General features: G+C 72.7%; 396 protein-coding genes, 6 tRNA genes, 1 other RNA gene, 7 pseudogenes and 1 riboswitch (1 of these 411 only partly in view). Of the genes and pseudogenes, 205 read left to right on the plus strand and 205 right to left on the minus strand.

The window, feature by feature from the left end:
- From ACSU6M_RS09520 to ACSU6M_RS09545, 6 genes and pseudogenes are all read right to left on the minus strand, one after another.
- A pseudogene (locus tag ACSU6M_RS09520) lies at window positions 1–662 on the minus strand (outer membrane protein assembly factor BamB family protein); its annotated part reaches 457 nt to the left of the window's first position; the annotation flags it as partial.
- Window positions 636–1289 (minus strand): annotated as a pseudogene (locus ACSU6M_RS09525) (serine/threonine-protein kinase); the annotation flags it as partial. The pseudogenes ACSU6M_RS09525 and ACSU6M_RS09520, both read right to left, overlap by 27 nt.
- A gap of 141 nt (window positions 1290–1430) precedes the next feature.
- Window positions 1431–2111, minus strand: coding sequence for a response regulator (locus tag ACSU6M_RS09530; protein ID WP_437068694.1), 681 nt, complete (start codon window positions 2109–2111; stop codon window positions 1431–1433).
- A gap of 3 nt (window positions 2112–2114) precedes the next feature.
- The gene (locus ACSU6M_RS09535; RefSeq protein ID WP_437075075.1) at window positions 2115–3293 is read right to left on the minus strand and encodes a histidine kinase; all 1179 of its coding nucleotides are present in this window, start codon (window positions 3291–3293) and stop codon (window positions 2115–2117) included.
- A 151-nt stretch (window positions 3294–3444) separates the two neighbouring features.
- The gene (gene pspAA / locus ACSU6M_RS09540) at window positions 3445–3723 is read right to left on the minus strand and encodes a PspA-associated protein PspAA (protein WP_437068696.1); all 279 of its coding nucleotides are present in this window, start codon (window positions 3721–3723) and stop codon (window positions 3445–3447) included.
- 21 nt (window positions 3724–3744) lie between these two features.
- The gene (locus tag ACSU6M_RS09545; protein ID WP_437068697.1) at window positions 3745–4539 is read right to left on the minus strand and encodes a PspA/IM30 family protein; all 795 of its coding nucleotides are present in this window, start codon (window positions 4537–4539) and stop codon (window positions 3745–3747) included.
- Between the two features lie 251 nt (window positions 4540–4790).
- Between ACSU6M_RS09545 and ACSU6M_RS09550 the strand changes: the two genes are divergently transcribed.
- The 3 genes from ACSU6M_RS09550 (at window position 4791) to ACSU6M_RS09560 (ending at window position 7819) form a co-directional block, all read left to right on the plus strand.
- Complete coding sequence (locus ACSU6M_RS09550) at window positions 4791–5429, plus strand: DUF3043 domain-containing protein (protein WP_437075077.1); 639 nt, start codon at window positions 4791–4793, stop codon at window positions 5427–5429.
- 80 nt (window positions 5430–5509) lie between these two features.
- Entirely contained in the window at window positions 5510–6214 is a 705-nt protein-coding gene (locus tag ACSU6M_RS09555) for a methyltransferase domain-containing protein (RefSeq protein ID WP_437075079.1), read from the plus strand.
- 534 nt (window positions 6215–6748) lie between these two features.
- Window positions 6749–7819 (plus strand): S1C family serine protease, encoded by a 1071-nt coding sequence (locus tag ACSU6M_RS09560; protein ID WP_437068699.1) that lies wholly within the window; start codon window positions 6749–6751, stop codon window positions 7817–7819.
- 4 nt (window positions 7820–7823) lie between these two features.
- Here ACSU6M_RS09560 and ACSU6M_RS09565 read toward each other — a convergent pair whose 3' ends face one another.
- The gene (locus ACSU6M_RS09565; protein ID WP_437068701.1) at window positions 7824–8039 is read right to left on the minus strand and encodes a hypothetical protein; all 216 of its coding nucleotides are present in this window, start codon (window positions 8037–8039) and stop codon (window positions 7824–7826) included.
- A gap of 164 nt (window positions 8040–8203) precedes the next feature.
- Here ACSU6M_RS09565 and ACSU6M_RS09570 point away from each other — a divergent pair, with 164 nt between their 5' ends.
- Window positions 8204–9412, plus strand: a complete 1209-nt coding sequence (locus ACSU6M_RS09570; protein WP_437068702.1) for a bifunctional adenosylcobinamide kinase/adenosylcobinamide-phosphate guanylyltransferase — start codon at window positions 8204–8206, stop codon at window positions 9410–9412.
- 66 nt (window positions 9413–9478) lie between these two features.
- Here ACSU6M_RS09570 and ACSU6M_RS09575 read toward each other — a convergent pair whose 3' ends face one another.
- Window positions 9479–10201, minus strand: a complete 723-nt coding sequence (locus ACSU6M_RS09575) for a class I SAM-dependent methyltransferase (protein WP_437068704.1) — start codon at window positions 10199–10201, stop codon at window positions 9479–9481.
- A 160-nt stretch (window positions 10202–10361) separates the two neighbouring features.
- Between ACSU6M_RS09575 and cobT the strand changes: the two genes are divergently transcribed.
- The gene (cobT, locus tag ACSU6M_RS09580) at window positions 10362–11447 is read left to right on the plus strand and encodes a nicotinate-nucleotide--dimethylbenzimidazole phosphoribosyltransferase (protein WP_437068706.1); all 1086 of its coding nucleotides are present in this window, start codon (window positions 10362–10364) and stop codon (window positions 11445–11447) included.
- A gap of 240 nt (window positions 11448–11687) precedes the next feature.
- Here the strand turns inward: cobT and ACSU6M_RS09585 are convergent, their stop codons facing one another.
- A complete protein-coding gene (locus tag ACSU6M_RS09585) occupies window positions 11688–12458 on the minus strand; it encodes a hypothetical protein (RefSeq protein WP_437068708.1) in 771 nt (256 codons plus the stop codon).
- Between the two features lie 66 nt (window positions 12459–12524).
- Here ACSU6M_RS09585 and ACSU6M_RS09590 point away from each other — a divergent pair, with 66 nt between their 5' ends.
- Window positions 12525–13307, plus strand: a complete 783-nt coding sequence (locus ACSU6M_RS09590; RefSeq protein WP_437068710.1) for an adenosylcobinamide-GDP ribazoletransferase — start codon at window positions 12525–12527, stop codon at window positions 13305–13307.
- Window positions 13308–13321: 14 nt separating this feature from the next.
- Here the strand turns inward: ACSU6M_RS09590 and ACSU6M_RS09595 are convergent, their stop codons facing one another.
- The 5 genes from ACSU6M_RS09595 to ACSU6M_RS09615 all read right to left on the minus strand — a co-directional run bounded on the left by ACSU6M_RS09595 (window position 13322) and on the right by ACSU6M_RS09615 (window position 19929).
- Window positions 13322–14116 carry an endo alpha-1,4 polygalactosaminidase gene (locus ACSU6M_RS09595; protein ID WP_437068711.1) on the minus strand — a complete coding sequence of 265 codons (795 nt, stop codon included), beginning with the start codon at window positions 14114–14116 and terminating at the stop codon, window positions 13322–13324.
- Window positions 14113–14748: a spherulation-specific family 4 protein gene (locus tag ACSU6M_RS09600; RefSeq protein WP_437068713.1), complete on the minus strand. Its 636-nt coding sequence runs from the start codon at window positions 14746–14748 to the stop codon at window positions 14113–14115. Before ACSU6M_RS09600 ends, ACSU6M_RS09595 begins: the two co-directional genes overlap by 4 nt.
- Window positions 14745–16247: a hypothetical protein gene (locus ACSU6M_RS09605; protein ID WP_437068715.1), complete on the minus strand. Its 1503-nt coding sequence runs from the start codon at window positions 16245–16247 to the stop codon at window positions 14745–14747. The genes ACSU6M_RS09600 and ACSU6M_RS09605 overlap by 4 nt, the downstream gene beginning before the upstream one ends.
- Entirely contained in the window at window positions 16244–17764 is a 1521-nt protein-coding gene (gene pelF, locus ACSU6M_RS09610; RefSeq protein WP_437068716.1) for a GT4 family glycosyltransferase PelF, read from the minus strand. The genes ACSU6M_RS09605 and pelF overlap by 4 nt, the downstream gene beginning before the upstream one ends.
- Window positions 17765–17895: 131 nt before the next feature.
- A complete protein-coding gene (locus ACSU6M_RS09615) occupies window positions 17896–19929 on the minus strand; it encodes a hypothetical protein (RefSeq protein WP_437068717.1) in 2034 nt (677 codons plus the stop codon).
- A gap of 340 nt (window positions 19930–20269) precedes the next feature.
- Here ACSU6M_RS09615 and ACSU6M_RS09620 point away from each other — a divergent pair, with 340 nt between their 5' ends.
- From ACSU6M_RS09620 to ACSU6M_RS09650, 7 genes are all read left to right on the plus strand, one after another.
- Entirely contained in the window at window positions 20270–21793 is a 1524-nt protein-coding gene (locus tag ACSU6M_RS09620) for a leucyl aminopeptidase (RefSeq protein ID WP_437068719.1), read from the plus strand.
- Between the two features lie 372 nt (window positions 21794–22165).
- Window positions 22166–23554: a dihydrolipoyl dehydrogenase gene (lpdA, locus tag ACSU6M_RS09625; RefSeq protein WP_437068720.1), complete on the plus strand. Its 1389-nt coding sequence runs from the start codon at window positions 22166–22168 to the stop codon at window positions 23552–23554.
- A 58-nt stretch (window positions 23555–23612) separates the two neighbouring features.
- Complete coding sequence (gene sucB / locus ACSU6M_RS09630) at window positions 23613–25433, plus strand: 2-oxoglutarate dehydrogenase, E2 component, dihydrolipoamide succinyltransferase (RefSeq protein WP_437068721.1); 1821 nt, start codon at window positions 23613–23615, stop codon at window positions 25431–25433.
- 197 nt (window positions 25434–25630) lie between these two features.
- Window positions 25631–26260: a GntR family transcriptional regulator gene (locus ACSU6M_RS09635; RefSeq protein ID WP_437068723.1), complete on the plus strand. Its 630-nt coding sequence runs from the start codon at window positions 25631–25633 to the stop codon at window positions 26258–26260.
- 308 nt (window positions 26261–26568) lie between these two features.
- On the plus strand, window positions 26569–29274 hold the full coding sequence (gene aceE, locus ACSU6M_RS09640) for a pyruvate dehydrogenase (acetyl-transferring), homodimeric type (protein ID WP_437068724.1): 2706 nt from the start codon (window positions 26569–26571) through the stop codon (window positions 29272–29274).
- A gap of 64 nt (window positions 29275–29338) precedes the next feature.
- Window positions 29339–30313 (plus strand): helix-turn-helix transcriptional regulator, encoded by a 975-nt coding sequence (locus ACSU6M_RS09645; protein ID WP_437068725.1) that lies wholly within the window; start codon window positions 29339–29341, stop codon window positions 30311–30313.
- Between the two features lie 49 nt (window positions 30314–30362).
- Window positions 30363–30881, plus strand: a complete 519-nt coding sequence (locus ACSU6M_RS09650) for a DUF4240 domain-containing protein (RefSeq protein ID WP_437068727.1) — start codon at window positions 30363–30365, stop codon at window positions 30879–30881.
- Window positions 30882–30923: 42 nt separating this feature from the next.
- Here the strand turns inward: ACSU6M_RS09650 and ACSU6M_RS09655 are convergent, their stop codons facing one another.
- Window positions 30924–31721 carry a peptidoglycan recognition protein family protein gene (locus ACSU6M_RS09655; RefSeq protein WP_437068729.1) on the minus strand — a complete coding sequence of 266 codons (798 nt, stop codon included), beginning with the start codon at window positions 31719–31721 and terminating at the stop codon, window positions 30924–30926.
- Between the two features lie 161 nt (window positions 31722–31882).
- Between ACSU6M_RS09655 and ACSU6M_RS09660 the strand changes: the two genes are divergently transcribed.
- On the plus strand, window positions 31883–33067 hold the full coding sequence (locus ACSU6M_RS09660) for a MarP family serine protease (RefSeq protein WP_437068731.1): 1185 nt from the start codon (window positions 31883–31885) through the stop codon (window positions 33065–33067).
- Window positions 33068–33156: 89 nt separating this feature from the next.
- Here the strand turns inward: ACSU6M_RS09660 and ACSU6M_RS09665 are convergent, their stop codons facing one another.
- On the minus strand, window positions 33157–33651 hold the full coding sequence (locus ACSU6M_RS09665; RefSeq protein WP_437068733.1) for an N-acetyltransferase family protein: 495 nt from the start codon (window positions 33649–33651) through the stop codon (window positions 33157–33159).
- A gap of 72 nt (window positions 33652–33723) precedes the next feature.
- Here ACSU6M_RS09665 and ACSU6M_RS09670 point away from each other — a divergent pair, with 72 nt between their 5' ends.
- Complete coding sequence (locus tag ACSU6M_RS09670) at window positions 33724–34632, plus strand: TIGR01777 family oxidoreductase (protein WP_437068735.1); 909 nt, start codon at window positions 33724–33726, stop codon at window positions 34630–34632.
- A gap of 170 nt (window positions 34633–34802) precedes the next feature.
- Window positions 34803–36134 (plus strand): NAD(P)/FAD-dependent oxidoreductase, encoded by a 1332-nt coding sequence (locus tag ACSU6M_RS09675; protein ID WP_437068737.1) that lies wholly within the window; start codon window positions 34803–34805, stop codon window positions 36132–36134.
- A 78-nt stretch (window positions 36135–36212) separates the two neighbouring features.
- Here the strand turns inward: ACSU6M_RS09675 and ACSU6M_RS09680 are convergent, their stop codons facing one another.
- On the minus strand, window positions 36213–37649 hold the full coding sequence (locus ACSU6M_RS09680; protein WP_437068739.1) for a regulator: 1437 nt from the start codon (window positions 37647–37649) through the stop codon (window positions 36213–36215).
- A 233-nt stretch (window positions 37650–37882) separates the two neighbouring features.
- Here ACSU6M_RS09680 and lipB point away from each other — a divergent pair, with 233 nt between their 5' ends.
- The 4 genes from lipB (at window position 37883) to ACSU6M_RS09700 (ending at window position 41038) form a co-directional block, all read left to right on the plus strand.
- Window positions 37883–38680: a lipoyl(octanoyl) transferase LipB gene (gene lipB / locus ACSU6M_RS09685; RefSeq protein WP_437068740.1), complete on the plus strand. Its 798-nt coding sequence runs from the start codon at window positions 37883–37885 to the stop codon at window positions 38678–38680.
- Window positions 38681–38847: 167 nt separating this feature from the next.
- Window positions 38848–39837 carry a lipoyl synthase gene (gene lipA / locus ACSU6M_RS09690; RefSeq protein ID WP_437068742.1) on the plus strand — a complete coding sequence of 330 codons (990 nt, stop codon included), beginning with the start codon at window positions 38848–38850 and terminating at the stop codon, window positions 39835–39837.
- Window positions 39838–40075: 238 nt separating this feature from the next.
- A complete protein-coding gene (locus ACSU6M_RS09695) occupies window positions 40076–40273 on the plus strand; it encodes an SCO2195 family GlnR-regulated protein (protein ID WP_437068744.1) in 198 nt (65 codons plus the stop codon).
- Window positions 40274–40333: 60 nt separating this feature from the next.
- Window positions 40334–41038 carry a DUF4191 domain-containing protein gene (locus ACSU6M_RS09700; RefSeq protein ID WP_437068746.1) on the plus strand — a complete coding sequence of 235 codons (705 nt, stop codon included), beginning with the start codon at window positions 40334–40336 and terminating at the stop codon, window positions 41036–41038.
- Between the two features lie 117 nt (window positions 41039–41155).
- Here ACSU6M_RS09700 and ACSU6M_RS09705 read toward each other — a convergent pair whose 3' ends face one another.
- On the minus strand, window positions 41156–41623 hold the full coding sequence (locus ACSU6M_RS09705) for an RDD family protein (protein ID WP_437068747.1): 468 nt from the start codon (window positions 41621–41623) through the stop codon (window positions 41156–41158).
- A 210-nt stretch (window positions 41624–41833) separates the two neighbouring features.
- Between ACSU6M_RS09705 and glnA (ACSU6M_RS09710) the strand changes: the two genes are divergently transcribed.
- The 5 genes and pseudogenes from glnA (ACSU6M_RS09710) (at window position 41834) to pspAB (ending at window position 46115) form a co-directional block, all read left to right on the plus strand.
- The gene (glnA, locus tag ACSU6M_RS09710) at window positions 41834–43243 is read left to right on the plus strand and encodes a type I glutamate--ammonia ligase (RefSeq protein ID WP_437068748.1); all 1410 of its coding nucleotides are present in this window, start codon (window positions 41834–41836) and stop codon (window positions 43241–43243) included.
- A gap of 138 nt (window positions 43244–43381) precedes the next feature.
- Window positions 43382–43645 carry a hypothetical protein gene (locus ACSU6M_RS09715; protein ID WP_437068749.1) on the plus strand — a complete coding sequence of 88 codons (264 nt, stop codon included), beginning with the start codon at window positions 43382–43384 and terminating at the stop codon, window positions 43643–43645.
- Window positions 43646–43654: 9 nt separating this feature from the next.
- Window positions 43655–45037, plus strand: a complete 1383-nt coding sequence (locus ACSU6M_RS09720) for a hypothetical protein (RefSeq protein WP_437068751.1) — start codon at window positions 43655–43657, stop codon at window positions 45035–45037.
- Window positions 45038–45114: 77 nt separating this feature from the next.
- Window positions 45115–45543, plus strand: a pseudogene (locus ACSU6M_RS09725) (M48 family metalloprotease); the annotation flags it as partial.
- On the plus strand, window positions 45540–46115 hold the full coding sequence (gene pspAB, locus ACSU6M_RS09730; protein ID WP_437068753.1) for a PspA-associated protein PspAB: 576 nt from the start codon (window positions 45540–45542) through the stop codon (window positions 46113–46115). The pseudogene ACSU6M_RS09725 and the gene pspAB, both read left to right, overlap by 4 nt.
- Window positions 46116–46158: 43 nt before the next feature.
- Here the strand turns inward: pspAB and ACSU6M_RS09735 are convergent, their stop codons facing one another.
- Window positions 46159–46425, minus strand: coding sequence for a hypothetical protein (locus tag ACSU6M_RS09735; protein ID WP_437068755.1), 267 nt, complete (start codon window positions 46423–46425; stop codon window positions 46159–46161).
- A 118-nt stretch (window positions 46426–46543) separates the two neighbouring features.
- Here ACSU6M_RS09735 and ACSU6M_RS09740 point away from each other — a divergent pair.
- A pseudogene (locus tag ACSU6M_RS09740) lies at window positions 46544–47503 on the plus strand (alpha/beta hydrolase); the annotation flags it as partial.
- Window positions 47504–47606: 103 nt separating this feature from the next.
- Complete coding sequence (locus ACSU6M_RS09745; RefSeq protein ID WP_437068757.1) at window positions 47607–48791, plus strand: winged helix DNA-binding domain-containing protein; 1185 nt, start codon at window positions 47607–47609, stop codon at window positions 48789–48791.
- A gap of 64 nt (window positions 48792–48855) precedes the next feature.
- On the opposite strand, the gene ACSU6M_RS09750 is transcribed toward ACSU6M_RS09745, so the two are convergent.
- Window positions 48856–49170: a hypothetical protein gene (locus ACSU6M_RS09750; RefSeq protein WP_437068758.1), complete on the minus strand. Its 315-nt coding sequence runs from the start codon at window positions 49168–49170 to the stop codon at window positions 48856–48858.
- Between the two features lie 274 nt (window positions 49171–49444).
- Here ACSU6M_RS09750 and ACSU6M_RS09755 point away from each other — a divergent pair, with 274 nt between their 5' ends.
- A complete protein-coding gene (locus ACSU6M_RS09755) occupies window positions 49445–49807 on the plus strand; it encodes an arsenate reductase family protein (RefSeq protein ID WP_437068759.1) in 363 nt (120 codons plus the stop codon).
- A 215-nt stretch (window positions 49808–50022) separates the two neighbouring features.
- Window positions 50023–50730 carry a hypothetical protein gene (locus ACSU6M_RS09760; RefSeq protein ID WP_437068761.1) on the plus strand — a complete coding sequence of 236 codons (708 nt, stop codon included), beginning with the start codon at window positions 50023–50025 and terminating at the stop codon, window positions 50728–50730.
- Window positions 50731–50733: 3 nt separating this feature from the next.
- Here ACSU6M_RS09760 and ACSU6M_RS09765 read toward each other — a convergent pair whose 3' ends face one another.
- A complete protein-coding gene (locus ACSU6M_RS09765) occupies window positions 50734–51588 on the minus strand; it encodes an alpha/beta fold hydrolase (protein WP_437068763.1) in 855 nt (284 codons plus the stop codon).
- A 77-nt stretch (window positions 51589–51665) separates the two neighbouring features.
- On the opposite strand from ACSU6M_RS09765, the gene ACSU6M_RS09770 reads away from it, so the two are divergent.
- The 5 genes from ACSU6M_RS09770 to ACSU6M_RS09790 all read left to right on the plus strand — a co-directional run bounded on the left by ACSU6M_RS09770 (window position 51666) and on the right by ACSU6M_RS09790 (window position 57101).
- Window positions 51666–52139 (plus strand): MarR family winged helix-turn-helix transcriptional regulator, encoded by a 474-nt coding sequence (locus ACSU6M_RS09770; RefSeq protein WP_437068765.1) that lies wholly within the window; start codon window positions 51666–51668, stop codon window positions 52137–52139.
- A 329-nt stretch (window positions 52140–52468) separates the two neighbouring features.
- A complete protein-coding gene (glnII, locus tag ACSU6M_RS09775) occupies window positions 52469–53500 on the plus strand; it encodes a glutamine synthetase (RefSeq protein ID WP_437068767.1) in 1032 nt (343 codons plus the stop codon).
- A 282-nt stretch (window positions 53501–53782) separates the two neighbouring features.
- Window positions 53783–54346, plus strand: coding sequence for a winged helix-turn-helix domain-containing protein (locus ACSU6M_RS09780; protein ID WP_437068769.1), 564 nt, complete (start codon window positions 53783–53785; stop codon window positions 54344–54346).
- Between the two features lie 42 nt (window positions 54347–54388).
- Complete coding sequence (locus ACSU6M_RS09785) at window positions 54389–55408, plus strand: NAD-dependent epimerase/dehydratase family protein (protein ID WP_437068771.1); 1020 nt, start codon at window positions 54389–54391, stop codon at window positions 55406–55408.
- A gap of 118 nt (window positions 55409–55526) precedes the next feature.
- On the plus strand, window positions 55527–57101 hold the full coding sequence (locus tag ACSU6M_RS09790; protein ID WP_437068773.1) for a DUF1996 domain-containing protein: 1575 nt from the start codon (window positions 55527–55529) through the stop codon (window positions 57099–57101).
- A gap of 70 nt (window positions 57102–57171) precedes the next feature.
- Here the strand turns inward: ACSU6M_RS09790 and ACSU6M_RS09795 are convergent, their stop codons facing one another.
- Complete coding sequence (locus ACSU6M_RS09795) at window positions 57172–57549, minus strand: hypothetical protein (protein ID WP_437068775.1); 378 nt, start codon at window positions 57547–57549, stop codon at window positions 57172–57174.
- Between the two features lie 140 nt (window positions 57550–57689).
- Here ACSU6M_RS09795 and ACSU6M_RS09800 point away from each other — a divergent pair, with 140 nt between their 5' ends.
- From ACSU6M_RS09800 to ACSU6M_RS09830, 7 genes are all read left to right on the plus strand, one after another.
- Window positions 57690–58190 (plus strand): tetratricopeptide repeat protein, encoded by a 501-nt coding sequence (locus ACSU6M_RS09800; RefSeq protein WP_437068776.1) that lies wholly within the window; start codon window positions 57690–57692, stop codon window positions 58188–58190.
- Window positions 58191–58250: 60 nt separating this feature from the next.
- Window positions 58251–60194 carry a hypothetical protein gene (locus ACSU6M_RS09805; protein WP_437068780.1) on the plus strand — a complete coding sequence of 648 codons (1944 nt, stop codon included), beginning with the start codon at window positions 58251–58253 and terminating at the stop codon, window positions 60192–60194.
- A gap of 152 nt (window positions 60195–60346) precedes the next feature.
- Window positions 60347–61252: a metal-dependent hydrolase gene (locus ACSU6M_RS09810; protein ID WP_437068781.1), complete on the plus strand. Its 906-nt coding sequence runs from the start codon at window positions 60347–60349 to the stop codon at window positions 61250–61252.
- The gene (locus ACSU6M_RS09815; protein WP_437068783.1) at window positions 61252–62292 is read left to right on the plus strand and encodes a PDR/VanB family oxidoreductase; all 1041 of its coding nucleotides are present in this window, start codon (window positions 61252–61254) and stop codon (window positions 62290–62292) included. Before ACSU6M_RS09810 ends, ACSU6M_RS09815 begins: the two co-directional genes overlap by 1 nt.
- A gap of 68 nt (window positions 62293–62360) precedes the next feature.
- Window positions 62361–63050: a TetR/AcrR family transcriptional regulator gene (locus tag ACSU6M_RS09820; protein WP_437068785.1), complete on the plus strand. Its 690-nt coding sequence runs from the start codon at window positions 62361–62363 to the stop codon at window positions 63048–63050.
- A gap of 58 nt (window positions 63051–63108) precedes the next feature.
- Window positions 63109–64083, plus strand: a complete 975-nt coding sequence (locus ACSU6M_RS09825; RefSeq protein WP_437068787.1) for a serine/threonine-protein kinase — start codon at window positions 63109–63111, stop codon at window positions 64081–64083.
- Window positions 64084–64337: 254 nt separating this feature from the next.
- On the plus strand, window positions 64338–65147 hold the full coding sequence (locus ACSU6M_RS09830) for a hypothetical protein (RefSeq protein ID WP_437068789.1): 810 nt from the start codon (window positions 64338–64340) through the stop codon (window positions 65145–65147).
- Between the two features lie 347 nt (window positions 65148–65494).
- On the opposite strand, the gene ACSU6M_RS09835 is transcribed toward ACSU6M_RS09830, so the two are convergent.
- Window positions 65495–67951 carry a SpoIIE family protein phosphatase gene (locus ACSU6M_RS09835; protein ID WP_437068791.1) on the minus strand — a complete coding sequence of 819 codons (2457 nt, stop codon included), beginning with the start codon at window positions 67949–67951 and terminating at the stop codon, window positions 65495–65497.
- 246 nt (window positions 67952–68197) lie between these two features.
- On the opposite strand from ACSU6M_RS09835, the gene ACSU6M_RS09840 reads away from it, so the two are divergent.
- Entirely contained in the window at window positions 68198–68434 is a 237-nt protein-coding gene (locus ACSU6M_RS09840) for a response regulator transcription factor (protein WP_437068793.1), read from the plus strand.
- Between the two features lie 6 nt (window positions 68435–68440).
- On the opposite strand, the gene ACSU6M_RS09845 is transcribed toward ACSU6M_RS09840, so the two are convergent.
- The 8 genes from ACSU6M_RS09845 to ACSU6M_RS09880 all read right to left on the minus strand — a co-directional run bounded on the left by ACSU6M_RS09845 (window position 68441) and on the right by ACSU6M_RS09880 (window position 82069).
- Window positions 68441–68797, minus strand: coding sequence for a 5-carboxymethyl-2-hydroxymuconate Delta-isomerase (locus tag ACSU6M_RS09845; protein WP_437068795.1), 357 nt, complete (start codon window positions 68795–68797; stop codon window positions 68441–68443).
- Window positions 68798–68844: 47 nt separating this feature from the next.
- On the minus strand, window positions 68845–74253 hold the full coding sequence (gene pulA, locus ACSU6M_RS09850) for a pullulanase-type alpha-1,6-glucosidase (RefSeq protein ID WP_437068796.1): 5409 nt from the start codon (window positions 74251–74253) through the stop codon (window positions 68845–68847).
- 143 nt (window positions 74254–74396) lie between these two features.
- Window positions 74397–75776 (minus strand): alpha-amylase, encoded by a 1380-nt coding sequence (locus tag ACSU6M_RS09855; RefSeq protein WP_437068798.1) that lies wholly within the window; start codon window positions 75774–75776, stop codon window positions 74397–74399.
- Window positions 75777–75950: 174 nt separating this feature from the next.
- Window positions 75951–76772, minus strand: coding sequence for a tetratricopeptide repeat protein (locus ACSU6M_RS09860; RefSeq protein ID WP_437068800.1), 822 nt, complete (start codon window positions 76770–76772; stop codon window positions 75951–75953).
- 93 nt (window positions 76773–76865) lie between these two features.
- The gene (locus tag ACSU6M_RS09865; RefSeq protein ID WP_437068802.1) at window positions 76866–78539 is read right to left on the minus strand and encodes a glycoside hydrolase family 13 protein; all 1674 of its coding nucleotides are present in this window, start codon (window positions 78537–78539) and stop codon (window positions 76866–76868) included.
- A 235-nt stretch (window positions 78540–78774) separates the two neighbouring features.
- A complete protein-coding gene (locus ACSU6M_RS09870; RefSeq protein WP_437068804.1) occupies window positions 78775–79680 on the minus strand; it encodes a sugar ABC transporter permease in 906 nt (301 codons plus the stop codon).
- A 13-nt stretch (window positions 79681–79693) separates the two neighbouring features.
- Window positions 79694–80698, minus strand: a complete 1005-nt coding sequence (locus tag ACSU6M_RS09875) for a carbohydrate ABC transporter permease (RefSeq protein ID WP_437068806.1) — start codon at window positions 80696–80698, stop codon at window positions 79694–79696.
- A gap of 102 nt (window positions 80699–80800) precedes the next feature.
- Window positions 80801–82069 (minus strand): extracellular solute-binding protein, encoded by a 1269-nt coding sequence (locus tag ACSU6M_RS09880; RefSeq protein ID WP_437068808.1) that lies wholly within the window; start codon window positions 82067–82069, stop codon window positions 80801–80803.
- Between the two features lie 475 nt (window positions 82070–82544).
- Here ACSU6M_RS09880 and ACSU6M_RS09885 point away from each other — a divergent pair, with 475 nt between their 5' ends.
- Window positions 82545–83579 carry a LacI family DNA-binding transcriptional regulator gene (locus ACSU6M_RS09885; protein ID WP_437068810.1) on the plus strand — a complete coding sequence of 345 codons (1035 nt, stop codon included), beginning with the start codon at window positions 82545–82547 and terminating at the stop codon, window positions 83577–83579.
- 98 nt (window positions 83580–83677) lie between these two features.
- On the plus strand, window positions 83678–84538 hold the full coding sequence (locus tag ACSU6M_RS09890; protein ID WP_437068812.1) for a phosphatase PAP2 family protein: 861 nt from the start codon (window positions 83678–83680) through the stop codon (window positions 84536–84538).
- A gap of 25 nt (window positions 84539–84563) precedes the next feature.
- Here the strand turns inward: ACSU6M_RS09890 and ACSU6M_RS09895 are convergent, their stop codons facing one another.
- A complete protein-coding gene (locus ACSU6M_RS09895) occupies window positions 84564–87587 on the minus strand; it encodes a bifunctional [glutamine synthetase] adenylyltransferase/[glutamine synthetase]-adenylyl-L-tyrosine phosphorylase (RefSeq protein WP_437068814.1) in 3024 nt (1007 codons plus the stop codon).
- A 203-nt stretch (window positions 87588–87790) separates the two neighbouring features.
- Here ACSU6M_RS09895 and ACSU6M_RS09900 point away from each other — a divergent pair, with 203 nt between their 5' ends.
- The 3 genes from ACSU6M_RS09900 to ACSU6M_RS09910 all read left to right on the plus strand — a co-directional run bounded on the left by ACSU6M_RS09900 (window position 87791) and on the right by ACSU6M_RS09910 (window position 91274).
- Entirely contained in the window at window positions 87791–88297 is a 507-nt protein-coding gene (locus ACSU6M_RS09900; RefSeq protein ID WP_437068816.1) for a pyridoxamine 5'-phosphate oxidase family protein, read from the plus strand.
- A gap of 22 nt (window positions 88298–88319) precedes the next feature.
- Entirely contained in the window at window positions 88320–88760 is a 441-nt protein-coding gene (locus ACSU6M_RS09905) for a VOC family protein (RefSeq protein WP_437068817.1), read from the plus strand.
- A 468-nt stretch (window positions 88761–89228) separates the two neighbouring features.
- Window positions 89229–91274 (plus strand): acyltransferase family protein, encoded by a 2046-nt coding sequence (locus tag ACSU6M_RS09910; protein ID WP_437068819.1) that lies wholly within the window; start codon window positions 89229–89231, stop codon window positions 91272–91274.
- 63 nt (window positions 91275–91337) lie between these two features.
- On the opposite strand, the gene glnA (ACSU6M_RS09915) is transcribed toward ACSU6M_RS09910, so the two are convergent.
- Window positions 91338–92699: a type I glutamate--ammonia ligase gene (glnA, locus tag ACSU6M_RS09915; protein WP_437068821.1), complete on the minus strand. Its 1362-nt coding sequence runs from the start codon at window positions 92697–92699 to the stop codon at window positions 91338–91340.
- A gap of 318 nt (window positions 92700–93017) precedes the next feature.
- Here glnA (ACSU6M_RS09915) and ACSU6M_RS09920 point away from each other — a divergent pair, with 318 nt between their 5' ends.
- The 3 genes from ACSU6M_RS09920 to ACSU6M_RS09930 all read left to right on the plus strand — a co-directional run bounded on the left by ACSU6M_RS09920 (window position 93018) and on the right by ACSU6M_RS09930 (window position 96168).
- Window positions 93018–93686: a DUF3105 domain-containing protein gene (locus ACSU6M_RS09920; RefSeq protein WP_437068823.1), complete on the plus strand. Its 669-nt coding sequence runs from the start codon at window positions 93018–93020 to the stop codon at window positions 93684–93686.
- Between the two features lie 5 nt (window positions 93687–93691).
- Window positions 93692–94309, plus strand: coding sequence for a DUF305 domain-containing protein (locus tag ACSU6M_RS09925; protein ID WP_437068824.1), 618 nt, complete (start codon window positions 93692–93694; stop codon window positions 94307–94309).
- Window positions 94310–94413: 104 nt separating this feature from the next.
- Window positions 94414–96168, plus strand: coding sequence for an NAD+ synthase (locus tag ACSU6M_RS09930; RefSeq protein ID WP_437068826.1), 1755 nt, complete (start codon window positions 94414–94416; stop codon window positions 96166–96168).
- 144 nt (window positions 96169–96312) lie between these two features.
- Here the strand turns inward: ACSU6M_RS09930 and ACSU6M_RS09935 are convergent, their stop codons facing one another.
- The 5 genes from ACSU6M_RS09935 to ACSU6M_RS09955 form a co-directional block, all read right to left on the minus strand.
- A complete protein-coding gene (locus ACSU6M_RS09935; RefSeq protein ID WP_437068827.1) occupies window positions 96313–97071 on the minus strand; it encodes a hypothetical protein in 759 nt (252 codons plus the stop codon).
- A gap of 287 nt (window positions 97072–97358) precedes the next feature.
- Window positions 97359–97766, minus strand: a complete 408-nt coding sequence (locus ACSU6M_RS09940; protein ID WP_437068828.1) for a hypothetical protein — start codon at window positions 97764–97766, stop codon at window positions 97359–97361.
- Between the two features lie 95 nt (window positions 97767–97861).
- Window positions 97862–98164: a response regulator transcription factor gene (locus tag ACSU6M_RS09945; RefSeq protein WP_437068829.1), complete on the minus strand. Its 303-nt coding sequence runs from the start codon at window positions 98162–98164 to the stop codon at window positions 97862–97864.
- A 114-nt stretch (window positions 98165–98278) separates the two neighbouring features.
- On the minus strand, window positions 98279–99691 hold the full coding sequence (locus tag ACSU6M_RS09950; RefSeq protein ID WP_437068830.1) for a sensor histidine kinase: 1413 nt from the start codon (window positions 99689–99691) through the stop codon (window positions 98279–98281).
- A complete protein-coding gene (locus ACSU6M_RS09955) occupies window positions 99688–100344 on the minus strand; it encodes a response regulator transcription factor (protein ID WP_437075084.1) in 657 nt (218 codons plus the stop codon). Before ACSU6M_RS09955 ends, ACSU6M_RS09950 begins: the two co-directional genes overlap by 4 nt.
- A gap of 144 nt (window positions 100345–100488) precedes the next feature.
- On the opposite strand from ACSU6M_RS09955, the gene ACSU6M_RS09960 reads away from it, so the two are divergent.
- From ACSU6M_RS09960 to ACSU6M_RS09975, 4 genes are read left to right on the plus strand one after another with little or no spacing between them, the layout of a single operon-like run.
- Window positions 100489–101043 carry a hypothetical protein gene (locus ACSU6M_RS09960; RefSeq protein ID WP_437068831.1) on the plus strand — a complete coding sequence of 185 codons (555 nt, stop codon included), beginning with the start codon at window positions 100489–100491 and terminating at the stop codon, window positions 101041–101043.
- The gene (locus tag ACSU6M_RS09965; RefSeq protein WP_437068833.1) at window positions 101040–102191 is read left to right on the plus strand and encodes a peptidoglycan-binding domain-containing protein; all 1152 of its coding nucleotides are present in this window, start codon (window positions 101040–101042) and stop codon (window positions 102189–102191) included. Before ACSU6M_RS09960 ends, ACSU6M_RS09965 begins: the two co-directional genes overlap by 4 nt.
- On the plus strand, window positions 102188–102928 hold the full coding sequence (locus ACSU6M_RS09970; RefSeq protein ID WP_437068835.1) for an ABC transporter ATP-binding protein: 741 nt from the start codon (window positions 102188–102190) through the stop codon (window positions 102926–102928). Before ACSU6M_RS09965 ends, ACSU6M_RS09970 begins: the two co-directional genes overlap by 4 nt.
- Window positions 102925–104142, plus strand: a complete 1218-nt coding sequence (locus ACSU6M_RS09975) for an ABC transporter permease (RefSeq protein ID WP_437068837.1) — start codon at window positions 102925–102927, stop codon at window positions 104140–104142. Before ACSU6M_RS09970 ends, ACSU6M_RS09975 begins: the two co-directional genes overlap by 4 nt.
- 102 nt (window positions 104143–104244) lie before the next feature.
- On the opposite strand, the gene ACSU6M_RS09980 is transcribed toward ACSU6M_RS09975, so the two are convergent.
- Entirely contained in the window at window positions 104245–105462 is a 1218-nt protein-coding gene (locus tag ACSU6M_RS09980; protein ID WP_437068838.1) for an MFS transporter, read from the minus strand.
- A gap of 126 nt (window positions 105463–105588) precedes the next feature.
- Window positions 105589–106638: an endonuclease/exonuclease/phosphatase family protein gene (locus ACSU6M_RS09985; protein ID WP_437068840.1), complete on the minus strand. Its 1050-nt coding sequence runs from the start codon at window positions 106636–106638 to the stop codon at window positions 105589–105591.
- Between the two features lie 273 nt (window positions 106639–106911).
- Between ACSU6M_RS09985 and panB the strand changes: the two genes are divergently transcribed.
- The 3 genes from panB to ACSU6M_RS10000 all read left to right on the plus strand — a co-directional run bounded on the left by panB (window position 106912) and on the right by ACSU6M_RS10000 (window position 109862).
- Entirely contained in the window at window positions 106912–107796 is an 885-nt protein-coding gene (panB, locus tag ACSU6M_RS09990; protein WP_437068841.1) for a 3-methyl-2-oxobutanoate hydroxymethyltransferase, read from the plus strand.
- Between the two features lie 207 nt (window positions 107797–108003).
- Window positions 108004–109029: an ATP-binding cassette domain-containing protein gene (locus ACSU6M_RS09995; RefSeq protein ID WP_437068843.1), complete on the plus strand. Its 1026-nt coding sequence runs from the start codon at window positions 108004–108006 to the stop codon at window positions 109027–109029.
- A complete protein-coding gene (locus ACSU6M_RS10000) occupies window positions 109026–109862 on the plus strand; it encodes an ABC transporter permease (protein ID WP_437068845.1) in 837 nt (278 codons plus the stop codon). Before ACSU6M_RS09995 ends, ACSU6M_RS10000 begins: the two co-directional genes overlap by 4 nt.
- An 11-nt stretch (window positions 109863–109873) precedes the next feature.
- On the opposite strand, the gene ACSU6M_RS10005 is transcribed toward ACSU6M_RS10000, so the two are convergent.
- Entirely contained in the window at window positions 109874–113146 is a 3273-nt protein-coding gene (locus ACSU6M_RS10005; RefSeq protein ID WP_437068847.1) for a BTAD domain-containing putative transcriptional regulator, read from the minus strand.
- A gap of 382 nt (window positions 113147–113528) precedes the next feature.
- On the opposite strand from ACSU6M_RS10005, the gene ACSU6M_RS10010 reads away from it, so the two are divergent.
- Entirely contained in the window at window positions 113529–114329 is an 801-nt protein-coding gene (locus tag ACSU6M_RS10010; protein ID WP_437068849.1) for a site-2 protease family protein, read from the plus strand.
- Here the strand turns inward: ACSU6M_RS10010 and ACSU6M_RS10015 are convergent.
- Both ACSU6M_RS10015 and npdG read right to left on the minus strand, forming a co-directional pair.
- A complete protein-coding gene (locus ACSU6M_RS10015; RefSeq protein WP_437068851.1) occupies window positions 114319–114498 on the minus strand; it encodes a hypothetical protein in 180 nt (59 codons plus the stop codon). The two genes, ACSU6M_RS10010 and ACSU6M_RS10015, sit on opposite strands and share 11 nt — an antisense overlap.
- Window positions 114499–114563: 65 nt before the next feature.
- Window positions 114564–115271, minus strand: coding sequence for an NADPH-dependent F420 reductase (gene npdG, locus ACSU6M_RS10020; protein ID WP_437068853.1), 708 nt, complete (start codon window positions 115269–115271; stop codon window positions 114564–114566).
- 95 nt (window positions 115272–115366) lie between these two features.
- Between npdG and ACSU6M_RS10025 the strand changes: the two genes are divergently transcribed.
- Together ACSU6M_RS10025 and ACSU6M_RS10030 are read left to right on the plus strand one after the other, a co-directional pair.
- Window positions 115367–115963: a hypothetical protein gene (locus tag ACSU6M_RS10025; RefSeq protein WP_437068855.1), complete on the plus strand. Its 597-nt coding sequence runs from the start codon at window positions 115367–115369 to the stop codon at window positions 115961–115963.
- Between the two features lie 286 nt (window positions 115964–116249).
- Window positions 116250–117584 carry an MFS transporter gene (locus tag ACSU6M_RS10030; protein WP_437068856.1) on the plus strand — a complete coding sequence of 445 codons (1335 nt, stop codon included), beginning with the start codon at window positions 116250–116252 and terminating at the stop codon, window positions 117582–117584.
- Between the two features lie 22 nt (window positions 117585–117606).
- Here ACSU6M_RS10030 and ACSU6M_RS10035 read toward each other — a convergent pair whose 3' ends face one another.
- Window positions 117607–117840: a hypothetical protein gene (locus ACSU6M_RS10035; protein ID WP_437068858.1), complete on the minus strand. Its 234-nt coding sequence runs from the start codon at window positions 117838–117840 to the stop codon at window positions 117607–117609.
- 69 nt (window positions 117841–117909) lie between these two features.
- Between ACSU6M_RS10035 and map the strand changes: the two genes are divergently transcribed.
- Together map and ACSU6M_RS10045 are read left to right on the plus strand one after the other, a co-directional pair.
- Window positions 117910–118767 carry a type I methionyl aminopeptidase gene (map, locus tag ACSU6M_RS10040; RefSeq protein WP_437068860.1) on the plus strand — a complete coding sequence of 286 codons (858 nt, stop codon included), beginning with the start codon at window positions 117910–117912 and terminating at the stop codon, window positions 118765–118767.
- Window positions 118768–118899: 132 nt separating this feature from the next.
- Complete coding sequence (locus ACSU6M_RS10045; protein WP_437068862.1) at window positions 118900–119547, plus strand: heme oxygenase (biliverdin-producing); 648 nt, start codon at window positions 118900–118902, stop codon at window positions 119545–119547.
- A gap of 22 nt (window positions 119548–119569) precedes the next feature.
- On the opposite strand, the gene ACSU6M_RS10050 is transcribed toward ACSU6M_RS10045, so the two are convergent.
- Both ACSU6M_RS10050 and ACSU6M_RS10055 read right to left on the minus strand, forming a co-directional pair.
- A complete protein-coding gene (locus ACSU6M_RS10050; protein WP_437068863.1) occupies window positions 119570–120214 on the minus strand; it encodes a PhzF family phenazine biosynthesis protein in 645 nt (214 codons plus the stop codon).
- Window positions 120207–121013 carry a hypothetical protein gene (locus ACSU6M_RS10055; protein WP_437068864.1) on the minus strand — a complete coding sequence of 269 codons (807 nt, stop codon included), beginning with the start codon at window positions 121011–121013 and terminating at the stop codon, window positions 120207–120209. Before ACSU6M_RS10055 ends, ACSU6M_RS10050 begins: the two co-directional genes overlap by 8 nt.
- 147 nt (window positions 121014–121160) lie before the next feature.
- Here ACSU6M_RS10055 and ACSU6M_RS10060 point away from each other — a divergent pair, with 147 nt between their 5' ends.
- On the plus strand, window positions 121161–122075 hold the full coding sequence (locus tag ACSU6M_RS10060; RefSeq protein ID WP_437068866.1) for a hypothetical protein: 915 nt from the start codon (window positions 121161–121163) through the stop codon (window positions 122073–122075).
- 19 nt (window positions 122076–122094) lie between these two features.
- On the opposite strand, the gene ACSU6M_RS10065 is transcribed toward ACSU6M_RS10060, so the two are convergent.
- From ACSU6M_RS10065 to ACSU6M_RS10080, 4 genes are all read right to left on the minus strand, one after another.
- The gene (locus tag ACSU6M_RS10065) at window positions 122095–122826 is read right to left on the minus strand and encodes a bifunctional DNA primase/polymerase (RefSeq protein ID WP_437068867.1); all 732 of its coding nucleotides are present in this window, start codon (window positions 122824–122826) and stop codon (window positions 122095–122097) included.
- A gap of 204 nt (window positions 122827–123030) precedes the next feature.
- A complete protein-coding gene (locus tag ACSU6M_RS10070; RefSeq protein WP_437068868.1) occupies window positions 123031–123660 on the minus strand; it encodes a TetR/AcrR family transcriptional regulator in 630 nt (209 codons plus the stop codon).
- 127 nt (window positions 123661–123787) lie between these two features.
- Window positions 123788–124972 (minus strand): serine hydrolase domain-containing protein, encoded by a 1185-nt coding sequence (locus ACSU6M_RS10075; protein WP_437068870.1) that lies wholly within the window; start codon window positions 124970–124972, stop codon window positions 123788–123790.
- Window positions 124924–126228: a multidrug effflux MFS transporter gene (locus tag ACSU6M_RS10080; RefSeq protein ID WP_437068872.1), complete on the minus strand. Its 1305-nt coding sequence runs from the start codon at window positions 126226–126228 to the stop codon at window positions 124924–124926. Before ACSU6M_RS10080 ends, ACSU6M_RS10075 begins: the two co-directional genes overlap by 49 nt.
- Window positions 126229–126320: 92 nt before the next feature.
- Between ACSU6M_RS10080 and ACSU6M_RS10085 the strand changes: the two genes are divergently transcribed.
- Window positions 126321–127322 (plus strand): Gfo/Idh/MocA family protein, encoded by a 1002-nt coding sequence (locus ACSU6M_RS10085; protein WP_437068874.1) that lies wholly within the window; start codon window positions 126321–126323, stop codon window positions 127320–127322.
- Window positions 127323–127346: 24 nt separating this feature from the next.
- Window positions 127347–128333, plus strand: a complete 987-nt coding sequence (locus tag ACSU6M_RS10090) for a small ribosomal subunit Rsm22 family protein (RefSeq protein ID WP_437068875.1) — start codon at window positions 127347–127349, stop codon at window positions 128331–128333.
- A gap of 3 nt (window positions 128334–128336) precedes the next feature.
- On the opposite strand, the gene ACSU6M_RS10095 is transcribed toward ACSU6M_RS10090, so the two are convergent.
- Window positions 128337–129977: an alkaline phosphatase D family protein gene (locus tag ACSU6M_RS10095; protein ID WP_437068876.1), complete on the minus strand. Its 1641-nt coding sequence runs from the start codon at window positions 129975–129977 to the stop codon at window positions 128337–128339.
- A gap of 134 nt (window positions 129978–130111) precedes the next feature.
- On the opposite strand from ACSU6M_RS10095, the gene ACSU6M_RS10100 reads away from it, so the two are divergent.
- Window positions 130112–130876 carry an SDR family oxidoreductase gene (locus tag ACSU6M_RS10100; RefSeq protein WP_437068877.1) on the plus strand — a complete coding sequence of 255 codons (765 nt, stop codon included), beginning with the start codon at window positions 130112–130114 and terminating at the stop codon, window positions 130874–130876.
- 227 nt (window positions 130877–131103) lie between these two features.
- Here ACSU6M_RS10100 and ACSU6M_RS10105 read toward each other — a convergent pair whose 3' ends face one another.
- On the minus strand, window positions 131104–131427 hold the full coding sequence (locus ACSU6M_RS10105) for a nuclear transport factor 2 family protein (protein ID WP_437068879.1): 324 nt from the start codon (window positions 131425–131427) through the stop codon (window positions 131104–131106).
- A gap of 148 nt (window positions 131428–131575) precedes the next feature.
- Here ACSU6M_RS10105 and ACSU6M_RS10110 point away from each other — a divergent pair, with 148 nt between their 5' ends.
- Entirely contained in the window at window positions 131576–132142 is a 567-nt protein-coding gene (locus ACSU6M_RS10110) for a DoxX family protein (RefSeq protein WP_437068880.1), read from the plus strand.
- Window positions 132143–132181: 39 nt separating this feature from the next.
- Here ACSU6M_RS10110 and ACSU6M_RS10115 read toward each other — a convergent pair whose 3' ends face one another.
- Window positions 132182–132997, minus strand: a complete 816-nt coding sequence (locus ACSU6M_RS10115; protein ID WP_437075086.1) for an AfsR/SARP family transcriptional regulator — start codon at window positions 132995–132997, stop codon at window positions 132182–132184.
- Window positions 132998–133271: 274 nt separating this feature from the next.
- Between ACSU6M_RS10115 and ACSU6M_RS10120 the strand changes: the two genes are divergently transcribed.
- Window positions 133272–133880 (plus strand): response regulator transcription factor, encoded by a 609-nt coding sequence (locus tag ACSU6M_RS10120; RefSeq protein ID WP_437068882.1) that lies wholly within the window; start codon window positions 133272–133274, stop codon window positions 133878–133880.
- Between the two features lie 28 nt (window positions 133881–133908).
- On the opposite strand, the gene ACSU6M_RS10125 is transcribed toward ACSU6M_RS10120, so the two are convergent.
- From ACSU6M_RS10125 to ACSU6M_RS10140, 4 genes are all read right to left on the minus strand, one after another.
- Window positions 133909–135048 (minus strand): sensor histidine kinase, encoded by a 1140-nt coding sequence (locus ACSU6M_RS10125; protein WP_437068883.1) that lies wholly within the window; start codon window positions 135046–135048, stop codon window positions 133909–133911.
- 124 nt (window positions 135049–135172) lie between these two features.
- A complete protein-coding gene (locus ACSU6M_RS10130) occupies window positions 135173–136726 on the minus strand; it encodes a SagB/ThcOx family dehydrogenase (RefSeq protein ID WP_437068885.1) in 1554 nt (517 codons plus the stop codon).
- A 34-nt stretch (window positions 136727–136760) separates the two neighbouring features.
- A complete protein-coding gene (locus tag ACSU6M_RS10135) occupies window positions 136761–139040 on the minus strand; it encodes a TOMM precursor leader peptide-binding protein (RefSeq protein WP_437068886.1) in 2280 nt (759 codons plus the stop codon).
- Window positions 139037–139225: a hypothetical protein gene (locus ACSU6M_RS10140; protein WP_437068887.1), complete on the minus strand. Its 189-nt coding sequence runs from the start codon at window positions 139223–139225 to the stop codon at window positions 139037–139039. The genes ACSU6M_RS10135 and ACSU6M_RS10140 overlap by 4 nt, the downstream gene beginning before the upstream one ends.
- Window positions 139226–139452: 227 nt before the next feature.
- On the opposite strand from ACSU6M_RS10140, the gene ACSU6M_RS10145 reads away from it, so the two are divergent.
- From ACSU6M_RS10145 to ACSU6M_RS10155, 3 genes are all read left to right on the plus strand, one after another.
- Window positions 139453–139812, plus strand: a complete 360-nt coding sequence (locus ACSU6M_RS10145) for an SCP2 sterol-binding domain-containing protein (RefSeq protein ID WP_437068889.1) — start codon at window positions 139453–139455, stop codon at window positions 139810–139812.
- Between the two features lie 32 nt (window positions 139813–139844).
- Window positions 139845–141437 (plus strand): acyl-CoA carboxylase subunit beta, encoded by a 1593-nt coding sequence (locus tag ACSU6M_RS10150; protein WP_437075088.1) that lies wholly within the window; start codon window positions 139845–139847, stop codon window positions 141435–141437.
- A gap of 100 nt (window positions 141438–141537) precedes the next feature.
- A complete protein-coding gene (locus ACSU6M_RS10155; RefSeq protein ID WP_437068891.1) occupies window positions 141538–141942 on the plus strand; it encodes a DUF3291 domain-containing protein in 405 nt (134 codons plus the stop codon).
- Between the two features lie 58 nt (window positions 141943–142000).
- Here the strand turns inward: ACSU6M_RS10155 and ACSU6M_RS10160 are convergent, their stop codons facing one another.
- The 7 genes from ACSU6M_RS10160 to ACSU6M_RS10190 all read right to left on the minus strand — a co-directional run bounded on the left by ACSU6M_RS10160 (window position 142001) and on the right by ACSU6M_RS10190 (window position 154627).
- Window positions 142001–142834, minus strand: coding sequence for a hypothetical protein (locus ACSU6M_RS10160; RefSeq protein ID WP_437068893.1), 834 nt, complete (start codon window positions 142832–142834; stop codon window positions 142001–142003).
- A gap of 106 nt (window positions 142835–142940) precedes the next feature.
- The gene (locus tag ACSU6M_RS10165) at window positions 142941–143825 is read right to left on the minus strand and encodes a lysophospholipid acyltransferase family protein (protein WP_437068894.1); all 885 of its coding nucleotides are present in this window, start codon (window positions 143823–143825) and stop codon (window positions 142941–142943) included.
- 149 nt (window positions 143826–143974) lie between these two features.
- Window positions 143975–144883 carry a hypothetical protein gene (locus ACSU6M_RS10170; protein ID WP_437068895.1) on the minus strand — a complete coding sequence of 303 codons (909 nt, stop codon included), beginning with the start codon at window positions 144881–144883 and terminating at the stop codon, window positions 143975–143977.
- 5 nt (window positions 144884–144888) lie between these two features.
- Complete coding sequence (locus ACSU6M_RS10175) at window positions 144889–147747, minus strand: beta-ketoacyl synthase N-terminal-like domain-containing protein (RefSeq protein WP_437068897.1); 2859 nt, start codon at window positions 147745–147747, stop codon at window positions 144889–144891.
- On the minus strand, window positions 147734–148570 hold the full coding sequence (locus ACSU6M_RS10180; RefSeq protein WP_437068898.1) for a 4'-phosphopantetheinyl transferase family protein: 837 nt from the start codon (window positions 148568–148570) through the stop codon (window positions 147734–147736). The genes ACSU6M_RS10175 and ACSU6M_RS10180 overlap by 14 nt, the downstream gene beginning before the upstream one ends.
- Window positions 148542–153422, minus strand: coding sequence for an SDR family NAD(P)-dependent oxidoreductase (locus tag ACSU6M_RS10185; protein WP_437068899.1), 4881 nt, complete (start codon window positions 153420–153422; stop codon window positions 148542–148544). The genes ACSU6M_RS10180 and ACSU6M_RS10185 overlap by 29 nt, the downstream gene beginning before the upstream one ends.
- Window positions 153423–153436: 14 nt before the next feature.
- Entirely contained in the window at window positions 153437–154627 is a 1191-nt protein-coding gene (locus ACSU6M_RS10190) for an aminotransferase class I/II-fold pyridoxal phosphate-dependent enzyme (RefSeq protein WP_437068900.1), read from the minus strand.
- Between ACSU6M_RS10190 and ACSU6M_RS10195 the strand changes: the two genes are divergently transcribed.
- The 3 genes from ACSU6M_RS10195 to ACSU6M_RS10205 all read left to right on the plus strand — a co-directional run bounded on the left by ACSU6M_RS10195 (window position 154596) and on the right by ACSU6M_RS10205 (window position 157808).
- Window positions 154596–155918: a sigma factor gene (locus ACSU6M_RS10195; protein WP_437068902.1), complete on the plus strand. Its 1323-nt coding sequence runs from the start codon at window positions 154596–154598 to the stop codon at window positions 155916–155918. The two genes, ACSU6M_RS10190 and ACSU6M_RS10195, sit on opposite strands and share 32 nt — an antisense overlap.
- A gap of 13 nt (window positions 155919–155931) precedes the next feature.
- The gene (locus tag ACSU6M_RS10200) at window positions 155932–157407 is read left to right on the plus strand and encodes a DHA2 family efflux MFS transporter permease subunit (RefSeq protein ID WP_437068903.1); all 1476 of its coding nucleotides are present in this window, start codon (window positions 155932–155934) and stop codon (window positions 157405–157407) included.
- A 176-nt stretch (window positions 157408–157583) separates the two neighbouring features.
- Window positions 157584–157808 carry an acyl-CoA carboxylase subunit epsilon gene (locus ACSU6M_RS10205; RefSeq protein WP_437068904.1) on the plus strand — a complete coding sequence of 75 codons (225 nt, stop codon included), beginning with the start codon at window positions 157584–157586 and terminating at the stop codon, window positions 157806–157808.
- Window positions 157809–157828: 20 nt separating this feature from the next.
- Here the strand turns inward: ACSU6M_RS10205 and rnpB are convergent.
- The 4 genes and pseudogenes from rnpB to ACSU6M_RS10225 form a co-directional block, all read right to left on the minus strand.
- Window positions 157829–158231: RNase P RNA component class A (rnpB, locus tag ACSU6M_RS10210), an RNA gene on the minus strand.
- A gap of 115 nt (window positions 158232–158346) precedes the next feature.
- Window positions 158347–159126: pseudogene (locus tag ACSU6M_RS10215) on the minus strand (DMT family transporter); the annotation flags it as partial.
- Between the two features lie 22 nt (window positions 159127–159148).
- Window positions 159149–159967: an AraC family ligand binding domain-containing protein gene (locus ACSU6M_RS10220; protein ID WP_437068906.1), complete on the minus strand. Its 819-nt coding sequence runs from the start codon at window positions 159965–159967 to the stop codon at window positions 159149–159151.
- Between the two features lie 79 nt (window positions 159968–160046).
- On the minus strand, window positions 160047–161480 hold the full coding sequence (locus ACSU6M_RS10225; protein WP_437068908.1) for an RNB domain-containing ribonuclease: 1434 nt from the start codon (window positions 161478–161480) through the stop codon (window positions 160047–160049).
- A gap of 106 nt (window positions 161481–161586) precedes the next feature.
- Here ACSU6M_RS10225 and yaaA point away from each other — a divergent pair, with 106 nt between their 5' ends.
- Window positions 161587–162369, plus strand: coding sequence for a peroxide stress protein YaaA (yaaA, locus tag ACSU6M_RS10230; RefSeq protein WP_437068909.1), 783 nt, complete (start codon window positions 161587–161589; stop codon window positions 162367–162369).
- 123 nt (window positions 162370–162492) lie between these two features.
- Window positions 162493–163122: a bifunctional 4-hydroxy-2-oxoglutarate aldolase/2-dehydro-3-deoxy-phosphogluconate aldolase gene (gene eda / locus ACSU6M_RS10235; RefSeq protein WP_437068911.1), complete on the plus strand. Its 630-nt coding sequence runs from the start codon at window positions 162493–162495 to the stop codon at window positions 163120–163122.
- Here eda and ACSU6M_RS10240 read toward each other — a convergent pair.
- From ACSU6M_RS10240 to ACSU6M_RS10250, 3 genes are read right to left on the minus strand one after another with little or no spacing between them, the layout of a single operon-like run.
- Entirely contained in the window at window positions 163119–164291 is a 1173-nt protein-coding gene (locus ACSU6M_RS10240) for a bifunctional RNase H/acid phosphatase (RefSeq protein ID WP_437068912.1), read from the minus strand. The genes eda and ACSU6M_RS10240 overlap by 4 nt on opposite strands.
- Before the next feature lie 8 nt (window positions 164292–164299).
- Window positions 164300–165043: a zinc ribbon domain-containing protein gene (locus tag ACSU6M_RS10245; protein WP_437075090.1), complete on the minus strand. Its 744-nt coding sequence runs from the start codon at window positions 165041–165043 to the stop codon at window positions 164300–164302.
- Entirely contained in the window at window positions 165040–165879 is an 840-nt protein-coding gene (locus ACSU6M_RS10250; protein ID WP_437068913.1) for a Nif3-like dinuclear metal center hexameric protein, read from the minus strand. Before ACSU6M_RS10250 ends, ACSU6M_RS10245 begins: the two co-directional genes overlap by 4 nt.
- Window positions 165880–166078: 199 nt before the next feature.
- On the opposite strand from ACSU6M_RS10250, the gene ACSU6M_RS10255 reads away from it, so the two are divergent.
- Window positions 166079–167290: a hypothetical protein gene (locus tag ACSU6M_RS10255; RefSeq protein ID WP_437068914.1), complete on the plus strand. Its 1212-nt coding sequence runs from the start codon at window positions 166079–166081 to the stop codon at window positions 167288–167290.
- 107 nt (window positions 167291–167397) lie between these two features.
- Window positions 167398–167556, plus strand: coding sequence for a hypothetical protein (locus ACSU6M_RS10260; RefSeq protein ID WP_437068915.1), 159 nt, complete (start codon window positions 167398–167400; stop codon window positions 167554–167556).
- 350 nt (window positions 167557–167906) lie between these two features.
- Here the strand turns inward: ACSU6M_RS10260 and ACSU6M_RS10265 are convergent, their stop codons facing one another.
- The 3 genes from ACSU6M_RS10265 to ACSU6M_RS10275 all read right to left on the minus strand — a co-directional run bounded on the left by ACSU6M_RS10265 (window position 167907) and on the right by ACSU6M_RS10275 (window position 170888).
- A complete protein-coding gene (locus ACSU6M_RS10265; RefSeq protein ID WP_437068917.1) occupies window positions 167907–168845 on the minus strand; it encodes a 3-oxoacyl-ACP reductase in 939 nt (312 codons plus the stop codon).
- Complete coding sequence (locus ACSU6M_RS10270; protein ID WP_437068919.1) at window positions 168845–169921, minus strand: Zn-dependent alcohol dehydrogenase; 1077 nt, start codon at window positions 169919–169921, stop codon at window positions 168845–168847. The genes ACSU6M_RS10265 and ACSU6M_RS10270 overlap by 1 nt, the downstream gene beginning before the upstream one ends.
- Before the next feature lie 106 nt (window positions 169922–170027).
- The gene (locus ACSU6M_RS10275; protein WP_437068920.1) at window positions 170028–170888 is read right to left on the minus strand and encodes a MaoC/PaaZ C-terminal domain-containing protein; all 861 of its coding nucleotides are present in this window, start codon (window positions 170886–170888) and stop codon (window positions 170028–170030) included.
- Between the two features lie 243 nt (window positions 170889–171131).
- On the opposite strand from ACSU6M_RS10275, the pseudogene ACSU6M_RS10280 reads away from it, so the two are divergent.
- From ACSU6M_RS10280 to ACSU6M_RS10310, 7 genes and pseudogenes are all read left to right on the plus strand, one after another.
- Window positions 171132–171584, plus strand: a pseudogene (locus tag ACSU6M_RS10280) (response regulator); the annotation flags it as partial.
- A 148-nt stretch (window positions 171585–171732) separates the two neighbouring features.
- Window positions 171733–173196 carry an MFS transporter gene (locus tag ACSU6M_RS10285; protein WP_437068921.1) on the plus strand — a complete coding sequence of 488 codons (1464 nt, stop codon included), beginning with the start codon at window positions 171733–171735 and terminating at the stop codon, window positions 173194–173196.
- Between the two features lie 175 nt (window positions 173197–173371).
- The gene (locus ACSU6M_RS10290) at window positions 173372–174022 is read left to right on the plus strand and encodes a class I SAM-dependent methyltransferase (RefSeq protein ID WP_437068923.1); all 651 of its coding nucleotides are present in this window, start codon (window positions 173372–173374) and stop codon (window positions 174020–174022) included.
- 154 nt (window positions 174023–174176) lie between these two features.
- The gene (locus ACSU6M_RS10295) at window positions 174177–175115 is read left to right on the plus strand and encodes an N-acetylmuramoyl-L-alanine amidase (protein WP_437068924.1); all 939 of its coding nucleotides are present in this window, start codon (window positions 174177–174179) and stop codon (window positions 175113–175115) included.
- Between the two features lie 94 nt (window positions 175116–175209).
- Window positions 175210–176052, plus strand: coding sequence for a hypothetical protein (locus ACSU6M_RS10300; RefSeq protein WP_437068926.1), 843 nt, complete (start codon window positions 175210–175212; stop codon window positions 176050–176052).
- Window positions 176053–176154: 102 nt separating this feature from the next.
- Entirely contained in the window at window positions 176155–177150 is a 996-nt protein-coding gene (locus tag ACSU6M_RS10305; RefSeq protein WP_437068928.1) for an LLM class F420-dependent oxidoreductase, read from the plus strand.
- Window positions 177151–177195: 45 nt separating this feature from the next.
- The gene (locus ACSU6M_RS10310; RefSeq protein ID WP_437068929.1) at window positions 177196–177489 is read left to right on the plus strand and encodes a hypothetical protein; all 294 of its coding nucleotides are present in this window, start codon (window positions 177196–177198) and stop codon (window positions 177487–177489) included.
- Window positions 177490–177519: 30 nt separating this feature from the next.
- On the opposite strand, the gene ACSU6M_RS10315 is transcribed toward ACSU6M_RS10310, so the two are convergent.
- Genes ACSU6M_RS10315 through ACSU6M_RS10325 form a run of 3 tightly spaced genes read right to left on the minus strand, consistent with a single transcriptional unit; the run spans window position 177520 to window position 180751 of the window.
- Window positions 177520–178590: a prenyltransferase/squalene oxidase repeat-containing protein gene (locus ACSU6M_RS10315; protein ID WP_437068931.1), complete on the minus strand. Its 1071-nt coding sequence runs from the start codon at window positions 178588–178590 to the stop codon at window positions 177520–177522.
- Window positions 178587–179321 carry a class I SAM-dependent methyltransferase gene (locus tag ACSU6M_RS10320; RefSeq protein ID WP_437068933.1) on the minus strand — a complete coding sequence of 245 codons (735 nt, stop codon included), beginning with the start codon at window positions 179319–179321 and terminating at the stop codon, window positions 178587–178589. The genes ACSU6M_RS10315 and ACSU6M_RS10320 overlap by 4 nt, the downstream gene beginning before the upstream one ends.
- Window positions 179315–180751 carry a glycosyltransferase family 4 protein gene (locus ACSU6M_RS10325; RefSeq protein WP_437068934.1) on the minus strand — a complete coding sequence of 479 codons (1437 nt, stop codon included), beginning with the start codon at window positions 180749–180751 and terminating at the stop codon, window positions 179315–179317. Before ACSU6M_RS10325 ends, ACSU6M_RS10320 begins: the two co-directional genes overlap by 7 nt.
- Window positions 180752–180971: 220 nt before the next feature.
- Between ACSU6M_RS10325 and ACSU6M_RS10330 the strand changes: the two genes are divergently transcribed.
- Window positions 180972–181595, plus strand: a complete 624-nt coding sequence (locus tag ACSU6M_RS10330) for a TetR family transcriptional regulator (RefSeq protein WP_437068936.1) — start codon at window positions 180972–180974, stop codon at window positions 181593–181595.
- 254 nt (window positions 181596–181849) lie between these two features.
- On the opposite strand, the gene ACSU6M_RS10335 is transcribed toward ACSU6M_RS10330, so the two are convergent.
- The 3 genes from ACSU6M_RS10335 to ACSU6M_RS10345 form a co-directional block, all read right to left on the minus strand.
- Window positions 181850–182353 carry a hypothetical protein gene (locus tag ACSU6M_RS10335; protein WP_437068938.1) on the minus strand — a complete coding sequence of 168 codons (504 nt, stop codon included), beginning with the start codon at window positions 182351–182353 and terminating at the stop codon, window positions 181850–181852.
- Window positions 182354–182416: 63 nt separating this feature from the next.
- On the minus strand, window positions 182417–182650 hold the full coding sequence (locus ACSU6M_RS10340; protein ID WP_437068940.1) for a ferredoxin: 234 nt from the start codon (window positions 182648–182650) through the stop codon (window positions 182417–182419).
- A gap of 3 nt (window positions 182651–182653) precedes the next feature.
- Window positions 182654–184105 (minus strand): aldehyde dehydrogenase, encoded by a 1452-nt coding sequence (locus tag ACSU6M_RS10345; protein WP_437068942.1) that lies wholly within the window; start codon window positions 184103–184105, stop codon window positions 182654–182656.
- 269 nt (window positions 184106–184374) lie between these two features.
- Between ACSU6M_RS10345 and ACSU6M_RS10350 the strand changes: the two genes are divergently transcribed.
- From ACSU6M_RS10350 to ACSU6M_RS10385, 8 genes are all read left to right on the plus strand, one after another.
- Window positions 184375–185433: a prealbumin-like fold domain-containing protein gene (locus tag ACSU6M_RS10350; protein ID WP_437068944.1), complete on the plus strand. Its 1059-nt coding sequence runs from the start codon at window positions 184375–184377 to the stop codon at window positions 185431–185433.
- 113 nt (window positions 185434–185546) lie between these two features.
- Entirely contained in the window at window positions 185547–186575 is a 1029-nt protein-coding gene (locus tag ACSU6M_RS10355) for an MBL fold metallo-hydrolase (RefSeq protein WP_437068945.1), read from the plus strand.
- 43 nt (window positions 186576–186618) lie between these two features.
- Window positions 186619–186761: riboswitch (cobalamin riboswitch) on the plus strand.
- Between the two features lie 86 nt (window positions 186762–186847).
- A complete protein-coding gene (locus ACSU6M_RS10360) occupies window positions 186848–188107 on the plus strand; it encodes a prenyltransferase/squalene oxidase repeat-containing protein (RefSeq protein ID WP_437068947.1) in 1260 nt (419 codons plus the stop codon).
- Window positions 188104–188730 (plus strand): SCO2322 family protein, encoded by a 627-nt coding sequence (locus ACSU6M_RS10365; RefSeq protein WP_437068948.1) that lies wholly within the window; start codon window positions 188104–188106, stop codon window positions 188728–188730. Before ACSU6M_RS10360 ends, ACSU6M_RS10365 begins: the two co-directional genes overlap by 4 nt.
- A complete protein-coding gene (locus ACSU6M_RS10370) occupies window positions 188723–189808 on the plus strand; it encodes an energy-coupling factor transporter transmembrane component T (RefSeq protein ID WP_437068949.1) in 1086 nt (361 codons plus the stop codon). Before ACSU6M_RS10365 ends, ACSU6M_RS10370 begins: the two co-directional genes overlap by 8 nt.
- The gene (locus ACSU6M_RS10375) at window positions 189805–191598 is read left to right on the plus strand and encodes an ABC transporter ATP-binding protein (protein ID WP_437068950.1); all 1794 of its coding nucleotides are present in this window, start codon (window positions 189805–189807) and stop codon (window positions 191596–191598) included. Before ACSU6M_RS10370 ends, ACSU6M_RS10375 begins: the two co-directional genes overlap by 4 nt.
- Window positions 191595–192485 carry an ECF transporter S component gene (locus ACSU6M_RS10380; protein ID WP_437068952.1) on the plus strand — a complete coding sequence of 297 codons (891 nt, stop codon included), beginning with the start codon at window positions 191595–191597 and terminating at the stop codon, window positions 192483–192485. The genes ACSU6M_RS10375 and ACSU6M_RS10380 overlap by 4 nt, the downstream gene beginning before the upstream one ends.
- A 326-nt stretch (window positions 192486–192811) precedes the next feature.
- Window positions 192812–193228, plus strand: a complete 417-nt coding sequence (locus ACSU6M_RS10385) for a transglycosylase SLT domain-containing protein (RefSeq protein WP_437068954.1) — start codon at window positions 192812–192814, stop codon at window positions 193226–193228.
- Between the two features lie 98 nt (window positions 193229–193326).
- On the opposite strand, the gene ACSU6M_RS10390 is transcribed toward ACSU6M_RS10385, so the two are convergent.
- Entirely contained in the window at window positions 193327–194562 is a 1236-nt protein-coding gene (locus tag ACSU6M_RS10390; RefSeq protein ID WP_437068956.1) for a cytochrome P450, read from the minus strand.
- A gap of 181 nt (window positions 194563–194743) precedes the next feature.
- Between ACSU6M_RS10390 and ACSU6M_RS10395 the strand changes: the two genes are divergently transcribed.
- On the plus strand, window positions 194744–195913 hold the full coding sequence (locus tag ACSU6M_RS10395; RefSeq protein WP_437068958.1) for a steroid 3-ketoacyl-CoA thiolase: 1170 nt from the start codon (window positions 194744–194746) through the stop codon (window positions 195911–195913).
- A 21-nt stretch (window positions 195914–195934) separates the two neighbouring features.
- Here ACSU6M_RS10395 and ACSU6M_RS10400 read toward each other — a convergent pair whose 3' ends face one another.
- A complete protein-coding gene (locus ACSU6M_RS10400) occupies window positions 195935–197968 on the minus strand; it encodes a bifunctional glycosyltransferase 87/phosphatase PAP2 family protein (RefSeq protein ID WP_437068960.1) in 2034 nt (677 codons plus the stop codon).
- A 242-nt stretch (window positions 197969–198210) separates the two neighbouring features.
- On the opposite strand from ACSU6M_RS10400, the gene ACSU6M_RS10405 reads away from it, so the two are divergent.
- Both ACSU6M_RS10405 and ACSU6M_RS10410 read left to right on the plus strand, forming a co-directional pair.
- Window positions 198211–199458: a DUF2330 domain-containing protein gene (locus ACSU6M_RS10405; RefSeq protein ID WP_437068961.1), complete on the plus strand. Its 1248-nt coding sequence runs from the start codon at window positions 198211–198213 to the stop codon at window positions 199456–199458.
- Window positions 199459–199546: 88 nt separating this feature from the next.
- Complete coding sequence (locus ACSU6M_RS10410) at window positions 199547–200218, plus strand: O-methyltransferase (protein WP_437068963.1); 672 nt, start codon at window positions 199547–199549, stop codon at window positions 200216–200218.
- 65 nt (window positions 200219–200283) lie between these two features.
- On the opposite strand, the gene ACSU6M_RS10415 is transcribed toward ACSU6M_RS10410, so the two are convergent.
- Window positions 200284–200676: a hypothetical protein gene (locus ACSU6M_RS10415; protein WP_437068965.1), complete on the minus strand. Its 393-nt coding sequence runs from the start codon at window positions 200674–200676 to the stop codon at window positions 200284–200286.
- 99 nt (window positions 200677–200775) lie between these two features.
- Between ACSU6M_RS10415 and ACSU6M_RS10420 the strand changes: the two genes are divergently transcribed.
- Complete coding sequence (locus ACSU6M_RS10420; RefSeq protein ID WP_437068967.1) at window positions 200776–201192, plus strand: DUF1992 domain-containing protein; 417 nt, start codon at window positions 200776–200778, stop codon at window positions 201190–201192.
- Window positions 201193–201230: 38 nt separating this feature from the next.
- Here the strand turns inward: ACSU6M_RS10420 and ACSU6M_RS10425 are convergent, their stop codons facing one another.
- The 3 genes from ACSU6M_RS10425 to ACSU6M_RS10435 all read right to left on the minus strand — a co-directional run bounded on the left by ACSU6M_RS10425 (window position 201231) and on the right by ACSU6M_RS10435 (window position 203998).
- Complete coding sequence (locus tag ACSU6M_RS10425; protein WP_437068968.1) at window positions 201231–202613, minus strand: VWA domain-containing protein; 1383 nt, start codon at window positions 202611–202613, stop codon at window positions 201231–201233.
- Between the two features lie 120 nt (window positions 202614–202733).
- Window positions 202734–203399, minus strand: a complete 666-nt coding sequence (locus tag ACSU6M_RS10430; RefSeq protein WP_437068970.1) for a hypothetical protein — start codon at window positions 203397–203399, stop codon at window positions 202734–202736.
- Window positions 203396–203998 carry a hypothetical protein gene (locus tag ACSU6M_RS10435; RefSeq protein WP_437068971.1) on the minus strand — a complete coding sequence of 201 codons (603 nt, stop codon included), beginning with the start codon at window positions 203996–203998 and terminating at the stop codon, window positions 203396–203398. The genes ACSU6M_RS10430 and ACSU6M_RS10435 overlap by 4 nt, the downstream gene beginning before the upstream one ends.
- A gap of 136 nt (window positions 203999–204134) precedes the next feature.
- Here ACSU6M_RS10435 and ACSU6M_RS10440 point away from each other — a divergent pair, with 136 nt between their 5' ends.
- Window positions 204135–204629, plus strand: coding sequence for a GNAT family N-acetyltransferase (locus ACSU6M_RS10440; RefSeq protein ID WP_437068973.1), 495 nt, complete (start codon window positions 204135–204137; stop codon window positions 204627–204629).
- A gap of 51 nt (window positions 204630–204680) precedes the next feature.
- Here the strand turns inward: ACSU6M_RS10440 and ACSU6M_RS10445 are convergent, their stop codons facing one another.
- Entirely contained in the window at window positions 204681–206744 is a 2064-nt protein-coding gene (locus tag ACSU6M_RS10445; protein ID WP_437068975.1) for a DHA2 family efflux MFS transporter permease subunit, read from the minus strand.
- Between the two features lie 162 nt (window positions 206745–206906).
- Here ACSU6M_RS10445 and ACSU6M_RS10450 point away from each other — a divergent pair, with 162 nt between their 5' ends.
- Window positions 206907–208118: a peptidoglycan-binding protein gene (locus ACSU6M_RS10450; protein WP_437068977.1), complete on the plus strand. Its 1212-nt coding sequence runs from the start codon at window positions 206907–206909 to the stop codon at window positions 208116–208118.
- Between the two features lie 37 nt (window positions 208119–208155).
- Here the strand turns inward: ACSU6M_RS10450 and ACSU6M_RS10455 are convergent, their stop codons facing one another.
- The 3 genes from ACSU6M_RS10455 to ACSU6M_RS10465 form a co-directional block, all read right to left on the minus strand.
- Window positions 208156–208545, minus strand: coding sequence for a VOC family protein (locus ACSU6M_RS10455; protein WP_437068979.1), 390 nt, complete (start codon window positions 208543–208545; stop codon window positions 208156–208158).
- 262 nt (window positions 208546–208807) lie between these two features.
- Window positions 208808–209476 (minus strand): HAD family hydrolase, encoded by a 669-nt coding sequence (locus tag ACSU6M_RS10460; protein ID WP_437068981.1) that lies wholly within the window; start codon window positions 209474–209476, stop codon window positions 208808–208810.
- Window positions 209477–209658: 182 nt separating this feature from the next.
- The gene (locus ACSU6M_RS10465; protein WP_437068983.1) at window positions 209659–210240 is read right to left on the minus strand and encodes a TMEM165/GDT1 family protein; all 582 of its coding nucleotides are present in this window, start codon (window positions 210238–210240) and stop codon (window positions 209659–209661) included.
- Between the two features lie 375 nt (window positions 210241–210615).
- Between ACSU6M_RS10465 and ACSU6M_RS10470 the strand changes: the two genes are divergently transcribed.
- The 3 genes from ACSU6M_RS10470 to ACSU6M_RS10480 all read left to right on the plus strand — a co-directional run bounded on the left by ACSU6M_RS10470 (window position 210616) and on the right by ACSU6M_RS10480 (window position 214113).
- Window positions 210616–211263 (plus strand): HNH endonuclease family protein, encoded by a 648-nt coding sequence (locus ACSU6M_RS10470; protein ID WP_437068984.1) that lies wholly within the window; start codon window positions 210616–210618, stop codon window positions 211261–211263.
- A 536-nt stretch (window positions 211264–211799) separates the two neighbouring features.
- On the plus strand, window positions 211800–213515 hold the full coding sequence (locus tag ACSU6M_RS10475; RefSeq protein WP_437068985.1) for an alkaline phosphatase D family protein: 1716 nt from the start codon (window positions 211800–211802) through the stop codon (window positions 213513–213515).
- Window positions 213516–213666: 151 nt separating this feature from the next.
- The gene (locus ACSU6M_RS10480; protein WP_437068986.1) at window positions 213667–214113 is read left to right on the plus strand and encodes a DoxX family protein; all 447 of its coding nucleotides are present in this window, start codon (window positions 213667–213669) and stop codon (window positions 214111–214113) included.
- 122 nt (window positions 214114–214235) lie between these two features.
- On the opposite strand, the gene ACSU6M_RS10485 is transcribed toward ACSU6M_RS10480, so the two are convergent.
- Window positions 214236–214787, minus strand: coding sequence for a superoxide dismutase family protein (locus tag ACSU6M_RS10485; protein WP_437068987.1), 552 nt, complete (start codon window positions 214785–214787; stop codon window positions 214236–214238).
- Window positions 214788–215127: 340 nt separating this feature from the next.
- Between ACSU6M_RS10485 and ACSU6M_RS10490 the strand changes: the two genes are divergently transcribed.
- Window positions 215128–215760 carry a DedA family protein gene (locus ACSU6M_RS10490; protein WP_437068988.1) on the plus strand — a complete coding sequence of 211 codons (633 nt, stop codon included), beginning with the start codon at window positions 215128–215130 and terminating at the stop codon, window positions 215758–215760.
- 35 nt (window positions 215761–215795) lie between these two features.
- Here ACSU6M_RS10490 and ACSU6M_RS10495 read toward each other — a convergent pair whose 3' ends face one another.
- Window positions 215796–216026, minus strand: a complete 231-nt coding sequence (locus ACSU6M_RS10495) for a DUF2277 domain-containing protein (protein WP_437068989.1) — start codon at window positions 216024–216026, stop codon at window positions 215796–215798.
- A gap of 261 nt (window positions 216027–216287) precedes the next feature.
- Here ACSU6M_RS10495 and ACSU6M_RS10500 point away from each other — a divergent pair, with 261 nt between their 5' ends.
- From ACSU6M_RS10500 to ACSU6M_RS10510, 3 genes are all read left to right on the plus strand, one after another.
- The gene (locus tag ACSU6M_RS10500; RefSeq protein ID WP_437068990.1) at window positions 216288–217208 is read left to right on the plus strand and encodes a ketopantoate reductase family protein; all 921 of its coding nucleotides are present in this window, start codon (window positions 216288–216290) and stop codon (window positions 217206–217208) included.
- 242 nt (window positions 217209–217450) lie between these two features.
- Window positions 217451–217789, plus strand: coding sequence for a hypothetical protein (locus tag ACSU6M_RS10505; protein ID WP_437068991.1), 339 nt, complete (start codon window positions 217451–217453; stop codon window positions 217787–217789).
- 428 nt (window positions 217790–218217) lie between these two features.
- On the plus strand, window positions 218218–218853 hold the full coding sequence (locus ACSU6M_RS10510; RefSeq protein ID WP_437068992.1) for a hypothetical protein: 636 nt from the start codon (window positions 218218–218220) through the stop codon (window positions 218851–218853).
- Window positions 218854–219373: 520 nt separating this feature from the next.
- On the opposite strand, the gene ACSU6M_RS10515 is transcribed toward ACSU6M_RS10510, so the two are convergent.
- Complete coding sequence (locus ACSU6M_RS10515; protein ID WP_437068994.1) at window positions 219374–220231, minus strand: helix-turn-helix domain-containing protein; 858 nt, start codon at window positions 220229–220231, stop codon at window positions 219374–219376.
- A gap of 11 nt (window positions 220232–220242) precedes the next feature.
- The gene (locus tag ACSU6M_RS10520; RefSeq protein WP_437068996.1) at window positions 220243–220980 is read right to left on the minus strand and encodes a DUF6879 family protein; all 738 of its coding nucleotides are present in this window, start codon (window positions 220978–220980) and stop codon (window positions 220243–220245) included.
- Between the two features lie 127 nt (window positions 220981–221107).
- On the opposite strand from ACSU6M_RS10520, the gene ACSU6M_RS10525 reads away from it, so the two are divergent.
- From ACSU6M_RS10525 to ACSU6M_RS10535, 3 genes are read left to right on the plus strand one after another with little or no spacing between them, the layout of a single operon-like run.
- Window positions 221108–221347: a hypothetical protein gene (locus tag ACSU6M_RS10525; protein ID WP_437068998.1), complete on the plus strand. Its 240-nt coding sequence runs from the start codon at window positions 221108–221110 to the stop codon at window positions 221345–221347.
- Entirely contained in the window at window positions 221344–221688 is a 345-nt protein-coding gene (locus ACSU6M_RS10530; protein WP_437068999.1) for a hypothetical protein, read from the plus strand. The genes ACSU6M_RS10525 and ACSU6M_RS10530 overlap by 4 nt, the downstream gene beginning before the upstream one ends.
- A gap of 44 nt (window positions 221689–221732) precedes the next feature.
- Window positions 221733–221903 carry a hypothetical protein gene (locus tag ACSU6M_RS10535; RefSeq protein ID WP_437069001.1) on the plus strand — a complete coding sequence of 57 codons (171 nt, stop codon included), beginning with the start codon at window positions 221733–221735 and terminating at the stop codon, window positions 221901–221903.
- Between the two features lie 210 nt (window positions 221904–222113).
- On the opposite strand, the gene ACSU6M_RS10540 is transcribed toward ACSU6M_RS10535, so the two are convergent.
- Window positions 222114–222185, minus strand: a tRNA-Val gene (locus tag ACSU6M_RS10540).
- 225 nt (window positions 222186–222410) lie between these two features.
- Between ACSU6M_RS10540 and ACSU6M_RS10545 the strand changes: the two genes are divergently transcribed.
- The 4 genes from ACSU6M_RS10545 (at window position 222411) to ACSU6M_RS10560 (ending at window position 225770) form a co-directional block, all read left to right on the plus strand.
- Complete coding sequence (locus ACSU6M_RS10545; RefSeq protein ID WP_437069003.1) at window positions 222411–223187, plus strand: DUF4097 family beta strand repeat-containing protein; 777 nt, start codon at window positions 222411–222413, stop codon at window positions 223185–223187.
- 230 nt (window positions 223188–223417) lie between these two features.
- Window positions 223418–224839: a hypothetical protein gene (locus ACSU6M_RS10550; protein ID WP_437069005.1), complete on the plus strand. Its 1422-nt coding sequence runs from the start codon at window positions 223418–223420 to the stop codon at window positions 224837–224839.
- A 106-nt stretch (window positions 224840–224945) separates the two neighbouring features.
- A complete protein-coding gene (locus ACSU6M_RS10555; RefSeq protein WP_437069007.1) occupies window positions 224946–225545 on the plus strand; it encodes a DUF4383 domain-containing protein in 600 nt (199 codons plus the stop codon).
- A 9-nt stretch (window positions 225546–225554) separates the two neighbouring features.
- Window positions 225555–225770 (plus strand): FmdB family zinc ribbon protein, encoded by a 216-nt coding sequence (locus ACSU6M_RS10560; protein ID WP_437069008.1) that lies wholly within the window; start codon window positions 225555–225557, stop codon window positions 225768–225770.
- Between the two features lie 496 nt (window positions 225771–226266).
- On the opposite strand, the gene ACSU6M_RS10565 is transcribed toward ACSU6M_RS10560, so the two are convergent.
- The 3 genes from ACSU6M_RS10565 to ACSU6M_RS10575 are packed head-to-tail and all read right to left on the minus strand — an operon-like array spanning window position 226267 to window position 230776.
- Window positions 226267–227082 (minus strand): HAD family hydrolase, encoded by an 816-nt coding sequence (locus ACSU6M_RS10565; protein ID WP_437069009.1) that lies wholly within the window; start codon window positions 227080–227082, stop codon window positions 226267–226269.
- A complete protein-coding gene (locus ACSU6M_RS10570) occupies window positions 227082–229589 on the minus strand; it encodes a phosphoribosyltransferase (RefSeq protein ID WP_437069010.1) in 2508 nt (835 codons plus the stop codon). The genes ACSU6M_RS10565 and ACSU6M_RS10570 overlap by 1 nt, the downstream gene beginning before the upstream one ends.
- Before the next feature lie 14 nt (window positions 229590–229603).
- Window positions 229604–230776, minus strand: coding sequence for an HpcH/HpaI aldolase/citrate lyase family protein (locus ACSU6M_RS10575; protein ID WP_437069011.1), 1173 nt, complete (start codon window positions 230774–230776; stop codon window positions 229604–229606).
- Between the two features lie 195 nt (window positions 230777–230971).
- On the opposite strand from ACSU6M_RS10575, the gene ACSU6M_RS10580 reads away from it, so the two are divergent.
- Window positions 230972–231757, plus strand: a complete 786-nt coding sequence (locus ACSU6M_RS10580; RefSeq protein WP_437069013.1) for a TerD family protein — start codon at window positions 230972–230974, stop codon at window positions 231755–231757.
- Between the two features lie 15 nt (window positions 231758–231772).
- Here the strand turns inward: ACSU6M_RS10580 and ACSU6M_RS10585 are convergent, their stop codons facing one another.
- From ACSU6M_RS10585 to ACSU6M_RS10610, 6 genes are all read right to left on the minus strand, one after another.
- Complete coding sequence (locus ACSU6M_RS10585; protein WP_437069014.1) at window positions 231773–232510, minus strand: TerD family protein; 738 nt, start codon at window positions 232508–232510, stop codon at window positions 231773–231775.
- 112 nt (window positions 232511–232622) lie between these two features.
- Window positions 232623–233759 (minus strand): DUF475 domain-containing protein, encoded by a 1137-nt coding sequence (locus ACSU6M_RS10590; protein ID WP_437069016.1) that lies wholly within the window; start codon window positions 233757–233759, stop codon window positions 232623–232625.
- Between the two features lie 51 nt (window positions 233760–233810).
- Complete coding sequence (locus ACSU6M_RS10595; RefSeq protein WP_437069018.1) at window positions 233811–234386, minus strand: TerD family protein; 576 nt, start codon at window positions 234384–234386, stop codon at window positions 233811–233813.
- A 102-nt stretch (window positions 234387–234488) separates the two neighbouring features.
- Window positions 234489–235064: a calcium homeostasis/redox stress adaptation protein gene (locus ACSU6M_RS10600; RefSeq protein WP_437069019.1), complete on the minus strand. Its 576-nt coding sequence runs from the start codon at window positions 235062–235064 to the stop codon at window positions 234489–234491.
- Between the two features lie 111 nt (window positions 235065–235175).
- Window positions 235176–235634: a peroxiredoxin gene (locus tag ACSU6M_RS10605; protein ID WP_437069020.1), complete on the minus strand. Its 459-nt coding sequence runs from the start codon at window positions 235632–235634 to the stop codon at window positions 235176–235178.
- 142 nt (window positions 235635–235776) lie between these two features.
- Window positions 235777–236214, minus strand: a complete 438-nt coding sequence (locus ACSU6M_RS10610) for a DUF3052 domain-containing protein (RefSeq protein ID WP_437069022.1) — start codon at window positions 236212–236214, stop codon at window positions 235777–235779.
- Between the two features lie 372 nt (window positions 236215–236586).
- Here ACSU6M_RS10610 and aceE (ACSU6M_RS10615) point away from each other — a divergent pair, with 372 nt between their 5' ends.
- The 4 genes from aceE (ACSU6M_RS10615) to ACSU6M_RS10630 all read left to right on the plus strand — a co-directional run bounded on the left by aceE (ACSU6M_RS10615) (window position 236587) and on the right by ACSU6M_RS10630 (window position 242826).
- Window positions 236587–239334, plus strand: coding sequence for a pyruvate dehydrogenase (acetyl-transferring), homodimeric type (gene aceE, locus ACSU6M_RS10615; protein WP_437069024.1), 2748 nt, complete (start codon window positions 236587–236589; stop codon window positions 239332–239334).
- 102 nt (window positions 239335–239436) lie between these two features.
- On the plus strand, window positions 239437–240186 hold the full coding sequence (locus ACSU6M_RS10620) for a potassium channel family protein (RefSeq protein ID WP_437069026.1): 750 nt from the start codon (window positions 239437–239439) through the stop codon (window positions 240184–240186).
- 503 nt (window positions 240187–240689) lie between these two features.
- The gene (locus ACSU6M_RS10625; RefSeq protein ID WP_437069028.1) at window positions 240690–241910 is read left to right on the plus strand and encodes an alpha/beta hydrolase; all 1221 of its coding nucleotides are present in this window, start codon (window positions 240690–240692) and stop codon (window positions 241908–241910) included.
- Window positions 241911–241968: 58 nt separating this feature from the next.
- On the plus strand, window positions 241969–242826 hold the full coding sequence (locus ACSU6M_RS10630; protein ID WP_437075091.1) for a DUF4429 domain-containing protein: 858 nt from the start codon (window positions 241969–241971) through the stop codon (window positions 242824–242826).
- Window positions 242827–242888: 62 nt separating this feature from the next.
- Here the strand turns inward: ACSU6M_RS10630 and ACSU6M_RS10635 are convergent, their stop codons facing one another.
- On the minus strand, window positions 242889–243902 hold the full coding sequence (locus ACSU6M_RS10635) for an aldo/keto reductase (RefSeq protein WP_437069030.1): 1014 nt from the start codon (window positions 243900–243902) through the stop codon (window positions 242889–242891).
- Window positions 243899–244387, minus strand: a complete 489-nt coding sequence (locus ACSU6M_RS10640; protein ID WP_437069032.1) for a MerR family transcriptional regulator — start codon at window positions 244385–244387, stop codon at window positions 243899–243901. The genes ACSU6M_RS10635 and ACSU6M_RS10640 overlap by 4 nt, the downstream gene beginning before the upstream one ends.
- Window positions 244388–244568: 181 nt before the next feature.
- On the opposite strand from ACSU6M_RS10640, the gene ACSU6M_RS10645 reads away from it, so the two are divergent.
- Window positions 244569–245384 (plus strand): serine hydrolase domain-containing protein, encoded by an 816-nt coding sequence (locus ACSU6M_RS10645; RefSeq protein WP_437069034.1) that lies wholly within the window; start codon window positions 244569–244571, stop codon window positions 245382–245384.
- A 64-nt stretch (window positions 245385–245448) separates the two neighbouring features.
- Here the strand turns inward: ACSU6M_RS10645 and ACSU6M_RS10650 are convergent, their stop codons facing one another.
- Window positions 245449–245988: a hypothetical protein gene (locus ACSU6M_RS10650; RefSeq protein WP_437069036.1), complete on the minus strand. Its 540-nt coding sequence runs from the start codon at window positions 245986–245988 to the stop codon at window positions 245449–245451.
- Between the two features lie 137 nt (window positions 245989–246125).
- Complete coding sequence (locus ACSU6M_RS10655; protein ID WP_437075093.1) at window positions 246126–246779, minus strand: pirin family protein; 654 nt, start codon at window positions 246777–246779, stop codon at window positions 246126–246128.
- 62 nt (window positions 246780–246841) lie between these two features.
- On the opposite strand from ACSU6M_RS10655, the gene fasR reads away from it, so the two are divergent.
- The 5 genes from fasR (at window position 246842) to fabF (ending at window position 251747) form a co-directional block, all read left to right on the plus strand.
- Window positions 246842–248047: a fatty acid biosynthesis transcriptional regulator FasR gene (fasR, locus tag ACSU6M_RS10660; RefSeq protein ID WP_437069038.1), complete on the plus strand. Its 1206-nt coding sequence runs from the start codon at window positions 246842–246844 to the stop codon at window positions 248045–248047.
- A gap of 89 nt (window positions 248048–248136) precedes the next feature.
- The gene (locus ACSU6M_RS10665) at window positions 248137–249048 is read left to right on the plus strand and encodes an ACP S-malonyltransferase (protein ID WP_437069040.1); all 912 of its coding nucleotides are present in this window, start codon (window positions 248137–248139) and stop codon (window positions 249046–249048) included.
- A 35-nt stretch (window positions 249049–249083) separates the two neighbouring features.
- Window positions 249084–250085 (plus strand): ketoacyl-ACP synthase III, encoded by a 1002-nt coding sequence (locus ACSU6M_RS10670; protein WP_437069042.1) that lies wholly within the window; start codon window positions 249084–249086, stop codon window positions 250083–250085.
- Between the two features lie 59 nt (window positions 250086–250144).
- Window positions 250145–250393: an acyl carrier protein gene (locus ACSU6M_RS10675; RefSeq protein WP_004931691.1), complete on the plus strand. Its 249-nt coding sequence runs from the start codon at window positions 250145–250147 to the stop codon at window positions 250391–250393.
- A gap of 82 nt (window positions 250394–250475) precedes the next feature.
- Entirely contained in the window at window positions 250476–251747 is a 1272-nt protein-coding gene (gene fabF / locus ACSU6M_RS10680; protein WP_437069043.1) for a beta-ketoacyl-ACP synthase II, read from the plus strand.
- Between the two features lie 154 nt (window positions 251748–251901).
- Here the strand turns inward: fabF and ACSU6M_RS10685 are convergent, their stop codons facing one another.
- The gene (locus tag ACSU6M_RS10685) at window positions 251902–252396 is read right to left on the minus strand and encodes a DUF3145 domain-containing protein (protein ID WP_399640862.1); all 495 of its coding nucleotides are present in this window, start codon (window positions 252394–252396) and stop codon (window positions 251902–251904) included.
- Between the two features lie 263 nt (window positions 252397–252659).
- Between ACSU6M_RS10685 and ACSU6M_RS10690 the strand changes: the two genes are divergently transcribed.
- From ACSU6M_RS10690 to ACSU6M_RS10700, 3 genes are all read left to right on the plus strand, one after another.
- The gene (locus tag ACSU6M_RS10690; protein WP_437069045.1) at window positions 252660–253544 is read left to right on the plus strand and encodes an SGNH/GDSL hydrolase family protein; all 885 of its coding nucleotides are present in this window, start codon (window positions 252660–252662) and stop codon (window positions 253542–253544) included.
- A 14-nt stretch (window positions 253545–253558) separates the two neighbouring features.
- Window positions 253559–254530, plus strand: a complete 972-nt coding sequence (locus ACSU6M_RS10695; protein WP_437069046.1) for an aldose epimerase family protein — start codon at window positions 253559–253561, stop codon at window positions 254528–254530.
- Window positions 254531–254720: 190 nt separating this feature from the next.
- Entirely contained in the window at window positions 254721–255965 is a 1245-nt protein-coding gene (locus tag ACSU6M_RS10700) for a pyroglutamyl peptidase (protein ID WP_437069048.1), read from the plus strand.
- Here the strand turns inward: ACSU6M_RS10700 and ACSU6M_RS10705 are convergent.
- Together ACSU6M_RS10705 and ACSU6M_RS10710 are read right to left on the minus strand one after the other, a co-directional pair.
- On the minus strand, window positions 255937–256551 hold the full coding sequence (locus ACSU6M_RS10705; protein ID WP_437069049.1) for a LysE family translocator: 615 nt from the start codon (window positions 256549–256551) through the stop codon (window positions 255937–255939). The two genes, ACSU6M_RS10700 and ACSU6M_RS10705, sit on opposite strands and share 29 nt — an antisense overlap.
- The gene (locus ACSU6M_RS10710) at window positions 256548–257336 is read right to left on the minus strand and encodes an EI24 domain-containing protein (protein WP_437069051.1); all 789 of its coding nucleotides are present in this window, start codon (window positions 257334–257336) and stop codon (window positions 256548–256550) included. The genes ACSU6M_RS10705 and ACSU6M_RS10710 overlap by 4 nt, the downstream gene beginning before the upstream one ends.
- Window positions 257337–257500: 164 nt before the next feature.
- Between ACSU6M_RS10710 and ACSU6M_RS10715 the strand changes: the two genes are divergently transcribed.
- Window positions 257501–260047 carry a M14 family zinc carboxypeptidase gene (locus ACSU6M_RS10715; protein WP_437069053.1) on the plus strand — a complete coding sequence of 849 codons (2547 nt, stop codon included), beginning with the start codon at window positions 257501–257503 and terminating at the stop codon, window positions 260045–260047.
- Window positions 260048–260068: 21 nt separating this feature from the next.
- Window positions 260069–261220 carry a serine hydrolase domain-containing protein gene (locus tag ACSU6M_RS10720; protein WP_437069055.1) on the plus strand — a complete coding sequence of 384 codons (1152 nt, stop codon included), beginning with the start codon at window positions 260069–260071 and terminating at the stop codon, window positions 261218–261220.
- Between the two features lie 62 nt (window positions 261221–261282).
- Here the strand turns inward: ACSU6M_RS10720 and ACSU6M_RS10725 are convergent, their stop codons facing one another.
- Both ACSU6M_RS10725 and ACSU6M_RS10730 read right to left on the minus strand, forming a co-directional pair.
- Entirely contained in the window at window positions 261283–261702 is a 420-nt protein-coding gene (locus ACSU6M_RS10725; protein WP_437069057.1) for an organic hydroperoxide resistance protein, read from the minus strand.
- Between the two features lie 118 nt (window positions 261703–261820).
- Entirely contained in the window at window positions 261821–262819 is a 999-nt protein-coding gene (locus ACSU6M_RS10730) for an NADP-dependent oxidoreductase (RefSeq protein WP_437069059.1), read from the minus strand.
- A 104-nt stretch (window positions 262820–262923) separates the two neighbouring features.
- Here ACSU6M_RS10730 and ACSU6M_RS10735 point away from each other — a divergent pair, with 104 nt between their 5' ends.
- A complete protein-coding gene (locus ACSU6M_RS10735) occupies window positions 262924–263358 on the plus strand; it encodes a MarR family winged helix-turn-helix transcriptional regulator (RefSeq protein ID WP_437069061.1) in 435 nt (144 codons plus the stop codon).
- Window positions 263359–263723: 365 nt separating this feature from the next.
- Here ACSU6M_RS10735 and ACSU6M_RS10740 read toward each other — a convergent pair whose 3' ends face one another.
- Window positions 263724–264518 carry an SCO2400 family protein gene (locus ACSU6M_RS10740; RefSeq protein WP_437069063.1) on the minus strand — a complete coding sequence of 265 codons (795 nt, stop codon included), beginning with the start codon at window positions 264516–264518 and terminating at the stop codon, window positions 263724–263726.
- A gap of 239 nt (window positions 264519–264757) precedes the next feature.
- Here ACSU6M_RS10740 and ACSU6M_RS10745 point away from each other — a divergent pair, with 239 nt between their 5' ends.
- The 8 genes from ACSU6M_RS10745 (at window position 264758) to ACSU6M_RS10780 (ending at window position 274711) form a co-directional block, all read left to right on the plus strand.
- A complete protein-coding gene (locus tag ACSU6M_RS10745; protein WP_437069064.1) occupies window positions 264758–265915 on the plus strand; it encodes a mandelate racemase/muconate lactonizing enzyme family protein in 1158 nt (385 codons plus the stop codon).
- Window positions 265912–266916, plus strand: a complete 1005-nt coding sequence (locus ACSU6M_RS10750; RefSeq protein WP_437069066.1) for a zinc-dependent alcohol dehydrogenase — start codon at window positions 265912–265914, stop codon at window positions 266914–266916. The genes ACSU6M_RS10745 and ACSU6M_RS10750 overlap by 4 nt, the downstream gene beginning before the upstream one ends.
- Before the next feature lie 110 nt (window positions 266917–267026).
- Window positions 267027–267998, plus strand: coding sequence for a hypothetical protein (locus ACSU6M_RS10755; protein WP_437069068.1), 972 nt, complete (start codon window positions 267027–267029; stop codon window positions 267996–267998).
- A 96-nt stretch (window positions 267999–268094) separates the two neighbouring features.
- A complete protein-coding gene (chvE, locus tag ACSU6M_RS10760; protein ID WP_437069070.1) occupies window positions 268095–269207 on the plus strand; it encodes a multiple monosaccharide ABC transporter substrate-binding protein in 1113 nt (370 codons plus the stop codon).
- A 32-nt stretch (window positions 269208–269239) separates the two neighbouring features.
- A complete protein-coding gene (gene mmsA, locus ACSU6M_RS10765; RefSeq protein WP_437069072.1) occupies window positions 269240–270790 on the plus strand; it encodes a multiple monosaccharide ABC transporter ATP-binding protein in 1551 nt (516 codons plus the stop codon).
- Window positions 270787–272031, plus strand: coding sequence for a multiple monosaccharide ABC transporter permease (mmsB, locus tag ACSU6M_RS10770; RefSeq protein ID WP_437069073.1), 1245 nt, complete (start codon window positions 270787–270789; stop codon window positions 272029–272031). Before mmsA ends, mmsB begins: the two co-directional genes overlap by 4 nt.
- 55 nt (window positions 272032–272086) lie before the next feature.
- Window positions 272087–273235: an aldose epimerase family protein gene (locus ACSU6M_RS10775; RefSeq protein WP_437069075.1), complete on the plus strand. Its 1149-nt coding sequence runs from the start codon at window positions 272087–272089 to the stop codon at window positions 273233–273235.
- Window positions 273236–273337: 102 nt separating this feature from the next.
- A complete protein-coding gene (locus ACSU6M_RS10780) occupies window positions 273338–274711 on the plus strand; it encodes a pyridoxal phosphate-dependent aminotransferase (protein WP_437069076.1) in 1374 nt (457 codons plus the stop codon).
- A 13-nt stretch (window positions 274712–274724) separates the two neighbouring features.
- On the opposite strand, the gene ACSU6M_RS10785 is transcribed toward ACSU6M_RS10780, so the two are convergent.
- Both ACSU6M_RS10785 and ACSU6M_RS10790 read right to left on the minus strand, forming a co-directional pair.
- Window positions 274725–275693, minus strand: a complete 969-nt coding sequence (locus ACSU6M_RS10785) for an arabinan endo-1,5-alpha-L-arabinosidase (RefSeq protein WP_437069078.1) — start codon at window positions 275691–275693, stop codon at window positions 274725–274727.
- Between the two features lie 123 nt (window positions 275694–275816).
- Complete coding sequence (locus ACSU6M_RS10790; protein WP_437069079.1) at window positions 275817–276281, minus strand: ATP-binding protein; 465 nt, start codon at window positions 276279–276281, stop codon at window positions 275817–275819.
- A 127-nt stretch (window positions 276282–276408) separates the two neighbouring features.
- On the opposite strand from ACSU6M_RS10790, the gene ACSU6M_RS10795 reads away from it, so the two are divergent.
- Both ACSU6M_RS10795 and ACSU6M_RS10800 read left to right on the plus strand, forming a co-directional pair.
- Window positions 276409–277248, plus strand: a complete 840-nt coding sequence (locus ACSU6M_RS10795) for a helix-turn-helix domain-containing protein (RefSeq protein WP_437069081.1) — start codon at window positions 276409–276411, stop codon at window positions 277246–277248.
- Complete coding sequence (locus tag ACSU6M_RS10800; RefSeq protein ID WP_437069082.1) at window positions 277245–277487, plus strand: DUF397 domain-containing protein; 243 nt, start codon at window positions 277245–277247, stop codon at window positions 277485–277487. Before ACSU6M_RS10795 ends, ACSU6M_RS10800 begins: the two co-directional genes overlap by 4 nt.
- 50 nt (window positions 277488–277537) lie before the next feature.
- Here the strand turns inward: ACSU6M_RS10800 and ACSU6M_RS10805 are convergent, their stop codons facing one another.
- The 6 genes from ACSU6M_RS10805 to ACSU6M_RS10830 all read right to left on the minus strand — a co-directional run bounded on the left by ACSU6M_RS10805 (window position 277538) and on the right by ACSU6M_RS10830 (window position 283741).
- Complete coding sequence (locus ACSU6M_RS10805) at window positions 277538–277981, minus strand: ankyrin repeat domain-containing protein (RefSeq protein WP_437069084.1); 444 nt, start codon at window positions 277979–277981, stop codon at window positions 277538–277540.
- Between the two features lie 85 nt (window positions 277982–278066).
- Window positions 278067–279572, minus strand: a complete 1506-nt coding sequence (locus ACSU6M_RS10810) for an alpha-N-arabinofuranosidase (RefSeq protein ID WP_437069086.1) — start codon at window positions 279570–279572, stop codon at window positions 278067–278069.
- Between the two features lie 65 nt (window positions 279573–279637).
- Window positions 279638–280609, minus strand: coding sequence for an arabinan endo-1,5-alpha-L-arabinosidase (locus ACSU6M_RS10815; RefSeq protein ID WP_437069088.1), 972 nt, complete (start codon window positions 280607–280609; stop codon window positions 279638–279640).
- A complete protein-coding gene (locus ACSU6M_RS10820; RefSeq protein WP_437069090.1) occupies window positions 280606–281457 on the minus strand; it encodes a carbohydrate ABC transporter permease in 852 nt (283 codons plus the stop codon). The genes ACSU6M_RS10815 and ACSU6M_RS10820 overlap by 4 nt, the downstream gene beginning before the upstream one ends.
- Window positions 281454–282395, minus strand: coding sequence for a carbohydrate ABC transporter permease (locus ACSU6M_RS10825; RefSeq protein WP_437069092.1), 942 nt, complete (start codon window positions 282393–282395; stop codon window positions 281454–281456). The genes ACSU6M_RS10820 and ACSU6M_RS10825 overlap by 4 nt, the downstream gene beginning before the upstream one ends.
- Complete coding sequence (locus ACSU6M_RS10830) at window positions 282392–283741, minus strand: extracellular solute-binding protein (protein WP_437069093.1); 1350 nt, start codon at window positions 283739–283741, stop codon at window positions 282392–282394. The genes ACSU6M_RS10825 and ACSU6M_RS10830 overlap by 4 nt, the downstream gene beginning before the upstream one ends.
- A 243-nt stretch (window positions 283742–283984) precedes the next feature.
- Here ACSU6M_RS10830 and ACSU6M_RS10835 point away from each other — a divergent pair, with 243 nt between their 5' ends.
- The 3 genes from ACSU6M_RS10835 (at window position 283985) to ACSU6M_RS10845 (ending at window position 287243) form a co-directional block, all read left to right on the plus strand.
- Window positions 283985–284587 (plus strand): toxin-antitoxin system, toxin component family protein, encoded by a 603-nt coding sequence (locus ACSU6M_RS10835; protein WP_437069095.1) that lies wholly within the window; start codon window positions 283985–283987, stop codon window positions 284585–284587.
- Window positions 284588–284649: 62 nt separating this feature from the next.
- Window positions 284650–285837: an MAB_1171c family putative transporter gene (locus ACSU6M_RS10840; protein WP_437075094.1), complete on the plus strand. Its 1188-nt coding sequence runs from the start codon at window positions 284650–284652 to the stop codon at window positions 285835–285837.
- Window positions 285838–285899: 62 nt separating this feature from the next.
- Entirely contained in the window at window positions 285900–287243 is a 1344-nt protein-coding gene (locus ACSU6M_RS10845; RefSeq protein WP_437075096.1) for a pyridine nucleotide-disulfide oxidoreductase, read from the plus strand.
- A 36-nt stretch (window positions 287244–287279) separates the two neighbouring features.
- Here ACSU6M_RS10845 and ACSU6M_RS10850 read toward each other — a convergent pair whose 3' ends face one another.
- The 4 genes from ACSU6M_RS10850 to ACSU6M_RS10865 form a co-directional block, all read right to left on the minus strand.
- Window positions 287280–288125, minus strand: coding sequence for an SMP-30/gluconolactonase/LRE family protein (locus ACSU6M_RS10850; RefSeq protein WP_437069097.1), 846 nt, complete (start codon window positions 288123–288125; stop codon window positions 287280–287282).
- Entirely contained in the window at window positions 288122–288895 is a 774-nt protein-coding gene (locus tag ACSU6M_RS10855) for an IclR family transcriptional regulator (RefSeq protein WP_437069098.1), read from the minus strand. Before ACSU6M_RS10855 ends, ACSU6M_RS10850 begins: the two co-directional genes overlap by 4 nt.
- A gap of 149 nt (window positions 288896–289044) precedes the next feature.
- Complete coding sequence (locus tag ACSU6M_RS10860; protein WP_437069100.1) at window positions 289045–290286, minus strand: helix-turn-helix domain-containing protein; 1242 nt, start codon at window positions 290284–290286, stop codon at window positions 289045–289047.
- Window positions 290283–290441 (minus strand): hypothetical protein, encoded by a 159-nt coding sequence (locus ACSU6M_RS10865; RefSeq protein ID WP_437069102.1) that lies wholly within the window; start codon window positions 290439–290441, stop codon window positions 290283–290285. Before ACSU6M_RS10865 ends, ACSU6M_RS10860 begins: the two co-directional genes overlap by 4 nt.
- A gap of 383 nt (window positions 290442–290824) precedes the next feature.
- Here ACSU6M_RS10865 and ACSU6M_RS10870 point away from each other — a divergent pair, with 383 nt between their 5' ends.
- The 9 genes from ACSU6M_RS10870 (at window position 290825) to ACSU6M_RS10910 (ending at window position 301558) form a co-directional block, all read left to right on the plus strand.
- Window positions 290825–291973: a glycosyltransferase family 4 protein gene (locus ACSU6M_RS10870; RefSeq protein ID WP_437069103.1), complete on the plus strand. Its 1149-nt coding sequence runs from the start codon at window positions 290825–290827 to the stop codon at window positions 291971–291973.
- Window positions 291970–292782: a class I SAM-dependent methyltransferase gene (locus tag ACSU6M_RS10875; protein ID WP_437069104.1), complete on the plus strand. Its 813-nt coding sequence runs from the start codon at window positions 291970–291972 to the stop codon at window positions 292780–292782. The genes ACSU6M_RS10870 and ACSU6M_RS10875 overlap by 4 nt, the downstream gene beginning before the upstream one ends.
- The gene (locus ACSU6M_RS10880; protein ID WP_437069106.1) at window positions 292779–296960 is read left to right on the plus strand and encodes an alpha-(1->3)-arabinofuranosyltransferase domain-containing protein; all 4182 of its coding nucleotides are present in this window, start codon (window positions 292779–292781) and stop codon (window positions 296958–296960) included. The genes ACSU6M_RS10875 and ACSU6M_RS10880 overlap by 4 nt, the downstream gene beginning before the upstream one ends.
- On the plus strand, window positions 296957–298228 hold the full coding sequence (locus ACSU6M_RS10885; protein ID WP_437069108.1) for a condensation protein: 1272 nt from the start codon (window positions 296957–296959) through the stop codon (window positions 298226–298228). The genes ACSU6M_RS10880 and ACSU6M_RS10885 overlap by 4 nt, the downstream gene beginning before the upstream one ends.
- Window positions 298225–298959 (plus strand): methyltransferase domain-containing protein, encoded by a 735-nt coding sequence (locus tag ACSU6M_RS10890; protein WP_437069110.1) that lies wholly within the window; start codon window positions 298225–298227, stop codon window positions 298957–298959. The genes ACSU6M_RS10885 and ACSU6M_RS10890 overlap by 4 nt, the downstream gene beginning before the upstream one ends.
- A 17-nt stretch (window positions 298960–298976) precedes the next feature.
- Complete coding sequence (locus tag ACSU6M_RS10895; RefSeq protein ID WP_437075098.1) at window positions 298977–299882, plus strand: DMT family transporter; 906 nt, start codon at window positions 298977–298979, stop codon at window positions 299880–299882.
- The gene (locus ACSU6M_RS10900; RefSeq protein ID WP_437069112.1) at window positions 299879–300118 is read left to right on the plus strand and encodes a Trm112 family protein; all 240 of its coding nucleotides are present in this window, start codon (window positions 299879–299881) and stop codon (window positions 300116–300118) included. Before ACSU6M_RS10895 ends, ACSU6M_RS10900 begins: the two co-directional genes overlap by 4 nt.
- 74 nt (window positions 300119–300192) lie before the next feature.
- Window positions 300193–300981 (plus strand): FkbM family methyltransferase, encoded by a 789-nt coding sequence (locus ACSU6M_RS10905; protein ID WP_437075100.1) that lies wholly within the window; start codon window positions 300193–300195, stop codon window positions 300979–300981.
- Window positions 300959–301558 (plus strand): hypothetical protein, encoded by a 600-nt coding sequence (locus tag ACSU6M_RS10910; protein ID WP_437069114.1) that lies wholly within the window; start codon window positions 300959–300961, stop codon window positions 301556–301558. The genes ACSU6M_RS10905 and ACSU6M_RS10910 overlap by 23 nt, the downstream gene beginning before the upstream one ends.
- On the opposite strand, the gene ACSU6M_RS10915 is transcribed toward ACSU6M_RS10910, so the two are convergent.
- Window positions 301536–302411 (minus strand): ATP-grasp domain-containing protein, encoded by an 876-nt coding sequence (locus ACSU6M_RS10915; protein WP_437069116.1) that lies wholly within the window; start codon window positions 302409–302411, stop codon window positions 301536–301538. The two genes, ACSU6M_RS10910 and ACSU6M_RS10915, sit on opposite strands and share 23 nt — an antisense overlap.
- Window positions 302412–302559: 148 nt before the next feature.
- Between ACSU6M_RS10915 and ACSU6M_RS10920 the strand changes: the two genes are divergently transcribed.
- From ACSU6M_RS10920 to ACSU6M_RS10935, 4 genes are all read left to right on the plus strand, one after another.
- Complete coding sequence (locus ACSU6M_RS10920) at window positions 302560–303651, plus strand: protein phosphatase 2C domain-containing protein (protein ID WP_437069118.1); 1092 nt, start codon at window positions 302560–302562, stop codon at window positions 303649–303651.
- A 19-nt stretch (window positions 303652–303670) separates the two neighbouring features.
- A complete protein-coding gene (locus ACSU6M_RS10925) occupies window positions 303671–304288 on the plus strand; it encodes an O-methyltransferase (protein ID WP_437069120.1) in 618 nt (205 codons plus the stop codon).
- A gap of 96 nt (window positions 304289–304384) precedes the next feature.
- Complete coding sequence (locus tag ACSU6M_RS10930) at window positions 304385–305827, plus strand: acyl-CoA synthetase (protein ID WP_437069121.1); 1443 nt, start codon at window positions 304385–304387, stop codon at window positions 305825–305827.
- Entirely contained in the window at window positions 305824–307365 is a 1542-nt protein-coding gene (locus ACSU6M_RS10935) for a carboxyl transferase domain-containing protein (RefSeq protein ID WP_437069123.1), read from the plus strand. Before ACSU6M_RS10930 ends, ACSU6M_RS10935 begins: the two co-directional genes overlap by 4 nt.
- Window positions 307366–307604: 239 nt before the next feature.
- On the opposite strand, the gene ACSU6M_RS10940 is transcribed toward ACSU6M_RS10935, so the two are convergent.
- Window positions 307605–311204 (minus strand): S8 family serine peptidase, encoded by a 3600-nt coding sequence (locus tag ACSU6M_RS10940; protein WP_437069125.1) that lies wholly within the window; start codon window positions 311202–311204, stop codon window positions 307605–307607.
- 206 nt (window positions 311205–311410) lie between these two features.
- On the opposite strand from ACSU6M_RS10940, the gene ACSU6M_RS10945 reads away from it, so the two are divergent.
- The 5 genes from ACSU6M_RS10945 to ACSU6M_RS10965 all read left to right on the plus strand — a co-directional run bounded on the left by ACSU6M_RS10945 (window position 311411) and on the right by ACSU6M_RS10965 (window position 320004).
- Entirely contained in the window at window positions 311411–311872 is a 462-nt protein-coding gene (locus ACSU6M_RS10945) for a CU044_2847 family protein (protein ID WP_437069127.1), read from the plus strand.
- Entirely contained in the window at window positions 311869–313524 is a 1656-nt protein-coding gene (locus ACSU6M_RS10950) for a trypsin-like peptidase domain-containing protein (RefSeq protein WP_437069129.1), read from the plus strand. The genes ACSU6M_RS10945 and ACSU6M_RS10950 overlap by 4 nt, the downstream gene beginning before the upstream one ends.
- Window positions 313525–313572: 48 nt before the next feature.
- Window positions 313573–314580, plus strand: coding sequence for an AAA family ATPase (locus tag ACSU6M_RS10955; RefSeq protein ID WP_437069131.1), 1008 nt, complete (start codon window positions 313573–313575; stop codon window positions 314578–314580).
- 37 nt (window positions 314581–314617) lie between these two features.
- Complete coding sequence (locus tag ACSU6M_RS10960; RefSeq protein ID WP_437069133.1) at window positions 314618–318763, plus strand: SAV_2336 N-terminal domain-related protein; 4146 nt, start codon at window positions 314618–314620, stop codon at window positions 318761–318763.
- Between the two features lie 203 nt (window positions 318764–318966).
- Entirely contained in the window at window positions 318967–320004 is a 1038-nt protein-coding gene (locus tag ACSU6M_RS10965) for a rod shape-determining protein (RefSeq protein WP_437069134.1), read from the plus strand.
- 45 nt (window positions 320005–320049) lie between these two features.
- Here the strand turns inward: ACSU6M_RS10965 and ACSU6M_RS10970 are convergent, their stop codons facing one another.
- Window positions 320050–320466 (minus strand): hypothetical protein, encoded by a 417-nt coding sequence (locus ACSU6M_RS10970; protein ID WP_437069135.1) that lies wholly within the window; start codon window positions 320464–320466, stop codon window positions 320050–320052.
- Between the two features lie 197 nt (window positions 320467–320663).
- Between ACSU6M_RS10970 and ACSU6M_RS10975 the strand changes: the two genes are divergently transcribed.
- The 3 genes from ACSU6M_RS10975 to ACSU6M_RS10985 are packed head-to-tail and all read left to right on the plus strand — an operon-like array spanning window position 320664 to window position 322921.
- A complete protein-coding gene (locus tag ACSU6M_RS10975) occupies window positions 320664–321104 on the plus strand; it encodes a helix-turn-helix domain-containing protein (RefSeq protein WP_437069137.1) in 441 nt (146 codons plus the stop codon).
- A 51-nt stretch (window positions 321105–321155) separates the two neighbouring features.
- The gene (locus ACSU6M_RS10980) at window positions 321156–321731 is read left to right on the plus strand and encodes an ImmA/IrrE family metallo-endopeptidase (RefSeq protein ID WP_437069139.1); all 576 of its coding nucleotides are present in this window, start codon (window positions 321156–321158) and stop codon (window positions 321729–321731) included.
- The gene (locus ACSU6M_RS10985; RefSeq protein ID WP_437069141.1) at window positions 321728–322921 is read left to right on the plus strand and encodes an MAB_1171c family putative transporter; all 1194 of its coding nucleotides are present in this window, start codon (window positions 321728–321730) and stop codon (window positions 322919–322921) included. The genes ACSU6M_RS10980 and ACSU6M_RS10985 overlap by 4 nt, the downstream gene beginning before the upstream one ends.
- Window positions 322922–322957: 36 nt before the next feature.
- Here the strand turns inward: ACSU6M_RS10985 and ACSU6M_RS10990 are convergent.
- The 3 genes from ACSU6M_RS10990 to ACSU6M_RS11000 form a co-directional block, all read right to left on the minus strand.
- A tRNA-Ile gene (locus ACSU6M_RS10990) sits at window positions 322958–323034 on the minus strand.
- A gap of 188 nt (window positions 323035–323222) precedes the next feature.
- Window positions 323223–323295 (minus strand) — tRNA-Asn (locus ACSU6M_RS10995).
- A 5-nt stretch (window positions 323296–323300) separates the two neighbouring features.
- Window positions 323301–323373, minus strand: a tRNA-Asn gene (locus ACSU6M_RS11000).
- 134 nt (window positions 323374–323507) lie between these two features.
- Between ACSU6M_RS11000 and ACSU6M_RS11005 the strand changes: the two genes are divergently transcribed.
- The 4 genes from ACSU6M_RS11005 (at window position 323508) to ACSU6M_RS11020 (ending at window position 329599) form a co-directional block, all read left to right on the plus strand.
- Window positions 323508–323813, plus strand: a complete 306-nt coding sequence (locus ACSU6M_RS11005) for a YtxH domain-containing protein (RefSeq protein WP_437069142.1) — start codon at window positions 323508–323510, stop codon at window positions 323811–323813.
- A 39-nt stretch (window positions 323814–323852) separates the two neighbouring features.
- Window positions 323853–325304, plus strand: coding sequence for a xylulokinase (locus ACSU6M_RS11010; RefSeq protein ID WP_437069143.1), 1452 nt, complete (start codon window positions 323853–323855; stop codon window positions 325302–325304).
- Between the two features lie 633 nt (window positions 325305–325937).
- The gene (locus ACSU6M_RS11015) at window positions 325938–327671 is read left to right on the plus strand and encodes an ABC transporter ATP-binding protein (RefSeq protein ID WP_437069145.1); all 1734 of its coding nucleotides are present in this window, start codon (window positions 325938–325940) and stop codon (window positions 327669–327671) included.
- Entirely contained in the window at window positions 327671–329599 is a 1929-nt protein-coding gene (locus tag ACSU6M_RS11020; RefSeq protein ID WP_437069146.1) for an ABC transporter ATP-binding protein, read from the plus strand. Before ACSU6M_RS11015 ends, ACSU6M_RS11020 begins: the two co-directional genes overlap by 1 nt.
- A gap of 42 nt (window positions 329600–329641) precedes the next feature.
- Here the strand turns inward: ACSU6M_RS11020 and ACSU6M_RS11025 are convergent, their stop codons facing one another.
- Window positions 329642–330943 carry an RNA polymerase sigma factor gene (locus tag ACSU6M_RS11025; RefSeq protein ID WP_437069148.1) on the minus strand — a complete coding sequence of 434 codons (1302 nt, stop codon included), beginning with the start codon at window positions 330941–330943 and terminating at the stop codon, window positions 329642–329644.
- A 101-nt stretch (window positions 330944–331044) separates the two neighbouring features.
- On the opposite strand from ACSU6M_RS11025, the gene ACSU6M_RS11030 reads away from it, so the two are divergent.
- Window positions 331045–331707, plus strand: a complete 663-nt coding sequence (locus ACSU6M_RS11030) for a hypothetical protein (RefSeq protein WP_437069150.1) — start codon at window positions 331045–331047, stop codon at window positions 331705–331707.
- On the plus strand, window positions 331704–332717 hold the full coding sequence (locus tag ACSU6M_RS11035; RefSeq protein WP_437069152.1) for a nucleotidyl transferase AbiEii/AbiGii toxin family protein: 1014 nt from the start codon (window positions 331704–331706) through the stop codon (window positions 332715–332717). The genes ACSU6M_RS11030 and ACSU6M_RS11035 overlap by 4 nt, the downstream gene beginning before the upstream one ends.
- Here the strand turns inward: ACSU6M_RS11035 and dnaG are convergent.
- From dnaG to ACSU6M_RS11055, 4 genes are all read right to left on the minus strand, one after another.
- Window positions 332688–334592 carry a DNA primase gene (gene dnaG, locus ACSU6M_RS11040; RefSeq protein ID WP_437069154.1) on the minus strand — a complete coding sequence of 635 codons (1905 nt, stop codon included), beginning with the start codon at window positions 334590–334592 and terminating at the stop codon, window positions 332688–332690. The two genes, ACSU6M_RS11035 and dnaG, sit on opposite strands and share 30 nt — an antisense overlap.
- 55 nt (window positions 334593–334647) lie before the next feature.
- Window positions 334648–335913, minus strand: coding sequence for an NAD(P)/FAD-dependent oxidoreductase (locus ACSU6M_RS11045; protein ID WP_437069156.1), 1266 nt, complete (start codon window positions 335911–335913; stop codon window positions 334648–334650).
- A 118-nt stretch (window positions 335914–336031) separates the two neighbouring features.
- On the minus strand, window positions 336032–337297 hold the full coding sequence (locus ACSU6M_RS11050) for a deoxyguanosinetriphosphate triphosphohydrolase (RefSeq protein WP_437069157.1): 1266 nt from the start codon (window positions 337295–337297) through the stop codon (window positions 336032–336034).
- 117 nt (window positions 337298–337414) lie between these two features.
- The gene (locus tag ACSU6M_RS11055; RefSeq protein ID WP_437069159.1) at window positions 337415–338209 is read right to left on the minus strand and encodes a sirohydrochlorin chelatase; all 795 of its coding nucleotides are present in this window, start codon (window positions 338207–338209) and stop codon (window positions 337415–337417) included.
- Window positions 338210–338363: 154 nt separating this feature from the next.
- Between ACSU6M_RS11055 and ACSU6M_RS11060 the strand changes: the two genes are divergently transcribed.
- The 3 genes from ACSU6M_RS11060 (at window position 338364) to ACSU6M_RS11070 (ending at window position 342092) form a co-directional block, all read left to right on the plus strand.
- Window positions 338364–339041 carry a SanA/YdcF family protein gene (locus ACSU6M_RS11060; RefSeq protein ID WP_437069161.1) on the plus strand — a complete coding sequence of 226 codons (678 nt, stop codon included), beginning with the start codon at window positions 338364–338366 and terminating at the stop codon, window positions 339039–339041.
- 103 nt (window positions 339042–339144) lie between these two features.
- Window positions 339145–341577: a molybdopterin-dependent oxidoreductase gene (locus tag ACSU6M_RS11065; protein WP_437069162.1), complete on the plus strand. Its 2433-nt coding sequence runs from the start codon at window positions 339145–339147 to the stop codon at window positions 341575–341577.
- Window positions 341578–341639: 62 nt separating this feature from the next.
- A complete protein-coding gene (locus ACSU6M_RS11070) occupies window positions 341640–342092 on the plus strand; it encodes a carboxymuconolactone decarboxylase family protein (protein ID WP_437069164.1) in 453 nt (150 codons plus the stop codon).
- 18 nt (window positions 342093–342110) lie between these two features.
- Here ACSU6M_RS11070 and ACSU6M_RS11075 read toward each other — a convergent pair whose 3' ends face one another.
- Window positions 342111–342560, minus strand: a complete 450-nt coding sequence (locus ACSU6M_RS11075) for a gamma-glutamylcyclotransferase family protein (RefSeq protein WP_437069165.1) — start codon at window positions 342558–342560, stop codon at window positions 342111–342113.
- A 96-nt stretch (window positions 342561–342656) separates the two neighbouring features.
- Between ACSU6M_RS11075 and ACSU6M_RS11080 the strand changes: the two genes are divergently transcribed.
- Window positions 342657–344276 carry a M4 family metallopeptidase gene (locus ACSU6M_RS11080; protein ID WP_437069167.1) on the plus strand — a complete coding sequence of 540 codons (1620 nt, stop codon included), beginning with the start codon at window positions 342657–342659 and terminating at the stop codon, window positions 344274–344276.
- On the opposite strand, the gene ACSU6M_RS11085 is transcribed toward ACSU6M_RS11080, so the two are convergent.
- Window positions 344273–344857: an NADPH-dependent FMN reductase gene (locus ACSU6M_RS11085; RefSeq protein WP_437069168.1), complete on the minus strand. Its 585-nt coding sequence runs from the start codon at window positions 344855–344857 to the stop codon at window positions 344273–344275. The genes ACSU6M_RS11080 and ACSU6M_RS11085 overlap by 4 nt on opposite strands.
- 275 nt (window positions 344858–345132) lie before the next feature.
- On the opposite strand from ACSU6M_RS11085, the gene ACSU6M_RS11090 reads away from it, so the two are divergent.
- Window positions 345133–345645, plus strand: coding sequence for a hypothetical protein (locus tag ACSU6M_RS11090; RefSeq protein ID WP_437069170.1), 513 nt, complete (start codon window positions 345133–345135; stop codon window positions 345643–345645).
- Between the two features lie 112 nt (window positions 345646–345757).
- A complete protein-coding gene (locus tag ACSU6M_RS11095) occupies window positions 345758–346387 on the plus strand; it encodes a class F sortase (protein ID WP_437069171.1) in 630 nt (209 codons plus the stop codon).
- A 291-nt stretch (window positions 346388–346678) separates the two neighbouring features.
- Here the strand turns inward: ACSU6M_RS11095 and ACSU6M_RS11100 are convergent.
- Window positions 346679–347053: pseudogene (locus ACSU6M_RS11100) on the minus strand (winged helix-turn-helix transcriptional regulator); the annotation flags it as partial.
- A gap of 95 nt (window positions 347054–347148) precedes the next feature.
- On the opposite strand from ACSU6M_RS11100, the gene ACSU6M_RS11105 reads away from it, so the two are divergent.
- Window positions 347149–348051 (plus strand): NAD(P)-dependent oxidoreductase, encoded by a 903-nt coding sequence (locus ACSU6M_RS11105; protein WP_437069173.1) that lies wholly within the window; start codon window positions 347149–347151, stop codon window positions 348049–348051.
- Window positions 348052–348077: 26 nt separating this feature from the next.
- Here ACSU6M_RS11105 and ACSU6M_RS11110 read toward each other — a convergent pair whose 3' ends face one another.
- On the minus strand, window positions 348078–348860 hold the full coding sequence (locus tag ACSU6M_RS11110) for a sulfite exporter TauE/SafE family protein (RefSeq protein ID WP_437069174.1): 783 nt from the start codon (window positions 348858–348860) through the stop codon (window positions 348078–348080).
- A 150-nt stretch (window positions 348861–349010) separates the two neighbouring features.
- Here ACSU6M_RS11110 and ACSU6M_RS11115 point away from each other — a divergent pair, with 150 nt between their 5' ends.
- Genes ACSU6M_RS11115 through nirD form a run of 3 tightly spaced genes read left to right on the plus strand, consistent with a single transcriptional unit; the run spans window position 349011 to window position 353164 of the window.
- Window positions 349011–350213: an NAD(P)/FAD-dependent oxidoreductase gene (locus ACSU6M_RS11115; protein WP_437069176.1), complete on the plus strand. Its 1203-nt coding sequence runs from the start codon at window positions 349011–349013 to the stop codon at window positions 350211–350213.
- The gene (nirB, locus tag ACSU6M_RS11120) at window positions 350214–352817 is read left to right on the plus strand and encodes a nitrite reductase large subunit NirB (protein ID WP_437069177.1); all 2604 of its coding nucleotides are present in this window, start codon (window positions 350214–350216) and stop codon (window positions 352815–352817) included. It begins immediately after the preceding gene.
- Window positions 352814–353164, plus strand: coding sequence for a nitrite reductase small subunit NirD (nirD, locus tag ACSU6M_RS11125; RefSeq protein ID WP_437069178.1), 351 nt, complete (start codon window positions 352814–352816; stop codon window positions 353162–353164). The genes nirB and nirD overlap by 4 nt, the downstream gene beginning before the upstream one ends.
- Window positions 353165–353398: 234 nt before the next feature.
- On the opposite strand, the gene ppdK is transcribed toward nirD, so the two are convergent.
- Window positions 353399–356113 (minus strand): pyruvate, phosphate dikinase, encoded by a 2715-nt coding sequence (gene ppdK / locus ACSU6M_RS11130; RefSeq protein ID WP_437069179.1) that lies wholly within the window; start codon window positions 356111–356113, stop codon window positions 353399–353401.
- Between the two features lie 409 nt (window positions 356114–356522).
- Window positions 356523–357725 (minus strand): ROK family protein, encoded by a 1203-nt coding sequence (locus ACSU6M_RS11135; protein WP_437069181.1) that lies wholly within the window; start codon window positions 357723–357725, stop codon window positions 356523–356525.
- Between the two features lie 131 nt (window positions 357726–357856).
- Here ACSU6M_RS11135 and ACSU6M_RS11140 point away from each other — a divergent pair, with 131 nt between their 5' ends.
- The 3 genes from ACSU6M_RS11140 (at window position 357857) to ACSU6M_RS11150 (ending at window position 362969) form a co-directional block, all read left to right on the plus strand.
- On the plus strand, window positions 357857–359308 hold the full coding sequence (locus tag ACSU6M_RS11140) for an MGH1-like glycoside hydrolase domain-containing protein (RefSeq protein WP_437069183.1): 1452 nt from the start codon (window positions 357857–357859) through the stop codon (window positions 359306–359308).
- The gene (locus ACSU6M_RS11145; protein WP_437069185.1) at window positions 359305–361245 is read left to right on the plus strand and encodes an amylo-alpha-1,6-glucosidase; all 1941 of its coding nucleotides are present in this window, start codon (window positions 359305–359307) and stop codon (window positions 361243–361245) included. Before ACSU6M_RS11140 ends, ACSU6M_RS11145 begins: the two co-directional genes overlap by 4 nt.
- Before the next feature lie 98 nt (window positions 361246–361343).
- Complete coding sequence (locus ACSU6M_RS11150) at window positions 361344–362969, plus strand: CDP-alcohol phosphatidyltransferase (protein ID WP_437069187.1); 1626 nt, start codon at window positions 361344–361346, stop codon at window positions 362967–362969.
- Here the strand turns inward: ACSU6M_RS11150 and dusB are convergent, their stop codons facing one another.
- Together dusB and ACSU6M_RS11160 are read right to left on the minus strand one after the other, a co-directional pair.
- Window positions 362970–364112: a tRNA dihydrouridine synthase DusB gene (dusB, locus tag ACSU6M_RS11155; RefSeq protein ID WP_437069189.1), complete on the minus strand. Its 1143-nt coding sequence runs from the start codon at window positions 364110–364112 to the stop codon at window positions 362970–362972. It lies immediately after the preceding gene.
- Window positions 364112–364993: a helix-turn-helix transcriptional regulator gene (locus tag ACSU6M_RS11160; protein WP_437069191.1), complete on the minus strand. Its 882-nt coding sequence runs from the start codon at window positions 364991–364993 to the stop codon at window positions 364112–364114. Before ACSU6M_RS11160 ends, dusB begins: the two co-directional genes overlap by 1 nt.
- Window positions 364994–365094: 101 nt before the next feature.
- Between ACSU6M_RS11160 and ACSU6M_RS11165 the strand changes: the two genes are divergently transcribed.
- Both ACSU6M_RS11165 and ACSU6M_RS11170 read left to right on the plus strand, forming a co-directional pair.
- Window positions 365095–366522 (plus strand): MFS transporter, encoded by a 1428-nt coding sequence (locus tag ACSU6M_RS11165; protein ID WP_437069193.1) that lies wholly within the window; start codon window positions 365095–365097, stop codon window positions 366520–366522.
- A 110-nt stretch (window positions 366523–366632) separates the two neighbouring features.
- Complete coding sequence (locus ACSU6M_RS11170) at window positions 366633–367118, plus strand: hypothetical protein (RefSeq protein WP_437075101.1); 486 nt, start codon at window positions 366633–366635, stop codon at window positions 367116–367118.
- Here ACSU6M_RS11170 and ACSU6M_RS11175 read toward each other — a convergent pair.
- Both ACSU6M_RS11175 and ACSU6M_RS11180 read right to left on the minus strand, forming a co-directional pair.
- Window positions 367075–367662 carry a TetR family transcriptional regulator gene (locus ACSU6M_RS11175; RefSeq protein ID WP_437069195.1) on the minus strand — a complete coding sequence of 196 codons (588 nt, stop codon included), beginning with the start codon at window positions 367660–367662 and terminating at the stop codon, window positions 367075–367077. The two genes, ACSU6M_RS11170 and ACSU6M_RS11175, sit on opposite strands and share 44 nt — an antisense overlap.
- Before the next feature lie 23 nt (window positions 367663–367685).
- Window positions 367686–368693, minus strand: a complete 1008-nt coding sequence (locus ACSU6M_RS11180; protein ID WP_437069196.1) for an aldo/keto reductase — start codon at window positions 368691–368693, stop codon at window positions 367686–367688.
- Between the two features lie 164 nt (window positions 368694–368857).
- Between ACSU6M_RS11180 and ACSU6M_RS11185 the strand changes: the two genes are divergently transcribed.
- On the plus strand, window positions 368858–369904 hold the full coding sequence (locus ACSU6M_RS11185; protein WP_437069198.1) for a chitinase: 1047 nt from the start codon (window positions 368858–368860) through the stop codon (window positions 369902–369904).
- A 60-nt stretch (window positions 369905–369964) separates the two neighbouring features.
- Here ACSU6M_RS11185 and ACSU6M_RS11190 read toward each other — a convergent pair whose 3' ends face one another.
- The gene (locus ACSU6M_RS11190; RefSeq protein WP_437069200.1) at window positions 369965–371347 is read right to left on the minus strand and encodes a glycine--tRNA ligase; all 1383 of its coding nucleotides are present in this window, start codon (window positions 371345–371347) and stop codon (window positions 369965–369967) included.
- A 160-nt stretch (window positions 371348–371507) separates the two neighbouring features.
- Between ACSU6M_RS11190 and ACSU6M_RS11195 the strand changes: the two genes are divergently transcribed.
- The 4 genes from ACSU6M_RS11195 to ACSU6M_RS11210 are packed head-to-tail and all read left to right on the plus strand — an operon-like array spanning window position 371508 to window position 374660.
- Window positions 371508–372503, plus strand: coding sequence for a metal ABC transporter substrate-binding protein (locus ACSU6M_RS11195; protein ID WP_437069202.1), 996 nt, complete (start codon window positions 371508–371510; stop codon window positions 372501–372503).
- 17 nt (window positions 372504–372520) lie between these two features.
- Window positions 372521–373288 carry a metal ABC transporter ATP-binding protein gene (locus ACSU6M_RS11200; protein WP_437075102.1) on the plus strand — a complete coding sequence of 256 codons (768 nt, stop codon included), beginning with the start codon at window positions 372521–372523 and terminating at the stop codon, window positions 373286–373288.
- Window positions 373288–374190 carry a metal ABC transporter permease gene (locus tag ACSU6M_RS11205; protein ID WP_437069204.1) on the plus strand — a complete coding sequence of 301 codons (903 nt, stop codon included), beginning with the start codon at window positions 373288–373290 and terminating at the stop codon, window positions 374188–374190. The genes ACSU6M_RS11200 and ACSU6M_RS11205 overlap by 1 nt, the downstream gene beginning before the upstream one ends.
- 59 nt (window positions 374191–374249) lie before the next feature.
- A complete protein-coding gene (locus ACSU6M_RS11210) occupies window positions 374250–374660 on the plus strand; it encodes a Fur family transcriptional regulator (protein ID WP_437069206.1) in 411 nt (136 codons plus the stop codon).
- Window positions 374661–374781: 121 nt separating this feature from the next.
- Here the strand turns inward: ACSU6M_RS11210 and ACSU6M_RS11215 are convergent, their stop codons facing one another.
- The 8 genes from ACSU6M_RS11215 to leuA all read right to left on the minus strand — a co-directional run bounded on the left by ACSU6M_RS11215 (window position 374782) and on the right by leuA (window position 383955).
- On the minus strand, window positions 374782–375624 hold the full coding sequence (locus ACSU6M_RS11215; RefSeq protein ID WP_437069207.1) for an isoprenyl transferase: 843 nt from the start codon (window positions 375622–375624) through the stop codon (window positions 374782–374784).
- Between the two features lie 26 nt (window positions 375625–375650).
- Window positions 375651–376397, minus strand: a complete 747-nt coding sequence (recO, locus tag ACSU6M_RS11220; RefSeq protein WP_196462843.1) for a DNA repair protein RecO — start codon at window positions 376395–376397, stop codon at window positions 375651–375653.
- 138 nt (window positions 376398–376535) lie between these two features.
- Window positions 376536–376997, minus strand: coding sequence for a protein-tyrosine phosphatase family protein (locus tag ACSU6M_RS11225; protein WP_437069208.1), 462 nt, complete (start codon window positions 376995–376997; stop codon window positions 376536–376538).
- Window positions 376998–377061: 64 nt separating this feature from the next.
- Entirely contained in the window at window positions 377062–377727 is a 666-nt protein-coding gene (locus ACSU6M_RS11230; protein ID WP_437069210.1) for a response regulator, read from the minus strand.
- Window positions 377724–378932, minus strand: coding sequence for a sensor histidine kinase (locus tag ACSU6M_RS11235; RefSeq protein ID WP_437069212.1), 1209 nt, complete (start codon window positions 378930–378932; stop codon window positions 377724–377726). The genes ACSU6M_RS11230 and ACSU6M_RS11235 overlap by 4 nt, the downstream gene beginning before the upstream one ends.
- Before the next feature lie 74 nt (window positions 378933–379006).
- Entirely contained in the window at window positions 379007–381079 is a 2073-nt protein-coding gene (locus ACSU6M_RS11240; protein WP_437069214.1) for an MMPL family transporter, read from the minus strand.
- 194 nt (window positions 381080–381273) lie between these two features.
- A complete protein-coding gene (locus ACSU6M_RS11245) occupies window positions 381274–381972 on the minus strand; it encodes a TerB family tellurite resistance protein (RefSeq protein WP_437069215.1) in 699 nt (232 codons plus the stop codon).
- Window positions 381973–382233: 261 nt separating this feature from the next.
- Window positions 382234–383955: a 2-isopropylmalate synthase gene (leuA, locus tag ACSU6M_RS11250; RefSeq protein WP_437069217.1), complete on the minus strand. Its 1722-nt coding sequence runs from the start codon at window positions 383953–383955 to the stop codon at window positions 382234–382236.
- 318 nt (window positions 383956–384273) lie between these two features.
- On the opposite strand from leuA, the gene ACSU6M_RS11255 reads away from it, so the two are divergent.
- From ACSU6M_RS11255 to ACSU6M_RS11265, 3 genes are read left to right on the plus strand one after another with little or no spacing between them, the layout of a single operon-like run.
- Window positions 384274–385344, plus strand: a complete 1071-nt coding sequence (locus ACSU6M_RS11255; RefSeq protein ID WP_437069218.1) for a M4 family metallopeptidase — start codon at window positions 384274–384276, stop codon at window positions 385342–385344.
- Window positions 385345–385365: 21 nt separating this feature from the next.
- Entirely contained in the window at window positions 385366–385632 is a 267-nt protein-coding gene (locus ACSU6M_RS11260; protein WP_437069219.1) for a protealysin inhibitor emfourin, read from the plus strand.
- A gap of 46 nt (window positions 385633–385678) precedes the next feature.
- Window positions 385679–386995, plus strand: coding sequence for a GH1 family beta-glucosidase (locus tag ACSU6M_RS11265; RefSeq protein WP_437069221.1), 1317 nt, complete (start codon window positions 385679–385681; stop codon window positions 386993–386995).
- Between the two features lie 82 nt (window positions 386996–387077).
- On the opposite strand, the gene ACSU6M_RS11270 is transcribed toward ACSU6M_RS11265, so the two are convergent.
- A complete protein-coding gene (locus tag ACSU6M_RS11270) occupies window positions 387078–387710 on the minus strand; it encodes a TetR/AcrR family transcriptional regulator (RefSeq protein WP_437069223.1) in 633 nt (210 codons plus the stop codon).
- 70 nt (window positions 387711–387780) lie between these two features.
- On the opposite strand from ACSU6M_RS11270, the gene ACSU6M_RS11275 reads away from it, so the two are divergent.
- A complete protein-coding gene (locus ACSU6M_RS11275) occupies window positions 387781–388482 on the plus strand; it encodes an SGNH/GDSL hydrolase family protein (protein ID WP_437069225.1) in 702 nt (233 codons plus the stop codon).
- Between the two features lie 35 nt (window positions 388483–388517).
- Here the strand turns inward: ACSU6M_RS11275 and era are convergent, their stop codons facing one another.
- Window positions 388518–389471 (minus strand): GTPase Era, encoded by a 954-nt coding sequence (gene era, locus ACSU6M_RS11280; protein ID WP_437069226.1) that lies wholly within the window; start codon window positions 389469–389471, stop codon window positions 388518–388520.
- A gap of 214 nt (window positions 389472–389685) precedes the next feature.
- Here era and ACSU6M_RS11285 point away from each other — a divergent pair, with 214 nt between their 5' ends.
- On the plus strand, window positions 389686–390024 hold the full coding sequence (locus ACSU6M_RS11285; RefSeq protein WP_437069227.1) for a P-II family nitrogen regulator: 339 nt from the start codon (window positions 389686–389688) through the stop codon (window positions 390022–390024).
- A 3-nt stretch (window positions 390025–390027) separates the two neighbouring features.
- On the opposite strand, the gene ACSU6M_RS11290 is transcribed toward ACSU6M_RS11285, so the two are convergent.
- Window positions 390028–390381 (minus strand): cytidine deaminase, encoded by a 354-nt coding sequence (locus tag ACSU6M_RS11290; RefSeq protein ID WP_437069228.1) that lies wholly within the window; start codon window positions 390379–390381, stop codon window positions 390028–390030.
- Window positions 390382–390409: 28 nt separating this feature from the next.
- Window positions 390410–391234, minus strand: a complete 825-nt coding sequence (locus ACSU6M_RS11295; protein ID WP_437075103.1) for a helix-turn-helix transcriptional regulator — start codon at window positions 391232–391234, stop codon at window positions 390410–390412.
- A 149-nt stretch (window positions 391235–391383) separates the two neighbouring features.
- Here ACSU6M_RS11295 and ACSU6M_RS11300 point away from each other — a divergent pair, with 149 nt between their 5' ends.
- A complete protein-coding gene (locus ACSU6M_RS11300; protein ID WP_437069229.1) occupies window positions 391384–392802 on the plus strand; it encodes an MFS transporter in 1419 nt (472 codons plus the stop codon).
- Here ACSU6M_RS11300 and ACSU6M_RS11305 read toward each other — a convergent pair.
- From ACSU6M_RS11305 to ACSU6M_RS11335, 7 genes are all read right to left on the minus strand, one after another.
- The gene (locus ACSU6M_RS11305; protein WP_437069231.1) at window positions 392787–393806 is read right to left on the minus strand and encodes a S66 family peptidase; all 1020 of its coding nucleotides are present in this window, start codon (window positions 393804–393806) and stop codon (window positions 392787–392789) included. The two genes, ACSU6M_RS11300 and ACSU6M_RS11305, sit on opposite strands and share 16 nt — an antisense overlap.
- Before the next feature lie 43 nt (window positions 393807–393849).
- Complete coding sequence (locus ACSU6M_RS11310) at window positions 393850–394209, minus strand: MmcQ/YjbR family DNA-binding protein (RefSeq protein WP_437069233.1); 360 nt, start codon at window positions 394207–394209, stop codon at window positions 393850–393852.
- Window positions 394206–395504, minus strand: a complete 1299-nt coding sequence (locus tag ACSU6M_RS11315; RefSeq protein ID WP_437069234.1) for a hemolysin family protein — start codon at window positions 395502–395504, stop codon at window positions 394206–394208. Before ACSU6M_RS11315 ends, ACSU6M_RS11310 begins: the two co-directional genes overlap by 4 nt.
- 15 nt (window positions 395505–395519) lie before the next feature.
- Complete coding sequence (ybeY, locus tag ACSU6M_RS11320) at window positions 395520–396017, minus strand: rRNA maturation RNase YbeY (RefSeq protein ID WP_437069236.1); 498 nt, start codon at window positions 396015–396017, stop codon at window positions 395520–395522.
- A gap of 13 nt (window positions 396018–396030) precedes the next feature.
- Window positions 396031–397098 carry a PhoH family protein gene (locus ACSU6M_RS11325; protein ID WP_437069238.1) on the minus strand — a complete coding sequence of 356 codons (1068 nt, stop codon included), beginning with the start codon at window positions 397096–397098 and terminating at the stop codon, window positions 396031–396033.
- 183 nt (window positions 397099–397281) lie between these two features.
- A complete protein-coding gene (locus ACSU6M_RS11330; RefSeq protein WP_437069239.1) occupies window positions 397282–398403 on the minus strand; it encodes a carbohydrate kinase family protein in 1122 nt (373 codons plus the stop codon).
- Between the two features lie 191 nt (window positions 398404–398594).
- Window positions 398595–399881, minus strand: a complete 1287-nt coding sequence (locus tag ACSU6M_RS11335) for a glucarate dehydratase family protein (RefSeq protein WP_437069240.1) — start codon at window positions 399879–399881, stop codon at window positions 398595–398597.
- Between the two features lie 233 nt (window positions 399882–400114).
- On the opposite strand from ACSU6M_RS11335, the gene ACSU6M_RS11340 reads away from it, so the two are divergent.
- Entirely contained in the window at window positions 400115–401317 is a 1203-nt protein-coding gene (locus ACSU6M_RS11340) for an MFS transporter (protein WP_437069242.1), read from the plus strand.
- Here ACSU6M_RS11340 and ACSU6M_RS11345 read toward each other — a convergent pair.
- The 9 genes from ACSU6M_RS11345 to hrcA form a co-directional block, all read right to left on the minus strand.
- Entirely contained in the window at window positions 401314–402303 is a 990-nt protein-coding gene (locus ACSU6M_RS11345; protein ID WP_437069243.1) for an adenosine deaminase, read from the minus strand. The genes ACSU6M_RS11340 and ACSU6M_RS11345 overlap by 4 nt on opposite strands.
- A gap of 20 nt (window positions 402304–402323) precedes the next feature.
- The gene (locus ACSU6M_RS11350; protein WP_437069244.1) at window positions 402324–403229 is read right to left on the minus strand and encodes a ribonuclease Z; all 906 of its coding nucleotides are present in this window, start codon (window positions 403227–403229) and stop codon (window positions 402324–402326) included.
- 3 nt (window positions 403230–403232) lie between these two features.
- Entirely contained in the window at window positions 403233–403586 is a 354-nt protein-coding gene (locus ACSU6M_RS11355) for a histidine triad nucleotide-binding protein (protein ID WP_437069246.1), read from the minus strand.
- 123 nt (window positions 403587–403709) lie between these two features.
- Window positions 403710–406916 carry a S41 family peptidase gene (locus ACSU6M_RS11360; protein WP_437069248.1) on the minus strand — a complete coding sequence of 1069 codons (3207 nt, stop codon included), beginning with the start codon at window positions 406914–406916 and terminating at the stop codon, window positions 403710–403712.
- Between the two features lie 162 nt (window positions 406917–407078).
- Entirely contained in the window at window positions 407079–407618 is a 540-nt protein-coding gene (locus tag ACSU6M_RS11365) for a hypothetical protein (RefSeq protein ID WP_437069249.1), read from the minus strand.
- Between the two features lie 72 nt (window positions 407619–407690).
- On the minus strand, window positions 407691–408428 hold the full coding sequence (locus ACSU6M_RS11370; protein WP_437069250.1) for a 16S rRNA (uracil(1498)-N(3))-methyltransferase: 738 nt from the start codon (window positions 408426–408428) through the stop codon (window positions 407691–407693).
- Entirely contained in the window at window positions 408428–409558 is a 1131-nt protein-coding gene (locus tag ACSU6M_RS11375; RefSeq protein WP_437069251.1) for a nitronate monooxygenase, read from the minus strand. Before ACSU6M_RS11375 ends, ACSU6M_RS11370 begins: the two co-directional genes overlap by 1 nt.
- Window positions 409559–409669: 111 nt before the next feature.
- Window positions 409670–410806, minus strand: a complete 1137-nt coding sequence (gene dnaJ, locus ACSU6M_RS11380) for a molecular chaperone DnaJ (RefSeq protein ID WP_437069253.1) — start codon at window positions 410804–410806, stop codon at window positions 409670–409672.
- A complete protein-coding gene (hrcA, locus tag ACSU6M_RS11385) occupies window positions 410807–411823 on the minus strand; it encodes a heat-inducible transcriptional repressor HrcA (RefSeq protein ID WP_437069255.1) in 1017 nt (338 codons plus the stop codon).
- Between the two features lie 160 nt (window positions 411824–411983).
- Between hrcA and ACSU6M_RS11390 the strand changes: the two genes are divergently transcribed.
- Both ACSU6M_RS11390 and ACSU6M_RS11395 read left to right on the plus strand, forming a co-directional pair.
- Entirely contained in the window at window positions 411984–412712 is a 729-nt protein-coding gene (locus ACSU6M_RS11390) for an MBL fold metallo-hydrolase (protein ID WP_437069257.1), read from the plus strand.
- Window positions 412713–412747: 35 nt separating this feature from the next.
- On the plus strand, window positions 412748–413554 hold the full coding sequence (locus ACSU6M_RS11395; RefSeq protein WP_437069259.1) for a DUF3097 domain-containing protein: 807 nt from the start codon (window positions 412748–412750) through the stop codon (window positions 413552–413554).
- Between the two features lie 128 nt (window positions 413555–413682).
- Here the strand turns inward: ACSU6M_RS11395 and hemW are convergent, their stop codons facing one another.
- The 4 genes from hemW to lepA all read right to left on the minus strand — a co-directional run bounded on the left by hemW (window position 413683) and on the right by lepA (window position 421090).
- Window positions 413683–414915, minus strand: coding sequence for a radical SAM family heme chaperone HemW (gene hemW / locus ACSU6M_RS11400; RefSeq protein ID WP_437069261.1), 1233 nt, complete (start codon window positions 414913–414915; stop codon window positions 413683–413685).
- A gap of 32 nt (window positions 414916–414947) precedes the next feature.
- On the minus strand, window positions 414948–416771 hold the full coding sequence (locus ACSU6M_RS11405; protein ID WP_437069262.1) for a SpoIIE family protein phosphatase: 1824 nt from the start codon (window positions 416769–416771) through the stop codon (window positions 414948–414950).
- Window positions 416772–417089: 318 nt separating this feature from the next.
- Complete coding sequence (locus ACSU6M_RS11410; RefSeq protein WP_437069264.1) at window positions 417090–418964, minus strand: AMP-dependent synthetase/ligase; 1875 nt, start codon at window positions 418962–418964, stop codon at window positions 417090–417092.
- A 257-nt stretch (window positions 418965–419221) separates the two neighbouring features.
- On the minus strand, window positions 419222–421090 hold the full coding sequence (gene lepA / locus ACSU6M_RS11415; RefSeq protein ID WP_437069266.1) for a translation elongation factor 4: 1869 nt from the start codon (window positions 421088–421090) through the stop codon (window positions 419222–419224).
- 245 nt (window positions 421091–421335) lie between these two features.
- Here lepA and rpsT point away from each other — a divergent pair, with 245 nt between their 5' ends.
- Entirely contained in the window at window positions 421336–421602 is a 267-nt protein-coding gene (rpsT, locus tag ACSU6M_RS11420; protein ID WP_437069268.1) for a 30S ribosomal protein S20, read from the plus strand.
- 816 nt (window positions 421603–422418) lie between these two features.
- Here the strand turns inward: rpsT and holA are convergent.
- The 8 genes from holA to leuS all read right to left on the minus strand — a co-directional run bounded on the left by holA (window position 422419) and on the right by leuS (window position 433506).
- Complete coding sequence (gene holA / locus ACSU6M_RS11425) at window positions 422419–423408, minus strand: DNA polymerase III subunit delta (protein WP_437069270.1); 990 nt, start codon at window positions 423406–423408, stop codon at window positions 422419–422421.
- Window positions 423409–423484: 76 nt separating this feature from the next.
- Entirely contained in the window at window positions 423485–423730 is a 246-nt protein-coding gene (locus ACSU6M_RS11430; RefSeq protein WP_437069272.1) for a hypothetical protein, read from the minus strand.
- 30 nt (window positions 423731–423760) lie between these two features.
- The gene (locus tag ACSU6M_RS11435) at window positions 423761–424609 is read right to left on the minus strand and encodes an arylamine N-acetyltransferase family protein (protein ID WP_437069274.1); all 849 of its coding nucleotides are present in this window, start codon (window positions 424607–424609) and stop codon (window positions 423761–423763) included.
- A 4-nt stretch (window positions 424610–424613) separates the two neighbouring features.
- Window positions 424614–427325: a ComEC/Rec2 family competence protein gene (locus tag ACSU6M_RS11440; protein WP_437075104.1), complete on the minus strand. Its 2712-nt coding sequence runs from the start codon at window positions 427323–427325 to the stop codon at window positions 424614–424616.
- 14 nt (window positions 427326–427339) lie between these two features.
- Window positions 427340–428245, minus strand: a complete 906-nt coding sequence (locus tag ACSU6M_RS11445; RefSeq protein WP_437069275.1) for a helix-hairpin-helix domain-containing protein — start codon at window positions 428243–428245, stop codon at window positions 427340–427342.
- Window positions 428246–428665: 420 nt separating this feature from the next.
- On the minus strand, window positions 428666–429511 hold the full coding sequence (locus ACSU6M_RS11450; RefSeq protein ID WP_437069276.1) for a DegV family protein: 846 nt from the start codon (window positions 429509–429511) through the stop codon (window positions 428666–428668).
- A gap of 70 nt (window positions 429512–429581) precedes the next feature.
- On the minus strand, window positions 429582–430316 hold the full coding sequence (locus tag ACSU6M_RS11455) for a hypothetical protein (protein WP_437069277.1): 735 nt from the start codon (window positions 430314–430316) through the stop codon (window positions 429582–429584).
- A 319-nt stretch (window positions 430317–430635) separates the two neighbouring features.
- Window positions 430636–433506, minus strand: coding sequence for a leucine--tRNA ligase (gene leuS, locus ACSU6M_RS11460; protein WP_437069279.1), 2871 nt, complete (start codon window positions 433504–433506; stop codon window positions 430636–430638).
- Between the two features lie 406 nt (window positions 433507–433912).
- Between leuS and ACSU6M_RS11465 the strand changes: the two genes are divergently transcribed.
- Together ACSU6M_RS11465 and ACSU6M_RS11470 are read left to right on the plus strand one after the other, a co-directional pair.
- The gene (locus tag ACSU6M_RS11465) at window positions 433913–435157 is read left to right on the plus strand and encodes a cytochrome b/b6 domain-containing protein (protein ID WP_437069281.1); all 1245 of its coding nucleotides are present in this window, start codon (window positions 433913–433915) and stop codon (window positions 435155–435157) included.
- A complete protein-coding gene (locus tag ACSU6M_RS11470) occupies window positions 435154–436767 on the plus strand; it encodes an NADH-ubiquinone oxidoreductase-F iron-sulfur binding region domain-containing protein (RefSeq protein ID WP_437069282.1) in 1614 nt (537 codons plus the stop codon). The genes ACSU6M_RS11465 and ACSU6M_RS11470 overlap by 4 nt, the downstream gene beginning before the upstream one ends.
- Window positions 436768–436825: 58 nt before the next feature.
- On the opposite strand, the gene ACSU6M_RS11475 is transcribed toward ACSU6M_RS11470, so the two are convergent.
- The 4 genes from ACSU6M_RS11475 to ACSU6M_RS11490 all read right to left on the minus strand — a co-directional run bounded on the left by ACSU6M_RS11475 (window position 436826) and on the right by ACSU6M_RS11490 (window position 438916).
- Window positions 436826–436898, minus strand: a tRNA-Ala gene (locus ACSU6M_RS11475).
- A 170-nt stretch (window positions 436899–437068) separates the two neighbouring features.
- The gene (locus ACSU6M_RS11480) at window positions 437069–437302 is read right to left on the minus strand and encodes a hypothetical protein (protein WP_003976229.1); all 234 of its coding nucleotides are present in this window, start codon (window positions 437300–437302) and stop codon (window positions 437069–437071) included.
- Between the two features lie 3 nt (window positions 437303–437305).
- A complete protein-coding gene (locus ACSU6M_RS11485; protein WP_437069283.1) occupies window positions 437306–437482 on the minus strand; it encodes a hypothetical protein in 177 nt (58 codons plus the stop codon).
- 69 nt (window positions 437483–437551) lie between these two features.
- Window positions 437552–438916 carry an MFS transporter gene (locus ACSU6M_RS11490; protein ID WP_437069285.1) on the minus strand — a complete coding sequence of 455 codons (1365 nt, stop codon included), beginning with the start codon at window positions 438914–438916 and terminating at the stop codon, window positions 437552–437554.
- Between the two features lie 263 nt (window positions 438917–439179).
- Here ACSU6M_RS11490 and ACSU6M_RS11495 point away from each other — a divergent pair, with 263 nt between their 5' ends.
- Window positions 439180–440031: a helix-turn-helix transcriptional regulator gene (locus tag ACSU6M_RS11495; protein WP_437069287.1), complete on the plus strand. Its 852-nt coding sequence runs from the start codon at window positions 439180–439182 to the stop codon at window positions 440029–440031.
- 71 nt (window positions 440032–440102) lie between these two features.
- Here the strand turns inward: ACSU6M_RS11495 and ACSU6M_RS11500 are convergent.
- The 7 genes from ACSU6M_RS11500 to ACSU6M_RS11530 all read right to left on the minus strand — a co-directional run bounded on the left by ACSU6M_RS11500 (window position 440103) and on the right by ACSU6M_RS11530 (window position 444613).
- Window positions 440103–440175: transfer RNA gene (locus tag ACSU6M_RS11500), tRNA-Ala, on the minus strand.
- 110 nt (window positions 440176–440285) lie between these two features.
- The gene (locus ACSU6M_RS11505; protein ID WP_437069289.1) at window positions 440286–440957 is read right to left on the minus strand and encodes a histidine phosphatase family protein; all 672 of its coding nucleotides are present in this window, start codon (window positions 440955–440957) and stop codon (window positions 440286–440288) included.
- The gene (gene rsfS / locus ACSU6M_RS11510; protein ID WP_437069290.1) at window positions 440957–441400 is read right to left on the minus strand and encodes a ribosome silencing factor; all 444 of its coding nucleotides are present in this window, start codon (window positions 441398–441400) and stop codon (window positions 440957–440959) included. Before rsfS ends, ACSU6M_RS11505 begins: the two co-directional genes overlap by 1 nt.
- Window positions 441401–441496: 96 nt before the next feature.
- Window positions 441497–443323, minus strand: a complete 1827-nt coding sequence (locus tag ACSU6M_RS11515; protein ID WP_437069292.1) for a LytR C-terminal domain-containing protein — start codon at window positions 443321–443323, stop codon at window positions 441497–441499.
- A gap of 16 nt (window positions 443324–443339) precedes the next feature.
- A complete protein-coding gene (gene nadD / locus ACSU6M_RS11520; RefSeq protein WP_437069294.1) occupies window positions 443340–444044 on the minus strand; it encodes a nicotinate-nucleotide adenylyltransferase in 705 nt (234 codons plus the stop codon).
- Between the two features lie 78 nt (window positions 444045–444122).
- Window positions 444123–444287 (minus strand): hypothetical protein, encoded by a 165-nt coding sequence (locus ACSU6M_RS11525; RefSeq protein WP_437069296.1) that lies wholly within the window; start codon window positions 444285–444287, stop codon window positions 444123–444125.
- Window positions 444288–444451: 164 nt separating this feature from the next.
- Window positions 444452–444613 carry a hypothetical protein gene (locus tag ACSU6M_RS11530; RefSeq protein ID WP_437069298.1) on the minus strand — a complete coding sequence of 54 codons (162 nt, stop codon included), beginning with the start codon at window positions 444611–444613 and terminating at the stop codon, window positions 444452–444454.
- 123 nt (window positions 444614–444736) lie between these two features.
- Between ACSU6M_RS11530 and ACSU6M_RS11535 the strand changes: the two genes are divergently transcribed.
- Window positions 444737–445900: a M48 family metallopeptidase gene (locus ACSU6M_RS11535; RefSeq protein WP_437069300.1), complete on the plus strand. Its 1164-nt coding sequence runs from the start codon at window positions 444737–444739 to the stop codon at window positions 445898–445900.
- 68 nt (window positions 445901–445968) lie between these two features.
- Here ACSU6M_RS11535 and ACSU6M_RS11540 read toward each other — a convergent pair whose 3' ends face one another.
- From ACSU6M_RS11540 to ACSU6M_RS11565, 6 genes are all read right to left on the minus strand, one after another.
- The gene (locus ACSU6M_RS11540; RefSeq protein WP_437069302.1) at window positions 445969–447048 is read right to left on the minus strand and encodes a hypothetical protein; all 1080 of its coding nucleotides are present in this window, start codon (window positions 447046–447048) and stop codon (window positions 445969–445971) included.
- A 188-nt stretch (window positions 447049–447236) separates the two neighbouring features.
- Window positions 447237–447830 carry a hypothetical protein gene (locus tag ACSU6M_RS11545; protein ID WP_437069304.1) on the minus strand — a complete coding sequence of 198 codons (594 nt, stop codon included), beginning with the start codon at window positions 447828–447830 and terminating at the stop codon, window positions 447237–447239.
- A gap of 63 nt (window positions 447831–447893) precedes the next feature.
- Complete coding sequence (locus ACSU6M_RS11550) at window positions 447894–449180, minus strand: glutamate-5-semialdehyde dehydrogenase (RefSeq protein ID WP_437069306.1); 1287 nt, start codon at window positions 449178–449180, stop codon at window positions 447894–447896.
- Between the two features lie 305 nt (window positions 449181–449485).
- Window positions 449486–449926 (minus strand): hypothetical protein, encoded by a 441-nt coding sequence (locus tag ACSU6M_RS11555; protein WP_437075105.1) that lies wholly within the window; start codon window positions 449924–449926, stop codon window positions 449486–449488.
- Window positions 449927–450126: 200 nt separating this feature from the next.
- Window positions 450127–451233 (minus strand): glutamate 5-kinase, encoded by a 1107-nt coding sequence (gene proB, locus ACSU6M_RS11560; protein WP_437069308.1) that lies wholly within the window; start codon window positions 451231–451233, stop codon window positions 450127–450129.
- Window positions 451234–451362: 129 nt separating this feature from the next.
- The gene (locus ACSU6M_RS11565; protein WP_437069310.1) at window positions 451363–453585 is read right to left on the minus strand and encodes a hypothetical protein; all 2223 of its coding nucleotides are present in this window, start codon (window positions 453583–453585) and stop codon (window positions 451363–451365) included.
- Window positions 453586–453738: the final 153 nt, after the last annotated feature.

Genomic DNA, 453738 nt, shown 5'->3' on the forward strand with positions numbered 1-453738 from the left:
TTCCAGCGCTGCTCGCCGGTCGCGATGTCGAGGGCGAGGACGTCGACGTCCGCGGTCTCGGCGTTCTCGCGGGTGACGGCCTGCCGCACCAGCATCGTGCCGTCGCGGACACCGAGCAGCGATGCCTCGTACGTGTCCGTCCCGTCCGCGGCCAGCGCGACCTTGGTGCGCCACCGGGTCTCGCCGGTCCGGGCGTCCAGGCTGACCGGCGGGAGGCTGTCACCCGCGCAGTAGACGGCATCCTCGAGCCGCCGGCACAGGGGATCACCGAACCAGGGGCCGCCGATGCTCGCGCCCACCGCCCAGCTTCCGCCCAGCGACGACGCCTGGGACAACGTCGTCTCCCAGGGCCGCCAGCCGGCCGGCAGCGTCCGGTCCCCGCCCTCCGCCTGTCCGGGCCCGAGCAGCAGATACGCCGTCAGCCCCAGGACCAGCGCGCCGACCGTGCCGGTCACGGCCAGCACCGGACGCCGGCGCCGGCGGGCGGGCACCGGCGGCTCGGCCGGTGCGCCGGCGCGCAGCACGAAGGTCGGCGGGTCGTCGTCCGTCTCCCCGTCCGGCAGCACGGCCACGAACTCCCGGGCCAGCTCGTCCAGTCCGGGGCGCTCGGCCGCGTCCTTGGCCAGACAGCGCTCCAGCACATCCGCCAGCGGCTTGGGCACGCCGTCCAGTTCGGGCGCGTCGTGGACCACCCGGTAGGCCGTCATGTACGGGCTGTCGGCGTCGAACGGGCCCCGGCCGGTGACGCAGTACACCAGCAGCGCGCCCAGCGAGAAGACGTCGGAGGCGGGGACGACCGAGCGGGCGTCGGTGAGCTGCTCCGGGGACATGAACGGCGGGGTGCCGATCATCTGCCCGGTCTCGGTCAGCGTGCTGTCCTCCGCGGCCCGCGATATGCCGAAGTCGATGACGCGGGGGCCGTCGTCGGCCATCAGGACGTTCGCCGGCTTCAGGTCCCGGTGCACCACCCCGGCCCGGTGGATGTCCCGCAGCGCCTCCACCAGTCCCAGCGCCAGCCGGCGCAGCTCGCCGCCCCGCAGCGGGCCCTGCTCGCGGATCCACGCGGCGAGCGAACGGCCCGGCACGTACTGGGTGGCCATCCACGGCCGCGCCGCCTCCGCGTCGGCGTCCACGACCGGCGCGGTGAACGCGCCGCTCACCTTGCGGACGGCCTCGATCTCCTGCCGGAACCGGGCGCGGAAGACGGGATCCTCCGCGTACTGGGCGTGCACCACCTTCACGGCGACCTCGCGCCCCGAGCGCGCCCTGCCCCGGTAGACGACGCCCATCCCCCCGGCTCCCAGCCGGTCGACCAGCTTGTACCCGCCGACCGACTTCGGATCGTCTTTGTGCAGCGGCACGCCCCGATCCCTCTCCCCCGAACGCCAGTTGAGTTCACAGGATACGAGCGGTCCGCGGCCGCCGTGAGGTCAGTCCGCCCTCGGGCGCACCAGGCCCGACTCGTAGGCGATGACGACGAGCTGGGCCCGGTCGCGGGCGCCGAGCTTGGCCATGGCCCGGTTGACGTGTGTCTTCACGGTGAGCGGGCTGACGGTCAGGCGCTCGGCGATCTCGTCGTTGGAGTGCCCGCCGGCCACCTGGACGAGGACCTCCCGCTCGCGCACGGTGAGGGCGTCGAGGCGTGCGGAGCGGACGGGGTCGTGGTCGGCGCCGTCGCCGCCCTGGGCGAGGAATCGGGCGATCAGTCCCTTGGTGGCGGCCGGGGACAGCAGCGCCTCACCGCCGGCCGCCACCCGGATGGCGCTCAGCAGTTCGTCCGGCTCCGACCCCTTGCCGAGGAAGCCCGAGGCACCGGCGCGCAGCGACTGCACCACGTAGTCGTCGACCTCGAACGTCGTCAGGATGACCACGCGGACATGGGCGAGGTCGGGGTCGGCGCTGATCAGCCGGGTGGCCGCGAGGCCGTCCGTGCCGGGCATCCGGATGTCCATCAGCACCACGTCGGCCTGCCGCTCCCTGGTGAGCCGGACGGCCTCGGCGCCGTCGGACGCCTCCCCCACCACCTCCATGTCGGGCTCCGAGTCGACGAGGACCCTGAAGGCGCTGCGCAACAGGGCCTGGTCGTCGGCGAGCAGGACACGGATCGTCATACGTCAGTCCTCGCTTGGGCTGGGGGTCTTGACCGGCAGGATGGCGTGCACCCGGAAGCCGCCGCCGTAGCGGGGGCCGGTGGTGAGGGTGCCGCGTACGGCGGTGACGCGCTCGCGCATGCCCAGCAGGCCGTGGCCGCCGCCGTCGGCCGGGGCGCAGTCGCCGGCGCCGTCGTCCAGGACGCTGATCTCGATGCTCGGGCCCACCCGGACCACGCTGACCTCGGCCTTCGCGCCCTGCCCGCCGTGCTTTTGCACATTGGTCAGGGCCTCCTGGATGACCCGGTAGGCGGCGAGGTCGACGGCGGCGGGCAGATGGGTGCCCTCGTCGGCGCGGGCGACCTCGATGTGCAGGCCGGCGGCGCGGAAGGTGCCGACCAGTTCGTCGAGGCGGTCGAGGCCGGGCGCCGGTTCGGTGGGGGCCTCCGGATCGCCGGACTGCCGCAGCAGCCCGACCGTGGCCCGCAGTTCGTTCAGCGCCGACCGGCTGGCCTCCCGGACATGTGCCAGCGCCTCCTTCGCCTGGTCGGGGCGCTTGTCCATCACATGGGCGGCGACCCCGGCCTGCACATTGACCAGGGCGATGTGGTGGGCGACGACGTCGTGCAGATCGCGGGCGATGCGCAGCCGCTCCTCGGCGACCCTGCGGCGGGCCTCCTCCTCGCGGGTGCGTTCCGCCTTCTCGGCGCGCTCACGGATGGCGTCGACGACCGCGCGGCGGCTGCGCACGGCGTCGCCGGCGGTGGCGCCGATGCCGGTCCAGGCGAAGATGGCGAGGTTCTCCTGGGAGTACCACGGGAGCGGGCCGGCGATCATGGCCGAGCCGGTCAGCACGATCATGGTGAGCGGGCCGACGCGCAAGGTGGTCGACCGGTCGGTGGAGGCGGCCACGGTGAACAGCGCCACGACCGCCGACATGGCGACGGGGGCGCGCGGGTCGCCGGTCACGGACTCGACGAGGGACAGCACACCGGTGGCGCCGAGGACGGTCATGGGGGCGCGGCGGCGGAACACCAGCGCGACGGCGCCGAGTCCCATCAGCAGCAGGCTGAGCGGGTCCGGCGTCCGCACCCCCCAGGTGACGCCGTTCTCGCCGTGCGGGTCCGCGAAGGACCCGGTCACCATGCACACCAGCACACCGGCCGCCAGGGCGGCGTCCAGCGCCATCGGGTGCGCCTTCATACGGGCGCGGACGCGGTCGAGTGGGGTCACGACTGTTTACGGTATCGGGGGCGGGCCCCGGACGTGCCCACTCGGGCCGACCCGGTTGCCAGGGACTCCTCCCCGCCTCGCGGCGCGGAGCAGGGAGCCCGGCATGCTCGGGGGGAGGCTCCTAGCCGGGGATCAGGCCGTCGTCGCCGAGCATCTCGCGGACCTCCTCCAGGGTCGCGTCCGGGGACGGCAGGATGAGGTCCGAGGGTTTCAGGGAGTCGTCCGGAAGCGGTGCGCCGAGCTCGCGGACCTTGCCGAGGAGGGCGTGGAAGGTGCGCCGGAAACCGGTCTCGTCGCCGCCCTCCAGTTCGGTCAGCAGCTCGTCGTCCAGCTTGTTCAGTTCGGTGAGGTGGCTGTCGTCCAGCCTCACCTGCCCCTCCCCCATGATCCGTACGATCATGTCGCCTCCCTCGGCGTGGGCCTACTGCTTGTCGAAGCGCGGGGTGTCCTGCGGCTGCTGCTGGGGCTGCTGCTGCCCGCCGCCGCCCTCGATGGCCTGCCGGTCGGACGTGCCTCCGGCCAGCTCGGCCTTCATGCGCTGCAGCTCCAGCTCTACATCCGTACCACCGGAGAGCCGGTCCAGCTCGGCCTGGATGTCGTCCTTGGCCATGCCCGTGGGGTCGTCGAGCGCGCCGGAGGCCAGCAGCTCGTCGATCGCGCCGGCGCGGGCCTGGAGCTGGGCGGTCTTGTCCTCGGCCCGCTGGATGGCCAGGCCCACGTCGCCCATCTCCTCGGAGATGCCGGTGAACGCCTCGCCGATCCGGGTCTGCGCCTGGGCGGCGGTGTACGTCGCCTTGATGGTCTCCTTCTTCGTACGGAAGGCGTCGACCTTGGCCTGGAGCCGCTGGGCCGCGAGGGTGAGCTTCTCCTCCTCGCCCTGGAGCGTGGCGTGCTGGGTCTCCAGGTCGGTCACCTGCTGCTGGAGCGCGGCGCGGCGGGACAGCGCCTCGCGGGCGAGGTCCTCCCGGCCAAGGGCGAGCGCCTTGCGGCCCTGGTCCTCCAGCTTCACCGACTGCTGCTGCAGCTGGTTGAGCTGGAGCTCCAGCCGCTTGCGCGAGGTGGCCACGTCGGCGACACCGCGGCGCACCTTCTGGAGCAGCTCCAGCTGCTTCTGGTACGAGTAGTCGAGGGTCTCGCGCGGGTCCTCGGCCCGGTCCAGGGCCTTGTTCGCCTTCGCGCGGAAGATCATCCCCATACGCTTCATGACACCGCTCATGGGCTTCGCGCGCCCCCTTCTGACGGACTCCAGCTCCAGCTCTGCGACAGAACCCACAGTACGGGCCCTGCTTCCATTGACGCACTGTTCGGGGACGGATGCGCTCCTCCCCGAGGACGACTGCGTACGCTCCCGGCTCCGGCGTAAGGAGTAGGTGATCCCGGAGGGGCCCGGGGGTCACCGGGGGTGTGCACAACGTCCCCTCTGTCCCCCTAGAGACGACCGGCGTTGCCGGATCGTTCCCCGCGGGGCTGGGGTCCACACGTCACCACCCCGTACCCTTGGGTTTTGTGTTCCGTAGCCGTGCCAAGGAAGAGAAGGCCCCGACCGCCGACAGGGCGCCGGTGACCGACTCCAAGCAGCCCCGTGACCCGCAGGCCCCCAAGGGCAGGCCGACGCCCAAGCGCAGCGAGGCCCAGAGCCAGCGCCGCAGCGTCGCCAACACGCCCATGACGCGCAAGGAGGCCGCCAAGCGGCAGCGTGAGGAGCGCCGTGCCGCCCTGGAGCGGCAGCGCCAGGCGCTGGCCGGCGGTGACGAGCGTTATCTGCCGGTGCGCGACAAGGGTCCGGTGCGCCGCTTCGCCCGCGACTTCGTCGACTCGCGCTTCAACATCGCCGAGTTCTTCCTGCCGATGGCCGTGATCATCCTCGTGCTGAGCGTGATCCGCGTGGCCAACGTGCAGTCGCTCGCGCTGCTGCTGTGGCTGGTCGTCATCGTGCTGATCGTGCTCGACTCGATCGTCACGGGCTTCCGTCTGAAGCGGGCGCTGCGTGAGCGCTTCCCCGACGAGAACAAGCGCGGCGCGGTCGCCTACGCCCTGATGCGCAGCCTCCAGATGCGCCGGCTCCGGCTGCCGAAGCCGCAGGTCAAGCGTGGAGAGCGGCCCTGAGCACTGCCGCATTCTCCGGGGGCGCGGCCGACGCCTGGCTCAGCGGGCTGGGCGGGCTGCGTGATGTCGTACGACAGGAGCTGGTCGCCCGGCAGCTCGACGAGCAGATAGCCGGGCGCTTCCCGGTCGGGCAGCGGTTGCGGGTGCTCGACGTCGGGATGGGCCAGGGCACGCAGGCGCTGCGGCTGGCCCGGCTCGGCCACCAGGTCACCGGGGTCGAGCGCGACGCCAGGATGATCGCCGCGGCTCGGGAGGCGCTGTCCGCCCAGCCGGAGGGTATCCGGGAGCGGATGCGGATCGTCGAGGGCGACGGCCGGGACACCGGTGTGCACTTCCTGCCGGGCAGCTTCGACGTGGTGCTGTGCCATGGCGTGCTGATGTACGTCGAGGAGCCCGACCCGCTGCTGGCCGGGCTGGCGCGGGTGCTGGCCCCGGGCGGGCTGCTGTCGCTGCTGGTGCGCAACGCCGACGCGCTGGCCATGCGGCCGGGCCTGTCCGGCGACTGGGCGGGGGCGCTGGCCGCGTTCGACACGACCGCCTACCGCAACCGCCTCGGCCTGGACGTCCGGGCCGACCGCCGGGAGACCCTGACCGCGACGCTGGCGGGCATCGGCGCGCCGCTGCACGCCTGGTACGGGGTGCGGGTCTTCACGGACACCGCGGCCGACGGGGCGGAGATCCCCGGCGACGTGGAGCGGCTGCTGGCGGCCGAGGAGCGGGCGGGGCGCACGGACCCGTACCGCGCGGTCGCGGCACTGCTGCACCTGTGCGGGGTACGCGGCTGACGGTCCCGACCTCGGGCTACCGCGCCTGGGGCGGGCGCACGGCTGACGTCCCGCCCTCGGGCTGCCCCACCTGTGCAGGGAGGGCGGCCGGCGTCCCGCCTGGTCTGCCACTACCTGTGCAGGGGGCGCGCTGACGTCCCGCGTAGGTCTACCGCGCCTGTGGCAGGGGGCGCGCGCTGATCGTCCCGCCTAGGGCTGCCGGACCTGTGCGGGGGTGCGCGCTGATCGTCCCGCCTCGGGATGCCGCACCTGTGCGGGGGGCGGCTGATGTCGCGCCCGGCCTACCGCTACCTGCGCGAGGGGGGCTGGCGTCCCGCGTGGCCTGCCGCGCCTGTGGCGGGCTGCGCGCTGAAGTCCCCGCCTCGGGCTGCCGGACCTGTGCGGGGGGCGCGCTGAAGGGCCACGCCTCCGTAGGGGGCGCGCCGGCGTCCCCGCCTCGGGGCTGCCGCGCCTGTGTCGGGGGCGTCGGCGGCTTCGCCCTCGTTCGGGTGAGCAGGGCGGGCCCGGTCCTCGACCCGAGGTGAGACTCGGGGCATGGACGCTTCCCGTTTCCGCCCCGTCGCGGCGGCCGCCGCCGCCCTGTCGTGCGGTCTCGCGCTGCTGTCCGGCTGCTCGGACGGCTCCCCGGACACGCACAGGACCGAGAAGCGGATCACGGCCCAGGCCGCCGCGCGCCAGACGGGCAACGCCCTGGAGGATGCCTACCGGAAGGTGATCAGGGACGTCCTGCCGTCGGTCGTGCAGATCCAGGCCCGTGACGACCTGGGCTCCGGCGTCGTCTACGACACCGAGGGGCACATCGTCACCAACGCGCATGTCGTCGGCGACGAGCGGACGTTCGCGGTGACGACCGCCAACAGCGAGGAGCCGCTCACCGCGAGGCTCGTCTACTCCTACCCCGAGCAGGACCTGGCCGTGGTGAAGCTGGACCGGGTGCCGAAGGGCCTGCGGGCCGCGCGGCTCGGGAACTCGGCGAAGGTCGAGGTCGGGCAGATCGTGCTGGCCATGGGCTCACCGCTGGGGCTGTCCTCCAGCGTCACCCAGGGCATCGTCTCGGCGACCGGACGCACCGTCAGCGAGGGCCGCTCCGGCGGGGGTACGGGGGCGACCATCCCGAACATGGTGCAGACCTCGGCGGCCATCAACCCCGGCAACAGCGGGGGCGCGCTGGTGAACCTGGACGGCGAGGTCATCGGCATCCCCACCCTCGCCGCCACCGATCCGCGCCTCGGGGAGGGCGCGGCTCCGGGCATCGGGTTCGCGATCCCGGCGTCCATGGTGAAGACGGTCGCCGGACAGATCGTCAGGGACGGCCGGGTGACCGACTCGGGGCGGGCGGCGCTCGGCATCACCGGCCGTACGGTCGTCGACGACGACTACCGCGCCGCCGGTGTCGCCGTGGTCGAGGTCCTGCGGGGCGGGGCGGCCGAGCGGGCCGGGCTGGAGAGCGGGGACGTCATCACCCGGCTCGGTGACACGGAGATCACCACCATCACCTCGCTGACGGAGGTGCTGGCCGAGGCGAAGCCGGGTGACAGGGTCTCCGTCACCTATGAGCGGGACGGGGCCGAGAAGACGGTGGACGTCACGCTAGGCGAGCACTGACGGCCTACTCGGCGTCTGCGGCGTGCAGGCTCATCGGCCCGTAGATCTTCGTGGTGTCCTCGAACAGGGTGACCTGGTCGGCGCCACCGGCGGCCAGGTCTTTCCAGTGCTCTCCGATCCAGGACTCCGCGTCTCCCTGGGTGGTGAACTCCTCGGGCTGCACCGCGGGTTCGACCTCCGTCCCGTCGGCCTTCTCGAACCGCCACGTCCATGTCGCCATGCGGGGCCTCCTTTGATCGTCGTCGGGACGAGAGTAGTCGTTCGGGTGCGGGCCGTCTGTGGCAGATCGTGCCCACGCGGCCGAGCCGCATGCCGAGACGGCCCCGCGCCCCTTAAGGGCGTCCCGAGCGGGCGTGCTCATCGGTGACCGGTGAGAATCGGGGCGTGGAACTCACTCTGCTCGGCACCGGTGCTCCTGCGGGGCTGCCCCGCCCCGACTGTCCCTGTGCGGCCTGTGCCATCGCCCTGGGGGCGGACGCACGTGCTGCCACGGCGCTCCTGGTCGACGGGGCCCTGCTGCTGGACCTGACTCCGGGGGCCGCCTTCGCCGCGGCTCGGGCCGGGAGGTCGCTGTCGGGCGTACGGCAGGTACTGCTGTCGCACCCCCACGACGGGCCGGCCGTCGAGGTGCCGGCGGGGCTGCCGCAGCCGGGGCGGGTGCCGGACGGGCGGGAGTTGGCGCTGCTGACGGGGCACCGGGTGCGGGCGGTGGCGATGGACGCGCCGGGGACGGGGTACGCGGTGACCGGGCCGGACGGGCAGCGGCTGCTGTATCTGCCGCCGGGCGGGGCGCCGGCCGGGCTGGAGGAGGGCGGCGCTCTCGCCGAGACGTACGACATGGTGCTCGCGGACGTGGTGGGGCGGCCCGACGCGCTGGCCCGGTTGCGGGCGGTGGGCGCGGTGGGGGCGACCACCGATGTCATCGCCGTCCATCTGGACCATGACGTACCCCCCGGTGCCGAGCTGCGGCGGCGGCTCGCGGCGGCGGGGGCACGGGCCGTGCCCGACGGGACGACGCTGACGGTGGGCTCGTACGAGGACGTGCCGGACGTACCGCGGCGGACGCTGGTGCTGGGCGGGGCGCGGTCGGGGAAGTCGGTGGAGGCCGAGCGGAGGCTGGAGTCGTTCCCCGATGTGCTGTACGTGGCAACCGGGGGCACGCGCGGCGGGGACACCGAGTGGGCGGCGCGGGTGGCGACGCACCGGGAGCGGCGGCCGGGGTCGTGGCGGACGGTGGAGACGTGTGACCTCGTGCCGTTGCTGAAGGACGACGGGCCGCCGCTGCTGATCGACTGTCTGTCCCTGTGGCTGACCGATGCGATGGACTCCGTCGGGGCGTGGGACGACGCCGAGTGGGCGGACGGCGGTGAGCGGGCGCTGCGGGAGCGGGTGCGGGAGCTGGCGGACGCGGTGCGGCGGACGCGGCGGGTGGTCGTCGCCGTGTCGAACGAGGTGGGGTCGGGGATCGTGCCGGCCACCGCGTCCGGGCGCCGGTACCGGGACGAACTCGGGCGCCTGAACGCGGTGTTCGCGGGCGAGTGCGAGCAAGTGCTGCTGGTGGTGGCGGGACAGGCGGTGGTGCTGCGGGGGTGAGCGGTGCGGGTGCCCTCGCCAGGGGGTGTCTCGTCGATCAGCCCGGCCTGATCGGCGAGACACCCCCTAGGCGCGCTTCCGCGCGATCACCCGGTACGCACGTGACACCCGGGCCCGGCCCAGCAGCGTGGGGGCCAGGGACGTCACCAGTTCGCAGCCCTCGGCCTCCAGCTCGGCGCGCAGGTTGGCGGGCGGCAGCAGGTGGGGGACGCGCGGGAGAGGGAGACGGCGAGGGTCGGTGCTCTCGATGAGGATGTGCCCGCCGGGCCGCAGCGCCGACAGAGCGCACCGCAGCTCCCCGCGGGGATCCGGCGTGCGTTCGAGGTGGTGCAGGAGGCTCACCACGTCGTAGCGGGCGCGCAGCCGGGTCAGGACGGCCGGCGCGGTCAGCGCGCCGATGTGGGCCTCGTCGAGGCGGCCCACCGCGAGGGCCTGCTGGATGCGGGGCGTGGTGTCCACGCCGTCGAACGCGGTGTACGGGAAGAGCGCGCGGGCGGTCTCGGGGAACTCGGCGTGCCCCGTGCCGACGTCGAGCCAACTCTCCGGCTCCGGGAAGGGCAGCATCGCGCGGGCGGCGAGGCGGTGGCGCAGCCGGGTGACGGCGGCCCGGACGCCGTCACCCGGCACGTCGGCCGCCGGCACGGCCACGGGTCTGGGGTTCTGGAAGACATGCGCGCAGTCACCGCACTCGTCGACGGTGAACGGGCCCGGCTTGGTACGGCTGCGCAGGCTCCTGGAGCCGCACCACGGACAGTCGTCGCGGCGCGGATCGGCGTGCAGGGGGGACATCGGCGACTCCCAGGGACGGCCGGGACGACGGACAGCGACATACGACAATCCGCTGCAAAACGGAACGTATGGGATATGGATCTTGGGTGCAACGACGCCGCGGCCTCGGGGCCACCACGTGGCGGCGTCCTGTTCGACCGGTCCCGGTACTGTTCGGCGAATGAGCTCGCTGAATCTCGACGACTTCACCGATCTGATCGAACGCCCCGACGGCGGGGTGCGCCGCGACGCGGAGGCGCGCCGGGAGCGGCAGATCGTGCCGCCCGGATCGTTGGGGCGCCTGGACGAACTGGGTGAGTGGCTGGCCGCGGCGCAGGGCGCGGTGCCGGTACGGCCGATCGAGCGGCCGCGGGTCGTGCTGTTCGCCGGTGACCACGGGATCGCCGAACTGGGCGTGTCCGCGCGGCCCGCGGGCACGGCCGTGGACCTGGTGCGCGGGGTGCTGGAGGGCAGCCGGCCGGTGGCGGTGCTGGCCCGGCGGCAGGGCGTGCCGGTGCGGGTGGTCGACATGGCCCTGGACTGCGACCCGGAGACCCTGCCGGCGGAGGTCGTGCGGCACCGGGTGCGGCGCGGCAGCGGGCGGATCGACATCGAGGACGCGCTGACCCTTCAGGAGGCGGAGGCCGCCTTCCGGGCGGGCATGGCGGTGGCCGACGAGGAGGCCGACTCCGGTACGGATCTGGTGGTGCTCGGCGATCTGAGCGTGGGCGGGACGACGCCCGCCGGGGTGCTGGTCGCGGCGCTGTGCGGGACCGACGCGTCGGTGGTGACCGGGCGCGGCGGGGAGGCGATCGACGACCTGGCGTGGATGCGCAAGTGCGCGGCGATCCGGGACGCGCTGCGGCGGGCGCGGCCGGTGCTCGGGGAGCAGCTGCAGCTGCTGGCGGCGGTCGGCGGGGCGGACCTGGCCGCGATGACGGGCTTTCTGCTGCAGGCGGCGGTGCGGAAGATGCCGGTCGTGCTGGACGGTGTGGTCGCCGCGGCCTGTGCGCTCGTCGGGCAGCGGGTCGCCTTCCGGGCGCCGGACTGGTGGCTGGCCGGGCACGTCAGCGGGGAGCCGGCGCAGGAGAAGGCGCTGGACCGGATGGCCCTGGAGCCGCTTGTCGCCCAGGGACTGACGGTGGGCGAGGGCGCGGGCGCCCTGCTCGCCCTGCCGCTGGTCCAGGCCGCGGCGGCGCTGGCGGCGGAACTGCCGGAGCGGGCGGACCTTGCGGAGCAGGCGGAGGAGAAGCCGGCGGAGGACTGAGCCGCGGCCACACCGGTCCGGCACCGCCCGCCTCCGCCGCCTCCGCCGGGGTGGCCGAGCACCGTCGCGGCGGACGACGTGAGGACCGAGCACCGTCGCGACGGACGACGTCAGGGCCGAGCACACCGTCGCGACGGACGACGTCAGGGCCGAGCACACCGTCGCGGCGGACGACGTCAGGGCCGAGGCGAGCCCCGGAGCGCCGGTCCATGGTCCGGGGCGCGGGCAGGCGCCGGGCCCTCAGCGGCGGGCGTCGGGGGGCTTCGGCGGGGTCGGGTCCGGGGTGCCGCCAAGCCAGTTCTGGAGGTGGCGGGCGGGGCCGGACCAGCGGCGGTCGTGGCGGTAGGCGCGGAGCCTCGCGCGGGCGCGGGCGCGCGGGCGGCGGGCGTAGAAGCGCCGGGCCCACAGCGAGCCCGGACGGGCCAGGCGGACGGCGCCGATCAGGGCGACGAGGGGGACGATCGCGCCGAACAGCGCGGTACGGGCCTTGCCCTTGCCGAGGGCCACCAGGGCGAAGGTGAAGTTCACGCCGATCGTCGCGAGCGCGGTGCCCCGGCCCTGGACCTCGTCGTCGGAGAGGCCGTCGACACCGAACGGCGAGAAGCCGAGCAGCAGCAGGCCCACCACCGCCGCGGTGAGCACGACCATCTCCACGCTCTTGCGCCCCTCCTCGGTCCAGTACACGTCGTCCAGGTGCAGGATCAGCGCGAACTCGTCGAGCACCAGCCCCGCGCCGATCCCGAAGACCACCGCGGCGAGCCCCGATCCGACACCGTGCCGGCCACCGGCGACGGCCCCGAAACCGCCCACCAGGGTCAGCACCACACCCGGCACGACGTGATGGATGTGCACCCCGCCGCTCGACTCGACGTTACGGAACGGACCGCGGCCGGCGCGGATCAGCCGGGTGATGACGCGGGTCACCAGGAACGTCACCACGAACGCGAGCAGTGCGAGCAGCAGCGGCAGCTTGCCCGGCTCGGTGATGTTGCGGTGGAACCAGTCGCCCATGGGCGCAGTCTCCGTCGGCCCGGGTGCGCGCGCCCGCCGTGTTACGCCGTCGCGTAGCCTGCCGCCGTGCCTTCGATACCCGCTGCTCACGGCCTCCGCTTCGCCTTCGGCACGCTGTCCGTGCTGCCCGTGCGCGTGACGCGCTGGGACCGGGAGGCCGCGCGCGGCGGCATGCGGTGCGCTCCGCTGGTGGGGGCGGTGGTGGGGCTGGCCGCCGGTGCGGCGGGGCTGCTTCTGCTGGCGCTCGGGGCCGGCCCGCTGCTCGCCGCCGTCGCGACCGTGGCCGTGCCGGCCGTCCTCACCCGGGGGCTGCATCTGGACGGGATCGCCGACACCGCGGACGGGCTCGGCAGCGGGAAGCCGGCGGAGGACGCGCTGGTGATCATGAAGCGGTCGGACATCGGGCCGTTCGGGGTGATCACGCTGCTGTTCGTGCTGTTCGCCCAGGTCGCGGCCCTGGCGGAGGTGTACGGGGACTCATGGGCGCGGGGTGTGTTCGCCGCCGTCGTCTCGGCCACCGCCGCGCGGCTCGCGCTCACCCTGGCCGCGCGCGTGGGGGTGCCCGCGGCCCGGCCGGAGGGGCTGGGGGCGGCCGTCGCGGGGGTGGTGCCGGTGCGGGCGGCCTTCGGGGTGGCCGCGGTGGTCGTCGCGCTCACCGCGCTCGGGGGCGCGGCTTTCGGGGCGTACGACGCCGTACGGGCCGTCCTCGCCGTGGTGGTCGCCCTCGGTGCCGCGGAGGTGCTGCTGCGGCACTGTGTGCGGCGGTTCGGCGGGGTGACCGGGGATGTGTTCGGGGGGCTGGCGGAGAGTGCGGGCACGGCGGCGCTCGTGGTGCTGGTGCTCGGCTGAGCGAGTGCCGGGGTTCAGCAGGGGCGGCGCCAGGCGTCCAGGTCGTATCTCTTCAGCATCGAGCTCAGGCCCAGTTTCCTCGTCTGCGGGCAGAAGCCGCGGGTCGGCAGCTCGTACTCCACGTGGAAGACGGCCTTGCCGGCCTCGACGAAGGGCGTGAGGGCGGCGCATTCCCCGTACTGGGCGCACTGCTCGTTGACCGCGAAGTCGAAGTCGTCCACCAGCTCGGGGATCTGATCGAGGTCGTTCTTGAGGCCGACCGACATGCCGCGGTCGTGGGCCAGGCGGGCGATCAGGCGGTTGTAGCGCAGCTGGTCGGCCGCGGTCAGGGGGAAGCCGGTGGCGTTGGCGTAGCCGTCCATGTTGTCCGGCTCGACCGCGTCGAAGCCCTTCTCCCGGCACATGTCCAGACGGGCCGCCATCAGCGGTCCGAGGACGTCGGTGCGGCGGATGTCCAGCCAGCGCTCGCCCTTCCAGCCGTTGCCCCGGCCGAGCAGGGACCGGGGGAACGCTCCGGCGTCGGGGCGCCAGTCCTCCCAGGCGCCGGTGGAGAGGTAGCAGATGACCTTGCGGCCGTCGGCGTGCAGCGCGGCGACCGTGTCCGCGTCATGGTCGAAGCCGTCGATGTCGTACACCGGCACGTCCACGGAGGTGTCCAGGCGGCCGCTGAGCTGCCACTGCCAGGCGGTGCCGGGGCGCGGCCGCCAGCGCTCCGCGGGGGCCGGCTCGCCCTCGTCGTCGTCGGAGCCGGAGGTGCAGGCGGCCAGGAGCAGGAGGAGCAGGGCGAGCAGAAGGGCGGGGCGTCTCACCGGGCGGGCTCCATGGTGTGCGGCAACGTACCCCAAGGATGATCCCCCGTCCCCGGGACGGCACAGTGCAGGTCGGCGCCCCGCACCCGGAACGCGGCACCCGCCGGTACGCCGTGCACCAGGTGGCAGATCCGGGTGCCGGGGGCGTAGCGCGGCTGGGGCGGGAGGTGCCGGTACGTCTCCCAGGTGCCCTCGAAGGTGACCAGGACGTCGGCGACGCCCGCGTAGGAGGGGTGCGGTGGCGTGCCGTGGTTGAGGACGAGGGTGGCGGCGCCCGAGGTCCAGGCCGCAGAGGCGAGGCGGCGGTAGTACGGGAGGGCTTCGGGGGCCGAGGCCGCCTGGTCGAGGAAGGCGCCGTCGGTGCCGTACCAGGCGCGGTGGCGGGTCAGGTCGCGGACCACGTCGGCGTGCGGGCGCCGGCCGTAGGCGGTGTCGGTGTAGCCGAGGACGCGGACGCCTGCTGCCCGCAGGCGGGCGGCCGTGTCCGCGAACTCCGGGTCGGGGCGCTCGCCCGGGCCGCTGGCCGGGTTGAGGACCACGCCGTGGAGTCGGGAGGCGGCGGCGAGGATCGCGGCCCATTCGGCGGGGCGGACGGCGGGGTGTTCGTAGTACGGGACCAGCAGGGTGCTCATCGGTGGGCCGTCGCCCTTCCCAGCAGCAGGCAGGCCAGCGCCGTCTGGACGGCCGCCGCGACCCCGTACACCAGCGGTGCCGTCCCGTGCGTGTGGGTGAGCAGGAGCAGGGTCTGGGCGAGGGCCGCCGCGCAGCAGACGGTGGCCGCGCCGATGATCGCGCCGAAGGACTGGAGCAGCAGGCCGGTCCACACGACCACGCCGAGCAGCAGCAGGCCGGTCAGGCGTGGGCCGGTGAGCTCCGGGGAGCGGGGCCAGAGCGCGGCGGCGGTCACGGCGAGGGCGAGCAGCACGGCGAGGTAGCCGGTGAGGCAGCGGGCCACCATGAGGGCGGTGGCCCGGCGGAAGGCGCGCGCGGTGGCGGTGGAGCGCAGGCCGGTGAGGCTGCCGCTGCGGAAGCGGTGGAGCAGCCACTCGGCGGGGCCCATGCTCAGGGTGAGCGCGACGGCCGCGGGGGCCGCGACCGCGCTCGTCGTCCCGCCCGCGAGGACGTCGCCAATGGCCGCGTAGAGCACGAGCACGCCGCTGCCGAGCCCGAACAGGGCGTACGGCAGGGATGCGGCCAGCCACGGGCCCGTACCGCCGCGCCGGTGCTCCTGACCGCCGTAGGAGCCGAAGGGCCACAGGGCCGTGAGGCCCGCCGTCCACCCCTGGTCCTTCAGGGCGGGCGCCACCTCGCGCAGGGCGAGGACGGCCACGGTGGCCAGGGAGCCGAGCAGGAGCGGGTAGCGGACGGGGGGCGGGACCGGGAGCACCGGGGTCAGGGCGGCGGCGACGGCCATCGGCAGCAGGGCGTACAGCAGGTGCCGTTCGCGGCCCATCACCAGCAGGACCGTGGCCGCGCCCAGGTAGACGGACTGGCCCGCCGCGAAGGCGAGGGCGCCGGGGTCGGCGGTGCCGGTGACGGCGAGGGCGCTCAGCGCGCCCAGGACGGCGCCGACGGGGGCGCCGACGAGGAGGCAGCGGCGGGCGGCCGTGCGGTCGCCGAGGCCGAGCCAGGAGTAGGCGCGGTGGGACAGGCCCTGGTTCCAGGTCCAGCCGGTCAGCGCACCGGCGAGCAGCGGGACCGTGCCGGCGGGCAGGCCGAGGTCGTTCCCGGGGCCGGCGAGCAGGGGGGCGCCGAGGACGTAGGCGAGGCCGGGGAGGGCGAAGACGACGCCGCGGACGAGACAGCCGAGCAGGCTGGTCCGCCAGGGGTCGGGGACGGGGTTCTCGGGTTCCGGGGGGCGGCGGTCGACGCGGGCGTAGAGCTCCTCGGCGAGCGCGAAGGAGTTCTTCACGCCGTAGGTCTGGCGTATCCGGTCGTCCGACATGCCGTCGGACTCCAGCAGGGCGGCTATCTCGTCGGGGTGGACGGCCGCGGCGATGAAGTCCTCCAGGCGGTCGGCGAGTTCGTCGACCGGGTCGGGCTCGGCCCAGCTGGGCGCGGTGCGCTGCCGGGGGACGGCGGGCAGGGAGTCGGGGCGGGCGCCGGGCGGCAGCCACACGCTGCCGCTCACCAGTCGGCGCCTTCCGTCGCGACGGCCGCGTACCAGGGGTCGCGCAGCTCCAGGGTCCAGTCGGCGACCGTCTCGACCGTCGGCTCGTATGCCTCGGGCAGACCGGCGAGCTCCTGGTAGATCGTGCGGAAGTGCTCCACGCAGCGGCGGAGGGTGAAGCGGTCGATGACCCGCTGGCGGGACAGCTCGGCGAGCTGCCGCCGCCGTTCGTGGTCCTTCAGCAGGGTGAGGGCCGCCGCCGCCATCTTCTCCGGTTCGCGCGGCGGTACGACGAGTCCGGTGTCGCCGACCGCCTCGCGCACCCCGCCGACATCGGTGGAGACCGTCGTACGGCCGCAGGACATGGCCTCGATGATGGAGAACGGGAAGCCCTCGGAGATCGACGACAGCATGACGACATGGCCGGCCGCGTAGGCGCGCCACACCTCGGTGACGCGGCCCTCGAAGGTGAGGCCGTCGGTGACGCCGAGTTCCGCGGCGAGCTTCTCCAGTCGCGTCCGGTAGGGCTCGCCGCCGGGCGGGACCGGGCCGAACAGGCGCAGCCGGGTCTCGGGCAGCTCGGTGCGGACCAGGGCGTAGGCGCGGATCAGGGTTTCCAGGTCCTTGATGGGGTCGACGCGGCCGCACCAGGTGAGGGTGGGGACGTCGGGTTCGGGTCCGGCGTGCGGGAAGGCGGCGGGGTCGACGCCGTTGTAGACGGTCCGCACGCGCGCCGGGTCGGCGCCGCCGCGTTCCTCCCAGCGGCGGTTCCACTCGTTGCAGGGTGTGATCAGGTCGGCGCTCCTGTATCCGTGTGAATTGAGTTCACGGTAGAAGCCGAGCATGAACGCCTTCACGGGCCAGCGCTGGCCGTCCCGGCCGTAGCCGAGGTAGCGCTCGCGCAGATAGATGCCGTGTTCGGTGAGCAGGAACGGTACGCCGTCCAGGGCGCGGGCGGCGAGGGCGGGCAGCGTGGCCAGACCGCTGCTCACCGCGTGCGCGACGGAGTCCTCGGGGACCGGCGTGCCCAGCGGGCGCAGGGCGTGTTCCAGCAGGTCGGTGGCGGTGAGGGCGTCGTGCACGGTGGGGCGGGCGGCGGCGGTCGGCAGATGCGGCATGGTCCAGATCCACATCAGCGAGCGCAGCGCGGTCTCCGTGCGGAGGGCTGCCGACAGGCGGCCGTCGCGGGCGAGGCGGGCCAGGTCGGTCAGGGCCTCGCCGAAGTCGCAGGCGGACTCCGGGTCCAGGAAGGAGAGCAGGAACCGCTCGTAGGCGTCGGTGAAGCGGCGGCGGGCCCTGCCGTACGGGGGGCGTCCGCGGCCCGGCCTCGGGCCCCAGGTGGGGACGGTGGTGTGCCGGTAGGCGTTGGGCGGTAGCTCCCAGGTGACGGGTTCCCGGCCGGTTCCGGTGATGGAGACGACGTGGAAGTCGACGTCCGGCATGCCCTTGACGAGTTGGTCGCACCAGGTGCTGACCCCTCCGTGGACGTGCGGGTACGTGCCCTCCGTGAGCATGGTGACGTGACGGCCGGTACGCATCGCTGCGCTTGCTTCCCCCCTGTGCGGATGTGGTGTGGGGAACTGCTGCCCGTCCCCCGGCGCTGCCGTGTTGTGGTGGGCTGGTCGCGCCCACGCGGCGGAGCCGCATATCGGTACAGCCCCGCGCCCCTTCAGGGCAGCTTCAGCGTGACTCCGCTCTGGAGCAGCTCCGGCGCTGTCCATGCCGACCGCTGGCCTGCGTATGGCGTGCCGAAGGCCGTGGTGCCGAGCACCAGTTGCTTCCTCGTGCCCTCGGGAGCTGTCACCGGGATCTGGACCCCCGAAGGCGCCGTGATGGTGACCGTCGTGCCGATCCGGTACGCCGTGACCCTGCCGTTCGCCAGGGCCGTCTCCCAGGCCGCGCGGCGCTTGAGCTCCGTGCCGATGGCGCTCTGGCGGAGGTTCTCCAGCGGGGTGTTGTCGGCGAAGAGGGCGCGGTAGTCGGCGAGGACCTTGTCCATGACCGGGTAGAGGATGCGGTCCTCGGCCAGGTTCGACTGGTGGGCGTAGTGCGGGCGCGGGTCGTTGGAGATCGCGTGGCCGAGGGCGGTGCGGGCCTCCTGCGGGACGATGTGGTCGTCGTAGCCGGTGGCGAGGTCCAGCGGCTCGGGCAGGCAGGTGGAGGTGGGGTTGTTCTCGCACAGGCCGCTGCCGCCGTCGGCCGCGGAGGTGTAGATCCAGTTGTACTCGTCGGCCATCTCGGCCTCGGTGCCCGTGTTGTAGTACACGTTCATCGGGTGGCGGGGCACGGTCAGGGCGCTGCCGACGGGCCGCTGCCGGGGTTCGCGGGAGTTGTCCGAGGCGATCCACCGCACGCCGTTGTCGGCGAGGGCGCCGGCCAGGTTGGGGTTGTCCTCGGGCTGCTGCGGGAGGGTCCTCAGGCCGGAGTGCTCGCCGGTGACCAGTTCGGTGCGGTCGACGGGCAGGCCCTTGGCGGCGGCCCAGTTGTTGTTGTTCCGGATCTGGGCGGAGATCTCGGAGCGGCTCATGTACCTCGTCGCCCCGTCGGCGTTCTTCGCGCAGGTCCAGGGCACGGTGGAGGTGTCCTGGACGCAGCCGAGGAAGGGGTGGGTGTAGGTGTGGTTGATCCAGCGGTACTGCGCCTTGTCGGCGAGCAGCCGGTCGGTGAGCGGGTCGGTGCCGCCGGCTTGCGCCTTCCACTGCTCGCCGGAGCCGGCGTTGTAGACCATGTCCATCACGAAGCCCCGCTCGCGCTGCCACTGGGCGGCGTAGGCGGCGTCCTCGGCGGTCATCCGGATCGGCGTGGTGCCCTCGCCGTCGCCGCCGGGGCAGTCGAAGTCGCCCGGTGTGCAGTTGCGCTCGGTGTCCCAGCGGCTGTCGGGGGCGAAGACGTCGTCGATGTGCACGGCGAAGTAGTTGCGGTCCCGGCCCAGGTGGACGCCGTCGGTCAGCCACTCCACGATGCCGCGGGCCAGCAGCCGGAACTGCTGCTGGTGCTGGTTGTAGGCGAAGGTGACGACCAGCTCGCGGCGCCCGTCGTGGACGTACTCGCCGACCAGGCTGCCGCGGCCGGTGCCGGCGGGCACCGGGATGTCGACGTACGACGTGAAGCCGGGCCGCGGGCGGGCGACGTAGCCGTAGCTCTCCTGGACGGCCGGGTCGTTGTCCTCGAAGGTGAAGGCGCCGTCGAGGTAGCCGAAGCGGCCCGCCCTGCCGGCGGGGGTGACCGCGGCCTCGCGCCCGTCGAGGGCGCCGGCCCAGCCGCCCTCGCTGGTGTAGTCGAGTCCGACGCCGGGGTGCGCCCAGGTGTAGGCGTCGACCTGCGGGATGCCGTACGTCCGCTCGTAGGTCTCCAGGGCGGTCTGCTCGGCCGAACCGGGGCCGAAGGGCGCCTCGTTGGGGAGGACGACGCCCTGGTACCGGGCGCGGGGCGTGCCGTTCACGGTGTCGCTGAGGAAGGCGGCGGTGACGGCCGGACGGTCCGGGTCCGTGAGGTCGAGGGTGGTGTACGGGATGCCGGTGCTCCTCAGCTGGGCGGCGATCGCACGGACCGCGCTGTCGCCGTTGTCGACCACCAGCACCCTCAGGTCGATACGCGGTGCGGCGGCGGCCGACGCCCCCGGTGCCCCCAGGCCCACGGCCAGCAGGCCGGTGACCGACACGGCCGTCGCCGCGATTCTCCAGCTGCGCACGCTCTGCGCCATTTTCTGGTCCTCCCCCCAGAAGATCCCCTCTGCCCATGGAACGAGGGATCCGTGGAAATCATTCAAAGCGGAATGCTCGCCGCTCATCCGAACGCGATGAGTGTGACTCAGTTCACCGGGTGTGAGGATCGTGAAATAACCACGACGCCACCGTCAGGTGAACGTCCGGAGGAATGAGCGAATGCGCGTACGCGCGTAGTCTCGTCCCAGGCATGCGCCGTATAGGTGGGACCCGGTGGGGAGCGCAGGCTCACCCCGGATCTAGGGTCGGCTGTCGGGCCCGGCCGACCCACACCGTTCGGCCACAGCAACTTCACATCGGAAGCGAGAATTCACCACCGTGACTGCTCTCACTCTCAGCACGTCCGCGGCGCCCACCCTGAGGGCCGACGCGATCGTGATCGGTGTCGCCAAGGGCGCCAAGGGCCCGGTCGTCGCGCCGGGCGCCGAGGCCGTGGACAAGGCGTACGACGGCAAGCTCGCCGGCGTCCTGGAGACCCTCGGCGCCTCGGGTGCCGAGGGCGAGGTGACCAAGCTCCCCGCGCCGGCCGGCTTCAAGACGCCGCTCGTGGTGGCGGTGGGCCTGGGCGCCGAGCCGGAGAAGGACGCCGAGTTCGACGCCGAGGCGCTGCGCCGCGCCGCCGGCGCCGCCGCCCGTGCCCTGGCCGGCACCAAGAAGGCCGGCTTCGCCCTGCCGCTGGCCGACTCCGGCGACGCGGGCGCGATCGCGGAGGGTGCGCTGCTCGGGGCGTACTCGTTCGACGCGTACAAGGAGAACGGGAAGGACCCGAAGAAGAACGGCAAGGCCCCGCTCGCCGAGATCGCCCTGCTGGGCGGCAAGCCGCGCGACAAGGCCCACAAGGCCGCCGTCGAGCGCGCGGTCGCCGTGGCGGAGGAGCTCAACCGCGCCCGCGACCTGATCAACACCCCGCCGAACGACCTCAACCCCGAGGCGTTCGCCGCGGTCGCGCAGACCGCCGGCAAGGAGCACGGCCTGAAGGTGCAGGTGCTCGACGAGAAGGCGCTCGCCAAGGGCGGCTACGGCGGCATCCTGGGCGTCGGTGCCGGCTCGGCGTCGGGGCCGCGGCTGGTGAAGCTGTCGTACACGCACTCCAAGGCGAAGAAGCACCTCGCGCTGGTCGGCAAGGGCATCACCTACGACTCGGGCGGCATCTCGCTGAAGCCGGCCGGTCACAACGAGACCATGAAGTGCGACATGAGCGGTGCCGCGGCGGTCTTCGCGGCCGTGATCGCCGTCGCGCGCCTCGGTCTGGAGGTGAACGTCACCGGGTGGCTGGCGCTCGCCGAGAACATGCCCTCCGGTTCCGCCACCCGCCCCGGTGACGTGCTGCGCATGTACAGCGGCAAGACGGTGGAGGTGCTGAACACCGATGCCGAGGGCCGGCTGGTGCTGGCGGACGCGCTGTGGGCGGCGTCGCTGGAGAAGCCGGACGCGATCGTGGACGTGGCGACGCTGACCGGGGCGATGGTGCTGGCGCTGGGCAACCGGACGTTCGGTGTCATGGCCAACGACGACGCGTTCCGCTCCGCGGTGGTGGAGGCGGCGGAGGAGGTCGGCGAGGAGTCGTGGCCGATGCCGCTGCCGGAGCACCTGCGCAAGGGGATGGACTCGCCCACGGCGGACATCGCGAACATGGGTGAGCGGATGGGCGGCGGGCTCGTCGCCGGTCTCTTCCTGCGCGAATTCGTGGGTGAGGGGATCACCTGGGCGCACCTGGACATCGCGGGGCCGGCCTTCAACGAGGGTGGGCCGTTCGGGTACACGCCCAAGGGCGGGACCGGGTCGTCGGTGCGGACGCTGGTGCGGCTCGCCGAGCTGACCGCGGCCGGTGATCTGGGCTGAGTCCGTTGCGACGGGACCTCGTGTGCGGGTAGGGCGGGGTCCCGTCGCCTCTTGAGGTGCGGCCGGCTGTTTGAGGTGCGGCCTGCTGTCTCGCGGGCGGCCGCGGGTGATTTGTCGCTGTTCGCGCCCACGCGGCGGAGCCGCACATCGAGACGGCCCCGCGCCCCTGGCGGCACGCGGTGCCCCTGCGTCACACGGTGAACGTGCTACGTCTCACACACCGGCCCGGCGTCTCGTCCGGTGCGGACAAGTGCGAAGATGGGGCTCGGCAGGACAGGGCCCCCACCCGAGGGCCGAAGAACGAGCGGCCGGACACCAGCCGCCGACCGGTCACTGGAGACCGGCGTGGCGCACATGCATGGAGGACGTGACGTGGCGAACGACGCCAGCACCGTTTTCGACCTAGTGATCCTCGGCGGTGGTAGCGGTGGTTACGCCGCGGCCCTGCGCGGGGCTCAGCTGGGCCTGGACGTCGCCCTGATCGAGAAGGACAAGGTCGGCGGTACCTGCCTGCACCGGGGTTGCATCCCCACCAAGGCCCTGCTGCACGCGGGCGAGGTCGCCGACCAGGCACGCGAGAGCGCGCAGTTCGGTGTCAAGACCACGTTCGAGGGCATCGACATCGCGGGCGTCCACAAGTACAAGGACGAGGTCATCTCGGGCCTGTACAAGGGCCTGCAGGGCCTGGTCGCCTCCCGCAAGGTGACCTACATCGAGGGTGAGGGCCGGCTGTCCTCCCCCACCTCCGTCGACGTGAACGGCCAGCGGATCCAGGGCCGCCACGTCCTGCTGGCGACCGGCTCCGTGCCGAAGTCGCTGCCGGGCCTGGAGATCGACGGCAACCGGATCATCTCCTCCGACCACGCCCTCGTCCTGGACCGCGTGCCGAAGTCCGCGATCATCCTGGGCGGCGGTGTCATCGGCGTCGAGTTCGCCTCGGCGTGGAAGTCCTTCGGCGCCGACGTGACGATCATCGAGGGCATGAAGCACCTCGTGCCGGTCGAGGACGAGAACTCCTCCAAGCTTCTTGAGCGCGCCTTCCGCAAGCGCGGCATCAAGTTCAACCTCGGCACCTTCTTCCAGAAGGCCGAGTACACGCAGGACGGCGTCAAGGTCACCCTGGCCGACGGCAAGGAGTTCGAGGCCGAGGTCCTGCTGGTGGCCGTCGGCCGCGGCCCGGTCTCGCAGGGCCTGGGCTACGAGGAGGCCGGGGTCGCCATGGACCGCGGCTACGTCCTGGTCGACGAGTACATGCGCACCAACGTCCCGACCATCTCCGCGGTCGGCGACCTGGTCCCGACGCTCCAGCTCGCGCACGTCGGCTTCGCCGAGGGCATCCTGGTTGCGGAGCGTCTGGCCGGTCTGAAGACCGTCCCGATCGACTACGACGGTGTCCCGCGGGTGACGTACTGCCACCCGGAGGTCGCCTCCGTGGGCATCACCGAGGCCAAGGCCAAGGAGATCTACGGCGCGGACAAGGTCGTCGCTCTGAAGTACAACCTGGCGGGCAACGGCAAGAGCAAGATCCTGAAGACCGCGGGCGAGATCAAGCTCGTCCAGGTCAAGGACGGTGCCGTGGTCGGCGTCCACATGGTCGGCGACCGCATGGGCGAGCAGGTCGGCGAGGCCCAGCTGATCTACAACTGGGAGGCGCTGCCGGCCGAGGTCGCCCAGCTCATCCACGCCCACCCGACGCAGAACGAGGCGCTCGGCGAGGCCCACCTCGCCCTGGCGGGCAAGCCGCTGCACGCGCACGACTGATTCAGCCCTCGGGCGCGACGACACAGACTTCCGCAATTCGTAAGGAGCAACAGAAACCATGGCGGTTTCCGTAACCCTTCCGGCGCTCGGCGAGAGCGTCACCGAGGGCACTGTCACCCGCTGGCTGAAGGCCGAGGGTGAGCGCGTCGAGGCCGACGAGCCGCTGCTCGAGGTCTCCACCGACAAGGTCGACACCGAGATCCCGGCCCCGGCCTCGGGTGTCCTCGCCTCCATCAAGGTCGCCGAGGACGAGACCGTCGAGGTGGGCGCCGAGCTGGCGATCATCGACGACGGCACCGGCGCCCCGGCCGCGGCTCCGGCCCCGGCCGCCGAGCAGGCCCCCGCCGCCGAGCAGGTCGCCCCGCCGGCTCCCGAGCCGGCCCCGGCCGCCCAGCCCTCCACCGAGCAGGCCGCCCCGGCCCCGGCGCCCACCGCCGAGGCCACCGCGGGCGCCGGCACCGCCGAGGGCACCGACGTGGTCCTGCCCGCGCTCGGCGAGTCCGTCACCGAGGGCACCGTCACCCGCTGGCTGAAGTCGGTCGGCGACACGGTCGAGGCCGACGAGCCGCTGCTGGAGGTGTCGACGGACAAGGTCGACACCGAGATCCCCGCCCCCGCCTCCGGTGTGCTGCTGGAGATCACGGTCGGCGAGGACGAGACCGCCGAGGTCGGCGCCAAGCTGGCCGTCATCGGCGCTCCCGGTGCCGCTCCGGCCCCCGCGGCTCCCGCCGCCCCGGCTCCGGCCGCCCAGGCTCCGGCCGCCCAGGCCCCCGCCGCTCCGGCCGCCCCCGCGGCTCCGGCTCCGGCCCCTGCCGCTCCGGCCGCGCCCGCCGCTGCCGCCCCGGCTCCGGCCCAGCCCGCCGCCCCGGCGCCCGCGCCGGCCGCCCCCGCGCCGGTCACCCCGGCCCCGGCCGCCGCTCCGGCCCCGGCCGCGCAGGCCACCGACGAGGGTGCCTACGTCACCCCGCTGGTGCGCAAGCTCGCCGCCGAGAACGGCGTCGACCTGGGCTCCGTCAAGGGCACCGGCGTCGGCGGCCGCATCCGCAAGCAGGACGTCCTGGCCGCCGCCGAGGCCGCGAAGGCCGCCACGGCCGCTCCGGCTCCGGCCGCCGCCCCGGCCGCCGCGGCCAAGAAGGCCCCGGCCCTGGAGGTCTCCCCGCTGCGCGGCCAGACCGTCAAGATGACCCGCATCCGCAAGGTCATCGGCGACAACATGGTCAAGGCGCTGCAGGAGATGGCCCAGCTGTCGTCGGTCGTCGAGGTCGACGTCACCAAGCTGATGCGGCTGCGCGCCCAGGCGAAGGACTCCTTCGCCGCGCGCGAGGGCGTCAAGCTCTCCCCGATGCCGTTCTTCGTCAAGGCCGCCGCACAGGCGCTGAAGGCCCACCCGGTCATCAACGCCAAGATCAACGAGGCCGAGGGGACCATCACCTACTTCGACACCGAGAACATCGGTATCGCGGTGGACTCCGAGAAGGGCCTGATGACCCCGGTCATCAAGCACGCGGGCGACCTGAACATCGCCGGCATCGCCAAGGCCACGGCGGAGCTCGCGGGCAAGGTCCGCGCCAACAAGATCACCCCGGACGAGCTGTCCGGCGCGACCTTCACCATCTCCAACACCGGTTCGCGCGGTGCGCTCTTCGACACGATCATCGTGCCGCCGGGCCAGGTCGCGATCCTCGGCATCGGTGCCACGGTCAAGCGCCCTGCCGTCCTGGAGACGGAGGAGGGCACGGTCATCGCCGTCCGCGACATGACCTACCTGACCCTCTCCTACGACCACCGTCTGGTGGACGGCGCCGACGCCGCGCGTTACCTGACCGCGGTCAAGGCGATCCTGGAGGCGGGCGAGTTCGAGGTCGAGCTCGGCCTCTGATCCCCGGCCCCGCAGGTCGTACGACGCCCCCGTCCGGAGCTTCCGGGCGGGGGCGTTGCGTCTGTACGGCGGCCACGCGAGGGTGTACAGAGGTGTGTAAGTCTCGTCTCACCTGCGCCGAAGCGCCCTCGTGAGCGCCTCCTGAAAGGCGGCCCGGCCTTATTGTCTAAGCGTCAAACGCGCCCTAAGGAGCCCTCATGACCGCCCCCGTCATCCACTCGCTGCGCGAACAGATCCGCGAGCACATCCTGGAGGGGATCATCAGCGGTCGCTGGCAGCCGGGCGAGCGGATCGTGGAGCGGCGGATCGCCACCGAGCTGGAGGTCAGCCAGACGCCGGTGCGGGAGGCGCTGCGGGAGCTGGAGTCGCTGCGGCTGATCGAGTCCGCACCCAACAAGGGCGTACGGGTGCGGAGTCTGACCGCCGCCGACCTGGAGGAGAGCTACCCGGTGCGGGCCGGCCTGGAGGCCATCGCGGCCGAACTGGCGGCGGAGAAGCTGGCGGCGGACTGCTCGGCGCTGGAGCCGCACGTCAGCGCGCTCTACGAGGCCGACAGCAAGGCCGACGGCACGGCCCAGGTGCGGCACACGGTCGCCTTCCACCGGGAGATGGTCCGCGCGGCCGGGAACTCGGTGCTGCTGCACACCTGGGAGGGCCTGGGCATCGAGGTCTTCACGGCGCTGTCCATCCGCTGGCTGGGGACCGTGCAGCAGTCCTACGCCGAGGAGCACCAGGAGCTGGTGGAGGCGTTCCGGCGCCGGGACCCGAGGATCGCGGAGCTGGTGAAGGCGCATGTGCTGGGCTGCGCGCCCCGGCACGAGTCCTGAGCGGCACTCGAACCAGACTTGAGCGCGCCTTCGCTCAGACGTGCTCCGACCTGCGGAAACCCTTCGAAAACAAGGCACCGGGTGTCTACCGCCGAGGCACCCCGTGCCTACTTTCTCGTGATCAAGAGGTTTTCGCACTCAACCCTTTGATCGATCATCGATCAGGGGGTTACAGTCGCCGACGGACCCGAGACGGAGTCGCATAACGACGCCGCCACCCGAGTCCAGCGCCCTGTCCTGCCAAGACCTAGGGCACCCCCGAACCCTTGCCGATGAGGGAACCCCCTTCGACTGAGGAAGGCGGCGACATGACCGACCCCAACGCCATCCAGCCCAGCGAGCTCGACCAGCTCCCCGACCGCGACCCGGAGGAGACCGCCGAATGGCGGGCCTCGCTGGACGCCGTCGCCAAGGCTGCGGGCCCGCACCGTGCCGCGTACCTGATGCGCCGCACGCTGGAGCGCGCCGAGGGCGCCGGCATCGCGCTGCCGAAGCTCCTCGAGACCGACTACGTCAACACCATCCCCACCTCCGCGGAGCCGGCCCAGCCCGGTGACCCGGAGATGGAAGCCCGGATCACCGCGTGGAACCGCTGGAACGCGGCCGCCATGGTGACCCGCGGCAGCAAGTACGGCGTCGGCGGCCACATCGCCACCTTCGCCTCCGCCGCCTGGCTGTACGAGACCGGCTTCAACCACTTCTTCAAGGGGAAGGAGGGCGACGGCTCGGGCGACCAGCTCTACATCCAGGGCCACGCCTCCCCGGGCATCTACGCCCGCGCCTTCCTCGACGGCCGGCTCACCGAGCAGCACCTGGACAACTTCCGTCAGGAGTCCGGCGGCAACGGCCTGCCCTCCTACCCGCACCCGCGGCGCCTGCCCTGGCTGTGGGAGTTCCCGACGGTGTCCATGGGCCTCGGCCCGCTGTCGGCGATCTACCAGGCCCGCTTCAACCGCTACCTCACCAACCGCGGCATCAAGGACGTCTCGTCCTCGCACGTGTGGGCGTTCCTCGGCGACGGCGAGATGGACGAGCCGGAGTCGACCGCGGCCCTCGCGCTGGCGGCCCGTGAGGAGCTGGACAACCTCACCTTCGTCATCAACTGCAACCTGCAGCGCCTCGACGGCCCGGTCCGCGCCAACTTCAAGATCGTGCAGGAGCTGGAGGCCCAGTTCCGCGGCGCCGGCTGGAACGTCGTCAAGACCCTGTGGGGCTCCGCCTGGGACGAGCTGTTCCAGCTCGACACCACGGGCGCGCTCGTACGCCGGCTGCGCGAGGTACCCGACGCGCAGATCCAGACGTACCAGACCCGCGACGCCGCCTACATCCGCCAGGACTTCTTCGGCAAGGACCCGGCGCTCGTCGAGATGGCGAAGCTGCTGAGCGACGACAAGATCCTGGAGTGCTTCCACGTCTCCCGCGGCGGCCACGAGGCCCGCAAGGTCTACGCCGCGTACAAGGCGGCCGTGGAGCACAAGGGCGCGCCGACCGTGATCCTGGCCCAGACGGTCAAGGGCCACACCCTCGGTGAGGGCTTCGCCTCCAAGAACGCCAACCACCAGATGAAGAAGCTCTCGGTGGACGAGTTCAAGGCGATGCGCGACCTGCTCGACCTGCCGATCAAGGACAGCGACTTCGTCGACGGCGTGGTTCCCTACGGCCACCCGGGCGCCGACTCCCCCGAAGTGCGCTACCTCCAGGAGCGCCGCGCCGCCCTCGGCGGCCCCGCCCCGGCCCGCCGCGTCCACCCGGTCGCGCCGCTGCCCGCCCCCGCGGAGAAGGCGTTCGCCTCCTTCGACAAGGGCTCGGGTTCGCAGAACGTGGCCACCACCATGGCCTTCGTCCGCCTGGTCAAGGACCTGGTCCGCGACAAGGAGACCGGCAGGCGCTGGGTGCCGATCGTCCCCGACGAGGCCCGCACCTTCGGCATGGAGTCGCTGTTCCCGTCGCTCGGGATCTACTCCCCCAAGGGCCAGACGTACGAGCCGGTCGACCGCGACCAGCTGATGTACTACAAGGAGGCCAAGAACGGCCAGATCCTCAACGAGGGGATCACCGAGGCCGGCTCGATGGCCGACTTCATCGCCGCCTCCACGTCGTACGCGACGCACGGCGAGGCGATGATCCCGTTCTACATCTTCTACTCGATGTTCGGCTGGCAGCGCACGGCCGACCAGATGTGGCAGCTCGGCGACCAGCTCGGCCGCGGCTTCCTCATCGGCGCGACGGCCGGCCGCACCACCCTGACCGGTGAGGGCCTCCAGCACGCCGACGGCCACTCCCCCGTGATCGCCGCCACCAACCCGGCCGCGCTCACCTACGACCCCGCGTTCGCCTACGAGATCGCGGTGATCGTCCGTGAGGGTCTGCGCCGGATGTACGGCGAGGCCAAGCCGGGCGAGGACCAGGACGTCTTCTACTACCTCACCGTCTACAACGAGCCGCTGCCGCAGCCGGCCAAGCCGTCCGGCCTCGGCATCGACGAGGGCATCGTCAAGGGCCTGTACCGCTTCAACACGGCGGAGTCCGCGGGCGTGAACGTGGCCGCGGCCAACGCCCCGCGCATCCAGCTGCTGGGCTCGGGCACGGCCATCCACTGGGCGCTGAAGGCCCAGCAGATGCTCGCCGAGGAGTGGGGGGTCGCCGCCGACGTGTGGTCCGCGACCTCCTGGACCGAGCTGCGCCGCGACGCGCTGGAGGCCGACGCGGCCCTGCTGCGCGGTGAGGAGCGGGTGCCGTACGTCCGCCAGGCGCTCCAGGGCGCCGAGGGCCCGGTGCTGGCGGTCTCCGACTACATGCGCCAGGTCCCGGACCAGATCGCGCAGTGGGTCGAGCAGGACTACTCCTCGCTGGGCGCCGACGGCTTCGGTCTGTCGGACACCCGTGAGGCCGCCCGCCGCCACTTCGGTGTCGACGCCGAGTCGATCGTCGTCGCGGCGCTGGCCCAGCTCGCCCGGCGCGGCGAGGTCAAGGCGACGGCCGTGAAGGAGGCGCGCGAGCGCTACGGCCTGTAGAGGCCGGCCGGCTCCGGTGAAGGCCCCCGCTGTCCGGCGGGGGCTTTCCTGCATCATGAGCGGCATGCGCGCTGCCCGGCTGATCAAGATGGTGCTCCTCCTCCAGTCCCGGCCCTCCATGACCGCCGCCGAGCTGGCGCGGGAGCTGGAGGTGTCGGAGCGGACCGTGACGCGGGACGCGCAGGCGCTGTCGGAGGCGGGGGTGCCGGTGTACGCCGACCGGGGGCGGGCCGGCGGGTACCGGCTGATCGGGGGCTACCGCACCCGGCTCACGGGGCTGGCGCGCGGGGAGGCGGAGGCGCTGTTCCTGTCCGGGGTGCCGGGGGCGCTGCGGGAGATGGGGCTGGAGGACGCGGCCTCGGCGGCCCGGCTGAAGGTGTCGGCGGCGCTGCTGCCGTCGCTGCGGGACGCGCCGCGTACGGCAGCGCAGCGGTTCCATCTGGACGCGCCGGGCTGGTTCCGGGAGCCGCAGACACCCGAGCTGCTGCCGGCGGTCGCGGAGGCGGTGTGGGACGACCGGCCGGTGGCCGTGCGCTACCGGCGCGGCGAGGAGGAGGTCGCGCGGGTCCTTCAGCCGTACGGGCTCGTGCTGAAGGCGGGGGTCTGGTACCTGTGCGCGCGGGTCGCGGACGCGGGGTCCTTCCGGACGTACCGCATCGACCGCTTCACGGCCGTCGAACCCGGCGGGGACCGTTTCACCCGCGACGAGGAGTTCGACCTGCCGGGCTTCTGGCAGGCGCAGGCGGAACGGTTCGCGCGCTCGCTGCTGCGCGCGGAGGTGGTCGTGCGGCTCTCCCCGGAGGGGGTGCGCCGGCTGCCGTACGCGCTCGACCCGCTCTCCGCCCGCGACGCCCTGGACACGGCGGGCGACCCCGACGCCCTCGGCCGGGTCACCGTGACGGTGCGCGTGGAGTCCGAGGAGGTCGCCCACACCCAGCTCACCGCCCTCGGACCGGAGGTGGAGGTCCTGGCTCCGGCGTCACTGCGGGAGCGTTTCGCCGGCGACGCGCGGCGGCTGGCGGAACTGTACGGCGGGTAGGGCATTCCGGGGTGCGGCTCGGGGGTGCAGGGACGATGCTGGACCAGTGATGGACGAGACGGAGTTCTGGGAGCTGGTGGACTCCACGCGCGAGGCCGCCGAGGGTGATCCGGAGGATCAGGCGGATCTGCTGGTGGAGCGGCTCACCGGGCTGGACCCGGAGTCCGTGCTCGACTTCGCCCGGCATTTCGAGGCCCGCTACAACCGCGCCTACCGCTGGGATCTGTGGGGTGCCGCGTGGGTACTCCTGGACGGGGCCAGCGACGACGCGTTCGACTTCTTCCGCTGCTGGCTCATCGGTCAGGGCCGCGAGGTGTTCGAGGGCGCGCTGCACGATCCGGACGCCCTCGCCGACCTCCTGGAGGACTTCGACGAGGAGATCGACGGCGACGGCGAGGAGCTGGGCTACGCCGCGGACGAGGCGTACGAGCAGCTCACCGGCACCGTCGCCCCCGACCTCGGCATCCCGCCCGCGGCCGGCGAACCGGAGGGCACGCCCCTCGACTTCGAGAACGACCGCGAACTGGCGGCGCGCTATCCGCGGCTGTGGGAGCGCTTCAGGAGCTAGCGCCACGCGCCCGTGAGCCGGTCGCCCTGACCCCGGTCCGGCTCAGGCACGGCCCTGCAGCCGGGCCGCCAGCCAGCGGATGTCCGGCAGCAGGGCGCCGAGCGACGCGCCGGGGCAGCTGGTCATGAAGGCGTCGCGGTGGCCGGCGAGGGCGGGCAGCGTGGCCGTGGTGCCCGCGCTGAAGCGGCTGCGGCTGTTGCTGGAGACGAGGCGTACGCGCGAGCGCGGGTCGATGCCGGACAGGCCCAGCTTCCAGGCGGCCAGTGCCGCGATCGCGTCGGTCATCACCCGCGGCACCTCCTCGCCCTCGGTGAAGGTGCCGATGGCGGCGATCCCGGCGGTGCGGTGGTTGAAGCCCTGGGTGTGGGCGCCGGTGACGGCACGCTCGACGCCGCCCGCGCGGCCCTCGTAGACGAAGCCGCACCGGTCGACGAGGAAGTTGTAGCCGATGTCGTCCCAGTCGCGGGCGCCGGTCTGGCCCGCATACAGATGGCGGATGATGCGGGGCGTCTCACGGCAGTCGTAGGCGTTGGGCGAGTCGGTGTGGTGCACGAAGACGGCGGTGACCCGGTCGTCGTAGCGCGGCGGCGGGGGGCTGCCGGGCTCGGTGTCCTCGGTCAGCCAGGCCGAGCGGGGCACGATCGGGGGCCGTGGCGCGGTGTGCCCGGCGGCGGGGCGGGCGGCGGGGCGCTCCACCCCGCTCGCGCACAGCGCCAGGGCCACGACGGCGGCGGCGCCGGGCAGACAGCCGAGCAGGGTCGGGGCACGGCCGGGTATCCGAACGGCGGGACGGCGGCGTGCGGCCGTGGTCCGCCGCGGCGCCGCTCGCAGGACACGCATGGTCCCACTGTCGGTCCGTTCCCTTCCGTCCGCGATGTGTGCTCTGCCACCCGGTGGAACCATCGTCCTGGTCCGGGGCGTTTTCCGGGGTACCCGCGCGGGTGGTTGATCACGGGGCGCGTCCGCCACGTACCAAGGGGTCCGGGAGAAAGGCGGCTGGAGTGGACCTGCTCGACATCCTTCTGCTGCTGCTGATCGCGGCCTACGCCGGGTCGGGGTACCGGCGCGGACTGGTGGCCGGCTGTGTGGCGCTGGCCGCCTTCGTGGGCGGCGCGGCGGTCGGCGTGTGGGTGCTGCCCTGGGTGATGGGCCCGGTGACGCCGGGGACGACGGCGGCCACGGTGACGGCGGTGTGCACGGTGCTGGTCCCGGCGGTGGTGGCCCACGAGCTGGCCGGGCGGCTGGGGCGGCGGCTGCGCGGCGAACTGGACCGGGGGCCGCTGAGGGTGGCGGACGGGGTGGGCGGCGCGGTGGCGAACTCACTGGCGCTGCTGATCGTGGCGTGGGTCGCGGCGAGTGTCCTGGCCGCCTCCTCCTCACCGCTGCTGACGGGGGCGATACGGGACTCGCGGCTGCTGGGGGGCGTGCAGCGGGCGATGCCGGAGACCACCCCGGCGTGGTTCTCGCGGGCGACCTCCGCGCTGGCGGAGGCGGGCTTCCCGCAGGTGTTCAACCCGTTCGAGAACGAGTCGACGGCCGAGGTGGCCCGCCCCTCCGGCGACAGCGTCACCCTCGCGGCGACGGCGGCCGCCCGGCGCAGCACGGTGAAGATCGAGGGCGCCTCGGGCACCCAGGGCCGCGAGGGCAGCGGGTTCGTGTACGCGGCGGAGCATGTGATGACCAACGCCCATGTGGTGGCCGGTATCGACGAGCCGGGGGTGCGCGTGGGCGGGGTCGGGCGGACGTACGCGGCGCGGGTGGTGCTGTTCGATCCGGACAAGGACGTGGCCGTGCTGTACGTGCCGGGGCTGCGGGCGCCCGTGCTGCGCTTCGACGACAGCGCCGAGCGCGGGGACGCGGCCGTGGTGGCCGGGTATCCGCAGGACGGCGGCCTCGATCTGCGGGCGGCGACGGTGGCGAGCCGGCTGGACGCGACGGGGCGGAACATCTACGGCGACGAGGCGGTCACCCGCGAGATCTACTCGGTCCGCTCCACGGTCCGGCCCGGCAACTCCGGCGGTCCGCTGCTGACCACGGACGGCCGGGTGTTCGGCGTGGTCTTCGCCCGCTCCACCTCGGACGCCGAGACGGGGTACGTCCTGACGGCGGCCGAGGTCGCCCCCGAGGCCGAGCGCGCGGCGCGGGCCACGGAACCGGTGGACACGGGCGAGCTGGTGACGTCGTAGCGCGACGCCGGGGCGGCAGGCGGCAGGCGGCAGGCGGCGGGCGGCGGGCGGCGGGCGGCGGACCGTGGCTGGCGGACTGCGGACGGCGCTCAGACCAGTGACTGTCCCATCGCCACGTCGTCGACGTAACGCCCGTCCAGCAGGAACTCCTCCGGCTGCACGCCCTCCACGACGAAGCCCTCGGCCGCGTAGAGCGCACGGGCGGCGGTGTTGTGGCCGAGCACCCGCAGGGTGAGGCGGCGGGCGCCCAGGGCCCGCGCCCGCTCCACCGCGGCCCGGACCAGGGCGCGCCCCACGCCCTTGCCGCGCGCCGCGCCGTCCACGGCGAGGCCGCGGATCTGGCGCACATGGGCGTTGGAGGCGAGCGGGGTGGGGAAGCCGAGGCGGACGTAGCCCATGAGCCGGCCGTCGAGTTCGGCGACGAGATGGTCGTCCGGTGTGGCGTTCTCCCGGAAGAAGGGGTCGTCCGGCCCCGGCCGCGGGGTGACGGCGTGCCCGTAGGACCAGGTGTCGTGGTCGAGGCGGCTGAGCGCGGGCTCGTCGGCGGGCGTGGCGAGGCGTATGCGTATCTGGGGCTCCGGCATGGCGGTCACTGTACGGCCGACGCGGCGGGGGTGGTCCGGGATTTATCGGCTGCCTTGGGCAGGATGGGGGGCATGGAGCGAGCGCGAATCGTGGTGGCCGGCGCGTCCGGGCTGATCGGCGGGGCCCTGGTGCGGTCGTTGACGGCGGACGGGCACGAGGTGGTGCGGCTGGTGCGCCGGGAGCCACGGGCGGCGGACGAGATCCGCTGGGATCCGCGGAACGGGCGGGTGGAACTGCCCGAGTGCGACGCGGTGGTGAACCTGGCGGGCGCCGGGGTGGGCAACCGGCCGTGGACACGGGCGTACAAGGAGGAGATCCGCCGCAGCCGGGTGCTGGGCACCCGGACGCTGGCCGAGGCGATGGCCCGGCTGGAGCCCCGGCCGCGGGTGTTCGTCAACGGCAGCGGGATCGGCTACTACGGCGACACCGGCCGGCGCACGGTCGACGAGGACGCGCCCGCCGGGGCGGGCTTCCTGGCCTCGGTGTGCGTGGAGTGGGAGGGTGCGGCGGCGCCCGCGCAGGAGGCCGGGGTGCGCACGGTGTTCGTGCGCACCGGGCTGGTGGTGGCGCGCGGCGGCGGGGCCTGGGGGAAGCTGTTCCCGCTGTTCCGGGCCGGGTTGGGGACGCGGTTCGGGGACGGGCGGCAGTACTGGTCGTATGTCTCGCTGCACGACGAGGTCGCGGCGATCCGGCATCTGATCGACCGGGAGGACCTGTCCGGACCGTTCAATGTGACCGCTCCCAAGCCGCTGACGAACCGTGAGATCACCGAGGCGATGGGCCGGCTGCTGCACCGGCCGGCCGTCCTCGCCGCGCCCGCGCCGGTGTTGAAGGCCGTGCTCGGCGACATGGCCGGTGAGGTGCTGGGCAGTCAGCGGGTGCTGCCCAGACGGCTGCTGGAGTCGGGTTTCGTCTTCGCCTTCCCCGGTATCGAGGACGCGCTGCGCGCCGCACTCGACCGGAACACCACGGGCGCGTGACCGGAAAGCCACGGTTGCCGACCGCGTGCGACCGCTGTGCGACCGTGCCCTGCTCATGCGCGACTGCCCCTGATCGGCCGGGGTCCTAACCTCAAGCTGAACTCGGGAATCCCTGGAGCCTATTGGGGGCATGAGGTCTCCACCGGCCGCGCAACCTCAAGGAGGGGCACGTGCTTCAGCCCGCGTACGAGGCGGATGTCGTCGTGGTGGGAGCCGGGGTCGCCGGGCTCTCCGCAGCACAGAGGCTGACCCGCGCAGGGGTCAGCACAGCCGTTCTGGAGGCCGCCCCCTGTCCGGGCGGCCGCATGTCGACCGAGAAGGTCGACGGGTTCCGGCTCGACCGGATCGGGCAGCTGCTGTCCACGGCGTATCCCGAACTGCAGCTGACGCCGGGCCTGGGCGGGCTCGTACTGCGTCGCTTCGATCCGGGCGTCCTGCTGCACAGCGACGGACGCCGGCACCGCCTGGGCACCCCGGCGCACCGAGGGAGCGCGAGGGGCGCGCTGCACGCGGTACGCGCCTTCGCGAGCGCCCCTCGGCCGCAGCAGCCGGGCAAGCCGGTCGGCACGGCCGTCGACCAGGCCCGGCTCGGCACGGCCCTCGCCCGCCTCGCCGCGACCCCGGTCGAGCGGCTGCTGGCCCGCCCCGAACTGCCCGCCGGACAGGCGCTGGCCGCCCGCGGCCTGCCCGCCCGGACGATCGACGGCTTTGTGCGCCCGCTCCTCGCCACGCTGCTGTGCGACCCGGAGCTGGCCACCTCCAGCCGCTGCGCCGACCTCGCGCTGCGCGCCTTCGCCGCCGGCCGGCTGTGCGTGCCGGAGGGCGGGGCCGAGATGCTGCCGGAGCTGCTGGCGCGCACCCTGCCGCCGGGGACCGTGCACACCGGCGTCCAGGTCACCTCGGTCGCCACGAACACGGTGACGACGGCCGAGCACGGCGAGTTCCGCTGCCGCGCCCTGCTGCTGGCCACCGACGCCCGCACCGCCGCCACGCTGCTGCCCGGACTGCGGGTGCCGGACTTCCACCCGGTGACCGTGGTCCACCACACCACCGACGTCCCGCCCCCGACCGGCGCCTCCCTGCTGCTGGACGCCGACCGCGGCGGCCCCGTCGCCCACACCGCGGTGGTCAGCGACGTCGACCCGAGCCGGGCCCCCCAGGGCAGGGCGCTGATCTCCTCCACGGTCCTCGGCACCCCGCCGCCCGACGTCGACACCGCCGTCCGCATGCACCTCTCCCGCCTCTACGGCACCTCCACCGCCCGCTGGGAGACCCTCGCCGTCCACCACACCCCCGAGGCCGTCCCCGCCATGCGCCCACCCCACGACCTGCACCGCGCGGTGCGCCTCCTGGCCGGCCTCTACGTCTGCGGCGACCACCGCGACACGAGCACGGTCCAGGGAGCCCTGCACTCGGGCGCGAGGGCATCGGAGGCGATCCTGAGGGACCTGGGAGCGGCGACTTCCCTGGACTCGGCAGAGGCGGTGCCTACAGCCGCCTAGGGGCGCGGGGAACTGCGCGACAAGCCACAACGAATCCGCAGGACGCAAAAGCGCCGTGGGGACCACGGCGAAATGGCGCTACCCCAACGCCGCCACCTTGTCCCGATACCCCCGCACCGGCGCCGCGTCCTTGTACGGCTCCAGCCTCCGCTCGAAGTCCCTGATGTACTCCACCGCCCGAACCGACCGCATCTCCGCGGCCGCCCCCGCCGCCTCCGCGGCCAACGCGCACGCCTGATCGAGCTCCCCCAAGCCCAGCCGGGCGGTGGCCAGCACCACCCGGCAGAACAGCCGACTCCGCGCGAACCCGGCGGAGCGCAACCGCAACGCCCGCTCCGCATGCTGCGCCGCCGCCCGGAACTGCTGCAGATCCCGGTGGCAGTGCCCGAACTCGTCCGCGAGCTGCGCCTCGTCGAAGAACCGCGCCCAGTGCGGCACCTCGTCCCCGGGCCGGGCGGCCTCCAGTGCCCGCTCGGCCCGCACCAGGGCCCCGGTGCACGCCCGCACCTCTCCCAGCACCCCGTGCCCGCGCGCCTCCGCCGCGTGCAGCAGGGCCTGCACCACCGGCGGGGCCGACCCCCCGACCCCCTGCTGGGCGACCCGCGCGAGCTGCACGGCCTCCCGCCCGTGCCCGAGGTAGACGGCCTGCCGGCTCATGGTGACCAGCACGTACGACCCGTAGGCCCGGTCCGCCGCGGCCTGCGCGAGCCTGAGCGCCTGCACGAAGTAGCGCTGCGCCAGCCCGTGCGCGGCGATGTCGTACGAGGTCCAGCCGGCCAGCCGGGTCAGGTCCGCGGCGGCGGCGAACAGGCGCCGGCCGGTCTGCTCGCCGTAGGTGCCGCGCAGCATCGGCTCGCACTCGTGCTCCAGGTAGCGCACGAGGGCCTGGCGGGCGTGGCCGCCGCCGTACATGTCGTCCAGGGTGCGGAAGAGCTCGCCGACCGAGCGCAGGGCGGCGATGTCGCCCGCGGTGACCTTCTGGCCGGGGCCGCGCTCGGTCTGGGTGCGCTGGCGGGGTACGGCGGGGCGGCCCTGGGCGGGCACCCGGGCCGGCGGCTCGCCGCGGGCGACCTTCTCGTCGGCCCGGCCGATCAGCCAGTCTCGGCTGGGCACCACCAGCCCGGCCGGGGTGAAGGCGATCTTGCGGAGTTCGGCGTGGCTGCCGGAGTCCTTGCGCCACAGTCCGCTGACGATGTCGACGGCCTCCTCGGGGCTGCCGGCGTACTCCAGCCCGGCATAGACGGGTGCGCAGGCGTCCAGGCCGAGGTCCTGGGCGGTGAGACGCCGGCCGAGCCGGCGGGTGAAGACCTCGGCGATCAGGGCCGGGGTGGTGCCGCGGGGCTGCTGGCCGCGCAGCCAGCGGGTGACGGAGGTCTTGTCGTATCTGAGATCGAGCCCGTGTTCCAGGCCGAGCTGGTCCACACGACGGGCCAGACCTGCGTTGGAGAACCCCGCTTCTGCGATGAGCGCGGCGAGCTGTCGGTTGGGGGTGCGCTGCGCGGGTCGATCCGTCATGTGCGGTGCGATCTCCTGCCTTCCGGGCCTTCCGAAGTGCCTGGAATTGCCTGTGAGCAGCCCTTATGGCCTGTGAACGGCGTGAATGTAGCGGAGCGTAAGCAGACGGTCGCACACTTCCGCGCCCATTCATCCGATCGTGTGAGGATTGCCCGCAGGGCTGACGTGCGGCCGGGAGTCGTACAGTGGCGTAGGCGTGTTTCATGCCTTACGACTTCGAGGAGGCGCTTGCCGTGAGTGAGCTGCGGTTCGTCCGGATGGGGTTCGGCGCGGACATGGTCGACTACCAGGTCGCCTGGGACGAGCAGCGCCGGGTGCACGCGGCCCGGTTCGCGGACGAGGTGCCGGACACCTGTCTGCTCCTGGAGCACCCGCCGGTGTACACCGCGGGGCGCCGCACCGCTCCCGAGGAGCGCCCGCTCGACGGCACGCCGGTGATCGACGTGGACCGCGGCGGCAAGATCACCTGGCACGGGCCGGGCCAGCTCGTCGGCTACCCGATCCAGAAGCTGCCCCGCCCGGTGGACGTGGTCGCGCATCTGCGCCGCCTGGAGGAGGCGATGATCCGGGTGTGCGCCGAGTTCGGCATCGAGACCTCGCGCGTCGAGGGCCGGGCCGGTGTCTGGGTGCTGGGCGACCCGGTCGAGGAGCGCCCGGGGCTCGGCGGGCTCACGCTCGACTTCGACCCGCGCGCCACCGACCCGGAGTTCGACCCGCGCCTGAACGGCCCCGAGTACGCGCCCTCCAACGCGGGCCAGCGCCGTGAGGACCGCAAGATCTGCGCCATGGGCATCCGCGTCGCCAAGGGCGTCACCATGCACGGCTTCGCCCTGAACGTGAACCCGGACACCTCCAACTTCGACAAGATCATCCCGTGCGGCATCCGCGACGCGGGCGTGACGTCCCTCTCCTACGAACTGGGCCGCGAGGTCACCATCGACGAGGTGCTGCCGGTCGCCGAGCGCCATCTGAAGGACGTACTGGAGAACGCGGACCTCAAGCCGCGCGCGATCGAGCAGCCCGCGGCCTAGCGCGAAGCGGCCCGCGGTCCGGCGCGCCCGCCTTCGGGAGGCCCCGGCCGGGAATGGACCCCCGGGTCCTGAGGTTGGCCTCCTCGGAAGGGGTCCATCCGTACGGGCGTACGCTGGGTACGCCGAAGAATCCAAGTCTTCGTTAGTCAATCAGCAGGGAGCCGGTCGTGTCCGCAGTCGCACCCGACGGACGCAAGATGCTGCGCCTGGAGGTCCGCAACAGCCAGACCCCCATCGAGCGCAAGCCCGAGTGGATCAAGACGCGGGCGAAAATGGGCCCCGAGTACTCGAAGATGCAGAACCTCGTGAAGAGCGAGGGCCTGCACACGGTCTGCCAGGAAGCCGGCTGTCCCAACATCTACGAGTGCTGGGAGGACCGTGAGGCCACGTTCCTCATCGGCGGCGACCAGTGCACCCGGCGCTGCGACTTCTGCCAGATCGACACCGGCAAGCCCGAGGCGCTCGACCGCGACGAGCCGCGCCGCGTCGGCGAGTCCGTGGTCACCATGGACCTGAACTACGCCACGATCACCGGCGTCGCCCGCGACGACCTGGAGGACGGCGGCGCCTGGCTGTACGCGGAGACGGTCCGCCAGATCCACCAGCAGACCGCCGGGCGCGAGGCCGGCCGCACCAAGGTCGAGCTGCTGGCCCCCGACTTCAACGCCGTCCCGGAGCTGCTGCGGGAGGTCTTCGAGTCCCGCCCCGAGGTCTTCGCGCACAACGTCGAGACCGTGCCGCGGATCTTCAAGCGCATCCGCCCCGGCTTCCGCTACGAGCGCTCCCTGAAGGTGATCACCGAGGCCCGCGACTTCGGCCTGGTCACCAAGTCCAACCTGATCCTCGGCATGGGCGAGACCCGCGAGGAGGTCAGCGAGGCGCTCAAGCAGCTGCACGAGGCCGGCTGCGAGCTGATCACCATCACCCAGTACCTGCGCCCCTCCGTGCGCCACCACCCCGTCGAGCGCTGGGTGAAGCCGCAGGAGTTCGTGGAGCTGAAGGAGGAGGCCGAGCAGATCGGCTTCTCCGGTGTGATGTCCGGCCCGCTGGTCCGCTCCTCCTACCGCGCCGGCCGCCTCTACCAGATGGCGATCGAGCAGCGGCACGCAGCCGCTCCGCAGCGCGGCGGCGACTCCATCGCCGTACAGGCTGTGTGAATTCAGGCACAAGCAACTACCGGCCAGTAGAGGCCCGTTGGACGCGGCCCCGGCCGTCCCCGCAGATGGGGGCGTGCGCCGGGGCCGCGTCGGCGTCCGGGGGCCCTCGAAAGTCGGTGCCGAAAGGTTTCATCGGTGTTTGACCCCTCGGTCACGCCCTGGTAACACCAATCAGTGACGGTCGACTCACGCCACGTACACCCATGCACCGCATCCGCACCGAGGGGGACCCACCACCATGCAGGCCGCGCCCGTTCGCGCCACCGCGATCCCGTCCTTCGCCCACGCCCTGCGCGCCGTCGAGACCCTGCTGATGAGCGCCGGTCAGCGCACCGCCCGCCGCAACGCCTGGACCTCCGTACTGGAGGACCGCCGCCGGGCCAAGGACCGCGTGGAGGCGCAGCGCGTGCTGGACCAGGCCGCCGCCCGGCCCTGATCGCCCTCCCACCCCGCACTGCCGTCGAAGGCGCTGCCGGGGCCACGTAGACTTCGTGGCATGGCGAGGAAGGAAAACGCGGCGGACGCCGCGAACCCCGGGCGACTGAAGCAGATCGCCCTGACCTACAAGATGACCCGCAGGGCCGACAAGAAGATCGGTCTTGTACTCGCGGCTGTCGGAATCGTCACCTTCGGTGTCTTCCTCGCGATCGGTTTCTTGATCGGTCACCCCATCTATCTCGGCATCCTGGGCCTCCTGCTCGCCTTCCTCGCGACGGCGATCGTGTTCGGGCGCAGGGCCGAGCGGGCGGCCTTCGGGCAGATGGAGGGCCAGCCGGGCGCCGCAGCGGCCGTGCTGGACAACATCGGCCGGGGCTGGACGACGACCCCCGCGGTGGCGATGAACCGCAGCCAGGACGTGGTGCACCGGGCCGTCGGCAAGCCCGGCATCGTCCTGGTGGCGGAGGGCAACCCGAACCGGGTGAAGTCCCTGCTGGCCGCCGAGAAGAAGAAGATGAACCGCATCGTCGCGGACGTGCCGGTGCACGACATCATCGTGGGCACGGGCGAGGACCAGGTCGAGCTGAAGAAGCTGCGCACGACCATGCTGAAGCTCCCCCGCGTCCTGACCGGTCCGCAGATCACGGCCACCAACGACCGGCTGCGCGCCCTCGGTGACCTGATGAGCAACATGCCGCTGCCCAAGGGTCCGATGCCCAAGGGCATGAAGCTGCCGAAGGGCGGCGGGCCGAAGGGCCGCTGACCCTCGTTCCTCGTGACGAAGAAGGGGCGCCCGGTGCGAGCACCGGGCGCCCCTTCTTCGGTGATGTGATCCTTTTTCGCAGACGCTGCGGTGATGTGATCTTTTTTGTAGACGATCTCAGAAGCGGACCTCGACCGTGCGGGCGATCCGGTCGTGCAGGCCGCGGCCGTCGCGGTCCCAGACCAGGGCCGGCACGGCGAGGCACAGCAGGACGGTGCGCAGCAGGGCGCGGCCCGGGTGCGGGGCCCCGGTGTCGAGGGCGATCACGCGCAGGCGGAACAGGCGCTTGCCGGGGGTGCTGCCGATGGTGCCGACGGTCAGGACGCTGAGCACGAAGAAGATGAGCAGGGCCCAGTTGCCGGTCTTCTGGCCATAGCCGTCCGTGATCAGGCCGTATGCGATGAACATGCACAGCGCCCAGTCGAAGGCCAGGGCGGCCAGACGCCGGCCGGAGCGGGCGACGGAGCCCGGCCCCTGCGGCGGAAGGCCCAGCTGTTCGCCGGGGTACCCCAACTCGGCGCCCGCGTCCTCCATGGCCGCGCGGGGGCCGGAGAGCCATGATCCGATTGCTCGCCTCTTGTCCACCCGTACACGGTACTGCGCCCGTTTTCGACCGGGGCACGGCGGGGTGCGGGCGAGCTACGGTGGAGGGTGAGCCGGTTAACTTCTGCGAAACAAATGGGTCACGCCCGAGAAATCACCCGTCCCTAGGGTCGAGTGCGAGCGTGTGCCACCGCACTGGCCGCACGAACGAACTACCACCCCGGCATGGCGGTCGGGAGTAGGAGGAGCTGGATGTTCCAGAACGCCGACGAGGCCAAGAAGTTCATCGCGGACGAGGACGTCAAGTTCATCGACGTCCGCTTCTGCGACCTGCCGGGCGTCATGCAGCACTTCTCGCTGCCCGTCGAGGCGTTCGACCCCGACGAGGAGCTGGCGTTCGACGGTTCGTCGATCCGCGGCTTCCAGGCCATCCACGAGTCCGACATGGCGCTGCGCGCCGACCTGTCGACCGCGCGGGTGGACCCGTTCCGCCGTGACAAGACGCTCAACATCAACTTCTTCATCCACGACCCGATCACGGGCGAGCAGTACTCCCGTGACCCGCGCAACGTGGCGAAGAAGGCCGAGGCGTACCTGGCGTCGACCGGGATCGCCGACACCGCGTTCTTCGGCCCGGAGGCGGAGTTCTACGTCTTCGACAGCGTCCGTTTCAAGACGTCGGAGAACGAGTCCTTCTACCACATCGACTCCGAGGCGGGTGCCTGGAACACCGGTGCCCTGGAGGACAACCGCGGTTACAAGGTCCGCTACAAGGGCGGTTACTTCCCGGTCCCGCCGGTCGACCACTTCGCCGACCTGCGCGCCGAGATCTCCCTGGAGCTGGCCAAGGTCGGTCTGAAGGTCGAGCGCCAGCACCACGAGGTGGGCACCGCCGGCCAGGCGGAGATCAACTACCGCTTCAACACGCTGCTCGCCGCCGCCGACGACCTCCAGCTCTTCAAGTACATCGTGAAGAACGTGGCCTGGCGCAACGGCAAGACCGCGACCTTCATGCCGAAGCCGATCTTCGGTGACAACGGCTCGGGCATGCACGTCCACCAGTCGCTGTGGGCGGGCGGCGAGCCGCTCTTCTACGACGAGCAGGGCTACGCGGGCCTGTCGGACACCGCCCGCTACTACATCGGCGGCATCCTCAAGCACGCCCCGTCGCTGCTGGCCTTCACCAACCCGACGGTGAACTCCTACCACCGCCTGGTGCCGGGCTTCGAGGCCCCGATCAACCTCGTCTACTCCCAGCGCAACCGCTCCGCGGCCATGCGTATCCCGATCACGGGCTCCAACCCGAAGGCCAAGCGCGTCGAGTTCCGCGCGCCCGACTCCTCCGGCAACCCGTACCTGGCCTTCTCGGCCCTGCTGCTCGCGGGTCTGGACGGCATCAAGAACAAGATCGAGCCGGCCGAGCCGATCGACAAGGACCTCTACGAGCTGGCTCCCGAGGAGCACGCCAACGTGGCCCAGGTCCCCACCTCCCTCGGCGCCGTCCTCGACGCCCTTGAGGCCGACCACGAGTTCCTCCTCCAGGGCGACGTGTTCACGTCCGACCTGATCGAGACCTGGATCGACTTCAAGCGCACGAACGAGATCGCTCCGCTGCAGCTGCGTCCGCACCCGCACGAGTTCGAGCTCTACTTCGACGTGTGATCGAAAGCTGTGATCGGGGTCTGATCCCGGCCCGATCGCTGTCCGAGTCCGATCGCCCGAGCCCCCGCCGTTTCACCTACGGCGGGGGCTCGGGCGTATGTTTTTCTCAAAGGTCTGTTCGACACGGGGGTGGTACAGATGGCGACGCAGGAGCACGACGACCACGAGCGGGAGTACGACCTGCGCTGGGCCGACGCGGCCGAGCACAAGGAGCCGTCGGCGCGGGCGCGGATGCTCGCCGCCCGCTGGAAGGACAACCCTCCGGGCCCGGTGCCCTTCCGTCCCGAGCCGTCCTCCCGCGGCCCGCGCCGCTCGTCCTGGGTCTCGACGGCCGTGATCCTCGGCTGTGTGGCACTGGTGATCGTGCTGCTGGGCTATCTCAACCTGCGCTCGTCGTACTGAGCCGCCGCTGTGATCAAGGGGATCTGGGGGAGCCGCCTCCGCCCGACGCTGGTCGCGGAGGGGCTGTCCCGGTGGGAGGCGGTGGACACCGGCGATCCGGCCGAGTGGACCGCCTTCGACCTGGACGTGCGTTCCCTGCTGCCGCTCACCACCCGTCTGGCGCACGCCGAGGAGCTCACCGAAGCCGAGCTGGCCCTCGCCCTGTGCCACCGCGACGGCAGGGTCCGCGAGGCCGCGCTGGACGGGGCGGCGGACCACCCCGGCCTGCTGCCCCTGGTGGTGATCCGCTGCTCGGACTGGGTCGAGCAGGTGCGGGAGCGCGCCCGGCGGCTGCTGGAGCGGCATCTCGATGCCGACCGCGCCGTCGCACTCGCGCCGCTCCTGCTGCGGGTGGGCCGCCGCGAGCGCGGCGCGTACGGTGTCCGGCTGCTCGGTGAGGTGCTGCTGCGGGCACCGGGCGGTCCGCCGGAGCCGCTGTACCGCAGCGAGGACCGGGCGGTACGCCGGTTCGCCCGCCGTCTCGCCGTCGAGGAAGGGCTGCTGTCGCCCGCCGAGCTGGCCCGCACCGCCGCACGGGACACCGACATCGTCGTCCAGCGGCTGTGCGCGGACGCCGCCCTGGCCGCCGTACTGCGCGGCGGGGCGTACGACGACGTGCTGCCGGAGCTGCTCGGCGCGCGGAACACACAGGCGCGGTCGGCCGGGGTCACCGCGCTGCGGGCGGCGGGCAGGCCGGAGGCGGCGGTGCCGTTCCTCGCCGACCGGTCGGCGCTGGTACGGGCCTGTGCGCGGTATGTCGTACGGCAGGGCGGGGGTGACCCCGGGGCCTGGTACCGGGAGCAGTGCGCAGCGCCGCGGCAGGTCTCGCCGGGAGCGGTGATCGGGCTCGCGGAGTGCGGGGAGCGGGCCGACGCCGCCCTGCTGTGGCCGCTGCTCGCACACACCGTGGCCCAGGTGCGGGCTCGCGCGGTGGCGGGCCTGAGGACGCTGGACGTCGCGGACGCGGCACGGCTGCGGCCGCTGCTGGACGACCCCGCGCCGGGGGTGGTGCGCGAGACGGCCCTCGCGCTGCTGCCGTCGGCCGCGGCCGTGCCCGAGGAGTGGCTGACCGAGCGGCTGGGGGCGCGGTGGCCCCGGCATGTGCGGATGGCCGCGTTCCGGCTTCTCGACGCGCGTGGCGGCGCGGTGCGGCTGCGGACGGCGGTGGCGCTGCTGGACGACGCGGATGCCGGGCTGCGCTCCCGGGCGCGACAGTCCGTACAGAGCTGGAGGCCGGGACCGGACGTCCGGCTCCGGGACCCGGTGGTGGGCGAGCTGCTGGACCGGGCGCGGCCTGTGTTCGAGGAGCGCACGTGGCAGCGCGTCCGGCGGGAGGCCGGGCTGCCGTACTGAGTCGGGTGCACACCGGGGTTGAGCTCCTGGCTGTGGGGTGGTGCACCATGCGCAGTCGTCTCCGGGGTGACCGGCGGTTGACCGTGCGGGTCGCGTTCTACTCGCAGCTGTTCGGCGGGGGCCGCAGGGACCAGAACACCGCGGTGGTGTTCCTCGGGGTCATGGGGGTGTCCGCGGCCGTGTACGCGATCAGCTTCCTGCTGATCCGGGCCCTGTCGCGGTACCGGGAGCTGGCCGCCGACCGGGCCGCGGCGCTGCTCACCGGCCGCCCCTCGGTGCTGGCGTCGGCGCTGACGAAGGTCACCGGTGACATCGCGCGGATCCCGACGAAGGACCTGCGGACCGTCCATGCCTTCAACGCCTTCTACTTCACCCCGGCGCTCGGCGACGGTCTCTCGCGGCTGTTCTCCACCCACCCCATGCTCGAGCAGCGGCTGGAGCAGCTCGGGCGGATCTCCGGTGAGCTGGGCGAGGCCGGCGAGCCGGGAAAGGGCAGGCTGACATGAGGCTGCTGGACATCCTCCTCGGCCGTACGAAGCCGGTCGCACCCGATCTCGAGCTGTTCGCGCTGCCGTCGGCGGCGGTGACCCTCCAGGCCGCGGCGGGACTCGAGCCGACCGGGCAGGGGGCGGTGTGCTTCGCCACCGTCGAGGGCGCGGCGTTCGAGCAGACCCACCGCGAGGTGCGGGCGCTGCTGGACGCGGACACCGGGCGCGCGGGGTCGCCGGTGGTGCTGGAGCGGGACGCCTACGGCTACTCGTGGCTGGTGTCGCACCGCTCCCCCGACGAGCTGCCGGAGCTCGTCAACGATCTGCACGCGGTGAACAGCTCCCTGGAGGCGGGCGGCTTCGGACCTCAGCTGCTGTGCTCGCTGGCGGGCTTCCGCGGCGACGACGGCCGCGTACTGGCGCTGGTGTACCTGTACAAGCGCGGTACGTTCTATCCGTTCGCGCCGCTGCCCGGTGAACGCCGGGACAGCGCCCTGGAGTTGCGGGTGAAGGCGGCGCTCGTGGACGAGTTGCGCATCGAGGGCGACCTCGGCCGCTGGTTCCCGTTGTGGGGAGCCCCCGGTCTGTGATCACCGGGAGCTCCCCCGAGTCGGTCTGGCTGGTGGGGCCGGTCTACCTGCCGCGCTCCTGGCGGCGGGCCTCGTGCGGGCGCTCGCGGCGATAGCGGCGCTCCCACTTGGCCTGCTGGTCACGGCGGGCCCGGTACGCCTGGTAGGTGGTGGGCGCGGACCCTGCTGAGGTCCCGCTCCCCGCCGCCGAGGAACCCCGCCCGTGCTGCGCGTACAGGTACAGCAGGGCGACGGCGACTAGCCACCAGACGTGGTCACCGAACCCCAGGACCACCAGGACGACGGTGCCGGCCATGACGAGACTGCCCATGGCTGGTGTCTTCCGTGGAGGTGGATGTGTGGGGTACGTCAAGACGTGCGACCAGCCTAGGAACGCGGCCACCCGGCCCGCATCCCGTTTTCCGGCGGGCCCCTGATCCAATGGGGACATGGGTGAACCGACCTTCTTCACACAGGCGTTCGACGGCGAGCTGCTCAGCGGTGCGTACGGCGGTGACGGCAGGGGCGATCCGGCGGCCACCGCCGTGCTGCTGCACGGGGCGGGCAACGGGAGCAAGGAGCGACTGCTGCCGCTGCTCGGCGAGTTCGTCGCGCAGGGCTGTGCGGCCCTCGCCCTCGACTTCTCCGGGCACGGCGAAAGCAGCGGGAAGCTGGCCGAGTTGAGTCTGCGGCGGCGCTTCGAGCAGGCGGTCGCGGTGATCGACGCGCGGGTGCCCGCGGGCGGCCCGCTGGTGCTGGTCGGGTTCAGCATGAGCGGGCAGACGGTGGCCGACCTGGCCGCGCACTACGGCGACCGGGTCGTGGCGCTCGGGCTGTGCGCGCCCGCCCTGTACGCGCGCGAGGCGTGGGACGTGCCGTTCGGGGAGGGCGACGGGCGGTTCAGCGAGATCATCCGCCGGCCGGAGGGCTGGCGCGACTCGGCCGGGCTCAGCGCCCTGCGGTCCTACGAGGGGCGGGCGGTGCTGGTCGTGCCGGGCACCGACCAGATCATCCCGCCGGCCGTCACCGAGGCCGTGCAGGACGCGCTCGCCGCCCGCGCCCGGTTCACCCGCCTCGACCTGCCGGACGCCGACCACTTCCTCGGCCTGTGGCTGCGCGACCACGCCGAGGACCGGCGGCGGTTGGTGACCGCCCTGCTGGCCGGCCTCGGCGACGGCGGCTGGACCGCCACCCGGTCCCGGGTGGCCGAGCAGCTCCCCGAAGGCCGTACGGTCACCGACTCCGGCCCGCTGTAAGGCGGTTGGAGCCCCCCGCTGCGGCGGCTCGCCCTCGACGACGGCACCGGCCTCGCCCTGCGGACCTTCGTCAAGCCGTTGCTCCGCCGCCACGCCCCCGGACAGCTCACCTGTGAGGCCGCCAGCCTGTCCCTGCTCGCCACGCGGGACGGCGGACAGCCGGGCCGGAGCCCGGCGTGCCGGTGATTGTCAGTGGTGTCGGTCAGGATGGCTCCGAGGGTCAGTGGGTCAGGCGTACGACGACGGGGAGGCCGGGATGGGTGAGGTGCGGCGGCACATCGGTGAGGCCGAGCGGCGGGCCCGGCTGGCGGTGCGGCACCGGCTGGCCGGCGGGGCGCGGGCGGACGGCGCCGCGGAGGTCGCGCGGTCGCTGGTGGCGCTGCACGGCACCGATCCGGCGACGGTGTTCCTGGCGGTGGGGGCGCGGCTGGCGGAGCCGCAGGACACGGTGGCGCAGACCGAGCGGGCCCTGTACGAGGACCGCTCCCTGGTCCGGATGCACGGCATGCGGCGCACGGTCTTCGTGTTCCCGGCGGAGCTGACGGCGGTGGTGCACGCGTCGACGGGGCTGACGGTCGCGGCGCGCGAGCGGGCGGATCTGCTCAAGCACATGGCGGCGGCCGGGGCGCCGGGGCCCGCGTGGCTGGCGGAGGTGGAGGAGTCGACGCTGGCCGCGCTGCGGCGGCGCGGTCAGGCGACGGCGGCCGAGCTGGCGGGGGACGAGCCGCGGCTGCGGGAGCAGTTCGTGTACGCGGCGGGCAAGAGCTACGAGGGCGTGCACACGGTGTCGACGCGGCTGCTGCGGGTGCTGGGCACCGAGGGCAAGGTGGTGCGCGGCCGCCCGCTGGGTTCATGGACGTCGAGCCAGTTCCGCTGGGCGCCCGCTCCCCCTCACCCCGAGCTGGAGGAGGCCGCCGCGCAGGCCGCGCTGCTGGAGCGCTGGCTGACGTGCTGCGGGCCGGCCACGGAGGCGGACCTGAAGTGGTGGACGGGCTGGAAGGTCACCGACGTACGGCGGGCGCTGGCCGCGATCGGCGCGCGGGAGGTGACGCTGGACGAGGGCACGGGCTATGTGGCGGACGGCGACGAGGAGGCGGTGACCGCTGCGCCCGAGCCGTGGGCGGCGCTGCTGCCCGCGCTGGACCCGACGGCGATGGCCTGGCAGCGGCGGGACTGGTATCTGGCGCCGGAGCTGCGCCCCGCCCTGTTCGACCGCAGCGGCAACGTCGGTCCCACGGTGTGGTGGGACGGCCGGGTCGTGGGCGGCTGGGCGCAGCGGCCCGGCGGGGAGATCGTCTGGCGGATCCTGGACCCCGCCGGCGTGGGCCGGGAGGCGGAGGCGGCGATCGCGGCGGAGGCGGAGCGGCTCCGGGGCTGGGTCGGTACGACCCGGCTGACGCCGCGCTTCCGGACGCCGCTGGAGCGGGAGTTGGCGGGATGAGCCGGCGGGGTGGCGCGGGCGACGCCGGGCGCCCCTGTCTCTCGGGAGCGCCCGGCGTCCGGGATCAGCGGCTGTAGCGCATCAGCGCCCGGACCATGTGGCAGGTCGTGTCCGAGGGCGGGTGCACGCCGATCTGCTCGGCGGCGGTGCGTATGGTCTCGTTGCGGGCCTGGTGGGGCGTGTAGACGCCCAGGTCGAGCAGGGCGATGGCCAGACGCATCGCCTTCAGGCGGCGGTTGTGGGTGATGTACCACTCGCGCGGGCGGCCCGGCGGCAGCGGCCGCTTCTGCACCGGCGCGTACGGCAGGTCGAGCTGGACGGGACGCTGGGCGGTGGACTGGGTCGGCAGCGGCTTCGGCTTCAGTGCGGCAGCGGGCACGGGCATCCTCCTGTCGCGGTCAGGGCGGCCCTCCGGGACCTTCGGACGGTCCCGGTGTCACCCTCGAACACTGCCTCCATTCTACTGCCGGGCACTGACAATCAGGGGGTCCGAACGACTCCGAAATCCCCAGGTCAGCAACGGAACTGTCACCGTGTCACACGGGTTGCGGAGGCGGGCGGGAGGCGCCGAGAAAATCGAACACGGAGGGCCGGGCGGCCTGCCCCCGGCACGCGTGCGGCGCCCCCGGCGACCACGCCGGTACCGTGAGCGCATGGAGATCTGGATCAACCCCGCCTGTTCCAAGTGCCGCAGCGCCGTCAGCCTGCTCGACGCGGAGGGTGCCGAGTACACCGTGCGGCGCTATCTGGAGGACGTGCCCAGCGCGGACGAGATCAGGGAGGTGCTGGAGCGGCTCGGCCTGGAGCCGTGGGACATCACGCGGACGCAGGAGGCCGTCGCCAAGGAGCTCGGGCTGAAGGAGTGGCCGAGGGACGAGTCCGCCCGCGACCGCTGGATCACCGCGCTCGCCGAGCACCCGAAGCTGATCCAGCGGCCGATCATCACGGCGGACGACGGGTCGGCCGTGGTGGGGCGCACGGACGAGGCGGTCCGGGACGCGCTGTCCCGGAAGTGACGAACGCGCCCTCGCTCACGTCTGCGCCTGCGTCTGCGTCTGTGTCTGCGTCTGTGTCTGTGTCTGTGTCTGCTTCAAGTGGACCCGCCTCGGGCGGGCCCGGCCCAACTGCCTTGTGACGCAGGTTACTTCGCCTGATGCGGGTGACCGCTGAGTAACTCCCTCCGGGGTCCCGTACATAGCGGCGTACTCTCCCCGACTCCCAGGAGGCGCGCATGTCGCGTAGGAGAACGCTCAGTGCGAAGAAGAAGCTGGCGCTGCTGGTGAGCGCCGCGGCGGTGGCGGGAGGGGGCGCCTTCGTCATGGCGAGCACCTCGAACGCCGCGCAGTCGGCGAAGGACTCGACCGTCTGCCAGGGCCTCGCCACCGCCCTCGGCAACAACCAACGGTTCATCGAGGGCCAGCGGGCCAACCCCGACGCCCAGTCGGCGGCCCGGATCGCCAACCGCGAGGCCGTCATCGAGCAGATCGAGCGGCAGCAGGAAGCGGCCGGATGCGTCGTTGGGGAGTCGGCTCAGGGCTCCCAGGCGGGGCAGGGCGGCGGGCAGGGACAGCAAGGCGGAGGTCAGGGACAGCAGGGCGCTCAGCAGGGCCAGCAGGGCGGAGAGCAGGGGGGCGGCGCAGAGCAGTCCGCACCGCCCGCCGATGATGCCGCCCAGCCGCCCGCAGCCGCCGGGGAGCAGGTCTGCAACGGCTCCACCGTCACCCTGTCCGGCGAGGGCGGCGCCCCGGCCGCGTCCAGCAACCAGTTCCCGGCCGGTACGAAGCTCGAGGTCACCAACCTCGACAACGACAAGTCCACCACCGTCGAGGTCACCTCGGTCTCCGGCAGCTGTGTGCTGCTGAACAACGCCGCCTTCGAACAGGTCCGCGAGCCCGGCAAGTTCCTGATCCGCCGGGCGCTGATCGAGAAGGTGGGGTGAGGCTCAGCCGGACAGGAAATCGCTGAGGCGGCGGGCCAGGTCGTCCGGCGCGGACTGCGGCAGGGCGTGGTGGGAGAGGTCCCCGAGGATCTCGGTCTCCGCGCGCGGCAGCAGTTCGGCCGCCCGGTCCGCCACCGCATACGTGTCATGGGTCCTGCTGCTCCCGGCCAGGAGCAGCAGGACCGGCACGTCCAGGCCGCGCAGCGCCTCGGGGGCCGGGCGCGGTCCGGTCACCGGCTTCGCGGAGGGGAAGCCGGCGGCGGCCTCCTGGAGGCGGAGCCAGTCGGGGTCCAGGGGGGCGCCCCCGGTCTCCCACTCCAGGAAGGCCCGCACCCGGCGCGGTGAGGGCCGCAGCAGCACCGGCAGGGCCTTCAGCAGGTACGCCGCCTTGAACCCGGCGAAACATCCGGTCGGGTCCAGGAGGAACAGGCGGCGCACCCGCGCGGGCGCGTGCAGCGCGTGGTGCAGGGCGATCCAGGCGCCGTAGGAGTGCCCGCCGACGTCGGCCGACTCGAGGCCGAGGCCGTCCAGCAGGGCGTTCAGCCAGGCGGTGAGATCGGCGACCGTGCGCAGGGGGCGGTCGCCGGTGCGCGCGCTGCGGCCGGGGGCGCCGACCAGGTCGACGGCGTGCACCCGGTGGGTGCGGGCCAGCTCACCGGCCTGCGCGTACCAGGAGGCGGAGGTCGCGCCCCCGCCGCCGGGCAGCAGCACCAGCGGGCGCCCGTCGCGCGGGCCGCAGACATGGACGTACGTCGTCCCGTACGGCGTGTCCGTCTCGGTCGCCTCCCGGTCGGCCGGCCACTTCGCCATGACCTTGTCGTACGCGGAGAGGAACCCGTCGCTGTCGTACGTGCTCATGGCATCACACCTTCGAGGCTATTATCTCGCTCAGCGAGATTGTCATGGAGCGAGATGATAGCCGGAGAGGACCAGGGATGCAGGACCAGGGACCCGAGATGGAGATCGTCCATCTGCTGCGCGCAACGACGGTCGAACTCGGGCTGCACAGCGCGCGGTTCGCGAACCGGAACGGCATGCATCCGACGGACGTCCGCGCCCTGATCGCGCTCATGGACGCCGCGCGCGCGGGCGAGGAGCTGACCGCCGGGCGGCTCGGGGCCGCGCTGGGGCTGAACTCGGCAGGGACGACGGCCCTGGTCGACCGGCTGGAGCGGGCCGGGCATGTGCGTCGGGTGCGCGGCGAGCGGGACCGGCGCCAGGTCGTCGTCCAGGTCGAGGAGCGGGCCGTCGAGCTGGGCTGGGCCTTCTTCGGACCGCTCATCGGGCGGGCCGTGGAACTGCTGACGGAGTGCGACGAGCGGGAGCGGGCGGCGATCCGGCGGTTCCTGGAGGGCGTACGGGAGGCGGCGGCGCAGGCGGGGACCGACGGGGAGGCGGACGCCGGGTGACCCGGCCCGCGCGCCGCCTGTGTCTCCCTCGCATGCAGCCGCCTGCGTTCCCCTCGCATGCAGCCGCCTGTGTTCCCCTCGCATACAGGCGCGGACACCACACACCTCTGCGACTGCGAACCGCACACGTTCGCGGCCCGCCGCTCACCCGGCGCGCCCTCACGGCGTGAGATGGGGCACACCATGGCCAGGTAACACGGGGTTCACATTCGAGCAATGACCGGGAAATCGCCTGTTGGCAGGCTCCCTCGCATCGACGGCGGCGCTCCGGTGCCGCAGCGCCGCAGCACCCGCAAGTGCGCCTGACCCACCCCCGAAGGAAGTGGCCCGTGACCTTCAAGGCTGAGTACATCTGGATCGACGGCACCCAGCCGACCGCCAAGCTCCGCTCCAAGACCAAGATCATCGCGGGTGAGCCCGCCGGTCTGGACGCGCTGCCGATCTGGGGCTTCGACGGGTCCTCCACGAACCAGGCCGAGGGCCACTCCTCCGACCGCGTCCTCAAGCCGGTCTTCACCTGCCCGGACCCGATCCGCGGCGGCGACGACATCCTCGTCCTGTGCGAGGTCCTGAACATCGACATGACGCCGCACGAGTCCAACACCCGTGCCGCGCTCGCCGAGGTCGCCGAGCGGTTCGCCGCGCAGGAGCCGATCTTCGGCATCGAGCAGGAGTACACCTTCTTCGACGGCGCCCGTCCGCTCGGCTTCCCCGAGGGCGGCTTCCCGGCCCCGCAGGGCGGCTACTACTGCGGTGTCGGCGCCGACGAGATCTTCGGCCGCGAGATCGTCGAGAAGCACCTCGACAACTGCCTCGCCGCGGGTCTCGGCATCTCCGGCATCAACGCCGAGGTCATGCCCGGTCAGTGGGAGTTCCAGGTCGGCCCGCTGGCCCCGCTGGAGGTCTCCGACCAGCTGTGGGTCGCCCGCTGGCTGCTCTACCGCACCGCCGAGGACTTCGGCATCTCCGCCACCCTCGACCCCAAGCCGGTCAAGGGCGACTGGAACGGCGCCGGCGCGCACACCAACTTCTCCACCAAGGCGATGCGCGAGGGCTACGACGCGATCATCACCGCGTGCGAGTCGCTCGGTGAGGGCTCCAAGCCGCTCGACCACGTCAAGAACTACGGTGCCGGCATCGACGACCGCCTGACCGGTCTGCACGAGACCGCCCCGTGGGACAAGTACTCCTACGGCGTCTCCGACCGCGGCGCCTCGGTCCGCATCCCGTGGCAGGTCGAGAAGGACGGCAAGGGCTACATCGAGGACCGCCGTCCGAACGCCAACGTCGACCCGTACGTCGTGACCCGCCTCCTCGTCGACACCTGCTGCTCGGCGCTGGAGAAGGCCGGCCAGGTCTGATCCACCGGATCCCGTGAGGGGCGTCCACCGCGAAGGTGGGCGCCCCCTTGCCGTGTCTGCTTCAATGGGGGGCATGGCCAGCTTCCAGAAGTGCACCGCGACAGGTCGCCATGACCTCGAGCCCTTCTGGCCCTCCCGTCAGCACCACGACTTCGACCGGGTGTATTGCCGCGCGACGAACGCGCGCGCCCGGTAGAGCCGTTCCTCCCCCGGCCCCGGGCCCCGCGCGCACCGGCGTACGTCCCTCCCGACGACCCTCTCGCGCGAAAGAGCTGACCTCCCATGGCGACCTCCCCTTCCCTGACCGCCCTTCCCGCACCCTCCGAGCACACCGCGCGGCACCGGCTGCGAGCCGTCGGCCCGGACGACGTACCGGAGTTGGCGGACCTGCTGCCGCCGGGCGCCACCTGGCTGCCCGCTCCCCCGCACGCCCTGCCCGCCCTGCCGGGCCGTCCTCCGATGGTCGGCTATCTGCTGCTCGTCCCGGCCGACCAGCAGCCGCCCCTGCCCCGCCGGGCCGCCGAGGCGGACCCCGCGGGCGACGACCCCCTCGTCCGCGTCGACACCGTCCGGCGCACCGCGGAGGTCGGCGGACGCGCACTCGACCTGACCTACCTGGAGTTCGAACTGCTGGCCCATCTGGTCGCGCACCCGCACCGGGTGCACACCCGCGACCATCTGGTGACCACGGTCTGGGGGTACGGCCATGTCGGCGACGGCCGCACGGTCGACGTCCACATCGCCCGGCTGCGCCGCAAGCTGGGCGCCGAGCACCGGCAGGCGATCCAGACGGTACGGCGGGTCGGCTACAAGTACACGCCGCCCACCCGTTCTGCCCTCGGCTAAGGCCACTTCCCCCGCCCGCCCGCGGGAGGCAGAGTCACCGGCATGAGACTTCTGGTGCTGGGTGGTTCGCATTTCGCGGGACGGGCCGTCGTGGAGGCGGCGCTCGGGCGCGGCTGGGACGTGACGGTGTTCAACCGGGGGCGGGAGGCACCGGCCCCCGGAGTGCGGTCGCTGACCGGTGACCGCACCGCGCCCGGCGGCCTGGACGCCCTCGCCGGCGGCGAGTGGGACGCGGTCGTGGACACCTGGTCGGCCGCGCCCCGCGCGGTCCGGGACGCGGCCCGGCTGCTGCGCGGGCGCGCGGGACGGTATGTGTACCTGTCGAGCTGCTCGGTGTACGAGTGGGCCCCGCCCGCCGGGTACACCGAGGACGCGGCCCTGGTGCGAGGAGCGGCCGCGGACGCCGGGCAGACCGACTACGCGCACGACAAGCGGGGCGGCGAACTCGCCGTGCTGGAGGCGTTCGGCGCGGACGCCTCGGTCCTCGCCCGGTCGGGGCTGATCCTCGGACCGTACGAGAACATCGGCCGGCTGCCGTGGTGGCTGAACCGGATCGCGCGGGGCGGTCCGGTGCTGGCGCCGGGCCCCCGGGAGCTGCCGATCCAGTTCGTCGACGTCCGTGACCTGGCCGAGTGGCAGCTGGACGCGGTGGAACAGGGGCTGAGCGGGCCGTACAACCTGATGAGCCCGCGGGGACACGCGACGATGGGCGCGCTGCTCGACGCCTGTGCCGAGGCCACCGGTGCCGCGGCCGAGCTGCGCTGGACCGACCCGGACACGGTTCTGGGCGCCGGCATCGAGCCGTGGGTCCAGCTGCCGGTGTGGGTGCCGCCGGACAGCGACCTGCACGAGGCGCTGCACTGCGGTGACGTCTCCCGTGCCGTCGCGGCGGGCCTGCGCTGCCGCCCGGTCGCCGAGACGGTCGCCGACACCTGGTCCTGGCTCCGGGCCATCGGCGGCACCGCCCCGCAGCGCCCGGACCGGCCGGCGGTCGGCCTGGACCCGGCGGTGGAGGCGAAGGTGCTCGCGTCCCTGGACCGAGGAAAGGCCCCGCGCCGCTGAACTCCCGTCGATTCGCGGGACGTTTGAACACCCGTGGGACTCCCTGCGTATGGAAGGGGGCCGCTTCACTCCTGTCGGGCGCCTCGATGCTGCCCCGCAAGGAAGTCAGAGGAGTTCCATGGGACGCAACACACGAAAACGCCGTACGCCGCTGGCCACCAAGGCCATAGCCGCATCGGCGGCCCTAGCGCTCGGTGGGGGCGGGCTGATCTGGGCGAACTTCTACGCTTCGGCGCACGAGGAGAACGACCAGCACTGGGGCGACCGGACGAAGGCGGCCTCCGCCCAGGTCGCCACGATCGACTGCCCGGACGTCGGCCAGCAGCTGTCGGACGTGCCGGACCGTGCCCGCGGCGAGGTCGACGGTGAACTGGCCACGCTTGACCAGCAGATCACCGAGGCGTACCAGCGCCTCACGACCACGCGGGACGCGCAGGCCCAGGACCCGAACTTCGTCCAGAACGCCATCCTCCAGCCGCTCAAGGACCGCCGGCAGGCGATCATCGACCGCATCCAGCTGGAGATCAACCGCGTCGGGGGCAGCGCCCCCGAAAGCCTCGACGGTCTGTCCGGCTGTACCGCCGCCCCCTCGGAGCAGCCGCAGACCAACGACGGCCAACAGGACGGCGACGGCCAGCAGCAGGACGACGGACAACAGCAGGACGACGGCCAGGGCGACCAGAACCAGGACGGCGACGGCCAGGACGGCGACGGCCAGAACGGCGACGGCCAGAACGGCGACGGCCAGGACGGCGGTCAGCAGGGCAACGGCGGTCAGGCCGGCAACGGCCCCGTCGCCGACGACTTCGTGGACATCACCACCGTCGAACCGAACGTCCAGCGGGTCCGCCTCGGCCGCAACGCCTCCACCGGCTCGTTCACCAGCAACTGCGGCGTGAACGAGAACAAGAAGTTCAACACCGACAACGTGATCGTCGCCCCCGGTGTCGTCAACGGCGCCCACCATCTGCACGACTACGTCGGCAACCAGGCCAACGACGCCTTCGCGAACAACGACACGTTCGCCGGCGCCGACACCACCTGCGCCAACCAGGGCGACAAGTCCTCCTACTACTGGCCGGTGCTGCGCGTGCAGGACGGCACGCAGGACTTCGACCAGGACAACGACGGCGGCGGCAAGGAGGGCAACGTCGGCCGGATCCTCCAGGCGAAGCAGGCGCAGATCAAGTTCGTCGGCAGCCCGAAGTCCAAGGTCGTGCCGATGCCGAAGTTCCTGCGGATCATCACCGGCGACGCCAAGGCGTTCACCAACGGCCCGGCGAACGCCAACGCCTCCTGGAGCTGCACCGGCTTCGAGGACCGCCAGCTGAAGGACAAGTACCCGATCTGCCCCGACGGCAGTGACGTGGTGCGCACCTTCAAGTTCCAGAGCTGCTGGGACGGCCAGAACACCGACAGCGCCAACCACCGCACCCATGTGGCGTTCGCCGACGCCGAGGGCCGCTGCCAGAACGGCTTCCAGGCCATCCCGCAGCTGGTGATGCGGCTGGTCTACGACGTCCAGGCGCCGGTGATCGAGAACGGCGAGGTGCGGAACGCGTTCGCGGTGGACGGGTTCCCCGAGCAGCTGCACAAGCCGATCACGGACCACGACGACTTCATCAACGTCTTCGACGAGGGCCTGATGGACAAGATGGTCCGCTGCATCAACTCCGGGGCGCGCTGCCGCTGACGGCTCCCCGACGAGCGGGTGGCGAGACCTCTCGCCACCCGCTTCCGCATGCGCTCCGGGGGGTGCCCCCCTAGTGGTGCGCCCGGCCCTCCTCCAGCGTGCCGCCGAGCGTCCCGCGCAGCGCGGTGACGACCTCGGGTTCGCCGACGGCGACCCACTTGCGGCCGACGAGATAGTGGCCGCCGTAGTCCTGGGCCTCCTCGATCCACTCCCGCTGGCCGCGGTCGGTGGCGAAGGTGGCGAGGACGAACCTGCCGTCGCCGTTGCGGCAGACGGCCTGACGGATCTCGTCGGCGTCGGTCTGCACATCCGGCTCGCAGCCGGCCTCCGCGGCCAGCCGCTCCAGGCTTCCGGTGGCGGTCGGCGGCACGGCCGCGGGCCCGTCCTGGGAGCCGCAGGCCGTCAGGGCCAGCAGCGCGGCGGCGATCATCGGTCGGGGCAGCCTCATGTGTTCCTCCGGACGGACGACGGACAGGCGGACGGCAGGGGGCCGACCGGCAGGCCGGTGCCCGACGTGCGATACGGCTGGGAGGCCCGCCGTGCTCAATTCCCGTGCCTCACCCGGCACACCCGTGCCAGGGTGGGACGGTGGACAAGAACTGGGAAGACCGTGTGACCGCCGCCTGGGCGACCTTCGACGACTACCCGGAGGAGGAGGCCGCCGCGTTCCGCGCGGTGATCGACGCGCTCGTCGCGGAACTGCCCGAGGACAGCCCCGACGGGCCCTTCGAGCTGGCCTGCGCCTGGGACTCGACGGGCCACTCCGACAAGGCGGTTCCGCTGTACCGGGAGGCACTGGCCCGGGGGCTGAGCGGGTACAAGGCGCGGCGGGCGAAGATCCAGCTGTCGTCGTCGCTGCGGAACATCGGGCAGCCGGAGGAGGGCGTCAAGCTGCTGACACCGGAACTGGACGCGCCGAGCGACGAGTTGGACGACGCGGTACGCGCGACCCTCGCCCTGTGCCTGTCCAGTCTGGGCCGCGACCGCGAGGGCCTGTCCCTCGTGCTCGGCGCGCTGGCGCCCCATCTGCCGCGCTACCAGCGGTCGATGGCCAACTACGCGCGGGAGCTGGTGGATCCGGGCGACTGAGTCCCCCGGCGGTCACCCGGGCGGCGGTGACCAACGCACGATTCGCTCGTTCTGCTGAACGTGCAGTCACAGGATGTCGCCCAGCGCCCCGCACCCGCCTCCGCCACCGAGCCCAGTGACCAGGTGGTCGACGTCGAGCAGGCCGAGGCCGCGCTCGTCGAGCACTATCCGCGGCTGGTCCGGCTGGCCTATCTGGTGCTTCCGCCGGCCCTCGGCCGCAGCCGCCGCGTCCTGACCGCGCACGCCCTCACCCAGCGGGCCCTGCCCCGCGGCCGGGTGACCGCGCCCGCCATCCCCGCGCAGGCCCAGCCGGGCGGGGGCGGCCGCAGCGGCGACCCGGGCTATGCCTTCGTACGGCTCAGGGTGCTGCGCTCGGCGCTGGAGGCGGGCCTGCCGCTGACCTTCCGGGCGTGGCCCCGGCGCGCCCGGCTGCCCTCGCCGCTGCCGCAGGTGTGGGGTCTGAAGCTGTTCCCGCGCTCGGGCGGGGCCGACGAACTCGCCCTGGACCAGCGGTTGTCGGCGCTCTCCGCCGAGGCGCGCGCCGCCTATGTGCTGCGCGGTCTGGAGCGGCTGGGGGACGCCGATGTGCGCCGGGTCCTCGACGCCGCCGGGGCCGCCGACCCGGACGCGGCGCTGGCCGAGGCCGACGGGGTGCCCGCGCAGTACGCGCTGCTGGAGTCCCCCGAGTTCGACGCCTGCTCGCTGCAGGCGCGGCCCACCGATCTGATGCGGCGCCGCCAGCACGTCAAGGCCGCGCTCGCCGCTACCGCGGCCCTCGCGGTGTGCGGGGCGCTGCTCGGGCTGCCCGGCGACACCTGGGGCCAGGACGGGGCCGCGGCACCGCCGTACGCGCGCAACCCCTCCGCAGAGGCGGCGCTGGACCCGGCGAAGCTGCTGAAGGTGGCGCCGGCCGCCTGGCAGTCCTCCGCGCGCACCGACTTCTCGGTGTGGCCGGCCCGCGGTGACCTCGTCGGCGACAAGGCCCTGCTGCGCCGGGCGCTCGCGGTGTGGGCGCGGCCCGGCGAGCGGGTGCAGGTGTCGGTGACGCCGGGCACCCCGTCGGGCGGCCCGCCCGGCCCGGCGCAGCTGCTGTACGCCGGGAGCGTCGACAACGCGCGCGTGGTGATCCTCTACGACGGTCTGCGCATCGCCCGGTACGCGGAGCCGAAGAACGGCACGGCCGGGGCGGCGCTGGACTTCGCGCGGGTCGACGCGGCGAGCGGGGCCGAGGCGAGCGCCGTGGTGCTGGAGCGGACCGACGGGAACGTGCGGTATCTGACGGCGCCGTGGGTGACGAGGGCGGCCGAGCGGGATCTGCTGAAGCCGGGGTCGGGGGCGATGGAGCTCACCCTGACCGACGGGATCACCTCGCCGCTGGCCAGCCCGGCCACCCGGACCGGCGCCTGTACGTCCTGGAACGTGCTGGAGCTGTCCGGCCGGGACGGTACGCGGCTGGCGAGCGACCTCGGGGAGCTGGTGCCGGCCCGGCTGACCACGGGACGGCCGGGGGCGGTGCGGGATGTGACCGGCGCCAGGGCGCTGCGCGGCTGGGCGCCCTACGCGTGCTCGCTGGCGGAGCTGCGGGGGCAGGGGGTGCGGACGGTGAATACGTGGAGGTACGCGTCCCAGCCGCTGCCGGACGCCGGCGGGACCGGCGAGTGGGTGTGCACCCGGGCGGAGACCTGGCGGGGCGGCGGGACGCGGGCGCTGGCGCAGTTCCGTACGCCGGGCGGGGTGTACGGGGCGGTGGTGGCGAAGGCCGAGAACGTCCCGGCGTGCGGTCCGCGCGATCCCCATGTGCTGGCGGGGGTGTTGTGGAGGTCGGAGGCCGACGGGTGGTACCTGCTGGCCGCCGGCAGCCGGGAGGTGGCCTCGGTGGAGGTGCGCGGCGGCGTGAAGGGGTCCTCCGGGAGCAACCTGCTGGCCGTGGACGCCGAGCAGGGCGCGCAGGCCGAGCTGAAGGGTGTGCTGGAGAGCGGGCGGGAGATCAGCGGGTTGCGTTAGGGGTGGTGCGGGGTCCGCCGCCGGCCGTCTCCGGGTGGTTCGTGGCTGGTCGCGCGGTTCCCCGCGCCCTTTGCCGGCGCCTGCGCGCCCCTCGTCGAGAAGTTCCCCGCACGAGGGTTCCCGTCCGGCTTACCCGTCAGTACATTGACAGCATGTCTAACAAGCAGGGCCGTCTCCCCCGGCCGGTCGATGACGAACGGGTGCCGCTCAAGGCGCGGAAGGTGTCCTTCGCCTGGGAGGACACGCCGCTGCACTGGGTGCCCGGCGATCCCTTCACCACGCACACCATCAATGTGCTGCATCTGCTGCTGCCGGCGGGTGAGCGGTGGTTCGTGCATGTGTACAAGCAGGTGCTGCCGTTTGTGCGGGACGAGCGGTTGCGGCAGGACGTGATCGGGTTCATCGGGCAGGAGGCGGTGCACTCCCAGGCCCATGACGAGGTGCTGCCCCACCTCAGGGAGCTGGGGCTGGATCCGACGCCGTACACCGCGCAGGTGGACTGGATGTTCGAGAAGCTGCTGGGCGACCGGACGCTGCCGCCGGGGCGGGCCCGGCGCTGGTGGCTGATGGAGCGGGTGGCGCTGATCGCGGCGATCGAGCACTACACGGCGTTCCTGGGCGACTGGGTGCTCAACGCCGAGGAGCTGGACCGGCGCGGGGCGGATCCGACGATGCTGGATCTGCTGCGCTGGCACGGCGCCGAGGAGGTCGAGCACCGGTCGGTGGCGTTCGACCTCTTCATGCATGTCGACGGCGGATACCGGCGCCGGGCGCGGACCTGGGCGACGGCGTTCGCGACGCTGGTGTTCCTGTGGCAGCGCGGGGTCCGGTTCTTCATGGAGAACGACCCGACGCTGCCGGCCGCCAAGCCGTCCTTCAAGGACTTCTATCTGCGGGGGCGGCAGGGCACCCTGCCCTCGACCGGCGCCATGCTGCGGTCGATCCCGACCTACCTCAGCCGCACGTACCACCCCTCGCAGGAGGGTTCCACCGCGCAGGCCGTGGCCTATCTGGCGTCCTCGCCGGCCGCGCTCGCCGCCGAGAAGGGGGCCGCGTGATGCCGAGGCCGATGACCGTACTGGCCGTCGCGGGCGGCGCCTATCTCGTACGGCGTGCTCTGCGCCGCCGTGTCCAGGCATCTCCCCTGTGGCCGATGCCCGCGCTGGAGGAGCCGGTCTCCGGGCGGCCGCGCTCACGGGCGCTGCGGCTGCTGGTGACCGCGCACGAGGAGATCGCCGACGGCGTCGTACGACTGCGCCTGGAGGGGCACGACCTGCCGCGCTGGGAGCCCGGCGCGCACCTGGACCTCGTCCTGCCGTCGGGGCTCGTGCGGCAGTACTCGCTGTGCGGCGACCCGGAGGACACCTCGTCCTATACGGTCGCCACCCGGCTGGTGCCGGACGGGCGGGGCGGGTCGCGCGAGGTGCACGAGCAGGTGCAGGCGGGCACCGAGCTGGAGGTGCGCGGGCCGCGCAACCGGTTCCCGCTGGTCGAGGCGCCCTCCTACGTGTTCGTCGCGGGCGGCATCGGGATCACCCCGGTGCTGCCGATGCTGCGGGCGCTGCCGGAGGGCACCGAGTGGCGGCTGCTGTACTGCGGGCGCAGCCGGGCGTCGATGCCGTTCCTGGAGGACGTGCTGAAGCTGGGCGGCGACCGGGTGACGGTGGTCGCCGAGGACGAGGCGGGCCTGCCCGACCTGGACGCCTTCCTCGGGGACGCGCCCGAGGGCGCCACCGTCTACTGCTGCGGGCCCGAGGGGCTGATGGCGGCCGTGCAGGAACGCGCGCCGGACGTCCGCCTGGAGCGGTTCACGCCCCGCACCTCCACCGACGGCAACCGGGAGTTCGAGGTCGAACTGGCCCGCAGCGGTCGGACGCTGACCGTGCCCGCCGACACCACCGTGCTGGCCGCGATCCGCACGGAGCTGCCGGACACCCTGTACTCCTGCGAGCAGGGCTTCTGCGGCACCTGCCAACAGCGGGTGCTGGAGGGCGAGGTGGACCACCGGGACGAGCTGCTGACGGACGGCGAGCGGGACGACTCGATGCTGATCTGTGTGTCCCGTGCCCGCAGTGAGCGCCTGGTGCTCGACATGTGAACGGATCTGGTGAATCGCGCGATCGGTCCGGCCCGTTCGGGGCCGGATCCGATCGGTAAAGTGTTCGCATGTCTACCGGGGTGCGCCGCAGGATGGGAGTCGAGGAGCGCCGGCAGCAGCTCATCGGGGTCGCCCTGGAGCTGTTCAGCCGCCGCTCCCCCGACGAGGTCTCCATCGACGAGATAGCGTCGGCCGCCGGTATCTCGCGCCCGCTGGTCTACCACTACTTCCCCGGCAAACTCAGCCTCTACGAGGCCGCGTTGAGGCGTGCCTCGGAGGATCTGGCGGGGCGGTTCACCGAGCCGCACGAGGGCCCGCTCGGGGCACGGCTGCTGCGGGTGATGGGCCGCTTCTTCGACTTCGTCGACGAGCACGGTCCCGGCTTCTCGGCCCTGATGCGCGGCGGCCCGGCCGTGGGCTCCTCGACGACGAACGCCCTCATCGACTCCGTCCGCCAGGCCGCCTACGAGCAGATCCTGGCCCACCTCGGCGTCACCGAGCCGCCCGCCCGCCTTGAGCTGGTGGTCCGCTCGTGGATCTCGCTCGCCGAGTCGACCGCGCTGATCTGGCTGGACGGGCGGCGCATCCCGCGCGCGGAACTGGAGCTCCAGCTGGTGCAGGACCTCGGCGCCCTGCTCGCGGTGAGCGCCGCGCACGACGCCGAGATGGCCGCCCTGCTGCGCCCGCTGCTGGAGGGGGAGCCGGGCGACGGTCCCTTCACCGACCTGCTCACCCGGCTGGTGCGGCTGGCCTCGTAGGTGGCGGTGCGCCCACGACGAGTAGGCGGTGGGGGCCCGGGCGCCGGATAATTTCTTCATGGACGGGCGTCCAGCCGGCCTGATCGGGGCGCGGATCGCGGGCTACCAGGTGGAGTGCGAGCTCGGCCGCGGGGGGATGGCCGTGGTGTACCGGGCGCGGGATCTGCGCCTGGAGCGCACGGTGGCGCTGAAGCTGCTGACCCCGGACATGGTCCGCAACGACACCTTCCGCCGTCGTTTCGCGCACGAGCAGCGGGTGGCCGCGGCGCTGGACCACCCGCACGTCGTGCCGATCTACGAGGCCGGTGAGACGGAGGGGGTCCTGTACATCGCCATGCGGTACGTGCCGGGACCGGATCTGCGGGCCCTGCTCGACCGGGAGGGCCCGCTGCCGGTCGGGACCGCGCTGCGGATCGCCGCGCAGGTGGCGTCCGCGCTGGACGCGGCCCATGACCACGGGCTGGTGCACCGGGACGTCAAGCCCGGCAATGTGCTGGTGGCGCGGGGAACGGACAGCGACCACCCCGAGCACGTCTATCTCACGGATTTCGGGCTGACGAAGAAGTCCCTGTCCCTGACCGGGTTCACGGCCGTGGGCGAGTTCGTCGGCACGCTCGACTATGTGGCGCCCGAGCAGATCGCGGGGCGCCCGGTGGACGGCAGGTGCGATCTGTACAGCCTGGCCTGCGTCGTCCACGAGGCCCTGGCGGGCGGGCCGCCCTTCCAGCGGGACGACAGCATGGAACTGCTGTGGGCGCACCAGTACGACCAGCCGCCCGCCCTGAGCGAGCGGCGGCCGGGGACGCCGCCGGACATGGACGACGTCATGGCCCGCGCGCTGGCCAAGGCGCCCGAGGACCGCTACGGGTCCTGCACGGAGTTCGTGGCGGCCCTGCGCGCCACGGCCCGGTCGGCGGAGCCGGCGCGCCCTCGGCAGCCCCAGGTCCCGGTCCGGGCCGAGCGGGATGCCGCGCCTGTTCCGCAGCCCCCCGCGTGGGCGCGGCCGGTCCTCACGCGCCCGCGCGATCACTGACGGCCCGTCAACCGGCCGTACACGCCGGACGGTTGGCGCGAGACGCGCCGCACCGCGGGCGGCACTCCGGGAGAGCTCCACCGGCACCCGCCCGCTTCTACCCGACGGCTCCGGCCCCGTCAAGTCCCGAGCCCTCGGAACATGACCCCGCCCGCCGGGGAGGGCCTACTGGAAGTGCGCCTCACCGGAAAGCCCGGAACGCAGGACGAGGCACCGAGGCACCGGCAGTGCCCCTCACTTCAGGAGAAGAAGACATGAGCACCGAGATCCGCACCAGCGAGAACGCCCGACCCAAGCGCCGCCTGAACATGGCCGCGGCCGTCACGGCGGCGGCGTTCGCCGCCGGAGGCGTGGTCCTCCCGGCCACGGCCGCCACCGCGGCCCCGGCGTCCCCGACGTCGGTGACCATGGCACCCACGCACCAGGACAAGCACAAGAAGCACAAGTGCTGGGGCAAGCACCACAAGAAGCATCACAAGCACCACGGGCACCACAAGCACCACGGCAAGCACCACAAGCCGTACTTCTGCTGGTGGGGCAAGCACAAGTTCTACTGGGACGACGACTACCAGATCTTCTACATCGTGGTGAAGCACCACAAGTGGTACTTCTGGGACAGCTTCAAGGACTACTACTGGTGGGAGAAGCACCACAACGACCACTACTGGAAGCACAAGCACCACGACGACGACTTCTGGCACGACAAGGACCACTGGAAGAAGGAGCACGAGGTCAAGGACAAGCACGAGGAGGAGAAGGAGAAGGACAAGCACGAGGACGAGATGAAGCCGGAGGAGGCTCCCGCCGAGGAGGCCCCGGCCGAGGAGGCGCCGGCTGAGGAGGCCCCCGCCGAGGAGGCTCCGGCGGAGGAAGCCCCGGCCGAGGAAGCCCCCGCGGAGGAAGCCCCGGCCGAGGAAGCCCCCGCGGAGGAGGCTCCGGCGGAGGAAGCCCCGGCTGAGGAAGCCCCGGCCGAGGAAGCCCCCGCCGAGGAGGCTCCGGCGGAGGAAGCCCCGGCCCAGGAGGCCCCGGCCGAGGAAGCCCCGGCTGAGGCACCGGCCCTGTAGGGCACGGACGGCGAGGGCGGGAAGCGGTGGTGACACCGCACCCGCCCTCGCCGGCCTTTCTCACCCCCCTGCCCCGAAAGGATCCAGCGACCATGGCCCCCCGTTTCTGGCAGCGCTCCTTCGCCCAGATAGCGCACCCCCGCTCGATCGCCCCCGGTGCCGTCTGCGCCCCCGTGCCGCCCCGCACCACGCCGGCGACGCGCCGGTCGTCGTACGGCCCCGGTCTGCGTCACCCGGCGTTCCGGCCCTCGGCCTGGCTGCGGCGGCTGTGCACCCGGGCGGACCGCCGGCTCCGGCCGGGCGGGGCGGACGGTGACGGCCGGGGCGCGGAGGACACCGCGGAGCCGTCAGTGCGGGTCGAGGAACTGCTCGGCCCAGACCGTCTTGCCGGTGGCCGTGTGGCGGGTGCCCCAGCGCTGGGCGAGCTGGCCGACCAGCAGCAGGCCGCGTCCTCCCTCGTCGAAGGCGCGGGCGCGGCGCAGGTGCGGGGCGGTGCTGCTGGCGTCGTAGACCTCGCAGATGAGGGTGGCGCCCTGGTGGATCAGGCGCAGCCGCACGGGCTCGCGGCCGTAGCGCAGGGCGTTGGTGACCAGTTCGCTGACCACGAGTTCGGTGATGAACCCGGCCTCCTCCAGGCCCCAGGCTTCGAGCTGGTCGGTGGCCAGCCGGCGGGCCTGGGCGACGACCGTGGGGTCGAAGCCCAGCTGCCAGGTGGCGACCTGGTCGTCGCCGAGGCTGCGGGTGCGGGCGACGAGGAGGGCGATGTCGTCGTCCGGCGGGTGGGTGAGCATGGCGGCGAGGAGCCGGTCGCAGATCACGTCGGGGGCCGTGGCGGGGCGGGCGAGGGTGGCGAACATCTTGTCCAGGGCCTCGTCGATGTCACGGTCGCGGGCCTGGAGCAGGCCGTTGGTGTACAGGACGAGCAGGCTGCCCTCGGCCAGCTCGGTCTCGACGGTCTCGAAGGGCAGGCCGCCCAGGCCCAGCGGCGGGCCGGGCGGGACGTCCAGGAAGCGCACCGCGCCGTCGGGGGCGACCACCGCGGGCGGGGGGTGGCCGGCGCGGGCCAGCGCGAGGCCGCGGGAGATGGGGTCGTAGATCGCGTACAGGCAGGTGGTGCCGATGCCGGCGGCGCCCTCCGCCTCCTGCGGTCCGGCCTCCTCGGCGGACAGGTGCACCACGAGGTCGTCGAGGTGGGTCAGGAGTTCGTCGGGGGGCAGGTCGACGTCGGCCAGGGTGCGCACGGCGGTGCGTATCCGGCCCATGGTCGCGGAGGCGCGGATGCCGTGCCCGACGACGTCGCCCACGACCAGCGCGACGCGGGTGCCCGACAGCGGGATCACGTCGAACCAGTCGCCGCCCACGCCCGCCCGGCCGCCGGCCGGCAGATAGCGGGTGGCGACGTCGAAGGCGTGCTGCTCGGACAGGGTCTGGGGCAGCAGGCTGCGCTGCAGGGTCACGGTGGTCGTGTGCCCGCGTCCGCGGCGCCGGGCGCGGTGGATGCCCTCGGCCGCGGTGCCCACCAGCTGCTCGGCCAGCGTGACGTCCTCCGCCTCGAAGGGCTCCCGGCTGCGGTGGCGGCCCAGCAGCACCGCGCCGAGCATGCCGCCCTGGGCGTGCAGCGGGAGCACCATCAGTGACTGCACCCCCGCCTCGCCGATCCGGGCGGCCTGGGGGTCCTCCTGGGCCCACCGGATCATGGCCGGCTCGCCCAGCCCGTACACGGCCGCCCGTCCCTCGACCAGGCAGCGGGTGACCGGCGAGACGGCCGGGTAGCGGACCGACTCGCCCGGCGTGACCAGGACGCCGCCGTCGCCGAGGACCGACCGTGCCGCGACCCGGCTGAGGCTCACCCGCCCCGCCGAACCGGCCGGCACGACGACATCGGCCTCGCCGCCCCGCCAGAAGACGTCCAGGACGTCGACGGCGGCGAAGTCCGCCACGGCGGGGACGACGACCTCGGCCAGTTCCTGTGCCGTGCGCTCGGAGTCGCCGGCGACGTCGATCCGGGCCTGGCCCTGGAGCAGCACGCGCTGCCGGGCCGCATATGCCTCGGCCGTGTGGTGCGCGACCAGGGACACCGCGCGCACCCGGCCGTCGGCGTCCTTCAGCGGCGCCAGCGAGGCCGGCCAGCCGCCCTCCGTCCCCACGCCCGCCGGGCCGATGAGGTCGGGGACGTGCTGGACCTCGCCGCCCTCCAGCACCAGCCGCATCGCCGCCTCGGCCCGGTCGCTCAGCGGATGCGGGGCGAGCTCGGCCAGCCGCCAGCCGCGCATCTCCCGCGCGGTCAGCGCGAGCGCGCCCTCCAGTGCGGCGTTCGCCTCCACCAGCCGCAGATCCGGGTCGAAGACGCCGACGATGCAGGGCAGCTGCCGCAGCGCCCACGCGGCGAACGCACCGCCCTCCGGCAGGGCCTGCCCCGGCCGCGCCGGCGGCCGGCCGGCCGCCTCCGCCACCACCAGCCACTCCCTGCCCGCGCCGGTGTCCGCGCCCGTCGGCGGGGAGGATCGCCGGCGGGCCAGCAGCCGTCGCTCAAGGTGCCGGCCGTCCTGATGCCGCAGGACCGCCGTGCCGCTCCAGCCCCGGCGCCCGGCCGCGACCGTGCGCGCCCGTTCCCCGACGTCACCGGCGACCAGCCGGGCCGCCGGACGCCCCACGATCTCCGCCGGTCCGTAGCCCAGGAGCCGTCCGGCCCCCTCGCTCCACCCCGTGACGATGCCCCGTTCGTCCACCGTGGCCGTGCAGACCGCGGGGGGCGGGGTGTCCGGCCGCGCTCGTTCACCGGAAAGGGAGGAAGGACGCACCATCACCGCTCCTCTCGCGGTTCACGTGCCCGTACGGCCCCCTCCGACCAGCATGATCCCGGAGCGCGCCGACCACCAACCGGAGCGGTTCAAACCCCTGTGACGGGCCTGTGACAGTCGGCGGACACGGCTATGACGTCACCCCGACACCATCTTTACAAGGGACGAAACGCAGCAATCGGGCATTCGTCAGCTGCTTCCAAGGGTGCGAGCAGGAACGATCGAGCAGAGCCGCCGGAGAACACCCCCATGAACTCCATCGCCACCGCCATCCCCGCCGCGACCACCACCGACGCCCCCGAGCTCACCCCCCGTGAGCGGGAGACATTGCGCCACATCGCCTCGGGCCGCACCTATCTGCAGGCGGCTCGCCACATGGGCCTCTCCCAGCACACCGTGGACACCTATCTGCGCCGCATCCGGGCCAAGCTCCACGTCCACACCACCGCGGAGCTGACCCGCCTGGCCATCGCGCTGGGCCTGTGACCGGTCCTAGACCTCGGCCTTGCGGTACGAGGGGTCGAGGTCGCGGATCTCGGCGGACAGATGCAGCCTGACCCCGTCCATGGGCTCGACATGCTTGCGCAGCAGCTCCACCACGGCATCGGCCAGATGCCCCTTGGTCTTCTCGGAGCGGCCGGCCATCAGGGCGATCGAGACGTTCGCGATGGCGTGCCGCTCCCGGTCCGCCCCGACCACGTCCGCCGCGGACCTGAGGACACGGGTCTTGCACGCCTCCAGCCGCGCCCCCGGCGCCAGGCGGACGACCAGCGGATGCAGCTCGAGCGCGAACTCCTCCCAGTCGACACCGTCCAGGTGTCCGGAGTGCTCGACCTTGATCTGCGGCATGGGTGCTCCTGTTCTCTGCGGACAGGAGCACCCTAACCACAGCCGGATCAGCCGGCGCGGGTGAAGACCGCCACCGTGCGGCCCGGCACCGTGAAGGTGCCCGATTCCTCCGCGTAGGAGGCGTTCTTCACGACGGCGTCCGCGCCGGACGCCTGCACCGGGTGCAGCCGGTAGCCGGTCCCGGCCAGGTCCGCCACCCGCTGCTGCTGCTCCCCGGGCGTCGCGTTGAAGACGACGACCAGGTCACCGAGGCGCATGGTGATCACACCGGGCGTCTCCTCGGTCCCCGACAGCGGGAAGGAGAGCTGTTCCTGCACCTGCTCGGCCGTGCCGAGGGAGAACGCCTGCTCCGTCGTACGGATCTTCAGCAGGTCCCGGTACGCGGCCGAGGCACCCTCGATCTGCTCGCAGCCGACCGTCAGCCTGCCCAGCAGGGGCTTGGCGAACGGCCACTTGGCCAGGTTGTCGGCCGCCGGGGGCAGCCCGCGGCCGAAGCCGTTGCCGTCGGCGCAGTTCCAGTGGACGGCGTTGAACCAGTCGCCGCTGTCGTAGGAGTTGCGGTCCAGCGACTTCGAGCGCAGCAGGTCGGTACCGGCCTGGGAGAGCGCCGGGCCCTGCGAGAGGGTGGCCGTGGCCATCGCGAGGACCTGCATCCGGGCCCGCTCGTCCGCGCCGGTCTCGGCGGGCAGCTTGAACGCGAGGGCGTCGAACAGCGTCTCGTTGTCGTGCGCGTCGGCGTAGGCGAGGGCGTCGCCGGGGGCCGCCGCGTAACCGGCCGGGGCGCCGTTGTAGTCGACCTCGGAGCCCTTGACCTCCTTGCCGCTGGTGTCGGTGAACCGGTAATCGGCGAGGTTGCCGGACAGGCCGACCTTGATCAGGTCCTGGTAGTGCAGCAGGCGGGCCCGCTGCTGCTCCCGGGTGCCGTTGTCCGCCGCCGGGTTGGGCTCGGTGTACAGGCCCGAGGCGAAGCCCTGGACGCCGGGGTCGGCGTCGAAGGGGCCGCCGCCGCGCACCGCGTCACGGGCCCGGTCGGAGAAGGTGGCGATGCCGGTGCCGGCCATGTTCTTCTGCGTGGCCTGCTCGAAGCGGGCGTCGTCGGCGACCTCGCCGAAGTTCCAGCCCTCGCCGTACAGGATGATCTTCTTGCCGTCGACGCCGTCCTTCTCCAGGGTGAGCGCGTCGAGGGCCTTCCTGACCGCCAGGATGTTGGCCTTCGGGTGGTGGCCCATCAGGTCGAAGCGGAAGCCGTCGACCTTGTACTCCCTGGCCCAGGTGACGATCGAGTCCACGACGAGCTTGCCCATCATGGCGTTCTCGGTGGCCGTGTTGGCGCAGCACGTGCTGTTCGCGACCGAGCCGTCGGCCAGCAGCCGCTGGTAGTAGCCCGGCACGATCCGGTCCAGGACGGACGTCTTGGCCTGACCGCTCGCGGCGGTGTGGTTGTAGACGACGTCCATGACGACCCGCAGACCGTCCTCGTTGAGCGCCTTGACCATCTCGCGGAACTCGACCGTACGGGCGGTGCCGTCCGGGTCGGTGGCGTAGGAGCCCTCGGGGACCGTGTAGTGGTACGGGTCGTAGCCCCAGTTGTAGGCGTCCTTCGCGGCGATCTTCGCGACGCACTCCTGCTGCCGCTCGGAGTCCGCGGGGAGGGAGGCGAGGTCGCAGTCGGCCCTGGCCTGGTCGGCCTTCTTCTCGGGGATCGTGGCGATGTCGAACGCGGGCAGCAGATGCACGTACGAGGTGCCGGCCTCGGCCAGCTTCCGCAGGTGCTTCGAGCCGTCGCTGTCCTTGTCGGTGAAGGCGGCGTAGGTGCCGGGGTGCTCGGCGGTCCGGTCCTCCACGGAGAAGTCCCGGATGTGCAGCTCCTGGATCTGCGCGTCCTTCAGCGGCACCGCCTTCGGCTTGGTGTACGTCGTCCAGCCGGCCGGCGCGAGCGCCTTGTCGGCGAGGTCGACGACCAGGCTGCGCTCGGAGTCGGCGGTGAGCGCGACCGAGTAGGGGTCGGTGACCTTGTTGGTGACGACCTCGCGGACGCTGGGCGCCCACACCGTGACGGCGTACCGGTACGGCTTGTTCTTCCACGAGGCGGGACCGGTCACCGACCAGACGCCGGTGGCGCTGTCGCGCTTCATCGGGACGAGGGTGTCCTGGATCTCCAGCGCGACGCTCTGCGCGGTCGGCGCCCACACCGACAGGGTGGGCCGGCCGTCGCGGAACACCGGGCCGAGGTCGGCGTCGGTGGCGTCGTAGAGATCGTCGAGCGCGCCCGCGATCTGCACGCCGGTCGCCGCGAGCACGGCACCGTTCGCGGCCCGCTGGGTGGCGACGAGCTGGCCGCGCAGGGCGTGGCGGACCCGGTCGCGGTCGCGGGGGTCGACGGAGTAGGCGGTGTAGTTCCTCAGGTGCGGGAACTTCGCCTTCTGCGCCTCGGTGAGGGCGGTCTTCCTCAGCCGCAGCCAGCGCTCGTCGGTGCTGGTCAGCGTCCCGTCCTTGACCTCGATGGAGCCGGTGCGGGAGGACAGCAGCTGGGTGGAGGCGGCGCTCTCGGAGCTGTTCCAGGCGATCGTGTTCCGGTCGATCCAGACCGCCTTGGCGGTGGTCAGGTCGAGCGCGGCCGCGGAGCCCTCGGGCTGCGGGAGCAGGTACTTCTCCTGGCCGCTCACCAGCCACACCTCGTGGCCGTGGGCCCTGAGGTCCAGGGACTGGTCGGCGGGCAGGTCCTTCTCGTCGCCCTTGTGGAGGATGTAGCTGAGGCTGGTGGCACCCTCGGCCAGGGGCACCTCGAAGACCGCGCCATAGGCATCAGTCTTCACCGGCATCAGCGGCTTGGACCACTCGGTGGGCTGCGCGGCACCGGCCCAGGTGTGCAGGCCCCAGCCGTCGTAGTTCCCGTCGGCGCGGTGGTAGTGCAGGACGGCCTTGGAGGTGTCCGGCGCTGGGTACACGCCCTCGGGGCGCTCGGTGAGGGCGGTCTCCTTGCCCTGCTCGATCCAGATCTCGCCGGTCTTGGTGACGTCGATCGTGCGGTCGGCGGAGACGTCCTTGTTGCCCTGCTTGTCGATGACCAGGTAGCCGACGCCGGTGGCGCCCGGCTTCAGCTTGACGTAGGCGAAGGCACCGTAGGCGTCACGGCCGATGAAGGGGTGGCTGTCCGGCCAGTTCGTGGACTCGCCGTCGGCGATGTCGCCCCAGGCGTACAGGCCCCAGTCGGCGTAGTTCCCATCCGCGCGCTTGTAGTGGACGATCGCGTAGTCGCGGGAGGACGCGGTGGGGACCTCCGCGGCAGGCGGGGTACCGGTGCTCGACGCGGCCGTCGCGGACGCCGTACGTCCGGCCGAGTCGATCACGACGGCCTTGTAGCGCAGGGCGGTGCCGGGGGCCACGTCCTCGCCGATGGTGTGCGTGACCTTGTACGGGGCGTGGTCGGCGGAGCCCAGGACCCGCCACGGGCCGGTGCCCGTCTGCGCGGCGAAGACGACCCGGTTGAGCTGACCGCCGTCCACGTCCGCGGTGACCTCGACGGTCCCGATGGCTCCGGCGGCGGGGGCCTTCAGGGTGAGGGCCGGCTCGGTGGCGGGGGCGGCGAGCTTGGCCGCGGCCTTGTAGACGACGGCGGAACCGGCGGGAACGGTGACGGTGAGCCGCTTGCCGGCGTCGGAGGTGATCCGGGCGGAGGTGCCGTAGATCCCGTCGAACCGCATGTGCGCCGAACCGGTCCCGAAGGTCGCCGTCCTCGCCTCACCGGCGTTGTTGAAGGCGACGACGTACTCGACGCCGCTCTTGGCGTCCGTGCGGGAGAAGGCGTAGACGCCGGAGCCCTCGGCGGCGTAGCGCTCGGTCTGGACCCCGTCGGCGAGGGCCGGGTGGGCCTTGCGCAGCGCGGCGAGAGCACGGATCTGCCGGTAGAGCGGCGCACTCGTGTCGTACGCGGCGCTCGCGTGGGTGCGGTCGGTGCCGAGCAGATCGTCGTCGAGGTAGTCGGCGGTGCGCGAGGCGAACATCGGCTGGCGGGCGTCCTTGTCGCCGCCGGCGCCGGTGAAGCCCTGCTCGTCGCCGTAGTAGATCACCGGGTTGCCGCGGCTGAGGAACATCAGCTCGTTGGCGAGCCGGTCCTTCTTCAGCAGCTCGGCGTCCGAGGCGCCGGGGTTGTCCTGCTTGAGGAACGTCCCGATGCGGCCCATGTCGTGGTTGCCGAGGAAGGTGACCTGTTCGTAGGCGTTGGCCTTGTCGGTCGTGTACCTGTAGTCGTCGCCGAAGACGGCCGCGAGCTTCCTGGCGCTGCCGCCCTGGGAGGCGTACTGCCGGGCGGCCTCCTGGAAGGGGAAGTCCAAGGTGGCGTCCAGGCGGCCCTGGGTGACGTACGGCGAGGTCACCGCCGTGTCGGCGGAGTAGACCTCACCGAACATGAAGAAGTCGTCCCGGCCGCGTTCGGCCGCGTACGCGTCGAGGGCGGTGGCCCACTGGGTCCAGAACTCGCTGTTGACGTGCTTGACCGTGTCGATGCGGAAGCCGTCGATGTCGAAGTCGCGCACCCAGCGCTGGTAGATGCGCTCCATGCCCTTGACGACCTCGGGACGCTCGGTCCACAGGTCGTCCAGGCCGGAGAAGTCGCCGTGGGTGGAGCTCTCGCCGGCGAAGGTGGAGTCACCCCGGTTGTGGTACATCCGCGGGTCGTTGAGCCACTTGGGGACCTTCAGGTTCCTCTTGGCGGCGGGCACGACCGGGGTGTACGGAAAGGAGTCGCGGTCCACGCGCGGGAACTTCCGGCCGCCCGCCGCGTAGTCGGCGTCGTCGAAGGGCTTGCCGTCCTTGGTCAGATAGGGGAAGGCGCCCTTGGACAGATAGCCGTAGGACTTCTCCTCGTAGTCGACGACGTCGGCGGTGTGGTTGGTGATGACGTCGAAGAAGACCTTCATCCCCTTGGCGTGCGCCTTGGCGATGAGGTCCTTGAGGTCCGCGTTGGTCCCGAAGTGCGGGTCGACCTGGGTGAAGTCGGTGATCCAGTACCCGTGGTAGCCGGCGGAGGCGTTGGCCCCGGTGCCCTGCACGGGCTGGTTCTTGAAGATGGGCGCCATCCAGATGGCGGTGGTGCCCAGGCCCTTGATGTAGTCGAGCTTGCGGGTCAGGCCCTTGAGGTCGCCGCCCTGGTAGAAGCCCTTGTCCGTGGGGTCGTAGCCGGTGGTGAGGCGGGTGCCGGTGAGGCCGCCCCGGTCGTTGGAGGCGTCGCCGTTGGCGAAGCGGTCCGGCAGGACGAAGTAGAACTGCTCGCGGGTGAGGTCGTGGCGGGCGGGCTCGGCGGCGAGCGCGGCGTCCGACGGGGGTGGCGGCGGGGTGTCGGCGCGGGCGGCGAGGGGGTGCACCAGGGCTGCGGCGAGCGCGGCGGCGGTGACGGCCGCGACCCGTCTGCCCTGTGCGGTACGGCGCGTCCCAGGCGCGGGCCTTCTGGATATCAAGGCGTGAACTCCTTGCGATGACGGCTCATTCGGGTCCGACCCCGGGCGCGACGGTATCGCCGCGCAAAGATTGCAGCAAGGGTCGTGAAAGTAACGGAAAGGCTTTTCACGACCCTTGCCCGGTCAGCGGCTCGGCGGACGGCTCAGCAGGAGGACTTGCCCGCGTAGACGGCCAGGGCCGTGTTCGGGGCGAGCGTGGCGGTGAACTGGCCGCTGGAGTTGACCGTCACGGGGGTGTTGTTCTGCACGTTGCAGTACGTGCCCGCGGGCAGCGAGGTCTGGTAGGTGCGGGTCAGCGAGGAGGACTCGTGGTTGATGGCCACATAGCCCTTGGAGCCCCGGCCGAAGGCGATGGCCTGGGAGCCGTTGTCCCACCAGTTGGTGACCGCCTCGCCCCTGGTGGCGTTGCGGAAGGCGACCATGCGCTGGATCTCGGGCCAGGCGTGCTGGCACTTCCAGCCGTCCTGCCAGCAGGCGTTGACCTGACCGCCGCCCGGCGGACCGGCGTTGTGGTCCGAGAACTCGTAGCCGGAGTTGATGTCGGGTGCCCCGTAGGGCCAGGCCAGCATGAAGACGTTGGCCAGCGTGTAGTTGGCGCCGTCCTTGTAGCTGAGGGTGGAGCCGTTGCGCTCGGTGTCGTGGTTGTCGACGAAGACACCGGAGACGCCGCTGCTCATATAGCCCCAGCCCTCGCCGAAGTTCTTCAGGTAGGCGAGGCGCTCGTTGGTGAAGACCCGCTTGAGGTCGTACGCGTACCGGAACTCCTGCACGTCCCCGTTGCCGGTGTACTCACTCGGCTGGACGGCCTCGCCGGCCCCGTAGATGGCCTCCTGCTTCCAGTAGACGGAAGGATTCGTCAGCCGGGACTTGATGTTCGCGAGGTCGGCGGCCGGGATGTGCTTGGCCGCGTCGATCCGGAAGCCGTCGACGCCGTAGGAGAGCAGGGTGTTCATGTACCGGGCGAGGGCGGAGCGGACGTACTCCTCGCCGGTGTCGAGGTCGGCGAGGCCGACGAGCTCGCAGTTCTGGACGTGCCAGCGGTCCTGGTAGTTGGTGATCTCGGCGGTGCAGTTGTCGAAGTCGTAGGACGAGTACAGGCCGGGGTAGGTGTACTTGGTGTACGACGAGCCGCCGGTGCCGGTGCCGTTGCCGGCGGCCATGTGGTTGATGACGGTGTCGACGACGACCTTCACACCGGCCGAGTGACACGTGTCGATCATGTTGCGGAAGGCGGCGGTGTCACCGAGCCGTCCCGCGATCTTGTAGCTGACCGGCTGGTACGAGGTCCACCACTGCGAGCCCTGGATGTGCTCCGCGGGCGGGGAGACCTGGACGTAGCCGTATCCGGCGGGGCCGAGGCGGTTGGTGCACTCGGCGGCGACCGAGGAGTACTTCCACTCGAAGAGGACGGCGGTGACGTCCTTGGTGCCGGGCGGCGCGGCCTGGGCGGTGCCCGCGGTGCCGGGTATCAGCACCGCCGCCGCGGCAGCGAGCGCCAGCGCGCCCGAGAGAGTTCTGGCCATGTGGAGAGTCCTTCACCTTTGAAGGGTGCGCGGAAGTGCGGGGAACACGCTGAAGGTTCTTGCTGCAAAATTGCTGAAACCTTGCGGTTGCGGTGATGTTAAGGGTTGGACATCCGCAGGGGCCAGGGGTGCGCGGGAAGTTGCTGCAAGAAATTGCGGGGCGCGGCGGTGGCCCTACTCGGCGGTTCCGAGGCGGGCCAGGAGGGTGCGGGCTTCGCCGAGGCGGGGGTGGGCCGGATGCAGATGCCGCCCGCAGTCGGCCAGGGCCCGGCGGGCCACGTCGGCCGCCTCGCTCCGGCGCCCCAGGCCGTCCAGGGCGGTCGCCGTCGCCAGGTCCAGCTTCCCGGTGTGGCCCCGTTCCCGGGGCGGGGTGAACCGGCGTGCCTCGGTGAGGGCTTCGGCGTGGCGGCCCTGGCCGTTCAGGCTGCGCACCAGCGTGCAGTGCAGCGCGGCCTCGGCGCCGGCGACGCCCTCGGCCCTGGACAGGTTCCCTCGCGCGATCGCCTCGGCCTCCTCGGGGCGGCCAAGCCCGCACAGGGCCTGCGCCAGGCCGTCCAGGACGGTCAGCTCCAGCTTCCACACCCTCGTGCCCAACTGCTTCAGCCGGGACAGTTCGCGCAGCAGGGCCTGCGCCTCCGCCTCGGCCTCGGCGTGCTGTCCCTGCCAGTCGAGGATCGTCGCGCGGTTGTGCCGGACCAGCACCAGGAGGGTCCGCTCCGATCCGGCCAGGCCCTCCAGGTCCGCGACGAGCGCTTCCATCTCGGCCAGCACCTCGGTGCCCCGCCCATGGGCGCAGGCCACCGCCGTGGCCGTCACCTGCGCGTACCGCGTCATCGCGAGGCGCCGCCCGCCGCGCAGCCGCCCGGCCGCCGCCTGGCACGCCCTGGCCGCGGCCTCGGCCTCCTCGAACCGGCCTTCTTCGGCGAGGTGCAGCGCATGCTTCAGGGCGGCGCCGAGTCGCCGGGAGCGGTACGAGGCGGGCGTCGGGAGCTTCACCCCAGGGAGGTTACGTGAGCGGGGCCGGCGGACGCGGGCAGGGCCCGCCACCGGGGTGCGGTGGCGGGCCCTGCGGTGCGGACACCTGGACGGTCAGACCGTGGTGAACCACACCGTGGTGTCCGCGGGGACCTTCGTCTCGCCGTCGGCCTCGGCGACCTCGCCGCTGCTGAGCAGGACACGGCCGTACGCCGGGGTCGTCACCGACTCCCCCGTCGTGTTGGCGACGCACACGAACTCGCCGCGCCTGAAGGCCAGGACGCCCTCGGGGGCGCGCAGCCACTCGACCTCGTCGCCGGCGCCCAGGTCGGGCTGTTCCCGGCGCACGGCGAGGGCGGCGCGGTAGAGCTCCAGGGTGGAGCCGGGCACGCCGGTCTGGGCCTCGACGCTCAGCTCGCCCCAGCTGGACGGCTGGGGCAGCCAGCTGCCGCCGCTGCCGAAGCCGTACGAGGAGCCCTCGCGCGTCCAGGGGATCGGCACCCGGCAGCCGTCGCGGAAGCCGTCCTGGCCCGCGCCGCGGAAGTACGCCGGGTCCTGGCGCACCTCGTCGGGCAGGTCGACGACGTCCGGCAGGCCGAGCTCCTCGCCCTGGTAGAGGTACGCCGAGCCGGGCAGGGCCAGCATCAGCAGCGTGGCCGCGCGGGCGCGGCGCAGGCCCAGTGCGCGGTCGCCGGCGGTGCGGATCTGGGTGCCGAGGCCGGGCGGGTTGGCGAACCGGGTGGCGTGGCGGGTGACGTCGTGGTTGGACAGCACCCAGGTGGCGGGGGCGCCCACCGGGCGCATCGCCTCAAGGGTGCGGTCCACCACCTTGCGCAGCTCCTCGGCGTCCCAGTCGGTGCCCAGGTACTGGAAGTTGAACGCCTGGTGCAGCTCGTCGGGGCGGACGTAGTTGGCCGTGCGCTCGACGGTCGGCGTCCACGCCTCGGCGACGAAGATGCGCTCGCCGGAGTACTCGTCGAGAATCAGCCGCCACTGGCGGTAGATGTCGTGCACGCCGTCCTGGTCGAAGAACGGCATGACATCGTTGCCCAGCAGTTTCAGCTGGTCGTGGGCGCCGAGGTCGGGCAGGCCCGCCGCCTTGACCATGCCGTGGGCGACGTCGATGCGGAAGCCGTCGACGCCCATGTCCAGCCAGAAGCGCAGGATGGAGCGGAACTCGTCGCCGACCGCCGGGTGCTCCCAGTTGAAGTCGGGCTGCTCGGGGGCGAAGAGGTGCAGGTACCACTCGCCGGGCGTGCCGTCGGGCTCGGTGATCCGCGTCCAGGCGGGGCCGCCGAAGATGGACTCCCAGTCGTTGGGCGGCAGTTCGCCGTCGGCGCCCTTGCCGGGGCGGAAGTGGTAGCGCTCGCGCAGCGGCGAGCCGGGGCCCTCGGCGACGGCCCGCTTGAACCACTCGTGCTGGTCGGAGGAGTGGTTGGGGACCAGGTCGACGATGATGCGCAGCCCCAGCGCGTGCGCGTCGCGGATCAGCGCGTCGGCGTCCAGCAGGTTGCCGAACATCGGGTCGACGGCGCGGTAGTCGGCGACGTCGTAGCCGGCGTCGGCCTGCGGGGAGGCGTAGAAGGGGCTGAGCCACACGGCGTCCACGCCGAGGTCGCGGAGGTAGGGCAGACGGGAGCGTACGCCTTCCAGGTCGCCCATGCCGTCGCCGTTGCTGTCGGCGAAGCTGCGCGGATAGACCTGGTAGATCACCGCGTCCCGCCACCAGTCACGGCGCTTGGCGACGGTGGCGACGGCGGAGTGCGGCGCGGAGGTGTGCTGACTCATGGCGTCCTTGAGGGGTAACTCGATCGATGTCATTGGGACGTGGGGAGGGGCGGCGGGGTGACGAGACGGTCGCGGCGGCAGCGGGGTCGGAAGGCCACCGCGACCGTCTCGGGTACAGGAGGGCAACGCCGGTGAAGGGGGCGGGACTGTATCGACGTGCGGCTTCCGCCGCGTGGTCGCGACGAGCCACGACGGCGCCGCGGCCGAAGAACGACCCGCGGTCCCCTCTCGGCGGCTAGCCCTTCGTGCCGCCCGCGGTCAGGCCGGTCACCAGGTTCTTCTGCACGAGGTAGAAGAACGCGGAGACGGGTATGGCGACCAGCACCGCGGTGGCGGCCATCAGGTTGCGCTGGGCGTCGTGCTCGCTGACGAAGCTCTGCAGACCCACCGCGAAGGTGTACTTCGTGTCGCTCAGCATGAACGTCGACGCGAAGGCGACCTCGCCGAAGGCGGTGATGAAGCTGTAGAACGCGGCCACCGCGAGGCCCGGCTTGGCCAGCGGCAGGATCAGCCGGAAGAACGTGCCGAACGGGGTGAGCCCGTCGACCCGGCCGGCCTCGTCGATCTCGAACGGGATGGTGTCGAAGTAGCCCTTGAGCAGCCAGGCGCAGTACGGCACCGCGGTCGAGCAGTAGACGAGGATCAGACCGAGGTAGGTGTCGATGAGCTGGAGCTCGGAGAGGATCTGGTACATCGGCACGATCAGTACGGCGATCGGGAACATCTGGGTGACCAGGAGCACCCACATGAACTTCTTGTAGCCGGGGAAGCGCATGCGCGAGACGGCGTAGCCGGTGGTCGCGGCGATGATCACGCCGATGACCGTGGTGCCGAGGGAGACGACGAGCGAACTGGTCAGCCAGTCGAAGAACTTGGTCTCCGTCAGGACGAACGAGTAGTTGTCGAGCGTCATCTTCCCCCAGATCCGGCCGGGGTGGAGATAGTCGTCCTTGTCCGGTCCGAGGGACAGGAACACCAGCCAGGCGATCGGGAACAGCGCGATCAGGCTGCCGGTGATCAGGATGCCGTGGGAGGCGACGGAGGCGAGGAGGCTGCGCTCGCCGCGGCGGCGGGGCGTGCCCGCGGGGGCGGGGCGGACCTTGGTCTCCTCGGCGGAGGTCGGGGCAGCGGTCGTACTCATGGGGGCTCCTGCCTCAGATCGCGAGCTGCTGGTCATTGCGGTTCAGCCAGCGGCGGTAGAAGGAGGTGAAGACGATCAGGATGGCCAGCAGCAGGATGCCGTAGGCCGCGGACTGCGCGAAGTCGCGCGGCTGCTGGCCGAAGCCCAGGTAGTACGCCCAGGTGACGAGGATCTGGGCGTCCGGGGCGGTGTCGCCGAACAGCAGGAAGATCACGGCGAACTGGTTGAAGGTCCAGATGATGCCGAGCAGGACGACGGTGGAGCTGACCGAGCGCAGGCCGGGCAGGGTGACGTAGCGGAACTGCTGCCACTTGCTGGCGCCGTCCATCTCGGACGCCTCGTAGAGGGAGGCGTCGATGGACTGCAGGCCGCCGAGCAGGGAGACCATCATGAACGGCACACCGCACCAGGTGTTGACCATGATCGCGGCGAACCGCTGCCAGAAGGTGTCCTCCAGCCAGGCCGGGGTGGGCAGGTGCAGGAACTCCAGGCCGGAGTTGATGATGCCGCCGTCGGCGAGCATGAACCGCCAGCCGAAGACGGTGACGAAGGTCGGCACGGCCCACGGCAGGATCAGGATCAGCCGGTAGAGGGTGCGGCCGCGCATCTTCTGGTTGAGCAGCAGGGCGAGGCCCAGGCCGATCGTGTAGTGCAGGCCGACACAGGCGGCGGTCCACACGATGGTCCAGATGAAGTGCGACCAGAACCGCTCGTAGGAGGTCTCGCCCCACAGGATGTCGGCGTAGTTGTCGAAACCGATGAACTTGTAGGTGGCCTCGATCTCGTTGACGCCGATGGTGCGCGCCGTGTTGAGGCTGGTGGCGTCGGTGAGCGTGAGATAGAAGCCGTACGCCAGCGGGTACAGGACGAGCACGCCGAGCACGATCGCCACCGGGAGGATCATGGCGTAGGCGTACCAGTGCTTCTGGTAGGCGTGCTTCAGGCGCTGCCCGAGGCCGGGGCGCTGCCCGCGGTCACCACGGCGCTTGCCGGTCGCTCGGTCGATGGCGACTGTCATGGTTCGACACCTTCTGGAAAGTTCAGGGGGAGTACGGCACGCAGGCCGGTGGCCGCCGGAACGCTCCCCCCATGATCAGGGCACTCCGGCGGCCACGGGCGGTCACTTGCTGAAGTCCGGCACCAGCTTGGCGATGGCGGTCTCGGCGCTGCTCAGACCCTCGTCCAGGGACTTCTTGCCGCCGGCGACGGCGAGCAGTTCGGTGTCCAGGTGACCGAAGAAGGAGCTGTACTCGGGCAGGGCCGGGCGCGGCTGGGCGGCGGCGAGGACCGTCTGGTAACCGGCGATGCCCGGGTCGGCCTTGACCTTCGCGGTGTAGGCGTCGTCACGCGTGGGGAGCGTGTTGTTCTTCAGCGCGATGGTCTCCTGGGCGTGCGCGGAGGTCATGAAGTTCACGAACTTCAGCGCGGCCTTCTGGTGGGCCTCGTCGGAGCCGGCGTACACGGAGAGGTTGTGGCCGCCGGTCGGGGCGCCCGCCTTGCCGGAGGAGCCGGCCGGGACGGTGGCGATGCCGAGGTTGTTCTTGTCCTTGAACGCGGAGCCCTTGTAGAAGTTGGTGATCTCCCACGGGCCCTGGATGATCGCGGCGACCTTGCCGTTGACGAACGCGTCCTGGATGTGGGCGTAGGCGTCGGCGGTGGTGTCGGCCTTGTGCAGGCCCTTGCCGTCGAAGAGGTCCAGCCAGGTGCCGTACGCCTTCTTGGCCTCGGGCGAGTTGACCGTGATCTTCTTGGCCTCGGCGTCGACGGTGTCGGTGCCCTCGCCGTAGAGGAAGGACTGGGCGTAGTAGGACTGGGTGGAGCCCCAGTAGCCGTCGACGCCGGTCTTCGCCTTGATGGTGGCGGCGGCCTTCTTCAGCTCGTCCCAGGTCTGCGGGACCTCGACGCCGGCCTTGGCGAAGAGCTCCTTGTTGTAGACCAGGGCGAGGGTGTCCGTGGTGAACGGGACGCCGTAGGTCTTGCCCTCGTACTTGGCCTGCTCGATCAGGTTGGTCTTGAACTTGCCCTGCTCGGCGAGGGCCTCGGTGCCGTCCAGCGGCAGGAAGAAGCCCTTCTTGGCGAAGGCGGGGGTCCAGCCGACCTCGGAGCGCAGCACGTCCGGGGCGCCCTTGGAACCGGCGGCGGTGTCGAACTTGTTCTGCGCCTGGTCGAAGGGGACGTTGACGTACTTGACCTTGATGTCCTTGTTGGCGGCCTCGAACTCCTTGACCAGGGCCTTGTACGTCGGCGCCTCGTTGGTCGCGTTGGAGGTGTCCCACCAGGTGATGGTGACCGGGCCGTCCGCCGAGTCGCCGCTGTCGCTGCCGCCGCAGGCCGTCGCCGTGAGAGCGAGGGACGCCACCAGCGCGCTGGCCGCTATGCCACGCCGCATGAGTTCTCCTTGAGGGTGAAAGCCCGTGTGGTGGGCCCTTTCGTCACATTCCCGTCGTCCGCCCGAAGGGCGACGGGGGTGTGATGACAGGGCCCGCAGGTGCGGCCCCGTCTGCCGTGCCTGCTGCTTGCCGACTGCGCCGTTGCGGCCGCCGGGCGACGTGAACGTAACAGCGATGTAAGCGGCGCGAAAGACCTTGCAGAAAAAAAGTGCAAGGGATCTCAGACGTTACGTCTGCGTGACCTCCGCGCGACTGCTACGAGGCCGGGTATTGCGGGTGATCAGCGGGCGGAGGAACACTTGTGCAAGACTTGCAAGCTCTTGCCGACTGTTTCAATCGGCTTCACTCGCTTTCACGCATTCGGTTTCACGAGGGGACGCCATGCCGCAGCAACCCGCAGCGCGCCGGTCAAACGCCCGCACCCGGCGTCCGGTTGGTGTGCAAGGCGACATTCGGCCGGTACAGTCCACTGGCGTGACCACACGGCTTGCGGACATCGCTGCGCAGGCGGGGGTGAGCGAAGCGACCGTCAGCCGCGTCCTCAACGGCAAGCCTGGCGTCGCGGCCACCACCCGCCAGGCCGTGCTGGCCGCCCTCGACGTCCTCGGCTACGAGCGTCCGGTGCGGCTGCGCCAGCGCAGCGCGGGTCTGGTCGGACTGATCACCCCGGAGCTGGAGAACCCGATATTCCCGGCCCTGGCGCAGGTCATCGGCCAGGCGCTGACCCGCCAGGGCTACACCCCGGTGCTCGCCACCCAGACTCCCGGCGGCTCGACCGAGGACGAGCTGACCGAGATGCTGGTCGACCGCGGTGTGGCCGGCATCATCTACGTCTCCGGGCTGCACGCGGACACCACCGCCGACATGCAGCGCTACGAGCAGCTGCGGGCGCAGGGCGTCCCCTTCGTCCTCGTGGACGGCTTCTCGCCGAAGGTGCAGGCGCCCTTCATCTCGCCCGACGATCGCGCCGCGATGACCCTCGCGGTCACGCATCTGACCTCGCTCGGTCACACCCGGATAGGGCTGGCGCTCGGACCGAAGCGGTTCGTGCCGGTCCAGCGGAAGATAGAGGGCTTCGTCCGGGCCATGCAGGAGCAGCTGGACCTGCCCGCCGAGGAGGTGCAGGCCGATCTGGTGCAGCACTCGCTGTACACGCTGGAGGGCGGCCAGGCGGCCGCCACCGCGCTGATCGGCCGGGACTGCACGGCGGTGGTGTGCGCGAGCGACATGATGGCGCTGGGCGCGATAAGGGCGGCCCGGCAGCTCGGCCTGGAGGTCCCGCGGGACATCTCGGTGGTCGGCTTCGACGACTCCCCGCTGATCGCCTTCACCGACCCGCCCCTGACGACCGTCCGCAAGCCGGTCCCGGCCATGGGCCAGGCCGCCGTACGCACGTTGCTGGAGGAGATCGGCGGGACGCCCGCTCCGCACAGCGAGTTCGTCTTCATGCCCGAGCTGGTGGTGCGCGGTTCGACCGCTTCGGCCCCTGGTGACCGCAATCGTCCTTAGGGCGTAGACGCGCGCCTTCGCCCGGTGTAGGAGGTGCGTCGGTCGCCCGACCAGAGGATGATCGGTGGGGGAAGAATTGTCTGGCAGACTCTGTGCCCATGGGTGAGACGACCGTGACGACTCTGGAAGGCCGCGAAGAGACGGCCGTTCCGCGGACTGTCACGGACAATTCGGGACAGAGCTTTCTGAACCGGCTGCGCGCTCCCCGGCGTCCCCGGGTGTGGTTCGAGATCCTGCTGATCGCGGTGAGTTACTGGACGTACTCGCTGATCCGCAACGCCGTACCGGAGCAGAAGGCCGAGGCGCTGCGCAACGCCGACTGGATCTGGCGGGCGGAGCACACCCTGGGCATCGCCGTCGAGCAGTCCGTGAACCACGCGGTCAACTCCGTGACTTGGCTCATCGTCGGCATGAACTACTACTACGCCACCTTGCACTTCGTGGTCACGCTGGGTGTCCTGGTGTGGCTCTACCGCAGTCACCCCGGCCGGTACGCGGCGACCCGCACGGTGCTGTTCTCCACCACCGGTGTGGCACTGGTCGGTTACTACCTGTATCCGCTGGCCCCGCCCCGGCTGATGAACGGCGCCGACTTCATCGACACCGTGCTGGTGCACCAGACCTGGGGCTCGATGGCCTCCGGCGACCTGAAGAACATGTCGAACCAGTACGCGGCGATGCCGTCGATGCACATCGGCTGGTCGCTGTGGTGCGGGCTGACGATCTTCGCGCTGGCGACCGTGCCGTGGGCGAAGGTGCTCGGTCTGCTCTACCCCGCGGCGACGCTCGTCGTCATCGTCGCCACCGCCAACCACTTCTGGCTGGACGCCGTCGGCGGCATCCTCTGCCTGGCCTTCGGCTACACGGTGGCACGGCTCTGGTACGGGGCGCTGCCGCACGCGCTGCCGAGGCTGGTGCCCCACCAGCCGGGCGGCCCGCTGCTGCCGACGCGGTCCTGAGGCCCCTTCGGGGCCGGGACACGGCCTAGCGCTCGCCCACCCCGTAGAAGAGCTCGTCGACCACCGTCCGGGCCCGGCGGGTGATGCGCCGGTACGTGTCCAGCATGTCCCCGACATGTCCGGGCCCGTGGCCCAGGTAGCGGCCGACGGCGGCCAGCTCGCGCGGGTCCGAGGGGAAGGTGTCCCCGGCCCGGCCGCGCACCAGCATCACGGCGTTGCGCACCCGCGTGGCCAGGACCCACGCCTCGTCGAGGGTGGCCGCGTCCTCCTCGCCGAGCAGCCCGGCCTCGCGGGCGGCGGCCAGCGCGTCCCGTGTGCGGGTGGTGCGCAGCCCCGCCACCTCGGCCCCGTGCCGCAGCTGGAGCAGCTGCACGGTCCACTCCACGTCGGACAGCCCGCCGGGCCCCAGCTTGGTGTGCAGCTTGGGGTCCACGCCGCGCGGCAGCCGCTCGGACTCCATCCGGGCCTTCAGCCGCCGGATCTCCCGCACCGCCTCCTCCCCCAGGCCCCCGGCGGGATAGCGCAGGGGGTCGACGAGCTCGACGAAGCGCCGGCCCAGGTCCTCGTCGCCGGCGACCGGCTCGGCCCGCAGCAGCGCCTGCGACTCCCACACCAGCGACCAGCGGCGGTAGTAGGCCTCGTAGGACTTCAGCGTGCGCACCAGCGGGCCCGACTTGCCCTCGGGCCTGAGGTCGGCGTCGATCAGCAGCGGCGGGTCGGCGCTGGGGATCTGCAGCAGGCGGCGCATCTCGGAGACGACCTTGTGCGCGGCCTCGGACGCCTCCTGCTCGCTGACCCCGTCGCGCGGTTCGTGCACGAAGACGACGTCCGCGTCCGAGCCGTAGCCCAGCTCGTGACCGCCGAACCGGCCCATGCCGATGATCGCGAACCGGGTGGGCAGGGTCTCGCCCCAGCCCTCGCGCACGACCGCGCGCAGGGTGCCCGCGAGGGTCGCGGCGGTGAGGTCGGAGACGGCGCCGCCGACGCGGTCCACCAGGGCGCCCTGGTCGGGCTCGGCGGGCCGGGCCTCGGTGCCGTAGGAGCTGACGATGTCGGCGGCGGCCGTACGGAACAGCTCGCGGCGGCGGACGCCACGGGCGGCCCTGACGGCCTGCTCGCCGTTCTCGGCGCGGCCGACGGCGGCCAGGATCTCCTGCTCCAGATGGGCGCGGGTGCGCGGGGCGAGGCCGCCCCCGGTGCCGGACCCCGCGCCGTCGCCGTCGCCGAGCAGGGCGACCGCCTCGGGGGCGCGCATCAGCAGGTCGGGCGCGAGCCGGCCGGCGGACAGCACACGGGCGAGGTTCTGCGCGGCGGCGCCCTCGTCGCGCAGCAGCCGCAGGTACCAGGGGGTCTTGCCGAGGGCGTCGGAGACCTTGCGGAAGTTCAGCAGGCCCGCGTCCGGGTCGGCGGAGTCGGCGAACCAGCCGAGCAGCACCGGCAGCAGGGTGCGCTGGATGGCGGCCTTGCGGGTGACGCCGGAGGCCAGGGCCTCCAGGTGGCGCAGGGCGGAGGCGGGGTCGGCGTAGCCGAGGGCGATCAGGCGTTCGCGGGCCGCGCCGGGGCTGAGCCGGGCCTCGCCGGGGGCGAGCTGGGCGACGGCGTCCAGGAGGGGCCGGTAGAACAGCTTCTCGTGCAGCCGGCGCACCACGCCCGCGTGCCGCCGCCACTCCCGGTCGAGCTCGGCGACCGGGTCGGTGCGCAGGCCCAGCGAGCGGCCCAGTCGGCGCTGGTCGGCCTCGGCCTCGGGGACCAGGTGGGTGCGGCGCAGCCGGTACAGCTGGATGCGGTGCTCCATGGAGCGCAGGAAGCGGTACGCCTCGTCGAGCTGGACGGCGTCCGCGCGGCCGACGTAGCCGCCCGCGGCGAGCGCCTGGAGGGCGTCGAGGGTGGTGCCGCTGCGCAGGCCGGCGTCGTCGCGGCCGTGCACCAGCTGGAGCAGCTGCACGGCGAACTCGACGTCCCTGAGGCCGCCCGGTCCGAGCTTGAGCTCGCGGTCGACCTCCGCGGCGGGGATGTTCTCCACCACCCGGCGGCGCATCTTCTGCACGTCGGCGACGAAGTTCTCGCGCTCGGCGGCCTGCCAGACCAGGGGCGCGACGGCGGCCACGTACTCCTCGCCGAGCTCCAGGTCGCCGGCGACCGGCCGGGCCTTGAGCAGCGCCTGGAACTCCCAGGTCTTGGCCCAGCGCTGGTAGTAGGCGAGGTGGCTGCTGAGGGTGCGCACCAGGGGGCCGTTGCGGCCCTCGGGGCGCAGATTGGCGTCGACCGGCCAGATCGAGCCCTCGACCGTGGTCTCCGAGCAGACCCGCATCATGTGCGAGGCCAGCTTGGTGGCGGCGCGCAGGGCCTTGGCCTCGTCGGCGCCGTCGGCGGCCTCGGCGACGAAGATGACGTCGACGTCGGAGACGTAGTTCAGCTCGTGGCCGCCGCACTTGCCCATCGCGATCACCGCGAGCCGGCACAGCGCGGCCTCGTCGGGCGCGGCGGCGCGGGCGATGGCGAGGGCGGCGCGCAGGGTGGCGGTGGCGAGGTCGGCCAGCTCGGCGGCGGTCTGGGCGACGTCGGTGGTGCCGCACACGTCACGGGCGGCGATGGACAGCAGGCAGCGGCGGTAGGCGACGCGCAGGGCGACGGGGTCGGCGGCGCCGGCCAGGCCCCGCTCGAACTCCTCGACGCCGGGGTGCAGGTCGCGCGGCTCGTACATGGCCAGCGCCCGCCAGTCGCCGGGGTGCCGGGCGAGGTGGTCGGCGAGGGCGGCGGAGGCGCCGAGCACACCGAGCAGGCGGTCGCGCAGCGGCTTGGCCGCTATCAGGGTGTCCAGCAGTTCCCGGCGTGCGGTGGGCTCGGGCTGCGCCTCCAGGAGGCGGACCAGGCCGCCGAGGGCGAGGTCGGGGTCGGCGGTGGCGCCGAGGGCCTCCAGCAGGACGGGGTCGTTGCGCACGGGCGCGAGCTCGGGGGCGTCCAGGAGGCGCTCCGCGGCGGTGGCGTCGGTGAAGCCGTGCCGCAGCAGCCGTGTGAAGGTACTGCTCCTGCGCCCCGGCGCCGTCATGCCCCGCCTCCCGTCCGTCGGGACGACCAGGCCGATCAAGGTCGTCCGCAGTCGAGCCTAACCGCAGTCCCGCCGGGAGGCGCCGATGAGTTCCGTCCTCGGGACGGGTCTGCCCTGTGCGGACGGGAGGTACGTCCGGTGAGATACGGGAGGTACGTCCGAGAGCACGGGAGGTACCTCCGGTGAGGACGGGAGGTACGCCGATGAACACCCCGCAGGCGAGGCTCGACCCCCGCTACAGCGACCCCGCGGCCACCGCGGCCGACTGGTCCGAGGCGGAGAAGCTGCTGTCGGCCGCCGAGCTGTTCTGGATCTCGACGGTACGACCGGACGGGCGCCCGCACGTCACCCCGCTCCCGGCGGTGTGGTCGGCGGGGGCGCTGCACTTCTGCACGGGGCCCGAGGAGCGCAAGGCGAAGAACCTCGGGGCGAATCCGCACGTGGTGCTGACCACCGGCACCAACACCTGGGACCGGGGTTACGACCTGGTGGTGGAGGGCGAGGCGGTGCGGGTCACTGACGACGCGCGGCTGCGGGAGCTGGCCGCCGCATGGGAGGCGAAATACGGCAGTTTCTGGCGCTTCGAGGTGCGGGACGGCTTCTTCCACCACGGTCCGGGACACGCCGCCGTGTACGTGGTGGCACCCCGCACGGTTTTCGGGTTCGGTAAGGGAGAGCCGTTCAGCCAGACCCGATGGCGGTTCGCCTGACGCCGACAAGGGGAGTCACGCCGTGCAGATGAGTCTCGAAGTCGTCCTGCTACCGGTGTCCGACGTGGACCGGGCCAAGGAGTTCTACCGGGACAAGGTGGGGTTCCCTGTGGACCTCGACGACGAGGTGATGCCGGGGGTGCGGATCGTGCAGCTCACGCCGCCCGGCTCGGGCTGCTCCATCGCGCTGGTCGACGGCCTCCGGGTGCCGACGGGCACCCCGCGGCCCGGCACCTACCACGGGCTGCAGCTGTGCGTGACGGACGCCGAGGAGGCGTACCGGGAGCTGACCGCCCGCGGCCTGGAGATCAGCGAGCCGCAGCGGTTCGCTCCGCAGGACGGGGCCACGTTCATGTACTTCACGGACCCCGACGGCAACGGCTGGGCGGTGCAGGAGTACCGGCGCCGGCTGACCGAGCCGCTGCACCAGGTCCTCGCCGCCGCGGCGGCACGCGGCGACTGAGGCGGGTGAACCGGGCCGGGCGCGCGGTGTCGGCCGTTCGGGGGAAGATCCGGGGATCCGGCATGACCTGGGGCGCGGTGGGAAGGCGCCCGTGCCGGTGGCCCCGGCGCCGTCCGGTCGGACGTCGTTCATGTAGATTCAAGCCCGCCTCCGCCGTTTGTTGTGACGATGTGATAACAACGTCATCGCGCACGGACCCGGCCGAGGGTAAGTTCGATCGTCCGGCTCCGGGGCGATCACCGGCGCCAGCCTGTCCCGGCGGCGACCGAGTCCCCGGAGACCAGCCGCAGACGCACCTGCGCGTCTCGGCGACGCCCCACGAGCAAGGAGATCCTCACGGTGCCCGTCCGCCGCCTCGCGCACCCTCCGCAACCCGCATCCGACGGGGTCGCGTCGATACCGAAACCCCGGGACGGTGCACCCGGAGAACGCGGCAGGGGATCCGCGTCGGCGGCAGCCGCCGCGGGGATGCGGCTGGACATCCAGGGTCTGCGCGCGGTGGCCGTCAGCCTGGTCGCCATCGCCCACGCGGGGGTGACCCAGATCGCCGGCGGCTATGTCGGCGTCGACGTCTTCTTCGTGATCTCCGGATTCCTGATCACCTCGCTGATGCTCCGCGAGCACGCCCGCGAGGGCAGGATCCGGCTCGGCCGCTTCTACGCCCGCCGCGCGCTGCGCCTGCTGCCCGCCTCCACGCTCGTGGTCCTGGCGACGCTGGCCGGCTCCTGGCTGTTCCTCGGCCCGCTGCGGTTCGCGGACTACGCCAAGGACGCCATCGCCTCCGCCTGGTACGTCGTCAACTTCCGGCTGGCCGACGCCGGAACGGACTACTTCAACACGGATGTGCCGCCCTCGCCGTTCCAGCACTTCTGGTCGCTGGCGGTGGAGGAGCAGTTCTATCTGATCTGGCCGATCCTGCTGATCGTCGCGCTGAAGATCTTCCGGCGCCGGGTGCTGCTGGCGATCCCGCTGCTCGCCCTGGCCGCGGCCTCCTTCGCGGTGAACCTGCACCTGACCGAGACCTCGCCCTCCTGGGCCTACTTCGGCTCCCAGGGGCGGATCTGGGAGCTGGCCGTCGGCGCCCTGCTGGCGCTGGTGGCGCACCGGCTCGACGACATCCCGAAGCCGATCGCGGCGGTCGTCAGCTGGGCGGGTCTGGGTGCCATCGCCTACGCGGCGGTGTTCTTCGACGAGTCCACGCCGTTCCCCGGTCACAACGCCGTGGTGCCGGTGCTCGGCGCCGCCGCGGTGCTGGCCTGCGGTTCGGCCGGCGGCCGCTGGGGCGCGGGCGCGCTGCTGTCGGTGCGGCCCATGGTGTGGGTCGGCGGGATCTCGTACGCCTGGTACCTGTGGCACTGGCCGCTGATCCTGATCGTCCCGGCCGCGGCGGGCTTCGGTGAGCACGACGGGCCGCTGCGGCTGATCGCCGCGCTGTGCGGCATCCCGCTCGCCTGGCTGACCCTGCACCTGGTCGAGAACCCGATGCGCTTCCACCGCGCGTTCAAGGCGAGGGCCGGCCGCGGGCTCGCGCTGGGTCTGGGGCTGTCGGCGGCGGCCGCCGCCACGGCGCTGGTCGCCATCCAGTTCCCGCCGAGCCTGACCTCGGGCGCGGCGCGGCAGGACACCGCCGAGGCCATCGCCACCGCCTCCGACCCGAAGGCGGCGCTGACCCAGCTGCTGGAGCAGAAGGTGGACGAGCTGCCGTCCAACCTTCGCCCCAGCATGAAGGACACCGCCTACAAGCGGTCCGAGGTGTACACCGACGGCTGCGCCCTGACGATGAACGGCACCAAGCAGACGCACCCGTGCCTCTACGGCGACACCAAGGGCGAGCGCACCGTCGTCCTGTTCGGTGACTCGCACGTCGCCCAGTGGTTCCCGGCGCTCGACGCGATCGCCGAGAAGCACCACTGGAAGCTGTACTCCTTCACCAAGAACGCCTGCAAGGTCGCCCAGATCACCATCGAGTGGAACAAGGGCCCCTACTCCACGTGCGACAACTGGCGGAAGGTCACCCTGGAGAAGATCCGCACGATGGAGCCGGAGCTCGTCATCACCTCCAGCTCCAACTCGGCGAAGCTCTGGGGCGAGGGTGACCTCGGCGAGGAGTGGGGCAAGGGCCAGGCCGAGACGTACCGGATGCTCCAGCAGGGCCGCACCCAGGTGCTGACGCTGCTGGACAACCCCTGGCCGAAGAACAACGCCGTCGACTGCGCCAACGCCAACTCCGGCAACCTCGGCGCCTGCGCCCGCGACCGCTCCGAGGCCGACCCCAAGCCGGAGGTCACCGAGGCGATCCGCAAGGCGGCCGCCGCCGAGGACGTGGCCCTGATCGACCCCTACGACTGGGTCTGCGCCCCCTCCGGCAACTGCCCGATCGTCGCCGGCAACACCATGGTCTACCGCGACTACGGCCACCTCGCCGACGGCTTCATCGAGGCCCTGACGCCGGTGGTCGAGGACGAACTCCTCCGCCTGTTCGGCGCGGACCTCAGCAAGCGCCCCGGCGCCTGAGCGCACACGGAAGGGGGCCGGCGGTCGTGACGACCGCCGGCCCCCTTCTCGTATCCCCGGCCCTTACAGCACCGGCAGGTTCTTGCGCAGCTCGAAGGCGGTGACCTCGCTGCGGTACTCCTCCCACTCCTGCCGCTTGTTGCGCAGGAAGAAGTCGAAGACGTGCTCGCCGAGGGTCTCGGCGACGAGGTCGCTGCGCTCCATCAGGGTGAGGGCTTCGCCGAGGTTCTGGGGCAGGGGCTCGATGCCCATGGCGCGGCGTTCGGCGTCGGAGAGGGCCCAGACGTCGTCCTCGGCGCCCGGAGGGAGCTCGTAGCCCTCCTCGATGCCCTTGAGGCCGGCCGCGAGGAGGACGGCGTAGGCGAGGTAGGGGTTGGCGCCGGAGTCCAGGGAGCGGACCTCGACCCGTGCCGAGCCGGTCTTGCCGGGCTTGTACATGGGCACGCGGACCAGGGCGGAGCGGTTGTTGTGGCCCCAGCAGATGTAGGAGGGGGCCTCGCCGCCGGCGCCCGCGGTGCGCTCGGAGCCGCCCCAGATGCGCTTGTAGGAGTTCACCCACTGGTTGGTGACCGCGGAGATCTCCGCCGCGTGCCGCAGCAGGCCCGCGATGAAGGAGCGGCCGACCTTGGAGAGCTGGTACTCGGCGCCGGACTCGTAGAACGCGTTGCGGTCGCCCTCGAAGAGGGACAGGTGGGTGTGCATGCCGCTGCCGGGGTGCTCGGAGAAGGGCTTCGGCATGAAGGTCGCCTGGACGCCCTGCTCCAGCGCGACCTGCTTCATGACCAGGCGGAACGTCATGATGTTGTCGGCCGTGGACAGCGCGTCGGCGTAGCGCAGGTCGATCTCCTGCTGGCCGGGGGCGCCCTCGTGGTGGGAGAACTCGACCGAGATGCCCATGGACTCCAGCATGGTGATCGCCTGGCGGCGGAAGTCCATGCCGATGTTCTGCGGGGTGTGGTCGAAGTAGCCCGAGTTGTCGGCCGGGGTCGGGCGGGAGCCGTCCAGCGGGCGGTCCTTCAGCAGGAAGAACTCGATCTCCGGGTGGGTGTAGAAGGTGAAGCCCAGGTCGGAGGTGCGGGCCAGGGCGCGCTTGAGGACGTACCGGGGGTCCGCGAAGGACGGGGAGCCGTCCGGCATGAGGATGTCGCAGAACATCCGGGCGGTGCCGGGGGCCTCCGCGCGCCAGGGCAGGATCTGGAAGGTGGAGGGGTCCGGCTTGGCGATCATGTCGGACTCGTACACACGGGCGAAGCCCTCGATCGCGGAGCCGTCGAAGCCGATGCCCTCGTCGAACGCCTGCTCCAGCTCGGCCGGGGCCACGGCGACGGACTTGAGGAAGCCCAGCACGTCCGTGAACCACAGGCGTACGAACCGGATGTCGCGCTCCTCCAACGTCCGGAGCACGAACTCCTGCTGCTTGTCCATCTTCCGCTTCCCCATCCTTGCTGGTCAGGCCGCCTGCTCCCGCGCCACGAGAGGCGGTCGGGCACCTGAGCATCCCACCACAACACCATTTCATGCGCGTTGCGGCCCATGATCGTCCGGCCGACCCCCGGCCGAACGCCCGCCCGACGGCAGGTGAACGCTCCGCAGCCCATCTTGCCCGCCGGGGGCGCCGTCCCGTAACGGCGGACGGATCCGCGTCGGATCGGCCAATCCCGGGCCCGCACTACGAACGTACTGCCGTATCCCATTACGATCAGCCCACCCGACCGTCCTCCTTTCCCCAGAAGGGGCTCCCCCATGGGTTCCGCGAAGAACAGAAACAGCGCCGAGCGCAAGGCACGCATAGAGGAGATGCGGCGTGCCGAGCGTGCCCGCGAGCGCCGCAGCCGCATCCTCACGATCGCCGCGAGCACGGTGGTCGTCGTCGGCCTCGTCGTCGGTGCCGTCGTCCTCGTGCAGACCCAGTCGGACGACAGCGACGACACCGCCGCCGACGGCAAGACGACGTCCGGGAAGTTCGTCACCGGCGAGGACGGGGTGAAGACCTGGAAGGGCACCCTGTCGCGCAACCACGTCACCAAGACGGTGAAGTACCCCTCCCAGCCCCCGGTCGGCGGCGACCACAACCAGGTGTGGATGAACTGCAACGGCGACGTCTACACCAAGGAGCTCAAGAACGAGCACGCGGTGCACTCGCTGGAGCACGGAGCGGTCTGGGTGACGTACACCTCCAAGGCGGCCGAGGCCGACGTGGAGAAGCTCGCGGCGAAGGTGAAGAAGACGCCGTACACGCTGATGAGCCCGGTCGAGGGGCAGGCCGACCCGATCATGCTGTCGGCGTGGGGCCACCAGCGTTCGGTCACGGGCGCGGACGACCCGAACGTGGACAAGTTCTTCGAGAAGTACGTCCAGGGTGAGCAGACGCCCGAGAAGGGTGCCGCTTGCACGGGCGGGCTGCCGGAGTGAGGCGTATGCAGGCCGGGTGGATCACCGGGACCGCGGCCGCGGCGCTGGTCGCGGTCGGCGCGCTGACCTACGCGGTCGCCGGGGACGGCGGGTCCAGCGCCACGCCGTCCGCGGACTCCGCCGACGCCGGGTTCGCCCGGGACATGGCGGTGCACCATCAGCAGGCCGTGGAGATGTCGTACATCGTGCGCGACCGCACCGAGGACGAAGAGGTGCGGCGCCTCGCCTACGACATCGCCCAGACGCAGGCCAACCAGCGCGGCATGCTGCTGGGCTGGCTGGACATGTGGGGCCTGCCGAAGGTGTCGGCGGACCCGGTGATGTCCTGGATGGACATGGGCGACATGCCCTCCGAGGGCGAGGGCTCGCTGATGCCGGGCATGGCCACGGACGCCGAGATGGAGAAGCTGGGCAGGCTCAGCGGGCGCCAGGCCGAGATCTACTTCCTGCGGCTGATGACCGACCACCACAAGGGCGGCATCCATATGGCCGAGGGGTGCGTGGAGCGCTGCACGGTCGGCGTGGAGAAGCAGCTGGCGCAGGGGATGGTCGACGCGCAGCAGTCGGAGATCGACCTGATGGCCCGGATGATGCGGGAGCGGGGCGCCTCTCCCCGGGCGTAGGCGCGCCTCTCCCCAGGCGTAGGGGTGCCTCTCCCAGGCGTAGGTGGGGCGGGCCACACCCGCCCGCACCCCCATCGCGTCGTTTTGACGATTACACTGAGGGCGTGCCTCAACTTCGCCTCGCCCTGAACCAGATCGACTCGCGCGTCGGTGACCTCGCCGGGAACACCGAGACGATCCTCCGCTGGACCCGGCACTCCGCCGAGCAGGGAGCGCACCTGGTGGCGTTCCCGGAGATGGTGCTGACCGGCTACCCGGTGGAGGACCTGGCGCTGCGCTCCTCCTTCGTGGAGGCATCCCGCGCGGCCCTGCGGTCCCTCGCGGCGCGGCTCGCCGAGGAGGGCTTCGGGGAGCTGCCGGTGGTCGTCGGCTATCTCGACCGCAGCGAGCACGCCCAGCCCCGCTTCGGCCAGCCGGCCGGCGCCCCGCAGAACGCGGCCGCGGTGCTGCACCGCGGCGAGGTGGTCCTCGCCTACGCCAAGCACCACCTGCCGAACTACGGCGTCTTCGACGAGTTCCGCTACTTCGTGCCCGGCGACACCATGCCGGTGCTGCGGGTGCACGGCGTGGACGTGGCGCTCGCGATCTGCGAGGACCTGTGGCAGGACGGCGGCCGGGTACCGGCGGCGCGCTCCGCGGGGGCGGGCCTGCTGCTGTCGATCAACGCCTCGCCGTACGAGCGGGACAAGGACGACACCCGGCTGGAGCTGGTGCGCAAGCGCGCCCAGGAGGCCGGCTGCACCACCGCCTATCTGGCGATGGTGGGCGGCCAGGACGAGCTGGTCTTCGACGGCGACTCGATCGTCGTCGACGCCTCCGGCGAGGTGATCGCGCGGGCGCCGCAGTTCTCCGAGGGCTGCGTGGTCCTGGACCTGGAGCTTCCCGCGGCCGCCGCCGACGCGCCCACGGGCGTGGTGGACGACGGGCTGCGCATCGACCGCGTGGTGCTCTCCGAGGAGCCGCTGCCCGCCTACGAGCCGCAGCACACCGGGGCCTACGCCGACCGCCTCGACGACGACGAGGAGGTCTACTCGGCGCTGGTCGTGGGCCTGCGGGCGTACGTCCAGAAGAACGGCTTCCGGTCGGTGCTGATCGGGCTGTCCGGCGGCATCGACTCCGCCCTGGTCGCCGCGATCGCCTGCGACGCGGTGGGCGCGGAGAACGTGTACGGCGTGTCGATGCCGTCGAAGTACTCCTCCGAGCACTCCAAGGGCGACGCGGCCGAGCTGGCCCGGCGCACCGGACTGAACTTCCGTACGGTGCCGATCGAGCCGATGTTCGACGCGTACATGGGCTCCCTCGGGCTCAGCGGCCTGGCGGAGGAGAACCTCCAGTCCCGGCTGCGCGGCACGCTGCTGATGGCGATCTCCAACCAGGAGGGCCACATCGTGCTCGCCCCCGGCAACAAGTCGGAGCTGGCGGTCGGCTACTCCACGCTCTACGGCGACTCGGTGGGCGCCTACGGCCCGATCAAGGACGTCTACAAGACCTCGGTCTTCCGGCTCGCGCAGTGGCGCAACCGGGCGGCCGAGGAGCGGGGGCAGACCCCGCCGATCCCGGAGAACTCGATCACCAAGCCGCCGAGCGCCGAGCTGCGCCCCGGCCAGGTGGACACCGACTCGCTGCCGGACTACCCGGTCCTCGACGCGATCCTGGCCCGCTATGTCGACCGCGACGAGGGCGCCGACCAGATCGTCGCGGCCGGGTTCGACCACGCGCTGGTGACGAAGACGCTGCGCATGGTGGACACCGCCGAGTACAAGCGCCGCCAGTACCCGCCGGGCACCAAGATCTCCCCGAAGGGCTTCGGCAAGGACCGCCGTCTGCCGATCACCAACGGGTGGCGCGAGACGGTCTGACACCTTGCTGTGTCCGGCGGCGCCGGGGGCCTTCGCCCGCCCCGGCGCCGCCGTGTCTTTTCGGGTGCGGGCGCCGCGGACCGGCGTCCTGTCCCGGCCGTGCGGTCCACGGCCCTGGCACGTCGTCGCGGCCGTCCGGCCCCGTCAGGTCAGCCGTGCGGCCGTGCGCAGGCGGGCAGTGTTGGCCTGCTTGAGGCCCGTGAGCCGGTCGTGGTGGTCGTCGATGAGCCGGCGCTGGTAGGCGGACTCGACGGCGAACCAGATGCCGACCAGGTTGGTGGCCTTCTTGCAGCGGATGTCGGTGGTGGCGGTGGCGACGGCCCGGGGGCTCGTGGCGCCCGACAGGGCCGGGTCGCCGAGGGGGGCGAGCGGATCGGCGTAGTCGTAGCCGTGTCCGGCCATGCAGGCGGACCAGGCGCGGGTCGCCCGCCGGACGCGGGAGTCGGCCCGGGAGAGGTCGAAGGACTGGAAGGACAGCTGCTGGGCGAGGCCCGGGTCGGTGCCGGCGGGGGCGCCCGCGCCGAGGGAGCGGTCGGCCTGGGTGACGCAGCCGCCTTCGGGTACCGGGCGTCCCTTGACGCTGGAGCGTCCCTTGCCGAACAGGACGGTCTGGGCGTCGGCGTCCAGGTCCGGTTTCTCCGGCGGCTTCTGCCGGGCGGGGTCGCGGTCGCCGAGGCCGTAGCCGTGGGCGGCGGCGTCCGAGGCGTCGGTGATGCCGTAGCGGCGTTCGGTGGGGCTGCGCGGGCCGAGGTCGGCGGTGGGGTGCCGTACCGGATAGGAGAATCCGAAGCCGCGCATGCACCGGTCGATGAGGACGACCCGGGCCCGGTCCAGCTCGCGCAATTCATGGTCGGCGAGGAGATAGTCCTGGAGCGGAAGTCGAAGACCCGCGGCGGCGACCACTCGGGGAATGGCCGGAATCGATGGCTCGGAATTGCCCTTGCGTGCCGATTCACTGGAACCGGAGGAGCAGGAGATAAGCGTGGTAATCGCGAGAACCGCGGTGCACACTGCCGACCCGGTCCGGACTAACGCTGGTCTTACGAACGGTTTGCCAGGGTGGAGGGACATCGTGAACTCCACGAATCTCGGTTAGCATCGGACAGCCGAGTGCCCTGCCCAGCTGCAATGGGCAGGGCACTCGGTATCGCCTGGCGTTTCCTGGTGCTTTCTGGCGTTTCCTGCGCGGGTCAGCTGAAGTAGGCCGACGACACGGTGTTCTTGTACGTCGAGTTCAGGTTGCCGTACGCACCGGGCGGAATGTAGCCGCAGGAGCCGCCGTAGTTGTAGCCGGTGCACACCCACCAGGTGTAGGTGTCGCGGTTCCAGTCCGACTCGGTGTTGTTGTCCGCCCGGATGCCGGTGCCCGGGAAGTAGTCGTTGCTGAAGTCCGCGTCGGAGACGTACAGGTCGAAGATCGGCGTGCCGTAGTTGCTGAGGTAGTAGAGCCCCAGCTCACCGACCTCGACGACGCCGTTCTTGTGGGTGGCGGCGGCCGCCTGGCCGGCGCCCGCCATGCCGAGGCCGCACAGCGCGGCGACGGCCGCACCGGTCGCGGCGACGCGGCGGAGCTGCCGCGCCATATTGGTTCGGACCATTCTTCCTCCAGAATTCGAGCGCTGCCCTCGTCGTTCCGTCCCGTCCGGGGACGCCGGGAGCCAGAGCAATGGCACCAGATCCCCGCGAGGCCCAGCTATTGGCCCTTGGGACAGTTCTGTACGTGGTAGACGTAGGACACCAGCGCGGCCTGGAATCTGCCGGTGACGTGAAGCTTTGCCACGATGCTGGCTATGTGGGCCTTGACCGTACGCTCGGTGATGTAGAGAGCGCGGGAGACGTCACGATTCGACGACCCCAGGGACAACAGCCGAAACACATCCCACTCGCGTTCACTCAGCAACGCGACTCTTTCGAGTGCGGACATCTCACCGAACGGCCGCCCGGCACAATTCAAACTGAAGAGCGCACAGGTCTCGCATCTGTAAGATGCTTCCATCGGTCCCCCGATCCTTCTTCCCCGCTCAGGGAGGTTACAGGGAGGAGTAAGCGCGCGTCAGTAAAACGCCGTCGATTCCCGGAGCACGGAACCGAATTCTATGGCTCTGCAGATTTATTCTTCCGCGCCGTCACCGGGCCGTTCGGGCAGGGTCACCCGGACCGAGAGCCCGCCGCCGGGGCGCGGCACCGCGGTCGCCTCGCCGCCGTGGCCGCGGGCCACCGAGCGGACGATGGACAGGCCCAGACCGGTGCCCTGGGCCGAGCCCACCCGGTCGTCGAGCCGGCGGAACGGTTCGAAGAGCGCGGGCACCTCGTAGGCGGCCACCTCGGGCCCGCTGTTGTCCACGGTCAGGTGGACGGTCCCCGCCTCGGCCCGGCCGCAGACCACGCGCACCCAGCCGCCGTCGGTGTTGTAGCGGACGGCGTTGTGCACCAGGTTCTGCGCGAGCCGTTCCAGCAGCACCGGGTCCCCCGCCACCGGCGCCGGGGCGGTCCGCGCGGTCACGGTCACGGCCGCCCGGCGGGCGTCGGGCTGGGCGAGGTCCGTCACCCGGCGCACGATCGCGGAGAGGTCGACGGGCACCGGGTCGGCGACCGTGTGCTGGGAGCGGGCGAGGGTGAGCAGCGCGTCGATCAGCCGCTCGTGACGGGCGTTGACGGCGAGGAGGTTCTCGCCGAGCTGAGTGACCTGCGGCGGGGCGTCGGGGCGGCCCATCGCCACCTCCAGCAGCGTGCGGTTGATCGCCAGCGGCGTCTTCAGCTCGTGGGAGGCGTTCGCCACGAAGCGCCGTTGCCCCTCGAAGGCCGCGTCGAGGCGGCCGAGCATGTCGTCGAAGGTGTCGGCGAGTTCCCGCAGTTCGTCGCGCGGGCCGGTCAGGCCGATGCGCTCGTGCAGGCTGCGGTCGGCGACCCTGCGGGCGGTCGCGGTGATCCGGCTGATCGGGCGCAGGGTGCGGCCCGAGACCAGCCAGCCGGTGAGCAGACCGCCGACCGCGAACAGCACGAGGGCCACCGAGCCGCCGACGACGAGCGGTTTCAGCGTGCGCTGCCGGAAGTCGGCCCGCAGCTGCCGGGCGGCCTCGCTGACCTGCGCCTTGTACGCGGTGAGGTCCTCGTTGCCAGGACTCTTGACGGGGGCTCCGGCCGCCGGGGGCGCGGGGGCTGCGGCCGTCGGGGGCGCAGGAGTCCCCGCCGTCGGCGGCGCGGAGGTTCCCGCCGTCGGCATCGCCGGGGTCCCCGCCGCCGGGGGCGCAGGGGCTTTCGCCGTCGGTGGTGGCCCGGCGTCCGGCGGCTGTGCGGGAGCCGTCGCGGTGGCGCCGGGCCGCGGGTACACCGAGGTGATGTCGATCGGCTGGGTGGCGATGATCCGGTCCAGCATGACGTACGTGACCACCAGCAGCGTGACCCCGGACAGCATCACCAGGCCGCCGTACAGCAGGGTCAGCCGGACCCGGATGGTGCGCTTGGGCGGGTCCGTGGCGGCCGGGGCCACTCCGGGGTGCCGGCCCCGGCCGGCGTCGCTCACGGGATCCGGTACCCGAAGCCGGGGACGGTCTGCACGACCTGGGGCGGGCCGAGCTTGCGGCGCAGGGTCATCACGGTGACGCGGACGACGTTGGTGAACGGGTCGATGTTCTCGTCCCACGCCTTCTCCAGCAGCTGCTCCGTGCTCACCGCGCTGCCCTCCCCGCGCAGCAGCTCCTCCAGTACGGCGAACTCCTTGCGGGACAGGCCCACATACCGCCCGTCCCGGTAGACCTCCCGCGGACCGGGGTGCAGCGAGATACCGGCCCGCGAAAGCACCGGCGGGGAGGCGGGGCGGGCCCGGCGCCCCAGGGCCCGGACACGGGCGACCAGCTCGCCGAAGGCGAACGGCTTGGGCAGATAGTCGTCGGCGCCGAGGGAGAGCCCGGCGATCCGGTCGGCGACCTCCCCGGCCACGGTCAGCATCAGGATCCGGGTGTCGTAGCCCTGCTCGACCACCGTGCGGCACACCTCGTCGCCGTGCACCCGCGGCAGGTCCCGGTCCAGGACGAGGACGTCGTAGTCGTTGACGCCCAGCCGCTCCAGGGCCGCGGCACCGTCGTAGGCGACGTCCACCGCCAGCGACTCCCGCCGCAGCCCCTCCGCGATCGCATCGGCGAGCAACTCCTCGTCCTCGACGACGAGTACGCGCACGTCGACCACCTTCCCCTCGGTCCAGGTCCGGATGCTGCCCACGTCCCCATAAGACAGTCATAAGCGCCGTCCCTGACAGTGGGCTTACAGACCCTCGGATGTCATCACCGGGCAGGTAACGCCTAGTTCGGGGGAGATCTCGACATGACAGGACAGAGCCTGGCCCGGTGGCACCGCTCCGGATCGCTCACCGCCGTCGCACTGCTGGTGCTCGGCCTCGGACTGGCCGGCTGCGGCGGGTCGGAGGACGAGCCCGGGGTGGCCGGCGCCGAGAGTTCGGCGGCGAGCGGGCGCGGTCCGGGTGACGACGAGGAGCAGGCGCAGAAGTGGGCCGCGTGCATGCGCGGGCAGGGCGTGGTGATGAAGGAGAACTCCGAGGGGGTCGCCGAGGTCGACAAGGAGAAGACCTCGATCGAGAAGATCGAGTCGGGGACGGAGAAGTGCCGCTCGCTCCAGCCCGCCGCCTCCGCGCCGCCCCGGCTGGCGCCCGAGGACCTCGACAGGCGCGGCGCGTACGCGGCCTGTCTGCGCGAGAACGGTCTGCCGGCCTACCCCGACCCCGATCCGGAGACCGGTGAGTCCCAGCTGAGCGAGGACCTCGCCCGGCGGATCAAGACCGATCCCCAGGCGCAGAAGGCCCTGGAGGCGTGCCGCAATCTCCTCCCGCGGTCCGGCGGCGGGTCGGTGAACGGCGGATGACCGAGGCCACGGGGCGCCGGCGCCGCGGGCGCTTCCTGGTCGGCGGGGCGGCGGTGGCGGTGACCGCGGGCGCGGTGACCGTCGCCGCGCTCGGGCTGGGCGGCGGCGGGTCCGCGGCCGCGCCGCCGCCCGGCGGCGCCCCGGCCGCCATCGCCCAGGTCGTACGCCGCACCCTCACCGACTCCACGACGCTGACCGGCCGGCTGGACCACGGCGCCGCCGCGCCCGTCGTCTCGCGGGCCACCGGCACGGTGACCTGGCTGCCGCCGGTCGGCGGCCTCGTCGGGCGCGGCGAGGCGCTGCTGCGGGCCGACGACAGACCGGTCGTCCTGCTGTACGGGACGCTGCCCATGTACCGGACGCTGGCCAAGGACGCCGAGGGTCCGGACGTGCTCCAGTTCGAGCGCAATCTGTCGGCGCTGGGCTACACCGGCTTCGCCGTCGACGAGACGTACACGAAGTTCACCGCGGCGGCGGTCAAGCACTGGCAGCGCGATCTGGGGCTGCCGCGCACCGGGCGGGTCGCGGTGGACCAGGTGATCTACGGGCCCGGACGGCTGCGGGTCGCCCAGCACTCGGTGCGGCTCGGCGCGTCGGCGGCCGCCCAGGTGCTGACCTGCACCGGCACCGGCAAGGTCGTCACCGCCGAGGTGCAGACGGCCGAGGCGGGGTGGGCCGTGCGGGGCACCCGGGTGCGGGTCGTCCTGGCGGACGGCAGGTCGGTGGCGGGGACGGTGACGGGCGTGGGCGACGAGGGGTCGGGGGGCTCCGGGGATTCGTCGGGCGGAGGGTCGGGGTCCCAGGAATCCGGGGGGTCGCAGGGTTCGCAGGGCGGTGACACCGTGCGGGTCACCGTCTCGGTGGCCGATCAGCGGGCGCTGCGCGGGGCGCGGCCGGGTGCGGTCGACATCCGGTACACCGCGCAGCGGCGGGAGAACGTGCTGGCCGTCCCGGTGGTGGCACTGCTCGCGCTCGCGGAGGGCGGCTACGGCCTGGAGGTCGTCGAGCGCGCCGGGGGTGACGGGGGTGACGGCACCGGGCCTCGTACCCGCATCGTGCCCGTGCGGACGGGGCTGTTCGCCGAGGGGCTGGTCGAGGTGAGCGGACGGGGCATCAGGGCCGGTACGCGGGTGGGGATGCCGGAATGAGCGCGTCGGCGTACGTCGTCGAACTGCGCGGGGTGTCCAAGACCTACCCCGGCGGAGTCACCGCCCTGCGCGAGGTCGACCTCGCCGTCGGGTACGGGGAGCTGCTGGGCATCGTCGGCCCGTCCGGCTCGGGCAAGTCCACGCTGCTGCACATCGTCGGCACCCTGGACCGGCCCTCGTCCGGCACCGTGCGCATCGACGGGCACGACGTCTCCCGGCTGACCGACCGCCAGCTGTCGGCGCTGCGGGCGGAGCGGATCGGCTTCGTCTTCCAGCAGTTCCATCTGGCGGCGGGGGTGCCGGTGCTGGACAACGTCGCCGACGGGCTGCTGTACGCGGGTGTCCCGCTGCGGGAGCGGCGTGCCGCCGCCGAGGCCGCGCTGACCCGGGTGGGGCTCGGGCACCGGCTCGGGCACGCTCCCCACCAGCTGTCCGGCGGGGAGCGGCAGCGGGTGGCCGTCGCCCGCGCGGTCGTCGGGGAGCCCGCCCTGCTCCTCGCCGACGAGCCCACCGGCAACCTGGACTCCGCGTCCGGGGCCGGTGTCCTGGACCTGCTGCGCGATCTGTGCGCGAGCGGCACCACGGTGGTCGTCATCACCCACGACCGGGAGATCGCGTCCGCGCTGCCCCGGCAGGTGCATGTGCGGGACGGGCTGCTGACCGAGGCCGGGGAGGGCGCCGCCGGCACCGGAGCCCTCACGCCCGGCGTGCCTCGTACGGAAGGCGGTGCGTCATGACGCGGACTCCTGCGGTGCCCCACCGGCCCGCTCCCTCGCATGCGCGGCTGCGGCCCGGTGATGTGGCGCGGGTCGGGGCGGCGGGGCTGCGGGCGCGGCCGCTCAGGGTGTTCCTGTCCGCGGTGGGGATCGCGATCGGGATCGCGGCGATGCTCGCGGTGGTCGGGATCTCGTCCTCCAGCCGGGCCGATCTCGACCGCACCCTGGACCGGCTGGGGACCGATCTGCTGACCGTCAGCCCCGGCTCCACGATGTACGGCACCGACGCCCGGCTGCCGAAGGAGTCGGCGCGGATGATCGGCCGGATCGCGCCCGTGCGGTCGGTCTCCGAGGTGGGCCGGATCGAGGCGCACGCGTACCGCAACGACCATGTGCCCAGCGGGCGTACGGGCAGCATCGAGGTGCTGGCGACCCGTGCCGACCTGCTGCGCACCCTGGGCGGCCGGGTCGGCGCCGGGCGCTGGCTGAACGCGGCGACCGCCCGCTATCCGGCGGTCGTCCTCGGGTCCAAGGCCGCGCGGCGGCTGGACGTGCGGACGCCGGGGGTGCGGATCTGGCTGGGCGGCGAGTGGTTCGGCGTCGCCGGGATCCTCGACCCCGTACCGCTGGCCCGTGAGCTGGACACGGCCGCGCTGGTCGGCTGGCCGGCCGCACGGCACCACCTCGGCTTCGACGGGCACCCGACCTTCGTCTACGTCCGCTCGGCCGAGCCGGCCGTGGAGGCCGTGCGCTCGGTGCTCGCCGCCACCGCCAACCCTGAGGCGCCGGGCGAGGTGCGCGTCTCGCGGCCCTCCGACGCGCTCGCCGCCCAGCGGGCCACCGACGAGACGCTGGGCGCCCTGCTGCTGGGACTGGGCGCGGTGGCGCTGCTGGTGGGCGGTATCGGGGTGGCGAACACCATGGTGATCTCGGTGCTGGAGCGGCGCCCGGAGATCGGGCTGCGCCGGGCGCTGGGGGCGAGCCGGGGCCAGATCCGGCTGCAGTTCCTGGCCGAGTCGCTGCTGCTTTCCGCGCTGGGCGGGCTCGGCGGTGTCCTCCTGGGCATCGCGGTGACCGCGGGCTACGCCGCCACCCAGGGCTGGCCCGCGGTGGTACCGCTCTGGGCGGTGGCCGGCGGTCTGGCCGCGACGCTCCTGATCGGCGGAGCCGCCGGCCTCTACCCGGCGATCCAGGCGTCCCGCCTCTCCCCCACGGAGGCCCTTTCGGCACCCTGAGGGAGGGGCTGGAGGATCTGGGCCACCCCCAGCCCTCCCGCCAGGGCGGATCGAGGGCGCCGGTGGCCCGGATCCTCCAGCCCCCACAGGGAAGCGGCGGCCTCAGCCCCGTACCGTCTGCGTTTCGCGCACCGGGGAGGCGGCCACCAGGCGGCCGCCGGGGGAGGCGGCCCGGCGGCGGTCGACGGTGTAGGCGGCGGCCGCGACCGCGATGCCCAGGGCCGCCAGGGCCGCGCCGGCGAGGGCCGGGGAGGTGACGCCGAAGCCGGCGGCCAGGGCCAGGCCGCCGGCCCAGGCGCCGCCGGCGTTGGCGAGGTTGAACGCGGCCTGGTTGGCGGAGGAGGCGAGGGAGGGGGCGGCGGCGGCCTTCTCCATGACCATCAGCTGGAGCGGGGAGCCGGTCACGAAGGCGGCCGTGCCGAGCAGGACGACGGCGAGGGCGGCGGTCGCCTCGGTGCGCATCAGCAGCGGGAAGGCGGCCAGGACCACGGCGAGGGACGCCAGTCCGCCGAAGAGCGTGGCGCGCATGGCGTGGTCGGCCAGGCGGCCGCCGAGCAGGTTGCCGGCCGTCGCGCCGACGCCGAACAGGGCGAGCAGCAGGGTGACGCTGGTGTCGGCGTAGCCGGCCGCGTCGGTGAGCATCGGCGTGATGTAGCTGTAGGCGGCGAACAGGGCGCCGAAGCCGGCGACGGTCGTGCCGAGGGCCAGCCAGACGGGCAGGGAGCGCAGGGCGGCGAGTTCGCCGCGCAGGCCGGTGCTCTGCTCGGCGACCCCGCGGTCGTGCGGGATCAGCCAGGCCAGCGAGGCGATCGCGGCCAGGCCGATCGCGCTCACCCCGAGGAAGGTCGCCCGCCAGCCGAGGTGCTGGCCCATGAGGGTGGCGGCGGGGACGCCGACGATGTTGGCGACGGTGAGGCCGAGGAACATCAGGGAGACGGAGCGGGCCCGGCGTTCGGGCGCGACCAGGCCGGTGGCGACGACGGCGCCGACGCCGAAGAAGGCGCCGTGCGGCAGTCCGCTGAGGAAGCGGGCGGCGAGCAGGGCGTCGTTGCCGGGCGCCAGCGCGGACAGGGCGTTGCCGGCCACGAACAGGACCATCAGGCCGATGAGGACCGTGCGGCGGGCCATGCGGGCGGTGACGGCGGCCAGCAGCGGGGCGCCGATCACCACGCCGATCGCGTACGCGGAGACCAGGTGGCCTGCCGCGGGCAGCGAGATGTCCAGGTCGGCCGCGACGTCGGGCAGCAGGCCCATCATGACGAACTCGGTCGTGCCGATGCCGAAGGCACCGACGGCGAGGGCGAGCAGGGCGAGGGGCATGAAGGGGCCTTTGCCTTTCGGGAGCGGTTCCGTGAGCCTGGTGGGCAGAGCTACGTATGTTCAGCTACGGAACAAAGTCTCCCAGGCGACGTATTCCGATCCCGCACCGGGCGGGGTACCGGTCGGTCAGTCCGAGGAGGCCAGCCGGAGACGCGCCGCCACCGGGAGGTGGTCGCTGCCGGTCTCCGGGAGCGTCCAGGAACTCACCGGCTCGATGCCGCGGACCATGATCTGGTCGATCCGGGCCATCGGGAAGGACGCCGGCCAGCTGAAGCCGAAGCCGCTGCCCGCCGCGCCCTGCGTGGAGCGCATCTGGGCGGTGACGGCGTTGAGCGCGCGGTCGTTCATGGTGCCGTTGAGGTCGCCGAGGAGCATCACCCGGTCCAGCGGCTCGTCGGCGATGGCCTCGCCGAGGGCGTCGGCACTGATGTCGCGCTGCCGGGCCGTGAACCCGGCCTCCAGCTTCACCCGGACCGAGGGCAGATGGGCGACGTAGACCGCGGCCTGCCCGCCCGGCGCGGCCACCGTGGCCCGCATGGCGCGGGTCCAGCCCAGCTTGATGTCGACGGCCTTGACACCGCTCAGCGGATACTTGCTCCACAGCCCGACCGTGCCCTGCACCGAGTGGTACTTGTACGTGGGCGCCAGCGCCTTCTCGTACACCGGCACCGCCGCCGCCGTCAGCTCCTCCAGGGCCACCACGTCCGCGCCGGACGCGGCCACGGCCCGGGCGGTGCCCTCGGGGTCGGCGTTGTCGGCGTTCACGTTGTGCGTGGCCACCGTCAGATCGCCGCCGGTGGCCGCCTTGTTCGTGAGCAGCCCGCCGAAGAGGTTCAGCCACACGCTCACCGGGATCACCAGCGCGATCAGCGCGGTGGCCGACCGGCGGACCAGGGCGAGCAGCAGCAGAAGCGGGATGAACACCCCGAACCAGGGCAGGAAGGTCTCGGTCAGGCTGCCCAGGTTGCCGACCGAGTTGGGGATCTGCGCGTGCAGCAGCATCACCAGGGCCAGCAGCACCGCGAGGACGGCGACCACGATGCCCCGCCGCCAGATCCGCGGGTCGCCGCGCCAGCCGTCCAGCAGCCGGTGGGCCAGGCGCCGAAGCCGAGAGCCGCGGTGCTCGGGCCCCGAGCCGCCGTTGTCCGTCTCCGTTGCGTACGCCTGCTGCGCCATACCGTCGCCTCGCTACCTGCCGTGCACACCGTCGTCCCCCCGCCTACGACCCTAGGGGATGATCGGCTCCGTTCCTGCCGTGCAGGACGGTGCCACCGGTGGCCACGGTTTCCGTTGTAACGAAACGCGCACATTCGTACGGCTCGGGGTCCCGTCGAGCGTGCTTCGTGTCTCGCCGGGGTGGTCTGGCCGTCGTCGGGGCGAGGTGCCACCATGGGGGGTGGTCCGGGGACGCCGTCAGGGCGCCTCGAGATGACGTAAGGAGCTGTTGCCATGACGCAGCTTTCGGCTGCCCAGAACGCGCCCGGCGCGCAGAAGCAGTCCTCCGACGGCAGCAAGGCGCTGTACGGGGGGAAGAGCACCCGCCGCATCACCGTCCGCGACATCGCCCTCGCCAAGGAGCGGGGCGAGAAGTGGCCCATGCTCACCGCCTACGACGCGATGACCGCGTCCGTCTTCGACGAGGCCGGGATCCCGGTGATCCTGGTCGGCGACTCGGCGGGCAACTGCCACCTCGGCTACGAGACCACCGTGCCGGTCACGCTCGACGAGATGACCATGCTGTCCGCGGCCGTCGTGCGCGGCACCCGGCGCTCGCTGATCGTCGGCGACCTGCCCTTCGGCTCGTACCAGGAGGGCCCGGTGCAGGCGCTGCGCTCGGCGACCCGGCTGGTGAAGGAGGCCGGCGTCCAGGCGGTCAAGCTGGAGGGCGGCGAGCGGTCGTACGAGCAGATCCGGCTGCTGGTGGAGTCCGGCATCCCGGTGATGGCGCACATCGGCCTGACCCCGCAGTCCGTCAACGCCATGGGCTACCGCGTCCAGGGGCGCGGCGAGGAGGCGGCCCAGCAGCTGCTGCGCGACGCGAAGTCCGTGCAGGACGCGGGCGCCTTCGCGGTGGTGCTTGAGCTGGTGCCGGCCGAGCTGGCCGCCGAGGTGACGCGCACGCTGCACATCCCGACGGTCGGCATCGGCGCGGGCGCCGAGACCGACGCGCAGGTGCTGGTGTGGACCGACATGCTCGGGCTGACCGGCGGGCGCGTGCCGAAGTTCGTCAAGCAGTACGCCGATCTCCGGCAGGTCATGGGCGACGCGGTGAAGGCGTTCGCCGAGGACGTCGTCGGCGGAACGTTCCCGCAGGAGGAGCACTCCGTCCACTGACGCCCGCTGAGCCACTGCGGTACCACGCAGCCCCGTCGATCTTCCCCCGTCGGCGGGGCTGTGCCGTGCCGGCGGGTGCGGGCTGCCGGTGGCTGCGGGGCTGCCGGTGGGCGCGGGCGGTGGCCTGTCGGTGGGTGTAGGCGGGCTGTCGGTGGGCGCGGGCGGCCTGTCGGTGCTTTGTCGGTGGGCCCTGACACCGTCTGGCACATGACGCGAATCGAGAAGAGGCCCGGCGGAACGGGTGCCGCCGTCAGCGTGCGGGGGCTGGTGAAGCACTACGGCGAGACCAAGGCGCTGGACGGCGTCGATCTGGACGTGCGCGAGGGGACCGTGATGGGGGTGCTCGGGCCGAACGGCGCCGGGAAGACCACCCTGGTGCGGATCCTGTCGACGCTGATCACCCCGGACGCCGGCCGGGCGACCGTGGCCGGCTACGACGCCGTACGGCAGCCGCGGCAGCTGCGCCGGGTGATCGGGCTGACCGGACAGTACGCCTCCGTCGACGAGAAGCTGTCGGGCTGGGAGAACCTGTATCTCATCGGGCGGCTGCTCGACCTGTCCCGCAAGGACGCGCGGGCCCGGGCCGACGAGCTGCTGGAGCGGTTCTCGCTGACCGAGGCGGCGAAGCGGCCCGCGACGACCTACTCCGGCGGTATGCGGCGCCGGCTCGACCTGGCGGCGTCGATGATCGGCCGGCCCGCCGTGCTGTTCCTGGACGAGCCGACGACGGGACTGGACCCCCGTACCCGCAACGAGGTGTGGGACGAGGTCAAGGCCATGGTCGGCGACGGTGTGACCGTGCTGCTGACCACCCAGTACATGGAGGAGGCCGAGCAGCTCGCCTCCGAGCTGACCGTGGTGGACCGCGGCAAGGTCATCGCCAAGGGCGGCATCGACGAGCTGAAGGCGAAGGTCGGCGGCCGGACCCTGCGCGTGCGGCCCGCCGATCCGCTCCAGCTGCGCCCGCTCGCCGCCCACCTCGACGAGCTGGGCATGACCGGCCTCGCGACCACCACCGTGGACACGGAGCGGGGCTCCCTGCTGATCCCGGTGCTCAGCGACGAACAGCTCACGGCCGTCGTCGGCGCCATCACCGCGCGGGGCGTCACCCTCGCCTCCGTCACCACCGAACTCCCCAGCCTGGACGAGGTGTTCCTGTCCCTCACCGGTCACCGTGCCAGTGCGCCGCAGGACACCGTGCCCGCCGACACCCGTGAGGAGGTCACCGTATGACCACCGCGACCACCGCTCCCCCGGCCACCGCGGCCACCGCCGCCCCGGCCGACGCCCGTATCCCCTTGCGGGCGCACCTGCGGCACACCGGTGCGCTGGTGCGGCGCAATCTCCTGTGGGTGCGGCAGAACCCGGAGTCGATGTTCGACGCCATCCTGATGCCGATCGTCTTCACCCTGCTGTTCGTGTACGTCTTCGGCGGCTCGATCGGGCAGGCGCTCGGCGGCGGCCAGGACGAGTACGTGCAGTACGTGGTGCCCGGCATGATGGCCATGATGGGCATGAGCATGGCCATGGCGGTCGGCACCGGGTTCAACGAGGACTTCAACTCCGGTGTGATGGACCGCTTCCGCTCCCTGCCCATCGGACGCGGATCGGTGCTCTTCGCGAAGATCGGCGTCGAGCTGCTGCGCATGCTGCTGGCGACCGTGATCATGCTGGTCGTCGGTGTCCTGGTGGGCTTCGACATCACCAGCTGGAGCGGACTGCTCGCCGCGGTGCTGCTGTCGGCGGTGTTCGGCTCGGCCCTGATGTGGGTGTTCCTCACCCTCGGGGTGATGCTCCCGAACGCCCAGTCGGTGCAGGCGATGGGGTTCCTGGTGCTGATGCCGCTGCAGTTCGGCTCGTCGATCTTCGCGCCGACCGACGCCATGCCGGGCTGGCTGCAGGCATTCACCGACTACAACCCGCTGTCCTCGCTGGCCGACGCCGCGCGGGGGCTGATGGTGGGCGGGCCGGTCGCGCACGACATGTGGGTGACGCTCGCCTGGTCGGTGGCGCTCACGGCGGTGATGGCGCCCATCGCGATCCACAAGTTCCGCACCAAGAGCTGACCCGAGGGGGGTCACACCAGGGCGGCGGCCTCCTCCGCGCTGAGGCCGCCGCCCTCGGCGTACGCCGACGCGTAGACCTCGGCGGGCAGCGCGGCCCGCACCGCGGCCTCGGCCTGCGCGCGGGCCTCGCGCTCCAGGGAGGAGTTCAGATAGCCGGGCGGCAGCAGCGCCTGCGCGGCGCCCAGGCAGCGGGCGGCGTCCTCGGCCTCGCGCCCGCCGCCGCCGGACAGCGCGAGGGCGGCGACGACGAGGTACGCCGACACCAGCTGCGGGGTCATGGCCCGGGTCAGCGGGTCCTCGGCCAGGAGCAGGCCGCGCCGGATCTTCTCCCGCGCCTCGGCGAAGCGGCCCTCGGCGGCGTCCAGCCATGCCTCCTGGCCCAGGATGTAGGCGTCGAAGACGACGAAGTGGGCGACGGCGAAGTCGTCGCGCAGCCGCGCCAGCTGCTCACGCGCCTCGGTGAGGCGGCCGGTGATGCTGAGCCATCCGGCCAGGCTGATCCGGGCGAACGGCATCGCCTCGCTGTGCGGTCCGTCCTCCTCGGCCAGCACCTCCCACAGCAGCCGCTCGCCCCGCTCGGCCTCGCCGGCCTCCAGCAGCGCGTTGGCCAGCCGGGCGGTGAGGATGGCGAGCTGGGTGCGGGCGCCGAGCTGCCGGGCGTGCTCCATCGCCGCCTCGTAGTCGGCGGCGGCCCTGAGGTGGGCGCCCTTGCGTTCATGGGACTCCGCGCGCGCGGACAGCGCCTCGGCGGTGCCCCAGGCGTCGCCGAGCCGCTGGTAGATGGCCAGCGACTCGTCCGCGTCCCGCGCGGCGGCGTCGGCCTTCGCGGGGCGGTTGGCGAGGATGTTGGCCCGCATCTGGAGGGTCGCGGCGAGCTCCCACTCGAAGCCGGGGGTGCGTCTGCTGGTCTCCACGGCGGCGTCCAGCACCTCGGCCGCCCGGTCCATGTCGCCGGAGAGCATCACGGCGTAGAGCGACAGCAGTCCGGGGGTGCGGCAGGTCTGCGGGAGCCCCGGTGTGTACACCTCGGCGACGGCGCGCAGTTTGCGCTGCGCCTGCGGGGTCTGCCAGGCGTCCAGTTCGGTGTCCATGCAGGCGAGGTGCATCAGGTGGACGCCGCGCCACGCCTCCGCCAGCACCTCCCCGGTCATCGGCGGCGGCTCGGCGGTGCAGCGCCGGTGGACCGGCTCGGCCGGCCGCACCGGCTCGGCGAAGGGGTCGGGGCCGAGCGCCATGACCTCCGCGCACCAGTTGCGGCACTCGACCCGCAGGGCGCGCATCTGCCAGTACCAGCCCAGCGACAGCGTCAGGGACAGCGCCTCCTGCTCGTCGCGCGCGGCGACGGCGTGCCGCAGGGCGGTGCGCAGGTTCTCGTACTCGCGCTGGATCCGTGCGACGGCCTCCAGCTGGCCGGGGCCGCGCAGCAACGGGTCGGTGGTGCGGGCCAGTTCACGGTAGTACGTCAGGTGCGCGCGCTCGGTCTCGGTGCGCCGGCCGGACTCGTCGAGCCGTTCGCCCGCGTACTCGGCGACGGTCTCCAGGAGCCGGTAGCGCATCTCACCGCCGTCCGCAGGGGCGGCCACGACCAGGGACTTGTCGACGAGGGAGCCGAGGGCGTCCAGGGCGGCGGGCCCGCACACGGCCTCGGCGGCGGCGAGGTCGCAGCCGCCCGCGAACACCGACAGCCGGGTCAGGACGTCCTTCTCCGGTTCGTCGAGCAGTCCCCAGGACCAGTCGACGACGGCGCGCAGGGTCTGCTGGCGGGGCAGGACGGTGCGGCTGCCGGAGGTCAGCAGGCGGAAGCGGTCGTCGAGCCGGTCGGCGATCTGGCGCGGGGTCAGCATGCGCAGCCGGGCGGCGGCGAGTTCGATGGCCAGGGGCAGGCCGTCGAGGCGGCGGCAGATCTCCGCACACGCCTCGGGGTCGTCGTCGACGGCGAATCCGGGCCGGGCGGCGGCCCCGCGGTCGGCGAGCAGCCGCAGCGCGTGGGGCTGCGGGAGGGGTTCCACCGGGCGCAGCACCTCGCCGGGTACGCCGAGCGGCTCGCGGCTGGTGGCCAGCACGGTCAGGCCGGGGCAGCTGGCCAGCAGGTGCTCGACCAGCCGGGCGGCGGCCTCCACGACGTGCTCGCAGTTGTCGAGGACGATCAGCATGCGGCGCCGGGCGCAGTGTTCGACGAGCCGGTCGAGGGGGTCGTCGTGCCGGTCGGCGACGGCGCTGCGGACCTGCTCGGCGCCGGCGCCGTACAGGACGGTCTCGCGGCCGCCGACGGCGGTGAGCACGGCCTCCGGCACGCCGTCCGGGTCGTCCACGGGGGCGAGCTCGGCCAGCCAGATCCCGTCGCGCGGGGCCTCGCTCAGGGTCTCGGCGGCCTCCTGCGACAGCCGGGTCTTCCCGGCGCCGCCCGGCCCGAGCAGCGTCACCAGCCGGGAGCCGGCCAGGTCGCCGCGGATGGCCTCGATGTCGGCCTCGCGCCCGACGAAGGAGGTGAGACGGGCCCGGAGGTTGCCGGGCCGGGCGGGGGCGGGCTCGTGGGACCCGGCGGGCTCACGGGGTCCGGGCGCGAGCAGTTCGGCGTGCAGGGCGCGCAGCTCGGGGCCGGGGTCGGAGCCGAGGCGTTCGGCGAGCAGACGGCGTACGTCGTCGTAGGCGGCCAGCGCCTCGGCCGGGCGGCCCGCGTCGCGCAGGGCGCGCAGCCGCAGGGCCTGGAGCGGCTCGTCGAGGGGGTGGCCGTCGCACAGGGCGGTCAGCTCGGGCAGCGCCTGCTCGGCGTGGCCGAGGGCGAGGGCGGCGGTGTGCCGGGCGCGCAGGGCGTCCAGGCGCCGGGCCTCCCAGCGGGCGGCCTCGGGGGTGCGGTCGGGCAGGTCGGCGAGAGCGGGGCCCTGCCACAGGGCCAGGGCGTCGTCGAGGATGCCGGCCGCCTTGGCGGGGTCGCCGTCGGCGAGGGTGCGGATGCCGTCGGCGGTGAGCCGGTCGAAGCGGTGCAGGTCGATGTCGTCGGCGGTGGCGGCGAGCCGGTAGCCGCCGTCCACCGACTCGACCGCGTCGGCGCCCAGCGTCCGGCGCAGCCGTCCCACCAGCGCCTGCAGCGCGCCGGGCGCGTCGGCGGGCGGATCGCCGTCCCACACCTCCGCCACGAGCAGCTGCACGGGCACCGTGCGGCCCGCCCGCAGCGCGAGCACGGTCAGCAGGGCACGCAGCCGCGCCCCGCCGACCGGGACGGCCGAGCCGTCGGGACGCAGGGCCTGAGTGGTGCCGAGGATGCGGTAGCGCACGCTGCCCATTCTCTCCGGAGGGAAGGGGCCGGGGTCATGGGGTTTTCCAGCGAGCCCGGGCCGGGGGCCTAGCGGGCCCGCCCGGCACGACGCCGGGCTCTCCGGCGAACCCGCCCGAACACCCGGCACCCCCGCCCGGCCCGGAGCCCGATTCTCCGACGAGCCCGCCCGGAGACCCAGCGTGCCTGCTCGGCGGGGAGACGGGGCTTTCGGTGGGACCCGTCTCGGGCCGCCGGCAAGCGGTGTTCGTGTGGTGCGGTCGGGGCGGGGGTCGGTCCGGTGTGGGTGTCGTGCGTCTTTCTCAGGAACCGTGCCCCGTTCCCGGGACGTTGTCCCGGTACGCCCGGTACGGTCGGGCACCCAAGCCGCCGAGCACGGAGGTGCCCGTCCCATGACCACCGTCACCCGCCGGTCCGGTGACCGGAGCATCAGTCCCGTCTTCGTCGGGATCGCGGCCGTCACGGCGGTGACCGGCTGGGCCACCTGGACCGGCTTCGCCGAGCAGCCGGGCGTGGCCGTGTTCCTGTTCGTGACGGCGGCGTGGATCGTCTCGCTGTGCCTGCACGAGTACGCGCACGCGCGCACCGCCCTGCACAGCGGGGACATCTCGGTGGGCGCGAAGGGCTATCTGACGCTGAACCCGCTGAAGTACACGCACGCGCTGCTGAGCATCGTGCTGCCCGTGCTGTTCGTGATCATGGGCGGGATCGGTCTGCCGGGCGGCGCGGTGTTCATCGAGCGCGGCCGGATCAGGGGCCGCTGGCGGCACAGCCTGATCTCGGCGGCGGGCCCGCTGACGAACGTCCTGTTCGCGCTGGTGTGCACGGCCCCGTTCTGGCTGGACGCGCTGGACGGCGTACCGCAGGACTTCCGGTTCGCGCTGGCGTTCCTGGCCCTGCTCCAGGTGACCGCGGCGATTCTCAACTTCCTGCCGGTGCCGGGCCTGGACGGCTACGGCGTGATCGAGCCGTGGCTGTCGTACAACGTGCGGCGCCAGGTGGAGCCGCTGGCGCCGTTCGGCCTGCTGATCGTGTTCGCGCTGCTGTGGATCCCGTCGCTGAACAACGCCTTCTTCGACATGATCGACGCGATCCTGCGCGGCCTCGGGATCAGCGACCTGGACACCGCCTGCGGCTACGACCTGTACCGCTTCTGGCGGGAGGCGTCGCCGGTCTGCTCGGTCAGCCCGTGACGGACTTCCTGACCTTGGCCCGCTTGATGTAGTACCAGGTCATGTTGGACGACAGCCCCGCGAGCAGCACCCAGACGACCCCCAGCCAGCTGCCCTGCACGAAGGACACGACGGCCGCGGCGGTGGCGAGGAGGCAGACGATCAGGGCGTAGAGGGCGAGGCGGGGCATGACGGTCGGCTCCTGTCGGGGGACACTGCGGGTGCTGCTGATGCCCACCAGTGTCCCCCATGGGGTCATACGTCCGTGACGCGGAGCCCCGCGTGCGCCTTGTAGCGGCGGTTGACGGAGATCAGGTTGGCGACCAGCGACTCCACCTGGTGGGCGTTGCGCAGCCGCCCGGCGAAGATGCCGCGCATACCGGGGATGCGGCCGGCGAGGGCCTGGACGATCTCCACATCGGCGCGCTGCTCGCCGAGGACCATGACGTCGGTGTCGATCCGCTCGATCTCCGGGTCCTGGAGGAGGACGGCCGACAGATGGTGGAAGGCGGCGGTGACGCGGGAGTCCGGCAGCAGGGCGGCGGCCTGCTCGGCGGCGCTGCCCTCCTCGGGCTTGAGGGCGTAGGCGCCCTTCTTGTCGAAGCCGAGCGGGTTGACGCAGTCGACGACCAGCTTCCCGGCCAGTTCCTCGCGCAGCGACCGAAGGGTCTCGGCGTGGCCGTCCCACGGCACGGCGACGATCACGATGTCGCTGCGCCGGGCGGTCTCGGCGTTGTCGGCGCCCTCGATGCCGTGGCCGAGCTCGTCGGCGGCGGCCTGCGCGCGCTCGGCGGCCCGCGAGCCGATGATCACCTTCTGCCCGGCCAGGGCGAGCCGGTAGGCCAGGCCCTTGCCCTGGGGGCCGGTCCCGCCGAGCACGCCGACGACCAGACCGGAGACGTCGGGCAGGTCCCAGGGGTCCTTGGCGGGGGCCTTCTGTGCAGCACTGTCGGTAGAGGTCATGGCACCGACTCTACGTGCGCCCCGGCGTCCCCCTTCGAGGGACGTCGGGGTGAACGGCCGCCGGGACGCGGGCGCTTACGGCACGATGCGGACGCATGGACGCCGTACGGGTCGCGCTGCTGCGCGAAGTGCTCGCCGGGACCGAGTGGCCGGCCGCCACCCGCAGGTTCGCGGGGGCGCTGCGCGGGTCGGTGGTGTCGCACGGCGGCGGGCTGCTGCTGGTGGGCACACCGGCGTACGAGCCGTGGCATCTGGCCGCGCATCTGGTGGACGAGGCGGCCTGGTCGGGTACGCCCGAGCTGGCGCCCACCCTGGTGCGGCACGCCGCGCGGCCCGGCGACCCCGCCCACCTCGCCGTCGGCCTGGGGCGCATCGAGGCGGCCGGGCGCGGCGAGACCCTGCTGGTGGTGGCGCCGGACGAGGACGCGGGGCTGCTGGAACGGGTGCACGGGGCCCGGCGGGCGGGCGCGACGGTGCTGGCGCTCGGGTCGGGCGGCGAGCTCGAGGCCATGGCCCATGAGTCCCTGCCGGTGCGGGAGGGCGCCGAGCTGGACCTGGACAGTGTGCAGCACCTGGTGAGCGCGGCGGCCGGCGAGAACGCGGGGCCGCTGCCGCGGGGGCGGCGGGGGTTCAGGGACCGTCTGTCGCGACTGGCCGAGCATCTGACGGCCCCGCCGCCGGCGATGTGGTGACCTGCCCGTTCCGGGCGGGTGCAGGGTGGTCGCTGCCCGTCCCGGACGGGTGCAGGGTGGTCCCTGCGCGTTCCGGGCGGGTGCAGGGTGGTCCCTGCGGATTCCGAGTGCAGGGGGTGGTCCCTGCTCCTTCCGGCGAGTGCAGGGGGTGGTCGCTGCGCGTTCCCGGGTGCCGGGTGGGCGGTGGCTGGTCGCGCAGTTCCCCGCGCCCCTGAGGGCGTGCGGTCACCCGCGCCGTTGAAACTCGGTTGCGACGGGGTGGGGGGCGCGTCGAGCATGGCCCGTCGTGATCGATGATTCCCCCGACTCTCCCGCCGCCGAGGCGCCCTCGCGGCGGCGTTCCGTGCTGCCCGATCTGGCTCCGTGGCGGGCCTCGCGGGACTTCCGGCTGCTGTGGGTGTCGGGTGCGATCTCGACGTTCGGCAGTTTTCTGACGTTCGTCGCGCTGCCGGTGCAGATCAAGGAGCTGACGGGGTCGGCGGTGGCGGTCGGGGCGATCGGGGCGGTGGAGCTGATCCCGCTGATCGTGTTCGGGCTGTACGGCGGTGCGCTCGCCGACGCGTTGGACAAGCGCGCGCTGATCGTGTGGACCGAGGCCGGGCAGGGTGTGCTGAGCGCGTTGCTGCTGGTCAACGCGCTGCTGCCGGAGCCGGCCGTATGGCCGCTGTATCTCGTCGCCGCCCTGTCCTCGGCGCTGGTGTCGGTGCAGCGGCCCGCGCTGGACTCGCTGTGGCCGCGGATCGTGGCGCACGAGCACCTCCCGGCGGCGGCCTCGCTGAACTCCCTGCGCTGGACGGTCGGCGGCGTCGCGGGCCCGGCGCTGGCGGGCGTGGTCGTGGCGTACGCGGGGCTGGGCTGGGCGTACGCGGCGGATCTGCTCACCTTCGTGGTGTCGGTGGCGCTGATCTGGCCGCTCGCCTCCTCCCCCGCCTCGCACGACGCCGTCAAGCCGTCGCTGCGGGCGATCGCCGAGGGCGCCCGCTACGCCTGGAGCCGCAAGGAGCTGCTCGGCACCTACGCCGTCGACCTGGCGGCGATGTTCCTGGCGATGCCGCTGGCCGTGCTGCCGTTCCTCGCGGACGAGCTGGACGCCCAGTGGGCGCTGGGGCTGATGTACGCCACCGTGCCGCTGGGCTCGCTGCTGGTGAGCGTGACCAGCGGCTGGACCGCGCGGATCCACCGGCACGGGCGGATGGTGGTGCTGGCGGCGGCCCTGTGGGGCCTGGCGATCGCGGCCGCCGGCACCTCGGGCAACATCTGGCTGGTGCTGCTGTTCCTGACCGTGGCCGGCGGCTGCGACATGGTCAGCGGGATCTTCCGCGGGGTGATGTGGAACCAGACGATCCCCGACGAGCTGCGCGGCCGGCTCGCCGGGATCGAGCTGCTGTCCTACTCGGTCGGCCCGACCCTGGGCCAGGTCCGGTCGGGCGGCTTCGCCGCCTGGTGGGGCGTACGGGCGTCGGTCTGGTCCGGCGGACTGCTGTGCGCGGGGGCGGTGGGGCTGCTGGCGCTGTGCTTGCCGAAGCTGATGACGTACGACGCCCGCACGGACGAGCACGCGGCGCGGGTGCGGGAGCAGCGGGAGGCCGCCGCGGCGGCGAAGGCGGCGGCCCGCGCCTGACCGGCTGCCGCCGGCCCGGTCGTCAGCCGCCGTCGGTGCTCCGGCCCTCGGACGCGTCGTGCCAGCGGGGGTCGGTCTCCCACTCCAGGTTGCGCTCGCGGGCGGTCTCCATGGCCCGCTCCGCCTCGACGCGGGTGGCGTACGGGCCGAAGCGGTCCTTGTTGGGGCACTCCGGCCCCTCCTCGACCTTCTTGTGCTCCAGGCAGTAGTACCACTCGCCCGGCTTGCCGACGGTGCGCTTCTTGAACAGGGCCATGACCGGCTCCTTTCGCCGTGGATCGCCACGGTCATGGTCCCCCATGGCGGCTGTCTTAGACTCGCTGGCATGTCTGGCCAGTCGCTGCTCGTACCAGGGGAGCTCTCTCCCACCCGTTCCGTACCCGGAAACATCCGGCGCCCCGAGTACGTCGGCAAGCCGGCGCCGGCGCCGTACACCGGTCCGGAGGTGCAGACGCCCGAGACGATCGAGGCCATGCGCGTCGCGGGCCGGATCGCCGCGCAGGCGATGGCGGAGGCCGCGAAGATCATCGCGCCCGGCGTCACCACGGACGAGCTGGACAAGGTGGCGCACGAGTTTCTGTGCGACCACGGCGCCTACCCCTCCACGCTCGGCTACCGCGGCTTCCCCAAGTCGCTGTGCACCAGCGTCAACGAGGTCATCTGCCACGGCATCCCGGACTCGACGGTGCTGCGCGACGGCGACATCGTCAACCTGGACGTGACGGCGTACATCGGCGGGGTGCACGGCGACAACAACGCGACCTATCTCGTCGGGGATGTCGACGAGGAGAGCCGCCTGCTGGTGGAACGCACCCGCGAGTCCCTGAACCGGGCCATCAAGGCGGTCAAGCCGGGCCGGCAGATCAATGTCATCGGCCGGGTCATCGAGTCGTACGCCAAGCGCTTCGGCTACGGCGTGGTGCGGGACTTCACCGGGCACGGCATCAACTCGTCGTTCCACTCCGGGCTGATCATCCCGCACTACGACAGCCCGCACGCCACGACGGTCATGCAGCCGGGGATGACCTTCACGATCGAGCCGATGCTGACGCTCGGCACCCATGAGTACGACATGTGGGACGACGGCTGGACGGTCGTGACGAAGGACCGCAAGCGCACCGCGCAGTTCGAGCACACGCTGGTGGTGACGGAGAGCGGGGCGGAGATCCTCACGCTCCCGTGAGCGCCGCCCCGCTCCCGGTCACGGCCGAAGCCCGCCCTCCTGTGGGGGCGGGCTTTTCCCGGTAGGCTTTTACCGACAGACTGTCGGCAAACCTATTGACTTAGGTGAGCCTAACTTCAGAGGATATGGCTCATGGAGTCCTTCTCGACCGTCATCCGCACCGCGTCCCAGGAGCAGCACACGGAGGCGGAGACCTCGACGTTCATGAGCGACCTGCTCGGCGGCCGGCTCGGGGTGGACGCGTACGCGCGCTACACCGAGCAGCTGTGGTTCGTGTACGAGGCCCTGGAGAGCGGCGCCGAGCGGCTGGCGGCCGACCCGGTCGCCGGGCCGTTCGTCCGGCCGGAGCTGTTCCGGCTGGGCGCGCTGGAGCGGGACCTCGGGCACCTGCGCGGGCCGCACTGGCGGGCGGGACTGAGCGCGCTGCCGGCGACCCGGGCGTACGCGGACCGGGTGCGGTACTGCGCCGAGCACTGGCCCGGCGGCTATGTCGCCCACCACTACACGCGCTACCTGGGCGACCTGTCCGGCGGCCAGATCATCCGCGACAAGGCGGAGCGGACGTGGGGCTTCGCGCGCAAGGGCGACGGCGTGCGGTTCTACGTCTTCGAGGACATCGCCAACCCCGCCGCGTTCAAGCGGGGTTACCGGGAACTGCTGGACGCGATCGGGGCGGACCGGCTGGCTAGGCAGCGGATCGTCGCGGAGTGCAAGCGGGCGTTCGCCTTGAACACCGAGGTCTTCCGGGAGCTGGGCGCGGAGTACCCCTTGTCGGCGTGAGCGGCGCGCCGCACCAGGGTGGTTACCTCTCCAGCAGCACCCGTCCTCCTATCTCCACCCAGCCGTGCGGCTGCGGAGCCGTCAGGATCTGGGAGCCCGCTCCCTGCCTGATGTTCAGGGCCCGGCCCAGCTGTTCCGTGAGCAGCAGCGCCGCCGCGCCCGTCGCCTCGTCCTCGTCGATGCCGTCGTCCCGGCCGGGGAACCCGCGCGCCCGGACGCGCCCCGCGGCCTCGTCCTCCCAGGCCCAGGCGTAGATCCACTCGCCCTTGGGCGGCACGGACAGCGCGTCCACCTCGGCGGCCGAGGCGTACTGCCGCAAGGCGCGCGGCGGGGCCCACTCGGCGCGGGCCTCGATCCAGCTGAACTCCCCGTCCTGGCGGGCGCCGACTGCTCCGGCCGGGGTGACCAGCTCCGGCACGTCCAGCAGCCAGGCGGCGCCGACGCAGGGGTGGCCGGCGAAGGGCAGCCGGAGGGTGGGCGTGTAGATGTCGACGACACCGCGCTCGGGGTCGTCGACGAACACGGTCTCGCTGAACCCGAGTTTGCCGGCCAGCTCCTGCCGGTCGGCCCGCTCGGGCAGGACGGAACCGTCGCGCACGACGCCCAGTTCGTTGCCGTAGCCGCCGTTCGCCGCGCAGAACACGCGCAGCACGTCGTAGTCAGTCACCGGGGAATTGAACCACCGGGCCGGGCCAGAGCGGGGTGGCGCCCTCGTCGTAGGGCAGGGAGGCGAGGACGTCGCCGTGGGCGCGTTCCGCCCGGGCGTGCCGGTGCCCGTGCCCGGCGTACGCCTCGGTGATCTCGGCCGCCGTGCGCCGCCACGCCTGCTCGTCGAGGAGCCGCACCAGCTCCACGCCGGGCGGCTGCCGGCCCTCGGCGAGTGCGGCGACGGCGCGGTCGTGGCCGTCGAGGATCACCCAGCCGTCGAGGAAGGACACCCGCCACAGCAGGACGGGGGCGAGGGTGCCCTCGCGGGCGTGTCTGCGGTACGCCTTCACGCGGGCGGCGTCGGGCGGGGACAGCTCGCGCAGCGGCAGCACGCCGTGCCAGCCGCCGCCGCACAGGATCTCCAGGCGGGTGTCGGGCCAGTCCCGCACGAAGTCCTCGGTCCAGATGCCGGGGGCGAAGGCGGCGCGCTCGATCAGCTGCCAACGGCCGTCGTGCAGTGGGGACTCGGGGGCGTCCTCCAGCCAACGGGCGTACTGGTGCGCGCGGGCGGCCGGGCCGCGCTGCCAGTCGGAGCGCAGGGGCGGCAGGGGTGAGCGGTAGTCCGGCAGGCGGTGCAGCAGCAGGTCACGGCAGCAGCCCTCGCCCGCGAAGCGGCCCCGCAGGACCGGGCGGCCGCCCTGGCGCAGCAGGATGCGGTCGTGTCCGCCGGTCTCGAACCGCAGGGGCGGCGGACCCGGCCGGCCCGTCACGTCCAGCACCAGTCCGGGCAGCCGTTCCCTCCTCGCGCGCTTCGTCATGGGGCAAGTCTGCCGAAGGCCCACCCCCGGCCCGGCGGGAAATCCGCCCCGGTAGGGTTCGCCTCCGGAAGGAGAACGTGAGGGAGCCCGATGACCAGGTATCGCAGACGTGGCCGGAACGCCCTCGTAGCGGCGGCGTTGACCGCTATGTCACTGACCGCGAGCGGATGCGTGGTCGTGCACGGCGAGCGCGAGGTGCTCCCCGCCGCCACCCGGGCCGAGGCCGAGCAGGCGCTGCGGGACTTCACCGCCGCCTACAACGCGGCCGACAAGGCGTACGACAGCTCGCTGGACGCCCGTCATGTCACCGGTCCGCTCGCCGACATCGACGGCGCCCGGCTCAGGGCGGGACGCGTCAACCACCCCGACGGCAACCCGTCCCACACCCCGCTGGAGCTGACGGACGCCGAGTTCACCATCGTCGAGAAGGCGGGCTGGCCGCGCTGGTTCCTCGCCGACGCCAAGGCCAACAAGGGCGGGGACGCCCGCTGGCTGCTGGTGTTCACCCGCGACGCCCAGGGCGCGCCCTGGGAGGTGGCGTATCTGACGCTGGTGGCGCCGGGCGCGGTGCCCGAGTTCAAGAAGGACGAGGACGGGCATGTGGCGGCCGTCCCCGCCGACGCCCCCGAACTGGCCATCGCCCCCAAGGACTTGAGCAAGAGCTACGTCGACTACCTCGAAGCGGGCGGCACCGCCTTCGCCGACGGCACGCACACCTCCGACTGGCGTGAGCTGCGCGAGCAGAACGCCAAGCGGCCCGGTCTGGTACGCCAGTACCTCGACGAGCCGCTGACCCAGGGCGACTACGCCCCGCTGGGGCTGCGCACGGCCGACGGGGGTGCGCTGGTGTTCTTCTCCACGCGCCACTTCGAGAAGCAGACCGCGGCGGCGGGGGCGACCGTGCCGACGCCGAACGACGACGTGCTGGCGCTGACGAAGGGTGAGATCAAGCAGTCGCTGACGATGGAGTTCGTGTCCAACGAGGTGGTGCTGGACCCGAAGTCGGGTCCGGTGCAGATGCTGGGCCGGATCCAGGGGCTGACATCGGCGAAGGGCGAGTGAGGCGCGCCCCTGGGGCGTGTCAGTGCCGTAGCGGCCAGGCGGCCGCGTGGCCCGAGTCCCGGCCGGCGTGACGCGCGCACGCGTCCGTGAGGTGCTCGAGGAGCGTCAGCGGTTCGGGCAGCGCGTGTTCCGGGCCCCGTACCCAGTGGACGGTCCTGCCGTCGTCGCCCGGCAGCCGGGCGGGCGGCACCAGGACGTAGGAGCCCCGGCAGTGCCAGCGCAGGCCGGGGTGCTCGTCCATGGTCTCGGGGTGGCAGTCCAGCTCGCAGGGCCACCACTCGTCCTCGTCCTCGGGGGTGCCGCGGGTGAGGGTGAAGAAGAGCATGCGGCCGTCGTCGCTCGCGGCGACCGGGCCGACGTCGACACCGTCGGCGAGCAGCCGCTCCAGGGCCTCGTGTCCGGCCTCCAGGGGCACGTCGAGGACGTCGTGGACCATGCCGGTCGCGGTGATGAAGTTGGCCTGCGGCTGGTGGCGGGCCCAGCGCTCGATCTGCGCGCGGTCGGTGGTGGACTGCGTCTGCCAGGCGAACGACACCGGGTGCCGCGCGGGGGTGGGACAGCCGACGCGGTCGCAGGAGCAGCGGTATCCGGGGGCGGGGTGCGCGGCGGGCGCGAGCGGCAGGCCCGCCCCGGCGGCGGCGAGCAGCAGGGCCTCACGGCCGCCGTCGTCGGCGGTCTCGGGGCCGCTTCTGCGCAGCCACTGGGTGAGTTTGCCCCGCAGGCCGGTCCGGCCACCGAACTCCGCGCTCATCTATCCCCTCGCCCTCGCTGTTGTGCGGACAGCATGCCTCATGGTCCCACCATCCTGCGCCCCGGGGGGCCGGAGCGGACAACCGGGAAGAGAGGCCGAGAGATACCCCACACCGCCGATCACACCTGATGGGATGCTTTGCCGGGATTTCCGGGACGTGCGGCGGGCCGGTCCCGCCCCGGCGGTGGCACCGGGTGCCGGGCGTCAGGCGGGGCGCGGGGCGAGGCCGTGCAGGGCGTAGTCGACGAGGGTGTCGGTGTACTCGTAGGAGATCGGCCCGGTGTGCTGGAGCCAGCGCTGGGCGAGCGGGGAGACGAAGAGTTCGAGGGCGATGCGCGGGTCGACCTCGGGGCGGACCTGGCCGGCGGCCTGGGCGGCGCGCAGCCGGTCGACGTAGAGCTGGAGCTGGGGTTCGAGGAGCTTGGCGACGAACACCCGGCCGAGCTCCTCGTTGACCAGGCCCTCGGCGGCGAGGGCGCGGGAGGGGGCCTCGAAGCGGGGGTCGAGGAGTTCGTCGACGGTGGCGCGCAGGACGGCCTTGAGGTCGGCGGCGATGTCGCCGGTGTCGGGGATGCCGTAGGGCTGCTCCGGGTCGGCGCCGGCCGCCTGGGCCGCCTGTTCGCCGAGGTCCAGGAACGCCTCCAGCAGCACGTCGGCCTTCGAGGACCACCAGCGGTAGATCGTCTGCTTGCCGACCCCGGCGCGGGCGGCGATCCCCTCGACGGTGGTCTTCGGGTAGCCGACCTCGCCGACGAGGGCGAGGGCGGCCGCGTAGATCGCGCGCCGGGACTTCTCACTGCGGCGGCTGGCGTCGGGGGCGGGCTTGTCGACCATGCGGCGACGATAGCAGGAGACGAGACGATACGTCTCGCCTGGAGGTCGCCGGAGCGCCACCGTCACCGGCACCGCTGCACGCCCGCCGTACCGCCCGCAGAGCCTCAGCCCCCGTACCGCCCCCGCTTCACGCCCCCCGTACCGCCCGCACCGCGCGGGCGATCCGCGTGCCCGCCGCCGCCCTCGGGCCGCTGTTCGCCGGGCGGCGGCGGGGGTGGACCGTGTTGGCCAGCAGGATCAGGAACGTGTCCGTCGCCGGGTCCAGGACCAGCGACGTTCCGGTGAAGCCCGTGTGGCCCGCCGCGCCGCGGCCCGCCAGCTCGCCCATGAACCAGGGCTGGTCCAGGGCGAAGCCGAGGCCCGGCGGGGTCAGCAGCAGTTCCACGAAGTCGGGGCCGAGGATGCGGGCCGGGCCGTGGGAGCCGCCGGCCAGCAGGGTGCGGCAGAAGATCGCCAGGTCGGGGCCCGTGGAGAAGAGGCCCGCGTGGCCGGCGACCCCGCCCAGCGCCCACGCGTTCTCGTCGTGGACCTCGCCCCGCAGCATCCCGCGGTCCGCCTTCGCCCAGGGCCGGCGCTGGTCCTCGGTCGCCGCCGCGGCCGGGCACGGGCCGAAGCGGGTGGCCGTCATGCCGAGGGGGCGGGTGATGCCCTCGTGGATCAGGACGTCGAGACCGCGGCCGGTGAGGCGCTCCAGCAGGTGCTGGAGGAGCAGCATGTTCAGGTCGGAGTAGAGATAGCTGCCGGGCGCGCCCACCGGCGCCTCCGCCCGCAGCCGTGCCAGCCGCTCCTCGGCGTCGGCGCAGTCGTACAGCGGCAGCTCGGGGCGCAGGCCCGAGGTGTGGGTGAGCAGCTGCCGTACGGTGATGCCGTGCCCGGCCGCCCCGCGGAACTCCGGCAGATACGCGCCGACCAGCGCGTCGATGCCGAGCGTGCCCCGCTCGATCTGCTGCACCGCGGCCACCGAGGTGAACAGCTTGGTCAGCGAGGCCAGGTCGAAGGGCGTGTCCACGGTCATGGCGACCCGCCGCTGCGGCGGCAGTTCGACGCCCCGGTCGGTCACCGGGTCGTAGCCCGCGTACCGCACCGCCCAGCCCGTGGCCTCGGCCACCGCCAGCACCGGTCCGCGCCCGGCGACGACGACGGCGCCCGCGGCCCAGGGGCGCTCCCCGGAGGTCAGGCCGCGGACCTCATGGACCAGCCGGTCGGTCTCGGCGGGGTCGAGGCCGGCCCGTTCCGGCGTGCCCGGACGCAGTCTCGGCGCGCTCAGCGCTCCTCCCCGGAGGTCTCGGCGGCTCCCGTCCGCGTCCGCCACGGCCGGCACAGCCCGGCGAAGCAGCCCACCGCCACCAGCGCCGCCGCCAGTTGGACGACGGCCATCGGCACGGCGGTGTGCTCCCCGGCGATCCCGACCAGCGGCGAGGCGACCGCGCCGATCAGGAACGAGGACGCGCCCAGCAGCGCGGACGCCGAACCGGCCGCGTGCCGGGTGCGGGACAGGGCGAGGGTCTGGGCGTTGGGCAGGGTGACGCCCATCGCCGTCATCAGCACGAACAGCCCGGCGGCGACCGGCCCGAGCCCCGTCGCCCCGAACACCCCCAGCGACATCAGCAGCAGCGCGCCCGCGGCGAGCACGACGATCCCGAGGCCCATGGCCAGCACCCGCTCCAGGCGCACCCGCCCGACCAGCACCTTGCCGTTGAGCTGCCCGGCCGCGACCAGCCCCACCGAGTTCAGGCCGAACAGCAGGGCGAACGTCTGAGCCGAGGCGCCGTGGATCTCCTGGATCACGAACGGCGAGGCGGCGATGTAGGCGAACAGCGCGGCGAAGGCGAACCCGCCGGTGAGCACGTACCCGGTGAACGGCAGATCGGCCAGCAGCCCGCGCATCGCGCGCAGCGCCTCGCCGACACCGCCCGCCTGCCGCAGCGCCGGCGGCAGCGTCTCCGGCAGCCTCGTCCACACCAGCGCGGTCAGCAGGACGCCGATCAGCGTGAGCACGGCGAACACGCCCCGCCAGTCCGTCACCCGCAGCAGCTGTCCGCCGATCAGCGGCGCGACGATCGGGGCGGCCCCCGAGATCAGCATCAGCGTGGAGAAGAACCGGGCCATCGCCGTGCCGTCGTACAGATCGCGGACCACCGCCCGCGCGATGACGATCCCGGCGGAGCCCGCGAGCCCCTGCGCCAGCCGGAAGGCGACCAGGGTCTCGACGGTGGGCGCGAAGGCGCACAGCGCGGTGGCGACGACGTACACCAGGAGTCCGCCGAGCAGCGGGCGGCGCCGGCCCCAGCGGTCGCTCATCGGGCCGACCACGAGCTGACCGAGGGCCATGCCGGCCAGGCACGCGGTGAGCGTGAGCTGCACGGTCGCGGCGGGCGCGGACAGGCTGCGGGTGACCTCCGGGAGCGCCGGGAGGTACATGTCCATGGCCAGCGGGGGCGTCGCGGTCAGTCCGCCGAGCACGAAGGTGACCAGCAGTCCGGTGGCGCGGGCGGCGCGGGCCGGTGATCCGGTCGGCGGTGAGGCCGTGGAAGACAGATCGCGCGTCGCCGCCCCGCCCTCGGTCATATGGCCCTGCCCCTCGCTCGTCGCGCCGTGCGCTCCCTATGCTCTCAGCTCGAACAGACTGCTGATTGTCACCTCGGGTGGGGCGGGACGGAATGACGACGGACGGCGTGCGGTGGGGGATTCTGGCGACCGGCGGGATCGCGGCCGCCTTCACGGCGGATCTGGTGGATCTGCCGGACGCGCAGGTGGTGGCGGTGGCCTCGCGCTCCGAGGACTCGGCGAAGGCGTTCGCGGAACGCTTCGGGATCCCGCGGGCGTACGGCGACTGGTCGGCGCTGGCCATGGACGACGAGGTCGACGTCGTGTACGTCGCCACCCCGCACGCGGCGCACCGGGCGGCGGCCGGGCTGTGCCTGGAGGCGGGGCGCAACGTGCTGTGCGAGAAGGCGTTCACGCTCAACGCCTCCGAGGCCGAGGAACTGGTCGCGCTGGCCCGTGAGCGCGGCAGCTTCCTGATGGAGGCCATGTGGATGTACTGCAACCCGCTGATACGGCGGCTGAAGGCGCTGGTCGACGACGGCGCGATCGGTGACGTGCGCAGCGTGCAGGCGGACTTCGGGCTGTCCGGCCCCTTCCCGCCCGCGCACCGGCTGCGTGACCCCGCGCAGGGCGGAGGCGCACTGCTGGACCTGGGCGTGTACCCGGTGTCGTTCGCCCAGCTGCTGCTCGGCGAGCCGGCGGACGTGACGGCCACGGCGGTGCTCTCGGACGAGGGCGTCGACCTCCAGACGGGTGCCCTGCTCTCCTGGCAGAGCGGTGCTCTGGCCTCGGTGCACTGCTCCATCGTCGGCGGTACGGCGGTCCAGGCGTCCGTCACCGGCTCGCGGGGCCGCATCGACGTCCCCTACGGCTTCTTCCACCCCGACCGCTTCGTCCTGCACCGCGACGGCCGCGACCCCGAGGAGTTCACCCTCGACCCGGCCGACGGTCCCCGCGCCAGCCTCAAGCACGAGGCCCGCGAGGTCATGCGCGCCCTGCGGGCCGGCGAGACCGAGTCGCCCCTCGTCCCCCTCGACGGCACCCTCGCCGTGATGCGCACCCTGGACGCGATCCGCGACCGCATCGGGGTGCGCTATCCGGCGGAAGCCGCCTGAGCGGACACCTGCGAGAATCGTCGGGTGAACGTCCCCGTATCCCCCGCCGAGACCCTGCGCGCCGCCCTTGCCGGGCTGCTCGACGGGTTGCCGCCGCGGCAGGCCGCGCAGGCGGTCGAGCGGCTGATCTCCCATTACCGGGGGGCCACCCCGACGGACGCGCCGATCCTGCGGGACCGGGCGGATGTGGCGGCGTATGCCGCGTACCGGATGCCGGCGACGTTCGAGGCGGTGGCGGCGGCGCTGGAGGCGTTCGCGGCGGCGGTGCCCGGCTGGGTGCCCGGCAGCCATGTCGACGTCGGGGGCGGGACCGGTGCCGCGACCTGGGCGGTGCATGCCACCTGGGGCGGGCCGCGGGAGGTGACCGTCCTCGACTGGGCCGAGCCGGCGCTCGCGCTGGGGCGGGAGATCGCCGCCGCCCACCCGGACCTGCACGGCGTACGGTGGCGGCGCGCGAGGATCGGCGGGGCTCTCGGCCTCGGCAGCACCGACCTCGTCACCGCCTCCTATGTCCTCAACGAATTGACGGAGGCCGACCGGGCCGCGCTCGTCGACGCAGCCGCGGCCGCCGCGCAGGCCGTCGTGATCGTCGAGGCCGGCACCCCCGACGGCTACGCCCGTGTGATCGAGGCCCGCGACCGACTGATCGCCGCCGGGTTCCGGGTCGCCGCGCCCTGTCCGCACAGCGCCGCCTGTCCGATCGTGCCCGGCGAGGACTGGTGCCACTTCTCGGCGCGGGTCAGCCGCTCCTCGCTGCACCGGCAGGTCAAGGGCGGCTCGCTGGCGTACGAGGACGAGAAGTTCGCCTATGTCGCCGCGACCCGCCTGCCCGTGGCCCCGGCCGCCGCGCGGGTCGTACGGCGCCCCCAGATCCGCAAGGGGCAGGTGCTCCTCGACCTGTGCGAGGCCGACGAGCACCTGCGCCGCACGACGGTCACCAAGCGCCACGGCGACCTGTACAAGGCGGCGCGCGACGCGCAGTGGGGCGACGCCTGGCCGCCCGCGGACTGATGCTCAGGCGGGCTTGAGGCCGGGGTTCCCCGCCTCCGTGACGTACGAGCCCGCCGTCGTCACCGGCGCGCCCGGCCGCGTCACGTACGGCACGGTCCGGTAGTCGGCCCGCGCCTGGGTGCGCCCCAGCTCGACCGTCACATAGCCGCGGCGCCCGTTGTAGAACTTCAGGTGCGGGTTGGCGGTCATGTAGGTGTCCCAGTTCGCCGGCCGGTCCGAGCCGTCGCGTCCGCTGGCGACGGACGTGGCGACGATCTCCGTGCCGAGGGTGCGGGAGGCGGGGTCGTCGAAGTCGGCCTTGATGTCGAAGCCGTAGCCGACGTGGACGTCACCGGTCAGGACCATCAGGTTCTCGATCCCGGCCGCCCGCGCGCCCTCCAGCACCCGGCGCCGCGAGGCCCGGTAGCCGTCCCAGGCGTCCATGGAGACCCGTGAGGGCTCGGTGAGGTCGAACTTCCGCTGCGAGAAGACGACCTGCTGCGGTACGACGTTCCACAGCGCCCGCGACCGCTGCCACCCGTCCAGCAGCCACCGCTCCTGCGTCTGGCCGGTCATGGTGCGCGCCGGGTCGTCGACCTCGGGCCCGGGGACCCGGGCGCCGTCGCCGTACGCCTGGTCGGAGCGGTACTGGCGGGTGTCGAGGATGTCGAACTGGGCGAGGTCGCCCCAGGTGAGGCGGCGGTAGAGCCGCATGTCGGGGCCGTCGGGGAGCTGGGGCCTGCGCAGGGGCTGGTTCTCCCAGTACGCGCGGTAGGCGGAGGCGCGGCGCAGCAGGAACTCCTCCGGCGGGACGCTGTTCTCGGGGGTGTCGCCGGCGTAGTTGTTCTCGGTCTCGTGGTCGTCCCAGGTGACGACGAAGGGGTGCGCGGCGTGGGCGGCGCGCAGGTCGGGGTCGGTCTTGTAGAGGGCGTACCGCAGCCGGTAGTCCTCCAGGGTGACCGTCTCGCGGTTGAAGAGGGCGGGCAGGGTGCGGTCGGTGTAGGCGCGGGAGCCGCCGGTGGCGTTCACGGCGTACTCGTAGAGGTAGTCGCCGAGGTGAAGGACGGCGTCGAGGTCCTCCTGGGCGAGATGGCGGTACGCGGTGAAGTAGCCGTCGTGGTACGCCTGGCAGGAGACGGCGGCGAGGCGGAGCGCGGCGGGGCTCTCGCCGGCGGCCGGGGCGGTGCGGGTGCGGCCGGTGTCGCTGGTCCAGCCGCCGGTGCGGAAGCGGTAGTAGAAGGTGCGGCCGGGGGCGAGGTGGGAGACCTCGACGTGGACGCTGTGGTGGAACTCGGGGTGGGCGAAGGCGGTGCCGCGTCGGGCGATGCGGCGGAAGTTCTCGTCGTGGGCCAACTCCCAGTGGACCAGGACACGTCGGGCGGGAAGGCCGCTGTCGGGCTGGTAGGGGGCGGGGGCCAGGCGGGTCCACAGCAGGACGGAGCCGGGCTGGGGGTCGCCGGAGGCGACGCCGAGGGTGAAGGGGTCGTCGGTGATGCGGGCGGGGTCGAGTTCGGCGGCGGCCGCGGTGCCGGCGGCCGGGAGGTTCACGGCGAAGGCGAGTGCGGCGGCGGCACCGGTGACGGTGAGGAAGCGGCGGCGGCCGAGACGGCGGGCGGCGGCGCGCAGTTCGGGGGCGTGGTGGGGCCGGCGGGCGGCGGGTGTCATGCGGTCCTCCCCTGGCGAATGGTGCAGGGGGCCATTGCAGTGACCGCGGACGACGCCGCATTGACACGTACACAACACCCGAATGGCGGACGAATGAGTTCCGCATTCCGGACCGTCCCGTACGCTGCGGGGCCATGAACGCTGTGGAAACTGGCAAGAGGATCGCGGTGGTCACCGGCGCGGGCTCCGGGATCGGCCGCGCGGTCGCCGTGGAACTGCTGCGGGCCGGCTGGTCGGTGGCGCTGGCGGGCCGCCGCGCCGAGGCCCTGGAGGAGACGGCGGCCCTGGTGCCCGAGGGGGCCTCGCTCGCCGTGCGGACGGACGTGTCACGGCCCGAGGACGTGGCGGCGCTGTTCGCGGCGACGGTGGACCGCTTCGGCCGCGTGGACCTGCTGTTCAACAACGCGGGCACGTTCGGGCCGGGCGGGGTGCCGGTGGAGGAGCTGCCCTACGAGGCGTGGCGGCACGTGGTGGACACCAACCTCAACGGGGCGTTCCTGTGCGCGCAGGCGGCGTACCGGCAGATGAAGGAGCAGGACCCGCAGGGCGGCCGGATCATCAACAACGGGTCGATCTCGGCGCACACCCCGCGCCCGCACTCGGTCGCCTACACGGCCACCAAGCACGCGCTGACCGGCCTGACCAAGTCGCTGTCGCTGGACGGGCGGGCCCACCACATCGCCGTCGGCCAGATCGACATCGGCAACGCGGCGACGGACATGACGGCCCGGATGCAGACGGGCGCGCTCCAGGCCGACGGCGAGATCAGGCCGGAGCCGGTGATGGACGTGGCCGATGTGGCGCGCACGGTACGGCACATGGCGGAGCTGCCGCTGGAGGCGAACGTGCAGTTCGCGACGGTGCTGGCGACGGCGATGCCGTACGTGGGCCGCGGCTGAGGCGAGTTGGCCGACCGAAATCCGACGTTCCGCCTATTGCGGCGGACCGGGGAGGTATGGTCGACTTTCCTCCACAAGAGCTTCACATATGAGGCTCTGTGGTTCCGGCCAACTCCCAGGGGGGGAAGGCGGCAGCCGTTCCACGGAACTCCACCAGCCCGTGGAACGGCTGCCGCACGCCCGGACGAGGTTCCCCGGACGTATGTCGCTCAGACCCGTGACGTCGCTCAGGCCTGGCCCGTCTCGAAGCGGGAGATCTTGCCGTCCTCGACCTCGAAGTGCCAGCGGGTGCGCATCTCGCCCCAGGTGTCGTTGCGGTAGTGGGCGACGAGGTCACGGCCGTCGTTCGACTCCCGGTCGACATCCAGATGGCCGTTGGAGGAGAAGATCTCGCTGTCGATCCACTCGGCGAGGTCCCGGTCGACGCCGTCGTCCGCCATGGTCGCACCGGGCGCGAGCAGATCCATGAACCTCTCGCGGTCGTGCGCGTTCACGGCGCTGACGAAAGCACGGACGGCCGGGTCGCTGAGCTTGGCGGTCTGAATGGTCATGCGGTCAGCCTCACACCGGGCCCCGGCACCCGCCACCGGAGCGGGCCACCGGGCGGGCGGCCACCCGAACGGCGGTCCGCACCGGGCCGCCCGGCACTGCCGGTGGGACGGTGGAGCAACGAAGCCGGCCGTCTCTCCGGGAGTCATCGTGACCTGCTACGACCGACGTGATCTGGGCCTCCTGCTGCTCAGGCTGGGCGCCGGCGGGGTGCTCGCCGCGCACGGCACGCAGAAGCTGTTCGGCTGGTTCGGCGGCCATGGCATCGAGGGCACCGGCCAGTTCATGGAGTCCGTCGGCTACCGGCCGGGCAAGGCCAGCGCCACCGCGGCCGGGCTCGCCGAGACGGGCGGCGGCACCCTGCTGATGCTGGGCCTGGCCACGCCCGCGGCCGGGGCGGCGGCGGCCGGGGCGATGGCGGGCGCGGCGGCCGTGCACACCCCGAACGGCTTCTTCAACCAGGGCGGCGGCTACGAGTACGCCGCGACGCTCGGCCTGGCCGCCACCGGCCTCGCGGTCACCGGCCCCGGCCGGCTCTCCCTCGACCACGCCCTCGGCCATGTCTTCGACCGCGGCTGGATGGTCCCGGCCGCGCTCGCCGTGACCGCGGCGGTCACCGCGGTCGTCGTCGGCACCCGCAACAAGCAGCTGCGCGACGACGAACGGGCCGAGCAGGCCGCCCTCTTCGACGACCAGGAGTCGCTGCTCGGCGAGTAGCGGGCCGCGCGATCCGGCCGCCATCGCGGCCCTCCTCGCTCACGCCGCGAACATGTCCAGGGTGCGGCGGCCCGCGCCCCGCTGCGGGCGGTCCAGCACCAGGTCGCCGCCGAGCACCGCACGCTGGAGCCGCTGCAGCCGGGGCGAGGGCTCCAGACCCAGGTCCTCCACGAGACGGCCGCGCAGCTTGGTGAAGACCGCCAGCGCCTCGGAGGGCCGCCCGGAGCGGTACAGCGCGATCATGTGCTGGGCGTGCAGCCCCTCGTGCAGGGGCTGCTGGGCGGTCAGGACGACCAGCTCGGTGAGGAGTTCGGCGTGCCGGCCCAGGTGCAGCTCGGCGTCGAAGCGGCGCTCCAGCACACCGAGCCGGCTCTCCTCCAGCCGTACCCGCTCGATCTCCAGCAGCGCGCCGCAGCGGATGTCCGCCAGCGCGGGGCCGCGCCACAGGTCGAGCGCCTCGCGGAACACCTTCACCGCGGCCTCGTCCTCGCCGTCGTCGAAGGCCCGCTGGCCCTCGGCGGCGAGCCGGTCGTACTCGAGGACGTCGACGCAGCCGGTGGGCACGCTCAGGCGGTAGCCGCCGTAGCGGTATTCCAGGATGTCCTTGGCGTCGCAGCGGCCGCGGACGGAGGCGTTGATCATCCGGCGCAGCCGCAGGATGTAGGTCTGCAGGGTGGTGGGCCCGCTGCGGGGCGGTGCGTAGCCCCAGAGCTCCTCCATGATCATCGACACGGGAACGACTCGGTTGCCGTGCAGAGCCAGCAGGGCCAGGATCTGGCGCAGTTTCGCGGCGGACGGCAGCACAGGAGAGCCGTCCGTGTCCGCGCTGAACGACCCCAGCAGGGTGATGTCCATCTGGTCCCCAGGTGGCTTGGAAGGGACGTACTGGATGCGCTCGGCATCCCCGTACTCGGCGAAGTACCACGACGGTCCCATGCGCGGACCTCGGCCGACAGTGCGTGCCTCCTCGGTCCGTGATGGCCCTTTCAGGGACCGGACCATGAGGAATTCATGGCTCGTTCGGGCGGGGAGTGGCCGGAGTCGGCCCCTCACGACGTCCGTTCGAATAGCATGCGTGCGAAATGCGTGTGTGCGCGTCGCGACGGCCGTTCGACGGGGGAGGTCGGAATTGATCCGCATCGTGATCGCGGAGGACATGCACATGGTGCGCGGCGCTCTGGTGGCCCTGCTGGAGATGGAGCCCGATCTCAAGGTCGTCGCCCAACTGGACTGCGGGGACCGGCTGGTGCCGGCCGCGCAGGAGCTCCGCCCGGACGTCGCGATCGTCGACATCGACCTGCCGGGGCTCGACGGCCTCAGCGCCGCCGACCAGTTGCGCACCGCCGTGCCGACCTGCCGTGTGCTCGTGCTGACCAGCCTCGGCCGGCCGGGCACCTTCCGCCGGGCGATGGCCGCCAAAGTGTCCGGGTTCCTGCTGAAGGACGCCCCGTCGGACCAACTGGCCGACGCCGTGCGCAAGGTGGCCGCCGGCGGCCGGGTGATCGACCCCCAACTCGCCATGGCCGCCTGGGAGGTCGAGGAGAACCCGCTCACCCGGCGGGAGATCGAGGTGATGCGGATGGCCGCCGACGGGGCGGAGGCGATGGAGATCGCCGGCCGGCTGTTCCTGTCCATCGGCACCGTGCGCAACTACCTCACCAGCGCGGTCACCAAGCTCAACGCCCGCAACCGGGTCGACGCGATCCGGATCGCGCAGAGCAACGGCTGGCTGAGCTAGCGCCCCTCGTCCGTCGGCGCCGCGGGGGTCAGGCCGGTTCGGGGAGGCGGGCTGACAGGCCGGGGCTCTGGGGCACCTCCGCGGTCAGGCGGAACCAGCCGGTGGCGTCGGGGCCCGCGGTCAGCCGGCCGCCGATCTCCTCGACCCGGGTGCGGAGGTTGTCCAGGCCGCTGCCGCCGTCGCGGGCCTCGCCGCGGCCGGTCTCGCCGACGCCGTCGTTGGACAGCACGAGCCGGACGATCCGCCCGCCGGGGCCGCTGACGCCGTTGGCCTCGATGACACAGTGCTGGGCCTTGCTGTGCCGCAGCACATTGGTGACGCCCTCCCGGATCACCGTGGCCAGGACCGTTCCGGCGCGGGTGGAGACCGGGTCGCACGCCAGGGCGATGCGCACCTCGATCTCGGCGGCGCACAGCACGTCCTCGGCGGAGGCGACCTCGGCGTCCAGGGACATCTCGCGGTAGCCGCGGGCCACCGCGCGCACATCGGCCAGGGCCTGCCGGGAGATCTGCAGGATGCCGACGAGCTCCTCGCGGGCCCGCTCCGGACGGGTGTCCAGCAGCCGGACCGTCAGCTCGCTCTTGAGCGTGATGGCGGACAGCCCGAAGCCCAGCAGGTCGTGCAGGTCGCGGGCGAACCGCAGGCGCTCCTGGGCGACCGCCATGTCGGCCAGCTCCTCGCGGGCCCGGTGCACCTCGGCCACCAGGTTCGACAGCCGGGTGAGTCCGTAGACGATGAGACCGGTCAGCACGGTGGACACGACGAGGTAGGAGGTGTCCACCCAGTCGGTGCCCGAGGCCACCGCCAGGCCGCCGGTGATCACCACGACCGCGGCGAACACCGCCCAGCAGACGGGCGCCGCGATCAGCAGCAGGCACGAGCCGGCGAGGAAGCCGCCCATACCGCCCCAGGTGACACCGAAGAACACCGCGGGGACGTACGTCAGCACGGCCTGGGCGCCGAGCGTCCAGAGCCCGTACCGGTCCCGGAACCGCTGGGCGCGCGGCGCGCTGTGCACCGTCTGCAGGGCGAACAGGGCGACGCTGGAGACGACGCAGAACCCCATCAGCCAGGGACCGGGCCGCTCGCTGATCACATTGAGCACGGCGATCAGCACGAAGCCGAAGAGCACGATCAGGACGACAGCGAAGGCCAGTTGCGGGGGCATCGTCTCGTGCTGCTGTCTATCGGATCGCAGAAGTCGTCGCAGCATCCACACACTCCCCCGGGTTGATGCTCACATCCGCGACGTCATAGTAGACGGCGGAGCGTCTCCGGGAGTCACCTGTGCGTTACGTCCTCGGCCCTCCCGCGCGCCCCGGTGCGGACGAACGCTCCGCCCAGTCCGGGCCGTTGACGGGAACCCACTGCTCAGGGGGCCTGGCGCAGCGGTCATGGCCCCCCTCGGGCGGCGGGCCCACGACGAACGACCCGACCGGTGACTCCGTCCGCCAGTCGAGACCGGCCGCCCCGGCGAACGCGGAGATGTCCTCGCTGCACACCGCGCAGGTGGCCAGGCCCATCGCCGAACCCACCAGGTAGAAGGTCTGCAGGAGCGCTCCCACATGCTTCAGCACCAGGGCATATGCCAGTCCGCTGTACTTCCACGACAGCCGCTGGAAGCGCGACGTCAGGGTGATCAGCACCGGCGGCGGCGAGGACAGCGCGGCGGCCGCCATGGCCCCCGCCGACAGCTCGCCGGCCGCCGCGGGGTCGTCGTTGACCAGCACCAGGCTGTGGTCCTGCGGGTCGTAGTAGTGGATGCCGGACGGCAGTTCCGCGCAGTCCCGCACGGTGACGTAGAGCTCCAGGTCGTAGGCGGCGCCGCCGGAGGGGTAGGGGCGGTCGCTGGCCGGGTAGGCGGTCTCGCCGGTGCCGACCGTGCCGAGCGAGCGGACGCGGGCCGCGCGGTAGAGGAACTCCCCGAGGGCGGGCAGGGAGAGGGCGGGTGCGCCGTACGCGCGCACGGAGCGGCGGCGCTCCAGGACGGTGGTGAACGGCGGGTCCCGGTCGAGGAGTTCGCCCAGATCGGGCCTGGGCAGCGGGATGACGGGGCCGGGCGGGCGGTGCCGGACGGCGGGCTGCGGCTTGAGCTGGGTGACATGGGCGAAGGTCGCCCCGAAGTCGCCGTCGTCGCGGCCCATCACGGAGCGGGTGTGGAAGAGCATGTCGTGGGCGGACCAGGTGCACAGCGCCGGGTCCTCGTCCTCGTCGAACTCCCCGTCGGCGTCCCGCGCCACCAGCACCATGCCGGTGCCGATCAGATACCCGAGGATCTCCTGCACCACCCGGCCGTCCAGCGGCACCCCCTCCCCGGCGCGCTCCGCGACGACGGGCCTGCCGAGGGCGGCGACCACCCACTGGGCCTCCGGCCGGTGCAGCACCACCCGGTGCAGCGACAGCGGCGACTCCAGCTGGAACAGGTCCCCCTCCCGGCGCAGCACGGCGAACCGGGACAGCTTCAGCCGGGCCCCGCCGGGCGGCGGTGCGGGGCTGAAGCGGGCGCCGGGCGAGAGGGGCACGGCCGACAGCAGCACCAGGCCGCTGTCGACGAACGCAAGCGAGCGCACGACGAGGTCCTGGAAGCGCAGCAGCGCGCCCTGCCAGGACCTCGGGGTGCCCTCGGCGGGGATGTTCTCCAGGCTGACCGGCCCGAGGCTCATCCGGCGCAGCAGCTCCACCAGGTTCGGTGCGGGGTTGCGGATGCGCAGGTCCGACCAGCGGCCGTGGAGTTCCACCGCGTCGCCGCCCTCCGCCGTCTCGACGCGGACGTCCTCGCGCAGGGACCACAGGGTCGTGGTCGCCTCCGGGCGACAGGGGTCGTCGACATGGGGTGGGTGCAGCACGGTGGACTCCTGGCGGTGCGAGGGGGGTGGGGGGTCAGACGAACAGGGGTACGGGGTTCAGCTCGGGCGGGTCGAGGGGCCGCGGCAGCCGCCCCAGGGCCACGGGGACGTCGTAGAGCCGGCCCGGAGCGAACCGGGCCCAGAACGAGCGCAGTCCGGGGACGAGGACCTTGACGACGGGCAGTCCGACGTCGGGCCGGGTCTGGTCCAGGACGAGCAGGTCGAGGCCGCGGGCGCGCACGGCGTCGGTGACGGTGGTGAGGTCCTCGCGCAGGTCGGTGCTGGTGGGGAGGGGGAAGTCGGCGAGGGTGCGCGCGGGGCCCTCGGCGGGGCACAGGTAGGGCTGGTTCCCGGTGGTCGCGGTGCGCCACCAGCCGAGCGGTTCCGGATCGGTCAGGGTGTAGCCGCTGCCGTCGGGCCGGGCGTCCAGGGCCGCCGGGAGCAGCTGGTTGAGCTCGGTCAGCGCCCGCCGCAGGGCGATCCTCGCGTCGAGGTGCGCCCCGAAGCCGAAGACGATGTCCTGCGCCTGTTTGTCGGTGCGGCGGGACAGTGCGGCGAAGACCGGTATGCCGAAGTCGGAGGTGAGGTCGAGCGTCCACACCTCGCGGTGCAGGGCGCGGTGCACGTCGAGCAGTTCCCGCACCCAGGGGTCGTCCGCGCTGTGCAGGTCGAGGGCGGGCTGGCGGGTGCGGTTGTACCACCACAGGGCGACGGCGTCGCGCTCCACGAGTTCCAGGAAGCCCTGCAGGACGGCGTCCTCCAGGCTGCTGCCCGCCGCGTTGCCGTTGGAGTCGGCGTGCGCGAAGCGGCGGCCGGCGACGGGGTGCCGGTGCTCCGCGGCGGTGGAGAAGTACAGCAGCGCGCTGGGCAGCAGCCGGTGCCGGTGCGCGGTGAGCGACCAGACGGGGGTCCAGTCGATGGCGGCGTCCTCGTCGAAGCGTTCGGGCACGCGGTGGAAGCCGGAGTGGCCGGCGTTCCACTCGGCCCGCCCGGTGAACTGCTCGTCGGCGAAGAGCTGGCAGCTGTCCGGGTGGACGGCGAGGTCGCCCAGTTCGCGGTGGGTGGCGCGGATGCGGGGCTCGTCGCCGTGCAGACAGCCGGAGTAGCGTTCGACGGCCTCGCACAGCGCGCTGACCTCGGCCTCCTGCGCGGTGACGCCCTTGCCGCCGTTGACGTGCCGCAGTCCGCGCAGCAGGGCGGCGAGGCCGGTGGTGCCGGGGACCGGACTGGGGCCGGAGCTGAAGCTGTTGAGGAACGCCGGGCCGCCCGTGACGCGGGTGACGTCCGCGACGATCCCGGTGATCGGGCTGATCAGATGGTCGTAGGCGTCCCGCATCTGCTGCACCGAGCGGGAGCGGTGACCGCCGCCCGCGTCGGGCGCCTTGGGGCGCGAGCGCGGGACGACGGGGGCGAGGGCGAGGCCGGCGCCGAGGCCGGGGTCGCCGCAGTCGGGGCACTGCGGCCGCCTGCGCACCACATGGTGCCGGGACACCTGGGTGAGGGTGTCGAAGGTGAGCACCCGGTCCTGCACCCGGTGGTGGCCGGCCAGCCACTGGGCGGCCTCGATCGCCGCCAGGTGCAGACCGGTGGCCAGCGTGCACGGCACCCAGGCGGCGGGTCCGGGGACGGGGCCGGTCCGCCCGAGGGCGGCACCGACCCGCGACTCGACGCCGCGGTGCAGACGTACCGGATGGGCCAGGCAGGACCAGCAGGCGCCGGCGCCCGGCCGGAACACGGGGCCGACCCAGACGGTGGCGCCGGTGGGCTTGGCCAGCAGCCAGGGGCGGCCGGCCGCGCGGAACTCGGCGTCCAGGTCCCCGAGGCGGGGAGCGAGATAGTCGTCGCAGATCACGACGGTCAGGGCGGCGTCGGGTGCGGGCTCCGCCGTGACGGCGAGGGCGGAGGCGCGCAGCGCCCGGACGGCGTGCCGGGCGTCGAGGTCGCCGACGGTGCGCAGTTCCACGAGGGTGGAGGCGGTCCTCAGCCGGGTGGGGCGCCCTTCGAGGCCGGCCAGTTCCCAGTACGCCTCCGCGCTGTGCTCGGTCGGTTCGCAGCCGCGCTGCTCCCGGTACTCGATGAAGCCGGCGTCGGCGAGCTGGGCGAGCAGGGCGGTCAGCCGCTCGGTCGGCAGCGGCGCCGGGGTGTCCCGGAGCAGGGCCGCCAGGTCGCGGCTGCCGTCGAGGAGCGGGGCGACCGCTTCGAGGTGGGGTGCCCGCAGGGCGGTGATCCCGTGTTCGGAGATCAGGTACGTCGCGTCGTCCGGCACCACCTCCACCCGGAGGTGGCGCCGGAACCCGATCAGCTCACGTCTCATGAGGCGTGGTTGCTCGCGTAGCAGAGGGAGAACAGGGCGGGTCTGGCGGAGGGAGCGGTGAGGACTTCGATGACCAGGTCCATGTGCTCGTCCTGGCCCGCGCGGGGCAGGAAGGCTTCCTGGTCGTGGTGCGGCGTGTGGGTGGAGCGGCTTTCCTGCGTGACGACCTGGCTGATGCTCGTCATGGGAAGGACTCCTGTTTTCGAGCGATCCATCGGGGACGGCATCAGCATGCGCGGGGTCGGCTCGCCGGGCACAGTGCCACCCTCACCGGCCACCTGTGAGGAATTCACACTTCAGGCCACGGCTCCCGAGCGGCCGGTGGTCCAGCACCGGTCCACCCCGCTGCCAGGCGGCCCCGGCAGGGTCGAGCCGACGTGGACCCCCGAAACCGCAGAAGGAGGGAGGACCCATGGTGGCCGCCGATCTGACCAGGGAAGCGGAGCGGTCTCTCGACCAGCTCCTCGACTGGGCCTGCGCGGGCACACGGGCCCGGCCGCCCGGCCGGTCCGCCGTGTTCCGCTTCGTCGTCGAGACTCCCGTCGGCGTCAGAACCCGCTATGTGACCACCTCCGCCGAGGGCGCCTCGGTGGTGCCGGCACCGCCGTGGCCGCCCAACGCCACGGTCGTCGTCAGCCAGGAGGACCTGGCCCAGCTCGCGCTCGGCGCCCTGCGCGGTCCGGCCGCGTTCGGCACGGGCCGGCTGCGCATCACCGGTGACGTCTTCCTCGCGATGACCTGGATCGACCAACTGAGGAGGGGACCGCTGTGACCGTCCTGTCCCACGGGACCGTCCCGGAGGCGGTGCCCGCGTTCGCCGAGGACGCGCTGGACGCGAGCCGGTTCACCGGTGGCAGCGGCCGGCTCGCCGAGCTGCGCCGCATCCGGCAGCAGGCCCTGGCCGGCCCCGACCCCAGGGCCACCGAACGGCAGCACGCGCGGGGCAAGCTGACCGCGCGGGAGCGGATCGCGCTGCTGCTGGACGAGGGCTCGTTCACCGAGATCGAGGGCCTGCGCCGGCACCGCGCCACCGGGTTCGGGCTGGAGGCGAGGAAGCCGTACTCGGACGGGGTGGTCACCGGCTGGGGCACGGTCCACGGCCGGACCGTGTTCGTGTACGCCCATGACTTCCGGATCTTCGGCGGCGCGCTGGGCGAGGCCCACGCCGAGAAGATCCACAAGGTGATGGACCTCGCCGCCTCCGCCGGTGCCCCGCTGGTCAGCCTCAACGACGGGGCGGGCGCCCGGATCCAGGAGGGCGTGACGGCGCTGGCCGGGTACGGCGGCATCTTCAGCCGCAACGCCCGTTCCTCCGGCGTCATCCCGCAGATCAGTGTGATGCTCGGCCCGTGCGCGGGCGGGGCGGCCTACTCCCCCGCGCTCACGGACTATGTGTTCATGGTCCGGGAGACCTCGCAGATGTTCATCACGGGGCCGGACGTGGTCAAGGCGGTGACCGGCGAGGAGATCACCCAGAACGGGCTCGGCGGGGCAGACGCCCATGCCGCGGTCTCCGGGGTGGCGCACTTCGCGTACGACGACGAGGAGAGCTGCATCGCCGAGGTGCGGTACCTGCTGTCGCTGCTTCCGCAGAACAACCGCGAACTGCCGCCCGCCGAGACCTCCGACGACCCCGACGACCGCGCCTGCGAGGCGCTGCTGGACCTGGTGCCCGAGGACCCGGCGCGGCCGTACGACATCCGGGCCGTCATCGAGGAGATCGCCGACCACGGCGAGCACTTCGAGGTGCACGCCGCCTGGGCCCGCAGCGTGGTGTGCACGCTGGCCCGGCTCGGCGGACAGGTCGTGGGCATCATCGGCAACCAGCCCTCGTCCCAGGCCGGTGTGCTGGACATCCATGCGTCGGAGAAGGCGGCGCGGTTCGTGCAGACCTGCGACGCCTTCAACATCCCGCTGGTCACGCTGCTGGACGTGCCCGGCTTCCTGCCCGGCGTGGACCAGGAGCACGGGGGCATCATCCGGCACGGCGCCAAACTGCTGTACGCGTACTGCAACGCCACGGTGCCGCGGATCCAGGTGATCCTGCGCAAGGCGTACGGCGGCGCGTACATCGTCATGGACTCCCGGTCCATCGGCGCCGATCTGTCGTTCGCCTGGCCCACCAACGAGATCGCGGTGATGGGCGCCGAGGGGGCGGCCAGCGTGGTGTTCCGCCGGGAGATCGCCGCCGCCGAGGACCCGGAGGCGGAACGGGCCCGGCTGATCGCCGCGTACAAGGAGGAGCTGATGCACCCGTACTACGCGGCCGAGCGCGGTCTCGTGGACGACGTCATCGATCCTCGGGACACCCGGCGGCTGCTGATCGGCTCGCTGCGGATGCTGCGGGCCAAGCACGCCGAACTGCCGTCCCGCAAGCACGGAAACCCGCCCATGTGACGGCGGGTTCGGGTGGACAGCGCACCGGATGGGTAGATCCGGTGCGCTGTCCGTTCCGCTGCCCGGTCGTCCGCGTCGTCATCCTTGAGAAGGAGCTCCCATGAGCCACACCCTGCCCTGGTCCTCGGGGCCGGCCGCCCGGACCGAGGGCGGTCAGGTCGTCGTCATGGCATCCCGGTTGAAACTGAAGTCGCTGGTGCGGGTCCCGCGGTTCTTCCTGCTGTCCGGGGGCGTCTACCGGCAGGCCCAGAACTCCCCCGGCAACGTGGGGGTCTCGCTGCGGGCCGACCCCTGGCGCAAGACGTTCTGGACGCTGTCGGCCTGGGAGAGCCGCGAGGCGCTGAACACGTACATCAGGACCGACCCGCACCTGTCGGTGATGAGCAAGCTGAAGCCGGCGATGCGCGAGTCGCTGTTCACCTCCTGGAAGCAGGACTCCGCCGCCCCGCCGACCTGGGCCGAGGCGGACCGGCGCCTGTCCGCGCAGGAGCAGGCACGCGGTTGACGCGGGCGGACGTACGAGGGCCGGGCAGGGGGCGGTGCCGCCTCCTGCCCGGCCCCTGTCACGCGTGCCGCGGTGCCGGTGCCGCCGCGAACAGGTCGGCCACGACGGCGGTCAGCCGTGCCCCGCCGATCCCGTGCGGCCCCGTGCGCAGGGCGAATCTCACATGCGGCCGCTCCGGGTCCGGCTCGTCCGTCAGCAGCGCGGGCAGCAGCAGCGCCGGGGTGCGCTCGGCGGCCTCGGTGGCACGGGCCAGGAAGCGCAGGCCGCGCAGGCGCAGCGGGGCGGGCAGCCAGTCCAGGGCCGGGATGCCGACGTCCACGACGGGGTCGTCCGGCTCCGGAGCGGTGGCGGGCAGCAGACGGCGGACGGCGGCGGGGGCGCCGGCCAGTTCCTCGGCCAGCAGGCTGACGGTGGGCTCCGCCCGGTCGAGCACCACCAGCAGGTTGCCGCGGGCGGCGAGATACCCGGCCAGCGCCGCGGCCTCGGCGGCGCCGGGCCACACCCCGACAGGCCGCCACCGCCCCGGCCCCGGCCGGCTCCACCGCATCCGCCGGCCGCCCTCGAAGACGACCAGGGTGGTGCCGTGCTGCTCGGTGGGGTGGGCGCAGGAGCCGAGGCCGCCGGGGGCGAGGGTGGCTGCGGCGTCCGCCGGGGGTGGCGTGCGGGGTGCGGCCGGGGGTGGGGTGCGGGGCGCGGCCAGGGGTGCGGGACGGGCCGGTGCGGTGGACGGGGCCGCTGCCGTGGAGGGGGACGGTGCCGTGGACGGGGCCGATCCTGCCGCCACTGCTGCCGCCGCGGTGGACGGGGCCGGGCCTGCCGCCGCTTCCGTCGCTGTCGTCCCCGTGGTCCCCGCTGTCCCGGTGGTCATCGTCACCGCCGTCCCGGTGGTCATCGTCGTCACCGCTCGGACCGCCCTCGCCACGACGGTTCGCCTTCCGTGGCGGCCTCGGCGGGTCGGCGGGCCAGGTCCCGGCCGAGGCCCGAACGCGCCCCGGTGATCAGGATGTTCCTGCGCATGTCTCCTCGTTCCTGGGCTGGTCAGCCCGTCGCTCTGCGGGTACGGAGGGGACGGCCGGCGCCGTCCGCGGGGCGGTGGCGGCCCGGGCGAGGGAGTGCAGCACCGCGATCCGGTGGCGCGCGGTGCGGTCGGGCCGGTGCCCCCGCGCGGAGGCGGCGACGGCGATCTCCTCGGCCCGGCGCAGCAGTTCGCGCCCGCCGGCCGCGTCGGGGCGGCCGTGGGCGGTGCGGGCGCGCTCCCCCAGTTCCGCCATCCGCGCCCTCGCCCGGTCGCGCAGCCCGGCGATGCGCGCGCCGCGCGTCCCGTCGGCGGCGGCGGTCAGCGCGGGGCCGAAGACCAGCCGGGCGGTGGCGCGGCGCGGCCGCAGCTCGCCCTTGGCGAGAATGCGGTCGGAGCCGTGGATCATCACCGGCACGACGGGCACCCCGGTGCGGACGGCGAAGTAGAAGGGGCCGTTGTGGAACGGGGCCAGGCCGCCGCCGGTGAAGCGGGTGCCCTCCGGGTAGGTGCACAGCACGTCGCCGCCGTCGAGCACGTCCTTCATGGCGGTCAGGGCGTGCCGCCCCGGCCGCTCGCTGTCCAGCGGGATGCAGCCCACGCTCAGCCGGACCAGCCGCTTCAGGGGGTGGTGGAAGTTCGCCGCCTTGGCGGGGAAGTAGATGTGCCGGCCGCGCGCCCCGAACAGGGCGGTCTCCAGCAGGTAGTGGTCGAAGAAGCTGAGGTGGTTGGCGACCACGACGAACGGGCCGTCGGCGGGGACATGGCCGAGCCCTTCCACCGCGTCCACGTGGTTCCTCGCCACCCAGTGCCGGAACGGGGTGGCGAGGGTGTCGTCGACCTTGAAGCTTCCCTTGTGGGGGTTCATGGGTTGGGTCGTTCCTTCCCTTGGGCGGCGGCGGTCCGGCGCGTCGGGGCGCGGCTCGTCCGGATCGCGGGCGGCCGGGTGCGGGACGGGCTGGTCCGGCAGGAGGGCGTGGGCCGCCGGGGCTGCTCCGGGCCCCGGCGGCCGGGCCGTCAGACGCGTGCGGGCTCCTCCTCACGCGCCTTCCGCTCCGCCTCCAGCGCCTCCGGCAGCGCCATGAAGCGGCCTGTGAGGCCGGCCACCAGCAGGCCGACCAGGACCACGAGATAGACCCAGGTGAGCGCGTTGCCCCAGCGCACGTCGTCCGCGTACAGGGCGAGCGCGGCCAGCGACAGGACGCTGAGCGTGACGTCGGTGAGGAAGCCGGCCCGCATGCGGTGCAGGTCGTGCTCCCACAGCGCCTGCCAGGCACCGGCGCCGAAGGCGAAGAACCAGGCGCCCAGCATCCGGGCGTCCAGCGGCTCCAGCTGCCAGGCCCAGGCGTCGCCGACGGTCTCGGGGGCGATCCACAGGGCGAAGGCCAGCCCCCACAGCACCGCGCCCATGACGGCGGTCGGGATGCTGACGTCGGCGCGCATCGGGGCGGGGCCGCGCGGGTCGGCGGCCTTGGGGCCGGTGTTGTGCGCCTTGTAGACGACGTAGCAGGTGATCGGGAACGCCGACAGGGAGATCAGCCACAGCCAGGCGAACACGCGGGCGAGGCCCGGTCCCTCGGTGAAGTGGAACTCGTCGGCGTAGACCCCGGTCAGGACCAGCGCCGACAGCAGCAGGGTGATCGGCGCGAAGACGGTGCCGCGGGCGCTCGTCCAGTCCTTCTCCGGCAGGGTCAGGACGAACATGGTGCAGGCGCCCGCGTAGCCGGCGCCCAGCACGGCGGCGGTCAGCGACGAGCCGGTCTCCCAGGCGAAGAGGTCGCCCGTGCGGGAGGAGAAGAGGAACAGCGGGACGAAGCAGAGCGCGCAGTGGATGAGGACGGGCCAGAAGAACAGGCTGCGCAGCAGGGGGTGTACGGGCCGGGCGATCCGCTCCTCGGAGCGGACCGGTTCGATGGTGGTTGCCATGGCGGTCACCTCGTGACGGTGGGGTGGGTGGACGGTGCGGCGGAGCCGCCGGGACGGAGCAGACGGAGGGTCAGCTGCGCCTTGCGCGCGAGGTCGACGTAGGACGCGTAGCTGAACCCGAGGCGGTATCCGCCCGGTGTCTCGGGGGCGAGGCGGTCGAGCGGGACGATCTCGCCCCGCGCCAGCAGTTCCAGCTGGGCCAGCAGCTGCTCGTAGGTGGGGGCGGTGAGGTAGCCGGTGCCGGGATCGTCGGGGGAGGCGGTGGCGGGGCGCGGGGCCTGCTCGGGTACGGCGGGCAGCTCGTCGTCGAGGGCGGCGTCGCGGCGGATGCGCAGCGAGTAGCCCCAGCCGCTCTCGATCTGCGGGAGCTTGACCCGCGCGATGTCCGGCGCGCCCTCCTCGGCGGCCCGCATCCGGGCGATGACCTCCACCGCGCGCAGCGCGCCGTCGGCCCCGTAGAAGAAGGGGACGCCGGGCCGGGCCACGGGGATGTCGGCGTCGGCGCAGCCCACCCCGTCGATGACGGCGAGCACCTTCTCGCCCTCGGTGACCTTGTCGAGCGGTTTGACGACGAGGAAGGCGGCGCCCTCGGCCGGGGTCAGGCCGTCGGTCGCGTGCCCCGCCTCCGCCAGCCGGCGCTCGAAGAGCCGGGTGAACTCGGGGGTGAGGTTGGCGTGCACCCCGCCGACGAGGGCGACCTCGCACTCGCCCTGTTCGAGGTTGCGCTTGGCGAGCCCGAGGGCGGTGCCGAACGAGCACAGGTCGTCGTCGATGACGACGCCGGGCCCGCGCAGGTCGAAGATGTTCTGGATGCGGCCGGCGGTGATGTTGTCCATGTAGCCGGGCAGCGCGTTCTCCCGCGTGAGCGGGATGTAGCGGTGCACCTCGCGGGTGTAGTCGGCGACGAGGGCCCTGCGGGTCTCCTCGTCCAGCTCCCGGAAGCCCGGTACGTCCTCCAGGGCCCGCTCGAACTCCACCAGGCGGATACGGAAGTTGCGGGTCAACCCGGATTCGAGGCCGCAGGTCGCGCCGACGAAGACGCCGGTGTCGACGCGGTCGGCGATGTCCGCGCCGTACTCCTCAAGGGCCTGCCCGGCGGCCATCACCGACAGCAGCTGCGCCCGGTCGAGGTCCTCCAGGACGTTGGGCGGGATGCGGTACGTCTTCCAGGGGAAGTCCAGGTCGGTGACGACCCCGCCGCGCCAGGTGCCCTCCGGGTCGTAGACGGCGGCGGCGTCGGGGTGCCAGCGGTCGGCGGGGAAGCCGGTGACTCCGGCGTCGGGTGCCCGGTCGCGGGCGAGGCTCGCGGTGTCGCGGGCGAAGGGGGCGACGCAGCCGATGCCGAGCACCGCGAGGGGGGCGTTGGCCGTGGCGCGGCCGCGGTCGGTGTGGCTCTGCTGCCGCAGGGCGGCGTCGGCGTGGTGCACGGGGTCGTACTGCTCGACGACGACGCTGGTGTTGACGCCGCCGAACCCGAAGGCGTTGGTCAGGGCGCGGCGCGGCCGGCACTCCTCGGGCGCCTGCCACGGCTCGGCGGCGACCGGCACCCGGAACGGTGAGCCCTCCAGCTTCATGGCGCGCGGGGCGCGGGTGAAGGCGTGGGTGGGCGGCACCGTCTCGTGCTTGAAGGACAGCAGGATCTTCAGCAGGTTGGCCATGCCTGCGGCCGAGAAGGTGTGCCCGATCTGGGCCTTGACCGAGCCGAGCAGCACCGAGCCGGGTGCCGCCTCGCCGCCCTCGTACAGCTGCTGGAGGGAGGTGACCTCGACGAGGTCGCCGGTGGAGGTGGCGGTGGCGTGGGTCTCGATGTAGTCGAGCTCCTCGGGCCGGGCGTCGGCGAGTTCGAGGGCGCGGCGCATGGCGGCGACCTGACCGCGGGAGGACGGCGCGTAGATGGCCTTGCCCTTGCCGTCGCAGCGGGTGGCGACGCCGCGGATCACACCGTGGATGGTGTCGCCGTCGCGCACCGCGTCGCTGAGCCGCTTGAGCAGGACGGTGCCGGAGCCCTCGCCGTTGATCAGTCCGCTGGCGCCCTCGTCGAGCGGGGTGCTGCGGGTGGCGGACAGGCCGCCGATCTTGGCGAAGCAGACGTTGCCGGTGATGTTCATGTTGCCCTGCACGCCCGTGGCCAGGACCATGTCGTGGCTGCCGTCCTGGAGGTACTTCACGGCGGTGTCGATCACGGTGAGGCCGGAGGCGCAGGCCGCGTCGCCGATCGCCGCGGGGCCCGGCAGACCGAGCACACGGGCGACGGCCTTGGCGACGCTGACCTGGAAGACATGGGCGGCGGGCCCGGCGTCGGCGTCGTACAGGCGGCGTCTGACGGCGGCCGGGAAGCCGCTCTCGATGGCCGCCCGCCGCTCGTCGTCCAGGCCCCGGAAGGTGTCGCCCTGGCGCATGTGGTGCAGCACCTCGGTGGCCCGGAAGGCCAGCGAGGACTCCATGACGGCCTCGTCGCCGAGCATGTTCCCGACGAACAGCGCGGTGTCCGTGGTGGTCAGCCGGCTCGGGCGGTACCCGGACATCCGCAGTGTCTGCAGGACGGTGTCGAGGACCATCAGCTGGGTGCGGTTGAGCTCGGCGACGCCCTCGCGGCCGATCCGGGTCAGCTCCTCCAGCCCGGAGGGTCCGGCGTAGTCCTGAAGGAAGCCGCCCCAGCGGCAGTACGTCTTGTCCACGACGCCCTTGTCCTCGTCGTGGTAGTCCTGCCAGTCCCAGCGCTCCTCGGGCGGCGAGCCGATGCCGATCCTTCCGCCCAGGACGTTCTTCCAGAACGTGTCCGCGTCGTACGAGTCGGGCGGGAAGACACAGCCGTATCCCACCACGGCGATCGGGTCGAAACCCTGCAAGTCAGTCCCAGGCACGGAGCTGCCCTTTCTGCTGATGGCCTTCCCGCGGCCGGGGGGCCACGGAGGCGATGGCGAAGATGTGGTCGGTGAGCCGGCCGTAGCGCACGGCGACGTGGTGTCCGGGGTCGGCGTCCGCCGGGAAGCTGACGTCGAAGACGCCGGCGGTGTCGTCGGCCGCGCGCAGCCGGGCGGTTCCCCAGCCGTGCGCGAAGCCGATGCCGTACGCCTTGAGCAGTGCTTCCTTGACCACCCAGAGCGCGGTGCCCCGGTGGCCGGTGTCGAAGGCCCTGAACGCCCGCTGGGCCAGGGCCGTCTCGTGGTCGGTGAAGACGGTGCGCCGCAGCGCGGGACCGAAGTCGCGCAGCGGTTCCACGTCGACCCCCACCCGGCCGCCCTGGGCCAGGGCGCACACCGCGAACCGGAGGGTGTGCGCGAGCGAGAGGTCGCTGATGTGCCGGCCGAGCGGCCCGGTGAGGTCCGGGGACCGGGCGGACAGCCGGGGCTTGCCCGCCCGGCCGCCCGGCTTGCCGCCGAGGACGGCGAGTTCGCTGGGCGGCACCGGCACTCCGGCCCGTTCCAGGGCCAGGCACACCAGGCGTTTGGCGGCGACCCGCCCGGCCAGCCACTCCACCTGCCGCTTGGGCACGGTGATGCGGGTGAGCACGGGGAGTTCCGCCGGTGCCAGGTAGTGCGCCAGATAGTCCGCGGGGTTCGCCGCGAAGTCCCCGCGCACCTGGGCGATCGGCAGCCATTCGGTGGTGACGGAGCCGCCGCCGGGCAGCGGGCTGCCGCTGCCCGGCAGCGCGGTCTCAGTCCAGGAGACGCGTATCGCCCTCATCACGTCCCACCTGGGTGACGACGAGGCCCTGGATCTCGCAGAGCGTGGTGCCGGCGAGGTCGGCGATGCGGGTGTCGATCCGCAGCTGTCCGGGCCTGCCGCCGGGGTCGGCGGCGACGGTCGAGTCGGTGTGCACGGTCTCGCCGGGCAGCGGGGTGCGGTAGAAGCGCATCGCCTCGATGGAGACCGGCACCACATGGCTGCCGAGGTGGTGGTACGCCCACAGCAGGGTGGACCGCCAGGCGTTGTCGACGACGACGGGCAGGGTCCGCAGCCGGGGTGTGGCGATGGAGGAGAACAGTCCGCGTCCGGCGTCCACCGCGATCTCGCTGACCATCCGGCCGTCCTCGATGTCGCCGAGGAACCCGATGCGTCTCACCTGCCGGAAGCGGGGGCCGAAGGTGATCTGGCGGGCGGCCCGCTCGTAGAACCGCTCCAGGTCCAGTTTCGTCGACTTCTCGACGAGCTGGGCGAGTTCACGGTCCGGGGCGGGTGGCTCGGCCGGCTGGGGTGCGAACAGATAGGTGCCGCGGGAGTGCACCCGGTCGGCCTCCAGCATCCGGCCGTCGGCCGTGACCAGGTCGGAGCGGATCTCGGCGCGGATGCGGCCGGGATCGTCCTGCCGGGTGGCCTCCAGGCGCAGGTCGAGCGGGAAGTTCGGCAGATGCTTGACGAACTTCAGGAACTCCACGCCCTCGGCGGCGACGACGGTGTGCCCGGGGACGAGCAGCTGAGCCGCCTGCACCTGCGCCTCGATGTGCAGGACGCCGGGGAAGGTGCCCGCGCCCTTGACCCGGTGGTCGTCGAGGTAGCGGTCGGCGCGCGGGTCGAGGCGTTTGACGGCCCGTACCCGGTCGGCGCCCTGCTCGGTGACCCGGTCCAGCAGCGGCAGGGCGATCCGGTCCCGGACGCCGCCGTCGGGGCCGACGGGCACGGCGACGCCGGTGCGGGTGGCGTCCAGGGAGGCGTCCTGGCCGCCGTAGCTGTTCCGGCCGATCTCCCCGAAGACCAGCACCTCGGGGTCGTCGCCGCCCTGGAACACCTCCCGCGCGAAGTGCTGCACTCCTTCCTCGACGCTGATGTAGCGCAGTCCGCGCACCTCTTCCTGGATGCGCCGTACGGCCTCGGTGGCGGCCATCCCGACGTCCGCCCAGCCGGTCCAGCACAGGGTGAAGACACGGATGTCCGGGTGCCGCCGGGCCAGCAGCGCCGACAGTTTGGAGACGAGGTCGGCGCCGGCGGTGTAGTCGACCTGGCCGTCCATGCCGAACCGGCCGAGGAAGGAGCCGAAGAAGCCGAAGAACTTCGGCTTGTCGTCCTTGACGGCGTGCCAGAGGTGGTGGGCGCCGTCGGCCTTGACCCGCACCACGTGCCGGGCGTGCTCCAGGGACTTCTTCGGCACGGTGGCGACGGACTCCAGTCCGGCGGCGTGCACGACGCCGTCGATACGGCCGTAGCGCCGCCGTACGGCGTCGACGGTCGCGGTGACCTGGTCGCCGTCGGAGACGTCGCAGATCTCGTAGACGGACAGCGGGTTGATCGCGCGCAGTTCCTCGATGTTGCGGCGCAGGGCGCGGGAGTTGGCGAGCGCGGCGAACTGTCTGCGGGCCTGCACCGGGGTGACGGCGGGGTCCTTCTGCTTGGCCTGCCGGAACCAGTTCTTCCCGAGCTCGGCGAAGGCGTCGTCGTCGAGCGCCATCCACTCCTCGGTGCCCTCCGCGGGCCGGGTGCGGCCGAGGACGACCACGCGGACGCCCTCCAGCCGGGCGATCTCCTTGGCGCACTCGTACGTGATGCCGCGCGAGCCGCCGGAGAAGACGACGACGCTGCCGGGGTCCAGCCGCAGCGGCTGCTGGTGTGCGTGGGAGCCGAGTTCGTGCGGCAGCACCTGGACGATCTTGCGCAGGCCGCGGACGTGTCCGACCTCGACGCTCGGCTCGGCACGGGTGGTGATCTCGGCGAGCAGGGTCTCGGCCGCGGTGGCGGCGTCGCCCTCGGTGAAGTCGACGACCTTGACGCGGCTGTCGGGGAGTTCGAGGTCCAGGCTCTTGGCGAAGCCGGTGGTCAGGCCCCCGAGCGGGTCCATGGCCCCGTCGGCCTCCAGTCCGAAGACCCCGCCGATCGCGGTGGCCGCGAACCAGCCGCCCTCCGGCCCCGCCGCGGCGAGGTCGGCGTAGTAGGACTTGGCGGCCAGGAGGTTGACGGTGAAGTGCTGGTCGGCCCGGGTGCTCCAGTCACCGGCGGTCCGGTCGAAGGAGGTCGTCGCGGCGACCGGGTCGGGGCCCGTGCCGTAGGGGTGGAGATTGACGACGATCTGCGCCGGGGTGCCGGCCCGGGCGGCGGCCAGGGCCTCGGTGAGGGATTCGGCCGAGCTGAAGTCGGCGCGGGCCGTGGGCCAGCCGTCCAGGACGGCGCTCTCGGGCGCGACGACGTGGGGGCGGGCGCCTCGTGCGGTGAGCCGGGGCAGCAGCTCGCGGGCGAGGGCCGTGTCCTGTCCGGTGATCACCACGACGGCCTTGCCGTCCAGGGAGAACGGCTGTGCGCCGGGGTGGTCGAGCGGGCTCTCGACGGCGAGGGGGACATAGCGTCCGGCGATCCGGTCGACCGTGCGCTCCAGGACGGGCGGCAGCACCGGCCGGGCGGGCGCCGCCCCGGGTATGTGGCTGTCGTCGGAGCCGCCGCCCCCGGCGTCTCCCCCGCCGCCGGAGCCGCCGCCGCCCGTGCCGCGGGGGCTGCGGCCGGTGGCCGCCTGGAGTCCGGCGACGAACTCGGCGATCCGGCCGAGGGTGTTGAGCGAGGCCGTGTCGATGTCCTCGACGACCGGCAGCCCCAGCACCTCCCGCACCTCACCCAGGATCTCCGCCTGCTTCACGGAGTCGATCCCCAGATCCGCCTCCAGATCCAGATCGGCCTCCAGCAGATCCGCCGGATACCCGGTTTTCGCCTCGGCGACCTGCCAGACCACACGGTCCACCTCGGCCCGCTGCTCGGCGCCGACCTCGGGGACTTCCGCCGCGCCGGTGACCTCTACGGGGGTGGCGGCCGTCGCCGTGGGGTTCTGGGCGGCCTGGAGTCCGGCGACGAACTCGGCGATCCGGCCGAGGGTGTTGAGCGAGGCCGTGTCGATGTCCTCGACGACCGGCAGCCCCAGCACCTCCCGCACCTCACCCAGGATCTCCGCCTGCTTCACGGAGTCGATCCCCAGATCCGCCTCCAGATCCAGATCGGCCTCCAGCAGATCCGCCGGATACCCGGTCTTCGCCTCGGCGACCTGCCAGACCACACGGTCCACCTCGGCCCGCTGCTCGGCGCCGACCTCGGGGACTTCCGCCGCGCCGGTGGCCGCCGCGGGGGTGGCGGTCTGGACGGCGTCGTCGGTCCGCTCGCCCGCCGCCGGATCCGCGACGGTCTCCCGTTCCGCCGTGGTGGAGGCACCCGCCGTGCGCGATGCCTCGATGAGCTGGTCGAGGAGATGCCCGAGCGGCGCGTCCGCGTCGGTGGCGACGGGCGTGACCGCCGGCCCCAGGTGCGCGGCGAGCGCGGCGGCCAGCTCCGCACGGACCCGCGGGCTCAGCCCGAGTCCGGCGCCCATCAGCTGGGCCGGGTCGAGGAGTCGTACGGGATAGCCGGTGTAGCGGGCGGCGACCTTCAGCAGGCCGTCGCGCAGCTGCGCGGTGGTGGCGCCGGCCTCCCGGTCCTCGGCGGGCTGCGGGTGGGCGGCGGACGGCTGCGGCTCGGCGGTGGACAGTCCGTGCACCTCGGCGTAGGCGGTGAACCGGCGCATGCTCTCCACCGCGCCGAGCGACTGGATGTTGGTCGCGGTGACCAGTGCCTCCTGGTCGGCGTCGGCGAGGATCCGCTCGGTGAGGCCGGACAGGATCGACTTGGGGCCGACCTCGACGAAGCTGTTGAAGCCCTCCGTGTGCATCCGGCCGATCAGCTCCTGGAAGCTGAAGGGCGTGACCAACTGGCGGGCGAGCAGCAGGGGCAGGTCCCCCAGGTCCTGCTCGGCGTAGTAGTCGCCGATCACCGTGGAGAGCACCGGGACGCGTGGCGCGTGCCAGTCGAGCGAGGCGAGCGTGCGCTCCAGATGCGGTACGGCGTCCTCCAGCAGGCTGGAGTGGAAGCCGTGCGAGACCCGCAGCCGGGTGGCCTTGATGCCCCGCTCGCGGCAGAGCTCGGCGGCCCGGTCGATCGCGTCGGAGTCACCGGAGAGCACGGTCTGGTCGGGCGAGTTGACCAGGCTGCGGGTGAGGTAGCCGTCGCGGCCCAGCAGCAACAGCAGCCGGCCGAGCTGTTCACGGCTGCGGTCGCTGTCGGTGTGCAGGCTGAGCATGCCGCCGCGGCGCTCCTCGGGGACGACCTTGACGGCCACACCCCGCCCGTACACGGCCCGCACCCCGTCCTCCAGGGACAGCGCCCCGGCCGCGACGAGCGCGCTGATCTCGCCCAGGCTGTGCCCGATGTGCGCCTCGGCGGTGATGCCGCGGCTTTCCAGGATGCGGTGGACGACCATGCTGCCGGCGAAGATCGCGGGCTGCATCACCACGGGGTCCTGGAGCTCGCGCGCCGGGTCGTGCCCGCCGGAGCTGAACAGGCGGCTGGTCAGGGTGTGTCCGGCGAGCGCGCGGTAGGTCTCGTCGATGCGCTCGAAGGTCTCGGCGGCCACCGGGTTCTCGGCCGCGAGGTCGGCGAACATGTCCGGGTACTGCGCCCCGTGGCCGGGGAACAGGAAGGCGGTGCGCAGCGGGGTGCCGGTGGTGCCCAGGTAGACGCCCTGGGCCTGGAGGGCGCGCCGGCCGGCCGCGGACGTCCGCTCCGGGTGCTGGACTTCGGTCTCTGCGATGGTCACGTCGGTAAGTCCCCTCAGTCCAGTACGTTGTGCCGGCGGGCGGCGTCGGCCAGGAGTTCGACCGCGCGGTCCACGTCCTGTGTCGTCATGGCGGCGGTGACGGTGGCCCGGAACCGGGCGCGTCCCTTGGGCACCGCGGGGAAGATCGCGCCGGAGACGTAGAGGCCGTCCGCCATCAGTTCCTTGGACATGCGCAGCGCGGTCACGTCGTCGCCGATGAGGATGGGGATGACGGGCGTGACACTGCCCATCACCTCGAAGCCGGCGCGTATGAGTCCGGAGCGGAAGCGCATGGTGTTCTCCCAGAGCTTCTCGGTGCGCCAGGGCTCGCGGCGCATCAGCTCCAGGGCCTTGAGCACACCGGCGACGGTCGGTGCGGGCAGGCTCGCGTTGAACATGTAGGCGTGCGCCGAGTGGCGCAGGAACTCGACGATGTCGTGGCTCGCGGTGACGAAGCCGCCGACGCCGCCGAGGGTCTTGCTGAAGGTGCCCATGGTGATGTCGGGGACGATGCCGAAGTGCTCGCCGGCGCCGCGGCCGTTCTCGCCGAGGAATCCGGTGCCGTGGGCCTCGTCGACCATCAGCATGGCGCCGTATTGCTCGGTGAGCCGGTGGATCTCGTCCAGCGGCGCGATCTCGCCGTCCATGGAGTAGACGCCGTCGACGACGACGAACTTCTTCTTGGCGTCGGCGTTGCGCCTGAGCACGTACTCCAGCTTCTCCATGGAGTTGTGCGCGAAGATCTTGACGCTGCCCTCGGCCAGCCGGCACCCGTCGAGGATGCTCATGTGGTTGATCTGGTCCGTGATGACGACGGTGTCGGCGTCGCAGAGGGCGGAGATGGTGCCGAGGTTGGCGAGGTAGCCGGAGCTGTAGGTGAGGGCGGCCTCGGTGCCCATCCACTCGGCGAGCTTCTCCTCCAGCTCCAGGTGCAGCCGGGTGGTGCCGTTGTTCAGGCGGGCGCCGCACGCTCCTGAACCGTAGGTGTCCAGGGCGTCCTTGACCGCCTTGTTGATCTCCGGGTGTCCGGCGAGACCGAGGTAGTTGCCGCTGGTCAGCATGATGACCTCGCGGTGGTCGATCTCGGACCGGCCGCCGGGGGCGGCGGTGAAGGGCATTTCGAAGGTGTAGAAGCCGCTGTCCTTGAGTTCCCGGATCCGGTTGTTGACGGACATGAGGGTCCGGGAGTACTCATCCGTGATCATTCGTGATTCCCCTCTCGGTGCGTCGCGCACCACCCCCGGCGAGCCGGGCGGGCGGGGCGACCGTCACCCGACAGAGGGACCCGGACGGCGTACGGATACCGGCCACGTACGCCCTTTCGCTCCCGCCCGCCGCTGCGCTACCCGGCGGTTCGGCCCCCGGCGACCGCCGGTCCAGTGGCCAGCTACCCGCCCATGGGACAAGGGAGTTCAGCAGGTCCCTACGGGGAGGACCGAAGGAGGGATCGACGTGGCCAAGGCCGCCACGGCGCGGGCCCCGGACGGCACGTCCGGAGCACGGGCCGACACATCCGGCAGACGGGCCGACGGGCACGGCACCCGCAGCACGGGGACCGGCGCCCCCGAACTCCGGACCGGCGCATCCGAACTCCGGGTCGGCGCGCCCGACCTCCGGGTCGGCGCGCCGGGTCTCGGGGCCGGCGTGTCGGATCGCCGGACCGGAACACCGGGGCTGCGGACCGACGCGTCCGACCGCCGGACGGCAGCATCCGATCGCCGGGCCGACACGTCCGACCGCCGGACGGGAGCACCCGATCGCCGGACCGGAGCACCGGACCCACGGACCGACGCCTCCGATCACCGGACCGGCGAACGCGATCGTCTCCGGACCGGCGCGCCCGATCGTCTCCGGACCGGAGCACCCGATCCTCTCCGGACCGACGCCGCCGACCGCCGGACCGGCGCACCCGATCGTCTCCGGCCCGGCGCGCGCGATCGCCGGGCCGACGCGGCCGGGGCGCTCGCGGAGCTTGTGGAAGCGTGCCGCGCGGGCGACCAGGCCGCGTGGGGGCGCCTCATCCAGAGGTACCGCGCGGTGGTCTGGACGGTCGCCCGGTCACACGGGCTGCGTCCCGCCGACTGCGAGGACGTCTGCCAGCTCACGTGGCTGCGCGTCATCGAGAACATCGGGGCGCTCACCACACCGGCCAGGCTCGGCGCCTGGATCGTCACCACGGCACGCCGCGAGGCGCTGAAGGTGTCGGGCAACGGCGTCAAGTACCACCTCGTCGACGACCTCTCGGACTTCACCCCGCACGCCTGCCCCCAGGCCACCCCGGAGGAGACCGTCCTCAGCAGGGCGGAAGGCGACCTCGCCCGGATGGCCGTCCGGCATCTGCCGGCCCACCACCAGGCCCTGCTGGGATTGCTGCTCCGCGATCCCCCCATGAGCTACGACGCGATCAGTGCGGCGCTCGCCATGCCGCGCGGCTCCATCGGCCCCACCCGCACACGCATTCTCCGGCAAGCCAGGGCTTTCCTGCGCGACATGTGAGAGGAAACGAACCATGAGTGCCCAGACACAGGGCCATCCCGTTCGGACATTCGTCATCGCCGCCGTGGCGATGTTCATCACCTCCCTGGACAACCTCGTGGTCACGACCGCGCTGCCCGCGATCCGTGAGGATCTGGGCGCCGGGCTCGACGAACTGGAGTGGACGGTCAACGCGTTCACCCTCACGTTCGCCGTGTTCCTGATGACGGGCTCCGCACTGGGCGACCGCTTCGGCCGCCGCAGGCTGTTCATGATCGGCATGAGCGTGTTCACCCTGGCCTCGGCCTGGGCGGCACTGTCGGACAGCGCCGAGCAGCTGATCCTGGCCCGCGCCGTGCAGGGCATCGGCGGCGCGATCGTCGTCCCCCTGACCCTGACGCTGCTCTCCGCGGCCGTGTCGCCCGCCAAGCGGGGCGCGGCGCTCGGCGCCTGGGGTGCGGTGGCCGGTCTCGCCATCGCGCTGGGCCCGGTCGTGGGCGGCGCGATCGTCGAGGGCGCGTCCTGGCAGTGGATCTTCTGGGTCAACGTCCCGCTGGGCGTCGTGCTGCTGCCGCTGTCCCGCGTCTGGCTCGCCGAGAGCCGGGGCGCGAGCACCAAGCTGGACCTGGTCGGCACCGCGCTGCTCAGCCTGGGTCTGTTCGGCGTCGTCCTCGGCCTGGTCCGCGGTGGCGCGATCGGCTGGACCTCCGGCGAGGTGCTGGCCGGTTTCGTCCTCGGCGGTGCGCTGCTGATCGCCTTCCTGGCCTGGGAGAACCGTGTCGAGCACCCGATGCTGCCGCTGGGGCTGTTCCGCGGCCGGGCGTTCTCGATGACCAACCTGGCCTCGCTGCTGATGTACTTCGGCATGTTCGGCGCGATCTTCCTGATCGCCCAGTTCCTGCAGACCGCGCAGGGCTACTCGCCGCTGGAGGCGGGTCTGCGGACACTGCCGTGGACCGCGATGCCGATGGTCGTCGCGCCGATCGCGGGTGTCCTTTCCGACAAGTTCGGCGGCCGGATCATCCTCGCGGTGGGCTTCGTGCTCCAGGCGATCGGCCTGGCCTGGTTCGCGCTGGTCGCCACCCCGACGGTGGGCTACGGGGCGCTGGTGCCGCCGTTCGCCGTCCTCGGCGTCGGGATGTCCCTGTTCTACGCGCCGGTCGTCAACATGGTGTTCTCCTCCGTCCGCCGTGACCAGGAGGGCATCGCGTCCGGCGTCAACAACGCGGGCCGCGAGCTCGGCGGCGTCCTCGGCGTGGCCGTCCTGGCGGCGGTCTTCGCCGCGTCCGGCGGCTACGAGAGCCCGCAGCACTTCGTGGACGGCCTGGTCCCGGCCGTCTGGGTCGGCGCCGGCGTGGTCCTCGCCGCCGCGATCGCCTCCCTGCTGATCCCGGGCGGGCTGCGCCCCGTGGGCGCGGCGGCGGAGGCGGCGGAGGCGGCGGAGGCGGCGGAGTCCGAGGCGGCGGCGCTCAAGGAGCCCGGCACCCCCCAGGTGCCGGTGGCCTCCTGACCCCCCGCCCCACACCGGGCGGCGCTCCTCACCCCCGCCCCCACACCGGGCGGAGCTCCTGAGCCCCGCCTCCCCAGCCGGGCGGCCGGTCCAATTCCCCCGGGACCGGCCGCCCCTCCCCGTCTCAGCACACCCCCCGCACGCAAAGCCCACCCCGCTCACGAACGGAGACCACGGTGCCGGACCCCATCCCCATGGAAGAGACCCTGTGGAAGATCGTCTCGGGCTCCCCGAGCCCGGAGGAACTGGCGGCCGTCACCGTCGTCCTCACCCTGCTGTTCCGCCACGCCGGCACAGCCACCGCCCCACCCCCGCCCGTCATCCCCCTGGCCCACTGGCGCCACACTCCGACCCCGGACACGGGCACGTCCTGGCGCACACCGGAGCGGCTGGCCTCGTAGCGGGGGTGGGAGAGAAGGGGCAGACGAGTCGGGCTGTACGCCGGGTTCTGTTCCCGGTGCTCCTCGCGGAGCGCCGGGCGACGGCCATCCATCTAGGGCCGGCGTTGCCGCCGGCCTCGTGCGGTCTACCCGCGGACTCGGGCGGGCAGCCCTCGAACGTCCGCGCAGAAACACCGGGGTGTTTCCTTTTGACCTTGCTCCGGGTGGGGTTTACCTAGCTGCCCAGGTCACCCTGGGCACTGGTGGTCTCTTACACCACCGTTTCACCCTTACCAGGGGCCGGAGCCCCGGGCGGTCTGCTTTCTGTGGCACTGTCCCGCGGGTCACCCCGGGTGGCCGTTAGCCACCACCCTGCCCTGTGGAGCCCGGACGTTCCTCGGGAAGCCCCTCAAGGGGACTCCACGCGGCCGCCCGCCCGGCTCGTCTGCCGTGTCGACCATGGTACCCGGCGCGCGTCCCGCTGCGGCGCGGCGGCCGTGGCCAGCACCGAGCCCGCGAGGATCAGGGCGAACGCGACGCCGATGCCGAGGGTCAGCTCCTCGTCGAGGAACAGGGCGCCCGCGGCGACGGCGACCGCCGGATTGACGTACGTGATGACGCCGGCCCGCGTCGGGCCGATCTCCTTGATCAGCTCCAGGAAGACCACGAACGCGAGGGCCGTGCAGACGGCGCCGAGCCCGGCGAGGGCGGCCAGGACCTCGCCCGAGGGCATGGCGGCGGGGCGGGTCAGGAAGGCGGCGGGCGCGTAGACGACGGCGGCCAGGACGAGGCAGGGGGTGATCAGCTGGAGGGTCGGCACGTCCCTGAGGTAGCGGGCGGCTATCAGCGGGGCCGTGGCGTAGCCGACGACCGTGATCAGCACCTCGGCCAGGGAGCGGGCGTCACCGCCGGTGAGGTGGGGCACGGTGAGGACGGCGACGCCCCCGAGGCCCAGGGCGAGGCCGGTGATCCGGCGGGCGCCGACGCGTTCCTCGGCGCCGAAGAAGCGGGCCAGGAGGACACCGACGATGGGCACGCCCGCGATGAGGAGTCCGGCCGTGGAGCTGGACAGATGGCGCTCGGCGTCGGTCAGGGTCCACCAGGGGCCGATGATCTCGATGACCGCGAAGGCCAGCATGGGCCTGCCGTGCGTCCGGACCGTCCGGGCGAGGCCGCCCTGGCGCAGGGCGAAGGGCAGCAGGAGCGCGGCGCCGAGCGCGCACCGCGCGAACACCACCATGGACGGGGACAGTTCGTCCACCGCCACCTTGATCATCAGATAGGGGATGCCCCAGACGACTCCCATCAGGGAGAACAGGAACCAGCCGCGTGCAGTCATGCGGCGAGTCTCGGCCAGGTCCTCAGGGGCTGTCTTGAACGCTGTTGCGGTACGCCGCCGGGGTCACCCCCAGCACCCGGCGGAACCAGCGGGTCAGATGCGCCTGGTCGGCGAAGCCCACCAGCCCGGACACCTCGGCCGGCCGCAGTCCCGCCTCCAGCAGAGCGCGGGCCCGGGTCACCCGGTACTGGGCGAGCCAGGCGTACGGCGGCACCCCCGTCGCCGTACGGAAGGCGCGCAGCAGCTGGTAGCGGGACAGGCCCAGGTCGGCGGCGAGGTCGGCCAGGGAGGGCGGGTCGCGCAGTTCGTCGGCGAGGCGGTCGCGGACCTCCCGCGCGATGCGGTCCGCGCCGGGCACGACGTCGCTCGTCGCGCGGGCCGTGGAGTGGCGGCGGGTGAGGGCGGTGAGCAGCCACGGCAGCCGGGACTCGGCCTCCAGCGGGTCCGGGCAGGCGGCCAGCTCGGTGTGCGTCAGGCGCAGGGCGGCGGCCAGTTCGGGGTCGTCGAGGAGGGGTTCGCGGAAGTGCGGGAGTCCGAGGGTGCCCTCGGTCAGCAGGGCGGGCGCGGCGTACAGGGCGCGGTAGGCGTAGCCGTGGGAGTCGCTGCCCGGACCGCCGGTGTGCATCTCGCCGGGCGCGAGGACGACGATCGAGCCCGGCCCGGTGCGTATGTGTCCGCCCCGGTAGTCGATGATCTCGGTCCCGCCGACGCAGACCCCGATCGTGAACTCCCCGTGCGCGTGCGGGGCGTACACATGCCGCTGGAAACGGGCGGTGAGCAGATCGAGCGGCGGGCCGCACCGCCCCAGCCGCGCCCTCGTCCACCGTGCCTGCTCCGCCACCCCGCGCACCCCTTTCCGGTCCACAGGGTGCAACGCCGGGCGGACCGGAGAAAGTCCGCGGTGCGCAGGGGGACGTCCCTCAGGCCGGGACGAACCGCACCTTCGCCCTGCCCGGATCGGCCTCGGTGAGCCGCACGCGCAGGCGCTCGCCCAGCGGAAGGCGGTCGCCGTCGACGCGGCCGACGACGGCCGGGGATTCGAGGTGGACGGTGCCGGAGGCGGGCCTGCCGTCGGCCAGGTCGATGACGACGGCGTCGAAGGTCTCGCCGACGCGGTCCTTCAGCAGGGCGGCCTCCACGAGGTCGACGCACCCGCGCTCGACCTGGGCGGCGCGGCGGCTGCCGTCGGTCATCCGGGCGGGGAGGGTGTCCAGGGCGGCGAGGACCCGGTCCGGGACGGGGCGGTCGGCGCAGACGGCGAGGCAGAGTTCGGTGGTGTAGCGGTCGACGAGGCGGCGCAGCGGGGCCGTGCAGTGGGTGTAGGCGGCGGCGACCGCCGAGTGCACGGTCGCCGCCGGCAGCTCGCCGTCGCGGAACGCCGTGTAGCCCGCGCCCCGCAGCAGGGTGGTGCACTCCTGGAGGAACGCGGCGTGCCGGGGCTCGCGCGGGTCGAGGGTACGGACCAGCTGGGCGTACGAGACATGGTGCGGCCAGTCGACGCGCAGGGCGGTGGCGGTGCGGCGCAGCCGGCCCACCGCGCCGTCGGGGGCGGCCGGGAGGGTGCGCAGGATGCCGGTGCCCGAGGACAGCATCAGGTCGGCGGCGGCCATGCCGGTGAGCAGGGAGAGCTGGGCGTTCCAGCCCTCGGCGGGCAGCGGGGCGCGGTAGGCGAGGTCGTAGGTGTGGTCGTGCTCGGTGATCTCCTGCTCGGGCACGGCCAGGGAGATGCCGCCCCGGTCGGCCTCCAGCCGCTCGCGCAGCAGGCCGACGGTCTTCAGCAGGGCGAGCGGCTCCTCGGCCGTTCCGCTGTCGATCTGCCGCTGCACGCCGGCGTAGTCGAGCCGGGCGCGGCTGCGCACCAGGGCGCGGCGGACGTCGACGGCGAGGGGGTTGCCGTCGGCGTCGAGGTCGAACGTCCACAGCGCGGCCGGCCGGGTCTCGCCGGGCAGCAGGCTGGCGGCGCCCTCGCCGAGCACGGGCGGGTGCAGCGGGATCCTGGCGTCGGGGAAGTACAGGGTCATCACCCGCCGCTGCGCCTCGGCGTCCAGCGCTCCGCCGGGTACGACGAAGGCGGCGACGTCGGCGATGGCGTACCGGACGCGGTAGCCGGTGCCCTGCCGGGAGAGGTGGAACGCCTGGTCGAGGTCGGTGGAGGCGGGCGGGTCGACCGTGACGAAGGGGATGTCGGTGGCGTCGTACGGCGGCAGCGCGGGGCTCTGCGCGGCCCGCTCGGCCTCGGCGAGCACCTCGGGCGGGAAGTCGGCGGGGATCCCCAGCTCGGCGCGGAGTGCGGCGAGCGCGGCCCGCAGCGGGGCTTGGGGGGCGCCGGTCACGCGGATGGGGCGACGGGGCATACAGCGAGCGTAGGCCGGGGGTGCGCGGGCGGCACCCGTGCGTGGGCCGGGGGTGTGGGCGGCCACGCCGTACGCTGTCCCGAGCTGAACCGAAGGAGAAACACTCGTGCTCGTCCTGCTTCCGCCCTCCGAAGGCAAGGCCGCGTCCGGTCGTGGCGCCCCGCTGAAGCCGGAGTCCCTGTCGCTGCCGGGGCTGCACGAGGCGCGGCAGGCGGTGCTGGAGGAGCTGGTCGAGCTGTGCGCGGGCGACGAGGACAAGGCCCGTGAGGTGCTGGGACTGAGCGAGGGGCTGCGCGGCGAGGTCGCCAAGAACGCCGGGCTGCGGACCGCCGGGGCGCGGCCGGCCGGGGAGATCTACACGGGGGTGCTGTACGACGCCCTGGGCCTGGCCACGCTCGGTACGGCGGCCAAGCAGCGCGCGGCCCGTTCACTGCTGGTGTTCTCGGGCCTGTGGGGCGCGGTTCGGATCACCGACCGCATCCCCTCCTACCGCTGCTCGATGGGCGTGAAGCTGCCGGGTCTCGGTGCGCTCGGCGCGCACTGGCGGGGGCCGATGGCGCGGGTGATGCCGGAGGCGGCCGGCTCCGGGCTGGTGCTGGACCTGCGGTCGGCGGCGTACGCGGCGGCCTGGAAGCCCAAGGGCGAGACCGCGGGCCGTACGGCGTCGGTGCGGGTGCTGCACGCGCCGACGCGGAAGGTGGTCAGCCACTTCAACAAGGCCACGAAGGGGCGCATCGTCCGCAGCCTGCTGGAGGCGGGGGCGGCTCCGGGATCGCCGGCGGAGCTGGTGGAGACGCTGCGGGAGCTCGGGTACACCGTGGAGGCGCAGGCCCCCGCGAAGGCCGGGGTGGCGTGGTCGCTGGACGTGCTGGTGGACGAGATCCACTGACGCGGGCGGAAGCCTCGCCAGACGGGTATCGAGAAGCTCGCCAGACGGGTATCGAGAAGCATACGCATTGCAGCATGCGCAACGCCCTTTGCGCATGCTGATCGGGCTGGGCAGGATGACGCCATGACCTCCTCCGTCCTGGATCTGTCGCCCGTCGTGCCCGTGGTGGTCGTGGAGGACCCCGCCGACGCCGTGCCGCTGGCCCGTGCCCTGGTGGCGGGCGGGCTGTCCGCGATCGAGGTGACCCTGCGGACGCCGGGGGCGCTGGACGCGATCCGGGCGATCGCCGACGGGGTGCCCGGCGCGGTGGTCGGGGCGGGGACGGTGATCACGCCGGAGCAGGTGGCGGACGCGGTGGGGGCCGGGGCGCGCTTCCTGGTGAGTCCGGGCTGGACGGACGTACTGCTGGAGGCGATGCGGGCGTCCGGGGTGCCGTTCCTGCCGGGGGTCTCGACGACGTCGGAGGTCGTGGCGCTGCTGGAGCGCGGGGTGCGGGAGATGAAGTTCTTCCCCGCGCAGGCGGCGGGCGGTACGGCGTATCTGCGGTCGCTGGCCGGGCCCCTCCCCCAGGCCCGCTTCTGCCCGACGGGCGGGATCGGCCCCACCCTCGCGCCCGAGTATCTGGCGCTGCCCAACGTCGGCTGCGTGGGCGGCAGTTGGATGCTGCCCGCGGAGGCGGTGGCGGCCCGCGACTGGGCGCGGATCGAACGGCTCGCGCGGGAGGCGGCGGCGCTGGGGCGAACGACCCCCTAGCGCAGGTGGGACGTGTCGTTGAGGAGGCGGACGCTGGCGTTGCCGTCGGCGTAGTAGGCGATGGCCGACAGGGAGGCCGCCGACAGTTCCATGCGGAACAGGGACTCCGGCGGGGCGCCCAGAGCCAGCCGTACGAACGTCTTGATCGGTGTGACGTGGGTGACCAGCAGGACCGTGCGGCCCGCGTACGCCGCGACCAGCTTGTCGCGGGTGACGGCGATCCGCTCGGCGGTCTCGGCGAAGCTCTCGCCCGCTCCGGTGGGACGGGCGGTGGGGTCGGCCAGCCAGGCGTCGAGATCGTCGGGGTAGCGCTCGCGTGCCTCGCCGAACGTCAGCCCCTCCCAGGCGCCGAAGTCCGTCTCCCTCAGCCCGTCCTCGACGGTCACCTCCAACCCGAGGCGGGCGGCGACGATCCCGGCGGTCTCGCGGGTGCGGGCGAGCGGCGAGGCGACGATGTCCTGGATCGTGCCGCGCCGGGCCAGCGCGGCGGCGACCCGCTCGGCCTGCTCACGGCCCACGTCGGACAAGGAGGGGTCGCTCCCCCCGCTCCCCGAAAACCTCTTCTGCGGCGTCAGAGGCGTCTCTCCATGCCTGAGCAGCACGAACGTCGCCGGCGCCCCCATGTCCGCCGGTCCCCACCCCGGCGAGCCGGCCACGCTCCGCGCGGCCCTCACATCGGCCCCGGCCCCGGCCCCGGCACCGGCGTCTGCGGAAGAGACAGGAGCCGCGCCGGAATCCGTACCGGCCGAGGACGCCACTGACGCCACCCCCGCGTCCATCGCCTCGTTCGCCAACCGGTCCGCGTGCTTGTTGCGTTCGCGCGGGATCCACTCGTACGTGACCCGGTCCGCGGGGAACACCCGCCCCGCCTCCAGGGCGAGCGGCTTCATGTCGGGGTGCTTGATCTTCCACCGCCCCGACATCTGCTCGACGACGAGCTTGGAGTCCATCCGGACGTGCACGGTGGCCGTGGGATCCAGCTCGTGCGCGGCGCGCAGGCCGGCCAGCAGCCCCCGGTACTCGGCGACGTTGTTCGTGACCACGCCCAGATACTCGGACGCCTCGGCCAGCGTCTCCCCGGTCACCGCGTCGCTGACGACCGCCCCGTACCCGGCCGGGCCGGGGTTGCCCCGCGACCCGCCGTCCGCCTCGACGATGAACTCCCGCACGGCGACCCCTACAGGCCGGACTCGGCCGTGCGGACCAGGATCCGGCGGCAGTTCTCGCAGCGCACCACCGTGTCGGCCGCGGCCTGGCGGATCTCGTTGAGCTCGGTGATGGCCAGCTCCTGACGGCAGCCCTGGCAGGTGCGGGCGTACAGCTTGGCCGCGCCGATGCCGCCCTGCTGCTCGCGCAGCTTGTCGTAGAGCTTGAGCAGGTCGGCGGGGACGGAGGCCGCGACGACCTCGCGCTCCTTCGTCACCGACGCCACCTCGCCGTCGATCTCCTCGAACGCGGCGTCGCGGCGCGCGGTGGCGTCGTCGATCCGGGACTGGACGGAGGACACCCGCTCGGTGAGCTCGGCGACCCGCTCCTGCGCGGACTCGCGGCGCTCCATGACCTCCAGGACGACGTCCTCCAGGTCGCCCTGGCGCTTGGCGAGGGAGGCGATCTCGCGCTGGAGGTTCTCCAGGTCCTTCGGGGAGGAGACCGCGCCGGAGTCCAGCCGCTGCTGGTCACGGGCGGCACGCTGGCGGACCTGGTCGACGTCCTGCTCGGCCTTGGTCTGCTCGCGGGCGGTGTCGCTCTCCTCGGTCTGCGCGGCGACGAGCAGGTCGCGCAGCTGGGTGAGGTCCTTCGTCAGCGACTCGATCTCGGCGTGCTCGGGCAGCGACTTGCGCTTGTGGGCGAGCTGCTGGAGGCGTACGTCGAGGGCCTGGACGTCGAGGAGACGGATCTGGTCGGCGGGGGCGGCGTTCAGTTGGGGGCTCCAAGGGAAGGGGAGTGGATGGTCCAGGGGTCGGTGACCGTCTTCGAGACGTGGACGCGCAGGTCCCAGCCGTGGCGGTCGGAGATCTCGTCGAGCTGGGCGGCCGCCAGCTCGCACCAGGGCCACTCGGTGGCCCAGTGCGCCGCGTCCAGCAGCGCCAGAGGACTGTGGGCCACGGCCTCGGAGGCCGGGTGGTGGCGCAGGTCCGCGGTGAGGAAGGCGTCGACACCGGCGGCGCGGACCTGGTCGAAGAGGCTGTCGCCGGAGCCTCCGCTGACGGCGACGGTGCGGATGACCGCGTCCGGGTCGCCGGCCGTGCGGATGCCCTGCGCGGTGGCGGGGAGCCGTTCGGCGGCGCGGGCGGCGAAGTCCCTGAGCGGCAGCGGGTGGTCCAGCTCGCAGATCCGGCCGAGGCCCCGGCGCCCGGACGGATCGCTCGGGTCCGGTACGAGGGGTCGTACCACCCGCAGGTCCAGGGCGCCGGCGAGCGCGTCGGAGACACCGGGGTCGGCGGTGTCGGCGTTGGTGTGGGCGACGTGCAGCGCGATGTCGTTCTTGATCAGCGTGTGCACGACCCGGCCCTTGAAGTGCGAGGCCGCGACCGTCGTCGTACCGCGCAGATAGAGCGGGTGGTGGGTGACGAGCAGGTCGGCGCCCAGCTGCACCGCCTCGTCGACGATCTCCTGGACGGGGTCGACGGCGAACAGGACCCGCGCGACCTCCTGGTCGGGGTCGCCCACGACGGTGCCGACCGCGTCCCAGGACTCGGCCCGCTCGGCGGGCCACAGGTTCTCCAGCGCGGCGATGACTTCAGACAGACGGGGCACGGAGGCAAGGCTACCTGGCCGTATCCGGCGGCTGTACCGGTGCGGGCGTACCGTCCGTGCCGGACATCCCGGACAGCACACCCGCCCCCGTTTCCTCAGGCGAATCGGCGCGCGGCCACCCGTATGTGTGAAGCGGCAGCCCGCCGATCCCACGTCTGTGCGTGCGAAAACTAGCTTCGTCGCCGGAGGTGACCGACCGATGACGGCCTGTGCGATCGAACCCGCCGCGGCGGACGCGGACGACCCCGACCCGGCGGCGGAATGTGTGATCACGGCGGACGGCGCGTACGCCGCCCGGCTCGCCCGCAGCGGCGACTGCTGGTTCCCGGAGCGGTGGACCCTGGACGGCCCCGAGCCCTACGCCGTCCCGCTGCCCGGCAACCAGCCGGAGGAGCCCGGCACCGAGGTGCAGCCGCTGGCGGACGGGCGGGTGCTGATCAGCAGGGCCACCGACGGGAGAAACGTCTTCGCACTGCTGTATCCGACGGGGCCGGGCACGGGTGAGCTGGTCCTCGGCGCCGTGGAGGGCCGGCCGCAGCTGCTGCCTCCGGCGCCGGGCGGTGTGCGGGCGTACGCCCTGACGGCGGGCCCGCGCTCCAGCGCCCTGTGGCTGGTGGCGGGCGGGGCGCGCGGGCCGGAGCGGGTCGCGCAGGTGCCCGGGCGCTGTTCGGGCGGGGTGTGGCTGGACCGGGAGGGCCGGCTGCTGGCGCTGGACCAGGAGACCGGGGGCCGGACCAAGACGGTCGTCCTGGATCTGGCGCGCGGCGGCGAGATCTCGCCGCTGCTCCAGATCGCCGACGGCAGCGACGACCGGCTGCTGTGCGCCGACCCGGACAGCGGGCTGCTGCTGATCAGCTCCGACGCACCGTCGCCGGGGCGGGCGCGGCTGGGCTGGGGGGTGCTGGGCAGCACGCTGCCGGTGCGGTTCCCGGAGTGCCTGCGGGTGGAGGGGTGCGCGGTGACGCCGTTCGCCATCCAGCCGGGGCAGGTGCTGACGCCGGAGAGCTGCGCGGTGGCGCTGCGGGTGGACGGCCCGGTGGGCAGCTGGGTGGGGGTGTGGCGGCCGGCCGACCGGCGGGTGCGGCATCTCGCGGCGCCGCTGGGGTGGCTGGCGGGGGCCGGGCTGTGGACGGAGACGGGCGTGCTGCGGCTGCCGTACGCCACCGAGGACGCCCCCTGCGGTGTGGCCGAGTGGCCCGCGCCCTGGGGCGAGACCGGGGGAACGGGGGAGACGGGGCCGGGGGATCCGGTCCGGGACGGCACGGCCGCGCCGGACGCGTCCCCGAGTCCGGGTTGCACGGGCTCGGGTGACGTGCCGCGCGAGCCGTCGGAACCGGACCCCCCGGCTCCCGCCGCACCCCGCCCTGTGCCGTTGCAGCAAGCGCCCTTGGGGCGTCTTGTAACGAAGTAGTGGCGGTTGGCGTGGCCGTCTGGATTCGGCCCGAGGTGTGCCGGTTAAACTCCCCCGGCTGTAAGAAGATCATGTTTGACGGGGTGAATTCTTCGATGAGCTCTTCGATGAGCGAAGCCGGCACGTCCCAGCAGCTGTCCGCCGACGCCCACCAGGCGGCCGGACACGGCAGGCACCGGGGCCCGGTCTCGGCGCACGACACCGAGTCGGCCCCCCGCGGGCGCCACCGCAAGCCTGCGGAGCAGCCGAGCGAGACGGCGGCCTGACGGCCTGCCGACGGTACGGTCCCACGGCCCCGTTCGCCTCTGTGGCGGACGGGGCCGCGGTCGTTGCGGGCGGCTGACGGGGCCGCGATCGCCCGCGTGGCCGACGGGCGCGGTCGTTCCGGTCGCCGACGGGGCACGGTCGTTGCGCGAGGCGGCAAGGCCGCGGTCACCCCCGTGGCCGACGGGGCGCGGTCGTTCCGGTGGCCGACGGGGGCGCGGTCGTTACGCGAGGCGGCGAGGCCGCGGTCGCTCCCCGTGGCCCGGCGGCGGCGCGGTCGTTCCGGTGGCCCGCGGAACCGGCTTGCGCGGTGACCGGTGGGGCCGGGCTCGTGGCCCCCTGGTGACCGGCTCTACGCCCGCTTGAGCCCCAGCACCTCCGTCGCCGCGAACGTCTCCCCCGCCGGGCGGCCCTCGAAGTACGGGGTGAGGAGCGCGTCCAGTTCCTCGTAGCCGAAGGTGTCCTGCTTGCTGTCGAACTGCGCCTGCACCCGCGGCCGTTCGACGACGGCGACCATCCCGCCGTGCACGACGAGCAGCTGCCCGTTGATCCGGGCGGCGGCGGGTGAGGCGAGGTAGCCGACGAGCGGGGCGACATGCTCGGGGGCGAGCGGGTCCAGGCCCTGCTCGGGCCGGGGGAGCCCGGCGAAGACGTCCTCGGTCATCCGGGTGCGGGCGCGCGGGCAGATGGCGTTGGCCGTCACACCGTACTTGGCCAGCGCGAGGGCCGTGGACGTGGTCAGCCCGACGATCCCGCCCTTGGCCGCCGCGTAGTTGGGCTGCCCCGCCGAACCGGCGAGGAACGCCTCCGAGGAGGTGTTCACGATCCGCCCGTACACCGCCGCGCCGGCCGCCTTCGCCCGCTGCCGCCAGTACGCGGAGGCGAACCGGATCGTGTTGAAGTGCCCCTTGAGATGGACCCGTACGACGGAGTCCCACTCCTCCTCCGCCATGGAGAAGACCATGCGGTCGCGCAGGATGCCCGCGTTGTTGACGAGGATGTCCAGCCCGCCGAACTCCCCGACGGCCAGCTCGATCAGCCCGCGCGCCTGCGCGAAGTCGGCGACGTCGCCGGTGTGCGCGACGGCCCTGCCGCCCGTCGCGCGGATCTCGGCGACCACCTCCTCGGCGGGCCCGGCCGAGGCCGCGCCGGAACCGTCCCGTCCGGGCTGCCCGTGGTCGTTGACGACGACGGCCGCCCCGAGCCGGGCCAGCTCCAGCGCCTCGGCACGGCCGAGCCCGCGTCCGGCGCCGGTGACGACCGCCGACAGTCCTTCCAGCGGCCGGGCCATCACAGCTCCACGCAGGTGCGCAGGGCGGTGCCGGTGCGCATCTGGTCCAGGGCCTCGTTGATCCCTGCCAGCGGCACCCGGTGGGTGATCAGCCCGGCCAGGTCGATCCGGCCCGCCCGCCACAGGGCGATGGTGCGTTCGTAGGAGCGCAGCACATCGCCGCCGCCGTACATGGACGGCAGGATCCGCTTCTCGTCGAAGAACAGCTCGAACATGTTCAGGTGCAGCTGGTCGTCCATGGCGCCCGCGCCGACGATCACCAGGGTGCCGCCGCGCCGGGTGTTCTCGTAGGCCGTGCGCGCGGTGGCGGACCGTCCGACCACCTCGAAGACGTAGTCGAAGCCCTCTCCGCCGGTGATCCGCTGCCTGGCGTCGGCGAGTTCGTCGGGCGGCACGGCCCTGGTGGCGCCGAACCGCAGCGCCGCCTCCCGGCGCGTGGCGACCGGGTCGACGGCGACGATCTCCGCGGCCCCCTTCAGCCGGGCGCCCTGGATCGCCGAGATGCCGACGCCGCCGCACCCGAGGACGGCGACCGACGAACCGGCGCTCACGTCCGCGGTGTTGAGCGCGGCCCCCAGTCCGGTCGTCACCCCGCACCCGATGAGCGCGGCGATGTCGAAGGGCACGTCGTCCGGGATCGGCACCGCGCAGCCGGCGTCCACGACCACCTCCTCGGCGAAGGTGCCGGTCCCGGCGAAGCCGAAGACGTCCCCGCCGGGGCGGCGGAAGTTGGGGGTGCCCGCGTTCAGGAAGCCGGCGAGGCACAGCTGGCTCTGCCCCCGCCGGCACGCCGGGCAGGCACCGCACGCGGGCAGCCAGCACACGACGACCCGGTCGCCGGGTCCGACCCGGGTGACGCCCTCCCCCACCTCCAGGACCTCGCCCGCCCCCTCGTGACCGGGCACGAAGGGCGCGGGCTGCGGCAGCACCCCGCTCATCGCGGACAGGTCCGAGTGGCACAGCCCGGTGGCCCGCACCCGGATCCTGACCCTGCCGGGCCCGAGGCCCACCGCCTCGACGTCGTCGAGGACCTCCAGCTTCTCCTGGCCTGTCTCGTGCAGTACGGCTGCGCGCATGGTGCGGCTCCCCTCGGAGGTACGTCCCTTCGGCGGTCACGACTCAGGAGTGACGGAGGGCTTGCTCAGGACCGGGCGGCACGGGACGACCGGCCCGTGCCGTGGCTCAGGAGTGCCGGACGACGGTGTCCGCGAGGACCGGCGCGTCACCCCGCTCGACGGCGCTCACCTCGGCCCGCACGACCCCGCCCGCCTCCTTCCACAGCCGGATGCGCAGGGTCTCGCCGGGGTACACGACCCCGGCGAACCGGGTGGCGTACGCCCGCACCCGGCTCACCTCTCCCCCGAGCAGCGTGTCCACGGCCGCCTTCAGGGTCATCCCGTAGGTGCACAGCCCGTGCAGGATGGGGCGGTCGAAACCGGCGGTCTTGGCGAAGTCGGGGTCGGCGTGCAGCGGGTTCCAGTCGCCGCAGAGGCGGTAGAGCAGGGCCTGGTCCTCACGGACGGTGCGCTCCAGGGTGCGGTCGGGCGGTCCGGCGGGCGGGTCCAGCCGGGTCGCGGGGCCGCGGTCACCGCCCCAGCCGCCCTCACCGCGTACGTAGATCTGGGCGTCGTTGGTCCACAGCGGCCCGTCGGTGTCGGCGACCTCGGTGCGCAGCACCAGCACGGCCGCCTTGCCCTTGTCGTACACCGCGGCGACACGGGAGGTGGCCGTCGCCCGGCCCTCGGCGGGGATCGCGCGGTGGACGGTGAGGGACTGGCCGCCGTGCAGCACCCGGGCGAGGTCGACCTCGACGCCCGGCATGGACAGTCCGCTGATCACCCCGGGCGCGCCGGAGCCGGCGACGGTGGCGAAGCTCGGCAGCACATGCAGCCGGCTCTCCAGGGTGTAGCGCAGCTCGTCGGGGTCGGTGGCGGGCAGACCGGCGCCGATGCCGAGGTGGTAGAGCAGGACGTCCTTGGGGGTCCAGGAGATCTCCCCGGACCGGGGTTCGGCGGCGAGTGCCGTGGCGGCGTCGATGGGCATGGGGCTCCTGACGGGTTCCGAGACCTCGGCGCGGGCGTCCGCACCAATCGGCCGCACCGAGGTCGTCACGGGCGAACCTAGAACGCGTTCCAGTCCGGCGCCCCCTGTATAGCCGAGCGCCCTGGAGTTGTGAAGGCTCCTGACGGTATGTCAGCTCGACGGGGGGGGCCGCCACACGTGCCGGAGGAGCCCACACACCTCCCCACCCCGCCCCGACCGCCCTACGCTGCGCCTGTGAACGAAATGCCCCGTACGTACCGCCCCGCCCGGTCCATCAGAGTGCTGCTCGCCGAGGACCGAGGCATGCTGCGCGGGGCGCTGGCCCTGCTGCTGGGCATGGAACCGGACATGCAGGTCGTGGCCCAGGTGCCGGCCGGCGACCGGATCGTGGACGCCGCGCTGGTGCACCGCCCGGACGTGGCGCTCCTCGACATCGGGCTGCCGGGCATGAGCGGCCTGGACGCGGCGGCCGCCCTGCGCACGGAGGTGCCCGACTGCCGGGTGCTGATCCTGACCACCTTCGCCCGCCCCGGTCTGCTGCGCCGGGCCATGGCGGCCGGAGCGGCCGGGTTCCTGGTGAAGGACGGCCCGGTGGACGAGCTGGCCACGGCGATCCGCCGCGCACTGACCGGCGAGACGGTCATCGACCCCGCCCTGGCCGCCGACCCCAGCCCCCTCACCCCCCGTGAACGCGAGCTCTGAGGCCCGTCACCCCTGGAGCGCCACCCCAGGGGGGATCCGAGGACGTCGCCCTCCTTCACCCACCCCCAAGAACAGGTCAAGAATTCGTTAGCTGGACAAAGCAACGGAATAGTTGCCCCGGCGCACCGAGTTCACGCTACACATGACGCGAACCTCCCCCGCTGTCGTTCCCGTGCTCGCCTTCGCGGGCATCGTGGTCGCGGTGATGCAGACCCTGCTCGTGCCGGTCGTCAAGGACCTGCCCCAGCTGCTGGACACCGCTCCCGCCGACGCCACCTGGGTCCTGACCTCGACGCTGCTCTCCGGCGCCGTCGCCACACCGATCATGGGCCGCCTCGGCGACCTCTACGGCAAGCGGCGGATGCTGATCGCCAGCCTCGGGGTGATGGTGGCCGGCGCGCTCGTCAGCGCCGTCACCAGCGCGCTGCTCCCGATGATCGTCGGCCGTACCCTCCAGGGCTTCGCGATGGGCGCCATCCCGCTCGGCATCGGCCTGATGCGCGACACGCTCCCGCGCGAGCGCCTCGGCTCCGCGATGGCCCTGATGAGCTCCTCCATCGGCGTCGGCGGCGGCCTCGCCCTGCCCGCCGCCGCGCTCGTCGCCCAGCACACCGACTGGCACGCCCTCTTCTACGGCGCCGCCGGCCTCGGCATGCTCGCCATCGCCCTCACCCTGATCGCCGCACCGGAGTCCCCGGTGCGCGCGAAGGGCTCCTTCGACCTGCCCGGCGCGCTCGGCCTCTCCCTCGGGCTGGTCCTCTTCCTGCTGCCCATCACCAAGGGCAGCGACTGGGGCTGGACCTCCCCCACCACGCTCGGCCTGTTCGCCGCGTCCGCCGCCGTCCTGGTCCTGTGGGGCGTGTACGAGCTGCGGACCACCGCGCCCCTGGTCGACCTGCGCACCACGGCCCGTCCGGCGGTGCTGTTCACCAACCTCGCCTCGATCATGGTCGGCGTCTCCTTCTACGTCGTCTCCCTGGTCCTCCCCCAGCTGCTCCAGCTCCCGAGGTCCACCGGCCACGGCCTGGGCCAGTCGATGGTGGTGGCGGGCCTGCTGGTCGCTCCGCTCGGCCTGACGATGATGTTCACCGCGCCGGTCTACTCCCGGCTGTCGGCGCGCTACGGCCCCAGGTCCACGCTCATCCTCGGCCTGCTGATCATCGCCGTCGGCTACGGCGCCGGCCTCGGCCTGATGAGCGCCCCCTGGCAGAGCCTGGTCATCGCCGTGATCCTCGGCGCGGGCATCGGCCTCGCCTACTCCTCCCTGCCCGCCCTGATCATCGGCGCGGTCCCGGCCTCGGAGACCGGCGCGGCCAACGGCCTGAACACGCTGATGCGCTCCATCGGCACGTCCGTCTCCAGCGCCGTCATCGGCATGGTGCTGGCCGACACGGCGGACACCGTCGGCGGCGTCGCCGTCCCCACGATGCACGGCTTCCGCGTCTCGTTCCTCATCGCCACCGCCGCCGTGGCCGTGGGCCTGCTGCTGGCCCTGTGCCTGCCGAAGCCGGACCGCACCCCGCGGCTGCGCGCCACCGGCGAGGAGGACGCGAACCTCTCCCGTGTCCGGACGCGACTGGCCTCGGACGAGGAGGTCACGGCGTGACGGACACCACGCCGGTCACCGTCCCCGTATAGCCCCCACCCGGTCGTACGCCTCACCACCCCGTCACACGCCTCACCACCCCGCCGTACGCGTCACCCCCACCCCCTGTCGCCCGCCCGGCAGGGGGTACGACACCATGGCCCTCCGACCAGCACGTACGACCGAGAGGATCCCCATGCCCGCGGCCCCCAAGCCCGAGATCCTGGCCGCCTTCGAGGCGGCGAAGGGGTTCATGCCCGTGGACGAGGGGCTGGCGCTGTACGCGGCCGCCGTCGAGGCGAGCGCCCTCGGGCTGCCGCTGCTGGAAGTCGGCACGTACTGCGGACGCTCCACGATCCTGCTGGCCGACGCGGCGCGCGAGGCGGGCCTGACCGCGCTGACCGTCGACCACCACCGCGGCAGCGAGGAGCAGCAGCCGGGCTGGGAGTACCACGACCCGGAGACGGTGGACCCGCAGCTCGGCGTGATGGACACGCTGCCGACGTTCCGCCGGACCCTCCACCGGGCGGGCCTGGAGGAGCACGTGGTCGCGCTGGTCGGCCGCTCCCCGCAGATCGCGGGGATCTGGAACTCGCCGCTGGCCCTCGTGTTCATCGACGGCGGCCACACGGACGAGCACGCGAGCGCGGACTACGAGGGCTGGGCGCCGCACGTCGCCGAGGGCGGCCTGCTGGTCATCCACGACGTCTTCCCGGACCCGGTGGACGAGTTCACCGGCCAGGCCCCCTACCGGGTCTACCTCCGCGCCCTGGCCTCCGGCGCCTTCACGGAGGTCTCGGCGACGGGCTCGCTGCGGGTCCTGCGCCGCACCGGCGCAGGGGTCTGAGCAGGCCCTGGGTGTTCAGAGATCAGAAGTGGCGGCGGCGCACTTGTCGTCGAGTAAAGGAAGTAGCCGCGGCCGGCGCACCTGAACGGCACCGACCGTAGTACGGCACGGCCGCTCCCCGCACCCGATTATTTTCGCCGTTAGGGTGTCAGGCGTGTCGTACCAAGGCCCCGACCTCGATCCCGCCGCGCCGCGCCGCCGGCGCCGCCCGCTGACCGTCGCCGTCGCGGCGCTGCTGCCGGGGGCGCTGCTGGGCTGGCTGGTGTACGACGCGGTCGGCGCCCCCGACGAGGACCACGCCCCGCCGCGGGCGGCGGCGTCGAGCCCGGCCGCCACCTCCCGGACCGCGTCCGCGGCACCGCAGCCGCAGCCGCCCGGCGAGGGCGACGAGAAGCCGAGTCCCACGCCCACCGGCGCGAGTTCGCTGAAGGGCAAGGTCGTCGTCATCGACCCCGGCCACAATCCGGGCAACTTCCGGCACACCGCCGAGATCAACCGCAAGGTCGACATCGGCACGGGCCGCAAGGAGTGCGACACCACCGGCACGTCGACCGACGACGGTTACACCGAGGCGAAGTTCACCCTCGACGTCGCCCACCGTCTGCGCACGCTCCTGCAGCAGCAGGGCGCCACCGTGAGGCTGACGCACAACGCCGACCGCCCGTACGGCCCGTGCATCGACGAGCGCGCCCGCATCGGCAACGAGGCCCGCGCGGACGCCGTGGTGTCGATCCACGCCGACGGCTCGGGAACCGGCAACCGCGGTTTCCACGTCATCCTCCCGGCGGCCGTCCACCAGGGCGCCGCCGACACCCGCCCGATCGTCGGCCCGTCCCGCGATCTGGGCGAGCGCATCGCCGGCACCTTCGTCCGCGTGACGGGCAGCGCGCCCTCCAACTACGTCGGCGACGGTACCGGTCTCGTCACACGTGAGGACCTGGGCGGTCTCAATCTCTCAACAGTTCCCAAGGTCTTCATCGAGTGCGGCAACATGCGCGATAGCAAGGACGCGGCCCTGCTGACCAGCGACGCCTGGCGGCAGAAGGCCGCACGGGGGATCTCCGAGGGAATCGTGAGTTTCCTGCGGGGGTAGTCGCCCGCCCCTGGATCCGGGCGGACACCCTGATCTCGCGGACGATAGTGTCATCGCTGCCGATGACGAGACGACGACTGACGAAGGACAAGTAGTGAATATCCGCTCCCTCACTCGGGGCGACGGCGTGGTGATCGGAGCAGCGGTGTTGCTGTTCATCGCGTCGTTCCTCGACCTCTACTCGATCGATGGTGCCCCTGACAGCGCCGACATCCCCAGCCTCTGGGGCAGCGGGCCGGTCGTGTTCGGCGTATTGCTGGCCGGCATCATCGGCGCCGCGCTCGTCGTCCTGAGCCGAGGTATGCCGCAGACGCCGAAGGTCGCCGGTCTGGAACTGGGCCAGTTCGGTGTCGCCTTCACCGTGTTCGCCGCCTGGAGCGCGCTCGGCAACATCTTCGACCCCGTCGGCGGCTTCGACAACGGTGACGGAGACTTCTCCGATGCCTTCGGGCCCGGCACCGGCCTGATCATCGCCCTCATCGCCACCCTGGTGATGGCCGCCGCCGCCGTGGCCACCCCCCTGGTCCCGGCCCTGAAGGCCGCCCTCGTCGGCGCCCCGCGCCCCGCCGCCCCCCAGCCCTACGGCGGCGGCCAGCCCTCCGGCGGCTACGGCTACCCGGGCGCCGGCGCCCCTCAGCAGCCGCAGCCCTTCGGCGGCCAGCCGCAGCAGCCGTACGGCGGCCAGCCCCAGGCGCCGCAGGCGCCCCAGGCCCCGCAGGCGCCGCAGCCCGCGGCTGCGGACTTCTCCCCGTTCTGGTTCGCGGTCCCGGTCGCGCGCCCCCTCTTCGCGGAGGACGGCTCGCAGACCCCGATCGCCGAACTCGCCCCGGGCACCTGGTACCTGGCGGTCGAGCAGCGCGGTGCGGCCCTGGTCGCGCAGACCCAGGACGGCCGCCGCGGCGTCCTCCAGGACACGAGCGGCATCCAGCGCGGCTGATCCCGCCGATCCGGCACCCACGGCCCCTCGCCCTTCCGGGCGGGGGGCCGTCGCCGTACCCTCACCCCGGCACCTGACGCAGCGTCAGAAAGGGGTGTCCGCATGCGACTCGGACTCGCGCTCGGCTACTGGGGCCGCGGCCCCTCCCCCGACCACGTCCCCCTCGCCCAGGAGGCCGAACGCCTCGGCTACGACTCGGTGTGGACCGCGGAGAGCTGGGGCTCGGACGCCTTCACGCCCCTCACCTGGATCGCCGCCCACACCTCCCGCATCCGCCTCGGCACGGCCGTGGCCCAGATGGCGGCCCGCTCCCCCACCGCCACCGCCATGCACGCCCTCACCCTGGACCACCTCTCCGGCGGCCGTGTGCTGCTGGGCCTCGGCCTGTCCGGGCCGCAGGTGGTGGAGGGCTGGTACGGCCGCCCGTTCCCCAAGTCGCCCCTGACCGCCACCCGCGAGTACGTCGACGTCGTACGCCAGGTCCTGCGCCGCGAGGCGCCCGTCACCCAGGACGGCCGCCACCACCCGCTGCCCTACCGCGGCCCGGACGCCACCGGCCTCGGCAGGCCCCTGAAGCCGATCACCCACCCCCTGCGCCCCGGCCTGCCGATCCTGCTGGGCGCCGAGGGCCCGAAGAACATCGCGCAGACGACGCGGATCGCCGACGGCTGGCTGCCCCTGTACTGGTCCCCCACCCGCCCGGCGCTGCACGACGTCCCCGAAGGCTTCCTCGTCGCCCCGCTGGCCCAGGTCCGGATCTGCGCGGACGTCACCGAGGGCCTGCGGCCCGTGAAGGCCATGCTCGGCTTCTACATCGGCGGCATGGGCCACGCCTCCCGCAACTTCCACGCCGACCTCATGGCGCGCATGGGCTACGAGGAGGAGGCCCGCCGGGTCCAGGAGCTCTTCCTCGCCGGCCGCCGCGACGAGGCCGTCGACGCCGTCCCCGACGCCTTCGCCGACGAGATCTCCCTGGTCGGCCCCCGCGAACGCGTCGCCGAGCGCCTGGAGTTGTGGCGCAAGGGCCCGGTGACCGACCTGCTCGCCCTCGCCCCGGACCGCGAGTCGCTGCGCGTGCTGGCCGAACTGAACTCCTGAGCGCGTGAGGGGTTTCGCCCCCGCACGCCGGGCTACCCGGTGCCCATGTCTCCTCGATATCGCACCGGTGGCGGCCAGGCCGGGACGGTCATCGCCATCGTGGCCGACATCATGGCCTTCATCCTGGGTCTGTGGATCCTGCTCTACCTGCTGGACGCCAACCGCTCCAACGACTTCGTCCAGCTCGTCCACGACGTCGCCCGCTGGCTCGCCGGCTGGTCCCACGACCTGTTCACCTTCGACGAGGCATGGGCGAGGGTGGTCGCGGGCTACGGCCTGGCGGCGGTGGTGTACCTGTTCGTGGGCCACGCGATCGCCAACCGGGTGCACCGGCACTGAACGGGACCCACCCCAGCCGCAGCGGTCCGGCTAGCCGCAGCAGTCCGGGTCCAGCCCCTGCGGAAGACGCTCACCGGAGAACACCGCGCACGTCGCCTCGTGGCCGCCCAGCGCCGCCACGGCGAGCAGCAAGGACCCCGCCGTCCACGTGGTGAGCTCCCGCGGCCAGATCACCCCTTCGTCGAACACGTACCCGGTCCAGTACAGGCCGCTCTCCGGGTCCCGCAGGTGCTGGATCGACTGGAGGATCTCCAGCGCGCGGTCCGACTCGCCCATCGCCCACAGGGCCAGGGCGAGTTCGCAGGACTCGCCGCCGGTGACCCACGGGTTGGGGACGACACAGCGCACCCCGAGCCCGGGCACGACGAACCGCTCCCAGGACTCCTCGATCCGCGCCTTGGCCTCGGCCCCGGTGAGCGCGCCGCCCAGCACCGGGTAGTACCAGTCCATCGAGTAGCGGTCCTTGTCGAGGAACCGCTCCGGATGCCGCCGCACGGCGTGCCGCAGCGCGCCCACCGCCAGCTCCCAGTCCGGCTGCGTCTCCTCCCGCTGCTCGGCGATCGCCAGCGCGCACCGCAGCGCCTGATGGATCGAGGAGGAGCCGGTGAGGAGCGCGTCGGCGGTCGGCGTGCCGTCGTCGTCGCGCCGCCAGCCGATCTGCCCGCCCGGCTGCTGGAGCCGCAGCACGAACTCGACCGCCGCGTAGACGGTGGGCCACATGCGGTCCAGGAACACGTCGTCGCCGGTGGACAGGTAGTGGTGCCACACGCCTACGGCGATGTAGGCGACGAAGTTGGTCTCGCGGCCCCGGTCGGTGACGTCGTCGTACGCCCCGTCGGCGTAGGCCGCGTACCAGGAGCCGTCCTCGTTCTGGTGCCGGGCGAGCCACTCGTAGGCCCGCTCGGCCGCCTCGTGCTCACCGGCCGCGTCCAGGGCCATGGCGGCCTCGGTGTGGTCCCACGGGTCGAGGTGGTGGCCCCGGAACCAGGGGATCGCGCCGTCCTCCCGCTGCACGGCGAGGATGCCGGCGACGGTGGCGGCGGCCTGCTCCGCGGTGAGGACCCCGGGCAGGACGAGGTGTTCTGTCCGGGGGGTCGTCACTGGGCGTCCACCCGGGGGAGATGGGGCTTGGTCGCGTAGACGACGAAGCTCTTGCCGATCAGCGGGTTCAGCGCCTGCTCGGCGACCCGCGTGGCCAGCGGCTTCTTCATGATGTCCCAGACCAGCAGCTTGTGGTACGCCCGCACGGGCAGCGCCTTGTCGTTGTCCACGCCGAACGCGCACTTCAGCCACCAGTACGGGGAGTGCAGCGCGTGCGCGTGGTGCGAGCCGTACGGCTTGAGGCCGGCTTCCTTGATCTTGCCGATCAGCTCGTCCGCCTTGTAGATGCGGATGTGGCCGCCCTCGACCTCGTGGTAGGCGTCGGACAGGGCCCAGCAGACCTTCTCGGGGCCGTAGCGCGGCACGGTGACCGCGATCCGTCCGCCGGGCTTGAGCACGCGGACCATCTCCGCGAGGACGCCCTTGTCGTCCGGGATGTGCTCCATCACCTCGGAGATGATCACGACGTCGAAGGACTCGTCGGGGAAGGGCAGGGCGAGCGCGTCGCCCTCCATGGCCGTCGCGGTGGCCCCCTGCGGCGCCTCGCCCGCCTCCTTCATCGCCGCGAACCACTTCGCGACCTCGCGGATCTCCTCGCCGTTCTGATCCAGCGCCACGACCTGCGCCCCGCGCCGGTAGCACTCGAACGCGTGCCGTCCGGCCCCGCAGCCGAGGTCCAGGACACGGTCGCCCGGGGCGAGCGGGAACCGGGAGAAGTCGACGGTCAGCACGTGGCCCTGCTTTCGGAATCGGATACGACAACTTCGACGGCGGACGCCGGGCTCGCGGCGGCGGAGGCTGAGCTCGCGGGAGCGGACGCCGGGCTCGCGGCGGCAGAGGCCGGGGTCGCGGAGGCGGGCGTCCGGGGCGCGGAGCGGGCGATCGCCTCGCGGTAGTGGGCCACCGTGCCCTCCGCCGCGCGGGCCCAGGTGAAGTGCCGCAGCACCCGCTCACGGCCGGCCGCGCCCAGCCGCGCTCTCAGCTCGGGGTCCCCCAGCAGCCGTACCAGCCCAGCGGCCAGCTCCCCCGCATCGCCCGCCGGCACGGCGAGGCAGGTCTCGCCGTCCTTGCCGGCGACCTCGGGGATCGCGCCCCCGGTCGTGGCGACCAGCGGCGTCGCCGTCGCCATCGCCTCGGCGGCCGGCAGGGAGAAGCCCTCGTAGAGGGACGGCACGCACGCGACCTGCGCCGAGCGCACGAGGTCGACGAGCTCGGCGTCGGAGATGCCCTTGACGAACTCGACGGCGCCCGTGAGCCCGTACCGCTCCATGGCCTGGGCGACGGGCCCCTCCGTCGGCCGCTTGCCGACGACGACGAGGTGGGCGCCCGGATGTTCCGTACGGACCTTGGCGAGCGCCTCGACGAGGAAGACCAGGCCCTTCAGCGGCACGTCCGCGCTGGACGTGGTGACGATCCGCCCCGGCACGCGGACCACGGACGGATCGGGCGAGAACAGGTCGGTGTCGGCGCCGATGTGCACCACGTGCACCCGGCCGGGCCGTACGCCGAGATGGTCGACGATCTCCTGACGCGAGGTGCCGGAGACGGTGAGCACGGACGGCAGCCGCCGCGCGACGCGCTTCTGCATCCGCGTGAAGGCGTACCAGCGCCGCACCGCGTACCGCCGCTGCCAGGTCTCGGCGGCGTCCAGCTCCAGCTGCCGGTCCACGGTGATGGGGTGATGGATCGTCGTCACCAGCGGCGCGCCGATGTCGCCCAGCAGCCCGTATCCCAGCGTCTGGTTGTCGTGCACGACGTCGAACTGCCCGCGCCGCTCCCGCAGATGGCGGCGGGCGCGCAGCGAGAACGTCAGCGGCTCGGGGAACCCGCCGGTCCACATGGTCCCGACCTCGAGCGCGTCGATCCAGTCCCGGTACTCGTCGCGCTGGGGGGTGCGGAAGGGGTCGGGCTGGCGGTACAGGTCGAGGCTGGGCAGCTCGGTCAGGGTGACGCCCTCGTCGAGGACCGGGTAGGGCTGCGCGCCGATGACCTCGACGCGGTGCCCGAGGCGGGCGAGCTCGCGCGAGAGGTGGCGGACGTAGACGCCCTGGCCGCCGCAGAACGGGTTGCCCTTGTAGGTGAGGAGTGCGATGCGGAGCGGTCGCTCGCCGTCTGCGGCCAGGCCCTCCGGGGGGCCCGCCTGACTGGCCTCAGCGCTCACTCTGGGCCCCCTTCTCCCTGCAATTTCCCGCGAGACTACGCGGAGACGCTAACCTAGAACAAGTTACAGACTTGATCGTTCAAGAGCCTCTGAATCTACCGGCAGGTAGCCCCGCTGGGAGAGGTGGATCAGGTGATTCACGCCACGGCCGGAGCCTGGCATGCTCTGTCCGATCACTGCTCCTCCCACTCCTGCTCACCGACTGTCACGGACGGGATCCATGCCTGCGCAAGCCAAGCCGGCCAAGGTGGAAGCCAGCGACGTACGCCCGGCGTCCGCGCCGCTGACCGAGCGGCAGCAGGCCCGCCGGCGGCGCATCCTGCACGCGAGCGCGCAGCTGGCGAGCCGGGGCGGTTTCGACGCGGTGCAGATGCGGGAGGTGGCGGAGTCCTCGCAGGTGGCGCTGGGCACGCTCTACCGGTACTTCCCCTCGAAGGTGCATCTGCTGGTGGCGACGATGCAGGACCAGCTGGAGCACATGCACGCCACACTGCGCAAGAAGCCGCCCTCGGGCGACACGGCGGCGGAGCGCGTGGCGGAGACCCTGATGCGGGCCTTCCGGGCGCTGCAGCGCGAGCCGCATCTCGCCGACGCGATGGTGCGGGCGCTGACCTTCGCCGACCGCAGCGTCTCCCCCGAGGTGGACCAGGTCTCGCGGCAGACCACGGCGATCATCCTGGACGCGATGAACCTGACCGACCCCACCCCGGCCCAGCTCTCGGCCGTCCGGGTCATCGAGCACACCTGGCACTCGGCCCTGATCACCTGGCTGTCCGGCCGGGCGTCCATCGCGCAGGTGCGCATCGACATCGAGACGGTGTGCCGCCTGATCGACGACGTCTGAACCGCGTATCGACCGCGAAAAACCTACGAGACGGGTTCCCTGCGCCGGCATGGTCCGGATCAGGTTCTGGGGGTCGCCTTCCGGCCCGACTACTGCCTTCCGGCCTCTCAGCCCGACCGTCGACGTCGGCAATGGCGGATGCCTGCGCATCTCGCCAGAGTCGGCTACTCCGCTCGGACTCCCTCACTCGCCTCGTAGGCCACTTCCAGGATAGAGCGCACAAAGCCGGACAGAACACCCCGAATCCATGATTTTTACGGAGTGGGGGTGGCCGAGCCGGCCGCGCAGTCCGCGGCCCACGCCTCGATCATGATCCCGGTCATCCCGTGGAGGTCGGCCCCGGCGATGACGTCCATGTGCCAGCTGCCCTTCTCGGGCAGATAGCCGTAGCCGGCCGTCTCCTTGTTCTCCGGCCTCGGGCTCACCTTCCAGCCGCGCCGCTCCAGTTCCTCCGCGACCCGCTCCACCTGGCGGCGGGCGGGCGCGGCGGACGTCTCGGCCACGGCGATCAGCTGGCAGGCAAGGCGCTCGGTCAGGCCGGTCCGCACGAACCGCAGCCCCTCGAACGTCCCCGCTCCGGCCGCCGCCCGGATGTCCCGGCGCACGGAGGCCGTCGTCGGCCCGGCGCCCTTCGCCCCCGCCGGCACCGAGGCCGACGCCGAAGCCGCCCCTTCGGACCGCTCGTCCGATCCGCCGCCGCAGCCCGCCAGCACCACGACGGCCGCGACCGCGGCCGCGGCGACCCCCGCCCCACGCATGCTCGTCTCCCCCACCCGTCATGGACAGCGCAAGCAGCTTCACACACGCCCGCTCGACTTTCCCTACTCCTCCGGTGGAAACACCGCCTCCCCGCTCCCCACCAGCGTGATCACGATGGCCTCCACGGGACAGTTCTCGGCGGCCTCCAGCACCCGCTCGTCCGCGTCGGTCTCCGGCTCCACCGGACGCGACTGGCGGGCGGCGTCCAGCCGGAAGCCCTCCGCCACCCGGTGGACGCACTGCGCGGAGCCGATGCACAGGGACCGGTCGACCTCGACATGCCAGCGGTCGCCCACGGCTCAGGCCCCCGCCGGGAGGTGGATCATCTTGTGCTCCAGATACTCGCCGTACCCCTCGGGCCCGAACTCCCTGCCCAGCCCGCTGTTCTTGTAGCCCCCGAACGGCCCGAGCATGTCGAGGCTGAAGGTGTTGACGGAGTACGTCCCCGTCCGGACCCGCCGCGCCACCTCCACGCCCCGCTGCACGTCCCCCGTCCACACACTGCCGCTGAGCCCGTAGTCGGAGTCGTTCGCGATCCGGACCGCCTCCGCCTCGTCGCCGTAGGCGAGCAGGCAGATCACCGGCCCGAAGATCTCCTCGCGGGCGATGCGCATGGAGTTGTCGACGTCGCCGAAGAGCGTGGGCTCGACGTACCAGCCCCGCTCCAGCCCCGCCGGGCGCCCGCCGCCCGCGAGCACCTTGGCGCCCTCCTCCTGCCCGATCCGTATGTAGTCCAGGCTCCGCCGCTGCTGGCGCCGCGCCACGAGGGGGCCGACCTGTGTCGCCGGGTCCATCGGGTCGCCCACCCGCAGCGCGCCCGCCGCCGCCGCAAGGGCCTCGGCGAACTCCTCGTAGCGCGAGCGCGGCAGCAGGATGCGGGTCTGGGCCACGCACGCCTGTCCGTTGTTCATCCAGGCCGCCGGGACGATCCCGGCCACGGCCGTCTCCACGTCCGCGTCCGGCAGCACCACCGCCGCCGACTTGCCGCCCAGCTCCAGCGTGACCCGCGTCAGATTCCGCGCCGCCACCTCCATCACCCGGCGGCCGGCCGCCACCGACCCGGTGAAGGAGACCTTGTCCACGTCCGGGTGCCCGACCAGGTACTCGCCGACCTCCCGGTCGGCCGGCAGGATCGACAGCACGCCCTCCGGCAGCCCCGCCTCGCGGACGATCTCACCCAGGACGTACGCGTCCAGGGGCGCCTCCGGGGACGGCTTGAGCACCGCCGTGCAGCCGGCGAGCAGCGCCGGCGCGAGCTTGGCGGCCGCCACGAACTGCGGGACGTTCCAGGGGACCACGGCCGTGACCACCCCGACCGGCTCGCGCCGCACCAGGATCCGGCCCAGCACTCCCTCGCGCCGCTCCTCGTGGCAGAAGTCCCGCGCCACCCTGATCGCCGCATCCCACACCATCATCGCGCCAAGCGCCTGGGCGAGGACGCTCCAGGAGTACGGGGACCCGTTCTCGGCGGTGATCACGCGCGCGAGTTCCTCGTGCCGCGCGGCGATGCCGTCCTTGATCCGGGTGACCACCGCGATCCGCTCCTGGAGCGGCAGCCGGGGCCAGGGCCCCTCGTCGAACGCCCGGCGCGCCACCGCCACCGCCCGGTCCACGTCCGCCCGTGAGGCGTGCGGGACCCGTCCGATGATCTCCTCGGTGTGCGGGGAGATCACCTCGATGACGTCCCGGCCGAGCGGGTCGGTCCATTCCCCGCCGATGAAAAGCTGTCCGTGCTCCACGAGCTCCGCCATGGCCGAACGCCTCCCTGGGCAACCATTTCTGACGATGTTTCAGAATCGGTGTGGAGAACTGATACCAGTTCTAGTTCCACTAGGCCAGGGCCACGGCCGAACGGACCGCCACCGCGAAAATATGCTCTTCACAGAGCTTTCCGGGCGGTCCCTGCGTCTGGTCGGCGTAGTCCCTGGTGTGGCTGCACGCGATTCGTGCCGAACGGTTCGAATACTCGGCTTCGGGTGAAAGCCCCCGAGCCGAACACCAACGAGGTGGAGCCATCCCTATGAGAGCAACTGCCCGGTCCCAGCCGGCCAGATCCAGGTCGCTGGGCGCGCGCTGCCGGTCCTCCCTCATCGCCGTCGGCATGGCGACCGCGATGTCGGTCTCCTTCGCCGGGACGGCGGTGGCCGACACGGCGGGTCCGCCGAGCGGGGACGGCGAACAGCCCGTCCTGAAGCTGGGCAACGTGACCTGCGCCGACGTACTGAACCCGGAAGACTTCCTGTTCGAGCACAAGCACGAGCCGGTCGTCAGCGTGACGGACTTCCCCGTGTCCTACACCGACCCCGACACGGGCGAGATGCTCACCGGGCTGCTGGACGTCACCGTCTCCAGCACCCTGCGGGGGCCGGTGTTCCGCTACAACGTCACGGGTGACCTCATCCCCGTGGGTGTCGTGGTCAAGGGCGGTCCGAACGCCAACTTCTACGACTACCGTCCGGGCGGCAACGCCAACGACTCGTACCTGCACGCGCCGGTCAACGACAGGAACAACAAGTTCTTCGGCCTCAGCCACGTCTCGTTCTGCTTCGACGAGGTCAAGCCCGGCGCCCTGCAGATCAACAAGAACAGCAGCAAGGGCGGCTCCGTCCTCGCCGAGGGCGCGAAGTTCGCGGTCAACGGGCCGAGCCTGCCGACCGAGACGGTGACCGACACCCAGAACACCCCGATGGGCGAGGTGCCCGACGAGGACCCCGCCACCGGCGTGGTGTGCATCTCGGGTCTGCGTCCCGGCAACTACACGGTCTCCGAGACCCAGGCTCCCCCCGGATACGCCCGCGACACCACCACGAAGACCGTCACGGTCGTCCCCGGCACGGACTGCAACGGCAACCGGCCCGCGGGCACGTCCACCGGTCGCGCCACCTTCGTGAACAAGCCGCTCGCCGACGTCGACATCACCGTCACCGGGCAGCAGCCGGGCGAGATCAACTCCAAGATCGTGTGCCGCAAGGGCACGACGGTCGTCGGCAACAGCGGTGCCTACACCGACCCGGCGAACCTCACGATGACCGGCCTCAAGCCGGGCATCTACACCTGCACGCTGGACATCGACCCGTGATCCGGCCGTAGCCGACGGCACTCCCGACCCCGCCCCGCGCAGCCGACGCAGCAGGGCGGGGTCGCCGCCGTGTGGACCCGCCCAGGACGTCTGACGTACCGTCAGGTATGGCCATGACGCGGACGTTCGATCACGGCGGGGGCGTACGGTCGATCGAGGTGCCGATCCCGGACAACCCCCTGGGGCACACTCTGGTCTACGTCGTCGACAGCGACCGCGGCCCGGTGCTGGTCGACACCGGCTGGGACGACCCGGCGTCCTGGTCCGCGCTGACCCGCGGCCTGACGGCGTGCGGCACCTCGGTCGCCGAGCTGCACGGCGTCGTCGTCACCCACCACCACCCCGACCACCACGGTCTGTCCGGGCGGGTGCGCGAGGCGTCCGGTGCCTGGGTGGCGATGCACCCGGCCGACACCGACGTCGTACGCCGCACCCGTGCGAGCCGCCCCGAGCACTGGTACGCCTACATGGCCGCCAAGCTCACCGCGGCCGGCGCCCCCGAGACCCATGCGGCCCCCCTGCGCACGGCCCGCGGCACGCTCCCCGGCCTCGCCCCCGCCCTGCCCGACCGCGACATCGTCCCCGGCGAGCCGCTTCCGCTCCCCGGCCGCCGGCTGCGGGCGATCTGGACGCCCGGACACACCCCCGGCCATGTCTGCCTCCACCTGGAGGAGCGCCACCCGGCCGGTCTCCCCGGCCGCGGCCGCCTCTTCTCCGGCGACCATCTGCTCCCCGGCATCACCCCGCACATCGGTCTCTACGAGGACCCGGACGACACCGTCGTCACCGATCCGCTCGGCGACTACCTCGACTCCCTCGAACGCGTCGCCCGCCTCGCCCCCGCCGAGATCCTCCCCGCCCACCAGCACGCCTTCACCGGCGCGGCCTCCCGAGTCGACCGGCTCCTCGCCCACCACGAGGCCCGCCTCACCGGCCTCCTCCGCCTCCTCGACCGGCCCCTGACCCCCTGGCAGCTGGCCGAGCGCATGGACTGGAACCGCCCCTGGGCGCAACTCCCCCACGCCTCCCGCACCATCGCCGTCTCCGAGGCCGAGGCCCACCTGCGCCACCTGGTCAAGCAGGGCCGCGCGGAGCCGGTGCCGGGCAGCGAGCCGGTCGCGTACATCGCCGCGTCGTCATGAGCCCCGGCGGACCCGGCGCGGCACCCACGCCCTCGGCCCGTTCCGTACGGGCCGGTAAAGTGGCCGCGTCGTCATCACACGCGTACAGGGGGAAGCCGGTGCAAATCCGGCGCTGACCCGCAACCGTGAGCCATTGCCCGACGAGGGCCGGCGAGCCGGATCGCCCGGTACGTACGTGAAACGGCTCACGCACCGTCGAGGTCTACGGAGCCGAGCCGCCCGGGGTCCTCCCGTGCTGTCCGGCTCCCCTAGGGGAGAGGCACCCGCCGATCATGAACGTCCGCCGCAGCGCCGCGGCCCTGGCCGCCGTCGCCGTACTCGGCACCGCCACGCCCGCCGTCGCATCCCCCTCGCCGTCGCCGTCGGTGCAGCTCCCCGACGGGCTGTACGGGACCGGCGACCCGACCTACGACGGCGTCTGGCGGCAGTCGCTGGCGATCCTGGCCCAGCTGGACCAGGGCGTGACGCCCGCGAAGAAGGCCGTCGACTGGCTGGCCGGACAGCAGTGCGCCAACGGCGCGTTCGCCGCGTTCCGCGCCGAGCCGGGCAAGCCCTGCGACGCCAGGACGATGGTCGACACCAACAGCACGGCCGCCGCCGTCCAGGCCCTCGCCGGCGTCCCCGGCCGCAAGGACGCGAAGGCCGCCACGGCCAAGGCCGTCACCTGGCTGAAGTCGGTGCAGAACACGGACGGCGGCTGGGGCTACACGCCGGGCGGCCCCAGCGACGCGAACTCCACCTCCGTGGTCATCGGGGCGCTCGACGTCGCCGACGAGTCCGGCAGCAGCAAGGTCCGCAAGAACGGCAAGTCCCCGTACGACGCCCTCCTGAAGCTCGCCCTGCCCTGCACCGGCAAGGACGCGGGCGCCTTCGCCTACCAGCCGGACAAGAAGGGCGGGCTCGCCGCCAACGCGGACGCCACCGCCGCGGCCGTCACCGCCCTGATCGGCAACCCCCTGGGCGGCGGGCAGGAGCCCGGCGACGCGCAGTCCGAGCCCGCCTGCACGAAGCCCGGCTCCCCGGACGACGCCGTCGTCGACACCGCCTTCAACGGCGCCTCCTGGCTCGTCCGGTCCCTGGCCGAGGACAAGCACCTGAAGTCCGCCATGCCCGGCGCCGAGGCCCAGCCCGACTACGGCAACACCGCCGACGCGGTCGTCGCCCTCGCCGCCGCCGGGTTCGGCAAGGAGGCCACCGCCTCCGCCCGCTGGCTGGAGGCCAACGCCCTGAAGTGGGCCGAGCAGTCCGGCCCCGCCGCCTACGCCCAGCTCGTCCTCGCCGCCCGTGCCGCCGGCCTCGACCCGCGCGACTTCGGCGGCGCGGACCTGGTCGCCCTGCTCAACGCCACCGGCCCGGCGCCCGCGGCGCAGGACAGTCCCTCGAAGTCCCCCGACACGTCCCCCACGAAGAAGGAGGACCAGAAGGACGACGACGGCGAGGGTGTCAGCGTCTGGTGGATCATCGGCGTCGGCCTCGTCGGCGGCATCGGCATCGGCTTCCTGATCAGCGCCCGCAAGAAGCCCCAGCCGTGATCCGCCGTACCCTCCTCGCGCTGCTGGCCGCGCTGCTGTTCGCGGGTGCGGCCGTACCCGCCCACGCCGCCGGCTACCGCTACTGGTCGTTCTGGGACCGCGACGGCTCCCGCTGGGTCTACGCCACCCAGGGCCCTGCCACCGCCCGCCCCTCCGACGGGGACGTGCAGGGCTTCCGGTTCGCGGTCAGCGAGGACTCCCAGGACGCCGACCAGCCGCGCGGCACCGCCGACTTCGCGGCGATCTGCGCGGACACCCCGGCCCGCCAGGGCAAGAAGCGCGTCGCCCTCGTCCTCGACTTCGGTACGCCCGCCGACGCCCCCTCCGGCGAGACACCGCCGCCCGCCCGCAGGGTGTGCGCGAGCGTCCCCGACGACGCGACGACCGCCGAGGCCCTGGCCACCGTGGCCAAGCCGCTGCGCTACGACACCAACGCCCTGCTGTGCGCCATCGCGGGCTACCCGCGCCAGGGCTGCGGAGAGCAGGTGTCCGCCGGTGACACGTCCCCCGAGGGCGAGCGGAAGGACACCGGCAGCGGGCCCTCCCTCGGCCTGATCGGCGGGATCGGCGTGGTCGTGCTGCTCGGCGCGGCGGCGCTCTGGCAGGCACGCCGCCGTGCGTGACGGCAGGCCGCTGCACCCCGGTGCGTGGTGGCTGTGGGCGCTCGGGCTGGGCGTCGCCGCCTCCCGCACCACCAACCCGCTGCTGCTCGGCCTGCTCGTCGCCGTCTCCGGGTATGTCGTGGCGGTCCGCCGCCCCGACGCCCCCTGGGCCCGTTCGTACGGCGCGTTCGTGAAGCTGGCGCTGGTCGTCATCGCCGTCCGGCTGGCGTTCGCCGTCTTCCTCGGCTCGCCCGTCCAGGGCACCACCGTCCTGCTGCGCCTGCCCGAACTGCCGCTTCCCGACTGGGCGCAGGGCGTCCGCCTGGGCGGCAGGGTGACCGCCGAGGGCGTGGTGTTCGCCCTCTACGACGCCCTGCGGATGGCCGCGCTGCTCATCTGCGTCGGCGCCGCGAACGCCCTCGCCAACCCCTCCCGGCTGCTGAAGTCCCTGCCGGGCGCGCTGTACGAGGCGGGCGTCGCGGTGGTCGTCGCCCTCACCTTCGCCCCGAACCTCGTCGCGGACGTGCAGCGGCTGCGCGCCGCCCGCCGGCTGCGCGGCCGCCCCGACCGGGGCCTGCGCGGCCTGCTGCACGTGGGGCTGCCGGTGCTGGAGGGCGCGTTGGAGCGCTCGGTCGCCCTCGCCGCCGCGATGGACTCCCGCGGTTACGGCCGTACCGTCCGGGTGACGGCAGCGGTCCGCCGTACGACCGCCGCGCTCACCGTGACCGGGCTGCTGGGCGTGTGCGCGGGCACGTACGGCGTGCTGACCGCCGGGGGCGGCACCTACGGGCTGCCGGTGCTGCTGGCCGGGGTCGTGGCCGCGCTCGCCGGGCTCGTGCTGGGCGGCCGCCGCACCCCGCGCACCCGCTACCGCCCCGACCGCTGGGACGTACGGGCCCTGCTGGCCGCCGGTTCGGGAGCCGGGGTCGCCGCGCTGCTGGTGCTGGCCGCGAGCCGTGACCCGGCCGTGCTGAATCCGGGTGTCGTCCCGATCGTCGCGCCCGAGCTGCCGCTGTGGCCCGCGGCGGCCTGTCTGCTGGGCCTGCTGCCCGCGTTCGTCAGCCCGCCACCCGCCGTGAAGTCCGAGGAGCCGTCGTGATCCGTTTCGAGGATGTCTCCGTGACGTACGAGGGGGCGTGCGAGCCCTCCGTGCGGGGCGTTGACCTGGAGGTGCCCGAGGGCGAACTCGTCCTCCTCGTGGGCCCGTCCGGGGTCGGCAAGTCCACCGTCCTCGGCGCGGTCGGCGGCCTGGTCCCGCACTTCACCGGCGGCACCCTGCGCGGCCGGGTCACGGTCGCGGGCCGTGACACCCGTACGCACAAGCCGCGCGATCTGGCCGACGTGGTCGGCACGGTGGGCCAGGATCCGCGCTCGCACTTCGTGACGGACACCGTGGAGGAGGAGCTCGCCTACGGCATGGAGTCCCTGGGCCTCGCGCCCGACGTGATGCGCCGCCGCATGGAGGAGACCCTCGACCTCCTGGGCCTGGCGGGGCTGCGCGACCGCGCCCTCGCCGGCCTCTCCGCGGGCCAGCAGCAGCGGGTCGCCATCGGGTCCGTCCTCACCGCACACCCGAGCGTCCTCGTCCTGGACGAGCCGACCTCCGCCCTCGACCCGGCCGCCGCGGAGGAGGTCCTCGCCGTCCTCCAGCGGCTCGTGCACGACCTCGGTACGACGATCCTGTTGGCCGAGCACCGCCTGGAGCGCGTCATCCACTACGCCGACCGCATCCTCCTGCTCCCCGCGCCGGGCGCCGCGCCGGTCCTCGGCACCCCGGCCGAGGTGATGGCCGTCTCCCCGGTCTTCCCCCCGGTCGTGGAACTGGGCCGCACGGCCGGCTGGTCGCCCCTGCCCCTCACCGTCCGCGACGCCCGCCGCAGGGCGGCGGACCTGCGGGAGCGGCTGGCCGGGCGGGAGCCGGCGCCGGCCGGCCGGGAGGCCGCGGAGCCGCCCGCCGAGCGTCTCCGCGCACTCCGCCAGCCGGAGCAGCCCCCCGCCGAGCACACCCCCGCACCCCGCCGCCCCGACGCGGCCACCGCCACCGGCCGGGCAGCCGCCGGCGCACGCCCGGCCGTCCTGCCCCGCGCCCGTCGCCTCTTCGCGGGCCGCCGCACCACCCCGGCCCCCGACACCCCGTCCCCCGTCGCCGAGGTCCGCTCGCTCGCCGTCCGGCGCGGCCGTGTCCCCGCGCTGCGCACCGTGGATCTCACCGTCTCCCCCGGCGAGACGATCGCCCTGATGGGCCGCAACGGCGCCGGGAAGTCCACGCTGCTCTCCACCCTGGTCGGCCTCCTGGAGCCCGCCCGGGGCACGGTCCGCACCGGCGGAGCCGTCCCGCACAGCACACCGCCCCGCGAACTGGTCCGCAAGGTCGGCCTGGTCCCGCAGGAGCCGCGCGACCTCCTCTACGCCGACACGGTCGCCGGCGAGTGCGCGCAGGCCGACCGCGACGCAGGCGCCGAACCGGGCACCTGCCGGGCCCTGGTCTCGGAGCTGCTGCCGGACGTGGCGGACGACACCCACCCGCGCGACCTCTCCGAGGGCCAGCGCCTCTCCCTGGCCCTGGCCGTCGTCCTCACCGCCCGCCCTCCTCTCCTGCTGCTCGACGAGCCGACCCGCGGTCTCGACTACGCGGCGAAGGCCCGCCTGGTCGTCCTGCTGCGCGGCCTGGCCGCCGAGGGCCACGCGATCGTGCTGGCCACGCACGACGTGGAACTGGCGGCCGAGCTGGCCGATCGGGTGGTGCTGCTCGCCGACGGCGAGGTGATAGCCGACGGCCCGGCGGCGGACGTGGTGATGTCCTCCCCCTCCTACGCCCCGCAGGTGGCCAAGATCCTCGCCCCGCAGAAGTGGCTCACGGTCGCCCAGGTGCGGGAGGCGCTCGCATGAGCAGGACGGGCGAGACCGGCAGGGCGGGCACGGCGAGGACCGGCAGGACCGGCAAGGCCGGCGCGGGTGACGGCCGCCGCCCTCGGGCCGTCCGCCTGGGCCCCCGCTCGATCACCGCCCTCACCCTGGTGAGCGCGGTCGGCGTGGCGGCCCTGACCTGGCCGTTCTTCGCCCCGCCGGAGTCGGCCGCGTTCGCGCACGCCCAGGACGCGCCCTGGCTGTTCGCGGGCCTGCTGGTCCTGCTGGTCGCGGTGGTGGCGGCGACGATCGCGGAGTCCGGCCTCGGCCCGAAGGCGGTGGCGATGCTGGGCGTCCTGGCGGCGGCCGGAGCGGCCCTGCGCCCGATCGGCGCGGGCACCGCCGGCCTGGAGCCGATGTTCTTCCTGATGCTGCTCAGCGGCAGAGTCCTCGGCCCCGGCTTCGGCTTCGTCCTCGGCTGCGTCACGATGTTCGCGTCGTCCCTGCTGACCGGCGGGGTCGGCCCCTGGATGCCGTACCAGATGCTCTCCCTCGGCTGGTTCACGCTGGGCGCGGGGCTTCTGCCGGGCGCGGACCGGCTGCGCGGCCGGGCGGAGATCCTGCTGCTGGCGGGGTACGGGGTGGTGGCCTCCTTCGGCTACGGCCTGGTGATGAACATGCAGGGCTGGCCCTTCCTGAACCCCGAGGCCGCGCTCATCGCCCCGGACGCGGACGCCGGCCCCCTCGCCAACCTCGCCCGCTTCCTGGTCTACGTCGTGACCACCTCCCTCGGCTGGGACCTCGGCCGGGCCGTCTGCACGGTCGTCCTGACCGTCACCCTCGGTCCGACGATCCTCAAGGCGCTGCGCCGCGGCACCCGCCGGGCCGCTTTCGAGGCGCCGGTCACATTCGACGGCCCCGCTCGGTGACCCCGTCGCCACGAGCCGTGAGGGAACGGGTGAAGCACCCCACATGACCCACGTCACCAACGAGTCGACATAGTAGACAAAACGGACTGTCATGTACGCATCGTTAGGCCCTCTGACCTGCGGATTGAGAGCCACATCACACAAACGACCTTCGGCGCGAATGCGGCCGCCACTAGTAAAAGGGGTGATTGCGGACCCCGGGCGGGCCTGCTTCTCTGGATGACGTCGCACGGCGCCGACGTGCCCCACGGGCCTCGGCGCCGACGCATGTCCCGGACATCACGGGAGTGCAGCGGCCGCAACGCCCCCGACGAAAAGGTTCTCCCTTGTCTTTCGCCCGCTTCCGCCGCGCCCTGTCCCCGAAGAAGGCCCTCACCACCGCCGCCGTGGCCACCGCCGCCGCCGGCATCGCGCTCTCCGCGGCTCCCGCGCAGGCCGCCCCGATGGCTTCCGAGACCGAGGCCCAGGCGATCGCGAAGCAGATGATCCCGAACGCCGCGCAGTACCAGGCATTCGCGAACATCGTCGAGCACGAGAGCGGCTGGGACGTCGACGCCACCAACCCGTCCTCCGGCGCCTACGGCCTGGTCCAGGCCCTGCCCGGCTCCAAGATGGCCTCGGCCGGCTCCGACTGGAAGACCAATGCCGCCACCCAGATCGAGTGGGGTCTGGACTACATGAACTCCCGCTACGGCAGCCCGGTCGGCGCCTGGAACTTCTGGCAGGCCAACGGCTGGTACTGAGCCACCGGCTCAGCCACCCACCGCTCGCACGACGGCGGCGGCCCCCGATCCCCGGGGCCGCCGCTCTCGCGTACCCGCCGCTTGCGCGCACCCCGGCGTCACCGCGCGCTGACCCGCAGCTCCTTCACCCCGTTGATCCACGCCGACCGCAGCCGCCGCGGCTCACCCACGAGCCGCAGCCCCGGCATGGCGTCCGCGAGCGCGTCGAAGATGAGGTCGATCTCCAGCACCGCCAGCGACTTGCCGAGGCAGAAGTGGGGTCCGCCCCCGCCGAACCCGAGGTGCGGGTTCGGGTCACGGGTGATGTCGAAGTCGTCCGGGCGCTCGAAGACCTCCGGGTCGTGATTGGCCGAGGCGTAGAAGAGGCCGACCCGGTCTCCCTTGCGGATCCGCTTCCCGCCGAGCTCGGTGTCCTGGGTGGCCGTGCGCTGGAAGGCGACGACGGGTGTCGCCCAGCGCACGATCTCCTCCGCGGCCGTGCCCGGCCGCTCCCGCTTGAACAGCTCCCACTGCTCGGGGTGGGTGAGGAAGGCGTGCATCCCGTGCGTGATGGCGTTGCGGGTCGTCTCGTTGCCCGCCACCGCCAGCATCAGCACGAAGAACCCGAACTCGTCCGAGGCGAGGTTCCCCTCGTCCTCCGCCGCCACCAGCGTCGAGACGATGTCCTGCGCCGGGCACCGCTTGCGCTCGGCGGCCATGTTCATGGCGTACGCGATGATCTCGGCGGCCGACTGCGCGCCGACCTCGTCCGTCACGGCGTACTCCGGATCGTCGTAGGCGATCATCCGGTTCGACCACTCGAAGATCTTCGCGCGGTCGTCCTGCGGTACGCCGATCAGTTCCGCGATGGCCTGGAGCGGCAGCTCGCACGCCACCTCGGTGACGAAGTCGAAGTCCCCGGCCCTGGCGCGCGCCCCGGCGACGATCGCCCGCGCCCGCTCGCGCAGCCGCTCCTCCAGCGCCCGGACCGACCGGGGCGTGAACCCGCGCTGCACGATCTGCCGTACACGGGTGTGCTCGGGCGGGTCCATGTTGAGCAGGATCAGCCGCTGGGCGTCGATCCGGTCGCGTTCGATGTGCTCGTTGAAGCGGATGACCGCGGTGTTGAGGGTGGAGGAGAAGACCTCGGGGTGCGTGGAGACGTATTTGACGTCGGCGTGCCGGGTCACGGCCCAGTAGCCCTCGTCCTGGAAGCCGGCCGCATTGCCCGACTGCGGGATCCAGCAGACCGGTTCGGCCCGGCGTAGCGCGGCGAACTCCGGCAGGGGCACTCGGTGGTGCAGCAGGTCGGGGTCGGTGAAGTCGAACCCGTCGGGTAGCGCTGGACAGGGCATCGGCGGCTCCAGCCATCTGACCACTTGTCTGACGGTTCATCAGATACAGGGTGCGGAGAAGGTAGTTCGGCCGCCTGCAACCTGCAAGACCCTTGCGGTGACCGGCATCACATCAGCAGACTACGAGCGGAACTAGAACACGTACCAGTTCTGTGCCCCCTCTCCGAGAGGACCCGCACCCATGGCCGCCGAACCCGTGATCGTGGAAGCCGTCCGCACCCCCATCGGCAAGCGCGGCGGCGCGCTCGCCAACCTCCACCCCGCCTACCTCCTCGGCGAGACCTACCGCGAACTCCTGGGCCGCACCGGCATCCCCGCCGACTGCGTCGAGCAGATCGTCGGCGGCACCGTCACCCACGCCGGTGAACAGACCATGAACCCCGCACGCACGGCCTGGCTGGCCATGGGCCTGCCCTACGAGACGGCCGCGACGACGGTCGACGCCCAGTGCGGCTCCTCCCAGCAGGCAAGCCATATGACCGCCAACATGATCGCGGCGGGCGTCATCGACGTGGGCATCTCCTGCGGCGTGGAGTCGATGTCCCGCGTCCCGCTCGGCTCGGCGAGCAAGCACGGCCCGGGCAAGCCCTTCCCGGACGAGTGGAACGTCGACCTCCCCAACCAGTTCCACGCCGCCGAACGCATCGCCCACCGCCGCGGCCTCACCCGCGAGGACGTCGACCGCCTGGGCCTGATGTCCCAGCAGCGCGCGGCCACCGCCTGGGCCGAGGAGCGCTTCAAGCGCGAGACCTTCGCCGTCCAGGTCCCGACGACGGAGGAGGAGCAGTACGCCGGTCAGGGCATGTGGCGCCTGGTCGACAAGGACGAGGGCCTCCGCGACACCTCCCTGGAGGCCCTGGCCGGGCTCAAAGCGGTGATGCCGGCGGCCGTCCACACCGCGGGCAACTCGTCCCAGATCTCCGACGGGGCGGCGGCCATCATGTGGGCGTCGAAGAGGATGGCCCGCGCGCTGAAGCTCAGGCCCCGCGCGCGGATCGTCGCCCAGGCCCTGGTGGGCGCCGACCCGCACTTCCACCTGGACGGCCCGATCGACGCCACCAAGGCGGTCCTGGGGAAGGCAGGCATGTCCCTCCGGGACATCGACATCGTGGAGATCAACGAAGCCTTCGCCTCCGTGGTGCTGAGCTGGGCCCAGGTCTTCGAGCAGGACCTGGACAAGGTCAACGTCAACGGCGGCGGCATAGCCCTGGGCCACCCGGTCGGCGCGACCGGCGCCCGCCTCATCACCACGGCCCTGCACGAACTGGAGCGCGCCGACAAGGAGTTCGCCCTGATCACCATGTGCGCGGGCGGCGCTCTGGCCACCGGCACGATCATCCAGCGTCTGTGACTCCGCCCGAGCCCGCCCCGGCTAGCTCTTCACCGCTGTGCGCTCCTTCTCTTCGGCCGCCGCGACCGCCGTACGTGCTCTGGGCCCCTGGAACACGTACGCCAGTCCGAAGCCCGCGAGGACGACCACCGCGCCGCCGACCGCGTCGAGGATCCAGTGGTTGCCGGTGGCGACGATGGCCGAGACGGTGAACAGGGGATGCAGCAGCCCCAGTGCCTTCATCCAGAGCTTCGGGGCGACGACGGCGATGACCAGGCCGCACCACAGGGACCAGCCGAAGTGGAGGGAGGGCATGGCGGCGTACTGGTTGGTGAGGGCGGTCAGCGTGCCGTAGTCGGGTTGGGAGAAGTCCTGGACGCCGTGGACCGTGTCGATGATGCCGAGGGTGGGCATGAGGCGGGGCGGGGCGAGGGGGTAGAGCCAGAAGCCGACCAGGGCGAGGAGGGTGGTCAGGCCGATGGTGGAGCGGGCCCAGCGGTAGTCGGCGGGGCGGCGCCAGTAGAGGAGGCCGAGGACCGTGAGCGGGACCGCGAAGTGGAACGACGTGTAGTAGAAGTCGAAGAAGTCGCGCAGCCAGTCGATCTTCACGACGGCGTGGTTGACGGCGTGCTCGATGTCGATGTGCAGGAAGCGCTCGACCGACAGGATCTGCTCGCCGTGCTCCTCCGCCCGCGCCCGGCCCGCCGAGTTGCTGCCGCCGGTCGCCGCCAGCCGGACCTGCTGGTAGGCGGCGTAGGTCACGCGGATGAGGAGCAGTTCCAGGAGGAGGTTGGGGCGGGTGAGCACCCTGCGCAGGAACGGCAGCAGGGGGACGTGCCGCCAGCGGGCGGGGGCCTGGGGGGCGTACCGGGTGGGGATCGGTTCCTGGTAGTACGGCGAGGTCCGGGACAGGAACGGCAGGGCCGTCGCCGCGAGCAGTGCCGCGAGCAGGACCATGTTGTCCCGCAGCGGGTGCAGGGCCGCCATGTTCGGCAGCATCATCTTCGCCGGCAGGGTCATCACCAGGATGACGGCCACCGGCCACACAGAGCGGTCCGAGGCCCGCTTGCCGACCCGGCCGACCACCCCGAGCAGCACCCACAGGAGCTGGTGCTGCCAGGCCGTGGGCGCCACGACGATGGCCGCGCACCCCGTGATCGCCACGGCGAGCAGCAGCTGTCCGTCGCGGGCGTAGCGCACCGCCCGGCGCAGGCCGAGGGCGGCGACGGCGGCGCCGAGCACCAGGAACAGGGCGATCTCCAGCGGGCCGGAGAGGCCGGCTCTGAGCAGGGCTCCGTGCAGCGACTGGTTGGCGAGGTCGTCGGCCCTGCCGCCGAGGCCCGCGCCCGCGATGTGGTGGACCCAGTAGGTGTACGAGTCGTGCGGCATCGCCGCCCAGGCCAGTGCCGTGACGGCCGCGAAGGTGACGCCGGCGGACGCGGCGGCCCTGCGTCTCTCGGTGAACCACAGCAGCGGCGCGAACAGCAGCAGCGTCGGCTGCAGGGCCGCGGCCAGGCCGATCAGGGCGCCGCCGGCCCGCTGACCGCGTACGGCGAAACAGCCGAGCAGGACGAGCAGGACGGGGATGATGCTGGTCTGGCCGAGCCAGAGGGTGTTGCGTACCGGCAGCGACAGCATCAGCAGGCAGATCGCCACGGGCGCGGCGAACAGCGAGGTGCGCCGCCCGGCAGGCTGGGGCAGGGCCCGCGCGGCGATCAGGCCGAGCGCGGCCACGAGTAACAGCGTGCCGAACGTCCAGCACCAGCCGAGGGCCTGTTCCGCCGAACGGGTGAGGGGCTTGAGGACCAGACCGCTGAACGGCGTGCCCGTGAACCGGGTGGAGTCGTAGAGCGAGCCCTCGACGTGCAGGACGCCGTCCGGGCCCACCCAGGTCTCCAGGTCGGTCAGCCGCTCCCCCTCGGGCGAGCCGACGACGACGGCCATCTGCCGTACTCCGAGGACCGCGGCGACCAGCCACAGGCCGACTCTGGCCGCGCGCAGACGGGTCCGGGCCGTGCCGACGGCTGTCGCTCCGAAGGCTTCCGCCGGTCGCCCACTGTGCTCCGCATTCGCCACGCCTCGTCGGCCTCCCGCCCCGTCCGTCCACACATCCCGTACATGAGCTGCCTCTGCGAACCCCAGGGGGCTCGCACCACCCCGGAGACAGACGCAGGCCGTCCCCGCTTCACCTGACGTCGGTCCGCCTTTTGTCCGGATGACGATAGAACGAGGACCGACGGCGGCCGGGTTCCCGGGAACCGGATCTTCCGAGTGTGTCGTCCGAAGGTCGTAGTCGGCTCTACGGAGGGCGTGGGGGAATGTCCGGTTTCCTGTTCGGGCGGTCACGCGCGCGCGTACGGCTGCGTCTGCTGGCGCTCGTCCTGGGGCTGCTCGGCGTGCAGCTCGGTACGCAGCTGGTGGCACCGGCGTACGCGTGCGGCTGCGGCGCGATGGTGCCGGACGAGCGGCAGCGGGTGCGGGTGGACCGCGAGGAGTCCGTGGTGCGCTGGGACGGGCGCCAGGAGCAGATCGTGATGCGGCTGACCGTGAGCGGTGACGCCCGGCGGGCCGCCTGGATCATGCCGGTGCCGCACCGGGCGACGGTACGGCTGGGCGATCCGGGCCTCTTCGAGGAGCTGGCGGACGCCACCGCGCCCGTCCACCGCGACCGGCACTACTTCTGGCCGCGCCACGGCGACTGGCCGTTCGTCGAGGACGGCGACCTGGCCGGGGCGCCGCCGTCCGCCGAGGGGGCCGCCCCCGGCGTGGGCGTGGTCGGCCGGCAGCGGCTCGGCCCGTTCGACGTGGCCCGGCTCACCGCCACGGACCCGGACGCCCTGGACGGCTGGCTGCGCGAGAACGGCTTCACCTTCCCCGACCGCCTGCGCGAGGCGCTGCGGCCGTATGTGCGGATGCGCTGGGAGTACGTGGCGGTCCGGCTGGCGCCGGAGACGACGGCCGGGGCGCCCACGGACACGGCCTCGGGTACGCCGTCGAGCCCGGCCCCGGACACGGCCTCGGGTGCGCCCTCGGGTACGCCGAGCCCCGCCGCCGGCCCGTCCGGAACCGGCTCCGCCCTCACCGGCGCCCTCGACCCCCTCCACCTCACCTTCGCCGCCGAGGAACCCGTGTACCCGATGCGGCTGTCCCGGCTGGCGGCCACCCCGCAGTCGCTGGGCCTGTACGTCCTCGCCGACCACCGCATGGAGCCGCGCTCGCGGATCGGCGGCGAGCGGCCGCAGGTCACGTTCGCCGGGCGGATCTGGACGGCCGACGCGGGCCCGCTGGCGCGCCTGGCGCAGGGCACGCCGTATCTGACCGCCCTGGCACAGGAGTTCCCGGAGCCGTCGCGGATCTCCGGCGACCACGAGCTGACCAGGGCGGCGACGGACACCCCGTACCAGGAGGTGGTCTACGAGGACCGGCTGCTCACGGTCGCGGGCGTCCCGGCGTGGCTGCTGACGGTGGGCGGCGCGCTGACGGCGGCCGGCGCGGTGGCCGTGCTCGCGATCCGGTCCCGTCGGCGTCCGCGTCCGGGGAGGCCGGTGGAAACGCCGGGGGCGTGAAATGAGAGGCGCGGGAACCGGTGGCCCACTACATTCGTTAGAGTAGCTAGTTAGGGATTCTAATGAATATAGGAAAGGGCACGGACGCATGAGTCAGTCGGAGCAGTGGCACGCGGTCGACGCCTACCTCGCCTCTCGTCTCTCCCCGGACGACGAGGCGCTCCAGGCGGCCCGGCGCGACAGCGAGGCCGCCGGCCTGCCGCCCATCGCCGTCTCCGCGCCCCAGGGCAAGCTGCTGCACCTCCTCGCCCGGATCCAGGGCGCCCGCACGATCCTGGAGATCGGCACGCTCGGCGGTTACAGCACCATCTGGCTGGCCCGCGCGCTCCCGGAGGACGGCCGGCTGATCTCCCTGGAGTACGAGCCGCGCAACGCCGAGATCGCCACCCGCAACCTCGCCCGCGCGGGACTCGACAAGGTCGCCGAGGTCCGGGTCGGCGCGGCCCTGGACTCCCTGCCCCGGCTGGCCGACGAGAACCCGCCGCCCTTCGACCTGGTCTTCATCGACGCCGACAAGGCCAACAACTTGCACTATGTGGAGTGGGCGCTGCGACTCACCCGCGCGGGCAGCCTGATCGTCCTCGACAACGTGGTCCGCGGGGGCCGCGTCCTCGACGCCGACAGCACCGCGCCCGACGTCCAGGGCACCCGCGCCGCGCTCGACCTCATCGCCTCCCACCCGAGACTGACCGGCACGGCGGTGCAGACGGTGGGCGAGAAGGGCTGGGACGGTTTCGCGCTGGCCCGGGTACTGGCGTAACCCCGACGGCCCGTCAGGTCGCGCAGGAGAACCGGTCCGGTCGGCCGCGGGGGCCGAACCGCCCGTCAGACCTCGTGGTAGAAGCCGACGTTGACGCTGCGCGGCGCGGTGCGGTCCTGGACCACGATCTCGCCGTTGCCGCCGCGCGGCAGCCGCACCGTACCGCCGTAGGTGATCGTCTGCGCGTACTCGCCGATGGCGAGCCGTACCTCCGACGACGGCTCCGCCTGCGAACCGCGCAGCCAGGTCACCTGCCACACCCCGTCGGCACCGCAGCTGAACTCCAGGTGCACCCGCGAGACGAACAACCAGTCCTCCGGCGTCGCCAGACGGCACACGGACTTGTCGCGGCCCACCCGCAGCACCGCGCCGGGCTCGCTGGGCGCGTCCGCCATCAGCATTCCGGCCGTGGCTCCCGCGTCCGCCCCGGAGACGGTGGCCATGGTCAGTTCGAGCACGTGCGCTCCCCTTGAGAGGTACTTGAGCAGCGGCCGGGTCGGTGCGCCGCCGCCGCATACTAAAACGCCCGGCCGTATCCCGTCCGGCACAATGGGCTCATGACTGAGCGAAAGCCACCGGGGATGAGCTTCGAGTCCTGGACGGACAAACAGATACGCGAGGCGGAGGCCCGCGGTGACTTCGCCCGGCTGCCGGGCGCGGGCAAGCCCCTGCCGAGCGATGTCGAGCAGCCCTACGACGAACTGTGGTGGGTCAAGCGGAAGATGGCCCGCGAAGGTCTCGCCGTGCTCCCTCCGACCCTGGCCCTGCGCAAGGAGGCCGAGGACGCCCTCGCCGCGGCCGTGGGGGCTCCGTCCGAGCAGAGTGTCCGCCGCATCGTCGAGACGATCAACGCCAAGATCCGCGACATGATGTTCCGTCCGCCCCCCGGACCTCCGCTCGGCCTGAAGCCGTACGACGTGGAGGACGTCGTACGGCAGTGGCGCGCGGCCCACGAGGAGAACGCCGGGGCCTGAGCCGGACCGGGGACCCTACGGCCCCGGGGACCGACGCCTCAGAGAATGCCCGCCCGCCCGGCGGCGGTGATCCAGGACGGGAACTCCGACAGCAGCCGGTCGTAGAGCTCCTGGTCGGGGACTGTCCTGATGTCGTCCACCGCGAAGAAGCCCACGTTGTCGACGCGCCGCCCGGGCAGGGTGTCGAACCGTTCCAGCACGCCGTAGTTCGAGCGGCCCAGGCCGACGAACTGCCAGAAGATCGGCTCCTCGACGGCCTCGCGCAGCTCCTTCTCGATCGCCGCGTCACGGTAGACACCGCCGTCGGAGAAGAACAGCACCAGGGTGGGCACGGGCGCGGGGTTCTCCCGCACATACCGTCTGACCTCGGCGATCGCCTTCTGTTCCTCATTCTGGATGCCGACCGACCGCATGTCGACCTGCCCCTCCTCCAGCCCCTTCCTGGCCTTCTTGCCGCGCCGGAACAGACCGATCTCCCCCACGCGCACATGCAGCCGCAGCCACTCGGGCAGTTCGCCCAGCCGGAGGTCCGGCAACCGGGCCGCGTTGCTGGCGAAGGTCCACGCCTGCATCTCGCCGTCGTCGTCGAGCTGCGCGGCGACCGCCGCCATGCGTTCGACGACGTCCGCCACCACGCCGCCGGAGTAGAGGAACGCCATCGAACCGGAGGCGTCCAGCACCAGGATCACCCGTGCGGTGACGTCGGCCGCACCGTGTTTGCGCAGGCTGACGGCGACCTGCTCCTTGCGCAGGGACAGCCGTTTGCGCATGTCGACGGGGAGCCGTTCCTCGCCCTTGGTGAGGCGGGGGCCGGAGGCCGCACCGGAGGGCGGGGCCGGTGCCGGGGTGGCGGCGGGGGCCGGTGACGGGGTGGCGGCGGGGGTCGGTTCGTCGTCGACGGTGATCCCGAAGTCGGTGGCCAGTCCCGCGAGTCCGGAGGCGTAGCCCTGGCCGACGGCGCGGAACTTCCAGCGCCCCTCGCGCCGGTAGAGCTCCCCGCCGATGAAGGCCGTCTCCGTCCCGGCCGTCATCTCGAAGCGGGCCACCTCCCCCTGCCCCGCCGCGTCGAGGAGCCGCAGGGTCAGCCCGGCCACCTGGCCGAACGTGCCGCCGTCGGCCGACGCGCACAGCACCACGCGCGCGACACCGCTCTCCAGCGCGCCCAGGTTCACCTCGACCGTGTCGGTCATGACCCCGCCGGCGGCTCGCTTGCCGACGTGGGTCACGGCGCCGGAGGCGTGCCGGGGCTGGTTGTAGAAGACGAAGTCACCGTCGTCCCGCACCCGTCCGGCCTCCGTCAGCAGCAACGCCGACGCGTCGACGTCCGGCCCGCCGCCCCGCTCGGACCAGCTCAGTTCGACCCGGACGACGGCCGCGTCCACGGGCACATTGGCGCCCTTGCTCATCACTCGCGCTGTCATGGAGGCAGTCTGCCCGGCCGGAGGCGTCCCGTGTCAGCCCCTGAGACGGGACGCGGACACGCCGGAGCGGGCCGACGGCGTCGTACGCGGCCGGCCCGCACGGGCTGTCGTCACCGGGCGCTAGGCGATGTCGCCCGGCCGTCCCCGGCGTTCCGGATGTTCCGTCGCGGGCGGCGTCGGTGTCACCGTCGGCGAATCGTCCTGCGGCTTCGCCATCGCCTGCCGCTCCTCGCCGGTGGCGGGCGGCGGAGCGCCGGTGGCCATGGGGTCACCGGAGGCGGGGGCCATACGGTCACCGGTGCTGGACACCGTACGGTCACCGCTGCCGGACGCCATACGGTCACCCAGGCCGCCCTGGCCCATCCGGCTCGCCCCTTCCCCGGAGCCCGGCCCCGCCGTGCCCGCCGTGCCCGCCGTGCCCATCGTCGCGCCTCCCGGCGTCCCGTTGCCGGAGGTCTCGGCGCCGCTGTCGTGCAGGAGGCGTTCGGCGAGTTCGCGGTAGTCGCGGAGGGCGAGGCGGAGCTGTTCCGTGTCGTCGGCGGCGCCGCCGGGGGCGTCGGTGGACTGCCAGGACATGCGCAAGGTGCGCCGGCGCCGGGTGACGGCGTCGGTGAAGCGCGCGGCGAGTTCCTCAAGGGTGCGGTCGGCCTCCTCGACGGCGTGCCGAGGCTCGTCCACGAACTCGGCGAGGGCGTGCTGGAGTTGCCGTTCGAACCGGTCGCACTCCTCGCGCGCGAGCAGCGGGGTGGCGGTGCCGCCCCCGGCCCGCCCTGTCACCTCGGTCATATCCCTCGACTCCCCTTCCTGTCCGCTCCCCCGGCCCCCGCGCCCACCAGGTCCTCGAAGAGCTCGCGCGCCTCGACCATGGCCTCGCGCATCTCCTCGGTGGCCGCTCCCCGGCCGGTGCCGTCCTGGCCGTCGGGCTCGTGGGCGAGGCGGTGCACATGCCGGTAGCCCTGGACGTGCTCGGCGTGATGGACAGAGAGCGCGGAGAGCTGGTCGTCGTAGTGCCCGCTGTCGGGGTAGCCGCGGGCCTCCGCGGCCTCGGCGAGCAGATGGTCGGCCTCGGACACGGCGGCACGCGGCGCGTCGACGAACAGCTCCTGCGCGGCGGCCCAGCGGGCCTCGAAGCGCTCGCGCCGGGCGGGGTCCAGCGGCTGCGGCCGCAGGTCGCCGTGGCGTTCGAGGCGTTCGGTCAGCTCACGCTCGGCTGCCTTGGTGTCGCCGTCGTGCCGCGCCACGGTCCGGTCGTACTCCGGTCCGAAGCGGCGCCGCAGATCGCTGCCGCCGTGCGTACGGCGGGCCCGCAGCGCCAGGAACGCGGCCAGGGCGATGACCAGGACCGCCCCGATGACGATCAACGCGATGATCAGTCCTGTGGACATGTATGCCTTCCGGGTTCTCGATCCCCGCCGGCCCTCGTGCGGGGCCGTTCCGAAGGCCGGGTTGCCCGCGCGGCCCGCCTGAAACGGCCCCGAAATCGGTTGCGCCGTCCGCCCGCCTCCTCCGGACAATGACGCCATGACCTCCTGGACGATCACTCCCGAACCCGTCGACTCCCCGGCCGCCGCCCTGCTGTGGCGGGCCTACTACACGGAGGTCAGCGACCGCTGGTACCTGCTGCACGAGGGCCGCCGCACCGACCCCGACGAGCTGGAACGGGAGATCGCGGCCGGCGCGGTGGACGGTCTGGTGCCGCCGGCGGGGCGGTTGCTGCTGGCGCGCCACGACGGTGAGCCGGCCGGCATGGCGGGCATCCGTCTGACGGATCCGCGCACGGCCGAGCTCAAGCGGGTGTTCCTGCGGGAGGACGTACGCGGCAAGGGCGGGGCCGCCCGGCTGGTGACGGCCGCCGAGGACACCGCCCGGTCGATGGGCGCCGGGCGCATGATCCTCGACACCCGCAGCGACCTCGTCGAGGCACGGGCGCTGTACGCGCGGCTCGGCTACCGGGAGACGGAACGGCACAACGACGAGCCGTACGCCGACCACTGGTTCACGAAGGACCTACTGTGAACGACCTGCTGTGAACGACCTGCTGTGAATGACCTGATGTGAGCGCCGCTTTCAGCCGAATCGCGTGACCGGCCTCGCGTCATGCGGCTCCTCCCGTTCCGACCCGCACAGCTCCGCGTTGAGCTCCTTGATCAGCTGGACGAGGTCGGTCGGCCGGTCGGGCCCCCACCAGTCGCCGAGCATCTCGGCGAGGGACTCCTCGCGGGCCCGGGCCAGCCGGTCGGCGACCTCGTGGCCGGAGTCGGTCAGCATCAGGTCCAGGCCCCGCCGTACGGCCAGCCGCCGCGACTCCACCTGACGCGCGGCCTCCATGATCACCGCCAGCGGCACGGGGCTGCGCTCCGCCAGCACGGCCGGCTCCACGGACCCGTGCCGCTTGATCCGCAGCAGCAGCCAGCTCGCCGCGGGCAGCAGGTCGTACCCGGCGCGATCGGTGATCTTCCGGTACACCTCGCGCCGCCCCTCGCGCGTGCCCAGCACCGACAGCGCACGGCAGACCTCGTCGTACGACGTCCGCTCGACCGGGTTGCTGGCCAGCGTCTCGGTGACGTCCGGCGCGGTGACCGAGGCGCGCAGCCGGTCCTCGCGCAGGAACCAGGCCAGGACGAAGCCGAGGAGGGCGACGGGTGCGGCGTAGAGGAAGACGTCGGTGATGGAGGAGGCGTAGGCGTGCAGCGCGGCGGGCCGCAGCGAGGGCGGCAGGGACTGGATGCCGCGCGGGTCGGCGGAGAGGGCGTCGGCGGAGACGCCGGGCGGGAGTTCCGCGCCGCGGAAGGCGTCGCCGAGCTGGTCGGCGAGGCGGTTCGCGAAGACCGTACCGAAGACGGCGACGCCGAAGGAGGCGCCGATGGAGCGGAAGAAGGTGGCGCCGGAGGTGGCGACGCCCAGATCCTCGTAGCCGACGGCGTTCTGCACGATGAGCACCAGCACCTGCATGACGAGGCCGAGTCCGAGGCCGAAGACGAAGAAGTAGGCGCTCATCTCGCCGGTCGAGCTGTGCTCGTCGAGTTCCTGGAGCAGCAGCAGGCCGAGGGTGGTGACGGCGGTTCCGGCGACGGGGAAGACCTTCCAGCGGCCGGTGCGGCTGACGATCTGGCCGGAGACGGTCGAGGACAGCAGCAGGCCGAACACCATCGGCAGCATGTGCACACCGGACATGGTCGGGCTGATGCCGTGCACGACCTGGAGGAAGGTCGGCAGGAAGGTCATCGCGCCGAACATGGCGAAGCCGATGATGAAGCTGATCACGGCGGACAGGGTGAAGGTGCGGATGCGGAACAGCTTCAGCGGCAGCACCGGCTCGGCGGCCCGCCGCTCCACCGCGACGAACGCCGCGGTCAGCAGCACGCCCAGCACCCCGAGCCCGATGATCTGCGGTGAACCCCACTCCCAGGTGGTGCCGCCGAGGGAGGCGACGAGGACCAGGCAGGTGGCGACGGAGGCGATGAGGAAGGTGCCGAGGTAGTCGATGGTGTGCCGGGTGGACTTGGGCGGCAGCCGCAGCACGGTGGCGATGACGGCGAGCGCGACGACGCCGAGGGGCAGATTGACGTAGAACACCCAGCGCCAGCTCAGATGCTCCGTGAACAGCCCGCCCAGCAGCGGCCCGAGCACGCTGGTCGCGCCGAAGACGGCACCGAAAAGGCCCTGGTAGCGGCCGCGGTCGCGGGGCGGCACGAGGTCGCCGACGATCGCCATGGACAGCACCATCAGCCCGCCGCCGCCCAGGCCCTGCACCGCCCGGTACGCGATCAGCTGCGGCATGTCCTGGGCGAGCCCGCACAGCGCCGAGCCGACGAGGAAGATGCCGATGGCGATCTGGAACAGCCGCTTGCGCCCGTACTGGTCGCCGAGTTTGCCCCACAGCGGGGTCGCGGCGGTCGCGGCCAGCATGTACGCGGTGACCACCCAGGACAGGTGTTCCAGGCCGCCGAGATCGCTGACGATCGTCGGCAGCGCGGTGGCGACGATGGTCTGGTCGAGGGCGGCGAGCAGCATGCCGAGGAGCAGGGCGCCGATGGAGACGAGGACGTTGCCGGGGACGTGCTCCGGATCGGCCTGCCCCTGGTGCCCCTGGAGCACTCGTCCCGTGTTCCCGTGCGCGTCGTCGGCCATGGAGACCTCCCGAAGCTCTCGTTACCCACTCCATCGTGGTGGGTGTGTCCCGTTATGGCCTGTCGAGTCACGATGGAGGCCGTTGTTCCGGGGGCTTCGGGCGGATGCGACCGACGGTGTCTGCATAATCCTCTGTGTTCGCGAGGGGGAGGGGACGGACGCGTGGCAGACCACCATGAGCACCGGTGCCCGGAGTGCGGGGCGACCCGCGGACCGGACAACACCCCGTCCTGCGGCTGCGGCCGCCGGGCGTCCGACGCACTGCTCCAGGCCCGTACGGCGGAGGCGGCCGCGGCGGAGGACTTCGATCCGCTGCGCATACGCCCGTACGTCGATCTGGACGCCCCCGGCGGCCCTGAGCCGCGCCCCGCACACCCTGACGCGGAGCCGACGCGGCGACTGCCCGCGGTGCCGTCGGCGGGTGGGACCGGCGGGCAGACCGAGGGAGCCCCCGGAGGGCCCCGAACGGCGAGCACGGCAACCTCGGCGGGCACGGCAACCTCGGCGGGCGCGCCGGCCCCGGCAGGCACGCCGGACGTGTCGACGCCGGCCGACACGACGGACGTGCCGGCTCCGGTCGGCTCGGCAGTCCCGCCGACGCCCCTGACCACTCCCCTCGCGCCCCCGCCCTCCCCGCCCGACGACCACGACCTGAACCTGTTCGCGGCGGCGGACGCGGACCCCGACCCCCTCGTGGGCCCCCGCAACAGCCGCTCCGGGCGAAGCGGCAAGCGCCGTACGGTCCTCCTGGCCACCTCAGGAGCGGTGGTTGCCGTGGTCGCCGCGGCCGGCCTGGCGGCGGGGCTGCTGGGCTACGACACCCCCTCGCGGGACACCGCCCTGCCGCAGAGCGTCCGCGAGGCCCCGCCGGAGGCCCGCACCAGCGAGGCGGCCTCCCTGGGCCCGGCGCCAAGCCCCACGGCGGTCACCGCGGCCCCGGAGTCCCCGTCCACCTCGCCGTCGGCCTCGCCCTCGGCCTCCCCGTCGCCGAGCGGGAGCACATCCCCGTCGCCGTCCGCGTCGAGCGCCGAGCCCTCCCCCACCGCCTCCGGGCCGGTCCGGGCCACGCCGTCCCCGCGGGCCTCGCAGGACCCGGGCGCGGGCCAGGAGCCGGACGAGGACCAGGAACGCGGAGCCGGTCCCGAGGAACCCCCCGTGCTCAAGCGCGGCAACACCGGCCCCGAGGTGGCCGAACTCCAGCACCGGCTGGGCCAGTTGTACCTCTACAACGGCGACATCGACGGCACCTTCGACCGCCGGCTGGAGGACGCCCTGCGCACCTACCAGTGGGCCCGCGGCCTCCAGGACTCCGAGCTGGGCGTGTACGACCAGCCGACGCGGGCGATGCTCGAATCGGAGACGAGCGAGCCGTAGGGACGACCACGGGGGTGCAGCGGGCGCACCCCGGCGGTCACGGGAGGTAGTGGGCGCGCCCCTCGTCGTCGAGGTCGACAGGGCCCTCGGGGATCACACAGAACTCGTTGCCCTCGGGGTCCGCCATCACCAGGAACCCGCCCTCGTCGTACCCGTCGAGCCGGCGCCCGCCGAGCGCCTCGATCCGCCGCTGCTCGGCGAGGGGATCGGGCGACGCCAGGTCGACGTGCATCCGGTTCTTGCCGGCCTTGCCCTCGGCGGTCCGCTGGAACCCCATCCCCAGCCCGTTCTCCCGCCGCAGCCACACATAGGGGCCCGTCCGTCCGACGACCGGCCTCCCCAGCAGCTCGGACCAGAACGCCGCGAGCCGCTCGGGGTCGACGGCGTCGACGATGAGGGCGTTGATCTCCGGATGCGAGTCCACCATGCCCCGATCCTCTCAGCTCGCGGAACGGGCGGCTCTTTCCTGGCCGGCGGCCGCAACCACGGCCGCAACGGGAAGGCCGTCTCACCCCCGACCGACCGGCAACCGGAGGGCCCGCCCTCACCCGCCGACCGACCGGCAACCGGAGAGCCCCGTCAGCCCCCGGATCGACCGGCAACCGGAGGGTCCCGTCACACCCCCCGATCGACCGACAACCGGAGGGCCCCGTCAGTCCCCCCGATCGACCGACAACCGGAGGACCCCGTCACACCCCCCGACCGACCGACAACCGGATCTCCCCACCGGCCCCGGCCTCCACCCGCACCCGCGTCAGATCGGCCACCAGCACGTCCGGCCCATGGCAGCCCGCCCGCGGACCGACCCCCACGACCCGCATCCCCGCGGCGCGCCCCGCGCGGATGCCCGCGCCGGAGTCCTCGAACACGATGCAGTCGGCGGGGTCGACGCCGAGCTCGGCGGCTCCCTTGAGGAAGCCCTCCGGGTCGGGCTTGCTGGCACCGACCGACTCGGCGGTGACACGGACGTCGGGCAGGGGGAGCCCGGCGGCGGCCATACGGGCGGTGGACAGGGCGACGTCGGCGGAGGTGACGAGCGCGTGCGGCAGCCCCCGCAGGGCGGCGAGGAACTCCGGCGCGCCGGGAACCGGCACGACACCGTCCATGTCGGCGGTCTCCTCGGCGAGCATGCGCGCGTTGTCCGCGAGGTTCTGCTCCACGGGCCGGTCCGGCAGCAGTACGGCCATGGAGGCGTGGCCCTGGCGACCGTGGACCACCTGCATGACCTCGTCGCCGTCGAGCCCGTGCCGCTCGGCCCAGCGCCGCCAGACGCGCTCCACGACGGCGTCGGAGTTGACGAGGGTGCCGTCCATGTCGAGCAGGAGGGCGCGGGCGGTGAGCACGGTGGTGGCCGTCATCGGCAGCTCCAAGCACGGGTCGGGGGGCATCAGGCCAGTCCCCCGCGGGGAACAAGGCGGCCCCGCCCGCCGGTCAGGGTGAACGGGCGGGAGCCACTTTGTTCCTCTACGGTACAAAACAATTCCGGCCTCCCGCCAGCCTCCGCGGAAATCTTCACCTTCCGTTCAGTTCGCCCGCCCGGTCATCCGGCGATCGCCTCCCACAGGCTCCACAGCCCGAGCCCCAGCATCAGCAGGGCGGCGACCTTGGTGATGAGCCGCAGCGGCACCCGCTTCATCAGCGCCTTTCCGCCGACGATGCCGAGCCCGGCGACCGCCCACAGGGCGAGCACCGCGCCCAGGCCGACGGAGAGCGGGTCGTCGTAGCGGGCCGCGAGGTTGGCGGTCATGATCTGGGTGAGATCGCCGAACTCGGCGACCAGGATGAGCATGAACCCGGCTCCGGCGACCTTGAAGAAGGACTGGTTCTCGGGCCGGCGGATCTCGTCCTCGTCCTCGTCCTTCTTCATCAGCAGCATCGCCGCGCCGCCCAGGAAGAGCACACCGGTCAGCGCGTGCACGATCTGCTGCGGGAGCAGCGTCAGCACGCTGCCGGCCGCGACGGCGAGGGCGACATGCAGTGCGAAGGCGGCGGCGACGCCCGCGAAGACGTAGGAGGCGCGGTAGCGGGTGCCGAGGACGAGGCCGGCGAGCGCGGTCTTGTCCGGCAGTTCGGCGAGGAAGACGACACCGAAGACGAGCGCGGTGACGGAGAAGCTGATCAAGGTTCCTCAATCGGTCGGGACTGCCCCCACCGAGAGTGCGTGAACCCTTCGGACGCGACCTCGGCAAGGGCAGCACACGTCACCCGTGCCGGACGGCACGGGCGTGCACTGCTTGCCGAAGGTCTCGCTGGCCGTTCCTGACGAGAACGGCTCCGGGCGCCGGCCCAGCTGGGCTGAGCAGTATGTCGACGGTCCGGCGAAGAGCTACTCCCCTTCTGCGCCGCCCATCGTACGCGAGGAGAAGTTCGAACCTTAACCTTGTCGTGTCATGCGCACGTCACTAACTTGCCACCAGGCGCACATCCGTTCGCAACACCCCACCGCGAGCATTCCCACGCTCGCACGCCAACACCCCCACACCGCAAGGGAGTTCGCATGACCACGTTCTACGCGCGTCGACGGCTCAGCATAGTCGCGGCGCTCACCGCCCTCATAGCCTCCGTCGGCCTCTTCAACGGCCCGACCGCCTCCGCCGCCCTGCCCACCCCCGTCAGCGGCGCCACCGCCCGCAGCTACCTCGCGGCCCTCCCCGTCGCCGCCGAGGACCGCACCGGCTACAACCGCGACCTCTTCCCGCACTGGATCACCATCTCCGGCACCTGCAACACCCGCGAGACGGTCCTCAAGCGCGACGGCCAGAACGTCGTCACCGACTCCTCCTGCTACGCCACCAGCGGCAGCTGGTACTCCCCCTACGACGGCGCCACCTGGTACGCCGCCTCCGACGTCGACATCGACCACCTCGTCCCGCTCGCCGAGGCATGGGACTCCGGCGCCGACAGCTGGACCACCTCCCGCCGCCAGGCATTCGCCAACGACCTGACCCGCCCGCAGCTGCTCGCCGTCACCGACGACGTCAACCAGGCCAAGGGCGACAAGGACCCGGCCGAGTGGATGCCCTCGCGCACCGCGTACCACTGCGTCTACGTCCGCGCCTGGGTGCAGGTGAAGTACTACTACGGCCTGTCGGTCGACTCCGCCGAGAAGAGCGCCCTGCAGAGCCGGCTGGCCAACTGCGCCTGAGCGGCCGCCTGTCGGGCCGACTGCGGCTGATCACGGCCTGCCGGGCCGACTCCGGTTGATCGGGAGCCTGGCCGGCCGCCGGGCCCTCCGCGCCCGAGCCTCGCAGACCCGCCGGTCCGCCGCCGCCCCCGAGCCTCGTCGGCCGGTCGGCCGCCCGCGTCCCGCGCGGCCGACCGCCTCGGCTGCGGCGGACCCGGCGACCGGGCCGACCGGCCGACCGGCCGTCTGTTCTTGATCAGCGGTCCGGTCGGCCGCCCGGCCACCCGCCCCACGCCGATCCGACCCGCTCCGAGCGACCCCGCTCCGATCCGACCCGCCCCGACCCACCCGCTCCGATCCGATCCGCCCCGAGCCAACCCGCTCCGACCCGCCCCGAGCGACCCCGCGCCGATCCGACCCGCCCCGACCCACCCGCTCCGCTCCGATCCGCCCCGAACCGACCCGAGCCGAACAACCCGGCCCGACCCGCCCCCGGAACCTCCCCACGGGCTCCCCTCGTTCCGTACCGTACGGGGCGACTGAAGGAGGCGGTCGGCGTGACGGGACTCCGGCTGGGACCACTGCTCAGACACATCGGCGGCTCGTCGGCGACCGTATGGGTCGAGGCGAGCCGCCCCTGCACCGCCGAGGTGCGCTGCGCCGACGGCGCGGGCGGCAGCAGCCGCACCTTCCAGATCGCGGGCCATCACTACGCCCTGGTCGAGGTGACCGGCCTCACCCCCGGCACCTCGACGGCGTACGAGGTGTTCCTGGACGGCACGCGCGTGTGGCCGCTGCCGGACTCGCCCCACCCGCCCTCCGAGATCCGGGTGCCCGGCGAGGGCGGCCCGCTGCGGGTGGCCTTCGGCTCCTGCCGCTGGGCCGCTCCCCCGGCCGGCGAACCGGACCCGGTCGGCCCGGACGCCCTCGACACCCTCGCCGCCCGCCTCACGGCCGCCCCGGCGGCGCAGCGGCCGGACGTCCTGCTGCTGCTCGGCGACCAGGTGTACGCCGACGAGACCTCCCAGGCGACCCGGCGCCGGCTGGCCGCACGCCGTGACCCGAAGGACCCGCCGGGCACCCAGGTCGCCGACTACGAGGAGTACACCTGGCTCTACCACGAGTCCTGGCTCGACCCCGAGGTGCGCTGGCTGCTGTCCACCGTGCCGACCTGCATGATCTTCGACGACCACGACATCGTGGACGACTGGAACACCTCCGCCGCCTGGCTCGCCGACATGCGGGCCACGTCCTGGTGGCGGGAGCGGCTGCTGAGCGGCCTGATGTCGTACTGGGTGCACCAGCACCTGGGCAACCTCTCCCCGGCCGAACTGGCCGCCGACCCGCTCTACGCGGCCGTGCGCGCCGCCCCCGACGGCACCGAGGCGCTGCGCGCCTTCGCCTGCCGGGCCGACGCCGACTCCGCCTCCGTACGGTGGAGCTACCGGCGGGACTTCGGCCGGGTGCGGCTGCTGATGGTGGACAGCCGGGCCGCGCGGGTGCTGGCGGAGGACGCGCGCGCGATGCTCGACCCCGGCGAGGCCGAGTGGCTGCGGGAGCAGCTGCGGCAGGCGCGGGGCGAGTGCGACCACCTGCTGATCGGCTCCTCCCTGCCCTGGCTGCTGCCGCAGCTCATGCACGACGCCGAGGGCTGGACGGCGGCGCTGTGCCGGGGTGGGAAGGGGCCGCGCTGGGCGCGGTTCGGCGAGCGGCTGCGGCGGGCCGCCGACATGGAGCACTGGTCGGCCTTCCCCGACTCCTTCGACGCGCTGGCGGCACTGATCGCCGAGGCCGGCTCGGGGCCGGGGGCGCCCGCGAGCGTGCTCGTGCTCTCCGGGGACGTGCACCACGCGTACATCGCCGAGCCGTCCTGGCCCGACGGCCGCGGACCCGACGCCCGGGCGCTCCAGCTGACCTGCTCCCCGGTGCACAACTCCGTGCCGCTGTCCTTCCGGCTCGGCTTCCGCTTCGCCTGGAGCGCCTTCGCGCGGGCGCTGGGCCGCCGCCTCGCCGGGCACGGGCGGGTGCCACGGCCCTCGGTCGACTGGCATCGCACGGGCGGGCCGTGGTTCGGCAACCAGCTGATGACGCTGACGGTGCGCGGGCGGGGCGCCGAGCTGCGGTTGGAGCAGGCGAGGGCCCCGCGGTGGAGACGCGGGCGCGGGGCACGGCTGGTGACGGTGGAGCAGATGCGGCTCACGGAGGAGGCCGAGGGCGACGTCACGGGCGATTCGGAGGGCACCACAGGCGACAGGGGAGGACACCACGGGTGATATCAAGGGCGGCTAAATGTTGAAGTTGCAAGCACTACTGAGGTGACCCTAACGTGGGGGTCACCGCTCGGCCGATCACCCTCGGCCCGATCACCGCTCGGCCGTCCCCGGCCGGTCCCCCCGAGGACCGGTCCGACCGAAGGAGACCCCCATGACCGAACGCCTCGACACCGCCCAGCCCTACGTCATCGGCCTGTTCCGCATCGTCGTCGGCCTGCTCTTCGCCTGCCACGGCGCCGCCTCGCTCTTCGGCGTCCTCGGCGGCGCGTCCGGCACCGGCGGCGGCACGATCCCCGCCGGCACCTGGCCCGGCTGGTACGCGGCCGTGATCCAGCTGGTCTGCGGCGGCCTGGTGATGCTGGGCCTGGGCACCCGCGCCGCCGCCTTCCTCGCGTCGGGCTCGATGGCGTACGCCTACTTCGACGTCCACCAGGGCATGGCCCTGTGGCCGCTCCAGAACGGCGGCGAAGCGTCGGCCATGTTCTGCTGGGCCTTCTTCCTGCTGGTCTTCACCGGCTCCGGCGCGTTCGGCCTGGACCGCGTCCTGGTCCGCCGCTCCACGACCCGCACGGAGCCCGCCGGCGCGGTCGCGGCCTGACCCACACCCCGGCTCGGCGCCCTTCTCCTCCGGGAAAAGGGCGCCGTTCCGTGGTCTCGTACGGGCCGGGTCCGGCGCCGTCCTGCGGGCGAGGGCACAGCCCGCGCCGTCCCAGCGACGGCTCAGCCCGTCCCCGTGACCCAGCCGAAGGGCACCGTGAAGCAGCCCACGCGGGCGCCCTTGCTGCCGGGCTCGTCGTGGATCACGACGGAGGACGCCTCGCCGCGGCGGAAGCCCCAGCCGTGGTGCGCGCTCGCCTCGGCCGTGCCGTCGCGGTCCGGGGTGAAGTCCAGCCACACCTCGTTCTCGGCGGTCACATGGTGCTCACCGGTGCCGGGCTCGTGCTGGTAGTGGCCGCCCGCCGCGTCCGGGTCGGCGGCGCACGGCTTCTGGTGCACATGGACGCCGTAGCGGTGACCGGGCTGCATGCCCTTCACGCGCAGGCGCACGGTCGTGGCACCGAGGGGCTCGGTGCGCTGGGTGACCTGGATCCAGGCGCCGGCGGGGACCAGGCCCATGTCGTAGGTGATCGCCGCCGACGGGACGAAGGCGGTGGGCGGGGCGAACCGCGCGCTCGTGCTCATCCGGTAGCCGTCCGCGTGTCCGTCCACGCCGCCGGAGCCGGCCACGAGCAGGGCCGCGGCGACCGCGCCTGCACATATACCTGCCACCATGATCTGCACCGTTCCTCACGCTCAGTGGCTTGTGGGCCGTTTCTCGGCTGTCTGCCTCCTACCGTTGCTACGGGAGTAACGCGCGAGCCGCCCCTCTGCCGTGGCAGCCGGGTGAAACCGCCCTGCCGGGTGACGTACCGAGGCGTCGGGGTGACGCACCGGGCCCGCCGGCGTGACCCGTCGTGGCGACCGGGTGAACGCCCCGTATAAGTCGCACTAGCCCCCTGTGAACGTCCTGTCACACCCCCGGCGTACGCTGTATGGCTGTCAACGGCCCCTTGCCGCTCCCCGCGTGCCACCGCGGCAGGCCGGGCCACGGGGGGAAGTACGGGGAGTCGTCTTGTTCGAGAGTCTGGGGTTGCTGGCCGGCAGTCCATGGATCTATGCCCTGGTGGGCACCTCTGTCCTGCTCGACGTGTTTCTGCCGGTGCTGCCCAGCGGCGTACTGGTGATCATGGGCGCCACCGCCGCCGCGGGGTCGGGCGCCGCGGCCGGACGGGTTCCGCACGACGTGCCCGACATCCTGGCCCTCACCCTGTGCGCCGCCACGGCGTCGGTGCTGGGCGACCTGGTCGCGTACCGGCTGGCCTGGCGGGACACGTCGCGGCTGGCCCGCGCCATCGCCCGCTCGCGCCGCCTGTCCGTCGCGCAGGAACGACTCGGCACGGCCCTCGCGCAGGGCGGCGGTGCGCTGGTCGTCCTCGCCCGGTTCGCCCCGGCCGGCCGCTCGGTCGTCTCCCTCGGCGCCGGCGCCGCCCACAGCCGCGCCCGCGACTTCCTGCCCTGGTCCGCCCTCGCGGGCCTGTCCTGGGCCGCCTACAGCGTCGCCCTCGGCTACTTCGGCGCCCACTGGCTCGGCGCGGGATGGCTGGCGACGGGAGTGTCGGTGCTGGCGCTGTTCGCGGCGGGGTCGGGGGCGGCGTATCTGATGCGCAGGCCGCGCACGGCCGCGGAGACGGCGACGACGGCGTAGGGCTCCTGGCGGGTCCGGGGCTCCCTGGGCACCGCCTAGCGCGCGGGCCGGGCCGCCTGTCCGCGGATCTCCAGTCCGGAGAGCAGCTCGGCCGTGGCCTCGGCGACGGCCTCGACGGCGCGGTCGAACACCTCCCGGTTGTGGGCGGCCGGGGCACGGAAGCCGGACACCTTGCGGACGTACTGCAGGGCGGCGGCCCGGATGTCCTCCTCGGTCGCCTCCTCGGGGAGCACGGGCGGGCGAAGGGTCTTGATGCTGCGGCACATGCGTCCAGTGTCCCGCCGCCACGGGACCTCCGCAGGCGAACGGGCGTACGGATGTGTCCCGTCCGGCGCCCGGCGCCTCCTCGTCCCGCTCGGCGTCCGGAGGGGCCTTGGGGACCGCACGTCGCCGTTCGAGGCCGCCGGTATCACCGAGCGGCTGCATCTGCTCGGCCCCGGCGCTTCCGTGGTGCCGCCGCCTTTGTCATGATCATCCTTCAGGCGGCCACCGCACCGGGGCCGACCGACGAACAGGAGCCACATCCCATGGCACATGACGACAAGGCGTACGACCAGCGGCTCACCGTCGCCGTACTGGGTCCGGGAGGCGTCGGCGGGCTGCTCGCCGCGCTGCTCTCCCGCGCCGGCCACCGGGTGATCTGCCTGGCCGGCGAGAAGACGGCCGACACCCTGCGCACCTCCGGGATCGGCGTCCGCAGCGGCGTCTTCGGCGAGTTCACCGCCCGCGTGGAGGCGGACACGGAACTGCGCGAGCCGGTCGACGCCTGCCTGGTCACCGTGAAGCAGACCGCCCTGGACGCGGCCCTCGCGCGCGTACCGGCCGCCGTGCTCGGCGACGGGCTGCTGGTGCCGTTCCTCAACGGCGTGGAACACCCCGCCGCCCTGCGCGAGCGCTACCGGGCCGACCGGGTCGCCCCCGCGGTCATCCGCGTCGAGTCCACGCGCGTGGCACCCGGCGAGATCGAGCACACCAGCCCGTTCGCCGAGATCGACCTCGCGGGCGATCCGGTCCCGGACGACCTCCTGGACTCCCTCGCGACGGCCTTCTCCGCCGCCGGCCCCACCACCCGCGTCGTACCGGACGAGGCGGCGGCACTGTGGGCGAAGATGTCCTTCCTCGCGCCTCTCGCGCTGCTCACCACCCGCCTGGGCCTGCCGCTGGGCGACGTACGCACCGCGCACCGCGCCGAGTTGACGGCCCTGGTGGAGGAGACGGCGGCGGTCAGCGCGGCGAGCGGCGGCCCCTCGGACCCGGCGCAGGCACTGGCCCGCTACGACGCCTTCCCGGCCGCGACCAAGTCCTCCATGCAACGGGACGCCGAGGCCGGCCGCGCCCTGGAACTGGACGCGATCGGCGGCGCGTTGCTGCGCGCGGCGAAGCGCCACGGGGTGCCGGTGCCGGTCGCGACCCGGCTGGTCGAGGACCTGGCGGCGACCACGAGCTGAGGCCGGCCACCGGCTGAGCCGGGGTGAGGTGTGGGTGTCCCTGGTCGGGCCGGCACCCGGGACACCCCCACCCGCTCCCGGCCCCATTCCCGGCCTCGGACGCCCACCCGTTCCCGGCCCCGGACGCCCGCCCCCGCTCCGGGCCCCCGAACACCGACACCCGTTCCCGCCCGGGACACCCGTTCGCGTGAACCCTTCGCGGCGGCTCGCACCTCAAAATCGAACAGGCGTAGCATTGCCGCGTGGCTACGACCTATGACTTCCCGAGCGACCTCCTCGCCGGTCAGGAGGAGCTGCATCAGGTCCGGGCCGAACTGTCGGCCCTGCTGAAACGACTCCCCTGGTCGGTCGAACCCCTGGACGGATTCAGCGACACCGGCGGCTGGCGCAAGATCGAGCGCCCCGCCTCCCCGGGCTGGACGGAGGACGAACAGGCCGAGGTCGAGAAGCTCCGCCGCCGCGAACACGAGCTCGCGGTCTTCGTCACCACCCACCGGTACTGGGCGGAACTCTCCGGCACGGACCGCGTCCGCGCCCGGTCCCAGCTCAAGCACGCCACGGCGAAGCCGGAGCAGCCCTGAACCCCCCGGAACACGACAAGACCCCGGCCGAACCGGCCGGGGTCTGATCATCGGTGGGCGCGGACGGAACGCCTGAGTGTCCCTCTCCTTGACGCCCGCGTGGTGGAGGCGGCTCGCGACGTCGTGCCGGTACTCGTACAGCCGCGGCCACCACTCCCTGCGCCCTGGCCACACCGGCCTGGACGATCGCCCGCTTCCACGATCGCTGCAGGTTGTTCATGTTCAGCGCGCCCCCACGGGGCCCGCGGAACACCAGCTCCTCCACGTGCACGTCGTATCCCTCGCCAATCTGGATCACTCACACCGTGCGGGTCGCTGCTGGCGCTCGCCCCTGCGCGGCTCCAACGTCACAGAACGTTCACAACGCAGCAGCTCCACCCCCACGCGTCGCATGCTGGAACCACAGCCACAATGCTTGGGGACACACCATGCAGACACGCACCACCACCACGATCGCTGCGCTCGCCGCTGGCCTGCTGGCCCTCACCGCGTGCGGTCCCGACAACAACACCAGCGGCGGCAGCAACAGCGACAGCAAGCCGTCCACCGTGTCCTCCACCGCACCGAACTCGGCCGACACCGGCAGCGGCACCGCGACCCTGCCCGACATGACGGGCAAGGGCCTCCAGTCCGCCCAGGACCAAGCGCAGGCCGCAGGGTTCTACCAGCTGACCTCCCACGACGCTCTCGGCCGCGGACGCAACCAGGTCCTGGACCGCAACTGGAAGGTTTGCTCGCAGACCCCCGCCGCTGGGGAACACGCCACCAACACCGAGGTCGACTTCGCGACGGTCAAGCTGGAAGAGACCTGCCCCAGCAAGGATGAAGGAGCGGTTGAGGAAGCAGGCTCGACCATGCCCGACTTCAAGGGCAAGTCCGTCAAGGTCGCCCGCGGGGCGCTGGACAGCAGCACGAGCATCATCGTCAACGACGCCTCCGGCGAGGACCGCGTGATCCTCGTCGAGTCGAACTGGCAGGTGTGTACGCAGGACCCCGCACCTGGCACCAAGCTCGACGGACAGCCCGTCACATTCACCGCGGTGAAGTTCGGCGAGACCTGCTGACCGACGATCACCGACCGGCCCGGCCGCACTCCCGGTGGCCGGGCCTTCGCACGTCCGCAGGTGAACCATGCCGAATCAGTGCGGCCGGCCGGAGGCTCAACGGGCTCGAACGCTCTGTTCCTCATCTGCTGAGTCTGGCAGCGGCCCTTGGAGGTACGTATGCCAGTGTCTCCAGCGATGGTGGAGGACTGGCGGCTGAAGTCGCCCAGCTCTACGAGGACGCCGAGACCTCCCTTCTTGAGCGTCTTGCCGCATCCCTCGAAGCGGACATCGACTCGCCCCGGTGGGCCGAGCTGAAAGGGGCCTCCTCGGCAAGAGGCTGACGGACGGCCACTTCGGTACCGCCACCGTCCAGGCGTACGCGGCGTGGCAGCGCCGCTGCGGCTGGACCGGCCGGGACGCCGACGGCATCCCGAAAAGGCTTCCCTCACCAAGCTCGGCCGCCGCCGTGGCTTCGACGTCAAGGAGGCGCAGCCCCTCTCGCCTTCGGGCGGGAGGGGGCGTTTCGTCGTGCTCGGGATCACCGTGCGGGGAGAGCCCGCCGCGCCCTGCTGATGACGTTCTGTGCGTCGGCACCGTACACGGCCGACTGTTCGAGGGTGCGCCACACCCGCAGGTAGGTGGCCACGGAGTCGGCGTCGTCCAACCACAACTCGGCGTGCCAGTCCTCGACGACCACGCGCCGTTCGTCGTAGATCCAGAAGCTGTTCCCCGGGAAAATCCGCAGAGAGGCGGTGAAGGGGATCACACCGAGCTGAACGGTGTCCAGGCCGACGACTCCCATGAGCCGATCGAGCTGCGCGGCCAGCGCTGAGGGTGGACAGACGAGGGCGTGCAGCGCGCCCTCCCACATCATGATCCGGTACAGGCGGCCCGGCTCGGTAAGTCCGGCCTGCCTGGCGATGCGGGCCCGGACGGCGTCCTCGGTGTCGCGGGGCGACTGCATCAGGTTGGCGTGCCGGGTGAGGACGTGCCGGGCATAGTCGGCGGTTTGGAGCATGCCTGGCACGAGGACGTTCTCCCAGATGGTGAGCACGCGGGTGCGGTCGTGCTCGGCGGTGATGGCGTCCTGCACCCGCCGGTGCCCGGACGACAGCTGCCGCCGCCATGACCGAATGTGCGACTCGAACCCGCGGAGCTGGGCCAGCAGACCGGCGTACGCCTCAGGGTGGCCAGTTGCCTCGGCCCACGCCTGAAGTTCCTCGGCCTCAGCGGTCTGCCGCCCGTTCTCCAGCTTGCTGATCTTCGATTTCGTCCAGCCCGCTCCCAGGCGCTCCGCGAGCTGGGCGCCGGTGAGCCGACCATCGGGGCAAGTGAGCCGCAGCTCCCGGAGCCGCAGCCCGAGGGCCTCGCGTGCCTGCTGATAGTCGGTGCTCACCGGACCTCACGTCATGCGCTGTCGATCTCGAATCGTGCGTACGGGACTGCATAGTGCCAGGCCGCATCCCTCGCCTGGCAGTACCGGTTCACCGCGGCCGGCTCCGTGATGAGTTCGGCGCCGGTCAAGTTGTCGTCCTCGTCGAAAAGCAGGCGGGCGACGAGCCGGGAGTCGAAGATCCAGAAGTCTTCGTCGGGCAGCCGCAGTTGCTCCGCCTGGGCACGGGACAGGTTGCGGATGTCCTCCCCAACGGCGCAGTTGCGGGCCGCGTTGCTGCGGAGGTATAGCTGTCCCGGTGTGGCGGGGCTGTCGACCAGGCGCACGCGCTCGAACCTCTTGCCCTGCGCGGTCGCCTCGCGGACGCCCTTGCACCAGTCGTCGTCGTAATCCCAGTCGATCCTCTGGCCTGCTGTGAACTGCTGCCATTCGGCGGTCTGCTCGTCGCTGGCGTATCGGCGCCGCGTCTCCAGCCGCCACGCCGTGTGCTTGAAGGTGGCGAACATCGCGTCGAACTCGTCCTCGGCGTTGATGAGTCGGGGCGTCTCGTCCCGTGGGCCGAAGTCCGTCAGCGTGTTCCTCGGTACAACGATCGCCACCTCGCCCTCGTCAAGGTGCTGAAGCTGGGCGACGTCAGCCGGGTCCGTGAGCGGCGGCCCGTGGACGATGACCTCCCCCGAGTCCAGATCCTCGTGCACGCTGGGGCAGCCCCCGCCGCCGCTCCCGGTTCCGTTGAAGCGGATGCGCCGCATGGTCCCTCCCTGGGGTCGTGTGGTGGGGCCAGCCTCCCCGACGTCGTCCGCGTGGACACGCCACACGGCGACCCCTCATGAGAAACTTCGCGAAACTCTGGCGGTGCATCAAGAAACTCGGCGAAACATGGCCGACATCAGGCAACTGCGCGCGTTTACCGTCCTGCTCATGGCACCCGAGCTGCACGTCGATCCGTTCACCGCCGAGGAGTCGCTGCGCGCCGCGCTCGACGCGGTCGGCATCGTGTTTCCGTCCCTTGCTGTCGACCCTGGCGCGCCAGCCCTCGGCCTCGTCGACCTCGGCCGCATCCGCGCAGACGTCGCCCTGCGGCTCGCAGCCGCACTCCAGCGAGGAGCCGCTGCATGACCACCACCTACCAGACAACGGCCGTACCGCCGAGCGTCGTGGCCGCCCTCGTCCTCCCGGAGCTCGACGAGGTAACGCCCGAGCAGGCCCGAGGCGTCCGCTGTGTGTGGTGCCCGACGGCGCTCACCACCGAGACGGCCGTCGACATGGGCGAGCACCTGGCCACGGACGACGGGCGGCGAGCGCGCTGGTACCCGCGGGCCTGCCACCCATGCGCCGCCCGCCGGGCCCACCGTGGGCTCTTCGCTCACACGGCGCACTGCCAGGCGTGCCGCACCACTGCCGCCGGCTGCGAGGTAGGCCGCATTCTGGTCCGTCTCCTGCGAGAGGGACACCGATGACGGGCAAGCGACGGCCTGCCTCGCAACGTAGTTTCGCCGAGCGGATGCGGGAGGCCGAGCGGAGTGCCGGCCGAGCGGGCGGCTACTGCTGGCTGGAGCACCCCAGCGCGTACGGCCACTGCACCAAGCGGCCCCACACCGACCGTCGGCACATCGACTTCTACACCGGCCGTATGTCCCCCACGGACACCCGCGGGAAGGAGTGGATGGAGTAGGCCATCGTGACTGCGGCTGCCCTCGGTCCCCCGCCGGGGGGCAGCCGCCCCAGCTCCTGTGGGCGCTGAGTGCTGTGATCGAGTCCCCCCGAACGGGTGGCCTTGAAACCATGATCACGTGGGGGTGTGGACTCGATGTGGACTCCGAGCGCAGGGGAGGCCCCCCGGGGAATTCCCCGAAAGGGCCTCTGACCTGCGACTCAGCACTCGTGGGCGCGGACGGTTTCGAACCGCCGACATCCTGCTTGTAAGGCAGGCGCTCTACCCCTGAGCTACGCACCCGAGGACGAGTCGACAGCCTACATCGCCGGGGGCAGTGCCCCGCAAACCCGTATCCGGGGCGGCCCCCGAGACGACCCTGGGGAAAACCCCACCAAGGATCCGGGAGCGGCCCGGATCCCCCGGCGGCCGCCCGCTCCGTACGGTCGAGGTGTCGCGCCGGCCGTCGGGCCGCGCGGCCGGCCGCAGGGCTCTGCGGCCGGTTTCCGAGGACCAGGGGGAATCGTCATGGGCCACAGGGGCCAGTCCGTCATCGCTCGCACGGCCGTCGTCGCCGCAGCCGTAGCGCTCGCCGTCGCGGGACTGGCCGGATGCGCCTCTCCCGGGGACGACAAGACCCCCGAGAGCCGGTCGTTCGCGCTTGAGGGCGACACCCTCACCGTGGACTCCGACGACTCGGCGCTGGAGATCGTCGCGGTGGACGACGGGCGGCCGGGCCGCGTCGAGGTCACCCGGTGGTTCGACGGCAAGGTGGTCATCGGTGAGGATCCGCAGGTCAGCTGGTCCATGGACGACGACCGGCTGAAGCTCCGCCTGAACTGCTCCGGCTTCATCGCCGACTGCGAGGCCAAGCACCGTATCGAGGTGCCCCGCGGCATCGCGGTGAAGGTCGAGGACGGGGACGGCAGCGTCCGGGCGAGCGGTTTGACGGAGGCCCTCAGTATCCGCACGGGCGACGGCTCGGTGCACGTCACCGACAGCACCGGCCCGCTCGAACTGCGCACCGGGGACGGCTCCATACGCGCCGAGGTCGCCGCCCGGCACATCACCGCCCGCACCGGCGACGGCTCCGTCCGTCTCGAACTGGGCGCGATACCCGACCGGGTGGAGACCCGCAGCGGCGACGGTTCCGTCACGGTCGAGCTGCCCAGGGCCAGTTATCGCGTGTCCACCGAGACCGGCGACGGCTCCGTGGAGGTGGACGTCCCCCGCGACGACTCCAGCGACCACGTCGTCTCCGCCCGCACCGGCGACGGCAAGGTCACGATCCGCACCGCCGACTGACCCGCCCCGGCGTCCCCGCCCCGGCGTCCCCGACCCGGCACGGACGGCCCACGGCACCGCCGGCCGACCCCACCGGCCCGGCACCGCCGATCCCGCCCCGCCCGCCGTCGCACGGTGGTGCGCGGGCCGACCGAGCCGTTCCTGCGCATCGCGAACTGACAGGCCCGTGTTTTCGTCCTCCACCGGTGGGAGAATGGCACCGGCAGGGCGCGACAGCACGGGAGAGGGATGTGACGGCGAGACCAGCACAGCCGTATTCGCCGTCGAGGCGGCGCGCCCACCGCCCCGCGCGGCCCGCGCCCAGACGCCTCCCCGCCTCGCCCGCGCGGCGGGCCCTGCGCGACACCCTCACCCTGGCCGTGCTGCCCCTGGCCGTCGTCCTGGCGCTCCCCGGCGCGTTCGCCGGCGGCGGCACCCGGCGCTGGTTCGGCGGACGTTCGGACAGTCAGCGGGCGGGTGCGCAGGCGGCGAAGGACGACGCGGCGGCCGCGTTCTACGAACTGGACACCGCCCAGCGGGATCTGCGGATCTCGATCGAGACGATCGCGGCCGTCGACGACTCCCCCGCCGCCCGGCGCGCCGCCGCCGACTTCGCGGACCTGGGCCGCCGGATCGACGAGGCCAGCCACCGCTACATCCAGGCCGTCGACGCCCACGACCTGGACCGTGACGACCTGGAGGCGTCGGTCGCCGCGCGCGCCCGCACCGAGCTGACCGCGGCCAAGGACGAACTGGTGCGGGTCAAGCAGGACCTCGACCGGTTCGGGCAGAGCCTCGGCCCGCTGCTGGGCAAGGCCGAGACCCAGCTGGCCCGGCTCGCGCCCGCCGTGGAGCGGGCCCGGCAGGCGCTGCTGGCCGCCTCCGAGGCCCTGGACGCGGTACGCGGCTCGGGGCTGCGCGCGGACGACCTCGCCGCCCGGCTCGCGGCGCTCGGCCCCGAGCTGACCCGGCTCAACGAGGGGGCGGGCCGGCACGGCGTACCGCAGACCCTGGAGCGGGCCGAGCGGGTGTCCCGCGAGGCCGGGGCGATCCGCGCGGAGGCGGAGCGGTTGCCGGAGCGGGCCGCCGAGATCGACCACCGGCTGGTGTCCCTGCGCACCCGTGCCGAGGCCCTGACCACCCGGGCCGAGCAGGTCGAGCCGGTGCTCAGCGAGCTGCGGCGGCGCTTCACCCTGGCCTGCTGGCAGGACCTGCAACGGGTGCCGGAGCAGGCCGAGGAGCATGTGCGGCAGGCCGAGCGCAAGCTCGCCGAGGCACGCGCGGCGCGGGACGAGCAGCGGTGGGCGGACGCGACCGCGCTGCTGTCGACCGTGCGGGCCCTGCTGAACAGCACCGACGAGGCGGTGTCGGCGGCGGGCGACCGGCTCAAGCGGCTGAACGCCGTGCAGAAGGACCCGCGGCAGGAGATCGAGCGCACCCGGTTCGCGATCCGCGACGCCCAGCGGCTGGCCATGGCCGGGCGCAACACGCCCGATCCCCGGCACGCCCGCCCCCTGGACGACTCCGTGGCCCGGCTCGAACGGGCGATCGAGACGCTTCAGGGGCGCCACCCCGACTACTGGCACTTCCTGACCGAGACGGAGGCGGTCCGGGCCGCTGTGGCGCAGGTGGTGGCCCAGATCCGCGAGGAGCGCGGCGCCGCCGCCCACTGACCTGCGGGCACGGCCATGTGCACGCCATTTGCACCACCAGGTGGGCGGGCGGATATTGGGGGTACTCAGTAGGCCGCCGCTAGCACCGCACCCAAGGGAGGCGGACATGGCCACACACGCGTTCCACTCGGGATCGCGCCGGGGGTTCAAGCTCGACGAACACCTCCCCGTCGACCACCGGCTGAGCAAGGTCTACCGGGTCGGCGCCGGTCTGATGGGCCTGGTCCTGCTGGCCTTCGGCATCCTCGGGCTCACCAACAACATCGGCTTCTTCGACACCGGTGGGGACGAGGTCGCCGGCCTGAACACCAACGGCGCGCTGAGCGTCCTGTCGATCGTCGTCGGCCTGCTGCTGTTCGCCGGCATGGTGATCGGCGGGAACTTCGCGTCCACGCTGAACATGGTGCTCGGCGTGCTGTTCATCGCCAACGGGCTGCTGAACCTGGGTCTGCTGGAGACGGAGTACAACTTCCTCGCGTTCGAGATCCAGAACTGCCTGTTCAGCTTTGTCGTCGGCATCCTGCTGATGACCTTCGGCATGTACGGGCGGGTCGGGTCGGCCCTGCCGCACGACAACCCGTACTGGCGGGCTCGGCATCCGGGGCAGGCCGAGGCGGAACAGCGGACGCCGGACCTCTCGACGGGCGCGCGCACCCGTGCCTCCCTGCCGCCCGAGGACTCGGGACGGCCGGGGAACGCCGGTTAATCTGTGCGCATGCCTCGCTATGAGTACCGGTGCCGTACCTGCGGCGACACGTTCGAGATGAGCCGGCCGATGGCTGAGTCGTCGGCGCCCGCACCGTGCCCTGCCGGGCACGACGACACGGTGAAGCTGCTGTCGACGGTCGCGGTGGGCGGCACGGCGTCCGCCCCCGCGCCCCGTGGTGGCGGCGGCGGAGGCGGTTGCTGCGGCGGGGGTTGCTGCGGCTGACCGACGCCCCTCAGTGGGTCGAGTACGGACCGCCGTGGGTCGAGTACGGGCCACCGTGGCTCACGTACGGGCCACCGTGGCTCACGTACGGGCCACCGTGGCTCACGTACGGGCCACCGTGGCTCACGTACGGGCCACCCTGCACCACGTCCGGGCTGCCGTGGGACGTGTAGGGGCCACCGTGGGTCACGTACGGGCCGCCGTGAGACGTGTAGGGGCCGCCGTAGGACGTGTACGGGCCGCCGCGTGTGCGGCTCCCGCCGTCATGAGGGCGAATGCCATGGCTGCGACGGCCACGCCCGCGAACCTCTTCACAACCGTCATGCTGGTGCTCCCTGCCTTCCCTGGGACATCTGTCGCGACCACTGCGAGCGGGTCCATCCTGGTGCCGCCGCCGACGGCCGCCCAAGCCTTTCGAGGATCGTCGAAAGGCGGCCCTCGGACGGGGCGCCCGTCACCGCGAGCGCCCCGTCCGACACGTGAGCACACGTGAGCCCTAGGCCGGTCCGCCTCGCGTCGCCTTCAGGAACTCCCGCAGGATCCTCTCGCCCGCCAGGACCCCCCTCTCCGGCAGTGCCGTGATCGCCGGGGCGGTCCAGTCCGCGTCCGCGAGTTCGCCGTGGCCCGGGCGCCAGCCACGGTCGGTGGCCAGGAGGAGGTCGGCGTCGAGGAGGGAGTCGCCGGCCGACAGGGTGAGGTCGGCGCCGGTGCGGCGGGCCACCTCCCGTACCGCCGCGCTCTTGGTCAGCGGCTTCGGTACGGCGTAGATCTTGCGCCCCTGGAGGGACACCGTCCAGCCGCGGTTCTCCGCCCACACCGCCAGCTCCTTCACCCAGTCCTCGGGCAGCAGTTCGCGCTCGACGACGAGGTAGGCGAAGAGGTCCTCGGCGATCCGGTGCTTGCGCACCCAGGCCGGGCTGGCGGTGGCCATGAGGTGGTCGGCGATCTCCCCGAGGGGCGCGCACTCGTCGGCGAGGCGCGCGGTGACGGAGGCGTGCCAGTCGGGGTCGGAGACACCGTCGACGAGCAGATGGCCGCCGTTGGCGCAGATGGCGTAGCGCGGGGGCGGGCCGGGCAGGTTGATGCGCTGGTACTGCTTGCGGGTGCGGGTCGTCGTCGGCACGAACACCGCCGCGTCGCCCAGCTCGGCGAGCAGCCCCGCCGCCGTCTCGGTCATGTAGGACAGCGGCTTGCTCTCGTGCACCTCGACACACAGCAGCCGGGGCGCCCGCGCGTCCGGCATGGTCAGTGCGAGGGCCGCCGAGGAGTAGATCAGCGTACGGTCCAGGTCGCTCGCCACGAGCACCGGCATCAGAGGGTTACCGCCTTTCCGTCGGCGCCCGTCGCGCCGCGCGTGTACTTTGGGTGGATCAGGCCGACGCAGGTGTAGGGCAGGTCGGCGACCTCCTCGACCGGCACGCCCCGCTGCTCGGCGAGCAGCCGCACATGGTCGAGGTCGGCGCCCGCACCGGCGCGCGCCAGGATCTTCCAGGGCACCCGGCGCAGCAGCACCCGGGTCGTCTCGCCGACGCCCGGCTTGACGAGGTTGACGTCGTGGATGCCGTACTCCTCGCTGATCCGCTCGACCGCCGCCCAGCCCTCCCAGGTCGGGGTGCGGTCCGAGGCGGTGATCTCCTTCACCGTGCGGTCCACCGCGTCGGTGACCTCGGCGAAGCGGGCGGAGACGGCGTCCAGGAAGGCCACCGAGACGTCGACGTCGGCGAGTTCGCGGTAGAACTTGGCGCCGTGGTAGTCGTTCGGGCCCACCAGGTCGGCCCTGAGCACCGTACGCGAGATCAGGCCGGACACCGTGGAGTTGAGGCAGGCCGAGGGTATGAGGAAGTCCTCGCGGGTGCCGTAGGTGCGCACGCAGGAGCCGGGGTCGGCGAGCACGGCGATCTCCGGGTCGAAACCGGCCGGGCCGCCCGCCGCCGCCAACTCCTCGATCGCGGCGGCCAGTTCACGGGTGATGGCGCCCTTGCCGGTCCAGCCGTCGACGAAGACCACGTCGGCCGGGTCGTGATGGGCGGCCAGCCAGCGCAGCGCGTTGGCGTCGATGCCGCGGCCGCGGACGATCGACACGGCGTAGTGCGGCAGGTCCAGGCCGTGCCGGGCCTCGGCCCAGCGGCGCATCAGCACACCGACCGGGGTGCCGGCGCGGGCCAGGGACACCAGCACCGGGCGCGGGGACCGCTCGGCGAGCACGAGTTCGGTGACCGCGCCGACCGCCTGCGCCAGGCGCGCCGCGGAGGCGTCCAGGGCGGCGTGGAACAGCTCCTGATACTGCGGGCTGGGCTGGTACTCCACCGGCAGCGACTCCGCGTAGTGCGCACCGCCGCTCTGGATGGCCTCCTCGCGCTCCTCGGTGGGCGCCTCCAGGGTGACGTCCGAGAGGTCCTGGAGCAGCCAGCCGACCTCCTCGGGGGCGTAGGAGGAGAACGCGGGGCCGCGGAGCGGCTCGGGGAGCATGGCGGGCCTTTCGGGGAGGTGCAGGGGCTCGGGGACGTAGGACGGTACGACCGCGAGCAGCACATGCGGGGTGTGTGCCCCGAGCCGGGCCAGCAGGCCGTCGGGGGCGTGCAGCGCGGCGGTGTCGCCGGTGGAGTCCACGACCGCGACGACGGCGTCGAAACCGGCGCCGGCGACGTTGTAGGCGTAGCGGTCGCCGGGGCCGTCGGCGGGGTCGTCGTGGGCGGGGAAGACGAGGCGGGTGCGGATGGCGTACGCCGGGTCGTCGATGGCCAGGACGGGTGAGCGGGTGGTGGTGGAGAACCGTATCTCCGCGGACGGCAGGAGCTCCTCGAGCCGGCAGGCCAGGCGGAGGGGGGCGTACATCAGTTCCTCGTTGCCGAGGACGAGGATGCGGCGGCCGTCGGCGGGCAGGGCCTGCGCCAGGCGGGTGGCCATGTCGGGGAGGGCGGCCTCGAGGCGGCTGCGGTGTGCGGGGGTGAAGCCGTGGCGGCCGCCGTCGGGGAGGCCGTCGGGCCAGCGCAGATCGACTCGGGTGGTGCGGCTGTTCGGCGGCTGCGGGTCTGCGGGGGTCGTCCGCGCCCCTGCGGCGGTGGCGGCAGACTCGGCACTGCCCCGCGCCCCTGCGGTGTCTTCCCACCGGGCGACAAGGGCCTGGCCCCGCTCCAGTACGCCGTCCGGCAGGCTCACGGCGCCCGAGGCCGTCGCCACCAGGTCCACCCTCGCGCCTGTCTCGCGCGCGAAGTCCTCCAGGCGGCCCGCGTCCTGCGGGGAGCGCATGTCGACCAGGGCCACGATCACGTACCGGCGTCGCGGATAGCGCTCGTGGAGGTCCCTGATGGTGTTCAGGACGGTGTTGCCCGTGGAGAACTCGTCGTCGACGAGGACCAGCGGGCCGTCTCCGACGAGCAGGGCGGGGTCCTCGGGGAGGAGGAGGTGGGAGGTGGCGTGGGAGTGGGCCTCCTCGAAGCCTCCGGCGCGCGGCACGCCGGGGACGGGGCGGCGGGTGGAGTGGAGGTAGGGGGCGGTGCCGAGGCCGTCGGCGACCGAGTGGCCGAGACCCGTCGCCGTCTCCGCGTAGCCGAGGACGACCGCGCGGGCCGCCTCCTCGGGGCCGAGGAGGTCGCGGACGCGGCGGCCGAGGGCGACGCCGTGGCCGTGGACCACGGACGGGGACTGGGGGACGTGCTTGCCGAGGACGTTCGACACCAGCAGGTGGGCCCGCTTGGGGTTGCGGCGCAGGGCCAGCCCCAGCAGGTCCCGCAGGCTGTCGTCGCCCTCCAGTGCGACCCCGAGCCGCTCGGCGACCCAGGTGCCGGACCAGACCCCGTTGTTCTCTGCGTGATTCATGAGTTCCCGTGTCTTCAGCCGGGGATCCCGGCGGCGAGCAGCTCCACGAAACCGACGTCCTCGCGTGCCACACCGAACACCTCGGCGCGCAGCACGGTCCGCTCGGCCCAGGCGCGGTGCGGCTTCACCTCATTCATTTTGTTCGTGTACGCCGATCGCAGTACACCCCCGCCGCCCCTTTCCGGCCGCAGGATGTCCTGGGCGTCGCTGTACTCCTCGTGGCTGACTACGGACAGCGCGTGCACCGGCAGCACATGGGAGGGGTGGATGCAGGTCTTGCCGAGCAGGCCGTTGGCCTGGTCGAGGGTGATCTCGCGCAGCAGCCCGTCCATGGCGTGCTCGATCAGCGCCTCGCGCAGCTCCTCGGCCTGTCCCTCCAGGAAGGGGCTGCGGCGCAGCTGCGGCTTGAACATGCGTTCCTGCACGCGGAAGTACTCCCACACCGGCCCGGTCACCGTGAACCCGGTGCCGTCCGCGCGGCCCAGCATGTTCACCACGTCGGCGATCACGGAGGCGACGATCTGGACGTCGTAGGCGGTCATGTCGGGGGCGCGGCGCAGGCCGTAGGAGGAGCAGAAGTCGGTGACGCCGAGGCGCAGGGCGAGGACCCGCTCGCGGTACTTGTCGACGGCGCGGGAGATGCCCTCCAGGGTCTCCACGCGCGACTCGCGGTAGAGCAGGTCCGGGGACTCCAGCACCGGCATGGCGAACAGCCGCCGGCCGCTGTCGGCCTCGGCGGAGGCGAGGGCCTCCAGGAAGGGGATGCCGCGCTCCTCGGTGAACTTCGGCATCACGAATCCGGACAGCAGCCGGACGGCCGGGCCGAGGCGGCGGACGAGGTCGGGGATCTGCTCGGGGGTGCGCACGCGGATGAACAGCAGCGGCGGGTCGTCGGCGTAGCGCTCCCGGCCGGCCAGGTCGGTGAACTGGCGGACCAGGTTCTCCTCGCCGCCCGCCACGTCCTCGTCGCCGATGGAGTCCTCCAGGCACAGCACCATCGAGACGACGCCGCGGGCCGTCTGCTTGACGATGTCGTCGGCCAGCCGCGGCCGGGTGGCGGGGCTGTACAGGGTGGCGCCCAGGGCCGCGGACAGCAGCCGGGCGGGGGAACCGGCGGTGAACTCGCACGGCTCCTGGTGGAACAGACGCTGCCGCACCTCAGGGGCGATGTGCCCGAAATGACGCATGAAGCTCCCCCGTGGTGTCGGTATGGCCGGTGGGTGTCGATGGGTGGCCGGTAATAGTACGTAGAAGTCCATGTCCTGGGTTCCCCCCGGGCATGAATTCCACGTAACGCGGATACGCACGGTGACGCACGTCCGCCACCGCGGCAACCCACCCCCGCATTGTCGTGACCAGGACGGAGAAGGCAGGATGACCGCATGACGCACGCGATGCTGAAGGGGTCGAACGTACCGCTCAAGGCCACCACGGTGCGCGCCGTGCTGCGCTGGACGCCCGGACAGGGTGTTCCGGACGTCGACGCCTCCGCGCTGCTCCTCGGCCCCGACGGTCGGGTGCGCTCCGACGAGGACTTCGTCTTCTACAACCAGCCCCGGCACCCTTCCGGGAAGGTGTGGCGGCTCGGCAAGAAGCGGGTCGCCGAGGGCCTGACCGACACGATCCAGACGGATCTGGCCGGTGTCGAGTCCGGTGTCGGCCGCATTCTGCTGGTCGCATCGGCGGACGGGGTCACCTTCGACCGGGTGACGTCCCTGCGTATTTCGCTGTACGACCCCGCGGTGGCGGACGGGGAGCCGCTGGCGTACTTCGACATCAAGCCGGAGACCGGGCAGGAGACCGCGCTGATCTGCGGGGAGCTGTACCGGCGGGGGGACGGGTGGAAGTTCCGGGCGCTGGGCGAGGGTTACTCCGATGGGTTGAGGGGACTGGCCACGGACTACGGGATCTCCGTGGACGAGGGGGACGGGGTGCCCGCGGCGGCCGAGCCGGCGGCGCCCGCGCCCTCGCCTTCTGCGGAGGTGTCCCAGCCGCTGCCTCCGGAGGCGCCGACGGCCGCGGTGCCGCGGCCCGCGGTGGCGCCGACGTACGGGTATCCGCAGACGGCCGGTGCGCCGCCGGCGTACGGGTACCCGCAGCCGGTGCCCGCGGGCCCGCAGAGCGAGTTCCGGCTTCCTCCGCAGGGTCCGCAGTTCATCGGGCGGTAGGAGTCGGGGGGCGTCTCACCTGTCCGCCTTCGATTTGTAGCCCCTCCCCCACTGCAGGCCCCACCCGTACAGCCGGTCCAGTTCCCCCTGGAAGCCGTAGACGAACTTGACCTCGCGGCGGACCATGATCTCGCCCTTGACGTTCTCGATCAGGACGACCGCGCAGGAGCGGGCCTGGGGGTGGCGTTCGTCGAGGCTGACCTCGATCCTCGGGCCGTTGCTCGGGTAGAGGGTGACCATGGCGTGGGTGCGGTCGAAGGCCGGGGTCTGGTCGTAGATGTAGGCGAAGACCAGCAGGCGCTTGAGCTGCTCGCGGTGGTCGAGGTTGACGTAGATCGTCTCGCCGGAGCCGGAGCCGAAGCGGTCGTCGCCGCTGAGTTTGACGTACGGCGGGGCGTTGACGTCGCCGAGGTAGCCGCCGAGGGGCTGGACGACGCCCTTGCTGCCGTCCTGGAGCTCGTAGAGGCAGCCGAGGTCGAGGTCGACGTTGACCATGCTCTGGGTGTGGCCCATGACCTCCGGGGGCTTGAGGGCCTTGAGCGGGTGGCGCAGCAGACTCTGGCGCTGGGGGCCGCCGAGGTCGGAGGTGCGCATCCGCCAGGACAGGTTGATGCGCAGATGGCCGGTGGCCGCTCCCTGCTTGGTGAGGGACACCTGGCTGTAGCGCTTGGTCAGCTCGATCGCGTTGCTGGCGGCGCTGCCCGAGTCGAACCGGGTGTCACGCCCCCGCCAGAGTCCGTCCAGCAGTCCCATTCCCGCCCCCTGTGTCGTCGAAGAAGTGCGCCGGAGAAGACCGGCGGGGCGGCGCCCGAGGACTCGGTCCTCGACGCCGCCCCGCACGAAGCGTTCCTCAGCCGTGGTGCCGTCACACCCCGGAGGAGACCTCAGTCTTCTCCCCCGAGCCGGAGTTTCCCTCGGCGGCCGCCAGCGCGCGGTTGCGGCGCACGGAGGACCAGAAGGAGGCGGCGATCAGGAGCACGCCGACCGAGCCGGTGATGAACTCGTGGATCTCGTACTGGATGGTGACCAGCAGGATGACCGCGAGGGCGCCGATGGCGTAGTGGGCGCCGTGCTCCAGGTAGACGTAGTCGTCGAGGGTGCCCTCGCGGACCAGGTAGACGGTGAGCGACCGGACGTACATGGCGCCGACACCGAGGCCGAGGGCCATCAGGACGATGTCGTTGGTGATGGCGAAGGCGCCGATGACACCGTCGAAGGAGAAGGACGCGTCCAGGACCTCCAGGTAGAGGAACATGAAGAACGCGGCCTTGCCGGCCATCAGCATCACGGGCTTGCCGCTGCGCTTGGCCTGCTCCTCGGCCTCGTGCTCGCGCTCCTCCTCCTCTTCGAGCCTGTCCTCGAAGTAGCCGGAGAGACCGCCGACGATCATGTACGTGATGAGACCGGCGACGCCGGAGAGCAGAACCGTCTCTGCCTTGTCCGCGGGACCGGCGTGCAGATGCGCGTGGGTCGCGAAGGTCATCGCGGTGATGAGCAGGACGATCAGCGCGATGCAGACCGACAGCATGTCGACCTTGCCGAGCTTGGCCAGCGGGCGCTCCAGCCAGCCCAGCCACTTGATGTCCCGGTCCTCGAAGATGAAGTCCAGGAAGATCATCAGCAGGAACATGCCGCCGAAGGCCGCGATCGCCGGGTGGGCGTCGGTGACCAGCTGCTCGTAGCGGTCCTTGTCGGTCAGCGCGAGGTCGACGGCCTCGATCGGACCGAGCTGGGCGCTGATGGCGACGATGACGACGGGGAAGACCAGTCGCATACCGAACACGGCGATCAGGATGCCGATGGTGAGGAAGATGCGCTGCCAGAAGGCGTTCATCTTCTTCAGGATTCCGGCGTTGACCACCGCGTTGTCGAAGGACAGCGAGATCTCGAGGACGGAGAGGATCGCCACGATGCCGAAGGCGGTCCACCCCCCGTAGAAGACCGCCGCGACCAGGCCGAGCGCGGTGACCGCGAACGACCAGCCGAAGGTTTTCAGTACCACTGGCTACCCAATCCGTACGTGTACGGGATTTCCCCCGCGCCGCACTCGGCTTTACGAAACGTTGACTCCGAAGTCTAGAGCGATGCCGCGCAGACCGGACGCGTACCCCTGCCCCACGGCCCGGAACTTCCATTCGCCCTGGTGACGGTAGACCTCGCCGAAGATCATCGCGGTCTCGGTGGACGCGTCCTCGCTGAGGTCGTAGCGGGCGAGCTCCTGGCCGTCGGCCTGGTTGACGACCCGGATGAAGGCGTTGCTGACCTGGCCGAAGGTCTGGCCGCGCTCGTCGGCCATGTGGATCGAGACCGGGAAGACGATCCGGTCGCACTGGGCCGGGACCTTGGAGAGGTCGACGAGCAGGGACTCGTCGTCGCCGTCGCCCTCGCCGGTGAGGTTGTCACCGGTGTGCTGCACCGAGCCGTCGGGGCTGGTGAGCTGGTTGTAGAAGACGAACCACTCGTCCCCCATCACCCGTCCGCCGCTGCACACCAGCGCGCTGGCGTCCAGGTCGAAGGGGGCTCCGGTGGTGGAGCGCGCGTCCCAGCCGAGGCCGACCAACACCTGTGTGAGGTTCGGTGCGGCCTTGGACAGGGAGACATTTCCTCCCTTGGCGAGCGTGACGCCCATGATCCTGGTCCCTCCCCGAGGCGATGCTGCGTGTAGTGGCTGTCCTGCGCGTCCGGCGCCGCACATAAACCGTGCGGCGCCGGACGGAGACCTTCAGAGGGCTCAGACGTTCACGCCGAAGTCCTGCGCGATGCCGCGCAGGCCCGAGGCGTAGCCCTGGCCGATGGCGCGGAACTTCCACTCCGCGCCGTGCCGGTAGAGCTCACCGAAGACCATGGCGGTCTCGGTGGAGGCGTCCTCGCTGAGGTCGTAGCGGGCGATCTCGGCGCCGCCGGCCTGGTTCACGACGCGGATGAACGCGTTGCGGACCTGGCCGAAGGACTGCTGGCGGTTCTCGGCGTCGTAGATGGACACCGGGAAGACGATCTTCTCGATCTCCGCCGGGACGCCGGCGAGGTTGACCTTGATCTGCTCGTCGTCGCCCTCGCCCTCACCGGTGAGGTTGTCACCGGTGTGCTCGACCGAGCCGTCCGGGCTCTTGAGGTTGTTGAAGAAGATGAAGTGCTGGTCGCTGATGACCTTGCCGGCGTTGTTCAGCAGCAGCGCGCTGGCGTCCAGGTCGAAGTCGGTGCCGGTCGTGGTGCGCACGTCCCACCCCAGACCGACGATGACCGCGGTGAGGCCCGGAGCCTCCTTGGTCAGCGATACGTTGCCGCCCTTGCTGAGGCTGACTCCCACGAGTCCTCCATTGATGTCCGGGGGCGGGGTGCCCCGTCGTGCGTTGCTATGGGATCAAACGAGTCGATCCTAGTGACGGGTTCCCGGAGGATGCAGGCCCCGGGGTAAGAATCAGAGGGTGTCGAGCGCCTTGACGTACTCGTTCAGGTCACGGGCGTCCGGCAGACCGTTGACGACGGTCCAGCGCACGACGCCCTCCTTGTCGATGACGAAGGTGCCGCGCACCGCGCAGCCCTTGTCCTCGTCGAAGACGCCGTAGGCGCGGGAGACCTCGCCGTGCGGCCAGAAGTCGCTGAGCAGCGGGTACTCCAGGCCCTCCTGCTCGGCGAAGACGCGCAGGGTGTGGATGGAGTCGTTGGAGACGGCCAGCACCGCCGTGTCGCGGTCGGCGAACTTCGGCAGGTTGTCGCGCACCTCGCACAGCTCGCCGGTGCACACGCCGGTGAAGGCGAACGGGTAGAAGAGCACGACCACGTTCTTGGCGCCGCGGAAGTCGGACAGCTTCACGGTGCGGCCGTGGTTGTCCTTGAGCTCGAAGTCGGGGGCCTTCTCGCCGACCTGGATGGCCATCTGGGCAGTTCCCTTCGCTGGGGCTGTTCGGGTGGGAACACCCTACGAGGGACCGCGGGCGCGCCCGGAGGCGGCCGGGGCATGCCGAAGGACGGGCCGAGCCGGGCTCGGCCCGTCCTCAAGGTTCAGGACGAGACCGGGGTCACTTCTTGGACTTGGCCGCCTTCGGCGTCACCAGCCGGCTGCCGCTCCAGTCCTTGCCCACGCTGACGCTCTTGGAGGCCGAGAGCCCCGCCGTCGTCGCGGCTTCCGAGATGTCGCTCGGCTCCACATAGCCCGCACGCCCGGTCTTCGGGGTGAGGAGCAGGATCGCGCCGCCTTCTTCGATGTACGTGGTGGCATCCACCAGCGCATCCGTCAGGTCGCCGTCATCGTCGCGGAACCACAGCACCACGGCGTCGGCTACGTCGTCGTACTCCTCGTCCACCAGATCGCTGCCGATGACTTCTTCGATGGACTCGCGGAGCTCCTGGTCGACGTCGTCGTCGTAGCCGATCTCCTGGACCACCTGCTCGGGCTGGAACCCCAGCCTGACGGCAGGGCTCGTCCGCTCCTCCGCGTGGTCCGCGGTCGCGCTCACGGGTTGCCTCCTGATCATGTCTTGGGAATAACTCAGCCACGCGCGTGCGCGAAGCATTGGCCGTAGTCCACACGGGCGGGGCGGATCGCGCAAGTACCCGGCCGTTCAGACCGCCGAAACGGTGACGATCCTGGCCGTGTCACCGCAACTCCAGGCACGCCCCGACGGGCTCAAGGTGACGCACACCACACCTATCTGCCCCTTTTGGGCGTTTGGGAACCATCACCGGGTACGAGATCCGAACGTGATTCCACCCGGCATGCCGGATCTGCCGGTTACCTCGGGGTAGAGATGACGTTTGCCGCCCCGAGGTACACGATGGGGAGCGGTGCAGGCAGACCGACACGGCCCTTTCGACAGGTAAGGAACAGCGTGGCTCCCGGATCCGATCGCAATCCGATCATCATTGGCGGCCTTCCGAGTCAGGTTCCCGACTTCGACCCCGAAGAGACCCAGGAGTGGCTCGACTCCCTGGACGCCGCCATCGACGAGCGCGGCCGTGAGCGCGCGCGCTACCTCATGCTGCGGCTGATCGAGCGGGCCCGCGAGAAGCGCGTGGCCGTGCCCGAGATGCGCAGCACGGACTACGTCAACACCATCGCCACCAAGGACGAGCCGTTCTTCCCCGGCAACGAGGAGATCGAGCGGCGGATCCTCAACGCCACCCGCTGGAACGCGGCCGTGATGGTCTCACGCGCCCAGCGCCCCGGCATCGGCGTCGGCGGCCACATCGCCACCTTCGCCTCCTCCGCGTCCCTCTACGACGTGGGCTTCAACCACTTCTTCCGCGGCAAGGACGAGGGCGACGGCGGCGACCAGGTCTTCTTCCAGGGACACGCCTCCCCGGGCATCTACGCGCGCGCGTACCTGCTGGACCGGCTCACCGAGCAGAACCTGGACGCCTTCCGCCAGGAGCGGTCGAAGGCGCCCCACGGTCTGTCCTCGTACCCGCACCCGCGGCTGATGCCGGACTTCTGGGAGTTCCCGACCGTGTCGATGGGCCTCGGCCCGATCGGCGCGATCTACCAGGCGCGGATGAACCGCTACATGCACGCGCGCGGGATCGCCGACACCTCGAGGTCGCATGTGTGGGCGTTCCTCGGCGACGGAGAGATGGACGAGCCGGAGTCGCTCGGCCAGCTGACCATCGCCGCCCGCGAGGGCCTGGACAACCTCACGTTCGTCGTCAACTGCAACCTCCAGCGCCTCGACGGCCCGGTGCGCGGCAACGGCAAGGTCATCCAGGAGCTGGAGTCCGTCTTCCGCGGCGCCGGCTGGAACGTGATCAAGCTCATCTGGGACCGCTCCTGGGACCCGCTGCTCGCCCAGGACCGCGACGGCATCCTCGTCAACAAGATGAACACCACCCCGGACGGGCAGTTCCAGACCTACGCCACCGAGTCCGGCGCCTACATCCGCGAGCACTTCTTCGGCGACGACCACCGGCTGCGCGCGATGGTCGAGAACATGACCGACGACCAGATCCTGCATCTGGGCCGCGGCGGCCACGACCACAAGAAGATCTTCGCGGCGTTCTCCGCGGCCAAGGCGCACAAGGGCCAGCCGACGGTCATCCTGGCCAAGACGATCAAGGGCTGGACGCTGGGCCCGAACTTCGAGGGCCGCAACGCCACGCACCAGATGAAGAAGCTGACGGTCGACGACCTCAAGCGCTTCCGCGACCGGCTGCATCTGCCGATCTCCGACAAGGACCTGGAGAGCGGTCTCCCGCCGTACTACCACCCCGGCCGGAACTCCGAGGAGATCCAGTACATGCACGACCGCCGCAGGTCGCTCGGCGGGTACGTCCCCACGCGCGTGGTGCGCTCCGAGCCGCTGCCGCTGCCGGACGACAAGGTGTACGCGACCGTGAAGAAGGGCTCCGGTCAGCAGTCCATCGCGACGACCATGGCCTTTGTGCGGCTCCTCAAGGACCTCATGCGGGACAAGGAGCTGGGCAAGCGGTTCGTGCTGATCGCGCCGGACGAGTACCGCACCTTCGGCATGGACTCGTTCTTCCCGAGCGCGAAGATCTACAACCCGCTGGGCCAGCAGTACGAGGCCGTCGACCGGGACCTGCTCCTCGCCTACAAGGAGTCGCCGACCGGGCAGATGCTGCACGACGGCATCTCCGAGGCGGGCTGCACGGCGTCGCTGATCGCGGCCGGCTCGGCGTACGCCACGCACGGCGAGCCGCTGATCCCGGTGTACGTCTTCTACTCGATGTTCGGTTTCCAGCGCACCGGCGACCAGTTCTGGCAGATGGCCGACCAGCTGGCGCGCGGTTTCGTGCTGGGCGCGACCGCCGGACGCACGACGCTGACCGGCGAGGGCCTCCAGCACGCCGACGGCCACTCCCAGCTGCTCGCCTCCACCAACCCGGGCTGTGTGGCGTACGACCCGGCGTTCGGCTACGAGATCGCGCACATCGTCAAGGACGGTCTGCGGCGGATGTACGGCGGCAGCGAGGAGCACCCGCACGGCGAGGACGTCTTCTACTACCTCACCGTCTACAACGAGCCCATCCAGCACCCGGCCGAGCCCGAGAACGTGGACGTCGAGGGCATCCTCAAGGGCGTCTACCGGTTCAGCGAGGGCACGGGCGGCTCGATCCCGGCGCAGATCATCGCCTCCGGCGTGGCCGTGCCGTGGGCGGTCGAGGCGCAGAAGATCCTCGCCGAGGAGTGGAACGTCCGGGCCGACGTCTGGTCGGCGACCTCCTTCAACGAGCTGCGGCGCGAGGCCGTGGAGTGCGAGGAGCACAATCTGCTGCACCCCGAGGAGGAGCAGCGGGTGCCGTACGTGACGCGCAAGCTCGCCGGGGCGCAGGGGCCGTTCGTGGCCGTGTCCGACTGGATGCGAGCGGTTCCGGACCAGATCTCGCGGTGGGTGCCGGGGACGTACCAGTCGCTGGGCGCCGACGGGTTCGGGTTCGCGGACACGCGGGGTGCCGCGCGGCGGTTCTTCCACATCGACGCGCAGTCGATCGTGGTGGCGGTGCTGACGGAGCTGGCCCGCGAGGGCAAGGTGGACCGGTCGGTGCTGAAGCAGGCGGTCGACCGGTACCAGCTGCTGGACGTGGCCGCGGCCGATCCCGGCGTGGCCGGCGGGGACGCGTAGGGGTCCGCCCCCGCCGGGTGCTTCTCCGCGGGGCGCCGGGGGGCCGGTCGCGCGGTTCCCCGCGCCCCTTCGGGGGTGTCGCAGCCACCTACGATGCCTGGCATGACGGAAGAGACGGCACAGGTGCGCTGGGAGCGGCGCACCCAGCGGCCCCTGCTGGCGCTCGCCGTGGTGTTCGCGGCCGCCTATGCCGTGCCGATCGTGGCCTCGCCGGCCGACCCCGCGCTCGTCCGGGCGTGTGCGGTGGCCGAGTGGGTGGTGTGGGCGGCGTTCGCGGCGGACTACCTGGTGCGGCTGGGGCTCGCCCCGCGGCGGTGGGACTTCGTGCGCCGGCACTGGCTGGACCTGTGCGCGGTGGTGCTGCCGCTGCTGCGGCCGCTGGCCCTGCTGCGGGTCGTGTCGACGCTGCTGCTCGTGGGGCAGCGGGCCCGGATGGCCTCGCAGATCCGGCTGACGACCTATGTCGCGGGCTCGGTGATCGGGCTGCTGATGTTCGGGTCGCTGGCCGTGCTGTCCGTGGAGCGGGACGCACCGGGCGGGAACATCCGGACTCTCGGCGACGCGGTGTGGTGGTCCTTCACGACGATGACGACCGTCGGATACGGGGATCACGCGCCGACGACCGGGCTGGGCCGGGTGCTCGCCGTCGGGCTGATGCTGTCCGGGATCGCGCTGCTGGGTGTGGTCACCGCGAACATCGCCGCATGGTTCATCGCACGGTTCGACAAGGACGACGCCGAGGAGCGGCGCCAGACCGAGGCGATCGCCGCGCTCACCGAGGAGGTGCGGCTGCTGCGGGCCCAGGTGGCCGCGCTGTCCGCACGCGGGGAGGAGGAGCGGGGCGCGGTGTAGGCCCCGCACCGGGAGGCCGGTGGCGGTGGGCGATGCGCGGTCCGGCCCGGTCCGCTGCCACGTCCGGCCGCGTGAGCGGGGGTTCCCGCGCATTCGGTGCTCGTCGCCCGTCGCCTCAAGTCCCTGGCCCGTCCGGTCAGTTCCTCTCCCGACGCCGGGCGGGTACCCCGGCCGCGGGCTTCATGCGCGCTCGGTCCCGCGGATCGCGCACCCTGCGCCCTCGCGGCGCGCCGCCCCCCTCCGGCAGCGCGCCGCGGGCGCTGGACGCCCTTGCCGCGTGCATGTGCCTGAGGAACATGTCGTACGGAGGGCTTGACCCACTGTGACCTGCGGCGCGGGCCGGGGGCGAGGGATCTTTAGCGTTGTCACCCTGATAGGGGAAACCGCGGTCGATGCTCGCCACGAACGGATGCGCGAGCCGAGATCACCGGTGCGGGCGCCAAACGTGATCCGCGTCACTCGACTCACGCGAGACCGTCCCGTTCTCCTAGTGTGTCCTCCCAGTGACTTCCTTCGACTCCTCCCCGCACCTGAACGTCTGGCGCATGCTGCTCGCGCTCGCCGTGGTGTTCGTGATGCTGGCGACGACCGGCTGGACCGCCCTGCGGGGCCAGCGCACCGTCGCCGAGCTGCAGGCATCCCTGTCCGCCTGGGAGAAGGGCAGCATCGCGGGCCGACGGCTGCCCGACCCGCAGGACTCCTCCCCCGCCCGGCTGGCCCGCTTCTTCGCCACGCTCACCGACCGGCAGCAGGACACGCTCGCGCGCCGCTACCCGCTCGCCGTGGGCAATATGAACGGCGCCCCCGTCGAGCTGCGCTACCTGGCCAACCGCATCGCGCTCGGCCAGGCCCGCAAGGCCGAACGGGCCCGGATGCACGACCAGCGCCTCACCCCGGAGGGACAGCACCAGGCGGGCCGCCGTATGCACCGCCTGGAGTCGCTGATGAAACCCGGACGGCACATCCTCGCCTTCGACCCGGCGGGCACCGGCCGGGTCGCCGAGGTCTTCGGCGACCTGACGAAGGCCGAGCGCATCTCCGTGGTCGTCCCCGGCGTCGACACCGACCTGCTCACCTTCCAGCGCACGGCCCGCCGCCACTCCGCCCCGGCCGGAATGGCCGGCGCCCTCTACGACGCCGAGCGCGAGGCGAGCCCCTCGACGCGTACGGCGGTCATCGCCTGGGCCGACTACACCGCGCCCAGCGGCATCGGCATGGACGCGGCCACCGCGGCGCGCGCCGAGGCCGGCGCGGTCCGGCTGAACGCGCTGGTGCGGGCCCTGCCCGGCAGGGCGCCGGTCTCGCTGTTCTGCCACAGCTACGGCTCCGTGGTGTGCGGAGTGGCCGCGCGCGAGCTGCCGTCGCGGGTGGCCGACATAGCGGTGGCGGGCAGCCCCGGCATGCGCGCCGAGACGGTCTCCGGGCTCGGCACCGAGGCGCGGGTGTGGGCGATGCGCGACGCCGACGACTGGATCGAGGACGTGCCCCATCTGGAGCTCGGCGGCCTCGGGCACGGCGCCGACCCGGTGTCCGCGGAGTTCGGCGCGCGGGTGGTGTCGGCCCGCACCGCGAGCGGGCACGCCGGCTACTTCGTGCCCGGCACGGACAGCCTCCGCAACCTCGCCGAGATCGGCACTGGCGCGTACCGCTCGGTGGACTGCGCCGACGATTCCGGCACATGCCGGGCGGGTTTGTCCGCCACCACGCCGGTCGGACGCGCGTAGAGGCGGGAGAAACCGCGGTCTGCGCGAGGAGGGGACGGAGGAGCTCATGCCGCATACGATGAGCCGCATGGGTGACGTACTGGCCGGATTTCATGCCGCCTGGGAGTTCGAGACCGACTCCGTGCTCATCCGCTACGAACGGGGGATTCGAACACCCAAGCTGTTCCAGGCGCTCAAGGAGCGCCGGGTGCCGCTGGAGGCGATCGCCGGGGTGTCGCTCACGCCCGGCAAGCGGGGCACTGTCGTGCTGCACGCCGAGCTGCGGCCGGGTGCCGATCCGCTGCTGGAGGCTGCCGCCGGGCAGCTGAAGGAGGGCAGCGATCCTTACCGGCTGGTGCTGCCGGCCGACAAGGAGGTGCTGGCCGAGTACTACGCCGACGAGTTGCGGGCCGCGCTGCCGCAGGCCGGGGGCGGGGTCGCGGAACGGTTCCTGGTGGCGGCGCCGGAGGCTCCGCTGTCCTTCAAGGCGTACGACGCGAAGGCGTCCTTCGACGGACGGTCGGTGAACTTCCGGTGGTTCTGGACGGGCGCGTCGTCGGCGAAGTGGAAGGCCGGGGACCAGAGTTTCGGCGTCGAGGAGCTCAGTGGCGTGGAGTGGCGGTCACCGGAGGTGTTCGAGGGGCATCTGCGGCTGCTGACCGGCGCTGCGCAGCCGGCGCAGGCGGATCAGGATCCGGCGGCCGTCGTGTTCGGGCTGGGCTACGGGCCGGTTCATGAGTCGCTGCCGTTCGCTGCGGCCGTTCTCGCGGCGATACGGGAGAAGAAGGGGCCGGTCGCCGCGGTGCCGGCCGGGTCGCGCAGGGACCCGGCCGACATCGCCGAGCGGATCCGGCATCTGGGGGAGCTGCATCAGGCCGGGTTGGTCACCGATGAGGAGTTCTCCGTCAAGAAGGCGGAGTTGCTGGCCGAGCTCTGAGGGTCCGTGCGGGACGTGGTGGGTTGCCCCCGCAGTTCCCCGCGCGCCCTAGGCGAACTGCGCTACTCCCTGCCCGCGGAGGTGAACGTCATGTCCGCGTACCTGTCGCCTGCCACCTGCGCCGCGATCGGGTCCAGGCGCTTGAGGTCCTCCTCGTCCAGCGTGATCCGTACCGCCCCGACGTTCTCCTCCACCCTCACCGGCTTGCGGGTGCCGGGGATCGGGACGACCGGGAGGCCGTGCAGGCTCGCCTGTTGCTGGACCCAGGCCAGGGCGATCTGGCCGAGCGTCGCCCGGTGCTTGGCGGCGATCTCGCGGACCGGCTCCAGCAGGGCCGCGTTCGCCTGGGCGTTGTCGCCCGTGAAGCGGGGCTGCTGGCGGCGGAAGTCGTCGGTGGTGAGGTCCTCGGCGCGGGCGAAGGAGCCGGTGAGGAAGCCGCGGCCGAGCGGGGAGTACGGGACGAGGGCGACGCCGAGGTCCCTGGCCGCGGGGACCACCTGGGCCTCGATGTCGCGGCTGAACAGGGACCACTCGGACTGGACGGCCGCGATGGGGTGGACGGCGTGGGCCGCGTGCAGCTCGGCGGCGGTGACCTCGCTGAGGCCGAGGTGCTTGACCTTGCCCTCGCGGACCAGGTCGGCCATGGTGGCGACGGTCTCCTCGATGGGCACGTCCACATCCCGGCGGTGCATGTAGTAGAGGTCGATCACCTCGACGTCCAGCCGCTTCAGGCTCGCCTCGACGGCCTGGCGGATGTAGGGGGCGTCGTTGCGGATGACCCGGCGGGTGGGGTCGTCCGGCGGGATGGACAGGGCGAACTTGGTGGCGATGAGGACCTCGTCGCGGTGGGCCTTGAAGAACGGGGCGAGGAAGCGCTCGTTCTCCCCGGCGCCGTAGGCGTCCGCCGTGTCGTACAGGGTGATGCCCAGCTCAAGGGCGCGTTCCAGGGTGGCGCGGGCCTCCTGCGCGTCCGAGGGGCCGTAGGCGAAGCTCATGCCCATGCAGCCCAGGCCCTGCACCCCCGCCTCGGGGCCGTGCGCGCCGAGGCGGGCGGTGGGGATCCGGGTGTCGTTCATCGATGCGTCTCCGTTTCACGCGCGCGTCCGGCCTCGCCGTAGAAGCCGATCTTGCGGTCCAGGACGGCGAGGGTGTCGTGCAGTTCGGCGATCCGGGCCAGTACGTCCCGGCGGGTGGCCTCCAGCAGCTCGCGCCGTGCGTCGTAGGTGTTCTCGCCCTCGCGCACCAGCTCGGCGTAGCGCACCATGTCGGCGACCGGCATCCCGGTCAGCCGCAGCTTTCCGACGAGGTCGAGCCAGTCCAGGTCGCGGTTGGTGTAGCGGCGCTGGCCGGTGTGCGAGCGGTCGATGTGGGACATCAGTCCGATCCGCTCGTACCAGCGCAGGGTGTGCGCCGTGAGGCCGGTGAAGGCGACGACCTCGCTGATCGTGTAGCGGTCCTCGCCGTCGGGGCGCGGGTGGCGGCGGGGCGGGGCGGAGCAGATGTCCGCGCGCGATGGCTGGGCTCCTTCGGTGGTCACGGCCGTGGTCTGCATCACCGTCATGGCCCCCACGCTATGGCCTTGGAGTGCACTCCAAGCAAGCGGAAACCGGGGGAAGGCGGCGGGACTTGGCGTGATCGCCGGGGCCGGTGCGCGGTCGTGGGCCGCTGCCGTCGCCCGGGCTCCGGGCGCGAGCCGGACCCCTCGCTGCGGATGCGGCCGTGCGGCGCATAGGCTCGACGGCATGTCGTTGAAGAGCCTCGCGCTGATCGAGAACTGGCCGGTGCCCACCGCCGCGGCGGGTGTGGTCCGCGCCGACGGCACGGTCCTGGGTGTCCACGGGCCGGCCGGGCGGCGCTTCGCGCTGGCGTCGGTGACCAAGCCGCTGGCGGCCTACGCCGCCCTCGTCGCCTACGAGGAGGGCGCGGTCGAGCTGGACGAGCCGGCCGGACCGGCCGGTGCCACGGTCCGCCATCTGCTGGCGCACACGTCGGGGCTGGCCTTCGACGAGCACCGGGTGATGGGGGCGCCCGGCGAGCGGCGGCTGTACTCCAACGCCGGGTTCGAGCAGCTCGGCGATCACCTCGCCAAGGCCACCGACATCCCCTTCGCCGAGTATCTGCGGCAGGCGGTGCTGGAGCCGCTGGGGATGAGGGACACGTCCCTGGAGGGCTCCCCGGCGAAGGACGGCGTCTCGACGGTCGAGGACCTGCTGCGGTTCGCGGCCGAGGTGCAGGCGCCGCGGCTGCTGGACCCGCGTACCGTCGCGGAGGCGATGACCGTGCAGTACCCGGGCACCAAGGGCGTGCTGCCGGGCTACGGCCACCAGAACCCCAACGACTGGGGGCTCGGCTTCGAGATCCGTGACGGCAAGTCCCCGCACTGGACGGGCGCCTCGTCCTCGCCGCGCACCTTCGGCCACTTCGGGCAGTCCGGTACGTTCCTGTGGATCGACCCCGACGCCGGCGCGGCCTGTGTGGCGCTGACCGACCGCGCTTTCGGGCCGTGGGCGATCGAGGCGTGGCCGGCTTTCACCGACGCCGTGCGGGCGGAGCTGTAGCACCCGCGCACCCCCGGGCCGGCCGGCGCCGCGTCGAGACACCGGCCCGGCCCCGGTGGCGCGGCTAGGAGACCTGGTAGCGGCGCTCGCAGTCGCGGTTGAGGCTGTCGACGGTGTCGCCGTAGGCGGTGTCGGGGGTGCCGCCGTCGCAGACCACGATGTCGCGCTCACCGTCCCGCACATTGATCGTGTCGACGCCGTCGCCGGTCGCGATGGTGTCCATGCCGGGGCCCGCGTCGACCGAGGTGTTCAGCCTCAGGCCCACGGACAGGGAGTCGTCGTTGTCCCCGAGCCAGACGGCGAGCCGGCTGGGCGAGCTGGTCGTGACGGTGCCGCAGTCGGCGGTGGTGTCGTCGATCTGCTCGCAGCCCGGGCCGGCGAGGATGCCGTTGTGGTCCACGACCCGCAGGTGCCCGGCCTCCAGGAACACCATGATGCTGTTGGGCGCGCCGTTGAACCCCTGCACCGAGACCTGGCCGGAGAAGCGGGCCACCCGCGAGGCGGGCTCCTCCTGGGCGGCGGCGGGGACGGCGAACGCGGTCATGAGGACACCCGCGGCGAGAGCGGGGGCGGCGGCGCGCCTGAGGGCGCTGACGGACTTCATGCTGGGTTTCCTCCTTGCGTGGGGAGAGGCGCCGAGAGGCAGCCTCGAACCCAGGCAAACAGGACGTGACCGGTTGCGCACTGTCTACTACGTACGTTCGGGTTTTCGCGCACACGTTCCCCGGCGGTGGCGTTCGACTACGCCGCCATCTCCCACAGCAGCACTTCCGCCGCCGCGTGCGCCGACAGCTCCAGATCCCGCGCGTCCGTGATCCGCGCCGCGTCGCCCGGCCCCAGCGCCTCGCCGCCGAGCCGCACCTCACCGCGTACGACATGGACGTACACATACGGCGCGTCCGGCACCGCCGTGCGCTCACCGGCCGCGAGCCGCCGCACATGCAGCATCGCGCCCGCCTCCGGCACGGCGTAGGGCGTGGAGTCGGCGATGCCGCGCACGGTCTCGTACGCCGGATCGCCACCGGGGTCCCGCGGCGCCAGCCACATCTGCACGAAGGTCAGGGGCACGTCCCCGTCGTTGCGCTCCACGTGCCGCACCCCCGCCGCCGAGCTGAGCCGCTGGACGTCGCCGGGGCGGACCAGGGTCTCGTGGCCGGTGGAGTCGCGGTGGGTCAGCTCTCCCTCGACGACCCAGGTGACCAGCTCGGTGTGGCTGTGCGGATGCTCGTCGAAGCCGGCGCCGGGGGCCAGCCGCTCCTCGTTGCAGGCGATCAGCGCGCCGAAGCGGAGGTTGCCGGGGTCGTAGTGCGGGCCGAAGGAGAAGGCGTGCCAGGACTCGATCCCGGCCTCGGGGTCCCCTCCGGGATAGCGCTGCGCGGCGCGCCGTACGTCCATCACAGCCCCCACCGTAGACCCCGATGGCGCATGCTCTGGTCCGGATAAGGCAGTCTTGTCCCGTGCCCGAACCCGAAGCCCGCCGCCCCGAACACGCAAGCCGCCCCGCCCACCCGCACTCGGCGACGCTGAAGCGGCTGGAGAAATCCTCCGGCTCGCTCGCCGCCCAGGCCATCGCGCGGATGGACGAGACGCTGCCGTGGTACCGGGCGATGCCCCCGGAGAACCGTTCCTGGATCGGGCTCGTCGCCCAGGCGGGCATCGCCGCCTTCACCGAGTGGTTCCGGTATCCGGACGCCCCCCAGGCGATCTCCACCGATGTCTTCGGCACCGCGCCGCGCGAGCTGACCCGGGCCATCACCCTGCGGCAGACCGTGGAGATGGTGCGCACCACCATCGAGGTCATGGAGAGCGCGATCGACGAGGTCGCCGCCCCCGGCGACGAGAGCGTGCTGCGCGAGGCGCTGCTGGTCTACGCCCGCGAGATCGCCTTCGCCACCGCACAGGTGTACGCCCAGGCCGCCGAGGCACGCGGTGCCTGGGACGCGCGCCTGGAGTCGCTGGTGGTCAACGCCGTGCTCAGCGGCGAGGCCGACGAGGGCGCGGTGTCGCGGGCGGCGGCGCTGGGCTGGAACTCCCCGGAGCACGTCTGCGTGGTGCTGGGCACGGCACCCGACGGCGACTCCGAGCTGACGGTGGAGGCGATCCGGCGCGCGGCCCGGCACGCCAAGCTCCAGGTGCTCACCGGGGTGCTCGGCGACCGGCTGGTGGTCATCGCGGGCGGCAGCGACAACCCGCTGGCCGTCGCCAAGTCGCTGATCGGGCCGTTCGCCGCCGGACCCGTCGTCGCCGGGCCCGTGGTGCCCGACCTGCTGGCCGCGACCCGGTCCGCGCAGGCCGCGGCGGCCGGGCTGAAGGCGTGTTCCGCCTGGCAGGACGCGCCGCGGCCGGTGCTGGCGGACGATCTGCTGCCGGAGCGCGCGATGGCCGGAGACCCGAGCGCGCGCGAGCAGCTGGTGGAGGAGATCTACAGACCGCTCGAAGAGGCCGGCTCGGCGCTCCTGGAGACCTTGAGCGTCTATCTGGAGCAGGCGAGCAGCCTGGAGGGCGCCGCACGGATGCTGTTCGTGCACCCCAACACCGTGCGCTACCGGCTTCGACGTGTGACCGACGTCACCGGCTGGTCCCCGTCGGACGTACGCTCGGCGTTCACGCTGCGGATCGCGCTGATCCTGGGGCGTCTGGCCGACGGCGATCTACAGGGCTAGCGTTTTGTCGGGGGCCCACAAAACCCCCTCGTGTTCTTCGTCCTAGTCCCCACGGGCGGGCATGCCCTTCGACAAGAGAGAGTGTGAGAGTGTTCGTACTCGTCGCTCCCGGCCAGGGCGCTCAGACGCCCGGCTTCCTGACCCCCTGGCTCGAACTGCCCGGCGCCGCCGATCGCGTGGCCGCCTGGTCCGACGCCATCGGGCTGGACCTCGCCCACTACGGCACGCAGGCCGACGCCGACGCGATCCGTGACACGGCGGTGGCCCAGCCGCTGCTGGTCGCCGCCGGAATCCTGTCCGCCGCGGCACTCGGTGCCGTCACCCCCGGTGCGGTCGCCGGTCACAGCGTCGGTGAGATCACCGCCGCCGCCTTCGCCGGTGTGCTGGACGACACCGCCGCCCTGACCCTCGTACGCAAGCGGGGTCTGGCCATGGCGGAGGCCGCCGCGGTCACCGAGACCGGTATGTCGGCGCTGCTCGGCGGCGACCCCGAGGTGTCCGTCGCGCACCTGGAGAAGCTGGGCCTGACCCCGGCGAACGTCAACGGCGCCGGCCAGATCGTCGCCGCGGGCACCCTGGAGCAGCTCGCCGCGCTCGCCGAGGACAAGCCCGAGGGCGTCCGCAAGATCGTTCCTCTGAAGGTGGCCGGCGCGTTCCACACGCACCACATGGCGCCCGCGGTCGACGCGCTCGCCAAGGCCGCCGAGGAGCTCACCCCGGCCGACCCGAACGTCCCTTACGTCTCCAACAAGGACGGCCGGGCCGTCGCCACCGGCGCCGAGGTGCTGTCCCGGCTGGTCGGCCAGGTCGCCAACCCGGTCCGCTGGGACCTGTGCATGGAGACCTTCAAGGAGCTCGGGGTCACGGCGCTGATCGAGGTGTGCCCGGGCGGTACGCTCACCGGCCTGGCCAAGCGTGCCCTGCCCGGCGTGAAGACGCTGGCCCTGAAGACCCCCGACGACCTCGACGCGGCCCGCGAGCTCATCGCAGAGCACGCCTGAGAGCCCGCTGACGTCCCCGAAGGAGCCGAACGGACATGTCGAAGATCAAGCCCGCCAAGGGTGCCCCGTACGCGCGCATCCTGGGCGTGGGCGGCTATCGGCCGACCCGGGTCGTCCCCAACGAGGTGATCCTCGAGACGATCGACTCCTCCGACGAGTGGATCCGTACGCGCTCCGGCATCCAGACCCGGCACTGGGCCAACGACGAGGAGACCGTCACCGCGATGTCGGTGGAAGCCTCCGGCAAGGCGCTGGCCGACGCCGGGATCGACGCGGAGCAGATCGGTGCCGTGGTGGTCTCCACCGTCACGCACTTCAGGCAGACCCCGGCCGTGGCCACCGAGATCGCCGACAAGCTGGGCACGAACAAGGCCGCCGCCTTCGACATCTCGGCCGGCTGCGCGGGCTTCGGCTACGGCCTCACCCTCGCCAAGGGCATGATCGTCGAGGGTTCCGCGCAGTACGTCCTCGTCATCGGCGTGGAGCGGCTCAGCGACCTGACCGACCTGGAGGACCGCGCGACGGCCTTCCTGTTCGGTGACGGCGCGGGCGCGGTCGTCGTCGGCCCGTCCGACGTGCCCGCGATCGGCCCCACGGTCTGGGGCAGCGAGGGCGACAAGTCCGAGACCATCAAGCAGACCGTGCCGTGGACGGACTACCGCGAGGGCGGGGTGGAGAAGTTCCCGGCCATCACCCAGGAGGGCCAGGCGGTCTTCCGCTGGGCCGTCTTCGAGATGGCGAAGGTCGCCAAGGAGGCGCTGGACGCCGCCGGGATCTCGCCCGACGAACTGGACGTCTTCATCCCGCACCAGGCGAACGAGCGGATCATCGACTCGATGGTGAAGACCCTCAAACTGCCGGAGTCCGTCACGGTCGCCCGTGACGTGCGCACCACCGGCAACACCTCGGCCGCCTCGATCCCGCTCGCGATGGAGCGGCTTCTGGCGACCGGGGAGGCGAAGAGCGGCGACACCGCGCTCGTCATCGGCTTCGGGGCGGGTCTCGTGTACGCCGCCACGGTCGTTACCCTCCCCTAGGCACACTGCCACCAGGCAATCGCCACACCCTTGAGAAACATCTACGAAGGAGCGCCGACATGGCCGCCACTCAGGAAGAGATCGTCGCCGGTCTCGCCGAGATCGTGAACGAGATCGCCGGCATCCCGGTCGAGGACGTCCAGCTGGACAAGTCCTTCACCGACGACCTGGACGTCGACTCGCTGTCCATGGTCGAGGTCGTCGTCGCCGCCGAAGAGCGCTTCGACGTCAAGATCCCGGACGACGACGTCAAGAACCTGAAGACGGTCGGTGACGCCACCGACTACATCCTCAAGCACCAGGCCTGATCCGCCGATCATTCCCCTGGGCTGACTGCCCCGCCACCCGGCGGTGGCGCCGCTGATCCCCATCCTTGGAGAAAGAATTCCCGTGAGCTCGACCAATCGCACCGTGGTCGTCACCGGTATCGGCGCAACCACACCGCTGGGTGGCGACGCAGCCTCTACCTGGGAGGGCCTGATCGCCGGCAAGTCCGGTGTGAAGCCCCTCGAGCAGGAGTGGGCGGCCGAGCAGGCCGTCAAGATCGCCGCGCCCGTCGCGGTGGAGCCGACCGAGACCATCCCGCGGCCCCAGGCCCGCCGCCTCGACCGCTCGGCGCAGTTCGCGCTGGTCGCGGCCCAGGAGGCGTGGAAGGACGCCGGGTTCACCGGCAAGGCCGGCGAGGACGGCAGCGTCGACCCGGACCGGCTCGGCGCGGTCATCGCCTCCGGCATCGGCGGCGTGACGACGCTCCTCGACCAGTACGACGTGCTGAAGGAGAAGGGCGTCCGCCGCGTCTCCCCGCACACCGTTCCCATGCTCATGCCGAACAGCCCGTCGGCGAACGTCGGTCTGGCCGTGGGCGCCCGCGCGGGCGTGCACACGCCGGTCTCCGCGTGCGCGTCCGGCGCCGAGGCGATCGGCTACGCCATCGAGATGATCCGCACCGGCCGCGCGGACGTGGTCGTGGCCGGCGGCACCGAGGCGGCGATCCACCCGCTGCCGATCGCCGCGTTCGGCAACATGATGGCGATGTCCAAGAACAACGACGACCCGCAGGGCGCCTCGCGTCCCTACGACGTCGCCCGCGACGGCTTCGTCCTCGGCGAGGGCGCCGGTGTGGTCGTCCTGGAGTCCGCGGAGCACGCCGCCAGGCGCGGTGCCCGCGTGTACGCCGAGGCGGTCGGGCAGGGCATCTCCGCCGACAGCCACGACATCGTGCAGCCGGAGCCGGAGGGCCGGGGCATCAGCCACGCCCTGCAGAACCTGCTCGACAACACCGACCTGGACCCGGCGGAGATCGTGCACGTCAACGCGCACGCGACCTCGACGCCGGCCGGTGACATCGCCGAGCTGAAGGCGCTGCGGAAGGTGTTCGGCGACGACGCGGACCACATGGCGGTCTCCGCGACCAAGTCGATGACCGGTCATCTGCTCGGTGGTGCGGGCGGTGTGGAGACGGTGGCGACGGTGCTCGCGCTGTACCACCGGGTGGCTCCGCCGACCATCAACATCGAGAACCTGGACCCGGAGGCCGAGGCCAACGCCGACGTCGTCCGCGGGGAGGCCCGTAAGCTGCCGGTCGAGGGGCGTATCGCCGCGCTGAACGACTCGTTCGGGTTCGGTGGTCACAACGTGGTGCTGGCGTTCCGCACCGTGTGACTCCGCCGGTTGTGAGGTTGTGAGAGTGGCCCGTCCCCTTCCTTCGGGGGCGGGCCGTTCGCCGTTGTGCCGTCTGCTCGTGCCGGGTGCGGGCCGTCGTGGGCTGGTCGCGCGGTTCCCCGCGCCCCTGGCGGCACTGCCCTGGGGGCGTTGCTCAGACCACCTGGTGGAGCCAGCGGACCGGGGCTCCCTCGCCTGCGTATCTGAAGGGTTCCAGTTCGTCGTCCCAGGGCTTGCCCAGGAGCTTGGCGAGTTCGGCCTCCAGGTCCGTCTCCCCGCGCTGGCTGCGCAGCAGGGCGGCGCGCAGGCGGTCCTCGGGGATGAGGATGTCGCCGTGGATGCCGGTGACGGCGTGGAAGATGCCGAGGTCGGGGGTGCAGCTGTAGCGCTCGCCCTCGGCGGTGGGGCAGGGCTCGGCCGTCACCTCGAAGCGCAGCAGGTGCCAGCCGCGCAGGGCCGACGCCAGCTTGGAGGCGGTGCCGGCCTCGCCCTGCCAGGAGAACTCCGAGCGCCAGGTGCCGGGCGCGGCGGGCTGCCGGATCCAGTCGAGGTTGACGCGCGTGCCCAGCACTCCGGCGACGGCCCACTCGACGTGCGGGCACAGCGCTCGCGGAGCGGAGTGCACGTACAGAACTCCACGTGTCGTCACCGGGACCTCCGGGCAGAGCGGGACAGGCGGGCCGAGCGGTGTGGCAGGACAGCCACGCTGATGGCGAGGCTACCCTGCGGCGGGGCAAGGAGTGTGACGTACCGTCGGTCCTGGTGCCCGGAAACACACACCTTTCACTCGGCAGGACGCCTGTACGGGGGCGGACGCCGCCGCGGGCGCGTCCGGGAACTCCCGGACGTTGTCATGGTGAGGGGTTGTGCGGGGGTGAGGCGGTGACGGTCGGCCGAGGGGATCACCGAGGGATGCGCAAGCGATGGCGTGGCGTGGCGGCCGCCGTGGCCGCGGTGGCGGTGGGGCTCACCGGGTGCGATGCCGTGGGCGGGGACGCGTCGGGGCCGTCGGGGAGCCGGGCCCCGTCGGCGAGGCCGTCGCCGACGCCGCTGTGGGACCGCAGCCCGGAGTCGATCGCGGCGGTGGGTGACTCGATCACGCGCGGCTTCGACGCCTGCGGGGTGCTGGCGGACTGTCCCGAGGTGTCGTGGGCGACCGGCGGCCGGGCGGACGTGCGCAGCCTGGCGGTACGGCTGCTGGGGCCGGCGCGGGCGGCGGAGCGCAGCTGGAACTACGCGGTGACCGGAGCCCGGATGGCCGATCTGCCGGGGCAGATGGCGCGGGCGGTGACCCGTAGGCCGGAGCTGGTCACGGTGATGGCGGGGGCCAACGACGCCTGCCGGGCCTCCACCTCGGAGATGACGTCGCCTCAGGAGTTCCGGGCCTCCTTCGAGGACGCGATGCACACGCTGCGCCGGGCGCTGCCCAGGGCGCAGGTGTATGTGGCGAGCGTGCCGGACCTGAAGCGGCTGTGGTCGCAGGGCCGGACGAGCGCGCTGGGCAAGCAGATCTGGAAGCTCGGCATCTGCCCGTCGATGCTGGGGGACGCGGACGCGCTGGACGCGGCGGCGAATCTGCGGCGGCAGACGGTGCAGAAGCGGGTGGAGGCGTACAACGAGGTGCTGCGGGAGGTGTGCGAGCGCGACGAGCGCTGCCGTTTCGACGGGGGCGCGGTGAACGCGTACCGGTTCGGCACCGAGCAGCTCAGCCCGTGGGACTGGTTCCATCCGAGCGTCGACGGGCAGGCGCGGCTGGCGGAGATCGCCTACCGCACGGTCACCGCGAAGGAGGACTGACTTAGGGTTCCTCCATGATCGAACACTTCGGAACACTTTCCGACGGCACGGCGGTGCAGCGCTGCACGCTGGAGCGGGCGGGGGTGCGGGTGCGGGTCCTGTCGTACGGCGGGATCGTGCAGTCCCTGGAGACACCGGACCGCGCGGGGCGCCGGGCGGACGTGGTGCTGGGGTTCGCGGGCCTGGAGGACTATGTGGCGCATCCGGGGCCGTATCTGGGGGCGCTGGTGGGGCGGTACGCGAACCGGATAGCGGGCGGCCGGTTCACGCTGGACGGGGTGACGTACGCGCTGGGGCGCAACGACGGCCCCAACTCGCTGCACGGCGGGGAGCGCGGCTTCGACAAGCGGGTGTGGGACATGACGCCGGCCGGCCCGCACGGGGTGCGGCTGCACCGGGTCAGTCCGCACGGCGAGGAGGGCTTCCCGGGCCGGCTGGAGGTCTCGGCGACGTACGAGCTGGAGGAGTCCGGCGCGCTGCGGATCTCCTACGAGGCGGTGACGGACGCGCCGACGGTGGTGAACCTGACGAACCACAGCTACGTCAACCTCGCGGGCTCCGGGCCCGCCGAGGGTCATGAGCTGCGGATCGCCGCCTCCCGCTTCACCCCCGTCGACGCGGACCTGATCCCCACCGGCATCGCCTCCGTCGAGGGCACCCGCTTCGACTTCCGGGTGCCGCGCGGCACGGGCTCCGGCTACGACCACAACTTCGTGCTGGACAAGGGCGTGACGGCCGAGCCGGTCGAGGCGGCCGAGCTGCACCACCCGGCCTCGGGACGGGTGCTGACGGTGTCGACGACCGAGCCGGGCCTCCAGCTGTACACCGCCGACCACCTTGACGGCCCCTTCGCGCCGGGCGCCGGCATCGCGCTGGAGACCCAGCACTTCCCCGACTCCCCCAACCGGCCGGAGTTCCCGGGCACGGTGCTGCGGCCGGGCGAGGTGTTCCGCTCCCGGACGGTGTACGCGTTCTCCGTGCGGTGAGCGCGGGCCGTACGGGCCTCCGTGCGGTGAGCGCGGGCCGTACGGGCCTCCGTACGGTGAGCGCGGGCCGTTCGGGCCGCGGCGGGCCGGACCGGCCGAGGGTTCCGGCGGTGTGAAACGAGGGATTCCGGCGCTCCGGTGGCGGGTAGGACCTCGCTCCTCCCTCGCGACCGGAAGGATCTGACGTCACGTGAGTGTCATACGTGTGGGAATCGGAGCGACCGTGCTGGCGCTGGCCGTCGGCCTCGCCGGGGCCCCGGCCGGCGCCGCCGCCGACGGCCGGGCGGCGACCGCCGAGGAGCAGCGGCTCGACCGTGCCGTGCCGCAGGAGATCCTGCGCCGGTCCGGATTCGACGCCCCGGCGCGGGAGTTCGCGCAGCACCTCGGGGACGCCCGCTCCTACGCCCAGGCCCACCGGATCGTGGTACGCGAGGGGTCGGCGCTGTGGCGGCGGGCGGTGGACCGGGCGCAGGGGCGTGGCCCGGCCGTCGGGGACCTCAGCCGGGACGACGACCGGCCGCTCTACTGGGCCCGGCTCGCGATGACACGTCAACTGCGGGCCTGGGAGCCGGGCTTCGGGCTCGACGACGGTCGGCGGGGCCGGCTGCTGGACGCGTTGGAGCGCGCCTCGCGCGGGCAGAGCGACATCCGGTATCCGTCCGGGAAGGGCGTCCGGCGGGTGCTGGTCACCGGCTTCGACCCGTTCACGCTGGACCGGGACATCCGGATCTCCAACCCGTCCGGCGCGACCGCGCTGGCTCTGGACGGCACCTGGATCGACACGGCGGACGGGCCCGCGCGGGTGGAGACGGCCGTCTTCCCGGTGCGCTGGCGGGACTTCACCGAGCAGTCGGTGGAGCGGGTCCTGCGGCCGCACCTGCCCGGCCTGGACCTGCTCACCACCGTGAGCCAGGGCCGTGTCGGCCGGTTCGACATCGAGCGGACCAACGGGGCCTGGCGGGGCGGGTTCCCGGACAACGAGAACGTGGGGCGCACGGAGACGGTCCCGGTCACCGACCCGGCCTCGCAGCCGCAGTGGACGTCGACGACCCTGCCGTACGCGGACATCGTGAAGGCGGGCACCGGCCGCTTCCCCGTCTACGACAACACCGGCGTGACCGAGATCCCGGCCGGGGGGACCGAGCCCGTCGTACGGCCGGACGGGCCGACCCCCGGCTCGACGGCCCGGGCCGGGGGCGGCGGGAACTACCTGTCCAACGAGATCGCCTACCGGGCGACGCTGCTGCGGGACCGCCTCGGGCTGGGCGGCACGCTGCCGGCCGGGCATGTGCACACGCCGGTGCTCCAGTTCGGGGCCGGGAACACCACGGAGCTGACCGACCCCGAGTTCGTGCGCAACCGGCTGGACATCGTCGCCCAGGTGCGGGCGATCGTGGCCGTGGCGCTCAGTGCGACGGAGCGAACGCGAGGCTGACGCCGAGGCCGGCCAGAACGGATCCGATGACCTTGTTGAGGACCTTCTGGGCGCGCAGCATGAGCGTGCGCATGCGCTCCTGCGAGAAGAACACGGCGACGACCGCGAACCACAGCAGGTGGGCCAGCGACATGAACAGGCCGTAGCCCACCTGCTGCAGGACCGGTGTGCCGGGGCTGACGACCTGGGCGAAGGTGGAGACGACGAAGAGGGTCGTCTTGGGGTTGAGGACGTTGGTGAGGAACCCGCTGCGCAGGGCGGCGAGCGGGGTCAGCTCGGTCTTGCCCGTCAGGTCCACCCGCACCTCGCCGCGGGTGCGGAAGGTGCGGACGCCGATGTAGACGAGGTAGGCGGCGCCGGTCAGCTTGACGACCGTGAACAGGAAGGTGGAGGAGGCGATCAGCAGGCCCACGCCGAGCATGGTGTAGGTGACGTGGACCAGGACGCCGGCGGCGACTCCGGTGGCGGCGAGCAGGCCGGTGCGGCGGCCGTAGAGGTAGCTGTTGCGGACGATCATCGCGAAGTCGGCGCCGGGGGCGATGACGGCCAGGACGGTGATGACGGCCACGGCGAGTATCTCGGTCACACGGTCTCCTCTTCGGACTCGTCGGCGCCGTCCCCGACGGTCTGTTCGCCGAGCAGTTCGCGGGCCATGAGGGTGGCGCCCGCGACCGCGCCCGGCATCAGGAAGACCGCCGCGAACGGGACCAGGAAGGCCAGGCCCAGGGGCGTTCCGAAGCCCCAGACCAGGGTCTTGCGGGAGCGGAGCAGGGCGAGGCGGTCACGCAGCTCGACATCGCGGCGCTGCAGGGCGACGGCGGTGAGCTCCTCGGTGAGGAAGAAGCCGGTGACCATGAAGCCGATGACCGGGACGAGGGTCTGCCCGGCGACGGGGATGAACCCGAGCGCGAACAGCAGCACGCCCCAGCACAGGGCCCGCAGGACGATCCGCAGGCTGTCCCGGCCCGAGATCCACAGCTCGCGCCACAGCGGCAGGCGGGACTCGGGCGCGGTGCCGTCGGGCGAGACGTCCCGGTCGACCTCCTCGGAGAGGCTCTCGTAGAACGGCTGGCCGATCAGCAGCGTCACCGCGGTGAAGGTGAGGACGGCCAGCAGCAGGCCGAGCGCGAACAGCACGGCCGTCAGGAAGCCGCGGAACAGTCCCTGCCAGGGGCTCGACCAGTCGTCGGCGAACGGGGTCGCCCACGCCACGGCGTCCTCGCCCCACAGGGCGAGCGCCACCAGCGCGGCCGCGTAGAGCACGAGGGTGATCAGGCCGGGGACCAGCCCGAACCCGTATTGCCTGCCGTGCCGGGCCACCCATCGCTGGCCCTTGAGGAGAAACCGGAAACCCGCCCCGAGATCACGCATGGCCGAACTCTATCGGTCGGTCCGGGTCCCGCCGGAGCCCGTCGCCCGACCGGCGGCGCTGGGCCGTCCGGGGCATCGGGGGCGCCGACTCCCTCTTGTTGCGGTTGAGTCGAACAGGTAGATCTCGCCGTACCGATCCGCAGGAAGCCCGGAGGAGGTACTGCGTGCGCACCACCAGAACCGCCCTGCTCTCCGCTCTCACCCTCGCCCTCTCGGCGAGCTCCCTGACCGTCGCCGCCCCGGCCGGGGCGCGCCCCGAGCCCCCGCCCGTCACCCGGCACGAGCCCCCGCTGGACACCCGAGCCGCCAAGTCCCCGGCGGACGCGGCCCGGCGGGCCCTCACCGCCCCCACCCCCGACCTCGCGGCGGCGGACGCCTCCCGCGGCTATCCCCGGCAGCAGCGGCTCGCCGTCGACCCGGTGGACCCCGCCGACAGGTCCCCCAAGCTGGGCCTGGTCCCGTACCACGGCATCGCGCCGCGGCTGAACGCCCTGCAGGCGCTCGGCGACCGGGTCAGCGTGGAGGTGGCCGGGCGTTCGGCGGGCGGGCGCCGGCTGTTCCTGGTCACGGTCACCGCGCCGGAGTCGCCGGCCCGCACCCGTGAGCAGGAGCGGATGCGCGAGCTGATCGAGCGGGCGCCGGAGGCCGCCGCCGAGGACCCCCGGATCGCGGCGGCCTACAAGACGCCGGTGTTCTTCAACAGCAACATCCACGGCAACGAGTGGGAGGGCACCGACGCCGCCCTGGACCTCATCGAGCGGCTGGCGACGGCGAACGACGCCCGCACCCGGCAGCTGCTCGCCACGAGCCGCCTGTACTTCAACATCACCGCCAACCCGGACGGCCGTGTCGCCGGGACGAGGGCGAACGCCAACGGCTTCGATCTGAACCGGGACTTCGTCACCGCCTCGCAGCCCGAGACCCGCGCGATGCGGCAGATCCAGCTCGACAAGCAGCCCGCGGTCATGCTGGATCTGCACGGCTATGTCAACGGCACGCTCATCGAGCCCACCACTCCCCCGCACGGCGAGAACTACGAGTACGACCTGTTCCTGAAGAACTCCTACGCCAACGCCCTCGGTATGGAGGCCGCCGTCAACGGCCTCGGGTACACGCCCGGCGAGGACGGCGTGCAGCCCGCGCAGATCCCGTTCCGGGACCAGGAGGAGGGCTGGGACGACTGGCCGCCGATCTTCACCCCGCAGTACGCGGCCTACCACGGCACGGTCGCCGCGCACACGATCGAGATCCCGCTGCGGGTCAACGGCTCCGCCTACGACACTCTGCCCGCCGGGGAACTGCGCCGCCGCTCCGCGGTCAATGTGGCGGTCGCGGGCGCGGCGATGCGGGCCACGCTGGAGTTCGCGCGCACCCGGCGGGCGACGCTGATCGCCGACCAGATCGAGGTGTTCCGGCGCGGGGCGGCGGGCGCGCCGCAGGTGCCGGTGTCGCCGGCGACCGTGCCGGGGGTGCCGGGCATCGGCCCGGAGGACGTGTACACCACCGACTTCCCGCGCGCGTACGTCGTCCGGGGCGGGACCGGGGCAGCCACCGCCGCCGCCCGGCTCGTCGGGCACCTGATCGCCAACGACGTCCGTGTCGCCCGCGCGGACCGGCCGTTCCGGCTCGGCGGACGGACCTACCCGGCGGGCTCGTACGTCGTCGACATGCACCAGGCCAAGCGCGGTATGGCGAACGTGCTGCTGGCGGACGGGCGGGACATCAGCGACAAGGTGTCGGTGATGTACGACATATCGGGCTGGAGTCTGGGCCGGCTGTGGGGCGCCCCGGTGACGGCCGTGCCGTCGGGCAGCCTGTCCGGCCTGCCGCTGCGGCCGGTGCGGGAGGCCGCGCCCGTCGGGTACGTGGCTCCGCGCGGCGATCTGCGGCTGCGGCTGACCGATCCGGCCGAGGTCGCGGCGCTCAACTCGCTCCTGGGACAGGGCGTCGCGGTGCGCCGGGCCGCGGACGGGTCGGTGCTGGTGCCGGGTTCCGCGCGCAGGGCGGCGGCCGCGGCGGCGCGGACGTACGACGTCGTCTTCTCCCCGGCGCGGCTGACCGGCGGCACCCCGCTGCACCGGACGCGGGTGGCCGCGGCCGTCACCTCGGGGGAACTGTTCGCGCTGCGGGAGATGGGCTTCGAGGTGACGCCGGTGTCGACGGGCGTGCTGAACGCGGGCTTCGACTGGTCGGGCGTGGACGTGCTGTTCGTGTCGGCCGGGCTGGACCACCGGGCGCTGAACCCGGCCGCGCGTGCGGCGCTGGAGGCGTTCCTGGCCGCCGGGCACGGGCTGGTCGGCCGCGGGGCCGAGGGGGCCGCGCTGAGCGAGGCGACGGGGCTGCTGCGGGCGCGGGCCGTGGCGGGCGACGCGGACGCCAACGGTGTGGTGCGGGTGGTGAACTCCGGCCCGGTGACGGCCGGTTCCCCGTCCTACGGGTTCGTCTACGCGCCGGTCTGGTTCACGGACCTGGGTGCCGGGGTCCGTGTGGAGCAGTCGTACGCGGGCGGGAATCCGCTGCTGTCCGGGCACTGGCGGGCCGGGGAACCGGGCGCCGGGGGGCCGGCCGACGCGGCGGGGCGCGCCGCGGTCGTCAGCGGCCCGCAGGCCGTGCTGTTCGGGACCGAGCCACTGTTCCGGGCCCACCCCAAGGGCATGTTCGCCCAGGTGGCCAGGGCATTGTTGATCATGGCGCAGACCGGCAGGGGCTGAGCCGACGACGAAGGAGAGCGGATGACGCAGGAGATCCACGGCACCGTCGCCGACGGCTACGAGGCGGTACGGGAGGAGTTCGCCGCGTTCGTGGCGACCGAACGCCCGGACTACGAAGGGCAGTTGTGCGCGTATGTGCACGGCAGACAGGTCGTCGACCTGTGGGCCGGCGAGGGCGTGCGCGCCGACTCGCTGTACGGCGTGTTCTCCACGACCAAGGGCGCGGCGCACCTCGTGGTCGCGCTGCTCGTCCAGGACGGGACCCTCGAACTGGACCGGAAGGTCACCTATTACTGGCCGGAGTTCGGCGCCGAGGGCAAGGGTGACGTGACCCTGCGGGATCTGATCGCGCACCGGGCCGGTGTGGTGGGCCTGGACGCCGGGTTCAGCCATGAGGAGCTGGCGGACGACCGGGTGATCGCCGAACGGCTCGCCGATCAGCGGCCGTTCTGGCGGCCGGGCGCGGCGTTCGGCTACCACGCGTTCGTGATCGGCGCGCTGACCGGTGAGGTGGTGCGGCGGGCCACGGGCCGCACCACCCAGGAGCTGTTCGAGGAACGCGTACGGGCGCCGTACGGCCTGGACTTCCATCTGGGGCTGCCCGAGGCACTGGAGCCGCGGTTCCGCAGCGTGCTGCCGATGGCGCCGACGCCGGAGCAGCAGGCGGAGCTGGACGCGCAGCCGACCGGGCCGCACACGCTGACCGCCCTCGCGTTCAACGTCCATGCGACGGGCCCCGGCGGGCTGCTGGACCACGCCAACTCCCGGCTGGTGCGGGCCAAGGGGCCGACGTCGGCGGGCGGGGTGGCGGCCGCGCGCGGGATCGCCGGGATGTACGCGGCGGCGGTGAGCGGGCTGGACGGGCGGCCGCCGCTGCTCAAGCCGGACACCGTCGCCGAGGTCGGCCAGATCCACTCCGCCGGCCATGACCTGGTGTCCCAGGCCCACCGTGTCTTCTGCCTCGGCTTCCAGGCGACGGCCTCGGTGGCATACCCGTTCCTGGGCGCCGGCAGCTTCGGTCACAGCGGCGCCGGCGGCTCCCAGGGCTTCGCCGACCCCCGCTCGGGCCTCGCCTACGGCTACACCCGCCGCCGCTTCGCCTTCCCGGGCGGGGCGGCGCCGGAGAACGAGCGGTTCGTGCGGGCGGTGCACAGCGCGGCACTGGCGGCCTGACCCTGTGGCGAAGGCCGCACCCCACGTCCAGGGGTGCGGCCTTCGTCGTACCAACGACCGGGTCAGGCGAGCGTCACGGTGATGTTGCCACGGGTCGCCTTGGAGTACGGGCAGACCTCGTGGGCCTTCTTGATCAGCGCCTGGGCGGCCTCCGCGTCCACGTTCGGGATGTTCGCGGAGATCTCGACGATCAGGCCGAAGCCGTCGTCGTTCTTGCCGATGCCGACCTTCGCGGTGACGGTCGAACCGGAGATGTCGGCGCCCTCCTGGCGGGCGACGACGCCGAGGGCGCCCTGGAAGCAGGCGCTGTAGCCGGCGGCGAACAGCTGCTCCGGGTTGGTGCCGGCGCCGCTGCCGCCCATCTCGACGGGCGGGTTGACGACGACGTCTAGCTTGCCGTCGTCGGTGGCGACGCGGCCGTCGCGGCCGTTCTCGGCGGTGGCGACAGCGGTGTACAGAACGTCGGACTGCTGAATGGGCATGCGGTGGTCTTCCTCCTCGTCCGCCACGACTCGCGCCCACGATCGACGGCGGTTTCGGAAAGAAGTTACCGCATGTCGGAAAGCGCGCAACAGTGCCGGGGGGCCGCGGCCGACGGCGTCAGAGCTTGACGATCATCTTGCCGGTGTTGTCGCCGCGCAGGACGCCGAGGAACGCCTCCAGGTTGTTCTCGATGCCCTCGACGACCGTCTCGCGGTACTTCAGGGCGCCCGAGGCGACCCAGGGGCCGACCTCCTGGACGAACTGGGGCTGGAGGTCGTAGTGGTCGCCGACCAGGAAGCCCTCGATGCGGCCGCGGGTCTGGATGAGGCGGGCGAGGTTCCTGGGGCCGGGGGCGGGCTCGGTGTCGTTGTAGACCGAGATCATGCCGCACACGGCGATCCGGCCGCCCTCGTTCAGGGAGCCGATGGCGGCCTCGAGGTGGTCGCCGCCGACGTTGTCGAAGTACACGTCGATCCCGTCGGGCGCGGCCGCGCGCAGCTGCTCGGAGACGGGGCCGTTCTTGTAGTTGAAGGCCGCGTCGAAGCCGTACTCCTCGACCAGCAGCTTGACCTTCTCGTCGGAGCCGGCCGAGCCGATCACCCGCGAGGCGCCCTTGAGCCTGGCGATCTGCCCGACCTGGCCGCCCACGGCACCCGCGGCGCCGGAGACGAACACGGCGTCGCCCTCCTTGAAGGCGGCGGTGCGCAGCAGGCCGGCGTAGGCGGTCAGGCCGGTCATGCCGAGGACGCCGAGGTACGTCGACAGGGGGGCGGCGTCGGGGTCGACCTTGACGGCGTTCCCGGCGTCCACGGCGGCGTACTCGCGCCAGCCGAAGAAGTGCAGGACGTGGTCGCCGACGGCGATGCCCTCGGCGTTCGAGGCGATCACCTCGCCGACCGCGCCGCCCTGCATGACCTTGCCGAGCTCGAAGGGGGCGACGTAGGACTTGTAGGCGTTCATGCGGCCGCGCATGTACGGGTCGACGGACAGGTACCTGTTCCGCACCAGGACCTGGCCCTCGCGCGGGGTCGGGACCTCGGCCTCCACCAGGGCGAAGTTCTCGGGCCGGGGCCAGCCGACGGGGCGGGAGAGCAGGTGCCATTCGCGGTTGATCATGGGGGGTGCCTTTCGGGATCTCGCGCCTCAGTTTGTTTCAGTGCCTGAAACAACCATGCGAGTGAATATTTCAGATTGTCAAGTAACGCGGGTATCGTGAGGGTATGGCCACTCCCCACCCGACCCGCCCCGACGACCTGACGCTGGAGGTCGTCGATCTCATCGCCACGGTCGTCGCCCGCTATCACGAGGAATACGAGTCGGCTGCCGCCGAGCATGCGCTGACGGGGGCGCAGGCGAAGCTGCTCGGGCTGCTGACGCTGGAGCCGCTGCCGATGCGGAAGCTGGCGAACAGGCTGAAGTGCGAGCCGTCGAACGTCACCGGCATCGTGGACCGGCTGGAGGCTCGGGGGCTGGTGGAGCGGCGGGCCGATCCCGGGGATCGGCGGGTGAAGGTGGCGGTCGTCACGGAGGAGGGGCGGGCGGTTGCCCGCAGCCTGCGGGAGTCGCTGCGGTTTGCTCGGGAGCCGCTTGCCGGGTTGTCGGAGGAGGAGCGGGTGGTGTTGCGGGGGTTGTTGCGGCGGATGCTGGAGGGGTAGCGGGTGGGGTGGGGTACGGGCGGGGGTTGTGGGTGGCTGCGGGTGCGTTGTGGCTGGTCGCGCAGTTCCCCGCGCCCCTGAGGGGGTTGCCGTCGTGGCTCGTTGCGTAGTTTCCGTGCGGTCCTGTGCGCGTCGGCGTTGTGGGGGGTCGAGGGGTTCGGCGGCTTTGCGTTCGTCGTGGTTGCTCGCGCAGTTCCCCGCGCCCCTGAGGGGGTTGCCGTCGTGGCTCGTTGCGTAGTTTCCGTGCGGTCCTGTGCGCGTCGGCGTCGTGGGGGGTCGGGGGGTTGGCGGCTTTGCGTTCGTCGTGGTTGCTCGCGCAGTTCCCCGCGCCCCTGAGGGGGCCCTGTGGCGTTGTGGGGGTGGGGTCAGGTGCACCACCACAGGAAGCGGTCGCAGGTTTCTGAGGGGGTGGGGTCGGGGGGTGGTGGGGTGGAGGGGTCGGTGGGGGTGGGGGCGGGGTCGGCGGGGGCCGGGGTGTCGGCGGGGGGCTCGGTGGTGGGGGCCGGGGCCGGGGCCGTGGTGCCGGTGCGGTCGATGCGGGTGGGGGCCTGTGAGGGGGCCGATGACTCCGAGGCGGACGGAGATGCCGAGGTCGACGCCGACGGGGAGGCCGAGGACCGGGAGGCCGACGGCGATGCGCCGGGGCCGGAGGCCGAGGGGTCCGTGCGGTCGGACACCGGGTCGGCCGACGCACCCGCCGTCCTCTCGGACCTGCCGCCGTCGACGCCCGCCTCGCCCTGCCCCTCGGCCGCGGTCGGCTGCGAGGGGGAGCCGGGGGCGTCGAGGCCCAGCTCGGCGAGGCTGAGGCCGCCCGCCGCGAGGAGGAAGCCCGCCGTGACCAGCATGGTCCGGCGGCGGCGCCTGCGATGCGCGGCGGCCTTGCGGTCCCGGCGGCTCGTCCCGGCCCGGCGCGGCGCCTGACGCGGCCTCGGGGCGGGGGCCTCCTCGCCGGAGCCGCCGGCGAAGGAGTCGGCGTGGGACCCGGCGCCCCGGGTCCCGTCCCCGTCCGAAAGCGTTTCGGAGCCGCCCGGCACGCCACCCGCGTAGCCGGCCGGCTCGTCGTACGACGGCTCCAGGGGGAGCCGGTCGGCCGGCAGGCCGCATCCCGGGCACGCCAGGGCGCCGTTGAGATGCCGTCGGCAGGGGTGGCAGTAGTCCATGACGCCGGAAGACTAAGTTCCCGAACCGCCCTGTTCCTAGGCGTCCTCGTGAAGGTTCTGTGGGGAAGCGGCCCAGGCGGCGCGGCGAGTTGTGCGGCCGCGAGTTTCGAAAGTACCGAAACCGTAATCTGTGCGACCCATTGACACCCCCGCCACCCCGTCCTTACTGTCACGCCAGCATTTCGAACGAGTGACGAAATCTCGAACAGAGCAACCGACGTTCACGAGGGGCAACTGCCGTGCGCATCACCGGAATCAGCACACACGTGGTCGGGACGCCGTGGCGCAACCTGACCTACGTACAGGTGCACACCGACGAGGGCATCACCGGAGTCGGCGAGACCCGGATGCTGGGCCACACCGACGCCCTCCTCGGCTATCTGAAGGAAGCCGAGGTCAACCACATTCTGGGTTCCGACCCGTTCGCTGTCGAGGACCTGGTCAAGCGGATGAAGTACGGCGACTACGGGCGCGCCGGCGAGATCGTGATGTCCGGCATCGCGGTCGTCGAGATGGCCTGCTGGGACATCAAGGGCAAGGCCCTGGGCGTGCCGGTGTGGCAGCTGCTGGGCGGCAAGGTCACCGACAAGGTCAAGGCGTACGCCAACGGCTGGTACACGACCGAGCGCACGCCGGAGGCGTACCACAAGGCCGCCCAGGGGGTCATGGAGCGCGGGTACAAGGCGCTGAAGATCGACCCGTTCGGCACCGGGCACTTCGAGCTGGACCACCGGGAGACCCTGTACGCCGTCTCCCTCATCGAGGCCGTGCGCGACGCCATCGGCCCGGAGGCCGAGCTGATGCTGGAGATGCACGGCCGGTTCTCGCCCGCCACGGCGGTCCGGCTCGCGCGCGAACTGGCCCCCTTCAAGCCCGCGTGGCTGGAGGAGCCGTGCCCGCCGGAGAACCTCAAGGCGCTGGAGAAGGTGGCCGCGAAGGTCGACGTCCCGGTCGCGACCGGTGAGCGGATCCACGACCGGATCGAGTTCCGCGAGCTGTTCGAGAACCAGGCCGTGGACATCATCCAGCCCGACGTCGGCCACATCGGCGGCATCTGGGAGACCCGCAAGCTGGCCGCCACCGCCGAGACCCACTACATGCTGGTGGCCCCGCACAACGTGGGCGGCTCCGTGCTCACCGCCGCCTCCCTCCAGGTCGGCTTCACCTCGCCGAACTTCAAGATCCTGGAGCACTTCAACGACTTCGCGGACGCGGAGATCAAGAAGGTCGTCAAGGGCGCCCCCCAGGTCGTCGACGGGTACTTCCACCTCTCCGACGCGCCCGGTCTCGGTGTCGAGCTCGACGTGGACGCGGCGGCCGAGTTCCCGCAGCAGCAGGCCCGCTTCGACCTGTGGGCCGAGGGCTGGGAGCAGCGCAGGCCGAAGGGGACGAAGTGAGCTCCCAGGTCCTGGTAGAGGGCCCCGGCGAGCACCGGCTCGTCGCGCACGTGCCGCGCGAGCCCGGCGCCGGTGAGGCGCGGGTCCGGATCCACGCGGCCGGGATCTGCGGCAGCGACCGCGAGGTGTACCAGGGCAACCGGCCCGAGGGGTACGTGCGTTACCCGCTGACGCCCGGTCATGAGTGGTCCGGGACGGTGGAGGCGGTGGGCGCCGGGGTGCCCGAGGGTCTGGTCGGCCGCAAGGTGGTCGGCGAGGGCTTCCGCAACTGCCAGGTGTGCGACCGCTGCCACGCGGGCGAGACCACGCTGTGCACGGCCGGGTACGAGGAGACCGGGTTCACCCAGCCGGGCGCGATGGCCCCGACGCTGACCCTGCCCGCCCGGCTGCTGCATGTGCTGCCGGACGACGCGGACCTGACGGCGGCCGCCCTGCTGGAGCCGGCCGCCTGTATCGCGGCGGCGGCGCTCAAGGCGAACGCCCGGCCCGGTGAGCGGGTCGCGGTCGTCGGCACGGGCACGCTCGGCATGTTCGCGGTGCAGTTCCTGCGGGCCGCGTCCCCGGCCGAGCTGCTGGTGGTGGGCACGCGCTCCGACCGGGAGGCGCTGGCGCGACAGTTCGGCGCGACCGACTTCCGCACCAAGGACCAGGACCTGCCCGCCGACTTCGACGTCGTCGTCGAGACCGCCGGGTCCGCCGACGCGGCCCGCGTCTCCGCCGCGCTGCTGCGGCGCGGGGGCCGGCTGGTGCTGACCGGCATCCCGGCGCCGGGCGCGGACGGGCTCGACCCGACCGATCTGGTCGTACGGCAGCTGGAGGTGCACACCGTGTTCGGCGCGCCGCCGGACGCCTGGGCGCACACCGTGCGGGTCTTCGGCGCCGGTCTGCTGGACCCGGTGCCGCTGGTGACGCACGAGCTGCCGCTCGACGGGTTCGCCGAGGCCATCGAGCTGGTCGGCTCCGGCGATCCCAAGGTGGGCAAGGTGCTCCTGCGTCCCTAGGCGTACGCCGGTACGGGGTCACCTGACGAGCCCCGTACCGGCGTACCACCCCCTTTTTTTCACCGCGAGCCGCGAACTACGTCCGATATATCGAACACAAAGGACAGCTTGTGACCACCGACGCTTCCGCCACGGCAGCCCGGCGACCCGGCGAGCAGGCGCTCGCCGCGCTCGGCCTGGACGCGCCCGCCGCCGACCCCGCCGACACCTCGCCGCACACCTTCCCCGGCGGCGGCCGCTGGCGCACCGAGATCCCCTCCTGCGAGGGCCCCGAGGCGCTGGCCGTCGTCCTGAAGGAGGCATCGCGCCTGGACGTGCCGATCCACCGGATCAGCCAGGGCAGCGGCGTGTGGATGCTCACCGACGCCGAGATCACCGAGATGGTGGAGGCGACCGCCGAGCGCGACATCGAGCTCTGCCTGTTCACCGGCCCGCGCGGCACCTGGGACATCGGCGGCTCGGTGCGCACCGACTCGCGGGGGGCCGGACTGCGCGCACGGGGCCACGACGCGGTCGCCGGGTGCGTCGAGGACGCCGTACGCGCCACCGAGCTCGGCGTGAAGTGCCTGCTGGTGGCGGACGAGGGCGTGCTGTGGACGCTGCACCGGGCACGCGAGGCCGGGATCATCCCCGGCGACACCACGCTGAAGGTCTCGGCGCTGATCGGCCCGGTCAACCCGGCCGCGTACGCCGTCTACGAGCGGCTCGGCGCCGACTCGATCAATGTGCCCAGCGATCTCACACTGGATCACCTCACCGAGATCCGCCGGGTGTCGGGCGCGCCGATGGACATGTACATCGAGGCGCCGGACGACCTCGGCGGCTACGTCCGGATGTACGAGGTGGCCGAGCTGATCCGGCGCGGTGCCCCGCTGTACCTGAAGTTCGGCCTGTCCAAGGCGCCCGGCATCTACCCCTACGGCCACCACCTGCGGGAGCTGACCCTCTCCACCGCCAAGGAGCGGGTGCGGCGCGGCCGGCTCGCCCTGGACCTGCTCGCCCGGCACGGCGCGGACGGCGACATGGCGCCGCTCGGCTCCCGGCTGCCGGGAACGCTGCGCCGCTTCGACACGCCCTCATAACGTTCCGGCGAACACCTCTTCACATAAGAAGACGCAGCCCCACAGAATCCCACACACCCGCTCATCGAGCCCAGCCCCACATCAAGGATGATGATCATGCGCACTCGCAGAGCCGCACTCGCCGCCATAGCCACCGCCGCCTCCCTCGCCCTCACCCTCAGCGCCTGCGGCCAGGACTCCGAGGGCGGCAGCGAGGAGGGCAAGGGCAGCACCGAGGGCGCCACCATCGGTATCGCGATGCCCACCAAGTCCTCCGAGCGCTGGATCGCCGACGGCAAGAACGTCGTGGCGAACCTGGAGTCCAAGGGCTACAAGACCCGGCTGGTCTACGGCGAGGACGACCCCGACCAGCAGGTCTCGCAGATCGAGAACCTCATCACCCAGGGCGTCAAGGCGCTGATCGTCGCCGCCATCGACAACAAGTCGATGAACAACGTCCTCCAGCAGGCCGAGGACGCCGGCATCCCGGTCATCTCCTACGACCGCCTGATCCTCGGCACCGAGAACGTCGACTACTACGCCTCCTTCGACAACGAGAAGGTCGGCGAGCTCCAGGGCACCTACATCGTCGAGAAGCTGGGCCTGAAGGACGGCTCCAAGAAGGGCCCGTTCAACATCGAGCTGTTCGCCGGCTCCAACGACGACAACAACACCCGCTACTTCTTCCAGGGCGCGATGAAGATCCTTCAGCCCTACATCGACAAGAAGCAGCTCGTCGTCCGCTCCGGCCAGACCAAGCTCACCCAGGTCACCACCCTGCGCTGGGACGGCGGCACCGCCCAGAAGCGCATGGACGACATCCTCACCTCGTCCTACAAGAGCGAGCGCGTCGACGCGGTCCTCTCCCCCTACGACGGCATCTCCATCGGCATCCTGTCCGCGCTGCGCTCGGACGACTACGGCTCCAAGAGCAAGCCGTGGCCGATCGTCACCGGGCAGGACGCCGAGGTCGCCTCGGTGAAGTCGATCATCGCCGGCCAGCAGGCGATGACCGTGTACAAGGACACCCGCGAACTCGCCAAGGTGGCCTCGAACATGGTCGACGCGGCCCTCAAGGGCGAGAAGCCCGAGGTCAACGACACCAAGACCTACGACAACGGCGCCAAGGTCGTCCCCGCCTACCTCCTGGAGCCGGTGAGCGTCGACAAGGCCAACTACAAGGCCACCGTCGTGGACTCCGGCTACATCAAGGAAAGCGACCTCGGCTGACGTCCGCCCCTCAAGGATTGGAAGGCACGACCATGGCGGGACCCGTCCTGGAAATGCGCTCGATCGTCAAGACCTTTCCCGGCGTCAAGGCGCTGTCGGACGTCACCCTGACCGTCCGCCGGGGCGAGGTCCACGCCATCTGCGGGGAGAACGGCGCCGGCAAGTCGACCCTGATGAAGGTCCTCTCCGGCGTCCACCCGCACGGCACCTACGAGGGGGACATCCTCTTCGAGGGGGAGGTCTGCTCCTTCAAGGACATCCGGGCGAGCGAGCAGCACGGCATCGTCATCATCCACCAGGAACTGGCGCTGGTGCCGTATCTGTCCATCGCCGAGAACATCTTCCTCGGCAACGAGCACGCCACCCGCGGCTTCATCGACTGGAACGAGACGCTGCGGCACGCCACCCAACTGCTGCGCCGCGTCGGCCTCGACGAGCACCCGGAGACCCGCGTCGCCGACATCGGGGTCGGCAAGCAGCAACTGGTGGAGATCGCCAAGGCCCTGTCCAAGCAGGTGAAGCTGCTGATCCTGGACGAGCCGACGGCCGCCCTGAACGACGAGGACAGCGGCAAGCTGCTCGACCTGATCCTGGACCTCAAGGACCAGGGCATCACGTCGATCATCATCAGCCACAAGCTCAACGAGATCCGCCGGGTCGCCGACTCGGTGACGATCATCCGCGACGGCCGGACCATCGAGACCCTCGATGTGAAGGCCGAGGAGACCACCGAGGACCGGATCATCAGCGGCATGGTCGGCCGCGACCTGGAGAACCGCTTCCCCGAGCGCACCCCGCACCGCCCCGAGGAGGGCGCGGCCCCGGCGCTGGAGATCCGCGGCTGGACCGTGCACCACCCCATCGACCAGCAGCGCAAGGTCGTCGACGACGTCTCCCTCCAGGTGCGGCGCGGCGAGATCGTGGGCATCGCGGGCCTGATGGGTGCCGGCCGCACCGAACTCGCGATGAGTGTCTTCGGGCGCACCTACGGCAGATACGCGGGCGGCACGGTCCTGAAGGACGGCCGGGAGATCCGTACCAGGACCGTCCCGGAGGCGGTCGCGCACGGCATCGCGTACGTCACCGAGGACCGCAAGCACTACGGCCTGAACCTCATCGACACCATCAACCGCAACATCTCGCTCAGCGCGCTGGGCAAGGTCGCCAGGCGGGGCGTGGTGGACGAGCACGAGGAGCGGCAGGTCGCCGAGGGCTTCCGCAGGTCCATGAACATCAAGGCGCCGACCGTCTTCGAACCGGTCGGCAAGCTGTCCGGCGGCAACCAGCAGAAGGTCGTCCTCAGCAAGTGGATCTTCGCCGGTCCCGATGTGCTGATCCTGGACGAGCCCACGCGCGGGATCGACGTCGGCGCCAAGTACGAGATCTACACGGTCATCGACGAGCTGGCCGCCCAGGGCAAGGCGGTCGTCTTCATCTCCTCCGAACTGCCGGAGCTGCTCGGGATGTGCGACCGCATCTACACGATGGCCGCCGGCCGCCTGACCGGTGAGTTCTCGCGGGCCGAGGCATCGCAGGAGTCGCTGATGCGCCAGATGACGAAGGACAAAGAGGTAACGCGATGAGCACGGAAGTGACCGCCAAGAGCCCGGCCCCCGCGCCGCCGGGCGGGAGCGGGGCCGCCGGGGGCGACGGCCTGCTCCAGTTGCTGCTCGACGGCATGCGCCGCAACATGCGGCAGTACGGCATGCTGATCGCCCTCGGCCTGATCGTGGCGCTGTTCGCGGTGTGGACCGACGGCGACCTGCTGCTGCCGCGCAACGTCTCCAACCTGGTGCTGCAGAACAGCTACATCCTGATCCTCGCGATCGGCATGATGCTCGTCATCATCGCGGGCCACATCGACCTGTCGGTCGGCTCGCTGACGGCGTTCATCGGCTCGATGGCCGCGGTGTTCATGGTGAAGAACGACCTGCCCTGGCCGGTCGCCGTCGTCCTCTGCCTGCTGATGGGCGCGGTCGCGGGCGCGGCACAAGGGTTCTTCATCGCCTACGGCGGCATACCGTCGTTCATCGTGACGCTGGCCGGCATGCTCATCTTCCGCGGCCTCACCGAGATCTTCCTGGAGGGCCAGACCCTCGGCCCGTTCCCGGAGGGGCTGCAGAAGGTCTCCAACGGCTTCCTGCCGGAGGTCGGACCGGACACGAACTACCACAACATCACTCTGCTGCTGGGCTTCGCGCTCATCGCGTTCGTGGTGTTCCAGGAGGTCCGCGACCGGCGCCGGCAGCAGGAGTTCGCGCTGGACGTCCTCCCGCGCAACCTCTTCCTGCTGAAGCTGGTGGCGCTGAGCGCGGCGGTCCTCGTCGTCACGCTCCTCCTCGCCAGCTACAAGGGCGCCCCGATCGTCCTGCTCATCCTCGGCGTGCTGCTGGTCGGCTTCGGCTATGTCATGCGCAACGCCATCATCGGCCGCCACATCTACGCCATCGGCGGCAACCTGCCCGCGGCCAAGCTGTCGGGTGTGAAGGACAAGAAGGTCACCTTCCTGGTCTTCCTGAACATGGGCATGCTCGCGGCCCTGGCGGGTCTGGTGTTCGCCGCCCGCTTCAACGCGGCCTCGCCCAAGGCGGGCCTGAACTTCGAGCTGGAGGCGATCGCCGCGTCCTTCATCGGCGGCGCGTCGATGAGCGGCGGCGTCGGTACGGTCCTCGGCGCGATCATCGGCGGTCTCGTCCTGGGCGTGCTGAACAACGGCATGAACCTCGTCGGCATCGGCACCGACTGGCAGCAGGTCATCAAGGGCCTGGTGCTGCTGGCCGCGGTCGGGTTCGACGTGTGGAACAAGCGCAAGGTCGGTTCGTAGGTCGGTGGGGCCCCGCTCCAGGAGCGGGGCCCCCTTTCTTTTGATGGAGCCGCACATGGAACTGAGCAGACGTACCGTCATCGCCGGCGCCGCAGCCGCCGGTCTCACCGCCGCCACCGCGGGCGGCACCGCGCACGCCACAGGAGGCAGGAAGCCGGTGAAGGAACTCTTCGGCACGCTCGCCGACGGGACGAAGGTGCATCGCTGGTCGCTGGAGAACGGCGGCACCCGTCTGAAGGTCCTCTCCTACGGCGGGATCGTGCAGTCCCTGGAGATACCGGACCGCAAGGGGCGCTACGCCAATGTCTCCCTCGGGTTCGACAACCTCGAGGACTACGTCTCCTCCAGCCCCTTCTTCGGCGCCCTGATCGGGCGGTACGGCAACCGGATCGGCAAGGGCCGCTTCACCCTGGAGGGGAAGACGTACCAGCTGTCCGTGAACGACGGGGAGAACAGCCTGCACGGCGGGGAGCAGGGGTTCGACAAGCGGGTGTGGGACGTCGAGCCGTTCACCAAGGGCGCGGACGTCGGGCTGTGTCTGCGCTACACCAGCGCCGACGGGGAGATGGGCTACCCCGGCACCCTCAGGACCAAGGTGACGTACACGCTCACCCGCTCCGGCGACTGGCGCATCGACTACGAGGCGACCACGGACCGCACGACCGTCTGCAACCTCACCAGCCACGTCTACTACAACCTGGCGGGCGAGAACAGCGGCACGATCTACGACCACGAGCTGAAGATCGCCGCCTCCCGCTACACCCCCGTCGACTCCGGTCTGATCCCCACCGGCGAGCTCGCGAAGGTCGCCGGCACCCCCTTCGACTTCCGCCGGACCAAGACGGTCGGCGAGGACATCCGCGTCCCCCACCAGCAGCTGCTGTACGGCAAGGGCCTGGACCACAACTGGGTGCTGGACAAGGGCGGCACGGCGCGCCCCGAGTGGGCGGCGACCCTGCGCGACCCGGCCTCCGGGCGCACGATGAGGATCGCCACCACCGAGCCCGGACTGCAGTTCTACTCCGGCAACTTCCTGGACGGCACCCTCGTCGGCACCGGCGGCACGGTCTACCGCCAGGGCGACGGACTGTGCCTGGAGACGCAGCACTTCCCCGACTCGCCCAACCAGCCGTCGTTCCCGTCGACCGTGCTGCGTCCGCGGCAGGTGTACCGCTCGACCACCGTCCACGCCTTCAGCGCCTGAACACACCGTTCCTTCACCTGAGTTGAACACGGGTTCGCCCGCCTCCGTACTCAAGGGCGGCCCGCGCTCCCCCGCGCGGGCCACCCAGAGACGGAGGTTCCCTTGACCGGCAACGTCACCTCGCTGTTCCGCGGCACCTCGGCGCACAGCCCGTCGATGGCGGCGCTGGCGCGGGAGGGCGGCGACGGGGCCGGCCCGGTGGACTTCTGCATCCCGTGCAACCCCTACTTCCCCACCCCGGCGATGTTCGAGGAGATGGCGGCCCGGCTGCGGGAGATCGTCACCTACTACCCGAGCGGTGCCGACACCATCACCGCGGAGCTGTGCGCCCTGCTCGGTCTTCCGCCGCAGTGCGTGGCGATGGGCAACGGCTCCACGGAGCTGATCACCTGGATCGACCACCTCCTGGTCCGTGAGTCCCTGGCCGTGCCCGTGCCCACCTTCGGCCGCTGGACCGACCAGCCGATGGAGACCGGCAAGCGGGTCGACATGTTCCCGCTCCAGGAGGCCGGCGGCTTCGCCCTGGACCTGGCCCGCTACGCCGAGTTCGTCCGCGCCCGCGGCACCCGGGTGGCGGTCGTCTGCAACCCCAACAACCCCGACGGCGGCTATCTGCACAAACACGCCCTCCTGCGGTTCCTGGACGCGATGACCGACCTGGACCTGGTGGTCGTGGACGAGTCGTTCCTGGAGTTCGCCGACGCCGAGGCCGACCCCTCCGTCGCCCAGGAGGCGATGCTGCGCCCCAATGTCATCGTGCTGCGCAGCCTCGGCAAGAACTTCGGTCTGCACGGCATCCGGTTCGGCTATCTCGTGGCCAACCCCGCCCTGGCCGGGCGGATCCGCTCGGCCCTGCCCAGGTGGAACCTCAACTCCTTCGCCGAGCACGTGGTGTTCATGCTGCGGGAGCACGGCCCGGAGTACGCGCGCAGCCTCCAGCAGGTGCGCCAGGACCGCCTGGAGATGACCAGCGCCCTCTCCGCCCTGCCCGGCCTGACGGTCTACCCCTCGCAGGGCAACTTCCTCTTCGTGCGCCTCCCGGTGGGCGCCGAGGGCACCGTGGTCCGCGACCGGCTGCTCACCGAGCACCGGCTCCTGGTCCGCGAGTGCGGCAACAAGATCGGTTCCTCCAGCCGCTTCCTGCGGCTCGTGGTGCGCCCCCAGGTCGACGTGCGTCGCCTGGTGTCCGGCCTGGAACAGGTGCTCTACGGGACCAGGAGGGGAGCGGCCGCCGTGCCCGAGCTGAACCCCGCAGCCGGTTACAGCTCGGGTACGGCGGCCGTGGACCGGCTCGTCAGCGGGACCAACGGCACGGGCGTGTCGATGCCGCTGCCCGCGGCGGCGGCCGGGCCGACGCCCGCCGGGGTACCGGCCCAGGGCGGCCTGACCGCCGCACAGGTGCGCGGCACCGACGGCCTGACCCCGGCCCCGGCCTCGGGCCGGCCGCCCGTCACCGGCTGGCCGACGGCGGGCTGAGCACCGGGCCGGTTCAGTAGGCGACGGGCCAGCCGCTGCTCCAGTTCAGGAGGTTGATGCCGAGCTTGGGGGTGCCGTTGTCGTTGCCGTCGTAGTAGTGGTAGACGATCAGGTCCCCGTCGACGTCGTTCATGATCGACTGCCCGCCGGGGCCGATGACGCTGCCGTGCGACTCCAGGACGGGCGTCCCGCCGTTGTTCATGAGGGAGACGCCGTTCTTGTCGCGGTACGGCCCGGTGACGCTGGTGGCCCGGCCGACCTTGACCTTGTACGTGGACCCGGTGCCCGCGCAGCAGGTGTCGTACGAGGCGAAGAGGTAGTAGTAGCCGTTTCTCCTGACGATGAACGGCGCCTCGACGGCCTTCGTCCCGGTGGGCCGGGAGGCGAGGGAGTAGCGGGTGGTGTTGCTGGAGAGCTGCTTCCCGGTACCGGGATCGATCTGGATCATCTTGATGCCGGTCCACCAACTCCCGAAGGACAGCCACCACTTGCCGTCGCTGTCGACGAAGAGGTTGGGATCGATGGCGTTGTAGTCGCTGGACGTGGTGGAGGTGTGGACGATCCCGTAGTCCTGCCAGCTGCCCGGCAGCCCGGTGCTCGAACCCGCCAGCCCGATCGCCGACCTGTTCGAGCCGAAGGACGAGACGGAGTAGTACATCAGGTACTTGCCGCCCTGGTACGAGATGTCCGGCGCCCATGCCTCGGGCACGGAGGAGTACGACGACCACCAAGCCGGCCGCGTGGCGAACGCGTCGGCCCCGGCCCGGAAGGCCGTCCGGTCGGTGGAGGTCTTGTGGGCGATGCCGCCGCCGGTGGCGTACAGCAGGTACTGCCCCGACGAGGTGCGGATCATCGTCGGGTCGTGGACGACGGTGGACCCGGTGACACGGCCCGGGTTCGGGTACGCCGACGCCGTGGAGGGGACCAGGGCGAGGAGGACGGCGGCGGGGAGGGCGAGGAGGGTGGCGCGGGTGCGGCTCATGGGGGGATGCTCCCGTTCTGTCTTCGAGTACGCCGTTCGAGACTCCGAACAGCGATCGCCACTGCGAACGGGAACGTAGAGTCGAACGGTTTTGCCGTCAACGGTTCCCGCACGATCCGCCCGTCACGCGCGGAACAGACGCAGCCATCCCGGCAGATCGACCTCCGCCCGCACGGTCTTGCCCGGCGCGCGGTCCAGCACCTCCCAGCGGTCGGCCAGCGCCTCGACGAGCACGAGACCGCGCCCTGACTCGGCGAGGGGATGCGGGGCTCGCACATCACCGGGGCCGGGCGGACAGGGCCCGGTGCGGGTGTCGGTGACCTCGACGCGGACGCTTCCCGGCACGAGCGCGAGCCTCAGCTCGAAGTCACGGCCCGGCACGCGGCCGTGCGTCGCCGCGTTGGCGGCCAGCTCGGCGACGACGGTCGCGACGGCGTCCGACACGTCGGTGCCGTACGGGATACCCCAGGCGGCGAGTTGACTCACGGTGAGGTGCCGGGCCAGGCGAGCGCCGCGCGGGGTGGGGCTCAGGCGCTGGGTGAACGTACGTACGGTGATCGGGCCGTGGGGGGTGGAGGGGGCGGTCATGGGGCCAATGTGACGGCGGAAGAGGGCTGTTCACCAGGTGGGGGCCACGTACGCTGACGCAGCGTACGCGCTCACCGTCTGGACAGTACTGGTGACTGCCCGTGACCATATGCGCGGGAGGTGACCGATGGTGGTCGAGGGTGCGGTGGGGACGGGCGGCGAGCCCGAGTCGTCGGACAGCATGCGGACGTTCGGGGCGATGGTCCAGGCCCTGCGGGAGCATGCGGGGTTGAGCCGGGAGGAGCTGGGCGAACGGGTCGGCTACTCCAAACACACGGTGGCGTCCGTGGAGTTGGGCCGCCGGATGCCGGATGCGGCGTTCGTGGAGGGCACGGAGGAGGCAACCGGGAACACCGGGGCGGTACGGAGGGCGGCGACGCATCTGGCCCGGCAGCCAGGGTTGGCGGCGTGGTTCCGGCAGTGGGCTCGGATGGAGCAGGTGGCGAACGCGCTGTACACCTATGAGTGCCGGTTGATTCCAGGGTTGTTGCAGACGGAGGCGTACGCGCGGACGCTGTTCACGAACCAGTTGCCGCCACTGAGCGACGAGCAGATCGAGGCGCAGTGGATGGCGCGGGCGGAACGGCAGCGGCTACTGCGGGAGCGGCCGAACACAGCGTTCGCATTCATCCTGGAGGAACACCTCTTCCGGCGGCGCACGGGCGGGCTGGAGGTCACGCGGGAACTCATCGGCCATGTGCTGGAGATCGCCGAACTGCGCAACGTGGAGATCCAGATCATGCCGACGGAGCAGGACACCCACGCGGGGCTGGACGGTCCCGTGCGACTGCTGGAGACTCCGGAGAACCAGTGGTTCGCCTACTGCGAGGGGCAGGAAAGCGGCCAGTTCATCGCTGACCCAAAGGTGGTCAGCATGCTCCAGATGCGGTATGCCAGGATGCGCTCACAGGCTCTCACTCTCAAGGACTCCCTGAGCCTGTTGCAGCGGATGCGAGGAGAGCTATGAGCACCAGCGACCTGGCCTGGTTCAAGAGCAGCTACAGCGGCGGTTCCGGCGATGACTGTGTGGAGGTCGCTTTCTCCTGGCGCAAGTCCAGCTACAGCAGCAGCGCTTCCGGCGACTGCGTGGAGGTCGCCCTCACCCCCGCCACCATCCACGTACGCGACTCCAAGAACACGACAGGCCCCCGCCTCGCCCTCTCCCCCGCCGCCTGGGGCGACTTCCTCACGTACGCCGCCAAGTGACCGTCGGGGCCGCCCGCTTCTCTGCCAGTGTCGTGCTTCCACAGCTCGCCTCAAGGGCGCTCCGGCTTCGCCTCCACGTCGTCCCGGGCGCCCGCGGCCCGCAGGACGTCGGCGGTCTCCTGGTGCGGGCCGTTGAGGGCCCATGCCAGGGGGCTCAGGCCGGTTCCCCCGTCCTCGCGGAGGTTGGGGTCCGCGCCGTGGGCGAGGAGTTCGCGGACCGTTTCGGTGTGGCCCCAGCAGGCGGCACCGCACAGGGGGGTGCCCTCGGATCCGGTGCCGCTCTCGGTGTCGGGGTTCGCGCCCGCCGTCAGCAGGGTGCGGACGGTGGCGGTGTCACCATGCACGGATGCGGCGTAGAGCGGCGTCGTTCCCTCCGTGTTCGGGGCCTGCGGGTCGGCTCCCGCCCGCAGAAGCGCCTTCACCTCCGCCTGCTCACCGAGGATCGCTGCCATGACCAGGCGGCTGGTCAGCTTCTTCTGGCGTCGTCTGTTCATCGCGGTCAGCGTAGACGGGACCCGGGGGTCGGTGCGGCGTCGCCCTCGCCGCACCGCCCCCCGGTCCCGTGGGGACGGTCCCCGGCTACGCCAGCCGGATCATGTTCCAGGACAGCGGCTCCAGTACGGCGGTGAGGCGGCCGTCCCGGAGGGCGGTGCCCTCGGTCCGGTGAGGGGTGACCCGCTCGGGGTCGTCCAGGGTGTTGCGGGCGTCGGGGTCGGCGTCGGCGAGGGTGCTGTGCTCGACGACCTCCGAGACGCCCAGGGCGCCCAGGGTGACCTCCAGCGGCAGGGAGTCCGTGCGGCTGCGGTTGACCGCGAAGACGGTCACCGTGCCGTCCTCGGCGCGCACGGCGGTGGCGTGCAGCAGGTCGGCCTCGCCGTACTTCTTCGTCTCGTACGTCGGGGAGTCGACACGGACGTCCAGGACCTCGCCGCGGCCGTACCTGGATGCCTGGGCGAAGGGGAAGAAGGTCGTCTGCCGCCATGCCGGGCCGCCGGGCTCGGTCATGATCGGGGCGATGACGTTGACGAGCTGGGCGAGGCAGGCGACCGTCACGCGGTCGGCGTGCCGGAGCAGGGCGATGAGGAGCGAGCCGAAGACCACGGCGTCGGTGACGCTGTAGCTGTCCTCCAGCAGCCGCGGGGCCTCGGGCCAGTCGAGGGCGCTGACCTCGGCCTCGGTACGGGAGAGGTACCAGACGTTCCACTCGTCGAAGGAGAGGTTGATCTTCTTCTTCGACTTCAGGCGGGCGCCGATGTGGTCGCAGGTGGCGACGACGTTCTCGATGAACGACTCCATGTCCACGGCCGAGGCCAGGAAGGAGTCGACGTCACCGTCCAGCGGCTCGTAGTAGGCGTGCAGGGAGATGTAGTCGACCAGGTCGTACGTCTCCTTCAGGACTGTCGCCTCCCAGGCGGCGAAGGTGGGCATGGACTGGCCCGAGCTGCCGCAGGCGACCAGCTCCACGGACGGGTCGATCTGGCGCATGGCCCTCGCCGTCTCGGCGGCGATACGGCCGTACTCCTCCGCCGTCTTGTGGCCGGTCTGCCAGGGGCCGTCCATCTCGTTGCCGAGGCACCACAGCTTGATGCCGAAGGGGTCCTTGTCGCCGTGGCTCCGGCGCAGCTCGGACAGTGCCGTGCCCGAGGGGTGGTTGGCGTACTCCTGGAGTTCTATCGCCTCGGCCACGCCCCGCGTGCCGAGGTTCAGGGCCATCATGGGCTCGGCCTGGGGGCCGACCTTCTTCAGGAACGCGATGAACTCCGACAGGCCGAAGCGGTTGGTCTCCGTCGTGCGCCAGGCGAGGTCGAGGCGGCGGGGCCGCTCGTCCACGGGGCCGACCGAGTCCTCCCACTTGTAGCCGGAGACGAAGTTGCCTCCCGGGTAGCGGATGGCCGTGACGCCCAGTTCGCGGACGAGGTCCAGGACGTCCTGGCGGAGGCCCTCGGCGTCGGCCGTGGGGTGGTCGGGTTCGAAGATGCCGGTGTAGACGCAGCGGCCGAGGTGTTCCACGAAGGAGCCGAAGAGGCGGGGGTTGACCTCGGCGACGGTGAAGGCGGGGTCGAGGGTGAAGCGGGCGGTGCGCATGGGGTCCTTTCGGTGTGTTGTCGGGTGCGGCTTGTGGGTGGCTTGTCGCGCAGTTCCCCGCGCTCCTAAGCCACGTCCGGCCAACCGTCCTTTGTCCAATCCAGCCTGTTCAGGCCCAGCTTCGGCGTGCCGTTGTCCTCGGCGTCGTAGTAGTGGTACGCCAGCCAGTCCTGGCCCCGGTCCTTGAAGACCGACTGGCCTCCCGTGCCGATGAACCTGCCGTGGCCTTCCAGGACGAGGTCGCCGCCGCCCTCCAGCATCGGCTTGCCCGTGCTGTCGAGGTACGGGCCCGTCACCGACGTGGAGCGCCCCACCTTGATCCTGTAGGTGGAGTTCACGCCGGAGCAGCAGGCGTCGTAGGAGGCGAAGAGGTAGTAGTGGCGGCCGTGCTTGACGATGTACGGGCCCTCGACGGCGTACGGGAGGTCGGGGCGGGTCGCCAGGTGGTGGACCGTGGCTCCCTGCACCGCCTTGCCCGTCTCCGGGTCCAGCTCGACCATGCGGATGCCCGACCAGTAGGAGCCGAAGGACATCCAGAGCCTGCCGTGGGACGTGATGATCGCCGGGTCGATGGCGTTCCAGGTGTCGGTGCGTTCGGAGCTGAAGACCTTGCCGCGGTCGGTCCAGGTGCCGGGGAGACCGGAGGGCGAGGTCGCCACGCCTATCGCGGAGTGGTTGCTGCCCCAGGAGGAGACGGCGTAGTAGAGCCAGTACCTGCCGTCGCGGTAGGAGATGTCCGGGGCCCAGGGGTCGGCCTTGTCGTTGTACTCGTACCACCAGCCCGGCGGCTCGGCGAAGGCGTTGCCGGCGTCGGCCCAGTGCCTGCCGTCCTGCGACAGACGGGCGCCGATGATGCCGCCCGTGGAGTAGGCCGCGTAGCCGCCCGACTTGAGGCGGATGACCGTCGGGTCGTGGATGATCTGCTGGCCGGTGAGCGGGCGGGGGTCGGGGTAGCTCTCGGCCGCCTGGGCCACGTTGGGCATCAGGGCCATGAAAGCCGCCGAGGTGACGGCGATGAGCGATCTGCGCACGGTCACTGTCCTGCCAATCCGGTGTGGGCGACGCCCGCGACGATCTGACGCTGGAAGAAGACGAAGACGACGATCAGGGGCAGGCCGGCCATGAGGCCGCCGGCCATCAGCTGGGCCCACTGGATGCCGTAGGAGTTCATGACGGTCGCGATGCCGTTGGGCATCGTCATCAGGTCGGGGTTGTTGGTGACCATGTACGGCCACAGGAAGTTGTTCCACGACGCGATGAAGGTGAAGATGCCGACCGCCGCGAGGGAGGGGCGGGCCAGCGGGACCACGATGGTGAAGAAGACCCGCCAACGGCCCGCGCCGTCGATGAAGGCGGCCTCCTCCAGCTCCCGCGGGATGCCCTGGAAGAACTTGTAGAGGATGTAGACCATGGCGGCGGGCGCGCACTGGGGCAGGATCATGCCCCAGTAGGTGTCGACCATGCCCATCTGCTGGACCGTGGTGAACAGGGGCACGCCCAGCACCGCCGGGGAGATCATCAGGCCCGCCATGACCACACCGAGCAGCACGTTCTTGCCACGGAACTCGGTGCGGGCGAAGCCGTACCCGGCGAGGGCGCTGACCACCAGGACGACGGTCGTCACACACACCGACACCACCAGGGAGTTCACGAACCAGTTGGTGATGTTGCCGGTCTCGAAGAGGGCCTTCCACGCCTGGCCGGTCCACTCGCGCGGCAGCCAGTGCGGGGGCACCTCGACGGCCTCGGTCTCCGTCTTGAGGGAGGTGAGCAGCGCCCAGGCGAAGGGGGCGAGGAAGACCGCGGAGACGGCGGCTCCGAGGAGGGTGAGGACGATCTGGCTCGGGGTCCAGGGCCTGCGGTGCTGTGATGCGGCGCTGCTCATCGGCCGCCCTCCTCACGGTTGCGCAGCAGCCACATCCGCGCGAGGGCGACGGCCGCGATGATCACGAAGAAGATGACGGAGATGGCGGAGGCGTAGCCCACGCGGTAGCTGGTGAAGCCCTGTTCGAGGGTGTACTGGACGAAGGAGCGGGTCGAGTTCTCCGGTCCGGGCCCGAAGTCCATCATCACCACCGCCTGGTCGAAGAGCTGCAGCGAGGCGAGGATCTGGAGCGCGACGACCAGCCCGGTGATGTTGCGCAGCATCGGCAGGGTGATGTGGGCCATGCGGTGCCAGGCGTTGGCGCCGTCGAGCTTGGCGGCCTCGTAGAGGTGGCCGGGGATGCCCTGGAGGGCGGCGAGGTAGAGCAGGAAGCTGAAGCCGACGGTCCACCACAGGGTCTCGATGACGATGGCGATCATGGCGTACGACTTGTCGGTCAGCCAGGGTGTGTCGAGACCGAAGACATGGTTGATCATGCCGGTGCCGATGTTGAACAGCCACTGCCACAGGTTCGCGGCGACCGTCGAGGGCAGCAGGAACGGGGCGAAGAAGCACAGCCGCCACAGCCACTTGGCGCGCTCGATGTGGTGGGCGAGCATCGCGAGGAGGAAGGCGAGGACGGTGATGCAGGGGACGACCATGAGCGTGAAGTACGCGCTGTGGCCGAGGGATTCCCACATCATCGGGTCGTTCAGGGCCTCGCGGTAGTTGTCGAGGCCGACGAAGCTCGCGCCCTCGCCGGAGATGTTGGCGTCGGTGAAGCTCAGATAGACGCCCCGCAGCAGCGGCCAGATCACGAACAGCGCGAACAGGGCGAGGAACGGGGCGACGAACCAGCCGCCGTGCTGGAAGCCCTGCCCGCGGCGGAGCGTGGCGCCGGCGGCGGCGGTCCTCGCGCGCGCCGGGACGATGACGGTCTCTGCGCCGGTCGTCGTCATGCGACCGCACCTCCCTCGGCGGCGGTCCTGCCGTCCATGGGGTTCTTGCTCGCGAGCAGGGCGGTGAGCCGGCTCCGCATGCGGCGGGCGGCCGCGTCGGGCTTGGCGGAGCCCATGGTGGAGGAGACGACCACGGGTCCGAGGTCCTGGGCGAGGACGCCGGTGGAGCCGGCGAACCACACCTTGGGTTCGGTGGCCTGGTGGTCCATCGCGGTGACGTACTCGCTCTGCGGGTTCAGCGCCTTGTACGCGGGCGAGGACAGGGTGGGTGTGTAGGCCGGGATGTGGCCGCCGGCCGCCCATGCCTGGGCGTTCTTGACGATGTGGGCGGCGAGGCGGTGGGCGGCGTCGTTGCCGGCGCCGCCGCGGCCGGACTGGTGGGGCAGGACGAAGGCGTGGGCCTCGGCGTGGGTGGCCTGCTTGCCGAAGACGGGGGGCAGCGGGGTGGCTCCGTAGTCGAGTTCCATGCCGGAGAAGACCGGCACGGACCAGTTGCCCTCCCAGGTGAAGGGGGCGCCGTTGATGAACTGTTCGCCGGTGGGGGCGCCGGGCACGGTGTAGCCGTCGGTGACGTGCTGCCTCAGGAACTCCAGGACCTGGACGGCCTTGTCGGGGTCGAAGGTGACCTCGGTGTTGTCGGCGGTGAACCAGGTGCCGCCGAGCTGGGTGTAGAAGGCGACGAAGAACCACCACTGGAAGTTCTGGTCGTTGGTCCACGTGCCGACGGTCTGCAGGCCCGGCCTGGTGGCCTTCTTCGCCTTCTTCAGGACGTCGAACCACTCGGTGGTGGAGGTGACCGGCACCATCCGGCCGTCGTCGCCGAGGAGTCCGGCCTTCCGCAGCACGTCCTTGCGGTAGAAGCAGAGCTGGACGTGGATGTCGAGCGGCAGCGCGTAGAGCTTGCCGTCGATGACGGCGCGCTTCCACAGGGTGGGGTTGAAGTCCCTTTCGTGGACGCCGTACCGGGCGAGCAGGCCGACGTCGAAGGGGTCCAGGAGGCGGCCGGGTGAGAAGCCGGTGACGCGGCCGAGGTGCATGACGCTCAGGTCGGGGGCGCGGTTGCCGGCGGCCGCCATGGCGAGCTTGGTGTAGAAGGGGTTGCCCCACTGGAGGGTGGAGTCCTTCACGTCGATGCCGGGGTTGTCCTTACGGAACGCGTCCAGCATCGCGATCATGTTGTAGCCGTCGCCGCCGCTGAAGAGGTTCCAGTAGCGCACGCGGGTGTCCGCGCCGGAGGCGAGCGCGTCGGCCCCGGTGCCCAGCGCGGCGAAGCCGAAGCTGCCGGCGACGGCCAGTGCGCCCGCGCCGGCGAGTAGGTGCCTGCGATTCAGGCCAGGTCGTCCCATAGCCCTGCCCTTACGTTCTTGTTCGACGATCCGGCCGTGCGGGCCGGTGGTGCGAAACGGTGGCTCGAAACAGTGATGTTCGAAATCTCGGATGGCGCTCGTAACTTCGAACGGGACCGTAGATTCCCCGGCCGTGCACGTCAATGGTTTGGACACGAACGACCGTCGCGGATCGGCATGGCGCGGGCTGCCGCGCACGCGTAGGCTCGAACAGCCCGCCGGACGGCGGGGGAAGGGGGCGCGATGGACATCGCGGGGGCGCGACGGAAGGCGGCCCGCATCGCGGGAGCGCTGCGGCGGCCGGGACCGTCCTCCGCCATGCGCGGGCTCGCCCGCGAGCTGTCCGCGGCCCTGAGAGCCAGGCCCCGGCCCCCCGCCGACGTGCGCGAGCTGTGCCGGATCCTGTGCGAGGAGATGACCGCGCTGCGCGGCGGGCGGCCCGTCGAACTGCGCTTCGAGCGGTTTCCCGACGAGATCGAAGTCACCGGGCTGTGCGTGGAGTTCCACGACTTCGACCTGGTCATCGTGGAGGAGCGGGCCGAGGCCAGCCAGCAACTGGTCATCCTGGGCCATGAGTTGTGGCATCTGCACGCCGGGCACCGCCATCACCACGGGGTGGACGAGGCGACCGCCGCGCGGGCCCTGGCCGGCTGGGGCGGCGGCTCCGCGCTGACCGTCGCCGCGCGCAACGGCTCCCGCGAGGCCGACGAGGCGCAGGCCGACGACTTCGGCCACCGGCTCGCCGCCGCCTTCCAGCCCCTGCTGACCGGCCGGGGCGCACAGCAACCCCTGGACCCGGTCCAGCGGTCCATGGGGTACCGGGGACGCGGAGGTTCGGCGCGGTGATGTACAGCCCTGTGGCGCAGACGGCCGGGAGACCGGCGCCGCTCGCGCTGGAGGCGTCCCGGATGCTGACCGATCTGGATGTCTCGTTCTGGCTGCCGACGGTCGTGCTGGCCGCCGCGCTGGCGATCAAACTCCCCAGCATCGTCAAGATGTGGCGGGACCCGCTGCTGCGCGCCGTCGGCGGACTGCTGCTGTTCGGCTGCGCGGTGTTCGTCTTCGCGGCCCCCTCGACGATCTCCTGGGTCAACCGGGTCACCGGCGTGCCCAACATCGCGGCGCCCTGGGTGTACTCGCTGATCACCGCGTTGTGCGCGTCCTGGCTGCTGCTGATCGTCGCCTGGCGCAACGGCCCCGGGGAGGCGGCCGCCACCCGCAGGGCGACCCGCCGGGTCGTCACCGTCTACGCGGGTGTGGTCGCCGGTCTGTGGATCCTGTTCGCGCTCGCGGACGCCCCCGTGGAGCGGACACGGGACCTGGACACGTACTACGCCACCACCCCGTTCATGCGCGAGCAGATCCTGCTCTACCTCGTCGCGCACACCCTGGCCTGCTCGGTCACCGCCCGGCTGATCTGGAACTGGATCCGCACCGACCGACTGGACGCCTGGCTGCGCTGGGGCCTGCGGCTGCTCGCCGTCGGCTACACCACGAACCTGCTGTTCGACGCGGCCAAGCTGACCGCCGTGGCGGCCCGTTGGACAGGGCGGGACCTGGACTGGCTGAGCACCTCGGTGGCGCCCATCGCCGCCTGCCTGGCCGCCACCCTGGTCGCGGTCGGCTTCATCGTCCCGCACGCCGGGCAGTACCTCCAGGAGAACTGGCGGCTGCGCACCCTGCGCCGGCGGCTGCGGCCGCTGTACCTGCTGACCCGCTCCGTCTCCGGCGGCCGCGAGCCCTTCAACCTCCGCGCCACGGGCGAGCTGCGCCTGATCCGCCGCGAGACGTTCATCCGCGACGCCCTGCTCCAGCTGTCCCGCTATCTCGACGAGGATCTGCGCACCCGCTCCCGTGCCGCCGCCCTCGACCTCGGCCTCGCACCGGAGCGGGCCGAGGCGCTGGCCGCCGCCGTGACGCTGCTGGACGCCGTGGAGACCCGCAGGCGCGCGCCGGAGGCAGAAGGCACCGGCTCGGCGGACACCACGTATCTGATGCGCGAGATCCAGGCCGTCTCCCAGGCCCTGCGCCGGCCCGCCGAGCTCGACGCGGTGCGCGCCCGCGCGGCGGTCCCCGCGGAGCGTGCCCGCGCATGACCGGACGCTCCACCCCCTCCGACCGGCGAACGGCCGTGGTCCTCGGAGGGTCCCACACCGGCATGCTCGCCGCCCGCGCCCTGGCCGGCCTCGTCGACCGGGTCGTCGTCGTCGAACGCGATGTGCTGCCCGCCGGCCCCCGGCCGCGCAAGGGGCTGCCGCAGGCCCGGCACGCCCATGTGCTGTGGTCCGGGGGCGCCCTGGCCATGGAGGAGCTGCTGCCCGGTGTCACCGCCGCGCTGCGCGCCGCCGGGGCCCACCGGATGCCGGTCACCACGGGCATCGTCGCCCTCTCCGCGCAGGGCTGGTTCCGGCGCTGGCCCGAGTCCCACCACGCGATCCTCGCCGGCCGCGACCTGCTGGACGCGACGGTCCGCGCCCGCGTCCTGGCCGACGAGCGGATCCGACTCCTCGACGGCACCGAGGCGCTGGGCCTCACCGGCACGGGCGCGGCCGTCACCGGCGTACGGGTCCGCTCGTGCGCCGACGGCACGGAACGCATCCTCGGGGCCGGTCTGGTCGTCGACGCCACCGGCCGCGGCTCCGCCGCTCCGCGCTGGCTGCGGGCGTTCGGGCTGCCCGCCGCCGAGCGCCGGGAGGTCGACACCGGCCTCGGCTACGCCAGCCGCCTCTACCGCGCCCCCGAGCGGGCCCGCGACGGCTTCCCCGTCTGCAATGTGCAGCCCGACCCGCGTGCCGGCGGCCCCGGCCGCAACGGCATCCTGCTGCCCGTCGAGAACGGCCGCTGGCTCGTCACCCTCTCCGGCACCCGCGGCGGCACCCCCTCGCCCGACGCCGGCGACTTCGTCCGCTTCGCCCGCGAGGAGCTGCGCCACCCGCTGATCGCCGACCTGATCGAGCGCGCCGAACCGCTGACGGAGGTCGCCTTCACGCGGACCACGGGGAATCGCCGCCACTACTACGAGCGGCTGCGCAGGTGGCCGGAGAACTTCGTGGTCCTCGGCGACGCGCTCGCCGCGCTCAACCCCCTCTACGGGCACGGGATGTCCGTGGCCGCGCAGAGTGCCGTGGCCCTGCGGGAGGTCGTACGGCGTCGGGGCTGGGGCACGCCCGGGCTGTCCCGCCGGGTGCAGCGGGCGGTGGCCCGGCCGGTGGGCGCGGCGTGGGACCTCGCCGTGACCCAGGACGCGTTCTATCCGGGGGCCACCGAGTCGGGGCCGTCGCTGCGGGAGCGGTGCGTGTCGGCGTACGTCGGGCGGCTGCTGCTCACCGCCACGGGGAACGGGCGGATCGCCCGCCGGGTGACGGATGTGACGTCGCTGGAGCGGGGTGGCGAGGTGCTGCTCGCGCCGAGTGTGGTGCTGGCGGCTGTGGTGGGCCCGCTCAGACCGGCGCTGAGCGGGCCGCCGTTGACGGTGGAGGAGAGGAAGCGGGTGGGCCTGTAGTCCGCCCCGCGCGCCCACGCCCGCGGGCAACTCGACTCACCCGGCGAAAGCAGGTTGCTCCACGCCCTTGCCCGCCCCCGGAATCACCAGCACCGAACCCGACAGCGGGCTCGGCGCCTGCAGTCCCGTACAGGCCGACGTGATGTACAGGTCGGTCAGGTCGGCGCCGCCGAACGCGCAGGCCGTCGGACGCCTCACCGGCAGCGGGATCACCCTGTCCAGGACGCCGTCCGGCGTGTACCGCCGTACCGCTCCCCCGTCCCACAGGGCCACCCACACACATCCGTCGGCGTCGACCGTCAGCCCGTCCGGGAAGCCCGCGTCCTCCTCGATCTCCACCAGGGGCCGGCGCCCGGAGGCCCGGCCCTCGGCGAAGTCGAAGACGTCGATGCGGCGGGTCGGGGAGTCGATGTAGTACATGAGCCGTCCGTCGGGGCTCCAGCCCGTGCCGTTGCTGACGGCGACGGAGTCGAGGACGGTCTCGGCCGCGCCGTCCCCCGTGAAGCGGGACAGGGTGCCGCCGCCGGGTGCCTCGTCGTAGCGCATGGTGCCCGCCCACAGGGAGCCGTCGGGCGCCACCGCGGCGTCGTTGCCCCTCCGCCCGGCGACGACGTCCCGGTGCAGCCAGCGGAAGGAACCGCCCGGATCCACCAGGCCGACGCCGTCGCGCAGGTTCAGGACCAGCCCGCCGCCGGCCCGCGGCTTGGCCGCGCCCACGTGCTGCTCGGTGCGGCGGACCGTGCGCCGGCCGGTCACCGGGTCGTAGGTGTGCACGCGGGAGCCGAGGATGTCGACCCAGATCAGCCGCCCGGCGGCCGCGTCCCAGGTGGGGCCCTCGCCGAGCGCCGCCTGTGCGCGGACCGCGACCTCGCACGCCGTCATACCGCGCTCCGGTGGCCGAGCCGCTCGGACAGCTCGGCGGCGCCCTTGACGGCGAGCTGCTCCAGCTCGGCGCGGCGCTCCTCGCTCCAGCGGATCATGGGCACGGAGATGGACAGCGCGGCGACGACCTGCCCGGTGCGGTCGCGGACCGGTGCGGCCACGCAGGAGACGTCCGGGTTGGACTCGCGGCTCTCGACGGCGAGCCCGCGGGCGCGGATCTCGGCAAGGGCCTCGCGCAGAGCGGCCGGGTCGGTGATGCTGTTCGGGGTCATCGCGACCAGCTCGGCGCCGTCGGGCAGGCGCGCGGCGAGCTCCTGCTCGGGAAGGGAGGCCAGCAGCATCTTGCCGACGGAGGTGCAGTGGGCGGGCAGCTTGCGGCCGGCCGCGGAGACCATCCGTACGGCGTGGGTGGAGTCGACCTTGGCGATGTAGATGACGTCGGTGCCCTCCAGGATCGCCACGTGCACGGTCTCGTCGCAGGTCTCGGCGACCGCGCGGGCCACCTGCTGGCCCTCGGCGGCCAGGTCGAGCTGTTCGGCGTAGCGGCTGCCCAGCTGGTACGGGCGGACACCGAGCCGGTAGCGGCCGGGCTGGCCGGGCACGGCGACGATGTAGGAGCGGGCGGCGAGCGTGGTGACCAGCTCGTGCACGGTGGTGCGCGGCAGCTGCAGCTTGCGCACGATGTCGGGGGCGGAGAGCGTGCCGTCCCCGTCGAGGAAGAGCTCGAGTATGTCGAGAGCCCGGGTCACGGCAGGCACGAGGCGTCCCACGTCGGCCCCCTCCCTTGCAGGTCTGTGTTCGAAATTTCAACAGCCGATCGGTATGACGAACACAGGCTACTCACACTCGGTTTGCCGCGGCAATGCCCCGGCGGCAGGCGGACGGTGCCGCCTGCGCCGCTCGGGGCCGCCGCGCCGGATCAGGCCGTCTCCCCCAGACGCCCCCTGAGACGCTGGGCGCGCAGGACCAGCTCCAGTTCGAAGCGGCGGTCGGGGTCGTCGATCTCGTCCCCCCACAGTTCGCGGATCTGACGCAGGCGGTAGCGGACGGTCTGGGGGTGCACGCCGAGGCGGGCGGCGACCTCGGGTGCTCCGCCGCGGGTCTCCAGCCAGGCCAGTAACGTCTCGGCGAGCCGCCGGCCGTGGGTGGGGCCGCAGTGGGCGAGGGGCGCCAGGCAGCGCAGGGCCAGGTCGTCGATCAGTTCTTCCGGCTGGAGCAGGACGAGGGCCTCGGTGTGCTCGGTGCAGAACACCACCTCTCCGGCCGGCAGCAGCCCCCGTTCCATCAGGCGTACGGCGGCCTCGGCCCAGCGCAGCGACTTCGCCGCGTCGGCCAGCGGCACCGGCGGCCCGATCGCGCCCGCCCAGCCGGCCAGCGCCCGGTGCAGCAGGTCGCGCCGGCCGGCCGCGTCGGGTTCGGGGACGACCATGCGCGGCTGCTCGTACTCCATGTCGAGCAGCACCTCCTGCCCGACCGCGGGCGCCACCGCCTCGCGCGCCGGGCGCAGCAGCACCCCGACGGCGACCCGGCCGGGCAGCGACCAGCCGACCCGGGCGGCCCGGTCGGCGAGGGCGTCGGCGCCGTCGCCGCGGTGCCGGTCGGCGAGGAGCTGTTCCATGAGCCGGCGCTGAAGGCGAAGGCGTTCCCCGGCCTGGCGGGCGGCGGCCTCGGCGTAGCCGCGCACGGACTGGTCGACGAGGCCGTCGAGGTACTCGTAGCCCGCGTCGACCAGCTCGTACATCGCGGGTGGCGGGATCTGCACGCGCTGGCCGATGTCGGCGAAGCGGCGCCAGGCCAGCCGTACGCCCATGCGGTAGACGGCCTGGAGGGAGTCCAGGCTGCGGCCGCCGAGGCCCTCGCCACGGCCGAAGTCGTGGAAGACGTCCGGCGGCACGGTGGGGCGGCCGGCCGAGTGGTCCGCGCTCTCCAGGTGCTGGACGAAGACCTCGATGGCGCGGCGGATGCCGACGAGCGCCATGGGCTCGCCGTTGTCGTCGAGGACGACGGGCAGATGGGGGTACTCGCGGCGGATCTCGCGCATGATCTCCTGGGCGAGGTCCGGCGCCTCGGCGAGGGCGATCGCGGCGAACCGGCGCACCTGGAGCCGCGGCACGTCGTGCCAGGCGGAGCGCGGGGCGACGGCGGTGGAGTGGACGGTCACGGGGCGCTCCCCTCACCGGCCTGCTCGTAGGTGATCAGCGGGGTGTTCGGCTGTTCGGGGCTTGCTTCGAGCAGGGCGACGACACCGAGCGCGGCGCCCACGGCGAGTGCGGCGGCGGTCACGACGGTGACGGTGGCGGCGAGCAGTCTGGACATCGCAGGGTCAGCCTCTCCGGGTCCGAAAGGTTTCCGAAAGGTCGTCCCACCCCTGCTTCAGAGCCCGGCTCTGAGTGCGCCCAGTGTCGACACGCCGTTGACAGACAGTCAAGAGTCACCGTTGTGATTTGCGGAACAGTGGCGCAATTCGTCCGCCTATTTCCCGGGCACCTCTCCGCGGGCTCACGAAATGACATGACGTCAGCTCTGACAACCGTCGAATTTGTCACCCCGGTGAGTAGCCGTGGCGAACGGCTGCGCGAAAACTGTCGAACCCACCCCACCACAGGTCGTCCACACACCCCTCGTACGAAGGGCTCAGTCCCCCCACAGCCCCACTTCCCCACGCTGAGTTCCGCACCCTGAGACGAGTCGGAGCACCGATGCCCCAGCACGTGCCCTCCAGGCTGCGCGCCGCACTCCCCCGGCAGCAGCACCACTCGGCGCCGCCCCCCTTCCCGCGCCGCATCGTTTTCCTCGCCCACCGTGACCTCGGAAACCCGTCCGCCGGCGGCTCCGAGCTGCTCGTGGACCGGCTCGCCGACGGCCTCAGCCGCCTCGGCCACCAGGTCACCCTGCTGTGCGGCGGCCCCGCGGCCTACCGCGACTACCGGGTCGTCTCGGCGGGCGGCACCTACGGCCACTATCTGCGCGCGAGGTCCGCCTTCGCCCGTCAGGTCGGCGAGACCGACCTGCTGGTGGAGGTGTGCAACGGCATGCCCTATCTGTCGCCGCTGTGGCACAGAGGGCCGACGCTGTGCCTGGTCAACCATGTCCACACCGACCTGTGGCCGATGCGCTTCGGCGGTCCGCTGGCACCGGCGGCCCGGCTCGGGCGCCGCCTGGAGCACTGGGCGCTGACCGGTGCCCGCGGCAGCGGGCTGCTCGTCGCCGTCTCGCCGTCCACCGCGCAGGCGCTCCGCGGGATCGGCGTGGAGCGGGAACGGATCCGGGTCGTGCACAACGGGGTCGAGGAGCCGGGGCCGCACACCGGGCGCTCGGCCGAACCGCTGTTCGTCGCCGTCGGGCGGCTCGTCGAGTACAAGCGGATCGACCTGCTGCTGCGGCTGTGGGAGCGGGTGCGGCCCGTGACCGGCGGACGGCTGGTGATCGTCGGCGACGGGCCCGAACGGGAGCGGCTGGAGCGGCTCGCGGGAGCAGGCGTGACGTTCGCCGGGCATGTCTCCGAGGCCGAGAAGCACCGGCTGCTGTGCGCGGCGTGGCTGCTGCTGCATCCCTCGGCCGTGGAGGGATGGGGGCTGGTGGTCACGGAGGCCGCGGTGCGGGAGACCCCGGCGGTCGCTTTCGACGTGCCCGGGCTTCGGGATTCGGTCGTGGACGGTGAGACCGGTGTGCTCGCGGCCGGCGAGTCGTCGTTCGCGGCTGCGTGGTGCGCGTTGGCGCTGGCCGCCGAGCGCCGGGAGCGGATGGGCAAGGCGGCTCGGGATCATGCGGCGCAGTACCGGTGGGACCGGACGGTGCGGCAGTTCCGGGCGGTGGCGGCGGAGGCCGTTCGGGGTTGGTCGCCGTGAGCGGGCTGCGGCATCGCCGTGGCTGGTCGCGCTCGCGCGGCGGCAGCCGCAGGTCAGACACGGCCCCGCGCCCCTCGGGGACGTGGAAGGACCCTTCCCTCAAGCGTTCCGTCGCTCTCTTCCGGGCTTTCCTCCGTGAGCAGGACGACCCCGAGTACTGCTACTCGCTGCTCGCCCGCGATGCCGTCGACCAGGTCGAGGCGTACGGAGGGCCCGTCCACGGCCGGACCGTCGTCGATGTCGGCGGGGGCAGCGGGTACTTCACCGAGGAGTTCCGGCGCCGCGGCGCGGACGCCTTCCTCTTCGAGCCCGACGTGCGCGAACTCGGCGTCGAGCCGCCCGAGGGAGCCGTCGTCGCCGACGGGTATCTGCTGCCGCTGCGGGACGCCGCCGCGGACGTCACGTTCTCCTCCAACGTGCTGGAGCACGTGGCCGATCCGCAGACGTTCCTCAGCGAGCTGGTGCGGGTGACACGGCCCGGCGGGCTGATCTACGTGTCGTTCACCAACTGGCTGTCCCCGTGGGGCGGTCACGAGTGGGCGCCCTGGCACTATCTGGGCGCCGAGCGGGCCAGGGAGCGGTATCGCCGCCGCACCGGACGCCCGGCGAAGCACACGCTCGGCGAGAACCTGTTCGCCGTGCACATCGGGCCGACCCTCAGACAGGTGCGGGCGCGGGACGACGTCGAGGTCGTCGCGGCGCGCTCACGGTACTGGCCCTTTCTCGCGGAGGCCGTCGTCAAGGTGCCCGGCCTGCGCGAGACAGCCACCTGGAACCTCCTTCTCATCCTCCGGCGGTGCGCCCCATGACGACCACGGTGCAGGCTCCTCCCCCGGCAGCCGTCCCCACCACCGCGACCACGCCCGACCCGCCCGAGGGCCCCCGGTCCCGGCGCTGGCTGCTGGGGTTCTGGGCCGTGGTCTTCGTGCTGTTCCTCGCGGTGCAGCCGGGTCGGCAGACGTTCGACACCAAGCTCGGTGTCACCACCGACCCCGGCCAGTTCCTCGCCGACCTGGGCCAGTTGTGGCACGACCGGGGCGGCTTCGGCGGGATCTCCGATCAGTACGTCGGCTATCTGTGGCCGATGCTGCCCTTCCACTGGGTGTTCCGCGCCGCCGAGGTGCCGGTGTGGCTGACGCAGCGGCTGTGGCTGTCGCTGGTGGTGACCGTCGCCTTCTGGGGAGCCGTACGGCTCGCGGAGCGCCTCGGCGTCGGCAACGGCGCCTCCCGGCTGCTCGGGGCGACGGCGTACGCGCTGTGGCCGGTGTTCACGATCGTCGTCGGCTCGACGTCGGCGGCCGCGCTGCCCGGCGCGTTCCTGCCGTGGGTGCTGCTGCCGCTGGCGGACGAGCGGTACTCGGCGCGGGTGGCCGCGCTGCGCTCGGCGCTGCTCGTGCCCTTCATGGGCGGCGTCAACGCGGTCTCCACCCTGGCGTCCCTGCTCCCCGTCGGCCTGTATCTGCTGTCCCGGCCGGCCGGGCCCCGGCGGCGCAAGCTGATCGCCTGGTGGGTGCCCGCGATGACCGTGGCCACCGCCTGGTGGTGGATCCCGCTGCTGCTGCTCGGCGCGTACGGCGAGAACTTCCTGCCGTACGTGGAGAGTTCGCAGACGACGACGGAGACCATGTCGGCCACCGAGGCGCTGCGCGGCGCCGGGAACTGGGTGGCGTATCTGCACTTCGGCGAGGCGTGGCTGCCGGCCGGGTGGACGGTGGTGTCGGCGGTCGTGGTGATCGTGTGCTCGGCGCTGGCGGCCGGGCTCGGGCTCGCCGGGCTCGCGCGCCGGGATCTGCCGGAGCGGCGCTGGCTGGTGCTGACCGTGCTGGTGTGCGCGCTGGTGCTGCTCGCCGGGTACGGCGGCGCGTTCGGGGCGCCGTTCCACGGGACCGTGCAGGACTGGCTGGACGGGGCGCTGGCGCCGTTCCGCAACATCTACAAGTTCCAGACCGGCGTGGCCCTCGCCCTGACCCTCGGGCTCGCCCACTTCGTCGCGGTGGCCGCCGAGCCGCGCGGGGCGCGGGCGGTGCGCGGGCGCCGGGCGCTGCCGCTGGTGGCGGCGGTGCTGGTGCTGCCGGGACTGGTGTGGCCGTATCTCAACGGGTCGATCCTCAATCCGGGTTCGTTCCGGGAGATCCCCGCGTACTGGAAGGCGACGGCCGCCTGGCTGGAGAAGTACTCGCCCGACTCGCGCGCGCTGGTCGTCCCGGCGACCGCGCACGGCGTCCACACGTGGGGCTCGACCATCGACCAGCCCCTCGACGTGGTCGCCGAGTCCCGCTGGGCGCAGCGCGACTACGTGCCCTTCGGCACCCCCGGCAACCGGCGGGCCATGGACGCCGTGGAGCAGGCGCTGCGCACCGGCGGCGAAGTGCCGGGCCTGGCCGACTACCTGAGCCGGGCCGGGCTGTACTACGTGGTCGTCCGCAACGACCTCGACCCCGACCAGATCGGCCACACCCCGACCACCACCGTGAAGCGGACCCTGGAGCAGTCCGGCTACGAGCGGGTCACCGGGCTCGGTCCGGTCACGACCGTCGGCAGGATCGCCGAGGACACCCCGCTCCAGGTGGAGGGCCTGTACCCGCGGGTGCGGGCGGTGGAGATCTACCGGCCCCGCGACGAGGCCGTCCCGCGGCCCGGACAGGCCGGGCTGACGGCGGTCGCGGACACCGCCGAGGTGTCCGGCGGGCCGGAGGCGCTGCTGCCGCTCGCGGACCGTCTGCGCGGCCGGGCGAGCGTGCTCACCGGCGACGGCCATCCGGGGCTCGGCACCCCGCCGCTCCGGATCACCGGGGACGGGCTGCGCCGCGCGGACACCCGGTTCGGGCTGGTCAACGCCAACACCTCGTACACGTACACCCGCGACGAGCGCAACGCGCCCGACGCCTATCAGGATCCGGGCGAGAAGCCGCACCAGATCCTGCCGATGACCGGCATCGACCACCAGACGGTGGCCGAGCTGCGCGGCGCCCGCTCGGTGACCGCGTCCTCCTACGGCAGCTGGTTCTTCCATCTGCCGCAGTTCGACCCGGTGAACGCCTTCGACGGCGACCCGGACACCGCGTGGGCGGAGGGCTCGGACGGCTCGGCCGACGGGCAGTGGCTGCGCATCGGGTTCTCCGGTTCGTACGACATGCCGTCGTCGTTCGACGTGACGCCGCTGCCGCAGGACGGTGTGCGGGCGGCGCCGGTGAAGGTGCGGGTGGAGACCGAGCGGGGCTCGGCGACCAGCTATCTGCGCCCCGACGGCAGCACACAGAGCGTCAGGGCGCTGAACGGTCCCACGGACTGGATGCGGCTGACGATCCTCGGCTCGGTGGAGCGGCGGGCCGGGCTCGCCGGTGCGGGCTTCTCCGAGATCGACCTGCCCGGCGTGACCGTGACCCGCTCGCTGCGGCTGCCCACGGACGCCGAGGGCCCCGGCTCGGCCGCCGACCTCGTCTCCCTGCACCGGGCCGCCGACCCGGCGAGCGTCTCCCCGACCGGCATGGAGTCCGGGCTGCACCGCACCTTCACCGTGCAGGCGTCCGGCGCCCACCAGGTGCGGGCGAGCGCGGTCCCCGTGCCCGGCGAGCAGCTGGACCGGCTGCTGTACGAGGTGGCGCCCGACCAGGCGGGCCGGATCACCGCGACCGCCGACTCCACGGCCCGGCTGGGCGTGGGCCTGTCGGCGCGCAACCTCACCGACGGCGACCTGACCACGGCCTGGATCGCCGGGGACCGGCCGACGGTCCATCTGCGCTGGCCGGACAAGCAGCCGGTGAACGAGCTGGTGCTGGCCCCGGCCGGCGGACTGACCACCCGGCCCACCCAGGTCCACCTCAGCTCCCCGGACGGCGCGGCGGTCGCCGCCGTCGACGAGAACGGCTGGGTGCGGTTCCCGGCGATCACCACCGACCGCCTGGACATCACGATCACCGAGACGGCCCCGCTCACCCTGCACAACCCGGTCGTCGACGAGGACCTCCAGCTGCCGGTGGGCCTGACCGAGGCGTACGTCCCGTCCCTGGACCGCTACCGCTCCCCGCAGCCCGACCCCCGGCGCGCCTTCTCCCTGCCGTGCGGGAAGGGCCCGCGGGTCGCGGTCGACGGCCGGACGTACGAGACGAGCGTGTCCGGCCGGGTCCTGGACCTCACCCGGCACCGGGCGGTGGACGTGACGCTGTGCGGTGCCGGGTCCCTGGAGCTGTCCCGCGGCACGCACCGCCTGGACTCCGCCGACACCGGCCCGCTGCTGCTCACCGACGTCACCCTTACCCGCGGCCGGCTCGGCGAGCCGTCCGCCGAGAGGCGTGAGCTGCGGATACGGGACTGGCTGGGCGACCGCCGCGAGGTGACCGTCGGCTCGGGCGCGGCCTCGTACCTGACGACGTACGAGAACCACAACGACGGCTGGAAGGCCACCCTGAACGGCGAGGAGCTCACCCCGGTCCGGCTGGACGGCTGGCAGCAGGGCTGGCGCATCCCGGCGGGAGAGGGCGGCACGGTGAAGCTGTCCTACGAGCCGTCGACCACGTACGAGGCCGCGCTGATCGGCAGCGGTGCGGGGGTCGCGGTGCTCGTCGGCCTGGTGCTGTGGCGCCGGCGCGCCGAGAACCCGGACGCGCCGCAGCCGGTGCCGCTGGCGCCGGGGTTCTGGCTCGGCACGGTCGCGCTGACGCTGGCCGCCGCGGTGGTCGCCGGCTGGTTCGCCCTGCTGGTGCCGGTGCTGGCCCTGCTGGCGCACCGCCGCCACGCCCTGCTCGTACCGCTCGCCCTCGCCTCCTTCACGGCGGCGGGCCTCGCGGCGGCGACGGGGGCGGGGGAGCCGGTGGCCGAGGGGCACGGCGCCTTCGGCCGGGCGGCGCAACTCCTCGCGCTGCTCGCCCTGTTCGCGGCGCTGGTGAGCGTACGGGAGCGGCGGCCGGACGCCGGGGGCGGACACGACGGCGACACGGCGCAGCTGCCGCCGCCACTGCCCCGGCGCCCGAAGGGAGGCCGGGCATGACGACTCGGGTGCCCTTCCCGGTCGTGGACGAGATCGCCCGCCACTGCCTCCAGGAGGACGAACCGGAGACCGTCCACATCGAGGTCCACCTGCCGGGCCGCCTCGACCGCGCCCGCCTCCGCAAGGCCCTCCACGAGGCCCTGAACGAGCACCCCCGCATCCTGATGCGCGAGGCGCCGGGCCCCTGGTACCGCCGCCGCTACGAGTGGGAACTGACGGCCGGCCCGGACGTGGAGGTGGTGACCTTCCCCGAGCCCGGGGAGAACGCCCTACGGGACGCGAGAACACGGGCGTTGGCCTGTGCGCCTGCGCTGACGGCGTCACCGCCGATCCGGCTGGAGGTGGTGGAGGCCGACGCCCCCGCCGCCCGAGGCACCGCCACCGTCCTGATCCTCACCCTCAACCACACCGCCCTGGACGGCCCCGCCTGCCTGCGGGTCCTCGCCACCGCGGCGGAGCTGTACGGCGGCCGGGACAACTCCCCCGCGACCCCGGCCCCGCCCCGCCGCACCCAGGAGCCGGCACCCCCGCCCCCCGCCCCCTCCACCTGGAGCAGACCCGCCCGCGTGGCCCCCGGCACCCCCGAGCCCTCCCCCGGCAACGGCCTCCTCGTCGCCGACCTCCCCCTCCCGCACCGCCCGAAGGGAGCCCCGTACACGGTGAACGACCAGCTGATGGTCACCACCGCCCTGACCCTCGCCGACTGGAACCGCGAACACGGCGCGCGCCCGCGCCCCCTGCGCATCACCATGCCCGTGGACGACCGCCCGCGGGACGCCACGATGCCCATCGGCAACGGCACCCGCCTGGTCGAAGTCACGGTGGACCCGGCGGAGTTGGCCCTTCCCATGCCGGATCTCCTGCACCGCACGGCGACCCGCACCCGCGCCCTGAAGGCCCGGCCGCGCCCCCAACTCGGCCACGGGGCGGCCCTGCTGACCAAGCCCGTCACCCCGGTCGCCTGGCGGGCGGCCCTCACCCGCGGCCTGCGCCGGGCCGCCGCCCCCTGGACCTCGACCACCCTCCTCAGCAACATCGGCCGCATCCCCTACCCGCTGGACTTCGGCGAGGACGGCGGCACGGCGCACGCGGTGTGGTTCTCCGCCCCCGCGCGCATGCCCCGCGGCCTCACCGTCACCACCGCCTCCACCGCCGGCCGCCTGCATCTGGCCCTGCGCTGGTCGCGCACCCTGCTCGGCCCCGCCGACGGCGCCCGCCTGCGCGAGCTCTTCGAGCAGCACCTGCACACCACGGAGGTCACCGCATGACGGCCACCGCCCCGCCGCCCAAGGACCTGCGCGACTTCTACGAGAACCCCGCCGTGCCGGTCGCCTCGGGCAGCGCCCGCTCCCTGCGCCAGGCCCGCATGCTGGCGGCGGCGATCGGCCCGGCCACGCCCGCCCCCCGCACGATCCTCGACATCGGCTGCGGCGACGGCACCGCCGCCGCCACCGCCGCCCCCCTGCTGACCGGCCACCGCCTGATCGGCGTCGACTGGTCCCAGGACGCCCTCGAGCGCGCCCGCACCCGGCTGCCGTACGCGGTGCGCGGCGAACTCACCGGCGGCGGGCTGCCGTTCCGGGACGGCTCGGCGGACGCGGTGCTGTTCAGCGAGGTCGTCGAGCACCTCGTGGACCCGGACGCCGCCCTCGACGAACTGCGCCGCGTCCTGCGCCCCGGCGGCCATCTGATGCTGTCCACCCCCAACCTGGCCGCCTGGTACAACCGCGGTCTGCTGCTGGCCGGGGTGCAGCCGGTGTTCTCCGAGGTCAGCCTGCGCGCGATCCACGGCCGCCCCGGCCGGGAGGTCGTGGGGCATCTGCGGCTGTACACGGCCCGCGCGCTGCGGGAGTTCGTCGCCGCGTCCGGCTTCGAGGTCGTACGGCTGCAAGGGGCCCCCTTCCACGGCGTACCGCGTCCGCTGCGCGCGCTGGACCGGCTGGCGTGCGCCCGGCCGTCGCTCGCCTCGATCCTGCTGCTGCACGCGCGAAGGACTTGACGCCCGTGTGGTGGGGAGTGACCGCGGCCCTGCTGGCGAACCTGCTGTACAGCGGCGGGTTCGTGCTGGAGAAGCGGGCGCTGGGGCGGATGCCGGAGGTGTCGGTGCGGCGTCCGGCGCGGCTGCTGCGGCAGGTGCTGGGCAGCCCGCTGTGGATCGCCGGGGCACTGGCGCTCGCGGCGGGGTTCGGGGCCCAGCTCGTGGTCTACCGGACCCTGCCGATCGCCGCCGCGCAGGGCATCTTCGTGTCCGGCCTCGTCCTGCTGGTGCTGCTGTCGGCGCGGCTGCTGCAGGAGGAGACCAGCGGGCGCGAGCGGTACGCGCTGGCCGCGATCCTCGCCGCGCTGCTGATGGTGGTGCTGTCGCTGGACGAGGGCTCGGAGACCGTGGGCCGCTCCGCGCCCTACCCGCTGGTGCTGCTGGTGTGCGTGCCGTCGCTGGCGGGCGGGGTGTGGCTGTACCGCTCCGCCGAGCGCCGGGCCGCGCGCCGGCACCGGATGCCGACCGCGGGCGTGGAGTACGGCGTGGCGGTCGGCCTGCTCTACGGGGTGAGCTCGCTGGCCATCAAGGGCGTGTCCGGCTATCTGTCGGCGAGTGCGCCGGGCCAGGCGGTCGCGGGCGTGCTGCGCTCCCCGTACCCGTATCTGCTGCTGCTGACCGGCGCGTTCGGGCTCGTCATGTCGCAGGCGGCGCTGCAGCGCTGCCGGGCGTCGCTGATCGTGCCGGTGTGCACGACCGTGACGTCCCTGTACACGGCCGTCCTCGGCTCCCTGTCCTTCGGCGAGGCCCTGCCCAACGACCCGCTGCGGCTCGCCCTGCGGCTGTCCGGCATCTGCCTCGCCGTGAGCGTGCTGCTGTCCATGCCCAAGCACGACACCCCTCCCCGACCGCACCTCGGCGCCAAGGAGTTGACCCCACCGTGAAGCCCGACGACCCGCTGCTGAAGATCCTCGCCTGTCCGCTCGACAAGGGCCCGCTGCACCTGCTGCCGGCCGGTGAGGCGTTGTACAACCCGCGGCTGCGGCGCCGCTATCCGATCGTGGACGGCATCCCGCAGCTGCTGCCGGCCTCCGGGGAGCAGGTGCCGGAGGACGAGCACGCGGAGCTGCTGCCGCAGCTGACGGACGCGGACCCGACGGCGCCGGGGGCGGTGACGTGACCGCGGCCGGGCAGCCCGCCGGGAGGGGACCGGCCCGGCAGACGCCGGTCGCGCGCCCCACCCTGGCCGCCAGGCTGGTGCCGCACCTCCCGCCGCGGCTGGTCGGGGCCGTCGCGCGGGCGGTGTACCCGCGGTTCGAGCCGGAGCTGGCGCGTCTCGACGACTTCTGTCCGGCCGGCTGCGGCACGGCGGTGGACGTCGGCGGCTGGTACGGCCCCTGGACACGCCGGCTGTCCCGGCCGGCCCGCCGGGTGGTGACCGTGGAGCCGGTGCCGCACCTGGCGCGGCTGCTGGCGGCGACGGTCCCGGCGAACGTCCGGGTGATCCAGGCCGCCGCCGGCGACCGCCCCGGCACGGCCCGGCTGTGGCTGCCGCCGGGCGACACCGGCGACCGGGGCGTGTCCTCGCTGGTACGGCGGGACATCCACGCCCGCGCCCTGCCCGTACGGGTGGTGGCGCTGGACGACTTAGGGCTGCGCGAGGTCGGCTTCATCAAGGTCGACGTGGACGGCAGCGAGCTGGCGGTGCTGCGCGGTGCGACCGCGCTGCTGACCCGCGACCGCCCGGCCCTGCTCGTGGAACTGGAGTCCCGGATCCAGCCGGTCACCCCGGTGGTGACGTATCTGCGGCTGCTCGGCTACGACGGCTGGGTGATGCCGTCGGACCGCTGGGTGACGCTGGAGTCCTTCCCGCTGGAGCACCACCAGGCCCGCACCGCCCATGTCGCCTCCCACGGCCTGCTGCGCCGCGTCCTGCCGCTGGGCCACCGGCCGCGGTACGTCAACTCGGTGCTGTTCCTGCCGGACGGCCGCCGTCCGGGGCGGGCCGGGGTGCGCGACGATGGGACGCATGCCGTCAGCTGAACCGTTCGGCCCTCTGGACCTCCAGCTGGTGCTGCTGCGCCGCATGGCCGACCACAATCCGGACCTGGTGGAGGACGCCCGCCGCGCGCTGGGCGTCCCGCTCGCGCGGATGCGGGAGGCCAACAAGCGCTGGCAGGCGATGGTCAGATCTCCGCGCGCCCGATCCTCCGCCGCCCGTTACCGCCAGATCCTCGGCAGCCCCGAGTCCACGACCCCCCGCCGCATCGGCGACCTGGACTGCGAGGCCCGGCTCTGGCCCCTCCCCCTCTGGCCCGATCTGCGCTTGGAGGTGCTGCTGGCCCCGAACGGGGCGGTGTGGAACGAGTGGCTGGTCCGCGCGCCCGGAGCACAGGGACCGGCGCTGCACACCCTGGAGGACCTGACCCCTTGGTCCTGCACGGTCGACGAGGCCGCCCGCGCCTTCGCCCCGGCCCGCCCCCTGGAGGGCACCGCCCCCACCCGCTGGGGCCTCGCCTTCACCGCCCCCGACGCGAGCGGCGTACGCCATGAGGTGGTCGCCGAGTTCACGTGGGGGCTGTTGCAGCGGACGGCGGTCAGACGGCCGGAGCGGCGGTGAGGATCGCGCGGACCACGTGCGGCACCGAATCCGGGTGCAGCCCCAGGAACAGGTTCGGCTCGACCAGCTCCAGCTCCATCAGCCGGGGCTCGCCGTCCTCGCCGTCGACCAGGTCGACGCGGGCGTAGAGCAGCTCGGGCGCGCCCGGCACGGCGGCCAACGCCTTCTCCGCGACCGCGAGTTCGGCCGGCGTGGGCTGCCAGGCGGTCAGTCCGGGGTGCGGCTGCTTGTCCGCGTCATAGGGCGTGCCGGGCGCGAGGACGGCACGCTTGCGGCTGGCGTGCAGCAGCCGGCCGCCGAAGAACTGCAGCGCCCGCTCGCCTGCGGTGTCGATGCCGCGCATGTACGGCTGCACCATCGCGGTCAGTCCCTCGGCGTGCATGCGCTCCACATGCCGTACGGCGGTGGTGTGCTCGCCGGGGGTGTAGCGGGCGGCGAAGCGGGCGCCGGCGCCGGAGGTCGGCTTGACGACGTACTCGTGGCCGTCGGGGAGGGCGACCGGGTCGCCGGGGGCGAGATAGGCGGTCGGGACGGTGGGCACGCCGGCGTCGGCGAGCTGTCCGAGGTAGCGCTTGTCGGCGTTCCAGCGCACGACGTCCACCGGGTTGGCGAGCCGGGTCAGCTTGCCGCAGCGCTCCAGCCACGCGGTGAACTCCTCGGCCCGCCAGCTGTAGTCCCAGGTGGAGCGGATCACGGCGAGGTCGTAGGAGGCCCAGTCGGCGCGGGGGTCGTCCCAGTGCTCGGCGTACGCCTCGGCGCCGGCCGCGGTCAGCTCGCGCAGCAGCACGGGCAGATCGGCGTCCTTGCTCGGTTCCGGCCGGGGGTCGTAGGTGACGAGCGCTATTCGGGGCACGGCGGGCGACCTCTCCTCGGGTGACGGTACGGGCTCGGGGCAGGCTAACCGGCCGGGCCGCAACCGCGGCACGCCGTTTGACCTTCCCCTTCGGTGAAGCCCCAGCATCGGTGGCGGAACGGACGAGGACGGACGGGGTCGTGGTGCTGTGCACGAGACGGATCTGCTGACGATCGGTGCCTTCGCGAAGGCGAGCCGGCTGTCGCCGAAGGCGCTGCGGCTGTACGACGACCTGGAGCTGCTGCGCCCGGCGCGGGTGGACCCGGACACCGGGTACCGCTACTACGCGCTCGGACAGTTGCGGCGGGCCCGGCTCGTGGCGTGGCTAAGGCGGCTGGGGATGCCGCTGGCGCTGATCCGCGAGGTCTGCGACCTCGCCTCGCGCGATCCGGGGGCCGCGGCCGCCGAGATCCGCGCCCACTGGGCGCGCGTGGAGGCCGAGACGGCCGTACGGCGGGACCTGGCCGCGTTCCTCGTCGATCATTTGTCGACCCCTGCACGGGAGGACACCGTCATGCTGGAACTGCGTTACGCCGCCCACTCCGACCGGGGCCTGGTGCGCCCCGCCAACCAGGACGCCGCCTACGCGGGGCGCCGCCTCCTGGCCGTGGCCGACGGCTACGGCCCCGGCGGCGGGAGTGCGAGCGACGCCGCCGTACGGGCCCTGGCGGCGCTGGACACGCCCGAGGCGCCGTCCGGCAGTGTCCTCGACCTGCTGGAGGACGCGGTCCGCGAGGCGAACCGTGCGGTACGGGAGACCGCGGGGCCGCGGGAGACGGGGCCGGAGGGCACCGGCACCACCCTCACGGCGATGCTCTGGACGGGCTCCGCCCTGGCCCTGGCCCACATCGGCGACTCCCGCGCCTACGTCCTGCGCGACGGCGCCCTCTTCCGCATCACCCACGACCACACGGTGGTCCAGTCCCTCCTGGACGAGGGCCGCCTCATCGAGGAGGAGGCGGAGTCCCACCCCCAGCGCTTCCTCCTGCTGAAGTCCCTGTCGTCCGGCCCGGAACCGCTGCCCGACCTCCGCCTCCACGAGGCCCGCCCCGGCGACCGCTACCTCCTGTGCTCCGACGGCCTGTCCACCACCGTCCCCGACGACCGCATCCGCCACCTCCTGACCGCCTCTCCCGGCCCCGCCGAAGCGGCCCGCGCCCTGACCGAGGCGGCGAACCGGGCAGGCGGCCCGGACAACGTCAGCTGCGTGGTGGCGGACGTGGTGGAGGCCACCGCCTGACCGGGGCAGGATCGGCGGCATGTCCCTCTCCGGAACAGCCGCGCACACCACCGCCGGTCCGCTGCCCCCGCTGGTCGCCCGCGCCCTCGCCGCCGCCCGCGCCCACGGCTTCCCGTACTCCTGCCGCCCCGAACAGGGCCGTCTGCTGCACGCCCTGGCGGGCGGGGCGCGGGGGGTGATCGGGGAGACCGGGACCGGCCTCGGCGTCGGGCTGGCCTGGCTCGCCTCGGGCGCGGGCGAGGGGGTGCGGCTGGTGAGCGTGGAGCGCGATCCGCAGCGGGCCCGCGCGGCCGCCGCCGTCTTCGCGGACCGGCCCGATGTCCGGGTGCTCCACGGCGACTGGCGGCGCATCGAGAAGTACGGCCCGTTCGACCTGCTCGTTCTGGACGGCGGCGGCCAGGGCAAGGCGCCCGGTGACCCGCCCGCCGACGTGGGCCGGCTCCTCACGCCGGGCGGCACGGTCGTCGTGGACGACTTCACCCCGGCCACCGCCTGGCCGCCGCTGCACGACGGCCGCCCGGACCAGGCCCGACTGCACTGGCTGACCCACCCGGCGCTGGACGCCGTCGAGCTGCGGCTCGCGTGCGATCTGGGGGTCGTGGTGGGCAGACGGCGGCTGGTGGAGGGTGTTCGGTGACCGGTGTCACGGCTGGGGTCCGGGGCGGGGCGAGGTGGGTGGGGTAGGACGGGGGGTGTCGTCCCCGACGGTTCCCGACGTCAAGGAGTGCCCCGCGTGAACTCACTCTTTCCCGCGCTCGCCCATGGTCCGGGGGAGCGTGAAGCGCTCCGGTTCGGGGAGCGGTCGCTGACGTACGCCGGGCTCGCGGCGGCGGCCGGTGGGGTCGCGGCGCGGGTGGCCGGGGCCGGGCGGGTCGCGGTGTGGGCGACGCCGGAGCTGGAGACGGCGGTGGGGGCGGTGGGGGTGCTGCTCGCCGGGCTGCCGCTGGTGCCGCTGAACCCGAGGTCGGGCGCGCAGGAGCTGGCGCACATCCTGGCCGACAGCCGCCCGGACGTCGTCCTCGCCGCGCCGGGCGCCGACCTGCCCGCGGTGCCGGCGCGGGTGGAGCGCGTGGACGTCGGCCCCTCCCGGCCGGGCCCCCGGCCCGAGGCCGCCGTGGGCGACGACGCCCCCGCCCTGATCGTCTACACCTCCGGCACCACGGGCCCGCCCAAGGGCGCCGTCCTGCCGCGCCGGGCCGTGGCCTCGACGCTGGACGCGCTGGCGGACGCCTGGCGGTGGACGGACGCCGATGTGCTGGTGCACGGACTCCCCCTGTTCCATGTGCACGGGCTGGTGCTGGGCGTCCTCGGCCCGCTGCGGCGCGGCGGGAACGTGCGCCATCTGGGCCGGTTCTCCCCGGAGGGCGTGGCACGGGAGCTGGCCTCCGGGGCGACCATGCTGTTCGGCGTGCCGACCATGTACCACCGCATCGCGCAGGCGCTTCCCGGCGACCGGGAGCTGGCCGAGGCGCTGGCGGGCGCCCGGCTGCTGGTGTCGGGGTCGGCCGCGCTGCCGGTGCACGACCACGAGCGGATCGCCGCCGCGACCGGGCGCCGGGTGATCGAGCGGTACGGCATGACGGAGACGCTCATGAACACCAGCGTCCGCGCCGACGGCGAGGCCCGCGCCGGAACGGTCGGCGTGCCGCTGCCGGGGGTGGAGCTGCGGCTGGTGGAGGAGGACGGCTCCGAGCTCACGGCGTACGACGGGGAGAGCGTCGGCGAGATCCAGGTGCGCGGCCCGAACCTGTTCACCGAGTACCTCAACCGCCCCGACGCCACCGCCGCCGCCTTCACCGCCGACGGCTTCTTCCGCACCGGCGACATGGCGGTGCGCGAACCCGACGGCTCCGTCCGGATCGTCGGCCGCAAGGCCACCGACCTCATCAAGAGCGGCGGTTACAAGATCGGGGCGGGTGAGATCGAGAACGCGCTGCTCGACCATCCGGGGGTACGGGAGGCCGCCGTCACCGGGGAGCCCGATCCGGATCTCGGGGAGCGGATCGTCGCCTGGGTGGTGCCCTCCGACCCGCACGCGCCGCCCACGCTCGACGAGTTGGCCGACCATGTCGCACGCCGCCTCGCCCCGCACAAGCGGCCCCGCGTCGTCCGGCACCTCGACGCCCTGCCGCGCAACGACATGGGCAAGATCATGAAGCGGGCGCTGTCCTCATGACCGAGCGGAACCGGAGGAACGAGACGACCGGGAACACCGAGGCCGGCGGGAACACCGGGAGCGCCGGGAAGACCGAGGCCACCGGGAACACCGAGAGCACCGGGAGGACCGACCCGCCCGGCAGGACCGACCCGCCGGGCGGCACCGAGACTGCCGGCAGGCCCGAGCCGACCGCGCCCGCCGCCCGCCTCACCGCCCGCCAGGCCATCGCCCTGGTCGCCGACGAGGGCAGCTTCACCGAACTCCCGCCGCCCGCCCGCACCCCCGCCCCCGACGGTCCGCTGTCCTGGCAGGGCTACGACGCCGCGCGCGCCCGCGCCGCCGAGCGCACCGGCGAGCCGGAGTCCGTGGTCTGCGGCACCGCCCGCGTCGAGGGAACGCAAGCCGTGCTGATCTCCTTCGAGTTCGGCTTCCTGGGCGGCTCGCTGGGCGAGAGCACCGGCGACCGCCTGGCGGCGGCCCACGCGCACGCCCGCGCACACCGCCTGCCGGTCGTGCCGTTGATCGCCACGGGCGGCAGCCGCATGCAGGAGGGCATGGTCGCGCTGACCCAGCTCCAGCGCGTGGCCCGCCAGTCGGTGCTCACCCGTGAGGCCGGGCTCCCCCAGATCGCGGTCCTGCGCGATCCGACGACCGGCGGCGGCTGGGCCACGCTGGGCGCGGGCGCCGACGTGATCCTCGCGCTGTCCGGCGCCCAGGTGGGCTTCGCCGGTTCCCGGGTGCGTCCGGCGGACGCCGACCCGGCCGCGTACACCGCCGAGGCGCAGGTCGCGGCGGGCGCCGCCGACGCGGTCGTACGGCCGCGGGAGCTGCGCGGGACGCTGGGCCGCTGGCTGCGCCTGCTGACGGCGCCCTCGGACGAGCCCGCTCCCCCGCCGCGGCCGCTCGGGGCGCTTGAGCTGCCGCGCGACGGCCGGGACGCGGTCCGCCGCGCCCGCGCCCCCGAACGCCCCCGCGCCCAGGCGTACTTGGACGCCTACTTCACCGACCGGGTGGCGGTCGTCGGCGACCGCTGCGGCGGCACGGACCCCGGCGTGCTGTGCGGGTTCGGCACGCACGACGGCCGTACGGTCGCCTACGCCGCCCAGTGCGGCACGCCCACCCGCCCGGCCGGGTACCGCACGGCGACCCGGCTGATCCGGCTCGCGGACCGGCTGGGCATCCCCGTGCTGACGCTGGTGGACACTCCGGGCGCCGCGAACGACGCCGACGCCGAGCGGCAGGGGGCGGGCGCGGCGATCGCGGAGCTGTTCGCCGCGGTGGCGGGCGCGCGGACGCCGGTGACGACCCTGGTGATCGGCGAGGGCGGCTCGGGCGGTGCGCTGGCGCTGGCCGCGCCCGGCAACACCTGGGCCACGCCGGACAGCTACTTCTCCGTCATCGCCCCGGAGCTCGCCGCCGCGATCCTCAAGCGCCCGCCGGACCAGATCGAGGCGACGGCGGACCAACTGCGCCTGCGCCCCCAGGACTTGGCGGCGCTGGGGCTGATCCGAACAGGGGATCAGTTGTTCCCTGGAACAGGTGATCGTCACCCCTGAGGGTCAATCGGGGCCCACGGGACGGGAGATACTCACTGTGCGCAAGTGACGGGCTGCAGACCGTAGTTGACGCGCAGGTCCCACATCTCAGCAGATCCGCAAGGAGTAGCACGATCATGAACCTTCTCACCGACGTCCTCGCCGGCCTCGTCCACTTCATCGGCTGGCTGGTCTGAGCATCGTCCGAGAACGCACGGCGGCGCCGCCTCCCCGTCCCAGGGAGGCGGCGCCGTCCGCGTTCAGCGCACGCCCGCGGCCCGGATGATCTCCTGCGTCACGGAGCCGCCCCGGTCGTCGCGCGCGCAGGCCCGCAGGGACACGTACGCGGCGTCCGCCGGCACGTCGAGCACCCCGCGCCAGGAGCGGTCCAGGTCCACCGCCCGCCAGGTCTCCCCGTCGTCGTACGACACCTCCAGCGAGCCCCCGCCGATGCTCCCGGTGCCCTCGGCCCCCGCGACGTACTCCGCGCCGATCCCGACGCGCACCCGCCGCCCGCCGGGCACGTCGCCCGCGAGGTCGGTGTCCAGGTCGAAGGCGAGGTTGATCAGCGGCAGCACGGTCTCCCGGTCCTCGGGCGTGGCCGCCGACCGGAACGTCCACTCGGCGCGCCCCCGGACGGCGAGCTCCCAGCGCCCGGCGTCCAGCGCGGTGTCGGTGACGACCTCGTAGGTGCGCTCGTCGGCGGGCGCCTCCCAGAGATACGCGGTGGATCCCCGCCCCCGGTCGACGAGTTCGCCATCCAGGTACAGCGCCGTGGACTGGGACATCCCGCTCTCCTCGCTCCACACGTCACCGAAGCCGGTGTGGTCGGGCCCGGAGTCGCCCCAGCCGGGCGTGTTGAACCGCATCTGCCCACCGCGCCGCGTCTGCCCCCAGCCCAGCCCGGTCCCGAGCCACGGATGCCACACCGGCCGGAACCACGCCAGCTCCCGGTGCGTGCCGCCCCGGTACCGGACCAGTCCGCCGCGCTGCTCCAGCGCCCCGTCCGCCATGGTCACCGACTCGTGCCAGCGCTGCCCCGGACCGGTGGAGACGATGTCGGTCCGCTCGCCCGGCAGCCCGACGCGCTCCAGGAACCCGAGCCCGATGGGGAAGGCGTCGGTGATCGAGTACCGGAACTCGCCGCCGTCCCCCGGCCGCACGGCGTGGAACCGGGTGTCCAGCACGGCCAGTTCCTCCTCGCCGGGCCGGTAGGTGAGGTCGCGGTCGGGGATCGCCTCCCGGTGCCCCTGCGCGAGGTCGTACACGTACGGCGTGTCGCGCGTGCCGGTCATGTCGACGGTTGCGGCCGCGCGCAGCCGGGCCGCGTCGGCGGTGTCGACGGTGGCGATCTGCAGGGGCCGGTCGGTGCCGTCGTCGGCGCCCCACCAGGCGTTCAGCCGTCCGGGCCGGTCGTCGGTGACGAACAGCGCCCGCACGCCCGCCTCCTGGGCGGCCCGGGCGAGCGCCGCCGGCTCGGTGCCGTCGGTGAGGCGGACCAGCGCCGCCCTGCCCCGCGCCCCGCCGAACGACCCGTCCCCCGCGTCCACCAGGGGCAGCCTGCTGCGTCCCTCGATCAGCGTGCCGCCGGGCTGCACGACCGCGTCCCGCACGCCCCGCACCTGAAGCAGCGGCCGGCCCAGCCGCCACACGGTCCGGAACTCGAACAGCCCTTGGGCGACGGGCGAGGTGGGCGCGGCGAAGACGCTGTCGTACGCCAGCGGCACCATGACCGCGCCGAACAGCTCGGAGCCGTGCGCCTCACGGACGTACTCCATCACCAGCTGCCGCCGCTCGGTCCGCCGGTCCACCTCGGCCCGCAGCTCCCGCAGCCGCCGCCCGTCCAGGGTGACCTCGCGGTCGCGGTCCAGGACGACCTCGGGCGCGGCGAGGAAGCCGAGGCCCAGCGAGTCGGCGCCCCGGCTGCCGCGCACGTCGAGGAAGGAGGTGAGGCTGTAGGTGCCCGGTCCCAGCCGCAGCCGGAGGGTGCCGGACGCGCCGACGCGGGCCGGGAACGGGTCGGTGCCCTCGGCGAGTTGCTGCACCACCAGGTCGGCGGCGGCGGCGTTGCCCGCACGGTCCTTGACGTGCACGGTGAGGGTGTGGCGCTCGTCCTCCTTGACCAGGCCGAACGCGGTGCGGGCGAGGGGGGTGCCGTCGTCCGCGACGGCCACGATCCGGCCGCCGGTGGTGCCGACCGGGGCCTTCGCCGCGTCACCGGTGACGGTGGTGGAGGCGGTGCCGTGCGCGGGCACGGTCAGGACGGTGTCGGCGAGCACCGCGACCTCGCTGGTGGCGGAGAGCGTCAACCGCACGTCGGCGGCGGTGGAGTTGGTGTACGTGATGGTCCTGGTGACCGGCTCGTTCGTGTCGTACGGCCAGCGGTGGAAGCCGAGGTCCACACTGCCGGTGGCCGTCAGGGGCGCCTTGAGCGCGTCCGGCACGCTCACCCGCCCCGCGCCCAGCTCGTAGACGGACGCCTCCAGCGGCTTCGCCGTGGACATCAGGGCGTCCTTGAGGCGGGCGCCGCTCCAGTCGGGGTGCCGCTCGGCGAGCAGCGCGGCCACGCCCGCGACATGCGGGGTCGCCATCGACGTCCCGCTCATGGAGGTGTACGGGCCGCTGCCGGAGGTGAGCCCGGAGCGGGCGGCGAGGATGCCGACGCCGGGAGCGGCGAGGTCGGGCTTGAGGGCGTTGTCGCCGTGGCGCGGGCCCGCGCTGGTGAAGTAGGCGGCCCGGTCGGCGGAGTCGACGGCACCCACGGTCAGGGCGGCGTCGGCGGCGCCGGGCGAGCCGATGGACGAGGGAGCGCCGGTGTTCCCCGCCGCGACCACGAAGAGGGCGCCGGTCTCCGCCGAGAGGGCGTTCACGGCCCGTGCCATGGGGTCGGTGCCGTCGCTCGGCTCGGTGGAGCCCAGGCTCATGGACACGATGTCGGCGCCCGCCTCGCGGGCGGCCCACTCCATCCCGGCGATGATCTGCGACTCGCTGCCGCTGCCCTGGTCGCCGAGCACCTTGCCGACGACCAGCTCGGCACCGGGCGCCACGCCCTTCTCGGCGCCGTCGGAGGCGGCACCGCTGCCGCCGACGGTGGAGGCGACGTGGGTGCCGTGCCCGTTGCGGTCGGCGACCTCCTCGCCCTCGACGAAGCTGCGGGACGCGGTGATCCGCCCGGCGAGGTCGGGGTGGCCGGCGTCGACGCCGGTGTCCAGGACGGCGACGGTGACGCCCTTGCCGGTGAGCCCGGCGTCCCACGCGGCGCGGGTGCCGATCTGGGCATTGCTTTCGGCCATGTCGGCGCGGACCCGTCCGTCGAGCCACACCTCGTCGAGACCGCCCTGCCGGGTGAACGCCCGCCAGAACTCCCGCCCCCTCTCCGCCTCCACGGCCGCCCCGCGCACACTGGGCAGCACCCGCGTCCGCTCGGCGCCACGCGGCACGGCGGCCCGCGCGCCCCTGTCGTAGGTCACGATCAGCGGCAGCCGCCCGGCCCGGTCGTCGGTGAGCCCCTGGCGGATCAGCCCGCTGACGTCGAACAGCCGCTCGTCCAGCGTGCCCGCGCGCAGATACGGCAGTGCCTCGTCCGGTACGACGGTGATGCGGCCGTTCACCGTCTGGGTGCGCACGGCGCCGGTCGCGCCGTCGGGCCGCCGCACGGTCACCGTCCGGTTGCCGCCGCCGATGTCGGTGACGGTCACCCGGTCGCCGGTGACGAGGGTGACGTGCTGTGCGCTGTGCGGGGCGGCCGGGGCGGCCGGGGGTTCGCCCCGCGCCCCCGCGTCCGCCGTCGGCAGCAGCAGCGTGAGCGCGATACCGGCCGCCGTGGCGGTGGCCGCGCGCCCGACTGGTCCTGTGGTCATCCCCACCTCTCTCGGTCGAGTGGTGGCAGCAGTGTGGGGGGCCGGGTGGGGCGCGGGAGCCGGCCGGGACGTGGCGGATCGTCGGTGTGGCGGGTTTCCGCCACCGCGCGCGTGCGGCCGGTGGGGACGGCGGGACAACGCCAAGTTCTCTCCGCAACAATGGAGTTCGACGAGGTCACGCACAACACGGGGGAGCAGGCGGCGCCATGGACGACCTGGTGGAGTTCAAGACCGAGGACGGCGCGCTGATCGTGGTGGAGGCCGCCGACGGCGACGGGTCGGGCGCCCGGCTGGTGTCACGCGGCGACGGACCGGCGCAGGCGGCCCGCACCTTCGAGGGAGCCCTGGGCGGCGTGCGGGCGGCGGCGGAGTCCGCGCTGCGCGTGTTCCGCGACGGCTCGCTGCGGCCGGACGCGGTGGAGCTGGAGTTCGGGGTGAAGCTGAGCGCGGAGACGGGCGCGGTCATCGCCAAGGGCGCGGCGGAGGGCCATCTGATCGTGCGGCTCAGCTGGTCACCGGGCCGGGCGGAGCGGACGGAACAGGCGGGCCCGGCGGGCCAGACGGACCAGGCGGACCAGGCGGGCCAGACGGACCAGGCGGACCAGGCGGGCCAGACGGACCAGGCGGACCAGGCGGGCCAGGCGGACCGGGCTGACGGGCGCGTATGAGCAAGGTCGCCTGGTACGCCCGGATCGAGTGCGGCAGGGAGGTCGGCGCCGGCTTCCTGGTGTCCCCGCGCCGCGTCCTGACCTGCGCCCATGTGGTGCGGCACAGCGACACGTCGGCGGTCACCGTGACCTTCCCGGGCAGCCGGGACCTCGGCCGCCTCTCCGCGTCGGTCGCCGTGCACGGCGGCTGGCAGGGCGGAGCCGCCGACCCGGGCGATCTCGCCGTACTGGAACTGGACCGCGAAGTGCCGCTCGCCCCGGCCGAGTTCGCCCCGCCCGGCGCCGAACAGGGCTCCGAGCTGGTCGCGTACGGCTTCCCCAAGGGCTACGACGAGGGCATGCTCGCGGTCTACCGCGCCCTGCCCGGACCGCTGATCTCCGACGAGTGGATGCAGCTGGAGGCGCTGAGCGCGCACGGGCAGCCGCTGGAGGCGGGGTTCAGCGGGGCCGCGGTGACCCTCGCCGACGGCAGCGTGGTCGGGATGGTGTCGGCGGTGGCGGGCGGCCGGGGCGTGCGGGTCGGCCGGATGCTGCCGACGCACGTCATGGCCCGCTACTGGGACGGGCTCGGCGAACTGGTGCCGACCGACGGGCACGCGGCCGAGACGCGCCGCCGGCTGTACGCGCTGGTGCGCCGCGCCGGGTGCGGCAGCGGGCCGCGGCCCGACCCGGACCGGCTGTACGTCGACGCGGTGGGCCCGTTCGGGCCGCCGCTGCCGCCCGGCGGGTTCTCCTCGCTGGAGCACGCGGCGAGGTATGTGCAGTGGGAGGTGCCGGAGCCGGAGGCGATGTCCCGGTTCGCCGACCGGCTGGCGGAGCTGCTGGACGGTCCGCCGGAGCCCTCCGGCGGGGAGGCCGGCTGGGCGCCGATCGTCGTCGAGATCGAGCACAGCGGCGCCGGTGCCGACCAGGTCACCGTGGAGGTGTCCGCCTACCGCGACGGCCACCGCCGCCCGGTGGGCGCGCGCCGGCTGCCGCGCAGCGGGGTGCGCGCCTATGTGCAGGAGCGCATCGACGAGGCGTTCACCCAGCTCGCGCCGGACGCCGAGGAGCTGATCACCTTCGTCCTGCCCCGCGAGTGGCTGAACGAGCCGGTCGCCCGCTGGGAGTGCAGCCCCGACGACCCGACGCCGCTGGGCTGCGCGTACCCGCTGGTCGTCGCCGACCGCTCGCGGCACCGCAGCGGCCGGCTGCGCCACCAGCTCGCCAAGAAGTGGCAGAAGCTGGACGCGGGCACCACGGCCCTGCACCGCGTCGACTGCGGCACCGCCGAGCGCCCGCCGAGCCTGCGCAAGCGGCTGCGCGAGCTGGAGGCGGGCCTGACCGCGTACGCCGCCCCGCCGACCGCCGTACGGGAGCAGTTCGAGGTCGCCGTCAATGTGCCCGTGCCGGTGCTGCTGTGGCCGCGCACCGGCTGCCCGGGCACCGCGCACACCGGCCCCTGCGCGGGCAGCGCCTTCCTCGACGAGCTCACCGAGTCCGTCACCGGGGTGCCGCCCGCGGAGCTGCCCCGCCATGTCCTGACCCTGCGCGAGACCGCGGAGGCCGCCGAGGAGCCCGGCCGGCACTGGGCCCACGACATCCAGCTGCTGTGGGACGACCCGCGCTGCTTCCCGGAGCCGGCCGCCTGTCTGCACTCGCCCGTCGCCTGACCCCGCCACCCGCCCCCGACAGCACAAGCCCCCGGAGAAAGAACCCCCATGTCCCTGTGGCCCGTCTACACCGGTACGAGCGAGCCGCACGACGGCATCACCGAGCTGCCCGACCCGCCGCCGTGGCGTGCCTTCGACGGCGGCCCGGTGCTGAAGGCTCCCGCCGACGGCGACGACGCCGGCGCGAGCTCCCCGGACCGCACCCACCGCGCGGAGACCTACAAGGCGACCGCGCAGACCGTCCAGCTCGTCAACGCCGCCCTCTATCTGCGCCGCCCGCTGCTGGTCACCGGCCCGCCCGGCACCGGCAAGTCCTCGCTGGCGTACGCGGTGGCCCGCGAGCTGCGCCTGGGTCCGGTGCTGCGCTGGAACATCACCAGCCGCAGCACCCTGAACGACGGCCTCTACCAGTACGACCCGCTCTCCCGCCTGTACGCCGCCCGGCAGTCCCCGGACCTGTCCGGCGAGGCGGGCATCGAGAACCATCTGCGCCTGGGCCCGCTCGGCACCGCGCTGCTGCCCTACGCCCGTCCGCGCGCCCTGCTCATCGACGAGATCGACAAGAGCGACCTGGATCTGCCCAACGACCTGCTGCACGTCCTGGAGGAGGGCCAGTACGAGATCCCGGAACTGGTGCGCGCCGCCCGGCACACGCCGGTCGCCGAGGTGCTGGCGGACGGCACGGACGAGCGGGTGCCGGTGTCGCGGGGCCGGGTGCGCTGCCGTGCGTTCCCCTTCGTCGTGCTCACCAGCAACGGCGAGCGGGAGTTCCCGCCCGCGTTCCTGCGCCGCTGCGTCACGCTGCGGCTGTCCCAGCCCGACGACCGGCACCTCGCCGACATCGTCCGCGCCCACCTCGGCGAGCCCGACGAGCACGGCCGGCGCCTGATCGAACGCTTCCTGTCCCGCGTGGGCGGCGGCGACCTGGCCACCGACCAGCTGCTCAACGCCATCTACCTGGCCCGCGCCTCCGAACTGGGCGCGGAGTCCGTCGACGAACTGGCCGCGCAGCTGATGCCGTACCTCGGACAGGGCCCGCAGGCCGATGCCTTCTGACGTCTCCGGATCCCCTGGGCGGCCGGCCCACGGGGTGGTGCCTGCCGGCTCCTGCGGCCCTCGGGAGCCGCTGGCCCGCCTGGCCGACGTGCTGGCCGAGGCGAGCGGTTCCGGCGTCCGTCCGTCGCCGCGCGAGCTGGCGGAACTGCTGTGGCTGGCGGGGCGGATGCCGGACGGGGAGGCGCGGGACCCCCAGCAGGCGCCGGGCGCACCGGACGCGAAGGACACGGACGCGCCCGGACGGACGCGGGACGCGGTCGGCACGGCCACGCCGGACGAGGTGCCGCGGCAGCGCCCCGAGGCGCCCGCCGGGACACCCCCGCCCCCGCCGCGCGCCCCGCTCCACCTCCCGGCCCCGGCCCCGTCGCCGTCCGCCTCCGACCCCGCCCCCCACGCCGCGGCACCCCGGCACGCCTCCCTCCGCGCGCCCGTCCCCCCGATGCTGCGCCACCCCCTCGGCCTCCAGCGCGCCCTGCGCCCCCTCAAACGCGGGGCGGACGCGCCGACCGGCCACGAGCTGGACGAACGGGCGACCGCCGAGCGCATCGCCCGCCTGGGCGCGACCCCGCAGGGATGGCTGCCCGTCCTGCGCCCGGCACGGGAGCGCTGGCTGCGGCTGCACCTGGTCCACGACACCGGTCCGACGATGCCGGTCTGGCGCCCCCTGGTCGCCGAACTGCACACCGCTCTCGCCCAGTCCGGTGTCTTCCGTACGGTCACGCTGCATCGCGCCGGCCCCGACGGCACGGTCCGCGGCCACGCCGCGCGCGGCCCCGCCGACGGCCGTACGGTCACCCTGCTGGTCAGCGACTGCATGGGCCCGCAGTGGCGCAAGGGGCCGGCGGCCGACGGCTGGTACGACACCCTGCGCCACTGGGCCCGCCGGATGCCGGTCGCCCTGGTCCAGCCCCTGCCCGAACACCTGTGGCGCGACACGGCGTTGCCGACGACGGCGGGCCGGCTGTCGTCCCCGTATCCCGCGGCACCCACGGCGGCGCTCACCTTCACCCCGTACGACGAGGAACGGGACGGCGAGGCCGGCATCCCGCTGCCCGTCCTCGAACCCGAACCGGCCTGGCTGGCCAACTGGGCGTCGCTGATCGCGTCCCCGGGCGGCACCGCCCACCCGGCGGCGGTCGCCCGGCTGGGCGCCGCCCCGCCGGCCCCGGACGGTCTGACGGATCTCACCCACCTCTCCCCCGAGGAGCTGGTCCTGCGCTTTCGCGCCAAGGCTTCCCCGGAGGCGTTCCGCCTGGCCGGCCATGTGGCCCTCGGTCGCCCCCACCTCCCCGTGATGCGTCTGGTCCAGGCGGCCCTCGAACCCGACCCGCGCCCCCAGCACCTCGCCGAGCTGATCCTCAGCGGCCTGCTCACCGCCGTCGTGGGCCCGCCCGGCTCGTACGCCTTCCGCCCCGGCGTGCAGGAGCTGCTGCTGCGGGCCGTCCCCCGTACGGACCGCCTGCGTACGACCGACCTCCTGGAGCGCGTGGGCGCCCTCATCGACAGCCGGGCCGGGAGGGCGCGGGGCGAGTTCACCGCCTCGACGCCCGCGGCGGGCGGCACGCGGACCCCGGCGGACGGGGAGGCGTTCGCGACGGTCAGCGAGGAGAGTGTGCGGCGGCTGACGGGGACGGAGCACCTGGACGGCGTACGGCTGTACGACCTCCTGGAACCGAACGGCCACCGCCTGCCGCCGCCCGTGCTGGTGTCGGTGGGCGCGCAGCTCGCCCGCGCGGTCAGGGCGGCGCATGACGCGGGCACCGCGTACAACGGGCTGGACCCGTACCGGGTCGTGCTGCTGCCGGACGGGCGCGTGGAGCTCACCGTCGCGCCGCAACCCACGGACGCCGCCGCGCGCGAGCAGGATCTGTGGACGCTGGGGCAGATGCTGTGGTGGCCGGCCGAGCATCTCCCGCGCCCGTTGCGGACGACGTACGAGCGGACGCTGAACCGGCTGTCGCGGGGCGAGACACCGGCTCTGGACGAGCTCATGGATCCGGCCCTGGCGCGGGCGGCCCGCGAGGCGTACCCGCAGCGCGGCTACCAGGTGCTGCGTCCCCTGCGTATCCACCGCGACCGCCGTCATCCGCTTCCCGGACTCCCTCCCGCCGTCCGCGCGCTGCTCGCCATGCTGCTGCTGAGGCACGGCCGCTATGTGACTCCCGAGGAACTCCGAGCGGGCATGTGGGACCCGGCCGACGAACCGCGCGACCCCCTGGACGCCGTCACCAGGGCCGCGGACTTCCTCCGGTCGCTCCTCAGCCCGCACGCGGCCGTGGCCACGGGCACCGCCGGCTTCGCCCTGCACACCAGCGCGGACCACGTGGACCTCGTCCACTGCGAGGACCTGGCCCGGCGGGCGGAACGGGCGCGGCGGGACGGCGACCTCGCCGCGGCCCGCGGGCTGCTCGACGAGGCCCTGGACCTGTGGGACACCGGCACCCCGCTCCCGGACGTCCCCGGCCCCGCCGCCCGCGCCGCCCGCGAGCGCCTGCTGCGGCTGTGGGACGACCTGCTGCGCACCCGCGCCGCACTGGGCGGCAGCCCCCGCCCCGCCCCCTCCCTCGTCATCGCCGCCGACACCCTCACCGGCCGCCCCGAGGCCCGTATCGCCCTGGAGAACGCCGTCCACGAGACCCTCGCGCGTGGCGCGCTCACCCCGCAGCACTACGAGGTGACGGTCCGGCAGGACGGATACGCCGTCCGCACCGCCCCCGACGCGGACCTGCTGCCCGTGCTGGTCGCCGCCCTGCGCACCCTGCCCGAGGCCATGGCGGGGCTGCGGGAGGCGCCGTCCCTGACGGTGACGTTCCAGGACGCGCCGGAACCCCCGGTGGGGGCGCCGTTCCGGATCGCCGTACCGCCGCGGCTGTACGGGAAGTTCGCCGCCAGCTCGGCCGCCCAGAGCCCGCAGCGGTTCCGGCCGCTGTACGGCGAGGCGGGCTCGGGGCCGCTGTCCTGGTACTGCCTGCTGAGGGAATCCGGGGCGCCGCTGACGCCGGCGCGGGACCTGCTGAGCGGGCCCCACATCGTGCGCGACCCGCGCACGCTCGCCGTCCCCGACCCCGGCCTGGCCGCGCTCGTCCAGGCGCCGCCCGACGCCCCCCTCGCCCCGCTCGACCCGGTTCAGCGGCGGACCACGACGTACTACGAGGTCGATCTCACCCCGCAGTCGGCGACACTGCCGCTGACCCTGCCCAGCTCCGGCAAGGACGGCTTCACGGCCGATGCCGAGCTGTCCTGGCACGTGTGCGATCCGGTGGCGTTCGTGCACGGGGGTCCGGCCCGGATCCTGCCGCGGCTGCTGGTCCTGCTGAAGGAGACCGCCGGCCGGGTCAGCCGCCGTCACGCGCCCCGCCATGCCGCGGGTGCCGAGCGCGCGGTGAACGCGGCGCTGCGGGAGTGGTCGGTGCCGGGGCTCGCCGTCAGCTGCTCGGTGCGGCTGGCTCCCGCCTGGGCGCCCGCCCCGCCGAGGCCGGCCGCCGCGCCGCGCACGCTGCGGGAGCTGCTGACCGACGCGCAGACGGTGCTGTTCGGCTTCGACGGCCCGCTGACGCGGCTGTTCACGGCGCAGGGCGCCCGCGAGGCGGCGCTGCACCTGCTCGGGCTCGTGGCCGAACTCCGCGACCCCGAGGACGCGTTGGCCGGCCGGCCGCTGGGCGTCGAGTCGCCGCGCGAGGGGTTCCCGCACCCGCTGGACGTGCTGCGCGCGTTCGCCCACGACCCGCTCGGCCCGCTGCTGCGCGCCCGCCTCGACGAGCTGGAGCTGCGGGCCGTGCCCGACGCGCCCGCCACCCACCGGTCGGCCACGCTGGCCCGCACCCTCCACCACACGGGCCGCCGGGTCGCGGTCGTCACGGACGTGTGCGAGCAGGCCGTCCGCCGCTGTCTGGCCCCCTACGACCTTCCTCTGGCCGGCCTCCACGGCCGCACCGACGACCTGACCCGCCTCATGCCCGACCCGTCGTGCCTGCTGCGCGCCCTGGAGGCCGCGGGCCGCCCGGCCGCCACCGGCCTGCTGATCACCTCCTCCCCGGCGGAGGTGACCGCGGCCCGCCGGATCGGCGTGCCGTGCGTGGGGCTGGCCCGCAACCCCACGGCCGAGCAGCGCCTGCGCGAGACGGGCTGTGACGTCACGGTGTCGTCGCTGAACCCGCTCCTGAACGTGGCCCGCAGCCTGTGAACCAGCTTCCTTACGCATTCCTTACATCGGACATATCGGGCAAATCAACCATTCAGCCGCGCCCCACCCGGCGCATCCCAGAAGGCGCCCGCCCCCAGGCCCCCCGCACGATGCGTGTACGGCCCGCCGGCCCGGCGGCCCCACCGCGAGGACCGCCCCCCTGGGGCGGCCTCCACGGTCTGCGCTCTCGGGAGGACCTGCCAATGACCGCCAGTCTGGAGCAGCTGCGCCGCTGCCACTTCGCCGTCGACCTCGGCGCGGCGCGGACGCGGGTGTACGTCAAGGGCGCCGGGCTCGTCGTCGACCAGCCCTCCGCCGCCGCCGTCAACACCCGCACCGGCGCACTGATCGCGGTCGGCGAGTTCGCGGAGAAGATGACGGGCCGCACCCCGCACTACATCCGGGTCGTCCGCCCGGTCTCCGGCGGCACGGTCGTCGACATCGAGATGGCCCAGCGGATGCTGCGCCACCTGCTCGGCGACAAGATCCGCCGCTCGCTGCGCCGCAAGCCCCGGCTGCGCGCGGCCGCCTGCACCCCGCACGACGCCGACCCGCTCGCCCAGCGGGCCACCATCGAGACCCTCGTCGGCCTCGGCGCCCGCCGCGTCGAACTGGTCGACACCCTCATCGCCACCGCCGTCGGCTGCGGACTGCCCGTCGAGCGGCCCGAGGCGACGATGGTCCTGGACTGCGGCGCCGCCGCCACCCAGGTCGCCGTTCTCTCCCTCGGCTCGATCGTCACCGCCGAACGCATCCCGGTCGGCGGCGAGGCCGTGGACCACGCGATCGTGCAGCACCTGCGCCACGAGCACGAACTGATGCTGCCCAGCCAGTCCGTACGGCCCCTGCAGCTCGCCCTGTCCGGCAACGGCCTGACCCCGCACGGCCCGGCCTCCACCGAGATCCACGGCCGCGACGTCGCGACGGGCCTCGCCCGCAGCGTCCAGGTGGACACGGCAGCCGTCCGCGACGCCATCCAGACCCCGCTGACCGCCGTCCTGGACGGCATCGGCAAGGTCCTCCGCGACTGCCCGCCCGACCTGGTCGCCGACCTCGCCGACCGAGGCATCATGATGGTCGGCGGCAGCGCCCTCCTCCCCGGCCTCGACCAGATGCTCCGCCAGGCCACCGGCATGCCGGTACACATCGCCGAACGCCCCGACGTCTGCGCCGTCCAGGGCCTCGGCGCGATGCTGGAGGGCAGGATCCAGCCCCTGGAACTGGCACCGACGGCCGACTGACACATCGGGGCGGGCCGGCCGACGCCGGCCCGCCCCGTGTGCGGATCACTGCGGGCTGAGCAGTGAGCCGAAGGTGTAGGTGCCCGCCGGCAGGTAGCGCTTCGGAGCGTTGAGGTACGCCGAGGCCGAGCCGTACCTGCTGAGCCGGGACGTCTGTACGTAGGAGTCGGTCGCGGCGGCCATGCAGTCCTCCCAGGTATAGGTGCCCGCGGCCAGATAGATCTCGCGAGACGCCGTGCCGCCGATCCCGTCGATGTACGAGATCCACTTGTAGGTGTCGGAGGCCAGGTAGATCGTCCGCGAGGTGCACGCGGGGGCGTCGCTCGACTGCGGGTTGCCGTTCAGCCACACGCTCCGCTCGTTGTACGCCGCGTCCGCGGCGGTCGCCGCGTTCCCCGACAGGGCCACGACCGCCGTCGCCGCGGCCGCCACAGCCGCGAACTTCCCGAGCGTCTTGGGCATGGGATGTCTCCTTCGATCGGTTGACGAGGACGCCCACACTAACCACATCTTTCACTTTATTGAAGATCCTTTCGCCAACTCCTGGCTGGCATCGTGGCTACCCTTCGCTTGATTCACATATATGTGCTGTCGCGAGAGGGTCTGCACAGCAGACGGGATAATGCCCGCACGACCGCAGGCACGAGAGGTGAGCCATCGTGAGCGAGACCGACGGGCAGCGGCTGGCCGCCCGCCTCGAGTACCTCTTCGAGCATGTACAGCCACTGGGCAGGCGCCACACGCTCCAGGAGGTGGTCGACGGCATCAAGGCGGAGGACGAGGCGGGAGGCGTCTCCCTCTCGGTGGGCCGGTTGTCGATGCTGCTGAACGGCAAGGCACCCAACCCCACCATCGGCACCCTGCGCGCGCTCGCCGCCTTCTTCGGAGTGCCGGTGGGCTACTTCGTCGACGACGCCGTCGCCGACCGGACCATGGCCCAGCTCGCCCTCGTCACGGCCATGCGCACCAACGACGTGAAAGCGGTCGCCCTGCGCGCGGCAGCCGTGGCCACGCTCAGCGCCCGCGGCCTCGACGTGGTGCGCGGCCTCGTGGAACAGGCCGCCGACCAGCCACGACAGCGCGACGCCGGGGAGCCCTGACAGCTGCCGGGCTATGATCGCGGCACGTCGTCGAGGGGGTCGGGGGACACGATGGGGGACGGCAGTCGGTCGCGCGACGAGACCTGGGCGGACTTTCGCGCCCGGTGCGACAGCATCCTGGACGGCCTGCCTCTGGACCCCGCGCAGCCCTTGACGATCGACGCGCTGTGCGCCGCGATCGAGCGGCAGAACGGCAGACCGCTGACCCTGTCGCCGCTGCCGCAGGACGCGGGAGCCGAAGCCGGCCTCTGCGGCCTGTGGATCAGCCTCGGCCGGGCCGACCACATCTTCTACGAGACGACCACCAGCGCCTTCCACCAGCGGCACATCATCCTGCACGAGATAGCCCATCTCCTGCTCGGCCACGGGACGCAGCCCGACGGCGACGGCCCGCTGCCCGGGATGGAGGCCCTCTTCCCCGACCTCGATCCCGCGACGGTGCGCAGACTGCTCGCCCGTGGCCGCACCGACTACACCGAACTCCAGGAGCAGCAGGCCGAACTGATGGCCACGCTGATCCATCAGCGGTCCACGGGCTGTGCCGCCCGCGCCGCCGCCCTGGCCGCGCAGGGATCCGACGTCCTCGACCGGTGGGCCCGCACGCTCGGCAAGGTGCGCCACCGGTGACGGCCGTACGACCGTACGAGGCTGTCCTGCTGCTCGTGATGTGGCCGCTCGCCGTGCAGACCGCCCGCCGGGCCCTGCGCAGCCGCTCCGCCCCGGAGGCCGTGCCCTCCCGACTGCTCGCCGGCGTCGTCGCCCTGGTCACCCTGTCGGTCACGGTCGGCGTCCCGGCGGTGCGCCGCCCGATCGACGCCGCGACCGGCGTGCAGGGCGGCACCAGCCTCCTCGGTCATCTGCTGGGCATCTCCGCGGTCGCCTGTCTGACCGGGTTCGTGCGTCATATGTCCGCACCGGCCGACGCACCCGTCCGCCGCCGCGCGCGCGACCGGCTTCCGCTGCCGCTGGCGGCCGCCGCCATGACCACGGCCTTCGTCCTGGTGCCCCGCCCGAGCGGCGAGAAGTACCTGCTGTTCACCGGTCATTCGGCGGCGCTGGTCGTCTACTGGGCCGTCTTCGTCGGGTTCGTGCTGCGGGGTGTGATCACGGTCGGGGTGACGTGTCTGCGGCACCACGAGCAGGCCCCGCCGGGCCCGCTGCGGACCTCTCTCCACCTGATCGGCGCGGGCGCGGCCGTCGCCCTCGCCTACGCCCTGCACCGGGGCGCCTGCCTGGTCCTGCGCGACTCGGGCAGCGTGCTGTTCCAGGACGCCGTCGTCGCACCCACCGCCCAGGTCCTGCTGGCCGGTTCCCTGCTGCTGTCCAGCGCCGGGATCGTCTGGCCCGCCGTGGCCGACCGGCGGCACGCCCGCGCCGTACGCCGCAGACTGCGCCGGATCGAACCGCTGTGGCGGACACTGTGCGCCGCCGTGCCCGAGGTCGTGCTGCCGCTGCCGGACGCCCTGCACACCGAGTCCGAGCTCGTCCTCTACAGGTACGCCGTCGAGATCAGCGACGTGATCCTGGCCCTCGACCCGTACCGCAGCCCCGCCGTGGAGGCGGCCGCACGGGAGCGGCTCGCCGCCCAGGGCTTCACCGGCCCGGGTCTGGCCGCGGCCACCGAGGCCGTCGTCCTGCGCTGCGCCATCGACCGGGCCCGGCCCGAACCGGCGCCGACCGCGAACCCGGCGCCCCCGGTGGAGCGCCGCATCCCCGACGGTGACCCACTGCAGTGGCTGGAACTCCTCGCCGTCCACTTCCGGCACCCACTGGTCCTCAGCACGGCCGCAACGCTCACCGTCCCGGCCGGCCACTGACGCCACGCAGGTCAGAACGTTCCTGCAGCACTGCTTTGGTGGGGCGGGTGGGACTCGAACCCACGGCCGACGGATTATGAGTCCGCTGCTCTAACCGGCTGAGCTACCGCCCCATAGCGGCGTGTCGCGTACATGTGTGCGCGCCGTCTGCCGCAGCATAGCCGCTCATACGATCTCCTGCCTCGGATGGTCGGCTTCCCGCGGCCTTCGTGACCATGAGGACTCCACCGGTGCCCCGGCGGTTCCACGCGGCCCGAACCGGACATGAAAAAGGACCCCTACGGGGTCCTCGTTCACGATGCTCCCCCGACTGGACTCGAACCAGTAACCTGCCGGTTAACAGCCGGCTGCTCTGCCAATTGAGCTACGGAGGACCGAGCTCCCCCGACTGGACTCGAACCAGTAACCTGCCGGTTAACAGCCGGCTGCTCTGCCAATTGAGCTACGGAGGAATGCCTCGTTGCATCGAACGTACCTACCTGGGTATTCGCCAGGGGGCGCTCGCTCGCTGCGACACATACATTAGCGCAAGCAGGGGGGTGCTCCGCCAATCGGTACTCCACCACCACGGAAGGGTGGCTCCGCCATGCGCTACAAGCTCACGTTCGTCGCCGGACTGGCGCTGGGTTACGTGCTGGGCACGCGTGCCGGGCGCGAGCGCTACGAACAGCTGAAGAAGTCCGCTCGCCAGGTCGCGCAGAACCCCGCGGTCCGCAACACCGCCGAGACGGCCGCCCACCAGGGCCGCCACTTCGCCGGCAAGGCGATCCACACGGTCAGCGAGAAGGTCGGCGACCGCGTCCCGGCCTCCGTCGCCGACCGCGTCCGCCACCTCCGCGACCGCAACGGCTCCTACCCGGAGCAGGACGACTGGGGCACCAGCAACACCTAGACACCCGGTGGTCCCCCCGGTACGGCAAAATCTAGCCTCATGGGGATAGTCGCCGGGTTGGACAGCTCGCCCGATTTCACTCGCATCGTCGTCTGCGACACGGACACCGGGGCCGTACTGAGGCAGGGTTACGCACCCCACCCAGTGGACGGCCCCGACGACACGCGCCCCAGCGACGTGGACCCGCAGGCATGGCTGCTCTCCCTCGGTGAGGCGGCCGGCGGCGGCCTGCTGGAGGGCGTCCAGGCCATCGGCGTCTCCGCCCAGGCAGGCGCCGTGATCCCGCTGGACGCGCAGGGGGCCACCGTGCGCCCGGCGATGACCGGCGGCGACAAGCGCGCCCAGGTCGCCGCCGCCGACCTCGTCGACGCGCTCGGCGGCCGCGAGGCATGGGCCCAGGCCGTCGGGTGCGTCCCCACGGCCGCGCACCCCCTCACCAAGCTGCGCTGGCTGCAGAAGACCGAGCCCGAGAACGCCGCGCGCACCGCCGTGCTGATGCAGGCCCACGACTGGCTGGTGTGGCAGCTCCTGGGCCGCCCGGTGCGGCGCACCACCGACCGGGGCGGGGCCTCCGGTACCGGCTACTGGTCGGCGGCGACCGGCGCCTACCGGCCCGACCTCGTGGAGCTGGCGCTCGGTCACCAGGCGATGCTGCCGGAGGTGATCGGGCCCGCGGAGGCGGCCGGTACGACACCGGAGGGGCTGCTGATCTCGGCGGGCACCGGCGAGACGATGGCCGCCGCGTTCGGCCTCGGGGTCGGCTTCGGCGACGCCGTGGTGTCGCTGGGCGCGTCCGGGTCGGTGATGGCCGTGCACCCCGAGCCGCTGCACGACGGCACCGGGACGATCACCTCGCTGGCCGACGCGACCGGCATGCACCTGCCCGTCGTCACCACGCTGAACGCCGTACGGACCCTGCGCGGCACCGCCGAACTGCTCGGCCTGCCCGATCTGGAGAGCCTGTCCGACCTGGCGATGAAGTCGACGCCGGGCGCGCACGGGCTGGTGCTGCTGCCCTATCTGGAGGGCGAGCGCGCCCCCCAGCTGCCGCACACCGCCGGAACGCTCGCCGGTCTGCGCCGCGAGTCGATGCGGCCGGAGCATCTGGCGCGGGCCGCGTTCGAGGGCATGCTGTGCGGCCTCGCCGACGCCCTGGACGTGCTGCGCGGCCGGGGCGTGGAGGTGCGGCGGATCTTCCTGCTGGGCCCGGCCGCGGAGCTGCCCGCGGTGCAGGTGGCGGCGCCCTCGCTGTTCGGGGCGCGGGTGGTGGTGCCGCAGCCCGCCGACTACGCGGCGATCGGCGCCGCCCGGCAGGCCGCCTGGGCGCTCGGCGTCTCCCAGGGCACCCTCGACCCCCGCACCCCGCCCGCCTGGCAGGGCGCGGCCGCGCAGATCCTCGACCCGGGCGAGGACCTCGCGGTGGGCCAGGCGGTCCGCCAGCAGTTCGTGTCGGTCCGGGAGCAGATCCATCCGGGCGCGTTCCGCCCGTGACGGGCACGGTGGGGCTGCTGACGGGCCCGATGGGGGCGGCCTGACGAGCCCGGCGGGGCGGCCTGACGGGCCCGATGCGTCGGCCTGACCGGGCCCGACGGGGGCGCCGGACCACCCGTCAGGGGCAGCTTGACCGACCCGATGCGGTCACCCGACGGGCCCGGCGGGTGCGGCCTGACGAGCCCGGCGGGGCACCCGACCGACCCGACGGAGGCGACCCGACCGGCCCGACGAGGGTGACCGACCGGCCCGACGAGGGCGGCCTGACGGGCCCGATGCGTCGGCTTGACCAGCCCGACGGGGCGCCCGACCGACCCGTCAGGGGCAGCTTGACCGGCCCGACGCGGTCAACCCGACCGGCCCGACGGAGGCAACCCGACGGGCCCGCCGGGGGCGATCCGACCAGCCCGATGCGGGCGACCCACCAACCCGGCGCGGGTGGCCCGACCAGCCCGGCGCGGGTGGCCCGACCGGTCGGCGCTGTCGGTCCGGCCCACCCGGCGGAGTCGGTAGCACACGCCTGATGGGTTAATCAGTTGAGGTAACACCGGTGAAGTGTTCGACGATGGGGGCCAGGGGCAACCACCGCCCCCGTCGCCGACCGCCTTGCCGCCCACTGCCGAGAGAAGCAGCGTGCTCATACGACTTCTGCGGACCTACCTCAGTCCCTACCGAAAACCCATCGCCGTGCTGGTGCTGCTGCAGTTCCTGCAGACCTGCGCCACCCTCTACCTGCCGACCCTGAACGCGGACATCATCGACAACGGTGTCGTGCACGGGGACACGGGCTACATCCTCTCCTTCGGCGCCCTGATGATCGCGATCTCGCTGGCGCAGGTCGTGTGCAACGTGGGTGCCGTCTTCTACGGCGCCCGCACCGCCGCCGCGCTGGGCCGGGACGTGCGGGCGGCGGTCTTCGACCGGGTGCAGTCCTTCTCCGCGCGCGAGGTGGGCCACTTCGGCGCCCCCTCCCTGATCACCCGGACCACGAACGACGTCCAGCAGGTGCAGACGCTGGCCCTGATGGCGTTCACCCTGATGGTGTCGGCGCCGATCATGTGCGTCGGCGGCATCGTGATGGCGCTCGGCCTGGACGTGCCGCTGTCCGCGGTGCTGGTCGCGGTCGTGCCGGTGCTGGGCCTGTGCGTGATGCTGATCGTGCGGGCGCTGCGGCCGCTGTTCCGGTCCATGCAGGAGCGCCTGGACACCGTGAACCGGGTGCTGCGCGAGCAGATCACCGGCAACCGGGTGATCCGCGCCTTCGTCCGCGACGAGTACGAGCAGCGGCGGTTCGGCCGGGCCAACGCCGAGCTGACCGAGATGTCGCTGGGCACCGGCAGGCTGCTGGCGCTGATGTTCCCGATCGTGATGACGGTGGTGAACCTGTCGTCGATCGCGGTGGTGTGGTTCGGCGCGCACCGCATCGACAGCGGCGGGATGGAGATCGGCGATCTGACGGCGTTCCTCGCGTATCTGATGCAGATCGTGATGGCCGTGATGATGGCCACCTTCATGTTCATGATGGTGCCGCGCGCCGAGGTGTGCGCCGAGCGGATCCAGGAGGTGCTGGACACCGACAGCAGCGTGGTGCCGCCGGTGAACCCGGTGCGGGAGCTGCGCCGGCGCGGTCATCTGGAGATCCGCGGCGCCGGGTTCCGCTACCCGGGTGCCGAGGAGCCGGTGCTCAGGCATGTCGACCTGGTGGCCCGGCCCGGTGAGATCACCGCGGTGATCGGTTCGACGGGCAGCGGCAAGTCCACGCTGCTGGGCCTGGTGCCGCGGCTGTTCGACGCCACCGAGGGCGAGGTGCTGGTCGACGGGGTGCCGGTGGCCGAGCTCGATCCGCGGCTGCTGTCACGGGTGGTCGGTCTGGTGCCGCAGAAGCCGTATCTGTTCGCGGGCACCGTCGCGACCAATCTGCGCTACGGCAATCCTCACGCCACGGACGAGGAGCTGTGGCACGCGCTGGAGGTGGCGCAGGGCAGGGAGTTCGTGGAGCGGCTGGAGGGCGGTCTGGACGCGCCGATCGCGCAGGGCGGCACCAATGTCTCCGGCGGTCAGCGCCAGCGTCTGGCCATCGCGCGGACGCTGGTGCAGCGCCCGGAGATCTATCTGTTCGACGACTCCTTCTCCGCGCTCGACTACGCCACCGACGCCGCGCTGCGGGCCGCGCTGGGCCGGGAGACCGCCGACGCGACCGTGGTGATCGTCGCGCAGCGGGTGGCGACCATCCGCGACGCCGACCGGATCGTCGTCCTCGACGAGGGCCGGGTGGTCGGCACGGGCCGGCATCACGAGCTGATGGCGGACAACGAGACCTACCGGGAGATCGTGCTCTCCCAGCTGACGGAAGCGGAGGCTGCCTGATGGCCGGGCCGATGGGGCGGATGATGGCCGGGGGCGGGCCGGATCAGCGCTCCATGGACTTCAAGGGCTCGCTGAAGCGGCTGGTCGCCCGGTTCCGGCCGGAGCGGCTGGTCATCGGCGCGCTGGTGCTGTGCGTGGTGGTCAGCGTCGCGCTGTCGGTGGCCGGGCCGAAGATCCTGGGCCGGGCCACGGACCTGGTGTTCGCGGGCATCGTCGGCCGGCAGATGGAGCCCGGCCAGAGCAAGGAGCAGGTCCTCGACGGGCTGCGCGAGCGCGGCGACGGCGACACCGCCGACATGCTGCGCGGCACCGACTTCACCCCCGGTAAGGGCATCGACTTCACCGAGGTCGGCCATGTGCTGCTGCTGGCGCTGGCGGTGTTCGTGGCCGCCGGTCTGCTGATGGCGGTGGCGACCCGGCTGGTGAACCGTGCGGTCAACCGGACCATGTACCGGATGCGCGAGGACGTGGCCGCGAAGCTGTCGCGGCTGCCGCTGTCGTACTTCGACAAGCGGCAGCGCGGTGAGGTGCTCAGCCGGGCCACCAACGACATCGACAACATCGGGCAGACCCTCAACCAGTCGATGGGCCAGCTGATCAACTCGGTGCTCACCATCATCGGTGTGCTGGCGATGATGTTCTGGGTGTCCTGGCTGCTGGCGCTGGTCGCGCTGGTCACCGTGCCGCTGTCGTACGTCGTCGCGACGCGGGTCGGCAAGCGCTCGCAGCCGCACTTCGTGCAGCAGTGGCGCTCCACCGGGAAGCTGAACGCGCACATCGAGGAGATGTACACCGGCCACGCCCTGGTGAAGGTGTTCGGGCGGCAGGAGGAGTCGGCGCGGCAGTTCGCCGAGCAGAACGAGGCGCTGTACGAGGCCGGGTTCAAGGCGCAGTTCAACAGCGGGATCATGCAGCCGCTGATGATGTTCGTCTCGAACCTCAACTACGTCCTCGTGGCGGTCATCGGCGGTCTGCGGGTGGCGTCCGGTGCGCTGTCGATCGGTGACGTGCAGGCGTTCATCCAGTACTCGCGGAACTTCTCGATGCCGCTCACGCAGGTCGCGTCGATGGCGAACCTGGTGCAGTCGGGTGTGGCCTCCGCCGAGCGGGTCTTCGAACTCCTCGACGCGGACGAGCAGTCGGCGGACCCGGTGCCGGGGCTGCGGCCGCAGGAGCTGCGCGGGCGGGTGGCGCTGGAGAAGGTGTCCTTCCGCTACGACCCGGACAAGCCGCTCATCGAGAACCTCTCCCTGACGGTGGAGCCGGGGCAGACGGTCGCGATCGTCGGCCCGACCGGCGCGGGCAAGACCACGCTGGTCAATCTGCTCATGCGGTTCTACGAGGTGTCGGGCGGGCACATCACCCTCGACGGGGTCGACATCGCGCGGATGTCCCGCGACGAGCTGCGCTCGGCGATCGGCATGGTGCTCCAGGACACCTGGCTGTTCGGCGGCACCATCGCCGAGAACATCGCCTACGGGGCCGCGCGCGAGGTCACCCGCGGGGAGATCGAGGAGGCGGCGCGGGCGGCGCACGCCGACCGGTTCATCCGTACGCTGCCCGACGGCTACGACACGGTGATCGACGACGAGGGCACGGGCGTCAGCGCGGGCGAGAAGCAGCTGATCACCATCGCGCGGGCGTTCCTGTCCGACCCGGTGATCCTGGTCCTCGACGAGGCGACGTCGTCGGTCGACACCCGTACCGAGGTGCTGATCCAGAAGGCGATGGCCAAACTCGCGCACGGGCGCACGTCGTTCGTGATCGCGCACCGGCTGTCGACGATCCGGGACGCGGACACCATCCTGGTGATGGAGAACGGCTCCATCGTCGAACAGGGCGCGCACGAGGAGCTGCTGGCGGCGGACGGGGCGTATGCCCGGCTGTACGCGGCGCAGTTCGCGCAGGCGGTCGCGGAGGTCGACTGAGGCCGGCCAGGGGGCGGGGGGCCGCCGGCCGGCGGCCCCCTGTCACTCCAGATAGCCCCTGAGCTGGTCGGCGAAGGCGTGGTCGCGGAGTTTGTTGAGGGTCTTGGACTCGATCTGCCGTATCCGTTCGCGGGTGACGCCGAAGATGCGGCCGATCTCCTCCAGGGTGCGCGGGCGGCCGTCGACGAGGCCGTAGCGCAGCTGGACGACCTTGCGTTCGCGTTCGCCGAGGGTGGAGAGCACCGCCTCCAGGTGCTCGCGCAGCAGCAGGAAGGCCGCGGACTCGACGGGGGACGCGGCGTCGCCGTCCTCGATGAGGTCGCCGAGGGCGACGTCGTCCTCCTCGCCGACCGGGGCGTGCAGGGAGACGGGTTCCTGGGCCAGGCGCAGGACTTCGCCGACCCGCTCGGGCGGCAGGTCGAGCTCGGCGGCGACCTCCTCGGCGGTCGGTTCGTAGCCGCGCTCCTGGAGCATGCGGCGCTGGACGCGCACCACCCGGTTGATGAGCTCCACGACATGGACGGGCACGCGGATGGTGCGGGCCTGGTCGGCGAGCGCGCGGGACATGGCCTGCCGGATCCACCAGGTGGCGTAGGTGGAGAACTTGTAGCCGCGGGCGTAGTCGAACTTCTCCACGGCCCGGATCAGGCCCAGGTTGCCCTCCTGCACCAGGTCGAGCATGGTCAGCCCGCGGCCGACGTACCGCTTGGCGACGGACACCACCAGGCGCAGGTTGGCCTCGATGAGGCGGCGTTTGGCCATGCGGCCCATGACGACCAGCCGGTCGAGGTCGAGGGCCAGTTCGGTGTCCAGGTCGGGTGAGGTGAGGAGCTTCTCCTCGGCGAACAGGCCGGCCTCGACGCGTCGGGCGAGGTCGACCTCCTCGGCGGCGGTGAGCAGCGGGATGCGGCCGATCTCCCGCAGGTACTGACGGAACAGGTCGGAGGAGGGTCCGCCGGTGTCGGCGCGGGCGGGGGCGGCCGGCTCCTCCGGTTCGTTCTCCGACCGCAGGGCCTCGGCGGGCGGCTCGGCGGGCTCGGTCGGGGCCTCCTCCTCCGGGTCGGCCTCGGGGTGGAGCGCGGCACGGCTCTGCGGCGGCACGGCGACGAGCACCGCGCTCTCGGCGTCGGGCTCCGGGCCGTCCGGGGTGACATCGGTCTGGACGAGGGTCTGGGTCTGCACGGGGGCGACCTCCAGGGTGATCGCTGCGGAGTGGTACGGCAGCGCTGCTTCGGGGGCGGAGTCGGCGGCCTCGCCGCTGTCCGTCCCCAACGCGATGAGCGGAATCGCGGGGTGGGAGGACCCGTGGGGGACGGATCGGCCGCGCTCCGAGGACTCAGGCACCGGCACCAGTGTGGGGTACGACACATCCTCGCCACGAGGGGCGTGCGAGCACTTTTTGAGTCCGGTCCGTGACCGCCCGATTACCGGGCGGCGAAACGCGGATGCCCGCACCGGCGCTGATCTGGCACGATCCCCGGGTGTCCGGATCCTTGTACGAAACCCATGTCACCGTGCGCTGCGACGGAGCCGCCGAGTCCGCGCGGCTGCGCGCCTGGGCGGCCGCCGCCGGTCTGAAGCTCACCGAGATCGAACTGGCCCGTGGCCGGATGCGGTCGCAGCCGATGCTGACCCTGCGGGACGCGGACAGCTACGCCGCCGCACGGGCGCGGGCGGAGGAGGTCGCGGCGCGGCTGCGCGCGGACGGATTCGTGCCGGTACGGGTGAAGACGGAGTCGGCGCCGTGGGCGCCGGAGGTGCCGGGCGAACCCTGCGGCGGGGAGCGGTACTTCGAGCATCACGTGAAGCTGCGGCTGGCCGCGGACACCGACCTCGGCGCGCTCGCCGCCCGGGTGGTGCCCCATGGGGCGCATCTGTCGTGGAACGCGCGCCGGGTGGTGGGCGGGGGACGGCACGAGCGGTTCGTGACGCAGCGGTGCCGCTGGGTGGACGCCGAGGGGGCCGGGCGGGCGCTGGAGGCGCTGCTGGCGGAGCTGGCGGGTCTGGACGTGGTGGATGTGGAGCGGGAGTTCGTGCTGTACGACAGCGATCTGTCCGTGGACGACGGGTGGATCGAGGACCATGTGACGCAGGGGGTGCGGGGATGAGCCGGTCGTGGTGGAACTGGAGCCTGTGGCGCAAGGAGGTGCCGGCGCAGGAGCTGGACGACGCGATCCGGCGCGACCGCGAGTTCCCCCTCACCCTGCGCACCGTGCCCGGCGAGGGCGTCACCCAGCACCTGGTGTTCGACCCGTCGATGAAGCACCACTACAACGCCTATCGCGCCACCGACCCCGCCTTCGCCGACCCGTCCCGCACCGACGCCTGGCGCACGGCCCGGCGCCGGGCGCTGGACCTGGTCCTCACGGCGGTCGCGGAGTCGGAGTGGGCCGGGTCCCTGGTGCTGCGCGGCAGCGTCCTGATGGCCGCCTGGTTCGGTGAGCAGGCGCGCGAGCCCGGTGACCTGGACTTCGTCGTCGTACCGCCGACCTGGAAGATCGACGACGAGCGCACGGCCCGGATGCTCGACGGCATCGCGCGGGCCGCGTCGCAGGCGTCCGGGGACGAGGTGCGGATCTCGGCCGAGGGCGCGGTCGTGGAGGACATCTGGACCTACGACCGGGTGCCCGGCCGCCGCATGGTGCTGCCGTGGACCGCGCCCGGACTCCCCCACGGCCACGTCCAACTGGACTTCGTCTTCAACGAGCCGCTGCCGGAGCCGCCCGAGCCGCTGCGGCTGCCCGGCGGCGCGGTCGTGCGGGCGGCGTCGCCGCGGCTGTCGCTGGCCTGGAAGCTGATGTGGCTGCTCACCGATGTGCACGGGCAGGGCAAGGACCTCTACGACGCGGTCCTGCTCGCCGAGCGGCACCCGCTGCCGTATGAGCTGCTGTACGAGGTGTTCGACCTGTCGGGCGAGTGGCCCTGGAGCCCGTACCGCAAGCGGATCGACTACGAGGAGGTCGTGGCGGCGGTCCGGGAGGTCGAGTGGGACCACTTCGCCGTCGAGTACCCGCAGTACGCGGACGCCGAGCGGGAGTTCGCCGACCGGCTGCTCAGCGCCCTCGCCCCGACCTTCGAGGGGCGGGCGTCACAGGGCGCCGGCCCCGTGCTCCCGTAGCGCCTGGTCGTACTGCTGGAGGACCCACAGCTCGTTCTGGCAGGCGGCCAGTTCGGCGGGGTCGCCGCCGGAGGCGAGGCGGGTGAGCTGGGACTGGATGTCGCGGATGCGGCGCTCGACGGCACGGCGGCGGACCTGGACGAGGACCGTGCCCGCGTACACCTCGTCGACCGTGCGCCGCATGATCGCCTCGACGGCGAGCTCGGTGACCATGGCGCGGACGGTGTCGTCGGGGGCGGCCTCCATGACCCGGACCAGGTACTGCTGCGGGTCCGGGATGCCGTACTCGGCGCCGCCCGCCTCTCCGATCGCCTGGCGTACGGCGGCGTAGGGCGGGGCGGTGAACTCGTCCACTCCGTAGGCGTCGAAGGCCGGGGAGACCAGTTCGGGGCGCTGGAGGGCGAGTTTGAGCAGCTCGCGCTCGGTGGCGTAGACGGGGTTGCGGAGGTTCAGGGCCGGGCCGGAGGGAGCGGCGGGGGCGGCCGGGTACGGCTGGGGGCCGCGCCGGCGCTGCTCGGGGGCCGGGCCGCGGCCGCCGCGGTCGCGGGCCCAGCGGGCGAGCTGGGCCACCCGCTTGACGACGAACTGGGTGTCGAGGATGCCGAGCATGCCGGCGAGCTGGACGGCGACCTCGTGCTGGGCGCCGCTGTTCTTGATCCGGGCGACGACCGGCGCGGCCTCGTCGAGGGCGGCGGCGCGGCCGGCCGGGGTGTTCAGGTCGTAGCGGCTCACGATCTGGCGGAGCGCGAACTCGAACAGCGGGGTGCGCGGTTCGACCAGGTCGGCTACCGCGTCGTCGCCCTTGGCCAGGCGCAGCTCGCAGGGGTCCATGCCGTCGGGGGCGATGGCGATGTAGGTCTCGGCGGCGAACTTCTGGTCGTCCTCGAAGGCGCGCAGGGCGGCCTTCTGGCCGGCGGCGTCGCCGTCGAAGGTGAAGATCACGCGGGCCGAGCCGTTGTCCATGAGGAGACGGCGCAGGATCTTGATGTGGTCGGAGCCGAAGGCGGTGCCGCAGGTGGCGATGGCGGTGGTGACGCCGGCCAGGTGGCAGGCCATGACGTCGGTGTAGCCCTCCACCACGACCGCGCGGGACGACTTCGCGATGTCCTTCTTCGCCAGGTCGATGCCGTAGAGGACCTGGGACTTCCGGTAGATCGCGGTGTCGGGGGTGTTGAGGTACTTGGGGCCGTTGTCCGCCTCGTAGAGCTTGCGCGCGCCGAAGCCGACGACATCGCCGCCGATGTCGCGGATCGGCCACATCAGGCGTCCCCGGAAGCGGTCGATGGGCCCGCGGCGGCCTTCCTGGCTGAGCCCGGAGAGGATCAGCTCCTTGTCGGTGAAGCCCTTGCCGCGCAGATGGCGGGTGAGGTGGTCCCAGCCCTGGGGGCTGTAGCCGACGCCGAAGTGGACGGCGGCGGCCTGGTCGAAACCGCGCTCGGCGAGGAAGATCCGGCCGGTCTCGGCCTCGGGGCTGACGGCGAGCTGTTCCGCGTACCACTCGGCGGCGATCTTGTGGGCCTCGACCAGGCGGATGCGTTCGCCGCGCTGGTGGGCGGGGTTGTAGCCGCCCTCCTCGTAGCGCAGGGTGATGCCGGCCTGGGCGGCCAGCCGCTCGACCGCCTCCGAGAAGGTGAGGTGGTCGATCTTCATCACGAACGTGATGGTGTCGCCGCCCTCCTGGCAGCCGAAGCAGTGGAAGAGTCCCTTGCTCGGGCTGACCTGGAAGGACGGCGACTTCTCGTCGTGGAACGGGCACAGCCCCTTGAGGTTGCCGCCGCCCGCGTTGCGCAGCTGGAGGTACTCGGACACCACGGCGTCGATCGGGACCGCGTCCCGTACCGCCTTCACGTCCTCGTCGTTGATCCGTCCTGCCACGTGGTGATTCTACGGGGGTGGTGTGACAGTGCCGGTGCCGTGGAGCTCGGGGAGGTCAGGGGGTGAGGCTCTCCAGGGGGGTGTGGGGGTCGGCCAGGGCCTCCGTGTTCACCTGGGACCGGGAGCGGATGAGGTTCTGGATCGGCTCTGTGACGTCCCACACGTTCACGTTCATGCCGGCCAGCACCCGGCCCTCCTTCACCCAGAACGCGATGAACTCCCGCTTCCCGGCGTCCCCGCGGATCACCACCTGGTCGTACGAGCCGGGCGGCGCCCATCCGCTGTACTCCATGCCCAGGTCGTACTGGTCGGAGAAGAAGTAGGGCACGCGGTCGTAGGTGACGTCCTGGCCGAGCATCGAGCGGGCCGCGGCCGGGCCGCCGTTCAGCGCGTTCGCCCAGTGCTCGACGCGGACGCGGGTGCCGTACAGGTCGTGCGGGAAGGAGACGACGTCGCCGGCCGCGTAGATGTCGGGGTCGGACGTGCGCAGAGCGGCGTCGGCGACGATGCCGCCGCCGTGCGCCCGGTCGGCGATCTCCAGGCCCGCCGCCTCCGCGAGCGCGGTGCGCGGCGCCGCGCCGATCGCGGCGAGGACGTGGTGCGCCGGGTGCTCCTCGCCGTCGTCCGTGCGGACCGCGAGGACCATGCCGTCCTGCCCGGTGATCTCGGTGAGCCGGGCGCCGAAGTGGAAGCGCACGCCGTGCTCGGTGTGCAGGTCGGCGAAGAGCCGGCCCAGCTCGGGGCCGAGGACGCCGTGCAGCGGGGTCGGCTCCGGCTCGATGACCGTGACCTCGGCGCCGTACTGCCGGGCCGCCGCCGCGACCTCCAGGCCGATCCAGCCGGCCCCGGCGATCACCAGGTGGCCGTTGTCGCGGCCCAGCGCGGTCAGGACGCCCTTGAGGCGCTCGGCGTGCGCGAGCCGGCGCAGATGGTGGACGCCCACCAGGTCGGTGCCGGGGACGGACAGCCGGCGCGGCTCGGCGCCGGTGGCCAGCAGCAGCTTGTCGTAGCGCACGAGGGTGCCGTCGTCGCCGAAGCGCACCGTCCGGGCGGCCGGGTCGATCGCGTCGACGGTCTGCCCGAGGTGCAGTTCGACGTCATGGCGGGCGTACCAGGCGGGCTCGTGCACGAAGACGCTGTCGCGCTCCTCCTTGCCGAGCAGATAGCCCTTGGACAGCGCAGGCCGCTCGTAGGGGTGGTCGCGCTCGTCGCAGATCAGTATCACCCGCCCGGTGAAACCCTCCGCGCGGAGCGTCTCGGCCGCCTTCGCCCCGGCGAGACCGCCTCCGACGATGACGAATGTCTGGTCCGCGTCGACCACTTGATGCCTCCTCGTTGTCGTACCGCCCCTGCGAGCGTCCCGCACGCAGCGTGATGGGGGAAGAGGGAGTGACCCGATCAGGCCACGGAGGGTGACGTCCCCGCGGTCGTCGCCGCCGTCACGCGGCCCCCGTGAGACGGGCGTGCAGCGCACGGGCCGAGGCGTCGGTGAGGGACGCGATCTGATCGACGATCACCCGTTTGCGGGCACGGTCGTCGGCGGCCCGGTCGAACAGCGCGCGGAACTGCGGGTCCAGTCCGTCGGGGGCGCGGGCGGTGAGCGCCTCGGCGAGCCCGGCGACGACGATCCGCTGGTCGGCCCGGAGCCGGGTCTGCTCGGCGCGCTGCATCACGTACAGGTCGGCGACCGCCTTGAGCACCGCGCACTCCATACGGGTCTCGCGCGGTACGACGAGTTCGGCGCCGTAGCGGGTGAGCCGCCCGGAGCCGTACGCGGCGCGGGTGGCGCCCTCGGCGGCCAGACAGAAGCGGCCGATGAGCTGGCTGGTGGCGTCCTTGAGGCGGGCCTGGGCGAGGGCGGTTCCGTCGTAGCCGTGCGGCCACCACTCCTGGTCCTGGAGGCGGTCCAGGGCCTCGGCGAGCTCGGCGGGATCGGTGTCCGCGGGCACGTACCGGCCGACGGCCACCGCGAAGACGGCCTGCCGCTCGGGTTCGGCGTGCAGGCAGTTGGGGTCGATGTGGCCGGCGTGCAGGCCGTCCTCGACGTCGTGCACGGAGTACGCCACGTCGTCGGACCAGTCCATGACCTGGGCCTCGAAGCAGGTGCGGGTGCCGGGGGCGTCTTTGCGGACCCAGTCGAAGACGGGCCGGTCGTCCTCGTAGACGCCGAACTTCTGCGAGCCGGGGTCGGCGGGGTGGGCGCCGCGCGGCCAGGGGTACTTCGTGGCGGCGTCCAGGGCGGCGCGGGTGAGGTTGAGGCCGACGGAGCCCTCCGGGGTGAACCGTTTGGGCTCGATGCGGGTCAGGAGACGCAGGGACTGGGCGTTGCCCTCGAAGCCGCCGCAGTCCGCGGCGAACTCGTTCAGGGCCTGTTCGCCGTTGTGGCCGAAGGGCGGGTGGCCGAGGTCGTGGGAGAGGCAGGCGGCCTCGACGAGGTCGGGGTCGCAGCCGAGGGCGGCGCCGAGTTCCCGGCCCACCTGGGCGCATTCCAGGGAGTGGGTGAGGCGGGTGCGGGGGCTGGCGTCCCAGGCGGTTCCGCGGAGTTCGCCCGGCGTGACGACCTGGGTCTTGCCGGCGAGCCTTCTGAGTGCGGCCGAGTGGAGGATGCGGGCGCGGTCGCGTTGGAAGGCTGTGCGGCCGGGGCGTTTGTCGGGCTCCGGGGCCCAGCGTTCGGTTGCCGTGTCGTCGTAGGGGGTGCCTTCCATGTGTCGACAGTAGTGCGCCTCATCGTCTGCCGAGTGGTTGTTGTGTGGCGAGTGCGGGTCGTGGGTGGCTTGTCGCGCCCACGCGGCGGAGCCGCACATCGATACAGCCCCGCGCCCCTAGGCGGCATGCCCCACGGCGGCGCTCTGCAGTGCCTGGTCGTATCTGTGGAGGATCAGGTCTGCCATCTTCGCGTGGGCTCCCAGGGGGGCCGATGCCAGCCAGGGGGCCTTCTTCGCGCACTCGCTCGCGAAGCGGCCCGGGGCGGTGAAGCAGGAGGCGATGGCTATGCGGTGGCGGCCTGCGGTTCCGAGGGTGCGGATGGCCTCGTCCACGGTCGGGGTCGCCGCGCAGGCGTAGGCCGGGACTACGGGGACGCCCAGGCGTTCCGCCAGGCGGTCGGCGATGTGGCGGGTGTGCTGGGCCGACTCGGGGTCCCGGGAGCCCGCGGCGGCCAGGATCACGGCGGTCTCGCGGCGCGCGCAGGCTGTGCGAGGGGCCTGCCAGCCGGCCTCGGTCAGGCGGGCGTGGAGGGCGTCGATCAGCAGGGGGTGGGGGCCGAGGGGGGCCGCCAGGCGGGTGTGGACGCGGGACGCGGCGGCCATGTCGGGGATGTCCTGCTTGATGTGGAAGCCGGGGCTGAACAGGAGGGGGACGAGGACGGCCTCGGGGGTGTCGAGGGCGGCGAGGGTGTCGGGCAGCAGGGGGGCGTTCAGCTCGATGTGGCCGAGGCGGACGGGCAGGCCGGGGCGCCGGGCGCGGACCCGGTCGAGCAGCGCGCGGACGGTCTCCAGGGCGCGCGGGTCGCGGCTGCCGTGGGCCACCAGGACCAGCGGAGGAGGGCCGTCGAGCGGGCCGAGGCCGAGCCGGCCGGCGAGCCCGCGGCTGATCCGGTTCATGAGGTGCGCCGTCATGCGAGGATCCTGGCGGCGCGAGATTGCGCCCCCGTTGCACGGCCGTGTCACGGTTGTTTTCCGCCGCTTCACGAAGTGCCGGGCGGCCGTGTGAGGCGAACCGCCCGGCCCCGGCCGGCGTCCTGATGATCAGGACCGAGCGGAGGATGGCCGGATGAAGATCCCTCGACCGCGCCTGCCGCGCAGCCGTGCCGGCTGGCGGCGGCTCGTGCAGGTGACGATGGCGGTGTGCGCGCTGGCGCTGGTGCCGTCGGCGTGGCTGCACGTCGTGACCGAGGGCCGGGTGGGGACGGTCCGGGAGGCGCCGCGCGCCGAGGTGGCCGTCGTCTTCGGCGCGGGCCTGTGGAACGGCGAGCCGTCGCCGTATCTGGCGCACCGGCTGGACGCGGCGGCCGAGCTGTACCGCGCGGGGCGGGTGAAGGTCGTGCTGGTCACCGGGGACAACAGCCGTGCGTGGTACGACGAGCCGGACGCGATGCGCTCCTATCTGGTGCGGCAGGGTGTTCCGGACCGGCGGATCGTGTCGGACTACGCCGGGTTCGACACCTGGGACTCCTGTGTGCGGGCGAAGAAGATCTTCGGGGTGGACGAGGCGGTGCTGATCAGCCAGGGCTTCCACATCCGGCGGGCGGTGGCCCTGTGCGAGGACGCGGGCGTGTCGTCGTACGGCGTGGGGGTGGCCGAGCCGCACGACTCCACCTGGTACTACGGCGGGGTCCGGGAGATCCTCGCCTCGGGCAAGGCCGCGCTGGACGCGGTGTTCGAGCCGGACCCGCGGTTCCTGGGGCCGCGGGAGACGGGGGTCGCGCGGGCGCTGGCCGAGGCCCGCTGACCGGTACCTCACGGCGGCGCGGGGCGGGCGAAGAGGTCGCCGTGCGCTTCGTTTAACAATCGGCCGTCATGGGCCGTAACACGCCCGACCCACGCTGAAGTGCATGAAGAGCACCTCGACGCCCACTCACTGCCCGTACTGCGCCCTGCAGTGCGGGATGAATCTGTCGCCCGCGCCCGAGGGGGGCGTCGAGGTGGTCGAGCGCGCCGACTTCCCGGTGAACCGGGGGGCGCTGTGCGGCAAGGGCCGTACGTCGCCGGCGGTGCTGGCGTCCGGGGTGCGGCTCACCTCGCCGCTGGTGCGGGAGGGCGGGCGGCTGGTGGAGGCCGGGTGGGACGAGGCGCTGGACCGGATCGCCGGGGCGCTGACGCGGACGCGCGGCGAGCACGGGCCGGACGCGGTGGGGGTCTTCGGCGGTGGCGGGCTGACCAACGAGAAGGCGTACAGCCTGGGTAAGTTCGCGCGGGTCGCGCTGGGCACCTCGCAGATCGACTACAACGGCCGGTTCTGCATGTCGTCGGCCGCGGCGGGCGGGATCAAGGCGTTCGGGCTCGACCGCGGGCTGCCGTTCCCGCTGGAGGACATCCCGAGGACGGGGTGCGTGATCCTGGTCGGCTCCAACCTCGTGGAGACGATGCCGCCCGCGCTGCGCTACCTCACCGAGCTGAAGGAGAACGGCGGCAGGCTGATCGTCGTCGACCCGCGCCGCACCCGTACCGCCGAGCAGGCCGATCTGCATCTGGCGCCGCGGCCGGGCACCGACCTCGCGCTCGCCCTGGGCCTGCTGCACCTGGTGGTGGCCGAGGGCCGCACCGACGAGGAGTACATCGCCGAGCGCACCTCCGGCTGGGAGGACGCCCGCGCGGCGGCGATGGCGCACTGGCCGGAGTACGTCGAGCGGATCACCGGTGTCTCCGTGCCGGAACTGCGCGAGACGGTACGGATGTTCTGCGAGCCGGAGTCCGCGATGGTGCTCACCGCGCGCGGGCCCGAGCAGCAGTCCAAGGGCACCGACACGGTGGGTGCCTGGATCAACCTGTGCCTGGCCACCGGGCGGGCCGGACGGCCCTACAGCGGCTACGGCTGTCTGACCGGGCAGGGCAACGGGCAGGGCGGCCGCGAGCACGGCCAGAAGGCCGACCAGCTGCCCGGCTACCGCAAGCTGGACGACCCCGAGGCGCGGCGCCATGTGGCCGGGGTGTGGGGGGTGGACCCGGACTCGCTGCCGGGGCCGGGGCGCAGCGCGTACGAGCTGCTGGAGGCGCTCGGCACGGACATCAGGGCGCTGCTGCTGATGGGCTCCAACCCGGTGGTCTCCGCGCCGCGCGCCGCGCACATCGAGGAGCGGCTGCGCTCCCTGGACTTCCTGGCGGTCGCCGACGTGGTGCTGTCGGAGACGGCGGAGCTGGCGGACGTGGTGCTGCCGGTGACCCAGTGGGCCGAGGAGACGGGCACGACGACCAACCTGGAGGGCCGGGTGCTGCTGCGGCGGCGGGCGATCACCCCGCCCGAGGGGGTGCGCAGCGACCTGGAGGTCCTGCACGGCCTCGCCGCCCGGCTGGGCGTGGAGAAGGGCTTCCCGACGGACCCGGAGGAGGTCTTCGAGGAACTGCGCCGCGCCAGCGCGGGCGGCGTCGCGGACTACTCCGGGATCACCTACCGCCGGCTGGCCGAGGAGAACGGGGTGTTCTGGCCGTGCCCTGCCGGGCCGGAGGGCGGCGTCGAGGCGGGGCCGGACGCGTCGGCTCCGGCGCGGGCGGCAGGTGCGGCCGCGCCGGTGACCGCCGCCGGGGCCCAGGCCGGCCCGGCGGCCCAGGTGGACGACGGCGAGGACGCGGCGCTCGACGCGCCCCTGCCGGACGACCCGGCGCTGGAGGGGGCCGCCGATGAGGCGAGCCGGCCGGCGGTGGAGGGGGCCGCCGACGTCTCCGGCGGACCGGCGGTGGAGGAGGCCACCCATGAGGTCAGCGGGCCGGCGGCGCAGGCAGGCGCCGACGTCCCCGGCGGACCGGTGGTGGCGGGGGCCGCCGATGTCCCCGAAGGGCCCGCGCCGCACCCCGGCACGCCCCGGCTCTTCCTCGACCGGTTCGCCACGCCCGACGGGCGGGCCCGGTTCGTGCCCGTGTCCCACCGGGCGATCGCCGAGGAGCCGGACGAGGAGTACCCGGTGCTGCTGACCACGGGGCGGGTGGTGTCGCAGTACCAGTCGGGGGCGCAGACCCGGCGGGTGGCGGAGCTCAACGCCGCCGCGCCCGGCCCGTTCGTGGAGCTGCACCCGCGGCTGGCGGCCCGGCTGGGGGCGGCCGAGGGCGACCCGGTGGCCGTGGTCTCGCGGCGCGGGCGCGCGGTCGCGCCGGCCCGGATCACGACGTCGATCCGCCCGGACACCGTCTTCATGCCGTTCCACTGGCCCGGTGCGGGCCGCGCCAACACCCTCACCAACCCGGCCCTGGACCCGACCTCCCGGATGCCGGAGTTCAAGGCGTGCGCGGTGCGGCTGGAGGCGGTGGCGGCCGAGGCGCCCCCGGAGAATTGACCCACGGATCCGGCGCCCGAATGCACCCCTCGACGGGTCGATCCGCCGCATAGGTTCATGGCATGACGACTTTTCAGGTACCTCAGCGCATGGACTTCGCCGCCGTCGCCCCCAAGGTGTTCAAGGCGGTCCTGGCCCTCGACGCGGCCGCCCGGCAGGGCGTCGACCCGGTCCTGCTGGAGCTGGTCCAGATCCGTGCCTCGCAGCTCAACCGGTGCGCGTACTGCATCGACTACCACACCACCGACGCCCGCAAGGCCGGTGAGCGCGAGGAGCGCATCCACCAGCTCTCCGCGTGGGAGGAGTCCAGCCTCTTCACCGAGCGCGAGCGGGCGGCGCTCGCCCTGACCGAGGCGGTCACGCTGCTGCCGCAGGGCGTGTCCGACGCGGTGTACGAGGAGGCGGCGCGCCACTTCGACGAGCAGGAGCTCGCCCAGCTGATCGCGCTGATCTTCACGGTGAACACCTGGAACCGGATGAATGTGACGACCCGTAAGACCCCGGGGACGGTGTGACCGCCGGGACACGGCCCTTCAGCGTCGCGCGCGCCAGTCGCCGCCCGCGATGAGCCTGCCGCGGGCGCGCAGCCGGGCGGCGACGGGGGGTGCGGCGAGGTAGACCCAGGCGCGGACGGCCGCCCCGTCGGCGGCGCGGGTCACCTCGCGCTCGACGCGGAGGTAGAGGCTGCGGGCCGGGTCGCCGGGCAGGTACTCCTCCAGCCGGTCGAGGTCGGCGAGGAGCCGGCCGTACAGCTCGGGGCGGGCGGTGATCAGCTCCCCGCTCACCGTGCCGCCCGGCTCCTGGACGGCGTAGGGGTAGCCGGGTCCATCGTACAGGACGGCCCCGGTGAGCCGGGCGGGGTGCTCGGCGGCGGTGCGGCCGTGCAGGAAGAGGTCGTGGTTGGGCTCGCCGGGGCGGAGGGTGCCGTAGACGAAGAAGGGGAGGTGGCGGGGGCTGTCGAGCGTCACAGAAACGATTCTCACCTCTCACACACCTCCACGTATTCGCTATGGCCATGACAGGCCGGCTGCCCGTTGAATCTTGGTCACCTCCCCCGCCGTCCCGCATCGAGGAGACCCATGAGCCGGATACGGCCGTCCGCCCGCCGTCTGACCACCGCCGCCGCCCTGGCCCTGCTGGCCGGGGTGATCGTCCCGGCGGCCGGCGCGGCCCCGCAGCCCACGCCGCTGGAGAACGCGGCGGCGGCCCTGAGCGCCCACGGCGCCGAACTCGGCCTGACCGACGCGCAGTCGGTGAAGGTCCGGGACGTGATCGTGGACGCGGACGGCACCCAGCACGTCCGCTACGACCGCACCTACCGGGGACTGCCGGTGCTGGGCGGCGACTTCGTGCTCCACCTGACGCCCGGCGGCGATCTGCTGAGCACCTCCCGCGCCACCACGGCCCGGATCTCCCTGCCGACGGTCACCCCCGTCCTGTCCGCCCCGGAGGCCGCCGACCTGGGCGCCGACTCCCTGCGGGCCGCGCATCTCGGCGAGGTGCTGCGGCAGCTGACCTCCCGCCCCGAGCTGGTCGTCGACGCCCGGCGCGGCACCCCGCGGCTGGCCTGGCAGACCCGGACCGCCGCCCTGGACGCCCGGGGCAACCCGGTCGCCCGCACCGTGCTGACGGACGCGACGACGGGAACCCGGCTGGACGCCTGGGACACCCTGCACACGGCCTCCGGTGACGGGCAGTCGCTGTACAGCGGCACGGTGCCGCTGGAGACGACGGCGAGCGGATCGTCGTACACCCTCAAGGACCCGGTGCGCGGCGGTACGTACACCGGTGACGCGGCGAACCGGACGGACACCTGCGTGCTGGTCCTGTGCGTCGGCCGGGCACCCGCCACCGTCCTGAGCGACGCCGACAACCACTGGGGCGACGGCACCACCGCCGACCGGGCGACGGCGGCCGTGGACGCGCAGTACGGCACCGCGGTGACCTGGGACTACTTCGAGAAGGTGCACGGCCGCAAGGGCATCGCGGGCGACGGCAAGGGCTCGTACAACCGGGTGCACTACGGCAACGGCTACAACAACGCCTTCTGGGACGACAGTTGCTTCTGCATGACCTACGGCGACGGTGACGGCAAGCTGCTCGGTCCGCTGGTGTCGCTGGACGTGGCCGGGCACGAGATGTCCCACGGGGTGACGTCCAAGACCGCCGCGCTCGCCTACAGCGGCGAGTCCGGCGGCCTGAACGAGGCCACCTCCGACATCTTCGGCACGCTGGTGGAGTTCCACGCGGCGAACGCGAAGGATCCCGGCGACTGGCTGATCGGCGAGAAGATCGTCCGGCCGGGGCTCGGCCGCGCCGCGCTGCGCTGGATGGACCGCCCCAGCCGGGACGGCAAGTCGGTGGACTGCTGGAGCCCCACCGCCGCCTCCCTGGACGTGCACTACTCCTCCGGCATCGGCAACCACTTCGCCTATCTGCTGGCCGAGGGCAGCGGCACCAAGACGGTCAACGGGGTCACCTACGACTCCCCCACCTGCGACGGCTCCACGGTCACCGGCATCGGGCGGGACGCGCTGGGCGCTATCTGGTACCGCGCCCTGACGGTCTACATGACGTCCACCACCACCTACGCGGGCGCCCGCACGGCGACCCTGAACGCGGCCCGCGACCTGTACGGGGCGGGCAGCCGGGAGTACGCGGCGGTCGGGGCGGCCTGGAGCGCCGTCAAGGTCGGCTAACTCCCGTACGGGCGGCGCTCCTTGGCCTCCTTCAGGGCCGTCGCCCACCACACCAGCTGGTCCAGCATGGTCTTCGCCGCCGCGTCCGCGGCGGTGGGGTCCTTCAGACGGCCCTGGTCGTCGAAGGCCGCGCCGGCGCGATGGAAGGAGACGGTGTCGCGGACGGTGACGGCGTGCAGTTCGGCGAAGACCTGACGCAGGTGCTCGACCGCGCGCAGGCCGCCGGAGACACCGCCGTAGGAGACCAGGGCGACGGGCTTGGCCTGCCATTCGGCGGAGTGCCAGTCGATGAGGTTCTTCAGGCCAGCCGGGAAGGAGTGGTTGTACTCGGGGGTGAGCACGATGAACGCGTCGGCCGCCGCCAGTTTCGGGGTGACCGAGGCGAGGGCCTCCCTCGCCGCGTCGGTGCGGGCCATCGTGGTGGGCAGGTCGGCCGCGGCCACGTCGAGGACGTCGACGGTGAGGTCCTCGCGGGTGCGGACGCGGTCGACGAGCCAGTGCGCGACGACCGGGCCGAAGCGGCCCTCGCGGTTGCTGCCGAGGACGACGGTGACATGGAGGGGGCTGATGTCTGAGGTCATGCGGCACAGGCTGGTACCTCAACCTTTGTCGAGGTCAAGTCCCGCCGGTGCGCTCCTCGGCGGTCACCCGTTCACCCGTGCCGTCTGGGCTCTTCGGGTGTTCTTGTGCCACCTGTTCGCGTCCTGGCCGTGACCTGCCGAAACAGCCTCCCCGGGCGGCTCGGGCGCCGCACGTTCGGAGTGATTCTGACGCTCCATCAGGAAGCGGTCCGGGCGCCCTGCCTTTTACCTCGGAAGGGCAGGGGCCCATTCCCGGACTCGTCAAGGAGCGCCGCATGCGACGTACCGCCCGGCTGCTGACCGGCGCCGCGCTCGCCGTCACCACCGTCACCGGACCGCTCGCCGCGTCCGCGTACGCCGCCGGCACCACCGGTCTGGAGGTCTACCCGTCCTCGGTGGTGCCGGGCGGCGCGGTCACGGTGAACTCGGCGGCCTGCGGCGACGCCGGTACGGCGGCCGGGGACGCCAGCGCGGTCGGGGCCGGGCACTTCACGCTGGCGCCCAGCGCCCGGGAGGGCGAGCTGATCGGCCAGTTCACGGTGCCGCCGAGCGCCCAGCCGGGGACGTACGAGATCGTCGCCCGGTGCGCCCGCGGCGGGCGCGAGGTGCGCGGCGACCTCGTGGTGACGCTCACCGCGGTGCAGCCGCGCGGCAGTGTGAAGACGGGGGTCGGCGGCGCTCTGGGCCCCGATCCCGTGCAGACCGCGGCAGGCGTGGCGGCCCTCGCCGTCGCCGCCGCGGGCGGTACCTGGCTCCTGCATCGCCGGGCGAGAGGCGACGGGATCTGACGGACACCCTCCGCTGTCCGTCCGCCGGTACCGCATGTCCCCTCCCCCTCCGGGTCCGACCGCCCCTCGCGGCCCGGAGGGGGCGCGGGGCCCGCCCGAGAGGAGCGTCCCGTTGCGCAGTTACGGCAACCTCGCCATAGCGGCCGTCACCGCCGCCGCCCTGTGCACGGGCGCCTGGCTGCTGCACAACGGCACCGCCCCGCACGCCCCGCCCCAGCCGTCCGCCGCCGAGGCCGGTCCGGACACGGACCGCGAGCCCGCCGCGTCCACCGCCCCCGCGCTGCCGCCCTCCCCGCCCGAGCGCATCCGCATCCCCGCCATCCGGGTGGACGCGCCGCTCATGGGGCTCGGCCTCACCCCGTCCGGCAGCCTCGACGTGCCGCCCGCCGAGCGGCGCAACCTCGCCGGCTGGTACGAGGCCGGCACCAGCCCCGGCGAGAAGGGCACCGCGATCGTCGCCGGGCACGTCGACAACGCGGACGGCCCCGCCGTCTTCTTCGCGCTGGGCTCGCTGAAGAAGGGCAGCGTCATCGACATCGACCGGCGCGACGGCGGCACCGCCCGGTTCACCGTCTACGCCGTCGAGGTCTACCAGGCGCGCGACTTCCCCGACCAGAAGGTCTACGGGGCGGCCCCGCGGCCCGAGCTGCGGGTGATCACCTGCGGCGGCGGCTACTCACGCGCGACCGGTTACCAGGGGAACGTGGTCGTCTTCGCCCGACTGACGAGCGGGACGCGCTGAGGGGCGCGGCTGGGGGGTGGGGTGGGCTGCGGGGGCCGACTGAGGGGCGGGGTGGGCTGCGCGGGACGGCTGAGGGCTCGGCTGGGCTGCGGGGGCCGACCGCGCTCCGGCCGTCGACTGGGGGGCGGGGTGCGCCGAGTCGTCAGGCTGAGCGGTGGCGTGGGCCGAAGCAACCGGCTGCCCCGCGGCCTGGGCCGAAGCAACCGGCTGAGCCGAGGCGTGGGCCGAAGCAACCGACTGACCCGTGGCCTGGGCCGAAGCACCCGGCTGACCCGTTGCCTGAGCCGAAACACCCGGCTGCCCCGTGGCGTGGGCCGAGCCGCCCAGCAGGTTCGCCTTGCCCCATGCCGCGAGCGGTTCCAGGGCCGTGTTGAGGGTCTCGCCCCGTGTGGTCAGCGAGTACTCCACGCGCGGCGGCACCTCGGGGTACTCCTCGCGGTGCACGATGCCATCCGCCTCCAGCTCCCGCAGCTGCGCGGCGAGCACCTTCTCGGTGACGCCCGGCAGTCCGCGGCGCAGCTCCCCGAAGCGGTGCGGGCGCACATGCAGGGCCCACAGGATCAGCACCTTCCACTTGCCGCCGATCACATCCATCGCCGCGTCGGTGCCGCAGATGTACGATCCCGGCCGCCGGCCGACCGTGCCCGGACCCGTCCCCGTCGCCATGCCCGTCCTCCCTGCCTGGATGCTTTCCCGGCGGTAACCACCCACTCGTAAGTGCGTACTTGAGAAGGTTGTTCCCTCACCCGAGGGTAGTCGTCATGACAGACAACGCAGTCACCGCGCACACCGCACCCACCTCGATCACCCTGCTCGGCACCGGCACCATGGGCACCGCCCTCGCCCGCGCCTGGCTCGCCGCCGGCCACGCCGTCACCGTCTGGAACCGCACCCCCGCCCGCGCCGAGGCCCTGGCCGCCGAGGGCGCCACCGTCGCTGCGAGCGCGGCCGCCGCCGTGGCCGCGAACCGGCTGGTGATCGTCTGTCTGCTGGACGACGCCTCGGTCGGCGAGGCGCTGGAGGGCGCCGACCTCACCGGCCGGGACATCGTCAACCTGACCACCGGCACACCGGCCGAGGGCCGCGCCCGTGCCGCCTGGGCCGAGGAGCGCGGCGCCCGTTTCGCGGACGGCGGCATCATGGCCGTGCCGCCGATGATCGGCGACCCCGCCTCCGGGGCGTTCGTGTTCTACAGCGGCTCGGCCGAGCTGGTCGAGGAGCACCGGGCGACCCTCGCCGTGCCCGCGGGCGTCAACTTCGTCGGCCGGGACGCCGGGTTCGCCGCGCTGCACGACGTGGCGCTGCTGAGCGGTATGTACGGCATGCTCGGCGGGGTCGCGCACGCCTTCGCCCTGATCCGCGGGCAGGACATCGCGCCCAAGGAGCTCGCGCCGCTGCTCCAGGGGTGGCTGAACGCGATGTCGTCCCTGGTGCATGTGGCCGCCGAGCGGCTGGAGAGCGGCGACTTCACCACGGACGTCGTCTCCAGCCTGGCCATGCAGGCCGGCGGGATCGGCACGTTCACGCGGACGGCCGAGGAGATGGGCGTCAGCACCGAGCTGCTGACGCCGTACTTCGACCTCATGCGCCGCCGCGTGGAGTCCGGGCACGGCGACGAGGACAACGCGGGTGTCATCGACCTGCTGCGGGTGCGGGGAGCGTAGAGGGTGGCCTGCGGCCGTATCGGGTCCTAGGCCGCCCACTGCTCCCACGCGAGCTTCGCCACCAGGGTGAGGACGACCGTGAGGAGCACGATCCGGACGAAGCCGCTGCCCTTCTTCAGGGCGGTGTGCGCGCCCAGAGTGCCGCCCGCGAGGTTGAACACGGCCATCAGGGCGGCGAGCTGCCACAGGACCGCGCCCTGCCAGGCGAACATGGCGAGCGCCCCGGCGTTGGTGCAGCAGTTGACGATCTTGGCGGTCGCGGAGGCGGTCACCAGGTCGAGGTGGAGCACGGCGGTCAGGGCGAGGACCAGGAAGGTGCCGGTGCCGGGGCCGATCAGCCCGTCGTAGAAACCGATGCCGAGGCCGGCCAGGCCGATCGCGGCGAGGATCCGGCGGCGGGTGACCGGGCCGGGGGCGGGGGCGGAGCCGAAGGCGGGCCGGAGGATGACGAAGGCGGCGACGCCCAGCAGCACCACCATGATCACCGGCTTGAGCACCTCCGTGCTCATCCCGGCCGCGAAGAACGCCCCCGCGGAGGATCCGGCGAGCGCCGCCAGCCCGATCCGCACCGCCGTGCGCACGTCCACCGGTGCCTTGCGGGCGTAGGTCACCGCCGCGCCCGTGGTGCCCACGATCGCCACCGCCTTGTTGGTGCCCAGCGCGTTCGCGGCGGGCGAGCCGGCCGGCAGGCCGAGCAGCAGCGCGGGCAGGAGCAGCAGTCCGCCACCGCCCACCACGGCGTCGATCCAGCCCGCCGCGAGGGCGGCCAGGCACAGCAGGGCGATCATGGCGAGCGATATGTCGGGCACAGTTAGGGAGCCTAAGGAACGGGCGGCTGTACCGTCCAATCGGTTCCCCTCCCCCCTCACACCCACCCCCCGCCCCCGCTGAGGGCAGCGTTCCTCCCGGGAAACAGACGCGATGCGGTCGGGTAACACCCACGTCGCACGCTCGATGCCATGACCTCGAATTCGCGTGTGGTGGTGATCGGCGCCGGCCTCGCGGGCGTACGGCTCGCCCGGCGGCTGGCCGAGCTCGGCACGCCCGCGCTGCTCGTCGGCGAGGAGGAGCACCGGCCCTACAACCGGGTGCTGCTCGCCGAGGTGCTGGCCGGACGGTACAGCCCCGATGTGATCGCGCTGCCGGCCCCCGCGGACCACGTCCGCTCCCGCGTGACCGGCATCGACCGCGCCGCCCGGACCGTGGCCTGCGCGGACGGCACCGAGATCGCATACGACACGCTGGTCCTGGCCACCGGCTCCAATCCGGTGCTGCCGCCGCTGCGCGGACTGTTCACCCCGGACCACGAGCTGCCCGAGGGCGTGCACGCCTTCCGCACCATGGACGACTGCCTGGGCCTGTCCAAGGCGGTGCGGCCCGGCACCAGAGCCGTGGTCATCGGCGGCGGGCTGCTCGGCGTCTCCGCCGCCCGCGCCCTCGCTCTGCGCGGCGCGGCGGTGGTGCTGGCCCAGCAGTCCGAGCGGCTCATGGAGCGCCAGCTCGACCCGGCCGCCTCCCGGCTCGTGCACCGCCACCTCACCGACCTCGGCGTCGAGGTGCACACCGAGTGCCGGGTGCGGGACGTGCGCTGTGTCGGCGGCGCGGTCCGCTCCGTGGAGATGGCCGACGGCTACGCGCTCGACGCCGACCTGGTGGTCCTGGCCTGCGGTGTCCACCCGCGCGTCGGCCTCGCCAAGGACGCCGGCCTCTCCGTGCACAAGGGCGTCCTCGTCGACGACGAGCTGCGCACCTCCGACCCGCACATCCACGCCATCGGCGACTGCGCCCAGCACGACGGCGTGCTCTACGGACTCGCCGCCCCGGCGCTGGAGCAGGCCGACGTCCTGGCGGAACTGCTCGCCGGCCGGACCGCCGCCCGCTACCGCGGCACCCGCTCGCTGACCCGGCTCACCCTGACCGGCCTGGACCTCGCCGCCTTCGGCGAGACCGTACCGCTGCCCGGTGACGACGTCGTACAGCTCACCGACGCCACGCGCGGCACCTACCGCAAGGTCGTCGTCCGCGACGACCGCCTGGTCGGCGGGGTCCTCGTCGGCGAACTCGGCACCGTCGGCGCGCTGGCGCGCGCCTGGGAGGGAGCAGAGCCGCTCCCCGACGACGGTCCGCTGCTCCACCTGCTCACCAACGATGGAGGCTCCTGAATGTCCGCCACCCCGGGGGCCAACCCCACCACTCCCACGATCGTGCTCGTCGGCCACGGCATGGTCGGCCAGCGCTTCCTGGAGTCGCTCGCCGAGCGCGGCCTGACCGCGAACCACCGTGTGGTCGTGCTGTGCGAGGAGCCGCGTCCGGCGTACGACCGCGTGCAGCTCACCTCGTACTTCTCGGGCACCTCGCCCGAGGAACTGTCCATGACGGACATGGAGTTCATCAAGGACAACGGCATCGAGCTGCACCTGGGCGACCCGGCGGAGACGATCGACCGCGAGGCGAAGAAGGTCACCGCCCGCTCCGGTCTCGTCATCGCCTACGACTACCTGGTGCTGGCGACCGGCTCCTACCCGTTCGTCCCGCCGGTGCCGAACAAGGACGCCGACGGCTGCTTCGTGTACCGCACGATCGAGGACCTCCTCGCCATCGAGGAGTACGCGAGGAAGGCGACCACGGGTGCCGTGGTCGGCGGTGGTCTGCTGGGCCTGGAGGCCGCGGGCGCGCTCAAGGGCCTCGGACTGGACAGCCACATCGTGGAGTTCGCGCCGCGGCTGATGCCGGTGCAGGTCGACGAGGGCGGCGGCGCGGCCCTGCTGCGCACCATCGAGGGCATGGGCCTGACCGTGCACACCGGGGTGGGCACACAGGAGATCGTGGTCGGCGACGACGGTGCCGTCACCGGCATGAAGCTGTCCGACGGCTCCGAACTCGCCGTCGACATGGTGGTGTTCAGCGCCGGCGTCCGCCCCCGCGACCAGCTCGCCCGCGACTGCGGCCTCGCGGTCGGCGAGCGCGGCGGCATCACCGTCGACGAGCAGTGCCGCACGGTCACCGACCCGAGCGTGTTCGCGATCGGCGAGTGCGCGCTGGCCGCCGACGGCCGGGTGTACGGCCTGGTGGCCCCCGGCTACGAGCAGGCGAAGACCGCGGCCGCGACCATCGCCGACGACGAGGCGTCCTTCACCGGCGCCGACCTGTCGACCAAGCTGAAGCTGCTCGGCGTGGACGTGGCCTCCTTCGGCGACGCGCACGGCACCACCGAGGACTGCCTGGACGTCGTCTACTCCGACTCCCGCTCCGGCCTGTACAAGAAGCTGGTCATCGGGTCCGACGGCACGCTGCTCGGCGGCATCCTGGTCGGTGACGCGGAGGCGTACGGCACGCTGCGCGCCCTGACCGGGACGGTGCCGCCGGTCGCGCCGGAGAGCCTGGTGCTGCCGGCCGGCGCGGGCGAGGCGGTCCAGCTCGGCCCGGCCTCGCTGCCCGACGACGCGATCATCTGCTCCTGCCACAACGTCACCAAGGGCACGATCCGCGGCGCGGTCACCGACCACCAGTGCACATCGGTGCCCGAGGTGAAGAAGTGCACCAAGGCCGGCACCGGCTGCGGCAGCTGCCTGAAGGTCCTCGGCCAGCTCGTGGACGCCGAGCTGGAGGCCGGCGGCATCGAGGTCGACAAGGGCCTGTGCCCGGACTTCTCGCAGACCCGCGAGGAGCTGTACGAGATCGTCCTCGCCCTGCGCATCAACTCCTACCAGGAGCTGCTCGACCGCTACGGCCGTGAGGAGGCCCGCGGCGGCGAGGGCTGCGAGGTCTGCAAGCCCGCCGTCGGCTCGATCATCGCCTCCCTCGCCCCGACCATCGGCGCCAGCGTGTACGTCCTGGACGGCGAGCAGGCGGCCCTCCAGGACAGCAACGACCACTTCCTGGCCAACCTCCAGAAGAACGGGTCGTACTCCGTCGTCCCTCGTATCCCCGGCGGTGAGATCACCCCGGAGAAACTGATCGTGATCGGCGAGATCGCCCGCGACTTCGGCCTCTACACCAAGATCACCGGAGGTCAGCGCATCGACCTGTTCGGCGCCCGCGTCGAACAGCTGCCGCTGATCTGGACCCGGCTGGTGGACGCCGGCTTCGAGTCCGGCCACGCCTACGGCAAGGCGCTGCGCACGGTGAAGTCCTGCGTGGGCTCCACCTGGTGCCGCTACGGCCAGCAGGACTCGGTGCGCATGGCGATCGACCTGGAGCTGCGCTACCGCGGCCTGCGCTCCCCGCACAAGCTGAAGTCGGCGGTCTCCGGCTGCCAGCGCGAGTGCGCGGAGGCCCAGTCCAAGGACTTCGGCGTGATCGCCACGGCCAACGGCTGGAACCTGTACGTCGGCGGCAACGGCGGCGCCACGCCCCGCCACGCGGACCTGCTGGCCCAGGACCTCAACGACGAGGAACTGATCCGTCTGATCGACCGGTTCCTGATGTTCTACATCCGCACGGCGGACCGTCTGGAGCGCACCTCCACCTGGCTGGAGCGCATCCCCGGCGGCCTGAACCATGTGCGCGACGTGGTCGTGGAGGACTCGCTCGGCATCTGCGCGGAGCTGGAGTCGCTGATGGCCGACCATGTGGCCGCGTACCGCGACGAGTGGGCGGAGACCATCAACGACCCCGAGAAGCTCGCCCGGTTCGTGTCCTTCGTGAACGCCCCCGACACGCCCGACCCCGTCGTGGCCTTCGTCCCCGAGCGGGACCAGATCAAGCCGGACCTCCCGATGCTCACCATCGGCACCCGTCCCCTGGAAGGAAGCGCGCAGCGATGACCATGGCACCCGAGCAGACCGACCTGAAGGTTCAGATCCGTCTGGCGGACGACTGGCTGACCGTCTGCGACCTCGGCCGGCTCCAGCCCGGCCGGGGCGTGGCCGCCCTGCTCCCCGACGGCCGTCAGGTCGCCCTCTTCCGCGACCGCGCGGACCGGCTGTACGCCATCGACAACCGCGACCCGTTCGCCGGCGCGGCCGTCCTCTCCCGCGGCCTCACCGGCACCCACCAGGGCCGCCCCTACGTCGCCTCCCCCCTGCTGAAGCAGCGCTTCGACCTGGAGACCGGCGCCTGCCTCGACGACGACACGGTCTCCGTACCGACCTACGAGGTCCGCGCCTCCTGACCCGCCCCTCCCCACGAGGCGCGCACCCGCCGCCGACCGGGTGCGCGCCTCACCGCGTCCCACCGGCTACGCGCAGGCAGGGGCGCGGCCCCGGGCAGCACGAAGGGGCGGCACCCCCGCACGGGTGCCGCCCCTTTCCGTGGTCCGGGGCCGCCGCCGATCGGTTCTGAGGGTCGGGGACCGACGGCGGCTCCGGGGTATTGCGGGACGGCGAGCAGCTCGCCGCCCTCTCGGTCAGCGGTGGTCGCTGCCCTCCGCCTGTGTCGCGGCGCGGCCGGCCTCGAGGCGGGCCACCGGGATGCGGAACGGGGAGCAGGAGACGTAGTCCAGGCCGACCTCGTGGAAGAAGTGGACCGACTCGGGGTCGCCGCCGTGCTCGCCGCAGACGCCGAGCTTGATGTCGGGGCGGGTCTCGCGGCCGGCCTTCGCGGCCTGCTTGACCAGGGAGCCGACGCCGTCCTTGTCGATCGTCTCGAACGGCGACACCCCGAAGATGCCCTTCTCCAGGTACGCGGTGAAGAAGCTCGCCTCGACGTCGTCCCGGCTGAAGCCCCACACCGTCTGGGTCAGGTCGTTGGTGCCGAAGGAGAAGAACTCCGCGGCCTCGGCGATCTGACCGGCGGTCACCGCGGCGCGCGGCAGCTCGATCATCGTGCCGATGGACAGCTTCAGGTCGGTGCCGGTGGCGGTCTCGACCTCGGCGATGACCTGGTCGGCCTCCTCGCGGACGAACTCCAGCTCCTGGACGGTGCCGACGAGCGGGATCATGATCTCCGCGCGCGGGTCGCCCTTGGCGTTCTTGCGCTCGGCGGCCGCCTCGGCGATCGCGCGGACCTGCATGGTGAACAGGCCGGGGATGACCAGGCCGAGGCGTACGCCGCGCAGACCCAGCATCGGGTTCTGCTCGTGCAGGCGGTGGACGGCCTGGAGCAGACGCAGGTCGTTCTCGTGCGGCTCCTGCCGGGACTCGGCGAGGGCCACGCGGACCGACAGCTCGGTGATGTCGGGCAGGAACTCGTGCAGCGGCGGGTCGAGCAGGCGCACGGTCACCGGCAGGCCGTCCATCGCGGAGAACAGCTCCACGAAGTCCTTCTTCTGCAGCGGCAGCAGCTGCGCCAGGGCCTCGTCGCGCTCCTCCTCGGTGTCGGCCAGGATCAGCCGCTCCACCAGCTCGCGCCGGTCGCCGAGGAACATGTGCTCGGTGCGGCACAGACCGATGCCCTGGGCGCCGAACCGGCGGGCGCGCAGCGCGTCCTCGGCGTTGTCGGCGTTGGCGCGTACGCGCAGCCGGCGCTTGCGGTCGGCGAACGCCATGATCCGGTGCACGGCCTGGACCAGCTCGTCGGCGTCGTCGGCGCCGGGGTGCATCCGGCCCTCGAAGTACTCCACGACCGGGGAGGGCACGACCGGGACCTCGCCCAGGTAGACCTTGCCGGAGGAGCCGTCGATGGAGATGACGTCGCCCTCCTCGACGACGTGTCCGCCGGGCACGGTCATCCGGCGGCGCTTGGTGTCGACCTCCAGCTCCTCGGCGCCGCAGACACAGGTCTTGCCCATGCCGCGGGCGACGACGGCCGCGTGGGAGGTCTTGCCGCCGCGGGAGGTCAGGATGCCCTCGGCCGCGATCATGCCGTCGAGGTCGTCGGGGTTGGTCTCGCGGCGGATCAGGATGACCTTCTCGCCGGAGCGGGACCACTTCACGGCGGTGTACGAGTCGAAGACCGCCTTGCCGACCGCGGCACCCGGCGAGGCGGCGATGCCCCGGCCGACCTGCTGGACCTTGGCGCTCTCGTCGAAGCGCGGGAACATCAGCTGGGCGAGCTGGGCGCCGGTGACGCGCTGCAGCGCCTCGGCCTCGTCGATCAGGCCCTGGTCCACCAGCTGGGTCGCGATACGGAAGGCGGCGCCCGCCGTGCGCTTGCCGACGCGGGTCTGGAGCATCCAGAGCTGGCCGCGCTCGATGGTGAACTCGATGTCGCAGAGATCCTTGTAGTGGTTCTCCAGGGTCTCCATGATCTGCATCAGCTGGTCGTACGACTTCTTGTCGATCGACTCCAGGTCCGCGAGCGGGACCGTGTTGCGGATGCCCGCGACCACGTCCTCGCCCTGGGCGTTCTGGAGGTAGTCGCCGTAGACGCCCTGGTGGCCGGAGGCGGGGTCGCGGGTGAAGGCGACACCGGTGCCGGAGTCGGGGCCGAGGTTGCCGAAGACCATGGAGCAGACGTTGACCGCGGTGCCCAGGTCGTGCGGGATGCGCTCCTGGCGGCGGTAGAGCTTGGCGCGGTCGCCGTTCCACGAGTCGAAGACCGCCTTGATGGCGAGGTCCATCTGCTCGCGCGGGTCCTGCGGGAAGTCCCGGCCGGTCTCCTTCTTGACGATCTTCTTGAAGGTGGTGACCAGCTTCTTGAGGTCCGCGGCCTCGAGGTCGGTGTCGACCGTGACCTTCTTGGCGTCCTTGGCCTTGTCGAGGGCCTCCTCGAACAGCTCGCCGTCGACGCCGAGGACGGTCTTGCCGAACATCTGGATCAGGCGGCGGTAGGAGTCCCAGGCGAACCGGTCGTCGCCGGCCTGCTTGGCCAGGCCCTGCACCGACTTGTCGGAGAGGCCGATGTTGAGGACCGTGTCCATCATGCCGGGCATGGAGAACTTGGCGCCCGAACGGACCGACACGAGGAGGGGGTTGTCGGCCTGGCCGAGCTTCTTGCCCATGCGCTCTTCGAGGGCGGCGAGATGCGCGCTCACCTCGTCACGCAGTGCCACCGGCTCCTCGCCGCTGTCGAGGTAGACCTTGCATGCCTCGGTGGTGATGGTGAAGCCCGGCGGGACGGGAAGACCCAGGTTGGTCATCTCGGCGAGGTTTGCACCCTTACCGCCGAGAAGGTCCTTGAGGTCCTTGTTGCCCTCGGTGAAGTCGTAAACGAACTTTTGATTTTCCGACACGGGTCCCAACTCCTGGAGGACGCGGTGGCTGCCCTGACGGCGAGGAACATACCCAGATCGAAGGCGTCTGGGTACGTCCACTCGTGCGTCATGCGCCCGTAACCAGCGGTCCGCCACCAGATCGAAAGTCAACAGGTGGTAACCCAAGCGGGCGCTTTGTGTTCACTTCTTGAATGCATCAACGCTCACGGACCGCAGATACCGCTCATCTGAGCACTCTCCGACACGTCTGATTTCGATCGATGAACGATCAAGGGGTGGCACTCAGTGCCACCCCTTGAGGAAGTGCAGTCGCCCATGATCCGCTCATCTGAGCGCAACCCTTATCAAGGGTGGCGAGAATCACGCTCTCATAGGCGCCGGGATATCACCATCCGGACCGCCGAGAAGGACCGGAGACACGCCCGTCACCAGCGCGTCACACCCCCAGCGCCCGCAACCGCTCCTCGGCCCGCTCGGGTGCGTACAGATGCTCCACGACCAGCGCCCCGGCCCCCACCAGCCCCGCCCGCTCCCCCAGGCGGGAGGTGACGATGTCCAGATGAGCCGTGGAGCGCGACAGCGCCCGCTGGTACAGCAGCTCGCGCACCCCGGTCAGGAACGGCGTCCCCGCCAGATCCCCGGCGATCATCAGCACCCCCGGATTGAGCAGGGTCACCACCGTCGCCAGCACCTCCCCCACCAGCCGCCCCGCCTCCCGGGCGAACCCCACCGCCTCCGGGTGCCCGGCCGCGAGCAGCGCCCGCACATCCGAGCCGGAGGCCGCCGGCACCCCCGCCTCGGTCAGCCGCCGGGCCAGGGCACCACCGCTGGCGACGGCGGCCAGACAGCCGTAGGAGCCGCACCGGCACAGCGCCTGGGCGCCCTCCGGGACCCGGATGTGCCCGATGTCCCCGGCACCGCCGTCGACGCCCCGGTACACCGAGCCGTCGACGACCACGCCGGCGCCGATCCCGGTGGAGACCTTCACCAGCACGAAGGCCGAGCAGTCCGGGTGCGCGGTGCGCTGTTCGCCGTACGCCATGAGGTTGGCGTCGTTGTCCACCAGCACCGGCACCGCACCCGCGCCCGTGTGCTCGGTGAACGCCCTGGCCAGGCGGCCCCTTATGTCGTAGCCGTCCCAGCCCGGCATGATCGGCGGCTGCACCACCCGGCCGGTCTCGTTGTCCACCGGGCCCGGCACCGCGAGCCCGATGCCGCACACCTCCTCGGGCCGGTGCCCCGCCTCGGCCAGCAGCCCGGCGAACCAGCGCCCGAGCTCGCCGAGCACCGCGTCGGGGCCGTCCTCGATCACCAGGGTGCCGCCGCGCTCGGCGCGGATCTCCCCGGTGAGGGACAGCAGGGCCGCGCGGGCGTGCCGGGTGTCCAGGTCGGCGGCCAGCACGACCGCGTGCTCCCCGTCGAACTCCAGGGTGATCGAGGGGCGCCCGCCGAGCGGGGAGTCCACCGGCCCGCCCGCCCCCTCGCGCAGCCAGCCCGCGCGGAACAGCCGGTCCAGGCGCTGGCCGACGGTGGCCCGGGACAACCCGGTCACCTGCTGCAGCGCGCCGCGCGTGGTGGCGCGTCCACTGCGCACCAGTTCGAGCAGTTCGCCCGCGCTCGCCTGACTCCTGGCCGTCATTGCGCACCCCCTTGTGTTTCTCAACCTTGCATTACATATTGAGTTTTGCGTGTTAAATAGGCGTAACTCTCCGGTGGCCACTGCCGAACTGCCCGGCGGTGGCGCCGGTGTCATTCTTGCGGGAGCCCCGAGTGGATCGCACTGCCCAGCTGACCGCCCGCCCGGCCGAGACGGTCGCCGCACCCGATCCGGCCGTCCTCGCCGATCCGCTGCACCTCGGCGCGGCGCGGGTGCTGGAGGAGAACTGGACGGGGACCTCCACGGTGCCCTCCCGCGGCCTCTACCCCCACCAGTGGTCCTGGGACTCGGCGTTCATCGCGATCGGCCTGCGTCATCTGTCCCCGTTACGGGCGCAGACCGAGCTGGAGACGCTGCTGTCCGCCCAGTGGGCCGACGGGCGCGTCCCGCACATCGTCTTCAACCCCGCCGTACCGCTCGACGCGTACTTCCCGAGCCCCGACTTCTGGCGCTCCTCCACGGCCGGGCGCGCCGCGGGCGCCCCGCGCGCGGTGGAGACCTCCGGGATCGTGCAGCCGCCCGTGCACGCGCTCGCCGCCTGGCTGGTGCACCTGGCCGACCCCGAACTCTCCCGCGCCCGCGGCTTCCTGGCCCGCCTCCACCCCCGACTGGCCGCCTGGCACCGGTACTTGCTGCACCGCCGCGACCTCGGCGGCGCCGGGCTCGCCGCCGTCGTCCACCCCTGGGAGCAGGGCATGGACAACGCCCCCAGCTGGGACACGCCGCTCGCCCGCGTCACCCCCGCCCCGACCCGCTCCTTCCGCCGCGCCGACCTCGACCACGGGGCCGCGGAGGACCGGCCGACGGACCTGGACTACGGGCGGTACGTGCGGCTGGCGGCGGACTACCGGGACCGGGGGTACGCCGATGCGCCGGGCGACCCCCGGCAGCACCGGCGCCCCTCGGACGTCCCCGCCTTCGCCGTCGAGGACCCCGCGTTCAACGCCCTCCTCATCGCCTCCGAGCACGCCCTGGCCCGGATCGCCCACGAGCTCGGCGCGACCGGCACGGCCCGCCACGCCCGCGCCCAGCGCCTGACCGCGGCCCTGATCGACCGGCTGTGGGACCCGGCGTCCGGCCTGTTCCTGTGCCGGGACCTGCGCGGCGGCGGCCTCGTCCCCGAACGCGGCGTCTCCGGGCTGATCCCGCTGCTCCTGCCCACACTGCCGCGCGAGGTGACCGCCGCCCTGGTGCGCACCCTGACCGGCCCGCACTTCGGCCTGGGCACCACCACCCGCCTCGCCCCCAGCTACGACCTGCTCGGCGAGGCATTCGACCGGCACCGCTACTGGCGCGGACCGGCCTGGTTCAACACCAACTGGCTGCTGGAGCGCGGCCTGCGCACCCACGGCGAGCACGAGCGCGCCGACGCGCTGCGCCGCGCGCTGCTGCACACCGCCGAGACCAGCGGCTTCGCCGAGTACGTCGACCCGTACACCGGCGAGGCATGCGGCGCCACCGGCTTCGGCTGGACCGCAGCGCTCACGCTCGACCTGCTGCGCAGCGCGGCGTCCGGCACCACCGACATGCGGGACACGAGGAACAAGGGAGGGGACCGGGGATGACCGATCGGCAGCATCTGCTCCTGTACGGCGGGACGTTCGCCGCCGTGGGCGACGGCGGGGACATCAGCGGTGTCCGGGGCGGCACCATCCCCGACGGGCTGTTCGTGCGCGACGCCCGGCACCTGAGCCGGTGGCAGCTCACGGTCGACGGGGCCGTGCCCGAGACGCTGACCCCGGTCGCCGACGGTGACACGGCCCGCTGTGTGCTGGTCCCGCGCGGCGGCCGGCTGGAGCCCGCCGCGTACACGCTGTTCCGTGAACAGGCCGTCGCCGACAGCTCGTTCGTGGAGACCCTGCGCATCACCAGCAACCGCCCGGTGCCGGCCACCCTGCGGCTAGCGATCACCGCGGACGCCGACTTCGCCGACCAGTTCGAGCTGCGCTCCGACCACCGCACCTACGCCAAGCCCGGCGCGGTCCGCCACCGCCAGGCCCTCGGCCACGGCGTGGAGTTCACCTATCAGCGCGGCGTCTGGCTCTCCCGCACCACGGTGAGCGCCGAACCCGCGCCGGACGGCGTGGAGGAGACCGGCACCGGCGCCCGCCGCCTGGTGTGGACGCTGGAGCTGGAGGCGTACGGCACCGCCGAACTGACGTTGCGCGTGGTGGCCCGGCCGCACGGGGAGCGGCGCGCGCTGCGGGTGCCGGCCTCCCCGGCCGGGGTGCACCGCCGGCTGCGCGCTCTGGAGGAGCGGTTCATGGAGGGCGTGGCCTTCCCGACCGGGCGGCCCGAGCTGGCCGCCGCCTGCGCCCGGGGCCTGGCCGACCTGGCCGCGCTCCAGGTGCCGGCCACCGGCCCGGACGGCGAGGAGCTGCGCGTCCCGGCCGCGGGCGCCCCCTGGTTCCTCACCCTGCTGGGCCGGGACGCCCTGCTGACCTCCCTGTTCGCGCTGCCCTACCGGCCGCAGCTGGCCGCCGCGACCCTGCCCGCGCTCGCCGCCGCCCAGGCCGGGGAGGGCGGCGGACCGGCGTCCGCGGCCCAGCCCGGCAAGATCGTCCACGAGGTGCGCCACGGTGAACTGGCCTTCTTCCACCAGGTGCCCTACGGCCGCTACTACGGCTCGGTGGACGCCACCCCGCTGTTCCTGGTGCTGCTCGGCGCCTACACCGAGCACACCGGCGACCCGGCGCTCGCCCGCCGGCTCCAGTCCCACGCCCGCGCCGCGATCGGCTGGATGCTCGACCACGGCGGCCTGACCTCCCGCGGCTATCTCGTCTACCGCGCCGACAAGGGCGGCCTCGCCAACCAGAACTGGAAGGACTCCCCCGGCGCCATCTGCCGGGCCGACGGCAGCCGCCCCTCGGGCGCGGTCATGGCGGCCGGCGCCCAGGGCTACGCCTACGACGCCCTGCGCCGCACGGCCTGGCTGGCCCGCACGGTGTGGGAGGACCGGACGTACGCGGACCTCCTGGAACAGGCCGCCGCCGATCTGCGCGACCGCTTCCAGCGGGACTTCTGGATGCACGACCGCTCCTTCCCGGCGCTCGCCCTGGACGGCGAGGGCCGCCAGGTGGACGCGCTGGCCTCGGACGCGGGGCATCTGCTGTGGTCCGGGCTGCTGGACAAGGAGTACGGGGAACTGGTCGGCCGGCGCCTGCTGGAGCCGGACTTCTTCTCCGGCTGGGGCGTGCGCACCCTCGCCGCCGGCCAGGGGGCCTACCATCCCCTGTCCTACCACCGCGGCTCGGTGTGGCCGCACGACAACGCCCTGATCGCCCTCGGCCTCGCCCGCTACGGCCTGCACGACGAGGCCCGCACCGTCGCCCACGCCCTCGTCGACGCGGCCGCCGCCATGGGCCACCGCCTCCCGGAGGTCCTGGCCGGCTACAGCCGCGACACCCACGCCGAACCGGTCCCCTACCCGCACGCGTGCGTCCGCGAGTCCCGCGCCGCCGCCACCCCCCTCGCCCTGCTGACGGCGGTGGGAGGGGTGTAGCCCCGGCTGAACGCATCCCCGCGGCGGCCCGTACGAACAGGCGGCGGGCCCGGCTCCTCGTGCCGGGCCCGCCGTCCTCGTCACGGAAGGGGCTCGGGGTGAAGGGCGGTACCCGGCAGATCGCGATCACGGCGTGCTGCGCGGTGCTGGTGCTGGGGGCGCTGCTGCTGCCCAACGCGCTCGCCGCGCTGCGCCCGCTGCGCTTCCTGCGGCTGCCCGGCGAGGCGGTCATCGGCGCCATCGTGCTCCTCGGGGTCCCGCGCCGCGCCCGCACCCCGGTGGCGGTGGTCCTCGGCTTCGCCCTGGCCGCGCTGACCGTGCTGAACCTCCTGGACATCGGCTTCCGCGAGTATCTGGGCCGCGGTTTCAACCCCGTCCTCGACTGGGAGCTGCTCGACGACGCGCACGCCTATCTGCGGGACACCCTCGGCGGCACGGCCACGCTGGCCCTGACGGCCGGGGCCTACCTGGCCGTGGGCGCCCTGTTCGCCGTACTCGCCTGGGCCACGGCGCGGCTCGCCGCGGCCCTGGACCGGCACCGCTCGCGGGCCACCCTCGGCGTCCTGGTCTCCGCGACGGTGTGGATCACCTGCGCCTCCCTGGGCCTGCGGATCGCCGGTGTGCCGTTCGCCTCCGACCGGGCCGCGCAGGCCGCGCTGAGCCAGGCGCGGCGGGTGCAGCTGACGCTGCGGGACGAGGCGGAGTTCGCGCGGGAGGCGCGGAGGGACACCTTCGGCGCCACGCCGGGCGCCCGGCTCGTGCCGGATCTGCGGGGCAAGGACGTGATCTTCACGTTCATCGAGAGCTACGGCCGCAGCGCGATCGAGGACCCGGCGATCGCCCCCGGCGTCCGGCGCACCCTGGACGCGCGCACCGAGGCTCTGGCGAGGGCGGGCTTCCGGGCCAGGAGCGGCTGGCTGACCTCGTCGACGTACGGCGGCGGCAGCTGGCTGGGGCACTCCACGTTCCTGTCCGGGCTGTGGATCGCCAACCAGCAGCGCTACCGCACGGCCACCACCAGCGACCGCCTCACCCTCACCGAGGCGTTCCGCAGGACGGGCGCGTGGCGGACCGTCGGCATCATGCCGGGCGTGCGCAAGGCATGGCCGGAGGCGGAGTTCTACGGCCTCGACCACGTCTACGACGCCCATCGCCTCGGCTACCGGGGCCCGAGGTTCAGCTGGTCGACGATGCCGGACCAGTTCGCCCTGGAGGCGTTCCAGCGGCTGGAGCACGGACGCGAGGGGCGGGGGCCGCTGATGGCGGAGATCATCCTCACCTCCAGCCACCAGCCCTGGGCGCCGCTTCCGGAGCCCGTCGGCTGGGACGAGCTGGGCGACGGCCGGATCTTCGCGGACATCGAGGCGCGGGGCGCCGACCCGGCGGACGTGATCTCCAGCTCGGCCCGCTCCAAGGAGGAGTACGGCCGCTCGGTGCGGTACTCGGTGACGAGCCTGACGCAGTGGCTGGAGCGCTACGGCACCGAGGACACCGTCCTGGTCTTCCTCGGCGACCATCAGCCGATCGCCCGGGTCAGCGGCAGCGGCGCGAGCCGGGACGTGCCCGTCTCGGTCGTGGCCAAGGACCCGCGGGTGCTGGAGAAGATCGCCGGCTGGGGCTGGACGGACGGTCTGGAGCCCGCCCGGGACGCCCCGGTGTGGCGGATGAGCGCGTTCCGCGACCGCTTTCTGCGGGCCTACGGCTCGACCCCCGCGCGGGGCTGATCAGCCGCCGGAGGTGTCCAGCTCGGCGTCCTCGCTCACGCCCGCGCAGTCGTACGGGTCCTTCAGCCAGCCGTCGGGCAGCACCACCCGGTTGTTGCCGGACGTGCGCCCGCGCGGCCCGTCGGCGCCCACCGGCCACGGCTGGTCCAGGTCCAGCTCGTCGAGCCCGGCGCGCAGCTCCGCCAGCGACGACGTGATCGCCAGCCGCTTGCGCATCTCGGAGCCGACCGAGAAGCCCTTGAGGTACCAGGCGACATGCTTGCGGAAGTCGATGACCCCGCGTGCCTCGTCCCCGATCCACTCACCGAGCAGGGTGGCGTGCCGCAGCATGACGTCGGCGACCTCCCGCAGCGAGGGCCGCGCGACGGCGTCCGTACGCCCCTCGAAGGCGGCCACCAGGTCGGCGAACAGCCAGGGGCGGCCCAGGCATCCGCGCCCGACCACGACACCGTCGCACCCGGTCTCCCGAACCATGCGCAGCGCGTCCTCGGCCGACCAGATGTCGCCGTTGCCGAGCACGGGGATCTCCGGCACATGCTCCTTCAGCCGGGCGATGGCCTCCCAGTCGGCGGTGCCGCCGTAGTGCTGGGCGGTGGTGCGGCCGTGCAGCGCGATGGCGGTGACGCCCTCCTCGACGGCGATCCGCCCGGCGTCCAGGTAGGTCAGGTGGTCGTCGTCGATGCCCTTGCGCATCTTCATCGTCACCGGCAGGTCCCCGGCCCCGCTCACGGCCTCCCGCAGGATCGCCCGCAGCAGGTTGCGCTTGTACGGCAGCGCCGAGCCGCCGCCCTTGCGGGTGACCTTGGGCACGGGGCACCCGAAGTTGAGGTCGATGTGATCGGCGAGGTCCTCCTCGACGATCATCCGCACCGCCTTGCCGACGGTCACCGGGTCGACCCCGTACAGCTGGATCGACCGCGGCCGCTCGCTCGCGTCGAAGTGGATCAGCTGCATGGTCTTGTCGTTGCGCTCGACCAGCGCCCGCGTGGTGATCATCTCGCTGACGAACAGCCCCTTGCCCCCGCTGAACTCCCGGCACAGCGTCCGGAAGGGTGCGTTGGTGATCCCGGCCATGGGGGCGAGGACGACGGGCGGCTCGACGGTGTGCGGACCGATCTGGAGGGGTGAGGTGGTCGTGGGCATTACTCCATTGTGCCCTGCGCGGCGGACACCTCTCCGGTGTGCCGGGCGCGGGCGACCGCCATCGCGTGCAGCCGCTCCAGCCGCTCGCGGCTCACCTCGTCCGCCGGCACGTAGGTCACCATCCGGGGCCCCGCCTCCGGCGCGAGCCACAGATCCGTGTGGTCCACGGTGACGAGCCCCACATGCCGGTTGAGGAACTGCTTCCGCTTGCTCCGATGCGCCACCACCTCGTGCCGCTCCCACGCCTCGCGGAACTCCTCCGACTCCGCCCGCAACCGCTTGAGCAGCATCTTCCAGGCCGGTTCCCCGAGATGCCCGGCCATGGCCGCACGGAACCGCGCGGCCATCAGCCGCTGGACCTCCTCCAGATGCACGATCGAGGACCGCCACTCGTCGTGCGTGTACGACAGGATCAGGCAGTTGCGGTCCTGGGCCGGCACCGCGTCCAGGTCGCACAGCAGCATCCCGTAGGTGCGGTTGTAGGCGAGGATGTCGTACCTGCTGTTCTGCAGACACGCCGGATACGGCTCCAGCTGCTCCAGCACGCCCCGCATGGCCTCGGTCACCGAGGGACAGCTGGTGGCGGGCGTGGGGTCCACCGCCCCGGCGAGCTGGAAGAGGTGGGCGCGCTCGTTGGCGTCGAGCCGCAGCGCACGCGCGAGCGCGTCGAGGACCTGGACGGACACCTGGATGGGGCGCGCCTGTTCGAGCCAGGTGTACCAGGTGACGCCGACGGCGGACAGCTGGGCGACCTCCTCGCGGCGCAGTCCGGGCGTGCGGCGCCGGCGGCCGCGGGGCAGGCCCACCTGCTCGGGGCTGATGTGCTCGCGGCGATGGCGCAGAAAGGCGGCGAGTTCGTGCCGCCGCACCTCGGTCGTCATGATCCCATCGTGCCGGGCCCCGCATCCTGTTGCCAGGTACTCCTGGTACCAGGACAAGGACACTCTGGTACCAGGCTGGGCGGCGCCGCAGGCTCGTCGGCGTGACTCAGACGACCCCTACCCACCAGGTCCGTCCCCAGGCGCCGACACCCGCGCTGGGCGATCTCGGACTGTTCACGGTGCTGCTCGGCGGGGCGCTCCCGCTCGTCGACTTCTTCATCGTCAATGTGGCCCTGCCCGACATCGGCCGCGATCTCGCGGCGAGCGAGGCGGTCCTTGAGCTCGTCGTCGCCGGGTACGGCGTCGCGTACGCCGTGCTGCTGGTGCTCGGCGGGCGGCTCGGCGACCGGTTCGGGCGGCGGAGGCTGTTCCTGGGCGGCATGGCGGCCTTCGGTGTGACCTCGCTGGCGTGCGGGCTTGCGCCGGGCGCGTGGAGCCTGGTGGCGGCCCGGATCGCGCAGGGCGCGGCGTCCGCGGTGCTGCTGCCGCAGGTGCTGGCCACCGTGCAGGCGACCACGTCGGGTCCGCGCCGGGCGCGGGCGATGGGGCTGTACGGGGCGACGGCCGGGCTGGCGATGGTGGCCGGGCAGATCCTGGGCGGTCTGCTGGTCGCCGCGGACGTGGCGGGCCTCGGCTGGCGCACGGTGTTCCTGGTGAACGTGCCGGTCGTGCTGGCCGGCCTTGCGCTGGCCGGGCGCACCCTGCCGGAGACCCGCTCGCCGCGTCCGGAGCCGGTGGACGGCCCCGGCACGGTGCTGCTGGCGGTGGCCCTGCTGGCGCTGCTGGCCCCGCTCACCGAGGGCAGGGCGGCGGGCTGGCCGCTGTGGACCTGGCTGTCGCTGGCCGCGTTCCCGTTCGCGGCGGCGGCCTTCTACGCGGTGGAGCGCCGGGCGGACCGGGCGGGCCGTACGCCGCTGGTGCCGCCGAGCCTGTTCGCGCTGACCTCGCTGCGGCGCGGGCTGGTGATGATCCTGCCGTTCTCGATCGGCTTCAGCGGCTTCATGTTCGTCGTCGCGGTGGCCCTGCAGCGGGGCGCGGGGCTCGGGCCGGTCGCGGCGGGGGTGGCGCTGGCGCCGCTGGCGGTGGTGTTCTTCGTGTTCTCGCTCGCCGGGCCGCGGCTGGTGCGGCGGTACGGCACCCGGGTGGTGACCGCCGGGGCGGTGCTCCAGGCGCTGGGCGTCGGTCTGCTGGCGCTGGCCTTCCGCCGGACCTGGCCCGACCCGGACGTCCTGGCGCTGCTGCCGGGCGGGGCGCTGGCCGGGGCCGGGCAGGCGTTGCAGCTGCCGGTGATCTACCGGGTCGTGCTCTCCGAGGTGCCGCCGGCACGGGCCGGGGTGGGCGGCGGCGTCATGAGCACCACCCAGCAGTCGGCGCTGGCAATCGGTGTGGCCACGCTCGGCTCGCTGTTCCTGTCCCTGATCCCGTCCATGGGCATGCGGGACGCGCTGGTGACGACGCTGCTGGTGCAGATCGCGGGGATCGCGGTGACGGGTCTGCTGAGCCTGCGGCTGCCGCGGGAGATCGACTGAGCCGCCGTGACCGCAGGAGTGGCTTCCGTCACAGCCAGAGAGGCGCGCGCCTGGTGGGGTGGGCGGATGCACGCCCACCCCGTCGGCGGAGGGACCACGCGCCCGTGATCATGCTGCTCGCCCTGCTCGCCTTCCTCGCCGCCGCGATCGGCGTGATCGCCGCCTTCCTCGGGCTGCTCGGCGCCGTCCTGCCGGGGCGTCCCGAGCCCTGGCGGTGGCATGTCCCCCGGCGGGCCGCCCAGCTGGCCGCCGCCGGGGCCGCGGCCGTCTACTTCCTGGGGCTCGCCGACGTGGCGGCGTCCGACTACGAGGTCGGCAAGGGCACGGACTCGGTCCCGGCCCCGGCCTGCCGTGACGACGAACCGCCGGAGACCGTGCACGGCCTGATCGACCACCGCGTGTCCTACCTGCCGCCGGCCTTCACCTGCGTCCGCGAGGACGGCAGCACCTACGCGGCGGACCCGGCGTACGCGTGGAGGAACCCCGCGGCCGCGGGCCTCGCCCTGTCCGCCGCGGCGCTGGCGGTCGCCGCCCGTGCCTCCCGGCCGCATGTCAGGCGCGCAGCCCCCGCAGCACCAGATCGACCAGGGCCGTGAACTCCTGCTCGATGCCCGGCTGTTCCCACTCCTTGGCGTAACAGGGGTCGTGGAAGCGGCCGGTGGCCTGGAACACCGCGCGGGCGGCGGTGTCCGCGTCGGCGGCGGCGAAGGTGCCCTCGGCGAGGCCCGCCGCGATGATGCGGGCGAGCTGGCCGGTGAGGTCGGCGATGTGCTCGCCGACGGCGGCGCCGTTCTCCCCGGTGAGCACCATGTACGTGGCGAACAGCTCGGGGTCGGCCCCGGCCTTCCGCCGCTTGGCCGCGAACAGCGTGGCGAGCCAGTCGCGCAGCCGGGCCTCGGGGTCGCGGTCCTCGTCGACGATCGCCAGGAGGGCCTCGGAGGTACGGTCCAGCCAGCGCTTGGTGACCGCCTCGCGCAGCGCCGCCTTGGTGCGGAAGTGCCGGTAGACGCTGCCGTGGCTGACGCCGAGCACACGGGCCACGTCGACCACGGTGGCCTTGGCCGGTCCGTGGCGGCGCAGCACCTCCTCGGTCGCCTCGAGGATGCGCTCGGCGGTCAGGGTCTCGCTGGTCGCTGCCATGCTCTAGACCGTACCCGGCGCGGTCACTCGGTCCCGAGGTGAGCCATCTGTGCGGCCGGGTAGCGCTCGCCGGCCGCCGCGCCGGCCGGGACCGCCTCCTCGATCGCGGCGAGGTCGGCCGCGTCCAGCGTGACGCGCAGCGCGCCGAGGGACTCGGTGAGCCGCTCGCGGGTGCGGGCGCCGACCAGCGGGACGATGTCCTCGCCGCGGGAGAGCACCCAGGCGATGGCGATCTGCGCGACGCTCACGCCCTTCTGCTCGGCGATCTTGCGCAGGGCCTCGACGAGGTTCAGGTTGTGCCGCAGGTTCTCGCCCTGGAAGCGGGGCGAGGCGGCCCGGAAGTCGCCCGCGCCCAGCTGCCGGTCGGCGCTGAAGTGGCCGGAGATCAGGCCGCGGGAGAGGACGCCGTACGCGGTGATCGCGACGCCGAGCTCGCGGGCGGTCGGCAGGACCTCCTGCTCGATGCCGCGGGAGATCAGGGAGTACTCGATCTGGAGGTCGGCGATCGGGGCGGTGGCGGCGGCCCGGCGCAGGGTGTCGGCGCCGATCTCGCTGAGGCCGATGTGGCGGACGTAGCCCTTCTCGACCAGCTCGGCGATCGCGCCGACGGTCTCCTCGACGGGGACGGCCGGGTCGAGGCGGGCGATGCGGTAGACGTCGATGTGGTCGACGCCCAGGCGCTGGAGCGAGTAGGCGGCGAAGTTCTTCACCGCGGCCGGGCGGCCGTCGTAGCCGCTCCACTCGCCGTCGGGGCCGCGCAGGGCGCCGAACTTCACGCTGAGCAGCGCCTGTTCGCGCCGGGCGGCCGGAGCGGTGCGCAGGGCCTCGCCGATCAGCAGCTCGTTGTGGCCCATGCCGTAGAAGTCGCCGGTGTCGAGGAGGGTCACGCCCGCCTCCAGGGCGGCGTGGACGGTCGCGATGGACTCGGCCCGGTCCGCCTCGCCGTACAGCGCGGACATGCCCATGCAGCCGAGGCCGAGCGCGGAGACCTGGGGGCCGGTGGTGCCGAGGGTGCGTGTCTGGATCGTCATGGCATCCACCTTGCCATGACAGCTGACAGATTTCAATATCTGTCACTCCATACTTGTCAGCCGCGAGCCGCCGAGGATGGTTGGTCCAGACCTCTTGACGGAAGGTCTGGACCAAGCGACTGTCATGTCTGCGACACCTCACCGACCCCCACCGGGAGGCCCGTATGCTCCGCCGCACCCTCGGCCTGCTCACCGCGACCCTCGCGACGCTCGGCCTCACCCAGCTCCCCAGCACCCCCACCGCCTCCGCCGCCGACACCTGCGCCGTGAAACCCCGCCCCTCCGGCAAGGTCCTCCAGGGCTACTGGGAGAACTGGGACGGCGCCGCGAACGGCGTCCACCCGCCCTTCGGCTGGACCCCGATCACCGACCCCCGTATCGCCGCGCACGGCTACAACGTGATCAACGCGGCCTTCCCCGTCATCCGCTCCGACGGCACCGCGCTGTGGGAGGACGGCATGGACGTGGGCGTGAAGGTGGCCACCCCGGCGGAGATGTGCGCCGCCAAGGCGGCCGGTCAGACGATCCTGCTCTCCATCGGCGGCGCCACGGCCGGGATCGACCTGGGCTCCACCGCCGTCGCCGACCGTTTCGTCGCGACGATCGTCCCGATCCTGAAGAGGTACAACTTCGACGGCATCGACATCGACATCGAGACCGGTCTGATCGGCAGCGGCGACATCAACCGCCTCTCCGTCTCCCAGGCCAACCTCATCCGCATCATCGACGGCATCCTCGACCGGATGCCTCCGGGCTTCGGCCTGACGATGGCCCCGGAGACGGCCTATGTGACCGGCGGCAGCGTGGTCTACGGCTCGATCTGGGGCGCCTACCTGCCGATCATCAAGAAGTACGCGGACAACGGCCGCCTGTGGTGGCTGAACATGCAGTACTACAACGGCAGCATGTACGGCTGCTCCGGCGACTCCTACTCCGCCGGCACCGTCCAGGGCTTCGTCGCCCAGACAGACTGCCTGAACAAGGGCCTGGTGGTGCAGGGCACGACGGTCAAGGTGCCCTACGACAAGCAGGTCCCCGGCCTGCCCGCCCAGCCCGGCGCCGGCGGCGGCCATATGTCCCCGTCCCTGGTCGCCCAGGTCTGGCGGCACTACGGCACGGCGCTCAAGGGCCTGATGACGTGGTCGATCAACTGGGACGGCTCGAAGAACTGGACGTTCGGCGACAACGTCGAAGCGCTCCAGGGGCGTTGAAAAACGCCGTACGGCCGCCGAAGGGGATCGGCGGCCGTACGGCGTTCGGTTCGGGCGGCGTCAGCAGCCGATCAGACGCGAGGCCAGGTAGCCCTCGATCTGGTCCAGCGACACCCGCTCCTGCTTCATCGAGTCACGCTCACGCACGGTCACGGCGTTGTCGTCCAGCGTGTCGAAGTCGACGGTGACGCAGTACGGCGTGCCGATCTCGTCCTGGCGGCGGTAGCGGCGGCCGATGGCGCCGGCGTCGTCGAACTCGATGTTCCAGTGCTGGCGCAGCGCCTGGGCGAGGCCCTTGGCCTTCGGGGACAGCTCCGCGTTGCGGGACAGCGGCAGGACCGCGACCTTCACCGGGGCGAGGCGGTGGTCGAGGCGCAGCACGGTGCGCTTCTCCATCTTGCCCTTGGCGTTGGGCGCCTCGTCCTCGACGTAGGCGTCGAGCAGGAAGGCGAGCATGGTGCGGCCGACACCGGCCGCGGGCTCGATGACGTACGGCGTCCAGCGCTCGCCGGCCTCCTGGTCGAAGAAGGAGAGGTCCTGGCCGGACGCCTTGGCGTGGGCGGAGAGGTCGTAGTCGGTGCGGTTGGCGACGCCCTCCAGCTCACCCCACTCGCTGCCGCCGAACTGGAAGCGGTACTCGATGTCGGCGGTGCGCTTGGAGTAGTGGGAGAGCTTCTCCTGCGGGTGCTCGTACCACCGCATGTTCTCCTCGCGCAGGCCCAGGCCGGTGTACCAGTTCCAGCGCTGCTCCATCCAGTACTCCTGCCACTTCTCGTCCTCGCCCGGCTTGACGAAGAACTCCATCTCCATCTGCTCGAACTCGCGGGTGCGGAAGATGAAGTTGCCGGGCGTGATCTCGTTGCGGAAGGACTTGCCCATCTGGGCGATGCCGAACGGCGGCTTGCGGCGCGAAGTGGTCTGCACCTGGGCGAAGTTGGTGAAGATGCCCTGGGCGGTCTCGGGACGCAGGTAGGCGACGGAGCCGGAGTCCTGGGTGGGGCCGAGGTGGGTGGAGAGCAGGCCGGAGAACTGCTTGGGCTCGGTGAACTGGCCCTTGACGCCGCAGTTGGGGCAGTTGATGTCGGCCAGGCCGTTCTCGGGGGCGCGGCCCTTCTTCTCCTCGTACGCCTCCTCCAGGTGGTCCGCGCGGAACCGCTTGTGGCAGGAGGTGCACTCGGTGAGCGGGTCGGTGAACGTGGCGACGTGGCCGGAGGCGACCCAGACCTCGGGGGCGAGGATCACGGAGGAGTCGATACCGACGACGTCCTCGCGCGAGGTCACCATGTAGCGCCACCACTGACGCTTGATGTTCTCCTTGAGCTCGACACCCAGCGGCCCGTAGTCCCAGGCGGCGCGCTGACCGCCGTAGATCTCACTGCAGGGGAAAACGAAGCCACGGCGCTTGCTCAGGCTGACGATGGTGTCGATCTTGTCGGCGGCCACGGTGCTCTCTTCATTACGACGACGGGCGACGAAGCGAGGTGCTTCCAGCGAATGCTTCAGGTTACCGGCGCAGGCCGCCCCACGACCAAATCGGTCCGGGCTGTGGGCCGTTCACGACCTTTGTTGACAATGGTTTCCATCTTTGCTGAAAATGAGTGTCATGAACGTACGACGACCTCATATATCCCGGATCGCGATCGCGGCCGCCACCGCCGCCGCCCTCGGGACCCTGTCCGCCTGCTCCTCCGACAGCTCGGCCGCGGGCAGCACGGACAAGTTCGACGTCGTCGCGTCGTTCTACCCGATGCAGTTCCTCGCCGAGAAGATCGGCGGCGAGCATGTGAACGTCACCACCCTCACCGAGCCCGGCCAGGAACCGCACGACCTCGACATCAGCGCCCAGCAGCGCGCCCAGCTGGAGGAGTCCGACGCGGCGCTCTATCTCTCCGGCCTCCAGCCCGCCGTCGACGAGGCGGTGAAGCAGGCCGGCACCGAGACCAAGATCGACGCGGCGAAGCTGACCTCGCTGGAGGACCTCGGCGTCGAGGACGGCCACGACCACGGCGGCTCGCACGAGGAGGAGGGCGAGCACGCCGGGGAAGAGGGTGAGCACGCCGAGGAGGAGGGCGGCGAGCACCTCGACCCGCACGTCTGGCTCGACCCGGTCAAGTACGCCGAGATCGCCGAGGGCGTCGGCAAGGCGCTGCAGAAGGCCGACCCGGACCACGCCGCCGACTACCGGAAGAACACCGCCGCCCTGGTCAAGGAGCTCGGCGCGCTGAACACCTCCTTCGAGCAGGGCCTGAAGAACACCAGGAGCAAGGTGTTCTTCACCAACCACGCCGCCTTCGGCTACCTGGCCGAGCGCTACGGCCTCACCCAGGAGGCCATCTCCGGCCTGGACCCGGAGAGCGAGCCCAGCCCCGCCCGGATCAAGGAGCTCCAGGAGGAGGCCAAGGCCGACGGCGTGACCACCGTGTTCTACGAGACACTGGTGTCCGACAAGACCGCGAAGACGCTCGCCGCCGACGCCGGCCTGAGGACCGACGTCCTCGACCCGGTCGAGGGCATCACCGACAAGTCCCGCGGCGACGACTACATCCAGGTCATGCGGGCCAACCTCAAGGCCCTCCAGACCGCCCTGGGAACGAAATGACCTTCACGGAGGACGCCATGGGCGAACCCGTCATATCCCTTCGGGGCGTACGCGCCGAGCTGGGTTCGCGCACCGTCCTGCGCGGCATCGACCTCACCGTGCACCGCGGTGAGGTCGTCGCGCTGCTCGGCGCCAACGGCTCCGGCAAGTCGACCGCCGTGCGCAGCATCATCGGCCAGGTGCCCCTCGCGGCCGGCGAGATCGAGCTGTTCGGCACCCCGCGCCGCCGCTTCCGCGACTGGGCGCGGATCGGCTACGTCCCGCAGCGCACCACCGCCGCGGGCGGCGTGCCCGCCACCGTCACCGAGGTCGTCTCCGCGGGCCGGCTGTCCCGCGCCCGCCTCGGCATCCTGCGCAAGGCCGACCACGCGGCCGTCCGCCGCGCCCTGGAACTGGTCGGCATGGCCGACCGCGCCAAGGACTCCGTGGAGGCCCTGTCCGGCGGCCAGCACCAGCGGGTGCTGATCGCCCGCGCGCTCGCCTCCGAACCCGAGCTGCTGATCATGGACGAGCCGATGGCCGGCGTCGACCTGGCCAGCCAGGAGGTGCTGGCGCAGACCCTGCGCACACAGGTCGCCGCGGGCGCCACGGTCCTGCTCGTGCTCCATGAACTGGGCCCGCTGGAGCCCCTGATCGACCGGGCGGTCGTCCTGCGCGACGGCTGCGTCCTGCACGACGGCCCGCCGCCCGAGGCGGTCGGCCAGCACGCCCTGCCCGGCCACGACCACGTCCACCCCCACGCGGCCCATGACGCCGAGCCGATCCGCACGGGACTGCTGAGCTGATGGAATTCCTGAACTACGCCTTCATGCAGCGGGCCCTGATCGCCGCCGTCCTCGTCGGCATCACCGCCCCCGCGATCGGCATCTACCTCGTCCAGCGCCGCCAGGCCCTCATGGGCGACGGCATCGGCCATGTCGCCATGACCGGCGTCGGCCTCGGCTTCATGCTCTCCTGGTCCCCGGTGTGGATGGCCACGCTCGTCTCCGTCGCCGGCGCGGTCCTCATGGAGCTGATCCGCTGGTACGGCCGCACCCGCGGCGACATCGCCCTCGCCATGCTCTTCTACGGCGGTATGGCCGGCGGTGTGATGCTGATCAACCTCGCGCCCGGCGGGGCCAACGCCAACCTGCTGTCGTTCCTCTTCGGCTCCCTGTCCACGGTGTCCGAGTCCGACGTGACCGCCATCTGCGTGCTGGCCGCGTTCGTGATCCTCACCACACTGCTGCTGCGCCGCCAGCTGTTCGCCGTCAGCCAGGACGAGGAGTTCGCCCGGGTCACCGGGCTGCCGGCGCGCGCGCTGAACCTCCTGGTCGCCGTCACGGCCGCGGTGACCGTCACCGTCGCCATGCGCGTGGTCGGCCTGCTGCTGGTCTCGGCGCTGATGGTGGTCCCGGTGGCCGCCGCCCAGCAGATCAGCCGGAGCTTCGCCGCGACCTTCGTCATCGCCGTCGCCATCGGCGTCAGCGTGACCATCGGCGGCACCGTCACCTCGTACTACCAGGACGTTCCGCCCGGCGCGACGATCGTGCTGCTCGCCATCGCGGCCTTCATCACCCTCACCGCGCTCGCCGCTCCGCTGGCCCGCCGCAGGGCCCGTGCGGCGGCCGCCGCACACCCCGCCGGCGATCCCGCGGAGTGCGCGATTCCGGCCACGCGGGGCCCGGAGAAGGAGGTCGGCGTCTGACCGCCCCCCGGCCGGGCTGGCACAATGGCCCGGCAAGGCAAGACGTGAGGAGGCAACCGGTGACGACCGCTGGACCGCCCGTGAAGGGCCGCTCCACCCGGCAGCGGGCCGCTGTGGCGGCCGCCCTCGACGAGGTCGACGAGTTCCGCAGCGCGCAGGAACTGCACGACATGCTCAAGCACAAGGGCGACTCCGTCGGCCTCACCACGGTCTACCGCACCCTCCAGTCCCTCGCCGAGGCCGGCGAGGTCGACGTCCTGCGCACCTCCGACGGCGAGTCCGTCTACCGCCGCTGCTCCACCGGCGAGCACCACCACCACCTCGTCTGCCGCACCTGCGGCAAGGCCGTCGAGGTCGAGGGACCGGCCGTGGAGACCTGGGCCGAGGCCATCGCGGCCGAGCACGGCTATGTCAACGTGGCCCACACCGTGGAGATCTTCGGCACCTGCGCGGAGTGCGCCGCGGCGTGAGCGGGGCGCGGTGCGCCGTCCCACGGCCGGCGCGCCGGCGACCGCGGCTGCGTCGTGGCCGGTCGCGCCACGCGGCGGAGCCGCACATCGATGCAGCCCCGCGCGCCCGGCGGGCGCCGCGTCAGCGGGCCTCGGGGGAGCGGCCCTCCATGGCCAGCAGTTCCTCGTTCGGGATCGCCCCGCCGAACCGGCGGTCGCGGGAGGCGAACTCCAGGCAGGCCCGCCACAGGTCACGGCGGTCGAAGTCCGGCCACAGCACGTCCTGGAAGACCATCTCCGCGTACGCGCTCTGCCACAGCAGGTAGTTGGACGTCCGCTGCTCGCCGCTCGGCCGCAGGAACAGGTCCACGTCCGGCATGTCCGGGTAGTACATGTACTTCTGCAGCGTCTTCTCGTTCACCTTGGACGGGTCCAGCCGCCCGGCGCGGACGTCCTCGGCGAGGGCCTGCGCCGCGTCGGCGATCTCCGCGCGGCCCCCGTAGTTCATGCAGAAGTACAGGGTCAGCAGGTCGTTGTCCTTGGTCTGCTCCTGGGCGACCTGGAGCTCCTTGGCGACCGACTTCCACAGCTTGGGCATACGGCCCACCCAGCGCACCCGGATGCCCAGCTCGTCGAGCTGGTCGCGGGTCTTGCGGATGAAGTCCCGGTTGAAGTTCATCAGGAAGCGCACCTCGTCGGGCGAGCGCTTCCAGTTCTCGGTGGAGAAGGCGTAGAGCGAGATGGCGCCGACACCCATCTCGATGGCGCCCTGGAGCACGTCGAGCACCCGCTCGGCACCGACCTTGTGGCCCTCGGTGCGCGGCAGCCCGCGCTCCTTGGCCCACCGCCCGTTGCCGTCCATCACGATCGCCACGTGCCGGGGGACCAGCTCACCGGGGATCTTCGGCGGCCGCGCGCCGGACGGGTGCGGTTCCGGCGTCCTGTACTCACGGCGCTGGCGCCCCAGGAACCCGCGTACGACCATGGTGTCTCTTCCTTCTTGCTCGCTTGCTACTTCTCGACGTACCGAAGGGAGCGCAGCCCGCGCTCCAGATGCCAGTGCAGATAGGCGGACACCAGCCCGCTCCCCTCCCGCACGTACCGCGGCTCGCACGCGTCCGCGGTCTCCCAGTCTCCCGTGAGCAGTGCGCCCAGCAGTTCCAGGGTCTGCGGCGACGGTACGACACTGCCGGGCACCCGGCAGTCGACACAGACGGAGCCGCCGGAGGCGACGGAGAAGAACCGGTTGGGTCCCGGCATACCGCACTTCGCGCAGTCGCCGAAACTGGGGGCGTAGCCGTTGACGGCGAGGGAGCGCAGCAGGAAGGCGTCGAGCACCAGGTGGGGGGCGTGCTCCCCGCGCGCGAGCGTCCGCAGCGCGCCGACCAGCAGCAGATACTGCTGCACGGCCGGCTCCCCTTCGTGATCGGTGAACCGCTCGGCCGTCTCCAGCATGGCCGTCCCGGCGGTGTACCGGGCGTAGTCGGTGACGATCCCGCCCCCGTACGGTGCGATGGTCTCGCTCTGGGTGCACAGCGGCAGCCCGCGCCCGACCAGTTCGCTCCCCCGCGCGAAGAACTGCACGTCCACGTGCGAGAACGGCTCCAGCCGCGCCCCGAACTTCGACTTCGTCCGCCGCACCCCCCGCGCCACGGCCCGCACCCTGCCGTGCCCCCGTGTGAGCAGCGTGATGATCCGGTCCGCCTCACCCAGCTTCTGGGTGCGCAGCACGATGCCGTCGTCGCGGAACAGACTCATGGCCCCATTCTCCCGTACGCGGGGAGCGGGTGGGACCGGCTCGGGGCCCACCCGGCCACGGTGACGCGGTCGCCCTCCCGCAGCCTGGCCACCGGCGAGCGCCCGGAGGCGGACCCGTACTGCCGCCGAGGCGGACCGTCACCGCCGTCGGCGGTCGCCTCCCGTCCCGCCGAAGCCCCGGACGTACCGGCGCTGCCACGGCGTCTCCACCGCGTGCCGGTCGTAGTGTGCGCGGACGTAGGCCACCGCCTCCTCGGGCGGGACGCCGTCCAGGACGGCGAGGCAGGCCAGGGCGGTGCCGGTGCGGCCGCGACCGCCGCCGCAGGCCAGCTCCACGCGTTCGGTGGCGGCCCGCTCCCACGCCTCGGTGAGCACGGCGCGGGCCTCCTGGCGGTCGGCGGGCAGGCGGAAGTCCGGCCACCGCAGCCAGCGGTGCTCCCAGGGCACCTCGGCCGGCGGACGCCCCAGCAGATACACGCCGTAGCAGGGCAGCGGCGCCGCCGCGTCCAGCGGGTGCCGCAGCCCCCGCCCCCGCACCAGCCGCCCCGACGGCAACCGCAGCACGCCCGGTGTCTCCGCCTCCCACAGCCCAGCCGTCATCGTCCCGCCTCCCGTGAACTCCCCGTCGCCGTCCACCCGCGCCGTCCTGTGCCTGTCCGGACCGTCACATCGCTCCCGGCGTGACCAGTCCCGACTCGTACGCCACGATGACCAGTTGGGCCCGGTCCCGGGCGCCCAGCTTGCCCATGATGCGGCTGACGTGGGTCTTGGCGGTGAGGGGGCTGAGGCCGAGCGCCTCGCCGATCTCGGTGTTGTTCAGGCCGCGCGCGACGAGGGTGAGCACCTCGCGCTCACGGTCGGTGAGGCACTCGGGGCCGGTCTCGGGCGGGGCCGCCGTGGGGCTGCGCAGGAAGCGGGCGATGAGCCGGGAGGTCGGTCCGGGCGAGAGGAGGGCCTCGCCGCCGGCCACCGTGCGGATGGCCTCCAGGAGTTCGGCCGGGCGCGTGTCCTTGACCAGGAAGCCGGAGGCGCCGGCGCGCAGGGCCTCGACGATGTTCTCGTCCGTGTCGTAGGTGGTGAGGACGAGCACCTTCACCCCGGCCAGGTCCTCGTCCGCGGCGATCAGCCGGGTGGCGGCGATGCCGTCGAGGTCGGGCATGCGGATGTCCATCACCACCAGATCGGCGCGTTCCTTGCGGGCCAGTTCGACGGCCTCCCGGCCGGTACCGGCCTGTCCGACGACCTCCATGTCCTGGGCGGACTCGACGAGCATCGCGAATGCGGCCCGTACGAGCGTCTGGTCGTCGGCGAGCAGGACACGGATGGTCACGGGTTCCCTCCCAGGGGAAGTACGGCACTGACCTCGAAACCCTTGCCGGGAAGCGGCCCGGCGTCCAGCGTTCCGCCGACACTGCGCGCCCGTTCGCGCATGCCGACGAGCCCGAAGCCCGGCTTGCCCCCGCCGGTGCCGATGCCGTCGTCGGTGACGGTGACCCGCAGGGCGCCCTCGCCGGCGCGCACCCCGACCCGGATGCCGAGGTTCTGCCGGCCGCCGTGCCGTACGGCGTTGGTGAGGGCCTCCTGAACGATCCGGTAGGCGGCCGCGCCGACGGCGGGCGGTACCTCGTCGGTGGTGACCGTGAGATCGACCTGGGCGCCGGAGACCCGTGCCGCCTCGGCGAGGTCCTGCAGTCCGTGCAGGTCGGGCAGCGGGTCGCGGGCGTCGAGGCTGCCGTGCTCGCGCAGCACCTCCAGGGTGGTGCGCAGTTCGCCGCGGGCGGTGCGGCAGGTCTCGGAGATGTCGTCCAGGGACTTGGCGACGGCCTCGCGGTCCAGGCGCTCGGGGTCGGCGTTGAGGACGTGCGCGGCCACGGAGGTCTGCACGCCGATCAGGGTGATGCTGTGGGCGAGGAGGTCGTGCAGGTCGCGGGCGATGCGCAGGCGTTCCTCGGCGACCCGGCGGCGGGCCTCCTCCTCGCGGGTGCGTTCGGCGCGTTCGGCGCGTTCGACGACGGCGGCGACGTACTGCCGGTAGAACCGCAGGGCGATGCCGATGAAGACCACGGCGATCACCCAGCCGGAGGTGCGCAGCGCCTCGGCGGCCCGGTGTTTGTTGACGATCATCATGATGGTCAGCGCCAGGGACAGGCCGGTGCCGCTGGCGAGGACGGTGTAGAGGGGCCGGCAGGTGACGGCGACGGTGTACACCGCGATGACCGAGACGGGGAGCGGGGCGGTGTGGTTGTTGTCGAGGGCGTGGTACAGCAGCAGCATGGCCGCCACCCCGACCAGTACCGGCAGCGGGTGGCGCCGCCGCCACACGACCAGCGCCTGTGCGGTCAGCAGCAGGATCCAGCCGACGGTGTCCGGGCGCCGGACCGGGTCGGTGGTGAGGGCGACGACAACGGCGTAGGCGGTGCTCGCGAGGGCCAGGAGGATGTCGTTGCGGGTGGCGTTCGGGGCGGTGCGCGGGTCGCGGTTGATCACCGCCATGATCCGCTCGCCGACATGGGGTTTGCGTTCTGCTTCGGGCACGGTCTCATCCTCCGTGACAGGGGCGCCCCTCCGGCAAGGGAGGGGCGCCCACAGGTTTCACACGGGTGAAGGTGTCAGACGCGCTCCGGCTCCCGCACCTCGGGTTCGGGTGCCGCTGCCGGCTTGGACATCTGACCCGGCCACCACACCTTCCGGCCGAGCGCGACGCTGGCGCTGGTGACCAGGTAGGTGCGGACGAGGAAGGTGTCGAGGAGGACACCGATCGCGATGACGAAGCCGAGCTCGACGAGCGAGACGAGGCCCATGTTCATCAGGACCGCGAAGGTGGCGGCGAGGACGAGGCCCGCGGAGGCGATGACACCGCCGGTGGTGCGCAGGGCGGTGAGCGCGGCCTCGGTGGGTTCGGCGCCGTTCAGGGACTCCTCACGCATGCGGTGCATCAGGAAGATGCCGTAGTCGACGCCGAGGGCCACCAGGAAGACGAAGGACAGCAGGCCCAGGGCGGGGTCGGTGCCCTCGAAGCCGAACACCGACTCGAACACCAGCCCGCCGATGCCGAGGGAGGCGCCCCACACCGCGACCACCGCGGCGACCAGCATCAGCGGGGCGACCAGCGAGCGCAGCAGCGCGATCAGGATGAGCAGGACGAAGAGGAGGACGAGCGGCACCACGACCTTCTGGTCACGGGCGTTGGTCTTCTCCAGGTCGATCTGCTGGGCGCTGGCGCCGCCGACGTAGGAGCCGTCCAGCTTCTCGCGCAGATCCTTGATGGTGCGGGTCTCGGCGTCCGACTGCGGCGGGGCGGCGGCGGTCACCGACACCTCGGTCCAGCCGTCCCCGGTCCGGCCGAGGCGGGCGGAGGCGACACCGTCGGTGGTGTTGACGGCCTCGAGGGTGGCGTCGGCGCGGTCCGCCGGGGTCATGATCGTGATGGGCTGGCCGGAGCTCTCGGGGTAGGCGTCGGCCAGCGTCAGCATGGCGGAGATGGACTCCGGCCGGTCGACGAAGGAGTCCTCCTGCTTGAGGTCGGCGGGCAGGTTCAGGGTGCCGAGAGCGAGCGCGCCGAGGGCGACGGCACCCGCCACGAGGACGGCCACGGGGCGGCGTCCGGCGGAGCTGCCCATCGCGGAGAACAGCGAGCGGCGCTCCTTGGGGGTGCTGCCGAAGGCCGGGATGATCGGCCAGAAGACGCGGCGGCCGACCAGGACCAGGATCGCGGGCAGCAGGGTGAGCATGGCGATCAGGGCGCACAGCACGCCGACGGCGCCGAGGGGGCCCATGCCGCGGTTGGAGTTGAGGTCGGCGGCGAGCAGGCACAGCAGGCCGGCGCCGACGGTGCCGGAGGAGGCGATGACGGCGGGTCCGCAGCCGCGCAGGGCGGCCTTCATGGCGTCGTACGGGCGCTCGATGCGGCGCAGTTCCTCGCGGTAGCGGGAGACGATGAGCAGGGCGTAGTCGGTGCCGGCGCCGAAGACGAGGATCGTCATGATGCCGGTGCCCGCGCCCGAGATGGAGATGTCGAAGGCTTGGTTGAGGCCGTAGGCGACGCCCATGGAGAGGTAGTCGGCCATGCCGGCGACCATCAGCGGGATCAGCCACAGGATGGGGCTGCGGTAGATGATGATCAGCAGGACGGCGACGACGGCGACGGTGGTGTAGAGCAGCGGGCCGTCGAGGGACTCGTACACCTTCTGCGAGTCACGGGTGACCGCGCCGGGACCGCCGACCTCGACGGACAGGCCGTCGGCGGAGCGGGCGACCTCACGGACGTCGTCGACGAACTCGTTGCGCAGGTCCTCGTCGTCACCCGGTTCGTTGGTGTTGACCGGGTACATGAGGGTCGTGCCGTCCTTGGACGGGATGCCCTGCGGGGTCTCGGTCAGCTTGTGCTCGCCGGCGATCCGGTCGACCTGCCGGTCGGCGGTGGCGCGGTCGGCGGGGGTGAGGCCGCCGTCGCGCTGGTAGACGAGGACGAGCTGGGTGGTCTCGCCGCCGGGCAGCCGGTCCTGGAGTTCGGCCACCTGGGTGGAGTCGGCGTTGGCGGGCAGGTAGTCGGTGACGCGGTCACGCTGGACGTCGGCGAGCTTGCCGGCGAACGGCGCGGCGACCGCGAGCACACCGATCCACAGCGCGAGCAACAGCCATGGCACGGCCCTCCGCTGTGTCCGTGTCTTTTCGGCCTCCATGGATCGGGCCCCTCCCTTTGGCGCGGATGTCTGACGTGGGTCCAGACTCCCGCTCGGGAAGCGCCGAATCGTCGCACGTGCGGGCGAGTTCGGGGGTACTGCGCGGGGTGGCACGGGGCGGGCGTTACTCCTGAGGGAGTAAAGGCGGGATCAGGACGGCGATCCGCCGGCGGCCGGTGGAAGGGGAGGGCGGATCAGGAGGGCAGGTCCGCAGCGGTCAGCAGTCGGGTGATGTCGTCGGCCGTGATGGTGAGGGCGGAGCCCACCGTGGCGAGCACCTCGCGCTCGGCGGGCGTGTAGGGCCCGTCGGCGAGGGCGATGCGGGCGCCCTGCAGCAGGATGGCCTCGCGGCCGGCGGGGGCGAGGTGCGGGGCGAGCGGGTCCAGGGCCTCGTGCAGTTCTATGGCGAGGCCGGGTCCGCAGGGGGCGCCGTAGACCCGGCCGGTGTCGGCGGCGAGGGCCTCGACGAGGGCGTTGAGCTGGTCCTCGGTGCAGTCGTCGAAGCCGGCCCGGCGCACGGCGCAGGCGGCGGCGGTCAGGGACAGCCGGGCGCGGGGCCCGCCGCCGGCGGCCAGCACGGCGAGGGCGACGGTGTGCACGGCGTCGCGGAGCATCGCGGAGAGGCGGCTGGTGGTGGGGTGGTCGAGGACGTCCGTGCCGTACTGCCGGTGGCAGGCGGCGCACTCGACGGCCGGCCCGGTCTCGCCGCGCGGCAGGACGGGCACGCCCAGCAGGGTGAAGCGGCGGCGTCCGGTGAGCCGCTGGTAGTTGCGGTCGCCCCCGCAGCCGGGGCAGAAGAACTGCCCGTCGCCGACCACCGTCCATGCGGTGCGGGTGCCCAGGATGCGCGCAGCCTTGCCGGCTCGGCCGTCTCGTCCCCGTCCTGGCAGCACGTCGCACCTCCCTAACCGCGCGGCAACATCGCCGCGCTGGCGTGATGTTAGCCACATTGCGGAGCCGTAGTCAGCACCCCGAACGAGACCTTTCCGTGACCTGTACAGGGAGATGGCCGGAAACCGACGGCCCCGCCCGCCGGAGCACGGCAGGCGGGGCATGGAACGCCGGGCGGGGCGGCGCCGGTGCGAGGGGCGCGGGGAACTGCGCGACAAGCCACGCCGGCGCCGCAGCAACCCGACGACCCGACGCGGCACTCCCTACCGGGTTGCCCGGTTGACGGCGGAGACGACCGCCTTCAGCGAGGCGCGCGTCGTGTTCGCGTCGATCCCGATGCCCCACAGCACCTTGTCCCCGATGGCGCACTCGATGTAGGACGCGGCCTGCGCGGACGCGCCCTCGCTCATCGTGTGCTCCTGGTAGTCCAGCAGCCGGGCGTCGACGCCGATGCCCTGCAGCGCGTGGAAGAAGGCGGAGATCGGACCGTTGCCGGTGCCGACCAGCGTGAGCTCCTCGCCGTCGACGACGGCCTCCACGGTCAGCGTGTCCACGCCGTCCTTGTCGGTGGTGGACTGGCCGGCCTTCAGCTGGATGCGGCCCCACGGGTTGTCCGGGTTCGGCAGGTACTCGTCCTGGAAGACCGCCCAGATGTCCTTCGGCGTGACCTCGCCGCCCTCGGCGTCGGTCTTGGCCTGGATCAGCCTGGAGAACTCGATCTGCATCCGGCGCGGCAGGTCCAGCTTGTGGTCGTTCTTCAGGACGTAGGCGATACCGCCCTTGCCGGACTGCGAGTTGACGCGGATGACCGCCTCGTAGGAGCGGCCGACGTCCTTGGGGTCGATCGGCAGGTACGGGACCGCCCACTCGATGTCGTCGACGCTGACGCCCTTGGCGGCCGCCTCGGCCTCCATGGCGTCGAAGCCCTTCTTGATGGCGTCCTGGTGGGAGCCGGAGAAGGACGTGTAGACCAGGTCGCCCACGTACGGGTGGCGCGGGTGGACCTCCATCTGGTTGCAGTACTCCCACGTACGGCGGATCTCGTCGATGTCGGAGAAGTCGATCTGCGGGTCGACGCCCTGGGAGAACAGGTTCATGCCCAGGGTGACCAGGTCGACGTTGCCGGTGCGCTCGCCCTGGCCGAACAGGCAGCCCTCGACGCGGTCGGCGCCGGCCATCAGCGCCAGCTCGGCCGCCGCGACCGCCGTACCCCGGTCGTTGTGCGGGTGCACCGACAGGCAGACGTACTCGCGGCGGGAGAGGTTGCGCCCCATCCACTCGAAGCGGTCGGCGTGCGTGGACGGCGTCGAACGCTCCACGGTGGCGGGCAGGTTGAGGATGATCTCGCGGTCCGGGCCGGGCTGCCAGACGTCCATGACCGCCTCGCAGACCTCCAGCGCGAAGTCCAGCTCGGTGTCGGTGAAGATCTCGGGGCTGTACTGGTAGCCGAACTCGGTCTCCGGGCCCAGCAGCTTCTCGGCGTACTCCATCACCAGACGGGTGCCGTCGACGGCGATCTGCTTGATGTCGTCCTTGGAGCCGCGGAAGACCACGCGCCGGAACACGGGCGCGGTGGCGTTGTACAGGTGGACGGTTGCGCGCTTGGCGCCCTTCAGCGACTCGACGGTCCGCTCGATCAGGTCCTCGCGGGCCTGGGTCAGTACGGAGATCGTGACGTCGTCCGGGATCGCGCCCGGCTCCTCGATGATCGACCGTACGAAGTCGAAGTCGGTCTGGCCGGAGGCGGGGAAGCCGACCTCGATCTCCTTGTAGCCCATCTTGACCAGCTGGTCGAACATCCGGCGCTTGCGCTCGGGCGACATGGGGTCGATCAGGGCCTGGTTGCCGTCGCGCAGGTCGGTGGACAGCCACCGGGGCGCGGCGGTGATCCGCCGGTTGGGCCAGGTGCGGTCGGGGATGTCGACCTGCTCGTAGCGGCCGTACTTGTGGATCGGCATGGAGGTGGGCTGCTGGCGGTTCGCCATGTCTGCGGGGCTCCTCAGGATGTCCGGAAGGACGGCCGACGACGCAACGCGAAGCTCCGCGGGGAGGGAGTCGACCTGGACTACAGGCCCTCGCCGCGGCAGCTAAGAAGAAGCAGCCCGAAACGCATGATGCGCAGCATGCTAGCCGAGCCCTTCCGGCTGCGGAGGTCCGTATCAGTATGCGGGACCCGGGCGCCATATCGGACAAAAAGTGCGCCATACCACTTTCGCCGGCTCCGGAGGGGCCGCTCGCCCCGCATTTCACCGATCATGGTTGCACGTAGTGACAACCCTGTCACTCAGTGCGATGGTCCTGGCATGACGACGAACGGGGGCTTTCAGCCCGTCTTCTGCACCATCGTCCCGCCCCACGTCCTGGACAAGCTCGCCCGGGCCGAGGACCCCGCGGTGGCCGGCCCCGCCCGCCGCACCCTCCAGCGCGACGCCTTCGAGCGCACCCAGCGCCGCCTGACCACGGTGATCGGCGCCCCCGCGGCCACCCCGCCCGCGGACGCCGAGGCCGGCAGGCCGCACCGCACGATCTACGACGCCCGGCACCGGACCGCCCTGCCCGGCGAGAAGGTCCGCGCCGAGGGCGACGAGCCCGGCAGGGACGCCACCGTCAACCGCGCCTACGCGGGCCTCGGCGCCACCTACGAGCTGTTCCTCACCGCCTTCGAGCGCGACTCCATCGACGGCTCGGGCCTGCCGCTGAACGCCACGGTCCACTACGACGAGGACTACAACAACGCCTTCTGGAACGGCGAGCAGATGGTGTTCGGCGACGGCGACGGCGAGATCTTCCTCGACTTCACCCTCGCCGTCGACGTCATCGGCCACGAACTCGCCCACGGCGTCACCCAGTACACCGCCAACCTCGCCTACTTCGGCCAGTCCGGCGCCCTCAACGAATCGATGTCGGACGTCTTCGGCTCCCTGATCAAGCAGAGGACGCTCGGCCAGACCGCCGCCGAGGCCGACTGGCTGATCGGCGCGGGCCTGCTCGCCCCGCGCGTCACCGGCCAGGCGCTGCGCTCGATGAAGGCACCGGGCACGGCGTACGACGACGACGTGCTCGGCAAGGACCCGCAGCCGGCGACGATGGCGGACTACGTCCACACCGGCCGCGACAACGGCGGTGTGCACATCAACTCCGGCATCCCCAACCACGCCTTCTACCTCGCCGCCACCGCCCTCGGCGGCCACGCCTGGGAACGCGCGGGCCGCGTCTGGTACGACGTGCTGACCGGCGGCGAACTGACGGAGGACGCCCTCTTCGCCGACTTCGCCACGCTCACCGTCAAGGCGGCCCGCGACCGCTACGGCGCGGGCGACGAACTCACCGCCGTCACCAAGGCATGGGAGCAGGTCGGCGTGCGCACGCTGTAGTTCCGTACTAGACAGGGACCCATGCGGATTCAGGTGAGGCGCACCGGAGGTTTCGCGGGCATCGAGCGGCACGCCGAGGTGGACACCTCGGGGCGCCCGGACGCCCAGGAGTGGCACGCCCTGGCCGAACGCGCGGTGGCGGACGGCCGGGGCACGCCTCCGGTCGGCGTGCCCGACGGGTTCAGCTACCAGATCACGGTGGACGGCAGGACGGTGTACTGCGCCGACCCCCGGCTGACCGACGAACAGCGCAGGCTGATCGGCATGGTGCTCAAGGAAGGCGCGTAACAGGCGTTCGCCGCCCGCCCGTTGACTTCCGTCACCCCCGGTACGGATGATCCGGCGTATGGCGACCGACGCGATGCCTCAGTTCCCGGCCGGCTTCCTGTGGGGCGTGTCCACCTCGGCCCACCAGATCGAGGGCGCGGCCGACGAGCGCGGGCCGTCCGTCTGGGACGCGTTCACGGCCGAGCCGGGCAGGATCAAGGACGGCTCCACGGCGGCGGTGGCCTGCGACCACGTCCACCGCCACCGCGAGGACGTGGCCCTGCTGTCGGGCCTGGGCGTGAACGCGTACCGCTTCTCGGTCTCCTGGCCGCGGGTGCTCTGCGCCGGCGGCCTGGACTTCTACGACCGCCTGGTGGACGACCTGTGCGCGGCGGGCGTACGCCCCGTCCCCACCCTCTTCCACTGGGACCTCCCGGCCGGCCTCGACTGGCTGGACCGGGACACGGCCGCGCGGCTCGGGGAGTACGTGGCGACGGTCGCCGCCCGCCTGGGCGACCGCGTGGCCACCTGGATCACCCTCAACGAACCCGCCGAACACACCCTCCTCGGCCATGCCCTCGGCGTCCACGCGCCGGGCAGGCGGCTGCTGTTCGACGCCCTTCCGGTCGCCCACCACCAGCTCCTCGCCCACGGCCTCGCCGTCCAGGCCCTGCGCGCGTCCGGTGCCGGCGGCATCGGCATCGCCAACTCCCACGGTCCGACCTGGCCGGCGTCCGAGGAGCAGGCCGACCGGGAGGCGGCGGACTTCTACGACCTCCTGCTCAACCGCCTCTTCGCCGACCCCGTGCTCCTCGGTGCCTACCCGGACGGCATCGCCGACGCGATGCCGGGCGATGTCACCGCCGACCTCAAGGTGATCGGCGAACCCCTGGACTGGTACGGCGTCAACTACTACGCCCCCACCAAGGTGGGCGCCCCCCAGGGCACGGAGATCGACTTCGGCGGCGTCCGCATGCCCGCCGAACTCCCCTTCTCGGTGCGGCGGATCGAGGACACCCCCCTGACGGACTTCGGCTGGCCGGTGGTGCCGCAGGCCCTGACCGAACTCCTCACCGCCTTCCACCACCGCTACGGCGACCGCCTCCCCCCGATCGTCATCACCGAGAACGGCTGCTCCTACGACGGCCTGGACGACCAGCCCCGCATCACCTACCTCGACACCCACATCCGCGCCCTGCACCGGGCGATCGAGGCCGGTGTGGACGTCCGCGGCTACTTCGTCTGGTCCCTGCTGGACAACTTCGAATGGGCGGAGGGCTACACCCAGAGGTTCGGCCTGGTCCACGTGGACCACGAGACACAGCGACGCACCCCGAAGGCGTCGTACGCGTGGTACCGGGACTTCTTGAGAAAGCAGCGGTGAACGCCCCTGAGGGGCACGGGGAACTGCGCGACAAGTCACGCCGAACCCGCGGCCGCCGGACGACGACAAGCCCCCACGGCGCTCAGGCCCCGGACAGCCCCGCCCGCACGGACGCCTCGGCCCGCCCCGCCTCGTCCCCCGCCGCCACGGCGAAGTCCCGCAACAACCCGGCGAGCACATCGTCCGGCCCGTACACCCCGATGACGTACCCCGCCCGGTCCAGCTGCGCCAACCCGTGCATCGAGACGAACAACTGCCGCACCAGCAGATCCGCATCGGCGCCCGCAGCGAACCGCCCCGCCGCAACGCACCGGCGAATCGCATCGCGGGGATACCGCAGCATCCCCACCCCCATCTGCCGGTCCTCCGCACCGAGCTCGAACCCGGCGAGGGAGGACCCCCCGAACATCACGGCATACACGGCGGGCTCCGCACGGGCGAACTCCTGATACACCCGGCACAGCCCCGCCAGCTCGGCGACGGGATCGGGCCCGTCGTCGGGGACGGCCCGCGCGCGGCGGTCGAACCGCACGTACCCCTCCCGCATGACCTCCCGCACCAGCCCCGCCATCGACCCGAAGTGCGTGTAGACGGCCATGGTGGACGCACCGACGGCCTTCACGAGCCGACGGGCGCTGAGCGCGGCGGGCCCCTCCTCGGCGAGGACACGGGCGGCTTCGTCGAGCAGGAGGCGGCGGACATCGGGGCTTGACACGAGGCGAGCGTAACGCTGTTATGGGTATAACGCCGTTATGACGGCGTTATGGCGAGGACGGGGGCCGGACATGTTCGTGAAAGGCATGCGGGAACGGCTGATACGGCTGCCCGAGGCGGCGGGCGAGAACACGGGGCTGACGGAGGGCAAGGAGCCACCGCTGCGGCTCGCGCTGATCGGGGACTCGGTGGCCGCGGGCGTGGGGGCCGCGGACCACCGCGAGGCGATGGCCGGGCAGATCGCCGAGGCCCTGACGGGGCTGACCGGCCGGGCCGTGTCCTGGCGGGTGGCGGCGCGCGCAGGGGCCACGCTGGCGGCGGTGCGGCGCGGGATGCTGCCGGGGCTGACGGACCCGGTGAGCCGGTGGCGTCCGGACGTGGTGCTGGTCGTCGCCGGGACCAACGACGCGATGCGGCTGCGCCGGCCGCGCGCGTTCCGCCGGGAGGCCGAGCGCCTGGTGCGCGACATCCGGCTGCGCCTCGGGGAGGACGTGCCCGTGGTGTTCGCGGGCCTGCCCGACCTGGACACCGTGGACACACTGCCGGCCCGCGTCCGCGTACCGCTGGCGCTCTACGTCCGTGTCCTGGACCACCAGCTGAAGACGGCGGCCACGAGGGGAGCCGCCGTCTTCCATCTCCCCTCCGGCGGCCCGCCCCGGCACCCCGGCGACTGGTTCGCCGCCGACCGCTTCCACCCGTCGGCCGACGGCTACCGCGCCTGGTCCAGGGTCCTGGCCGCCCGCCTGGCGACCCTGACGGAGTCTCCGGCCTAGGGAGCCCGGCCCCAGGAGCCAGGGGCGCCGCGCCGCTAGAAGCCGAGCTTGCGCAGCTGCTTGGGGTCGCGCTGCCAGTCCTTGGCGACCTTCACATGCAGATCCAGGAAGACCGGCGTACCCAGCAGCGCCTCGATCTGCTTGCGCGACTTGATGCCGACCTCCTTCAGGCGCTTGCCCTTGGGGCCGATGATGATGCCCTTCTGGGAGGGGCGTTCGATGTAGACGTTGGCGTGGATGTCGAGGAGCGGCTTGTCGGCGGGGCGGTCCTCGCGCGGCAGCATCTCCTCGACGACGACGGCGATCGAGTGCGGCAGCTCGTCGCGGACGCCCTCCAGGGCCGCCTCGCGGATCAGCTCCGCGATCATGACCTGCTCGGGCTCGTCGGTGAGGTCGCCCTCGGGGTAGAGCGCGGGGCCCTCGGGCAGCATCGGGATCAGCAGGTCGGCCAGCAGGTCGACCTGCTTGTTCGCGGTCGCCGACACCGGCACGATCTGCGCCCACTCGATGCCCAGCTCCTTGCCCAGCTGGTCGATGGCGATCAGCTGCTCGGCGAGGGCCTTGGAGTCGACCAGGTCCGTCTTGGTGACGATGGCGACCTTCGGGGACTTCTTGATCCCGGCCAGCTCCTTGGCGATGAAGCGGTCACCGGGACCGATCTTCTCGTTCGCCGGGAGACAGAAGCCGATCACGTCGACCTCGGCCCAGGTGGTCCGTACGACGTCGTTCAGCCGCTCGCCCAGCAGGGTGCGCGGCTTGTGGAGGCCGGGGGTGTCCACCAGGATCAGCTGGGCGTCCGGCCGGTGCACGATCCCCCGTACCGTGTGCCGCGTGGTCTGCGGCTGGTTGGCGGTGATCGCCACCTTCTGCCCGACCAGAGCGTTCGTGAGGGTGGACTTGCCCGCGTTGGGGCGGCCCACGAAGCAGGCGAAGCCGGCCCGGTGGACTGCCTCGGCCGACTGCTCGGATGACTGGGTGCGAACGCTCATGCGCCCATTCTCCCTGATCCCCGAAGCCCCGCCGCACCACGCGCCCCCACCGGCTCGCCCCAGGAGCCTCCGCAATCCCGTCCGCAACGCAGCGTGGCCAGTGGTGACGGCCTTACGGTGCACGCGGGGACCGCATACGATCACGGCGTCCCAGGGCCACGCCGCCCCGGTCGCCCCCTCCCCCGTCCACCGCCCAGAAGGTCAGGCCGCAGGCATGAAGCTCATCACCGCGATCGTCAAGCCGTACCGCCTCGACGAGGTGAAGAACGCCCTCCAGGGACTCGGCGTGCAGGGCCTGACCGTCAGCGAGGCCAGCGGGTACGGCCGCCAGCGCGGCCACACGGAGGTCTACCGCGGCGCCGAGTACCAGATCGACCTCGTCCCCAAGGTCCGCATCGAGGTCGTCGTCGAGGACGCCGACGCCGAGACCGTCATGGACGCCGTCGTCGAGGCCGCCCGCACCGGCAAGATCGGCGACGGCAAGGTGTGGGCGCTGCCGGTGGAGACGGTCGTACGGGTCCGGACGGGCGAGCGGGGCCCGGACGCGCTGTAGGGATCAGCCGGCCGTGACGGTGGTGTGCACGGTCCCGTCCGGACCGGCCACCAGCACCGGCGTCCGCGCACCGCCGAGGTCCCGTACCGCGGCCCGGTCCTGGTCGGAGACGCCGCCGGACTCGGTCACCACGGCCGCCGCCTCCAGGGACCGCGCCCCCGACGCCACCGCCATCGCCACCGCCGTCTGCAGGGCGCTCAGCCGCAGCGAGTCCAGCGCCACCGTCCCGGCGACATAGGTGCGGCCGGTGTCGTCACGGACGGCAGCGCCCTCGGGCACGCCGTTGCGGGCGCGGGCCGAACGGGCCAGCGTGACGATCTTGCGGTCCTCGGGGTCGAGCGCGTTGCTGTCGGTCATGGCTTGAGGATACGTAGGCATCCGCGCCTCACCCCGCCACGGGGTACATCGCCCCGCGCCGCCCCTCGGGGCCCGCCAGCCACTCCAGTTTGGCCGCGGTGTTCGCCTCGTCCAGCGGGGCGTGCAGGACGATCGTGAGGTCGGGGCGGGCCGGCACCTTCATGGCCGTGGCCTCCAGGACCATCAGCCCGACCAGCGGATGGTCCAGCTCCCTGCGCAGCTGCCCCGCGTCCTCGATGTCCCGCTCCTCCCACAGCGCGGCGAACTCCTCGCTGGCCTCCTTCACCCGCGCCACCACCTCCTGGAAGCCCTCGTCGTCCGGGCAGGCCGAGCAGGCGGCCCGGAACTGGGCGACGACCGTGCGCGCGCTGCGCTCCCAGTTCTCGCGCCGGGAGCGGTGCATGGGCGCGGTGAAGAAGTCGACGATGCAGTTCCGCGGGGCCCCCGGCCCCAGGCCGAGCACCACGGCCGCGGCGTCGTTGTACATCACATAGTTGTGGTACATGTCCATGATGTGCGCCGGATACGGCATCCAGGTGTCGATCAGCCGCCGCAGCCCGTCGCACAGCACGTCCCGCTGGTCCGGGGGGACTTCGGGCACGGGCGGGTTCAGCCCCGCGAGCACGTACAGGTGCCGGCGCTCGGCGCCGGACAGCCGCAGCACCCGGGCGACGGCGTCCAGGACCTGCGGGGAGACGGAGATGTCCCGGCCCTGCTCCAGCCACTGGTACCAGGAGGCGCCGACCCCGGCGAGCACCGCGACCTCCTCGCGGCGCAGCCCCGGCGTGCGGCGCCGCCCGCCGCCGTCCGGGAGGCCCGCCTCGGCCGGGGAGATCCGGGCCCGACGGCTCATCAGGAACTTCTTCAGCTCGCTGCGCCGATGCCTGTCCAGCGCGTCGTCGGCCACCCGCCACTCCCCCTCGTACGTCCAGCCTGGTGGTGCCACCACCAGCACAACTTGCCGCTCCCCAGGGCTATTCCGGGGTCCGCAGGATCAGGGACATGGCGATCGACACCGCATCACCCACCTCCCCGGCCCCTTCGCTCGACACGGCCCCTCGGCTGTCGAGACGCGACCGGCTCGTCCTGTTCGTCCTGTGCGCCGCCGGCTTCATGGTCGCGCTGGACTTCTCCGTCCTGAACGTGGCCCTGCCGGACCTGGGCGCGGACCTCGGCATGAGCCATTCCGCGCTCCAGTGGGCGGTGACGGCGTTCGCGCTCCCCTCGGGCGGCTTCCTGCTGCTGTTCGGCCGGGTCGGCGACCTCTACGGCCGCCGCAGGCTGTTCCTGGCCGGCCTCGCCCTGTTCGCGGCGGCCTCGGTGCTGGCGACCGTCGCCTGGGACCCGGCGTCCTTCCTCGCCGGGCGTGCCCTGCAAGGGGTGGGCGCGGCGGCGATCGTGCCGACCGGCATGTCACTGCTGACGACGACGTTCCCCGAGGGCCCCGCCCGTGACCGGGCGCTGGGCATCTCCGGCACCCTGATGTCGCTGGGCTTCACCGTCGGCATGGTGGCCGGCGGAGTCCTCACCGACCTGCTGGGCTGGCGCTCCACGATGGGCCTGCTGGCCGTGGTCGCGATGGTCGTGCTGCCGCTGGCGCCCGGTCTGCTGCCCGAGTCCCGCACTCCGCAGCGGCCGCGTCTGGACGTGCCCGGCGCGGTCACCGTCACCGGGGGCCTGCTGTCACTGATCTACGCCCTGTCGACGGCCGCCGAACGCGGCTTCGGGGAGACGGACGTGCTCGTCACGCTGGTCGTGGGCCTGCTACTGCTCGCCGTGTTCGCGGTGGTGGAGACCCGCAGCGCGGCGCCGCTGGTGTCGCTGCCGATGCTGCGCCGGCGCACGGTGGCGTGGGGCAACCTGGGCGGGCTGGTCACCTTCTCGATGATGCCGACGGTGGTCTTCGTGCTCACCCTGTACCTCCAGGAGGTCCTGCGGCTGTCGGCGTTCGAGACGGGTCTGGTCTTCGGGTTCCAGGGCGTGCTGTCGGTGGTGGCGGGCTCCCTCACCCCGAGGGTGGTCGCGCGGTTCGGCGCCCGCCGCACCCTGGTCGGCTCGCTGGCAGGGCAGGGTGCGCTGACCGCCGGGCTGCTGGGCCTGAACGCCCACACCTGGTCGGTGTGGCTCGCCGTGGCGGCGGTCTCGCTGGCCAGCATGTTCCATCTGGGCGCGATCATCTCGTACGGCCTGACCGCCACCTCCGGTGTCCCGGACGAGGAGCAGGGCCTGGCCACCGGTCTGGTCACCTCCACCCAGCAGGTCGGGATCACGCTGGGCATCCCGCTGCTGGGTGTGCTGGCGACGACGGCGGACGATCTGCTGTCCGGGGTGCGCACGGTGATCGCGCTGGACGCGGCGATCGTGCTGGTGGCGGCGGTGCTGGTGGGTCTGGGGCTGCGGCGGGGTCAGTCCAGGGTCTGAACGATCTCGCTGCGCGCGGCCGTGTGCACGACACGGCCGCGCGCGCCGTTGACCAGGGGGAGGTAGGGGGCCACATGGCCGCACTCCACGTCGGCGACGATCGGCACGCCGAGCGGGCCGAGGGCGTCCAGGACGGCCTCGTGCTGGGTGAGGGTGCTGCCGTCGGGGCCGGAGCTGCGGCCGACGAGCACGGCGTTCGCGCCCTCGAAGAACCCGGCCAGCCGCATGCCGTGCAGCGCCCGGCAGACGGTGTAGGCGTCACTGCCGCCCGACTCGACGTAAACGAGCGTCCCTCCGTCGGCGGCCAGCGGGGACGGGTCCAGGTACCGCGTCCCGGCGAAGCCGCCGAGCGTCTCCAGGCATCCGCCGATCAGCCGGCCGCTCACGTCCACGTCGCCGGGGCCGTCCAGGCGGGTCCAGCGGCCGGGGGTGTCGAGGGTGAACTCGCGGATGTCGGGGTGCACGGTGTAGTCGTCCCAGCCGGAGGACCGGTACCGGCCGGGCGGAGTCTGCCGGAGCGGCTCGCCCTGGGGCGCGGTGACGAGGTCGAACCAGGACAGCAGGCCCTTTGGCGTCCGGTAGGGGGTGTCCATGAGGTTGTTGCCGTGGACGGTCGCGACGCCGGTCAGCAGGGTGAGCGGGGTGAGGATCGTGGACATGTCGGACCAGCCGACGAGCCAGGTCGGCTCGGCCCGGCCGATCCGTTCGAAGTCGAGCAGCGGCAGCAGGTCGACCGCCGTCTCCCCGCCCCACGGCGGGATCACCGCCCGGATCGCCGGGTCGGTCAGCATCTCGGTGAGCTCGGCCGCCCGTTCGGCGGCGGGGGCGCTGATGTGCGTGGAGCCGTCCATGCACCGGCCGACGACCACCTCGTACCCGCGCTGCTCGATGTCCCGGAGCGCCACCTCAAGACGGCCCTTCATCGCCTCGGGCACCCCGCTGGACGGGGAGGTCACACCGACACGGTCACCGGGGCGCAGCGGGCGCGGGTATCGAACGCTCATGCGCCGGATTCTGACACGGGGTCACCTGACCGGGGCAACAGGGTTACGGCCGGTCCAGGCGCAGCCGGTCGGCCCTCGGCAGGCCGGCCACCACCAGGTCGTAGGAGTCCTCGATGAGCTCGCGGACGAGGCGGTCGGGGAGGCTGCCGTCGACGGTGACGGTGTTCCAGTGGCGCTTGTTCATGTGGTAGCCGGGGATGATCAGGCCCTCGTGCTCGGCGCGCAGGCGGACGGCGTCCTCGGGGTGGCACTTGAGGTTGACCTTCAGGGGGAGGTCGTCGATCCAGCTCAGGGCGAACATCCTGCCCCGGACCCGGAAGACGGAGATCTCCGGGCGGAAGGGGAAGTCCTCGACGGCGGCGTTGAAGGAGAGGCAGAAGGTGCGCAGCTCCTGGGGCGTCACTCCGGCGCCTCCGGGGTCCCGGCCGGGGCCACCGGCTCCACCAGGACGGTCGCGATCTTGTTCCGGCGCCCGGCGGACGCCTCGGCGGTCAGGCGCAGCGCGCGGCCGTCGGGGAGCTCGACGGCCGAGGAGGCGCCGGCGATGGGGACGCGGCCGAGGGCCTTGGCGAGCAGGCCGCCGACGGTCTCCACGTCCTCGTCGTCGTACTCCTCCAGTCCGTACAGCTCGCCGAGGTCGGTGATGTCCAGGCGGGCGGTGACGCGGTAGCGGTCCTCGCCGAGCGGCTCGACGGGCGGGAGTTCGCGGTCGTACTCGTCGGTGATCTCGCCGACGATCTCCTCCAGGATGTCCTCGATGGTGACGATGCCGGCGGTGCCGCCGTACTCGTCGATCACCACGGCGACGTGGTTGCGCTGCTTCTGCATCTCGCGCAGCAGGTCACCGGCGTTCTTGGTGTCCGGCACGAAGAACGCCGGGCGCATCGCGGTGGACACCAGCTCGCTCTCGGCCTCGCGGCTGATGTGCGTCTTGCGGACGAGGTCCTTGAGGTAGACGATCCCGACGATGTCGTCCTCGCTCTCGCCGGTCACGGGTATCCGGGAGAAGCCGGAGCGCAGGGCGAGCGTGAGGGCCTGGCGGATGGTCTTGTAGCGCTCGATGACGATCAGGTCGGTGCGCGGGACCATCACCTCGCGCACGAGGGTGTCACCGAGCTCGAAGACGGAGTGCACCATGCGGCGCTCCTCGTCCTCGATCAGGGACTCCTGCTCGGCGAGGTCGACGAGGGCGCGCAGCTCGGCCTCGGAGGCGAAGGGGCCGTGGCGGAAGCCCTTGCCGGGGGTGAGGGCGTTGCCGAGGAGGATCAGCAGCGACGGGATCGGGCCCATCACCCGGGCCAGCGGCAGCAGGACGTACGCGGCGGCGGTGGCCGTGTGCAGCGGGTGCTGGCGGCCGATGGTGCGCGGGGAGACGCCGACGGCGACGTACGACACGAGCACCATGACCGCGATGGCCACGAGCAGGGCCTGGGCGGTGGAGCCGAACTCCTCCAGGCAGGCGTAGGTGACCAGGGCCGCGGCCGCCATCTCGCAGGCGACGCGGACCAGCAGGGCCACGTTGAGGTAGCGGGTGGGGTCGGCGGCCACCTGCGCCAGCTTGGCGCTGCCGCGGCGGCCGGACTTCACGGCCTCGTCGGCGCGGAAGCTGGAGACGCGGGCGATACCGGCCTCCGCGCAGGCGGCGAGCCAGGCGACGACGACCAGGAGGACGGCGCCGAGGACGAGTTGGGGACTCATGACCGGGCGGACCGCCTAGGAGACGGTCGGGGCGGGGGACGGGCCGGTCAGGCCCTTCTCCGCGCGCCAGCCGTCCACGATGGCCGCCTGGAGGCCGAACATCTCGGCCTTCTCGTCCGGCTCCTCGTGGTCGTAGCCCAGCAGGTGCAGCACACCGTGGACGGTGAGCAGCTGGAGCTCCTCGTCCATGGTGTGCTGCGTGGGTGCTTCCTCGCCCTGCTTCTTGGCGACCTCGGGGCACAGCACGATGTCGCCGAGCAGGCCCTGCGGGGGCTCGTCGTCGTCCTTCGTGGGCGGGCGCAGCTCGTCCATGGGGAAGGACATGACATCGGTCGGCCCGGGCAGGTCCATCCACTGGATGTGCAGCTGCTCCATGGCGTCGGCGTCCACGACGATCACCGAGAGCTCGGAGAGCGGGTGGATGCGCATCCGTGCGAGTGCGTAGCGGGCGATGTCGAGGATCGCCTGCTCGTCGACCTCGGTTCCGGACTCGTTGTTGACGTCGATCGACATGGTGCTGCTCGGTCTACTTCCCCTTGTGCCCGGCCTTGCCCCGGCCGCCCTTGTGCGTGCCGTTCTCCGTGCCGTGCTTGTCGTCGTACTTCTCGTACGCGTCGACGATACGGCCCACCAGCTTGTGCCGGACGACATCGTGGGAGGAGAGCCGGGAGAAGTGGACGTCCTCGACGCCGTCCAGGATCTCCTGCACCTGGCGGAGGCCGGACTTGGTGCCGCCGGGCAGGTCGACCTGGGTCACGTCACCCGTGATCACGATCTTCGAGTCGAAGCCGAGGCGGGTGAGGAACATCTTCATCTGTTCGGGGCTGGTGTTCTGGGCCTCGTCCAGGATGATGAAGGCGTCGTTGAGGGTGCGGCCGCGCATGTAGGCGAGCGGCGCGACCTCGATCGTCCCGGCGGCCATCAGGCGGGGGATGGAGTCGGGGTCGATCATGTCGTGCAGCGCGTCGTAGAGCGGGCGCAGGTAGGGGTCGATCTTCTCGTAGAGCGTGCCCGGCAGGAAGCCGAGCCGCTCGCCGGCCTCGACCGCGGGGCGGGTCAGGATGATCCGGTTGACCTGCTTGGACTGCAGGGCCTGGACCGCCTTGGCCATGGCGAGATAGGTCTTGCCGGTACCGGCGGGGCCGATGCCGAAGACGATGGTGTGCTTGTCGATCGCGTCGACGTAGCGCTTCTGGTTGAGCGTCTTGGGGCGGATGGTGCGGCCGCGCGAGGACAGGATGTTCTGCGTGAGCACCGAGGCCGGGGTCTCTTCCTGGCCTTCGCCGTTCTCGCTCGCCCTCAGCATGGCGATCGAGCGTTCCACTGCGTCCTCCGTCATCGGCTGCCCGGTGCGGAGCACCAGCATCATCTCGTCGAACAGGCGCTGTATCAGGGCGACTTCCGCCGGGTCGCCGACCGCGCTGATCTCATTGCCCCGGACGTGGATGTCGGCCGCCGGGAAGGCCGTCTCGATCACGCGCAGCAGGGAGTCGCCGGACCCGAGCACGGTGACCATCGGATGCTGGGCGGGGACGGTGAACTGCGCTCGCGCCTGCCCCTGCGCAGGGCTGTGAGCTGTGGGTGTCTGAGTCATGGGCCGGCTCTGAAGCCTGCGTTTCCTCCTCTTCACGGCCGCGTGGCTGAGGGCGGCCTCGCGCTTCCAGGGTACGACGGGGGCCGGGGAACGCCGTAGGGCTTTTCGCCGGGGGGGTGGGGGGTGGTTGCGGTCGTGGCCGGGTGCGGGTGGTGGGTGGCTGTCGCGCAGTTCCCCGCGCCCCTACGCCGACCTGCCGAACCCGATCGTCGGTACCGCCCTGCGCAGGGGCCAGGGGCGTACGCAGTCGTCCGGCAGGAGTTCCTCCAGGAACGCGTACCGGCGCAGGGCCGCGGCGTCCTGCCCCCGCACGGACTGCACCGTCCGCCACCATGCGGCCACCTCGGTCCAGCCCGGCGCGGAGAGGGATCCCCCGAATTCCTGCACCGACAGTGCGGCCGTCAGCCCCGCGAACGCCAGCCGGTCGGCCAGCGGCCACCCCGCCAGCGTGCCCGTGACGAACCCGGCGACGAACACGTCCCCGGCCCCGGTCGGATCCAGCGCCTCCACGGCGATGGCGGGCACCTCGGCCGTCTCCCCCGTACGGCCGTCCACCGCGTACGCCCCCTCCGCCCCGAGCGTCACGACGGCCACGGGGACGTGCGAGGTCAGCGCGCGCGCCGCCGCCCGAGGGCAGCGCGTGCGCGTGTACCGCATGGCCTCCTCGGCGTTCGGCAGGAACGCCTCGCAGTGCTCCAGGTCCGCCAGCCCGGCGAGATCCCACGCCCCGGTGTCGTCCCAGCCGACGTCGGCGAAGAGCCGGGTGCCCTGCGCGGCGGCCTGCGCGATCCAGGGCGCGCGCCTGCCCGGCGTCAGGGAGGCGACGGCGGCACGGGCGCGGGGCGGGCAGTCCGGCGCCGGTTCCTCCGGCGGCGGCTCGTGCCCGTGGGACACCATCGTGCGCTCGCCCTCGTACGCCATGGACACGGTGACCGGCGAGTGCCAGCCGGGCACGGTCCGTGACAGCCTCAGGTCGATGCCCTCGCCCTGCTCCAGGGCGTCCCAGCAGTACTCGCCGTAGTGGTCGTCACCGAAGGCCGCCGCGAGGGAGGTGCGCAGGCCGAGGCGGGCCAAAGCGGTGGCCATGTTGGCCACCCCGCCGGGGCTGGAGCCCATGCCGCGCGCCCAGGACTCGGTGCCGCGCACCGGCGCGGAGTCGAGGCCGGTGAAGATGATGTCGAGGAAGACCGTGCCGGTGAGGTAGACGTCCCAGGGCGGATCGGCGGGCGCGCGCAGCCCGGCGAGCGGGTCGACCTGGGTCCGGCGGCCCGAACCCCCTGCGATGGACACCTCGGACGCGATCACGCTGACGCTCCCTGACGCATGGTGCGGATTCAGGCCAGTGTGCACCAACGTGCCGCCACGAGGCTCTCCAGCCACCCGGCGCCCCACCTGCCGGCGCGGCGCCCCCGAGGCTGCCCGGCGGCCCCGCCCCGCCTGCCGAGGCTGTAGCCCCCACCCACCGACGCGGGAACCCCGAAATACCCGGCGCTCCGCTACCAGCGCGGTACCTCCGGTGTCACCCACCCCGGCTCGGCCACCCGCATGGCCGCCGCGTCGTCGCGGTCGCGCAGCCGGCCGTCGTCGTGGAGCCACCGCCGGTGCAGGAAGGCGAGCCGGTCGCGGTCGAGCTCGACGCCGAGGCCGGGGGCGTCGGGGACGGTGACGCGGCCGCCGCGGAACACCATGCGCTCGGTGAGGACGTCCTCGGACTGCCAGGGGTAGTGGGAGTCGCAGGCGTGGTGCAGTGCGGGCACGGTCGCCGCGACATGGGTCATGGCGGCGAGGCTGATGCCGAGGTGGGTGTTGGAGTGCATGGACACCCCGACACCGAAGGTGCGGCACACGGCGGCCAGGTGCTGGGTGTTGCGCAGCCCGCCCCAGTAGTGGTGGTCGCTGAGCACGATCTGCACGGCCCCCCGCGTGAAGGCGTCCGGTATCTCGGCGAACGTCGTCACGCACATGTTGGTGGCCAGCGGCACCCGGGTGCGCGCGGCCACCTCGGCCATGGCGTCGGTGCCGAGCGCCGGGTCCTCCAGGTACTCCAGGACGTCCCGCAGGGCGTCGGCGACCTTCACCGAGGTCTCCACCGACCAGGCGCCGTTGGGGTCGAGGCGCAGCGGCTGTCCGGGGAACGCCTCGGCCAGCGCGTGGACGGCGGCGATCTCCTCGTCGGGCGGGAAGACACCGCCCTTGAGCTTGAAGGAGGTGAATCCGTGGCGCTCGGTGAAGCGGCGGGCCTGCTCCACGACCCCGGCGGGGTCGAGGGCGGCGCCCCAGTCGTCGGCCGTCCCGCCGGGATGGGCGGCCCACTTGTAGAAGAGGTAGGCGCTGTACTCGACCGAGTCGCGCAGCTTTCCGCCCAGCAGCGCGTGCACGGGCAGCCCGAGGGTCCGGCCCAGCGCGTCGAGGCAGGCGACCTCGAAGGCGGAGACGACGGACAGGCGCAGCTTGTCGGCGGTCTGGACGCCGCGCAGCCCGCCGACGTCGACGGCGTTCTCGACGCGTGAGGCGTCCACGGCGACCTCGTCCACCAGCGTGAACAGCCCGTTGAGCTCATCGAGACGGCGTCCGGGCAGCCGGGCGGCCAGCGGGCGGGCGAGTTCCAGGTACTTGGTGTCGCCGTAGGTCTCGCCGAGGCCGGTGGTGCCGTCGTCGGTCACGACCTCCACGATCAGGCGCGGGGTGAACGGCTGGTGGACGCCCTGGGTGTTGAGCAGCGGCGGGTCGGCGACCAGGACGGGCGTCAGCCGCACTGCGGCGACGGTCGGGGCACGGTCCACGGGGCGCCTCCAGGCAGTTCATGAATGAGAACGCGGTACGGATAGGCGAACAGCGAACCCGCTTCTACCCGCACCCTCCACGACCGAAACGAAACGTGATCCAGATCACACCCCCCGGCCTCCCTCGCCCCCACCCCCACTTGATACAAATTGCCCCGCGCGTTCCTGTCCGTCGACGGTCGTCGCCCCTCCCCCTTCTTGTGCCGCTTCTTCCGCATGCCCTGGGAACGCCCGTGCCCTCCCCCCGCACCCCCCTGCCCTGGCCGGTCCTGGCCCTCTTCACCGCCGGGTACCTCGCCCCGTACCTGCTGCCGACCGTCGTCGGCCGGCTGGACGCGTATCTCCCCGTCACCGCCACCGAGGCGGGGGCCATCGGCAGTGCGCTGCTGCTGAGTTCGGCGACGGCGGGCTTCGCGCTGGCCTCGCTCGTCGAGCGGATCGGCGCCCGCACCCTCGCCCGCGCCGGACTGGTGCTCGCCGTCCTCGGCTACGGGGGCGCCGCGCTGGCGCACGCCGTACCGGCCGTCGTCCTCGGCGCGGTCGTCGGCGGCTTCGGATCGGGCACGGTCACCGCCGTCGCCGCCACCCGGATCGCCGCCCAGCCGGATCCCCACCGGGCCTCCACGCTCGGCCTGCTGAGCGTGTCGGCGCTGGCGGGCGCCGTCTATCTGACGGTCCCCCACCTCGGCCCCGGACACGGCCTGCCGCTCGCCGCGATCGCGCTGACCGCGCTCGCCGTCTGGCCGCTCACCGGCCGCCTCCCCGCCGCCGGGGCCGCCCCGCACACCCGGCGGGAGCGCACCCCGCTCCCCCGGCTGCGCGCCGGGCTCGTCCTCCTCGCCGCGATGCCCTTCTGGTCCCTCGCCCAGAACGCCCTGTGGGGCGTCAGCGGCCGGATCGGCCTCACCCAGGCCCACCTCACCGAGGCCACCCTCGGCGTGGTCTTCGCCGTCGCCCTCGGTGCCGGGCTGCTCGGCGTCCTCGGCGCCGGGGCGCTCGGACCGCGGTTCGGGCGGGCGGTGCCCATCGGGGCCGGCACGGTCCTGATCGCCGGGTGCATCGCGGTCAGCGCCTCCGCCACCGATCTCGCCTCCTTCGCCGGCGGCGAGATCGCCTGGAACGCCTGCTACCCGATCGTCCTGTCGTACCTCATCGGCCTGGCCGCCTCCCTGGACCCGGCCCGCGGCCGCTGGGCGGTCCTCGTCGGCTCGGCGTCCTCCCTCGGCACCGCCGCCGGCCCGCTCACCGGCAGCGTGCTCTCCGCGCAGGCGGGCTTCCCGGTGATGGGCGCGGTGCTCGCGGCCGGACTGCTGGTGATCGCCGTACCGATGACGGCGGTCGCACTGCGGGCGGGCCGGCGGACCCTGCCGGTCGTGGAGATCCCGGTGGAGACCCCCGTGGAGTCGCGGGCCCCGCGGACCACGACGGCCGCCTAGAACACGTACGCCTCGACCTCCCCGAGGTACCGCGCCCTGCGCTCCTCGTCGTCCTCCAGGAAGGACGCGAGGAAGGAGTTGCGGGCCAGCTCGCGCAGCCGCTCGTCGGACAGGCGCAGTTCCCGTCGTACGGCGTCGAAGTTGTCGCCCGCGTAGCCGCCGAAGTAGGCCGGGTCGTCGGAGTTGACCGTGCACAGCAGCCCGGCGTCGAGCATCGCGGGCAGCGGGTGCTCGACGAGGGCGTCGACGGCGCGCAGCCGGACGTTGGACAGCGGGCACAGGGTCAGCGGGATGCGCTCCCGGACCAGCCGCTCGACGAGCTCCGGGTCCTCCATGCAGCGCAGCCCGTGGTCGACGCGCTCCACGCCGAGGACGTCCAGCGCCTCGGTGATGTACCGCGGCGGCCCCTCCTCCCCGGCGTGCGCCACGCGCCGCAGCCCGAGGGCGGCGGCCGCCTCGTACACCTCGCGGAACTTCACCGGCGGATGCCCGACCTCCGCCGAGTCCAGGCCGACGCCGGTGATCCGGTGCAGATACGGCTTCGCGGCCTCAAGGGTCTCCAGGGCCGACTCGGCGGACTCGTCGCGCAGGAAGCACATGATCAGCCGGGTGGAGACGCCGTGGTTCTGCTCGCTGCGCCCCAGCGCCCGCCACAGCCCCTCGACGACCGTGCCCATCGCCACCCCGCGGGAGAGATGCGCCTGCGGGTCGAAGAAGATCTCCGCGTGCCGCACGCCCTGCGCGGCGGCCCGCGCGAGGTAGGCGTCCGCGAGGTCGGCGAAGTCCTGCTCGGTGCGCAGGACGGCCATCAGCTCGTAGTACAGGTCCAGGAAGGACTGCAGGTCGTCGAAGCGGTACGCCCGGCGCAGCTCTTCGGTGTCGGCGTACGGCAGCTTCACGCCGTTGCGCCCGGCCAGCTCGAACGCCAGCTCCGGCTCCAGGGTGCCTTCGATGTGCAGGTGCAGTTCCGCTTTGGGGAGGGGCATTACGGCATCGTACGACCGCTTCACCGTCGTTTCGGAACGGGCACCCGCAGCAGGTCGTACGCCACGGTCAGCTCCCCCTCGAAGCCGGCGGCCCGCGCCTGCCGCTCGAACTCCTCGGGGTCCGCGTAGCGCTGGCTGAAGTGGGTGAGCACCAGATGCCGTACGCCGCTCTCCCGCGCCACCCGCGCCGCCTGTCCCGCCGTCAGGTGGCCGTGCTCGACGGCGAGCCGCTCGTCCTCGTCGAGGAACGTCGACTCGATGACGAGCAGGTCGCAGCCCTCGGCGAGCGCGTACGCCCCCTCGCACAGCCGGGTGTCCATCACGAACGCGAACCGCTGCCCGCGCCGCACCTCGCTGACCTCCTCCAGCGGTACGCCGTTCAGTACGCCGTCCCGCTGGATGCGGCCCACGTCCGGGCCCTTGATGCCGTGCGCGGCCAGCCGCTCCGGCAGCATGCGGCGGCCGTCCGGCTCGACGAGGCGGTAGCCGAAGGACTCGACGGGGTGGGAGAGTCTGCGGGTCTCCAGGACATAGTCGCGGGTGGCGGCGATGACGCCGTCCTCGGCGACCGGGGCCTCGGTGAGCCGGACCGTCTCGTGGTAGGCGGTGGCGTACCGGAGCCGGTCGAAGAAGCGCTGCCCGGAGCGCGGGTAGTGCGCGGTGACCTCGTGCGGCACCTGGTCGAGGTTGATGCGCTGGATCACCCCGGCGAGACCGAGGGAGTGGTCGCCGTGGAAGTGGGTGACACACAGCCGGTTCAGGTCGTGCGCGGCGATCCCGGCGCGCAGCATCTGCCGCTGGGTGCCCTCGCCGGGGTCGAACAGCAGGCCCTCGCCGTCCCAGCGGAGCAGATAGCCGTTGTGGTTGCGGTGCCGGGTCGGGACCTGGCTGGCGGTGCCGAGGACGACGAGTTCGCGGACGGACACGCCTTATCCGGGGGGCCAGTTGAGGCCACGGCCGCCGAGGACGTGGGCGTGGGCGTGCCAGACGGTCTGGCCGGCGCCGGAGCCGGTGTTGAAGACGGTGCGGTAACTCTCCAGCTTTTCCTCGTCGGCGACGGCCTGCGTCTCGCGGAGCACGTCGGCCGCGAGTTCCGGTGCGGCGGCGGCCAGTTCGGCGGCGTCGACGTAGTGCGCCTTGGGGATCACCAGGACGTGCGTGGGGGCCTGCGGGTTGATGTCCCGGAAGGCGACCGTGGTCTCCGTCTCGCGGACGATCGTCGCGGGGATCTGCTTCGCGGCGATCTTGCAGAACAGGCAGTCTTCCTGGGGTTCGCCTGCCATGCGGTTCCCTCCGGGGGTAGAGCGGGTTTACGGGGCATCGTATCGTCGTCGGGTGCCGGTGATCGGTGGCTGGGCGCGCCCACGCGGCGGGGCCGCACATCGATACAGCCCCGCGTCCCTGGGTCAGTCCACCTCAGGCGGCGATGTGGCCGGCTGCTGCTCCAGTGCCGCCAAGGCCAGCCTGATGGCCTCGTCCAGCTGGGTGTCCCTGCCCGCCGCCCAGTCCTGCGGGCGCTGCACCACCTCCACGTCCGGGTCGACGCCGTGGTTCTCCACGCCCCAGCCCTGGCCCTCGATCCAGAAGGCGTACTTGGGCTGGGTGATGAGCGTGCCGTCGACGAGGCGGTAGCGGCTGTCGATGCCGATGACGCCGCCCCAGGTGCGGACGCCGACGACGGGTCCGAGGCCGAGGGCCTTGACGGCGGCGTTGACGATGTCGCCGTCGGAGCCGGAGAACTCGTTGGCGACGGCGACCACGGGGCCGCGCGGGGCGTCGTTCGGGTAGCTGTAGGGCCGCATGCCGCGCGGTACCGCCCAGCCGACGATACGGCGGGCCAGCTTCTCGACGACCAGCTGGGAGGTGTGTCCGCCGCGGTTCTCGCGGACGTCGACCACCAGCCCCTCGCGGGCCACCTCCACACGCAGGTCGCGGTGGATCTGGGCCCAGCCGGGGGCCTGCATGTCGGGGACGTGGAGGTAGCCGAGGCGGCCGCCCGACGCCTCGTGGACGTAGGCGCGGCGGTCGGCGACCCAGGCGTGGTAGCGCAGGGGTTCCTCGTCGGCCAGCGGGACGACGACGGTGTGCCGGGGTTCGCCGCCGCCGCAGGGGAGGACGGTCAGCTCCACGGGGTGGTTCGCGGTGCCGACGAGGAGGGGGCCGGGGCCGGTGACCGGGTCGACGGGCTGTCCGGCGACGGCCGTGATCGCGTCGCCGGGGCGGATCGCGACGCCGGGGGCGGCCAGCGGGGAGCGTGCCTCGGGGTCGGAGGTCTCGGCGGGCAGGACCCGGTCGACGCGCCAGAGGCCGTCCTCGTGGCGGGAGAGGTCGGCGCCGAGCAGGCCCTGGGCGTCGTCGCCGCCGTGGCCGCCGGCGGGGACGACGTAGGCGTGCGAGGTGCCGAGTTCGCCGTGCACCTCCCACAGGAGGTCCACGAGGTCGTCGTGGGTGGCGATGCGGTCCAGGAGGGGGCGGTAGCGGTCGAGCACGGCGTCCCAGTCGACGCCGTTCATGTCGGCCCGCCAGAAGTGGTCCCGCATGATGCGGCCGGTCTCGTCGAACATCTGGCGCCACTCGGCGGCCGGGTCGATCTGCCGGCGCACCCGGCCGAGGTCGACGGTGACGTTGGTGTCGCTGTCGTCGTCGGAGGAGGCCCGCCGGTCGCTGGGCACGACCTTGAGCCGGCCGTCGGTCCACAGCAGGACCCGCTTGCCGTCGCCGCTGACCGCGAAGTGGTCGGCGTCGTCGGCGAGGTGCTCCAGGCGCTGCTGGGCGAGGTCGTAGCGCTCCAGTTCGGTGCGCGGCTCGGGGGCGTCGGGCGTGGCCCGGGAGACGCCGAGGACACCGCGGACGGGGTGGCGCAGCCACAGCACGCCGTCCTTGGCGGCGCGCAGGGTGGAGTAGCGGCCGGCCTCGACGGGGAACGGCACGATGCGGTCGGCGAGTCCGTCGAGGTCGATGCGGGTGGTGGGGGTGCCCTCGCTGTCGGGGGTCTCGTCCTTGTCGGACACCTCGAAGGGGCGGCCGTGCCGCTGCGGGCCGAACGGCGAGGGCGTGGTCGCGGCGAGGGTGATCAGGTGCGGGCGGGCGCCGGTGACGAAGGCGAGGTCGAAGACGTGCTCGTCGTAGACCGGGTCGAAGGCGCGGTGGGACAGGAACGCGAGGTGCTTGCCGTCGAGGGTGAAGGCGGGCGCGTAGTCCTGGAAGCGCAGCGGGGTCGCCTCGGTGACCGTGAGGTCGGTGGTGTTGGCGAGCTTGAGCTGGCTGAGGGGGTGCGGGCCGGGGTGGGACCAGGCGAGCCAGGCGGAGTCGGGCGAGAAGGTGAGGCCGGAGGCGTCGCCGTGCTCGCTGCGGTCCAGCTCGCGGACCTCGCCGGTCTCGCGTTCGACGAGCAGCACGCGCCCGTCGTGCGAGGCGACCGCGGCGCGCTTGCCGTCGGGGGCCATGGCGAGGCCGAGGACCCGGCCGAGGCGGCCGGCGGCGATCCGGCGCGGGGTGGCCCCCGGCGCCGGGCCGGTGGCGGGCGCGAACTCCAGGGCGTCCTCGCCCTCCGCGTCCGTCACCCACACCACCCACTCCTCGCCCTCGACCCGGAAGGTGCGCGGCATCCGGGCGCGTACGCCGGGCTCGGCGGCCAGGGTCCTGGCGGGCCCGGAGCGGTGGGTGACCCAGTGGACGGCACCGCGCACGCTGACCGCGCTGCCGCGGGCCGCGTGGTCGGGGGACGCCGAGCCGAACCAGCGGGCGGCGTCCACGGGGTGCGGCTGGCGGTCGGTGCGCTGGCCGCCCAGCCGGATGTCCAGCCGGCGCGGCTCGGCACCGTCCAGGTCGTCCAGCAGCCACACGTCACCGGCGCTCGCGTAGACGACGCGCGTGCCGTCGCTGGTGGCGTGGCGGGCGTAGTAGCCGTCGAGGGGGGTGTGGCGGCGCAGGTCGGAACCGTCGGCGAGGGAGGAGTAGAGCGCCCCGGTGCCCTCGTGGTCGGACAGGAAGGCGATGCGCTCGCCCACCCAGCAGGGGTGCTCGATGTTGCCGTCGAGGTCCGCGTGGAGGCGGACGAACTCCCCCGTGCCGTCCGGGTCGATCCACAGCTTGCCCGCGGTGCCGCCGCGGTAGCGCTTCCAGTACGCCGCCTCGCGTCCCATCGGCGCGGACAGCAGCACCGTCGCCGGGCCGTACGCCACGTCGCCCACGGGCCCGTACGGCAGGGTGGTGGCCGGGCCGCCGTCGAGGGGGACCGCACGCGCCCAGGTGCGGCGCAGCGTGGCCTGTCCCTGGGTGCTCAGCGCGAGCACCTCGCCGTCCGGGGTCCAGCCGCGCACCTGGGTTCTCCAACTCCCCCAGTACGTCAGCCGCTTCGCCGGTCCACCGGCGACCGGGGCGATGTGCACCTCCGGGGCGCCGTCGCGGGTCGAGGTCCATGCGACGGTGGTGCCGTCGGGCGAGATGCGCGGATGGCTCACCGGCACGTTGTCGGCGCTGACCCGCCAGGACCGGCCGCCGTCGACGGGGGCGAGCCAGACGTCGTCCTCGGCGGTGAAGGCGACCGAATCGCCGTTCAGATGCGGGAAACGGAGGTACGCGGGTATGGCGGAGGCTGCGGCATGCGTCACCCGATCAAGCCTATGCAGCGGATGCCTTCGAGGCCGGGAGTTCGGATCACTTGCTACGGACGGAACGGCAACGCCCCGGCGGGCGCGGGGAACTGCGCGACCAGCCACGCACCCGCCCGCACCCGGCGACGGCGACGAGGCCGCAGCTCCTGCCCCGAAGGGTCACTTGCCCTCCACGGGACGGCACTTCGGATACTGATCGCACCAGATGGTCTGAGTGACCGTGACCGTCACCGTGGCGCCGGGCGCCGGACCGTCGTCGCGCCCCGCCGACGGCGCACTGCAGTCGCCGAGCCCCGAGACGCGGAAGACCTGCCTGCCGTCGACCTTGGCGGTGAGGTCGCCGCGCACACACGCCCCGTCGACGGCGCGGGTGATCCTCCCGGTGACGGTGATGTCCTTGCCGTCGTCCGTCTCGCCCTCGCAGTCGACGGTGGCCACGTCGTCCGCGGTGGCGGAGGGCGACACGCTGTCCCCCGTGTCGACGTCCGCCCGGCAGGTCAGCCGGCGCACCTGCGCGTTCTGCCGCTCCAGCTCCCGTGTCGCCAGGTCGTCGGTGGTGTACGCCACGGTCGCCGAGCTCAGCCCGTCGGGGTCGCAGGCCACGGCCCCGCCGACGCCGATCACCACCAGAGCCGGCACCGCCGCGGCCCGCCACACCCGCGTCCGTCCTGTTGCCCAAATCCGTCGCAATGCCCCCATGGAGGGCAGCCTGCCACCGTCCCGGCCGTCGCGGTAGAGCGCATACGGTCACTCCGGTGGCGTGCGTCCCCGTCAGGACCAGCGGCCCGTGCGGCCCATCAGCAGGGCCACGGCCGCCGTCCCGGCGGTCGAGGTGCGCAGCACGCTGCGTCCGAGGACGTACGGCTTCGCGCCCGCCTGCGCGAACAGCGCCAACTCCTCCGGGGACACGCCGCCTTCGGGGCCCACGACCAGCACGATCTCGCCCTCGGTGGGCAGTTCGACGGTGGCCAGCCGCTCCTCGCCGCTCTCGTGCAGCACGGCGGCGAAGTCCGCTTCGGCGAGAAGTGCGGCAACCTGCTTGCTGCTCGCCGCGTCCGCGACCTCCGGGAAGCGCACCCGGCGGGACTGCTTGCCCGCCTCGCGGGCGGTGGAGCGCCACTTGGCGAGCGCCTTCAGGCCCCTGTCGCCCTTCCACTGGGTGATGCAGCGGGAGGCGGTCCACGGGACGATCGCGTCGACGCCGGTCTCCGTCATGGTCTCCACGGCGAGCTCCCCGCGGTCGCCCTTGGGCAGCGCCTGTACGACGGTGATCCGGGGCCGCGGCTCGGGCTCCTCCGCCACCGCGCGCACCTCGACGACGAGCCGGTCCTTGCCCTCCGCGGCCTTGACCACGCCCTCGGTCCAGCGTCCGCGCCCGTCGGTGAGGACGACGTCCTCGCCGGGCCGCAGCCGCTTCACGGAGACGGCGTGCCGTCCTTCGGGGCCGTCGAGCACGAACTCGGGCCCGACGCGGTCGAGTCGGTCGACGACGAACACCGGAGCCGTCATCAGAGGGCACCTCCTTGCGCCGGACGGTCCGACAACGTTGTGCGGGCGGCGGCGAGTTCGCCGGCCAGTACCTCCACCAGCCGCCCGGCGGGCATCTCCCGCGCCATGCGGTGCCCCTGTCCGGCCCACAGCGCCATGCCCTGCGCGTCGCCCGCCTTCGCGGCCGCCTTGCGCAGCGGGGCGGTGAGGTGGTGGACGTCGGGGTAGGCGGCGGGGGCGTAGGGGCCGTGCTCGCGCAGGAAGCGGTTCACCAGGCCGCGTGCCGGGCGGCCGGAGAAGGCGCGGGTGAGCTCGGTGCGGACGAACAGGGGGTTGGTCAGGGCCTGCTTGTGCAGGGCGTGCGCGCCGGACTCGTCGGTGGCCAGGAACGCGGTGCCGAGCTGGGCGGCGCTCGCGCCCGCGGCGAGGACGGCGGCTATCTGGCTGCCGCGCATGATGCCGCCGGCGGCGACGAGCGGCAGGCTGACGGCCTCCCGGACCTGCGCGAGCAGTGACAGCAGTCCGATGCCGGTGCCGTCGGTCTCGGGCTGGTCGCGGTGGGTGCCCTGGTGGCCGCCGGCCTCGACGCCCTGCACGATCACCGCGTCCGCCCCGGCCCGCTCGACCGCGCGGGCCTCGTCGACGCTGGTCGCGGTGACCAGGGTGAGGGTCCCGGCGCGGCGCAGCGCCTGAAGGGTCTCGGTGCCGGGCACGCCGAAGTGGAAGGAGACCACCGGTACCGGGTTGTCGAGCAGCACCGCGAGCTTGGCGTCGTAGCCGTCGTCGCGGCCGCTGTCGGGGTCGCCCAGCTCGGTCTCGTACCAGGCGGCCTCACCGGCGAGCTGATGGGCGTAGACGCCGACGGCGGCGGCGTTGGAGGGCGCGGCGCCGGCCGCTCCGGTGGAGCCGGTTCCTGCACCGGGGTACTCGGGGTGCGGCATGAACAGGTTCACGCCGAAGGGGCGGGAGGTCAGGCTGCGCAGCTGCTTGATCTCCTGGTACATGCCGTCCGCCGTCTTGTACCCGGCGGCCAGGAACCCCAGCCCCCCGGCCTCGCACACGGCGGCGGCGAGCCGCGGCACGGAGACGCCGCCCGCCATGGGGGCCTGCACGATCGGGTGCGGGAAGAGACCGGTCAGCGCGGAGGACATGACCGCATGTTGTCACGTCCTCCGAACAAGTCCGAATCGGGCCTTCCTAGGGGCATAGGCCGGTGGCACGGGTGGCGTCGTGCGCAGGTGAACGCCACCCGTGGCCAAGGCTCAACGCCCGTTGAACGCGTCCTTCAGCCTCGAGAACAGCCCCTGCTGCCCCGGCTGGAACTGTCCCTGCGGCCGCTCCTCGCCGCGCAGCTTGGCCAGCTCGCGCAGCAGGCGCTCCTGCTCCGGGTCCAGCTTGGTCGGGGTCTGCACCTCGACGTGGACGACGAGGTCGCCGCGGCCGCCGCCGCGCAGATGCGTGACGCCCCGGCCGTGCAGCGGGATCGACTGGCCGGACTGGGTGCCGGGCCGGATGTCGACCTCCTCCATGCCGTCCAGCGTCTCCAGCGGCACCTTGGTGCCGAGGGCCGCCGCGGTCATGGGGATGGTGACCGTGCAGTGCAGGTCGTCGCCGCGCCGCTGGAAGGTGGGGTGCGGCAGCTCGTGGATCTCGACGTAGAGGTCACCGGCGGGACCGCCGCCGGGGCCGACCTCGCCCTCGCCGGCGAGCTGGATGCGGGTGCCGTTGTCGACACCGGCCGGGATCTTGACGGTGAGGGTACGGCGGGAACGGACCCGGCCGTCGCCCGCGCACTCCGGGCACGGCGTCGGCACGACGGTGCCGAAGCCCTGGCACTGCGGGCAGGGCCGCGAGGTCATGACCTGGCCCAGGAAGGATCGGGTGACCTGGGAGACCTCACCGCGGCCGCGGCACATGTCACAGGTCTGCGCGGAGGTACCGGGCGCGGCGCCCTCGCCGTTGCAGGTGTTGCAGACGATGGCCGTGTCGACCTGGATGTCCTTGGTGGTGCCGAAGGCCGCCTCGTCCAGCTCGACCTCGATCCGGATCATCGCGTCCTGGCCGCGCCGCGTCCGCGACCTCGGCCCGCGCTGGGACGCCGTACCGAAGAAGGCGTCCATGATGTCGGAGAAGTTGCCGAAGCCGCCGGCCCCGAACCCGCCCGCGCCGGCGCCGCCGGACTGCGAGAGGGGGTCGCCGCCGAGGTCGTAGACCTGCTTCTTCTGCGGGTCCGACAGCACCTCGTAAGCGGCGTTGATCTCCTTGAACCGCTCCTGGGTCTTCGGATCGGGGTTGACGTCCGGGTGCAGCTCGCGGGCGAGCCGCCGGAAGGCCTTCTTGATCTCTTCCTGCGACGCGTCGCGGCGCACGCCGAGAACGGCGTAATAGTCCGTGGCCACTTACGACTCCGCCAGGATCTGTCCGACGTACCGTGCCACTGCGCGTACCGCTCCCATCGTTCCCGGGTAATCCATGCGGGTCGGTCCGACCACGCCGAGCTTGGCGACTGCCTCGCCGCCCGAACCGTAGCCGACCGACACCACCGACGTGGAGTTGAGTCCCTCGTGGGCGTTCTCGTGACCGATGCGCACGGTCATGCCCGAATCCTTCGCCTCGCCCAGGAGCTTGAGAAGCACGACCTGCTCCTCCAGGGCCTCCAGGACGGGGCGGATGGTGAGGGGGAAGTCATGTCCGAAGCGGGTGAGATTGGCGGTGCCGCCGATCATCAGCCGCTCCTCCGTCTGCTCGACGAGCGTCTCCAGGAGGGTGGAGAGCACCGTCTGGACCGTGCCGCGGTCCTCCGGCTCGAAGGACTCCGGCAGGTCCTGCACCAGCTGCGGCACATCCGTGAAGCGCCGCCCCGCGACCCTGCTGTTCAGCCGCGCCCGCAGATCCGCGAGCGAGGTCTCGCCGAACGGCGCCGGGCAGTCGATCATGCGCTGCTCGACCCGGCCGGTGTCGGTGATCAGCACCAGCATCATCCGGGCGGGGGCCAGCGACAGCAGCTCGACGTGACGCACGGTGGACCGGGTCAGCGACGGGTACTGCACGACCGCGACCTGCCGGGTGAGCTGCGCCAGCAGCCGCACGGTGCGGGCCACGACGTCGTCGAGGTCGACGGCGCCGTCGAGGAAGTTCTGGATCGCGCGCCGCTCCGGTGCGGTGAGCGGCTTGACCTCGGCGAGCTTGTCGACGAAGAGCCGGTAGCCCTTGTCGGTCGGGATGCGCCCGGCGCTGGTGTGCGGCTGCGCGATGTAGCCCTCGTCCTCCAGGGCCGCCATGTCGTTGCGCACGGTCGCCGGGGACACGCCCAGGTTGTGCCGCTCGGTGAGTGCCTTGGAACCGACCGGCTCCTCGGTGCCGACGTAGTCCTGGACGATGGCGCGCAGCACCTGAAGCCGTCGTTCACTGAGCATCGCGCACACCTCCAGAAGCGGTCCTCTTGGCGCCCACCTGGCACTCGGAGCAGACGAGTGCCAGCCTTACCGGCCCAGTGTACGGCCGTCGGGCGGCGTTCCGGCAAGGCAGGTACCGCACCGCCGTGCCGGGCGACGGTGCCACCGCTAGCGTCGCCGTATGACGGTGACTTGGGAAGAGCTGGGCTGGGAACGGCTGGCGGACGGGGTCGGCCGGTGCCGGCTCCCGGTGTGGGACTGCACGGCCGGGCTGGTCGTGGGCGACGGTACCGCGCTGCTGATCGACGCGGGCTCGAGTCTGCGTGAAGGCGCGCTGCTGCGCGGCCAGGCGGAGTGGCTGGCCGGTCACCGTGTGACCCATCTCGCGCTCACCCACCCCCACTTCGACCATGTCTTCGGGGCGGCGGTGCTCGCGGGCGCGGAGGTGTTCGGCGCGGTGGGTGTGGACGGGATGCTGCTGGGCACGCGCGCGCGTGCCGAGCTGCGGGCGGACGCGCTCCGCAACGGCCTCGACGAGCGGGCGGCCACGGAGGCGGTGGACCACCTGGTCGTGCCCCGCCACCATGTCTCCGGCGAGTGGACCCTCGACCTCGGCGGCGGCCGGCAGGTGCTGCTCGCCAACGTCGGCCCCGGCCACACCGCCCACGACCTCGCCGTCCTGGTCCCCGGTTCCCCCGAGGTCGTCTTCTGCGGCGACCTCGTCGAGGAGTCCGGCGACCCCCAGGCGGGCCCCGACGCCGTACCGTCGCGCTGGCCGGACGCCCTCGACCGGCTGCTGGCCCTCGGCGGCGAGGACGCGCTGTACGTGCCCGGTCACGGAGCGGTGGTGGACGCGGCGTTCGTACGGGCGCAGCGGGACGCGTTGGCGAGCCGTTTCGGCGTGTCGTGAGCCCGCCGCGCCGGCCTGTTCCTATCGTCATCCGAATGCGCCAGTACTCCGCCGATCTGACCCCTCCCTGGAAGAAGCCGCAGCCCGTCCCCGAGGTCCCGGCCGAGCCCGGCCTGGTCGTCGAGGAGCCGGGGTCGGGCTTCTGCGGCGCGGTGATCCGCTGCGAGGCGGGCACGGTGACCCTGGAGGACCGCTTCGGCAAGCACCGGGTGTTCCCGCTGGAGCCGCGGGGCTTCCTGCTGGAGGGCAGGGTCGTGACCCTGGTGCGGCCTTCGTCCTCGGCTCCTGTACGCCCCACCCGTACCGCCTCCGGCTCGGTGGCCGTCCCCGGTGCCCGCGCCCGCGTGGCCCGCGCGGGCCGCATCTACGTCGAGGGCCGGCACGATGCCGAGCTGGTCGAGAAGGTCTGGGGCGACGACCTGCGCATCGAGGGCGTGGTCGTGGAGTACCTGGAGGGCGTGGACGACCTGCCGAGGATCGTCGAGGACTTCGCGCCGGGCCCGGACGCGCGGCTGGGGGTGCTGGTGGACCACCTGGTGCCGGGCTCCAAGGAGTGGCGGATCGCACAGTCGGTGACGAGCGAGCACGCGCTGGTGGTGGGTCACCCGTACATCGACATCTGGGAGGCGGTGAAGCCGTCGTCCCTGGGGATCCGGGAGTGGCCGCGTGTCCCGCGCGGGCAGGACTGGAAGACGGGCGTGTGCCGGGCGCTGGGGTGGCCTGCGGAGAACACGGGCGCGGTGTGGCAGGCCATCCTGAAGCGGGTGGGGTCCTACAGGGACCTGGAGCCGGAGCTGTTGGGCTGTGTCGAGCGTCTCATCGATCACGTGACCGTGCCCTGAGAGCCTGACCGGTCGTTGGCACCACAGGACCTGTGGATTGCTCTCCGCCCACGCGGAGGTGGTCCGTCGATCAGCTCGTCGACCCGCCCGAGCAGGTCATGGTCCCCGCTCGTGCGGGGGTTCGCATGTCAGTCCACCAGGTCCCGCACCACCGCGTCCGCCAGCAGCCGCCCCCGCAGCGTCAGCACCGCGCGCCCTTCGTCGTACGGCTTCTGCTGGAGCAGTCCGTCGGACAGGGCACGGCGGGATGCCGCGAGCCCGTCCTCCCGTAGCAACGACAGCGGGACGCCTTCCCGCAGCCGCAGCTCCAGCAGAATGCGCTCCACCCTGCGGTCCTCGTCGGACAGCAGCTCACGCCCCGCCCCCGGCGACCGCCCCTCTGCCAGGGCCGCCGCGTACGCCCCCGGATGCTTGACGTTCCACCAGCGCACCCCGCCCACGTGGGAGTGGGCGCCGGGCCCCGCGCCCCACCAGTCGGCGCCGCGCCAGTAGAGCTCGTTGTGCAGGCAGCGGCCCGCCTCCGAGGTGGCCCAGTTGGAGACCTCGTACCAGTCGAAGCCCGCCCCGGACAGCATCTCCTCGGCGATCAGATACCGGTCCGCGTGGACGTCGTCGTCGGTCATCGGGACCTCGCCCCGGCGGATGCGGCGCGCGAGCTGCGTACCCTCCTCGACGATCAGGGCGTACGCGCTGATGTGGTCCGGACCGGCGCCCAGCGCGGCCTCCAGCGAGGCCCGCCAGTCGTCGTCGGACTCGCCCGGCGTGCCGTAGATCAGGTCGAGGTTGACGTGCTCGAAGCCCGCCGCCCGCGCCTCCGCCACGCACGCCTCGGGGCGGCCCGGCGTGTGCGTGCGGTCCAGTACGCGCAGCACGTGCTGCCTGGCGCTCTGCATGCCGAAGGAGATCCGGTTGAAGCCGCCTTCGCGAAGGGTGGCCAGGTAGGCCGGGTCGACCGACTCCGGGTTCGCCTCCGTCGTGATCTCGGCGTCGGGCGCGAGTCCGAACTCGTCGCGGATCGCCCCCAGCATCCGTACGAGGTCGTCGGCGGCCAGCAGGGTCGGCGTGCCGCCGCCGACGAACACCGTGCGGACCTCGCGGGGGTCGTCGCCCAGCACCTTCCGCGCCAGGCGGATCTCGTCGATCAGCGTCTCGGCGTAGTTGTCGCGGGAGGCCAGCACTCCGCCCGTGCCGCGCAGCTCGGTGGCGGTGTAGGTGTTGAAGTCGCAGTAGCCGCAGCGGGTCGCGCAGTAGGGGACGTGCAGGTAGAAGCCGAGGGGCCGGTCGGCGGCCCCGGCGAGCGCGGAGGCGGGCAGCGCGCCGTCGGCGGGGACGGGCTCGCCGTCGGGGAGTGCGGAAGGCATGTCTTCCAGTGTCCCCCATGTCCGGGGTGGCTCTATTCGGCCTGGAGCACCAGCAGCGCCAGGTCGTCCTCCGGCGGCCGCGCGCCGAAGTCGTGCACGAGGCGCCGGATGCGCTCCGCGATCAGCTCGGCGTCGAGCCCCGCGCACCCGGCGAGGGCGGTGGCGAGGCCGTCGGCGTCGTCGAACTGGCGGGTGCCGTCGCGCCGCTCGGTGACACCGTCGGTGACGCACAGCAGGCTGTCGCCGGGCCACAGCTCGAAGGTCTCGCTGGTGTACGTCTCGTCCTCGACGACCCCGAGCAGCGTCTGCGGGCGCGCGGCGGGGCGGACGCTGCCGTCGGCGCCGAGCAGCAGCGGCAGCGGGTGCCCGGCGGAGGCGAGGGTGCAGCGGACGCCGCCGCCTTCCAGGGGCACGAGTTCGCCGTACAGGAGGGACAGGAAGCGGGTCTGCGGGCCGTCGCCGGGCGCGGCGGGGCCGACGAGGGCGCGGGCGGCGGCGTCGGCGGCCTCGGTCGCGTCGTCGAGGAGGAGCTGGTTGAGGCGGTCGAGGACATCGGCGACCCGGTAGCCCTCGCGGGCCAGCAGCCGCAGCCAGGGCCGGGCGAGGCCGATGACGACGGCGGCCTCGGGGCCCTTGCCCTGCACGTCGCCGACGGCGAAGCACCAGCGGCCGTGGCCGGCCGGGAACAGGTCGTAGAAGTCGCCGCTGGGGCCGCCCTTGTCACAGGGCTCGTAGACGAGCGCGCTGCGCACACCGGGGATCTCGGCGACCGCGCCGGGCAGCAGGCCGCGCTGGAGGACGGCGCTGATGGTGGCCTGCCGGGCGTACTGGCGGGCGGCGCCGATGGCGAGGGCGACCCGGCGGGCGAGGTCTTCCACGAGGCCGGTGATCTCGTCGGGGAAGCGCAGGACGCCGGCGCGGCCGATGACGAGGGTGCCCAGCGGGCGGCCGCCGGCGATCAGCCGGTAGGCGAGCGCGCAGCCGTGCGGCGCGCCGGGAGCGAGCGCGGCGGCGGGCCACGGGTAGGCGTCGGGTCCGGAGCGCAGGCCGTCGGGGCGGGGCGGCTCCTTCTCCAGGGCGCGGCGCAGGGCGTCGACGCGGTCCTCGCAGCCGTGCCAGACCCGGCCGAGCCGGGGTCCGGGCAGCCCGTCGCCGTCGGCCGCGCCGGAGCGGGGGGATCCCCAGCGCCCGGTGACCTCGTCCTCCAGCCAGATCGCGCACCAGTCGGCGAGCCGCGGCACGACCAGCTGGCCGGTGAGCGCGGCGACCAGGTCCTCGTCGAGCTGTCCGGCGAGCAGATCGGACGCCTCCGCGAGGAAGGAGAGGGCACCGCGTCCGAGCCAGTCCCCCTCGCTCTGCGCGCCGCGGCCCTCGGGGGCGAGGAGCGCGGCGGCGTCCAGCGCGGACTCGGGAGCGCAGCCGCCGGTCTCGTCGGCGCTGATCCGCGCCCACACCGTCCTGGCGTCCTTGCGGTACGTCACGCCCCAGCTCTCGGCGAGCCCCGCGACCAGCCGCAGTCCGCGCCCGTACTCCTGCGCCTCTGCCGAGGTGCCGCGCGGGGGCCGCGCCGGATGCCGGTCGGTGACCTCGACGACCAGTGCCCGGCCGTCGCCCTCCAGCCGGCAGTACAGCTCGATGTCCGTCCCGGCGTGCACCACGGCGCTGGTGACCAGCTCGCTGACGACGACCAGCGCGTCCGCGCTCATCCGCTCCTCGTCCGGAGCCCACTCCTGGAACGCGGCCCGCGCCAGCGCCCGTGCCGTCCCCGGCGCCAGCGGCCCTCCCACCAGCTTCGTACGGAGGTCGGAGGGTCGCGCGGAGGCACCGGTCTCCCGCTGCACCGGAATGGCCCGCATGGACAACTCCCCGAACTTTCGGACGTATTGACCTCACTCTGCCGCCAGGGTGACAGAGGGGTCGCGACCAGAAGCGCGGAGTTACGGAATCGGACCGCCTTGGGCGGGAAGTGTGCTACGGAAGTTACGGAACCGGATCGTTTTCACGCCGTAAGGGATACATACCTCAGGGGCGCGAGGGACTGCCTCGGGGGCGCCGGGACTGCCTCGGGGCCGCGCGGGACTGCCTCAGGGTCGCCGGGACTGCCTCAGGTCGCGGGGAACCGCGCGACGAGCCACGGACACTCCGCAGGCCGCCGCACAGTCCCCCGCCACCCCCTACGCTTCGCGCGTACCCTCGTACATCTCATCGAGCAGATGCTGGTACTCCCGCTCCACCACCGGACGCTTCAGCTTCAGACTCGGCGTGATCTCCCCGTGCTCCACATCGAGATCCCGCGGCAGCAGCCGGAACTTCTTGATCGTCTGCCACCTCTGGAGCCCGGCGTTGAGCCGCTGCACATAGCCGTCGACCATCTCCACGGTCTGCGGCGCCGCCACGATCTCGGCGTACGACTTGCCGCCGAGGCCGTTCTCCTCGGCCCACCCGCTGATCGCGGCCTCGTCGAGCGCGATGAGCGCGGTGCAGAAGTTCCGGTCGGCCCCGTGCACGAGGATGTTCGACACGAACGGGCACACCGCCTTGAACTGCCCCTCGATCTCGGTGGGCGCCACGTACTTGCCGCCCGAGGTCTTGAACAGGTCCTTCTTGCGGTCGGTGATCCGCAGATAGCCGTCGGGGGACAGCTCGCCGATGTCGCCGGTGTGGAACCAGCCGTCCGGCTCCAGGACCTCCGCCGTCTTCTCCGGCAGCCCGTGGTAGCCCTCCATGATGCCGGGGCCGCGCAGCAGGATCTCGCCGTCGTCGGCGATCCGCACCTCCGTGCCGGGCAGCGGCTTGCCGACCGTGCCGGTGCGGTACGCCTCACCGGGGTTGACGAAGGACGCGGCGGAGGACTCGGTGAGGCCGTAGCCCTCCAGGATGTGGATGCCGGCGCCGGAGAAGAAGTAGCCGATGTCGGGGGCGAGGGCGACCGAGCCGGACACGCAGGCCCGCAGGTTGCCGCCGAATGCCTCGCGGAGCTTGGCGTAGACGAGCTTGTCGGCGATGCCGTGCTTGGCCTTCAGGCCGAAGGGGGCGCTCGCGGTGCCGGTGCGGCGGAAGTTGTCCTGGGTGACCTTGGCGTACTCGCGGGCGACCCCGGCCGCCCACTGGAAGATCTTGTACTTGGCCGCGCCGCCCGCGCGGGCCTTGGCGGCGACGCCGTTGTAGACCTTCTCGAAGATACGGGGCACAGCCGCCATGTAGGTCGGCTGGACGACCGGAAGGTTCTCGATGATCTTGTCGACACGGCCGTCGACGGCGGTGACATGGCCGACCTCGATCTGCCCCGAGGTGAGCACCTTGCCGAAGACATGGGCGAGCGGCAGCCACAGGTACTGCACGTCGTCGGGGCCGACCAGGCCGGTCGCGGCGATGGCCTTGGCCATGTAGGACCAGTTGTCGTGCGGCAGGCGCACGCCCTTGGGGCGGCCGGTGGTGCCGGAGGTGTAGATGAGGGTGGCGAGCTGGTCCTTGGTGATCGCCGCCACGCGCTCCTTGATCAGCTGGGGGTCCTTCTCCAGCCGGGCGGCGCCGCGGCTCTCCAGCTCGGCGAGGGAGAGGACCCAGTCGCCGGTCTCCACGCCCTCGGCGTCGATCACCACGACATGGGTCAGCTCGGGCAGCTCGTCGCGCTTCTCCCGCGCCTTGTCGACCTGCTCGGCGTTCTCGGCGATCAGCACCCGGCTGCCGGAGTCGGCGAGGATGTACGCGGCCTCGTCGGCGTTGGTCTGCGGGTAGATCGTCGTGGTGGCCGCGCCGGCGCACATGATGCCGAGGTCGGCGAGGATCCACTCGATACGGGTGGCCGAGGCGAGGGCGACGCGCTGCTCGGGCTGGACACCGAGCTCGATGAGGCCGGCCGCGACGGCGTACACCCGGTCGGCGGCCTGGGACCAGCTGAGCGACTTCCACTCGTCGGGGCCCTGGCCGGATGCCGCGGGCACCGGATAGCGGTACGCCTCGGCGTCCGGCGTGGCCGCCACGCGCTCCAGGAAGAGGCCCGCGACGGACGGCGGACGGTTCTCGATCAAAGTCTGTGTGTCGCTCACGACATCCTCCGGGGGCCCGCGACGATGCGGCTGGCTCAGGGCGGCTTGCGCCGACACTGCGGCTGGTTTTCACTCACGCGCCGTTGTTTAACTCGCGAGTAACTATCGAGCAGGGACAGGTTAGAGCCCGACCGCCCGCTGCGTAAGAGTCCGCGCCCTGTCACTTCCTACAGACACATACCCGCCACACACGAGGGGCCCGCCGCACTTTCGTACGACGGGCCCCTCGGCGTCCGTTTTGCGGGCGTCCCCGCGGGCTACTTCTTGCCCTTGCCCGACCCCGCGCTGTCATCGCTGGACAGCACCGCGATGAAGGCTTCCTGCGGAACCTCCACGGAACCCACCATCTTCATCCGCTTCTTGCCCTCCTTCTGCTTCTCCAGCAGCTTCCGCTTACGGGAGATGTCACCGCCGTAGCACTTGGCGAGGACGTCCTTGCGGATGGCACGGATGGTCTCGCGGGCGATGACCCGGGAGCCGATGGCCGCCTGGACCGGCACCTCGAACGCCTGCCGCGGGATCAGTTCCTTGAGCTTGGCGACGAGCCGTACGCCGTACGCGTACGCCTGGTCCTTGTGGGTGATCGCGGAGAACGCGTCCACCTTGTCGCCGTGCAGCAGGATGTCGACCTTGACCAGGCTGGAGGTCTGCTCGCCGGTGGGCTCGTAGTCCAGGGAGGCGTAACCGCGCGTCTTCGACTTCAACTGGTCGAAGAAGTCGAAGACGATCTCGGCGAGCGGCAGGGTGTAGCGGATCTCGACCCGGTCCTCGGAGAGGTAGTCCATGCCGAGGAGGGTGCCGCGCCGGTTCTGGCACAGCTCCATGATCGAGCCGATGAACTCGGTGGGCGCGAGGATCGTGGCGCGCACGACCGGCTCGTACACCTCGTTGATCTTGCCCTCGGGGAACTCGCTCGGGTTGGTGACGACATGCTCGCTGCCGTCCTCCATCACGACCCGGTAGACCACGTTCGGCGCGGTCGCGATCAGGTCGAGGCCGAACTCGCGCTCCAGCCGCTCGCGGATCACGTCCAGGTGCAGCAGGCCGAGGAAGCCGACGCGGAAGCCGAAGCCGAGGGCGGCGGAGGTCTCCGGCTCGTAGACCAGCGCGGCGTCGTTGAGCTGGAGCTTGTCCAGGGCCTCGCGCAGCTCGGGGTAGTCCGAGCCGTCCAGCGGATACAGACCGGAGAAGACCATCGGCTTCGGGTCCTTGTAGCCGCCGAGCGGCTCGGTGGCGCCCTTGGACTGGCTGGTGACGGTGTCACCGACCTTGGACTGGCGGACGTCCTTCACACCGGTGATCAGATAGCCCACCTCGCCCACGCCGAGGCCGTCGGCGCCGAGCATCTCCGGCGAGTTGGTGCCGATCTCCAGCAGCTCGTGGGTGGCGCCGGTCGACATCATCTTGATGCGCTCGCGCTTGTTGAGCTGGCCGTCGATGACCCGCACGTACGTCACGACACCCCGGTAGGAGTCGTAGACCGAGTCGAAGATCATGGCGCGTGCGGGCGCGTCCTTGACGCCGACCGGCGCCGGGACCTCGGCGACCACCTTGTCGAGCAGCGCGTCGACACCGATGCCGGTCTTCGCGGAGACCCTGAGCACGTCGGACGGGTCGCATCCGACCAGGTTGGCGAGCTCCTCGGCGAACTTCTCGGGCTGCGCGGCCGGCAGGTCGATCTTGTTCAGCACGGGGATGATCGTGAGGTCGTTCTCCATCGCCAGGTAGAGGTTGGCGAGGGTCTGCGCCTCGATGCCCTGGGCGGCGTCGACGAGGAGGATGGTCCCCTCGCAGGCGGCCAGCGACCGCGAGACCTCGTAGGTGAAGTCGACGTGCCCCGGGGTGTCGATCATGTTGAGGATGTGCGTGTTGCCCGGGTCGTGGGTCGGAGCCCAGGGCAGGCGCACGGCCTGGGACTTGATCGTGATGCCGCGCTCGCGCTCGATGTCCATGCGGTCGAGGTACTGAGCGCGCATCTGCCGCTGCTCGACCACACCGGTCAGCTGGAGCATCCGGTCGGCGAGCGTGGACTTGCCGTGGTCGATGTGCGCGATGATGCAGAAATTGCGGATCAGAGCCGGGTCGGTACGGCTCGGCTCGGGCACATTGTTAGGGGTCGCGGGCACGCAGGGTCCTGTCTCTTGAGGCGCCTTATGCCTCGGGTCGGATCGATACGTAGCCTCCATGGTCCCACGGCCGGGGACCGACGGCCGGTTTGGGCCACCTGGAGGGGCGCTGGTAGTCTGGGTGGCTGTGCCTCATGCCCTCTCAGCGCGAGGCGCAACCCCAAGAAATCACCTGGTACGGGACCTGGGATTCTCCTTGTCCGGAGCCCTCACGGCCCCGTGCCTGAACCTGTAAAGGCTCATCAGTGGCGAACATCAAGTCCCAGATCAAGCGGATCAAGACCAACGAGAAGGCTCGGCTGCGCAACAAGGCCGTCAAGTCCTCCCTGAAGACCGCGATCCGCAAGGCCCGTGAGGCCGCCGCCGCGGGTGACGTCGAGAAGGCCACCGAGTACCAGCGCGCTGCCGCGCGTCAGCTCGACAAGGCCGTCTCCAAGGGCGTCATCCACAAGAACCAGGCCGCCAACAAGAAGTCGGCGCTTGCTTCCCAGGTCGCGTCCCTCAAGGGCTGACACCTTCTGATCTGACCGGTCCCCCAGGGGGCCGACGCCGGAAGGACCCCGAGCGGGCCCTCTCTCATCCGCTCCCGACCGGCACCCCGAGCCTGTACGCGGCCTGCGTTCGCCACGCGGGTACGGGCTCAGCAGCTTGAACCGAAGGCCCCGGCGCCTGTCCTTCCCCAGGACGGGTGCCGGGGTCTTTGGGTTGGCGGGGGTGCGTGGCAGGGGTGTGCCGGGGGCTTGCGGGGGGCTAGCCGGGTGTGCAGGGGGCTTGCGGGGGTGTGCAGGGCGCTTGCGGGGGTGTGCCGGGGGCTAGCGCTGGTGTCAGGGCTAGCGCGGGTGGGTCGGGGGCTTGCGGGGCTGGCTGGGCGCGGGTGCGCGGTGCGGGCTTGGGAGGGGGAGGTGGTCTGGGCGCGGGTGCGGACGGGGCCGGGCAGGCCGGGCCCGTACGCGGGGCGAGGCCGGGGTCGGGCAGGGGCGTCTGGGCGCGGATGCGTGCCGGGCCGGGTAGACGACCTGTACGCGGGCACGGGCCGGGGCCGGACAGACGACCTGCACGCGAAGGCGGGCCGGGGCCGGACAGACCGCCTGTACGCGGGCGCGCGCCGGGCCGGGCAGGCAGCCTGTACGCGAGCGCGGCTGTCCAGGAGCGGCGTGCGGGTGGCGTGTGGGATCAAGCGGGGCGCCCGTACGCGGGAGTGCATGGCAGCCGGAGGGTGCGCGGGTCCGGCGAGGGTGCGGAGCGTGCCGGGCCCTTGCCGGCGACGGGCCTCCAGGCCGGTCCACCAGGTGGCGCCGGCCCGGCCACCGTACCGCCGGGCTACCGGCTCACGCCCTGCCGCGGGAACGGGCCGCTCGCGCGATGGTCACCACGGCCTTCTCCAGCGCGTACTCCGGGTCGTCGCCGCCGCCCTTCACGCCGGCGTCGGCCTCGGCGATCGCCCGCAGGGCGACGGCCACCCCGTCGGGCGTCCAGCCCCGCATCTGCTGCCGCACCCGGTCGATCTTCCAGGGCGGCATCCCGAGCTCCCGCGCGAGATCGGCGGGCCGTCCGCCGCGGGCCGACGACAGCTTTCCGATCGCCCGTACGCCCTGCGCCAGCGCGCTGGTGATCATCACCGGGGCCACACCGGTCGCCAGCGACCACCTCAGCGCCTCCAGCGCCTCCGCGGCCCGTCCCTCCACCGCCCGGTCGGCGACGGTGAAGCTCGACGCCTCGGCCCGCCCGGTGTAGTACCGCCCGACGATCGCCTCGTCGATCGTCCCCTCGACATCGGCGATCAACTGCGACACCGCGGACGCCAGCTCCCGCAGATCACTGCCGATGGCGTCGACCAGCGCCTGGCACGCCTCCGGCGTGGCCGACCGCCCCTGCGCCCGGAACTCCTGCCGGACGAACGCCAGCCGGTCCGCGGGCTTGGTCATCTTCGGACAGGCGACCTCCCGTGCCCCCGCCTTGCGTGCCGCGTCGAGGAGCTTCTTGCCCTTCACCCCACCGGCGTGCAGCAGCACCAGGGTGATCTCCTCGGCGGGCGCCCCCAGATACGCCTGCACGTCCTTGACGGTGTCGGCCGACAGGTCCTGCGCGTTGCGCACGACGACGACCTTGCGCTCGGCGAACAACGACGGACTGGTCAGCTCGGCGAGCGTCCCCGGCTGCACCTGGTCCGAGCTCAGATCCCGCACATCCGTGTCCGCGTCGGCGGCCCTGGCCGCGGCCACGACCTCCTGCACGGCACGGTCCAACAGCAGCTCCTCCTGGCCCACGGCCAGCGTCACCGGGGCGAGAGGGTCGTCATTCGCAGTCTTCCTGGCCATCGGGACAAGCATGTCACGGGCCACTGACAGCGGGGTCCCGGCCGACGCGACCGCCCACCGGCCAGCCGGGAAGGTCCTACGGCTCCTCGCGCCACCCCTCCCACTCCCCGGCGAACTCATCCAGCTCCCGAGGATCGAGCCGCCCCGCCTCGTCCCGCACGACGACCAGCCACTGCGCGTCCTCCGCGTCGTCCTCCCCGGCCAACGCGTCCCGCACCAGCTGCGGCTCCTCGTCCAGCCCGAACCGCTCCCCGAGCGCCTCGGCCGCCTCCTCCGCCGCATCCCGATCCGGCAGCACCAGCACATGTCTCACATCGCTCACGCCCCCATTTTCCGGCACCCCCCGCCCCGGCTAGCCGTTGCCCCCGGTCCCCGGCCCCACCCGCACCTCCGGCACCCGGTCCAGCTCGATCCCGAACCGCTCCCGATAGGCCCCCAGCACCTCCTCGTCCGCCCCCAGCTCCCGTACCTCCCGCGCTCCCCCGGGCGTCGTCGCCGTCAGGGTCCGCCCGCTGAGCGTGATCCGCCCTCCCTCCTCCGTCACCCGCGAACACACCAGCGACCGCAGGAAGTGCGACCGCGGCGAGGTGCTGTGCCACCACGCCCCCACGACGAAGTCACCGAACACCCTGGGCCGCGTCTCCAGCCGGTACTCGGGCCGGCCGTCCTTGACCACGTCCAGGTCGCCCAGGCCCCCCGCACCGGCACCACCCGGCACCCCCGCGGCGTCCGGCCCCGACTCCACGACCCGGAACACCCCACCGGGATCCACCTGCTCATCCGGCACCCCGAGTTCCAGCGGCAGATGGCTGTGCGCCCCGAACCCGACGTCCGCCAGCCACTCACCCCCGTCCTCCGTCCCCACCCGCAGCGCCAGATGGTCGTACGGCACCCCCAGCCGCCCCTCCTCCCCGTACACCCGCGCGGCAAGGTAGGTCACCTCGAACTCCAGCGCCGCCAGCAACGCCCCGAAGGCCCCGTTGAGTTCGTAGCAGAACCCTCCTCTCCGCGCGCCGACCACCTTGTCCAGCAGCCGCTTCTCATCCAGGTCGATCCCCTCGCCGAGATGTATCGACAGGTTCTCGAACGGCACCGTCCGCAGATGCCGAAGGTGCAGGTCACGCAGGGCTTCGACGGTGGGACGCGACGGACGCTCGGCCCCGATGCGGCGGAGATATGCCTCAACCTGTGTGGAGTTCATGCCCTCAGTCTCTCGCCACCCGCATCTCCTCCCCCGCACCGGACACCGCCACCGCACCGTCGACGTCCGTCCGCAGCACCGTCGCCCCCTGGGCCCGCAGCGCGGCGACCGTCCCGGGAGCCGGATGCCCGTACGGGTTGTCCGCCCCCGCCGAGACGAGCGCCACCCGCGGCGCCACCCGCCGTATCAGGTCCGGGTCCTGGTACGCCGAGCCGTGATGGGCGACCTTCAACACATCCACCCCCTCCAGCAGGGCGGCCCCCGGCGAACGCGCCAACGCTCGCTGCGCGGGCGGCTCCAGGTCCCCGAGCAGCAGCATCCGCAACCCGCCCGAGCGCACCAGCAGCGTGACACTCGCGTCGTTCGGCCCCTCGGGCACCGGCGGCCGCGCCGACGGGAACGCCCCTCCGCCGCCCGGCCCCGAAGGCGGCACGAACGCCCCTCCGCCGCCCGGCCCCGAAGGCGGCACCGACGGCGGGACCGGTGCAGGCGGCCAGACCACCTGCCACGTCAGGTCACCCGTGCGCCGTCGTTCCCCCGCCACCGCCCGAGTGACCGGGATCCTCCGCGCGGCGGCCTCCCTGCGCACGAACTCCACCTGTTCGACAGGCTCCTCGAACCCCGTCGTCTGGATCTCCCCCACGGCACGCCCCCGCAACACCCCCACCAGCCCGGCCACATGGTCGGCGTGGAAGTGGGTCAGCACGACCAGCGGCACCTCCGTGACACCGAGCGCGCGCAGACAGCGGTCGACCGGTTCCGGATCGGGTCCCGCGTCCACCACCACCCCGCGGCCCGCTCCCGCCGCCAGCACCAACGCGTCGCCCTGCCCCACATCGCACATCGCCATCCGCCACCCCGGCGGGGGCCACCCCTTGATCACCCTGGCCAACGGCGGCGGCTGCACCACCGCGAGCAACAGCAGCACCCCGCACACCACACACAGCCACGGCCGGACGAGCAGCCGTCTGCCCACCAGCAGCACGGCGCCCGTGACCAGCGCGAGCAACGCCGCCCCCGCCCAACCGCGCGGCCAGTCCACTCCCCCACCGGGCAGTGCCGCCCCGGTCCGGGCCACGTCCGCGATCCACCCCACCGGCCACCCCGCGCACCAGGCCAGGAACTCGGCCACCGGCATCGCCACCGGCGCCACCGCCAGCGCGGCGAACCCCAGCACCGTGGCCGGCGCCACCGCGAACTCCGCGAACAGGTTGCACGGCACCGCCACCAGGCTGACCCGCGCCGACAGCACCACCACGACCGGGGCGCACAGCGCCTGCGCCGCCCCCGCCGCCGCCAGCGCCTCGGCCACCCGCGGCGGAACCCCACGTGCCCGCAGTCCCGCGCTCCATCGCGGCGCCACCGTCAGCAGCGCCCCGGTGGCCAGCACCGACAGCAGGAACCCGTAACTGCGCGCCAGCCAGGGGTCGTAGAGCACCAGGAGCAACACCGCCGTCGCCAGCGCCGGGATCAGCGATCTGCGCCTTCCGGTGACCAGCGCCAGCAGCGCCACCGACCCGCACGCCGCGGCCCGCAGCACACTCGGGTCCGGTCGGCACACCACGACGAAGCCCAGTGTGAGCACCCCGCCCAGCACCGCCGTCGTCCGCAGCGGAATGCCCAGGCGCGGGGCCAGGCCGCGGCGTTCGGCCCGCTGCGCCAGCCCGGGCGGGCCGAGCAGCAGCGCCAGCACGATCGTGAGGTTGCTCCCCGAGACGGCCAGCAGATGGGCGAGGTCGGTCTCCTTGAACGCCTCGTCCAGCTCCGGCGTGATCCGCGAGGTGTCCCCGACCACGAGCCCGGGCAGCAGCGCCCGCGCGTCCGCCGGAAGCCCGTCGCTGGCCTCCCGCAGGCCCGCGCGCAGCCGGCCCGCCAGCCGCTGCGATCCCGACGGCTGCCCCGTCACCCGCGGCGGCCCCGATCCCCGTACCCGCAGCACACCCGCGATCCGGTCACCGCCGACGACCGCCGGTGCCAGCCGCCCGGTCACCCTCAGCCGCGTCGACGGCAGCAGCCGCAGCCAGGGTGAGGCCGACGGTTCGCCGACCCCCGACACCCGCGCGTCGACCATCAGGAGCACCGGTGTCCGCGTCACCGTCGCCGTCCCGTCCGGCGCCACGACGCGGCGCACCTGCGCCTGGACCAGCACCACCCCCGGCGCCATGCGGTTTCCCCGCACCCGCGGTCTGGACAGCCGAGGGTCGGACCGGACCTCTACCTCCGCGGTCACGGTGGCGAAGTCCCGCACCAGCCCCGGCACCGGCCCACGCCGCAGATCGGCCCCGTGCAACCCGGCCGAGGCGGCCGCCGCCCCGGTGCAGAGCAGCACAGCGGCCACCACTCCCCACGGCCATGCCCGCCGACCCGAGCCCTTCCTCTGCGCCCTCCCGCCGGACCGCCCCGGACGCGGACGAGCGCTCCTCCCGTTCGCCCGGCTCCGGCAGCCCCACACCGAGAGCAGCACCCCCGCCACGGCGACACTGGAGATCGTCACGGCGATCACCCACTGCGGCTGCGCGTCCAGCAGGAGAGCGGCCGTCGCCCAGGCCGCCAGCGCCGGTGGCACGAGCCTGAGGTCGGTCGGTGCCTCCTGCCGGGGATGGGCGGATCCCAGCCGTCTGCCGGACGCGGTGTGCACGGGTGTGCGGCCGGTCAGGGAGGGGGAGGCGCCCCGGTCGCTCTCATGGACGCCCGGCGTGGCACCGTCCGGGGACATGACCGGGCCGGTGGTCACGGCCGCACCAGATTCCGCAGATCGGCGAACCTGCGCTCACCGATGCCGTTGACGTCCTGCAGTTCGTCGACCGAGCGGAAGCCTCCGTGCTGAGTGCGGTAGTCGATGATGTGCTGGGCCAGCACCGGCCCCACGCCGGGCAGACCGTCCAACTGCTCGACCGTTGCCGTGTTCAGCGAGACCGGAGCCGTCGGGCCCGCGGGCGCCATCGGTCCCGGCGGAACCCCGCCTCCTGTCCCGCCCGTGCCCGGCCAGGTCGGGACCTCGCCCCCCGGCCCGCCCGTGCCATGTCCCGCCGCAACGCCGACGATCACCTGCTCGCCGTCCACCAGGAACCGTGCGCGATTGAGTCCGTCGACGTTCGTGCCGGGCCGCACCCCGCCCGCCGCCCGCAAGGCGTCCGCGACCCGTGATCCGGCCGGCAGCCGGTGGACGCCGGGCTCCCGGACCTTCCCGCTGACATCGACGACGATCTCGCCCGACGCCCCGATCGACGCCCCGATCGGCGCCCCGCTCGGCGCGCCCGCCGCCACCCCGACGCTGCCGGGCACAGAGCCGGGCACGGCCGAACCGCTCGCCTGCGGCTCCTCGTACGGACCGGCCGCCCGCACGATCTCGGGCGCCGCGACCGACTGGGTGCGACCGCTCCAGAAATGCTGCGCGGCCAGCCCTGCGGCGACGACCAGCACGACGGTGAGCGCGACCACGCTGCGACGCTCCAGCCCGCACCGCGCTTGCACCCACACGGGCATCCGGTCCCACAGAGCCGCCCCGACCCGTCCCGGCCGGCCGTGACCGCCGTCCACGGCACCACCGTGCCCACCGTCCAGGGGAACGGCTCCGGCCTCCTTCAGGCGGCTCTCGCCCACCGAGCCACCCGTCACCGCCCGGTCGCGCTCCACCCCCTCTTCTCGCACCGCCGCCGAAAGCCCGCGCCCCGGCACCGCAGACGCCCCCGGCGCCCCCGGCACGGCAGACGCCCCCGGACCCCCTGGCACCCCCGGCGGGCCGGCCCCCGTCTCCCGGCGCGGAGTCGGGCGCTCGGCGAACAGCGCCTCCGCCCGGCGCCGCAGTTCCTCCGCGGGCCTGTGCGCATGCCGGGCCCGCGTCCGGACGATGCGGCGACGATGACGCATACGGCCGTCGGAGGACGGACCCCGGCCGGGGCCACTCGTCGCGGACGGCGTACGTGAAGATGATCGAAGTGCCATGCCACGAGAATCGGGCACCTCACAAGCCCACGGGGCTCCCGCTCAACTTCCGTGGACGATCACCAGGTTGTGGAAAACTCCCTCACCCGGACGAGTGACCCGGACACCCGCTCACCGCGCCGAGATCACGACCCCGAGCAATCCGGGCCCCGTATGCGCCCCGATCACCGCCCCGACTTCGCTGACATGCAGATCCCCCAGCCCCGGCACCCGCCGGCGCAGCCGATCCGCGAGGATCCCGGCCCGGTCGGGAGCCGCCAGATGATGGACCGCGATGTCGACCGGCGCACCGCCGGCCCGCTCCACCACCAGCTCTTCCAGGCGGGCGATGGCCTTGGACGCCGTACGCACCTTCTCCAACGGCCCGATCCGGCCGTCTTGCAGCTGGAGCAGCGGCTTCACGGCGAGCGCGGACCCGAAGAGGGCCTGAGCCGCGCCGATGCGGCCGCCGCGGCGGAGGAAGTCGAGAGTGTCGACGTAGAAGTAGGCGGCGGTGGCGGCGGCCCGCTTCTCCGCGGCCGTGACGGCGTCGTCCACCGTGCCGCCCGACTCAGCGGTCTCCGCCGCGGTGACCGCGCAGAAGCCGAGCGCCATCGCGACCATGCCGGTGTCCACCACGCGCACCGGCACGGGTGCCTCACGGGCGGCGAGGACCGCCGCGTCGTAGGTGCCGGACAGCTCCGCGGACAGATGGAGCGAGACGATGCCGGTGGCTCCCGCCTCGGCGACCTTGCGGTAGTGCTGCGCGAACAGCTCGGGGCTGGGGCGCGAGGTGGTGACGGGACGTCGTTTCTGCAGGGCCTGGGCGAGGGAGCGGGTGGAGATCTCGGTGCCCTCTTCCAGCGCCTGGTCGCCGAGCACCACGGTCAGCGGGACCGCGGTGATGCCGTGGCGCTCCATCGTCCGCTGCGGCAGGTAGGCCGTGGAATCCGTGACGATCGCGACATGGCGGGACATGAGCTGGAGGTTACCTGGCGTGGCGCTTGAGCGGCAGTCCAGCCCTGTCACCTGGGCCGTCGTGGCGCACTCAGGTGGTGCTCTCCGGGCGGGGCTTCTTCTGCCAGGGGTAGGTGGGCCGTGGTCCGGGCGGGGTGATGGCGGGCCGTGCCGGTTCCTCGGCGGACTGCGGCTGCGCGTCCTGCGGCCAGGTCTGGCGAGCCGTGGAGCCGTCGGCGGTGGGGGCCTGCGGCCATGACCGCGGCGGGGTCGTGGACTCCTCGGTGGTCCAGTGCCGCAGGGCACCGGCCTCCAGGTCGATCTGCGCGCTCAGGGAGTTCAGGTCGTCGTCGGCGAAGCGGCGGGCGCGGTCTCGGGCGGCCCAGCGCAGCGAGTCCGCGGAGTGGACGATGCGCTCGGTGCGCTCGCGCAGCTCGGGCAGGCGCGCGGTGAGCGTGGCGCGGTCCGGTTCCGACTCCAGGCGCCTGAGCTCGGCGTCCAGTTCGTGACCGTGGGCGCTGAGACGCTCGAACAGACCGAGGGACTCCTTCAGGGACTCGTCCTCGGCCGCGCCCGCGTGCAGCGCGTCCTGGGTGGCGCGCATGGAGGTGCGCAGCGACAGCCGGAGCTGGGCGAGCTCTCCGGCCGGACCGGGCTGGGCGAAGGACTTGGCGCGCAGTGTGTGGTCCTCGACCGTGCGGCGGGCCTGCGTGATCGTGCGGTCCACGCCGCGCTTGGCGGCCCCGACGACCTTCACGGTGGCGTAGGCGCCCACCCCGAGAAGGAGCACGAAGAGCAGGACGACGACTGCGATCACTGCTTCCACGACGCTCCTCCTCGACACCGGTTCACAGCGCGTACTGCGCGCCGCACCTCACACGGTAAACGCAAAGGGCAGGCCCGGAGTTCCAGAAGAACCCCGAACCTGCCCGTAGGGGACTACCCCGAGCCGGCCTCAGCACCCGACATCCGACGCACGGGAGCGCGCCGACCGGCACCGGCCGGCACGAAGACACCGGGTCCGCCGCCCCGGCCTGCCGGCGCAGCAGCACCGTCCACAAGCACCGGCCCTGAAGGCACCGCCCCGGCAGCCCCAGCAGCCGAGGAGCGAGCCGCTAGCCCGCGCCCGCGGCCCGGCTCCGGCGTCACGCCGTGACGATGTTCACCAGCTTCGGCGCCCGCACGATCACCTTGCGGATCCCCGCACCGCCCAGCGCCGCGACGACCTTCTCGTCGGCCAGCGCCACCTTCTCCAGCTCCTCCTCGGAGATGGCCGGCGGCACCTCCAGGCGGGCCTTGACCTTGCCCTTGACCTGGACGACGCAGGTGACGGTCTCGTCGACGACGTACGCCGGGTCGGCCACCGGGAAGTCCTGGTGGACGACGGAGTCCTCGTGGCCCAGCCTGCGCCACAGCTCCTCGGCGATGTGCGGGGCCAGCGGCGCGATCAGCAGCACCAGCGCCTCGGCCACGGACCGCGGGACGGTGCCGCCGGCCTTCGTCAGGTGGTTGTTCAGCTCGGTGATCTTGGCGATGGCGGTGTTGAAGCGCATGCCCTCCAGGTCGCCGCGCACCCCGTCGATCGCCTTGTGCAGGGCACGCAGCGTGTCCTCGTCGGGCTCGGCGTCGGTGACGGTGACCTCGCCGGTGTTCTCGTCGACGATGTTGCGCCACAGCCGCTGCAGCAGACGGAACTGGCCGACGACCGCGCGGGTGTCCCAGGGGCGCGAGACGTCCAGCGGACCCATCGCCATCTCGTACAGGCGCAGGGTGTCCGCGCCGTACTCGGCGCAGATCTCGTCCGGAGTCACCGCGTTCTTCAGGGACTTGCCCATCTTGCCCAGCAGGCGGGAGACCTTCTCGCCCTGGTAGTAGAACGCGCCGTCGCGCTCCTCCACCTCGGCGGCGGGCACCGCGATGCCACGGCTGTCGCGGTAGACGTATGCCTGGATCATGCCCTGGTTGAACAGCTTGTGGAACGGCTCCGCGGAGGAGACGTGGCCCAGGTCGAACAGGACCTTCGACCAGAAGCGCGCGTACAGCAGGTGCAGCACGGCGTGCTCGGCACCGCCGACGTACAGGTCGACACCGCCGTGCGGCTGGCCCTCGCGCGGGCCCATCCAGTACCGCTCGATCTCCGGGTCGACCAGCTTCTCGGAGTTGTGCGGGTCCAGGTAGCGCAGCTCGTACCAGCAAGAACCGGCCCAGTTGGGCATGGTGTTGGTCTCGCGGCGGTACTTCTTGGGGCCGTCGCCCAGGTCCAGGGTGACGTTGACCCAGTCCTCGTTCCGCGACAGTGGCGTCTCGGGCTTGGTGTTCGCGTCGTCCGGGTCGAAGGTGCGCGGGGAGTAGTCCTCGACCTCCGGCAGCTCCAGCGGCAGCATCGACTCGGGCAGCGCGTGGGCGACGCCGTCCTCGTCGTAGACGATCGGGAAGGGCTCGCCCCAGTAGCGCTGACGGCTGAACAGCCAGTCGCGCAGCCGGAAGTTGACCGTGCCCTCGCCGATGCCCTTGCTCTCCAGCCACTCGGTGATGCGCGCCTTGGCCTCGGCGACACCCAGGCCGTCCAGGGAGACGTCGGTGCCCGAGGAGTTGACGATCTTCGCGTCGTACGAGACGAAGGCGTCGTCCCACGCGGCCGGGTCGGTGCCGCGGCCGTCGGTGGGCTCGACCACACAGCGGATCGGCAGCTCGAAGGCGCGCGCGAAGGCGAAGTCACGGCTGTCGTGGCCCGGAACGGCCATGATCGCGCCGGTGCCGTAGCCCATCAGGACGTAGTCGGCGATGAAGACGGGGATCTGCTCGCCGTTGACCGGGTTGGTGGCGTACGCGCCGATGAAGACGCCGGTCTTGTCCTTGGCCTCGGCCTGGCGCTCGACGTCGGACTTGGCGGCGGCCTGCGCGCGGTACGCGGAGACGGCCTCGGCGGGCGTGGCGTGGCCGCCGGTCCACACGTCGTGGGTGCCCTCGGGCCAGGCGGCCGGGGTGAACTTCTCGACCAGCGGGTGCTCGGGCGCCAGCACCATGTAGGACGCGCCGAACAGGGTGTCGGGGCGGGTGGTGAAGACGGTGATGCGCTCGCCGTCGATCGGGAAGTCGACGCGGGCGCCCTCGGAGCGGCCGATCCAGTTGCGCTGCTGCAGCTTGATGGCCTCGGGCCAGTCCAGCTCGTCCAGGTCCTCCAGCAGCCGGTCGGCGTAGGCGGTGATGCGCATGTTCCACTGGCGCAGCTTGGCCTTGAAGACCGGGTAGTTGCCGCGCTCGGAGCGGCCGTCGGCGGTGACCTCCTCGTTGGCCAGCACGGTGCCCAGGCCGGGGCACCAGTTGACCGGCGCGTCGGAGGCGTAGGCCAGGCGGAACTCGCCCAGGACGTCGGCGCGCTCGGCGGCGGTCAGCTCGCTCCACGCGCGCGTGTGCCCGGGTACGGGGCGCTCACCGGACTCGAACTGGGCGACCAGCTCGGAGATCGGACGGGCCTTCCTGGCCTTGTCGTCGTACCAGGAGTTGAAGATCTGCAGGAAGATCCACTGGGTCCACTTGTAGTAGTCCGGGTCGATCGTGGCGAACGACCGGCGCTTGTCGTGGCCCAGGCCCAGCCGGCGCAGCTGGGACTTCATGTTGGTGATGGCGGCTTCGGTGGTGATCCGGGGGTGCTCACCGGTCTGGACGGCGTGCTGCTCGGCGGGCAGGCCGAAGGCGTCGAAGCCCAGGGTGTGCAGGACGTTGTGCCCGGTCATGCGCTGGAAGCGGGCGAAGACGTCGGTGGCGATGTAGCCCAGCGGGTGGCCGACGTGCAGACCCGCACCCGAGGGGTAGGGGAACATGTCCATGATGAACTTCTTGGGCTTGGCGACCAGCTCGGCGTCGCCCGCCAGGTCACCGCTCGGGTTCGGCGCCGCGTAGGTGCCGTCGGCGTCCCAGACGTCCTGCCAGCGTGCCTCGATCTCCGCGGCCATGGCGGCCGTGTAGCGGTGCGGCGCGGCCACCTCGGCGGCAGCGGGGTTCGTCTCGCTCATGATCCTCAAAGCTCCATCGATCGTCTCTGCCAGCGGCCTTCGGAAATGAAAAATCCCCTCGCACAGGAGGGGACGCCGCGCCGACTCCGGCCTCTCGGTTCACCCGGGGCCGGGACTTATCAGCGCGGCTCGCTAAGCAGAAGGCGTACGGCACGCATGGCGTCAGGGTACCGCAGGCCCGGAGTGCCCCGCGACGGCCGTCCGCGACGGGCCGCGCACACGCCGTCACACGGTCGAAGCTGAACCTCGGTCAAGGATTACTTCGCGTAACAGCCACTAAAGGGCAACACAACAAGCCCATTGTCCTTTGATAACAACGCAATAACTCAAACCTCGTACTCGCCGGTATGGCGCGACCTAGAGTGCGGCGCGGGACCGCTTTCCCGAACCGCTCGGAGTTGCCCCCATGAACCCTCGACGTAGTACCGCCTCGCCGATCCAACCCGGCCGCTCGGCCTACGGGGTGGCGTCGGCAGTCGCCCTGGTCCTCATACCCGTGATCGTGCTGGTCGGAGGTGACCAGGTCCGCGACTTCCTGAATTTCGGCGCCGGCGTGCTGTCCCTCGTCTCGCTGACCTGCTCGGTGATCTGGGGCCTGGTCGCCCAGGACCGGATCTTCCTGAACACCCGCCAGCGGATCATCGGCCAGGCGGTGCACCGGAGCACCGCGGTCGCCTCGATCGCGTTCCTGCTGCTGCACGTCACCACCAAGCTCGCCCTCGACCATGTGGAACTGGTCGCCGCGGTGATCCCCTTCGCCCTCGGTGTCACCGGCAGCGCCGGTCTCATCGGCCTGGGCAGCCTCGCCGGGCTGCTCATGATCTTCGTGGGCATCACGGGCGCGCTGCGCAGCGCGTTCGCCTCCCCCGCCCCGGTCGCCGCCCGCTGGCGGGCCATGCACATGCTGGCCTATCCGGCCTGGTGCGCCGCCCTGCTGCACGGCCTGTACGCGGGCCGCGAGGCGAAGCCGGTCTTCGTGTTCCTGTACGGCCTGTCCCTGGTGGGCGTGATCGCCGCCCTCGCCCTGCGGGCCGCACCCCGCCCGGTCAAGCGCATGGTCGCCGACCGGATCACCGCGCTGCTGGGCGGCGAGGAGCGGCCGGCCGCCGAGGAGCCGGAGCCGGACCGGGCCAGGACGGCGCGGTCCGTGCTGCCGGGCTACGAGGACACCGCCCCGCCGCCCACCGCACCGGCCCCCGGCAGGCGCGCGAACGGCTTCGCCGCCGCCTACCGGGCCGTCTCCAGGTCCCCCCGCGCGCGGCACTCGTTCGCGCAGGAGGAGACCGCGCGGATGGACCTCGGCGACTTCGGCGGCACCCAGCCCCTCCCCCGCACGGACGGCGGCTCCGGATCCTCCGGCACCTGGCCCGTCCCCTCCCCGCCTCCGGTCGGCGAGGCCCCGCCCTCGGCCTACGACCCGCTCACCGACACGGGATACACCGTCCCCGCTTATGGCAATCCGGGCACCGAAACTTACGCCGCGAGTGATCTGTACGACACGAATGAGTCGAACACCCTCTACGGCACGTACAACCCGGATGACACGTACAACAGCGGTCCCGCCACAGAACCATTCCCCGGTGTCTCCCCCGACTACGAGGCACCGGGTTCGGGCGAACCTTGGAACACGCCTTCCGGAGGCTTTAAGTGAACGAGGCCCTGCCCGACGTCCCGGAAGTCCGCGTCGTCGGACTTCCGCAGCTCACGTCTGGCTTCGACCTTGTCGAAAGACTCGACCTGCCCATGCATCTGAAGGTGCACGGGCCGCTCGAACCGATGGGCGGCGAGCACCTCGCCCGGCTCGCCGAGCGCATCAATCTCAGGGGCCGCGGAGGCGCGGGTTTCCCCTTCCACAAGAAGCTGCGGTCGGTCGCCGAGTCGGCGATCCGCCGCGGCGTACGGCCGGTCGTCGTGATCAACGGCAGTGAGGACGAACCGGCCTGCCGCAAGGACACGGTGCTGATCAACCGTGCCCCGCACCTGATCCTCGACGGAGCGCTGCTGTGCGCGGAAGCGCTCGGCGCCCGCACACTCGTCGTCGGGGTCACCCGTGAGTCCACCCAGCGCTCGATGGAGGCCGCGCTCGCCGAGCGCGGCCTGAGCAACGGGCGAAGATCGGCACTACGCGCGCGCGTGCAGCGCAATCCGGTGCGCATGGTCTCCGGTGCCGCGGCCTCGCTGATCCGTTCCATCGACGGCGGCCCGGCGATCCCGCCCGGCCGCAAGATCAGCGCCTCGCAGAGCGGCGTGGGCGGCGCGCCCACCCTGCTGTCGAACGCCGAGACGTTCGCCCAGCTGGCCGTCGCCGCCCGCATCGGCCCGGAGCGCTACGGCAACACGGGTCTCTACGACGAGCCGGGCACCGTCATGCTGACGGTGTCCGGCGCGGTCGCCCGCCCCATGGTGATCGAGGTCCCCACGGGCGTGCCGCTGCGCTACGTCCTGCAACTGGCCGGCGCCCCGCCGGTTCCGCAGGGTGTGCTGACGGGCGGCTACCACGGCAAGTGGCTGGACGCGGCGACCGTCGGCGAGGCGATCGTCTCCCGCAACTCGCTGGACGCCGTGGGCGGTTCGCTGGGCGCCGGCGCCATCCTGCCGCTCGGCCAGGAGACCTGCCCGCTGGGCGAGTCGCTGCGCGTGGCGCAGTGGCTGGCCGAGGAGAGCGCCGGTCAGTGCGGCCCCTGCTATCTGGGCCTGCCCGCGGCCGCGCGCGGCATGGAGGACATTCTCAACGGCGGCGGCCCGGCCGCCCTGGAGGCACTGAAGCAGGTCGCCCGCAATGTGAAGCGGCGTGGCGCCTGCTCGCATCCGGACGGCTCCGCGATGTTCCTGGAGTCGACCATCAAGGCGTTCACCGACGACCTCGCCGCGCATGTCCTCGGCAACGGCTGCGGACGGCCCGTACAGGGTGTTCTGCCGCTGTTCGCGGACGGCAGGGCCCCGACGGGCGTTCCGGGCGGCGGCGCGGCCGAGGAGAACGGCCCGAGCCGTCAGAAGATCTTCGTCGACTGGACGCTGTGCCGGGGCCACGGCCTGTGCGCGGACATCCTGCCGGAGGTCTTCGAGCTGGGCGCCGACGGCTTCCCGACGGTCGCCCAGGCCGCGGTGCCCCGGTACGCGGAGGCCAAGGCGCTGCGCGCGGTGCGCCGCTGTCCGGCGCTGGCGCTGCGCATCGAGGAGGACACGCGCGCGCAGCCGCCCGCCCGCAGCAATCTGCCGGTGCTGTCCCAGGGCCGCGGACGGCGCGCCCTGGGGCGCTGAGCCCGGCCGGGAAACGAAAGATCCCGCCGGACCATCCGGTCCGGCGGGATCTTGTCTGTGGAGCTAAGGAGAATTGAACTCCTGACCTCCTGCATGCCATGCAGGCGCTCTACCAACTGAGCTATAGCCCCTTGCGGTGTGCCGTCCGCTCCGTTTTCCCTTTCGGGCCCCTCGCGGCGACACAGAGAACATTACACGGTCCCCCCGGCGGAACACCAAATCGTTTCCGCTCCGCCCCGATCGATCCGTGAATGTCCGGTTCGGCGCGTACGGCCCGACGCGGAACCACCGGATCCCGGCGTCAGGCCGTGACGAACGAGTAGAAGCGCTTGAGGGTGCAGTGCTCCTCCAGGAGCCGGCCGTAGATCGGCTCCCCCTCCAGCTCGCGGTAGGTCTCGATCGGGTCGCCCTTTATGATCAGCGCCCGCGCGCATTCCTCGCACCAGTACTGGTAGTCGGGGTTCACCGGTTCCATGTCACGGACGATCGGCGTACCGCTGCCGCACCAGTCGCACTTCCGCCTGTGTGCACCCATCGATCAGCTCCAGCTGTGGCCGCAGGCCGTGCACACGTACGAGATCCCGCCGTTGTCGCCGAGCACTTGGGCGACATGCGCGGAACCGCAGGAAGGGCAGCTGAGCCGGGTGGCCGTGTTCCGTATCAACGCTGCCTCTCCGGGGAGGTGCCCGACCTCCCCGAGGATGCTCGCAGGCATCGCTACTCCCTCCCGTCGGGCCGCGCCCCCTTCCGGCCGTTTGATTCTGCCACGGCCGGACCAATACGGTCAGCGACGCCGTCGTACCAGTCCGGACACGGCTCCCACAGCGGCCGTCCCGGCCAGCGCGCACAGGCACACCCACAGCGCCTCCGCAGAGGTATACGCCCCCGGGGCCCCGAGTGACTCAAGCCGGCCGAGGAACAGTGTGCCGAAGACGGCGACGCCCAGCAGCTGGCCGAGCTGGGTCACCGTGGCCAGCAGCCCGCTGGCGTCCGCCGCCTCCTCGGGCCGCACCGTCGCCAGCGCCCGGGTCAGGGTGGGACTGTAGGCGAGCGCGAGGCCCACACCCAGCCCGGCGTACGCCCCGTACACCATCGCTCCCCCGTCCTCGCCGCCCTTGAGCGCCAGCCCGATCCCGGCCAGCGCCAGCGCGGAGAGGGTGAAACCGCCCGGCACGAGCGCCCGCTGGCAGGCGGCCGGCCACCGGCTCCAGGTCAGCCCGACCACCCCGAACACGGCCGCGGTCGGCGCGAAGGTCAGCCCCGTCCGCAGCGCCCCCTGGCCGAGGCCGCCCTGCAGATGCAGGGTGAGGGTGAACAGGAACCCCGCGTTGACGGCCATCACCGCCATGATCCGTACGACGGCCAGGGCCATGCCGGGACTGCGCAGCACCCGGGGGGCGATCAGCGGGGCGCCACCGCGCCGGGCCAGCCGTGCCTCGTAGCGGCAGAAGAGGGCGAAGAGCAGCGCCGCGGCGGCCAGCGACAGCCAGGACCACAGCGGCCAGTCCGTCTCCTGCCCGAGCACCAGGGGCACCGTGAACAGCGACACGGCCGCGCCGAGCAGCACCAGACCGGGCACATCGAGCGGACGGGTCCGTTCCGCGGCCGTGGCAGCACCGCGCGGCAGCACCCGCCGGCCGATGAACAGCAGGGCGACGCCCACCGGCACGTTCACCAGGAACACCGGCCGCCAGCCCATGCCGAACAGATCGGCGCTGACCAGCACACCACCCAGGAGCTGCCCGCCCGCCGCACCGACGGCGAGGACGGCCGAGTAGGCGCCGAGCGCCCGCACCCTGGCCTCACCGGTGAAGGTGCGCTGGATCAGGCTGAGCACCTGCGGGATCATCAGCGCCGAACCCGCGCCCTGCACCAACCGGAACCCGATCAGCTGGCCCGCCCCCTGGGCCAGCCCGCAGGCGAGCGAGGCGGCCGTGAACAGGGCGAGCCCCGCCAGGTGGACGCGGCCGTGACCCATCCGGTCGCCGAGCCGGGCGCCGGTGATGAGCAGCACCGAATAGGTGACGGTGTAGCCGGCGATCACCAACTGCAGTTGTGCACCTGAGGCGTTGAGGTCGGAGCCCAGCGTCGGGGCCGCGACATTCACGATGAACACATCGAGCAGGGCCATGAACATGGCCGCGAGCACGACCGCGAGCAGCGGCCGGGGGCCGTTGTCAGTGCCAGGCGCTTTACTGTCCGCAGGACTTGGGACGGGGGCCGCAGCGGGGCCCGTACGGTGAGTCGTCGTCATGCCTGCAGAGCCTGGCGCCGCCGCGATACGGGTGCCGAGTGCCCGTCGATCCTGGTACTGGCAGCACCTGGCAACGCCCGCTGAGCCTGCCGACGATGGAGGCGGGACGCCTGGGGGGACGTGACGCCTGGGGGACGTGACGATGGGGGGACGTGACGATGGGGACGACACAGCGCCGCCGGCCCGAGCTGGCCGCCTTTCTGCGCAGCAGGCGGGCCCGGGTGACTCCGGCCGACGTCGGGATGCCGCCGGGCCTGCGCCGCCGCACACCGGGGCTGCGCCGCGAGGAGGTCGCCCAGCTCTCGGGGGTCGGCGTGACCTGGTACACCTGGCTGGAGCAGGGGCGCCCGATCAACGCCTCCGCGCAGGTCCTCGACGCGGTGGCGCGCACACTGCGGCTGGACACCCCGGAGCGGGAACACCTCTACCACCTCGCCGAAGTGCCCTACGCGTCCGCGCCGGAGGCGTCCGTGCGGACCGTGGGCCCCGAGATCCAGGGCATCCTCGACGCCCTCGACCCGCGCCCGGCGGTGGTCTACAACGCGCGCTACGACATCCTCGCCGCCAACCCGGCCTACCGCGCCCTGTTCTACGAGGACGACCTTCCCGAGCCGGCCAACGCGCTGTGGTCGCTGTTCCAGCAGCCGGAGGCGACCTGCCCGGTGCTGTTCCGCGAGGAGGAGCTGCCGTTCATGGTGGCCACGCTGCGCGCCGCGTACGGCGCCCACTGCGGCGAGCCGGCCTGGGAGGACTTCATACGCAGGCTGTCGGCGGCCAGCCCCCTGTTCACCCGGCTGTGGGAGTCCGGGGACGTGCGGCAGCCCGGACGCCGGGTGAAGACGTTCCGGCACGCGCGCGTGGGCGAGTTGCGGATGACGTCGCAGTCGCTGTCGATCGACGGGCTGCCGGAGTGCCGGATCGTCGTCTACACGCCCGACGACGAGGAGACGGTCCGCGGCATGGCCGTCCTGCGGGAGCGGTGCGGACCGAAGACCCGAGCGAGGCAATGAAAAATCCCGCCCCCTGACCGGGGACGGGATCCTCATACCGTTCTTTGACAACTCGACAGAGTGTCGTTCTGTGGAGCTAAGGAGAATTGAACTCCTGACCTCCTGCATGCCATGCAGGCGCTCTACCAACTGAGCTATAGCCCCTTGCTTCGTTCTTCCCGCTCGGCGGGGCGAACAAGAAGAACTTTAGCCTGCGACCTGCCGGAAAGTGAAATCCGGGTCCCCGGCGGGGTCGCAGGCCGTTCCGCGCGGGCTCAGTCGTCGTCGCCGAGCACCGGCTCGGGCAGGGTGCCGGCGTTGTGCTCCAGCAGGCGCCAGCCGCGGGCGCCCTCACCGAGGACGGACCAGCAGCAGTTGGACAGGCCGCCGAGGCTCTCCCAGTTGCGGGCCTCCAGACCGAGCAGCCGGCCGATGGTGGTCCGGATGGTGCCGCCGTGGCTGACCACCACGAGCGTGCCGTCCTCGGGCAGCTTCTCGGCGTGCCGCAGCACGACGGGGGCGGCCCGGTCGGCGACCTCGGTCTCCAGTTCGCCGCCCCCGCGGCGCACCGGCTCACCGCGCTTCCAGGCGGCGTACTCCTCGCCATGGCGGGCGATGATCTCGTCGTGCGTGAGCCCCTGCCACACGCCCGCGTACGTCTCGCGCAGCGCCTCGTCGCGGGCCACCTCCAGGCCGGTGAGGGTGGCGAGCTCGGCGGCCGTGTCCGCGGCGCGCCGCAGGTCGGAGGAGACGATCGCGTCGGGGCGCAGCGAGGCGAGCAGCCGGGCGGCCCGGCGGGCCTGGGCCAGTCCGGTCTCGGTGAGCTCGACGTCCGTGGTGCCCTGGAAGCGGCGTTCCACGTTCCAGGAGGTCTGGCCGTGGCGCCAGAGGATGATGCGGCGGCCGCGACCGGTCGTCCGGTCGGAGCCCGCACCCGGTGCGGTCATCACCACTCACCGCCCGTTTCGGCCGCGTCCTCGGCGGCCTGCAGCTTGGCGTGCTCCTCGGCCTTGCCGCGGGTGGCCTTGGCGTCCTCGGGCAGCTCGATCTCGGGGCAGTCCTTCCACAGCCGCTCCAGGGCGTAGAAGACGCGCTCCTCGCTGTGCTGGACGTGGACGACGATGTCGACGTAGTCGAGCAGGATCCAGCGGGACTCGCGGTCACCCTCGCGGCGCACCGGCTTGGCGCCGAGGTCCTTCAGGAGCCGCTCCTCGATCTCGTCGACGATCGACTTGACCTGGCGGTCGTTCGGTGCGGACGCCAGCAGGAAGGCGTCGGTGATCGACAGCACGTCGCTGACGTCATAGGCGATGACGTCGTGGGCGAGCTTGTCGGCGGCCGCCTGAGCGGCGGTGGTGATGAGCTCGAGAGAGCGGTCGGTGGCGGTCACTACATGGCTTTCCGTCGGCGGTCGTTTGACCTCAAGGGTCTCACGGACCGCCGACGGCACCCCACGTGAATTGACGCCGCCCCGTCCGGGCGCCGTCTAGGACGACGCCGGGCTGTAGTCCTGGCCGAGGATCACGGTGACGTCCGCGCCGGAGGAGACCTCGCCCTGGGCGACGGAGCCGGTGGGCAGTCCGAGGGTCTTGGCGACCTCGGTGGCGTTCTCCTTGTCGGCGGCGTCGGCGTAGACGACCCGCGACTCGGCCTCGGTGCCGGAGGCCGTGCCGCCCTCCAGGAAGGTGAAGCCGCCGTTCAGCAGGACGACGCGGGCCTTCTCGGTGCGGTCCTTCTCGCCGGTGGCGTTGCGCACGGAGACCCGTACCGCGGCGTCCGCGGCGGGGCTCTTCGCGGTGCCGCCGAGGACGTCCTTGACGACACCGGAGCTGGCCTGCGGGTCCAGCGAGCCGTCGTCCTGCACGGGCAGCAGCGCCGTCCTGTAGTCGCCGCCCTTGGCCAGGTCGGACAGCTTGGCGAGGAACGTGCCGAGGTCCTTGTCGGTGAGGGACGGGTCGAGGATCTGCGCCAGCGTCTGCACGGTGACCGTCGCGGCCTGCGGGTCGGACGACAGCTTGCGCAGCACGCCCTCCATGACCTGCCCGAACCGCTGGAGCTGCGCGTTCTGGTCCTCTCCGGGGCCGCGGTACGTGGCGTAGGCGACCGCCATCTTGCCGCTGAGGGTCTGGTTGTCGCCCTGGTGGACCAGGGGTGCGGCCTTCTTGGACTTGGCGGTCGGGTCGGGCACATCGGTGTCGGTGTCGATCTCGATGTTGCCGACCAGGTCGACGAGGGTGTGCAGATAGGGCGTGTCCAGGCGCCAGGTGCCCTGGATCCGCGTGCCGAGGACGGTGTCCAGGGACTCGCGGGTGCCGGAGGAGCCGTCCTCGTCGACCGACTTCGCCAGCGTCGTGGTGGTGCCGTCGTCCGAGGTCAGCGCGAGGGAGTTGGGTACCAGGACGGTGGTGCCCTGCTGGGTGGTGGCGTTGTCGACGAGCAGCGCGGTGGAGGTGCCGCCCTGCTTGGTGTGGTGCAGATGCAGGACGATCACGTCCCGTTTCTGGGCGCCCGCCGCGACGTCGGTGCCGGTGTCGGAGCCGGACGAGGACACGCCGGGCAGCTTTCCGGCGTACCAGAGGTAGCCGACGCCGCCGACCGCGAGCAGCGCGAGGACGACGACGAGGGCGATGACCCGGCTGCGGGCCCGCCGCTTGGCCTCCTCGCGGCGCTCGGTGCGGTTCTCGGTGAACTTCAGCCAGTCGATGACGTCCTCGGAGTCACCGTCGGGCTCCTCGACGAACGCGAACTGTTCCGTGCGGTAGTCGCGGTCGTCGGCGGCGCGATCGGCGTCGCCCGTGGCGTCGGTGCGGTCCGCGGGGCCGGCGTGGCCGGCGGCGCCGGAGTGGTGGCCCTCGCCCGGCCGGCCGTCCCAGTCGCCGTGCTGTGTGCCGTTCCAGTCAGCGTGGTCCCCGCCGTGGCCGGGTGCGCCGGGTTCGTGGACGGGAGCGGCCTGCTGCGGGATGTAGGCCGTCTGCTCGGCGACCCGTGGCTGCCTGGCGTCGGGGGCGGTGCGGCCGTAGGGGTCGTACGCGGTTCCGGGGGCCGCCGCCGTGCCGTACGGGTCGTACGGGTCGTAGGACGACGGGATGGGCTGCTGCTGCCCGGTGTCGTAGCCGCCGTACGGCTGGGCGGGCTGCTGGGTGCCGGTCGTGTACGGGTCGTAGCCGTAGCCCTGCTGCGCGTAGGGGTCGTAGGGCTGCCCGGAGGGCTGTGTCGGCTGGGCGACCTGCTGGTACACAGGTCGGCCGTACTCGTCGTAGCCGACGAGTTCGTACTGGTCACCCCCGTGGCCAGCGTCGTATCGGTCGTTCACCGGTGCCCCTCTCGGCTCACTCGCCGCGGTACAGCTCTCGTTTGGCGATGTAGCGCACGACTCCGTCCGGCACCAGATACCAGACGGGGTCGCCCTTGGCGACTCTCGCACGGCAGTCGGTGGAGGAGATGGCGAGCGCGGGGACCTCGACGAAGGAGACGCCTCCTTCGGGGAGGCCGGGGTCGGCGAGGTGGTGGCCGGGCCGGGTGACGCCGATGAAGTGCGCCAGCGAGAACAGCTCCTCGGTGTCCCGCCAGGTGAGGATCTGGTCGAGGGCGTCGGCGCCGGTGATGAAGAACAGGTCGGTGTCCGGGTTGAGCCGGCGCAGGTCGCGCAGGGTGTCCACGGTGTAGGTGGGGCCGCCGCGGTCGATGTCGATGCGGCTGACCGAGAACTGCGGGTTCTCGGCGGTCGCGATGACCGTCATCAGATAGCGGTCCTCGGCCGCGGAGACCTTGCGGTGGGACTTCTGCCAGGGCTGGCCGGTGGGGACGAACACCACCTCGTCCAGGTGGAACTGCGCGGCGACCTCGCTGGCCGCGACCAGGTGTCCGTGGTGGATCGGGTCGAACGTGCCGCCCATGACGCCGAGACGGCGCTTGCCGGTGCGGGCCGGTCCCTGCCCGGGGCCGTCCATGTGTGCCTGCGCCGGGCGGTGCCGGGTGTCCGGGGCGTCGGCCGCCTCATGCGCCGGACCGGTAGGCATGTCCTGCTCTCCCATGCGTGCAGACCCTACCGGCCCGGGCTGTGGGCATCGCCCGACGGGACCCCTCGGCCCGCGATGCGGATCGGTCCGTGCTCAGCGGTCGCGGTTGAAGCGGGTGGTGATCCAGAGCAGCAGCATCAGGATCACGAAGGCGCCACCGCCGGTGACCCAGGCGTTGAGGCTGTCGTGGTTGCCGCCGTGTTCCCCGCCCTCGGAGGCAAGGGTGACGAACTGGGTAGCAGCGCTGTGGAAGCTCATCTTCGGCAGGACCTATCCGGTGTGGGCGGGATAAAGATGTCGGCCCATCGTAAGCGGGCGGCTCGGCACGGCTCACGCCGACTCCACCGTTGGAGAGGTACGGGAGAACCCCTAGGGGAAAGGTGAGGGTCGCCGGCGGCCCGGCGAGGAACTTCGCGGTGCCGTCAGTCGTCCTTCTTGTTGTAGCCGCGCAGCAGGAACCACGCGGTCAGCACACAGCCCACGACCATCACGACGAGAACGACCCGGAGCAGATTTCCCGCTCCCTGCTGCTCGGCGGCGCCGGCGGCCAGGGCCGGCCAGGCGGCTGCGGGATGGTGCTCCATGGTGCTGCGCTCCGTTCGCTGTACTGCCCGACCACGGTAACCCGGCCTAGGCTGGTCACCGCTTCGGGGGCACACAGGGCACGGCACTCCAGGGCACGGCATTCAACGCACATGGGGGAAGACATGTCCGACGACGGCCACCAGCACAACGGGAACGAGCGCGTGCCCAGCCGCCAGCGCAGGCGTTTTCCGGGGATCTCCTCGCGTGCGTACGAACACCCCGCGGACCGCTCCGCACTGGTGGCGCTGCGCAAGCTGAGCGGCTTCGACACCGTGTTCAAGGCGCTCAGCGGGCTGCTGCCCGAGCGCAGCCTCAGGCTGCTGTTCCTGTCCGACTCCGTGCGCGTCTCGGACCGGCAGTTCTCGCACCTGAACGACATGCTGCGGGACGCCTGCTACATCCTGGACCTGGAGAAGGTCCCGCCGATGTACGTCAACCAGGATCCGCAGCCCAACGCCATGTGCATCGGTCTGGACGAGCCGATCATCGTGGTCACCACCGGCCTGGTCGAGCTGCTCGACGAGGAGGAGATGCGGGCGGTGATCGGCCATGAGGTCGGTCATGCGTTGTCCGGGCACTCCGTGTACCGGACCGTGCTGCTGTTCCTGACGAACCTCGCCCTGCGGGTGGCGTGGATCCCGCTGGGCAATGTCGCGGTCATGGCGATCGTGACGGCGCTGCGGGAGTGGTTCCGCAAGTCGGAGCTGTCCGCCGACCGGGCCGGACTGTTGGTGGGCCAGGACCTCCAGGCGTCGATGCGCGGCCTGATGAAGCTGGCGGGCGGCAACCACCTGCACGAGATGAACGTGGACGCGTTCCTGGAGCAGGCCGAGGAGTACGAGGCGGGCGGCGACCTGCGCGACTCGGTACTGAAGATCCTCAATGTGCTGCCCCGCTCCCACCCGTTCGCCACCGTGCGCGCGGCCGAGCTGAAGAAGTGGGCGGAGAGCCGCCACTACCAGCGGATCATGGACGGTCACTACCCGCGGCGCAGCGAGGACAAGGACACCTCCGTCTCCGACTCCTTCCGCGAGTCGGCCGCGAGCTACGCCGGGCACGTCAGGGACTCCAAGGACCCCTTGATGAAGCTGGTCGCCGACATAGCCGGCGGCGCCGGGGACCTCGGCAACCGGATGCGGCGCGGCTTCGGCAGCTTCGCCGGGGGCTCGGGCGCGACGGGCGGCGCCGGCGGCACGGGCGGCTCCCCGTCCGGCACGGCGAGCGGCTCCTCGAACGGTTCCTCGGACACCCCGCCGAAGGACGAACCGCCCCGCGACGCCACCTGAGCCCACCGAGGCACCACCACGCCCGGACGCCGGCGAGGCACGACACCCCGGCACCCGGGCCCCGCACCTCACACCTTCGGCTGGGCCTCCGCGGCCAGCGTCCCGCACAGGGCCGTCGTTCCCTCGCCGGTGTAGGGGTTGGTGCCGGCGGGGCCGCCCTCCTTCGCCGTCTGGCCGGCGAGGAGCGGGCGGAGATGGTGGGTGGCGTCCTCGGCGCAGGACAGCGGGCCGGCCTGCATGGAGGACAGCACCAGACGGGTCTGGTGCAGCCGCAGATCCTCGCGGTCGAAGCGGAAGCGCAGCTCACGCCGCACGGTGAACAGCGAGACCTTCGCCTCGGCCCCGGAGCCGGCCGGGCGCAGGGCGTAGACGAAGGTGTGGTCCGCGGTGACCTCAAGGGTCGAGGAGTCGGCCTCGGCCGCACGCAGTGTGCCGCGCACCCGGATCCCGGGGTCGGCGAGCTCGGTGTCGGAGGGGTCGAAACGGACCAGCCACCCGGTGGGTGCGTGCAGGCCGTCGGCGGACGGATGCTTGAAACTCTCGTCGAACTGGGCGAGTTGGTCGGGAGCGACGAGCATACGGACCGGTCGGACCTGCTCGCCGGTGAGCACCTCGGGATAGAGGGAGGAGCGGACGATGTAGTCCTTGGCGGTGGTCAGGGCGTTCATGACCTGGGCGGCGGAGAAGTTGGCGGTGCGCCGGGAGCCGGGCAGCGGGATGCCCTCCGCGCCGATGCGGTACGGGGCCGCGGGGCTGGCCGCGAACAGGCGCGCGGCGTCGGTGGTGCCGGGCACCTTGCCGTGGGGGGCGAGCGGGACGACCGTCATCCGGAGCGGTTCGGTGGGCTGGGGGGCCGCCTGGGGGGTCTGGTAGGGGTGCCGCACGCCCATGTAGACCGCGGTGCCGAAGGCCAGGGCGATCATCAGGACCAGGACGATCACCTGCCCGGACAGACCACTCCTGCGGCGCACCGGGGCACGGCTGCGCACGGCGGGTGCGTGGTCGGCCATGCGCTCCTGAGCGGAGAACTCCTGGAGGCGGGCAGCGCGGACGAACGACTCGTCGAACACGACGGATCGGTACTCGTCGTCCGCACCGCCGGGGGCGCCGTCGGGCGTCCCCTCCGGCGGGTCTCCAGGCCCTCCCATACCTTCAGGGTAGGTCTCCGGGACCCCCGATAAACGCCCTGCTACACGACAAGTTCTGACAGGCTCTCACCAGGTCGGCGCAGCCTTCCGAGGGCCTTCCGAGGGCCTTTGGAACCCTTCCGGGAGGCGTCCGAAAGGGGGTGCGGGCGGGCCGGACAGGGGCCGGGGGCGCGGGGAGGAGACTGCGTTCAGGGGGTGTGCGGAAGCGCCGGGACGGCCGGGCGGGAGAAGTCCGTGGAGGCGGAGGGGGAGGCGACGCCGCCCTGCTCCAGCCCGGTGGAGGCGGGTGGCGGGACCTGTTCCTGGCGGCCCGAGGAGGCGCCGCGGTAGACGGCCGCGAAGGCGAGCACGACCATGCCGACGCCCATCACCAGGGCGAGCACCCAGGCGACGGGGCGGTGCCAGCGGGCATGCCCGCCATAGGCGCCGACGAAGCGGCGACGGCTGTCGACGATGTCCGGGTCGTCCAGATCATCCAGGTCTGGATCATGGCCGAAACCGATCAGGTCGGGATCGTAGCCGTCGTCGTAGTGCTCACCGCCTCCGTGGGAACGGCGGCGGGCCTCGGCCTCGGCTCTCGCCTCGGCGGCGGCAAGGAGGCGTTCGACGGCGGTCGGCTCGTGCACCTCGGCCGCCCGTACGAAAGCCTCGTCGAAGACCACGGAGGCGAACTCTTCGTCCGACACCCCGCGGTCGTGGTCGTCGTCGGGCTCCCAGCCGTCAGGGAACGGCGAACCCCCCACGTCCTCCGGCACGCATCCAGAGTAGACCTGGGGGGTCAATTTGGGCAGACGGTATGGAAATTCTCCGCCGCGCAAGGCGCCGTTCCCGGGGCCGGGCGCACCTCAGCGGCGGACGTGCCCGTCGCCGGTGACGATGTACTTCGTGCTGGTCAGCTCGGGCAGGCCCATGGGGCCGCGGGCGTGCAGCTTCTGCGTGGAGATGCCGATCTCGGCGCCGAAGCCGAACTGGCCGCCGTCGGTGAAACGGGTGGAGGCGTTCACCGCGACGGTGGTCGAGTCGACCAGCTGGGTGAAGCGGCGGGCGGCCTGCTGCGAGGTGGTGACGATGGCCTCGGTGTGACCGGAGGTCCACAGCCGGATGTGCTCGACGGCCTTGTCCAGGGAGTCCACGACCGCGGCGGCGATGTCGTAGGAGAGGTACTCGGTCTCCCAGTCCTCGGCCGTCGCCTCGACCACGGTCGCCTTGGAGTCCTTGGCGTACGCCATCACCCGCTCGTCGGCGTGCACGGTGACCCCGGCCTCGGCGAGGGCGTCCAGGGCGCGGGGCAGGAAGTCGGCGGCGATGTCCTGGTGGACCAGGAGGGTCTCGGCGGCGTTGCAGACGCCGACGCGCTGGGCCTTGGAGTTGATCAGGATGTCGACGGCCATGTCGAGGTCGGCGGCGGCGTCCACGTAGACGTGGCAGTTGCCGGTGCCGGTCTCGATGACCGGGACGACGGACTCCTGGACGACGGTGTTGATCAGGGAGGCGCCGCCGCGCGGGATCAGCACGTCGACCAGGCCGCGGGCGCGCATCAGCTCACGCACGCTGTCGCGGCTCTCGCCGGGCACCAGCTGGATGGCGTCGGCGGGCAGCCCGGCGCCGCCGACGGCGTCACGCAGCACCCGCACCAGGGCGGTGTTCGACTGGTACGCCGAGGACGAGCCGCGCAGCAGCACGGCGTTGCCGGACTTCAGGCAGAGGGCGGCGGCGTCGACGGTGACGTTCGGGCGGCCCTCGTAGATGATCCCGACGACGCCGAGCGGCACGCGGACCTGCCGCAGGTCGATGCCGTTGGGGAGGGTGGAGCCGCGGACGACCTCGCCGACCGGGTCGGGCAGGCCTCCGACGTCCCGCACGTCGGAGGCGATGGCCCGCACCCGCTCCGGGGTGAGGGTGAGCCGGTCGATCATGCCGTCGGTCATGCCGCTCTCACGGGCCTTGGCCACGTCCAGGGCGTTGGCCTCGACGATCTCGCTCGTGCGGACCTCCAGCGCGTCCGCGATGGCGAGCAGCGCCTCGTCCTTGTCGGCCCGCGGCAGCGGCGCGAGGGAGGCGGCGGCGGCCTTGGCCCGGTAGGCGGCCTGGGCGACGGGGGACATGGAGTCGTACGGGGAGAGCGTGGTCATGCACCAAGGGTAGTGCGCCCGAGGCACCGTTCCACGGCGTCGTCCACAGCCCGAGACACGCCCTGGACACGCCCTGACACGCCCGCCGCAGGCCCCGGAACGAGGCCCGGGGCTCTCCGTCATGCGCCCCTGCCACGCGGGCGCGGCCAGCCGCACACGGCCGGTACCGGCAAGGCGCAGCAACCGCCCGCCTCCGGCCCGCCGGCTCAGTACGGACACACCCACCGGCCCCGCCGACTCAGTACGGACACACACCCACCGACCCGCGGGCTCAGTACGGACACACACCCACCGGCCCCGCGGGCTCAGTACGGATGCACACCCACCGGCGTGGCCGGCCGAGGCCCGTACCCCTCCGAGATCCGCTGGTGGTACGTGTCCCGGTCGATGACCTCCAGCCCCACGATCTCCCACGGCGGCAACCCGGCCGTCTGCCGGTGCTCGCCCCACAGCCGGAGCGCCACCGCCGCGGCGTCGTGCAGATCGCGCGCCTCCTCCCAGTACCGGATCTCGGCGTGGTCGGTGGCGTACCGGCTGGTCAGCAGAAAGGGGTGGTCGTGCGCGAGCTGCTCCAGCGCGCGCCGCACCTCCTTGAGCGGGGCGGCCTCCCCGGAGACGCTGAGGGTGACGTGCCAGAGCCTGGGCAGGTCGGCCTGCTCCTCCCCCTCGTAGCGGTCGCCGGCCGCCACGCTGGTCAGGGCGCGCTCCTCGCCGGCCGCGCGGGACGCCGCCGCCCCAGGGCGCACTCGTCTCACGACGGCCTCCTTCTCCGCAGTGCCCGGGCGCTGCCCGGTGTACGACCGAGCGGGCCCCAGCAAGCCCATGTCGTGCCCGAGCGCGAATCTGCTCCCAGGACACGTCCCTGAGACAAAGTTGAGCAGGCCGCAAGCGTCCGTGGGGCGGTTTTACGGAACGTCCCCCACCGGGGGCGGATGTTTCGGGCCTTTTACCGGTGCAGGAGGACCAGGTCGTCCCTGTGTACGACCTCGCGTTCGTAGGCCGGTCCCAGCTCGGCCGCCAGCTCGCGCGTGGACCGTCCGATCAGACGGGGGATCTCCTTGGCGTCGAAGTTGACGAGCCCGCGGGCGACCGGGCGCCCCTGTCCGTCGCGCAGCTCCACCGGGTCGCCCGCGCTGAAGTCGCCCTCGACGCCGGCGATGCCGGCCGGCAGCAGCGACTTGCGGCGCTCGACGACCGCGCGCACCGCCCCGTCGTCGAGGGTGAGCGCCCCCTGGGGGGCGGAGGCGTGCTGGAGCCACAGCAGCCGGTCGGCGGAGCGCTTGCCGGTGGGGTGGAAGTAGGTGCCGGTGTCACGGCCGGTGAGGGCGTCCGCCGCGTGGATCGCGCTGGTCAGGACCACGGGGATGCCCGCTCCGGTGGCGATCGCGGCCGCCTCGACCTTGGTGACCATGCCGCCGGTGCCGACCCCGGCCTTGCCGGCGCTGCCGATCTCGACGTGCGCGAGATCCTCGGGTCCCCGCACCTCGGCGATCCGCGAGGTGCCGGGCTTGCTGGGGTCGCCGTCGTAGACGCCGTCCACGTCGGAGAGCAGGACGAGCAGGTCGGCCCGGACCAGGTGCGCCACCAGGGCCGCGAGGCGGTCGTTGTCGCCGAAGCGGATCTCGTCGGTGGCGACGGTGTCGTTCTCGTTGACGATGGGCAGCGCGCCCATCGCGAGGAGCTTGTCCAGGGTGCGGGAGGCGTTGCGGTGGTGGGCGCGGCGGCTCATGTCGTCGGAGGTGAGCAGCACCTGTCCGACGCGGATGCCGTAGCGGGCGCAGGAGGCGGTGTAGCGGGCGACGAGCAGGCCCTGGCCGACGCTGGCGGCGGCCTGCTGCCGGGCCAGGTCCTTGGGGCGCCGGCGCAGTCCCAGCGGGGCGAGTCCGGCGGCGATGGCTCCGGAGGAGACCAGGACGATCTCCTTCTCCCCGCCGCTGCGGATCTTGGCGAGGACGTCCACGAGCGCGTCGACCCGGTCGGCGTCGAGCCCGCCGGAGGCGGTGGTCAGCGACGAGGAGCCCACCTTGACGACGATCCTGTGGGCCTCGCGCACGGCCTGCCTTGCCCCTGACACCCTGGTCCGTCCCCTCACATCGCTTACGGCTACCCGCCCGCAATGTACGCGAAGGGGACCGGCTCACGCGCGGCGGTTCCAGCCTGCGGAATCAGCCCGTCGCGCTGGTCAGCCCGTCGTCGGCCGGTTTCCCTCGTGCTGACCGAAGACCGCGTCGGCCATCTCCGTCACCACCGCCCCGGCCTCCGCACCCGGCACGCCCTCCGCACCCCGCTCACCCTCGGCACCCGGCTCACCTTCGGCCCCCGGCTCACCCTCGGCCCCCGCCCCGCCTCCCGCGTCCGAGGCGCCGTCCGCACCCGGCTCCCCGTCCGCCGCGGCTCTCGCCGTCTGCCCGAGGTTGCGGCTCTCCGCCTTCAGCGCGAGGTTCGCCACCGCGGTGTTGAACTGGTCGATCGACGTCGGCTCGTCCGGCCCCAGCAGATACCGCTTCAGCTCCGCGCGATCCTCCGCCAGCGGATCCGCGGCCGGATCGCGTACGGCGTCCAGCAGCTCGCCCAGTTCGCCGGCGCTGTTGGAGAGGATCACGGCGGCGCGCACCGCGGTGTTCTGCCGCTTGAACTCCTCGGGCCCGAGACCGGCGGAGTCGGTGACCGCGTACGGCTTGCCGCTGGCGATGAAGTCGGAGACCACGGACGAGATGTCGGAGACCATCGCGTCGGAGACGTTGAAGCAGTCGTACAGATGCGGCTCGGCGCCGGTGATGACGCGGTGCTCCCAGTCGGGGAAGGAACGCCAGTAGGCGTCGTTCCACTCGGTGCGCAGCCGGGCGATCTCCTGGTGCCGCTCGACGTCGACCAGCCCGTCACGGGTGGCCTCGGCCTCGTCACGGGTGTCGGTGCTGCCGGTCAGCTCGGCGATCCGGGCCTCGATCCGGGCGAGGTTCTCCTGGGCCAGCGCCTGGGCCTCCGCGTCCGCGGTGTAGTCCGGGTCGGCGGCGCGCTCGGCGGCGGCCTGCTCGACCAGGGCGGTGATGCGCTGGTGGGCGGCCTTGGCCTGGGCGCTGACGATGCCGGTGAAGGGGTGCGGCTTGTACAGGACGCGGACCGGGGGGTCGGCCTGCACCAGCTTCTTCACGATGGTCTCGCCGGCCAGCACCAGGGAGGTGTTGCCGGGGTTGTCGTCCCAGCCCTCCCAGGTGGGCGCGTACAGGACCGTCGGCATCCGGCCGTCCGGCACCCCCTCGCGGGTCCGGATGGGGGCGAGCTGGGGGCGGCCGACCTCGACGATGTCCTCGTCGCGGACGCCGACATCCGCTATGGCATAGCGGTCACGGCCCGCCCGGCCGGCCGTCCACACCTCGTCGTAGACCTTGCTGAAGGGATTGACGCTGGCGATCTTGTCGCTGTCGCCATGGCCGATGAAGACGTGCTTCATGGTGGGCACGCGCAGCAGGTGGATGTTCTTGCCGACGTTCGCCGCGTACAGGGCGACCCGCACGGTGGACAGGTCCATGTTCATCAGATGGACCCCGCCGGGCACGCAGACGACCGGCACCGTGGTGGGCGACAGGCGCTCCATTATGGTCCGCTCGCGCAGGATGATCAGCGGGGTGGAGTCCAGCTGCTCCATGGTCTCCAGCCACATGTTGACCTGGTAGGCGGAGTCCTTGGAGCCGGAGAAGTACAGCACCGTCTCCGGCCGGTAGGAGCGCAGCCAGTCGTCGACGGCGGCGAGCACCTTCTCGGCGTTCGGCGGGATCCGGTCGCCGCGCACGTACGGCGCGAGCGCGAGGACGTAGGCGGCGGCGAGGGCGAGGGTGAGGGCGATCCCGACGAAGCCGAAGGCGTCGGAGCCGGTGCCCGCGGCGAGCAGTATCCCGACGACGGCGAACAGGTCGAGGTGCAGCACCTTCTCCGCGGAGCGGTGCAGCAGCAGGGGCGAGGGGGCGTCGGGGATGCGGATGCGTGAGGCGAGGTCGACGTTGCGGGTGGCGACCGGCAGCCGGCGGCGGTTGCGGATCAGGGTGACCAGCGCGCCGTGCGGCGCCTGGAGCCCGTAGAAGGCGATGAAGCAGGCGACCGCGCTGTAGAAGACGACGTCGTCCGACAGGTCCATCCGGGACAGCAGCAGGACGAGGAGCAGCTGTCTGATCAGAAAGCGGATCGACAGACCCGCACGCACCTTGCTCAGGCGGTTGATCAGATAGCTGCCCTTGTGGTGCAGATAGTGGTCCGCCAGGTACGTCACGGCGGCCGCGGCGGCGAAGGCGGGCACGCTCGGGACGAGCGCGGCCACCATCAGTGCCGGGAAGGCCAGCATCAGGAGGACCGCCGCGGCCAGCTCGGCCGCGCTGCCGACCCTGGCTACGCGAATAGCGGTGGTTATCACGGAGAACCTGCTCTGTGCGAGTACCTGTTTGGAGAGACGTCCTGCAATCGTCGACGGGGAGTCGCCGACCCCCGTAAATATCGGAAAAACATGAGGTGCGCTTTCCCGAAATCTACGGATTCAGGCCCCTGCGAAAACTTTCCGAACGACTCC

Origin of the sequence: Streptomyces sp. enrichment culture (assembly GCF_964272895.1) — a bacterium.
Lineage (GTDB): Bacteria > Actinomycetota > Actinomycetes > Streptomycetales > Streptomycetaceae > Streptomyces.

Excerpts from the sequence above, each read along its gene's own strand:
- ACSU6M_RS09530 (WP_437068694.1), bottom strand. The coding sequence starts at position 2,111 with ATGACGATCCGTGTCCTGCTCGCCGACGACCAGGCCCTGTTGCGCAGC.
- ACSU6M_RS09535 (WP_437075075.1), bottom strand. The coding sequence starts at position 3,293 with ATGAAGGCGCACCCGATGGCGCTGGACGCCGCCCTGGCGGCCGGTGTG.
- pspAA (WP_437068696.1), bottom strand. The coding sequence starts at position 3,723 with ATGATCGTACGGATCATGGGGGAGGGGCAGGTGAGGCTGGACGACAGC.
- ACSU6M_RS09545 (WP_437068697.1), bottom strand. The coding sequence starts at position 4,539 with ATGAGCGGTGTCATGAAGCGTATGGGGATGATCTTCCGCGCGAAGGCG.
- ACSU6M_RS09560 (WP_437068699.1), top strand. The coding sequence starts at position 6,749 with ATGGACGCTTCCCGTTTCCGCCCCGTCGCGGCGGCCGCCGCCGCCCTG.
- ACSU6M_RS09565 (WP_437068701.1), bottom strand. The coding sequence starts at position 8,039 with ATGGCGACATGGACGTGGCGGTTCGAGAAGGCCGACGGGACGGAGGTC.
- ACSU6M_RS09575 (WP_437068704.1), bottom strand. The coding sequence starts at position 10,201 with ATGTCCCCCCTGCACGCCGATCCGCGCCGCGACGACTGTCCGTGGTGC.
- cobT (WP_437068706.1), top strand. The coding sequence starts at position 10,362 with ATGAGCTCGCTGAATCTCGACGACTTCACCGATCTGATCGAACGCCCC.
- ACSU6M_RS09585 (WP_437068708.1), bottom strand. The coding sequence starts at position 12,458 with ATGGGCGACTGGTTCCACCGCAACATCACCGAGCCGGGCAAGCTGCCG.
- ACSU6M_RS09600 (WP_437068713.1), bottom strand. The coding sequence starts at position 14,748 with ATGAGCACCCTGCTGGTCCCGTACTACGAACACCCCGCCGTCCGCCCC.
- pelF (WP_437068716.1), bottom strand. The coding sequence starts at position 17,764 with ATGCGTACCGGCCGTCACGTCACCATGCTCACGGAGGGCACGTACCCG.
- ACSU6M_RS09615 (WP_437068717.1), bottom strand. The coding sequence starts at position 19,929 with ATGGCGCAGAGCGTGCGCAGCTGGAGAATCGCGGCGACGGCCGTGTCG.
- sucB (WP_437068721.1), top strand. The coding sequence starts at position 23,613 with ATGGCGGTTTCCGTAACCCTTCCGGCGCTCGGCGAGAGCGTCACCGAG.
- ACSU6M_RS09635 (WP_437068723.1), top strand. The coding sequence starts at position 25,631 with ATGACCGCCCCCGTCATCCACTCGCTGCGCGAACAGATCCGCGAGCAC.
- aceE (WP_437068724.1), top strand. The coding sequence starts at position 26,569 with ATGACCGACCCCAACGCCATCCAGCCCAGCGAGCTCGACCAGCTCCCC.
- ACSU6M_RS09645 (WP_437068725.1), top strand. The coding sequence starts at position 29,339 with ATGCGCGCTGCCCGGCTGATCAAGATGGTGCTCCTCCTCCAGTCCCGG.
- ACSU6M_RS09650 (WP_437068727.1), top strand. The coding sequence starts at position 30,363 with ATGGACGAGACGGAGTTCTGGGAGCTGGTGGACTCCACGCGCGAGGCC.
- ACSU6M_RS09655 (WP_437068729.1), bottom strand. The coding sequence starts at position 31,721 with ATGCGTGTCCTGCGAGCGGCGCCGCGGCGGACCACGGCCGCACGCCGC.
- ACSU6M_RS09665 (WP_437068733.1), bottom strand. The coding sequence starts at position 33,651 with ATGCCGGAGCCCCAGATACGCATACGCCTCGCCACGCCCGCCGACGAG.
- ACSU6M_RS09670 (WP_437068735.1), top strand. The coding sequence starts at position 33,724 with ATGGAGCGAGCGCGAATCGTGGTGGCCGGCGCGTCCGGGCTGATCGGC.
- ACSU6M_RS09680 (WP_437068739.1), bottom strand. The coding sequence starts at position 37,649 with ATGACGGATCGACCCGCGCAGCGCACCCCCAACCGACAGCTCGCCGCG.
- ACSU6M_RS09695 (WP_437068744.1), top strand. The coding sequence starts at position 40,076 with ATGCAGGCCGCGCCCGTTCGCGCCACCGCGATCCCGTCCTTCGCCCAC.
- ACSU6M_RS09700 (WP_437068746.1), top strand. The coding sequence starts at position 40,334 with ATGGCGAGGAAGGAAAACGCGGCGGACGCCGCGAACCCCGGGCGACTG.
- glnA (WP_437068748.1), top strand. The coding sequence starts at position 41,834 with ATGTTCCAGAACGCCGACGAGGCCAAGAAGTTCATCGCGGACGAGGAC.
- ACSU6M_RS09715 (WP_437068749.1), top strand. The coding sequence starts at position 43,382 with ATGGCGACGCAGGAGCACGACGACCACGAGCGGGAGTACGACCTGCGC.
- pspAB (WP_437068753.1), top strand. The coding sequence starts at position 45,540 with ATGAGGCTGCTGGACATCCTCCTCGGCCGTACGAAGCCGGTCGCACCC.
- ACSU6M_RS09735 (WP_437068755.1), bottom strand. The coding sequence starts at position 46,425 with ATGGGCAGTCTCGTCATGGCCGGCACCGTCGTCCTGGTGGTCCTGGGG.
- ACSU6M_RS09745 (WP_437068757.1), top strand. The coding sequence starts at position 47,607 with ATGGGTGAGGTGCGGCGGCACATCGGTGAGGCCGAGCGGCGGGCCCGG.
- ACSU6M_RS09755 (WP_437068759.1), top strand. The coding sequence starts at position 49,445 with ATGGAGATCTGGATCAACCCCGCCTGTTCCAAGTGCCGCAGCGCCGTC.
- ACSU6M_RS09760 (WP_437068761.1), top strand. The coding sequence starts at position 50,023 with ATGTCGCGTAGGAGAACGCTCAGTGCGAAGAAGAAGCTGGCGCTGCTG.
- ACSU6M_RS09765 (WP_437068763.1), bottom strand. The coding sequence starts at position 51,588 with ATGAGCACGTACGACAGCGACGGGTTCCTCTCCGCGTACGACAAGGTC.
- ACSU6M_RS09770 (WP_437068765.1), top strand. The coding sequence starts at position 51,666 with ATGCAGGACCAGGGACCCGAGATGGAGATCGTCCATCTGCTGCGCGCA.
- ACSU6M_RS09780 (WP_437068769.1), top strand. The coding sequence starts at position 53,783 with ATGGCGACCTCCCCTTCCCTGACCGCCCTTCCCGCACCCTCCGAGCAC.
- ACSU6M_RS09785 (WP_437068771.1), top strand. The coding sequence starts at position 54,389 with ATGAGACTTCTGGTGCTGGGTGGTTCGCATTTCGCGGGACGGGCCGTC.
- ACSU6M_RS09790 (WP_437068773.1), top strand. The coding sequence starts at position 55,527 with ATGGGACGCAACACACGAAAACGCCGTACGCCGCTGGCCACCAAGGCC.
- ACSU6M_RS09795 (WP_437068775.1), bottom strand. The coding sequence starts at position 57,549 with ATGAGGCTGCCCCGACCGATGATCGCCGCCGCGCTGCTGGCCCTGACG.
- ACSU6M_RS09810 (WP_437068781.1), top strand. The coding sequence starts at position 60,347 with ATGTCTAACAAGCAGGGCCGTCTCCCCCGGCCGGTCGATGACGAACGG.
- ACSU6M_RS09815 (WP_437068783.1), top strand. The coding sequence starts at position 61,252 with ATGCCGAGGCCGATGACCGTACTGGCCGTCGCGGGCGGCGCCTATCTC.
- ACSU6M_RS09820 (WP_437068785.1), top strand. The coding sequence starts at position 62,361 with ATGTCTACCGGGGTGCGCCGCAGGATGGGAGTCGAGGAGCGCCGGCAG.
- ACSU6M_RS09825 (WP_437068787.1), top strand. The coding sequence starts at position 63,109 with ATGGACGGGCGTCCAGCCGGCCTGATCGGGGCGCGGATCGCGGGCTAC.
- ACSU6M_RS09830 (WP_437068789.1), top strand. The coding sequence starts at position 64,338 with ATGAGCACCGAGATCCGCACCAGCGAGAACGCCCGACCCAAGCGCCGC.
- ACSU6M_RS09835 (WP_437068791.1), bottom strand. The coding sequence starts at position 67,951 with ATGGTGCGTCCTTCCTCCCTTTCCGGTGAACGAGCGCGGCCGGACACC.
- ACSU6M_RS09840 (WP_437068793.1), top strand. The coding sequence starts at position 68,198 with ATGAACTCCATCGCCACCGCCATCCCCGCCGCGACCACCACCGACGCC.
- ACSU6M_RS09845 (WP_437068795.1), bottom strand. The coding sequence starts at position 68,797 with ATGCCGCAGATCAAGGTCGAGCACTCCGGACACCTGGACGGTGTCGAC.
- ACSU6M_RS09855 (WP_437068798.1), bottom strand. The coding sequence starts at position 75,776 with ATGGCCAGAACTCTCTCGGGCGCGCTGGCGCTCGCTGCCGCGGCGGCG.
- ACSU6M_RS09865 (WP_437068802.1), bottom strand. The coding sequence starts at position 78,539 with ATGAGTCAGCACACCTCCGCGCCGCACTCCGCCGTCGCCACCGTCGCC.
- ACSU6M_RS09870 (WP_437068804.1), bottom strand. The coding sequence starts at position 79,680 with ATGAGTACGACCGCTGCCCCGACCTCCGCCGAGGAGACCAAGGTCCGC.
- ACSU6M_RS09875 (WP_437068806.1), bottom strand. The coding sequence starts at position 80,698 with ATGACAGTCGCCATCGACCGAGCGACCGGCAAGCGCCGTGGTGACCGC.
- ACSU6M_RS09880 (WP_437068808.1), bottom strand. The coding sequence starts at position 82,069 with ATGCGGCGTGGCATAGCGGCCAGCGCGCTGGTGGCGTCCCTCGCTCTC.
- ACSU6M_RS09890 (WP_437068812.1), top strand. The coding sequence starts at position 83,678 with ATGGGTGAGACGACCGTGACGACTCTGGAAGGCCGCGAAGAGACGGCC.
- ACSU6M_RS09895 (WP_437068814.1), bottom strand. The coding sequence starts at position 87,587 with ATGACGGCGCCGGGGCGCAGGAGCAGTACCTTCACACGGCTGCTGCGG.
- ACSU6M_RS09900 (WP_437068816.1), top strand. The coding sequence starts at position 87,791 with ATGAACACCCCGCAGGCGAGGCTCGACCCCCGCTACAGCGACCCCGCG.
- ACSU6M_RS09910 (WP_437068819.1), top strand. The coding sequence starts at position 89,229 with ATGCGGCTGGACATCCAGGGTCTGCGCGCGGTGGCCGTCAGCCTGGTC.
- glnA (WP_437068821.1), bottom strand. The coding sequence starts at position 92,699 with ATGGACAAGCAGCAGGAGTTCGTGCTCCGGACGTTGGAGGAGCGCGAC.
- ACSU6M_RS09920 (WP_437068823.1), top strand. The coding sequence starts at position 93,018 with ATGGGTTCCGCGAAGAACAGAAACAGCGCCGAGCGCAAGGCACGCATA.
- ACSU6M_RS09925 (WP_437068824.1), top strand. The coding sequence starts at position 93,692 with ATGCAGGCCGGGTGGATCACCGGGACCGCGGCCGCGGCGCTGGTCGCG.
- ACSU6M_RS09940 (WP_437068828.1), bottom strand. The coding sequence starts at position 97,766 with ATGGTCCGAACCAATATGGCGCGGCAGCTCCGCCGCGTCGCCGCGACC.
- ACSU6M_RS09945 (WP_437068829.1), bottom strand. The coding sequence starts at position 98,164 with ATGGAAGCATCTTACAGATGCGAGACCTGTGCGCTCTTCAGTTTGAAT.
- ACSU6M_RS09960 (WP_437068831.1), top strand. The coding sequence starts at position 100,489 with ATGACAGGACAGAGCCTGGCCCGGTGGCACCGCTCCGGATCGCTCACC.
- ACSU6M_RS09965 (WP_437068833.1), top strand. The coding sequence starts at position 101,040 with ATGACCGAGGCCACGGGGCGCCGGCGCCGCGGGCGCTTCCTGGTCGGC.
- ACSU6M_RS09970 (WP_437068835.1), top strand. The coding sequence starts at position 102,188 with ATGAGCGCGTCGGCGTACGTCGTCGAACTGCGCGGGGTGTCCAAGACC.
- ACSU6M_RS09975 (WP_437068837.1), top strand. The coding sequence starts at position 102,925 with ATGACGCGGACTCCTGCGGTGCCCCACCGGCCCGCTCCCTCGCATGCG.
- ACSU6M_RS09980 (WP_437068838.1), bottom strand. The coding sequence starts at position 105,462 with ATGCCCCTCGCCCTGCTCGCCCTCGCCGTCGGTGCCTTCGGCATCGGC.
- ACSU6M_RS09985 (WP_437068840.1), bottom strand. The coding sequence starts at position 106,638 with ATGGCGCAGCAGGCGTACGCAACGGAGACGGACAACGGCGGCTCGGGG.
- panB (WP_437068841.1), top strand. The coding sequence starts at position 106,912 with ATGACGCAGCTTTCGGCTGCCCAGAACGCGCCCGGCGCGCAGAAGCAG.
- ACSU6M_RS09995 (WP_437068843.1), top strand. The coding sequence starts at position 108,004 with ATGACGCGAATCGAGAAGAGGCCCGGCGGAACGGGTGCCGCCGTCAGC.
- ACSU6M_RS10000 (WP_437068845.1), top strand. The coding sequence starts at position 109,026 with ATGACCACCGCGACCACCGCTCCCCCGGCCACCGCGGCCACCGCCGCC.
- ACSU6M_RS10005 (WP_437068847.1), bottom strand. The coding sequence starts at position 113,146 with ATGGGCAGCGTGCGCTACCGCATCCTCGGCACCACTCAGGCCCTGCGT.
- ACSU6M_RS10010 (WP_437068849.1), top strand. The coding sequence starts at position 113,529 with ATGACCACCGTCACCCGCCGGTCCGGTGACCGGAGCATCAGTCCCGTC.
- ACSU6M_RS10015 (WP_437068851.1), bottom strand. The coding sequence starts at position 114,498 with ATGCCCCGCCTCGCCCTCTACGCCCTGATCGTCTGCCTCCTCGCCACC.
- npdG (WP_437068853.1), bottom strand. The coding sequence starts at position 115,271 with ATGACCTCTACCGACAGTGCTGCACAGAAGGCCCCCGCCAAGGACCCC.
- ACSU6M_RS10025 (WP_437068855.1), top strand. The coding sequence starts at position 115,367 with ATGGACGCCGTACGGGTCGCGCTGCTGCGCGAAGTGCTCGCCGGGACC.
- ACSU6M_RS10035 (WP_437068858.1), bottom strand. The coding sequence starts at position 117,840 with ATGGCCCTGTTCAAGAAGCGCACCGTCGGCAAGCCGGGCGAGTGGTAC.
- map (WP_437068860.1), top strand. The coding sequence starts at position 117,910 with ATGTCTGGCCAGTCGCTGCTCGTACCAGGGGAGCTCTCTCCCACCCGT.
- ACSU6M_RS10045 (WP_437068862.1), top strand. The coding sequence starts at position 118,900 with ATGGAGTCCTTCTCGACCGTCATCCGCACCGCGTCCCAGGAGCAGCAC.
- ACSU6M_RS10055 (WP_437068864.1), bottom strand. The coding sequence starts at position 121,013 with ATGACGAAGCGCGCGAGGAGGGAACGGCTGCCCGGACTGGTGCTGGAC.
- ACSU6M_RS10060 (WP_437068866.1), top strand. The coding sequence starts at position 121,161 with ATGTCACTGACCGCGAGCGGATGCGTGGTCGTGCACGGCGAGCGCGAG.
- ACSU6M_RS10065 (WP_437068867.1), bottom strand. The coding sequence starts at position 122,826 with ATGAGCGCGGAGTTCGGTGGCCGGACCGGCCTGCGGGGCAAACTCACC.
- ACSU6M_RS10070 (WP_437068868.1), bottom strand. The coding sequence starts at position 123,660 with ATGGTCGACAAGCCCGCCCCCGACGCCAGCCGCCGCAGTGAGAAGTCC.
- ACSU6M_RS10080 (WP_437068872.1), bottom strand. The coding sequence starts at position 126,228 with ATGACCGAGGGCGGGGCGGCGACGCGCGATCTGTCTTCCACGGCCTCA.
- ACSU6M_RS10085 (WP_437068874.1), top strand. The coding sequence starts at position 126,321 with ATGACGACGGACGGCGTGCGGTGGGGGATTCTGGCGACCGGCGGGATC.
- ACSU6M_RS10095 (WP_437068876.1), bottom strand. The coding sequence starts at position 129,977 with ATGACACCCGCCGCCCGCCGGCCCCACCACGCCCCCGAACTGCGCGCC.
- ACSU6M_RS10100 (WP_437068877.1), top strand. The coding sequence starts at position 130,112 with ATGAACGCTGTGGAAACTGGCAAGAGGATCGCGGTGGTCACCGGCGCG.
- ACSU6M_RS10105 (WP_437068879.1), bottom strand. The coding sequence starts at position 131,427 with ATGACCATTCAGACCGCCAAGCTCAGCGACCCGGCCGTCCGTGCTTTC.
- ACSU6M_RS10115 (WP_437075086.1), bottom strand. The coding sequence starts at position 132,997 with ATGGACATCACCCTGCTGGGGTCGTTCAGCGCGGACACGGACGGCTCT.
- ACSU6M_RS10125 (WP_437068883.1), bottom strand. The coding sequence starts at position 135,048 with ATGCCCCCGCAACTGGCCTTCGCTGTCGTCCTGATCGTGCTCTTCGGC.
- ACSU6M_RS10135 (WP_437068886.1), bottom strand. The coding sequence starts at position 139,040 with ATGAGACGTGAGCTGATCGGGTTCCGGCGCCACCTCCGGGTGGAGGTG.
- ACSU6M_RS10140 (WP_437068887.1), bottom strand. The coding sequence starts at position 139,225 with ATGACGAGCATCAGCCAGGTCGTCACGCAGGAAAGCCGCTCCACCCAC.
- ACSU6M_RS10145 (WP_437068889.1), top strand. The coding sequence starts at position 139,453 with ATGGTGGCCGCCGATCTGACCAGGGAAGCGGAGCGGTCTCTCGACCAG.
- ACSU6M_RS10155 (WP_437068891.1), top strand. The coding sequence starts at position 141,538 with ATGAGCCACACCCTGCCCTGGTCCTCGGGGCCGGCCGCCCGGACCGAG.
- ACSU6M_RS10160 (WP_437068893.1), bottom strand. The coding sequence starts at position 142,834 with ATGACCACCGGGACGGCGGTGACGATGACCACCGGGACAGCGGGGACC.
- ACSU6M_RS10165 (WP_437068894.1), bottom strand. The coding sequence starts at position 143,825 with ATGAACCCCCACAAGGGAAGCTTCAAGGTCGACGACACCCTCGCCACC.
- ACSU6M_RS10170 (WP_437068895.1), bottom strand. The coding sequence starts at position 144,883 with ATGGCAACCACCATCGAACCGGTCCGCTCCGAGGAGCGGATCGCCCGG.
- ACSU6M_RS10180 (WP_437068898.1), bottom strand. The coding sequence starts at position 148,570 with ATGAGGGCGATACGCGTCTCCTGGACTGAGACCGCGCTGCCGGGCAGC.
- ACSU6M_RS10195 (WP_437068902.1), top strand. The coding sequence starts at position 154,596 with ATGAGGGTCCGGGAGTACTCATCCGTGATCATTCGTGATTCCCCTCTC.
- ACSU6M_RS10190 (WP_437068900.1), bottom strand. The coding sequence starts at position 154,627 with ATGATCACGGATGAGTACTCCCGGACCCTCATGTCCGTCAACAACCGG.
- ACSU6M_RS10200 (WP_437068903.1), top strand. The coding sequence starts at position 155,932 with ATGAGTGCCCAGACACAGGGCCATCCCGTTCGGACATTCGTCATCGCC.
- ACSU6M_RS10225 (WP_437068908.1), bottom strand. The coding sequence starts at position 161,480 with ATGCCCCGTCGCCCCATCCGCGTGACCGGCGCCCCCCAAGCCCCGCTG.
- eda (WP_437068911.1), top strand. The coding sequence starts at position 162,493 with ATGACCTCCTCCGTCCTGGATCTGTCGCCCGTCGTGCCCGTGGTGGTC.
- ACSU6M_RS10255 (WP_437068914.1), top strand. The coding sequence starts at position 166,079 with ATGACGGCCTGTGCGATCGAACCCGCCGCGGCGGACGCGGACGACCCC.
- ACSU6M_RS10260 (WP_437068915.1), top strand. The coding sequence starts at position 167,398 with ATGAGCGAAGCCGGCACGTCCCAGCAGCTGTCCGCCGACGCCCACCAG.
- ACSU6M_RS10265 (WP_437068917.1), bottom strand. The coding sequence starts at position 168,845 with ATGGCCCGGCCGCTGGAAGGACTGTCGGCGGTCGTCACCGGCGCCGGA.
- ACSU6M_RS10270 (WP_437068919.1), bottom strand. The coding sequence starts at position 169,921 with ATGCGCGCAGCCGTACTGCACGAGACAGGCCAGGAGAAGCTGGAGGTC.
- ACSU6M_RS10275 (WP_437068920.1), bottom strand. The coding sequence starts at position 170,888 with ATGCCCATCGACGCCGCCACGGCACTCGCCGCCGAACCCCGGTCCGGG.
- ACSU6M_RS10285 (WP_437068921.1), top strand. The coding sequence starts at position 171,733 with ATGACGCGAACCTCCCCCGCTGTCGTTCCCGTGCTCGCCTTCGCGGGC.
- ACSU6M_RS10290 (WP_437068923.1), top strand. The coding sequence starts at position 173,372 with ATGCCCGCGGCCCCCAAGCCCGAGATCCTGGCCGCCTTCGAGGCGGCG.
- ACSU6M_RS10305 (WP_437068928.1), top strand. The coding sequence starts at position 176,155 with ATGCGACTCGGACTCGCGCTCGGCTACTGGGGCCGCGGCCCCTCCCCC.
- ACSU6M_RS10310 (WP_437068929.1), top strand. The coding sequence starts at position 177,196 with ATGTCTCCTCGATATCGCACCGGTGGCGGCCAGGCCGGGACGGTCATC.
- ACSU6M_RS10330 (WP_437068936.1), top strand. The coding sequence starts at position 180,972 with ATGCCTGCGCAAGCCAAGCCGGCCAAGGTGGAAGCCAGCGACGTACGC.
- ACSU6M_RS10335 (WP_437068938.1), bottom strand. The coding sequence starts at position 182,353 with ATGCGTGGGGCGGGGGTCGCCGCGGCCGCGGTCGCGGCCGTCGTGGTG.
- ACSU6M_RS10345 (WP_437068942.1), bottom strand. The coding sequence starts at position 184,105 with ATGGCGGAGCTCGTGGAGCACGGACAGCTTTTCATCGGCGGGGAATGG.
- ACSU6M_RS10350 (WP_437068944.1), top strand. The coding sequence starts at position 184,375 with ATGAGAGCAACTGCCCGGTCCCAGCCGGCCAGATCCAGGTCGCTGGGC.
- ACSU6M_RS10355 (WP_437068945.1), top strand. The coding sequence starts at position 185,547 with ATGACGCGGACGTTCGATCACGGCGGGGGCGTACGGTCGATCGAGGTG.
- ACSU6M_RS10360 (WP_437068947.1), top strand. The coding sequence starts at position 186,848 with ATGAACGTCCGCCGCAGCGCCGCGGCCCTGGCCGCCGTCGCCGTACTC.
- ACSU6M_RS10380 (WP_437068952.1), top strand. The coding sequence starts at position 191,595 with ATGAGCAGGACGGGCGAGACCGGCAGGGCGGGCACGGCGAGGACCGGC.
- ACSU6M_RS10390 (WP_437068956.1), bottom strand. The coding sequence starts at position 194,562 with ATGCCCTGTCCAGCGCTACCCGACGGGTTCGACTTCACCGACCCCGAC.
- ACSU6M_RS10395 (WP_437068958.1), top strand. The coding sequence starts at position 194,744 with ATGGCCGCCGAACCCGTGATCGTGGAAGCCGTCCGCACCCCCATCGGC.
- ACSU6M_RS10405 (WP_437068961.1), top strand. The coding sequence starts at position 198,211 with ATGTCCGGTTTCCTGTTCGGGCGGTCACGCGCGCGCGTACGGCTGCGT.
- ACSU6M_RS10410 (WP_437068963.1), top strand. The coding sequence starts at position 199,547 with ATGAGTCAGTCGGAGCAGTGGCACGCGGTCGACGCCTACCTCGCCTCT.
- ACSU6M_RS10420 (WP_437068967.1), top strand. The coding sequence starts at position 200,776 with ATGACTGAGCGAAAGCCACCGGGGATGAGCTTCGAGTCCTGGACGGAC.
- ACSU6M_RS10425 (WP_437068968.1), bottom strand. The coding sequence starts at position 202,613 with ATGACAGCGCGAGTGATGAGCAAGGGCGCCAATGTGCCCGTGGACGCG.
- ACSU6M_RS10430 (WP_437068970.1), bottom strand. The coding sequence starts at position 203,399 with ATGACCGAGGTGACAGGGCGGGCCGGGGGCGGCACCGCCACCCCGCTG.
- ACSU6M_RS10435 (WP_437068971.1), bottom strand. The coding sequence starts at position 203,998 with ATGTCCACAGGACTGATCATCGCGTTGATCGTCATCGGGGCGGTCCTG.
- ACSU6M_RS10440 (WP_437068973.1), top strand. The coding sequence starts at position 204,135 with ATGACCTCCTGGACGATCACTCCCGAACCCGTCGACTCCCCGGCCGCC.
- ACSU6M_RS10445 (WP_437068975.1), bottom strand. The coding sequence starts at position 206,744 with ATGGCCGACGACGCGCACGGGAACACGGGACGAGTGCTCCAGGGGCAC.
- ACSU6M_RS10455 (WP_437068979.1), bottom strand. The coding sequence starts at position 208,545 with ATGGTGGACTCGCATCCGGAGATCAACGCCCTCATCGTCGACGCCGTC.
- ACSU6M_RS10460 (WP_437068981.1), bottom strand. The coding sequence starts at position 209,476 with ATGACGGCCACCACCGTGCTCACCGCCCGCGCCCTCCTGCTCGACATG.
- ACSU6M_RS10470 (WP_437068984.1), top strand. The coding sequence starts at position 210,616 with ATGACCACGTTCTACGCGCGTCGACGGCTCAGCATAGTCGCGGCGCTC.
- ACSU6M_RS10480 (WP_437068986.1), top strand. The coding sequence starts at position 213,667 with ATGACCGAACGCCTCGACACCGCCCAGCCCTACGTCATCGGCCTGTTC.
- ACSU6M_RS10485 (WP_437068987.1), bottom strand. The coding sequence starts at position 214,787 with ATGGTGGCAGGTATATGTGCAGGCGCGGTCGCCGCGGCCCTGCTCGTG.
- ACSU6M_RS10495 (WP_437068989.1), bottom strand. The coding sequence starts at position 216,026 with ATGTGCCGCAGCATCAAGACCCTTCGCCCGCCCGTGCTCCCCGAGGAG.
- ACSU6M_RS10500 (WP_437068990.1), top strand. The coding sequence starts at position 216,288 with ATGGCACATGACGACAAGGCGTACGACCAGCGGCTCACCGTCGCCGTA.
- ACSU6M_RS10510 (WP_437068992.1), top strand. The coding sequence starts at position 218,218 with ATGCAGACACGCACCACCACCACGATCGCTGCGCTCGCCGCTGGCCTG.
- ACSU6M_RS10520 (WP_437068996.1), bottom strand. The coding sequence starts at position 220,980 with ATGCGGCGCATCCGCTTCAACGGAACCGGGAGCGGCGGCGGGGGCTGC.
- ACSU6M_RS10525 (WP_437068998.1), top strand. The coding sequence starts at position 221,108 with ATGGCCGACATCAGGCAACTGCGCGCGTTTACCGTCCTGCTCATGGCA.
- ACSU6M_RS10530 (WP_437068999.1), top strand. The coding sequence starts at position 221,344 with ATGACCACCACCTACCAGACAACGGCCGTACCGCCGAGCGTCGTGGCC.
- ACSU6M_RS10535 (WP_437069001.1), top strand. The coding sequence starts at position 221,733 with ATGCGGGAGGCCGAGCGGAGTGCCGGCCGAGCGGGCGGCTACTGCTGG.
- ACSU6M_RS10545 (WP_437069003.1), top strand. The coding sequence starts at position 222,411 with ATGGGCCACAGGGGCCAGTCCGTCATCGCTCGCACGGCCGTCGTCGCC.
- ACSU6M_RS10555 (WP_437069007.1), top strand. The coding sequence starts at position 224,946 with ATGGCCACACACGCGTTCCACTCGGGATCGCGCCGGGGGTTCAAGCTC.
- ACSU6M_RS10560 (WP_437069008.1), top strand. The coding sequence starts at position 225,555 with ATGCCTCGCTATGAGTACCGGTGCCGTACCTGCGGCGACACGTTCGAG.
- ACSU6M_RS10565 (WP_437069009.1), bottom strand. The coding sequence starts at position 227,082 with ATGCCGGTGCTCGTGGCGAGCGACCTGGACCGTACGCTGATCTACTCC.
- ACSU6M_RS10570 (WP_437069010.1), bottom strand. The coding sequence starts at position 229,589 with ATGAATCACGCAGAGAACAACGGGGTCTGGTCCGGCACCTGGGTCGCC.
- ACSU6M_RS10575 (WP_437069011.1), bottom strand. The coding sequence starts at position 230,776 with ATGCGTCATTTCGGGCACATCGCCCCTGAGGTGCGGCAGCGTCTGTTC.
- ACSU6M_RS10580 (WP_437069013.1), top strand. The coding sequence starts at position 230,972 with ATGACGCACGCGATGCTGAAGGGGTCGAACGTACCGCTCAAGGCCACC.
- ACSU6M_RS10585 (WP_437069014.1), bottom strand. The coding sequence starts at position 232,510 with ATGGGACTGCTGGACGGACTCTGGCGGGGGCGTGACACCCGGTTCGAC.
- ACSU6M_RS10595 (WP_437069018.1), bottom strand. The coding sequence starts at position 234,386 with ATGGGCGTCACGCTCGCCAAGGGAGGAAATGTCTCCCTGTCCAAGGCC.
- ACSU6M_RS10605 (WP_437069020.1), bottom strand. The coding sequence starts at position 235,634 with ATGGCCATCCAGGTCGGCGAGAAGGCCCCCGACTTCGAGCTCAAGGAC.
- ACSU6M_RS10620 (WP_437069026.1), top strand. The coding sequence starts at position 239,437 with ATGACGGAAGAGACGGCACAGGTGCGCTGGGAGCGGCGCACCCAGCGG.
- ACSU6M_RS10630 (WP_437075091.1), top strand. The coding sequence starts at position 241,969 with ATGAGCCGCATGGGTGACGTACTGGCCGGATTTCATGCCGCCTGGGAG.
- ACSU6M_RS10635 (WP_437069030.1), bottom strand. The coding sequence starts at position 243,902 with ATGAACGACACCCGGATCCCCACCGCCCGCCTCGGCGCGCACGGCCCC.
- ACSU6M_RS10640 (WP_437069032.1), bottom strand. The coding sequence starts at position 244,387 with ATGACGGTGATGCAGACCACGGCCGTGACCACCGAAGGAGCCCAGCCA.
- ACSU6M_RS10645 (WP_437069034.1), top strand. The coding sequence starts at position 244,569 with ATGTCGTTGAAGAGCCTCGCGCTGATCGAGAACTGGCCGGTGCCCACC.
- ACSU6M_RS10650 (WP_437069036.1), bottom strand. The coding sequence starts at position 245,988 with ATGAAGTCCGTCAGCGCCCTCAGGCGCGCCGCCGCCCCCGCTCTCGCC.
- ACSU6M_RS10655 (WP_437075093.1), bottom strand. The coding sequence starts at position 246,779 with ATGGACGTACGGCGCGCCGCGCAGCGCTATCCCGGAGGGGACCCCGAG.
- ACSU6M_RS10670 (WP_437069042.1), top strand. The coding sequence starts at position 249,084 with ATGTCGAAGATCAAGCCCGCCAAGGGTGCCCCGTACGCGCGCATCCTG.
- ACSU6M_RS10675 (WP_004931691.1), top strand. The coding sequence starts at position 250,145 with ATGGCCGCCACTCAGGAAGAGATCGTCGCCGGTCTCGCCGAGATCGTG.
- ACSU6M_RS10690 (WP_437069045.1), top strand. The coding sequence starts at position 252,660 with ATGCGCAAGCGATGGCGTGGCGTGGCGGCCGCCGTGGCCGCGGTGGCG.
- ACSU6M_RS10695 (WP_437069046.1), top strand. The coding sequence starts at position 253,559 with ATGATCGAACACTTCGGAACACTTTCCGACGGCACGGCGGTGCAGCGC.
- ACSU6M_RS10710 (WP_437069051.1), bottom strand. The coding sequence starts at position 257,336 with ATGCGTGATCTCGGGGCGGGTTTCCGGTTTCTCCTCAAGGGCCAGCGA.
- ACSU6M_RS10720 (WP_437069055.1), top strand. The coding sequence starts at position 260,069 with ATGACGCAGGAGATCCACGGCACCGTCGCCGACGGCTACGAGGCGGTA.
- ACSU6M_RS10725 (WP_437069057.1), bottom strand. The coding sequence starts at position 261,702 with ATGCCCATTCAGCAGTCCGACGTTCTGTACACCGCTGTCGCCACCGCC.
- ACSU6M_RS10730 (WP_437069059.1), bottom strand. The coding sequence starts at position 262,819 with ATGATCAACCGCGAATGGCACCTGCTCTCCCGCCCCGTCGGCTGGCCC.
- ACSU6M_RS10735 (WP_437069061.1), top strand. The coding sequence starts at position 262,924 with ATGGCCACTCCCCACCCGACCCGCCCCGACGACCTGACGCTGGAGGTC.
- ACSU6M_RS10740 (WP_437069063.1), bottom strand. The coding sequence starts at position 264,518 with ATGGACTACTGCCACCCCTGCCGACGGCATCTCAACGGCGCCCTGGCG.
- chvE (WP_437069070.1), top strand. The coding sequence starts at position 268,095 with ATGCGCACTCGCAGAGCCGCACTCGCCGCCATAGCCACCGCCGCCTCC.
- mmsA (WP_437069072.1), top strand. The coding sequence starts at position 269,240 with ATGGCGGGACCCGTCCTGGAAATGCGCTCGATCGTCAAGACCTTTCCC.
- mmsB (WP_437069073.1), top strand. The coding sequence starts at position 270,787 with ATGAGCACGGAAGTGACCGCCAAGAGCCCGGCCCCCGCGCCGCCGGGC.
- ACSU6M_RS10775 (WP_437069075.1), top strand. The coding sequence starts at position 272,087 with ATGGAACTGAGCAGACGTACCGTCATCGCCGGCGCCGCAGCCGCCGGT.
- ACSU6M_RS10785 (WP_437069078.1), bottom strand. The coding sequence starts at position 275,693 with ATGAGCCGCACCCGCGCCACCCTCCTCGCCCTCCCCGCCGCCGTCCTC.
- ACSU6M_RS10790 (WP_437069079.1), bottom strand. The coding sequence starts at position 276,281 with ATGACCGCCCCCTCCACCCCCCACGGCCCGATCACCGTACGTACGTTC.
- ACSU6M_RS10795 (WP_437069081.1), top strand. The coding sequence starts at position 276,409 with ATGGTGGTCGAGGGTGCGGTGGGGACGGGCGGCGAGCCCGAGTCGTCG.
- ACSU6M_RS10800 (WP_437069082.1), top strand. The coding sequence starts at position 277,245 with ATGAGCACCAGCGACCTGGCCTGGTTCAAGAGCAGCTACAGCGGCGGT.
- ACSU6M_RS10805 (WP_437069084.1), bottom strand. The coding sequence starts at position 277,981 with ATGAACAGACGACGCCAGAAGAAGCTGACCAGCCGCCTGGTCATGGCA.
- ACSU6M_RS10810 (WP_437069086.1), bottom strand. The coding sequence starts at position 279,572 with ATGCGCACCGCCCGCTTCACCCTCGACCCCGCCTTCACCGTCGCCGAG.
- ACSU6M_RS10820 (WP_437069090.1), bottom strand. The coding sequence starts at position 281,457 with ATGAGCAGCGCCGCATCACAGCACCGCAGGCCCTGGACCCCGAGCCAG.
- ACSU6M_RS10825 (WP_437069092.1), bottom strand. The coding sequence starts at position 282,395 with ATGACGACGACCGGCGCAGAGACCGTCATCGTCCCGGCGCGCGCGAGG.
- ACSU6M_RS10830 (WP_437069093.1), bottom strand. The coding sequence starts at position 283,741 with ATGGGACGACCTGGCCTGAATCGCAGGCACCTACTCGCCGGCGCGGGC.
- ACSU6M_RS10835 (WP_437069095.1), top strand. The coding sequence starts at position 283,985 with ATGGACATCGCGGGGGCGCGACGGAAGGCGGCCCGCATCGCGGGAGCG.
- ACSU6M_RS10840 (WP_437075094.1), top strand. The coding sequence starts at position 284,650 with ATGCTGACCGATCTGGATGTCTCGTTCTGGCTGCCGACGGTCGTGCTG.
- ACSU6M_RS10845 (WP_437075096.1), top strand. The coding sequence starts at position 285,900 with ATGCTCGCCGCCCGCGCCCTGGCCGGCCTCGTCGACCGGGTCGTCGTC.
- ACSU6M_RS10850 (WP_437069097.1), bottom strand. The coding sequence starts at position 288,125 with ATGACGGCGTGCGAGGTCGCGGTCCGCGCACAGGCGGCGCTCGGCGAG.
- ACSU6M_RS10865 (WP_437069102.1), bottom strand. The coding sequence starts at position 290,441 with ATGTCCAGACTGCTCGCCGCCACCGTCACCGTCGTGACCGCCGCCGCA.
- ACSU6M_RS10870 (WP_437069103.1), top strand. The coding sequence starts at position 290,825 with ATGCCCCAGCACGTGCCCTCCAGGCTGCGCGCCGCACTCCCCCGGCAG.
- ACSU6M_RS10880 (WP_437069106.1), top strand. The coding sequence starts at position 292,779 with ATGACGACCACGGTGCAGGCTCCTCCCCCGGCAGCCGTCCCCACCACC.
- ACSU6M_RS10885 (WP_437069108.1), top strand. The coding sequence starts at position 296,957 with ATGACGACTCGGGTGCCCTTCCCGGTCGTGGACGAGATCGCCCGCCAC.
- ACSU6M_RS10890 (WP_437069110.1), top strand. The coding sequence starts at position 298,225 with ATGACGGCCACCGCCCCGCCGCCCAAGGACCTGCGCGACTTCTACGAG.
- ACSU6M_RS10910 (WP_437069114.1), top strand. The coding sequence starts at position 300,959 with ATGGGACGCATGCCGTCAGCTGAACCGTTCGGCCCTCTGGACCTCCAG.
- ACSU6M_RS10925 (WP_437069120.1), top strand. The coding sequence starts at position 303,671 with ATGTCCCTCTCCGGAACAGCCGCGCACACCACCGCCGGTCCGCTGCCC.
- ACSU6M_RS10935 (WP_437069123.1), top strand. The coding sequence starts at position 305,824 with ATGACCGAGCGGAACCGGAGGAACGAGACGACCGGGAACACCGAGGCC.
- ACSU6M_RS10940 (WP_437069125.1), bottom strand. The coding sequence starts at position 311,204 with ATGACCACAGGACCAGTCGGGCGCGCGGCCACCGCCACGGCGGCCGGT.
- ACSU6M_RS10945 (WP_437069127.1), top strand. The coding sequence starts at position 311,411 with ATGGACGACCTGGTGGAGTTCAAGACCGAGGACGGCGCGCTGATCGTG.
- ACSU6M_RS10950 (WP_437069129.1), top strand. The coding sequence starts at position 311,869 with ATGAGCAAGGTCGCCTGGTACGCCCGGATCGAGTGCGGCAGGGAGGTC.
- ACSU6M_RS10955 (WP_437069131.1), top strand. The coding sequence starts at position 313,573 with ATGTCCCTGTGGCCCGTCTACACCGGTACGAGCGAGCCGCACGACGGC.
- ACSU6M_RS10965 (WP_437069134.1), top strand. The coding sequence starts at position 318,967 with ATGACCGCCAGTCTGGAGCAGCTGCGCCGCTGCCACTTCGCCGTCGAC.
- ACSU6M_RS10970 (WP_437069135.1), bottom strand. The coding sequence starts at position 320,466 with ATGCCCAAGACGCTCGGGAAGTTCGCGGCTGTGGCGGCCGCGGCGACG.
- ACSU6M_RS10980 (WP_437069139.1), top strand. The coding sequence starts at position 321,156 with ATGGGGGACGGCAGTCGGTCGCGCGACGAGACCTGGGCGGACTTTCGC.
- ACSU6M_RS11005 (WP_437069142.1), top strand. The coding sequence starts at position 323,508 with ATGCGCTACAAGCTCACGTTCGTCGCCGGACTGGCGCTGGGTTACGTG.
- ACSU6M_RS11010 (WP_437069143.1), top strand. The coding sequence starts at position 323,853 with ATGGGGATAGTCGCCGGGTTGGACAGCTCGCCCGATTTCACTCGCATC.
- ACSU6M_RS11020 (WP_437069146.1), top strand. The coding sequence starts at position 327,671 with ATGGCCGGGCCGATGGGGCGGATGATGGCCGGGGGCGGGCCGGATCAG.
- ACSU6M_RS11030 (WP_437069150.1), top strand. The coding sequence starts at position 331,045 with ATGCCCGCACCGGCGCTGATCTGGCACGATCCCCGGGTGTCCGGATCC.
- ACSU6M_RS11035 (WP_437069152.1), top strand. The coding sequence starts at position 331,704 with ATGAGCCGGTCGTGGTGGAACTGGAGCCTGTGGCGCAAGGAGGTGCCG.
- ACSU6M_RS11050 (WP_437069157.1), bottom strand. The coding sequence starts at position 337,297 with ATGGAAGGCACCCCCTACGACGACACGGCAACCGAACGCTGGGCCCCG.
- ACSU6M_RS11055 (WP_437069159.1), bottom strand. The coding sequence starts at position 338,209 with ATGACGGCGCACCTCATGAACCGGATCAGCCGCGGGCTCGCCGGCCGG.
- ACSU6M_RS11060 (WP_437069161.1), top strand. The coding sequence starts at position 338,364 with ATGAAGATCCCTCGACCGCGCCTGCCGCGCAGCCGTGCCGGCTGGCGG.
- ACSU6M_RS11065 (WP_437069162.1), top strand. The coding sequence starts at position 339,145 with ATGAAGAGCACCTCGACGCCCACTCACTGCCCGTACTGCGCCCTGCAG.
- ACSU6M_RS11070 (WP_437069164.1), top strand. The coding sequence starts at position 341,640 with ATGACGACTTTTCAGGTACCTCAGCGCATGGACTTCGCCGCCGTCGCC.
- ACSU6M_RS11080 (WP_437069167.1), top strand. The coding sequence starts at position 342,657 with ATGAGCCGGATACGGCCGTCCGCCCGCCGTCTGACCACCGCCGCCGCC.
- ACSU6M_RS11085 (WP_437069168.1), bottom strand. The coding sequence starts at position 344,857 with ATGACCTCAGACATCAGCCCCCTCCATGTCACCGTCGTCCTCGGCAGC.
- ACSU6M_RS11090 (WP_437069170.1), top strand. The coding sequence starts at position 345,133 with ATGCGACGTACCGCCCGGCTGCTGACCGGCGCCGCGCTCGCCGTCACC.
- ACSU6M_RS11105 (WP_437069173.1), top strand. The coding sequence starts at position 347,149 with ATGACAGACAACGCAGTCACCGCGCACACCGCACCCACCTCGATCACC.
- ACSU6M_RS11115 (WP_437069176.1), top strand. The coding sequence starts at position 349,011 with ATGACCTCGAATTCGCGTGTGGTGGTGATCGGCGCCGGCCTCGCGGGC.
- nirB (WP_437069177.1), top strand. The coding sequence starts at position 350,214 with ATGTCCGCCACCCCGGGGGCCAACCCCACCACTCCCACGATCGTGCTC.
- nirD (WP_437069178.1), top strand. The coding sequence starts at position 352,814 with ATGACCATGGCACCCGAGCAGACCGACCTGAAGGTTCAGATCCGTCTG.
- ACSU6M_RS11135 (WP_437069181.1), bottom strand. The coding sequence starts at position 357,725 with ATGACGGCCAGGAGTCAGGCGAGCGCGGGCGAACTGCTCGAACTGGTG.
- ACSU6M_RS11145 (WP_437069185.1), top strand. The coding sequence starts at position 359,305 with ATGACCGATCGGCAGCATCTGCTCCTGTACGGCGGGACGTTCGCCGCC.
- dusB (WP_437069189.1), bottom strand. The coding sequence starts at position 364,112 with ATGCCCACGACCACCTCACCCCTCCAGATCGGTCCGCACACCGTCGAG.
- ACSU6M_RS11160 (WP_437069191.1), bottom strand. The coding sequence starts at position 364,993 with ATGACGACCGAGGTGCGGCGGCACGAACTCGCCGCCTTTCTGCGCCAT.
- ACSU6M_RS11170 (WP_437075101.1), top strand. The coding sequence starts at position 366,633 with ATGCTGCTCGCCCTGCTCGCCTTCCTCGCCGCCGCGATCGGCGTGATC.
- ACSU6M_RS11175 (WP_437069195.1), bottom strand. The coding sequence starts at position 367,662 with ATGGCAGCGACCAGCGAGACCCTGACCGCCGAGCGCATCCTCGAGGCG.
- ACSU6M_RS11180 (WP_437069196.1), bottom strand. The coding sequence starts at position 368,693 with ATGACGATCCAGACACGCACCCTCGGCACCACCGGCCCCCAGGTCTCC.
- ACSU6M_RS11185 (WP_437069198.1), top strand. The coding sequence starts at position 368,858 with ATGCTCCGCCGCACCCTCGGCCTGCTCACCGCGACCCTCGCGACGCTC.
- ACSU6M_RS11195 (WP_437069202.1), top strand. The coding sequence starts at position 371,508 with ATGAACGTACGACGACCTCATATATCCCGGATCGCGATCGCGGCCGCC.
- ACSU6M_RS11200 (WP_437075102.1), top strand. The coding sequence starts at position 372,521 with ATGGGCGAACCCGTCATATCCCTTCGGGGCGTACGCGCCGAGCTGGGT.
- ACSU6M_RS11205 (WP_437069204.1), top strand. The coding sequence starts at position 373,288 with ATGGAATTCCTGAACTACGCCTTCATGCAGCGGGCCCTGATCGCCGCC.
- ACSU6M_RS11215 (WP_437069207.1), bottom strand. The coding sequence starts at position 375,624 with ATGGTCGTACGCGGGTTCCTGGGGCGCCAGCGCCGTGAGTACAGGACG.
- recO (WP_196462843.1), bottom strand. The coding sequence starts at position 376,397 with ATGAGTCTGTTCCGCGACGACGGCATCGTGCTGCGCACCCAGAAGCTG.
- ACSU6M_RS11225 (WP_437069208.1), bottom strand. The coding sequence starts at position 376,997 with ATGACGGCTGGGCTGTGGGAGGCGGAGACACCGGGCGTGCTGCGGTTG.
- ACSU6M_RS11240 (WP_437069214.1), bottom strand. The coding sequence starts at position 381,079 with ATGGAGGCCGAAAAGACACGGACACAGCGGAGGGCCGTGCCATGGCTG.
- leuA (WP_437069217.1), bottom strand. The coding sequence starts at position 383,955 with ATGGCGAACCGCCAGCAGCCCACCTCCATGCCGATCCACAAGTACGGC.
- ACSU6M_RS11255 (WP_437069218.1), top strand. The coding sequence starts at position 384,274 with ATGACGACGAACGGGGGCTTTCAGCCCGTCTTCTGCACCATCGTCCCG.
- ACSU6M_RS11260 (WP_437069219.1), top strand. The coding sequence starts at position 385,366 with ATGCGGATTCAGGTGAGGCGCACCGGAGGTTTCGCGGGCATCGAGCGG.
- ACSU6M_RS11265 (WP_437069221.1), top strand. The coding sequence starts at position 385,679 with ATGATCCGGCGTATGGCGACCGACGCGATGCCTCAGTTCCCGGCCGGC.
- ACSU6M_RS11275 (WP_437069225.1), top strand. The coding sequence starts at position 387,781 with ATGTTCGTGAAAGGCATGCGGGAACGGCTGATACGGCTGCCCGAGGCG.
- era (WP_437069226.1), bottom strand. The coding sequence starts at position 389,471 with ATGAGCGTTCGCACCCAGTCATCCGAGCAGTCGGCCGAGGCAGTCCAC.
- ACSU6M_RS11285 (WP_437069227.1), top strand. The coding sequence starts at position 389,686 with ATGAAGCTCATCACCGCGATCGTCAAGCCGTACCGCCTCGACGAGGTG.
- ACSU6M_RS11290 (WP_437069228.1), bottom strand. The coding sequence starts at position 390,381 with ATGACCGACAGCAACGCGCTCGACCCCGAGGACCGCAAGATCGTCACG.
- ACSU6M_RS11295 (WP_437075103.1), bottom strand. The coding sequence starts at position 391,234 with ATGAGCCGTCGGGCCCGGATCTCCCCGGCCGAGGCGGGCCTCCCGGAC.
- ACSU6M_RS11300 (WP_437069229.1), top strand. The coding sequence starts at position 391,384 with ATGGCGATCGACACCGCATCACCCACCTCCCCGGCCCCTTCGCTCGAC.
- ACSU6M_RS11305 (WP_437069231.1), bottom strand. The coding sequence starts at position 393,806 with ATGAGCGTTCGATACCCGCGCCCGCTGCGCCCCGGTGACCGTGTCGGT.
- ACSU6M_RS11315 (WP_437069234.1), bottom strand. The coding sequence starts at position 395,504 with ATGAGTCCCCAACTCGTCCTCGGCGCCGTCCTCCTGGTCGTCGTCGCC.
- ybeY (WP_437069236.1), bottom strand. The coding sequence starts at position 396,017 with ATGTCGATCGACGTCAACAACGAGTCCGGAACCGAGGTCGACGAGCAG.
- ACSU6M_RS11325 (WP_437069238.1), bottom strand. The coding sequence starts at position 397,098 with ATGACTCAGACACCCACAGCTCACAGCCCTGCGCAGGGGCAGGCGCGA.
- ACSU6M_RS11345 (WP_437069243.1), bottom strand. The coding sequence starts at position 402,303 with ATGCCCCTCCCCAAAGCGGAACTGCACCTGCACATCGAAGGCACCCTG.
- ACSU6M_RS11355 (WP_437069246.1), bottom strand. The coding sequence starts at position 403,586 with ATGGCAGGCGAACCCCAGGAAGACTGCCTGTTCTGCAAGATCGCCGCG.
- ACSU6M_RS11365 (WP_437069249.1), bottom strand. The coding sequence starts at position 407,618 with ATGGGGGCATTGCGACGGATTTGGGCAACAGGACGGACGCGGGTGTGG.
- ACSU6M_RS11370 (WP_437069250.1), bottom strand. The coding sequence starts at position 408,428 with ATGACGGCTCCGGTGTTCGTCGTCGACCGACTCGACCGCGTCGGGCCC.
- ACSU6M_RS11375 (WP_437069251.1), bottom strand. The coding sequence starts at position 409,558 with ATGTCCTCCGCGCTGACCGGTCTCTTCCCGCACCCGATCGTGCAGGCC.
- hrcA (WP_437069255.1), bottom strand. The coding sequence starts at position 411,823 with ATGCTCAGTGAACGACGGCTTCAGGTGCTGCGCGCCATCGTCCAGGAC.
- ACSU6M_RS11390 (WP_437069257.1), top strand. The coding sequence starts at position 411,984 with ATGACGGTGACTTGGGAAGAGCTGGGCTGGGAACGGCTGGCGGACGGG.
- ACSU6M_RS11395 (WP_437069259.1), top strand. The coding sequence starts at position 412,748 with ATGCGCCAGTACTCCGCCGATCTGACCCCTCCCTGGAAGAAGCCGCAG.
- hemW (WP_437069261.1), bottom strand. The coding sequence starts at position 414,915 with ATGCCTTCCGCACTCCCCGACGGCGAGCCCGTCCCCGCCGACGGCGCG.
- ACSU6M_RS11405 (WP_437069262.1), bottom strand. The coding sequence starts at position 416,771 with ATGCGGGCCATTCCGGTGCAGCGGGAGACCGGTGCCTCCGCGCGACCC.
- holA (WP_437069270.1), bottom strand. The coding sequence starts at position 423,408 with ATGGCCAGGAAGACTGCGAATGACGACCCTCTCGCCCCGGTGACGCTG.
- ACSU6M_RS11435 (WP_437069274.1), bottom strand. The coding sequence starts at position 424,609 with ATGAACTCCACACAGGTTGAGGCATATCTCCGCCGCATCGGGGCCGAG.
- ACSU6M_RS11440 (WP_437075104.1), bottom strand. The coding sequence starts at position 427,325 with ATGTCCCCGGACGGTGCCACGCCGGGCGTCCATGAGAGCGACCGGGGC.
- ACSU6M_RS11450 (WP_437069276.1), bottom strand. The coding sequence starts at position 429,511 with ATGTCCCGCCATGTCGCGATCGTCACGGATTCCACGGCCTACCTGCCG.
- leuS (WP_437069279.1), bottom strand. The coding sequence starts at position 433,506 with ATGAGCGAGACGAACCCCGCTGCCGCCGAGGTGGCCGCGCCGCACCGC.
- ACSU6M_RS11465 (WP_437069281.1), top strand. The coding sequence starts at position 433,913 with ATGAACCCTCGACGTAGTACCGCCTCGCCGATCCAACCCGGCCGCTCG.
- ACSU6M_RS11480 (WP_003976229.1), bottom strand. The coding sequence starts at position 437,302 with ATGGGTGCACACAGGCGGAAGTGCGACTGGTGCGGCAGCGGTACGCCG.
- ACSU6M_RS11485 (WP_437069283.1), bottom strand. The coding sequence starts at position 437,482 with ATGCCTGCGAGCATCCTCGGGGAGGTCGGGCACCTCCCCGGAGAGGCA.
- ACSU6M_RS11495 (WP_437069287.1), top strand. The coding sequence starts at position 439,180 with ATGGGGACGACACAGCGCCGCCGGCCCGAGCTGGCCGCCTTTCTGCGC.
- ACSU6M_RS11505 (WP_437069289.1), bottom strand. The coding sequence starts at position 440,957 with ATGACCGCACCGGGTGCGGGCTCCGACCGGACGACCGGTCGCGGCCGC.
- nadD (WP_437069294.1), bottom strand. The coding sequence starts at position 444,044 with ATGGGAGAGCAGGACATGCCTACCGGTCCGGCGCATGAGGCGGCCGAC.
- ACSU6M_RS11525 (WP_437069296.1), bottom strand. The coding sequence starts at position 444,287 with ATGAGCTTCCACAGCGCTGCTACCCAGTTCGTCACCCTTGCCTCCGAG.
- ACSU6M_RS11530 (WP_437069298.1), bottom strand. The coding sequence starts at position 444,613 with ATGGAGCACCATCCCGCAGCCGCCTGGCCGGCCCTGGCCGCCGGCGCC.
- ACSU6M_RS11535 (WP_437069300.1), top strand. The coding sequence starts at position 444,737 with ATGTCCGACGACGGCCACCAGCACAACGGGAACGAGCGCGTGCCCAGC.
- ACSU6M_RS11540 (WP_437069302.1), bottom strand. The coding sequence starts at position 447,048 with ATGGGAGGGCCTGGAGACCCGCCGGAGGGGACGCCCGACGGCGCCCCC.
- ACSU6M_RS11550 (WP_437069306.1), bottom strand. The coding sequence starts at position 449,180 with ATGACCACGCTCTCCCCGTACGACTCCATGTCCCCCGTCGCCCAGGCC.